Genomic DNA, 461,373 nt, shown 5'->3' on the forward strand with positions numbered 1-461,373 from the left:
TCGAACCGTCTCCGTCCGTGGAACCGACGCCATCCGCCGAACCGGATACCGGAGGCGAGTTGACCGCGGATCAACAATATTTTGCTCAAACATCCGGCGTGTTCGAGACGTATCCGCTTTCTACCTATCAGGTTGCCGATTTGAATAGTGACGGAACCGTCGAGTTGGGACTCGGATATCCGCTAGACAACGGAAGTGCGCAGGTGACCGCGTTCAAATGGAACGGAAACGGATTTACGGCATGGGGAATATACGACGTGCCAGAGTCAGTGATTGGTCTCGCTCGATCACCGGGCAACGGCACGGATACGCTCGTGGCGATTGCAGTCAATAAAATATACGAGATGGGAATGGATCAAGGAACAACGCCTGTAAATAACTTTATCGAGACGGATGAACAACTTCTCGAAGTAACTTACGGACGGTTGGATAGCGATTCCGTCGGCGATGTTGCGGCCCTTACCACTAGAGACGGAACCTATTACATCACGTATAACGTATCATCGAATCCGAGTTCGGAAGCGCTGACTCTGGAGAAATACCCAAATAACATGCAACTGGCCGATTTGAATGGCGACGGGATCAGCGAATTGCTCTACTGGGGAGAAGACGGCACGATTCACGCGAACGAGTGGAACGGCAGCAACTTTGAAGAAACGGCCTTGTTCTCGTTCGGAGAAGGTATTCTGTCATCCAATTTCCATACCGCCGATATCGACGGTAACGGGACGTACGAGGTCGTCACCGTCAGCGAAGTGAACGGCGTCCTTCAAGGAAGAGTTTGGAAGTGGGATGATGCGCAGAAGAATTTGGTCTGTCGGCAAATTTTCGATTTGTCCGGATTCAGCGCTGCGGTAGCACCGTTATTCGGTGATTTCGACTACGACGGACATAACGATATCCTCGTGCTGGATGTCGATTCGAACGACGCGGGCAACACCTATTTCACGCTGTTCAAAGACGGAGCGCTATAAGCGAAGCCGTACATTTTCATAGGGAGGCAATCGCATGCAAAATGTTCGTTGCGCCAATGGTCATTTTTTCGATCCGGTAAAGCATAATTTCTGCCCGCATTGCGGCGTTAAGGTCGATGGCGGTGGTAACGGGGGCATGCAGCAGACTATGCCGCAGCCTCAGGCGGGGATTCCGCTCGTATCGCCTCGTCCGGTTGCATCGCCCATCGCTAGCGATGAAGGCAAAACCGTCGGCATGTATCGCAAAAAGCTCGGCATCGATCCGGTCGTAGGCTGGCTCGTCTGCATCTCAGGCGCCGATAAAGGCAAAGATTATCGCTTGCGTACCGAGCGCAATTTTATCGGCCGCGGCGAGTCGATGGACGTACGAATTTCCGGCGATGAGTCGATATCCCGCGAAAATCATGCGATCGTCAGCTACAACCCGAAGAAAAGCCTATTCCGAGTGTTCCCCGGCGAAGGGCGCGGCATCGTCTATTTGAACAACGAGGAGATTATTGCCGCGGAAGAGTTAAAAGCAGGGGACGTTATCGAAATCGGGCAAACGAAGCTTATGTTTGTGCCATTTTGCGGCGCGCAGTTCCAATGGGATTCGGAATCCTAATTAGCGGTTGTTAAATAATGTCTAATAATGGTATATTGTTTGCATATGGTTTGAATGAATAACATACCGCAGCCGGAAGCACCGCGCATTCAAGGAGACCCCTTGTTTCGTGGTGCTTTTCTAATGCGTGCTAAGCCTAATTCAACTCTAAGGAGAGCATCCAAATGAAAAAAATCGCAGCTATATTAGTAGTTCTAGTCATTCTCGCAGTTCTACCCACTTATGCAGAGGATAAGGCGAGCACGCCTGCTTTTAAGGATGTTCCTGCAACCCACTGGGCGTACGATTATATTAACGAAGCTGTCGCGAAGGGGATCGTGAATGGCTATTCGAATGGAACGTTTAAGCCAAACGATCCGGTAACGGTTGCAGAGTTTTTGAAGATGATCTTCCTCTCGATGTCGGAAAAGGATCCGGACGGGAGAATACATTGGAATCGATCGTTAGAAGCGTTGGTGCCCGATTGGGCACGGAGAGCATTATATGATCCACGTGTAAGCTTCACGCAAGGCACTCCATGGTATATCAACTACGCAGAAAGCTCGAAGGCCATGGGTGTAATACACGAATATGAATATGAAAAGCATTACGATGATAAACTCACTCGCCTAGATGCCGCATACATGATCGATAATTTGGATAGTTACTTTCATGGAAATATAGATTTTGGATATGCTGATGTTGCCGGTCCACAGTTATTTAAAGACTTGAATCGTGCAAATGGTCTAGCGGCGCAAAGGAAAATTGCAAGTGTTGCTCTTCGTGGCATTATGGTCGGCAGTAACGGTTACTTTAATCCAACTACGACGATTACCCGTGCAGAAGCCGTGAAGATCGTGGCTTTGCTTCCAGATGTATCTAAGAGAAGTAAGGTTAATGTAAGTCTAAAAGGTGTTCCGTACTCCATGGTCACGAATCCAGGTTATCAAAGCAGAGTGTTTGTATTTGCAAATGAAGAAATGAAGGTAGTGTATGACAAACTTCGCGCCGCACAATCTTCTTACCAAGGGTCGACGGATGAAGAAAATGCCGGACTTAGTTATTATGAAAATGCAGATCAAAAAGCAAAAGCTTTTCATCAGTTATATTACGTAGATATGTCAGACACGGGGACTTACACCGATATGTATATCTCGTTTACGGGCAACAATTATACGCTTAATCTCATAACGGTTGATGGATATGCAGAGAGAGCTCTTAAACCTCTTTATCAAATGATAGACATACTCTATAAAGACTCTGCACCGGTTAAAAAAATGATCGAAAGTGCTATCGCGGCAAACCGTAAAGGGCAAGCAGTAGATGTTAAAAAAACGCTTGAACGGCGGGATATTTTACTTTATGCCCCTTCAAATGCAGATGCGATCAGTATTTCGATAGGCGCATACGGAGATAAATAGGAGGACTAGCAAATGATAGGACGCAGAGGGCGTAGAGATAGATACATTACTTTCACCTTGCTACTCGGTTTTTTAGCCTCCATTTTATCTGTTGTTGCGCAACCCATTTCAGCAGCAACAACGGATAATGTCGTGGACTGTAACGCCGGTCATACAGAACTTAAGCCGCCGCCAGGTTTTGATCGCTGCATACTTGTGTCAGGAAAAACGAAATTGTTTAACCAAAAGCTATACGATGAGACGAAACTTGTCGCTTACGGCAAACTTGCGGAAGTAAACTTGAAATCAACAGATTTCAAGTCGCGTTGGTTGGATCTTGAGGGAGAGGAACACCCCAATACATACGAGAAGCTAGAGGGGGACAATCCACCGGTTAAGCATCCGTACTACAAAAGTTCAGACACCGGAGAAAAAGGCGAGTATCGCTATCACGGATACGATCGAAACGGAAATCTTTACGCGAATAATAATTTCCCTCGTGATGGCGGTGCAGCGAGCAATGTGGATCCGGAAGATAAAATGTGGATTTATCGGCCATGGGATAGCACGGTTATTCCAAGTTCAAATAAAAATAAACCAAGCGGATTTTCGCCATTAAAATTGTTTGGTAATAACCTTACTGATGCGAAAGATATATATTCTAAAGGACAAAACACCATTGACGCTGTTAATAAAATCATACATGTCAATAACTTCAACGGTGGGATTATTGAAACGAAAAATGATTATCCGAAGGATCCAGAAGGTAATAAAACAAAACGAAATTTGTTCGATTACATGTACGTAGAACAAACACCGTCCACGTGGGCTGGCGGCCAAGGGCGCATGCTTAACCAACGTTCTGACGGCAGTATTTGGTACCAAGAGTTTGCTATAGATCGGTTAAAGAGCAGTAGCAAAAAGAAGCCTGGGATGAAGAGTACAACTGTTAAGCCTACGAAAACACTCAACGAAAAATGGGTTATCTCAAGTACAGCAAGTCAGACCCAAGTCGATTTAAGAACGGCACCGGAAAATTGGAAATGGTCCTTCGATTTTTCTTCTATCATCAACGACGATCGCAAAGTTGACCCGAGTGACGACGACGTGATGTTCAAGGATCGATTCCGGAAGCTTGAATACTATACCCGAAGTGATGTGAACTACTGGCAATTCACGATTACCTACAACATTGCGGGTAAGACGCCGATCGTAAACACCTATAAGACGGATCAGAACGGCAAAGTTATCTTCGATAACGATCGTCAGATCGGAAGGTTTACCGATAGTGCAATCACTTTCAATAAGAATGACTTCTCTATCGATGATCAAGTCTTTATACAGTTACATGCAGAGACACATTATGAATCTGAGAATGTTGCCATGACGTTTGATAAAGGCGATGCGAGCTATACGATTTATTTTAAAGACACGGTTCCGATATTTGTTCCGGATTTGCCTCATAGAGTGATAACAGATCCAGATCCGGCATTACCGCCTCTGCTTTCCTGTGCTGCTACAATCCCTAAAGATGCATTCGACATTGTATCTTATGGCGCATCAGATCAGACGGACGCTAGCAAAGTCCAATCTCGCAAAGTATTTCTGGATGGAAGACTTATAAGCGATGCTGATTTCTTTAGCGGAAACTATGTATTCGGTGATGACCTCGACGGAATTCATCAAATCATGGTTCAGTGGGTTCCATTTCCGACTAACGACCCTCGCATAGAGGATCCGGCAGGCTATGATCCTGGCTGTCAAAGCGTACGCTATGTTTACGTGCACGATACGGTACCAACGGCACAGTTTCTCTTAAAGGGTGGATCCTTTAAGGAGAACCGCAAGATGACGGTAGATGACACATCGGCGCAAGCGGTTGATGCTTATGTGCAAGCTACTTATCCATTAGTCGATTGGCAATGGTCTTGGTCGGCGCTAGGAGAAAGTAGCGATGCCGATCGGAGATTAAAAGTTAACCAAGCGCAGCATAAAGAATTTCTATATAAACAACCTGGCCGGTATCAGCTTACGCTCACCGTTAAGAATGCGCTAGGTCGAACGTCAGAAGCCTATGTCCTGCCATTTAGCGTGCTTCGCGACGAGAATCCTGCCGTAATCTTTTATCCTTACTCTAGTGAAATCAGCCGTGAGGATGCGCTTACTCCTTCTTATGATGCGGTAAGTACCGATGGCGACGTGATATCTAACCAAAGTTTTAAGGTTTACTATGACTCGGCGGGGGATGAGACGTACACGCAGCTCATCGACTCGTTTACGAGCCCAGTTCCACAGTATAAACCGCCGATCTCAAAGCTAGGAAAATATCGTATCGTCGTGATGGTCAATGAAAATTATGGCCAAGATACGTTCCCTGAATATTTAACTGCAGCTGATAAACGGCAGACAACAAAGCAATTTGAATTTGAAATCAATAACTACATTCCATACAGCGATATCTACACGGACATTCCTACCAAGCAGGAGCAAGTCGACACTTACTTCCTTGCCGACAAAAACTTGGCGCAAGCAAAGATCGATTACTTAAAAAGTAATGGCGTAACGATTAATAACGAACTGCGGAAGGAAGGAATAGATCCTTACGTAAGTCTGTGGGACATGCACACCTACACTTACACGCAACCTGCTTCGACAACCAATGTCACAGGTCAGAGCTACCCGCCGACATCAACTAATTATTGCAATAACGGTTATTGTGGAGTGCTTACCCGAAGCTCCATAACCGATAATGGTTCGAACCAAGATTTCGGATCAGACAAGCTCAAAGATATGTCAGATACGCAAACGAAAGAAGCAGTTTGCACGAATACCCAAAATGTCTCCTATGACAAAGATGGTCATGGGACGGAGAGTTTTACTGGGTCGTGTGGCGACAGCTACGCCTATGATAGTGGTGGTTATAAGGGTAGTTTAAGCAGAACCTATACCAGTCCTTCAAGCGGATGTCCAAGCACCGACACCAGTAGGAAAAATGGGTCATGTTCCACACTCTATACAGCACACTACTCTGGATCGGCAACTAGAACATGGCAAGAATCATACCATGAGTATGATTGGAGATGGGTAAGCAATTATTACGGTTATTACTCAGGTACCATCAGTAAAGACGTGCGCCAGCTGTTAACGAATCCATTTTCGAGAACGACTTCGACCAAATACGTGATTTACATCTCCGACGGAATCGTTAATGAGCTTGCGGACTTTAACCAAGTTAAAGGCTTGTCGGATGCCAGAGTTATTCTCGTCGGCACATCAGGGATTCAATCGCAATCTTCACCAGCTGACTATATTGCCAATACTGGCCAGCCGATAGAGGCGATTGTGCAAAGTGTCGTTGATCTTATTGCATCTCGTAATCCACCAACGGCGACGCAGACGGTGCAAGTGAACGAGGCATTTACTCTGCTTACGGACGAGAAGGATCCGGAACTTGATCCGATCATTCAAAAGCAGACGATGTACGTCCATAACGAGAATTTCTATGACAATCCGACCGGACATGCAGCATTTGCGAAGGCGGCATACGATCCTACCGGTTGGTCTGCGGAGACGTTAAAAACAAGCTTCGCTTACCCTGGGGAGTACACGATTTACAGGCGAGTCAAAGATCAGCCTTCTACGGATCCGAAGCTCGCGCAATACAGTTACTACTCCAATGAAGCTGAAACGGTTATCCGCGTGCATCGCAAACCATTTGCGCTGGCGACTCTCGACTGGACGTACAATATGGGTTGCAGCTGTTACAAAACGACGTGGGTAGATAAGTCGTATGATCTAGATCACAACGTTAGCGATCCGGTTGCTCGAGGTATCGTAGAACGTAAAATCCGGTACCAGTTCAATGGCGAATGGTATTACAAAATTCCGGACGAGCTGCAGCCAGGTAGCTATCACCTGGAATACACGGTAAAAGACGTTGAAGGCGCTTGGTCAGATCCGTTCGGGCTAGATTTTGTGCTGGCTGCAACACCGCCACCGCAGCTCAAGGCAAAATTGAAAGCAACAGATTCTACTTTCACTATCGCAGGTGGTGTACCGGCGAGCGAAAGCGTAACAGGTTACGAGCTTTGGACGCGATTCCCGTTAAGCGTCAACTTGCAGTTCTTAATGGGTAGCTACATTAACAAAACCGTTTCATATTTCACGGGAACGATGAGTGGTAGCGACATTAGCTGGGATGATTACACGACGGCCATTCCTGCGACAACGCCAGATGGGACTTATAATTATCGAATTCAAGCTAACGGTGTAAATGGGACTTCAGCGTACCAAGACTTTAGTATGAAGGTTTTAACGCCGATTAATCTTGTGCCGCGCGTCGATAGCGCAACGGCGACAGATGTAACGGATATCGTCACCAAGGATCCAATTACCATTCGGGCCATAACAACGGAGTATCCCAACCAAACAATCGTTAAGTTGTTCAAGGGAACTTCTTATCAGCAATCGATTAGCTTGACGGGCACGGTAACCGCGACGACTGGTGTTGGAAGCAAGACGTGGGTATCTGCGGCCTACACCGTTCCGACGATACCCGATGGCAATTATACATTCGAATGGACATCTAGAACGCCGAACGGGAATGTCCAAGTTGTTTCTAAAGTAATCCATGTCATTAACAACCGACCGCCGACTGGAGATTTCAGCTGGTCGCCTTCGCCGGTGTACGAAGGAGATATGGTTCAGTTCAGTACGGCGGTTGACGATCCGGATCAAGACGCGTTACAAGTGGCCTACGAGATAACCTCGCCAACAGGAACAAGGCAGTCTTATAACTATCAAAGGAATGCTCCCTATCTCCAACATAGCGGACCTTCTTTGCGCATGCTAACTCCTGGACTTTGGACGGTATCTATGACGGTAAGCGACGGGACGGCTCCACCTGTGTCCATCATGAAGACGATTCGCGTCGAAGCGCTTTCGGTGATAGGCACGGTTAAGCATACGCCGGAATGGGAGAGTAATCGTCAAGTTTACAATTCGAAGCATAACCCGGATCGATCCGCGGACACGTTCTGGGCTGGCGAAGCATTCGTTTTGGAAGCGGGGACGACGGATACCGGAGCTTCAAGCACGAAAGCAGTCAGCGTTACCGTTAGCATGTTCGACGGGAACGCGAAGACATTATCCGCGAACGATGCCGTTCGAAGAACAAGCTGGAGCGGTATTTTACGCAGTGCCGACACGAATATTGATTTCTTGCAATTAGAAGACGGAGCTTATACGTTCGTTTTTACGGCGACTTATTCGAATGGGACCGTGAAGACGGATGCAGTTACGATCACGATCTCCGATCAAGTGTATGCTTTCGTAAGGGTACACCGTCTACAATAGGTTCGGCATTGATGGAAATAGGAGGGGATTTCTATTTTGTAGAGAAATGTAACATTAACGATGAAGAAGGGGTGTTCCAATGACGCTTATCGATCGTGCAATCGAATTTGCCGCCCATGCCCATCGCAAGCAGACGCGTAAAGGAACGAAGATCCCCTACGTGAGTCATCCTTATGCCGTAGGAATGATTTTGCAGCGGGCAGGTTGCAAGGAACAGGTTGTCGCCGCGGGCATCCTGCATGATACGCTTGAAGACACGGATACGAGCAGCGAGCAATTGCTGAAAAAATTCGGTCCCGTCGTGCTAGAAATCGTGGAAGGCTGCTCCGAGCCGGACAAATCGGCGACTTGGGAGGAGCGCAAGCAACATACGCTAGATTACTTGAGAGATGCATCGCTTCCAATTCGGATGGTCGCTTGCGCCGATAAACTGCATAACATACGTTCGATTAAACGTGATTTGGACAAACATGGTCCGGAAACTTGGTCGAGATTCAAACGGGGGCGCGATCAACAGCTTTGGTATTACACGGGACTCATCGAAAGTCTCGGATACGCCTCTAGATTCCCGTTGCTAGACGATCTGCAGGACGAGGTCGCCGAGGCGTTCGAGATTGAACTGGACTCGCAAGATTGGAAGTCGCTCCGCAAAAACAAGAAGTTTTTGGCGGCTGCGTTCGAGACGGTAGACGGTAATCCGGATGTCCTTCAGGCGAAAATGCAGTATTTCAAGAGAGTGAAGGGTGCATGCGAACTGATGACGATGGTTCATGAGTGCGCGTATCCGGTCTCGCCGGAATACGAGGAACCCTACAATCGGTTGACTGAATATTTTCGGAAGCGGGAACTGCTGCTTTCAGACGGCAACGAGGAATTGGACAAGACGATCGGGTTTTGCGCGGTGTTGATGCAATCGCTGAACATGTATCCGTCGGAGGTTTATCATTATTTGGCAGCGAGGAAATCCCCGTCCTAATGGATGAGGCCGCTTTCTTTCGCCTTGCGCACCAAGGCGGCCGATGCTCTATTAATCCGTTCCTTCAGCACGACTCCCAGCACGAAAGCTATTCCCGCGAAGATAGCTATAGCTTCCATATCGCGCACCGCTATATCCCACAGCATTCCGCCGACGGCTTCTCGCATGAGGCTGATACCGTACGTGAACGGAAGGAAAGGATGGATCGCTTGGAAGAAGGGAGCATGCACCTCGATCGGGAACGTTCCGCCGGATCCGGCGAGCTGGAGGACAAGCAACACGATCGCGATAGCCTTGCCGACGTTGCCGAAGACGGAGACGAGCGTGTATACCATGAACATGAATACGACGCTAAGCAATATGCCGAACAGAACGAAAGGTAGCTTATCCGCCACATAGGCGTGCAATAGAAACAAATCTCCGAAGGTTACGATGATGGATTGTGCTATGGCCAACGTCGCGAAAGTAAGGTAGCGGCCTAAATAGACCTGATAGCTTTCGTACGCGACTGCAGATCCGTGAATTTCAACAGGGATCAACGACACGAGCAGCAGGGCTCCAACCCATAACGATAGCGTAGTAAAAAACGGCGACATCGCCGAGCCGTAGTTCGGAACGGGATATAATCGCGTCTCCTTCAGAACGACCGGTTCGGCGAAAAAATCGCTCTCCTGCTCGGCACTGCGCGTAAGCAAAGCGATCAGCTCGTCCAAATTCCCTTCTTTCTCTAGCTGGCGGATCCGATCCGCAAGCGCCTCGATTTTCGATTCCGCCGCGGGCATCGCCTGGCGGATCCTCGCTAACTCTTCAGCACCGCGAACCAATCCTTTGCTAGCATCGCTCACTATCCCTTCCACGTCAGGAAGTCCCGCAACGGCGTCGGTCAGCACGCGTTGCGCCTCGTGCGCAGCGACCTTAGCGCGGTCTGCGGCTTGTCTGATTCCTGGCGCGATCTCAGCGTCGTAACGTTTTAATATTTCCGTAAGCTCGGAAGAAGCGCGCCCGGAGAGGTCGCTAATCTTGTGCGCTAACGTCTGCGAAGGCTCTTTGTTATTGGCAAGCGCCTCGCGAATACTGGTAGCCGCCTGCAACTGCTTCTCAAGAAGGTCATATACGGATTGAACCCGGGTTGAAGCGGAAGACAACAAAGGTTGTTCAGCTCCGAGCTTATTCAACCCTTCGAGTGCTTGGAGGAGTCCTTTCGACGTGCCGACGGCTGTCGTAAGTCTCGGGATCGCAAGGTCTGGAAGGTCTGCAACTTGCTCGGGATGATCGGCAAGAGCTGCTTGTAGAGCTGCGCCAGTTTCCGTTATGTAGCGCGCGGTTTCCTCGAGCCGCTGTAATGTCTGCTTAAAATCCGGAACTGCCGTATCCAGCGCAATTGAGCTGCTCTCAAGAAAATTCGCCGTACGGGAAGCGGCGTCGGCGCCTTGCTTGGCAAGCTGCTCTACGACCGGAAGATCGTCCTGCACCTTGCGAGCGATCTTTTCCGCTTTGGCTACATCGTTCTGCGCAACCTCGATGGAATGATTGATTTCGGGAATCATCGATTCTAGCCGGAATACGGTATCTCGCACTTGTTCGATCGCGGGCTTATTCGTCTGAAGCTCGCCGCCGATTTCATTGAGCACACTGAAAATCGCTTCGTTCGCTGTCTTCACGAATTTGCCGCGGACCTCTTCGACGATACCGCTCGCCCCTTTGGCCGTAATCTTCGGAGCAATGGCATTGATTTTCTCGTTAACGGTATAGCCGATTTCCGCCTTCTGCGGTTTGCCCACCAGCACCGTAGCGATCTTGGCCGAGAAGTCGCTCGGAATCGTAACCGCGGCATAGATATCCCCATGGCGTACCTCGTCCAACGCTTGCTCCCCGTCCATGAACACCCAACCGATCGCTTTATTCGAGTTCAAAGCCGTCACGATCTCGTCACCGAGCCGAATGTTTCTTCCCCGAACAGTCGTCCCCTCGTCTTCGTTCACCACTGCGACCTTGAGTCCTTCGGTATGGCCGTAGGGGTCCCACGACGCTTCAATGTTGAACCAAGCATACAAAGACGGAAGAAAAACGAGACCAAGGATGACGACCGCGGCAGCGGTGTTGGTCCAAAGCTTGCGCATGTCGTTCCAGTAAATGTTGCCGATCGGTCCCACGGCTTGTCCTCCTGGCATGGATGATTGCCTATTTTATCCTCTTTAGTATTGCTGAAAGTCGAGGAATCCACACAAGTAGAGTTAGTGCTCCTAATGTTCAATCGTTACGCGGTGATTCCTTGCCGGCTTTATTGCACACTATCTTTACATCGAACCTATTATCATCAAGTCGAGATCATTTTCAACGGATATCCGACAGGAGGATGTAGGGAAATGGATTATTATGTAAGCCTAAATGGCGAGGATCGCAATTCCGGCAAATCGCCACAGGAAGCTTGGAGCACGATTGATAGGGTGAACGAAGAAAAATATAATAGCGGCGATCGGATCCTTTTTGAAGGAGGCAAATCTTTCGCGGGCACCGTTCGCATCAAGGATGTCACCGCGGAAGAACCGGTTGTCATTTGTTCTTTCGGTGACGACCGCGCGCTGATTGACGGGGGGGCCGGATCGGGAATCGTAGTGGATCGTTGCAACGGCGTACGGATAACGTCTATCGACGTGCGGGGAGCAGGGCGGAACGCGGGGAACAGACAAGGCGTCGGAATAGGGCTGATCGATTCCAGCCAGATTGACATTGATCAGGTCAGAGCAACGGGATTTCAAAAAGCCGGCGTTGCCATAGACGGCTGTTCGCACATTCGCTTGACGCACGTACTAGCCCAAGAGAACGGGTACGCCGGAATCACAACCTTCGGACGACGATCGCACGAAATCTATATCGGCTATTGCAAAGCGATCAACAATCCGGGAGATCCGACGATCACGGACAACCACAGCGGCAGCGGAATTGTTCTCTTCAACGTTCAAGACGCAATGGTGGAGTATTGCGAAGCCGCGGAGAACGGGTGGGATATGCAGCAAATCAACTCCAACGGGCCGGTGGGCATATGGACGGCCTGCGGAGCGGACAGAGTTACGATACAATATTGTATCTCCCATCATAACCGGTCCCCTCAAAGAGACGGTGGCGGCTTCGACTTTGACGGCGGAACGACGAACAGCCTTATGCAGTTTAATTATGCCTACGAGAACAATGGTTGCGGCTATTTGCTTTGCCAGTACGGCGGCGGAGATCCGGTCGTGAACAACACCATTCGTTATTGCATAAGCGAGAACGACGGCCAAGGAGACCATAACTCGGGGATCTATACGTATCTGGCGGACGGCAGAATCTATGATTGCGATATTCACAACAACGTGATTTATAACGAACACGGACGAGGGTGCGTCGTCGGGGCAATGCCCGACTCCAGGTTCAGCAACAATATTTTCATCCTCAAAGGCTCGGGGGTCCATGTCAAAGAAGCGGAGTTCGGATCGTTCCAAGGAAACGTGTATAGGACGATCGACGGGCCGACCATGATGGACGAGACAGGCACCTTAAGCGCCGAACCCGAGATGCTGAAGGAGTTGGAGAAGGTGTGGGCCATGAGGGTCGAATCGCCGTTAAGACAAACGGGACTTCATCTTAACAAGACTTTCGGAGTGCAAGCGGAATAAAAACATGCGTTTTCGATTTAAGCGCTTACAAACCTACACGCGATATTCACATCCGTTTTCTTATAATGCAAGGGTAAGTAGATAATTATTCCATGGAGGTCATGTCCAATGAAAAGTCTGAAAAAGTGCGTTACGGGTTTTGTATCCTCTGCATTGATTTTCGGTGTGGCAAGCGTTGCTAGTGCCGCTGCACCTGCCGACGCCAGCATCGGTTACGCTCAAAAGGCTCCGGTTATCGACGGCAAAGTAGACAAGGCTTGGAGTACCGCCAAGTTACACAAAATAGAAAACTTCCCGGCTCCGACGCCTGGAAACAAATTCACGGCTCCTAAAGACGCAGCGGATTTGTCCGGTTCGTGGAAAGCGATGTGGGACGACAAAAACCTTTACATCCTGGTCCAAGTAACCGACAACAAGAAGGTTAAAGACATCGCTCCACCTAAAGGCGACGGCATTGAGCTGTATATCGATCCGGACAACAGCAAGGACAACGGTATGGGCGTTAACGACAGCGTATGGCAATTGGGCTATGGCTCGGACAAGATGGCTGGATGGACCGGCAACAATTGGGCAACCCCTGACGTAAAAGGCGCTAAGTTTAAACAAACCGATACGGACAAGGGCTATATCGTCGAATACGCTATTCCTTGGAAGAACGTCTTGGGCAATAAAATCGGCACCTACAAAAAAATCGGTTTCGACGTCATGCTCAACGATAACGACGACGGCAAAGACAAGCATGCCAAGCTGTCCTGGCATTCGAAGTCCGATGACGCTTGGGAAAAAGCATCGTTGATCGGCACCGTGCAATTGACCGGCAAGAAGAAATAATACGATACAAACGAGAAGGAGGGGCTTGCTACCCTCCTTTTTATTTCAAATTATTGTTCACATCAATTTCACAAGAAGGCGTTTATACTTGAAAAGGAATACAGAAGATAGGCACCGACTTTCTAATTGGGGGGTTAACCATGAACAAAGCATTGTATAAAATCGTAGGCGGCGCCGTTATGACCGGTCTGATCGCCGGATTGGTTACCGGTTGTTCCGGCAGCAACAATAACGCATCCAACACTCCCTCGGCAAGCCCGGCAGGCTCCGCGGCGCCATCGGCGTCGGCATCCGCTCCGGCTTCGCAAGAGGTTGCGCAATTCCCGACCGATAACGTAGAACTATCTTTCTATTATCCGTTCGGCGAAGATACTTTCAACACGACGATCAAAGCTCCGCTGGAAGCCAAGTATCCGAACATTAAATTGAATTTCGTAGATAAGATGAACGATGAGGATATTAGCCAAGGCATCGTTCCGGACATCATGTATTTGCAAGGCATCACCAAAATCGATGAAGACCTCATGCCCAAAAAGCTTGAATTCGATCTTCAACCGTTCATCGACAAATACGGCATCGATCTAAGCCAAATCCAACCGAACCTGATCAAAGACATTAACCGCCGAGACGGAAAGCTATACGGCATGCCGTATATGATGATTCCGGACGCTTTGTTCTACAACAAAGACATCTTCGATAAACTCGGCGTCGAATATCCTAGAGACAGCATGACATGGGACGAGATCGTCGATCTCGCGAAACAAGTGACGCGCAACGAAGGCGGCGTTCAATATCGCGGATTAGACTTCGACTATCCGTTTACTTTGCTGGACCAATACAAGCGCGACGTACCGGATACCGTGGAACCGACGTTCTCGACGCTTAACAAAGAGGTTTATCAACAATGGATGGACCGCGTTAAAACGATTCTTTCGATTCCGGGCAACTATCCGAGCGATCCGCAAGAACGTTCCGGTAAAATGCTCATGTGGGGAAGCGCCTTCCTGAACGATAAAAACGTCGCGATGTATCCGTATTGGGACTTCACGCGTAACTTGGCTGATGCTGTAGACCAGGGCGCCGGCTTTAACTGGGATCTCGTATCGTATCCGCAACTGCCGGAAAACCCGGGCGTTGCGCCGACACCGTTCACTCACGTATTGACCGTAAGCCCGGTAAGTAAATATCCGGACGCTTCCGTTCAAGTACTCAGCTACTTGATTAGCGAAGACTATCAAACGCTGCTATCCAAAAAAGCATGGGGCGGTCCGATTCTCACGAATCCGGCAATCCAAGATGCGTACGCTACCGAGGATCCGCGGTTTGCCGGCAAGAACATGAAAGCGATGTTCGCATATCCGCCAGCCGATCCGTCCACGAAGCCGCCGGTTCGCAACTTCGAATTCGATATTTTGTGGAACGGCGTGTACGACTTGGCCAAAATGGAAAAAGACACGAACACGCTACTGACCGAGTGGCAAGACCAAGCCGCCAAAAAAATTCAAGAAAACAGCGGCAAATAAGCACGAAGAAAGAGGCGCGGGATGCGCCTTTTTTTATTCCCGAAATGCGCGAAAGGGGTCGCGATTGCGGATGGAGAAAGCCGAGAATGCTTTACATCTTGTTCACACCGCATCCTGTATACTGTCGGGTAGATGGCAGGACAAAGAAGGAGGAACTTACGTGAAAGTACATAAATCATACGGTGGCGAGCACTTTCTGTATGGGGTTTGCTACTTCCCGGAGCACTGGGAGCAATCGATGTGGGATGACGATTTCCGGCGCATCAAAGAAATGGGGATGAACGTCGTCCGCATGGGCGAAGGGGCTTGGAACGTATGGGAGCCCGAGGAAGGCCGATACAGCTTCGAGCTGTTCGACCAGGCCATCGCGCTCTGCGTCAAGCATGACCTGAAGGTTATTCTGGGAACGCCGACGTATACGCCTCCCGCATGGCTTACCGAAAAGTATCCCGAGGTACTGCGAGTCAACTTCGAAGGGGACGCGATGACGCACGGTTCCCGTCGCCATTATAACTATACTTCGCCGGTGTACGTGGACTTGTGCCGCAAAATCGTCACCCAGATGGCGGAGCATTACAAGGATCATCCGTCCGTCATCGGTTGGCAAATCGATAACGAATTCAATTGCCATATGGACGTTAGCTTTGCCGAAAGCGATCATGTCGCGTTTCGTGAATGGTGCCAACTGAAATACGGAAGTCTAGACGAGCTCAACCGGGCTTGGGGCACCGCGTTTTGGGCGCAAACTTACACCGACTGGGGCCAAGTTTACTTGCCTCGTCCAACGGCTACCTACCACAATCCGAGCCTGCTGCTTGATTTCTACCGATTTACATCTGATACGGTCGTCGACTTCGCGCGCGTGCAATACGATATTCTCAAGGCTGCGGCGCCGCACCAGTTCATTACCCATAACGGGTTGTTCAGCAACCTGGACAATGAGAAATTAACCCGCGAGGCGCTCGACTTCATGTCTTACGACTCTTATCCGGCGTTCGCGTTAAAGCGCAAAGATCGTCCTAAGCACTTCCGCGATCGCGGTATGGGCCTTTCATTGGGACGCGTAAGAGGCCATTCCGAGAAATTTCTGATTCTGGAGCAGCAAGCAGGACCGGGCGGTCAAGTCGGCGGCGTGCTCAGCGGTCCGGAAGATTATTTGCTCATGACGCCGAAGCCGGGACAAATGCGCCTATGGGCGTGGCAGTCCATCGCGAACGGCGCGGACGGCGTGCTCTTCTTCCGCTGGAGAACGGTACCGTACGGATCGGAGACGCTGTGGCACGGGCTGAATCATTACGGCAACCAGCCGAACTGGCGATTGGATGAGGCCAAGCGTCTCGGCGAAGAGATTGCAACGGTTAAAGAGCTGCTCCTGAACAGCCGCGTGAAGGCAACGGCCGCGCAATTATACGACTACGATAACGAGAGCCATTGGAAAATCGAACGGTTCACCGCCTGGGAAGGCTGGAGCAGCGTCGAATCGATCTACCAGGCGCTGAACGAGCGGCATGTTACGGTGGACCAGCTATCCTATCAACATTTGAGCGAGACCGACGAGCTCGTCCGGAAATATGCCGTAATGTTCTACTCTAACGCCCAACTGCTGAACGAAGAAGACGTGCGGTTGCTTCGGGCTTATGTAGAACAAGGCGGAACGCTTGTGTTTGGTCCGCGAAGCGGCTATAAAGACCGCGACAATCAAGCTTACATGCAGGCGTTCCCTGGCGTGATCAAAGAGCTGGCCGGCGTGGAAATAACGGACTTTACTATGGTGGATAGCGACGAGCCGTCCATGATGTCGTTCACGGGCGAAGAAACCGAATGGCCGGCGCCTGCCTTTAACGAAATCGTGGAGCCGCGCCAAGGCAATGCGGAAGTGCTCGCGCGTTATACGAAGGATTATTACGCGGGCAAGCCGGCGATCGTTCGCGTGCCAGTAGGCCAAGGCGCGGTCGTCTACTGCGGCGCGTATTTTACGCCGGACAATACGTCGGCGTTGCTCGACCGTCTAGGTATCGTGGACCCGATAGCCGCGTGGGCTGAAGTGCCGCTGGAAGTCGAAGTCGTCGCCCGGGAAGCGGATGGCAAGGAGCTCTATTTCTTCTTTAATTATTCGGCAAGCGCTATGTCCGTCACGTTCAAAGAAACGGTCTCCGATTGCCTTTCCGGACGCGAGCTAATGGGCGCAGCGGAAATCGAGCCATACGGCGTTAAGCTAATTGCGCGCAAACCTTAATTCGTCGCGAGAGGAGCATTCGAACATGAATCCAGTAATGAAGATTTACGCGGAAGGCATGGAAGCGACGGGAGCGGACATAGCGTTGCCGGTCGATCCGATGCCGGGAAAGGAACTGCCTAGCCCGGTCATCTATGAGGTTGAAGCGCAGGGCATCCGCTTCCGCTTCGCCTATAGGTACAAATACGCCGAGACGGCCTCCGTCATCGAGAAAACCGTTCGCGTCTCGCATTTGGGCGGGCAACCGTTTTGGATCGTCAAAATGGGGCTTAGCGTCTACGAGACTTCCGCGACGGAACGCTGGAGCGGAGGTGGAACGGGGCAACCGGCGTTTGCCGGGGAAAGCCGGTTCGCGGCTGTCCGACACCCGCAGGCAAAGGTTGATATAAGCGAGGATGGCCGGAGCGTCAGCTTATGCCAACATCCGGGCATGAAGCTAACCGAAGGTGAGTCGTGGGATAGCTTCACGGTCGTTATCGGACAATCGGAATCCGGGAATGCGCGCGACTTGCTGGATAAGTATGTTCGTTCGACGGCCAAGTTCCGTCCGAACACCGTCAAAGTATACGGAGACTGGGCGCTTCACGACGAACTCGCGGAACAAGGGCGCAACGTCGAGCTTACGGAGAAGATGACCCGAGATAATCTTAAGCTTATGCGGAAGCTGCGCGAGGAACACGGCATCGCGTTCGACTATTATTTGATCGATCACGGCTGGTACAGCAAGCATAGCTTGGAGCAAGTGAAGAAGCCCAATTTCGAATCCGAAGGGCTCGCATGGGTATCGGAGCAACTTCGCGACATGGGGATGAAGTTCGGCCTTTGGTTCCCAGTCAACACGTATTTCATCAACGACGGGATTTATTGCGGCGTTGCCCGCGAAGGCGTTGAAGACGACTACCAGATGCATTGCTTGCACGCCTCCCACGGCGAGCGCTGGAAGAAGGCGCTGCTGAACGCGGTGGAAAATTGGGGCGTGCGGTTGATCAAGCTTGATTTCACCAATTTGCATTGTACGGACGCGACCGGACACGGATTGACCGACGCGATCGACAAAGAACTGCTGCATCAAGCGATTCTCGAGCAAGAGACGTCGGCGCTCCTAGGCGTCCTGTCGGACGTCTATGCCAGCCATCCAGACGTGATGTTCGCCGCCTTCAACGGGTTCGTGGCTTCTCCTTGGTGGCTCGAATTCATAGACACCTTGTACATCGGAGACGTTAAGCCGTGCGCCGTGCCGACGATCGGCATTCGGCCGAGCATGAACGTGTTTACGGCGCAGAAGCTAGAGCAATACGGACGCTCGAATGTTCCTCGGGATTATTTGGACGACTGCGGCACGTTCGTCGGCGAGACGACGACCAATTTCTATATGGGGCGAACCGATTGGCGCAGCCAAGCGTTGCTAAGTCTCGGACGCGGCATGAAAGCGATCTGGTATTACGGCGATTTGGGCTTATTGAACGCCGAGGATTTAGTCTTCCTTAAAGCGATATTCGACGAACACCCCAAGCGCGATGGCGCATTTCCTTCGTTCACGGTAGGAAGCGCGACAGGCAATGAGCCGTTTATGTTCGTGCACGACGATTATGCTGCCGTATACAATCCGACATTGGCTCGGGTTACGGATAAGTGGAACGTCCAGCACCCGGCGAAGGGCGAATTGACGGTTCGATTCGATTTAGCTCCATACGAGGCCCAATGGATTAGCCTGGAGGAGCACAACAAAGTCATCTTCTCCAGCGAAAAACAGCTTCCTTCCGGCGTAAGCGGCGTACCGATCGATACGGTTAAGGACGACGGAACGGGCCGTTATGCGCTGGCATCCGAAAATGGACAAGGCCAATGGGTGTTTTTCCCTACTTTCAAGAGGGATGGCCAGAGCGTCTATTGCAATCGTCCGTTCGAGCAATGCGAGGTAGAGTCCAATTATCCGGTCAAAATATTGCCGGACCACCACGTCTGGAGCACGATCCCGTGGCTTGCGCTCATCGTGGACGTGCCAAGCGCTGGCGGAGAAACGCCGTGGCTGAAGCTTACGCCGAAAGGCGATTGGAACGGATGCGAAATATCGCATGTTTCCTGGTGGTTGTCCCAGTCGGGTAACGCATAGCAATCTAAGCGAAAATTAGAATAGACCGGGAGCGATCTTATGTCGGCAAACTTTACGAGAACGATTTTCGTGTCGCCGAGAGGCAACGATTTCAATGATGGCTTATCGATGGACAAGCCGATAAGGACGTTGGCTAAGGCTGCGCAGTTGGCGCCGTCCGATGGAGAAGCAGTTCTGCTCGAAGGCAACTGCGTGCATGAAGGCATGCTGCAATTCACGAATATTACAGGCGTTACGATAGGCGGTTACGGACCGGGACAACCGGTCATCCGCTCGGGCAACCAAAGCGGCGTCGTGTTCGAAAACTGTCGGGATATGACCTTGACTGGCGTTAAGCTGATCGGCGCAGGGTGGAAGGTGTTGAACAATAGCCACGGCGTGCTTGTGCGCGGGAGCGGTCGCGTGCTCGTTCAGAACGTGGAAGTGACGGGGTATCATGCGGCGGGCATCGAAGTTCATTCGTCCAAGGACGTGCGAATTATCGGATGCTTCGCCCACGATAACGCTTCGGTCGGCATATACTCCGGGGGAACGCCGGAAAGCGAGAACGTTACGATCGCCTTCTGCAAAGCCTACGATAACGCGGGGGATTATGCTGTACGCGGCAATCATAGCGGCAACGGAATCGTCATCGGCAACACGAACCATTCGGTAGTCGAGTTTTGCGAAGCCGCGGGCAACGGGTGGGCGCAAAGACAGACTAACGTTAACGGACCGGTCGGCATCTGGTGCTGCGTCGGCGCGCGGGACGTCGTCTTCCGTTGGAACATAGCGCGGCACAATCGTACGCAACCGGGCGCGATCGACGGCGATGGCTTGGACATCGACGGAGAGGTGCGCGACGGCTTGATGGAGTACAACTACACGTACGGCAACGAAGGCGCCGGCTATTTGCTCTGCGAATATTGGGGAACCGCATCCGACGTGCTATGGGAAAATAACCGCATGCGCTACAACGTCTCCTTCGAGGATGCGATCCGAATTCCCGGTTACGGTCCGCTGAACTATTCGGCGCCTCGCGACGTTCCGTTCGAGAAAATGTACGTCGAACGCAACTTGTTGTCCGCAGGACCGAAGCTCCACGCGGTATACAACTATAATTTAGCCGACACCGTCAAAGATCTGAACGTTACCGACAATATCTTCGTCACGGACGGCACCCGGGCGATCAACGACGAGAACGACAAAAATACGCGGTTCGAGAACAACGTGGCATTGCTCGACAACGCGGTCCGCGAAGATATCGCGAAGCACGCGCCGCGTCTTACGGACGCTCGCGATTTACCGAAGCAACCTGTATACGCGCAGTTGCAGAACGGCAATGCCGCCGAAATATTAAAGCGCGAAGGCGCATCGGCCATGTTCGTGCAGCGACCGGCCGCAGCGGCTCCGCAAGGTACCACGATGATGATGTTGCGCATGGACGGTCTGGATTTGGAAGGCTGCGACCAGACCGGCGACCTCCGGCTCTCGTACGATAGCATCAAACCTGGCGTATCCACCCGAATGAGCCGGGAAGGCGACGAGTTTTACACTCCGCTCACTTGGTGGACGAAGGGGCGGCGGAACGTGATTCGCGCCAAAGCGCGCTTGCAATCCCCCGACGTGAAGGCATGCTTGTTCCTTCGCGACGCCGACGGGACGGAGCAGAAGGCGTATTTTGCGGGAACCGTCGCAGCCTACGGCATTGCAGAATTGGAATTCGTCGGCGGAGACGCATGGGGGAATCCCGGCAAATTCGTCGGCATTCGGCATGAAAGCGGTCATGGGAGCGTGTTCGTGGACTCGATTGAGGTGATCGAGCTTCCAGCCGATAGCGACTACCGTGAACAATCGGACTTAAACGCGCTGAGCCAATGGAACAGCTGTGGGGACGGGGAGTCGGGAGCCGATGCGATTTTGTTGCACGGGGCTGGCAGCGGAATCCTGCGCGCGTATCCATGCGGAGGCAAGAAGCTACGCATTACGGCAAGCTGCAGAACTGAAGACGGCGAAGGATTGCTGCAAGCGCGAAGCGGCGGGACGCAACAAACCGCGGCGATTACGGCCGATTCATGGACGACGGTAAGCGTCGAAGTTCAACCGGATGGCGGCTCCGTAGACATAGGCTTCTGGAACGTAGGCCGACCGGCGGGGAAAGTTCTGATCAAAGAGATCGCGATCGTCGAAGCGTAATCATAGTCCGTCTTAATCGAGGGGTTTCCTTAAGTCATACACATATGACTTGGGGAAATCCCTTTCGCGTTTACACACACCTACTTCACACGGCGGATTTTATAATTAGATCAGTCATTTTTTGAGTTGGGAGCGAAACCTTATGGCGCGAATCTTATTTAATCACCTCTTCAAACGATATGGTAAAAATACAGATCCGGTCGTCAAAGACTTCGACGTGGAAGTCGCCGACAAGGAATTTTTAGTGTTCGTAGGACCGTCGGGCTGCGGAAAGTCCACCGTTCTTCGTATGATCGCCGGTCTGGAGGATATCTCCGAGGGCGAAATTTATATCGGGGACGAGCTCGTTAACGATCTTCCTCCTAAAGACCGCGACATCGCGATGGTTTTTCAAAACTATGCGCTTTATCCGAACATGTCCGTCTATGAAAATATCGCGTTCGGACTTCGACTCCGCAAGATGTCGAAGCACGAAATCGATTTGAAAGTAAAAAAAGCGGCGCGGATTCTCGAAATCGAGCCGTTTCTAGAACGCAAGCCGAAGCAATTATCCGGAGGCCAACGACAGCGCGTCGCGCTTGGACGGGCGATCGTACGCGATCCGCAAGTGTTCTTGATGGATGAGCCGCTCTCCAACCTGGATGCCAAGCTTCGCGTGCAAATGCGGACGGAAATCATTAGCCTGCATAAGCAACTTGGGGTTACGACGATCTATGTTACCCATGACCAGACGGAAGCGATGACCATGGGAGATCGAATCGTCGTCATGAAAGACGGCGTCATTCAACAGGTAGACACGCCCGAGAAAATTTACAATACCCCCGCCAATATGTTCGTAGCGGGCTTCGTCGGTTCGCCGCCGATGAACTTCGTCGAAGGTTATCTACGCAGAAACGACAAGTCCTACCGCTTCGAGACGAACCGCTTCGATTTGGAAGTTCCTCAAGGAATCGCGCTAGCCCATTCCTTCGAGCGGTACGTCGATAAGACGATCGTGCTGGGGGTTCGACCGGAGAACATTAGCGTCGATAGCATCGTACTTGAAGCATTTCCCGGCTGCGTCCTGCAGGGTGTACACAAAATCAGCGAGCTGATGGGAGCCGACCGGTACCTCTACCTGGAGATCGGAGCCAAAAAACCTTTGATCGTAAGGACGAGCCCGCGCAATGCTTACGACGAAGACGCCAAAGTGACCGTCGCCGTCGAGATGAGCAAGGCGTTGTTCTTCGATCCTTACTCTGGAGTCCGCATCTCGGATTGATACTGCATAGATGAAGGTGATGACTTTGAGAAAATTCGGCATCAGTAAAAAATCCATGTTCATGGTTTTGGCAGTCATCGCCGTGCTCGCGTTAGGAATCTGGGGATATGCGAGAGTGACGGCGGGCGATTCGAACGGTATTTCCCAGCCGGCGTCTTTGGACGCTCTTTATACTTTGAATCTGCTTCCGGAAGTGAAGGACAATTCGCTATTGGAAGTTTATTACGCGGAAGCCTTGCAAGCTTGGGAGAAGGCCGGAATCAATGACGTTGCGGATACGGAAACCGTCGACGTGGACGCAGTCGGAACGACTGCTCACTCCGAGCAAAGCGCGCTGAGTACGGAGACGTTTGATCAACGGGCGAACGTGCTGTCGTGGCGCAACGTCGGCGAAGGCTGGATCGAATACGTAATCGACGTCCCGTTCGCCGGTTTGTACCAAATGGATCTGACGTATCATCCCGTCATGGGCGAAGGCGGCAGACCCGCCGTCATCGGCATGCAGATCGACGGCGCATATCCTTTCCGCGAGGCGCGTTCGATGGAGCTGAAGCGGGAATGGCGCGATGAGCTTCCTCTGAAGCTCGACGATAACGGCGATCATATACGGCCCAAGCAGCAGGATGTAAGCGGATGGATGACGCAGCCGCTTAAAGATTCGACCGGCTCCTACGCGGCTCCGCTGAAGTGGTATTTGACCGCAGGTAAGCATACGATCCGGATCAATAGCTCGGACGCCATGTATATCGCGACCCTTCAGGTGAAGGCGCCCGACGCGCCTAAGCCCTATTCCGAAATTGACGGACAAGGGCCTAGCGGAACGTCGGCTGAGACGATCGTGCTCGAAGCCGAACAAATGTCAGCGAAGACGGTGTCTTCGATCCAGATGGACTCGGATCCCGACCCGTTGTCCAGTCCGAAGGCCGGACGTCATCTCCTGTTCAACTTCGTCATGACGTACCATAATTCGGACGCGGTTTCCTGGAAAGTCCAAGTGCCGGAAAGCGGACGGTACAAGCTGGTATTAAGAAGCAAGCAAGACCGGATCATCAACAAAGCGTCCTTCAGGACGTTATATATCGACGGTCGAATTCCGTTCAGCGAGATGTACGCGTATAAGTTTCCTTACGCGAAGGGATGGAACGCTACCCCGATTCAGAACGATCAGGGCGTTCCTTTCGAGTTCGCTTTGGAGAAAGGCGAGCACACGATCACGCTCGAGACGACCCATGCGCCGCTACAACCCTATATTATCGTCCTCAACAAATTGTCCGCTACTTTGAAGACGATCGATGCGGACTTGAAGAGGCTGACGGCCGACCAAGTCGATACGAACCGGACTTGGTTCATCGAGCGGGATATGCCGGACTTGCCGGAACGTCTTCGCATGGTTACCGAGCAACTTAAGCAGCTTCGCGTCGAGATGGAGCAGATCAACGGCGGAGACGAGTCCGTTCGCGGGCTGGACGGTTCGATCAGGGATTTGGAGGCGTTGCTGAAATATCCGGATGAAATTCCGAACAAAGCATCCTCGGTTACGGTAGTGATGGAGCATCTCGCTACTTTGCCTAAATCGTTTATTTTCCAGCCGCTCGAATTGGATCGGATTTACGTTGCTCCGGTCACGGCGGAATTACCGCGAATGCAAGCCGATTTCATCGAGAGAACGAGCGCGGCGTTAGGTAATTTCTTCGGCTCCTTCAGCAAGAAAACGACGCTTTCTTCGGATAAAGACGTGTTGAACGTGTGGATGTATCGCGGACGGGATTACGTCAATCTGCTTCAGCAAATGTCCGATCAGCTGTTCACGCCGCAGTCGGGTATCAAGGTCAAAATCAATCTGATCTCCGATCCGACCGTGCTAATGATGTCTAACGCCGCGGGCAACCCGCCGGATGCGGCCATCGGCGTGCCTCAGAACACCCCGTACGAAATGGCTTTGCGTCACAGCGCGGCGGATCTATCCAAGTTCAAGGGCTTCGATAAGACGATGGCAGATTTCAATCCGGGTACGCTGCTGCCTATGTACTATAGCGGGGGGTATTACGGCATTCCGGAGACGCAGTCTTTCAACGTCCTGTTCTACAGAAAAGATATATTGGATCGGTTAGGCTTGAAGGTCCCGCAGACGTGGAACGACGTCATCGCCATGCTTCCGACGTTGCAGCAGAACAAAATGAATTTCTTCGTCAGCTCCAACGACATGATTCAATACTTTTACCAGAACGGGGCCGAATTTTTCTCTCCCGACGGTCATAAGACGGCGCTCGATACGCCGGAAGCGTTCAAGGGCTTCAAGCAATGGACCGATTTATTCAATACGTACGGGATGGATATGTCGGTATCCAGCTTCTATCAGCACTTCCGCGACGGGGATATGCCGATCGGGGTCGCGGATTTCAATACGTACATCCAGATCAAATCCGCGGCTCCCGAGCTGGACGGCTGGTGGGGAACCGCTCCGATTCCGGGAACGAAGCAAGCGGACGGCACGATTGCCAGATGGTCCGCCGGCTCGGCAGCCGTGCCTTCCACGGCTTCTCTCATCAGCGAGAATTCGCAGAAGAAGGATCAGGCTTGGGAGTTTCTCCAATGGTATATGTCCGGCGAAGTGCAAGACCAATTCGGACAGCAGATGGAATCGTTCTACGGTCCCGCCTACCGCTGGAATTCGGCTAACGTGGACGCCTTTGCTCGACTCCCTTGGGAGAAAGACGATTTGAAAGCGATTTTGGAAACGTGGGCTTGGATCAAAGAAGTTCCGAACGTTCCCGGCGGCTATTTGTTAAACCGCGAGCTGAACAACGCTTGGAATCGCACCGTCGTGGACGGCATGAATTACCGCGTATCGCTTGAGCAGTCGATTAAGGAAATCAACCGAGAACTGACCCGCAAAGATCGTGAATTTACCCGAGTGGATCCGGATAGGTACCGTAGCGGGGCGAATTTGCCGCTAATCGATCATCCTTGGGAAGGCGTGAATAAATATGCTTCAAAGTAGATTGGGCCGTCTAGGCGCACGAATATGGAAAAACCGCTTGGCTTATTTGTTCATTGCTCCTTTCATGCTCTGTTTCATTACGTTTATTCTGATTCCGGTATTGGCGGCGTTCTTGCTAAGCTTCACGTACTTCAATGGCGTCGAATCGCCGAAATTTATCGGCTGGGATAACTTCTCTAATCTGTTGTCCCAGGATCTGACGTTCCTGCAGTACGCGTTGCCGAATACGATCAAGTTCGCCGCCATTGTTGGACCGGGAGGCTATATTGCCGCTTTTATTCTCGCATGGCTAATCGCTCAGCTCCCAAGCAAGGGGCGCGTCTGGTACACGCTCGCCATGTATACGCCCTCGATGACGGCCGGCGTTATTATGACGGTCGTATGGATGCCTCTACTTTCCGGCGATAGAATGGGGTATTTGAACAGCGAGCTGCTTAGCTTCGGCTTGATCAGCGAGCCTCATCTTTGGGTGACGGACAAGCAGTATTTGATGGACTCGATGATCGTCGTCTCGATCTGGTCCAGCATGGGCGTCGGCTTCCTGGCGATGCTGGCCGGCATATTGAACGTCAATCCGGAGATGTACGAGGCTGGCAAGCTCGACGGAATCAAAAACCGGCTCGAGGAAATTTGGTACATTACGATCCCGTCGATGAAGCCGCAAATGCTGTTCGGAGCGGTTATGGCGATTACCGGCACGTTCCAGACGGGGTTTCTCGGAGAGACGTTGTCCGGCCAGAACCCGACCCCGCAGTATGCCGGTCATTTGTTGATGAGTCACCAGCACGATTTCGCGTTCGTCCGTTTCGAGATGGGTTATGCATCCGCCATTTCTATCTTCTTGCTGCTGCTGATGTATTTGGCTAACAAGCTTGGATGGACGTTATTCGGGTCGAAGGAGGAGTAGTCATGAATAAAACAAGCAACCTATTCCGCCGGCCCGCGTTGTTTCGCCGCCAACAGAGGCTGTTCCGCATGGACCGCTTCCAAAAATTCCTTGTCGTGTTCATGACGTTATTCAGCCTATTGATGCTGATCCCGCTCGTGTATATATTCAATAACGCCTTAAAGCCGTTCCAGGAGCTGTTCGCGTTCCCGCCAACGTTGTTCGTCCGGCATCCGACGTTGCACAACTTCCTGGACCTGATCGCGGTTACGCAATCTTCGGTCACTCCGATCAGCCGCTATTTGTTCAACAGTATCGTCGTTACTGGGCTTGCGGTCGTCGGCGTAACCGTCGTAAGCGGGATGTGCGCCTATCCGTTGTCGAAGATGAAGTTCCCGGGCCATAATCTCGTGTTCGGCACGATTCTTCTGACGCTGATGTTCGCTCCGGAAGCCGTATCGACGACGCGTTATATCGTCGTTACCCATATCGGCATCATGAATACGTATTGGGCGCATCTGCTGCCGCTTATGGCTGCGCCGGTTGCCGTGTTTTTGTTCAAGCAGTTCATGGACCAAATTCCGAACGAGCTGCTCGAAGCGGGCAAAATGGACGGCGCCAAAGAACTGACGGTGTTTTTCAAAATCGTCATTCCGATGTGCATGCCGGCCGTAGCCACGGTAGCGATCTTGACGTTCCAAGCCGCTTGGAGCAATACGGAAACGTCATCGCTGTTCATGCAGGACGAGTCGATGAAGACGTTCTCGTTCTACATCTCGACGTTAGTCTCCGGTGCTTCGGCGAATATTGCCAGGACGGGAACGGTCGCGGCCGCGGGTCTAATCTTGTTCATTCCGAACTTAATCATTTTCTTGATTTTCCAGAGAAAAGTAATCGCGACTATGGCCCACTCCGGGATCAAATAAAGGCAGGGAGTCTTGCACATGATGAAAGCGCGACTGGGCAAATCCCTATTTACGGCCCTCCTAATCATGATTTTCACGCTGTCGGTTAGTTCGTCGGCGTTCGCCGAAGTTCCCTATCGGACCTATGCCAAGGACAGCTACGGCAAAGTCGTGTCGACGCAGCCCGCCTTTTACCCGGCGGGAGTAATCGGGAAATCCATCTATATACCGGATCCTAATAAACCCGGAGCGAAGATGTTCTCTCCGATGCGGGACCCGCAGGATATTTTCATCGACGGCAAGGACGAGATTTATATCGCGGATACGGGCAATAACCGGATCGTGCATTTCGATGCCCAAGGTCAATTGCTCCGCGTAATTACGGTTCAAGAGCATCCGCTTTCCAGTCCGACGGGCGTATTCGTTACGGATGACGGACAAATCTACATCGCGGATAAGGGCAACCACCGGCTCGTTCATCTGGACCCAGAGGGCGGTTGGCTCGGCGAGTTCAAGAAACCGGACTCGAAGTTCGTAGGGAGCATGGAAAGCTTCGATCCGGTCAAAGTAATCGTGGATAAGCAGGGGTTTGTGTACGTTGTCGTACTAGGCGATTACAGAGGACTCATGAAGCTGAATGCCCAAGGCGGATTCGAAAGTTTCTTCGGGGCTAACCAAACCCAATTGTCCTTCTCCGACGCTCTGAAAAAGAAGTTCTATACGCGCAAAATGTACGCCCGCGAATTGAGCAAGCACCCGAGCGCCATCGTCAACGCGACGGCCGATACCAACGGGTTTTTGTATACCGTCAGCGGAGGGAGCATCAGCTCGAACCAAGTCAAGAAATTCAACGTGCGCGGCAAAAACATGCTCGCGAACAAAGATACTTACGCTTTGAACTATTCGAGCTCTTACGGCGAGTCGCTCGGCAAATCGGATAACCCCCAGCTTACGGACATCGCCGTCGATCGGCTCGGCAATATGATCGTTGCCGATTCGGTATCCAAATTCGTGAGCGAGTACGACCAGAACGGCAATCTGATGTTTTTCTGGGCCGGCAATCCGAGCGACGAGTCGACGCAGCTCGGTCTGATCAAAAATCCGGTTTCCGTGGCCGTGAATTCAAGCGGCGAGTTGTTTATTTTGGATAACCAGGAAGGAATCGCGCAGAAGTTCCGCTCGACGGAATTCGGATCGCTGATCAACCAGGCGAACCTATTAACGAACGACGGCAAATACGCCGAAGCCGAATCGTTGTGGAAGGAAGTTCTCCGGCTGAACTCCAAGTACGATATCGCCTTGCTGGGACTGGCGAAAGCCGCTTACCAGAAGGAAGATTACCGGGAAGCGATGAGGTTGTTCAAGGAAGCCGGCAATCAGCAAGGCTATTCCGATTCCTATTGGCAAATCCGGCTTCAGTGGTTCCAGAACCATTTTGCGACCGCGATTAACGTTATCGTCGGACTGTTCGTTCTATGGGCCGTACTCGGCAGATGGGCACGCAAAATCCCTTGGATTCGTCAGCGGATCAAGAAGGGCAGCAGACAGCAAAGCTTGGAAATCTCAAGATCGTCGCGTCCGCTTTGGCAGCAGCTTAAACATGTGTTCTATATGGTCCGGCATCCGATCGAAGGATTCACGGGCATTAAGTTCGAAGGTAAAGGTGGCTATAGAAGCGCGGCGATTATTTTGATGCTAGTCTACGCATCGCTCTGTCTGTCGCAATTTTATACGAGCTTCGTATTTAACCGCACGCTTAAGATGGATATTAGCCTAGCTAACGTGTTCGTTAAGTTTTTCGCCGTATGGATCCTATGGGTCGTCGCGAACTACTTGACCAGCTCCATCTCGAAAGGCGAGGGAACGTTCAAAAACATTTTCGTCAGCAGCGCCTACTGTTTGATTCCTTATTTGTTCATCAATGTCCCGCTGACATTCATGTCCAATGGAATGACGTTTACCGAAAGCTCGATTTATGGGTTCCTGCAGCAGGCGATCGTCGTATGGACTGCACTGCTGTTCTTCTGGCAAGTGCAGACGATACACAACTACACCGTGTACGAGGCAATCGTCAATATCGTATGGACGGTATTCGCCATGATCGTCTTCGGCGTCTTGCTGTTCATCACGTACGGCTTGACCGGCGATCTTAAGGACTTCATTATTTCGATTTACAAGGAGGCGGCTATCCGATGAACAAGCGAATCGTCAAACCGGCGGCTCTTCTCTTGCTAATTGTTTTGATCGGCGGATATGCCTATTTCACCTACAAGCACCAGAAGGGGAGCGATCCGGATTCGACGCCGGCGGTAGTAGCGGAAGCTAACGGCAAGACCGGCGGGGAGGCGGCTAACGTTGCTTTCGATAGCGCAGCTTGGGAACAAAATTTCCCGTCGGATGCCGACTTTCAAGAAGTGGCGCGCACGGACGCGTTAACGCTTAAGGCTGATCCGAAGACAGGTCATTTTATAGTCGCGGATAACCGGAACGGCATCGTATGGCGCTCGTATCCGGATCCGAAGGATTGGGACAAGGAGACGATTCAGGGCGTATGGAGAAATCATCTCCGCTCCCCCCTCATGTATGAGACCGTCGATCTGAACAAGAAAAACTTGCCTCCGACGGAGTTATCGAACTTGATTCAAGATAAGGGCGCGATTACCGGCTGGCAAAAGATCGAAGCCGGTTTTCGTTTGACTTTCGTTGTTCCGTCCAAAGGTCTCTCGATTCCGGTAGAAGTGCGTATCCGGAACGATTACGTGGAAACGAAAATCGTCGATTCGGCGCTGAAGGAAAGCAAAGTCAGTCTCGTTAACCTGCGTATTTATCCGTTTTTCGGCGCCGAGCAATCTACGGGTCAGGACGGTTACCTGTTCGTTCCGGATGGCTCGGGCGCTCTGATCCGTTTTAATCCCGATCGGATCAAGGACAACAGCGTTTATTACAGCAGAGTGTACGGAACGGACTACACATTCTCCCACAATAATAAGGCGACGTTTCATCAGCAAGTTACGCTTCCTGTGTTCGGTTTGAAGTCGGCGGATTCGGGGTTTGTGGCAGTCGTCCAGGAGGGCGCGGAATACGCGAGCCTTTTCGCCTCCCCGTCGGGCAGTTATAGCCAATACAATTGGATTACCGCAGAAATGAACTACCGGTTGAAGTACAGGCAAATCACGTTAAAGGGACAAACGCCGGAAGAAGATAAAGGCTTCGATACGTATAACGCCGATCGATTCGGCTCGGACCGGACTGTCCGCTATTACTTGCTCGACAAAGGGAAGTCGGATTACTCCGGCATGGCCGAACGCTTCCGCCGATATTTAATGGAGGATCAAGGTCTCGTACCGCTCAAGAAGAAGAGCGATAGCGTGCCGATGTATATCGGCATTATGGGCGGAGATACCGAACATGGATTTTTGGGCGACCGGTACGTTCCCGGCACGAAAGTGTCCGATGCTATGCAAATGGTGCAGAAGCTGTACGGTCTAGGCATCGATAACATGTCCGTCACTTATCTCGGTTGGAAACAAGGGGGAATCAGCTCGCTGGGCGGGCAATTCCCCGTAGACGATAGATTGGGCGGCAACAAAGCGATGCGCCAATTCATCCAATACGCCGGAACGCTCGGCGTGCCCGTATATCTCGAAGGTCAATATTTATATAACAATTCCGGCGACGACGGCTTCAAGTCGAGTAAGGACGGTCTTAGGGATCTCGGCCAATCGGTCGTGGACGACTTGGTCAGTCCGTTGTTCATGAAGTCGACGATTAACGACGATCTTCCGTTGTACAAGGAATTAGGCGCTGCCGGAGTCTACTATTCCGATGGAATGGGCTACTTCTTGAACAGCGATTACAACGTCAACCATCCCGTGAGCCGTATGGAGTCCCGCCAGATCCAAGAAGAGCTGCTGAAGCAGACGAAATCGACCGTCGGAGGCGTGCAATTGTACGGCGCGAGCTTGTACGCGCTAGGTTCGGTCGACCATATCATGGGCTTGGCCGACGACTACTCCTACGATTTGTTCGTAGACGAGCAGGTTCCCTTCGCCGAAATGTCCCTGCACGGCCTAGTAACGTATAGCTTCGGCTTCTCGAATCAGTGGGAGCAATTCAAGCAATCGTTCTTGCGCAGCATCGAATACGGAGCCGTTCCTAGTTATTTGTTCTCCGCGGCTTCCGGCGAGGAGCTGAAGTACACCAAAACGTTATCCGACTATTACAGTCCGTCCGTCTCCGACTGGGAACAATCGGCCGTCGCCGATTATCAGCGGTACAACGACGCGCTAGGCGACGTGCAGGACCAATTCATCTCCAGCCACCGGAAGCTTAGCGAGAACGTCTACGAGACGACGTTCGCGGGCGGCAAGAAAGTAATCGTTAACTACAACGCGGAACCTTACTCCGACGGCGCAGTGCAAGTTGCCGGCGAGGACTTCGTCGTCATTAACGGAGGTGCCCGGCCATGAAATTCATACGCAAACGCAGACTTAAAGCCGAGACGATCCGCAATATCGAAGGCTCGTTCTTCATCGCCCCTTGGGTGACCGGATTCCTACTATTCGCGGCTTATCCGCTTATTTACACGCTCTATATGAGTTTTCACAAAGTAAACATGTACGTGACGGGGATCGAAACCCGCTACGTCGGAATGTATTACTACAAGCAAATTTTGTTCGAGAACGGATCGGAGCTGTACGAGGACCTCTTCCCGTTTTTGCGTCAAGTGCTTATTATGTTGCCGATCATCATCGTCTTTTCGTTGCTGGTAGCGATGCTGCTTAATCAGAAATTTTACGGCCGCATGATTTTCCGTTCCGTGTTTTTCCTGCCCGTCATCTTCTCGGCCGGGCCGATCGTATTCGAATTGATCACGCAAGGCCAAGGGACTTTGGGATTTTTGGAAAAATACGACGTATCGGCGCTGATCGACGGCAATTTGTCCGGCGGATGGGCCGGGCCGATCAAGACAGTGTTGGAATCGTTCGTTCTCATTTTGTGGTATTCCGGGGTCGAAATTTTGATTTTCCTCGCCGGTCGTCAGACGTTGCCGCAATCGGCTTACGAAGCGGCGCGTATCGACGGGGCAAGCCCTTGGGAATGTTTTTGGAAAATCACGCTGCCTGCGATGGTCCCGTTTATTTTCTTGAACGTCATCTTCTGCGTCGTCGACCTGTTCACGTTCCCGCAAAATCCGATTTTGCAAAAAATCGAAACGGGCGTTTACGATTCATACGGCTATTCCAGCGCGTTTTCCTGGATTTATTTCATCATCATTCTTTTCTTCCTCGGACTAGCGTCCTTGGTGTTCTACAGAATCAACAAGAGCTACGCGTCAAGCCGTTAAACCCGCATTTTTCGAAGAAGGGAGATCGACTATGAAATTCAACTTGGAGAACATCCGCCATACCGCCGCCCGTTCGAACAATAAATTCGCATTCAAGGGCCTATTACGCAAATTGAAGTACGCGATTATCGGCAAAGAAACGGACAAAGGCCTTATCTTTAAGTTGTTCATCTATCTGGTATTGATAGATGCGGCTTATATTTACTTAAAGCCGGTCTTCTACATGCTCACTACGATGGTTAAGGATTTGCCCGATTTGATGGATCCGTCCGTCACTTGGGTGCCCAAGAGAATTTTCATGGAAAATTTGGGGAACGCGTGGGAAGGGCTGCATTATATGAAATCGTTCGCCGTCAGCCTCGGTATCTCGACGACGGCATCGGTATGCCAGGTCGTAAGCTGCGCGATCGCAGGATATGCATTCGCCCGGCTCAGCTTCCCGTTCAAAAAGTTTTGGTTCCTATGCTTGATTTTCATATTCATTATGCCGCCACAAATCACGATTTTGCCGACTTACCTCGTATTCCTCAAGAGCGGCATCCTGAACACGGCTTGGACTGTTCTTCTGCCTACGTTTTTCGGGCATGGGCTCAAGGGAGCTTTGTTCGTTATCATCTTCCGGCAGTTTTTCTCCACCCAGCCGAAGGAGCTCGAAGAAGCCGCGAAGATCGACGGGGCATCCGTATACCGGGTCTTTTTCCGGGTTATGCTGCCTCTTTCTAAACCGGCCATACTGGTCGTGTTCCTGTTTTCCTTTGTCTGGCACTGGAACGACTCGTTCTTACAAGGTATATTCATGAGTAGGGCGCATGTAGTTCCCCTATCGCTAGGTTTGACGGAGCTTAAAGACTATTTGAATGCTCTGGCAAGCAGCGGGAGCGGCGGAGTAATGGGACAGATCAATTTGCTGAAGGACGAGCCTATCAAAATGGCCGCGGCTTTCCTCATGATCATGCCGTTGCTCGTGTTGTACGCATTCGCGCAGCGATGGTTCATCGAGAGCGTGGAACGGGCGGGGTTGGTCGAATGATGCCCTATTCATGGACAACCAGAGGAGAAGCTTAGATGCACATATTAATCGTTGAAGACGAAGTCAAAATCCGGGAAGTTCTAGTCGCTTATTTCGAAAACGAAGGCTGGAAAGTGGATTTTACCGAGGACGGACACGAGGCGGTACGAAAGTTCGATTACGAACAGCACGATCTCGTGATCTTAGATCTGATGATCAACGGGTTGCCGGGCGAAGAAGTATGCCGCAAAGTGAGAGAAAAATCGAAAGTTCCGATCATTATGCTGACGTCCAAATCAAAGGAAAACGACGTAATGACGGGCTTTCACCTGGGCGCCGACGACTATGTCGTCAAGCCGTTTCGCGTGAAGGAGCTGGTCGCCCGCATCCACGCCTTGTTCCGTAGGGTGCATACGGAGCCGGAGCAAGCGACGCTCGTATCTTACGATAAAGGCAAGCTGGTCGTGAATTTCGATACGAAGGAAGCGTATTTGAACAGCGCTCCCGTAAATTTGACGAGCACGGAATTTAAATTGCTGTCCGTGCTGTGCAGCAAACCGGGTAAAGTCCATCACCGTAACGAGCTGTATTATCACGTGCAGGGATACCGTTATAAGACCGATGGGAGAACCATCGATACCCATATTAAAAATTTGCGCAGAAAAATCGAAGAAGACAGCAAAGAGCCCAAATACATTTTGACGATGGTCGGATCCGGCTACAAATTCGCGTTTCGGCCGGACGCGTGATCGGCCATGACATTCTTTCGTCAATTACGCAAGACGAGTTCCATTCTGTTTCTATCGTTTGTTTGTTTTTCGATGCTCTTCATCACGATCGTGTCCGTCTTCCTTAACGTGAATTGGCAAAGGCTGTTCCAGGACTACTTGGACGAGCAATTGCAGACGAGCGCCTATCAGATCATGGACGACTTGCGCAACGAACGGATGACCGAAGGGCCGTACACGGACGAACAAGCCGAATGGCTGCGCCGTAGAGCCGCGTTGCATCGTATTCTATTGAAATACGAACCGGTTCAAGGCAACGAGCCGTGGTTCGATTCGATAGAAGGCATCGCGGGACGAGATGCGTCGGAATTAAAATTCGTCACGGTTCCTTTCGTCGCCGAGGGCGTTACGAAGGGATTCGTGACGGTCGCGCAATTCAAGTCCGATCAATTGAATTCTATCAATATCAAATACGGGGAGATGCTCCAAAGCCGGTCGATTCAGCTGTACGCGGCCATGTTCGCGTTGTCGGCCGTCATGAGCTGGTTTGCCGCGCGCTTCTTATCCCGCCACTTGAAGAAGCTAGCCGAATCCGCGAACCTGATTAGCCAGAGTGGCGGGGAGTCCGAGATCGCGGTTACAGGACCGGAGGAAGTCCGCCAGCTTGCCGCAACGTTAAACGGGTTGTCCAAGGAGCTGAAGAAGCAGGAGGATTGGCGGCATCATCTGTTGGAAGATTTGATGCACGAGCTCCGTACGCCGCTGACTTCGATGTCCTCCAACGTGGAAGCGATGATCGACGGCATTTACGAAGCGAACGAAGAGCGTTTGACGATCGTCTACGAAGAATTGATTCGTCTTTCCCAGCTGGTCAACGATTTGGAAAGCTTGTCGGAATCGGAAGCGGCCACATTCACGATGAATAAGAAACGAACGGATCTCGTGCAGCTAGCGCGTAAAGTACATGACAGCTTCCTGCCTATGGCTAAGGACAAAGGGGTTAAATTTCTATTCGAGTCCACGAACGTGCCTTGTTATGGCGAAGTGGACCGCGACAAAATGGTTCAGGTGCTGGCGAATATCGTATCGAACGCGATAAAGTATACGTCAGACAAAGGCAGCGTGACGCTCGGCGTTTATTGGAATTCCGACTTTACCTTCCTCTATTGTTCGGATACCGGAATCGGCATCGCCGAGGCCGATTTGCCTTATATTTTCAATCGGTTGTTCAGAGCCGATAAGTCCAGGTCTCGATTCAGCGGGGGCGTGGGGCTGGGGCTTGCGATTGCCAAGGCGCTAGTAGAAGCCCACGGCGGTACGATCGAGGTGGAAAGCCGAGTGGGGCAAGGATCTTCGTTCGTGGTGAAAATCGCCAATTCCATACAGTAACGGATAAGGAGAGACGAGGATGAACATAACCGAACGATACGTACAAAGGTTTTTGCTTGAAGGCAACGAATTGATTCAATTCGAAGCGTTCGTCCATTCCTCGACAAACGCGCCGGTTACGGTGACGATCGCTTTTTACGATGCTATCGGCGGAGCTATTAAAACGGTTACTGGTTCGACGAATTCGGAGGACTACGGCAAGGCCGAAATTTATGTTCAATCTCCGGCGTTGACCCGTTATGCCGAAGCTCGTATCGAAGCACCCGGCGATGCGTATGCCGATATTTCGATAGACAAAGTCGTGTTAACGAAAGTGAATTCGTCCGCTTATGTGGCACCGGAAATCGACTTGGACGCTTACGGGCTGCCTTTATGGGAAGGGAATACGGTGCATGACGAACCGGTAATGTTCTTTGCGGAAGCCGGCGAAGCGCCGACCGGCAAGCTCCTTCATGCGCCCAACCGAATCCTGTCCGTTAAGAGCCGTGATCTAAGAACGTTGTTTGCGGAGGGGGCAGATTATATAATCGACGGGAACAAGCTCACGTTGACGCCTAATTCCGCGATCGCTTATACGAAGGATGCCGATCTGCCTGACGATTTGTTCCACTATTACGATTTGACGGATATACGGGTTGCCGTAACTTATACCCATGACGGCTTGTGGGAGGGACCCGAGGTTGCATCCAAGGGAGACCGCTTGTCCCGTACGCTCGCGAAACTCCGCACAAAGCAACAGGTTCGGATCGTCGCTTACGGCGACAGCATAACGAGAGGGCTTAACGTCTCTTCGTACGACCGCGTACCCCCATACATGCCGACTTGGGTTGAACTCTTCGCGGATCAGCTGAGTAAAAAACATGGCTACGACAACATTGCTATATATAATGCCGGACTTCCCGGAGCGACCTCGGAATGGGGGGCTGACGAAGCGGATTTATACGTGACTCCGTTACATCCCGATCTTGTCGTCATCGCCTTCGGTATGAACGATTTTTGGGGCGTCGACGGCGTCCGGTTTAAAGACAACATACGGAAGATCATAGACAAAGCGAAGGCTGCGCACGACGACACGGAATTCGTGTTGATCAGTTCGATGCTATTCGATCCTGCCTATCCGAACGACGGAAAGCTCGACGATTATTCCCGCAATATGCAGGATTATCGGTCGGCGCTTCTTTCGCTAGAGGGTCAAGGAATCGCCGTTCACGATATGACGGCGATCAGCGAATATTTATACAGCCGCAAAAAACCGAAAGACATGCTTCCGAATCCGCTGCACCCGGGAGATTACCTCGCCCGGTGGTATGCCCAGGGACTGGTTCGAGCGTTGGAATAGAAAGGTGGGAAATCTTCTAACAACAAATCGATCAAGACTGAGGCCGCAGCTATGCGGTCTTTTTTTGGTGGATTTCATAGAGTAAAAATCAAATAGAAACCGTGAATGGTCAGTTAGACTATTCATCGGTTTCTCGATTTAAATGCAACCAGCGGCAAGAGTTCCCCTCACCGCTTAGCCTTATAAAACTCATGATAAAGCTTCATCAGCGCTCTCTTCTCGATCCGCGACACGTAGCTCCGGCTAATGCCGAGCTCGCGCGCGATTTCGCGCTGCGTCCGTTCGTCACCGCCTCCGTCCAAACCGAACCTCCCCCGGATAACCTCCTGCTCCCGTTCGTCCAAAATATCGAGATTGCGGTAAATTTTGCTTTTCTCAATCTTCAACTGCACCTTCTCCACGACCTCGTCCGGCTCCGTTCCGAGTATATCCTGCAACGTAATTTCGTTGCCTTCCTTATCCGTTCCGATCGGATCGTGCAGCGACACGTCCTTTTTCGTCTTTTTCAAGGATCGTAAGTGCATGAGAATCTCGTTCTCGATACATCGCGCGGCGAACGTGGCCAACTTAGTTCCCTTGCCCATCTGGAAGCTCTCGATCGCTTTGATGAGTCCGATCGTGCCGATCGAAATCAAATCCTCGAGGTCTTCGCCGGTATTATCGAATTTCTTGACGATGTGGGCGACCAATCGCAAGTTATGCTCGATGAGCAAATTGCGGGACACCGGATTTCCTTCGGCTAACCGCGTTAAATGCAGCGCTTCTTCGTCGTCGGTGAGGGGCTGCGGGAACGCGTTGTTTTTGACGTAAGAGACAAGTAATGACAGCTGCTTCAGGAACAAGGCAATCGATGTAATAAAACCAGGCACGATGAAGCCACCTCCGTCTGTAAAGTCGACGTGCGGGAAATAAGCATTACCATTGTATGTAGGTAACTGCCCATCCGTGCCTGTACCGCGCGAACTAGATCGCGAAACCTCCCGAACGCCATTCCGAATGACCATCCACCCCTTTGGGAAATAATGAACGCGACAACCGGAAGCAAGAAAGCAGGGGAGGTACCCATTATGGCAGTGAAAAGCGCGGGCAGAAGCGCTAAAGGTTATAAGCCCGTATCGATGTCCGCCAAGGAATACAAGGCGTTCGCTCAAATTCGCGAGCCTTCCCGATCGGTCTGGACGAACTGTTTAAAAGCGTTCTTGGTCGGAGGACTTATATGCGCGATCGGCCAAGGCGTGCAACAATTTTTCATGGCGGCGTTCAATATGACGTCCAAACAAGCGGGCAATCCGACGGTCGCCGTACTGATTTTGCTGTCAGTCATTCTAACGAGCATGGGAGTCTACGACAAAATCGCCCAATGGGCAGGCGCGGGTTCCGCCGTTCCCGTTACGGGCTTCGCGAACTCGATGAGCTCGGCGGCCATAGAACATCGCAGCGAAGGGCTCGTGCTCGGCGTAGGGGCGAATATGTTCAAGCTGGCGGGTTCCGTCATCGTCTTCGGCGTCGTGGCTGCTTTCGTCGTAGGCATCGTCTACTGGGTGTTCGGGATCGGAGCGTGGCATGATACTACAGGGTGATCGGACATGGGTATTTCAGGAGCCCCCCGTCATACTGGCGACCGGTACGGTCGTCGGTCCGGACGAGGGACAAGGGCCGCTAGCGGCGGAATTCGATCTCGTGCATCCTGATTGGGAGGTCGGACAGCCAAGCTGGGAAAAGGCCGAGCGGGCATTGCTAGAGCAGGCTACCGATATCGCGCTCCAGCATGCGAAGCTTAAATCGGACGATCTAAGCTTCTTCGTCGGCGGCGATCTCATGAATCAGATTATTAGCAACACGTTCGCCGCCCGAACGCTCGGGGCGCCGTATCTCGGCGTCTTCGGCGCCTGCTCGACGTCGATGGAATCGCTGGCGCTCGCGTCGCTCATCGTGGCGTCCGGCGCGGGCAAATACGTCATGGCGGGAACGTGCAGCCATAACTGCACGGCGGAGAAGCAATTCCGCTATCCGACGGAATACGGCTCGCAGAAGCCTCCGACCGCTCAATATACGGTTACCGGAGCAGGTGCTTCTATAGTCGGCAAGCAGGGCGAAGGGCCGATCATTACGGCTGCGACGATCGGTAAAATTATGGATCTCGGCATAACCGATCCCTTCAACATGGGAGCGGCGATGGCTCCGGCCGCCGTGGATACGATCCAAGGCCACCTAGAAGATACGGGAAGATCGCCGGGTTATTACGACGCGATAATAACCGGCGACTTAGCCGGAGTAGGCCATCCGATCGCTACCGACCTGCTTAAGCGCAACGGGGTACCGATGCAGCAGACGCAGTTTCTCGATTGCGGGCTCATGATCTTCGACGTGCAAAACCAGAAAGTTCAAGCCGGCGGCAGCGGGTGCGCTTGCTCTGCGGTCGTTACGTACGGGCATCTGCTGAAGCGAATCGCGAAGGGCGAGTTCAAACGCATCCTCGTCGTTGCGACCGGCGCGCTGCTCTCGCCGTTATCCTTCCAGCAGGGCGAGACGATTCCGTGCATTGCACACGCGGTGGCTATAGAGGCGCCTAATTAAGCGTATAAGCAAATACCGATAAGGAGGAGGGCTAGCCTATGATGCCCTATGTATGGGCGTTCATCGTCGGCGGCGGCATTTGCGTATTCGGTCAGCTATGCTTCGATGTCGTGAAGCTGACGCCGGCGCATACGATGTCTTTGTTAGTCGTGATGGGAGCGGTACTCGATGCCGTCGGCTGGTACGACCCGTTGGTCGATTTCGCCGGCGCCGGGGCGACTGTTCCGATAACGAGCTTCGGCAACGCTTTGGTGCACGGAGCGTTGACGGAGCTTCAGCAGGACGGTTGGATCGGCGTCATTACCGGCATTTTCTCGATCACGAGCGCGGGCATATCGGCTGCGATCGTCTTCTCGTTCCTCGCCGCGCTCGTCGTTCGTCCTAAGGGATAAACCCATTATTTTCAATAACTATAAGATCGCTTCCTGACAACAGCCTAACCTTATCCAGGTTTGGCTGTTTTTCTATTGTTTTTTGTAAGAATCTAAAATTACAATGGCATCCAAATTTCGGTATAATGGTAAGTACATAAATAATCAACTATCAAAGTAGATTCCATAGGAGGCAAACGGCAATGGATCATCAAGGCGCGATGCAGTTGTTGGATCAAATCAGACGCAATATGGAATCTTGCATTTACGGCAAGAAGGAAGAGATTGCGTGGATGTTGACGGCCTTGCTGGCCGGAGGACACGTACTGATCGAAGACGTGCCGGGCACCGGCAAAACCCAAATGGTCAAAGCCCTCGCCTTATCGGTCGGAGGCGTATTCCACCGAATTCAATGTAATCCGGATTTATTACCTACAGATATTACGGGTGTATCGATCTATCATCCGAAGCAAGAGCAATTCGTCTTCCGTCCGGGTCCTGTCATGGCGAACCTGCTATTAGCCGACGAGATTAACCGCGCGACGACGAAGACGCAATCGGCGCTGCTCGAAGCGATGGAAGAAAGACGCGTGTCCGTTGACGGAGAGACATACGTGCTGCCGCAGCCGTTCATGTTGTTCGCAACGCAAAACCCGATCGACTTTGAAGGAACTTACAGCTTGCCGGAAGCGCAATTGGACCGTTTTTTGATGAAAATAAAGCTTGGCTATCCGGACGAAATTTCCGAGAAACGCCTGGTGCTCGAGCCAAGCGCAAGCCGCGCGGCCGAATCGCTGACCGCGGTCGCGAGCGTCGAGGATATCGCGCACATGCAGAAGCTTGCCGAGAGCATTCATCTAGACAACAGCGTCGCCGATTACTTAATCTCTCTCATCCGCGGAACGCGGAAGCATCCGAGCGTGTTGCTCGGCGCAAGCCCGCGCGCGGCCGTCGCGCTCGCTTCCGCGGCGAAAGCTTACGCATTCCTGCAGCATCGCGCGTTCGTCATTCCCGACGATGTGAAGGCCATGACCCATTTGGTGCTAAACCACCGGCTTCACCTCCGCTCCGAAGCGAGAATGCAAGGCATCACGACAGTGAACATCCTGCAAGACGTGCTTAGAAACTTGCCGGTTCCCGTCGGAATGGAGCGTTAATCATGATTCGTATTTTGTCGCGGACATGGCTGTTGGGTACGGTCTTATACATCACGGCTGCTTGCTATGTCCTCTTCCAAGGCGGCAAAACCTCGCTTATGCTGTTCGCGATTCTGAACGTGCTGGGCATCTATTTGATGCTTGGGCGTTGGAGCGGAATCGGCGGCGTGAACGGCGCAAGAACGATCGATACGTATGGAGGCAATACGGCCTTACTGATGGCGGGCATGCGAATCGGCGTAAGGCTGAGAATGCAAATCCCCGGATTTTGGCCGCTCCCATACGTGATCGTGCGTGAGAAGCTCGTGCGTAGATCCGGCGGCGAGAGCCAGCTCTACGAGATGAGCTTCGTGCCCGACTACCGCAGACGCGGCGAGGTGCGTTTCGAGACCGCGCCGCTACGCAGAGGACAATACGAATTTCAACCGACCGACTGCTCGACCCGCGATATATTCGGCTTGTTCGAGCATCGGGGATCGTTCTCTCAGCCTCAATATTTGCAGGTTTTGCCGCGAACGGTAGAGCTACGGGATTGGAAGCTTTTCCGCCGCGCGCAGAGAGGCGTGTTCCATCATACGTTCTCGTCGCATTGGGCGCGCGAGACGACTCAGATCGATGGCGTCCGCGATTATATTCACGGAGACCGGTTATCCCGGATTCACTGGAACGCTACGGCTAAGACGGGCCAATGGAAGTCGAAGGAGTTCGAGCGCGAAGCGCTCCCTCGTATTGTCTTTTTGCTGGATCGCAATCGAGCTAACTATAAGACCGCCGAGCAATTCGAGCTTGCGGTATCGGTCGCGGCTTCGCTCGTCGAGCTTACGGCGCGCAAGAGGATGCCGCTCGGCTTCGCTTCGGCGGGTCAATTCCCCTATTGGTACGGCGAAGGAAAGACGACCGTATCCCGGGACGAAGTGTTCCATCATTTGATCGACGTGGAAGCGGACGGCTCGCTCGCGCTCAGTGACGTTCTAGCCCAAGTGGCGGAGCGTTACGAACCGGGCGTACATATCGTCATGGTGACCGCTTCCGTGCAAGAAGACACGGCTGCGGCGATCTCCGCGCTAGAGAGTCGGCGTATGCTGCCGAGCGTCATCCATATCGCCGATAAGCATCCGCTTCCGGAAGAGACGGCCAAGCTTCGCCATTGGCAATGGATGTGCCAATCGAAGCAGTGGGAATTTTGTTCCGTTGCCCAACTGGAGCAGCTTCCCGTCGCATTGGGGGTGGGCAGCGCATGAGAATTAACCGGACTTCGCTCTTTTTGCAAAGGCTCGTCCTTGAAAGACTTCATCGGGTACTCGCGATCATTATCGTTCTTCAGCTTATTCAGTGCTTCACGGATCTATGGTGGGAAGAGACCTTTTCGATCATTTATGGCACGCTAGCCGTAACGGCCGTAACGGAACTATTGTTCACGCGCGGTTTTCTGTGGCGGTTCATCGTGCAATTGGTCGCCGCGCTCGTATTCATCTCCTACAAAGCTCCCGTCGAATGGGGAGGCTGGCCTTACAGCTGGCGCGATGGAGGAGCCATCAAAGATTTCATAACCTATCACGCGGACCAGCTTCATCCTTTTTACGAGATTACGTTAGGTACGCTATTGGTCGTCCATCTTATGGCTTGGATCGGCAGAAACCGGGCGGGTACTATTTCCATTCTGATGGCTTCGATTATTACGATGGCCGCGGTGGATTCCTACTATTGGTTGCAATTATGGCACAATATCGCATGGATCATTGCAGCCGGACTAGTGTGGCTTGTCGTCGTTCATCTCAGGCAGCTTCAAGCGAGGCATCCGGATAGCTGGGAAAATTTAGCGGAGAGGCCTTTCGATCTGATCGTGCCCGCCGTGCTCATTATCGGCGTCGTGCTGGTCATGGGGATCATCATGCCTCGCGTACCGGTGTTGCTGGAGGATCCGTATACGATCTTCATGGAAGCTAACGGTCACAAGGTGGCGAACGCGGGCGGCGAAGGCGGAGTATTGATCACTTCCCCGAGCGTCAGCTCGTCCAAAGGCTCGTCTTTATCCGGTTACAGTCGCGACGACAAAGAGATAGGCGGAGGGTTCCAGTTCGATTATTCTCCGATCATGACGGTAACGACTTCGCAGCGCAGCTACTGGCGCGGCGAGACGAAAGCGGTCTACACCGGCAAAGGGTGGGGAGATCGCAAAAACCCGACTTTGCTGCCTTACGATTACGGCAAAGATACCGCGTTGACGCTGTCGCCCGAGCTTCCTAAGAACGTGGCGACCAAAGAAGTCGTGCAGACGGTCAACGTGCTGCGGAAGGACAAAATTCCCGTCCTGTTCGCTGCCGGTCCGGCGTTCAAAGTATCCGAGCTGACTAGCGGCGGCAAGACGGATTTGCTGTGGAATCCCGAGGAATGGGAGCTTAAGCTGAGCAAACCGACTCGGATCGAGAGCTACACCGTCGTCTCGGAAGTTCCCGTACTCGATGAAGACGCGCTGCGTCAATTGCCGCCGGCACAAGACAGCTTACAAGATCTCGCGCCGTATTTGCAGCTTCCGGTCAGCTTGCCGGAGCGGGTGCGCGACTTGGCGAAAGCGCAAACCGCGGGTCTCACGAACGACTACGACCGCGCGAAACAATTGGAAACGTATTTGAGGGCAACGTATCCGTATACGAATACGCCTGACGTCAGCAAGCAGACGAGCAAGGACGTCGTCGATGCGTTCCTATTCGAAATTCAAGAAGGTTATTGCGATTACTTCTCTACCTCGTTCGTCGTAATGGCGCGATCGATCGGATTACCGGCGCGATGGGTCAAAGGCTATTCGACCGGGTTCGATCCGGCCGAGCTGGAGCGCCAGCGGTTCGGTTTCGACGAATCGCAAGACCCGTCCGGCGCGGGCACTTATACGGTGCGGAACGCGGACGCGCACTCGTGGGCGGAAGTGTATTTCGAAGGTTACGGCTGGATTCCGTTCGAACCGACGTCAGGCTTTAGCTTGCCGCTTCCGCGTCCGGCAGGCGCGGTCGATGATACAGACTTGTCGACTCCGGCGAATGCCGATCCGGTAACGGAGACCAACACGGACAAGGAACAGAATTGGATCGTTCCGGCCGTTGCTTCGACGGGCGGAGCGCTTATCCTCGGCGGATTGCTGTATTTGTTCCTGCGTCGTCGCAATGGAAGCGTTGGCCTCTTGTGGCGCAGGCTCAGGTTCTACGGCTCCACGCCGGACCAACGCGTCGTCAGAGAGATGGAGAAGCTCGTCGTCTTCCTTCATCGTAGAGGTTTGCGTAGAGACGCGCATGAGACGATGCGGGAATCGTTCTTGCGCTGGGGAGGCAAGTTCGGCTCCTTGCGAAACGACTTCGATAGCGCGGTCAATCATTTCGAGCAGGCAAGATACGGTCAAACCCGCGGCAACGAACAGCGGCTCCAAGCGTTCAACGACGCGGCATCCAACATCCGTAAGGCATTATAATCAAGGAAGTCGTGGCTGGCGCTATCCTCGGGGTGGCGTCAGCCGTTTTACTTATAACGATTCGGTGTGGTATATTTTGAGGAAGATTAGCCGTATAGAGACAGGAGTAAATACCTAGATGTTCAAGCGTTTGATTCCCGATCAGATCGTGAATACCGTGTACGATATCGATCTGAAAGCATTAAAAGCCCAAGGCGTGAAGGGCATCATTACCGATTTGGATAATACGCTGGTCAGCGCCAGGACACCGCTCGCGACGCCGAAGCTGGTAACCTGGCTTGATTCGGTTAGAGATATGGGCTTCAAAGTCATCATCTTATCCAACAACAACAGCCGCCGCGTGAAGCGGTTCGCCGAACCATTGCGCATTCCGTATATTCCCGCGGCCCGCAAACCGACGAGCCGAGCTTTCGGCGAAGCGGTCAGACAGCTCGGGCTCAAGCCGGAGCAAGCGGTCGTAGTGGGCGACCAAATGATGACAGACGTGCTCGGCGGTAAGCGGGCGGGTTTGCGGACGATTCTCGTGACGCCGATTGCTAGGAACGAAGAAGGCTGGGGTACGCGGATTAACCGGGTTATCGAGAAGTTCGCGTTGCGCAGCCTGCGCCGTAAAGGCTTATGGCCGTCCGACAAAGGAGGGCGCTAAGTGGAAAACACGAACATAAGACAAACGCCGCACTGCGCCGGTTGCGGTATCGCTTTGCAAAGCGACAACCAACAATCCCCAGGCTATGTTCCGATGGCTTCGATCGATAAGGATGACACGATCTGCCAACGTTGTTTCCGGATTAAGCATTATAATGAAGCTTCGTCGATCACGGTAGATCAGGACGAGTTCCTTAAGCTGCTCGGCAGCATCGCATCGACGGAAAGTCTCGTCGTGCACATCGTCGATCTATTAGACTTCGAGGGCAGCCTTATTTCCGGTTTGCAGCGCTTCGTAGGCAATAACCCGGTATTGCTCGTCGTCAATAAGATCGACTTGCTTCCGCGCGTCACGAACTGGAACCGGATGCGCAACTGGGTGCAAAAGCAAGCTCGCGAGAACGGCCTGAAAGTCGCGGACGTCGTCCTATGCAGCGCAAAGCGCAACATAGGGTTCGATCGGGTAGTCGAAGCGGTAACGACGATGCGCGGCAAACGCGACGTCTACGTCGTAGGCGCGACCAACGTCGGCAAGAGCACGCTCATTAACCGGCTCATATCGGATTACAGCGATCTCAAACGAGAGTTGACCGTCTCCCGTTATCCGGGCACGACGCTCGATGCCGTCCATATTCCGCTGGATGACGGGCACAGCATCATCGATACGCCGGGCATCGTCTATTCATCGCGTCTTACCGAGCTAGTCTCGCGCAAAGATCTCGGGGCGATCATGCCGGATAAGCCGCTCAAGCCGATGACGTATCAATTGAATGCCGCGCAATCGCTGTTCTTCGGCGCGCTCGCCAGATTCGACTTCGTCGAAGGGGATCGCCAATCTTTCACCGCGTTCGTATCTAGCGGACTTACGATCCATCGCACGAAGCTGGAGCGGGCGGACGAGCTATATGCCGAGCACAAAGGGACGTTACTCACTCCGCCGGAAGTTGCGGATTTGGATAAGCTGCCGGCTTGGACAAGACATCGCCTGCGTATTCCATCCGGCAAGTCGCAAGATATTTTTATTTCCGGGCTCGGTTGGATACAAGCGAACGGAACGTCAGGCGCGACGGTCGACGTGCATGCGCCTCGCGGAGTCAAAGTGATGCTGAGGGATTGCATTCTCGGCAGCGGCAATTAAGCACGACATCTTATTCGCTAATCGCTCTGGAGAGGAGCAATCGATAGATGGATAGCTACACCGTACTATACGGCGTCATCGGAGATCCGATCCGACATTCGAAGTCTCCGGTGATGTTGAATCGCGCGTTTCAAGAGAGAGGCATTAACGGCGCTTACGCCGCTTTCCACGTCGTCCCGGATAAGCTGGGCGAGGCGATCGCGGGCGTTAGGGCGCTGGGCTTCCGCGGATTGAACGTAACGATACCGCATAAAATCGAAGTAATGTCCTTTCTAGACGAAATTCACCCCGGAGCCAAAGCCGTGGGCGCGGTCAATACGATCGTGAACGAAGGCGGGCGGCTAGTCGGTTACAATACGGACGGCATCGGTTACGTGCGTTCGCTCAAGGAAGAAGCGGAGCCGAACTTGGCCGGCCGCACGATCGTCGTACTCGGCGCGGGCGGCGCTTCGCGGGGGATTCTATGGGCGCTTGCCCAGGAGAAGCCCGCGAAGCTCATGCTGGCTAACCGCACGGAGGAGAAAGCGAGAGAGTTAGCCGACGCTTTCGCGTCGGAATTCGAAGTCACGCCCGTTGCGTGGGGAGATTTACGGCAAGCCTGCCAAGAAGCGGACGTCGTCATTAACACGACTTCCGTCGGAATGTCGCCGAACGTGGACGCGGTACCGATCGACCCGACTTGGCTTAAGCCCGGGGCAGTGGCGAGCGATCTCATTTATAATCCGCTGAAGACGAAGTTCCTCCAGCAGGCCGAAGCGCACGGTTGCCGCGCGCATGGCGGTCTGGGCATGTTTATTTACCAGGGCGCATATGCCTTCGAATATTGGACCGGGCAACCGGCTCCGGTCGACGTCATGCGGAAAGCCGTCATGGCGTCCTTCACCTAATTGAACTTAAGAAAGCAGGAATCACCATGTTGACAGGCAAGCAAAAACGTCACCTACGTTCGCTCGCGCACCATTTGAAGCCGATTTTCCAAGTCGGCAAAGGCAGCACGAACGACCATCTCATTCGTCACATCGAGGAAGCGCTCGAAGTGCGCGAACTCATTAAAGTATCCGTCTTGAACAACTGTCTCGACGATCCGAAGGACATCGGAGAAGAGCTGGCCGAACGCTCCGGCGCGGAGCTGGCGCAAGTGATCGGCAAAACGATCGTCCTCTACAAGGAATCTCGCGAAAACAAACAAATCGTACTGCCTCGTAAATGACGAAAGGCGGGAATAGATGAGAAAAATCGGCCTGATGGGCGGCACGTTCGACCCGGTTCACATCGGTCACTTGCTCGCCGCGGTATCCGCCAAGGAAGCCGCGAAGCTGGACGAGGTTTGGTTTATTCCGACCTCGATTCCGCCGCATAAGCCTCAGCCGGGCACGGACGCCGTTACCCGCTGCGAGATGCTGAAGGCGGCTCTATCCGGTAATCCGGCGTTCCGTCTCGAGACGATCGAGCTGGAGCGCGAAGGGGCTTCCTATACGATAGACACCGTCATCGCGCTGCAAGCGCGAGAGCCGGATGCGCAGTTTTATTGGATTATCGGCTCCGATATGATCAATAATCTGCCGCATTGGCGCCGTGTCGAAGAACTTGCGGAACGCATTTCCTTCATCGGACTGGAGCGGCCGGATCAACCTAGCAACGACGGCGAATTGCCGCCGCCGCTGCGCAGGCGATTGCTAAGGGCGGCGATGCCTCCGCTTGGCATCTCATCTACGGACATTCGGCATAGGCTCAAGGAAGGCCGATCGATACGCTACCTTGTGCCGGAAGCGGTACATGATTATATCCAAAGGAATGACTTGTATGGATCTTGAGCTGCTCAGGGAAGCTACGCGCAATCAGATGCCGGACAAACGCTGGCAGCATACGCTCGGCGTCGTTCGGACGGCTATCGAGCTTGCGGAGCGATTCGATGGAGACGTTCGTAAGGCAGAGCTTGCGGCCTTGCTCCACGATTATTCGAAGTCGTGGCAGACTAGCCGAATGGAGCAGATCATTCGGGAGCAACGGCTGCCGCAGGAGCTGCTGGATTACGACAAGGAGCTTTGGCACGCGCACGTCGGCGCTTGGGCGGTCCAAACCGAGCATGGCATCGCGGACGAGGAAGTGCTAGACGCGATCCGGTACCATACGTCCGGACGAGAGCAGATGACGCATTTGGACAAAATCGTCTGCTTGGCGGATTACATGGAGCCGGGGCGCGATTTTCCCAGCGTAGATCGAATCCGACAGCTCGCGGAGTCCAGTCTGGAGCAAGCGCTCATTGCCGGCTTCGATTCGACGATCTTGTTATTGCTAGATAGAGGCAGACGTATTTTCCCTCTTACGGTTAGCGCGCGCAACGGTCTCATACAACAACTTGAAGCAATACAACTACAGGAATCAAAGGCTAATGGAGGCTGAGACATGGCAGGAAACTCGGAAAAATTGTTGAAAACGGTCATTGATGGCGCGGAAGACAAAAAGGCGAACGATATCGTCGCCTTGAATTTGCAAGGCATTTCGCTCGTCGCGGATTACTTCGTTATTTGTCACGGTAATTCGGACACGCAAGTCCAGGCAATCGCCACGGAAATGAAAAAACGCGCGGAGATGAGCGGCGCCCGCGTCCGGCTCGAAGGCATGGATACGGCAAGATGGGTGCTCATCGATATGGGTGACGTCGTCGCTCACGTCTTCCATCGCGACGAACGGGAGTATTACCACTTAGAGCGTCTGTGGTCGGATGCGAAGGCAGTTGAGATCGTATGAGTTTGATCGCCGGAACGCTTAGAACGTTGCGGGTTCTCAGGGAAGTGTCTCCGTACGGATGGTTTCTCGGAGAAGATGAGGACGGGGGCGCAGAAGTGCTGCTCCCTTACGGCGAATCCGTCGGCGTGAAGCAGGAAGTCGAGTCGCTCGTCGAAGTGTTCCTCTTCCACGACGACAAGGAACGGATGACCGCGACGTTTCGCAAACCGTATCTTGTCGCAGGGGAGATGGCCCGCGTGGAAGTCGCGGACTTCCATCCTCGCTTCGGCTTTTTCCTCGAGATCGGCATCGGCCGTCAATTGCTGTTGCCGCTGAAGGAGCTTCCGGAAGGCCGTCGGGACGTATGGCCGCAAAAGGGCGACGAAGTACATGTCGTTATGAAGCACGACAAGGAAGGGCGCATGCTCGCACGTCTTGCAAAGCTGGAAGATTTCGAGCCGTACATTTTCCGTGCGCCTTCCACGTGGAACAATGAGTGGCGCGAAGGTTGGGTAACGGACGTATTCAAAGACGGCGTGTTTACGCTCGTTGACGGAGGCGTACTCGGATACGGAGCGCTAGGCTATATTCATAACTCATCGATGATTCACCCGCTGCGCGTCGGCCAGAAGTTCAAAGCGCGCGTCACGCAAGTTCGCGACGACGGCCGAGTAAGCCTCAGCGTTCGTGCGGCGAAGGAATCGGGCAGGGTAGAAGACGCGGACAAGCTGCTTGCGTTCCTGAAAGAGCGTCCGGGAGCCGCGATGCCTTATTCCGACGAGACGAGCGCGGACGATATTCAACGCCGGTTCGGCCTTAGCAAATCCGCGTTCAAGCGGGCGCTCGGCAAGCTCATGAAGGATGGCATCGTTATTCAAAAAGGCAGCTGGACCCACCTTGTTCAGAAGAACGAGGAGTCCGGGACTGACAACGGATAATTATTTTCGAACATTGGAGAGACAGCTATGCGTTCCTATCGGCAGTTCGCGTCCGTTTACGATCGGCTCATGGAAGAGATGCCATACTCGGAATGGATGCTCTTCGCCCGTCAATGCTGGGATAAATACGGCGTACCGAAGACGATCGTCGACCTCGGCTGCGGCACGGGTAACATGGCGATCCCGCTGGCGAAAGCCGGCTTCACCGTATTCGGCATCGATCTATCCGCGGAAATGTTGTCGATCGCGCGCAGCAAGTGGGATGAGCCTCGCAGCCGCGGAGGCCGCGACGAATCGGGCACGATTCGCTGGCTGCAGCAGGATATGCGGGATTGGGAGCTTCCCGAGCCGGTTGACGCGGTCATCAGCTTCTGCGACTGTTTGAACTATTTGACCGAGGCGGACGATGTCGTTGCCGCCTTGCGTCATACGTATGCGGGACTGGCATCGGGCGGGTTGTTCCTGTTCGACGTTCACTCGCCGCTCACGTTCGAGCGTTACGCGGATGAACAGCCGTTCGTCTATGACGAAAAAGACGTCGCGTATTTGTGGACTTGCGATTATGATCCGGAGTCGCGCACGATCGACCACGACTTGACCTTTTTCGTGAGAGACGAAGGCGCCGGCGGAGCCGAAGCGGTCTATCGCCGGTTCGAAGAGTCGCATTCCCAGCGCGCGTACGATCCCGAGTGGATCGCGGAGCAACTGCGGGAGGCGGGCTTCGAATTGCTGCATCGCGCCGCGGACTTTAAGTGGGACGCGCCGAACGCGCAATCGGAGAGACTGTTCTTCGTCGCTCGCAAGCCGAAATAATCCTCAAAACACAAAAACCGTCAAGAACATCGTCCTTGACGGTTTTTTACTATGTTTATAACGACCGCTCGCCTGCGACTTGATCCGCATCTTCTGCTTTGCCCGGCCAGAATGACCATTTGCCTAGCTTCATCGTAATTGCCGGCACGAGAAACGGCCGCACGACGAACGTGTCGAGCAACACGCCGATCGCGGTAATCAGACCGAACTGCACGAGTACTTGAATCGGTAGCGTAGCGAGCACGGCGAACGTTCCCGCGAGGATGAGTCCCGCCGACGTAATGACCGAACCGGTCTCGCCGACCCCTTCGCGGACCGCCTGGTCTAGCGGCATTCGTTTGCGTTTCTGCCAGATGCTTGAGATCATGAAGATGTTATAGTCTTCGCCAAGCGCAACCAAGAACACGAACGAATAGAGCGGAATCGACCCTTGAATCGCGTCTGCGCCGAACCCGTAATGAAGAATGATCCAACCGAGCCCGAGCGCCGAAAAATAGGACAAAATAACGGTCAGCACCAGATAGATAGTCGCAATGACAGAGCGAAGATAGAAGAGCAGCAATAACGTTATAAGACCGATAACGATCGGAAGGATAAGCTTCGTATCCCGGTCGCCGGTGTTTTTCGTATCGTATTGCTCCGCGGTTTGGCCGCCGATCCAAACGCGGTTTTTTGCATCGGACGCGCCAGCTTCGGAGAGAGCCTGCTCGGTAGCTGCGCGTAATTCCGGAATGCGGTTCATCGCCTCCAGCGAGTACGGATTCATGCCGAGCTCTACGTCGTACGCTAGGATGTTCTCGTTCGACTTGCCGACCCGAGGCTCGGAGACGCTGTCAACGTAAGGTAATGCTGACAGATCTTCCGCGAGCGAAATGTCTTTGCCCTGCGTATCGATCATCACTTTGACCGGGGCCAATTCGCCGGGCGAGAATTTATCGCCGATGAGCGCGAAGCCTTCCCGGGAAGCCATATCTTTCGGAAAAGAAGATAGGATGTCGTAGGTGACTTTGATCTGCGTCGTGAAAACCGCGAAGCCGCCGAGGATAACGACGCATAGCGCGATAATCCATCCGGGCTTGCTGACGACGGACCTTCCGGCCCAATTGCGTGGCGCGCGATCGGCAGCGATATCCTTCTTCGGGGGGACCCCCTTGAGAGCGGCTCGTTCGGCGCGCATTTCAGGCGTACGGGGAACGAAAGGGTAGAAAGAGCCGCGTCCGATGATGGCTAGAATCGCGGGAACAAGCGTAAGGCTGGCGATTCCCATGACGAAAATCGCGATGCTGAACGGAGCGGCGAAGCGATGATAAGCGCCGTACTTGGCGACGAGAAGCGCGAGCAGCGACAGCACGACGGTTAAGCCGCTCATGGCGATCGCGCCGGAAGCTCCGGTAATCGCGGATAGCAATGCCTTGCCAGCATGCTCCTCCGTCTTGAGCATTTGACGGAACCGCGAGATTAGAAACAAGCAATAATCCGTTCCCGCGCCGAACAACAGTACGGTCATGATCGATAACGCTTGGGAATCGACGACGATCCAGCCCTCCCGCGCCATCCACCCCAACAGCGGATTGATTACGCCGTAAGCAAAGCCGACTGCGATGAGCGGGATGAAGGCGAGTATCGGTGATCGATAGATGAGGAGCAGCAAGACGAGGACCAGTGCTACGGTACCGAGCATGAGCGACACGTCGGCATTCTTGAACAAGCCTGTCGCGTCGATCTGAATGCCTACGGGACCGGTGACGCGAACGCTTAAGCTCTCGTTGCCGTTTATCGGCTGTGCATAAGGATCATCGCCGAATAGCTTCACGGTCGTCTCTTGAATCCGCTCGATACCTTCCTTCAATTGATCGACATCCGCTTGTTTGTCGAAAAATACCGGCGTTACGAGCGTGCTGCCGTCTTCGGAAAGCTCGGCTTTAAACGCCGGCAAGGGCATCCGATCGAGCGGTGGCGTCTCGGTCTGATACGGCGCGGGCGACGTTGCGAGCTGGGCGGACCATTGTTGAATGCCGATAAGATCGGTATCCGTTAAGCCGCCCTCCCGATGCCAGACGAACAATGCGGGTATGTCCGCGCCGCTCCCGAATTCCCGCTCGGCGATGGTGTCCGCTTGGACGGAAGGCTTACTGGCGCTTAAGTTGGGCGCGTTGTTATTTTCTTGGCTTGATGCGCTCGGTAGAAGGGCGCTGAGCAAACCAGCGGCAACGATCCATGCCAGTAACGTAATCCATTTAGCGCGTTTTCCAGATATCCATTCGGCGAATCTGAACTTTCCCGTCATCTGCTATCGTCCCTTTCATTGCTGATTTTTGATGCTAATGATCCGCCATTGAGGCTATAATGGTTATAGAACTACTTAATTATATATACCGGTAGGTTAATTAATCAATATATAATATAACGTTCAACGAATGGAGAAGCCGAGCGTATGAAATCCTCGCACGAACCGACTAGACGAACTCCGGGCAGACCGAAGGTTGCCGCAGGAGGCGTCCCGATGAGAGATAAGGTGCTGAGCGCGGCTTCGCAGCTGTTCATGGAGCTCGGGTACGAGCCCGTGTCGATTAATATGATCGCGGACCGCGCAAGCGTTACGAAAGCTTCCGTCTATTATTATTTCACCAACAAAGCGGATTTGTTCGCGATGTCCGTCATCGAGATGATGAGTCGAATCCGTCGGCGCACGTTTGACCTGTTGGAGGGGGAAGGTAGTTTAAAAGAACGGGTCGGACGAATCGCCCGGACGAAGCTATCGCGCATGCACACGGATTTCGAGAGCATGATGCGCGAAGCGGTTCCTTTTTTGTCCGAAGACCAGCTACGGGACATTCGCATAGCCGAGCACGGCATACACGAAGTGCTCGCTGAGGCTTTCCATGCCGGGATGCAAAACGGCGAGCTCGCCATGGGAGATCCGATGCTGCTGTCCCATGCGTTCTCGGCTTTATTGATGCTTGGCAACAGAGAGCAGCTTGGCGATCGGAAGCCGAGCGTCGAGGAGCTGGCCGATATGATCGTCGAGCTGTTCTGGAACGGGGCGGTCCGACGATAATCGAGACACAACAATGCAACAAAATTTTCACAAAGCCTTGTAAGAAGGACGAGCATTTCCGACAAAAATAAGGTATTATAAGTACAACAGCATACAAATCCGATCGCCCGCCCTTACGATGGCAGCCTTCGGGAGAGGTTCTAGCATACACCCTCTATAAAAAACTAAGGAAACGGTCGCTCCTTAGCGCCCGTTTTTTATTTTAACTATCAGAAGAATAAGTGTTTAACTCCTTATACTCATCTGATAGCTCGATACAAACGTATTATGCCGTCCTTAGGACGTCGAAGCCGTTTTACTTGGGAAGGAGATTGCGTCAACATGAGAAAAGGCAAAGCCGTCGTCGTCTTCAGCGGCGGTCAAGATAGCACGACCTGCTTGCTGTGGGCATTGCGGGAGTTCGAAGAAGTTGAAACCGTTACGTTCCAATACGGACAGCGCCACTCGCTGGAACTGGAGTGCGCGGCTAGCATCGCGAAGGAGCTCGGCGTGCGGCATCACTTGCTCGACATGTCGTTGCTCGGGCAGTTAACGCCGAACGCGCTGACGAGGCACGACATGGCGATCGAACACGAGGAGGGGCAGCTTCCTTCGACTTTCGTAGACGGGAGAAACTTGCTGTTCCTGTCGTTCGCGGCCGTATTGGCTAAGCAGGTCGGAGCGAAAAATATCGTAACCGGCGTCTGCCAAACCGATTTCAGCGGGTACCCGGATTGCCGCGACATATTCGTGAAGTCGCTTAACGTCACGCTGAATCTTAGCATGGACTACGAGTTCGTCATCGACACGCCGCTTATGTGGCTCACGAAGGCGCAGACGTGGCAGCTCGCGGACGATCTCGGCGCGCTTGATTTCGTTCGCAATCGTACGCTTACGTGTTACGAAGGCGTTATCGCCGACGGATGCGGCACGTGTCCGGCTTGCTTGCTTCGCAGCAGAGGGCTGCGGGAGTACGAAGCGGCCCAAAGCGAGGGAGTACGTCTATGATTCAGCAAATTTACCCATTCGTACAGCACCCTTATCGCTATGAACTGAACAAAGATATGCAATTCGCCGCCGCTCATTACGTGCCTTCCGAGCACGCTGGAGATTGCGCAAGAATGCATGGACATACGTATTTCGCCAACTTGACGATTGCCGGAGACCGGTTGGACGAGAGCGGTTTTCTTGTTAATTTCTCGACGATCAAGAAGCTCGTGCACGACAAGTTCGACCATTCCGTGCTGAATGGTCATTCCGAATACTTCGGAGACGATTCTCCCGAGCGGTATCCGACGACGGAAAATGTAGCCAGAGTGCTGTGCGACATCGTGCAAAGTTACTTGGACGGTATGGACAATAAGCCGCGTTGCGTGCAAGTTTTCCTGCGGGAGACGCCGACGAGTTACGTGATTTATCGACCGGGAGCGGGAGGCGCGCATGAGTAAAGAAGCTCTTGGGCGCCGGATTCCGGTACTAGAGGTGTTCGGACCGACGGTGCAGGGCGAAGGCATGGTCATCGGGCAAAAGACGATGTTCGTCCGCACGGCGGGTTGCGACTATAGTTGCTCCTGGTGCGATTCGGCGTTTACGTGGGACGGCTCGGGCAAACAAGATATCCGTATGATCACAGCTTCGGAAGTTTGGGAGGAGCTGCGACAGGTCGGCGGTTCGACTTTCTCGCACGTTACGCTGTCCGGAGGCAACCCCGCGTTGTTGCCTCAGCTTGGCGAGCTGATCGACCTGCTTCATGCCGAGGGCGTGAAGGTGGCATTGGAAACGCAAGGCAGCCGGTGGCAAGATTGGTTTCATCGCATCGATGACTTGACGCTGTCGCCCAAGCCTCCGAGCTCCGGCATGACGACTGATTGGGACGTGCTGGACGAGATCGTCGGCAAGTTGCGGTCGGAAGGAAGATCGTACAGTCTCAAAGTCGTCATTTTCGACGAAGCCGATTTACGATACGCAACCTCTGTTCATCACCGTTATCCGGGCGTTACTTTTTATTTGCAAGCCGGGAACGACGACGTGAAGGAGCAAGATTCATCCGTTTTGCTTCGTCGTCTGATGGATCGTTACTTATGGCTCGTCGATACGGCTATGTCATCGGAGGAGCTGAAGGACGTACGCGTTCTTCCTCAATTGCACGCTTGGTTGTGGGGGAACAAGCGGGGCGTGTAAAGAGGTGTCTGTGCCGGCGCGGACGCAGGTGCGCGGAACTTGACATCATTTGCCTCGAATCGCTATAATCAAGGGCATACATTATGGCTGTGAAGAGGAATAGTAATCGATGGAAGTCGCCCAGAGAGCCGGCGGGTGGTGCAAGCCGGACGACGACTACGATGAACTCGCCTTGGAGCCTTCGCGCTTAGCGCGGCGACGCCCCCTCGTTACGGGGCTCAAGTGGGCGAATCCTCAGGCAGGGGCTTCGTCAACTAGGGTGGTACCACGGGAAATTAACCTCTCGTCCCTAGCGATTTCGCTAGGGCGGGGGGTTTTTATTTTTTGTATTTTGGCGCATGTAAGTAAGGGGAATATCCCGCGAATAGGAGCTTAAACAGACGATGAGCGAACAAAACAAGCAATACGATCCGTTGACGATCGAGCCGAAATGGCAAAAGTATTGGGACGCCAATAAGACGTTCCGCACGACCGAGGATGCGGATAAACCGAAATTTTACGCGCTCGATATGTTCCCTTATCCATCCGGGGCGGGGTTGCACGTAGGTCACCCTGAAGGTTATACGGCGACCGATATCGTCAGCCGTTATAAGCGGATGAAAGGGTTTAACGTCCTTCATCCGATGGGATGGGACGCGTTCGGCCTTCCAGCTGAGCAATACGCGTTGCAAACCGGCCGCCACCCGCGCGATATTACGGTGGAGAACATCAACAACTTCCGCCGCCAGATCAAGTCGCTAGGCTTCTCGTACGACTGGGATCGCGAATTCAGCACGACGGATCCGGATTATTACAAGTGGACGCAATGGATTTTCATACAGCTGTACAAAAAAGGTCTCGCATATGTCGCGGAAGTGCCCGTGAACTGGTGTCCGGCACTGGGCACGGTGCTTGCGAACGAGGAAGTCATCGACGGTCTTAGCGAACGCGGCAACCATCCGGTTATCCGCAAGCCGATGCGTCAATGGATGCTCCGCATTACGGAATACGCGGAACGGCTGTTAGAGGATCTGGAGGAGCTGGATTGGTCCGAGAGCATCAAGGACATGCAGCGAAACTGGATCGGCAAGTCGACAGGCGCGGAAGTGAACTTCGCGATCGAGGGTCACGATGCGGCGTTGACGGTGTTCACGACGCGTCCCGATACGCTGTTCGGAGCGACGTACTGCGTATTGGCGCCTGAGCATGAATTGGTGGGCGTTATCGCTTCCGACGAGCAAAAAGCTGCAGTCGGCGCGTATGTCGACGCGGCCGCGCGCAAGAGCGACCTTGAGCGTACCGACTTGGCGAAAGATAAGAGCGGCGTGTTCACGGGAGCATACGCGATCAATCCGGTTAACGGCGCGAAAGTGCCGATCTGGATCGCGGACTACGTGCTCGGCGGCTACGGCACGGGCGCGATCATGGCCGTACCTGGCCACGACGAGCGCGACTGGGAATTCGCTACGAAGTTCGGTTTGCCGATCTTGGAAGTCGTCGAGGGCGGCAACGTTGCGGAAGCGGCTTACACGGGCGACGGCAAGCTGGTGAACTCGGCCTTTTTGAACGGCATGAACACGGCGGAAGCGATCGCCGCGATGATCGCTCGTCTGGAGAAAGACGGCAAAGGCAAAGGAAAAGTCACATACCGTCTGCGCGATTGGCTGTTCAGCCGCCAACGGTATTGGGGCGAGCCGATCCCGGTCATTCACTGGGAAGACGGCACGATGGACACGGTTCCGGAATCGGAGCTTCCGCTCCTGCTGCCGGATATCGACGCGATCGAGCCTTCGGGCACGGGGGAGTCGCCATTGGCTAACGTCGAGGACTGGCTGAACGTCGTCGATCCGGCGACAGGCCGTCGCGGTCGCCGCGAGACGAATACGATGCCGCAATGGGCAGGCAGCTGCTGGTACTACCTGCGGTTCATCGATCCGCACAACGAAGAGGCGATTTGTTCGCCGGAGAAGCAGAAGGAATGGCTGCCGGTCGACCTGTATATCGGCGGCGCGGAGCACGCGGTCCTTCACTTGCTGTACGCTCGTTTCTGGCATAAGGTGCTGTACGATATCGGTGTCGTGAATACGAAAGAGCCGTTCCATAAGCTCGTTAACCAAGGCATGATTTTGGGCACGAACAACGAGAAAATGTCCAAATCCCGCGGCAACGTCATCAATCCGGATGAAATCGTCGGAGAGTTCGGCGCCGATACGCTCCGGATGTACGAGATGTTCATGGGTCCTTTGGAGGCGACGAAGCCATGGAACACGAACGGCGTAGAAGGCGTATATCGCTTCTTAGCTCGCGTATGGCGCTTGTTCGTAGACGACAGCGGCAGCCTGAACGAGAAGATCAAGGACGTTTCGGGCGAGGAATCGTTCCGCCGCACGTGGCATAAGAGCTTGAAGAAAGTCGGCGAGGACTACGAAGGCCTGCGCTTTAATACGGCGATCAGCCAAATGATGATTTTCATCAACGACGCTTACAAGTCGGAAGTGCTGCCGAAAGAGGCGATGAAGCATTTCGTTCAAATGCTGGCGCCGATCGCTCCTCATATCTCCGAGGAGCTGTGGGAGAAGCTGGGCGGAGAAGGCTCCGTCACTTATGCGCCATGGCCTGCGTACGATGTCTCGCTGACGGTAGACGCCGAAGTCGAGATCGTCGTGCAAGTGAACGGCAAGATCGCCGATCGCGTCAGCATCGCCGCGGATCTTGACGAATCCGGCATGCAAGCGATCGCGATGGACCTCGAGAAGGTTCAAGCGCTGATCGAAGGCAAAACGATCCGCAAAGTCGTTGCGGTTAAAGGCAAGCTCGTAAATATCGTGGCTAATTAAGCTGCGGCACAAAATCTGTTTCACTCTGCGTGAAGAACACGCCGTTTGCCCCGTCCGGGGCAGGCGGCGTTTTTTATTTCAAGGAGGTGCGCATAGATGATTTTTGAAGAGGCGTTTGAACGATTGTTAGCCATGCAACGAACGGCCGCTAGCGGGCAGAGGAAGGAGTTGCTGGAGGGAGATTTGACGGGGACGAAACAACTCCTTATGGAGGTCGTGTGGCCAGTACTCAGTACGTTAGAGGGAGTAACGCTTGAGTTCGAGATGAGAGGGGCGAATGGCGAACGGAATTTTATCGATGCGTTCTTCGAGCCGCTCTCCATCGGGTTTGAGTGCGAGGGGTTCGTGCCTCACGCCGAGATGATTACCCGACGCCGATTCGCTTATGAGAAAAGACGCGTACGCAAGATGGCAGCTTATACGTACGTGTATTACCCTTTCAGCAAGGACGAGCTCGACAAGGAGCCGGAGATGTGCCGTCAAGACTTGCGGGAATTTCTCGGCATCCATTCAATCGTAGCCGGAAGCCGGGCAATGGAGGAACTGTCCGTCTACGAGCGTGAGGTGTTGCGTTATGGCATTCGGTTGATGCGTCCGATAAAGCTTGAGGATGTGAAGTATTGCTTAGGATGTGCTCACGAATTTGCTAGAAAAGTCGTGAGAGGCTTGGCCACGAGAAAACTACTCGCTCCCGTGAAGGCTGGGAAATTACGAAATCATGGCTATCAATTACTCCCACTTGCACGGGAATATTTATTCAACTAGGGGCATGCGAGCATATATGCAAATAGCGCGATGGTATCGAGTTACTGAAGGCGAAGTGGCAAGTTAGCACACAATAGCACGATGGTACCGAGTTACTGAAGGCAAAGTGGCAAGTTTGCACGCAATAGCGCGATGATATCGAGTTACTGAAGGTGAAGTGGCAAGTTAGCACGCAATAGCGCGATGATATCGAGTTACTGAAGGCGAAGTGGCAAGTTTGCACGCAATAGCGCGATGATATCGAGTTACTGAAGGTGAAGTGGCAAGTTTGCACGCAATAGCGCGATGATATCGAGTTACTGAAGGCGAAGTGGCAAGTTTGCACGCAATAGCACGATGGTACCGAGTTACTGAAGGCAAAGTGGCAAGTTAGCACGCAATAGCGCGATGATATCGAGTTACTGAAGGCGAAGTGGCAAGCTTGCACGCAATAGCACGATGGCATCGAGTTACTGTTAGCGAAGTGGCAAGTTTGCACGCAATAGCGCGATGACATCGAGTTACTGAAGGCGAAGTGGCAAGTTAGCACGCAATAGAGCGATAGTATCGAGTTATACTGAAGTGGAAGTGGCGAGTGAAACCGTAATAGCACGATGGCATCGAGCTACTAATGGTGAAGCGGCTAATTTACACGAATAAGCCGCAATAAAAAAGCTCTATCGCAAGCGATAGAGCGAAGGATACTATTATTGCCAATCTAACCCCCTAAGTCCGCTCCCGAGGAAACAAGGCGCCTTCGACGCGGTCAAGGTCTTCTGCGAATTTCTCGTGGGTCGTGTTGAGTACTTGCATGAAGGCGCCGCGGGTCGTTTTGCGGAGCACTTCGAGCGCCACTTCCGTGATGCCGCCGGGAACGCTCACTTTGGCCTGGAGCTCTGAGGGCGTGCAGGGATATTCGAGCAGCATGCGCGCCGTACCGAGCATCATTTCGCTGGCCAGCGAAGTAGCGGTCTGGCGATCCATGCCCATCGATACGGCGGCGACGATAAATTCCTCCAGCAAATAAGCTAGGAACGCAGGCCCGCAGCTCGATAAATCCGATGCCGCGCGGACTTCCTCTTCTTCGATTTCGATCGGTTGGCTGATCGTAGAGAACAATTGATACAATTCGGCGCGATCTTCGACGTTCAGTCTAGTTCCCCACATGAACAAAGTAGCGCCGCTGCCGACACCATTCACGACGCTTGGAATGATTTTGACGACTTTGCAAGGAAGCAGCTCTTCCAGTTGTGAAAGCATGACGGGACTCGTAATAGAGATGACGATTTGATTAGGCGTTAACACGGGTGCGATTTCGTCGATAACGCAGCGGTAATCCATTGGTTTAACGCACAGCAAAATATAGTCGGAGCCTATAGCGACTTGGCGATTTGAGCTTGCGATCTGCAAGCCGGGATAGCGTTCCGCTAGAGCTGAGAGTTTGGAGAGGGTACGGGAACTCGATACGATCTGGTCAGGCTTCAACGCGCCGACGCGTATGAAGGCGCTCATTAGCAGACTTCCCATGCTTCCCGCGCCGATAAATCCGATTCTCATTTCTGCAGACCTCCTCCGGCACCTTTTCTTCATCCCATTGTATGAAGAAGGGTTTGGCCGACATGACGTTTTTCGATAATACATTCCTTTTAGAAGAGAGGGTTTGAACGGTGAACGCGAGAAGAACAAGCATTGCGATAGGATTAGGGGCAGTCGGGATCATTATAATGATATGGGCATGGTACTTCGAACGTACGCCGAGCGGATTGCCTGACTGGACACCGGTTAACGCGCCTTTGCAAGAAACGTTAATATCGCTTCAACCGCCGGCTATTAACGCCAAGAACGGTGAGTCGCAATCGACCGACGATTATGCGCGTGACGGCGGAGCCCAATCGAAACCATCGCCGAAAGCTGCGCCAAACGAGCCATCTGCCCCAAAAGCCGAGCCGCCATCGCCAGCCGCTTTACCCGTCCAACAGTCTGAGGCATCCCCAGTCAAGCCATCCGCCCAACAGACAGAGCCTTCATCGCCAGCCGCTCCCGGACCGGATGCGAAGCCCGATCTCAAAGCTAATGAGTCGCGTCTCGACTTGAATGAAGCTACGCTTTTGCAGCTAGAAAACTTACCGGGCATAGGCCCGTCCAAGGCGAAGGCGATCATAGCTTATCGCGAGCAACATGGCGAATACCGCTCGGTGGAACAGCTGCTTGAAGTGAAAGGGATCGGTCCGAAAATGCTCGAGAAACTATCGCCCGAAGTGTTTGTGCGCTAATACGCGAGAGTGGGGAAGCCGATGCTTCGCCTTACTTTCTTCTATGTCCAAAATATGAGAGAATACGAGAGATGGTAACTATCTCACGAATTATGGGAGGCTTGTTAAATGGCGAAAGAAGGCTCGTATTCACTTGAAACATTAGCCGTTCACGGAGGGCAACAGTTGGATCCCACGACGATGTCGAGGGCGGTTCCGATCTATCAGACGACGTCTTACGGGTTTCGCGATACCGATCATGCTGCCAATTTATTCGCGCTAAAAGAATTCGGCAACATCTATACGAGGATTATGAATCCGACTTCCGATGTTTTCGAGCAACGTGTCGCCGCGCTTGAAGGAGGCGCAGCCGCGCTAGCGGTCGCATCCGGACAAGCCGCCATCACATACTCCATCTTCAATATCGCCGGAGCGGGGGACGAAATCGTCTCTTCCGCGAGTCTGTACGGCGGCACATACAATTTGTTCGCGATCACGCTTCCGAAGCTCGGCATTACGGTCAAGTTCGTCGATCCGTCCAACCCGGAAAACTTCCGCGAAGCGATTACGCCAAAGACGAAGGCGGTTTTCGCCGAGACGATCGGCAACCCGCGAGGAGACATTCTCGATATTTCGGCGGTAGCCTCCATCGCTCACGATAACGGCATTCCTCTTATTATCGATAACACTTTCGCATCACCATATTTATGCCGACCGCTCGAACATGGTGCGGACATCGTGCTTCATTCCGCGACCAAATTCATTGGCGGACATGGCACTTCCATCGGCGGCATCGTCGTCGACGGAGGCAAGTTCGACTGGGCGGCGAGCGGCAAGTTCCCAGGTTTAACGCAGCCGGATCCGAGTTATCATGGCGTCGTCTACACCGAAGCGGTCGGACCGGTGGCGTATATTATCAAGATGCGCGTGCAGCTTCTCCGCGATATGGGCGCGGCGCTTGCGCCGTTCAACTCGTTCATGTTCTTGCAAGGGCTTGAGACGCTTCATCTCCGGATGGAACGCCATAGCAGCAATGCGCTTGCGGTCGCTGAATTCCTGGAAAGCCATCCTGCCGTCGAATGGGTCAACTACCCTGGGCTACCGAGTCACCCTTCCTACGAGCTAGCTCAGCGTTACTTGTCTAACGGACAAGGCGCGATTATGACGTTCGGCATTAAAGGCGGTATCGAGGCAGGCAAAAAAGTAATCAACGCGGTAGAGTTGTTTTCCCATCTCGCGAACGTCGGCGACTCGAAGTCGCTGATCATTCACCCGGCGAGCACGACGCACCAACAGTTGTCCGAGCAGGAGCAGGGAGCGGCGGGCGTGCAGCCAGGCATGATTCGTCTGTCGGTAGGCACCGAGGGCATTAAAGACATCATTAGCGATTTGGAACAAGCGTTGGCCGCAAGCCAACGGTAGACATAAGTATCGGGGGATTAAGCAGATGACTTCCCTGCGCAAAGATTGGGATACGTATTTTATGGACATCGCCTTCATGGTATCGACGAGGTCGCGCTGTCCAAGGCGGCATGTCGGCACCGTGCTCGTGCAGGGCAAAAAGCTGCTGGGAACGGCCTACAACGGCGCGCCGATGGGCGTACATGACTGTTCCGAAGCGGGTTGCATGATCGTCGAGGAATTCGTCGCATCGGATACAGGCATGATCAAGAAGGAGCGCTGTATTCGCACGATCCACGCGGAACAAAATCTTCTCCTGTTCACGGACCGCGTCGACCGCGAAGGCTCGGTCGTGTACGTGACGGATCAGCCGTGCTGGACGTGCGCGAACATGCTGGCGAACAGCGGCATCGTGGAAATCGTCTATCACCGTCCGTATCAGAAAGACTTCGACAAAGTGAACGAGCTTATGCAGCAACGCGGCATTCTGTTCCGTCGCATTGGGAACTACGTTCCGCCTTCGGATACCGAAGTGCAAGACGGATCTTAAGCTGATACAAGTTAGCAAGAAACAGAGGAAGAACCTCTTTTGCCTTTAGGCGAAAGAGGTTCTTTTTGTTCATCCATCCGAAGGAGGCGACAGCCATATGAATAAAAGACCGCTTGTAGTGATTGCGATCTGCTTCATCGTCGGAGTCGCCATCCCCTCGTTATGGTCGGGAAATAGCGGACTTTACGTTGTCATTGGTTTGTCGCTAGTTCTAATCGCGATAGGTTTATCGGGACGTGCCAGAGGGATCATCGCGCTACTCTGCGTAACCGCAATGTTGATCGGAGCAGGCGAACGGTGGTGGGCTGAACGAAGCAACGTAACGAAAATAATTGTGCCCGGCGACCTATCGGAAGCGGAGGCGACGCTGTCCGGCGTCATTACCTCACCTGTCGAAGTGGACGGCGATCTCGCACAGTTCAAGCTGCGAACGGCAACAGTCTCTCTTGCATCGAGTGCGAAACCGAGCAGCATAGCAGAGACAATCGTCGTCCGAGTGAAACTCGCCAAGCAAGAGGAGCAACTGGAGGCGTCTGATTGGCAACGCGGTGATCACATTCAAGTAAAAGGCGTGTTAACGCATCCCGGGGACGCGGGAAATTTCGGCGCGTTCGATTACCGCGCGTATTTAAAGAAGCGAGGCGTATTCTGGGTACTGAACGCAAAAGGCATCGAAGCGGCCGAAAAAATAAAAGGCGTAACGCCGCTTAAGCTCAAGCCATTAAGAACGCTGGATCAATTCCGAGCGAAAGTTGGCCGTCTGATGGATCGGCTGTATCCTCATGGGGATGCCGGATACATGAAAGGACTCGTGGCAGGTATAGCTTCGGATTTCGATCCGCAGCAATACGATGCTTTTGCCCGGTTAGGGCTTACTCACATCCTGGCGATTTCCGGCCTGCATGTCGGAGTCGTCGTTTTCTTGCTGCTCCAGCTAGGCGCATGGGCAAGGTTGACGCGAGAGAGGGCGATCGATTTCACGATTGCCATGATGCCCGTCTATATGCTGGCGACCGGTGCTTCTCCGTCAGCAATCCGCGCATGCTTGATGGCCATGCTCGCCCTATGGCTCGCGCGCCGGCATCAATTGAAGGACGGGCTGCATTTGCTTGCCGCAGCCGCGCTCCTAATGCTGCTATGGAATCCACGTCTGATCGAAGAGGTAAGCTTTCAATTGTCTTTCATCGTGACGGCGGGGTTATTAATGTTCGTTCCGATCGTGACGGGGTCGTTGCCCTTCCGATGGGCATGGCTTCGCGGTTCGCTTGCCGTCGCGTTAACGGCGCAGGCGGTTTCTTTTCCGGTGACCGTCTATTACTTCCATGCCGTTCATTTGTTGTCTTTGCTCGCGAACTTCGTGCTCGTTCCGTTCGTCAGCTTCATCGTCATGCCGCTTGGCATGGCATCGGTCGCATTAGCCGCATGCTGGATGCCGCTCGGGAAGTTACCCGCGATGCTTGCGACGATCGGTAATCAGATGACTTTCCGAATCGTAGACTACTTAGCCTCATTCGATCAGCTTCGTACGGTGTGGCCTCAGCCTAGTCTAACGTGGGTCGTTACCGGATTCATGGGAATGGCCGGCATAAGCGCTGCGCTTCATTGGCGTCTAGCTAGGCGTAAGGAGAGAGCGTGGTGGGACGAGCAATATTTTCATGCGATAGATCAGGCAGAGCAAGCCAACGTAACCCAGCCGATAGAACAACACAAACCGTACGTACGCGATCAACGTAAAATAAAAGTTGTGTTATCGCTTGGACTAGCCATACTTAGCCTGTTATGGGTCGTTTGGGGATTACGTCCGGGTTGGACGGATCAAACCGCCAAAGTGATGTTCCTTGACGTCGGACAAGGGGACAGTATCCTCATACGTTCGGGCGGGGGCAAGCATGTGTTGATTGACACGGGAGGTACGGTAACGTTTCGTAAAAAAAGCGACGAATGGAGAGAGAGGCAAGATCCATACGAAATCGGGCGCAAAATGCTTGTACCCTTATTGCTGCAGCGTGGTATCAGGCAACTGGATGCGCTCGTATTGACGCACCTTGACGCCGATCATATCGGCGGAGCAAAGGCGGTCATCGCGAACATTCCCGTTCGCGCGATTCTGTTCAATGGTACTTTAAAGGATTCGGAAGACGTGAGGGCGCTTTTCGAACTTGCGCTCAGCAAGCACATTCCTTGTTATGAGGTATCTGCCCCCATGACTTGGGAAGTAGACGAATCCTTAACGTTCGCCGCTCTCTCGCCGCAATCTGAGCAACGCTTGAAGAGTACCGTTCCGATCGAGAACGATCAGAACGAGAGAAGCGTTGTCTTGCTTGCCACCTTATACGGGCGCACATTCCTGCTACCCGGAGACCTGGAAGCGGAAGGGGAACGGGAGATTGTCGCGACAACGACGCTGACGGCTTCAGCCTCCCCCTCCGCACCTCCAGCCATAGACGTTCTCAAGGCTGGCCATCACGGAAGCAAAACTTCGACGACGCAGGAATGGCTCGACCTCTGGCATCCGATCGATACCGTCATTTCCGTCGGACGAAACAACCTGTACGGACACCCTCATGCAACCGTCGTCGAGCGACTCGAAGCAGCCGGAACGCACGTTTTCCGCACCGACGAAGACGGCGAAGTACAATATCGCATCTATCCGGACGGCTCCATGGAGCGGCGGACTAAACGCCAAGGATAATAAGATAGACGTATCGATATTTTCCAACGAATATTCTCCATCATAAAACATTAGGCGTTTGCGCGCATTTTTGCTAGACTGAATGTTGGAATGATAGAGGGATTGTCTAAATTTTCAAATCGAACACTGCAACCTTTCTTAAGACGACAGCGTCTGAGAGGGTGCATGGGAGGTGGATCTTCTGTGATCGAGCCGGCTCTCATCAAATCCGCGCAAGCGGGCGATAGGGAAGCTCTCGTGGCGTTGCTTCGCGAAATCGAGAATCAAGTGTACCGAACGGCATACTACTTGCTTAATCATGAGCAAGATGCAATGGATGCGTCGCAGGAAGCACTTATTCGCATTTATACGAAAATCAATACGTACGAAGAAAAAGCGCAATTTCGGACATGGGTCCAACGAATCGTTACGAATATATGCATCGATAAATTTCGGCGCAAAAAACCGTCCGTCTCGATCGACGAGCACGAATTGGTATTCGAATCGGGGGACAACGTAGAAACCGAAGTTCTTTCGTCCTATGCGGCTGAAGAAATACGCGAAGCGATCGGCAAGCTGCCGGAGCATCATCGTACCGTCGTCGTGCTTCGTTACTTGCAGGATTTTTCCTATAACGAAATCGCGGATTCGCTCAATTTGCCGCTTAATACCGTCAAATCCTATTTATTCAGAGCAAGGCAGCAGCTGCAAACCCTTCTCCATGATTATCAGAAAGGTGGTGTCCGGGGATGAATTGCCAAGAGGTGATGGAACTCATGCAGCGTCAGATGGACGGGGATTTGGATCAACACGAAACTTCGCTCATGATGGATCATGTTGGCCGATGCCCGGAATGTGCCGCTATGCTGGACCGTCTTCAAAGGCTTTCAAACGATTTGACCGCTTTGCCGCGCGTCGCGCCTAAGTTCAGTCTCGTCGACGCGATTATGCCGGAGCTTGATAGGCTGGATGAGGACCGTCTGAACGAGTCGCCTGAGGAAGAGCATCAAGTAACCGAACCTTACGCGCCCAAGCGTTCAGTCCGGCCTGACCGACAGATCGTACGCAAAGTGTCCAGTCTCGTCGCGTTTTTAGGGATCGGTTTGGTGTTGCTCATCACGTTGCAAAATTCTTTCTCGAGCAGCTCAACGGATGACGACTTTGATGCCGCCGCGCCAATCCAACAAAGGCAGACCGCGGCGCTCAACGCGACCAGCGACCAGTTCGGCGAGGGCCAAGAGGCTCCGCAAGCGAAAGTAGAGAACAAAACCGACGATGCAATCGCCAACAAGGAGTTGGAGCCGACGGTTATGGCTGAAAGCGCCGAGCCGCAGGCGGCTCCTGCGCCTTCATCGGCTCCTGCGCCTTCATCGGCTTTCGCCGACGGCGATCGTAAGGATGCCGTGAAAAGCATTGACGCCGTCGATCAGAACGACAAGGGCATCGCGATCAGCTCTTCGCCTAGCGTATCTGGAACCAACGCGGACGCCAAAAGTCCGGAAGAAAGCGGCACGACAAGTTATTCGCTTGCTTCGCCGGCAGCGGCGATCGTCTCTCCCGACGGGAAGTGGCGCGCGGTCGCCATCGAAGGAAGCGGAACGCTCCAAGTGTATGCGACTAAGGACGACAGCTTGGCATTCGAATCCGACAAGCGTTCGGGTGCGCTCAGCCACCTATCGTGGGATCCGGACAGCAAGCTACTGACGTACGTTTGGACGGATGAGCAAGGCAAACAATGGCCGCTGGCGTTCGATGCGGATGCAAGCCAAGAAATTAAACGTTAACTGTCGTCACCGATAGCACGCAACGCGCGTATATTGTATGGAGAGAGTTGACGTTCGTTCAATCGGACGGCGTCACGGTCGTTCGCGCACGGCACCATGGGCCGGCCGGCGAACGTTGATATAGATGTCCGAGGACAAAGGGATCGCGCCTACCCGTAGGCGTGATCTCTTTGTTGCGTTAGCGAGGCAGGCGAACAGGAGGAGGATGCAGGATGGACGTCAAACAAGCTTTTCGCGATATGAAGCAAGGGAAAGTGTCGCCCGTATACGTGTGCTACGGGACGGAATCCTATCTCATGAACGAATTCACCGAACGGCTCATCGAGAAGCTCGTGGAAGCGGAGCATAGAGAGATGGCGCTGATTCGGTTCGACACGGGCGAATCGACGATCGATTCGATTATCGAAGAGGCGGAGACGCTTCCTTTTCTCGTCCCGAGCAAAATCGTTCTCGTGCGCGATAGCGTCTTATTCGCGTCGGGCAAAGAATCGAACAAAGTGGAGCATCGCACGGAGCGGCTGCTAACTTATTTAGCTCAGCCTTCTGAAACGACTGTGCTTGTTTTTCTCGTGCCGCACGAGAAGCTGGACGAACGCAAGAAGCTGGTCAAATCGGCCAAAGCCGGCGAGATCGTCATCGCGTTCACGCCTCTGTCTGCCGAAGAGCTGACGCAATGGATACATAAGCGCGCGACGAGCCGGGGAAGAACGCTCGATCGGAACGCGGGGGAAGAGCTGCTTCGCCGCGTGGGCACGGACATGCATGCGCTAGCCGCCGAAATGGACAAGCTAATTTTGCATGCGGGAACGGAAGGGACCATTACCGTCGATGCCGTGAACGAGCTAGTGATGGTCGCGACGGAGCAGAACGTCTTCCGGTTGACGGAGGAGCTTGCCGCGCTTCGTACCGGTCCGGCGATCGCGCTGTACTACGATTTGTTGAAGCAACGAGAAGAGCCGATCAAGCTGATGGCGCTCATGGTGCGTCAGTTCCGCAATATGCTGCACGTGAAGGAGCTGGGGAGCCAGGGGTACTCGCCTCAGCAGATGGCGGGGCAGTTGGGTTTGCATCCCTATGCGGTCAAAATTACGGCGGAGCAAGCGCGCAAGTTCAGCACGGAACGGCTTGCGACGCTGCTCTCGGAGCTTGCGGAGCTTGACTACGCTATGAAGACCGGGCGAGTCGATAAGACGCTCGGATTGGAGTTGTTTTTACTGAAGACGGGCTCTGCCGGAGCAGGGTGACTATACGCAAAGAAAAGCCATCCTTTCGCTTCGCGAAGGATGGCTTTTCTTTGGCTGCGCGCCGGTTGGACGCGAAACCTGAATATGCATCAGGCACTAGCTTACGCTTGTGCGGACAATGCGTTGACTTTTTTGGCCAGACGGGATTTTTTGCGGGAAGCTGCATTTTTGTGAATGAGCCCTTTAGTAGCCGCTTTGTCCAACTTCTTCTGAGCCGCGATAAGCGCTGCTTTAGCTGCAGCAACGTCCGTTCCAACTACTGCTTGATCGGCTTGTTTAACAGCCGTACGCAGAGAGGATTTTTGCGAAGCATTGCGCAGACGGCGAGCTTCGCTCGTTTTCGTACGTTTAATTGCGGATTTGATGTTTGGCATTCTTTTCACCTCCTGAAAAACAGAAGTATTTCTCTACACAACTTGTAACATTCTATCATGGAGGGGGTCAAATAGCAAGGCTGTTATCCCGTAGCATGCCCGGCTATCCGTTATGCCTATCGTAAGCAGACTACCCGCGTAGGAAAGGGGTTCGACACAGACAGATGGACAAAGATTTGTCGATGTACAATATCCGAACGGACTTGGCGCTCGAGGCGAAGGAAATGGCGGCGCCCGGAGGCGAGGACATACCCGGCGTCTGGTCGGAGCAAGACACGCAGGGCGAAGTGACCGTAAGCAGAATGCACATACAAACCGATGAGGGCGCCAGAAAAATCGGAAAAATGATCGGTCATTACGTGACGCTCGACGTACCCGGCATGCGCCAAGGGGATACCGAGCTCCAAGATCAGATCGCGACGATATTCGCCAAAGAATTCGAAGCGTTTCTGGCGCGCATCGGTACGAAGCCTACGGGCAGCGTACTTATCGTCGGGCTCGGCAACTGGAACGTAACGCCGGACGCGCTCGGGCCGCTCGTCGTGGAGAACGTCATGGTGACGCGGCAGTTTTTCGAACTTATGCCCGATCAGGTTAGCCCGGGTTACCGCCCGGTCAGCGCGATCGCCCCGGGGGTGTTAGGTACTACGGGTATCGAGTCCAGCGATATCGTCCAGGGGATCGTGGAGAAGTCCAAGCCCGATCTGGTCATCGCGATCGACGCGCTGGCCTCCAAGGCGCTGGAGAGGGTGAACACGACGATCCAGATCGCCGACACGGGTATCCATCCGGGCTCGGGCATCGGCAACAAACGCAAAGGGCTGACGAAAGACATCCTCGGGGTGCCTTGTATAGGCATTGGGGTTCCGACCGTCGTGTATGCTTCGACCATCGTCAACAGCGCGATGGATCTCGTATTCGGGCACATGAAGAAGCATACCCCGGAAACCGGTCAGCTGTTCGGTGTGTTCGGATCGATGGCGGAGCAGGAACGGTTGCAGCTCGTCAAAGAAGTGCTTCAGCCGATCGGACATGATTTGCTCGTTACGCCCAAGGAGATCGACAAGTTCATGGAAGACATCGCCAACATTATCGCAAGCGGTTTGAATGCAGCTTTACATGAAGCCGTCGATACCGACAACGTCGCGGCTTATACGCACTGAAGGTTGAACGTAACGGCCGCAGCCACTTTCAGTGGGGCGGTCGTTTTTCTCCTTTACAACGATATCCCCGTCGCTCAGGTTAACTCCTCGACGCCTCTTCAAGCGATTTAACGCGAAGGCATGTGCTTATTTCGCTGCAGACCGCCTCTACAAGTAATTTAACGCCACCGCATGTGCTTATTTCGCTGCAGACCGCTTCTACAAGCAATTTAACGCCACCGCATGTGCTTATTTCACCGCAGACTACCCCTACACACGATTTAACGCGACGGCATGTGCTTATTTCGCTGCAGACCGCCTCTTCGAATGATTTAGCGCGACCGCATGTGCTTATTTCACCGGAGTTTGCGAACATGCTTCCTAACTGAGCGAAGGGGATATCGTTGTAAAGGAGCATTCGCTCCTCTACCCCTCCTAGCGCAGTCGCCCGCCCCTCGCCGCCCCGACTCTATCAACCTACCGAAAATCAGGTTCTATCATTTTTGCTCCTCTCATAAGCTCAAATACATGAACCAATTCAAGAGAGTAGAGAGGGCATCCGCAGCTAGACGCCCCGGGAGGTAAACCGATGAAACGAATCGTCGTGGCGATGGATTGGGCGGGCTTGCGCGCGAAGTGGCGGCGGGTGCTGATCACGGGCAAAGCTTTTGTCGTGCTCAGCTTATGTTCGATGGTATTGTTCATCCTATTAGGGCTAGGCGGCATGCTGCAGCTGAAGCTCGCGGCGTCTCCCGTGCAGTCGATGAGAGGGTTGGCCGCATCGTTGTCGGGACAAGTGTTCCAATCGCTGCTGAGCATGGAGCTGCCGAATATGAAGACGGAAGAAGACGGTTCGACGTTGCAAGCGGACCAAATCGCATCTTTCCTGCTACGTTTCATGACGGGCGTGAACCCCGGGGATCCGAAAAGCTTGATCGCGCAAGAATTGCCGGGCATGGACCGCGATCATTCCGTCTTGCTCCGTCCGCCGGGCGGAGGCGAGCCGGACGCGCCGGAGGACAATAGTCCGATCCATGAAGATCAGCAACAAGAGGAGCCGAACACCACTTCGCCGCAACAAACCGAAATTCCCGAAGAGGAGCCCGATGCGTCGACGCCTCCCGCCACGCCGGACGAGCAACCGGACGATACCGGTACGGACGTGCAGACTACGAACGGCCGCAAAGTCGTGTTCATCTACCATTCGCACAATCGCGAATCTTATTATCCGGAGCTGAAATCCAGTACGAAGGATCCGAATTCCGGGACGGTCAACGTAACGCTCGTAGGTAAACGGTTGGCTCAGCAACTGGAGAAACAAGGAATCGGAAGCACGCATTCGAGCAAAGATTATGCCGCCTCGATAAAAGGATATAATTGGAATTATTCCTACAAATATTCGTTGCAGACTGTTAAGCAGGCATTAGCTCGCAACGACGACCTCACGTTCTTTTTCGATATCCATAGAGACTCCCAACGCAGATCGAAGACGACGGCGACGATCGACGGCAAAGACTACGCCCAAGTGTACTTCATAATCGGACACCGCAATCCGAATTGGCGCGAGAACGAAGCGTTCGCCAACGCGATCCACGAGAAGCTGGAGAAAGATTATCCCGGCTTGTCCCGGGGCGTATGGGGCAAAACGGCGGCGAACGGCAACGGCGAGTACAACCAGTCGGTCGCCCCGGACAGCGTGCTGATCGAGATCGGCGGCGTAGACAATACGCTCGAGGAGTGTTACCGCACGGCCGACGCGCTGGCGAAAGTGATCGCGGAGCAATATTGGGACGAGCAGGATGCGGTTAAAGTGAACGCGAGCGCGAAAAAATAACGATGAGGAGTGGTGGATATGCGCCGGGAAACGTTCAAGCTGCTGGTGCTCGCGGCAATCGTCGCGTTCGCCGTTTTATACGGGATGGAGTTATCTTCGAAAGGAATCGAGAGCGTTAACGGGAAATACCAGTCCGTTGGCGACAGCTCTACGGGAGACCCGGAGGCGACGGATGAATGGACGCTTCCCTCGAACGAGCGATCCGTGAAGCAGCCGACGGCGTCGAAGCGGCAGTCTTCCAACACGGACGGTCTGTCCGATTTGAACGATTTCGACGAGGAATTGTACGGCATACCGCGCAATGACCATAAACCGCTAGTGGACCGCGTGTCGGGTGCGACCGCAGGCGTGTTGCATGATTTGTCGAAAGGCGGCATCAAGTTCGTCGTCTCGATTTTCAACAAAGCTACGGGCTCGTAATCTTGAAAATTCGTTTGTTGACAACGGAAATCAGCTGTGATAATCTCACATCCAACAAAACATACAAGAATTATCGGAATTAATAAGCAGTCCACCATTCGCATGGAGACTTTCCTTACCCGACGGGGTAATCGGAAAGTCTCTTTTGCGTTACGGGGCTAGTCTACCGTTCTTACGGAGGCATTCTCAATCGGGAATGCCTCTTTTGTTTTAGGAGGACGGATTAAGCGGATGAAGGAGAGGGGAATGGCGATGAGCGTATCTGTGCTTGAAATCGAGCGATTGAACAAATCGTTTCAGACGCCCAAGTCGACCGTAAACGCACTAAGCGGTATCGATCTGAAGGTGCAGGAGGGAGAATTCATTACCGTCATCGGCCCGAGCGGTTGCGGCAAAAGCACGCTGCTCAAAATCGTCGCGGGGCTCGATCTAGCCTACGAAGGCAGCGTCAAGCTAAGCGACAAAGAGGTGACCGGTCCGGGCATCGACAAAGGGTTTATTTTTCAGGAGCCGCGGTTGTTCCCGTGGTTGACGGTCGAGAAGAACATCGCCGCGGACCTCTCGCTAAGAAATCCGGACATACGAAAGAGGGTCGATTCGCTGATCGAGCTCGTGCGGTTGCAAGGCTTTGAGAACGCCTATCCGCGCGAACTGTCCGGCGGAATGGCGCAGCGGGTCGCTATCGCCCGCGCGCTTCTCCGTAGCCCAAAGGTGCTGTTGCTCGACGAGCCGTTCGGCGCGCTCGACGCATTCACCAGGGCGCACATGCAGGAGGTGTTGCTCGATATTTGGCAGCACAACAAGACGACGATGATTTTCGTCACCCACGACATCGACGAAGCGGTGTTCCTCGCGAACCGGATCGTTATCCTGAAGCCTCGTCCGGGCAGCATTCGCAGCATCGTGCCGGTTACGTTGCCCTATCCGCGGAAGAAGGCGACGACGTCGTTCCAGTCGCTAAGGCTCAAAGTGCTGAGCGAATTCGAGCGAATCGAGGACACCGAATGGGTGGACCGCGCAGGCTTATGACGAAAGGGGGAAGCATTCATGAGCAGACAGGGAGTTGCGGCTAGCGCGGGAGCAAGCCGCCGCTGGGTAATCGCGGCGCTAGGAGCGGCGTTGCCCGTCACCTTATTAGCGGTCTGGCAGGCGCTCGGCGATCTCGGTTATATTTCCACGATGCTGTACCCGACGCCGTACACGATCGCCCAAGCATTCGTCGATCTAAGCGCGTCCGGCGAGCTGTGGATGCATCTTCATATCAGCTTGACGAGGGCGGCGCTCGGATTCGCTCTTGGCGGAGGGCTCGGGCTCGTGCTCGGTATCGCCGTCGGCCTGTTTCGGAGCACGGAGAAGACGCTCGATCCGACGGTCCAAATGCTGAGAATGGTGCCTTCCCTCGCGCTCGCTCCGCTGTTCGTCCTCTGGTTCGGGATCGGGGAGGAATCGAAAATATTGCTGATCGCCAAAGGGGCCTTTTTCCCGCTCTACATCAATACCTACCTTGGCATTCGCTCGGTGGACCGCAAGCTGTTCGACGTATCGCGCGTGCTGGCATTCGGCCGGTTCAAACAAATTATCCGGCTCGTGCTTCCGGCCTCGCTGCCGCACATTCTGCTCGGCGTTCGGTTATCGCTCGGCGTTGCCTGGCTCGGACTCGTCGTGGCGGAGCTAATGGCGTCCACCTCGGGCATCGGTTATATGATGTCGGACGCCAGACAGTTTACTAAGACGCCGGTCGTGTTCGTCGGCATCTTCGTATTCGCGGTCGTCGGCAAGCTGACGGATTCGCTGGTTAAGCTCTTGGAACGCAGGTGGCTTCGCTGGCAAGACACGTACAGAGGCTAAAGCAAGGGAGGAAAAACGACTATGAGCATCGAGCAAGCGGAAATAAGGCTGCCGCAAGCCCCGGCAACGACGTTGCCGCCGCCAGCGAACGCCGCCGCGCCGGTTAAGAAAGATCGCAGCCAAGCCTATGCCCGGTGGAAAACGCTCGGATTCGATTTCGCCATCGGAGCCGTTATACCCGTTCTGTTGCTCGTCTTGTGGCAATGGTCGGCAGCGCAGGGGTGGACGAATCCGCTATTCCTGCCTTCGCCGGAAGCGACCGCGGATACGTTCGGAGCGTTGATCTCGTCGGGCGAATTATTTCACCACCTGGGTATTAGCGTTTGGCGCGCTTTAATCGGATTTCTGATCGGCGGCAGCCTAGGTCTCTTGGTTGGGCTGCTCGCCGGATTGTCCCGCAAGGCGGAATACGTGCTCGACCCGAGCATGCAAATGCTGCGGATGATTCCCCATCTGGCCGTCGCGCCGCTCATCATCTTATGGTTCGGCTTCGGGGAGCAGTCGAAAATCGTCATCATCGCGATCGGCGCCTTTTTCCCGCTTTACGTGAATACGTTCATGGCGATCCGCAACGTGGATAACAAGCTGTTCGACGTAGCTAAAGTGCTGGCTTTCAGCCGCGCGCGCCTACTGCTGCGGCTTGTCATCCCCGCCGCGTTGCCCGGCATTCTGCTGGGCGTCAGGTTGTCGTTGGCGCTGTCCTGGATCGGCCTTGTCGTGGCGGAGCTGATCGGATCGCAGTCCGGCATCGGGTTTCTGATCAACCTCGGCAAACAGACGTCCGTCACGGAAGATATTTACGTCGGCGTCCTCGTGTTCGCCATCGTCGGCAAGCTCGTCGATTCGCTCGTTCGATTGTTGGAACGCAAGCTGCTGCATTGGCGCGAAAGCTACGAAGGGTAACCATTTATTAACGATAGATCAATAGGAGGCGGAGAAAACAATGAGCGTACAACAGTTGAACGATTTGGTGCTGGATGCCGACGTGCTCGTTATCGGTGGCGGGCCGGCGGGTACATGGGCGGCGCTGACGGCGGCGGGGCAAGGCTCGAAGGTCGTGCTCGTCGACAAAGGCTATTGCGGTTCGAGCGGCGCGACCGCGCCCTCCGGGACCGGCGTCTGGTACGTGAAGCCCGACGAGAAGCTTCGGGAAGAAGCGAAGGGGAGCCGGTATACGCTGGGCGGACATCTCGCGGAATCTCGCTGGATGGATCAAGTGCTCGACCGCACGTTCGACAATATGAACAAACTGGCAACGTGGGGCTACCCGTTTCCGCTGGACGAATCCGGAACGCCCTACAAACGCGGGCTGCAAGGGCCCGAATACATGAAGCTCATGCGCAAGCTAGTTCATAAGGCCGGAGTCAAAATTCTCGACCACAGTCCGGCGCTGGAATTGCTCGCCGACGAACACGGCGTCGGAGGCGCGACCGGCGTTCGGACGCAAGCGGGCGGCACGTGGACCGTCCGATCGGGCGCGGTCATCATAGCCACGGGAGGCTGCGCGTTCCTGAGCAAGGCGCTCGGTACAAACGTGCTGACGGGCGACGGATATCTGTTCGCCGCCGAAGCGGGAGCGGAGCTGTCAGGCATGGAATTTTCGAACGCGTACGCCATCTCTCCGACGTTCTCGTCCGTAACGAAGACGGCGTATTACCGATACGCTTCGTTCTACTACGAGGACGGTACGGTCGTAGAGGGCGCCGGTTCGACCCGCGGTCGTTCGGTCATCGCGCGCAACTTGCTGCAAGGCCGTCAAGTATACGCAACGCTCGACCAAGCGCCGGAAGACATTCATCACCTGCTGCGCGTTGGGCAGACGAATTTCTTCCTTCCGTTCGACCGACTCGGCATCAATCCGTTCAAAGACAAATTCCCGGTAACGCTTCGGCTAGAAGGCACCGTCCGCGGCACGGGCGGCATTCACGTCATCGACGAGAATTGCGCCACGATAGTACCGGGGCTGTACGCGGCGGGCGACGCGGCGACGCGGGAGTTCATCTGCGGCGGCTTTACCGGCGGCGGCAGCCATAACGCGGCATGGGCGATGTCCTCGGGCTCGTTCGCCGGCGGCGGCGCGGCAGCGTACGTCAAGAAGCTCGGCGAAGGCGGCGAGACGCGCAGGCTTAGAGGATTGTCCTCTACGGTGCTGACTCACCGGACGACGGGAGCGGCCGAAGCTTTGACCGCCTCCCGCACGGAAGAACGCATCCAGGCGGTAAGAGACGAAGTGACGCCATACGATCGCAATTTGTTCCGTACGGACGCAGGGTTAACACAATCGCTCGGTCGGCTCGACGATCTGTGGAAGGATATTCGAGGTTCCGTATCGACTCGCGACGCGGGCGGCGTGAAGGCAAGAGAAGCAGCCGCGATGACGGCAACCGCGCGCTGGATGTACCGTACCGCCCAAGTCCGGACGGAAACGCGGGGCATGCACAAGCGCGAAGACTTCCCTAAGCTGGACGGCGGTCAGCGCTACCGGCTAGTCACGAGCGGTTTAGACGATATTCAGGTTCGCGCCGTAGATGTCGCCGAGAGCATCGCGGAGCTTAAGGAGGGTGCGCATTAATGATCGAGCTTCTGAGCGAGTCCAAATGCATTTCCTGTAACCAATGCGTCAACGTATGCCCGACGAACGTGTTCGATAGGGTCGTGGACGGCATCCCGGTCATCGCCCGTCAAAGCGATTGCCAAACCTGCTTCATGTGCGAGCTCTATTGCCCGGTCGACGCGCTTTACGTCGCGCCCGACTCAGAAAGCATCCTCGCGGTGAACGAGGAAGAGCTCGACGGCAAGGGCCTGCTGGGCGGTTACCGAGAGAAAGTCGGCTGGGGGCCCGGCCGGACGCCGGTGTCGAAGCACGAATATATGTACCAGCTCGCGGTCAAAACGTCATTTTAAAGCAGCCAATTCATAATCGTTCAAATTCGAGAGGAGCTTATCATCCATGTCATCAAAATCTATCGTATCCGCCTTACGCAAAACCGGATTGGTCGCTTTGACGGCCATCTCCCTAATCGCCGTGCAAGCCTGCGGCAAGTCCAGCAACAACGAGGCATCGCCCGCTGCGGCAGGCGCGGCTTCTCCATCGGCATCGGAGTCCGAATCGCCTTTCGCGAACATCCCCAAGACGCTTACTTACGGATACATCGGCACGAATAAGCTCAACCTGCCCGGCGGCGCCGAAGGCTGGGGGCTCTATAAAGGCATCATTCAAGCGGAGTTGAAAAAATACGGCATCGAGGAGGTGACGACCGTCGGGTTCCCGAACGGACCGGATCAGACGGAGGCGCTTATTAGCGGCCGTCTCGACTTCGGCAGCCTAGGCGATACGCCGGCGATTCTGGCACGATCCTCCGGCGCGAAGACGCGTCTCATCTCGCAGCCGCTGACGAACCAGATCGGTTATTTGATTGGGAAGAAGGACGGTCCGAAGACGCTGCAGGATCTAGCAGGCAAGACGATCGCGATTCAGAAAGGCTCTTACATGCACCGTTATATCGTCGGATTGCTGAAGAACGAAGGCATCAAGGACGTCAAGTACATCCATATGCTGCGACCTGACGGAGAGGCGGCCCTCGCGCGAGGAGAAGTCGACGCGATCACGAATTCGGGCGTGCCGTCCTTGAAGCTTATCGCTCAAGGGTTCCCGCTTTTGGACGACTCTTCGAAGCATCCTGAGCTACTCGGAACGAGCGCGACGGTCGTCTCGGATGCGTACCTCGAGAAGTTTCCGGATTTCCCGAAAATATGGAACGAAGCGCGGCAGAAGGCTTTGGCGGACTTGAAGCAGCACGTAGACGAGTATTACGAGTTTATCGCGCAGGTCAATAACGCGACCGTGGAGCAGGTCAAAAAAGTGTCGCCGATTTCGGATATCAAAGATGTTCCTTTCACGGACGATGGCCTCAAACTGCTAGAAGGGACGAAAAACTTCCTCGTAGAGGAGAAGCTGGCGTCCGCCGATTTCAACATACAGGATTGGGTGCTGAAACAACCTTAAGCGCAGGGGAAAAAGTGCGCAAATAGAGGAGGGATTAGAGATGACATCGGAAACGCTTGCCATCGCAAGTTTTGAAATTCCGCAGGCTAACGGTTTGCGCATTCGGGGCGAAGTACGCGTGCTGCAGGACGGGCGTCGCAAGCCCGTCCTCGTGCTCGGGCACGGCTTCCGCGCCCATAGGCTATGGTCGTTCTGGCCGGACGTCGCCAGACGGTTCGCCGAACAGGGGTATTATACGGTGAGCTTCGACTTCGCCCGTATCGCGGCCGAAGAAGATCGGCTAACCGACGAAGCGATCGCGCAAGCCGCGACGTTCGGGCAAGAGCTCGCGGATTGGGAAGCGGTCGTGTCGCGTCTGCGAACGACGGGACTAGGTTTGGAAGGCGATGCGGACATTGAGAACGTTGCCGTCTTAGGACATAGCCGGGCGGCAGGCAGCGGCGTCTTGTTCGCCTCCCGGGAGCCGGCCGTACGCGCCGTCATCGCATGGAACGGGGGAGTATCCGCGCCGAACGCGCCGATCGCTCAGGAAGGCGCGAAATTGACGATCCGCGAGGAGGCGATCCTGGCGGACCTAACCGCGAACGCCGATCGGTACGACGTGGTCGGCACGTACGGAGATCTCGACATTCCCGTGCTCGTCGTCTACGGAACCGCTGATCACGAACGGTTGCTTACGGCCGTTAACGAGCTGCAGGACGCGTACCCCGAGCAATCGTTTGTCGCGATCGGCGGGGCGGACCACTCGTTTAATGCGAAGCACCCGTACGAAGGCTTCACGAAGCATTTGGAAGACGCGCTGGACAATTCGCTCCGTTTTCTGCGGAGAGTATTCTCGAGCGAACTAAACGGAGGAAATACGTTATGAGTACGATACAGACGAAAGACTGGGAGCTTCCCTCCCGGTATTCTGCGGAAGTTTCCGAAGCACGGAAGGCAAATGCTCCCGTTCACCCGCTCGTGCTGAACCGGTGGTCGCCGAGAGCTTACGAGCCGCGCCAGGTGCCGGATGAGCTGCTGGCGACCGTTCTGGAAACCGCCCGATGGGCGCCATCGTCGAGCAATCAGCAGCCTTGGCGGTTTTACGTGGCTCGCACGCCTAAGGAGCACGCGACGTTCTGCAGGTTCATTAAGCCCAACAACCGACTTTGGACGGATGGAGCACCTGTGCTGCTATTGATCGCTTCCGAGAAGCTGAAAGAAAACGGAGATCCGAACGGCTCGCACGCCTTCGATGCAGGCGCGGCATGGGGCATCTTGGCGCTGCAAGCGCAGCTCGTCGGACTATCGACTCGGGCCTTAGGCGGCTTCGATCGCGAGCTGGCTCGCGAGTCGCTCGGCACGCCTGCCAACCTCGAGCTGCACGCGGTTATCGCGCTCGGTTATCGCGCGGATGCGGCTTCGCTTCCCGAAGCTTTGCGCGAGCGGGAGAAGCCTAACGGCCGACGCCCGGCTGAGTCAAGCTTGCTGGCCGTTCCGACCGAAGCGATCGGATGACCGCGTATGCGGGCAGGACGACGCGATTCGTCCACGCGTATTTTCACGCGCTGACTCACCGGAACTATAGGACGTTCTGGCTGGGACAGTGCGTTTCCTTGATCGGGACCTGGGTGCAGAACGTGAGCCAAGCCTGGCTCGTGCTCTCGCTGACAAAGTCGCCGCTTTTACTGGGGATGCTGGGGCTTGCGCAGTTTTTGCCGCTGACGGTACTCTCGTTGTTCGCCGGCGTCATCGTCGACAAGTTCCCGAAGAAGACGATATTGATGGTGACGCAGACTATTGCCATGACGCTCGCGTTCACGACCGCCGTCCTCGTGTTCACGGGGACGATCCGGTTCGAACACATTCTCGTTATGGCGTTCCTGCTAGGGGTATCGAATACGTTCGATATGCCGACGCGGCAATCGATGAATATCGAGCTCGTGGGCCGGGACGATCTTATGAACGCGGTCGCGCTCAACTCGATGACGTTCAACCTGGCGAGAATCGTCGGTCCGTCAGTAGGCACGCTGCTCATAGCGACTGTCGGCGTCGGTTGGTGTTACGTCTTGAACGGCACGTCGTTCATCGTCGTGCTGCTGACGTTGAGGCAACTGAAGCTTACGCCGTTTATCCGGGAAGTACGCGTCGGCAGCACCGTATGGAGCGAAATCCGCGACGGCTTGTCTTACATCCGCTCGAACGCGCAACTGGCGCAAACCGTGCTGCTCGTCGCGATCGTCGGCACGCTCGGCTTTAACTTCAACGTACTCGTCCCGGTGCTCACGCAAGACGTGCTTGGAGCGGGAGCGACGACGTACGGGGCGCTTATGTCGTGCCTAGGCGTCGGATCGCTTATCGGCGCTCTGACGATCGGCATGCGAAGCCGGCGGGGACCGAAGCTGAAGCTGACTGTCGCGCTCAGCATGGTTATCCCGCTAGGGTTGTTGCTGCTCGCGATCGCCCAAACATCGGCGGTGGCGGGTGTCATGCTGCTAATAAGCGGATTTTTGAACATCGCGGTCGCGACGAACAGCAATTCGTTGTTGCAAATTTCCGCGGCCGACGAATATAGGGCTAGAGTTATGAGTGTCTATACGCTCGTGTTCGCGGGCAGTACGCCTTTCGGCAACCTGTTCACGGGCTGGGCGGCCGACAAGTACGGGGTACACCTAGCGTTCCTGTTCTGCGGCTTATTGTCGTTGGCGCTCGGCCTCGCCGTCGTCTACGCATTCCGCGCCCGTAGTAGGCGGGAGCCGCTTGACGGGCGAGCGGCTAGTCGTCTATGATGAAAACACTTCAACCGTTAAGGGGAAAATTAATATGTTGGTCCTGGTTCTTAACTGATAATCCAATAAGCTGTGCCATATGCGAGTACGAATAGCCTTCTGATAAAGGTCTGTTTCGTCGTACGCATAGGCGCGGATGGATGCCAGTGAAGAACCGGTGAAACTTCCTAGCCAACGGGCGTAATAGGAATGTTAAGCCGTGCTCATTCGGGGCACGGCTTTTTTGCGTCCATCGCAATTCGAACCCACACATTAATTAGCCATTAGGAGGCTCCCCCTTTTGAGAACACATGCGCTGAACAAGCTGGAATATTACCGCGTCATCGAGACGCTATTAAGTTACGCTGCGACTTACTTGGGCAGACAACAGATCGAACAACTGCAACCGATCGAAGACATGCCTGTCATCGCGCAAAGGTTGGCTGAAGCCAAAGAGGCGTGCGCCTTGTTAGCCAAAGGAGCGAGCGCGCCGTTGCCTTCGCTCGAAGGCATGGAGACGATAACGGCGCTGCTCGGTACCGGCTACGTGCTTAACGAGCACGATTTCGGACATCTCGCCCAATTCGCCCGAAGCTGCGAGCAACTGAAGCAATACATGGCATCGAAGAAGGCGGAGGCGCCGTCCGTCGCTTCTTACGTGTATGCGATGCACGACTTGAAGCCGCTCCGCGAGCAAATCGAACAGAGCGTCGATCGCGGTAGGATCGTCGATACGGCGAGCGGCAATTTGCACAAAATTCGCAAAAAAATTCGCACCGCCGAAGAACGGCTGCAAAAGCGGCTTGAAGGCATGCTTTCGCATTTGTCCGATATTTTGCAAGAGCGGCTCGTCAGCCAGAGGAACGGAAGATACGTGCTGCCGGTTAAGAAGGAGTACCGCAAACGGGTGCCGGGCACGGTGCTGGACGAATCGGCGAGCGGGCAAACCGTATTCGTGGAGCCTTCCGAAGTCGCGGGGCTTCAATACGAGCTTAGCGCGCTGAGATCCGAAGAGTCGAGAGAGGAATCCCAAATTCTCGCGCAGCTGACCGGAGTCGCCGAGAGCTATGCGCACGAGTTGAACATTAACTTGGAAACGGTAGGACACTACGACTTTTTGTTCGCGAAGGCGAAGTGGGGACACGCGATCGGGGAGACGGCGCCGTCGCTTAACCAAGACCGTAGAATCGACTTGCGCGAAGGGCGCCATCCGCTGCTGTCCGGGACTCCCGTGCCGCTTAACGTACAGCTTGGCGGCGACTATCGTGCGTTGCTCATTACGGGGCCGAATACGGGTGGCAAGACGGTCGCGCTCAAAACCGTAGGTTTGTTGACGCTCATGGCGCAGTCCGGGCTGCTTATTCCGGCTGCGGAAGGAAGCAGCATAGCCGTCTTCCGGTCGATCGAAGTCGATATCGGAGACGATCAGAGCTTGGATGCCTCGCTTAGTACGTTCTCTTCTCACCTGCGCAACGTGATTGATATTTTGCAGCATGCGGGGAATCGGACGCTCGTGCTGCTCGACGAGCTTGCGACCGGTACCGACCCCGGCGAAGGCGTCGGCTTGTCGATCGCGGTGCTCGAGGAGCTGTACCGCCGCGGCGCGAGCTTAATGGCCACGACCCATTTTAACGAGATCAAGGAATACGCCCGCGTAACGCCCGGCTTCAAAAACGCGAGAATGGCGTTCGATGAAGAGACGCTTAGGCCGTTATACCGGCTGGACATGGGCGAAGCCGGCAACAGCTATGCGTTCGTCATCGCCGCGAAGCTCGGCATCCCGCCTCACATTATCGAACGGGCTCGGGTCATAACGGGTAGCTTGAAACCGGGTGATACCGCCGGGAGCTCGGGCGAGCCGATCGTTATTCCCGTCGCTCAGCACCTCGAACCTTCCGGAGGGACGAAACCGCAATCCGCTCGCGCCAAGCAACAAGCGCAACAGCCGCTCCCCGTGCAACCGGATTGGGAGGTCGGCGATGTCGTGTTCATCCCTCATCTGAAGCGAACCGGCGTCCTGTTCAGATTACCGGACGAGAGAGGCAACGTAACGATTCAAGTCCAAAAGGACAAGATCGTCCTGAACCACAAGCGCGTGCGCCGTTATATCGAGCGCAAGGTGCTGTATCCGGACCAGGACTACGACATGGACATCGTCTTCGACACGGTCGCCAATCGCAAGAAGCGCAAGCTCATGAGCAAACGTCACGTCGATGGCATTACGATCGAGTCGTCGTCCGAGAAGTAACCGGTACAACCATTCATTGATGCATCCGTCCGGCACTGCTATAATGAAGTGATAGTCAATGGACGCAAGGAACCGGCTGGAGGGTAATTATTTTAATGGCAGAACCGACAATCAAACAAAGCCATATCCGTAATTTCTGTATTATCGCGCACATCGACCACGGCAAATCGACGTTGGCCGACCGCATATTGGAATTCACCGGAGCGCTCACGTCCCGCGAAATGCAGGCTCAAGTGCTCGATTCAATGGACCTAGAGCGCGAACGCGGCATTACGATTAAGCTTCAGGCGGTACGCTTGAGATACAAAGCCGATAACGGCGAAACTTATTTGTTGCACCTGATCGATACGCCCGGGCACGTCGACTTCACGTACGAAGTATCGCGCAGCTTGGCGGCATGCGAAGGCGCAATTCTCGTCGTCGATGCCGCGCAGGGCATCGAGGCGCAAACGCTCGCGAACGTTTATCTCGCGCTGGATAACAACCTGGAAATCGTACCGGTCATCAACAAGATCGACTTGCCGAGCGCGGAACCCGAGCGCGTTAAGCAGGAAGTCGAGGACGTCATCGGTCTCGACGTCAGCGACGCTGTGCTCGCTTCGGCGAAGAACGGTATCGGCATCAAGGAAATTCTGGAGCAAATCGTAGCAAAAGTGCCGGCGCCGCAAGGCGATCGGAACAAGCCGCTTAAAGCGCTTATTTTCGACTCCCATTACGATGCATACCGGGGCGTCGTCTGCTACATTCGCGTCATCGACGGCGTGATCCGTCCGGGCACGAAGATGAAGTTCATGGCGACGGGCGCGCAATTCGAGGTCGTCGAGATCGGTACGTTCATGCCGAGACAGACGGCCGTCGACGAGCTAGGACCTGGCGACGTAGGTTATGTGGCCGCTTCTATCAAGAACGTGAAGGACACGCGCGTAGGGGATACGATTACGGACGCGAAAAACCCGACTCCGGAAGCGCTGCCGGGCTACCGCCGCATTAACCCGATGGTGTTCTGCGGACTGTTCCCGATCGAGTCTACGGACTATAACGATTTGCGCGACGCGCTCGAGAAGCTAGAGCTGAACGATGCTTCCCTTCGTTTCGAGCCCGAATCGTCGCAAGCGCTCGGCTTCGGCTTCCGTTGCGGCTTCCTCGGCATGCTCCACATGGAGATCATCCAGGAGCGCATCGAGCGCGAGTTCAACATTCCGCTCATTACGACCGCGCCATCCGTTATTTATCACGTCACGCAGACGGACGGACAAATGCTCGAAATCTCGAATCCGGCCGAATATCCGGATACGGCTAAGATCGATTTCGTCGAGGAGCCGTTCGTAAAGGCGTCGATTATCGTGCCGAACGAATATGTCGGCGCGATCATGGAGCTATGCCAAGGCAAACGCGGTGAGTTTATCGACATGCAATACTTGGACACGAACCGCGTCACGCTGAAGTACGACGTTCCGCTCGCGGAAATCGTCTACGATTTCTTCGACCAGCTGAAGTCGAGCACGAAAGGCTACGCGTCGTTCGATTACGAGCTGTCCGGCTACCGTCAATCCAATTTGGTGAAGATGGACATTTTGCTCAACTCCGAGAAGGTCGACGCCCTTTCATTCATCGTTCACCGCGATCGCGCGTACAATCGCGGACGCATTATTTGCGAGAAGCTTAAAGACCTCATCCCGCGTCAAATGTTCGAGGTGCCGATTCAAGCGGCGGTCGGACAGAAGATCGTCTCCCGCGAGACGATCAAGGCGATGCGGAAGAACGTTCTCGCCAAGTGTTACGGTGGGGACATTTCGCGGAAGCGGAAGCTGCTCGACAAGCAGAAGGAAGGCAAGAAGCGGATGAAGCAAGTCGGCAACGTGGAAGTGCCGCAAGAAGCGTTCATGGCCGTACTGAGTTTGGACGACGATTAAAGGCTCATAGCCATGCCGTCCCTATCGATAGCGTTATCGAATACCGTTATTGCATCAGATACGCAACGATCATCTAACAATAGCGTTATGCGGTAACGTTATCAGCCTTCTAGCTGGCCACGACGGCTTTCTGGGAGGAAATAACGTTGTCCGGTAACGCTATTCACATTTAACGAATACTAAAATACGGAATTAGCGCGATTCCATACCGCTATTCCCGAAGAGTGGTGAAGCATGAACACGACAAGCGTAATGCCAATGCACACGTGGACTCCGCGGGCGCTGTACATTCATATCCCGTTTTGCACGAACAAGTGCTTTTATTGCGACTTTAATTCCTATGTAGCCGCGGGACAACCGATAGATGCCTACTTGGACGCGTTGGAAAATGAAATGAAGCTCACGGTCGCAACCTTGCCGCCGGAGTCGATCGATACCGTATTCGTGGGCGGCGGAACGCCGACCGTGCTCGATCCCGCGCAGATGACCCGATTCCTCGATTCGGTCCGCAGGCATTTCCCGATCTCGCCGGATGCCGAGTTTACGATGGAAGCGAACCCGGGAACGACCGATCCGGATAAGCTTGCGGCCATGAGAGCGGGCGGCGTTAACCGGATCAGCTTCGGCGCGCAGACGTTCGATAACGGCTTGCTTCAGACGATCGGCCGCATTCATGCCGCGCAAGACGTCGTGCAGAGCATCGCGAACGCCAAAGCCGCGGGCTTCACTAACCTGTCCATCGACCTCATGTTCGGCTTGCCGAACCAGACGCTCGAGCAGCTCAAAGACAGCGTAAACAAAGCGATCGAGCTCGATTTGCCGCATTACTCGCTGTACGGCTTGAAGGTAGAGGAGAACACGCTGTTCCACAGGCTCTATCAACGCGACGAGCTGCCGCTTCCGGAAGAGGAAGAGGAGCTGGCGATGTACGAATATTTAATGGAACGGTTAGGCGGGGAAGGCTACCGTCAATACGAGATCAGCAACTTCGCGAGACCCGGCTACGAGAGCCGCCACAACACGACGTATTGGCGCAACGAGCCGTATTATGGTCTTGGCGCAGGCGCGCACGGCTATGCGCTAGGGCAGCGGCATATGAACATCAAAGGCGTTCAGCCTTATATCGACGCCGCGAACCGGACGCTTCCGCGGTTGGAGACGAATCCGGTCAGCGCGGAAGACGCGATGGGCGACTTCATGATGGTTGGCTTGCGGATGCTGCAAGGCGTCAGCCAGCTAGATTTCGGACGGCAGTTCGGGGGCGCGACGTTGGAAGATGCGTTCGGACCGGCGCTTGCGAAGCTGCAATCGCAAGGTTTGCTAGCGAAGACCGAGCAGGCGGGATACCGTTTGACGCCGCAAGGCGTGCTGCTCGGCAACGAAGTGTTCGGCGCCTTCGTCTAGCTGCGGTTCATGCGCGCGTTAAACGCCGCAGACGCGTTTTTGGCGATACTAAGCGTTCGCCACTCGGCGGATTTATGCGCTTTGGCTGCATAAACGATTAGCGATGTCGTCTACGAATTCGTCGTCGCGGTTACGATCGGGCTTCTCTCCGTCCGTGTTCAGGAAGTCCGTCCAGCGGGATACCATGTTACCGGACAGATGCTTGACGATTACGGCGATGCTGTTGCTCTCGAGGTCCGGCGTCCAGAAAAAGCCGGATTCATCCAGCTGGCTCATTGCTTTATCTCCGAGCTTCTTTTGGCTTTGTAAAACGGCGATGCTAGTTTCGAGCAAATGGTCGGCAAGGTTATCGTTGTTCGGCATGACGCTCTCTCCTTCGGGATGCATGATTTATACACTCATTTTAATCGATTGGCCACGCGTTTACAGATCGTTATTTTTATAGGCCCGATTAATAATCGCATTGACCGGAACTGGAATTGCGTCTTGTTACATCATTCGGATTGTTGTATATTTATTCATATCAATCAGCCAGATCGGGTAGAAAGAAGGGGTGGGTCATGCCCGTTATTTGTCGGAAAGCGAAGTCCGAGGACGTGAATGCGCTCCACGATCTTATACAAGGGTATGCGGCGCAAGGCATTATGCTGCCGCGTTCGCGCGAGGCGCTCGCTCGCAATATCGGCAACTTCGTCGTCGCGGATGACGCTGGCAAGCTAGTCGGCTGCGGGTCGCTCTTGAAGCTTGGCTCGGATCTCGTAGAGATTCGTTCGCTCGGCATCGCCGACGGCTATAAGGGGCAAGGTATCGGAAGCAAGCTCGTCGACGCGCTGATGGCAGAGGCGAAGGAGCAACGGATTCCGAAGGTCATGGCGCTCACCTACGAAGTGTCCTTCTTTCAGAAGAACGGTTTCCATATCGTCGACAAGGAAATTTTTCCGGAGAAAGTATGGACGGATTGCGTCAACTGTCCCAAGCAAAACAATTGCGACGAAATCGCCGTGCTGAAGCGCATCGAATTGATGCCTGAAGCCGCGGAAATGAGCTATGCGAGAACTTGATTTTCCATGCCAAACCGAGCGGGTACGTTCTTGACACGACCGTCTTCGGTTTGGTATTTTTGTATTAGTCGTTAGCACTCGACGAATTTGAGTGCTAACGAAATGAGCGGACCACGCAGAGGAGGACAACGGATGTTAAGCGAACGTCAACGGATGATCTTGGGTGCCATTATCGACGATTACGTACGTTCCGCGGAACCGGTCGGATCGCGCAGCATTTCCAAACGCGCTGACGTGTCCTTCAGTCCGGCAACGATCCGCAACGAAATGGCCGACCTGGAGGAACTGGGCTTGCTGGAGCAGCCTCATACGTCCGCGGGACGTATTCCTTCTATTAAAGGCTATCGTTACTACGTCGATCATCTCGTGACCTTAGACGGTGCGTCGGATCAGGACGTACGCAAGATCCGCAGCTTTTTCGCGGAGAAAATGAATCATTGGGAAGACGTCATCGGTCATGCGGCGACGATTTTGTCCCAGCTTACGAATTATACGTCGATCGTGCTCGGTCCGGAAATTTTCAATACGACGCTGAAGCATTTTCAGCTCGTCCCGATTACCGATGCATCCGCGGTTGCGATTATCGTGGCGAACACCGGACATGTCGAACATCGGACGATCAACATTCCCGAAGGCATAACGATGGAAGACATGAGCAAGATCGTGGCCGTGCTTAACGAGAAGCTAAGCGGCGTACCGTTCTTCCGCGTCAAAGCCGTGCTCCACAGCGAGATTGCCAAGGAACTCAACCGATACGTCGATCATTGCGAAGAAGTGTTGACGCTGCTCGAGCAGGCGATCACCGAGAAGCACGCGCCCAAAGTATTCTTGAGCGGCGCTTCGAATATGCTAACGCAACCCGAATTCAAGGACGTCGACAAGGCGAAGAGCATTCTCGGCATGCTGGAAGAGACGCAAAAATTGACCCAGCTGTTCCAATCGCATCCGGGCGGCATTCAGATCAAAATCGGCACGGAAAACGCGGTCGAAGCGATCAATCAATGCAGTCTCATAACCGCGACGTATTCGCTCGAAGGGCAATCGCTCGGCACGATCGGCATTCTTGGCCCCGTACGCATGGAATACGGGAAAGTCATGAGTTTACTCGATTATTTATCCAAGGATATTGCCTTATTAATGTCCCGAGGGTTCAAATAATAAGTTGTATAGCCCCCTATATAGGGTGGCACGGTAAGGAGGTGAAGACGGCATGAGCACGAACGAGACGAAGGAGTCCGTAGAGATGAACGATCAACACGAAGAAGAAATCATCGCGGAGAACGAGCCATTATCGGGCAATCATAATGCCCCTGCAGACCAAGAGGAAGCAGTCGAAACATCCGGTGAACAAGATTCTAGGCTCGCAGCGCTGGAGCGCTTGGCGGAAGACAATCAGAACCGCTACTTGCGCGCGCAGGCCGATTTCGATAATTTCCGTCGTCGCACGATGAAGGAAAAGGAAGAGTTGGCGCAATACGCGACATCGAAGCTTGTCGGGCAATTGCTGCCCGTGCTGGATAACTTCGAGCGCGCGCTCGCGGCGAACGGGGAAGGCGCGCAAAGCGATTCCTTCGCCAAAGGCGTAGACATGATCTATCGCCAGTTGTCCCAGGTATTGGAAGCCGAAGGCTTGAAACCGATGGACGCGGTCGGTCAACCATTCGATCCGGAGCACCATCAAGCGATTATGCAAGTGGAAAGCGACGAGTACGAGGAAGGCACCGTCGTGGAAGTGATCCAATCCGGTTATTGGCTCAAAGACAAAGTCATTCGCCCTGCGATGGTTAAAGTCAGCGGTTAATACGGGTCCCGTCCGTTAGACGGACGATAGCAATCGATTAAACCGAGCGTTAGAAGCGCACGTATTTGGAGGAGGAGCATTCGACATGAGTAAAGTAATCGGCATTGACTTAGGTACGACGAACTCTTGCGTAGCCGTAATGGAAGGCGGCGAGGCAGTTGTAATCCCTAACGCGGAAGGCAACCGCACGACCCCATCGGTCGTCGGCTTTAAGAAAGACGGCGAACGCGTCGTCGGCGAGACGGCTAAGCGTCAAGCGATCACGAACCCGGACCGCACGGTCATCTCGATCAAGCGTCACATGGGTACGTCCCACAAGGAAACGATCGACGGCAAATCGTATTCCCCGCAAGAAATTTCCGCCATCATCCTGCAAAAGCTGAAAGCGGACGCCGAAGCTTACTTAGGCCAACCGGTAACCCAAGCGGTTATTACGGTTCCGGCATATTTTAACGATAGCCAACGCCAAGCGACCAAAGACGCGGGCAGCATCGCCGGTCTCGAAGTGCTTCGTATCGTCAATGAACCGACGGCTGCGGCGCTCGCATACGGCCTCGAAAAAACCGAAGACCAAACGATTCTCGTGTTCGACCTTGGCGGCGGTACGTTCGACGTTAGTATTCTCGAGCTTGGAGACGGCTTCTTCGAAGTTAAAGCGACGAGCGGCGACAACCACCTCGGCGGCGACGACTTCGACCAAGTGATCATGGAATGGCTGTCCAACGAATTCAAAAAAGAACACGGCATCGAGCTGTTGAAAGATAAAGCTGCGGTTCAACGTCTGAAGGATGCCGCGGAAAAAGCGAAAAAAGAACTGTCCGGCGTATTGACGACGACGATCTCGTTGCCGTTCATTACGGTCGTTGACGGCGTTCCTCAGCATTTGGAGCTTACGCTCAGCCGCGCGAAATTCGACGAGTTGACCGCTTCTTTGGTTGAACGTACGATGGGTCCTACGCGCCAAGCAATGTCCGACGCGGGCATGACGCCTGCCGACATCCACAAAATCGTGCTCGTAGGCGGTTCCACGCGTATTCCTGCCGTCGTCGAAGCGATCAAGAAGCTGACGGGCAAAGAACCTCACAAAGGCGTTAACCCGGACGAAGTCGTTGCGCTCGGCGCAGCCGTTCAAGCCGGCGTTCTGACGGGCGACGTTAAAGACGTCGTATTGCTCGACGTAACTCCGTTGTCCCTCGGTATCGAAACCGCAGGCGGCGTCTTGACGAAAATGATCGATCGCAACACGACGATCCCGACGAGCAAATCGCAAGTGTACTCGACGTACGCGGATATGCAGACGCAAGTCGAAATCCACGTCCTGCAAGGCGAGCGCGCGATGGCGAAAGACAACAAAACGCTCGGTCGCTTCATTTTGAGCGACATTCCGGCGGCTCCTCGCGGCGTTCCGCAAATCGAAGTAACTTTCGATATCGACGCGAACGGTATCGTTAACGTATCCGCACTCGACAAAGGCACGGGCAAGAGCCAAAAAATTACGATTACGTCTTCGAGCGGCCTGAGCAAGGACGAAATCGAGCGGATGCAGAAGGAAGCCGAACTGCATGCGGAAGAAGACAAAACCCGCCGCGAACTGATCGAGACTAAGAACAGCGCCGACCAACTCGTATACACCGTCGACAAAACGCTGAAAGAACTGGGCGACAAAGTCGACGCTAGCGAAATCGAGAAAGCCAACGCGGCGAAAGAGAAAGTTACGGCTGCGCTTCAAGGCGAGAACGCCGAAGAGATTAAAGCGGCTGCCGACGCGCTTAGCGAAATCGTGCAACAGCTGTCGATGAAGCTGTACGAGCAAGCGGCAGCGCAACAAGGCCAAGGCGCGCCTGAAGGCGGTCCTGAAGCTTCGTCCGGACCTAAGAAAGACAACGTCGTCGATGCGGACTACGAAGTCGTCGACGAAGACAAGAAAAACTAAGATTCAATCGCGGCAGCATGCCGCATTAGCTTGGGATAGACCGAAAGTCAAAGCTGCTTCCGCACTGGGCGGAGCCGCTTTGACTTTCCTCATGAGGAGGTGGAGAAGTGGCCGACAAGAGAGATTATTACGAAGTGCTTGGCGTGGATAAAAACGCAGGTGCGGAGGACGTGAAGAAAGCTTACCGCACGTTGGCTCGAAAATATCACCCGGACGTCAACAAGGAACCGGACGCGGAATCGAAATTCAAGGAAGTTAAGGAAGCGTATGACGTGCTGAGCGATGATCAGCAACGCGCGCGTTACGATCAATTCGGCCATCAGGATCCGTCCGCGGGCTTCGGGGGAGGCGGCGCGGACTTCGGAGGCGGCTTCGGCGACATCTTCGATATGTTCTTCGGAGGCGGCGGCGGAAGACGCGATCCGAACGCGCCGCAACGCGGCAACGATCTTCAATATACGATGACGATCGAGTTCAAGGAAGCGGTATTCGGCAAGGAGACTGAAATTACGATTCCGCGCACGGAAACGTGCGACACGTGTCATGGCAACGGTGCGAAGCCGGGAACGAAGCCTGAGACGTGTACGATCTGCCGCGGCTCCGGCCAGCAGGAAGTGGCGCAAAATACGCCTTTCGGGCGTATCGTGAATAGACGCGCGTGCTCCGGCTGCGGAGGCAAAGGCAAGATCATCAAGGAGCGTTGCGGCGGTTGTGGCGGCAGCGGTCAAGTGAAGCGCCAACGTAAAATCTCCGTAAAAATTCCGGCAGGCGTCGATGAGGGTTCGCAGCTTCGCGTAACGGGCGAGGGCGAAGCGGGCGTTCGCGGCGGTCCGGCAGGCGATTTGTATATCGTGCTTCGGGTAAAATCCCACGAGTTCTTCGAACGCGAAGGGGACGATATTTACTGCGAAATTCCGCTTACGTTCGCGCAGGCGGCGCTCGGCGACGAGATCGAAATTCCGACGCTGACGGAAAAAGTCAAGCTCAAGGTGCCGGCGGGCACGCAGACCGGAACGTACTTCCGTCTGAAGGGCAAAGGCGTGCCGAAGCTTCGCGGCTACGGCCAAGGCGACCAACAAGTCAAAGTAACGGTCGTTACGCCTACGCAGCTAAGCGAAGATCAACGCGAGCTGCTTCGCGAATTCGCGAGCAAAAACGGCGAGTCGACGCACGAGCAGCACCAATCGATTTTCGAGCGGATGAAACGCGCGTTTCGCGGGGACTAATTAACTCCAATTAGAAAGCTGTTCGCAATCGGTTCGCCGAGCTGCGGGCAGCTTTTTTGGCATGGAATAACCTCCACCCCGATGGTGCAATCTAATGGAGATTTGCCGGGCCGCTCATGGCCCGTATCGAATAGGAGGAATCTTACCCATGTCCAAACGAGAATTGTCCCAAGGCATGACGAGCAGCCAATTGCCGATCGCATCCGATCAAGACGTCGAGTTCGCGGACGAGCTCGCCGACGAGGAAGATCAAGAAGCGCAAGAGCGGGCGGCCGCCGCGAATCGTCGCGTCTTGAACGAGGGAGTGTGACCGCGATTGGAGATGCAGTCTTTACAGGCGGCATTTAACTCGCAGGGCGAGGCGGAATCGGCCATCCGCAAGCTGTCATCGCTTCGCGCCGATCAGTTCAGGCTGGAACGGCTCGCAGGCTCGGGCTTAGCCCCGCGGTCGACGCCCGTGATGGAAGCGATGACTTCGTCCCATGCATTCACAGATACGGACGATATTTTTACCGATGCCGCGCCCGCGTTCGCGGTTGAATCTTCCAGCACGTTAGGCGAATTCGCAAGCCCGGAGGCGCTCTTCTCGCTTTCCGTTAAAGTTCCGGGTTCGGCGATGGAGCAAGCGCGTTCGGTCATCCAACAGGCCGGAGGGCTTTTATCTTAAGGCAAGTAACGCGTCTCTCCTATCGGAGGGCGCGTTTTTGTATGGGCTTTGCGCCGAGCAATTTGGAACGTGTATAATGAAGGGTACGAAAGCCGATACACCGTCTGGGTTGCATACATAGGAGGAGAATGCATTTGCGCTGGCATGAATTGACCGTCTTGGCGACGGAATCGTCTCAAGAGATGGTTACCCATTTTTTAACGGAATTAGGCGCGGGGGGCGTCTCGGTCGAAGAGGGCTGGGACGAGAACAAACCTCGCGATACGAAATATGGCGAACTGTACGATCGTCCGCTCAACGAAATTCGTAAAGGCTACGCGGAGTTCAAAGCTTATTTTGCCGAAGGGACGGACATGGCGGCGATCGCGGCGGAGCTGCGCGTTCTGCTGGCCGGGCTTCCCGAATATGGCTATGATGCGGGCGAGTTCACGATCTCGACGGGCGACGTTCACGAGGACGATTGGGCGCACGCGTGGAAAAAATATTTCAAGCCTATCGCGGTTACGGAGCGGCTGACGATCAAGCCGACTTGGGAAGAGTATACGCCGCGTCACGAAGGCGAGCTCATTATCGAGCTTGACCCCGGCATGGCATTCGGGACGGGCACTCACCCGACGACGGCGTTATGCTTACGGGCGCTGGACAATGCGATTGCCGGCGGCGAACAAGTGATCGACGTAGGGACGGGCTCGGGCATTCTCGCGATCGGCGCGATCAAGCTGGGCGCGGACAAAGTGCTAGCCGTCGATCTCGATCCGGTAGCGGTTACGAACGCCAAAGAGAATATCGCCCAGAACGGACTTCAGGAAGTTATCGAAGCGAGGGAAAGCGATCTGCTCGGCGTCCTGAACGGTAGGGATACAAGAGACAATGCCAATGCCGTAAAACCGCCCGTCGATATCGTCGTGGCGAACATTCTCGCCGAAATTATTTTGCTATTCTTGGACGACGTGAGGGACGTATTGAAGCCGGGCGGCATCTATATTTGCTCCGGCATCTATAAGAACAAGGAAATGGCCGTAGAGGCGGGATTGCTCGCGGCAGGGTTCGAGATCGTAGACAAGCTCCGGCAAGAGGAATGGATCGCGTTCGTTGCCGGTAAGCCGAAGGGGGATGGCGAGTGAGCTTATTTTGGTTCCCGATCGAGTATTTACCGGTCATCGTCTTAATTATGCTGGTCGCGTTCACGGTGCACGAGTGGGCGCACGCATGGACCGCTTGGAAGTTCGGCGACGATACGGCTTACCGCGAAGGCCGGGTGACGCTGAATCCGAGAGCGCACCTCGACTTGATCGGCATGCTGTTCCTGCTGCTTGCGGGCTTCGGTTGGGCGAAGCCTGTGCCGGTGCGCCGCAGCCGCTTTAAAAATCCTCGCGTCATGAGCATTCTCGTGACGGCAGCAGGTCCGATCAGCAACTTTTTGCTGGCTTTCGTCTTCTTGCTAGCTATCGACGTCCTGCACGCTTTCGGATTGTTCGCGGATCCTTCGGCCTCATACATGGACAGATTGATCGATTTTATTAGCTTATGGTGGCAAATTAATCTCGCGTTATTCCTGTTTAACCTGATCCCGATTCCGCCGTTGGACGGCTATCGGATCGTAGAAGAGTTTCTGCCGATCCGCACGCGCATTCAGATCCAGGAGAAGGCGCAGTGGGCGACGTTTATTTTCCTGTTGCTCATCTTCTTGCCGCCGCTTCGCGATCATACGATCGGTCCGCTAATGGATTTGCGTATTCCGATCGTCAAAGGCATGATCCACGTGCTGAACGCATGGTTCCCCGGGGGCTTCTTCGCCTATTGGGTCTAGTCTTCGGTACTAAATAAAGGATTATGGCGAATGTCGAATTTTCGCGGTATGATGTGGGATGGAGTTTAAGCAGGAGGCTAGGTCATGCAACGTTATTTCGTGCCTCCGGCGCAACTGGGGGCTGAAGCCGTGGCGCTCGAAGGCGATGACGCCCGGCATTTGGCGCAGGTCATGAGAGCGAAACCGGGCGATAAATTCATCGCGTGCGACGGCTCGGGCCGCGAAGTGTTGGCTAAGATCGTTACGGTAGACAAAGATAAAGTGAATGCGGACATCGTCGAGGAACGGATTTCCGGAGCCGAGATGGCTTGGCGGGTGACCGTCGCGCAAAGCTTGCCCAAAGGCGACAAGCTGGAGACGGTCATTCAAAAAGGGACGGAGGCGGGCGCCGCGGCGTTCTTGCCGTTCTTGTCCAAGCGAACCGTCGTCCAATACGACGAACGCAAGGAAGCCAAACGCATAGACCGCTGGCGCAAAATCGCGAAGGAAGCGGCGGAGCAGAGCCACAGGAGCATCGTCCCCGAAGTGATGGCGGTTAGTACGTGGAAAGCGTTAGTCGGCAAGATCGGCGGATACGACCTCGTGCTCATGTGCTACGAAGAAGAAGGCCGCGCAGGCAACGGGCTGAAGCGCGCGTTGACGGAGTTTGAGGCTTCGATTCGAACGAAATCCATCAATGCGCCTTGCATCCTTATCGTCGTCGGTCCGGAAGGCGGATTCGACGAGCAGGAGGCGGCTGCCGCTTCCGCGGCGGGCGCTAAGTTGATCGGCTTAGGCAAAAGAATATTACGGACGGAGACGGCGGCTCTGTACGCGCTTGCTTGCATTGCTTATGCGTCCGGAGAGCTAGGAGGAGATTAAAGATGCCTAACGTGGCATTTTATACGCTCGGCTGCAAGGTGAATTTCTACGATACGGAAGCGATCTGGCAGTTGTTTAAGAACGAAGGCTATGAACAGGTCGATTTCGAGCAGACGGCGGCCGACGTTTATGTAATCAATACGTGCACCGTGACGAATACCGGCGACAAGAAGAGTCGCCAAATTATTCGTCGCGCCGTGCGCCGCAACCCCGACGCAATCGTCGCGGTCACCGGTTGCTACGCGCAAACTTCGCCGGCGGAAATTATGGCGATCCCGGGCGTCGATCTCGTCGTCGGCACGCAAGACCGCGAGAAGCTGATGTCGTTCATCTCGGACATCCAGAACGAGCGCAAGCCGATTAACGCGGTTCGCAACATTATGAAGACGCGTGAATTCGAGGAGCTCGACGTACCGGATTTCTCCGATCGTACGAGGGCGTTCCTGAAAATCCAAGAGGGCTGCAACAACTTCTGCACGTTCTGCATCATTCCGTGGTCGCGCGGGCTATCGCGTAGCCGCAAACCGGACAGCGTGCTGAATCAAGCTCGCCAGCTCGTCGAAGCAGGTTACAAGGAAATCGTCCTGACCGGCATCCATACGGGCGGCTACGGGGACGATCTGGAAAACTACCGTCTTGCGAACTTGCTTTCCGATCTCGACAAGATCGAAGGGTTGGAGCGGATCCGAATCAGCTCGATCGAGGCTTCCCAGATCGACGAGCAGATGATCAAAGTTTTGAACGGCTCGCCTAAGATGTGCCGCCATTTGCACATTCCGTTGCAAGCCGGAGACGACGCGATCTTGAAGCGGATGCGCCGCAAATATACGACCGCTGAATTCGCGGAGAAGATTCGTCTCCTTCACGAGGCTATGCCCGGCGTAGCGATAACGACGGACGTCATCGTCGGCTTCCCCGGCGAAACCGAGGAGCAGTTCGAGAACGGCTTCCGCTTCATGGAGCAGATGAAGTTTGCGGAGATGCACGTTTTCCCTTATTCGAAGCGCACGGGTACGCCTGCGGCCAGAATGGAAGACCAGGTGGACGAAGAACTCAAGCATGAGCGCGTGCATAAGCTGATCGATTTGTCCGAGCGCATGCAAGCCGCTTACGGACGCGAATGGGTCGGCCAAGTGTTGGACGTCATACCGGAGCGCGAAGCCAAAGGGCTCGAAGGCCAAGGACTCGTATCCGGCTATACGGACAATTACATTCAAGTCGTACTGAACGGCGATCCGTCGCTCATCGGCAAGCTGTGCCGCGTGCGGATTACGGATTCCGGCGTTAACGAGTGCAAAGGGCAACTGCTCGAAGTCATCGATGCGGAACGGCCGGTCGCGCTGCAAGCATAAACGAAGCAAGGAAAGATTTCATTCCGGGCAAGTCGCGGTTGCGAGAGCTATCCAAGACGGCGCGGAATGAAGTCTTTTTCTCATAGTCAGGGGAGAGATGGCGAATGGTTAAAGAAACTTCGGGCGGCGGCGTCGTGTATAGACGTCGCGAGGGCAAGCTGGAAATCCAGCTCATCGAGGACAGGTTCGGACGAATGACGATCGCCAAAGGCAAAATGGAGCCGGGAGAGACGATCGAGCAGACGGCGTTGCGCGAAATCCAAGAGGAGACCGGCATCGTCGGAGATTTGAAGGATAAGCTGATGGTCGTCGGCTACACCTATGAGCACCAATCGTTAGGCACGGTGGAGAAAACCGTGTTTTACTTCTTGGTAGAAGCGCGCGAAGGCGCGCTAGTCGCGCAAGTCGAAGAAATAACCGGCGTAGGCTGGTACGCGGCGGATCGAGCATGGGAGCTGCAGCAGACGCAAGGCTACGATAACAATAACGAAGTTTTGCGCGTAGCGCTCGGCAGGCTGGGCCACAAGGTCTAGAACGGTAAGTACACGGAGGCATCATCAGTGGCAGAAGAACGTAATTTTCCGATATGGTTGCCTGGGCAACCTTTAGCGGCATTTATCGATTATACGCATTTAGTCGCGGAATCCGGCGCCAAAGAACTGATCAGCCTGTGCGACGCGGCCGAATCCGGAGGCTTCCATAGCGTCTGCGTCAACGGCGGCTGGGTTCGGTTATGCCGCGAGCGGCTCGGCGCCACGAGCGTGAAGGTGAGCGCGGTCGTCGGTTACCCGCTGGGTGCGCAAGCGACGCGGGCGAAGGCGTTCGAAGCGGCGGCGGCATTGGAGGACGGCGCGTCCGAGATCGACATGGTGATCGCGGTCGGCAAGCTGAGGGACGGGGATATCGACGCGGTCGAACGCGATATTTCCGCCGTCGTTCAAGCCATGCAAGGCGGCGCGCTCATTAAGGTCATCGTGGAAACGGGCTATTTGACGGAAGAGCAAATCCGAATCGCCGGCAAGCTGGCGGCGGAAGCGGGCGCGGACTTCGTGCAGACTTGTACCGGTTACGGCGGAAGAGGGGCATCGGTGTCTGACGTGCGCCTGTTGCGCGAAGCGGTCGGCGAGACGATCGGCGTTAAAGCGTCCGGAGGGATCCGCGATACCGCTACGGCGATCGCGTTTTTGAACGCGGGCGCCAACCGGATCGGGACGAGCGCCGGGGTCGCGGTCGCCATGGGCGGACGATAATCGCAAGCCGGCAGCGGTCAGCACCGCGGCTTAGGCGGACGGAGAGATCGATGCGGGCTTGCGCCAGCGAGGCAAGTAAGCGAGCGGCAGCGCGATCAGCGAGCAGAGCACGTTGAACAGCGTTTGCGCGTGCGCGATTTGCGCGGAAGGATCGCCCGGAGATATCGCCGCGGCCGCGGCGTGAAGCGCGCCGATGAGCGGATAGAACAACAACGCGCCGGCGCTGTTAAGCGCGAGTTGGGACAGCGCGACGAATCGTCCGCCTCGTCCGCCGCCGATCGATGCGACCAGACCGGTGAAGCAGGTACCGACATTGGCCCCGAGTACGATGGCGATGCCTGCTTCGGGCGATAAGGCGCCAGTCGCGGCTAATCCCATGCTTAAGGCGATAACCGCCGCGCTGGAGTGTACGAGCGCCGTGAGCGCCGCGCCTCCTAGAACGCCCCACACCGGATTGTCCGCCGCATGGCGCATGAGGGCGTCGAACGTACCGCTCGCTTGCAGCGACGGGCCCATGCTTTGCAATATTTTAAATCCTAATAGCAATAGACCGAACCCTCCGAAAGCTAAGCATACATAACGGAGCGTTAAAGCGTGCTTGGACGGCGCGGAGGCGATGCGCACTTCGTAGAGAAGCGCGGTAATCATCCATCCGACTAGCGCTGCGGCGAAGATCGAGAAGCCGAAGCGATGAAGCTTTAAGCTCATCAGTTCCGTCGTCAAGCAAGTCCCGACGTTCGTGCCGAGGATGATGCCGAAGCTGCGCGAGAGCGTGAGCCATCCGGCGTTCACGAAGCCGATCGTCAAGACGGTGACGGCCGTGCTGCTCTGCAGCAACGCCGAAGCGGCCGTTCCGACGGCAAATCCGCGAAGCGGCGTTGCGGTCGAACGGGCTACCCACAACGACAGACGTTGTCCGGCCCAACGCTGGAGGGCGATTTCCATAACCTTCATGCCCGAGAGCAACAGCGCGAATCCGAGCAAGGACGGAACGACGATGTCGGTTAGCATAACGATTATCCTTCCTGCCGTAAGGCATTGCTATCGAACTTTCTAGAAGAGTATGCGAGCGCAGGACAAGTTTATGAACGAAACGAGGAGCGTGAGGACGAATGGGAACAAGAGCGGCAGTATGGCTGAACAAAGGCAGAAGGCCTCGGTTAGAGGAAGGCCATCCTTGGGTTTACGCGAACGAGATCGCCAAGACGGAAGGCGAGGCCGAGCCGGGTCAGCTCGTCGAAGTGAAGGATCACCGGGGGATGCTACTTGGAAGCGGGTACTGGAATCCCGCATCCCAGCTGACGGTGCGAATCGTATCGTACGGTTCGCTGGAAGCGATGGACGAGGCGTTCTTCCGCAAGCGGTTCACCTTTGCGCTGGCGCATCGGGACAGATTTCTCGGAGCAGGCGCATCTTGCCGGGTGGTCTATGGCGAGGCTGATTTCTTGCCGGGCTTGATCGTTGACCGTTTCGGGAGCGTGCTTGTCGTGCAGGTGTTGACCCTCGGAATGGAAAAGGCAAAGGAAGCTTGGCTTCCCGCGTTGATAGAGGTGTTCAAGCCAACCGGCATTTACGAGCGCAGCGATGTAGGCGTGAGAACGCTAGAAGGGCTCGAGGAGCGCACGGGCGTGCTCTACGGCGAATGTCCGAGACATATCGAGATTGAAGAAAACGGCTTGAAGGTACAAGTCGATATCGAAGGCGGCCAAAAAACCGGTTACTTCTTCGACCAGCGCGAGAATCGCGCGGCGATCGAGCCGCTGATCGGCGGCTGGGGCTCGCGCAGCGGGATCCAACTGGAACAACGCGACGGCGCGCTCGTGCCGGTCAACGCCAAAGGCAGCGTCGTCACGTTCCCGTACTGGGACGGCGCGACAGTACTCGAATGCTTCGCCCATACGGGGAGCTTCACGCTTCACGCCTGCAAGTACGGTGCGAAGAAAGTAACTTGCCTCGATATTTCGGAGCATGCGCTGGAGACGGCGCGGCATAACGTGGAGATCAACGGCTTCACCGACCGGGTGGAGTTCGTGGCCGCCGACGCGTTCGAATATTTGCGCCTGCAGGTTAAGGGACGCGAAGAACGGGCGGCTCGCGCGAACGCCAGCGCGGCCGGCGCCAAAGTCGACACTTCCAAGCCGCTGACGACGGAAGCCCGCACGTGGGACGTCATTATTCTCGACCCTCCGGCGTTCGCCAAGACGAAGCGTGCGGTAGAAGCCGCTTGCCGCGGGTATAAGGATATTAACCTGCAGGCGATGAAGCTGCTGAACGAGGGCGGCTACCTCGTTACCGCAAGCTGCTCGTTCCATGTCCGTCCCGAGCTGTTCCTCGAGACGATCCAAGAAGCGGCCAAAGACGCGGGCAAAATCATTCGCCGCGTCGAATGGAACGGCGCGGGCAAAGACCATCCGCAGTTGGCTGGCGTCGAGGAGGGCCACTATTTGAAGTTCGGCATTTTCGAAGTGCGCAGCCGCAAAGAACTGTAGGCGGATTTGTCGAATTTCGTTAAGAAAGTGTTAGTAAAAATGAGTTTCCCGCTCTTCGAATTCCACGAACATTCCTAACGCGTTCCTTTTATGCTTAGCCTATAGGTTAAGGAACGGAGGGAACGAACATGGTGCATGACGTGATCCTTTTCGGCAAACGGGCGGTGCCTCTCGATAACCGGGCGAAGGCGCCGAGCAGCAGAAGCCGATTCACGAGCCGCATTCGGGACTTGTCGGACGATCTCGATTTTCGTCGCCGCTGGAAGCACGTAAGCTACATCGAGCTTTGGTCGGACGCGGCGATTTTCAAGTACGAGGACGGCAGCAAGTGGTATATGAATATTTCATAAAAGAAGAGCCGCCCGGGACGGATAATCGTCCTGGCGGCTCTTTTATTATCGATCAATGTCTCGTGTTCAAGTAATAGGCCATAATGCGGCTAATAAAGACGGATGCTTCCGCTCGCGTCATTTTTTTGTCAGGTAGCAAGTAGCCTTCCGGAGTGCCAGTCATCAAGTCAATAATGGTAATTGTTTCCAACCATTCTTTGCCTATGGTGACTTTATTCCCGTCCTTAAAAAAGCCTAGAGTGGCTTCTTTCATCGGCGGCAAGTCCAATGCGATGGCTGCCCAGATTCCCGCTTCCATTCTGCTCACCGCTTTCTCGGGATTGAAGTTCTCGCCGTAGTCAAAAGGTTTGAACCACCCGCTGGATAAGGCGTACTGGATATAAGGGGACGACCACCGCGAATTCGGTACATCTTTGAAGTGTGACGTCGTCACTCCGGAAATATTGGTTTTCACCGCTTGATTCAGCATTTTAACGAATTGTTCGCGGCTAATGGCAACTTCCGGCCGGAATGTCCCGTCGTTGAATCCGTTTACGACGCCTTGCTCGGCTAACCATGAAACCTCGTTTTTGGCCCAATGGTTGACCATGTCCGGATAGACGATAGGGAACTTAATGTCGAACGCATATTTGGTAAGCGTCTTGGTTTGCGGCGAGAAGGCAATGAAGCTGTTATTCCCGAGCGTTGCCGCATAGTCCATATCCGTCCCGAACTCGCCCGATTCCCATACTAACGTACCGTCATAACGGAATTTCGCGGCGGCGCTCACGGTTTTAAACTCCGGCTTTCCGATATGTTTCCAGACGAAAATTCCGTCCTCTTGCGCGCGGATACTGACCGTATTTTCGGTTTCAATCGTATTTATCGTTTCTCCTTTAAGAGTCATCATGACTATGTTCCGAAACGTCGGAACGAAAATCTGACCTTCATGAATAAGCGATGGCGACATGATCGTCTGTTTCAACGTTTTCGTCCAAATTGTCTTACCGTCAGGTTGAATGGCCATTATTTTTCCATCGCCGGTAGTGGTGATGATCGTTCCATCATCGGCGATAACGGGTTGGAGGAAATCCCTATCCGTAGTACCAAGATCGGCTTGCCACTTTAGATCTCCTGTTGCGGCATCGATAGCATATAATTTTCCGGAATAGAGTACCGGATTACGGACGAACGCCGTAACTATGCCGCTTGCTTTCTTTACCGCGACATAGTACAACACCGATTCGTCTTTCGAGAACACCGGTTGAAACTCGACGTGCCCGTCTACGGGGAGCGACCAACCCGGGGAATAGTCCGCTTTATACTGGAAAATCTGCCCGCGGGAGTTATCATCTTTGTTAGCGTAAATGTACCTTTCTTGATTGAAAGCAGTGAAGATGTTGCCTTTGCTGTCCAGCAACGTTGCTCCATGGTGATTTGTCCCGAAAGAAAGCTTTTTTATTATCTCGCCCGTGGAAACGTTGATTTTAAAGAGATTACCTTTGTCGGTACCAACATAAACGGCATTGTCCAAGCCAAGAACCAGGCTTTCGTAGACGTTTTGGAAGCCGGAACTTTCGACGTTCGTCGACCAACGTTCCTTTCCTTCCGGGGTGACGGATTTAACGAGCCCATTTGAAGTGACGAACAAGAGGTTCCCTTCATTATCGAGCAGTGCGCGTTGGTTATCCGGATATCCATCGCCGGAGGGTGCGGGAAGTTCCCAAACCGCATTGGCGCTCGCTTTACCGATCGGTACCGGCGTGCGGCTTTTGACTATGAAATTTACTTTCGTCTCGAAGGTTTGATACCTGATGGTTACGGTAGCTTTGCCCGGCGATAATGCTCGGGTCGAACCGCTTGCGTCAACGGATACGACTTTCGGATTCGAACTGACGAAGGTAGCGCCTTTGGCTAGCGGAGATTTTACCCCGTCGGCGTAATGTACGAACATTTCCAGGTAAAGATATTCGGATACGAGACGCGTAACTTCCGATGCGCCGTTATAAAAAATTCCGACTATTTGATCGTTCTTAGGGAGTTCGACGAATTGATCGCCTAACTTCATTAGATCGCCCTGAGATGTTCCGATATAGATCGAACCGTCATCGCCAACAGCGATAAGCTGTGCGAGCAATCCGGATTGGTTGAACGATCGGGTGACGACTAGTTGATCGTTCAAGCTCACGAGACCGTCCGAAGTTATGAATAACATATCTTCACCCATGGCATCGACGATCCCAGTAAGGGTAGACATTTCGGGGGGATTGAGCACCGTTGCTCCTTTGGCATCAAACAAGGTGAGCTCTTGTTTATTAGCAGAGAAGTTATAGGATAACGAGAGAAGCTTTCCATCCGAACGGGGGAACAGCGTTACGGTTGGACGCACCGACGTTTGCCAGAGCGGGATTCCGTTGGAATCGAAAACCTGTAAAGTATCTTTGCGATTGTTAATGAAAACTGTTCCCTCGGCTGAAACGGTTAATTGCAGCCTATCTTCCTGGAATTCTCGCAATAGACTCATGTACCCGTTTTCGATCCGATATAGAGCGTTCTTTCCGCTCGTTTGTCCTGCGGATGTACTAGTAATACCCCACGTATATTTCGAAGTCATGAAGTAAAGTTTTCCGCTGGAATCCATGGCAAGCTGTCCGGCTCCTCCTGAATCGTCCAACTTATGCTGTATGCCCGCATTTCCGTTTTGTTGTATTTCGTCGATAATCGCATCATTAATGACTTTCGCGCGCTCTGCAACGGACAAATTTATGTTGGAAAAATCAATTGCAGGTCTGAATTGAGTAAGCGTCGCGAATATGCGGTCCGTACCATTAACGCGAAACGCGTACAATCCACTGACGCCAGCTCTACGGCTTACTTCTGCTCCATCTGGACTTAAAGTAATAAGAGTATCCGATAAGTTAGCCAGCAAATGAACGTATCCCGTGTCTCGCGCGACAAATTTGCTTATATCAGCGGCTGAAGTTTCGTATACCCATTTGGTCGTCCCCGATGGCGCGATTGTGTACAGATTACCGGCTGAAGAAATATAGAGCGTACCGTCAGCGATCTGTTGAAATCGTACGGGCTGCGCGCCTGAATTGGATTGAGGATTAATCTTGATCGGGGATTTCCAAAGCGTCTTTCCTTCGGCAGACACAGCGACGATATACCCATCGGATACAGGCGCATATACGGTACCGTTCTGACCGATAAAGGGTTTGGAGATCACTTTTGAACCGACGGTAGCATGCCATTGCTCGTAATATTTGGCAGGCGCGGTCGTCTCCGCGGCGACAATAGATCCTGGTAATAGCGTAGTGAATAGATACATGCACATAAAATATAAAAGTATTGCTGGTTTAAGCTTGGTTCGTTTAAGCATGCCGGGCCTCCAAATGTCGCATTTTGTTCAAAAAGCTAACTGTAATGAATTCAACATTTGGACAAAATATCCTTCTTTTCCCTTTATTCGACTCCCGAACGCCTGTGCGCCTATCACCGCTTATGGTACAATAGTCGGAGTTGGCTCGGGGTGCGGACAAGCTCCCGACAAGCAAGAATGGGAGGTGCGGACGTGTCCCTTCGGCTCATAACAGGTCGATCCGGAAGCGGCAAAACGCGGTTCGCGTTGGACGAAATCAGAAGCAGGCTGCAGTCAGATCCGCTAGGCGCGCCGCTCATTCTGATCGTGCCGGAGCAAGCGACTTTCCAAGCGGAATACGCGATGGCGACGACGCCGGGGCTCGGCGGCTTCATGCGGGTTCAGGTACTCAGCTTCCGCAGGCTCGCGTTCAGGGTCATGCAGGAAACGGGCGGCTCCGCGGTCATTCCGATTCACGATAACGGAAAAGCGATGCTATTGCATAAAATATTGGAAGCGAAGCGGGACAACCTGAAGCTGTTCCGCGGAGGCGCGACGGAGTCGGGTTTAGTCGCACGCATGAACGAATTGTTGACGGAGATGAAACGGTACGGCATAGACAGCGCCAAGTTGCTCGGCAGGGCCGAAGCGGAGGCTAAACGATCGTTCGTCGCGCCGGAGGCTTCTTTGCTGCCGCTCAAGCTGCACGATCTATCGCTCGTCTACTCCGAAATGGAGCGCGAGCTCGCCGGACGTTGGCTGGACGGCGAAGATATGTTGGATTGGTTAACGAAGGGCGCCTCCGACGCGCCATCGCTTTCAGGCGCGGAAATCTGGCTAGACGGCTTCCACGGGTTTACGCCGAACGAATACGCGGCGATCGAATCGCTCATGAAGCGGGTCGAACGGGTATCGGTGACCTTATGCGTGGATCGTCCTTATTTGTCCGGCGAGCGGCCGGACGAGCTGGCGTCGTTCCATCCGACCGCGGTAACGTCTGCGCAGCTATGCGAGCTGGCTGACGCCGCGGGCGTTCGGTTGGAGCCGGCCGTGTCGCTGACGCCGGCCGTGTCGCCGCGATTCGAGCGGAACCCGATGCTCGCGTTCGTAGACAGCAATTGGGATAACCGCAAAAGATGGTCGGGAGACGCAGCTTTATTGCGCCCCGATCATCCCGAATGCGGTCTGTCGCTGCATGCCGCCGTTAACCGCCGGGCGGAAGTCGAGGCGGTAGCTCGCGATATGCAGAGGCGCGTTCGCGAGCAAGGCGGCCGTTGGCGCGAGCTGGCCGTGTTCGTGCGCCGTATCGGCGATTACGCCGACTTGCTGACGGCGATTTTCGGCGAATACGGCATTCCGTTTTACCTGGACGGCAAATCGGCGGTTTCGCATCATCCGTTCGTCGAATTCGTTCGCTCCGCCTTGGAGTGCGTATCCGGCGGCTGGAAATCGGAAGCCGTATTCCGCTGCGCGAAAACCGATTTGCTAGGCGCATCGGACGCGATCATTACGCGAGACGAAATCGATAGATTGGAAAATTACGCCTTGGCGACGGGCATAGACGGTTGGCGTTGGCATGACGACCGGGTATGGTATCCGTTGCAACGCGGAGATATAGAGGAAGAACGTTCGGAGGAAGACGCGGAAGAAGCGATGCGTCGATTGCTTGCCGTGCGCGATTCGCTGTTGCGTCCGTTACTCGCGCTGGAGAAGCGAATGAAAGAAGCGACGACCGTACGCGAGTTGTGCGAAAGTTTATATGCCTTTCTAGAAGATACGGGAGCGGCGGATACGTTGGAACGCTGGAGCCAAGCGGACGCGGACAACGGTCAGCCGGGACGGATGATGGTTCACCGGCCGTTATGGGACGGCGTATTGCAGCTATTGGATCAGCTAGTAGAGCTGATGGGCGATCAACCTAAGGACGTGCAGCTATTCACGGGCATGATCGATTCCGGATTGGAGGAGCTTAAGCTCGGCGCGGTTCCTCCGTCGTTAGACGGCGTGCTGATCGGCAGCCCGGAGCGGACGCGATCGGATCGCGTTGAAATTGTTTACTTGCTCGGCGCGGGAGACGGCGTTATGCCGATGCCGATCGCCGAGAACGGGTTGCTGGACGAGAAGGAACGCGACCTATTGGCGGCCGACGGAATCGCAATGGCGCCGGGCGCGAGAAGAAGGCTGCTCGACGAACGGTTTCTAGCGTATCTTACTTTGACGACGGCGTCCAAGCATCTATGGATCAGTTATCCGCAGTCGGATGAAGAAGGGGCGGCTTTGCTGCCGTCTTCGTGGATCAAGACGCTTAAAAAATGGTTCCCCGGCATCCCCGAGCAGGTCATTGCCGCCGAGCCGCATCCGTCCGACGACGAACGGGCGCAGCTTGCCTTCGCGGTGCATCCGGGACGCGCGCTGACGCATCTGATCGCTAGACTGAGAGGCTGGCGGCAAGGCGAGGAGATCGCATCCGGTTGGTGGAACGTGTACGAATGGTTGAGAACGCAAGAGGGCTGGAGCGAGCGTCTGGCATCGCTTATTTCTTCTTTGAGATATACAAACGAAGAGAAACCGCTGCAGCCGGAGACGAGCCGGCTCTTGTACGGCGATCGGTTGCTGGCGAGCGTGTCGCGGATGGAACGGTTCGTCGCTTGTCCGTTCCAGCATTTTGCCGCTCACGGGTTGAAGTTGAAAGAACGGCAGCTCTATCGCGTCGAATCGCCGGATATCGGCCAGCTGTTCCATGCCGCGTTGCGGCAAACGACGGAGAAGCTGTTCGCGGAAGGCGTAGCGGGCTTGGATGCGGCGCGATGGCAGGCGGAGGCCGCTGCCGCGGTTGAGCGGCTGCTGCCGCGCGTGCAGTCGCAAATTTTACTGTCGTCGGGACGGCATCAAGTAATGGCCCGGAAGCTGCGGGACATCGTAAGCCGAGCTTCCGCTATTATCGGCGAGCACGCCGGGCTGTCGGCATTCAGGCCCGTCGGCTTGGAGCTCAGCTTCGGACCGAACGGCTTGTTGCCGCCGTTATCGCTCGAATTGGGCGGCGGACGCTACATGGACATCGCCGGTCGAATCGACCGCGTCGACGCGGCGGAATCCGCGGACGGACTGCTCCTGCGCATTATGGATTACAAGTCTAGCAGCGTGAAGCTGAAGCTCGACGAAGTGGCGCACGGCTTGTCGCTGCAGATGCTCACTTATCTCGACGTCGTCGTTTCCCATGCGCCTCACTGGCTCGGGAAGCCGGCGAAGCCTGCCGGCGTGCTTTATTTTCACGTGCAAAATCCACTTATTCTCACGCCGAACGGCATGTCGGCATCGGAAGCGAAGGATGCGTTATTCCGTCAATATCGCATGCAGGGTTTACTGCTCGCGAACGGGGATTCCGTCAAGCTGATGGACGAGTCGCTTAACGATTCGAGCAAATCGGCGGTCATTCCCGTCGAATTCAAAAAGGACGGCACGTTCTCCTCGCGCTCCCAAGTCGCGGACGATGGCCAGTGGAGCGTGCTCCGCAGCTCGGTAAGATCGCAAATTCGCCGAATCGGCAAAAGGATCGTCAGCGGTGACGTCGCGATCAATCCTTATAAGCTTGATCGCCGCAGCCCGTGTCAATTTTGCGAGTATCGTCCGGTGTGCCATATCGACGCCGAGGTCGAAGGCAATCCGCATCAGACGTTAACCCGCGCGGCTAACAAGGACGAGCTGTGGCAACGCATTGCCAAGACAGCGCAGGAAGGGGGAAGCTCGCAATGAGTCAGCTAGCCGATTGGCCGGTTAAACCGGAGGGCAGCCAATGGACGGACGAGCAATGGGCGGCGATCGTAGCTAGCGACACGAACTTGCTCGTCGCAGCCGCGGCGGGCTCGGGCAAGACGGCCGTTCTTGTCGAGCGCATCATTTCGCGGATCGCCGACGAGACGAAGCCGCTCGACGTGGACGCGATGCTCGTAGCTACCTTTACGAAGGCGGCCGCGGCCGAGATGAAGGAGCGCATTCGCCACGCGCTGGATAACGCGCTGGAGAAAACGCCCGATTCTAAGCATCTCCAACGTCAGCTTGCGTTGCTTCCGAGAGCATCCGTTACGACGCTGCACTCGTTCTGCCAAAGAATCGTCGAACGCTATGCGCCGCTAATCGAGCTTGATCCCGGGTTCCGGTTGGCTAACGAGACGGACACCGAGCTGCTTCGCATGGATACGTTAGACGAGTTGTTCGAGGAGCGTTACGCGACGGAGGGCGAGAGCGGGTCGCTGGCGCAGCTTGCGGAAGTGTTCGGCGGCGAGCGCAACGACGAGCCGCTCCATCGCCTCGTGCTGGAGCTTCATAAATTCGCAGGCAGTCATCCATGGCCGACGCATTGGCTACGGCAGATGGCGGGACAATTCCGCGGCGCGGACGTTGATAGCTTAGTGCAGTCGCTATGGGTACGCAGCTTAATGAGCGATACGATGCTGCAGCTGCAAGGTACGATCTACATGCTTCGGTCCGCGCTTCGTCTTGCGCACGATCCGGGAGGACCGGCGCCGTATATCGATACGTTATTCGCGGATATCGACTGTCTCGAGAACGTTGCCGAAGCTTTTCGGACCGGCGGCTTTGCGGAGTGGCAAGCGTCGGTCGCGGGTATCGCGTTCGGACGTCTTAAAGCCTGCAAAGGCGACGAGTACGATCCTGTCCTGATCGATCGGGTCAAGGGACTGCGCGACTCCGCCAAGAAAGCCGCGGCTAAGCTATCGGAGGAATGGCTCGTCCGTTCACCCGCGCAATACGCGGAGGAGCTTTGCGCGATCGCTCCCCATATCGAGCAGCTCGCGGAGCTGGCGATCGTCTTCGACGAGCGGTTCGAGCAAGCGAAGCGGGCGAAAGGAATTCTTGATTTCGGCGATTTGGAGCACTATGCGCTGCGCATTCTTCGCGATCCGAGCTCGACGCCGGAGCTTAGCGTTCCATCGCAGGCGGCAATCAATTTCCGCGAACGGTTCGCGGAAATTTATTTGGACGAATACCAGGATACGAACGAGGTGCAAGAAGCGATCGTATCGCTGATCGCGCGCCGCAAGCCGGGTAACGTATTCATGGTCGGAGACGTAAAGCAGAGCATTTATCGGTTCCGCCTCGCGGAGCCGGGACTGTTCTTGAACAAATATAAGACGTATGACGTACTTACGTCCGGCGGCGACGGATATGGACTGGCCGCGCCGGAGACGAGCGCGGAAGGCAAAGCGGCTGACGGCATGCGCATCGATCTGGCTCGTAACTTCCGTAGCCGCAGGGAAATCATTCACGCGGTCAACCATGTGTTCGGTTTGATCATGCGCGAGCCGGTCGGCGAGATGAACTATGACGACCGGGCCGAGCTCATTTACGGCGAGGGATATCCGATTCCAAGCGATGCCGCGGACGCTGCAACGTCACCTTATGCGGTCGAGATGATCGTCATCGACGCGGCTAAGCCGAGCGAAGACGACGCGCAAGCCGGAAGCGAGGGCCAAACGGCGGACGCTGCGGACAGCGGCGGCGAGGCGTCGGGCTCGGCGGACGGCGAGGGCGAAACGGAAGACGCGGAAACCGCACAATTGGAGGCGCGATGCATCGCTACCGAAATCCGCAAGCTGATGGGCATGGAGAGCGAGGATGCATTGCCGTTCGCCGTCTACGACGGCAAGAACAAGCTGCATCGTCCGTTGCAATTCCGGGACATCGTTATTTTGCTGCGCGCGGTTTCGTCGCAGGCGCCGGCGCTTTTGGACGAGCTGCGGGCGGCGGGCATACCCGCTTACGCGGATCTCGCCACCGGTTATTTTGCCGCCACGGAAGTCGACGTTATGCTGTCGCTCTTGTCGATCATCGATAATCCGCATCAAGATATTCCCCTCGCGGGCGTGCTGCGTTCGCCGATCGGCGGCTTCACGGCGGAGGAGCTTGCGCTTATCCGTCTGAGCAAACGGGGTGCTAGTTATTGGGACGCGGTGAACGCCGCGGCGTCGGCTGAACTCGCGCTAAGCGGCAAGCTTGCTGATTTCGTGCGCAAGCTTGGTGGCTGGCGGGATTACGCGCGCCGGGAGCCGCTCGGCGATTTGCTGTGGCTCCTCTATCGGGAGACGGGCTATTACGACTACGTAGGAGGGTTGCCCGGCGGGGGACAGCGCCAGGCGAATTTGCGCGCGCTAGTGAACCGGGCGACGCAGTACGAGCAATCGTCCCGTTTCCGCGGTCTGTTCCGGTTCCTGCGGTTTCTTGGCCGGATGCGCGATACTGGAGCCGATCTGGGAGCGGCGCGCGCGCTCGGAGAGAGCGAGAACGTCGTACGCATCGTCTCGATCCATCGCTCCAAAGGGCTTGAATATCCGGTCGTCTTCGCCGCGGGACTTGGCCGCTCGTTCAACCGGCGAGATTTGAACGGATCGTTCCTCAAGCATAAGAAGCTGGGCTTCGGTCCGCGAATGGTGGAGACCGATACCCGGATCACATACCCGACGCTGCCGCAGCTCGCGATTAAACGCAAAATGGCGGCGGAAATGCTCGCCGAGGAAATGCGCGTTCTGTACGTGGCGTTAACCCGTCCGAAGGAAAAGCTTTATTTGATCGGCACGAGCAAGGACGCCGCTAAGTCATGGGAGCAATGGAGCGAGATGGCGGCCATGGCAACCGGGGATCGGTTGCCCGACCACGCGGTCGCGTCGGCGAGCAAATATTTCGATTGGTTAGGACCTGCCGCCGTGTTGGCTACCGAGCTTAAGGCCACCGAGCGGCGCTGGACTTGCGCGATCGTGCCGTCCGCGACGTTCACGCGGCCGAAGGAAACCGCGGACACGCAGGCGAACGACGATGCTCGGACCCGTTGGGAGGCCGTGCTGCAAGCGGGGCGCGTCGATGCGCCTGACACGCCTGAAGCCGACGCTGTCGGGCGAGCGTTATCGTGGCAGTATCCCGAGCAGGCTTCGACGCAAGCGGCCGCTAAAACATCGATTACGGCGCTCAAAAACCGGTTAGATGCCGAGCAAGCGACTAAAGCTTCTCCGATAGTTGACGAGGACGATACGACGGACGACGACACTTTACGGCTGGCAGCCGGAGATTCGCCGGAATGGCAACTGCAAGCCGCGCCCGCTACAACGTTCCGGCTGCGCCGGCCGAGGTTCATGTCCGCGAAGCAGCTTACGCCGGCGGAGCGAGGCTCGGCCTTCCACTTGGCGATGCAGCATCTGCCCTTGCAGCCTGGAACGGACACCGTTCACATTAGTGCGCTTCTGGACCGCCTGGTCGGTCTGCGCATCTTATCGAACGAGCAACGGCAAGCGATCGACGCGGAAGCCATAGCGAGTTTTTGCCGAACCCCGCTATATGGTCGGCTTTGCGCGGCAGACAAGGTTTGGCGCGAAATTCCGTTCACTTACGGATTAGCGGCGAATGACGTATATCCCGCGCTGAGGGATTCCGAATCGGAAGACACGGTGCTCATTCAGGGCGTTATCGACTGTCTGTTCGCGGAACCCGAAGGGCTCGTGCTTATCGACTATAAGACGGATACGCTCAAGGGCGGATCGGCGGCCAAAGCGGCCGAGAAACACCGGTTTCAAGTAGAGCGCTACGGCGAAGCGATCGGACGCATCGTCGGTCGGGACGTCGTAGAGGCGTACGTCTATTTCTTCGACGGCGGTCAAGCCGTGAGATTGATTTAAGCTATGGAGGACGATATGCAGGATAACAATAAGAGATCGTTTACGGTACCCGTGCTGCTGCTCATCATCGTTACGCTGGCTATTCTATGCATTCTCTTTTATTCGAAAAATTTACTGTCCGGACAGAACGAGCAGTCGGAAGCGGGCAAGCGGCTGGCGGAAAAATACGTCAACGCGCAAGCGTACGCCGCGTTATTGCAAGGCGGCGCCGAGCAATTGTTGAACGCGACCTCGGAGATCGATCGTCTGCATGCCAAAGAGAAACTCGGCGAAGCCCGGTTCGCGCTCGGCGAAACGCAAAGCCTTATCGCCGATGCGATTCGTCTTCAATCCGGCCAGAGCGACGAGCAGATCGAAGCCTCGCTCTCCGGCATGAACAAAGCGCTTGGAGCCGAGGATAGCCTGCTCAATACGGCGGGCGAGCATGACGGACCGCTAACCGAGTCCGAAAAGACGGCGCTGACAGCGGTCGTGGCGGTAGCGAAAGACGCGGAAGCCGCTTTGAAGCGTTACCTCGTGCCTTCAGGCGTCGGAGGGTACCGGATCATGGCGGACGGAGGCGAATGGATCGATGCCGTTATGGAAGCGAAGTCGAGCCTAGACGCGTTGGCCGTAACGTTGTCCGAGCCCAATTTGAAGCCTTGAGGTAGCCGTTCGCCCACCTAGGCATATGCTGTAGGTGATAGAGCCTCGAGGAGGAACGAACGATGGAAAAGAAACCGATTGCATCCAAAGTGATGCATTTGGCCAAGCAAGTACCCGCTGCCGTTCAACAAGTCGTTACGCATCCGATCGCCAAGCAACCTACGGCCGTAATGCCCGCAGCCCAAGCGCCCAGCAAAGCGTTATGCCTATCCCATATGCATCGTTACGTCGAAGTGCAAGCGGCGGACGGCTATTGTTACGACGGTATCGTGGAGCATGTAGACGATCAGTGGCTGTGTCTCGCGGTACCGGGTGCGGTAGATCCGATGCGGGGCTTTTTCCCGCCGCCGCCGTTTTATCCGCCGTACGCGCCGTTTCGACCGCGCAGATTCGAACGGCTCGCGCTGCCGCTGGCAGGCTTGGTAGCGCTGTCGCTGCTGCCGTATTACTGGTAAGCATCGCGCGTCCCGACGATACCCCTTGCGCAGCGAGGAGCTTGTCGCATCGATGCGACAAGCTCCTTGTTGCGTCGTTGGACTTTGACAGTCCAAATCAGTTATGATAGGCGTATATCGTTTGATCGAGGTGTCCTGTCCATGAGTTGTCTGTTTTGCAAAATCGTCGAAGGATCGATCCCTTCCCGGAAAGTGTACGAAGACGAACAAGTCGTAGCTTTTCACGATATTCAGCCGCAAGCGCCCGTTCATCTGCTCGTTATCCCGAAAAAACATATCGCCTCGTTGAACGATGCCGAAGCGGAAGACGCTGAAGTGCTCGGCCGTCTGCAGTTGGTCGCTCAGCAGGTAGCGAGAGAAGCCGGACTGTCGGAAAGCGGATATCGTGTCGTGACCAATAGCGGTAAGGACGCTGGACAAATCGTGTTCCACATTCACTATCATGTACTTGGCGGAGAAAAATTAGCTCTGCTCGGCAATAAGGAATAATTACCGAGGCTTTGAAGTTGACACTCGCTTTCCTCATCGCCTATAATGTAGTTTGATAACCGTGTGTTGTGGTCTGTTGCGGAGGGAGGGAAAACAGGTGTCCGAAACGAAAGTACGCAAAAATGAAACAATCGACGCTGCACTCCGCCGCTTTAAGCGCTCCATCGCCAAAGACGGCGTTCTCGCGGAAGTGAAGAAACGCAAACACTATGAGAAACCGAGCGTCAAACGGAAGAAGAAGTCCGAAGCCGCACGTAAACGTAAGTTCTAGGAGGAATCCGCACGCATGAACCTCGCGGAGCGTTTGAACGAAGACATGAAGCAAGCGATGAAAAGTGGAGAAAAATTCCGCCTTTCGACAATTCGGTTGGTTCGTGCAGCGATCAAAAACCAAGAAATCGAGCTGCGCCGCCCGCTTGACGATAGCGAATTGCTTACCATAATGAGCCGTGAACTCAAGCAGCGACGTGAATCCCTCCTCGAATTTAGAAACGGGGGTCGGGAAGATTTGGTGAGCAACGTCAGCGCAGAAATTGAGATCATATCCGAATATCTTCCGAAACAGCTGGACGAAGAAGAAGTCAAAGCCATTGTTGTACAGACCATGCAAGAAACCGGTGCTTCTTCTAAAGCCGATATGGGAAAATTAATGGGTGCATTGATGCCGAAGGTGAAAGGACTTGCCGACGGGAAAGTAGTCAATGGTATCGTCCAACAACTTCTGCAATGATTTCATGCGAACGACAGGCACTCCCTTAACGGGGAGTGCTTTTTGCTATTTTAGGCAATGGATGGAACGATACCGTCGCATTATCGTAATAATACTTATGCAGTAACATTTACATAAGGAGGAATGGAAGTGGCACGGACTTTGCGTACGAAGCTGGTCTTGATGCTGATGGCGTTGCCGCTGCTTGCGCTTGCGTGCGGTTGGTCGGCGTCGCGCGTCGAAGCGGCGGAATCGTCCTCCGCGGGCGCCGTATACGTCATTCCCGTAAAAATGAAAGTAGAGAGCGGCTTGGAGTCGTTCCTTGACCGGGCGCTTGCGGAAGCCGAAGAAGCGAAAGCCTCACTGGTCGTCCTTGATATCGACACGCCGGGCGGACGGCTAGATACCGCCGAACGAATCGGCAAACGAATTCGCGAGGCGGGAACGATCGTCCCTATTGTCGCCTTCGTGGACGGCATGGCGGCTTCCGCGGGCGCCTATCTGGCGCTGAACGCGGGCGATATCGCAATGGCTCCGGCGACGACGATCGGCGCCGCCATGATCGTGGATCAGAACGGCAACGCGGTGGAAAATCCGAAATACGTGTCGTTCTGGAGCGAGGAGATGGCCGGCGCGGCGGAGCTTAACGGCCGCAATCCGAATATTGCGGTGAAAATGGTCGATCCGAGCCGAGAGCTAACGCTTCCGGAGCTCGGGGAGACGTATAAGGCGGGAACGATATTATCGTTGTCTGCGGAGAAGGCTCTTAAGGTTGGTTACGCGGATACGCTCGCGGGGTCGGTCGAAGAGGTGATCACCTGGAAAGGGCTGAAAGACCGCGCCGTCGTCGAAATGAAATTATCGCTTGCCGAGCGGGTATCCGAGTTTTTGACGAGTCCAGGCATTTCTACGCTTCTGCTCATCGTAGGCATTGCCGGCGTAGCTATCGAGCTGCTCGTACCTGGATTTGGCGTACCTGGCATCGCGGGCGTCGCGGCGTTCGCCCTCTACTTCTTCGGGCAATTCGTAGCCGGATTCGCGGGAATGGAAGCAATCGTGCTCTTCATCATCGGCATATGCTTGCTTGTCTCAGAAATTTTCATCCCTAGCTTCGGAATTCTAGGCATTCTAGGCATCGCAGGAATCGTTACCGGAATCGCGATGGGGGCGCATGATACGGGAGACTCTCTTCGCGCGCTTGGCATTGCGGCTTTGGCAGCGCTCGTCATTATCGCCGTTTTCGTATACATTTTCCGCAAGCGGGGCGTATGGAACCGGTTCATCCTTCGCGAAGCGCTTACGACAGAACAGGGCTTCGTTCCGAACCAACCGCGCGCGAGCTGGCTCGGACAAGAAGGCGTGACGCTGAGTGAGCTTCGTCCCTCGGGCATCGCAGAAATTAACGACGTACGCGTGGACGTCGTTACAGGCGGCGAATTCGTGGAGCGCGGAACAACGGTTAGAGTCGTATCGGCCGACGGTACTCGCATTGTCGTGCAGGAAGTGAAACACGGTTCGACGAAAATATTGCAATAGCTTGCTCATACCCTAAATCGTTGGAGGTTATTTAACCGATGGAAAATGCAGACGTTCAGCTTCTTGTCATCGTGGCGCTAGCTGTCATCGCGGTCACGATCTTTTTAAGCTTCTTCCCGTTCATGCTTTGGATTTCGGCGCTCGCTTCGGGCGTGCGCATTAGTATCATCACATTGGTTGCCATGAGACTTCGCCGTGTAGTTCCAAGCCGGATCGTCAATCCGATGATCAAGGCAACGAAGGCGGGACTGGGACTTAACATTAACCAGCTGGAAAGCCATTTTCTCGCGGGAGGCAACGTCGACCGCGTCGTTAATGCTTTGATCGCTGCCCAGCGCGCCGATATTCCTCTCCCGTTCGAACGCGCCGCGGCCATCGATCTGGCCGGACGCGACGTGCTACAGGCGGTACAAATGAGCGTTAATCCGCGCGTCATCGAAACGCCGATGGTGTCGGCGGTAGCCAAAAACGGCATCGAGGTAAGAGTGAAGGCGCGCGTTACCGTACGCGCTAATATAGACCGCCTGGTCGGCGGAGCGGGAGAAGAAACGGTTATCGCCCGCGTCGGCGAAGGCATCGTCAGTACGAACGGCGCCGCCGAATCCCATAAAGACGTGCTCGAACATCCGGACTTGATTTCCCGTACGGTGCTGTCCAAAGGCTTGGACGCCGGTACGGCCTTCGAAATTTTGTCCATCGATATTTCGGAAGTCGACGTCGGCAAAAACATCGGCGCGCAGCTGCAAACCGAGCAAGCGGAAGCCGACAAGCGAATCGCGCAAGCGAAAGCCGAAGAGCGTCGCGCTATGGCCGTAGCGCAAGAGCAAGAGATGAAGGCTCGCGTCGTCGAGATGCGCGCGAAAGTCGTCGAAGCCGAATCCGAAGTGCCGCTTGCGATGGCGGAAGCGCTCAAAGCCGGTAAAATGGGCGTCATGGATTACATGAACATGAAGAACATCGAAGCGGATACGCAAATGCGAGGCTCGATCGGCCGTCAAGGCGACGCGCGCGGCGAAGGCGATGATAAGCGTTAAGCCTAGGACGTTTAGACGTACTATCGCACGGAATGGAGGCTTAACGTGGAACAATTGATCTCTTTCGCTATGAACAACTTTTTCATCGTGATCATCGTAGTCGGGATCCTATACCAGTTGTTCTTCCGCAAGTCGCCGCTAGAGAAGCCGCGCAACCGGATGCCGGACTTCGGAGGCGGCCAGCAGCGTCCGCGCCCGCCAGGCTCCCCGCCTACGCGCGGCGTGCCTATGCGCACGCCTGAAGCGAAGCAGGAGCCCCGTAGTCCGGTTACCGTGCGGAGCGCGCCTCCGCCGGAGCACTCGCGGCCTCAGCCTCAGCCTCAGCCGCAGCCGTTAGCGGCGGATGACGTATTCGCGGACAAACGCATCGCGAACGTGGCTTCACACGTCTCAGCAGCTCCCAAAGCCGCGCATACGACAGCTGCACAGCCGGGCGAGGGCGTAACCCGCGACGAGCTCGCGCGAGCCGTCATGTGGGCCGAAATACTCGGCCCTCCGCGCGCGCGTCGCCCGCACGGTCGTTCATAGTCATCTCGGTATCACCGGCAATTACGCGAACATAGGGGGATTCGAGGTGAAGACCATTTTGCGGATGATGGATCATCTGTATTGGGCGAACGAGCGGCTGTTCGAACAGTTGCGCGCGCAAGAAGTCGATAACCCGGAAGCGCTGCGTCTGCTGCGTCACATTGCCGTAGCCGAGCAGGTATGGTTAGCTAGGCTTGAAGGGCGCGTCAGCAAAGGGTTTGCGTTATGGGCCGATGGAAGCCTTGCCGAAGCCGAGGCGTTAATGCGCGACAATGAGCGGGATTTCAGGCGGGTTGTCGGGACGTTAACGGAAGAGCGATTGGACGATGTCGTCGCCTACGAGACGCAGAGCGGCGTACCGTTCGCGTCGTCGGTCAGGGATATTTTGACGCACGTGGTGTTGCATGGCCAGTACCATCGCGGTCAGATCAACAAGGCGCTTCGCGAAGGCGGAGCGAGTCCGGTAACGTTGGATTACATCGTTTTTGCCAGGTAAGAGTAAGCGAATTAGACAATACGGGAAAGCGTCGCTGAAGAGCGGCGCTTTTTTTGTTGTCCCTCCTGACAGGCTTGGCCCGGCTACGCCTCATAAAGCACGAAAGCGTCGCATATCTTTTACCGTATTACCGTAACCGGGGGAGGACCGCCGCATGATGCGTGTCAGTCGAAAGCTGCGTAAATGGACCGCAACCATACTCGACCTGCCGCAAGATGTGGCGCTGGACTTGCCGCGAATCACGATGATCGGGGGACTCCAGCTAACGGTGGAAAATCACCGGGGCGTGTTGCATTTTTCTCCGCAATTGCTTCGGCTCGCGATGGACCGCGGGGAGATGGAAGTAACGGGCGAAGATTTGATCATCCGCAATATCGGGGCGGAGGAAGTGTTCGTCGAAGGTAAAATATTAGGCGTTAAGCTGCATCCGAAGAGCAAGTAGCGCGTATAACGCCGCGCCGCCGTTCGCAAGAAGGGCGGATGCCGGTTTGGCGCGGGACAAGCTCTCCGCAGGGAGGAGATAGGATATGAAGGGAACTTGGTTAGCGACGGTGCGAGGCTTCGTGTGGGTCAAGTTGGTCGGAGGGGATGCCGAAAGGCTGCTCAACGCTGCGACGTCCGAGAAGCTGTCGCTATGGCAAATTTCGTTCGCGAAGGACGGAAGCTTGACGTTCGGAGTATCGATTCCGGACTTTTTTAGATTGCGACCGCTACTTAAACAATGCGGCTGCCGAACGCGCATTTTATCTCGCCACGGCGTTCCGTTCAAGCTGGCGAGGCTGGCGAAGCGCAAAGTGTTCGCGGGTGGGATGCTCGCGTTCGTCTTTATGCTATTCATACTGTCCATGCTCGTCTGGAATGTGAAGATCGAAGGCGATTCGAGAATTCCCGAGTCGCAAATCATGGCTGCCGCGCGAGCCGAAGGCATTTTCAAATTTCAATGGTCGTGGCGCATGGATAATACGTCAACGCTATCGCAGAAGATGGCTCGGCGGTTGCCGGACGCGGCGTGGGTCGGCGTGGAGAAAAAAGGAACGTCGCTCGTCATTACGGTCGTCGACTCTACCAAACCAGAAGTGAAGCCGCTGGAAAGTCCTTCGCACCTCGTCGCGAAGACCGATGCCGTCGTAACGAAGATTATCGCGGAGAGCGGGCGTCCGAAAGTAGAGCGCAACGACAGGGTGCGCAAAGGCGACATACTAATCTCGGGCTTGCTCGGCAACGAGAATAATTATAAAGCGGTTGTGTCCAGAGGGACCGTCATGGGTCTTGTTTGGCACGAGTACAAAATCGTCTCTCCGATGTCGAAGAAAATTCAAAGTTATACGGGCGAGACGCAAACCCGCAACTATTGGGTTATCGGCAACCGCGCGCTCCAAATCTCGGGCTACAAAGGCGAGGATTACGGGATGTCGCAAGTTCGTTCCAGCATGAAAAGATCGCAACTTCGCAACTGGGTGCTTCCTTTCGGCACGATGAAAGAAGTAGAGCTCGAAGTCGTAGAGACGGAGCAAAGGCTGACTCAAGAAGAGGCTAAGCAGGCCGGCTTGGCGGCGGCGCGTTCGGAATTGCTCGCGAAGAGCGGAGACGGCGCGGTCATCAAGGCGGAAAACATTTTGCATGAGCATACCGAGAATGGTAAAGTGATGTTAACCGTACTTTTTGAAGTGGAGCAATCGATCGCGGAAAATCGTCCTTTCGTTCAGACGTACGCGACGACACCGATAACGCAGGGGGAATGAGGCTTTTTGACGGAGTTGAAATCATCGACTAATATCCCGCTACAAAACACAGCGGAAGGCCTCGCCCTATTCGGGCCGCAGGACAAGTTCCTTCGCCTTATCGAGCAAGAAACGGAATCGAAGATTCATACCCGCGAAGCGGAAATCGTAATCGAAGGCCCGCAAGACGAAGTCGCCTCGCTGGATCAATTGTTCAACACGCTGCTGCAGCTTATCCGCGGCGGTTTGCAATTAAACGAAAGAGACGTACGCTATGCGCTCGAGCTGGCAAGGGAACTGAAAGCGGACCAATTGCTCTCTCTTTTCAAAGGCGAGATCACGACGACGTTCCGCGGCAAAGCGATCGTGCCCAAGACGCTCGGTCAGCGCCACTACGTTACGACAATTCGCAAGAAAGACATCGTATTCGGCATCGGTCCCGCGGGTACGGGCAAAACGTACCTAGCCGTAGTAACCGCCGTCGCCGCGCTCAAAGAAGGCAAAGTGAAACGTATTCTGCTGACTCGTCCCGCCGTCGAAGCCGGCGAGAGCTTGGGCTTCCTGCCTGGCGACCTGCAGGAGAAGGTGGATCCGTATTTGCGTCCGCTTTACGACGCGCTTAACGACGTGCTCGGTCCGGATGGCGTAGCCAAAGCGCTCGAGCGCGGATTGATCGAGATCGCGCCGCTAGCTTATATGCGCGGCCGCACGTTGGACGATTCGTTCGTCATTCTCGACGAAGCGCAGAATACGACGCCGGAACAGATGAAGATGTTCCTTACGCGACTAGGCTACGGCTCGCATATGGTCATTACGGGCGACGTGACCCAGATCGATTTGCCGAAAGGCAAAAAATCCGGGCTCATCGACGCGCAAAGAATATTGAAGGATATCGAGGAAATCGGCATCGTCTACTTCTCCGAGCAGGATGTCGTTCGGCACGCCCTCGTTCAAAAAATTATCGTAGCTTATAACCAGCACAACGAATAACAAAAGAAAGTTCGGAGGGACGTCGGATGAGTCGTAAAAAGCATCGTCCGCTGGGCAATCCGCTGAGTTTGTCGCAAGCAGCGGCAGGATGGAAGAACAGCGTAGCGATGCGTTGGTTCCTGCTCCTGCTTTTTGTGTTTTTATTTTACTTTACGATCTCGCCGAGACTCGTTCCGGAAACGTACGATATTACGCTTAACGGCAAAAGCGACAGGAACATCAAGGCGCCGAAGCAATTCGAGGATAAAGAAGCGACGCTTCAGGCGCAGGAAGAGGCGGCTGAGCAGGTAAGCCCGATTTATCCGATCGTATCGTTGCGGAACGAATTGCTGATCGAAGATATTTTTTCCAGGATCGAGCAGCTCAATCTGGACGATTCGATTACGGAAGCGCAGAAAATCGAAATTTATCGGAGGATTATTCCGGAGCGGGTCGACCAGTACTTCGCTAATTTCGCCGAGATGAACCAAAATTCGCAGACGTACTCGGAAAGCTTGCTCGCCGAGATGGAGAAGGTCGTGCTTTCCCAGAAGTATCTAGTTCCCGAAGAAACGTTCTATAAGCTTCCCAAATTTACTTCCGATCAGCTGCTCGAGATGCGAACCGTCGGCCGAGAAGTCGTGCGCAAGCTGATGCAGGAATCGCTGACGGAGGCGGAGACGGCCCGGACGAAAGTCGCCGAGTTAGTCAACGGCAGCTCGCTCGCTTTGAAAACCGAACGCGAAGTCGTGCAGGAGCTTGCCCGTCTCGCCATTTCCCCGAACAAGTTCTATGATAAGCAAGCGACGGAAGAGGCGAAGGCCGAAGCAAGACAGAACGCCGAACCCGTCTTGATCAAGCAAGGCGATATCATCGTCAAGGCAGGGCAAGTCATTAAACAAGACTTGTACGAAAGGCTTGACGATTTGGGTCTGCTCAAGGAACGCAAAAATTATTTTCCGCAAATGGGCGTGCTGTTGTTCTCGATCTTATTCACGTTAGCGCTTTACGGTTACGGGGAGCTGACGTCGGCGACGGCGGCGCTGAAACGCAACAACGCCCATTGGATGATGTCGCTGCTTATTTTCGGGCTGAACATCATGTTCATGCACCTTGTATCGCTAACGCATAGCGAGAGTTGGCCTTTCGTCGGGTATTTGGCTCCCGTGGCGCTCGGCAGCATGCTCGTTACGCTGCTGATCGACTTTCATCTAGGCTTAGTCAGCGCGTTTTTGTTTTCGCTTATCGCAAGCATAATCTTGAACGTCGAACAAGAGCATATCTTCGATTTCCACTACGGGTTCGTAGCCGCGGTTGTGTCGTTTACGGCCGTTCTGGCGATCCATCGCGCGAGTCACCGTTCTTCCATTTTGAAGGCCGGAATCATGGTAAGTTTGTTCGGGTCGGTCGCTGTGTTGGCGCTCATGCTCGTCGATCCGAACCCTAGCCGGCCGGATCTCGTGCAATCGGTTATCTTCGTGTTCTCGAGCGGGTTGCTTACGGCAGTGCTCGTCATCGGTCTGATGCCGTTCTTCGAGGTGACGTTCGGCATATTGTCCGCGCTTAAGCTCGTGGAGCTATCGAATCCGAACCACCCGTTGCTGCGCAAGCTGCTGACGGAGACGCCGGGTACGTATCACCACAGTCTGATGGTCGGCAATTTATCGGAAGCCGCCGCGGAATCGGTAGGCGCGAACGGATTGCTTTGCCGCGTAGGGTCGTTCTATCACGACGTGGGCAAGACGAAACGGCCGCTTTATTTTATCGAGAACCAGAACTCCTCCGGCAATCCCCATGATAAGCTTGATCCGCGGGTGAGTGCTTCGATTATTATCGCGCACGCGAAAGACGGGGCGGACATGCTTAAGGCGCACAAGCTGCCTAAGCCGATTCGCGACATCGCGGAGCAGCATCACGGCGTGACGTTTTTGAAATATTTTTATTTCAAGGCGGTTAAGCAGGCGCAAGAACAAGGGATCGAAAGCGAATGGACGGAGGACGATTTCCGTTATCCCGGCCCGAAAGCCCAATCCAAGGAAGCGGCGATCGTAGGCATCGCGGATTGCGTGGAGGCGGCGGTTCGGTCGCTTAGCCATCCGACGGTCGAGCAGATCGAGGGCATTATCGGCAAAATCATCAAGGATCGGCTGGACGACGGGCAGTTCAACGAGTGCGACTTGACGATGCGGGAGCTCGACACGATCGCCGAGACGCTGAAGGAAACCGTCATCGGGATGTTCCATTCCCGAATCGAGTATCCTGATGATAAAGAACTGAAGAAAATGAAGGAAGCTCAGGAATCGAGAGAAGTGAATAACGCGAAAGATAAGTAAGGCCGGATAGACACCTTGGATATGAAGGAGACTCATCAATGACGCAGAACATGCTTAGTCTGGAATGGATCGACGAACGGGAAGACGGGGCGGGCGCCCGCGAGGAAGCTTGGATGGAGTTGCTCGAGAAGCTGCTACGCATCGCCGGGGATAAGGAAGACGTGCCAAGAGGAATCGTCACGTTGACGTTGACCGACGACGAGGGCATTCGGGAGTTGAACCGTCAATTCCGTGGCTTGGATAAACCGACGGACGTCCTGTCGTTCTCGATGCTCGAGGGCGAAGAAGCCGACATTAATTTCGACGACGAATACGAAGTTATCGAGAGCGAAGACAGCGAAGAGGTGGGCTCGACCGCGGATCCTTTCGCGGACATGCTAGGCGATATCGTCATTTCCGTACCGCGCGCGGAGGCGCAGGCGGAAGAGTACGGCCACAGCTTCGAGCGGGAGCTCGGGTTCTTGTTCGTGCACGGTTTCCTTCATTTGCTCGGTTACGACCATGACGACGAAGAGCAAGAGCGCGAAATGTTCGCGAAGCAGGAGGAAGTGCTGAAAGAAGCAGGGTTGACGCGGTGAGCGGCTGGCGTTCGCGGGAAGTCCGTTCTTTCGGCTACGCGTTGAGAGGCGTTGCCGAAGCGGTCCGCGGCGAGCGCCATATGCGGTTTCACTTGGTTGCGGCGATAGTCGTCGCGGCGGTCGCGTGTTGGTTGCGCTTGGACGCGGAAGATTGGCTATGGCTGATCGCAGCTATCGGCAGTGTATGGGTGGCGGAGCTGTTCAACACCGCGATCGAGCGGGTCGTGGACTTGGCGTCGCCGGACTTCCACCCGCTGGCCAAGGCTGCGAAGGATACCGCCTCGGGCGCCGTGCTCGTGGCGGCGGCTTTTTCCGCCGTCATTGGTTTCGTCGTGCTCGGTCCGCCGCTATGGGAACGGTGCTTCGGGTGAAGTAAGGGGTTTGAAGTCCCTTTACAACGATATCCCCTTCGCTCAGGAAGCGATCGTAACGAACAGAAACAAAGTATCCTGCTACTAGAAGCGCCCCGCATGTGCTTAAACCGCCCAAACTTGGAGCATCGTGACCAATAAGCTCACCGCATGTGCTTAAATTGCCAAAACTCGGAGCATCGTGGCCAATAAGCGCACCGCATGTGCTTAAACCGCCCAAACTTGGAGCATCGTGACCAATAAGCGCACCGCATGTGCTTAAACCGCCAAAACTCGATTCTCCAACGTATTTAAGAATACCGCATGGTCTTATTTTCTTTTCTCAAGTAGAAATCGAACCAGTCCCTGAGCGAACGGGATATCGTTATAAAGCAAGCTGAGAGGTGGTAGCCGAGTGAACGGAAGCGATAAGTTAAACGAACTGCCTTATACGATCGAACAATTATTATCGGCCGCGCAAACCGCGCGCGAGCGGGCATACGTGCCGTATTCCAACTTTAAGGTAGGAGCGGTCGCGCTCGATTTGGACGACCAGCTGCATTACGGCTGCAACGTCGAAAACGCGGCTTACGGGCCGACGAACTGCGCCGAGAGGACGGCGCTTTTCCGCGCGGTCGCGGACGGCAGGAGGCCGGGCGATTTCAAGGCGATGGCGGTCATCGGCGATACGGACGCTCCGATCTCGCCTTGCGGCGTGTGCCGCCAAGTGATCGCGGAGCTGTGCGCGCCGGACATGCCTGTTATTTTAGGTAATCTGCAGGGCCACTATCGCGTGACGACGATCTCGGAATTGTTGCCTGGCGCCTTCACTTCCCGAGACTTGAACGACTGATTGACGAAATAGAGAAAGTGGCGTTACATAGGACGCGTTAGCATTATTCACCCCAAGGAGAATACGAATGAGCAAAAAAGGCTTCAAATCAGGCTTCGTGGCCATCGTCGGCCGTCCGAACGTAGGAAAATCGACGCTAATGAACCAAGTAATCGGGCAAAAAATCGCGATCATGTCGGACAAGCCGCAGACGACGCGCAACAAAATCCACGGCGTATATACGACCGACGACATCCAGATCGTGTTTCTCGATACTCCGGGTATCCATAAGCCGAATTCCAAGCTAGGCAATTACATGATGAAAGCTGCGGAAAGCGCCCTTAGCGAAGTCGATGCGGTGCTATTCCTGACGGACGTCACCGAAGATCTGGGCGGCGGCGACCGTTATATCATCGAACGGCTTAAATCGGTCAATACGCCGGTATTTCTCGTGCTCAACAAGATCGATAAGATCCAACCGGACGCGATGCTGCCGGTAATCGATAAGTGGCGCAAGCTGCACAATTTTACGGAAATCGTACCTGTGTCGGCACTTCAAGGCAACAACGTCAACGCGCTGCTCGAGCAAGTGTCCAAGTATCTAGGCGAAGGCCCGATGTATTATCCGGCCGACCAAATTACGGACCATCCGGAGCAGTTCGTGTGCGCGGAGCTCATTCGGGAAAAAATATTGCAAATGACCCGCGAAGAAATTCCGCACTCCATCGCCGTCGAGATCGAAAGCATGAGCAAACAGGACAATGGGCTCGTGAACATCGGGGCTGTTATTTACGTGGAACGCGATTCGCAAAAAGGGATCATTATCGGCAAAAGCGGCGCCCTGCTCAAAGAAATCGGCAAGCAAGCGCGTACGGATATGGAGCGTCTGCTCGGGTCGAAGATTTTCCTGGAGCTATGGGTCAAGGTCAATAAAGACTGGAGAAACCGCGAATCGGTGTTGAAGACATTGGGCTTCCGTAACGACTAAGGCTCGACCCTAAACTTGTCAGGGATACGCGACGGCGTCAAGAGACATCCTAACTGTGGAGAAGCAATTCATTTCCGCCGTGGGAGGATGAGGCGCTGTGCGTGATTTTACATGGCACGTGTTTAAGCAAACCGGCGATATTGAGGCTTACTTGCTGTATAAAGAAATGAACGATTTAAGTATGGCCGATCCAATCGCGGACGGTTTGGCGGAAGACGATAGCGATAGTGGGGACGAGGATTGAGGACCGATGCTCTATCGGGTCGAAGGCATAGTCATTCGAAGCGTGGATTACGGAGAAGGCAATAAAATCATTACCCTGCTTACCCCGAGTTTCGGGAAGCAGGGCATTGTCGTGCGCGGAGCCAAAAAGCTCAAGAGCCGGTTCGGCGCGACGGCGCAGCTTTTTACATATGGAGATTATTCGTATTACAAGAACAGCTCGCTCGGTACGCTGAACAGCGCGGAAATTCTCGAATCTTTTCGCGAGCTCCGCGAGGGGCTCGAAGGACCGGCCTACGCGGCTTATGCGGCCGAGCTGACGGATCGTGCCATTAACGACGACGAAGCGGCCGCCTATTTGTTTCATCAATTGAAGGCGTGTCAGACCGCGCTAGTCGAAGGGAAAGACCCGCAAATCGTGCTTCGGGCGTACGAAATGAAAGTCGTGAATGCGGCAGGCTATACGCCGATGCTCGACGAATGCGTAAGCTGCGGGCGAGAGGAAGGACCATTTCGATTCAGCCCGCTTGCCGGCGGGGCTTTATGCGGATCGTGCCGTTATCGGGATTCCGCGGCGTTAGAGCTCGAAGATGGCGTATGGAAGCTGCTACGGTTATTCGTGCCGCTCGATTTGCGCCGGCTAGGCAACATCACGGTACGGGAAAGCTCCAAGCGTCAGCTTCAGCTTGTTATGCGCAGATGGATGGATGCGCATCTCGCGCTGAATTTGAAATCGCGGCAGTTTCTCGATCAACTAGAGAAGTACGGAGAGTTGCTGGGCGGTCCGACCGACCGACCGCGTCCGACTATTCATGCGCAAGAGCCCGCCGAACCGGATGCGGGCGACGGGACGGTTTGACATCCATCGTTCCGGTAGTTTAGAATGGCTTCATAATTGAATTGTTCTCAATGAAGGAGAAAGTAGCCGATGACCGTCGGCAAGCGCAGCGAGCCGGGGATAGTGCAAGCCCGGAGGGACGGCATAGGTGAAAGGCGCTCCGGAGAGAAAGCGCGAAAGAGCGGGTTTATGCTTGCATAAACCAAGTAGGGTGGAACCGCGGGAGCGACAAGCTTCCGTCCCTATGTCTGCAATGGCGGACGTGGGACGGGGCTTTTTTTTGATTTTCTCGTACCGTTCGGCCGTTCGCCTATCTTAATCAAAGAGCAATCAAAGGAGCGAATGAACCGATGAACTTTCAGCAAATGACGCTGACGCTGCAACAGTTTTGGGCGGAACAGAACTGTATCGTCGTTCAGCCTTACGACACGGAGAAAGGCGCGGGAACGATGAACCCGATGACTTTTCTTCGCACGATCGGCCCGGAGCCGTGGAATGTCGCTTACGTGGAGCCTTCCCGTCGTCCGGCGGACGGACGCTACGGTGAAAATCCGAACCGTCTGTATCAGCATCATCAATTCCAAGTCATCATGAAGCCTTCTCCGGACAACATACAAGAGTTGTATCTGGAAAGTTTGAGACGCCTCGGCATCGATCCGCTGCATCATGACATCCGGTTCGTCGAAGACAACTGGGAATCCCCGACGCTCGGCGCATGGGGCCTTGGCTGGGAAGTGTGGCTGGACGGCATGGAAGTTACCCAGTTCACATACTTCCAGCAAGTCGGCGGCATCGACTGCGTTCCCGTGGCGGTCGAGATCACGTACGGCATGGAGCGGCTAGCTTCTTATATTCAGGAAAAAGAGAATGTATTCGATCTCGAGTGGGTTGAGGGCGTCAGCTACGGCGACGTATTCAAGCAACCGGAATACGAGCATTCCAAATATACGTTCGAAGTGTCCGACCCTGCGATGCTGTTCCAATTGTTCTCGACTTACGAGGCGGAAGCGAAGCGCGCGATGGAACAAAATCTCGTATTCCCGGCTTACGACTACGTACTGAAATGTTCGCATTCGTTCAACCTGCTCGACGCGCGCGGCGCGATCAGCGTCACGGAGCGTACGGGTTACATTACGAGAGTGCGCAACTTGGCCCGCCAGGTCGCGGCGACTTACTTGCAAGAGCGCGAGCGGCTGGAATTCCCGCTGCTGAAGAAAGGAGCGGTGAACCGTGGCTAAAGACCTGTTGTTGGAAATCGGTTTGGAAGAAGTGCCGGCCCGTTTCGTACGCGCCGCCATGGAGCAATTGAAGGACAAGACGGAAAAGTGGCTGACCGACAGCCGCATTGGCTTCGGAGAAGTAAAAGCCTACGCGACGCCGCGTCGCTTGGCCGTCCACGTTATCGGACTGGCCGACAAGCAGGAAGACGTGAACGAAGAAGTTAAAGGTCCGGCTCGCAAAATCGCGATGGACGAAACCGGCGCATGGAGCAAAGCGGCGCTCGGTTTCGCGCGCAGCCAATGCGCGGAGCCCGAAGCGTTGTTCTTCCGCGAATTGTCTGGCGTCGAGTACGTATACGCGAAAAAAAGCAGCATCGGCGTAGAGACGGCATCGCTGTTGCCCGAGGCGCTTCCTGCGCTAGTTACGTCGCTTACGTTCCCTAAAAACATGAGATGGGGCGCGTACGATTTGCGTTATGTGCGCCCGATCCGCTGGTTGGTTGCGTTGCATGGCAGCGAAGTCGTACCGTTCGAGATTACCGGCGTCGCCACGGGCAACGTATCCCGCGGCCACCGTTTCCTCGGCAAAGATACGGTCATCGAAGAGCCTAGCCGTTATGTCGAGCGCCTTCGCGCCGAGCACGTCATCGTCGACGTGGCGGAACGCCAAGAAGCGATTACGGCAGGCATTCGCGAGTTAGCGGAAGCTCGCGGCTGGGATATCGCCGTGAAAGACGATCTGCTCGAGGAAGTATTGTTCCTCGTCGAGACGCCTACGGTGCTGACGGGATCGTTCGACCCGGCGTTCTTGAACATTCCGCAAGAAGTGCTAATCACTTCGATGCGTGAGCATCAGCGGTACTTCCCGGTCTTGAACGGAGAAGGCAAGCTGCAACCGCACTTCGTAACGGTACGCAACGGCGACAACCTGTCGCTAGACGTCGTAGCTAAAGGAAACGAGAAGGTGCTTCGCGCGCGGTTATCCGATGCGAAGTTCTTCTACGAAGAAGATAAGAAGCTCGTTATCGCGGACGCGTTGGCGAAGCTCGAAAATATCGTATACCACGAAGAGCTCGGCACGGTAGCGGATAAAGTTCGCCGCACACGCAAGATCGCGGACCGGATCGCGCAGCATCTGCGCGTGGACGATGCGACGCAAGCCGACGTAAGCCGTACGGCGGACATTTGCAAATTCGATCTCGTCTCGCAAATGGTCTATGAATTCCCTGAGCTGCAAGGCATCATGGGCGAGGATTACGCGCGCAAAGCCGGCGAACGCGAGAGCGTCGCGCGCGGCATCAACGAGCACTATTCGCCTCGCAACGCGGGCGATAAGCCTGCGGCATCCCTCGTCGGCGCGATCGTCGGCATCGCCGACAAGATCGATACGATCGTCGGTTGCTTCTCGATCGGCATCATTCCGACCGGCTCGCAAGATCCGTACGCGCTGCGCAGACAAGCGCAAGGCATCGTTAGCACGTTGCTGGCGCACGAGCTTGAACTGTCGCTTACCGATCTGTTCCGCATCGCTCTTGAGCAACATGGCGAGCGCGGCTTGAAACGCGACTCTTACGAGATCAGTAAAGATTTGCAAGACTTCTTCACGCTTCGCATTCGCAACGTGCTGTCCGAGCAAGCGATCCGCTATGACGTCGCCGATGCGATTATCGGCGCGGGCGCAGGTGACGTTCGCCGCACGCTGTTGCGCGCCAAAGCGCTTCAAGCGGTAGCGGCGGGCGGCAACAAGGCGGACTTCCGTCCGGCCGTCGAAGCTTTCAACCGCGTATGCAATTTGGCTTCCAAAGCGGATTCGAAGCAGGTTGACGCGCGTCTGTTCGCGGACGCCGCGGAGACGAAGCTGTACGAAGCGTGGCAAGGCGCGCACGGGAACTTCGTCAAAGCGTTCGCCGAGGCTAACCTTGCCGAGGCGTTGTCCGCGCTGTCTTCCTTGAGCGGACCGATCGCCGCCTTCTTCGAGGCGGTCATGGTCATGGCCGAAGACGAAGCGATCCGCCGCAACCGGCTTGCGTTGCTGTCGCTCATCGCCGAAGACGTGAAGGCGTTCGCGGATTTCGCGAAGCTCGCGGGCTAAGCATAGATCATCAATTAACCGTTGCGAAACGGATTATTAAGGGAGGCGCTGCCTGATGAACGAGCAAAGCGTTACCGTATACGTCGTGTCCGACTCCGCGGGAGATACGGGAGAGCTCGCGGTGCGGGCGGCGGCCGCCCAGTTTCACCCGATGTCCGTCCATATTCGCCGGGCGGCGTTCATTCAAACCCGGGAAAGCATCGATGCCGTCGTTCGCGCGGCCAAAGCCGACAGCAGCATCGTGCTGTACACGCTAGTCCTCCCGTTCCTGCGGGATTACATGGTCGAACAAGCCAAGCTGATCGAGCTGACGGTCATCGACTTGCTCGGGCCGCTTATCGGCAGCTTGGAGGAGAAGCTCGGCAGGGAATCCAGGCATGAGCCGGGCCTAAACCATGCGCTGAACGCGGATTACTTCCGCAAAGTCGAAGCGGTCGAATTCGCCGTAAGATACGACGACGCCAGAGACGTGACGGGCATACTCAAAGCGGATATCGTGCTCGTCGGGGTGTCGCGTACGTCGAAGACGCCGTTATCGATGGTACTTGCGCACAAGACGTTCAAAGTAGCCAACGTGCCGTTAATTCCTGAGCTTATTCCGCCCAAGGAACTATACGACGCCCCGGCGCATAAGGTCGTCGGCTTGACCATCAATCCCGATGCGCTGAACGCGATCCGCAAAGAAAGACTGAAGGCGCTAGGGTTGCCTGATACGGCTCCTTACGCGACATCCGATCGCATCCGCCGGGAGCTTGACCATGCAAGGCAAGTGATGGACCGGATCGGCTGTCTCGTCATCGACGTGTCGAATAAAGCGGTCGAAGAAACCGCGAGTTTGATTTTGGAACGATTCCAGAAGTAACTTATCGGCATTCGAAACCCGATATGCGCATAAATCGTACTTGTAAGGGCGCTTACGTTGCCTTTACAAGTATTTTTTGTCGAAGGGGTAGTCCTGACGAACATAAATTTTAATAGGTCAAATGCAGGATTTCGGTGCCGGTTATCGTATATAATAATACGGCAAACTTTGGGGTGAACGTGGTGAATGCGATGGCGAACGTGCGGAATCGTGTCGTCGTGGACGGTGACGCTTGTCCGGTGAAGTCGGAAATTGCCAGAACGGTCAGAAGCGTGGGCGCTACGGCGCTTATGGTCTCGAGCCATGCGCACGTATTGACGCCGGAGCCGTCCGTTCAAGTCGTAACCGTAGACGCAAGCGATCAATCGGCCGATTTGTACATCGCCAACGTCCTTACGAAATCGGATATTCTCGTCACCGGTGATTACGGACTTGCGGCTTTGGGGCTCGCGAGAGGGGCCGCGGTGCTGACGCCTCGCGGCAAAGAAATTCGCGAGAACGACATCGAAGGTTTACTGGAGCAGCGGCATTTTTCCGCCAGGCAAAGACGAGGCGGCATGCGGACGAAAGGTCCTAAGCCGTTCACCGAAGAAGACAGAGACAGGTTTCAACAAAAACTGACAACTCTATTGCGGGAGATGCAGGAAAATCTCGACCGTTAGCGAATTGTAATACGACAAGCCTGAAGGTGAGCATGTAATGAATAACGGCATGATCCCCCAATCCATTATCGATGAAGTGCTGCGTCGCCATGAGATTTCCGAAACCGTAGGGAAAGTCGTTCATCTCGTCAAGAACGGCAAATACTTAAAGGGCCTATGTCCATTTCATTCCGAGAGAACGCCTTCTTTCACGGTGACGCCCGAGAAGCAAATTTTTCATTGCTACGGTTGCGGCAAAGGCGGCAACGTTATCAAATTCGTAATGGACATGGAGAGTCTAACATTCCCGGAAGCCGTCAAGCAGCTTGCGGAGGAGATCGGACTTCCGGTCACTTGGTCCGCGGCAAGCAACGCGGAACCGACGCCGCAGCAACAAGAGAAGCAAAGACTCGTGGAAGCGCACGAGTACACAGCCAAGCTCTATCATTACATCTTGCGCAATACGGAACCCGCCAAGCCGGCAATGGACTACTTGAGATCGCGCGGGTTTACCGACGCCTTGATCGAGGAATTCGGCATCGGTTATGCGCCGGCGAGATGGGACACGCTTACCAATGCGCTTGAGCGCAAAGGGTACGCGGCAAGCGAGATGGAAACGGCCGGATTATTATCCCGCAAGCAGGAGGGAGAAGGGTACGTCGATCGTTTCCGCGACCGGGTCATTTTCCCGATTCACGACGGCAACGGTGTTCCGATCGCGTTCGCGGGTCGCTTGATGACAAGCGGACAGCCGAAATACTTGAATTCTCCGGAGAGCCCGCTCTTCAGCAAGAGCCGAACGCTATACCGGCTGAACGAAGCGAAACCGGTCATACGGCGAACGCGCCAAGCGGTATTGTTCGAAGGCTACGTTGACGTGATCAAAGCCTGGTCGGCCGGCGTGCATAACGGCGTCGCCACGATGGGGACGGCGCTCACGAACGAGCATGCGGCCGTGCTGAAACGGTTCGCTGACGAGATCGTATTGTGCTATGACGGAGATGATGCTGGACAAGCCGCTGCGCATAAGAGCATCCCGCTTTTGCAAGGAGCAGGATTCGCCGTCAGGGTGAGCGTAATTCCTAATCGAATGGATCCGGACGAATATATTTCGGCTAACGGTCCTGCGGCGTTCGTAAGGGAATGCATCGAAGGCGCGGTATCCACCATCAAATTTCAGCTTATATATTTGAGGAAAGCCCATATACTCCTAGAAGAAGATGGAAGAATCCGGTATTTGCGCGAAGCGGTTAAGCTAGTGGCAAGACAAGATTCTCCAACGGAGCGGGAGTTGCTGCTGAAAGAGCTATCCCAGGAATTCGGGGTATCGATCGATACGCTGAAGCAGGAAAGCTCGGAAGTCAGGCAGCGGGAGAAATTGGGAAACGCAAGGGATATTCCAAGCGGAACGTGGAATAATGAATGGAATGAAAAGCGAACGTCGTCCAGGCATCCTACGCTCGCGCCGGCGAACGTACAAGCGGAGCGACAGCTGCTGGCATGGATGATGCTGGATGCCGATATGGCTAGTATCGTTCAGGAACGGCTTGGAGATGATTTTCACGTAGAGGATCACGCGGCGCTTGCTGCTTATTTATATGCATATTATGCTCAAGGCAACGATCCGGATGTCGGTCGGTTTATTACTACTTTACAGGATGACCGCTTGGAAAGCACCGCTAGCGCGATCGCGCTGGACCATACGCCGTTCGACGAACGGGTTATGGATGATTGTCTCCGCACCATCGGCCGGGCTTCTCTCGCAAGAGAGATGGAACGGAAGAAAGAGGAAATGCATCATGCGGAGAGATCGGGCGACCCCATTAAAGCCGCACAAATTTTGACAGAGATTATCGCCTTGGATAAGCGGCGCAAGCAGCAATAACGCGTTGGCTGGCTAAGGAGGAGGGAGTCGGGAATGGCGAACGATCAACACACAGGGCTTGAGACGGAATCGACGCTTGAACAGGTCAAAGCGCAATTGATGGAACAAGGCAAGAAGAAATCTTCCTTGACCTATAAAGACATCATGGAGAAATTGTCTCCTTTCGATCAAGATCCGGAGCAAATTGACGAGTTTTTCGAGCAGTTGGCTGACTTAGGTATCGAGGTCGTGAACGATCACGACGAAATGGGACGGCACGGAGAAGAAGAGGAACGCGACGAGTTCAACTTCGACGACGATCTATCTCTCCCGCCAGGCATTAAAATCAACGATCCCGTACGCATGTATTTGAAAGAGATCGGCCGCGTGCCGCTTTTGGGCGCAGACGACGAAATCGATCTCGCCAAGAAGATCGAAGCCGGCGGATTCGAAGCCGAGGAAGCGAAAAAAAGGCTGGCGGAAGCCAACCTTCGTCTAGTCGTCAGTATCGCTAAGCGGTATGTAGGACGGGGCATGCTGTTCCTCGATCTCATTCAAGAAGGCAACATGGGACTTCTTAAAGCGGTCGAGAAGTTCGACCATTTGAAAGGCTTCAAATTCAGTACTTACGCGACGTGGTGGATTCGCCAAGCGATTACGCGCGCCATCGCTGACCAAGCCCGGACGATCCGGATTCCGGTTCATATGGTGGAGACGATCAACAAGCTCATTCGCGTATCGCGCCAATTGCTGCAAGAGCTGGGCAGAGAACCTGCACCGGAAGAAATCGCGGAGCAAATGGAACTGAGCGTGGATAAAGTCCGTGAAATTATGAAAATCGCGCAAGAACCGGTATCGCTCGAGACGCCGATCGGCGAAGAAGACGATTCCCACTTGGGCGACTTTATCGAAGACCAAGAGGCTTTGGCACCTGCCGATGCCGCCGCGTACGAGCTGCTCAAGGAACAGCTTGAAGACGTGCTCGATACGCTTACCGAGCGGGAAGAGAACGTTCTTCGTTTGCGTTTCGGACTCGATGACGGCCGCACTCGCACGCTCGAAGAGGTCGGCAAAGTGTTCGGAGTCACTCGCGAGCGTATTCGTCAGATCGAAGCGAAAGCTTTGCGTAAACTTCGCCATCCAAGCCGTAGCAAGCGGTTGAAAGATTTCTTGGAATAACATCATGCCGAACGTTCGGATGAGACCTTTGGCCGTAACGGTTGAAGGTCTTTTTTTTCCGAAGGCGTTAGGAGGAATCGCCGCATGGCTTCAAGTGCTGATGATAAGCGCAAAGCGATCGTGTTAGAAATCGAAGCTTGGCGTCGCAGTAAGTTATTGCCCGAGCATTATTGCGACTTTCTGATCAACTTGTATTTGGAAAACGTGAATGAACGTCCGCAAGGGTTGATCGGCAACGCGGTCAAGAAAATCGGCCAAGCGTCAGGCAAGCATTGGCTCCTTACATTTGGAATTTTTACCTTGATTTGTTTTGTTGTACTTCATTTTAGCGCGTTTCCCTTGGCATTGCAAATAGGGTTGACCGGCGTCGTAACGGCGGCGTTCATCGGGTTTGCGGGCAAACTACAAGACCGAAGCTCTTTGCGAAGCACGATGCTGGCCGGCACGGGATGCTTCTTTCTCTTGGGAACGGGGTTCAGCATCTGCCAAATCCAAGGCTGGACAAGCGGAGCCGGATATATCGCGGTCCTCGTCATTTGCTCGGTCGTATGGATCGTAAGCGGCATCGCGTTAAACGCTGTCCTATTGCACGGACTCGGTTGGATTTGCGCGATAGCGGTATACACGATGCTGCTCGCGGATCAGGTGCAACATCCGAGTTGGCTCGAGGTTCAAGTTTTTTGGCTTCCCGCGGCGCTCTTGTTCGGTTGGTTGAGTTGGTTCGTGCACGTGAAATACAAGTCGAGCGGTGCGGTGCTGTTCGCGGTGGCGCTGCTTTTATGGTTTATGCCCGAAGTGTATTCGGCGCTCTATGAAATAGACAAAAACTGGATTCAGATCGAACTCCTTAGCAAAATTTTGCTCGCGGGATTCGGTATGTTCCGCTTACGAAAACAATGGATGGAATGGGTTGCATAAACAGATGAAACAATCGGATCAACAATTCGGAGCAGGCTTGAAGCTGTCACGCAGATTGTCGGCGCTTGCCGAGTGGGTCCCGCAAGGGGCGCGGCTCGCCGACATCGGGACGGATCACGCGCTGCTCCCCGTCTTTTTGGCGGGCAGCGGGAAAGTAAGCATGGCTATCGCGGGCGACGTGAACGCAGGCCCGGTAGAAGCAGCCAAGCGGCAAGTAGCGGAAGCCGGACTGGCACATGCAGTGTCGGTTCGACTAGGAGATGGTCTCGCCGTCGTATCGCCTGGGGAAGTCGATGCGGTATCGATCGCCGGTATGGGCGGAAGCCTCATGGTGCGTATTCTTGATCAAGGGAAAGCGAGTCTAGAAGGCGTTCGTACGCTGATCCTGTCGCCGCACGTCGCGGAAGACGCGGTCAGAAAATGGCTGACGGTGCATCGTTACGTGATCGATCGTGAGACTTTAATCGAGGAAGACGGCGTTATTTACTCCGTCATACGCGCGATTAAAGTGGACGACGAAGCGGAAGCCGGGGAGAAGGCGGCGCAGCTCTACGATTTAACGTTGCTTGCTCCGCGGCTTCCGAAGGTATCCCCGTCGCTCATGTACGAAATGGGACCGCTCTTGATGCGCGAGCCGACAGAGGTTTTCCACCGCAAGTGGGAGCAGGAAATCGCGAAGCGCGAGCGCGTCATCTTACAACTAAGTCATACGGATGCGCCGGAGGCGGCGGAGAAAGCTAAAGAATGGCAGGAAGACGTGCGAGAAATCCGGGAGGTGTTGGCATGTTTGCCCGCGGAGAAACGATCATCCAACTGATGGAGCGCCTCGCGCCGAAGTATTACGCGGTGGAAGGCGATAAGATCGGCTTGCAAGTCGGTTCCGTCGCGCGCGAAGTGCGGCGCGTTCTCGTGGCGTTAGACGTTACGCCTGCCGTCGTTGAAGAGGCGGGCGAGCTTGGAGCGGAGCTTATTATCGCGCACCATGCGGTCATCTATCGGCCGCTAGCGCATTTGCGGACCGACACGCCAGCCGGCGCGTTAGCCGCGAATTTGTTGCGCAAAGATATTGCGGTGTATATCTCTCATACGAATCTAGATACCGCCGAAGGCGGTATGAACGATTGGATGGCGGAAGCGCTAGGCTTGAACGGACGCGACGTACTCGAAGAGGTGCATACCGACAAGCTGTTCAAGCTCGTCGTCTTCGTTCCGGAATCGCATCAGGACAAAGTGAGAGCCGCGCTGTTCGCCGCCGGGGCGGGTTGGATCGGCAACTATAGCCATTGCAGCTTTAATACGGAGGGCACGGGGACGTTCCTTCCACGAGAAGGCAGCCAGCCTTTTATCGGACAACAAGGCAAGCTGGAGAGCGCGGCGGAAATTCGCATCGAGACGGTCGTGCCGCAAAGCGTTCGCAAAGCGGTCATCTCCGCCATGCTCAAAGCTCACCCTTACGAAGAAGTGGCGTACGATTTGTACTCGATGGATCTAAAGGGACGATCATTCGGCTTAGGTCGCGTCGGGCTGCTTCCGACACCGGAGACGCTGGACGAGTTCGCGGAACGGGTTAAACGGGCGTTCGACGTGCCGTTCGTTCGCGTCGTCGGTGACGGCTCGCGCCAAATCCGCAAAGTCGCCGTGCTTGGCGGTTCCGGCGCGCGTTACATCAGGCATGCTTCGTTCGCGGGGGCTGACGTCCTCGTAACGGGAGATATCGACTATCACACCGCACACGACGCGGAAGTCGCGGGACTCGCGCTTGTCGATCCGGGCCACAATGCGGAGAAGATCATGAAGCCTAAGACGGCCGAGTGGCTGCAGGAGCAATTGAAGGGCAAAGGCTACGCAACGGAAGTGTTCGCTTCGAAAGTGAATACGGAGCCGTTTAAGCTGCGTTGACGGGTAAGCGAACCGGCAGTTCGTAGCATTTTACCGAAGTCGCTCAGTTTACCCATCCATTGCCGTTGTGCTTGCGCGCGATTCGCGATATACTTATCGATGCAAACCGGAAAGTTTGACAGACAATCGCTGGTGGCTTCGCGCCACGAGAGGAAAGTCCGGGCTCCATAGAGCAGGATGCTGGATAACGTCCAGTCAGCGCGAGCTGAAGGATTAGGGCCACAGAAATGGACCGCCGATGGCTCTTTCCCGCAAGGGAGAGATGCACAGGTAAGGATGGAACCGTGGTGTAAGAGACCACGAGGAGCACTGGTGACTTTGTTCCTGGTAAACCCCATTTGGAGCAAGACCTAAGAGAACGTCGTAGCCGCTTGCGGCTGCAGCCCTTGCTCGGGGTGCGTTCGGGTTGGTCGCTTGAGCCGTATAGCAATGTGCGGCCTAGAAAGATGATTGTCGCTTCCATACGTGGGAGGACTAGCGCAAGCAGTCCGCTACTACCACCGGAAGTACAGAACCCGGCTTACGGCAATCTTTCCGGCATAGCCTTACAATGAACACAGGGTTGTCTCGACGGATGTAACATCCGATCAAGACAACCCTGTTTTTGTTATCGTTATAAAGACTACTCCGCGTTCAACCGTTCCAGCTCGCGCCGCACTTGCTTCGGAAACAGCTGAAGCGAAGTGCCAGATCCGCTAGCCGATTGAAGCGCCGAATTCACGTCGATCTGGCCGTAGCCGAAATCGTTGTCCTTGCCCTGCTGGCCAAGGTCCTTCGCGGTGCGTCTAAGCAAATCCATTATTTCTTCGTTCGTAAGCTTCGGATTGACCGATTTAACGAGCGAAGCTAACGCAGCTACGTGCGGACTCGCCATCGAAGTACCGGACAACGCCGCGTAGCGACTGCCCGGATACGTGCTCGGAATGGAAGTTCCGGGAGCGGCGATGTCGATATAATCGCCGAAGTTGGAATACTCTGCGCGCGACTCGTCGGGATCCGTCGCCGCCACGGCGAGCACTTCGGGGTAAGCAGCCGGGAAGCCCGGCCTGTCCGTATTATCGTTCCCGCTGGCCGCGACGAGCACTACGCCGTGATCGTAGGCGTATTTCAACGCGTCGTGAAGAAATTCCGCTTGCGCGTAATTGCCGAGACTCATGTTGATGACATCCGCGCCGTGATCGACCGCCCATAATATGCCTTCCGCTACGGAATAAGTCGATCCGGCTCCGGAGCTGTCCAACGCTTTGACCGGCATGATTTTCGTATACCAAGTCATTCCCGCCACGCCTTCTCCGTTGTTCACCTCCGCCGAAATGATGCCCGCCACGTGCGTGCCGTGACCGACGTCGTCGTCGGGAGGGCTGGAAGGGTCGACGATGTTCACGCCTTTGACCAAGCGTCCTTGAAGATCGGGATGATCCGCTTGCACGCCCGTATCCACAACCGCCACGATGATGTCGTCGCTCCCTTTCGTAACAGACCAGCCCGATTCGGTAGCAATCCGTGGCAAGTTCCATTGGTATTCCGAATAGAGTGTATCATTAGGGACAATCGTTCCCCCCGAAGCCGGGGCTTCTTGGAGCTCGTTCGTCATGTACAAATAGTGGGGCTCGACGTAAATCGGATTCCATTTGGACTTGAAGTAGGCAATTAACGCTTCCGTATTATGTTTCTTCGATCGGAAGACGTAAGTTTGCCGCGTATGGCGAACGACCGTCAGATCGAGTGAATTGCGCAATTCCAGCAATTGGGCATCCGTCAGCGGTTGTCGGAACTTGACGACGACTTCGTCGACGGAATAATGACTGGCGTTGCCGTTGTCTTCCCCCGAACGTACGGTAATGTCTTTCGTCGAATTTGGAAGGACGGATTCCACTCTGTAGCGTCCTTCCGCCGGGTAAGGTACGAGCCTTAAGTTACGCCGCTGGTGACGTTCGACCGATTGAACGACTTCCGTGGAAATGAGCGACACGAGTCCGCTGCGAGCCGGACGTTCTCCCGCTTGCGCCATAACGAAGTAACTTTTACCTTGATCCACGAACAGAGGGGAGGTGTAGGATTTCCCTTGTCTAATCGCTACGCGTCCCGCGTTAAAGTATCTTTCCGCAACTGACTTTAATGGCGTGGCAACGTCTCTCGATTTGGTCGTATGGACTTTGTTTCCGTCGGACCATTCTAATAACCGCATCTCCGGATGCAGAGCCATCAACTTCTTCATCTCGGGCATCGTGCATTCGCCTTTTTTCAAGTAACGCCGAATATCGGCCGCCGTTTGCGCGCGGGATAGCCGTTCGGTAGCCACCATATCATCGTGCAAGATCTGTTGTTTGTATACGGCTTCTAGATGAGACGATCTTTGATCTGAGGCAATGTGGGGCTTAGAGCTCGAACCCCAATCGCGGAACAATACCGGGACGGCGATTATGACGATCGCGGTAGTAAGCAACAACCCAAGCAGCGCGTTGCGACGCATACGGGCATCTCTCCTTATCGGTCCCCGCGCAAGAGGGAGCATTATACGTTAGGATGAGGCGCAAGCGCAAAAATATACCCTGCATTTTGGCTGATGCCAGTACCTTTCGTTAGCGTTTTGTGGTACTATGAGGGAAGTTTCGCTGACGATATTGCAGATGCGGAACTATTTCGCTTGACGCTAGTTAACACCGGATTCACTACGGTTTCGCACATTGGAAAGGGGAACAATCCATGCCAGCCATGAAAATTAAAGACCTTGCCGAGGCAACCCGAGAGAAATTAAAAGCGGCGATCGTTCAGATCGAACAATTTCTGAACACCAACGCAATGCCGCAGCTCGTGCAAGAGAACAGCGAGCAGGCAGAAAGCTTCTACAGCGGCTTGTTGTCGGACATGCGACATTTGCTCGTATTTTCAGAAGTGGCCTACGAAAAACTTGGCGCCGTGCTTAGACGTCCTAACTTCGATGTCGAATTGGCCGAACGCGCGCTTTACGAAGTGTATCATAACGGCGTTAACGCCTTTTTCTATCCGAAGAACGAATGCTATTCCGAAGACGGCCGCTACGCTTACACCGGACAAGACGCCATTCGCTTCCGGATGAAGCCGATTCGCGTCGCTCGCGACGTCGTGCTTAACGTGTCTCGGATTTACGAAGAACTGCGCGATGATCTTTCCTTCTACGAAAGCGATTATTTGACGCAACGCCGCATGCAAAGCTCCAAATAACAAATCTGCCAACAGGCTCCGCACCCTCTGTCCGCATACCCGATCACCCGGGGTGCACAATAGGACAGGGGGTGATTGTGATGCCGAACGGCGTCTCGTGTAGTGTCAGCAATTGCTCGTTCTGGGGTCAGGGCAACCGTTGCGCAGCGCAGGAAATTGCAATCGAAATCGATTCTCATTCGAAAAACCATTGGGATGCGGAGTTCGCCGAAGAATTCGCCATGCATCAAGATCATGCAACGACATCATCCGTCACTTGTTGTTTAACGTTCAAACCTAAAGACGACTAGGTCAAAAGCACGACTAATCGCGAAAGTTGTCGGGACTAGCCGGGGGGCGCGCGATGTTGTACAATGTTAGCGTACAACACTTGAACTGACGGGAGATTGCCGACGTGAATGTAACGACGGATCCGCGTTTACTAAAACAGATGCTGCTAACGCAATGGATGCAGAACATTAATCCGTTGGGAGTCGCTTCGCCATCCGGCAAGTCCGAGACCGAAGGCACTGGATTGTTCGATATGCTGTTAGGTCAATTAATGGATAATACAGATTCAGAACAACCCTCTTCGTTAGACGGGTTGTCCTTATCGGCGCTTATGCAGCCGAACGCTTCATGGGGAGGCGCGTTATCACCCGACACGAGCGGTTCATCAGCGGCATTCGATGATCTTATTGCCGCTGCAGGGGAGAAATACGGCGTATCGCCTACGCTGATCAAAGGCGTTATTCAATCGGAGTCCTCGTTCGACCCGAACGCGGTATCTTCGGTCGGCGCCAAAGGATTAATGCAGCTTATGGACGGCACTGCCCAAGGGCTTGGCGTCACGAATGCATTCGATCCCGCGCAGAACATCGACGGCGGCACGAGATTTTTATCGTACTTGCTGCGTAAATACGATGGGAACGTATCCGTTGCATTAGCCGCGTACAATGCAGGGCCTGGTCGCGTAGATCGCCTTGGTATCGCGAACGATCAAGATATTGCCGCTAAATACGCGGAATTGCCGCAAGAGACGCAGACGTATGTACGCAAAGTACTTGCAGCGGCAACCCAGTGGAGCGCGTAACGATTTAATGAACAAAGGTCTAACAGGGATCATGACGGCGCCTATGCGCCGTTATCGATCCCTTTATTGCGGATCGGGGGACATGCGTGAAACCTTATTATTTCGACCATAGCGCTTCTGCGCCGATGTATCCGAAGGTGATCGATACGGTCTCCGACATCATGAGACTGCATTACGCCAATCCGGCGGCGCTGCATCGATCCGGTGCGGAAGCCGCCAAGCTGGTCGAACGTGCTCGAGCCGGCGTAGCGGAAAGATTCGGAGCTGCGCCCGGCGAGGTCATATTCACCTCCGGCGGGACGGAAAGCAATAATCTAGCGATTCGCGGGGCGATTGCGGGCGTATCTCGTGCGATGAAACATGTCATAACGACGGCCACCGAGCACGCCTCCGTGTTCGAGTGCGTTAAGCAACTGCAACTGCAGGGCATTGACGTCACTATATTGCCCGTCGATGCAGAGGGCAGGGTATCCCCCGACGACATAGCTAAAGCTATACGCAAAGACACCGTCCTCGTCAGCGTTATGCACGTGAACAACGAGACAGGCGTAATACAGCCGATCAAGGAGATCGGCGCGATCGTATCCCGCCATTCGCAGGTTCGGTTCCATGTCGACGGAGTGCAGGCGATCGGTAAAGTACCGTTTGACTGGCGCGATGCCAAGGTGGATCTCTATTCGGGCTCGGCACATAAGATCGGCGGCCCTAAAGGCGTCGGGTTGTTGCTCGTCAAGGAAGGGATGAGGTTAAGTCCTTTGTTTAGCGGAGGAGGCCAAGAGGACGGGCTTCGCTCGGGTACGCTGAACGTGCCGGGAATCGTCGGAACGGCGCAGGCGTTGCGCCTGACGATGGAGGGGATGCCTTTGCGCAGGGAGAAAATGTACGCCTTCCGCTTGAGATTGTTAGATGCGATCGCGGATATCCCCGAGCTTGTCGTTAATGGGATCGGCGAACGGCAAAGGGAAGCGGACATTGGCGAGTCATACCGGACAGCTCCTCATATCGTTAATCTCTCTTATCCAGGGATGCGGCCGGAAGTGCTCGTTCATATGCTCGAAAAGCACGGCATCCTGATCTCCACGCAATCGGCTTGCTCATCCAAAAGCCTGAAGCCAAGCCGCGTCCTGCTTGCGATGGGCTACGAGGAAGCGCGCGCCTCAGGCAGCATCCGAATCAGCTTCGGGGACGAACACGAACAACAACATATCGACATACTCGCCGCCGCGTTGCGGCAAGCGGTCGCGGAGCTTAAGCCGCTCGAAAGGAGTTAGCCATGAATTACGATCTGATCTTAGTCCGGTTCGGGGAAATTACGATCAAAGGCCGCAATCGGAACCGGTTCGAGAAAATGCAGCTCGACCAAATTCAGACCGTGCTTAGCGCGTTTCCAGCGCTGACTTACGAACGCGCATTCGGCAGGGTATACATCCGTTTGAACGGTGAAAATTACGCGTCGATCGCGCCAATCTTGAAAAATGTCTTCGGCATCGTCTCCTTCAGTCCTGTCGTCAAAGTCGAGCATGACCTGGAACGAATCCGCGAAGCTTCGCTAACGCTGCTCAAAGGGATGACGCCGGCGCCGAGCACGTTCAAAGTTAGTGTCAAGCGCGGCTGGAAGCAATTCCCTCACAACTCGCTCGAGATGAACCATCTCGTGGGCGCGCATTTGCTGCGGAATACGCCGTCGCTTACGGTCGATGTCCGCCAACCGGAAGCCGAGCTTAAAATCGATATTCAATTCGAAGGCACGTTCATTTACTGCGTGCAGGAGAAAGGCGCCGGCGGGTTCCCGCTAGGCATGAACGGGAAAGCCATGCTATTGCTGTCGGGCGGCATAGACAGTCCCGTCGCAGGGTGGATGGCGATGCGCAAAGGGCTCGCCGTGGAAGCAGTTCACTTCCACAGTTATCCGTTCACGAGCGAGCAAGCGAAGGATAAGGTCGTGACGTTGGCGAAGCGATTGTCCTATTATAGCGGCAAAATCAAGCTTCATCTCGTGCCGTTCACGGAAATCCAAACGATGCTCGCGCAATCGGGACATGACAGCTTAATCATCACGTTAATGCGCAGGATAATGCTGCGTATCACGGAGCGGCTTGCGGAGAAAAACGGGGCGCTGGCGATCGTTACCGGAGATAGTCTCGGCCAAGTGGCTAGCCAGACGCTCGTCAGCATGAACGTTATCGGCCGGGCGACGACGCTGCCGATGCTTCGTCCGCTTGTCGTAATGGACAAGCTGGATATTATCGAGTATGCGCAGCGGATCGGTACATACGACACGTCCATCTTGCCCTTCGAAGATTGTTGCACGTTGTTCGTACCTAAGTCGCCGGCTATTCATCCGAACTTGTCCGTCGTGGAGCAAGTGGAGGAGAAGCTGGGCGAAGCCTTGAGCCGATTGATCGACGAGGCGGTTAAAGGGATGGAAGTCGTCGTTCTGTCGAACAAAGCGGAGCAACAGGCGGCGAGCGCGAAGTCGGAAGAAGCCGAAGCCGAGGACGAGTGGTTTTAAGCCTATAAAAGAAGAAGCCGTGAAGCGCAAATTCATGCGTTTCACGGCTACTTTTTTTGTGGTAAGCGGCGCCTTAGGCTTGTTTAGGCTTGTTTAGGCTTGCTTTCGGCTGCTCGTGAGCTATTCGCCCTTGCGCGGCGCGACGCGCTCTTACTGCGTTCGTCCATACGCCCGAAAGGATTACGATTACGGTGATGGCGGAGATGAACGTCCATGTCCATACCGGACGATCCTCGAATGCGACTTTGAATTGCGGTTCGTGCGTAATCATCTTCGCGGCGGTGAACGCCAATATTCCGGAACCGATATAGATGATCCAAGCGAATTTTTCCACGATCTTGATGAACAATGTGCTACCCCAGACGACGATCGGAATACTGATCAAAAGTCCCAATACGACAAGCACGTAGCTTCCGTGCTTTCCTTGCGCCATTCCCGCGATAGCCATTACGTTGTCCAGACCCATGGCCGCATCCGCGATAATGATCGTTCTAACGGCGCCCCATAGCGTTGTTCCGGCTTTGATCTCGCCATGATCGTTTTCTTGCACGAGCATCTTATAAGAAATCCAGATCAGCAATATTCCGCCTACGGCGATCAAAAACGGAATTTCGAGCATCCCCCATAATACCAAAAACGTAGCGACTACCCGAATGCCGATCGCGCCGGCCGTTCCCCATAGGATCGCCTTCTTCTGGTGATCCTTATGCAAATTGCGGGCGGCCATCCCGATGACGATCGCGTTGTCCCCGGCGAGCAACAGATCGAAGAACACGATAGCTACTAGCGCCGACCAAAATTCCAAGCTCATTAAATCCATTTCTCTCCACCCCACTGTATGGTTCCTGTATGGTTCTCCTAGTAATACGGAGGCTTGGAGATTTGGATTCATAAAAATGCGTCACATATTCGAGCCGGCTTGTACATAGGTCTGGTAAGAGGGGGTGGCCGCATGGGAATCATGGATAGTTTCTGGGTATTTCTCGAAATCGTAATCATTAATTTGCTGCTGAGCGGCGATAATGCGATCGTCATCGCGATGGCAGGAAGACGGCTGCCTGCGTACCAACGCCGGACCGCCGTATGGTGGGGGACCGCGGCCGCGATTTTACTGCGTTGCGTATTGACGCTCGGGGCCGTAGCCTTGCTGCACATACCGCTGCTGCAGACGGTGGGAGCGCTGCTGCTGATCGTCATAGCGCTACAGTTGCTAATCGACCGCAAGGATCACTCGGCAAGCACGCAAGCGGCTTCCACGTTAGCCGGAGCGGTATGGACGATCGTAGTGGCGGATTTCGTTATGAGCTTGGATAACGTACTTGCCGTTGCCGCCGTAGCGAACGGGGATACGATACTGCTCGTTATCGGGATCGTCATGAGCATACCGATCATTATTTGGGGCAGCGCGTTCATTATGCGGCTCCTGGACCGGTTGCCGGGGTTAGTCTATGTGGGGGGCGGCCTGCTTGGATATACCGCCGTAGAGATGATGCTGAAGGATCCGGGTTTGCAGCGTTATCGCCATATGATCGATCCGGACGTGGAGCGCATCTTGCCGATTGCGACCGTTGCGATGCTGATCGTTATCGCGTTATGGTTGCGAAGACGTCCGCAAGAAAGACTATAGGAAGTTTTTAGGCACTATTTTATAATACCGAACTAGTTTTTTCCCCCGAATTCCATTAAACTTAAAGAATAGACGTCAGGATCCGACATATAAGGAATCAGGACAAAATCCATTGTATATGGGATGAAGTGGGGGAGCTATCGTGAACAGACAATCCGCCGCAGTCGGAATACTCGTGTTGACTGTTGGATTGATAATTCTTTTAGGCAAGCTGGGTGTATTCGCCTTTATCGGCGCCGTATTTTGGCCGCTATTCATCCTGATCCCCGGCGTGCTCTTGCATGTGCTTTATTTCGGCCGAATGGTTCCGTCGATTACGCTCGTGCCGGCAGGGATATTGACCGTTATATCGGTCGTGCTGCTGATCGGCAACTGGTTCGGATGGGGGATGATGAAATATTTGTGGCCGATGTTCCCGTTTTCCGTCGCCATCGGCTTGTACGAGTACCATGTTTTCGGCTACAATCGTTCGCGCGAAGTATGGACTGCCGCTGTCGGTCTGGCCTCCATCTCGATATTATTGTTCTGCCTCACGCTTATCTGGACATGGGGAATTTACTTGATCGCCGTGGGCTTGATCGCCGTAGGCGCATGGCTCGTGCTTAGACGCCCGCGCACTTGGTAAGCGGAACAAATGGCATCGCAACAATAAACGTTGGCTTTTCGCTTCGACTAGCGTATAATAGAAGGGATGATGACCTAGCTACCGTATAGTCGGCAGATTAGGTCGGTCGTACCGGTGAAGTCCATAACGTCGACCTCGCGTCGGCGTTTTGTTTTGCGGTTATAGAGAATCCTAACTTAACGAACACGTTGAGCCTGGACATAAATGAGGAGTGGGACAATGCAAGCTAGAGACAAGATCCGTAACATCGCGATTATCGCGCACGTAGACCACGGTAAGACAACTTTGGTTGACCAATTGCTTCGTCAATCCGGTACATTCCGCGACAACGAACAATTGCAAGACCGTGCAATGGATTCCAATGATCTTGAACGTGAACGCGGCATTACGATTTTGGCTAAAAACACGGCGATTCAGTACAAAAGCAACCTGATCAACATCGTGGATACGCCTGGACATGCCGACTTCGGCGGAGAAGTTGAACGGATCATGAAGATGGTCGACGGCGTATTGCTCGTAGTCGACGCTTTCGAAGGTTGCATGCCGCAGACGAAGTTCGTCTTGCGCAAAGCGCTTCAACAAGGTTTGACGCCTGTAGTCGTTCTGAACAAAATCGATCGCCCGGCGGCACGTCCCGTCGAAGTTATCGACGAAGTATTGGAATTGTTCATCGAGCTCGAAGCGAACGACGAACAACTCGACTTCCCTGTCGTTTATGCTTCCGGCTTGAACGGTATCGCAGGCAGAACCGCCGACACTTTGGAAGAGACGATGGAACCGCTGTACGAGATGATTCTCGAGCATATCCCTTCGCCTAAAGAAGACACGGAAGCGCCATTGCAATTCCTCGTTACGTTGCTCGACTATAACGAGTACATGGGTCGTATCGCGATCGGCCGCGTTAACCGCGGACGCGTTGCGCAAGGCCAAGTCGTGGCCGTATTGGATCGCGATGGCAAAGCCCGCCAAGCCCGTATCGAGAAGCTGTTCGGCTTCCAAGGGCTGAAGCGCATCGAGATCGAAGAAGCCGCCGCCGGCGACATCGTCGCAATCGCGGGGCTTAAAGATATCAATATCGGCGAGACGATCGCGGATCCGGCAAACCCGGAAGCTTTGCCGGTGCTCACGATCGACGAACCGACGCTTCAAATGACGTTCCTCGTTAATAACAGCCCGTTCGTCGGACGCGAAGGCAAATGGGTAACTTCCCGTAATTTGCGCGAGCGTCTGTTCAAAGAGCTCGAAACCGACGTCAGCTTGCGCGTAGAAGAGACGGACAGCCCTGACTCCTTCGTCGTTAGCGGACGCGGCGAGCTTCACCTCGGCATTCTGATCGAGAACATGCGTCGCGAAGGCTTCGAGCTGCAAGTGTCCAAGCCGGAAGTTATTATCAAAGACATCGACGGCGTGAAAAGCGAGCCGATCGAGCGCCTCCTGATCGACGTACCGGAAGAAAGCATGGGCTCCGTTATGGAGAGCCTAGGTACCCGCAAAGCCGAAATGATCAATATGATCAACAACGGCACGGGTCAAGTTCGCCTCGAATTCCTAATTCCGGCGCGCGGGTTGATCGGTTACCGTACGAACTTCTTGACGCTTACGCGCGGTTATGGCGTCATGAACCATGCGTTCGATAGCTACGGACCGGTCATCGGCGGTCAAGTCGGCGGACGTCGTCAAGGCGTACTGATTGCCAGCGAAACGGGTAAATCTACCGCTTACGGCATGCTTTCCGTCGAAGATCGCGGCATTCTGTTCATGGAACCTGGAGCGGAAGTATACGAAGGGATGATCGTCGGCGAGCACACGCGCGACACCGATATCATCGTTAACATTTGTAAAGAAAAAGCGTTGAACAATATTCGTACGGCGAACAAGGAAGAGACGGTTCGCATGAAGGCGCCTCGCTTGATGTCCTTGGAGGAAGCGCTCGAGTACTTGAACGACGACGAGCTTTGCGAAATTACGCCTAAAGGCATTCGCTTGCGCAAAAAAGTGCTGAACAAGAGCGAACGCGACAGATACGAGAAGCAACGCCGCGTGGCGGAAGCTGGCGTATAAGCGCATAAGCATGCAACTTCGTAGCGATACCGATCGTTATTTAATGATGGAGGAGTACAGATGCAGCATTGGTTCCAAGACCACCCGCTCGTTTCATACTTGCTGATCCTCGCTTTCGTGATCTATATATTCAATGCTGTGTTCAGGCCTGGTCGGCTTCCGATTCTGAAGGAAGTACTCGTTTATTTGATGATGGCGGTCGGTTGCTACGTGTTGCTCGTTCTGCAATTGCTCATATTGCCGATCATCCAATGCATGTCCGTAGCCGTCTTCATGATGCTGCTCCTGCGGCTTCGTCAGCTGTACGATAAGAGAATTAACGCTAGCAAAGACAGCAAGCCTTCTTAAGGGAGAGGGGTATGGCCATGTCGTTGATGGACGCGCTGTTTTACTGGTTGCAGATGAAGTGGGTCTCCTCCGCCCGCCCCGATGACGCGGCGGCGAAGGAGACGCTTCTCTTTTTTGCCCAGATTTTGTCGGAAGACCACGAATTGACGTCGTTTGATGTCAGTTCCATCGAAGCCGCGAAAGTGTTCGTCACTTACGCGGCTAAAGATGGAACGACGCGCACGGTATGGTTCGATCGCGAAACGGTCGAACAATTGAACAGAGACATGTTCGGCGTTCAAGACGACGCGGAAGTTGCGGACGAGGACGACGAGGAGGAATTGCATTGAATCCACACACGCCTATGCCGCCTCGGTCGGGTAACCGGACGACAGCCAGGCCGCAGAAGAAAAAGAACGTCCGATGGGGCAGAATTACGTTTTTGATAGTTGCCGTTATCATTATCGGATTGGGCTCTTACGCAGGGTACTTATACTATACTTACAAAGACAATCTACATAAGATCGCAAGCCACGATCCGGACGCGAAGTCCGTACCGAAAGAGCAACGCGCCAACGTTAAGCCGGTGTCGCTTATGCTGCTCGGTCTGGACTACCGTAAGGAACTCGGCAGCATGAATACGGACGTCATGATGGTAGCCGCATTCAATCCGAAGACGAAGACCGCGACGGTCGTAACGATTCCGCGCGATAGCGATTTGAACATGGAAGGCTATAAGAAGCATAAGGTCAACGCTTATTACGCAGCTTTCTATTCCAAAGCGCTTAAGGACGGACTTGGCAAGGATGCGGCCAAAAACGAAGCGCAGGACGATACGCGCGAAATGCTGAGCACGTTTTTCGGCGTCGCTATCGATTATACGGCGGTTATAGACTTCCAAGGATTCGTCGACGTCGTAAACGCGTTGAACGGCGTAAAAGTCACGGTTAATAAAGATATGCGCTACGTCGATAACGCGGACGGAACGAATATCGATCTGAAGGCCGGCGAACAAACGCTGAACGGCGAAGACGCGCTTGGTTTCGTTCGTTACCGGAAGTCTAACCGAGGCACGGCGGCTTCGAGCGATTTTGAGCGCAACGAGAGACAGAGTCAAGTCCTCGGCGCGATTGCGGATAAGCTAAAATCGCTGGGCAGCATTACGAAGATCGACGACGTCATGAACGCGGTCGGCGACAATATGCGGACGGATATTCCGGAATCGCAGCTTGAGGATATGATCTCGACCTACTTCGGCATTAACCGTTCCGATATCCGGTTCATTCCGCTCGAGGGCGAGTGGATCAGCCCGTACGTTATCCTAAACCAGGATAAGCTTGCCGAGGCCAAAAAGGCATTGGCGGAGGAACTGCTGCCCGAAGGACGTCCGGCCGCTACCCCGGTTGCGACGGACGGCGCATCGGAATCCAATACGGCGAACTGATCGCCGTACAGGCGGGCGTAATGTCCGTTGGAAACGATCGGGCCATATGATATAATGGAGCCAGAAACGTGGCGGAGGGTTGCGGATGGCCGAAACAACAACCGTTCTAACCGATGCGCTCTATGCGCAGCTACAGAAGGAAAACTTCGTTCTGCTCCATACCGTCGACACCGATAGCGGCAGCCCGACGACCAGCGCGATCTCGTGGATTTACGCGGTAGACGCCGCGCGTCTGCGATTTGCACTCGATGGCCGTTCGCGTCTGATCGCCAACATGGTTAGCCGCCCCGAGACAAGCGTTACCGTATTCGGCGGGGGTACCGTTCATGCGGTCTACGGTAAAGCCGTCATGGTTGCCGAGCATCTGGATGGCGTTCCGTTCCCGCTTGCTTGTATGGACATCGAGATCACGGCCGTTAGAGACGCCATGTTCTACGGCGCGCGTCTGGCAGTGCTTCCAGAAGTACAAAAAACATACGATAAAAGAGCCGCCGACCGCTTGGATGGACAAGTGTTCGACGCCATGAAGAAAGCCCAGTGAGTTTATTTCACTGGGCTTTCTGTCGTTTTTACGGGCTTGTCCGTATCAATGGCTTTAATGCTCGAGCTTCTTCAAGTTATCGGTACCCATGTTCTCTGGAGCTTTCGGAGGGATAATGTTCCGCGGAATTTGCGGAACGAGCCGCCCGATGATATCGGACATTTCTTCCGCGAATCCGGCGATGGGCCTGCCGTTGCGAATGTCCGTTCTAATCTCGCGAAGACGTTGCCGCATATCCATATCCGCGGTAACGACCGCATCGATGCCGTAAGGATCTTTGCGGAACGCTTCGGCAACGGCATACTTCGTCGTTCCGACATGCGCGCGCTCCATTTTCTCGTCGACGTCTATTCCGACTACCGCGTATTTGCCGAACACGACGCAATTCGCGCCTTTCACGCCAGGTACGCCTTTCGCAAGCTGCTCTAGATGGGCAGCGACGACTTTTGCATCGGCAGTGCCGATTTTCGTCATTTTGGTCGATTGCGTTTTAACGGTGTTATTGTTCGAAGCCGACGGTTTGTTCCCGCAGCCTGCACCGCTCACCGCTAAGCTAAGCACCAAGAGCAGCGAGCCGCAGGCGCTTCCTATATTTCGTTTCATCCTTTGTTCACCATCCTAGTCTGGAGGGATGCCCGTTAAGCCGATCGAATGGTTTATTCCATCGGTATCGCAGGAATCGGTTGATCTATGGCTTTAGTGTTCCCCGACATGCGCGCACTATGTAACCAGTCGTCATTCATGCGTAGACAGAAGCGAGTAGCAAGATAATCCGCTGATCCGGGAGGGAATGCACTTGAGAAAAATTTACGTGCTAGATACGAATGTGCTGCTTCACGATCCTCTCTCCTTGTACGCCTTCGAGGATAACGAGGTCGTCATACCTTCCGTCGTGCTCGAAGAGATCGATTCGAAAAAAAGGTTGGCGGACGAGATCGGAAGAAACGCCCGCAACATATCTCGGGAGCTGGATCGCATGCGGGAGTTGGGACAGCTGCATAACGGGGTGCCGCTTCCCTATGGCGGATTGCTTAAAGTGGAGATGAATCATCGACGTTTCGTCAGGGTACAGGAATCGTTCGGGGAAATGACCAACGATAACCGGATACTCGCGGTGGCGTTGAATTATCATATGGAGGAACAGGAGAGCAGCGAACCCCGTCCGGTCATTATCGTCAGCAAGGACGTGCTCGTTAGGGTAAAAGCCGACGTGCTCGGCATTCCCGCCCAAGATTATTTATCGGACCATGTGCCGTCCGTATCCGACCAATACACGGGCCATCTTGCGCTCCACGTTCATCCTTCCGTAATTGACGAGTTTTACACGTACAGGGTACTTCATATTAGTCAACTCGGACTTAAAGTAACGCTGCATCCGAATGAGTTCGTTATTTTGCGGGATGAGCTCGGCACGTCCAAATCGGCGCTCCTCAAAGTGACTAGCGACGGCAAAAGGCTGGAGCCGCTTCATATGAGCAACGATCCGGTATGGGGGATTACGGCGCGTAACGCGCAGCAACGGATGGCTTTGGAGCTGTTGCTCAATGACGAAATACCGCTCGTAACGTTAACCGGACGGGCGGGTACGGGGAAGACGCTGCTGACGCTGGCCGCAGGTTTGATGAAAGTAGAGGATGAGCATAAGTTCAAGAAGCTGCTCATCGCTCGTCCGGTCGTGCCGATGGGCAAAGACATCGGATACTTGCCGGGCGAGAAGGAAGAGAAGCTGCGCCCGTGGATGCAGCCGATCTACGACAATCTGGAGTTTTTGTTCGATACTAAGAAGTCCGGCGATCTCGATAAAATTTTAATGGGGCTCGGCAGCATTCAGGTAGAAGCGCTCACCTACATTCGCGGACGCTCGATTCCGGGTCAGTTCATCATTATCGACGAGGCGCAAAACCTAAGCAAGCACGAGGTGAAGACGATCGTCTCGCGCGTCGGGGAAAACAGCAAAATCGTGCTGCTTGGCGATCCCGAGCAAATCGACCATCCGTACCTCGATTCGCAAAGCAACGGGCTTACGTACTTGGTCGAGCGTTTCAAGGAAGAGGGCGTAAGCGGTCACGTAACGCTTGAGAAGGGCGAACGTTCCCGTCTGGCGCAGCTTGCGACGGAGCGGCTCTAAGCTTCCCATACGGTCAAGCAGCCGTAGGCGCGCGCAACGCGATCGGCGAGCGAAGTCAGTTGCCGGTCGATCAAATGAAGCTGTCCGTTCGGTCCGGATAAGGTTCCGATTAGATGCTCTTCCAATTGCAACAAAGCCGGGGCGGTTTCCGCTTCCGGCTTTGTTGCTTTAAGCGCGAAAGCAGCCGTTAGCGATAAGTCGAAATAAACGTTGCCGGAACGCGCTTCGATGGCATAATCGGCAAATATCGGCGATTTAGCGATATCGCGCAGCGTCTCGGGAGTCAGCATCAGAAGCTCGGATCGTTCCGTCGCTATTCCGCGGCGCTCAAGAAGAACGCCGATTGCGGGCACAGGATGTGGGGACGCGAAGAAGACGAGCTCGTCGTGTTGATCGAGGGGAGGTGCTATTGCAGCAACCTCGGCTAGCATTTCTTCAAGTGAAACGGTGGAATTCGCCGCAGGAATTAAAAGTTCTATGCCGTATACGCGTTCTAACATCGAGCTAATCCTCCTCTAATAAAGCGCTTACCAAAAAAGCGAGACAGGCTGTGTTCATCCTGTTATCATGGATAATGCAAGCAGTACAGTATGCGATGAAAAAGGTGACGAACGTGGCGCGTCGTAAGATCGCCTTAGTTTTAATATTGCTGGGCATGATGGTTTTAATCTTATCCCCTTGGTCGGATGCGCCTCGGCACCAAGCTTCGCCGCCTGCGGTAGCGATCCCTCAAGGAGAGCCGATCACGGCTGCTATCCAGCAAGTCGACTTGCAGGAGCCCGCGAGCTTGTCCGTAGTCGTGGCGATGGACGAGGCGTCCTTCAAGCTGTTGGCCGAGCAGAACATCGCGTTTAGGCATAAACACTCGGATATTACCGTGACGCTTACGCGCATAGATCCGGAGGACGCGCATCGATACTTCGAACGTGCTTCGTCGCTAGAGGAAGCGGCGGACGTCATGCTGCTGAAGAGCGAATGGGTGAACGAGTTCGCCGCCTCCGGTTATTTGCTGCCGGCGGACGCAGCCTTCGTAGGCAAGGCGTTGACCGAGCAATTCGATGCACTGTCCTCGCTGGTCAAATGGAACGGCAGCCTTATGTGGGGCGTGCCGCTTAATATCGATCCTTACGTGCTCGTATGGAACGAGACGCTGCTGCGCGAATGGCTCGGTGATGGCGTTACGTTGCCGCTTACGCCCGAACAATGGGGTACGGTAGCAGCCCGCAGCACGGGGTCGTCGTCAGCTACAGGAGCTGCCGTCGATGCTCCGATAACGGATTCGGACGCTAGCCAGAAGACGGCAGGTCCGATCTCTTGGCTGACGATAGACCCTTACGATCCGTACGCGTTGCTCTCATGGTTGGAGAACGTCTCCGGACAAAGGACGGACGCGATATGGAACGATGCAGGAGAAAACTGGACGACGACGCCATTAGGAACGGCGCTCTCGTTGTTTGATACGAATAAAGCAGGCGTTCAGTTCGCGACAACGCCGGATTCGGCCGAAAACCAGTTATTGCAAGGTCAAACGCTCGTTGCCGAGCTGCCGTATTCAGAAGCGGCACGTCTTCTGGTGGAAGCTGAGAGCAATAGCCCTGCGATGAAGCTTAAGCTCGATCATTCGTCTTGGAAGCTGTCCTACGTATGGCCTCGCGGAACAAGCTACGTCATCTCCGCCGATACGTCGGTCGAGGAAGCCGCGATTACGTGGATTACGGAAATGACGGACGCGCCGATCCAAATCGCGAACGAACAAAAGCTAGGGCTACTTCCCGTCTATCGTTCGATCTACGATAACGATGCCCGGCTTAAAAATTTATTACCTGCGCGAAGCGGACAAACATTCCCTAATCAGGCATCGCTCGCGGTCGATCCGAAGCTTCCCGTTCGCATGAAGCAGCTGGAGAACTTGTGGAAAAGCTATGCATCCGGACAGTTTTCTCTCGACGAGTGGAAGCTGGCGTGGACGGAATCGTTAGCCGATCTTCAACGCCACGACTAGCTTGCCGTCTTCCAAGGTGACGCTTTGCGCTTTAACGTATTTGATCAGCTTCTGAGGGTAGAAGCCTAGATCGAACTCCCGTTCAAGGTCTTCGCGCGTCGTGTCGGGCAACTCCAATCCGTTGAATACGAGCTTATCGACGTGAAAAATAATGGCGTTCTCCGGATCGTTCACGACTTCGTAGCGGCCTTGGATCATCACTTTAATGTTGCCGTTATCGCCATTCATCGTCAGCATCCCGTTATCGAACGTAAAGGCGAAATCTTTGAAACGGTCGTCCTTAGAGCGAAGAAAATCGTTCAATTGCTGATCCGTGATCGTAAGCTTCGCTTTTAAGCCGCTTGTCGATAACATGCCGGGCGTTTCTTTGACCCACGTCGGCAAATCGTGCATCGCATCGGCTAGCGCTTTGAAATGCTGCTTCACTTCGTATAGACCGACGTTTTTCCAATACGCCTGCAACTCATCCATTAATTTGCGCAGCATATCGGCATCGCCGCTTGCGGCCAGCGCGCCATCGACTTCTTTTTGCAAAGCCGTAATCCGAGCCCGCTGTTCGATCAATTGCTTAGACACGGAGTCCAGATCGGCTTTGTTCCGCTTGAGCTGATCGTAGCCGTCGCGTAGATTTTTGTACTCCTCGGCATATGAATCCATAGCGCGTTGGTCGGATTGCATAACCATATCCATCAGATCCCACGCTCGAATCAGATCGGGCAGCGACTTGGCGACGAGGATCGAATTAAGCCAAAAATCTTTATGACCCATATAATAAGCTCGCAGCACGCGCCCGGCTTGCTCCCTTTGAGCGGCGATCGCGACTTCCTGCTTGTCGAGCTTATGTTGCGTTTGATCGATCGAAGCCTGCGACTCTACGCGAAGCTTGGATATGCGGTCTATTTCTCTGTCGAGCTCTACGACCGACAAGCTTTTCTCTAGCAGCTGTCTAGTTTGTTCGTCCATCGGCTCCGCGTTGATCGGAAGCAGCGCTTCGGCTCTCGAGAGCAACAGTAGCCATACGATGACGATAAGGACAGCCCGACTTGCAAGGCGCAATAAGACCCCCTCCTTCCACAACCGGTCGTCTAATCCTATGCTATTATAATATGACAGCTCCTATGGGGAAAGGTATCAGTCCAATGCATGCACAACAACGAACGACGCCGCTATCGGCGATCATAAAGTCGGAGATTGCCGGAAGCAGGCTCAGAGGCGAAGCTCGAGCGCCGGGCACAGCGGAGTTGTCCGCAATCTCCTTCCACCATTATATGTCGCTCTGTCTCTATCATCCCGATTATGGATATTATCGCTCGGGAACCGCCCGCGTCGGGCGCGACGGGGATTTTTATACGAGTGCCTATATCGGAGAAGTTATGGGCGAGCAATTGGCGCATACGATCGCCGGTTTGGCGGACGAGCATTTTCCGGGCGCGCATAAGGTAGAAGTCGTCGATTGGGGCGGGGGTACCGGTCGGCTTGGCCGGCAGATGATGGATGCGTGGGCAAGCGGGGACGAAGCGGGGAGCAAGTTTAAACTGACCGTTATCGATGGCAATCCCGAGCATCGCCGCGAGGCTTTGGTACGGCTTGAGCCTTACGTCGCAAGCGGTAACGCGCGCGTAATCGGCGGGGAACCGGATGATCTTCCTAACTGGGACGATCGTCCGGTCATCGTGGTCGCGAACGAGCTGCTCGACGCGTTCCCCGTGCATAGACTCGCGAAGCGGGACGGACGCATTCGGGAATGGGGAGTCGCATGGGATGAAGCTTCGGAAAGGTTTATCTCTTGTCTATTGACGCGGAACGAAATGGATTGGACGGATTGGCTAGAGGAACAAGGAATAAAGTTGCTGGAAGGGCAGACGTTCGAGGTCAACCTGCAGGCGGCGGATTGGATCCGATCGCTAGCCCATCGAATGCCGCGAGCATTGCTTGTTCTGATCGATTATGGAGACGATAGCATTGAGCTGTCCGCTCCGCACCGAATGGACGGGACATTGCTTTGCTATCACAATCATCGGGCGCATAACGATCCTTACCACGTTCCCGGCGAGCAGGACTTGACCGCCCACGTGAATTTTAGCCATACGCGACGAGCGGCCGAGCAATCGGGTTGGAAACAGCTCTGGTACGGCACGCAGAAGCGGTTTCTCATCGAATCCGGCGTGATGGACAAGCTGACCGAGCACCGGATCGCGGATCCTTTTCACCCGATCGCACGGCGTAATAGAGCTATTCGCCAGCTTTTGCTGTCGGACGGGATGAGCGAGCTGTTCAAAGTTCAAATTTTCGAAAAATAATCCAAATAAAAACCGGGTACATGCAGATTGCGCATCTGCTTATACCCGGTTTTGCTTGTTATCGTTGAATTACACTGGCATTCCCATCTCGAAGACGGACCAGTAGGTGAACCCGAGGAATGCAAGAACCATATAACCCCAGAACATCATGAGGTATGTCCGTTCGGAGAAGTTCAAGTATCCCAGCAGGAAGAAAGCAGCTGTCTGGAAGAAGAACAGCAACGACATCTCATACATGTCGCCCGCGAATGCCATCAGACCGATGACAAGGGTCCAGAAGCCAAGCACCCGAAACATACGTGCCACGAAGTATCCCCCTCTCTAACTAAAGCATATTATACCTTTTGGGCAAAATGGTGTAAACCGCAACTCGTGACGAATTGGCAAACTTTTCGCTTTATCCCGTAGCATTGCCCCGCACCGGTTCGATTATGCGATGGCGTTCGACCGGCCCCGGGACGTGCTTAGGTATAGTGATTCAAAAAATGGATATACATAGAAGTATCCGATAGATTCTATGAATTCTACGACGGGCATAGAAATGAACAAAGACCGAAACATACGGAACTAAAATAAGGAGGGAATAGCTCCCATGACGGCTATCAGACAAGACGCGTGGAGTCCGGACGACGATATGATATTGGCGGAGGTCACCTTGCGTCATATTCGCGAAGGTAGCACGCAACTGGCGGCATTCGAAGAGGTGGGGCAACGTATCGCCCGCACTTCGGCCGCATGCGGCTTTCGATGGAATAGCTGCGTCCGCAAAAGATACGACGACGCGATTGGCATGGCCAAGCAGCAGCGCCAAAAACGCAACTACTTGAAAAAACAGGGCATAACGACGATCTCCGGATCCGATCGCATCGCTATCGAAGAGGTCGATTCCGGCAAAGCGGATTTGTTGTCCGCGGAATCGATGTCTTTGGAAGCGATTATACGCTACTTGCGCCAATGGAAGGGCACCGTTCAAGAGATGAGCAGGCAAATCCGGCAACTAGAGAAGGAAGTCAAAGAGAAGGAAGATCGCCTGAGCGAATTCAGAGAGCAAAACGACCGGCTTTCCAAAGAAGTGAATGAGGTTCAGACCGATTATCGCGTCGTGAACGATGACTATAAAGCGCTCATTCGTATAATGGATCGTGCTCGCAGGCTCGCTTTTCTGACGGAGGAAGTAGACGAGGACCGGACGAGATTCAAAATGGACGCGAACGGGAATCTAGAACGAATCGAATAGAATAGGTTTGATTGCGGCCCGCGGGGACTATCCTCGCGGGCTTTGCTTTGGTATCGTAAGCGATAAGGAATGGAGCGGAAAGGATGACCACAGATGACTTCGCTTAGCATTATAGGCGGCGGATCGCTAGGCTTGCTTCTCGGAGGCAAGCTGTCCAGGGCGGGTTGCGCCGTGACGATCGTGACCAAAACCGCGGAGCAGGCGGAAAGGTTAGCGGAAGCGGGCATTACGATAGAAGACGCCGTGGCCGGCGAGCCTTCGGTTACCGTGCCGATAGAAGCGGTCGCCGTCGAAGACGCGTCCGCGACGGACGGGCTGGCGCTGCTGACCGTGAAGCAGACCGCGCTAACGGACAATTTCATGAAGTGGCTGGCTGATATCGTGCCGATCGGCGCTACTGTCGTGCTGTTCCAGAACGGCGTCGGACATGTGGACAAGCTTCGGCTGGGGCTTCCGGGGCGGGAGTTGTTAGTTGCCGTCACCACCGAGGGCGCTCTCCGTACCGGCCCAACGACGGTGCTCCATACGGGAAAAGGCGAAATTCGCATCGGCGAGTGGGGCTTAAGTCACGACGAAGAGTGGGATGCGAATAATCAAAATAGTCGGGAAGACGCTTTGAAAACGCCATTCGTTCTGGAATCGTTATTCAAACAGGCAGGATTTACCGTTATTTTGTCGAACAAGTTGGAAGAGGCCGTGTGGCGCAAGCTGTTGATCAATGCCGTCATTAATCCGTTAACCGCGCTTTTGCGCGTGAGGAACGGACAATTGCCCGCGACGCGGGAACGGATGGAGTTAATGCGAGCGTTGTTCGATGAGACATACACGATTTTAAGTAATCGCGGGTTGGCGGAAGAGCGGGATGCGTTATGGCAGTCGGTGCTCGCGGTTTGCGACAGTACGAAGCGTAACGAATCGTCCATGCTGCAAGACGTTCTCTCCGGACGCGAGACCGAGGTCGATGCGATTAACGGCGCGGTCAGCCGGCTTGCCGCGGAACAAGGGATGAAGGCGCCTTGGAACGATGCGATATGCGCGCTCGTGAAAGCAACCTGATTATTCGAGGGAGATTACAAAATGAGTACGATCTTCGACGTGTTGACGCGCGTATACGCAACGATCGCTTTGATACCGATCATCCCTTTCTTCGTCGTCTATTTCGTCGTTTCGACGAGAGGTGGAGACCGCAAGCGGGCGATTCGCGCCGCCATGGACGTAACGACGGCGTTTCTGATCGCGACCGTCGCCGTGCTGATCAATCTCAGATTAGGGACTACGTTCGGCTTGTACCTGATCATTCTTATTATGCTGATCGTCGGCGGTCTGATCGGCAACGCGCAAAACCGGGTGCGAGGTCAAGTGGACGCGGCTAAGCTGATCCGGGCGGTATGGCGTCTTACCTTTTTCGGGATGTCGGTCTTATACGTTATATTCATGTTTGTTGAAATCGTCGTTATTTTCGGAAAAGCCGCTTAATCGTTTGCAGACTCAGCCGTCCCCCCGGAACGGCTCTTTTGTTTTGACGTGCTTTCTGGTCTTGTGTAAAATCAACTGTGATAGTATTCCGACAGATCGGGGGAACGTTCCCTTTGAATATTGCATCTCTTACCGAAAGCAACGATACGTCTATCGCGGAAAAGTTCCGCCAAGGAAGTCCGGAAGCGACCGAATTGTTCGGCCTTCATCCCGCGCAGCCCGAACATTGGCGTGCGCGTGCAGCCAAGCTAGATGCTTCTGCCGATCGCAGGGCAAGCGTATCCGGGATCGCATCGGCGATCCGAGCCTATCAAGCCCAGCTACCGGCACATGCCGAAGCGTCCGAATCTCTCGCGAGACTCGAAAGCGGCAACGCGCTCGTCGTCGTCGGCGGGCAGCAAGCCGGGTTATTCGGCGGCGCATTGCTCATTTTCTATAAGGCGCTTTCGGTCGTGCAGACGGCGCGCTACGCGGAGAAATTGCTCGGAAGACCCGTCGTTCCGGTGTTCTGGATCGCGGGCGAAGACCATGATTTTGACGAAGCGAATCATGTGAACATCCAGGCGGCCGACGGCGGCGTAAGGCGCCTGCGCATCGATCGTCCCGAGGGACCGCGGCTAGCCGTCAGCCGGACGCCTCTATCGGCGAAAGACTGGCAAGCGTCGCTGCAGGAGCTTGCCGTGCAGTTGCCGGATACCGAGTTCAAGCCCGAGCTGCTAGCCCGCCTGCAAAGTTACGTCGAAGACGCGCCTACGCTGAGCCTGGCGTTCGCGAGGTTGCTTGCCGATTGGTTCGGCAAAGAAGGGCTGCTGTTGCTCGATGCCGACGATCCGTCGCTGCGGGCGCTCGAAAGACCGATGTTCCGCGAGTTGATCGAACGCAACGACTTGTTGGAGCAAGCGCTGAAAGCGGGAGAGAATCGCGTCAGCGAGCTAGGTTTTCCGTTGCAGGCCGAAATCGCGGAGCACAGCGCGAACTTGTTCTTGCATCACGAGCAAGGACGATTGCTGTTGCATAAAGATGAAGAGAATTTCGTTGATCGCAGAGGCAATGTCGCTTACACTAGAGAGCAGTTGCTCTCGTTGACGGATAGCGCGTCGGACGTGCTTAGCACGAACGCGCTGACAAGACCGCTCATGCAGGATTACGTGTTGCCTGTGCTTGCCGCCGTTCTTGGTCCGTCGGAGCTAGCTTATTGGGGCATTTTGGGACCTGCTTTCGAAGCGTTCGAAATGTCCATGCCCTTATTGATTCCACGCCAATCGTTCACTTATTTACCGCACAATATCGGCAAGTTGATGGACAAGTACGAGTTGACCATCGATGCCGCGTTGCATGAATGGGCGGACAGGAAATCGCAATGGCTGAGCCGGCAGGATCGCTGGAATCTCGAAGAGAAATTCGAGCGGGCGCGGGAACAGTTCGCGAGCCTTTACGCACCTATCATGGATACGGTAAGTTCGTTGCAGCCCGGGCTGGCGAAGCTTGCGGAAAGCAACCGCGACAAAATCATGGAACAGATTTCTTATCTCGAATCCCGTTCGATCGACGCGATCGCTAAGCAGCACGAAGCCGCGCTGCGCCAATGGGATCGCATCCAGCTAGCGCTTACTCCGCTTGGCAAGCCGCAAGAGAGAGTATACGGAACGATCCATTATTGGAATCGCTACGGCTCAGCATGGCTCTCCCAATGGTTGAACGTACCTTACGAGGTAACGGGCGGTCAGCGGATTGTCGAAAGCTTGATTCCGGCAAACGATTAATTTTTATCAATCATACTAATTTCGATTTTATTGGAGGCAATCAGCAGATGGCTACTACGACTAAAAGCATTGTGCGCGACCTTACTTTGGCACCCGAAGGCAAGCTTAAAATTGATTGGGTTCAGGCGCATATGCCCGTTTTGAACCGTATTCGCGAGCAATTCGAACGCGATCAGCCGTTCAAAGGACTTCGCGTCGCGATCTCGCTTCACTTGGAAGCTAAGACGGCTTACTTGGCGAAAGTCGTTCAAGCCGGAGGCGCCGAAGTCGTAATCACCGGCAGCAATCCGTTGTCCACGCAAGACGACGTGTGCGCGGCGCTGGTAGAAGACGGAATTACCGTATTCGCAAAGTATAATCCGGATCCGGTAGAGTACAAAGATTTGATGGTGAAGACGCTGGAGACGAAGCCAGACCTTATTATCGACGACGGCGGCGACCTCGTTTCGATTCTGCACGCAGAGCGTCAAGATTTGCTCGCGAACGTTCGTGGCGGCGCGGAGGAGACGACGACGGGCATTTTGCGCCTTAAGGCGATGGAAAAAGACGGCTCGCTTAAATTCCCGATGGTCGCGGTTAACGATGCGTTCTGCAAATACTTGTTCGATAACCGGTACGGTACGGGTCAATCGGTATGGGACGGCATCAATCGGACGACGAACTTGGTCGTCGCGGGCAAAACCGTCGTCGTTAACGGGTACGGTTGGTGCGGCAAAGGCGTCGCGATGCGCGCCAAAGGTCTTGGCGCTAACGTCGTCGTGACCGAAGTTGACGCGATTCGCGCGGTGGAAGCGTACATGGACGGCTTCACGGTACTGTCGATGGCCGAAGCGGCAAAAGTAGGCGAATTCTTCGTAACGGTTACGGGCAACAAAGACGTTATCCGCGGCGAGCATATCGCGAACATGAAGGACGGAGCGATCCTGTCTAACGCGGGTCACTTCGACGTCGAAGTGAATCTGGTAGAGCTTGCAGCGATGTCGGTCAGCAAACGGATCGTTCGCCGCAATATCGAGGAGTACCAGCTCAAAGACGGTCGCCGCATTTACGTGCTGGCTGAAGGACGCCTAGTTAACTTGGCGGCAGGGGACGGGCATCCGGCCGAGATCATGGACATGACGTTCGCGCTTCAAGCCCTCTCTCTTCGTTACGTGAACGAGAACTACGAGCAAATCGGCAAGCAAGTCGTTAACGTGCCGTACGATCTCGACGAGCAAGTAGCCCGCACGAAGCTGGAGTCGCTCGGCATCGCGATCGACGCGTTGTCCGAAGAGCAGAAGTCCTACTTGGAAAGCTGGACGGCTCACTAAACTTTTAAGCGAATCCCGCAGGCGCATCGTTGCGCTGCGGGATTTTTTTGCGCCTTTACAACGATATCCCGCTCGCTCAGTCTCCTTCGTCCATAGCACCTTTACAACGATATCCCGCTCGCTCAGTCTCCTTCGTCGATAGTGCCTTTACAACGATATCCCGTTCGCTCAGAAAGGTTAGTGGCACCCTTTCCTGAGCGGAGGGGATATCGTTGTAAGTAACTTTTTTCGGTATAGCCATTTCTGGAAACCTTTTCTTGATCCCCTTCGTCTATGCCACTAGAAACGATAAAAAGGGGAGATCGCAATGGAATGGTTCGGATCGCGCAAGCTTCGTTTCGTGTTGACTATCGTAGTTGCAATCGGTTTGATGATGGGGCTGGCAGCATGCTCGAGCTCGAATAACAGCGATAACGACTCGGCTGCCGCCGCAGGCGAAGCAATGCCGCAACAGAACGCTGCGGTTGCCTTTTCCGAGGCCAAGGATGTCTCGAACGCTCCCGTCGATCAAATGGCCGTACCATCGTCGGCACCCGAAGAACCCGCGGCGCAAGAGAACGGAGACGGATCGCCTCCTACCGTCGGAGGCGGAATCGGACCGATCGCGGACAGCGATTCCGGATACGGCCGCAAAGTGATTTACCAAGCCACTTTGGTCATGAAAGTAGAGAAGTTCGAGACGGCCGAGGAACAACTAATGAATCTTATCCATATGACGACAGGCGCGTACACGCTGCAATTTTCCGATAGCCGCAATCCCGACGAGACCGGCGCGAACTACGTCATTAAAGTGCCGTCGCAAGGATTCACTTCTTTTCTCGACGGTCTGAAGCAGATCAAAACCGTTCACAAGGAACGGAATGTCGCGGGCAACGACGTGACGGAAGAATACGTGGACCTAGGTGCAAGACTCAAAGCGAAGCAAACGGTGGAAGCCAGACTGCTCAGCTTCATGGACAAGGCGACGAGAACCGACGATCTCGTTCAGTTTTCTAATGAGCTTGCTCGCGTCCAGGAAGAGATCGAGCAAATCAAAGGCCGTATCCGTTACTTAGACCAGAACGTAGCGTTCTCGACGGTCAGCATACGCCTTTATCAAAGCTCGGGAACGGCCGCGTACGCGGAGCCCGAGGAAGAAGCTAAACCTAAAGACTTCGGGGATCGCGTCTATGACGCCCTGTCTGGTAGCGCGAAGGTGCTACGCCAATTCGGAGAAGGAATATTAGTCGTATTGGCTGCGTTGCTCCCGATCTTAATCGTAGCGTCGGTAATCGGAATCCCAGCATTTTTCATCCTCAGAAGAAGGAACGCGGAGCGTAAGGCTAGAGCCGAAGACAGAAGGAAGCAACTGAACGCGCACAATCTGACTCTAGCTAATAACAACGACGCCACTGATGGCGAATCGGAGCGCATTCGGCCTTCCGTGGATACGTCAACCGACACGAATCTAGACGATCGTACAGATCGTTGAACGAGCATGCCGACAGAAAGAGGAATCGGTCGTTAATCGCCTAAAATATTTTTTAACAAATCCTGCGATCCTGGCAGGATTTTTATTTTATGACGCGAATTATCATCATAAGTGGTTTAAAGTGGTGGAAAGTGGTGGAGGATGGGGGGTGCAGAGAGCGGATGTTTTTAGGCGAATTTCAGCATAGCATCGACGACAAGGGACGTATTATTATCCCGGCGAAATTCCGCGAAGCTCTCGGCACGGATTTTATCATCACCCGCGGCTTGGACAACTGCTTGTTCGTATACCCCCGCAAAGAATGGAACGCGCTCGAAGAGCGAATGAAGGCGCTGCCGTCCATGGCCGCCAACGCGCGCGCGTTTTCCAGGCTCCTTTTCTCCGGCGCATCGGAATGCGAATGGGACAAACAGGGAAGGGTAAACGTGCCGAACCACTTAAGGGATTACGCCAAGCTGGACAAAGATTGCACCGTCATCGGCGTATCCAGCCGGGTGGAGATTTGGGATAAAGCGACATGGGAACAATATTCCCGCGAATCCGAAAGCTCGTTCAACGAAATCGCGGAGAAGCTCGTCGACTTCGATTTCAACTTCTAATACGCTAACAAACCTATTAAATAAACACTTAGACAAGAGAGACGGACCCGACTTCAGGGTACCGGGGGGCAGAAAATATGTTTCACCACGTAACGGTATTGAAAGAGGAATCGGTAAAAGGCTTGAATATACGTCCGGACGGCATCTACGTCGATTGCACGTTAGGCGGAGCGGGACATAGCGAATTAATCGCCAGCCAGCTCGGACCCAGCGGTCGGTTGATCGCTTTCGATCAGGACGACGCCGCGCTTGCCAACGCGCGGATCAGGCTCGCTTCCTACGAACAGGTCGTCACGCTAGTGAAAAGCAACTTCCGCTACCTCAAGCAAGCGCTTCGCGAAGTCGGCGTTCCGGAGCAAGACGGTTGTCCGCAAGTAGACGGCATCTTGTTCGACTTAGGCGTCTCGAGTCCGCAATTGGACGAAGCCGACCGCGGCTTCAGCTACAATCACGATGCGGACCTCGACATGCGGATGGATCGTGACGAACCGCTGACCGCAAGAGAGATTGTCAACGAATGGGACGAGCGGGAGATCTCAAAGATCCTCCGCGATTACGGCGAAGAGAAATTCGCCCGCAAAATCGCGGCCAACATCGTCAAAGCGCGCGCGAAAGCGCCGATCGAGAAGACGGGCGAGCTCGCAGAGCTCATCAAGATGTCGATACCGGCGGCAACTCGCCGTACGGGCGGCCATCCGGCCAAGCGTTCGTTCCAAGCGCTGCGAATCGCGGTGAACGACGAGCTAGGCGCATTTGAGGAAGCGCTCAAGCAATCGATAGACTGCGTTAAACCCGGAGGGCGGATCGCGGTCATCACGTTCCATTCGCTAGAGGATCGGATTTGCAAGACGACGTTCTCACGCGAAGTAGCCAGCTGCACCTGCCCGACGGATTTCCCGGTTTGCGTATGCAACGGAGGCGACGGTAGGCTGAAGCTAACGCCGCGCAAGCCGATCGTGCCTACGGAAGCTGAGCTGGAAATTAATCCGCGCGCAAGGTCCTCCAAACTCAGAATAGCCGAAAAACTCGCAGAAGCGGGTTCATGATAGACAATGCCTAAATTCAGAAAGGGGAGCATGCAACATGCAATACTATGGTAACCTAGCGCTCAGACCGGAGCGCGTACAGGAACAGCCGCAAGCGCCGGTACGCAAGCAAGCGCAGCAACCGAGCAAAGTCGTTCGCCGCAGAACGCTTCCGCTAGCGGAAAAACTGTTATACTTGTTTACGATCGCCGTCGTCGTTCTCGTCGCTGGCTTCATTATTTTTCGTTACGCGCAAATCTATCAGCTTAACGGACAAATTCAAGATACGACGAAACAATATAATCAGACGACCGATCAAATGAATGAGCTTCAGAGGGAAGTCGAAAGACTTAGCGATATGAAGCGGATCAAAGATATGGCCGAAGGGTATGGCATGGTTCAAGTAGAGAACCGCGGCATAACCATTACTTCGCAAGGCGGCCGCGATGCCGTCGCCTTGAAGCCGTAGCGCCGGTCGGGAAATGAAGAGGAATAATGTATGACGAGAAGAATAAAGCTCAGGACGTTGCTGATGGGAGGGTTTATTACCCTCCTTTTTGTCGGTTTAGTGTTTCGTTTATATTGGATTCAAGTCGTGAAAGCGGATTTCTGGTCCACGCAGGCGATGAAAACGTGGATTACGAGCAAGACAATCCCCCAAGAACGCGGCATGTTGCTCGACCGCGACGGCGTAGTGCTGGCGGCCGATGCGCTTGCCTATACGATCGCCGTAGGTCCGGAGCGTATCGCGGAGCTAGAAGCGAAGCATCCGGAGTGGAAGCTGGCGGATCGGATCGTCGCCAAGCTGCACGAGGTGCTCGGCACGTCCGAAAGCGATCTTCGCGGGATGGTTAGGTCGAAAAAGGAAAACGGCGAGTATCGCGACCAACGCGAGGTAAGGCCCGACGGTTGGAAAGTGGACAAGTCCGTCAAGGACACCTTAGACGCGTTCCGCAAGGAGCTGCGTACGGAGACGAAGACCGACAATATCGGACTCTATTTCGTAGAAGACAAGAAGCGCTACTATCCGAACGGCACGCTAGCTTCCCATATTCTCGGTTACGAGAATAAGGAAGGCGAAGCGATACTCGGGTTGGAAAAAGAAATGAACGACCAGCTCAAAGGCCAGCCGGGGTTCATTAAATACCAGAAGGACGGCACGAGCACGCAGCTGCCGAACGGGCAGCTTGAATTTAAGCAAGCGGTGAACGGCAACGACATCAGGCTCACGATCGACCGCGATATTCAGTTCTATATCGACGAGGCGCTGCGCAAAGCCTATGAGGCATACAAGCCGATCAGCGTCACGGCGATCGCAGCCGACCCGAATACGATGGAAATTCTCGGCATGTCCAGCATGCCTGATTTCAACCCGAACAACTATTGGGAATTCAAGGATCAAGCCGCTTTCCGGGACAACGCTATTCAGTCGCTCTATGAGCCCGGCTCCACGTTCAAGATCGTAACGCTTGCCGGAGCCGTCGAAGAAGGCTTGTTCAATCCGAACGAGATGTACATGTCCGGCCGGATTAAGTATACGGACAGGGATAAGCCGATTCGAGACTATAACTACACCGGTTGGGGCGAAATTTCGATGCTGGACGGCCTCAAGCACTCCAGTAACGTCGCGTTCGTAAAGCTAGGGTACGAGATGCTCGGGAAAGATCGGCTGATCGATTACATTAACAACTTCGGCTTCGGCCAAAAGACAGGCATCGAACTGCCTAACGAAGTGTCGCGTTCGTTCAGCTTGGACTACCCGTCCGAGGTCGCTACGGCCGCGTTCGGGCAAGGCAAAGTACTAGTAACCCCGATTCAGCAAGTGGCTGCGGTCGCGGCCGTGGCGAACGGCGGCAAGCTCCTTCAGCCGCATATCGTCAAGTCGATTACCGATACGGCGACCGGGGAGAAGATCGTAACCGAGCCGACGCTCGTGCGCCAGGTTATCTCCGAGGAGACGTCGCGCAAAGTAGGCGAGTACTTGGAGCAGGTCGTCAGCGACCAAGCGATCGGCACCGGGAAGAAAGCCTACATTCCGGGGTATCGGATCGCGGGCAAAACCGGTACCGCGCAAAAAGTAAGCAAGGGCGAAGAGACGGACCCTAACGGCAGCGGCTACGCCAAAGACCGTTACGTCGTCTCGTTCATCGGCTACGCCCCCGTTGAAGCGCCGAAGATCGTGCTGTACGTAATCATGGACGAACCGCAAGCGGATAACGTCGGCGGCGGTTCTCTAGCGGCGCCGATCTTCAAAGAAATTATGGGTAAATCGCTTGAGCACCTTGGCATTAAGCCGAATTTGCCGGCCACGGATGCTAAAGACGGCGTAGACGCTCCTGTTAAAGCGAGTGCCGAGATTACGTCCAAAGTACCGGAAGTCGTCGGCATGACGGTTACCCAAGCGCAAGCGGCACTCAAGCAGAAGGAGTTCCCTGTCGGCGTGCTCGGCAAAGGCACGAAAGTGTTGCAGCAGCTGCCGAAGGCGGGCAGCGTCATGCCGGCCTCCCAGCGCATTTACTTGCTGACCGATACGCACCAGGGCAACGTGCCGGATTTGACGGGACTGTCGCTCCGTGACGCGGTCGAGATGTGCACGCTGTTGAAAGTAGCGTTCACCGTCGAAGGAGAAGGTTACGTATCTAGCCAAGAAGCGGTTAAAATCGGAGATACATGGACGCTTCAGCTAAAGATGAGTCCGCCCGGCAAGCCGCAACCGGATCAAGATTCCGCATCCGATCAGAGCAACGCAACAGATTCAACGGGAGCCGATTAGGTCGCTTCCCGGATCGCGAGGGCTTGTTCTAACCCCCTTTGTCCAAGAATAGTCTGGAACTAAGCGCAAGCTTGTTCAGACGTCTTGGCCGAGGGGGTTTTTTGGTGTGAAAACTTCGCAAGTTACGGTGCGTAAACGGCTCTATACGGCATTGATGCTAGTCATCCTGGCTTTTGCCGCGTTGCTTTTCAGGCTTGGCTACGTGCAGCTATGGATCGGCGGGGACATCACGAAGAAGGCGGAGGATTCCTGGCGACGCATTATCGATTACGCGCCTAAGCGCGGAGAAATTCTCGATCGCAACGGCGTTCGGTTAGCGTACAACATAAGCTCTCCGACCGTGATGGCGATCCCTGTCCAAGTCAAGGATCCGCAAGGAACGGCGCATGCGCTTGCGCAGCCGCTTAGCATGTCCGAGGAGCAGCTCTACCGGCTTCTTACGAAGCGCGAGAAGATCGTTGAATTGAAGCCCGGCGGTCGCAAAATGACGACGGAGAAAGCACAACAGATTCGGGAGATGGCGCTCCCGGGCATCGTCGTGGCCGAAGACAATAGACGCTACTACCCGTTCGGCTCGTTAGCGTCTCACGTGCTGGGCTTCGCGGGGAGCTACAATCAGGGGCTAACCGGATTGGAGTTGCAATACGACCAGCGTCTGACGGGTACTAAAGGCGGCGTGAACTATTTGGCATCCGCAAACGGGGAATCGATGCCGAATTCCTCAGATACGTTTACCCCTCCAAGGGACGGGCTGTCGTTGCAGCTGACGATCGACCAAAAGATACAATCGATCGTCGAACGCGAATTAGACCAAGCGGTATTGCAATACAATCCGAAGAGTGCGATCGCGATCGCGATGGATCCGAATACCGGTGAAATTTACGCGATGGGTAGCAGACCGACTTTCGAGCCCGACAAATATCAGGAAGTGTCGCCCGAAGTATACAATCGCAATTTGCCGATCTGGATGACGTACGAACCCGGTTCGACGTTCAAGATCATAACGCTCGCCGCCGCGCTTCAAGAAGGCAAAGTAGACCTGGAACACGAGAGCTTTTACGATCCCGGTTACATGGACGTAGCGGGGGCGAAGCTCCGCTGCTGGAAGAAGGGCGGACATGGCAGCCAAACCTTCCTCGAGGTCGTCGAAAATTCGTGCAACCCGGGCTTCGTCGTCCTTGGACAGCGGCTCGGCAAAGATAAATTGTTCCAGTACATTAAAGATTTCGGCTTCGGCAAGAAGACGGGCATCGATTTGAAAGGCGAAGAGAACGGCATCCTGTTCAAGCCTAGCCAAGTCGGTCCCGTGGAGCTGGCGACGACGGCTTTCGGTCAAGGCGTATCCGTTACGCCGATCCAGCAGATTACGGCGGTGTCGGCCGTCATTAACGGCGGGAAGCTGTATAAGCCTTACGTATCGAAGGCATGGATTCAGCCGGATACCGGTATGATTTTAGAAGAAGGCAAACCGCAGCTCGTAAGGCAGGTCATCTCCGAAGAGACGTCCAAGAAGGTCAGGGCCGCTTTGGAAAAAGTCGTCGCGCAAGGCACGGGGCGCAACGCGTTTCTTGACGGCTACCGGGTCGGGGGGAAAACGGGGACCGCGCAAAAAGTCGTGAACGGACGTTACTCGCCTAACGAGCATATCGTCTCTTTCATCGGTTTCGCGCCCGCAGACGATCCGAAGCTGATCGTTTACGTGGCTATAGATAATCCGCAAGGCATCCAGTTTGGCGGCGTCGTGGCGGCTCCGATCGTCCACAATATTATGGCCGACGCCTTGCCGTACTTAGGCGTACAACCAAGTAAAACGCAGATCGAGAAGGAATTCAAATACGGGGATACGCCGATCGTCGCCGTCCCTAATCTCGTGGGCAAGACGGTTTCGGACATTTACGAAGATATGAATATGAGCTTTCAGCTTGCGACATCCGGCAGCGGAAACACCGTTATTCGCCAAGCGCCGGTAGCGGGAACGAAGCTGGAGCGAGGCTCGGTCATCCGGATTTATTTGGGCGCGGGGGATTAAACCGTTCGATCGTCGGAATGACCTGAGGATGTTCGTCGATAATGGTTTTGCTAGGGATCATCAGTCGAGGGGAGCTGTGATCTTCGTGCGTTTGAACGAATTGGCTAGTCAATTGTTAATTCGGAGTATTATCGGAGATCCTGCGGCGAACATTACTAGTCTCGCCTCGGACTCCCGCCTTGCGCAGGCAGGCAGCTTGTTCTTCTGCTTGCCCGGGTTCAAGGACGACGGCCACCGCTTCGCGATTCAAGCGATCGAACGCGGTGCGGCTGCACTAGTCACGGCCCGCGAGCTCGATCTAGCGATTACGCAGCTGATCGTTCCGGACACGAGGCAGGCGTTGGCGATGCTTGCCGATCATTACTACGGCCGGCCTTCCCATCGGTTGAGACCGATAGGCGTTACGGGCACGAACGGGAAGACGACCACGACGTATTTGATCGAGAAAATACTAGCGGACGCGGGCGGGAAGCCCGGCGTCATCGGGACGATCGAGACTCGCTACGGCGGCAATCACTATCCGATGTCGGGAACGACTCCGGACGCGCTAGAGCTGCAAGGAATTTTCAAATCGATGGTCGACGCGGGGACCGATCGTTGCATCATGGAAGTGTCCTCACATGCGCTCGAACAAGGCAGGGTCAAAGGTTGCCGGTTCCGCACGGCGGTATTCACGAATCTCACGCAAGATCATTTGGACTATCACGGCTCGATGGACGCCTACGAGCGTGCCAAAGGCTTATTCTTCTCACGGCTGGGTAACGTGTATTTTGACGATCCGAAGCAGCGCACGTTCGCCGTATTGAACGTCGACGATCCCGTCGCTTCGAATTTCGCTAAGATGACCGCAGCGGAGACGATAACCTACGGGATCGACAACGATGCTCAGCTTCGGGCGTCGCAGGTGACCATTTCCGCCAGGGGGACTTCGTTCAAGCTCGACTCGTTCTGGGGTAGTCGTCAAGTCAACTTGAAGCTCGTCGGCAAGTTTAACGTATATAACGCGCTGGCGGCTCTGGGGGCGGCAATTTGCGAGGGGATCGAGCTGAAAGATTCCGTTCGTAGCCTGGAACAGATAGCCGGCGTCCCTGGCCGCGTAGAGCCCGTTAACGCTGGGCAAGCCTATGCGGTCATCGTCGACTACGCGCATACGCCGGACGGGCTGGAGAACGTGCTGCGGACGGTAAAGGAACTGGCCAACGGACGCGTCATTTGCGTGTTCGGCTGCGGCGGAGACCGCGATCGGGCGAAGCGTCCGATCATGGGGCGAATCGCCGCGGAGTATGCGGACGCCGTCATCGTGACGAGCGATAATCCTCGCACGGAAGATCCGTATCTTATTATGCAACACATAGAATCGGGACTTTTGTCTGCGTCCGTCCCCCGGGAAAAATACGTCTTAGTGCCCGATAGGCGCGCCGCGATCGAAAAAGCGGTTGAAATGGCAAGCCCCGGCGATGTAGTATTGATTGCGGGGAAGGGACATGAAACCTACCAATTGATCGACGGCGTCGCCTACGAATTCGACGACCGTCTTGTAGCGAAAGAAGCGATAAGGAGTCGAAGCAACTGATGCAAGCAACGATACGGGAAGTAGCCGATTGGTGCGGAAGCAGCGCGATTGCACGGCTGTCCGGGCATGCGGACGGCATTCAACTTACAGGAGTATCTACCGATTCCCGGCGGGTTGCGCCGGGACATCTGTTCGTTCCGATCATAGGCGAAAGAGTCGACGGGCACGATTACTTAGCAGCGGCTTATCGTTCCGGCGCGGCGGCGGCGCTCTGGGAGAGCGACAGACCGCAGCCCGACGACGCGTCGCAATTGCCTCTAATACTCGTCGAGGACGTCATAGGCGCCTTGCAGGCGTTGGCGGCGGGTTATTTGTCGCATACGCAAGCTAAAGTCGTCGGCGTCACGGGAAGCAACGGCAAAACGACGACGAAGGACCTGCTCGCCGCGGTGCTCGGCACGGGCTTCCGCGTTCATAAGACGGAAGGCAATTATAATAATCATATCGGGATGCCGTTAACGATTTTGAGCGCGCCGGAACGCACGGAGCTATTCGTCCTCGAGATGGGGATGAGCGAGTTCGGGGAAATCGAACTGCTGTCCAAGCTGGCCAAACCGGATGCGGCGGTCATTACGAATATCGGGGAATCCCACTTGTTGCAGCTTGGATCGAGGCGGAATATCGCCCGCGCCAAGCTGGAAATTTTGTCCGGGATGAAGCCGGGCGGCATGCTGACCTATTATGGCCAAGAACCGCTCATCGCAGAGGAATTGGCTGCGATTGCTGACAGTGCGGCGCTCGCCGCTAGAGGCATTAACTTCTTAACCTACGGCGAGACGGATAATTGCGCGCTCGTCGCCGGCAACATCGACGTATCGGCGGAAGGAACTTCTTTTACGGTGCAAGACGCTCCCGGCATCCGTTTCGAGCTGCCTATTCCGGGCCGTCATAATGCCATTAACGCGCTAGCCGCGATCGCCATTGGTCGCCGGTTCGGTTTGACCGACGCGCAAATCGCGCAAGGCTTGCAATCCGTAAAGCCGACGAGCATGAGAATCGAGCGTAGCCTAGCAAGCAACGGAGCGGTCGTGCTGAACGACGCATACAACGCAAGCCCGACTTCCGTCAAGGCGGCTATAGACTTGGTCGCCGGGCTGACAGGCTATCGCAATAAGTGGATCGTGCTCGGAGACATGCTCGAGCTGGGGCCGGACGAGGCTGCGTTCCACGCGCAAATCGGCGTCTACTTAACGATGGACAAAACCGACCGCGTGCTGCTGTACGGCCCGTTGTCGTCGCATACTAACGATGCGGCCAAGCGGCATTTCGCCGCGGACCGCGTGCTTTATTTTAACGATAAGAACGCATTGATCGACCGCTTGCTGGCGGAACTTGCGCCTGAGGATCTCGTCCTCGTCAAAGCCTCTCGGGGGATGAGAATGGAAGAGGTCGTCGCCGCGCTTAACGGAGGGGAAAGGAGTTAACCGCATGGACTATACATCGATTTTCTGGACGTTAGGCGTTTCCTTCGTGCTCGCGGTGCTCATCGGCCCGCTGTTCATTCCGTTACTGCGAAGACTTAAGTTCGGACAACAAGTAAGGGACGACGGACCGCAATCCCATTTGAAGAAGACCGGAACGCCGACGATGGGCGGCATTATCATCCTCGTCGCCCTGACTCTCGCCTTCTTGAAGTTCGCCGATCGGGGCTTGGAGTATTGGTCGCTCATCGTGGCTTGCCTAGGCTTCGGATTGGTCGGATTTTTGGACGATTATATCAAAATCGCGTTCAAACGCTCCCTCGGTTTAACGGCGAAACAAAAGCTGTTCGGCCAACTGCTTTTCTCGATTATTTTCTGCGTGCTGCTTCACAAAATGGACCATAGCACGGCGATCTCTTTCCCGGGAGCGGATTGGTCGCTCGAGCTAGGTTGGGGATACTACGCACTCGTCGTCATCATGTTCTTCGCAGCCAGCAACGCCGTTAACTTCACGGACGGGCTGGACGGGTTGTTATCCGGGACAAGCGCGCTCGCGTTCGGCGCGTTCGCGATTATCGCGGTCGAAGCGACGCAGCCTCAAGCGGCGGTGTTCTGCGCGGCCACGGTAGGCGCGGTGCTCGGATTTCTCGTGTTCAACGCGCATCCGGCGAAAATTTTCATGGGCGACACCGGTTCGCTCGGTCTTGGCGGAGGAATCGCCGCGGTCGCCATTTTGACGAAGACGGAGCTGCTGCTCCTCATCATCGGCGGCGTGTTCGTTATCGAGATGCTTTCGGTTATTATTCAAGTAGCGTCGTTCAAAACGCGCGGCAAACGTGTATTCAAAATGAGTCCGATCCACCATCATTTCGAGCTGTCGGGATGGTCGGAGTGGAAGATCGTGTCGACGTTCTGGTTCGTCGGCTTAGTACTCGCGGGCGTCGGGTTGATTCTGTATAAGGGGCTATCGTGATATGAAGGAACTATCGAGCTATCGGGGACGCAAAGTCGTCGTCCTGGGCTTAGCGAGAAGCGGCGTCGCCGCAGCCAAGCTATTTCACGGCATCGGCGCGGATGTCGTAGTGAACGATCGCAAAGAGCGCGAGCAATGTCCCGAAGCCGACGAATTAACGGCTTTGGGCATTTCTGTCCTGTGCGGCGGACATCCGCAGGGGCTCGTTAACGCGGAAACCGCGCTCTTGGTCAAAAACCCGGGCATTCCGTACACGGCTGATCCCGTAGTCGTCGCGCAGCAGCTCGGCGTTGAAGTCGTCAGCGAGGTCGAAGTGGCGGGACAGCTTTCCCCTGCGCCGATCATCGGGATTACCGGCTCCAACGGAAAGACGACGACGACTACGCTGACCGGCGTCCTGCTGGAAGCTGCGGGACTTAAACCGCTCGTCGCCGGCAATATCGGCCGCCCGCTTAGCGACGCGGTGAAGGAAGTAGACCCTGACGGCTGGCTCGTCGCCGAGTTGAGCAGCTTTCAGCTGAAAGGGACGTCGGATTTCCGTCCGCGGATCGGTTGTCTGCTTAACATAGCGGAAACCCACCTCGATTATCACGGGGACATGGAGGATTATGTCGGTTCGAAGTCGAAATTGTTCGATAACCAACAGGAGACCGATGTGGCGATCTACAACGCGGACGACGAGACGTGCGCGCGGATAGCCGAATCTATTCATGCGCAGCGCGTCCCGTTTTCTTTGACGCAACGATTACCTGCAGGTGTATCCGTCGAACCGCCGTATGCTGACATTAAGCCTGGCGCGGAGGGCGAGACGGAAGCCGAACGATGGATCGTCAGCCGAACGGCCGAAGGCGGGGAACAACGCGTCATTCGCGTCGACGAGCTCGGCATTCCCGGCCGGCACAATACGGCGAACGCGCTTGCCGCGATCGCCATCGCGTTGTCCGCGGGCGCTAAGCCCGAGCAGCTCGTTCAGGCGCTGCGCGATTTCCGCGGGGTCGAACATCGGTTGGAGTACGTCGGCTTGATTCAAGGCGTCAAGTATTACAACGATTCCAAAGCGACCAATCCGATGGCGTCGACGATGTCGATTATATCGTTGCCCGCCCCGCTAATCCTTATCGCTGGCGGTCTGGATCGGGGATCGGATTATATGGAGCTCGTTCCGGTATTCCGCGATCGGCTCAAAGGGCTCGTCGCGATCGGGGAGACGAGAGAGAAGCTAGGGCGAATAGCGTCTTTAGCCGGTTTAGAGGCGGTCAAACTCGTCGAACCTATTGGGGACGCCGAAAGCACCGTTCGCAGAGCCGTAGAGGAAGCCGCGGCGATGGCTTCGCCGGGAGATATCGTTCTCCTGTCGCCGGCCTGCGCGAGTTGGGATATGTTCCCTTCCTACGAAACGAGAGGTCGCATGTTTAAGCAATCGGCGCATACGTTGTAGAAGGGGGCTTGTCCCTACTTCTGCTATCTTCGAGGTGTCCGGTTCATGGCCAAAACCCGTTCCGTTCCCGATTTGTGGATGATCTCCGCTATAATAGGCATATTGGCCATTGGCGTGGTCATGGTGTACAGCGCAAGCGCGGTCGCCGCATTTCATGACTACGGGGACGCTTTCTATTACGTCAAGCGGCAGCTGATATTCGCGGTGCTAGGCGTAACCGCGATGTTCGTCACGATGAACGTCGAGTATACGCAATGGCGCAAATGGGCGATTCCTGCTGTGTTGCTTTGCTTCGGCCTGCTTATCATTGTATTGATTCCGGGGCTGGGCGTCTGGCGCGGCGGCGCCCGCAGTTGGCTGGGCATTGGTTCCTTCGGTATCCAGCCTTCTGAATTCATGAAGCTCGCGATGGTGTTGTTCTTAGCCAAGCTGCTTTCCGAGCGGCAAAATCAGATTACGAGGTTCACGACCGGTTTATTGCCTCCGCTAGGCATTATGGGCATCGCTTTCGCGTTAATCATGCTGCAACCGGACCTCGGTACCGGCGCCGTCATGATCGGCGCGTCGTTGCTCGTCATATACGTAGCCGGAGCTAGGCTCGCCCATTTAGGCGCTCTCGGGCTCGTCGGGGTTTTCGGGCTCGTCGGACTGATCGCCGCGGCGCCCTACCGGCTGCAGCGGATTACGGCGTTCCTCGATCCGTGGCAAGACCCGCTCGGCGCGGGCTACCAATCGATACAATCGCTTTACGCGATCGGACCGGGCGGATTAGTCGGGCTCGGGCTTGGGCTCAGCCGGCAGAAATATAACTATTTGCCCGAGCCGCAAACCGATTTCATCTTTTCCATCCTTGCCGAAGAGCTCGGGTTTATCGGCGGCGCGTTGCTGCTTCTTCTGTTTCTGTTGCTAATCTGGCGGGGCATGAGAACCGCGATTACGATAACGGATCCATACGGGAGCTTGCTCGCTTCCGGAATCGTGGGCATTATCGCCGTGCAAGTGCTTATTAATATCGGCGTCGTTATCGGGGTTTTGCCGGTTACGGGGATTACGTTGCCGCTCGTGAGTTATGGAGGTTCGTCCCTTACGCTGTTGTTGACAGCGCTTGGCATTTTGCTTAACCTATCCCGTTACGCGAGGTGATGCGCATGCGCGTCGTGCTGACCGGAGGAGGAACCGGCGGACATCTGTATCCGGCGCTTGCGATTGGCCGCGCGGTCATGGACGACCATCCGAATTCGTCCTTGCTCTATATCGGGACGCGTCGCGGGCTGGAGAACCGGATCGTGCCGCAGCATGGCATTGCTTTCGAAGCGATCGACGTTTCCGGTTTCAGGAGAAAGCTAACGTGGGACAACGTGCGCACGGTTATTCGTTTCGTGAATGGCGTCAAACGCTCCAAAGTGCTGCTTCGGCGGTTCAAGCCGGATGTCGTCATCGGTACCGGCGGCTACGTGTGCGGACCGGTCGTATATGCGGCTTCGAAGCTCGGCATCCCTACGCTTATCCATGAACAGAACGTCGCTCCCGGTCTCACGAATAAATTTCTTTCTCGGTATGCTAGCGCGGTTGCCGTTAGTTTCGCGGAATCGGTGGAACAGTTCGCCCGGTGCCCATACGTGGTGCATGCGGGCAATCCGTGCGCCTCGACCGCGATGAAAGCGAACCCCGGCAAAGGATTCGCTTCGCTCGGTTTAACGAACGGCGAACCTTTCGTGCTTGTCGCCGGCGGCAGCGGAGGAGCGCGGGCGCTCAATGACGCGATCGCGGAAATGATACCGTTTCTTCCCGAACTTTCCAAAGTTCACTTCGTATTCGTCACCGGCGAACGATTCTACGAAGAGACGGAGGCGAAAGCGAAGAAGCTATTGCCCGTCGTCTCGAACCGGGTGCATTTGTACCCGTATATTCACAATATGCCTGAAGTGCTATCCGCGGCGTCTCTGTTCGTAGGCCGCGCGGGCGCTTCTTTTATTGCGGAGATCACATCGCTCGGCATTCCCGCGATCTTGATTCCGTCGCCCAACGTAACGAACAACCATCAGGAAGCGAACGCTAAAAGTCTAGCGGATAGAGGCGCGGCGGAATTGCTGCTCGAATCGGACTTGTCCGGAGAACGATTATTCGCCCGCATCGCTTCGATCATGGGCGATCCGGCGAGAAGAAACGCGATGGCGCAAGCATCCCGCAAGCTAGGCATGCCGAACGCCGCGCAAACGATACTTACGCAAATGAACCGGATTACCCGGAGAACATAGTGCGCGCCTAACAGGGCGCCGACTAGGCGATTGTCACCACCCTTGCCTACCTGTCATAAGATACAGCGTGATCGTGACAGCCGAATGCAAGGCGCCGGAAGCTATCGACAGTGGCACAGCCCTGTAGGACGCGCAAGGAGGAAGTTATGATGCAGCAGTTGATCTCGGAGCTGGAAGAAGCTCAAATCGGCCGCGTGCGGGTCAATGAACCGCTCGCCAAATATACGACTTGGGAAATCGGCGGACCCGCCGATTTGCTTCTCATCCCCGAGAACGAAGAGCAGTTGTCGCGCGCGCTGGCGCTTCTGCACCGCCATGGGGTTCCTTGGTGCGTTCTCGGTCGGGGCTCCAACACGCTCGTATCCGATAAAGGGGTTCGCGGAGCCGTCATTAAGCTAGGCGATCGCTTCGACGACGTGCACTTCGAAGGGAATACGGTGACTGCAGGCGCTTCGTATTCCTTCATCAAGCTGTCGGTAATGGTCGGCAAAGAAGGGTTGACCGGTCTGGAATTCGCGGGAGGAATTCCCGGAACGGTCGGCGGTGCCGTATACATGAACGCCGGCGCGCATCATTCGGATATTTCACGTATCTTACAGTCAGCCGACATCATCTGGGAAGACGGAAGTCGGTCTGTACTAGGGAATGAAGAGATGAGCTTCTCTTACCGCCACTCCATCCTGCACGAACGACGCGGCATCGTCGTTCGCGCCGTATTCGCGCTGGAGAGCGGCGACCGCAAGGAAATCGCCGCGGCGATGGCAACGTTCAAAGACCGCCGCCGCCGGACGCAACCGCTTCAGATGGCTTGCGCAGGCAGCGTATTCCGAAACCCGCCGAACGATTTCGCCGCGAGGCTGATCGAAGCGGCCGGGCTCAAGGGGCTGCGCGAAGGTGCGGCGGAAGTATCCCAAGTGCACGCCAACTTCATCGTTAACCACGGTGGTGCGACGGCTGAGGACGTGCTCACCCTCATGCGACGAGTCCAAACAATAATCGAACAACAAAACGGAGTAAAGTTAGTACCGGAGGTTCTCATGATGGGCGAGCGGTAACCCGGAGGTGAAACCCTTGGACAATTTGGTGATTGAAGGCGGTCAACCGCTTTCGGGCACCATTCGTATCCACGGAGCCAAAAACGCCGCATTGCCGATTTTGGCTGCCAGCTTGCTCGCGGAAGGTAAAGTGACGATCCGCAACGTTCCCCGACTGCTAGACATCGAAGTGATGCTGGACATTTTGCGGGATATCGGGTGCGGAGCCCGACATCAGGATACGGTGGTAACCGTCGAGCCGGCGGCTGCAACATCCTCTCACATTCCGGAGACGCTGATGCGGAAAATGCGATCTTCGGTATTTTTGATGGGACCGCTTCTCGCCCGTTTCGGGGAAGTGCAGCTCTATCAACCCGGAGGTTGCGCCATCGGCGAGAGAAAGATCGATTTGCATTTGAGGGGTTTAATGGCGTTAGGCGCCAACATAAGAGAGAAGGGCAGTCGCATCGTGTGCACGGCTCGCAAGCTGACCGGGGCGGAAATCATATTGGATTTCCCTAGCGTCGGGGCGACTGAGAACATCATGATGGCTGCGGTGCTGGCGCAGGGCCGTACGACGATAGTCGGCGCTGCGAGAGAACCGGAAATTCAAGACTTGCAGCAATTTTTGAACGAGATGGGCGCGCAAGTGAAAGGCGCGGGTACCGACATCATTACGATCGACGGCGTCAAATCGCTTGACGGCTGCGATTACGAGGTCATACCCGATCGTATCGTATCGGGAACCGTCATGGTCGCCGCTGCCGCTACGCGGGGCGAAGTGACGCTCGAAAACACCCGCCCGGATCATCTTACGTCGCTCATCCACGCGCTGCGGCGCGCTGGTGTTCAAATCGATATCGGCAATGATATAATGAAAGTCGGCGCGACGACTCGGCCTAAGGCCGTAGAGCGTATCGTAACGTCGCCGTATCCGGCTTTTCCTACGGATCTGCAGGCGCAGGTCATGACTCTATTGGCTTTATCGGACGGCGTGAGCGTCATGAAAGAGACGATTTTCGAAGGTCGGTTCAAGCATGTGGAGGAATTGTGCCGCATGGGCGCGGACATTCGGGTCGACTTGAACAATGCGTTCATTCGCGGCGTGCCGCAGCTGTACGGAACGAACGTGGAAGCTACCGACCTTCGGGCGGGCGCCGCCCTCGTCATTGCCGGCTTAGCCGCGCAGGGCCGTACGGTCGTCGAGCAGGTGCATCACATCGATCGGGGCTATGACCGGATCGAAGAGATGTTCCGGCGAATCGGCGGCAACATTGTCAGAGAACTTAATTCAAGCAAAGTATTCAGTTGAAATAGAGCGTTCCCCGCCGAAGCGGTTAACGAAGCGGCGGGGGAGCTTTTTTGTTACGAACAGGAAAGTGGGAGGACGAGCAGTGAACGAACGAATCGAACGTATTCCCGCTTTGAAGGCGGAAGGGGAAAAGCGGACAAGCCGAGGCAAGAGAGTGCTGTTGTGGCTCGTATTCGCGATCGTCGTCAGCATTATCGTCGTATTGTTCTTCCGTTCGTCCTTGTCGAAATATTCGGAAATCCAAGTGATAGGAACGTCCTATCTAAGCCAAGACGAAGTGAAGCAGGTGCTCGACGTGAAGACGGGAGACTCGTTCTTCTTCCCGAAAGCGAGCGAGCTTAAAGCTCGGGTCGCCAAACTCGAACCGCTTCAGTCGGTTTCGATCAGCAAAAAATTTCCCGGCGTGCTCCGCATCACCGTTAGCGAGTATCCGGAAGTAGCCGTGCAGCTGTCCGCGGACGGGAAAGTATTTTCCGTGCTGGCTAACGGACTAATCCTGCCGCTGCGCGAAGGCAAGCTGCCGGACAAGCCTATCTTGTCCGGGTGGGAGCCGAAAGACCCGAACTTGATCGCGCTGTGCCGCATTTTAAGCAGCCTGCCGCCGTATATGCTGTCGGATCTTTCCGAAATTCATCCGGATCCGTCGACGGCCTATGCCGATAGAATCACGTTGTTCACGCGTTCGAGGTTCGAGATCGTCACGACCATAGGTAAACTTCCTGACAAAATATCCTATCTTAGCGACATTGTACAAAATCGCGAGCCCGGCAAGGTCGTTATGCTGGAGGCGGACACTTATTTGCCCTATTCGGCAGAAAATGCAAACAATGAGACGCAAGAAGCCGATAATATTAAGGAAAAGGACTCTACTCAATAATCAAAAAGAATGCTAGAATTTCATTTATGGGTGAAGAGGGTAGATTCGTATTTTCATGATTTTCGCACCCTTGACGAATAATCAAAAAAATTGTTGAAAAAAGAGGGAAAACCTCACGGATGTGGAATATGTAGTAGGAAGCATCCCTAGTATGCAGCTATTTTTTCATTGATCTACGGGAGGTGCCACCGGTTGAGCAACAATGACCTCATCGTCAGCCTGGATATTGGAACTTCGAAAATCCGGGTGATTATCGGGGAGATCAGCAACGGGGCCATTAACATCATTGGCGTAGGATCCGCGGATTCCGATGGAATTCGTAAGGGAGCCATTGTAGATATTGACCAAACCGTGCAATCCATCCGTAATGCCGTCGACCATGCAGAGCGTATGGTCGGTATCGGAATAAGCGAGGTTTATGTCGGGATCGCTGGCAATCACATCGCATTGCAAAGCAATCACGGCGTAGTAGCCGTTTCCAACGAAGATCGGGAAATCGGCGAAGAAGACATCGAACGGGTTCTGCAAGCGGCTAAAGTCGTCGCTTTGCCTCCTGAACGGGAAATTATCGGTCTTGTGCCGAAGCAGTATTTGGTTGACGGCCTGTCGGGCATTCAAGACCCGAGGGGCATGATCGGCGTTCGTCTGGAAGTCGAATGCACGATCATTACGGGTACAAAAGCAGCGATACATAACTTGATGAGATGCGTGGAGAAAGCAGGTCTGCGTATTTCCGGTGTCATCCTGATGTCTTTGGCATCGGGCATGATGGCGCTAACGAAAGACGAGAAGATGATGGGCACGGTTCTTGCCGATGTCGGAGCTGGCGCTACTACGCTTGCGATCTTCGAAGGCGGAAGTTTGGCGGCGGTATCTACTTTGCCGATCGGCGGGGATTACGTGACGAGCGATATTTGCTACGGACTTAAGACCCAGACGGAGCATGCCGAGAAAATCAAGCTCAAGTATGGTTGCGCGCGGATCGAAGATGCCGCGGACGATCAGAAGTTTAAAGTCATGAGAGTCGGAAGCAATATGGAAAAGGAATTCTCGCAGCTTGATCTCGCCAACATTATCGAGCCTCGCATGCAAGAGATTTTCCAAATGATCCGACAAGAAGTGAAGCGTCTAGGGTACCTTGATAAGATCAACGGTTACGTGCTTACGGGCGGTTCCGTTTCCTTGCCAAGCGTTCTTCCTTTGGCCCAACTCGAGCTGGAGTCCAATGTGAGAGTAGCCGTTCCCGATTATATCGGAGTTCGGGACCCGTCATTCAGCAGCGGCGTCGGCATGATTCAGTATGTAAGCAAACATGTCCGCGCGCGTGGCGCAACGGGAGCTAAGCGCCCGAGCAAAGCGAAAACGACCGGAAGCACGGCGTCCAAACCTGGCATTGTTGAATGGTTCAAAAACATGTTCAAGGAATTTATTTAAGCCGCCGCTTACGAGGAACCATGCGCACGAAGCGAGGAGGAGTTAGGAATTATGTTGGAATTTGATTTTGAAATGGAACCGCTCGCTAAAATTAAGGTCATCGGTGTAGGTGGCGGTGGTAGTAATGCTGTGAATCGGATGATCGAGACCGGCGTCAAAGGCGTCGAGTTCATTACCGTAAATACAGATGCGCAAGCGTTGCACTTAACGAAGTCCGAACAAAAGCTTCAGATCGGGGACAAGCTAACCCGCGGTCTCGGCGCCGGAGCTAATCCGGAAGTGGGCAAGAAAGCCGCTGAGGAATCCCGCGAATTCATTACGAACACGCTGAAAACCGCTGATATGGTATTCGTTACGGCAGGTATGGGTGGCGGTACGGGTACCGGCGCGGCTCCTGTCATCGCGGAACTGGCTAAAGAATGCGGCGCGCTGACCGTAGGCGTCGTTACGCGTCCGTTCACTTTCGAAGGCCGTAAGCGTTCTATGCAAGCGGATCTCGGGATTGAAGCTCTCAAAGAAAAAGTAGACACGCTGATCGTTATTCCTAACGACCGCTTGCTGGAGATCGTCGACAAGAAGACTCCGATGGTGGAGGCGTTCCGCGAAGCCGATAACGTCCTTCGTCAAGCGGTGCAAGGCATTTCCGATTTGATTGCCGTACCAGGCCTAATCAACTTGGACTTCGCCGACGTCAAGACGATCATGACCGAACGCGGATCCGCTCTGATGGGCATCGGAACCGCTACGGGCGAGAACCGCGCCATGGATGCAGCGCGTAAAGCGATCATGAGCCCGCTGCTCGAAACTTCTATCGAAGGCGCGCGCGGCATCATCATGAACATTACGGGCGGCTCTAACCTGTCGCTGTTCGAAGTCAACGAAGCTGCCGAAATCGTCATCTCCGCTTCCGATCCGGAAGTTAACATGATCTTCGGCGCAAGCATCGACGACAACATGAAGGACGAGATCAAAGTCACCGTCATCGCGACAGGCTTTGAGCACCGCAACGCGTCTCGTCGTCCATCGCCGGGTTTGCCGCAGCAGCATCAACATCAAGCGCCTCAGCCTCAACACCAGGCGCAACAAGCTGCAGAACCGACGACAAGCGCGAACGATTCCCGTACGAACGGGAATAACATTCGTCCGTTCGGAACGCAAAATTTGTCTAGCGACCAACTGGACATTCCAGCGTTCCTGCGTAACCGTCGCGACCGCTAATTTGTAATCCTCAAGCTCCGATTCCATTTATGGGATCGGGGCTTTTTAATTTTCCACACGACATCGATATCCCTGTCGCTCAGGTAGCGCACCGGTTCGCTTAGATTTACGCACCCAATCCGCCTATCTGTTACCCGGCTAGGTCCTCTTAACTTCCCTTTACAACGATATCCCCTCCGCTCAGGAACGGGGCAACAACACAGGAACTCCCCTTACAACGAAATCCCCACTGCTCAGGAAACGAAACAATGGCAACAAGGAATCCACTTGCAACGATTTCCACCTACCACCTATTTCAGGTACGTAGGGCTATTCAAGGGGAAAGAAATAGGCGTGGGTCAGCAAAAAAGCGACTACCCGACAAGAGCAATTGCAGCATGCTTCTGCCTGACCGGTCTGGATGAGCGACGGTTAAGTGTACCCGTTAACTTAGGGTAGTTAATACCGACCCGACGCACGCAGTCACGCAACAAATCGATAAAGATCGAGGAATCTTCTTGTCTACTATCTATGTAGCAATAATGATCAAGATAGACTTGCAGATGTTTTAATCCGACGCCGCGGAACTTGGACGCCATCCATCTTTCCGCGTCTCTGCAGACCCATCTTAGTTCGCGGTTAACTTCCTTGCCGTGGCGCTTCGTGACGATGGTACCGGGTATGGAGGTTGGAACTACAACTTGCTGAATGAACGATGAAGCGTCGGGAGAACTATGACGATCTTTCCGCAACGATCGAGGCGAGACTCGTATTTTAAAACGTGTTATTTCACCGTGCTCATCTTCCATTGAACCGACAAATACGGGTTGCTCGAATTCAAGAAAATTACGCGGCGGAATAATCCGTCTATACAGGATCGCATCCGACACGCGAACGATTCCGCTTAGCAGATTTTCGGCATCCGACTGGCTCATGGCAAAGCGAATTTTGTGGCAGATCAACCACGCAGTTTTGTACGAGACATTTATTTTTTCCGACAGCTGGAGCGCGTTGATGCCTCTCCATTGCGTATGTAGGAAAATAGCACGAAACCATGATCGAAGAGGCGTGCGTGAACCTCGGAAAATGGTATCGGAGATGAGGGAAGTTTGCGTTCTGCATCTAGCGCATTCGTACAGCGGAAGACGGCGAGTCGAAGTTACGTAGCAATTCGTATTCGAACAGATCGGGCAGCGAAAGCCATCCGGCCATTTGACTTTGAATAACGCTTGCATGCAATCTTCCTCTGTCTCGAAAGAGCTGCAAAAAGCTTCGTAAGTCATGTCCAAGGCGTTCAACTCCTTAAATTCGAACATGTGTTCTTGTTTAGATTATAGCAAACATACGTTCTTATATCAACGATTTTATGGAATATTATACTAACCCAAATCCAGCCTGAGCGAAGGGGATATCGTTGTAAAGGAGGTTAAAAGAGAACGTGACGCGCCTGAATCCGGACTGAGCGAAAGGGATACCTATGTCGACAAAAAAATGAAGGAAAGGCCGGCATGGTTTGACAGACACCTTATTTGAAAGCGATTATACTGATTTCATCCATCCCGGCCTACATGGAAAGCGGAAGTTCCGGGCGAACAAGGATGGGGGTTCCAGATGGTCGTATACGTGGATCTCGTGTTTTTCACTAATCTAGCGGTTGACGGAATCGTACTTTTACTAACGGCCAAAGTAAGGCGGATCTACCCCGCGAAATCCCGGGTAATCGGCGCAGCCGTACTCGGGGCGATTTATGCGGCTTCAATGTTTTTGACGAGTGTTCCGTTTCTGTACTCTTTCGCAGGCAAAGTGCTCGTATCGCTAGCTATGGTGTTCCTGACGTTCGGTTACGGTGGCCCTATGCAACTATTACGCAACATCGGCGCTTTCTATACGGTCAATTTCGCGACGCTCGGCGGCGTTATCGGCTTAAGCTACTTGATTAGGTCATCGGATACGCCGTGGGGAGGGATGTCGGTTACGCAAGACGGCGGCATCGCCTTGCAATGGCAAATGCAGCTTGGTCTATTCGTGACGACGTTCTTGTTGTCCGTATGGTTGTTCCACGGAACGTCGGAGACGCGCCGCAAGCGGCAAAACGTAGAGGCGCTTATCTGGGACGTCGAAGTGCGGGTGGAAGGTCGAACTTGGACGGTCAGAGGGCTTTTGGATACGGGCAACCGGTTGTACGAGCCGTTAACGAGAACGCCTGTCATGATCATGGAAGCAAGCGTGTGGAAAGAACAGTTGCCGGCCGGATGGTGCGACCGGCTAAAGGGCGAATCGGCGGACAGCTTGGTCGCCGAGCTCGGCACGGACGATCCCGAGCCGTTCGCATGGAGCCATCGGCTTCGGCTGATTCCTTATCGGGCCGTTAACGGAAGCCCGAAGCTAATGTTAGGTTTTAAGCCAGATTCGGTTACCCTTACCCATCAAGGGCAAACCCCATTGACGTCGGTACGCGTATTGATCGGATTGGACGGCGGAACGTTGTCATCGGATGCCAGTTACCGTGCCATCGTCCATCCCGACCTGGCGCAAGCGGACGCTAAAGCGTCGGCGCCATCTCAGCCAGCCTGACAGGAGGATTGCAGAAATGCTCGTGAACTTGAAACTAAAGTCCCAACTGACGCTCTACCGCCTGCTGTTCTTGCTTGGCTGGAAGAGCGAAGAAGTGTATTACATCGGCGGGAGCGAGGCATTGCCCCCACCGCTGAGCCGTGAAGAGGAAGAGTATTTGCTGGAGAGGCTGAATACGGGCGATGCCGCGATCCGAGCGATGCTTATCGAGCGCAACCTGCGGCTTGTCGTCTATATCGCCCGCAAATTCGAGAACACCGGCATTCATATCGAGGACCTTGTTTCGATCGGCGCAATCGGACTCATTAAAGCGGTCAATACGTTCGATCCGGACAAAAAGATCAAATTAGCGACTTACGCATCGCGCTGCATCGAGAACGAAATCTTGATGTACTTGCGCCGCAATAGCAAGACGCGCACGGAAGTATCCTTCGACGAGCCGCTGAACATCGATTGGGATGGTAACGAGTTGTTGCTCTCCGACGTGCTCGGAACTGAGAACGACACGATCTATCGCAATATCGAGGAACAGGTCGATCGCAAGCTCCTCCATAAAGCGTTGGATAAACTAAGCGACCGGGAGCGGACGATTATGGAGCTAAGGTTCGGTCTCGCCGACGGGGAAGAGAAAACGCAGAAGGATGTCGCGGATTTGCTGGGCATTTCCCAATCGTACATTTCCCGTCTGGAAAAGCGAATAATTAAGCGGCTGCGTAAGGAATTTAACAAAATGGTGTGAATTTTAGCGAAAATTCGATCTTTTCACTCATTTACCACTAGCGGGCGAAGTCTCATTTTGCGGAATAAAAACCCCCTTGCCGGAGATACTTTACATTAATGCTGCTCCCCGGGAGGAATTGCCTTGACCCGCAACAAAGTGGAGATTTGTGGAGTGGACACCTCAAAGCTGCCCGTTCTGACTAATGCCGAAATGAGGGAACTATTTCTAGCTCTGCAAACACGTGGAGAGATAACGGCCCGGGAAAAATTAGTGAATGGCAACCTTCGGCTCGTGCTGAGCGTCATTCAGAGGTTTAATAATCGGGGGGAATTCGTGGACGACTTGTTCCAAGTCGGCTGTATCGGTCTCATGAAAGCGATCGATAATTTCGACCTTGGACAGAACGTACGCTTCTCCACGTACGCGGTTCCGATGATCATCGGCGAAATCCGGAGATATTTACGTGACAACAATCCGATTCGAGTATCGCGGAGCCTTCGAGACATTGCCTACAAGGCGTTGCAGGTGAGGGACCAATTGACCAATCAACATGCCAGAGAGCCGACGATTTTGGAAATTTCCGAAGTGCTGAATGTGCCTAAAGAGGACATTGTTTTCGCGCTAGACGCGATTCAAGATCCCGTGTCGTTGTTCGAACCGATCTATCATGACGGCGGCGATCCGATCTTCGTTATGGATCAGATTAGCGACGAACGGAACAAGGATATTCAGTGGATCGAAGAAATCGCGCTCAGAGAAGCGATGCGAAAGCTGAACGAACGCGAGAAAATGATTTTATCGATGCGGTTTTTCGAAGGGAAAACCCAGATGGAAGTAGCCGACGAGATCGGCATTTCGCAAGCGCAGGTTTCTCGGCTTGAGAAATCGGCGATTCAGCAAATGCAGAAACACGTAAAAACTTAATAACGGTTTGTTGCGAAAGGTGGAGCCAAGTGGCTTCACCTTTTTTTGGTAGGGCGAGACAATTCGGGGAGCGCGGCTCATATATTGATTTATAGGGTGCGAAGCCCGGCCTACGGGGAGCGTGAGCGCATGAAAATATCCGATTTCCAGACGAAGGACGTCATCAACATCGTAGACGGCAAAAAGCTTGGGCAAGTGAGCGATCTCGAGCTTGATCTGCGTCAAGGAAGAATCGATGCGATCGTCGTGCCGACGTCGACCCGCTTGTTCGGCATGTTCGGAGGGGGAAACGATGTCATCATTCCATGGCGGAATATCGTGAAAATAGGCACCGACGTCGTATTGGTACGTCTGGATGACGCCAAGGTAACATACCGGTTGGAAGACGGGGATCAGCATCTCGCTAGATAGCTTCGTGTCCTGAGCGCAGCTATGGTACACTGTGCTTTGGGAGGTGTTCCCTCATGGAACCTTTTGTTTTGCGGCAGGAAGACGCGAACGATGCTTTGTTGATGTTGCAGTCTTGGTGCGCCGATGAAGGCATCACCGCGGGATTCACGACGAGGCATGCAAGCAATACGGCGCTCCACGTCGGAGATGACCCGGATTCCGTAATCGCGAACCGTAAACAAATCGCGCAGATGCTCGGCTGGTCATTCGAAGTCTGGACATGCGCCGAGCAAGTGCACGGCAACGATGTGAAAGTAATCGCGCGGGAAGACGTAGGCAGCGGAAGATACGATCGCGACAGCGCGATTCAAAATACGGACGCGTTAGTGACGAATTTGCCGGACGTCCTTTTGGCGATGTTTTACGCGGATTGTGTTCCGTTATATTTCTATGATCCCCATACTCAAAGTCTCGGTTTAGCCCATGCCGGCTGGAAAGGGACTGTCGCCGATATCGCCTCGCGAACGGTTGGGAAAATGACGGAAGCGTTCGGCGCGGAGCCCGCAAACGTTCGCGCGGCGATCGGTCCGTCGATCGGCGGATGCTGCTATGAGGTGGACGAAGCCGTGCTCCGGCACGTCCGGCCGGTCGTGAATACGCTGTTCGAAGACGGCGAAAAAGCGTCGGCGGAGCGAATTGTCATGCCCGCTCGCGATGGACGAGCTAGACTGGACTTGAAACTATTGAACCGACATCTTATGATAAAAGCAGGAATTTTGCCGAGCAACATCGAAATGACATTATGGTGCACGGGTTGCCGCAAAGATCTGTTATTCTCTCATCGGATGGAGAACGGCAACACCGGGCGAATGATGAGCTGGCTCGGAAGGAAAACGAGGTGAACGTGCCGTGACGCTGCAAACCCGTCTGCGGGACGTGGAAAGCCGGCTGCAGGAAGCATGCCGCAGAAGCGGCAGAAACCGCGAAGAAGTGCAAATCATCGCGGTCACGAAGTACGTATCGACGGCGACGGCCGAAGCCGCGGTACGCGAAGGGCTGAATCATATCGGCGAGAACCGTTGGCCCGACGCCAAAGAAAAGTGGGAAACGCTGAAAGATCAAGCCGTGTTCCACTATATCGGGTCACTTCAGACTAACAAAGTCAAGGATGTCGTCGGCAAGTTCGACTTCATTCATTCGCTTGATCGCTTGTCGCTCGCCGAAGCGATTCATCAACGAGCGAGCCTGCTCGGTCTCGAGGTGCCTTGCTTCTTGCAGGTGAACGTCTCGGGGGAGCAATCGAAGCATGGTCTTCCACCGGACGAGCTGGGGGCGTTTATTCGCCAGCTTGAACCTTTCGACCGCATCAAGCCGATCGGCTTGATGACGATGGCCCCGTATGAAAGCGAGCCAGAGGATACCCGTCCAATCTTCCGCAAGCTTAGACAACTCAGAGACGACCTCAATCGGACTGCGGTATGGAGAGAGCCGCTTACGGCGCTCTCGATGGGGATGTCGGGAGATTTCGAGGTTGCCGTGGAAGAAGGCGCAACCCACGTGCGTTTGGGTACGGTCTTAGTCGGGAAAGAAGATTAGAGGAGGGAATATTATGGGCGTCATGAACAAATTTCTGAATTATCTGGGCTTGCAGGAAGAGGAAGAGCTGGTCGAAGCCGGCGATCGTAATACCCGTCACGACGAAGAGCAAGAAATTGAAACGCCGGTCTTTGATTCGCGTAAACAATCAAGTAAGAACAATGTCGTGAGCATCCATTCGCAGAAAAACGCCCGCGTCGTATTGACCGAGCCTCGTACATATGACGAAGCCCAAGACATTGCCGATCACTTGAAATCCCGCCGCTCCGTCGTCGTGAACTTGCAGCGCGTAAGAAGAGACCAAGCGATCCGCATCGTAGATTTCTTAAGCGGTACCGTGTACGCGCTGGGAGGCCACATCTCTAAAGTAGGCTCCGACATTTTCCTGTGCACGCCCGACTCCGTAGAAGTATCGGGTACGATCACGGAGATTTTAACGGAGGAAGCCGACAACCCTAGAATGAGGTGACCCATTGAACGATATTTCCCATTATATCGATATGCTGGCGGATATTTATTTTTACATGATTCTCATTTACGTACTGATGTCTTGGCTGCCTAACGTTCGCGAAAGCTTCGTCGGCGAGATGCTGGGCCGATTAGTGGAACCGTACTTGAGACCGTTTCGCCGCATTATTCCGCCGATCGGCGGCATTATGGACATTTCGCCGATCGTCGCTTCTTTGTCTGTTTATTTAGTAGCCAGAGGCTTGAAGGTCGTTATCGACGCGTTCGTACAGTAGGAAGGAACGATCATGGCTCACAAAAATATTTACGAACATTTTCACCCGGACGAGAAATCGTTCGTGGACCGCGCCTGGGAATGGGTCGAACGTGCCGCGCTTTATCACGAGATGAAGCGCACGGACTTTCTCGATCCTCGCCAGGCGTCTATTTTGTTGTCGCTCGCGAATCGCCATCCGGATGCGCAAGTCCGGCTCGACGGAGGTTATTCCCAGGCGGAGCGCCGTAGGGCGCTCGTCGCGCCGGATTACCGGATGCTCGAAGACGAGGATATGGGTATTACCGTACTAGATATTGCTTCGGACGATCGCCGCATATCGGATTTGGACCATGGCGACTACTTAGGGGCGCTGCTCGGTCTCGGAATTAAACGAGAGAAGATCGGCGACCTGCACGTCAGCGAGTCAGGCTGTCATGCGCTCATCACCGAGGAGATCGGCGACTTCCTGATCGGTCATATGAAGCAGGCGCATCGGGTCGATGTGTCCGTTTCGGTGCGGCCGCTTGCCGAGTTGAAGGTCGTTGTGTCGAAGATGGACGAGCAGGTACTTTCCGTCGCCTCCATGCGACTGGATGGCATTGCAAGCGATGTGTTTCGGTTAAGCCGGACGAAAATCGTGGATCCGATTCGTGCGGGCCGATGCCGAGTGAACTGGAAAGCAGAAGAGAATCCGGCCGAATCGTTGAAGGAAGGCGACGTCGTTTCCGTCAAAGGCCTCGGGCGATTTAAAGTGCTCGAAGTCGAGGGAATGTCGAAAAGCGGTAGAATTCGGGTAAGAATCGGTAAATTTGTATGATCGGTTAGCAGGAATCGAGCGCGTTTCGTCGAATTGAGTCTATGACTGGAACAGGAGATATAGACAATACGAACTCGGAGGTGCGCCAGTGCCATTATCACCATTAGACATCCACAATAAAGAATTCGGCCGCCGACTGCGCGGATACGACGAAGACGAAGTAAACGAATTTCTCGATCAGATCATCAAAGATTTCGAAGCGCTGATCCGCGAGAACAAAGAACTTAACAATCAAGTGAGCGCAGCGCAAGACAAGCTGGGGCACTTCTCCAACATCGAAGAGACGCTCAGCAAGACGATCATCGTCGCGCAAGAAGCGGCTGACGATTTGAAGTCCAACGCGAAGAAGGAAGCGCAGCTCATCGTTAAGGAAGCGGAGAAGAACGCAGACCGCATTATCAACGACGCGCTCTCCAAGTCCCGCAAAGTCGCGCTGGAAGTCGAAGAGCTGAAGAAGCAAGCCGCGATCTATCGCGCCCGGTTCCGCGCGCTCGTCGAGACGCAGCTTGAGCTGCTGACGCAGGACGGCTGGGAATCGCTCGATCATCGGGAGCCTAGAGGCATCGAGGCATAAAGCGAACGAGCTAATAAGAGACCTTTCGGGGTCTTTTTTTTTGCGCCCGATTTAAGTCCGCCGTTTGACAAACTTCACAACAATCAGTATAAATGGAGTATACTAATGATCATTCGATGACGGGAACAGTACGCATGCATCAGGTCTCAAGAGAGTTGGCGGAAGGTGCGAGCCGACGACCGAAGCTTGCCGAAGATCATCCCCGAGAAGCTTGCTCGAACATCGCGCGGCAGCGCGCAAGTAGAGGTAGCCGGACGCTCACCGTTATAAGAGCTGGCCGATACGATTCGGCCGCCAAGAGCCGCCCCGTCGGGTATCCCGATCGGAAGCGGAACAAGGGTGGTACCGCGAGTTCAACCTCGTCCCTTACCGGGATGAGGTTTTTTGTTATTTTCAGACATGATAAGGGGTTGAGTCTTATGCGTCGCGTAGACGTCAAGGAGCGGGCTAGAGCCCGCGAGCAGCGCATTTTGGAACAATGGAGCAAAGAGAATACGTTCCGTCAGTCGATCGAGAACCGGGCGGACCGTCCGAACTTCGTCTTCTACGAGGGACCGCCGACGGCGAACGGCAAGCCGCACATCGGACACGTGCTCGGCCGCGTCATTAAAGATTTTGTTAGCCGTTATAAGACGATGGCGGGCTATCGCGTAATCCGCAAAGCCGGCTGGGATACGCATGGTCTTCCGGTTGAGCTCGGCGTGGAGAAACAACTCGGCATTTCGGGCAAGCAGGAGATCGAGAAGTACGGCGTGGAACCGTTCATCAAGAAATGCCGCGAGAGCGTGTTCGAATACGAGCGCCAATGGCGCGAGCTGACCGAAGCGATCGCTTATTGGACGGATCTCGACGATCCTTACATCACGCTCAAGGACGAGTACATCGAGAGCGTATGGCATATTCTCGCCACGATTCACGAGAAAGGGCTACTGTACCGCGGCCATCGCGTAAGTCCTTATTGCCCGGATTGCCAGACTACGCTTAGCTCGCACGAAGTGGCGCAAGGCTACGAGGACGTCAAAGACTTGACGGCGACCGCGAAGTTCAAGCTGTCCGGCAGCGGCGAATACGCGCTCGCCTGGACGACGACGCCATGGACGTTGCCTGCGAACGTTGCGCTAGCCGTAAATCCGGAGTTAGATTACGCCCGCGTACGCCAAGCGGACGGCGTATACATTCTCGCGAGCGCGCTCGTCGAGAAAGTGATGAAGGGCGACTACGAAGTGCTCGGTACGGTCAAAGGACGCGAGTTGGTTGGCCTGACGTACGAGCCGCTGTTCCCATACGTGACGGTAGATAACGCCTACCGGATCATCGATGCCGACTACGTTAGCGATACGAGCGGTACCGGTATCGTTCATATCGCGCCCGCTCACGGCGAAGACGACCACCGCGTCGCCAAACAGCACGGCATCCCGATGCTCATGGTCGTGAACAGCGCCGGACGTTATATCGATGAAGTAACGGATTTGGCCGGACGGTTCGTCAAAGATTGCGACGTCGATATCGTGCGCAAGCTTTCCGAGCTTGGTCTGTTGTACCACAAGGAAAAATACGAACACAGCTACCCGTTCTGCTGGCGCTGCAAAACGCCGTTGCTCTACTACGCGACGGAGAGCTGGTTCATCAAGACTACGGCGGTCAAAGACCAATTGATCGAGAACAACAAGACGATCCAGTGGTATCCGGAGCATCTTCGCGACGGACGCTTCGGCAAGTTCCTCGAAGATCTCGTCGACTGGAACATTAGCCGTAACCGTTATTGGGGTACGCCGCTTAACGTATGGACTTGCGAATCGTGCGGGCACGAGAAGGCGGTGCATAACCGGAGCGAGCTACGCGAGCTAGCGGTGGGCGACGTCGCTGCGGATCTGGAGCTGCATAAGCCGTACGTCGACGCCGTGCAACTGAAATGCTCTTGCGGAGGTGTCATGACCCGCGCGTCCGAAGTGATCGACGTCTGGTTCGACAGCGGTTCTATGCCGTTCGCGCAATATTTCCACCCGCTAGGCGACGAAGCGAAGTTCGCCGAGCAATATCCCGCGGATTTCATTTGTGAGGGCATTGACCAGACGCGCGGCTGGTTCTTCAGCCTGCTGGCCGTCTCGACGCTGTATAACGGCAAAGCGCCGTACAAATCCGTAATCTCCACCGGCCACGTGCTGGACGAGAACGGGCAAAAGATGAGCAAATCCAAAGGCAACGTTATCGACCCTTGGGAAATCATCAACGAATTCGGCACCGACGCGTTCCGTTGGGCGCTTCTCGCGGACAGCGCGCCGTGGAACAGCAAACGGTTCTCGAAAGGCATCGTGGCGGAAGCGAAATCGAAAGTCGTGGACACGCTAGTGAACACGCATGCTTTCTATGCGCTCTACGCGACGATCGACGGGTACGTGCCGGGTCAGCATCCGACTGTCAAGTCCGACAATAAGCTTGACCGGTGGATCATTTCCCGTCTGAATTCGCTTGAGGCGTCCGTTACCACCGGGCTGGAAGCGAACGACTTTCTCAATCCGGCGAAAAATATCGAGTCGTTCATCGACGAGCTGTCCAACTGGTACGTGCGCCGTTCGCGCGACCGTTTCTGGGGAAGCGGGCTTACGGACGATAAGCTGGCCGCTTATCAAACGCTCGGAAGAGTGCTGCTCGTGTTGTCTCGCCTGATCGCGCCATATGCACCGTTCGTTGCAGAGGACATCTACGGCAATTTGGGCGGCGAAGGAAGCGTCCATTTGGCGGACTATCCGGTAGCGGACCTATCTGCGATCGACGAAGAGCTGGAACGGGACATGGCAACTGCCCGCAATCTCGTCGAACTGGCACGTAACATCCGTAACGAGTCCAACATCAAGACGCGCCAGCCGTTGTCCGATCTTCTCGTATCGCTGAGCGGGGCGTTCAATTTGGCGGACTACGAGGACATCATCAAAGACGAGATCAACGTGAAGACGATCACGCTCGCCTCGGACGACAGCAGCTTCGTTAACTTCAACTTAAAGCTGAACCTCAAAGTCGCGGGCAAAAAATACGGCAAAAACGTCGGTCCGATTCAAGCGGCGCTTAAGGCCTTGAGCGGAGACGAGTCTCATAATGTCGTACAGACGGGCGTGTTCAACTTCGTATCGCCGGAAGGCGAAGCGCTTGCGATCGGAGTCGACGAGTTGCTCGTCGAGAAAGAAGCGAAATCCGGTTTTGCGTCGGCATCCGGTGGCGGCGTCACCGTCGCGTTGAATACCGAGATTACGCCGGAGCTCGAGCAAGAGGGCTGGGTACGCGAAGTGATTCGCGCCGTGCAGGACACGCGGAAGAAGCTCGATTTGCCGATCGAGAAGCGCGTAGATCTGGTGCTGGATGTCGATTCCGAGCTGGAAGCGGCGCTTGTTAAATTCGACGGCGTCCTCCGCGATAACGTACTCGTTAACGCGGTTACGTTCGGCCGTACGGAAGGCATGGAGACGCTGCAAGCGGGAGATAAGACGATTTCGCTAGCGATCGTCTAAGAAGCATAATCGGACGCCGATTTAGCCAAACCTAATAAGGACTGCGATATTGACGAGCTCTTTTCCCCGTCGCACAGGCGCTTAGCGCCTGTGCGACGGGGAGGGCTCGTTTTGCGTTCGGCGGATATGGGCACAATGCCTTTATAACGATATCCCCGTCGCTCAGGTGCACGATCGGAACGGATGTAGACAAGCGCGGTATTTTTCATCAGACGTCAAGAGGGGCATGCGAATGAGTAGCGGGCGTCGCAAGAATGGCAAAATCAACGAAGTTAAGGTGAAGGTTACCAATGATGCTGGCGCTAAGCCCGTCGAAGGTACCGCGCAACTCGCGGAGGAAGCGAACGCCCTTAGGGGAACGCTCAACTTCTTGTCTGCAAGAATCGATCAACTGGCGGCCAATATGGAAAAAGCGAAGTTGAGAGATTACGTTAATCTGATGCAAAAGCCATGGAAAATTATTTTGAACAATTTAATTTCCGGGTTGGCGCGGGGGATCGGCTATGCGATCGGTTTTTCTTTTTTCGCGGCGACGATCGTGTACGTGCTGCAATGGATCGGCGCGCTCAATCTTCCGATCGTTGGGGACTATATAGCCGATATCGTGCGGGTCGTTCAGCGGCAACTTGAAATTAAGCCGCATTCATAGGGGGCGGCGTTCCTGAGCGAGGGGGATATCGTTGTAAAGGGGCTTAGAAGACGACGGTCAAAGCGACATGAGGCGCCCTAAACCCTCATCGTCTAAACCCCGTACGAATTTCATAGGTTAAAATTCATCGGCGAACTCTTCCGGTTCCAGTAAATGATCGCCTTCGTTAGCTGCCATGTATTGCCTATAGGCGCGGTTGCGCACGATGCTAACATGGTTGCCGGTAATGTCCGTGGCGAGAAAGCTTTCGAGCGGCTCGACGAATCCGTCGTTCTCGTCGGACTCGATGCTCATCGACTCGTAATCGTCGATATTGTTACCTTCCGCCATGGCCGGACTGTTCGAGCTGCCCCACGACTCGACGATTTGCCAAGCATCTTCGCCGTCGAAGCCGTTCTGGCTTTCCTTCTCGTCCAAGCTTGTTCGACCGAACGGCGGAGTAAGGAACAGCTCTTCCGCTGGACGGCGTTCGATGTTTTCTTGGCGAGGCTCATGGTCGATGCAATAGATCGCCGTCGGCAACGCCTCCAGACGCTCCCAAGGAATAAACTTGCCGCACGCGACGCAATGGCCGTATTCGCCGGAATCCATCCGCGCTAACGCCGCATCGACGCGCTCCAGCCGGAACGCTTCTTTTTCCAACAGGGCGATGTCCTTGCTTCTCTCGAACATCTCGGTACCGGCATCCGCCGGATGATTGTCGATCCCGGACAGCTCTCCGGTCGATTCGCGATAGGAAGAAGTCAATCCGAAATGGTCGTTGCCGCGCACGCGCGCTTCAAGCTCGCTTTTCTCCTGCAGCAACCTGCGTTTAAGACGGTCCATCCGTCCTTGGTCCAACTGCATCGTCAAGCTGTCCACTCCCCTTTATCCTTTGACGGAATGTAGTTTTCCCCCGGGGGAGCGTTTTACGAGTGGAAAGCAATGTGATAAAATGGGCACGCAGGAGAAACGAAGAGGAGCGAACAGCAATGCAACGACGTCGTTGGCCGATTTGGGCATATTACGCAATCGCAGTTATCGTATTCGTACTCGACTTTGTGACGAAAAAAATCATCGATCGAAACGTGCAGGAAAATACCGAACAAATTAAGGTGCTCGGCAATTTCTTCGTTATTTCGCACATCCGCAATCGCGGCGCGGCATTCGGCATTCTTCAGGACCAACGTTGGTTTTTTATCTTGATCACGCTTATCGTCGTTAGCGCGATCATTTGGTATCTTCATCGTTCTTACCGCAACGGCCGGGGCGTACTGCTATTCGGTCTGGGTATGGTGCTTGGCGGCGCGGTTGGCAATTTCCTCGATCGCTCGCTGTTCGGCGAGGTCGTCGATTTTCTGCAATTCAACTTTGGCTCGTATACGTTTCCGTTGTTCAACGTGGCGGATTGCGGTATCGTCTGCGGCGTTGGCCTCGTAATATTGGATGCGCTGCTTAATCAGAAACAGGAGAATGAACCTAATGACAACGGAGAACAAACCCGAGAGCGCGGAGAGCAACCTACCGCTTGACGCTTGGGCGCAAGACACGGAAACGGAAGAGTCGGACAACCACGTCCAATGGCGCGTGGACGAGTCTTCCGCGGGAGAGCGTCTCGACAAGCATTTGACCGAGAAAATGTCGGACAAGCAGGTGTCGCGTTCGCAGCTCCAAGATTGGATTCGTACGGGGGCCGTTACGGTGAACGGTCAGCAATCGAAGCCGAACGCTAGAGTAGCCGCGGAGGACGACATCGTCGTAACGATACCGGGACCGGAACCGCTCGAAGCTTATCCGGAAAATATTCCGCTGGACGTCGTATACGAAGACAGCGATGTAATCGTCATCAATAAGCCGCGCGGCATGGTCGTCCATCCGGCGGCCGGACATCCGAACGGAACGCTCGTCAATGCACTGCTCTACCATTGTAAAGATTTGTCCGGCATTAACGGAGTTATGCGTCCCGGCATCGTGCATCGCATCGACAAAGACACGTCGGGTCTTCTGATGGTCGCCAAAAACGATCTCGCGCATGCCTCCTTGGCCGCGCAGCTTAAAGAGCACTCGGTGAACCGGCGTTACTACGCGATCGTGTACGGGCAAGTGGAGCATGATAAGGGCACGATCGACGCGCCGATCGGACGGGCGAATCAAGATCGCAAGCTGTACGTCGTAACGGAAAAGAACAGCAAGCATGCGATTACGCATTTCGCCGTATCGGAGCGATTCGGAGATTATACGCTGCTCGACTTGAAGCTCGAGACGGGGAGAACGCATCAAATTCGCGTGCACTTGAAGTATATCGGCCATCCGCTAGTCGGCGATCCGGTGTACGGCGGCAAGAGCGGTCGCACGCTCGGCATGTCCGGTCAAGCGTTGCATGCGGGCGTGCTCGGCTTCGAGCATCCGCGGTCCGGAAAGTGGCTGGAGTTCTCGGCACCGATTCCGGCAGATATGGAGCATGCGCTCGGCATTCTCAGAACGCGCTGATCCGGCCCGGGACCGACGAGACGGTTTGATTCGTAATAATGCAAACTTTTGACCGATTGGTGTATGATGCCCGGTTCGCGATGTACGATAGACTGTACGTAGTGCGAATAGACGGGACGACCAATCGGTTTTCCCTTTATAACGAACAAACCGGAAGGCGGTCATAGATATGGCTAAAATCAATCAAAACTTTTTGAATTTACAGGGCAGTTACTTATTCTCGGAAATCGCGAAGCGCCGGACGAAGTTTATTCAAGACAACCCGAACGCTCAAATTATAAGCCTCGGCATCGGAGACGTTACCCGAGCTTTGCCTGAAGCGGTCACGAAGGCGATGCACGCCGCCGTAGACGAGCTGGCGACCGTTAGCGCATTCCGCGGCTACGGCCCGGAGCAAGGCTACGACTTCCTCGTCAACGCGATCATCGAGCATGACTACAAGGCGCGCGGCATCGAGCTGGCGAGCAACGAAGTGTTCGTCAGCGACGGCTCGAAGTGCGACGTCGGAAACATCCAGGAAATTTTCAGCCAGGATGCCGTCATCGCCGTTCAAGACCCCGTTTATCCGGTGTACGTCGACACGAACGTTATGGCCGGACGCTCCGGCGCGTTCAGCAAAGAGACGAACCGTTACGAGAACATCGTCTACTTGCCTTGCAACGCGGAAAACAACTTCAAGCCGAGCTTGCCGGACCGCAAGGTCGACTTGATTTACTTGTGCTACCCGAACAACCCGACCGGCATGACGCTGACGAAAGACGAGCTGAAAGTGTGGGTCGATTACGCGAAGGCGAACGACGCGATCATTCTGTTCGACTCGGCTTACGAGGCGTACATTCAAGAAGAAGACGTTCCGCGTAGCATTTACGAAATCGAAGGCGCCAAAGACGTAGCCATCGAGTTCCGCAGTCTTTCCAAGACGGCCGGCTTCACGGGTGTTCGCTGCGCGTATACGATCGTTCCGCGCGGCGTCAAGGCAAAAGACGAGAACGGCAACGAAGTGACCGTCGCGGATTTGTGGAACCGCCGGCACACGACGAAGTTCAACGGCGTATCCTACGTGACCCAGCGCGGCGCGGAAGCGATCTACTCGGCAGAAGGCAAAGCGCAAATCGCGACGCTCGTGGACTATTACATGTCTAACGCGGCGATCATCCGCGACGGCCTGAAATCGCTCAGCTTGACGGTTTACGGCGGAGTGAACGCGCCTTACATTTGGCTGCAGACGCCGAACGGACTTGATTCGTGGGCGTTCTTCGACAAGCTGCTTTCCGAAGCGAACATCGTCGGCACGCCGGGCGTCGGCTTCGGCCAAAGCGGCCAAGGCTACTTCCGCCTGACGGCGTTCGGCAGCCGCGAGAATACGGAAAAAGCCGTGGAACGCATTACGAAGCTGAGCCTGTAGGTTTCGCGCCCGGTCAACCGATTCCGGCTGAACGAAACCCCTGCAATCGCCTTGACAGTTCATGTCGAACATGGGATAATGCTTGTTAATGAACTGGTACCTTTAATTCAGTCCCGTGAGGCTGTCAAGGTGACGCAGAATAGCAAGCTATAGCATCGGCGCGTCCGCTCTCGGACGTTAGTTGGCTCATGCTCCTTCTCTGAGCGAGAAGTCGCAAGCCCCAGCCGGTTCTATCAACTTCTGTCCTGAATCCTCCTTGCGTCTGACGCAAGGAGGATTTTTGTATGCCATCCACGCAAGAAGGAGCGTTCGACATGCAAGACTCCCGCGTCATAATGGACGAATCCGCCATCAGGCGGGCGCTTACCCGGATCGCTCACGAGATCGTCGAGAAGAACAAAGGAATCGAAGATTGCGTGTTTATCGGCATCCGCACGAGAGGCGTATATCTAGCCGCTCGAGTCGCGGAACGGGTACGAGAGATCGAAGATCAATCGGTGGCCCTAGGCGAGCTGGACATTACGGGATACCGCGACGATCGTCCGGGATTCGGCGAACGGCGAGACAGAATGCCCGCTAGGGAACTTGCCGTTTTGGTGAAAGATAAGCGTATTATATTGTTCGATGACGTACTCTACACCGGTCGGACGATCCGGGCGGCGATGGATGCGCTCATGGATCAAGGCAGGCCGCAGTCGATTCAGCTGGCCGTTCTCGTGGACAGAGGGCATCGAGAGCTGCCGATACGCCCCGATTTCGTCGGCAAAAACGTTCCGACATCGCGGCACGAGCAGATCGAAGTGTCGTTGCTGGAAATCGACGAGAGCGATTGCGTCACCATCCTTCATCCGCGCGAAGCGGAAATGCAACGCTAACTAATCTCTAATTACGAACAAAGATATGCAGTAGAGGAGGCACACTAGCTATGGCATCGATTTGGATCATTAACGGATTGACAATGGACGCCGATTCCGGTGAGCTCGCGAAAAAGCATGTGCGCATCGAGAACGGCGTAATCGCAGAGTGGCTAGACGGTTCGAGCTTGCCTAACGCGGCAGGCGCGGACACGATCGACGCTTCCGGCAAGCTAATCTCCGCGGGCTTCATCGATATGCACGTGCACCTTCGGGAGCCGGGCTTCGAGTACAAGGAGACGATCGCTAGCGGCACCGAATCCGCGGCGAAGGGCGGTTTCACTACGATCGCCCCGATGCCGAATACGCGTCCGGTCATGGATACGCCGGAGACGATTCAATTCGTCCTCGATAAAGCGAAGACCGAAGGCGTCGTACGGGTACTGCCTTACGCGGCGATTACGAAAAACGAGCTCGGCCGCGAGCTGACGGATTTCCCGGCATTGAAGGAAGCTGGCGCGATCGGCTTCACGGACGACGGCGTCGGCGTGCAAAACGCGCAAATGATGAAAAACGCGATGGCGCTCGCGAAGTCGCTCGACATGCCGATCATCGCGCACTGCGAAGACGACTCGCTTGTCGAAGGCGCTGCGGTATCCGAAGGGGCTTTTGCTCGCAAGCATGGGCTTAAAGGCATCCCTAACGAGTCGGAAGCGATCCATGTCGGCCGCGACATTCTGCTCTCTGAAGCAACCGGCGTGCACTATCACGTCTGCCACGTTAGCACCGAGCAATCGGTCAGACTGCTTCGGTTAGGCAAGTCGGTCGGCGTGAACGTCACCTCCGAGGTATGTCCGCACCATTTGTTGCTCAGCGACGAAGATATCCCGGACAGCATGGACGCGAATTGGAAAATGAACCCGCCGCTCCGCACGCCGAAAGACGTCGAAGCGTGCATTCAAGGGCTCGAGGACGGAACGATCGACATCATCGTTACCGACCATGCGCCGCATAGCGAGGAAGAGAAAGCACGGGGCATGGCTAGAGCGCCGTTCGGCATCGTCGGCTTCGAGACCGCGTTCCCGCTGCTTTACACGAAGTTCGTCAAGACGGGAAGATGGACGCTGGAATTTTTACTTGCCAAGATGACGCGCATTCCGGCTGAAGTATTCAAGCTCCCTTACGGGACGATGAAAACCGGAGCGCCGGCGGATCTCATTCTTATCGATCTGGAGAACGAGCGGGCCGTAGATCCCGCGAACTTCCTCACCAAGGGCCGCAACACCCCGTTCACGGGATGGAAGCTGTATGGCTGGCCTGTACTTACGATGGTTAACGGCAAAGTCGTTTGGACCGAAGAGCAAGGCATTGAACGATAAACCGGCTAAGGAGTGATTGGGATGCAAGCAAGATTGTTGTTGGAAGACGGTACGTTGTTTACGGGCCGAGGGTTCGGCGCGGAAGGCGGTTCCGTCGGAGAAGTGGTGTTCAACACGGGAATTACGGGCTATCAGGAAGTGCTCTCCGATCCTTCCTACTGCGGGCAGATCGTCACGATGACGTTCCCGCTCATCGGTAACTACGGCATTAACCGCGACGATTTCGAAAGCATTCGTCCCTATATCCACGGCTTCGTGGTCAGACGCCACGAAGAAGTGCCGAGCAACTGGCGCGCGCAATATACGCTGGATCACCTGCTGAAGGAATACGGCATCGTAGGCATTAGCGACATCGATACGCGCATGCTGACTCGGATTCTTCGCCAACACGGCACGATGAAGGGCATCCTGACGACGGGCAACGAGCGCATCGAGGAGCTGCAAGAGCGTCTCGGCGCTACGCCGTTGCTGCGCGATCAAGTGGCGCGTACGTCCACGAAGAGCGTGTTCTCTGCGCCGGGCGAAAAAGAACGCATCGTGCTGATCGATTACGGCGCAAAGAGCGGCATTCTGCGCGAGCTGACGAAGCGCGGCTGCGACGTCGTCGTCGTTCCGCAAGACGCGACCGCCGAAGACATTCGCAAATTGCATCCGGACGGCATCCAGCTGTCCAACGGCCCTGGGGATCCGAAGGACGTGCCTCACGCGGTGGAGACGGTTCGCGAGCTTATCGGCGAATTCCCGCTGTTCGGCATCTGCCTCGGACACCAGCTGTTCGCGCTCGCTAGCGGCGCGGATACTGGGAAGCTGAAATTCGGTCATCGCGGCGGCAACCATCCGGTCAAGGAACTGGAATCCGGCCGTTGCTTCATCACGTCCCAAAACCATGGCTACACCGTCGTCGAAGAGTCGATCATCGGCACGGACTTGGAAGTGACTCACATCAACAACAACGATAAGACGATCGAAGGCTTGAAGCATAAGAAGTACCCAGCGTTCTCCGTGCAATACCATCCGGAAGCGGCGCCGGGACCTTATGACAACGGCTACCTTTTCGACCGGTTCATCGAGATGATCAGAACGCACAAGCGCGACAATCCAGTACGTTCCCGTCAAGCGGAACTGTCGGAGACGTTGAGAGGAGAGCTTCAGTATGCCCAAAAATAATTCGCTCAAAAAACTGCTCGTAATCGGCTCCGGTCCTATCGTCATCGGACAAGCGGCGGAATTCGACTATGCCGGCACGCAAGCTTGCCAAGCGCTGAAAGAGGAAGGCTTCGAAGTCGTCCTGATCAACAGCAACCCGGCGACGATCATGACCGATACGAATATCGCGGATAAAGTATATATCGAACCGATCAACCTGGAATTCGTCTCCCAAATCATTCGTCAAGAGCGTCCGGACGGCCTCCTGCCTACGCTCGGCGGACAAACGGGTCTTAACATGGCGGTAGAGCTGGCGAAAGCCGGCGTACTGGAAAAAGAAGGCGTGAAGCTGCTCGGAACGCAGCTGTCCGCGATCGAACGCGCGGAAGACCGCGACCTGTTCCGCGACCTCATGCGCGAATTGGATCAACCGGTTCCCGAGAGCGACATCGTCACGACGGTACAAGCGGCGGTAGACTTTGCGAACACGATAGGCTATCCGGTCATCGTACGTCCGGCATACACGCTGGGCGGCACGGGCGGCGGCATCGCGGGCAGCGAAGAAGAGCTGCGCGAGATCGTCGACAGCGGTATCCGCTACAGTCCGATCGGACAATGCTTGATCGAGAAATCGATCGCCGGCATGAAGGAAGTCGAATACGAAGTCATGCGCGACGCGAACGACAACTGTATCGTCGTCTGTAACATGGAGAACTTCGACCCCGTGGGCGTTCATACGGGCGATAGCATCGTCGTGGCGCCAAGCCAGACGCTGTCCGACCGCGAGTACCAAATGCTTCGTTCCGCGTCGCTCAAAATCATTCGCGCGCTGAGTATCGAAGGCGGCTGTAACGTACAATTCGCGCTCGATCCGCAAAGCTATCAATATTATGTTATCGAAGTTAACCCGCGCGTCAGCCGCTCTTCGGCGCTCGCTTCCAAAGCGACCGGCTACCCGATCGCGAAGATGGCCGCGAAGATTGCTGTCGGTTACACGCTCGACGAAATCGTCAACCCGGTAACGGGACAAACCTACGCCTGCTTCGAGCCTACTCTGGATTACATCGTTACGAAAATCCCGCGCTGGCCGTTCGATAAGTTCACGTCCGCGAACCGTAAACTCGGCACGCAAATGAAAGCGACCGGTGAAGTTATGGCCATCGGCCGCACGTTCGAGGAGTCGATCCAGAAAGCCGTTCGCTCGCTAGAAATCGGTGTACACCGTATCTACCTTAAAGGCGCGAACGAGATCGACGACGAGACGCTTAAAAACCGTCTGATCAAAGCGGACGACGAGCGCATCTTCCTCGTCGCTGAAGCGTTCCGCCGCGGCTGGACGTTGCAGCATATCCAAGACCTGTCGAACATCGACTGGTGGTTCCTCGACAAAATCGAGCGCATCGTGAACATGGAAGACGTCATCCGCCGCGAGCCGGGCCTCACGAAAGAAACGCTGTACCAAGCTAAGCGCAACGGCTTCACGGACCGCGCGATCGCCGAGCTTCGCCGCGAAGGTCACCCGAACGGCGCGCTGACGCAAGAAGCGGACGTGCGCGCTCATCGTCAGGCGCAAGGTTTGACGCCGGTATACAAAATGGTTGACACGTGCGCGGCGGAGTTCGAAGCGACGACGCCTTACTACTACTCGACTTACGAGACGGAGAACGAAGTGCTCCCAAGCAATAAGGAGAAAATCATCGTTCTGGGCTCAGGTCCGATCCGGATCGGACAAGGTATCGAATTCGACTACTCGACCGTACACGCCGTATGGGCGATCCGTAACGCAGGTTACGAGGCGGTCATTATCAATAACAACCCGGAGACGGTATCGACCGACTTCTCTACGTCCGACCGCTTGTACTTCGAACCGCTGTTCTTCGAGGACGTCATGAACGTCGTCGAACAAGAGAAGCCGATCGGCGTCATCGTGCAATTCGGCGGACAGACAGCGATCAACTTGGCAGCTCCGCTTGCCAAAGCAGGCGTGCGCATCCTAGGAACTTCGCTCGACAGCATCGACGAAGCGGAAGACCGCAAGAAGTTCGAAGCGTTGCTTAGCAAGCTGAGCATCCCGCAACCGAAGGGCACGACGGTTACGTCCGTCGACGAAGCGGTTGGCGCGGCTCAGGCGCTCGGTTATCCGGTACTCGTTCGTCCTTCTTACGTACTCGGCGGACGCGCGATGGAAATCGTATATTCCGACGAGGAACTGCTCTCCTACATGAAAATCGCAGTGAAGATCAATCCGGAGCATCCGGTATTGATCGACCGCTACATGCTCGGCAAAGAGATCGAAGTAGACGCGATCTGCGACGGCGAGACGGTCGTTATCCCGGGCATCATGGAGCACGTCGAACGCGCGGGCGTCCACTCCGGCGACTCGATCGCGGTATACCCGCCGCAATCGCTGTCCGAGGATATTAAGCAGCAAGCGATCGATATTACGATCAAAATCGCCAAAGAATTGAAGACGGTCGGACTCGTTAACATCCAGTTCGTCGTCTGGCAGGAAAAAGTATACGTCATCGAGGTTAACCCGCGCTCGTCGCGTACGGTGCCGTTCCTTAGCAAAGTAACGCGCATCCCGATGGCGAACCTGGCGACGCAAGCGATTCTCGGCAAAAAGCTGGCCGATCTTGGCTACCAAGAAGGCTTGTGGCCGGAAGACGAATTCGTCTCCGTCAAAGTGCCGGTATTCTCGTTCGCGAAGCTGCGCCGCGTAGACCCTACGCTAACGCCGGAGATGAAGTCGACCGGCGAAGTCATGGGCCGCGACCGTCAATATGCGAAGGCGCTGTACAAAGGACTTATCGGTTCCGGCATGAAAATCCCGCAATCCGGCGCGATTATCGCGACGGTCGCCGACAAGGACAAAGCGGAAGCGATCGAGATTTTGAAAGGCTTCTACAACCTAGGCTACAAGCTGATCGCTACGGGCGGAACCGCTGACGCGATCGAAGCCGCCGGACTCAAAGTCCGCCGCGTGAACAAGCTGTCCGAGGGCGAGCCGAACATCGTGGATCTCATCCGCACGGGCCAAGCGCAATTCGTCGTCAATACGCTCACCAAAGGCAAAACGCCTGAGCGCGACGGCTTCCGTATTCGCCGCGAAGCGGTAGAGAACGGCGTCGTCTGCCTCACTTCGCTTGATACGGTCAGCGCGCTGCTGCACATGCTGCAAGCGCTCCGCTTCTCGAGCGTGCCGATGCCTGCATTCCAAGCATAATCAAGATATGTTGCCCGGTCTTCCCGCTGAAACGCGCGGGAAGATCGGGCTGAATTTTGCCCCCAAAAGTGAAGCGGTGCTTCGAAGCTTATTCCGATTACTTTCGGGGGAGCCCCCAAACTTCGAGGAAAGAGGAGGTTTTTGAAGCATGACACTTACGATGCAACAAGCGGCCGCGAAAGTCATGGTCGCGCTGGACAAGCCCGATGCGGAAGCCGCGCTGAAGCTTGCCGCGCAGCTGGAAGGCGTGGGCTGCTGGATGAAAGTCGGAATGGAGCTGTTCTACGCCGCGGGACCTGCGGTCGTGCGCGAGCTGAAAGCAAGAGGCTTCCGAGTGTTCCTCGACCTGAAGATGCACGACATTCCTAACACCGTGAGAGGCGGCGCGCGCAGCATTACGCGGCTTGGCGTCGACTTGTTCAACGTGCATGGCGCCGGAGGTGTAGCCATGATGAGCGCGGCCGCGGAAGGCGTGCGGGAAGCCGTCGAAGCGGGGGATGCGGCTGCGGCGCCGATCGTCATCGCGGTGACGCAGCTGACGAGCACGAGCCAAGCGGTACTGAACGACGAGATCGGCATCGGCGGACCGCTGGAAGCGGCAGTCGTTAGCTACGCGAAACTTGCTAAGCAAGCCGGCCTGCAAGGCGTCGTCGCATCTCCGCTCGAAGTCGCGGCGATCAAAGGCGCGTGCGGCGCTTTGTTCATCACCGTTACGCCGGGCATTCGTCCGCGCGGAGCGGACGCAGGCGACCAGACGCGCATCACGACCCCGTACGACGCCGTCGCCATGGGGACCGACTACCTCGTCATCGGCAGGCCGATCACGGCCGCCGCGGATCCGGCGGGAGCATTGAACGACATTTTGAAGGAGATGACTGAGTAATGAGCGAATTGACACTAGCGCAATTGCCGTCCGTTATTGCGGGCAACCTGCTTGAAATCGGCGCGGTAGCGCTACGTCCGAACGAGCCTTTCACTTGGACTTCCGGCATTATTTCGCCGATTTACTGCGACAATCGCTTAACGATGGGTTACCCGGCGATTCGCGATACGATAGCCGAAGGATTCGCTACGCTCGTCCGCGCGCATTACCCGGACGCCGAAGTCATCGCGGGTACCGCGACGGCCGGCATTCCGCATGCGGCTTGGGTGGCGCAGAAATTGAACTTGCCAATGGCTTATATCCGCGATAAAGCTAAAGGACACGGCAAGCAAAATCTGATCGAGGGACGGATCGCGCCAGGCCAGAAAGTCGTCGTTATCGAGGATCTGATCTCTACGGGCGGCAGCTCGCTCAAAGCCGCGTTGGCGGTTAAAGAAGCCGGGGCCGAAGTGTGCGGTGTGCTGGCGATCTTCACCTACCAATTCGTGCAGGCGGAGCAAGCGTTCGCGGATGCCGGCATTCCGCTTCGCACGCTTTCCAACTACAGCGCGCTCGTCGAGGAAGCCCGCAAGCAAGGCACGATCTCGGACGATCAGGTCTCGCTTCTCCAGTCGTGGAGAGAAAGCCCGCAAACATTCGGCAAATAAAAGGTTTGCGTATCTCTTGGAAAAGCTCACCTTTAACCGGGTAGGGCTCTTTTCCTATATTTGTCTATGAAAACACAATATATTGACGACTTTCGTCAGGTTTTATCAATATGCAACATTGTGCTATCATTGGATAATAGAGGGATTGGCGGAGAGGGCGGATGGTCATGATCGATATTCATACGCATATTTTGCCTGGATTAGACGATGGTGCCGACAGCATGACGACCGCACTTGCCATGGCGCGCGCCGCAGCCGCCGAAGGAATTACCGATATTATCGCTACGCCGCATCACGCGAACGGCCGTTATACGAATCCGGCTTCGGACGTGCAGAACGCATTGTGGGATTTTCAAAGCCGATTGCACACGGAAGGCATCCCCGTTACGCTTCATGCGGGTCAAGAAGTTCGCGTGCATGATGGATTGCTGGAAGCGTGGACGAAGGGCGAGCTGCTTACGCTGGCCGGATCCTCGTATCTGCTGATCGAGTTGCCAGGACCGGACATACCGCAGGAGATCCGCGATTGGGTACGCGGGCTTGTCGCTTCGGGCATACGACCGATTATCGCGCATCCCGAACGTAACCGCGTCATTAGAGAGAACCCGCGTCTGTTGGCGGATTTGATCGCTCTAGGAGCAAGAGCTCAAGTCACGACGCATTCGCTATTGGGAGATTTCGGCGAGCACGTCAAGAAGGCGGCTTGGGCATTATGCCGGGCGGGATTAATCCACATCGTATCGTCCGATGCCCACCATGTCGAACGCCGAGCTTTTAGTTTATCGCAAGCTTATCGCGCTATTGCTAGCAGGCTTGGTCCCGAATGGAGCGATTATTATCGGCACAATGCCGCTTGTCTGCTCGCGAACGCGGATTTAGCGGTAAGTCCGGCGATGTACAAAGAGTACAAACTATTGAACAAGATCACGAAGCTATTTCGTTACTAGAATTGAGATCTTATGCTGATCCGCAGGATCGGCTTTTTTAATTGGATAACTATCGGCAAAGCGATCATATACATGTTGTTACGGACCGATGGCAGGAGAACCCTACTTAGTTGCAGAAGAAATTAGGGTCGAGTCAACGCGGACGTACACCATTCCAGATGATGTAGATAAGGATGTGAGTCATGAACATCGCCGTAGCAGGAGTCGGGTATGTCGGGCTAGTAACCGCGGTATGTCTCGCCGAGCAAGGACATCGGGTCACGTGCTTGGACATCGACGAAGAGAAAATCCGCCTTCTTCGCCAAGGAAAGTGCTCGATCTATGAATCCGAATTGGAAGAGATGATGGATCGGAACCGAGATCGTCTCGTTTATACGACGGACGGAGACGAGGCTTATCGCTGGGCGGAAGTTATCATTATTAGCGTCGGAACGCCCGAGAAGAAAGACGGATCGGCGAATCTGAAATACATCCACGACGTCGTCAGACAAATCGCCAGGTCGGTAGAACGCGATTGCGTAATTGCCGTAAAATCTACGGTTCCGGTAGGGACGAACGATAAGCTGGCGCAAATGCTGGAGGATCAACTCAGAGACTTGCGCAAAGACGTTCGAATACGCGTCGTATCGAATCCCGAGTTTCTTTCGCAAGGGACAGCTGTCAAAGACACGTTGCACGCTTCTCGGATCGTGCTCGGCGCGGAAGACGAACAAAGCGTTGACGTCATGAAGCGTCTTTACGAGTCGTTCAACTGCCCGATAGTGGTCACGGATCGCAGAAGCGCGGAGATGATCAAGTACGCGGCGAACGATTTTTTGGCTTTGAAAATATCGTATATGAACGAGATCGCGAATTTGTGCGAGATCGTCGGCGCGAACGTAGAAGACGTCGCCGCCGGCATGGGGCTCGACAAGAGGATCGGAGACCGGTTCCTGAATGCCGGGATCGGTTACGGGGGGTCATGCTTTCCGAAGGACACGAAAGCTTTGCATTGGCTCGCGAATTACAACGATTACGAGCTAAAGACGATCAAAGCGGCGATCGAAGTGAACGAAGCGCAAAAAATCCGGCTTATGAAAAAAGCGAGGAAATATTTCCATTCGTTCAGCGGGTTGAACATTGCCATCTTGGGCGTAACGTTCAAGCCGGGAACGGACGACTTGCGCGAAGCTCCTTCGCTCGCGAATATACCGTTTTTCCTCGAAGACGGAGCCCGACTTCAAGTGTGGGATCCCGTCGGGATGGATAATCTGAAAAAAATATACGATGGAGATCTTACTTATTGCGCCTCGATCGAGGAATCTCTGCTGAATGCGGACGCTTGCTTTATTTTTACGGAATGGCAGGAAATTAAAGCGTTGGATCTTCGTACGTATGCCAGGCTAATGAAAAGACCGCTAGTATTCGACGGCAGAAATTGTTATGCGCCGGAAGAAGCGAAGGCGGCGGGCATCCGTTACGAATCGATCGGCAGAAGCGGAAAGCAGGAAAGGAACGTGCTCGTTTGAAAACAGTCCTCATTACGGGCGGTGCCGGCTTTATCGGCTCCCATCTTGGCGAAGCATTGCTATCGAATGGCGTTAAAGTCGTTACTGTAGATAGCTTTAACGATTATTACGATCCGGCGATTAAGCGTCGGAATGTCGCCGAGACCCGCAAGTTCATGGCGATCAACGCTATCTCCGATACGAACTATACGGTTTGTGAAGGCGATATTAGGGATATCGCTTTTTTGAACGAAGTATTCTCGGACTATCCGATTGATGCGATCGTTCATCTTGCCGCATACGCCGGCGTCAGACCGTCTATCAGTAATCCTGTCCTTTATACCGACGTTAACATTAACGGCACGGTTAACTTGCTGGAAATGAGCCGCCAATATAACGTCGGCAGCTTCGTGTTTGCTTCTTCCTCTTCGGTATACGGCAATAACGAGAAGGTCCCGTTCGCCGAGGACGATGTCGTCGATTATCCGATCTCGCCTTATGCGGCTACGAAGAAGGCCGGGGAGCTGCTGTGCCATACGTATCATAGCTTGTACGACATTAACGTCGCTTGCTTAAGGTTTTTCACCGTCTTCGGTCCGAGACAGCGACCGGACTTAGCGATTCATAAGTTCACGAAGCTCATCGCGGAAGGGAAGCCTATTCCGTATTACGGAGACGGATCTACCGAGCGGGATTACACGTATATCGAAGATATTATAGACGGCGTAACGAAGGCGATCGAATGGGCTGGCGCCGGAAAAGGAAAGTATGAAGTATTCAACTTGGGAGAGTCGAATACGATCCGTCTTGATCGCATGATCGCGGCCATCGAGGCTGAGTTAGGGAAGAAAGCGTTAATCGAACGCTTACCGATGCAGCCCGGCGACGTGAATCGCACGAACGCCGACGTGAGTAAGGCCCGGAGGATGCTTGGTTATGATCCGAAGTGGCATTTCGAGGAAGGCATTCGCGAGTTTGTACAGTGGTATTCGGGTCATTAGATAAGTAATAATACCCATAATCTATCAGCTTATGATACTATTAGATCAGAAGAATGATGAGAGTGGGGTCTGATTATGTCGAAAGAACTACGAGTAGCCCATTGCCCCAAGTGCGGCAAAATTTATCAGATCAATATGCGCAATATGTGCTCGACTTGCTCGAACGAGGAAGACACGACGCTACGAACGCTCGAAGTGCAGCTTCTTCGTAATCGTCGCATGACGAACGAACAACTGGCTGAAGCCTCTTCCGTCCCGGCGGATAAAATCCAGGTACTCATTCGCGCGGGTAAGCTAAAGCTGTTCGATTATCCGAATTTAGCGGATGCATGCGATCGTTGTCGAGGACCGATCCGCAAAGGGACGTTGTGTCTCGCCTGCGCGACCCAAATTCAAGACGACATTACGCACGCACTTGAGCAGGAGCGGCTTTTGAAAGAGCGGATGCGTCAGAACACTTATTTTGCGAGAGATTAAACTCAAAAGGTATACACCGATCAAAAGACCGTCAGGCACACATAGGATTGTGCCTAACGGTTTTTTGTGTGTTTGTCATCTCAGTCTGAGGACCGAGATGGCGTACATCCCCTAGACCGTCGAACCTCCTTGACACATTAAGATACAATAGACCTGATGAATCGATAATTGGAAAATGAAGGAGAGAACGTAATGCCCGTATTGAATGTTCAAGGCTTGCGGAAAACGTTCGGTCCGGTTACGGCGGTCGAGGAGATCAGCTTCGCCGTGGAAGCCGGCGAGGTGTTCACGATCATCGGTCCGAACGGGGCGGGCAAGACGACGACGCTGGAAATGATCGAGGGGCTGCTCCCCCCGGATGCAGGCACGATTACGGTAGACGGATTAACGTGGGCGAAAAACGAGGAAGAGATCAAAATCAAGATTGGCGTGCAGCCGCAATCCGGCGCCATGTTCGACTTGTTGACCGTCGAGGAAAATCTCGATCTGTTCGCTTCGTTCTATCCGAAGCCCAAAGCTATCGCGGAAGTGCTGGAAATGATCAATTTAACCGATCATCGGGCGAAACACGTGAAGTCGCTCTCCGGCGGTCAACGTCAACGGTTGGCGATCGGCTTGGCCATGATCAGCGATCCTCAGATTATATTCTTGGACGAGCCGACGACGGGACTCGATCCGCAAGCGCGCCGCAACATATGGGACATCGTCTTGAAGCTCAAAGCGCTCGGTAAAACGACGATTTTGACGACGCACTACATGGAAGAAGCGGAGAAGCTGAGCGATCGCGTATGCATTGTGGATCAAGGACGAATCGTAACGCTAGATACGCCCGCAGCACTGATAGACCGACTGACTAAGGAACGGGAATTAAGAGTGTCGTTCCTCGACGGGGAAGCCGCCGCGATCGAAGGAGAGAAAGTAGCCGCGCAATTGCCGGGCGTCACGAAGACGGCGCGCGAGGGCGCGTTCCTGCAAGTGTGGTCGGTGAAACCGGAAGAGTCGCTCTACGGCTTGTTCGGCTTCACGAAGGAACGGGGATTCCGCGTAGAGCAAGTATCGATTCGCGAGCTGAGCCTCGAAGACGTGTTCATTGCCTTCACCGGCAAGGAATGGAGGGATTAAGATGAGCAGCGGCAAACAATTCGTCAAGCTCTTCGGCGCGAATATGAAGCTCATGTTCCGCGAGAAGCAAGTCTGGTTCTGGAATATCTTTTTCCCGGTCATTCTGATGGTCATCTTCATGGTCATCTTCGGCGGGGGCAGCAGCGAGTTCAAGGCGAAGATCGCGGTCGTCGAAACGAAAGCGAACGCCACGTCCGACCGGCTCGTTCAGCAACTGCGGCAAGTGCCGGTGTTCGAATGGAAATCCGAACAGCCGGTCGATCAGGCCCAAGCGGACAAGTGGATCAAGGACAAAGACGTGGACGCGGTTATCGTGCTTCCGGAGGCGGAGGACGCGAAGACGCTTAAGCTTATTTTCAACACGGAAAACGAGCAGGGCGCGACATCGCAAGCCGTGTCCGGCATCGTCGGACAATTCCTCGAGCAAGCAAACTGGAAGGAAGCGGGCGTGCAGCCGACGTTCCATCTGGACGTTAGTTCCGTATCCGGAGGCAGCGAGGATTTGAATTACGTCGACTTCCTCATGACGGGGATGATCGCACTCTCGATCGCGCAGGCCGGCTTGTTCGGCATGGTGGGCATGGTAGAGATGCGGCGCAAAGGCTTGCTTAAGCGGCTGAGAATGACACCTGTCAAAATGGGGCTGTTCGGTCTATCGGGCATGCTCGTGCGGTTCATCCTAGGCGTCGTTCAGATCGTCCTGCTAACCTTAATCGGCGTATTCGTCTTCGGGGCAAACCTGCATATCGACGCATTAACGTTACTCGTCGTCTTCTTCGTCGGCGCGGTCGCGTTCAACTCGCTAGGCTATCTGTTCTCGTCGTTTAGCAAGACGATGGAAGCATACATGGGCTATGCCAATATCGCAAGCTTCCTCATGATGTTCCTCAGCGGCATCTTCTTCCCGACGAGCGGATTCCCGGATTGGCTTAAGCCGGTCAGCGAAGCGCTTCCGCTCACGTACTTCGTGGAAGGCATGCGCGATGGCATGGTTTACGGCAGCGGGCTGTTGACATCCGATTATTGGCTAGGCATCGGCGTGTTAGCCGCATGGGGGGTTGCGACATTCGCGGTCGGAGCGGTTATTTATCGGATGTCTAAAATAGAAGTGCGTTAATCTCTGATTAGTTATTCGGTGACGTCTCTTGCTTGCTTACTGCAATCCTATTTATACGCTTTATAACGATATCCCCTTCACTCAGGATCTCTTGACGATCCGTCACCTGAGCGAAGGGGATATCGTTGTAAAGGAGCTCAAACACTTATTATCGCTTGCCGTTACTTCTTAGCTATCGCCTTCTGCAGCGCTGACTTCCATTCGCGGATTTGCGCGTTCGGGATGTCGGCTGCCGTAGGAATCGGGGTAGGCGCGTCGGACAACCCGTACTTCAGCTTTAGCGTCAGTATGCGTCGTACGCTCTCGTCAATGCGGGATTCCTTGACCTTGCCTGACTTGACCGACTTTAACAGCTCGTCGTAGACGGATTGCATTTTGACGTAGTCGTGCGCGACCATCAAAATATCGCTTCCCGCATCGACCGACTTCAATGCGGCATTCACGGTGCCGAAATGATTGACGATCGCCCCCATCGTCATTTCGTCGGTAATGACGACGCCGTTAAATCCTAGCTCCCCGCGCAGCTGGTCGCTTATGATGACCTTCGAGAAAGAAGCTGGCGCTTTGTTGTCGATCAGAGGAAATAAAATATGCGCGACCATTACGATTTCGGCTCCGTTATTAATCGCGGATTGGAACGGAATCCATTCCTGCTGTTGGAGCTGCTCAAGCGTCTTGCGGACGACGGGGAGCGATAGGTGGGAGTCGACCGACGTATCCCCGTGGCCGGGAAAATGCTTCACCGCGGCGATTACGCCGGACTCCTGCAGTCCGTTCATCTCCGCTACGCCCATCTTCGCGACAAGCTCGGCGTTATTGCCGAACGAACGGACGCCGATAATCGGATTATGAGGATTACTATTGATATCGAGCACGGGGGCAAAGTCCAAGTTTAGACCCATGACGCGAAGTTCTTCGGCTAACAATCCGCCGAGAGACTTGGCGATTTCCGCGTCGCCGGATTTGCCGACCGTAGCGCTATCCGGAATGCCTTCGAAATCTTTCGGCAGACGGCTCACTTTCTGGCCCTCTTGATCGACTCCAAGAAGGAGAGGCGCAGCGTTGTCCTTGTTAGCGGCTTTTATGGCATTGATCAGCTTAACGGATTCATCCAATCGTTGCAGATTGTCCGCATACACGATGACGCCGCCGGCATGGCTGTTTTTGATGAGCTTCTCGGCCGTCCGATCCAGCGTCGTTCCGTCCACGCCGATCATGAGCATCTGGCCGACTTTCTCCTCCAGCGTCATCTTGGCCATGATCGCGGACACTTCGTCTACTTCCGCGGATTCCGATGGGGTAGGAGTGGGCGTGGGGGTCGGCGTTTCGACCGGCGCTGTCGACGGGATAACCGTCGCAGTCGGGGTTGGCGCGCTCGTCTCCGTCGCCGTACCTTGATCGATCGGCAGCGGGGCGGCGGGTTCGTTGCCGTTATTGCCGCCGCTGCATCCGCTTGCGAACAAGAGCAACATCAACATAGCTCCCGTAATCTTCGTCCGATGCCAATCGTATTTCTGATGCATCCGTCTTTCCATATGAGCACATCCCCGTATTGTTGTAGCAAAAACGCTCCGATACCCGTCGATAGGTTACTGGAGCGTTCAAGCCTATATTGAGTTTGTTTAAACTTCGAAGGAACTTTTCAGCGAAACGATACGGTTGAAGACAGGCGCGTCAGAGGTCGAATCTTTAGGATCGACGTTGAAGTAGCCATGGCGGAAAAATTGGAACTTATCGCCGCCGTTCGCTTCTTTCATGGCCGGCTCTACGAAGCCGTCCAGCACTTGCAGCGAATTCGGATTAATGTGGTCAAGGAACGATTGGCCTTCTTCTTCCGCTTCTTCGGTAATAAGAGGCTCATACAGACGGAACTTGGCAGGCACCGCATTGCTCGCGTCCACCCAGTGGATCGTTCCTTTGACTTTGCGGCCGGTAAAGCCGGAGCCGCTCTTCGTCTCGGGATCGTACGTGCAACGCAGCTCGATGACGTTGCCGTCCGCGTCCTTAACGACTTCCTCGCACTTAATGAAATAAGCATGCTTCAGTCGTACTTCGTTGCCTGGGAACAGGCGGAAATATTTCGGCGGCGGATTGTCCATGAAGTCGTCTTGTTCGATATAGATTTCGCGCGAAAACGGAATTTGGCGATGTCCCATGTCCGGGTTTTCGGAATTGTTCTCGGCATCGAGCCATTCCGTTTGCCCTTCCGGATAGTTCGTGATGACGACTTTGAGCGGTTGCACCACGGCCATCGTACGAAGTGCTTTCAGCTTCAAATCTTCGCGGATGAAGTGCTCCAGCATCCGTTCGTCCACGATGCCAAAGCTGCGGGTAACGCCGATTTCGCGGCAGAAGGCGCGGATCGAATCGGGCGTGTAGCCTTTGCGGCGCAAGCCGGAAATCGTCGGCATGCGGGGATCGTCCCAACCGTCCACTACGTTCTCGTCCACGAGCAGCTTCAGTTTTCTTTTGCTCATGACCGTATTCGTCAAGTTTAGGCGCGCGAATTCGTATTGGCGAGGCGTAGCGGGCATTTCGCATTCCCGAACGACCCAGTCGTAGAAAGGACGTTGATCCTCGAATTCCAGCGTGCAAATCGAATGGGTGACGCCCTCGATCGCGTCTTCGAGCGGGTGCGCGTACGTGTACATCGGATAGATGCACCAAGCGTCGCCCGTGTTATGGTGATGGGCATGAAGGACGCGGTAGATGATCGGATCACGCAAATTTACGTTCGGAGAAGCCATGTCGATTTTGGCGCGCAGCACCTTTTCGCCATCGGAGAACTCGCCGGCTTTCATTCGGGCAAACAGGTCGAGATTCTCGTCTACGGACCGGTTGCGATGCGGGCTATCTTGGCCGGGGGACGTCAGCGTGCCGCGCGTCTCCCGAATTTGGTCAGGGGTTTGGTCGTCCACGTAGGCGAGGCCTTTGCGAATGAGCAGAACGGCGCGATCGTACATCTCTCCGAAATAATCGGAGGCGAAGAAAAGTCCGTCCCATTCGAAACCGAGCCATGCTACGTCTTGCTTGATCGACTCGACGTATTCGACGTCTTCCTTAACTGGGTTCGTATCGTCGAACCGGAGATTCGTTCTTCCTTTGAACTCGTCGGCCAGCTCGAAGTTCAGACAGATGGATTTCGCGTGACCGATATGCAAATAGCCGTTCGGCTCGGGAGGAAAGCGGGTTACGATTTCTTTCACTTTGCCCGAGGCAAGGTCCTCGACCACGATATTTTTAATAAAGTTTGATGACAGCGACTTCGTTTCCACTCGGATCCGACCCTCTTCCCTGATGAATGTATATCTTCTAATAATACACAAAACTCGGCTCTCTTATAAAGGGTTGGGGCAAAAAATGATGAATTGTCACTCCTTGTCCCGCCTTAAGATGAGACCGATATCCTATTTCTCTTAAAAAAATGATAAAGGTTTAATTTTTCCGTAACTTTTCCACGACAATGCTCGTTATAGTTGATGAAGAGAATGGTAAGGGAGGAAATCGCATGCTGTCATGGCTGCGCCGCGAAACTACGGCGGATTTGCCGCGGGATCCGAAGGAAGACGAACCAGTGGCTGGGCAGTCGGACGCGATTAGAGGAGTCTCGCAGAACAAACCGTTGCTTACCGTACGCGGAGTGGAGCGCGCCTTCGACGTCGGGGGAAGCAAATTGCGGGTGTTGAAAGGAATCGATCTCGAGCTGTATCCGAACCAGCTTATTATGCTGAGAGGACGTTCGGGCTCGGGGAAAACGACGCTGATGAATCTTATGGGCGGTCTTGACACGCCTACGGCCGGTGAGATCGTGTTCCAAGATCGGCCGTTCCACAAGTGGGGCGACGATAAACGAACCGAGGTTCGCCGGAAGGATATCGGATTTATTTTCCAAGCGTATGCCCTTATGCCGCTATTGTCGGCTTACGAGAACGTAGAGTTGTCTCTTCGCATGGCAAAGGTGCCGCGCGGGGAGTGGAAATCGAGAGTAACGTCGTGTCTCGAGCTTGTCGGACTGGGGAAGCGAATGCACCACAGACCGTTCGAGCTGTCGGGGGGCGAGCAACAGCGGGTGGCGATCGCCAAGGCGATTGCGCATCGGCCTAGCTTGCTCTTGGCGGACGAACCGACCGCCGAACTGGACAGCCAGATGGCGGCCCAAGTCATGCAAGTATTCAAAGAGATCGTCGCCACGCAGAACGTCACGATCTGCATGACGACGCACGACCCGACTATATTGGAGGTAGCAGACCATGTCTATGAAATGGTGGACGGCGTATTCGTCTCCTAACGAAGCATCGCGCAACGCGCGCAAGAGAGGGCGCCTAATCTCGGCGATGATCGCCACGATGACTTTGTCGGCCGTTATTTCCGGGTGCAGCTTGTTGCCGAGCGAGCCGGTCGAAGAAGATCTGTCCGCGATCGAGTTGCCCAAAATTTCCGAGAAGCCTTCCTATGAAGTGACGACGAAGACGCTCGAATCGAAAGTACAGGGCTCGGGCAAGGTTTTGTCGCTTCAGGAGAAGACGCTCTATTTTACGTTGGACGGCAGAAGGCTCAAGAAATTATACATACAGCCCGGCCAAGTCGTCGAAGAAGGCCAGACGATCGCCGAGCTGGATGTAGACGATATGAAGAAGACGCTTCGCAACCAGACGCTCGCCTTTAAACAGCAAGAACTGCAAATGAAGACGACGCTGCGCAATAAGGACGAAATGGATCCGGTAGAATTCGAGCAAGCGGTCATTAACTTCGAGTCGGCGAAGCAAGCGCTCGTCGACATGCAAGAGGATATCGACAAGGCGGTGCTCGTCGCGCCTTACAGCGGAACGATCGTCGGACTGTCCGTGCAAGAAGGCGCGCAGATCAAAGCTTACGACGCGATCTGCATCATCGCGGATCCGAGCCGGTTGATCGTAGCGGCGACGTTGTCGAGAGACGATCTTGAGAAAGTCGCGGTAGGCATGGAAGTGCGCGTGGACATTAACAACGCCGGTACGGTTCAAGGCACGGTCAAGCAAATGCCTCAAGCGCAGACGGACGCGAATAACGGCGGTCAAGGCGGCCAGGGCCAAGGCAATCAGGGTCCGGTAAGGCTCGATCAATATTTGCTCGTAGACGTGAAGGAGCTTCCGAAAGAGGTTACGAGAGGAACGCCGTTGTCGGTAGCGGTCATTACGAATCGCAAGGAGAACGCGGTCGTCATTCCGACGGCAACGCTCCGTACGATCGGCGCTCGCTCCTACGTGCAAGTCGTCGAAGCAGACGGCACCAAGCGGGAGGTCGACGTAGAAGTCGGCCAACAGACAGCGACGGACGTTGAAATTTTGCAAGGCTTAACGCCGGGGCAGAAAGTCGTAGGCAGGTAACCTATGGCGCTGATTCGATTTCTATTCCGCAAAATGTGGAACACGCGCTGGCTGACGCTCAGTACGCTTGCCGGATTGTTCATAGCCGTCGCCTTCACGACGAGCATTCCGATGTACGCGGACGGAGCGCTTAAGCGCGTCGTGTCCCAGTCGTTGCAGGACAACAGCCAAGGTTTGCCGGCCGGGGCGATGCTCATCAGCTATCAATCGACGGATGGCAAGACGGATATGGAAGGCTTCGATAACGTTAATCGTTACATCGAGCAAGACGTCAAAGCGGACATCGGCTTCCCGGTCGATTCTACGCAGCGAAGCTTGACGCTGCGGAGCTCGGAAGTGTATCCGGAAGACGCCACGAAGGTGGATGCGAGCCGGACGCGCAAGCTAACGATTTCGGCGTTCAGCGATTTGCAGGCGCAATCGGAGCAAGCCCAAGGCAAATGGTTCGCCGACAAGACGGATAGCGACGGCACCGTGCAAGCGATGATGCTGGAAGAAGCGCTGTTCCGCAACGATCTTCACGTCGGCGACGTCTTGATGTATCCGGTGTCCGGAGGAAGAGAACTGCGCGTTCAAATCGTCGGCTCTTTCAAGGCGAAGGACGCCGCGAGCGGCTATTGGTACCAAGGCTTCGAGGGGCTTATGAACAGTCTGTTCATCTCGGAAGACGTATTCACTAACGATCTGAACAAAGGGATGAACTTGCCGATTCAGATCGCCAACTGGTACTCCGCTTTCGATCTTCGCGAGATCAAGACGAGTCAACTCTCTCCGTTATCTAGTACGCTTAATCGCGTCGATATCGAAGTTTTCAAAAGGCTAAACGACACGCACCTTAGCATTTCGTTCTCCGACATGCTCAAAGATTTCCGCCGCGACAGCCTGCAGCTTCAGACGCTGCTCTTCACGCTGGCGGCGCCGATGATCGCGATGGTGTTCTATTTCATAACGATGAACTCCCAGCAAGCGCTCGAAAAGCAACGCTCGGATATCGCGGTGCTTCGCAGCCGGGGGGCCAGCACAAGGCAAGTGTTCTTATTGTTTTTATTGGAAGGATCGTTACTCGGCATCGTCGCGTTAGTCGCCGGACCGTTCTTCGGATGGTTCATGGCGAAGAGTATCGGTTCGGCGAGCGGGTTCCTCTTATTCGTAGACCGCAAGTCGATTCCGGTCGGCTTCTCGACCGACAGCGTCATTGCAGGAATCGGTGCGGTTATCGTCGCCATCGGAGCAGCGGTCATTCCCGCGCTCGTGTTCACCCGCACGTCCATCGTCGATTACAAACGGCAGATGGCGCGGACGGAGCGCAAGCCGTTCTGGCAGAAGTGGTTTCTCGACGTCGTCCTGCTCGGCGTGGCCGGATACGGCTGGTACTTATTCAACGAGCGTCAGATGGTATCGTTCGCTACCGGAGTTACGACGGACCAACTGAACGTGCAGCCGTTCCTGTTCTTCGTTCCGGCGATAAGCATATTCGCGGCAGGTCTCGTTTTCCTGCGATTGTTCCCGCTCATCTTGAAGCTGCTTAACGTAATCTGGAAAAAGCTGCTGCCTGTACCGTTGTATTTGACGCTCACGCAGCTGTCGCGTTCGTCCAGATCGTACTATCCGCTAATGATCCTGCTTATTTTGACGCTCGGGCTAGGCGTGTACAATTCGTCCGCCGCCCGAACGATCGGACTGAATTCCGAAGAGCGCATCATGTACAAATACGGTACGGACGTCGTCGTCAAGACGGTGTGGGAAGGCACGGCCGAGTTCGCTCCGGTCGATACTTCCGGAGGCGGCAACGGTGGTGGTTCCGGCGGTGGAGGTAATGGCGGCGGAGGCGGAGGATCCGGTGGCGGCAATGGCGGCGGTAATGGCGGAGGCAACGGCGGTGGTGGCGGAGGCGGGCAAGGCGTAGTTCCGACCCGCATTAACTACAATGAACCGCCGTTCGAAGTTTTCCGTACGTTGCCCGGCGTAGAGCATGCGGCGCGCGTGCTTCAGACGAAAGGCAATCTGACGATTTCCGGCAAGTCCGCGGGGCAAGCGACGATCATGGGCATCGACAACGTCGACTTCGCGCGCGTAGCTTGGTTCCGCAACGACTTGTATCCGGTCAGCCCTTATAAGTATTTGGAGTGGATGGGCAAATACCCGGAAGGGGCGCTGATCTCTTCTAACGTAGCCAAGAAGTTCGAACTGAAGCGCGGGGACATCGTCCGCACGGTGCTTCAGGAGCAGGCGATCGAGTTCGTCATTTTGGACATTTTGCCGTATTGGCCGAGTCAATATCCGGATCAATCGCCGTTCCTGATCGCGAATCTCGATTATATTTACGATCAAGTGCCGCTAATCCCATACGACGTATGGCTGAAGATGGATCCGGACGCCAAGACGGCGCCGATCATCCCTGTACTGCAAGGCAAAAGCGTCGAGCTCGCCTCGATCGACGACATGCGCAGCGAGCTCATCACGCAGAGCAAGCACCCTGCTAGAGGCGGCGTGTTCGGTATTTTGAGCCTCGGGTTCATGGTAACGATCATCGTCTCGCTCTCGGGATACATTCTGTTCTGGTTTTTCAACTTATCTCGGCGCGTCGTACAGATCGGGATTTTGCGGGCGATGGGCTTATCTCGCAAGCAGCTTACCGGGATGTTGCTCCTCGAGCAAATTTTCACCGCAGGGCTATCGATCGGATTAGGGATCGGAATCGGCAAGCTGACGAGCATACTGTTCCTGCCGTTCTTGCAGACGACCGACAACTCGGCGAACCAAATTCCGCCGTTCCGCGTCGTATTCGATGCGGCGGACACGAATCGCTTGTACATCGTAGTCGGGGTCATGATGACGATCGGCGTCGCCTTGCTGATCACACATATTCGCAGACTGAAAGTGCACCAAGCCGTCAAGCTCGGAGAGGAGCGATAACCGATGATTACGTGCGAAGGGTTAGTCAAAATTTACAAAGCGGACGATCTCGAAGTTGTCGCGCTTCAAGGTCTTAACCTTAGCGTTAAGCCCGGCGAGATGATGGCGATTATCGGCAACAGCGGAAGCGGGAAGTCCACGCTGCTTAACATTCTCGGCGGATTGGACCGTCCGTCCGCCGGGCAAGTGCAGGTCGGTCCTTGGAACTTGCTTAAAGCAAGCGACGATGACTTGGTGAAATACAAGCGCGACACGGTCGGCTTCATTTGGCAAAATAACGGGCGCAACTTGCTGCCCTTTCTGACGGCGCTCGAAAACGTCGAGATGCCGATGATGTTCGCCGGCAAGCTGGATCGCGCTTATGCTAAGCAACTTCTAGAGTGGGTTGGACTGAAAGACCGCATGCACAACAAGCTTCAACAGCTGTCCGGAGGCGAACAGCAGCGCGTGGCGATCGCGATATCGCTCTCGAACCGCCCGCAGCTGCTGCTCGCGGACGAACCAACGGGTTCCGTCGATACGCGCACCTCGGACGTCATCATGGATATTTTTCGCCGGTTCAACAAGGAACTGGGGCTTACGATCGTCATCGTTACGCATGACTTGTCTCTTGCGGGCAAAGTGGATCGGGTAGTCGCGATTCGGGACGGTCTTACGAGCACGGAGTTTATTAAACGCAATCCGAACCTGGATCAATCGATCCCGCTATCCGGTGGACATTCGCTGGATGACGTTCACGAAGAATTCGTAGTCGTCGACCGCGTCGGGCGGATGCAAATTCCGAAGGAATACTTGAAGGCGCTGGCGATCGGAGACAAGGCTACGATGGAATTCGATGGCGACAAAATCGTCATCACCGCACCGAAAACATTAGAGGGGGAAGAAACCGCATGACGAATAACAAATCGGTTCCCAAATGGATCAAAATCAGCTTGTCGCTATCGCTGCTAGTTCCGATACTCGCGGCGTGCAGCTCGAAGGACAATACGGCTGATCCTAACAATCGTCACACGTTACGCATCGGCACGCTGTACGGCAGCACGCAGGACGACCAATACTTCCGCCAGCAATACACGGATCTGTTCGAGTTCGATCACGACAACATCGACATCGAAATCGTACCTGCGATCGACTACAACCAAATGCAATTCGAGGATCAAGGGAAACCGCAACAACAGCCCGACCCTCTCGAGAAAGTAAAAGCCATCATGACCGGAGATAATCCGGTAGACGTTATGATCTTCGATCTGAACTTGCTTGGACAGCTCGTGAACGAGAACCTGCTGAAGCAGCTGGATCCGATGCTTAAGGAAGACAAAATCGACACGGAAGCGTTCGTGCCGACGGTTATGGAAGGCATCAAGGAGCAAGGGGACGGCTTTATTTACGCGCTGACGCCGACGTTTACGCCTTCCGCGCTGTATTACAACAAAAAGCTGTTCACTAAAGCCGGCGTAGATTTCCCTACGGACGGCATGAGCTGGGACGACGTCTTCAATTTGGCCAGACGCATGAAAAAAGGCGAAGGAAAAGACGCCACGTTCGGATTTTCCTTGAATCAATGGGGAGCCGGAGACAGCTTCTATGACCTTCAGAACTTCATTGCTCCATTGCAGCTGAGAATGTTCGACGACAAAGCGGAGACGATGACCGTCAACACGCCGCAATGGGAAGCGGTTTGGAAACAGATTACCGATCTGAACAAAGACCATATTACGCCGAAGCAAGAAGATATGCAGTTCATGTACGATCAGCAGAACGCTGGCGCTACAGACGGCGCAGTTCGCTATAACCCGTACCAAGGACAAATGTTCCTGAACGGCAAAGTAGCGATGGCCGTAGGCGATTACAGCATGATCAGCCAAATTCAACAGATGAACGCGAACGCCGACAAGCTCAAGATCGACAAGTTGGAGTGGGATGTCGTAACGATGCCATTCTTCGCGGAAAAAGTGGGCTTTGGCGGCAGCATCTACTTGAACCAATTGGCGGGCATTAACGCCAAGGCGCCAAATCCGGACGACGCATGGGAATTCGTTAAATTCATGAACAGCGAGAAATCGGCGAAATTCAAATCGCGCAGCACTTATGAAATGTCCTCTCTTAAAGCTTTCGTTAAGGTGAAAGAAGGCATGGATCCGTTCAATATCGAAGCGTTCACGAAGATGAAACCGGCTCCGATGGCTCAGTCTTCGCTTAAGGATCAAGAACTCTACCGCGAGAAGCCGAACTTGAACATGGTGACGGAGCTGGGGAACCAGGCATATATGAAAGTCATCCAAGGTACGATGACGGTTAAGGAAGCGCTCGCGGAGTGGCAGACGAGAGGTAACGATCTGCTTCAGAAAATCAAGACGAATCCGAGCGGCCCGATTGACGGCATCTACGACAACGTCTACGGCGATGGCGGAGGTGTTATGCCGCTCGACAAGCTGAAAGTGATGGAAGCGGCGGGCGAAAGCGTGTCTGTGTCTTCCGACGATGCCGTGGCCGTGCCTGAGGGCGAAGCGACGACGGAGGATGCGCCTGCTTCGGCGTCCGCGTCGACCGACTCGGGCTCCGCATCCGAATCAGCGGCATCCGCGCAACCTAAAGGGTAACGAGTAACTGAACGGTGATGCACCCCATAGCAGCGTTGGGAATAGACCGATGGTTTATCCGATACAATGCTATGGGGTGTTTTTTTTACAATTTCGATTGAGAAGGAGATTAGACGATTCCGAATAACGGGTTTCAAAATACGCTCCGCCGTGCATCCTAGAGGGTACTAACCCAGATTACGGAGGGATGAGCGTTGAAATGGGTTTATTGGTCAAGGTTGTACGATAGCAAGTTTCAAGCAGGCTGCCTCGTACAGCGAATGGAACACGACGGTTGGGTGTTCGGGATCGAATTGCCGCGTGAAATCGAAGTGTACCGTTCGCGTAAAGGCCGCTATGGCGTCCGATATCTTCCCTGAGTGCTGGTGTGTCGATCTTGGCAACAGCGCATCGCTGTGCTAAGCTGAGACCGACGACAGTTGCTTAGGAGGATGTACGATGAGACCGTTGCCGATATCGGCGGACACGGCGCAGAAGCTTGCCGCGTTCATGAAGGTGCCCTTGGAGCACTTGATGCATATGCCGCAGCACGCCTTATTGCAGAAGCTTGGCGAGATGGCCATGGCGAATGCGGGGAAGGACGAGGCGGATAATGCCAATTCAGGTGAGGGAAAACATAACGCTTGACATGACATGCTGAAATAGAGTATATTATTATTTGTCGCCAATAACTGGCGGATGCAAGTACATCGACGCGGGGTGGAGCAGCCCGGTAGCTCGTCGGGCTCATAACCCGAAGGCCGCAGGTTCAAATCCTGCCCCCGCAACCAACCTTTCTCTGGACCGAGACGGGGGCCTTTAGCTCAGTTGGTTAGAGCGGTCGGCTCATAACCGATTGGTCGGGGGTTCGAGTCCCTCAAGGCCCACCAACTGAAATGATGAAGAACGAACTACATACGTATCGATCGCAAAAGATCCCATCGCTCGCCGAGCATGGGATCTTTTTCTTTCTATGGCTGGAAGCAAGCGAGATTATTGGGCGAATTGGATAAGTAAACCTTGCTTTAAGGTGCCGTTCCGTGGTAATATGTTATCTGTTGTCACGTTTGGCGGTACTTCCTCCAAGTGGGCGACTAACGTGCCGGGGTGGCGGAATTGGCAGACGCACAGGACTTAAAATCCTGCGGTGGGTGACCACCGTACGGGTTCGACCCCCGTCCTCGGCACCACTTATATCAAGGCTTCTCGGGGTTTTAGCTCATAAAGCTAAGGCCTTTTTTCATGCTCAAAAAGCGGTTTTGCTAACATTTTGCTAACGGCGATCATTTTTTGTGATCTTTTCGGGCTTTCTTACACGCTCGGCATCATAGTTGAATTGACGTTGTGAACGGGGATTGTTGGTTCATATGATGCGTTCAAGAATTCCGTCACGCTCCAATCTAAGACGCTGGATTTCGGCTTTAATGGCTTCTCTGCGGCAAGATAAAGTGTTGGTGTTGCAATACTCCAACGCAAGCTTTACGTGGGTTCTGGCAATGTCCAGAAGCGCGGCAGTTATTCCAGCATCGTTCAATGCCCTCCACACTACATACTTCATTGTGCCACTCCCTTCGACTTGTTAGAGAATAGATCGTTAATTTTTTGTGCGGTATCTTTCTTTGTTTCCATGTCGATGTGGGTGTAGGTATTCGCTGTAATATTGATGGTGGAATGCCCTAACCATACTTGGACTTCTTTAAGGCTTACGCCATGTTTGATAAGATAGCTTGCCGTCGAGTGCCTGAGATCGTGAAATCGGATGTGTGGCAAACCGTTCTTAGCGAGTATGTCTTTGAACTTATGGTTCAGGAATTCTGACTTCATTGGGCTACCGTCAGGCCAGCAGCATACAAGACCGCTGTTGATGTAATCTTTACCGAATAGCAGCTTATTTTCCTTCTGCCGCTTCTTTAGCGCCCTCAAGTAATTTTCGATGTTCTCCATCAATGGCAGAATGCGTTGGCTGCTTTCGCTTTTAGGCTTCTTCACGACCACTGTTTTGCCTATCTTCACGCGAACCTCTCTGATCGAAATTGTCTTTTCATCGAAGTCCACGCAATCGAATTTCAATCCGAGCACCTCGGAACGCCATAAGCCGTAGTGAGCCGCGATATATACGGCTGACTCTATAGGTGTACCCATACAAACCTCAAATAGCTTTTCGAGCTGTTCGACTGTGTAGTAATTGGCGTTATACTTCTCTTCCTTTGGGAGCAGAATTCGATCGGCGGGGTTAAACGGAATCAAGTTCATTCGAACTGCGAAATCCAATGCGGACTTAATGTTAGCGTGATGTCTTCTCAATGTTTTAGCGGACAATCCTTTTTTACCTGTTGCAAGATCGTTCTGATGCTTGGTCTCGTAATATTTTTGCAGATTAATCGGCTGTAATTCTTGCAGTAGCAGATCGTTTTGACTCTTGAAATAGGGGATGATATGCTTTGTTACAACCATTTGGTAGCCTTCCCATGTGGTTTCCTCAACCTTGCTTTTAATGACGTTATTCAGCCAGTCCAGCATAAAATCGGTGAATTTTAGTTTCCGTTGCGGCAGAACGAAGCTATTGTTGTCCATCTTCGTCAAGGCTTCTCGCAGAGCCTTCTCGGCATCCGATTTTTTCTCACATTTAGTGTTAATCCACTTTTGCTTCCTTTTTCCGGTTTCGTCCTTCGTTTCGACTATGATGTACCAGTAGTTGCCGCGTTTGAGCAAACTGCCTTTCATGTGCATCGACCTCCAAGTGAGTTTTTGAAAATGAAAAAGACAGGAGCATATTTGCCCCTGTCTACAAGTCCAGCTATTGAGATTACTTCACTCTCGCAAGTATATATTCTTCAATGCAGCTTTTCGGAATTCGATATGCTTTGCCGATTTTAAACGATTTAATCTGTCCTGAACGTAGCAGATCGTAAGCTTTGTTCCGACCGATTGCTAGAATCTCCATCATGTCGGAAAGCGTGATAACATCATCGTATTCTGTAAACATTGACACAACATCCTTTCCATGTATTCCAATGGATAATATATACTTGAAGGTGTATTCAATACGGATTTGAGCAGTGCTATTCCCACATTCCCGCGTTCCCACGTTCCCAAAAGCTTTAAGTCAAGTTTCGTGTATGGTACGTTTAGATGTTACTGATTTTGATCATTTTTTTGCTCCTTCTCTTCACATTGAATTTGATTATTACACATTTGTTTGGCTTGAAATAATTTATTATTCGTTAAGTTGTGTCTAGCTAATAATACCGTATAACCGTTGAGTCGAATAAATTGGCAGGTGTGATATGGAGAAATATCAGTCAGAGGAATTCATTGAAAAATTTTCGGAGAAAGTAAAGGACTCCGTATTCGACTACGGATTGGATGACATTCGAACAAAGATTAATAGGATTCTTCAGAAGGAGAATCTCTATTTTGATGGCGAAGGTTACCTCCTATTGCAATCAGAAAGTAAAGAAAATGAGACAAGAATATGTAACTTCTTCGTTCTTCCGACACATAGTCTTTACTACGATGATGGGGAAAAGATTCATGAAGCGGGAATTTCAGTTGAGCTCTATTCGCGATTTAATGAAGATAAATACAAACGTATTTTGGTAAATTTGAGTGACGAGGCAATCGAGAAGGGGAATTGGATGTCCATTGAATTCATTGACCGCGACTTCTTGATTTATAAGTCTGATCTGTATAGGTATCTTAGGATTGCAATAAAATTGTCCTCACGCATTATAAAGGAAAAGGCTAAAAAGATTTTTTATAATGACGAGTGGCTTGAAGATGGAGAAGCAGTAGAACATATAGCTGAATCTAGGCGCGAACGAAAAGTGATTTCAATCATGAAAATTGTCAATGGAAATGAGCAGGAAAACAATCAAAAGGAAGCTACAGATGCGGTTATGTTTTTAAGGGCACAAAGCCAGTATATTTCTGAAATCAAGATGCTGGTTTTTCCTCTGGAACCTTCCGATGAAGAAGGTGAATGGGGCTGGGAGGATAACGATTACTACTATCTTGTCTACTCGAAGACGTGGAGCTGGATTCGTGCTTATTTTACTCGCAAAGGATTTAAGCTTAGAATAACTGAGAAAGATCTGGATCATTTCCTGGTTGAATCGGGTATTTTTGAAAGCAATGAAATAAGATCAAAGACCAACTTAAAACGTGCTGATTTCAGAACATCTCAATTGAGCAATCGGGTGTTTAAGATAAACAAATTAAGATTTAATGAATTTCTATTGGACATGGAAAAATGATTATAAAAAACAAAGTACATGAGCGCATATTGGCTGCTCATGTACTTTTTTATTGTATTCCAAACATCACTTTGACGCTTAAATAATATACCCCTCTCCGGCAGTTGCTTTTCCACGGCATGGTTTAGGAAGGGGGGGAGTCAGGGTGATGTGTATGTCTATTGATAGGTTATATGTTGTATATGAAATGACGGATTCTGAATATAGTGACACATTTTTAAAACTAAAGGCCTTTTTAAAAACTTTACGGCAAGGGATATGGCGAGACAAATGTGATACATCCGCATATTTAACGACTGGATTATCCGAAGTTGGTTTTCAAGAAATACGAATGCGTAAAACATGGAATTATCGTTCTATTGAAATTCGGCTCTATCCGGAATTACTGAAAAATATCGACGGTTCAAATTACTATGGTTTGCCTCGCATAAGTGATTTTGGCGAAGTCGGCACTAAGTTCGACCACATATTGCAGGAAGTTATCGGACTTTGTGTGCCATCTTTCTTTGAATGGAGAGCCAAAAGAGTCGAATATACCGTCGATTTGTATGTAGGTGAAGAACTCATTCCTAAATTATTGTTCTTGTATTCAAAAGGTAATATCCCCATTTACATGCTGAAAGAAAAAGTCACACAAATGTACATCGGCTCCGATACTAATCTGTATTTGTATGCTCCAACGGTTACGGTGAATTGGTACGATAGGTATAGAACGCTGCAAGAGAAGGAGCAGAATTCAAAGGAGCAATTCAGGGATTACAGTGTAACCAAAGGGATATTAAGGTTTGAAATTCAATGCAAGGCCTGTAATGTGAAAGTCCACGATGTTTTATCAGTAGATCGCTGCAGAGATCGATTGAATTACTTTTACGATTTGATTATTGGGGCAGGTGACTACTATACGTTCGACAAAGCAAAAGAGATCATCATTGAGAAAGTCAAGAGTGACAGGAAAAGAAAGACGCTAACTCGACTCCTTGAACTAATCGATCAATGCGGAAGCGTATGGGCAGCTAAATTACAGTTTGCAGGAGAAGTGGAATTTTCGATAGGAACACAAAATCAAAAGCAAATAATGGACAGGTTCAGTAGCAGACTTGGAAAACTGCGGGATTTAGGTATCAACCCGGTCTGCTTGCCTTCTGAATGGGGCATTAGCAGACTAGAAAATTTGGATAGCAGGATTCAAGCTTATTTGGAAGATCAGCGTCATCATTAGAATAAGAAGGAGGCGGATAGCCTCCTTCCCAATATTTTAGGTGATATGACTCAATAGTATAACTTGCGGTCAAACAGGTTTTTCTCAGCCATTTCTACACCAATTCACGAAGTGTTCGCAATTGTTAAATAATAAACTGTATTCAGTTTCGCCCAACCTACTGTAAGCTCTTCTTACTACCTCATCTCGGCTGTGTCTCAAATTAGAATGCCGTTTTTCAATTGATCTGCCATTTTTGAATGCAGCTATTGAATCAATTTGTATTCTCCCTCTCCCATGGGGCTTGGGATAATGAATGACCATGCCATTGCCGAGGTAAAGTCCGTGATGCATATACCCACAGTAGACCATAATATGGTCTCCTTTTTCCAAAATAGGGTCTGTTCCCAAATATGCATGACCTGCTTTTATTGGCGCAGTCTGTACACTTTCAATAGCATTAAACGCTGTAACGACTGTTTTTTTAATTGCTTCACTTAAAAATGATAATGGGTGTTGATTCATTGAAATAATCCTCCTCTATTTGTGATATTAATCAAGAGTATATAGTTACGATATCGTGAGAATTTTCCATATAATTTTGGCTAAAAATATGATTCCCCCTTTATGAGCAAATAAAAAAGACGTTTAATTCTCAGAAGGATCAGAATTGAGCCTAAAGGAAGTAAGTGCATTCCTATAGCTTTATCTCGATCTTCATCGGTTAACGTCAATCCATGAATATTTATACAGTCAAATCCAAGTGAACGATCACTTGGGGCTGTTGCAGATGTGGATGATAACTAACTATGTAGATAAGAAGCTTGCATCTGCGGGTTATGGCATCTAACAACCTCACAATACCATAATTTACCAATATTTGCAAGAAACATTGGAAGTATTTGAAAGAATTTGATGGTAACTAAATGCATTGAAAGCTATGTTTTTAAGCTTTAATGGAAATGTCCATGTTCTTTCAAACTGTAGAATTGATTGCCGCCAATAATTATATGATCGAGCACTTCTATGCCTATGATTTCCCCTGCTGATACAAGGCGCTTAGTCAGATTAATGTCTTCAGGAGATGGAGTCGAGTCACCGCTCGGGTGATTATGAGCGCATATGAGGGATGCGCTACAACGCTTGATGGCGGCGCGGAATACTTCCCTTGGATGCACTATCGCAGCGTTCAGAGAGCCAACCGATATTATTTCCTTAAAGATCACTCGGTTCTTTGTATTCAGGAATAGACAAGTAAAATGTTCCTTGGAAGAGTGCCTTAATTCAGGTGCAAGTAGATCGTATACGTCCTTCGGACAATGAATTGAAACTTGATCATGCGAGGGAAAGGTTAGGGTTTTAGCCAGTTGAAGCAATGCGGTAATCTGGCGAGCTTTACCTATTCCAATTCCTTTAATCGTGGTTAATTGCTGCTCACTAGCTTCCAGCAGTTCTGTAGTTGTTGGGAATTGTTGGAACATTTCTTGAATCAGATAGCTGTCGTGTTTCTCTCTTAGGGATTCGGAGATAAGGCGTTTAATTTCGGTGGGGGGATAAGGTGTCATTGGTTTTCCTCCGTTGATTTGATGGACACAAAAAGGCCGTATACAGTTGAAGGTGTACGACCCTTCGATGCATGGATAGCCTCTCGCGAGGACTACCTATCGTGCATAGGTGTCAGGGGTATAATATATATTTCATTCGATTCAAAATACTAAAGTATGGGATTATGATTTGTCGAAATTAGCGGTATTTTCTGGAATTCGAAGCTAGGATAGGCTATGATTGAAGTATCAGCTTGATTGTTCAATTTGCATATTCATTAAGCTTTGGGTTCTATTAAAAGCTGAATAGGAGAAATATTATGTCAAGAGATTTAGGCAATGCTAGAAAAAATAAAAATGATGAATTCTATACTGTGTATGAGTACATACAAAAAGAGGTAAACGCATACCTTGAATATTTCCCGGATACATTTAAAGACAAAATTGTTTTTTTGCCATGTGATGACCCAGAATGGTCAAATTTCACAAGATTCTTTGCTCAAAATTTCGAAAATCTGGGACTGAAAAAGCTTATTAGTACAAGCTTTTCAACTGAAAGTAAAAAGCATAATGGTTATCAATTTTCTTTAGAAGATTTTTTGACTGATTATGAAAAGACAAGCCCTCAGTTTGACGAAAATATAACTGCGACTAGAGGAAAGATATTTGTTCTTGAGAGAGATACAAATGGCTCGGGAAATATCGATATTAAAGATTTAAAATGGTCTTATTTAGAGGGTGATGGGGATTTTCGTTCTGATGAAGTTAAAGCACTCAGGGATGAGGCTGATATAATTGTTACAAACCCACCGTTTTCTTTGTTTAGAGAATTTGTTGCTTGGATAATGGAAGCTGACAAAAAATGTTTAATTATTGGAAGCCAAAATGCTATTACATATAAAGAGATATTTCCTCTGATAAAGGACAATAAGTTTTGGGTAGGCGCAACATGTAATAGTGAAGATATGGTGTTTCGAGTACCAGATGGTGCGACAATAAATCCTAAAGACAAGGAGAAAGCAGAAAAACTAGGATTTGTTGGTAACTATACAAGGTTGGGTAATGCTAATTGGTTCACAAATATTGAACATGGGCGAAGACATCAACCACTATCGCTTATGACAGAGAGCGATAATTTGAAGTTTAGTAAGCATAAAGATTTGATAGAAGTTGGTTATCAAACGTATGATAACTTTGATGCAATAGAGGTATCACATTTGGATTCAATTCCTAGTGATTATGAAGGAATTATGGGAGTGCCTATTACATTTTTAAGTAAATATTGCCCTGAACAATTTGAGATTTTAGGTTTTGGGGCTGGCGAACTGGGAACACAAGCCGGTGTAAGACCTTATGATAAAAGATTGAAACCATTAAGTTCTGCATTAAGAGATGGAATACCTTATATATATGATCGGGAAAGCAACACTGTAAAAGTTCCATATGCAAGAATATTTATTAGAAAGAGGGTGTGATTTTTGATTACAGAACTTAAAACAGAAACTACAATATCTGATATTTGTCGGGGATTTGTATATAACGAATATGAAGGTAAAGGACTCTTTGGTTTGTCTGGTAAGCTTGTAATTCAACCAGAGTATCAAAGGAACTACATCTATGCGGATGGAAAGAAGGATGTTGCGGTTATTGATTCCCTCTTGAAGGGTTATCCGTTAGGACTTATCTACTTTGTAAAGGTATCTGATGATAGATATGAAGTGCTTGATGGACAACAACGTATAACAAGTTTCGGAAGATTTGTGACTGGAAAGTTTCCGATTATTGGTGCAGATGGTGTTCCGCATTATTTTAGCGGTCTTGCTGAAGATTTGAAAATTAAAATAATGGATTCAAAGCTTACTATCTATGAATGCCAAGGAACAGAATCTGAAATCAAAGAATGGTTTAGAACAATCAATATTGCAGGTGTTCCACTTAATGAGCAGGAAGTATCCAATGCAATTCATTCGGGACCGTTCGTTACAAAGGCAAAGGGAGAATTTAGCAATTCACAGAACGCAAATATTCAAAAGTGGAGTGCTTATATAAGTGGTGATGTTAAACGTCAGGATTATCTTAAGACAGCCCTTGACTGGGTTTCTAAGGGCAATATTGACGATTACATGAGCAGACATAGAATTGATGATAATATCAAAGAATTAAAGACTTACTTTACTTCTGTTATTGATTGGATATCTAGCGTTTTTTCAGATGTTGAAAGCGAAATGCGAGGACTTCCGTGGGGCGAATTATATGAGAGATTTCATTCAAACTCATATAATCCACAGGATGTACATAATAAGCTTCAGGAATTGTATTCAGACTTTTACGTTAAGAATAGAAAAGGTGTATATGAATATATTTTAGGCGGTTGTACGGATACGAAGTTGCTTGATGTAAGATTCTTTGATGATGTTACAAAGAAAACCGTTTACACAAAGCAAACCACGGATGCACAGAATAAAGGCAAATCTAATTGTCCATTATGTGCTATAGGAAATGACAACAACAAGGCTAGAATATATAAAATAACCGAAATGGACGCCGATCATGTGTCGGCATGGAGCAATGGCGGCGTAACAGATATTAAAAATTGTACGATGTTATGTAAGACGCATAATCGTGCTAAAGGAAATAAGTAAATTGTGGAGACTACTTTAACCCGTAGTCTCTTTCGTTTTGTGCTTTATAAGTCTGAAAGATAATTGGTAAAAAATGCTTTTTAATTTTTCTGCTTAACGGTGACGAACGACATTTAAGCATAAGAGCATTTCCCCCGAAAATGGCACGAGCGGCAAAGAGGCATTTGTACCAAGTGGAAAAAGCACTTTAAAATAGAAGATATGCAAGTAGACCACATTACCCCATGGAGCAAGGGCGGCAAAACAATAGCTGAAAACTGCCAAATGCTATGCGCTGACTGCAATAGAAGAAAAAGCAATGTGTAATGCGATTGCAACAAGAGCGCTACGTTAGCAGTTAGGGAATTTGTGGTAACTAGGAGCAGAAGCATATGGCTTCTGCTCCATCTTTTTGCAAACACTTTTGCTAACATGGTTCCGTATGCAACATCCTGAACGTAGGGCTCCCAGAATATAAAAAAGTACCTTTAACCCGTATGGTTAAAGGATTTGTGTTTGGGATTTACTGGGTGTAGAGATGAGGGGTAAAAGGTTGGTTCTAGACTTAAAATCCTTCGGTGGGTGACCACCGTACGGGTTCGACCCCCGTCCTCGGCACCATTAAGTCTGTAAAGGTTTCTTTCACAAGGGATCTTTGATTATTTTCCCGTAAAATCAACCGAATTCAAGTGGTCCTGTGTGGCCTAAAAAGCCTTTCCAAACGCACAGGACCATAGAGATTCCGCATGAATCCTCCTTCGCAACGCTCGGGGTAAAATCTCGGGAAGTTGAAGGAGGATTTTTCGTGTGAGTGGACGGTTAACCAAGGTAAAGAAGGCAATACCAACATCATTCGAGTCGGCTTTAGAACAATTTTTGATGTGGAAGCGTGCGCAGGGCGTATCGATCAAACCATGCGTGACTATGTGATGTCGACTTGTTTATTTATTCTAATGATACGTTTTCTAAACAGAACATCCGTTTGGAAGGATCTGGGTCTAAAAGCCCGAATTATGTATATTAACATACATTTTTGACGACAAACATTCAGAGTCTTGGAGGGTCTATATTGGATAAGCCAGAAATAAATGATCCTTATCTCATAGAAAGAGTTGCTATTACAGAAAATACGGATAATGCACATTTGCTAGAGGTAGACGGAATGTGCCCGTTATGTGGGAATTACTTACTCATACCAAAAGGTAAACGTATGAATAAAAAGTACCAAATTGCACATATATATCCCAATAGTCCAACACCAAATGAAGTAATAGAACTTCAGGGACTTGAAAGGCTCGGTACTAATTGTGAAGATTTTGAAAATAAAGTCGCACTGTGTAAGGATTGTCACGGATATTATGACGATCATAAGACTAAAGAAGAGTATTTGAGGCTAGTTATGATTAAGAAACGCCTTTTGGCTGCTTCAAAAGCGAAGATATCTACTTCACATCAGGATATCGATGAAGAAATTGTTTTAGTTATTAATTCATTAACGAATATAGACGCTATAACGCTTAAAAAAATGGAGTTGGAATATAAGGCACTGAAAATTTCTAGTAAGATTGAGCAGACATACTCGATATTAAAGTATAAAATAGAAACGTATGTTTGCATATATTTCAACCTCATAAAAGAAACATTTCAGAACTTGGATCAAGAGAAGAAATTAAATTTTGATTTAGTTGCTTCAGAAGTTAGATCTAGCTTTTTAAAATGTGACGAAGAAATGGTAAGTAAAAGTGAAATATTTGAATCACTTGTGAAGTGGTTAAAATCTAAATCAAGTGGTTCGTCAAGTGAAGCCTGTGAAGCAGTCATATCTTATTTTGTTCAGAGCTGCGAGGTGTTCCATGAAATTTCCTAATAAATTATATAGCTATAATGAAAGCATTATTAGCAAATTTCCCATTATATTAAATGCAATTGAAAATCATAGTGATTCTACAATCTTAGATTTATACTCCAGTGTCAGCAGTAAATTTCAGAATACTTCCGAATTTTTAGATGCACTCGACTGTTTGTATGCATTAGGAAAAATAGAATATAGCTTTGATCCGGGGAGAGTTCATAATGTTATTTGAGATTATTTGCGATGAGTTTAAACAAAAAAGGATTGAATTTTTTCCCAATTTAAATACTGTTTTAGGGGATGACGTTGGGAGTAACTCCATTGGCAAATCTACGTTTTTAATGATCATTGATTTTGCATTTGGTGGGAAGGATTATATTCTAAAGTCAGCAGAAATACAAAGACACGTAGGCCAACATTCGATTAAGTTTTGCTTTATTTTTGAAGGAAAGAAAAACTACTTCTTGAGAAATACTGATGATTTGGAAACTGTGTGTGAATGTGACGAAGAGTATAATATTGTATCAACAATAACTCTATCTCAATTTTGCGACTTTTTAAAAAGTGGCTACAATATTAATCTCCCAGATATAAGTTTTAGAGATATTGTCGGGAGATATTCTCGAATTTACGGGAAGGAAAACCTGAATGAAAAACGTCCTTTAGATATCGTCTTTAATGAATCTGCCGGGGCTCCAATAAATGCTTTATTAAAAATGTTTGGACTATATAGGGTAATTTCGGAGTTAGAGGACTTATTAAAGCAAAGAGAAACAGAACTTAGTGCTTTTAAAAATGCCCAGAGATATGAATTTGTATCCTCTATCGGTAAACGAAAATATATTGAAAACTTAAAAGAGCTAGCCCAACTTGAAGAAGAAAAAGAGAGTATTGCTAAAGATCTGGATAATAATGTACTTGATATTGATTCAGTAAAAGCTGAAGAAGTTATTAAATTAAAGCAGAGGCTTTCTATTGCAAAGAGGCAGAAAAGCAAATATTATTCTCAGTTTATAACTTTGGAAAATAACATTAAAGAAAATTCTACAATAAAGTCAGAACAGTTTGATGATTTGTTACGTTTCTTCCCAAATACCAATTTACGGAGTATTGAAGAAATAGAGAAGTTTCATCATGAGATTAGAGATGTATTAAAGACAGAATTAAAGGCAAAGAAAGATGAGCTTAACAAAATAATTTCCATATCACAAGATGAAATTGATACTATCGAATCGAATATTAAAAAAATTATTCAAATACCGAACTTATCTAAAGTTATACTAAGTAAATACTCGGAGATTCAAAAAAAGAGTGAACGGGTAGCAAGTGAGAACGAAGCATACTTAACCCAAATCAGTTTAACAACTTCGAGGGATGATACTAAAGCCCGAAGGGAGCAAATGAGGAAAGAACAATTATATCTACTTCAAGTTGAAGTTAATACTAGGATGCAGGAGATTAATGATTATATTTACTCTGAACAAAAGAAATCACCAATTATTACTTTTGAAAAGAATCAGTATAAGTTTGAAACTATAGATGATACAGGTACAGGTACATCTTATAAAAATATGGTGGTATATGACTTATGTATATTAGAATTAACAGCGTTGCCAATACTCATCCATGATTCTGTAGTTTTAAAACAAATAGCTGATGAAGCAATAGAAAAAATATTGAAAAAGTACATTCAAGCTGATAAACAAATTTTTATTTCATTTGATAAGAAAAATGCGTATACTGCGGAAAGTCAAAAGATTTTACTAGAAACAAAGGTTTTAGAACTTTCTCCAAACGGGAATGAACTTTTTGGAAGATCGTGGAATAATAAATAACCCTACGACTGAAAAACAGAAAGATGGATAGAATACATTAAGGCTCTACGTTTAAACGATACTTATTGGAGATTATGTTTGACGCGGTTATTGCTTGATTGCCGCTTAAAATTAGGGCTATGAAACCGCCCCACCGCGGGAGAGCACGCCGCTAGCAGCGAAGAGTTCCGCTATGATAAAAAAAGCAGAAACTGATGGCTTCTGCCCATTCATTTTGCTAACATTTTTGCTAACATGGCTACATATATGCAACTTCCCGAACGCAGAGTGCCTGGAACATAAAAAGTGCCTTTAACCCGCATGGTTAAAGGATTTGTGTTCGAGATTTTCGTAGTGTAGAATAGAGGTTACAAGGGCTGGTTCAGGACTTAAAATCCTGCGGTGGGCGACCACCGTACGGGTTCGACCCCCGTCCTCGGCACCACTTATTAAAGCTCAAATCCCTTATCTTATAAGGGATTTTTTTATACGGAGGAACTCGATTCGACATACCCCGTTCATTTATGTCTCGTTTTTAGCGTTTGAAAAAGGGCTTCGGAACTTTTAATTCGTGCAATGAAAAAGGCGGCGCAGGGATAATCTCCCTTGTGCCGCCTTTCTTATCACTGCCCTGGCTATGGATGATGAATTAGTGTTACTTGTTGAAATAATCGGTAACTATATAATTACCGTCGGCGTTTTGATTGACCGTATAAACGCCGTTGTCTTTCGTCGTCAATTTGAACCCGGCATCCGAAGCTTCGAAAGCAACATCGGTTTTCGATGCGGTCGCTAGAATCGAAGCGGAGAAAAATTTATCGGCTTTGACGACGATCGCGTTATCGGCTTTCTCGTCCGTCAAATAGAAAGCGAGAATTTTCTCGGTGAGCGCCGAGTCCATGTAGTAGTTAAGGAACTTGGCAGCTGCATCTTTATCCGGCGTAAAGGCCGCAAGTACCGGCTTGCCGTCCGCGGAAGTTTCCGAATGGAACAAACGGTCGACTTTTTCTTCCGCTAAGCGGGCTGCGATATAAGCTAGATTATGCTCAAGATCGGGGTTAGCCGATGGAGAAGCCGCCTCGGATGCAGACGCGGAAGGGTTTGGGCTCGCGTTTTTCGTATTTGAGGAAGAGCAAGCGGCGGCTGAAAGGGCCACAGCAATAAAGAGGGTAATTACGGTGATTTTTTTCAACATGGTAAATCCACTCCAATGTTTTTTATCTGTCTTTGGCGCCTTTCGGATTGGGCAGCTCCAAAAAGGACACAAAGAGCATTATCTCACAAGCGGGATAATAAAACACTGGAGAAGCGCACCAGCTTTCCTAATTTCCCGCTCATCCTTCACCCGAAGAATCTTCCGTGGATTTGTGTGATGTTTTGCTCTTACCCGACGTACAAATGTACCAATGTACCAAGGTAGGAGAGCGGGAGGAACAACCGATGAAGGATGAGGCGGCTTTTCTCGTCGTATGGCTAGTTGGATTATTCGGAATACTCGGGATCGTACTGGCTGCTCTTACGAGGATGGTGCGAAGGGATTCTACGGATTACGATAAGAAGTTCACTTGGAGGGCATTTCCGAAGTGGGAGGAAGAAAAGGAAGGTAGCGGCGATTCGGAACAGAAGTGAGTGGCGGTAGTCCAAGATCGAGCTAGTTGCAACCTCACCTTCACCCGGTGGGGTTTTTCCGGTTACGGGCAAAAAAGATGAGCTAGATCATCGAAATGACCTAACTCAGCAACTTGTAATTGGCGGCTCTATGTCAGTATGGGTTCCAGACGACTGAACCGATCAATCACATTGCGGGTTACTTCCTCTTTTCGATATAAGTTAGCAATGAAATGAGGAATAAACCGAAAGCGAAGATGACTGAGAGAGTTTGAAAGACATCCATTACAGACTCCTCCTTTCAGGGAGTGCTGTCCGCCTTCCTACAAGCTGCAACTTAAATATATATTTGTATGGGTATTATTGTAAGTTGTATCGGCACTATTTTTACTCCTTTATTCGACAGGGTCGAACAGTAGGTCTGTCCTGCTTGCGACATCGCTCGTCCTCTTGTTATCGTGCTAAAATAGAAGGACAAGTGTTTCCGATGAAAGGTGGAGGAATCCCGATTAACAGCTCCCTAACGCCAATTCTGCCGATCACGAACGATTGGTCGACGATTGTCGGTCATGAATCGCAACAACCCTACTTCCATGAACTCATGCGTAAGCTAGAAGCGATATATGTCGAAAGAAAAGTTAACCCAACGGCGGACCGTATCTTCCGCGCATTGGAATTGACGCCTTATGCCGATGTGAAGGTCGTTATTCTCGGACAAGACCCCTATCACGGGCCAGGTCAAGCTCATGGGCTCAGCTTCTCCGTGCTGCCGGGCGTGAAGCTTCCCCCTTCGCTGCGGAACATCTATAAAGAGCTCCAAGAGGATATAGGCTGCGAAGTGCCCGCGCACGGCTGTCTCGCCCACTGGGCTAAGCAAGGCGTGCTCTTGCTTAATAGCGTGCTTACGGTCGAAGAAGGTCAAGCGAACGCGCATCGTAAGCTAGGATGGGAGACGTTCACGGATAAGCTGGTGTCGGCGTTAAATAACCGAGAGCAACCGATCGCGTTCATCCTGTGGGGACGTCAAGCGCAGGAAAAGGGCCGGATCATCGACCGCGCGCGCCATCTCGTCATCGAAGAGGTGCACCCTAGCCCTTTATCTGCATATGCGGGCTTCTTCGGCAGCAAGCCATTTTCCAAGTGCAATGCGTTCCTAAGGGATAACGGCATCTCGGAAATCGATTGGACGATTCCCGAGCATGAGGGAGACGAACGATGAGCAACGTGCGCTGGCTGACGCCGACGTCCGGCTTTCTGTCCGGTTATTCGCACACGCTTAATCCGTACGTAGGTTGCTCCTTCGGATGCTCTTATTGCTACGTTAGACGGTTGCCGGTCGGATTGTTCCGCGGGGAGCCGTGGGGAAGCTGGGCGGAGCCCAAAAAAGCCGATCCCAGCAAGCTCGCCAAAGAGATCGCCTTGGCGAAACGCAAAGGGCCAGTCACCGTTTTCCTCTCGTCGGCTACGGACCCTTATCAGCCGCTCGAGGCCAAGTCGGGATTGACCCGCGCTTTGCTGGAGGCGATGGCGGATGAAACGCCGGATTTCGTGCTTGTGCAAACCCGGAGTCCGCTCGTCACGCGCGACATTGACCAGCTTAAGCTGCTTGGCCATAAAGTACGCGTCAGTATGACCGTCGAGACGGATCGCGAGGATATGAGGCGGATTTTTACGCCGTCGGCGCCGCCGCTCGCAGCTAGATTTAGAGCGCTGAAGGCATTGCAAGAAGCCGGCATCGCTACGCAGGTTGCCGTGTCTCCGATTTTGCCTTATTCTGCGGATTTCCCTAGGATACTTGTCGAGGCTGCGCCTCGTATCGTCGTGGACGACTATTTTCAGGGGGATGGAAGCGGAGGGAAGAGAAGCGAAGCGTTAGGAATGAGAAGGCTGTATGACGAGCATGGGTTGACCGAATGGTATGATCCCGCGGTCGTTGATGGACTCGTCGACGAACTGCGCAAGCTTAGTCCAGGGCATACAATAGGCGTGAGCGCTCAAGGATTCGCGCCCACGCCTTAAGGTTATTATGGATTAGAGGTGCTGGTCTCTCTCGGTTCGGAGAGCGCTTGTTCGCCGAGTATGGCCTTGGATCCGGCAGGAACGTAGGCGTAAGCTTTCACTTCCGTTACGACTTGTGCATAGAACGCCGCAGGATCGGGCTGCACGACGCGGTAAGAGACGACGGCAACGCCTTTAATGAATTGGACGCCTGCGATGTCTAGCCCATATCCGCGGTGCGGCACAAGCGCGCTCACGGTGACGCGGTCAACGCCGTCGGCCCAGTGCTCGGAGCTGATCTTCACGTCGGACAATATGCCGATTTCCGGATTTTCGGGTTGCGGCGCCGGTTTGTTATTGTCCACGAACGCTTGAGCTCTCTTGACCATTCGCTCGGCTTGCCCTTTCGTGACCTCCATCGTCGGCCAGAAGCGATTGAGGCTGTCCATCGACGCGATTCCCGCGATCAGCAGCTTCTGGATGCTGTCCATGTACCCCTTAGTCACTTTATTCGCGTCTTTTACCTCGATATACAACTCGATCCAAGCGTATTCTCCCGTCGTGCTAAGACCGCCGTATAACCATTTCGCGAATTGCTCGCGGGTCACGTAGGCATCCGGGTTAATATCTCTTGGCAGCCCCAGCCCGTTGAATTGCGCGATGATGAAATCGCCGGCATAAGGAGCGGTATCCTTCACCTTAGTATAGTAGTCGCTTGCTTCCGGTTTTTTGATAAACCGAATGTTATCGATGTTAAGCTTTAATCCGTGCACGATCATCGTGACGGCGTCGGACACCTTAATCGAGTTCGGGTGTTTATCCGATGGTTTGGCATTCGCGTAGGCGGCACCGCTCGCGACCATGGTGAACATAGCAATCAGCATCAACAGCAACACGGGTTTTTTCAACGTTTGTAACATCTTCGTTTCCTCCTAAATCGATTCGTATTGTTTTTGTTTCGTACCCTCTAGACGAGAAGGTTTTGGCAAATGTTGCACCAAAGGCCAAAAAAAGCGGCAACCGAACTTATTTCGGCGGCCGCTTATTTATGCGCGCTAGCGATAGCGAGAGTGGGTAGTATCGTTCCGAATGAACAAATAGACGATGAAGCCTATCACGGGGAAGAAGAATAGCGCCAGCAACACGAGCAACGCGAACTCCTGGCTTCTTCCTTTGCGGATTGCGTCCCGGTAAGCCCACACGCAAATCGCAATGTGGATGATGAAGAAGATGAACGATAGGAACAGGAAGAACATAATCATTTCTCCGAAGCCATCGGCACCGCCAAGCGACATTCGAATCCCCCTAAGGTTTTGATGATCTACATACGCGCGTAAATGGGGAAGGTTGCGAATAGAGCACATCTTCATAAATTCGAAAGAAATAGGCTTGCCTTTTCGTAAGAGGTTGGGCTTATCATAAGACTTAACCGGTTGATTCGAAACCATTCAGGGGGACCCCGAATTGTCTAAATACCATGTGCTTGTCGTTGACGACGATATCGATATTCTCGGCGCCATCGAAATCTACTTAAAAAGCGAGGGCATAGCCGTGTCTACGGCGCGAAATGGACAAGAAGCTTTGGAGCTATTGAAGGAAAAAGAAGTTCATCTCGTCATCCTCGATGTCATGATGCCGCTGATGGACGGCATTCAGGCTACCTTCAAAATCCGGGAGCAGCTTAACGTGCCCATTCTCATGCTGTCGGCCAAAACCGAAGATAACGACAAAATCATCGGTTTGAACGTCGGAGCCGACGATTATATGACGAAGCCCTTCAACCCGCTGGAGCTAATTGCCCGTGTAAAATCCCAGCTTCGGCGTTATACGAACCTAGGACGTTTTTCCGCTGAGGATAATGAAGGAGAGAAGCTGTGCGTTCGCGGCCTGACGCTCGATAGAACGACGAAGGAAGTGACGGTCGAAGGGGAAGATGTCCGGCTGACGCCGACCGAGTACAAAATTCTCGAGCTCTTGATGTTGCACAAGGGCCGCGTATTTTCAATCGATGAGATTTACGAGAAGGTGTGGAAGGATGCCGCCTTCAACGCTGATAACGCCGTAGCCGTACATATCCGCAGAATCCGCGAGAAAATCGAGATCAATGCTAAAGATCCGAAATACATAAAGGTGGTGTGGGGAATTGGCTACAAAATGGAAAAGTAAACGCGTAAGCTCTATTTTATTCGCTTGTTCGATCCTATTATGGACGTTCTTCTTGGCACTATTGGCGGATCTCAACAAGCATAAGGACTTCATAGGGAACTACTTCGATAGCCCATATTTCAACCGCGAGATTAGCAGTATCATGTCTATGATCGCGATTCACCATATTTATGCCGATGATTTCGACAAGCAGTCGCTTGACCAACGACTCCGCAACGAGCTATACGATCAACTTCAAATCCTCTATGGGGATAATGGGGCTAATTCCGTATCCAGGCCGCACCCGGCTATAGAAGCCAATCGCATATACGATAGTGCCAAGAGCTTCTTGGATTTGAGTTCTGCTTACATCCAATACGTAGTCAAGAACGAACAAACCGGAGAAACCTATACCAACATGAACCCAATCCCGGCGGATTGGCCTAAAAATAGCGAACAGGTGCTACGCCAAGTCGAGGTTCCGATTTCGGTAGAAAAATATCCGTTTCGTGAAAGGGCGGCATTCGTCTATAACGTTTCGCTTAAGGGGACGATCGTGATCCTCAAGAGCTCCGACGACTTGAATCCGATTCAGAACGAATACGCGGCTTATCAATCCGTGCAGGACCACATGAAGCGCAACGCGCTGTTGCTTGGCGCCTGTTTGATTGCTGCGCTCGCTCTGTCGCTGTACGTGCGACAAAGACGCGCCGCCATCGAATCGAACGCCAGTCGCAATATTCCGATGAGCGGCTTCCCGCTCGACTTGCGAATCATATTCACGGGCATTGTCACTATCGTCCTACTGGTCCTATTGTTGAATTGGGATACGTATGGTTGGGACACTCGCTTCCCGATTCGCAGGGACCAAATTCCTGAATTGTTCGTGACGGCACTGCTAACTTGTTTCCTCTTCTTCAGCCTGCGCAGCATACTCGTGCTGATTCGGAATCCGGAACAGCGCGCAGCTCAGTGGCAGAATAGCGTTATTATGCAAATCCGCTCGGGTATGGAACAGCTCAGCCTAACGTTCAAATTCATCGTGTTCACCGGGTTGGCTGCATTGCTTGGATTCATTCCGGTTGTTGCGCTTGCTTCTAACGGGAGTGATGGCATTATTGTACTCGCGCTCTTGTACTTCTTCGTGTTGGTCGTGATCGTAGTACCTTACTTATACCGGAAACTCCGATATTTGAAGGAGATCATGACGGGCGTGGAGGCGCAGGTGTCGGGCGATTTCACTGCCGAAATTCCGTTAAAAGGCGAAGGTCACCTGCCTCGGCTTGCAGCGAATATCAATAATATGAAGGTTGGCTTACAGCGCTCCATCGAGAAGCAGGTGGTGAGCGATAGGCTGAAGACCGAGCTCATTACGAACGTCTCACACGATTTGAAGACGCCGCTTACTTCGATTATTAATTACGTCGATTTGCTCAAGAGGGAAGAAGTGACCGAGGAAGAGCGGGCGCAATACGTCGAGGTGCTGGATCGTAAAGCGCAAAGATTGAAGGTGTTGATCGACGATTTGTTCGAGGCTTCCAAGATGGCGAGCGGCGCAGCGGAGCTTCAATTGGATCAAGTGGACGTGGCTGCCCTCCTGAACCAAGCGCTCGGAGAATTCGGCGATAAGATTGCGGCTTCCGGACTAAGCTTCCGCGTCCATATAGATGCTCCGCACGTCTACGCGCGTCTGGACGGAAGAAAGATGTGGAGAGTGTTCGAGAACCTGATCTCCAACGCTTTGAAATATTCCCTCGGGGGAACGCGCGTGTACATCCGCCTGACCGAGACGGTGGACACTGTAGTCGTATCGATGCAAAATATATCCGCTTACGAGCTGTCGTTCAACTCGGATGAACTGTTCGAGCGCTTCAAGCGCGGCGACGTTTCCCGGCATACCGAAGGCTCCGGCCTCGGTCTCGCTATCGCGAAGAGCATCGTGGAGCTCCACGGCGGAAAGCTATCGATCGTCATCGACGGGGATCAGTTTAATGTCATTGTCGAGTTGAGACGGTATTAATCGCTAGGTTCTATGCTTGTTAAAAAAGCAGCCATAGAGAATATCTCTTCCGGAGCGACTTCCAGGAATCCTTCGATATGAAAGCAAATGTCTTCTCAGGAAATTCGGGATCAGTAGTTGCCGGCACGAGTACTCTCGAATTTAGTAACGGGATATTGACCTCAGTCACATAGGAAAGTGAAGGCGCCTATCATTTGGGCGCCTTTTTCATTTAGGTAGCGTCTTTCGACGCAACCTATCATTATCATGGACACTTACCTCTGCGATCAGTTGGGAAACCATATGGATTATTTCGTGTGGGAGGTTATTGACGGATTAAGCGTGAATGGCAATTAGAGTACTTGTATTTCTACCAAGCGATGATAATATCCATCTTCAAATATGAGGGGGCCTGACTTGCCAACTCCAGGGTGAAACAAAGGGGATAAAAATTCGCGGAGTTCCAATAGCTGATTATCAGAATAATTATTAACATTATCGGACAGTTGAAGAATTAAACCGTGAGGATCGATAGGGATGACTTTACAAGGAGCGTTGTTGCAAATCCATTCATGCCCTCCGAGCTGGGAGATTTGATTAGAATTTAAAAAGTTCATCCAGTGATATCCGCTAACATACTTAGTGTACCCAGGAGCTAGATTAGTATTTATTCTATGGTAGTTTTCGAATAAGGTTCCACCTACAATGTACGCTGCAGCTGTTTCAAAAGTAATATAGCCCATAGCTCCGTTTATCGATTTTAATATTGTAATAAACAAGTTGATAAAGTTTTCTTGAACACTACTGGGGATTAGATTGTCTGTAAATAAGCTTTCATTTAGCGATATACTGAGTCCGTTAGCAAAATTGAATTTCTTATCATCCGGAAGAGAATAAGTCGCTGCATGGTTACACATTAATACCAAGGAGAATTCTGGAGGATAAGATCTTTCATTATTAATGTCGGATCCCTCACGATCCTCAATTATTAATTCAAGAACTTCCCCTTGGAGAATTAGCTCATAAATTTTTGTTAGTTTTTTCTCTTCGAAAATGGAACTTTGAACTCTGTGATTCATTCTTTCACATTGAATTGATAGTTTTTCTGAAGTATGTTTTAAGAATAGGTTGAAAACAGTTTTTAATAGAAAGACAATTTGTTCGCCATGACCGTTTAAATTGTCGTATGTAGAAATATTCATACATAAAGCTTTTGAAAAGTGTATTCTATTCATCATGTAACTCCTATTCAGTAAGATAAAAAGATGGGTTGCGACTTAGGTAATTATAGCTTTTTCCAATTAAGGAATGAAGTAAAGTGTGGGGGATTCATGATATAAATACTTAACAACGAATTAGTTGTGATGAGGGCGAAGTTGAGGGAGGAGCAATAAAGCGGGGAAAACCGATCATTTTTGAATTCATTTACATTAAGAGGTCTGTATCAGTTGTTTCTAATTGTCTGTACTAACAAAAAAGAGCCCTACTAAGAGTAGGGCTCTGGTCGCTTATGTATGGTGATCTGAACAGGGATCGAACCTGTGACCCCCACCCTGTCAAAGTCAGTTCGACAGTATAATTCATTATCGTAAAGTCTCGCAAACCGCTATTTATAAGGGTTCTTAAATAACCTCTTGTTAGCGTTTATCGCCGCTTGTTAAATATTTGCGGCAGTTTTTGCGGCGCTTTTGCGGCAGTTATTTGACCCTTACCAATCGCGGCGGATCGACTTGGGCAACCTCTGGCTGTTCGGCGGGCGCAATTGGGTTACGGGCAAACTTATCGAATTTACCTGTTGTTCGCGATTTTACCTTCTTCGTAACGTGAACGTAGATGTCCGTTGTGGTAGACAGTCTGGAATGTCCTAGTCGCTTCTGGATCGCCATGAGAAGCGGGTCAATTTGCCCCTCGGTTTCATCCTCAATTAGCAGCGTCCCCATGCTGTGCCTAAGCCCGTGGAACTTGATATACCGGATCCCGCGGCGCTCACAGAACCGCTCCCACCATCGGGAGGGATGCTTGTAGTAATACGGCTTTCCTGTACCGTTATGGAACACAAACCTCCGATCTTCACCTTCCCACATGTCCTTCAGATCGCCTTTCTCTTGCTCCCATTCTTCGTTAAACAGCTGCAGCTCATCCATATACCATGCAGGCATGTCCACGGTACGGATGGAGCTGAGAGACTTCGGGTCCTTCTCAATGGCTTGGCCATCCTGAGTTAGTGGGATATTATTTTCGATCGTCACGCTGCTGTCCTCAAAAGATACGTGTGACCATTCTAGGCCGACCAGTTCGCCTCTGCGAAAGCCGCCGATCATGGAGCCTAGGATGAATAACCGCCATTTTCTAGTTTCATTGTACAGTGCGTCTACGACGGTCTGAGCTTCTTCCTCGTTATAATACTGCGGATTCTTCTTCTGAGCGGCCTGCTTGAGCTTCTTAGAAGTTGCGTCCGGCGCCGGCTTCTTGATGCCGCTCATGGGATTGGAGGCTATCATGCGCCATTCCTCGGCTCGAGTGAGGATGTTCTTGAGCACGCGATAGATGTATCCGATCGTACCGAAGTCCAGCACTCCGTCGTCCTTACCTTTTCGAGCTCCTGGCTGCTCTAGCTCTTTAAGGAACTCGAGAATGAGCCCAGGTTTGATTTGCTCGAGCCGCATATGACCGAACTTGGGGATGAGCCTAGACTCTATGTGTCCGTTGTAGACACTGAGAGTAGTGGGGGAGAGATTCGATACAGCATAACTGTCTCGCCATGTCACAATGAATTCTGCAAATGTCTTTCTACCAGGTGTGATATACTCCCCGGTCTCCAACTCCTGCTTAAACTTTGCATACTCGAAATCAAGATACTCCTGCAACTTCTTTGGACTCATTTTCTCAGTAACTTCGACTGTTTTATATCGCCGCTCATACTTGTTGTCTGGACCCTTCCCCATGCTGACGGTAAATTCCCAGGTGTTTGTTCCGCGCTGACGAATGTTGGCCATCGAACATTACTCCTTTGTTGCGTAATCAGGGAATAGAGCCTTAAGCATGTCTAAAACGCGTTGCCGGTCTTGATCGGTGAGCAAAAAACCGTTGTATAGAACAATCTTTCGACTTAGATAACTTTTCAATTCGCCGTTTTTTATGTCATTTTTAAAATCTTCATATTCTTGATTCGTAGAAAATCCAAACATCTCGTGCATAAACATTTCGTCGTATTCATCGCTGTTAACCTTATTCGTAAACCAGTCACCGTAGGACACATGTCCAGCTTTAACCATGAATACTGCTGGAGAAACCCCAAGAGGGCCTGCAAGTTTATTCAGAATATCAGGGGACGGTATGCCTCGTTCTCCTCTTTCAATTTGGGAGATATATGAATGTGATACCCCAGACAAATTGTCTAGTTTTCGCATAGTTAGTTTTTTTCCCTCACGTAAAGATCTTAAAAACTGTCCAAATTCCAACGGTTCCATTAGCAACCACTCCTTTAACAATATTATTATCACAAAAGCAAACAAAAATACAGCTAAATAATCAAAGTGGTTGCAAATGTAAACAATCGATGTTATGATTTGGTTGCAAAAGTGATCATTCATTAGCAAGCAAGAAAGGAGGAGGAAAGATGGAGAACGACGTGATTCAGAGACTAACCCGCTTCCTAGTACAGTCAGCAAGGGAGATGTGTCAGAACAGCGATATCCAGGAGAAGCAAATCCGAGTGTTACAAAAAGAGCTCGAAATATTACAAGCAGCGCATGACGAATCTTTCTCAAAGATCGATGAAGGTTTCCGCGAAGAAATCTTTCAACTGAACGGAATCCTAGAGTTAGATGAGAAAGGGAACCGACTCCACGATCGAGCAAACGACATTCTTAGTAAATTCATCTACGATGGTGAGCCGGATCTGGATTCTTGTTTGCAGGCGTTTTACAGCGAGCTAGGCCTTATTCATAAGGATATCGAGTAAAGAACGAACTGCTTAATATGCCAACAACTATGAAGGGGGAACCATCGTGCAAAACAAACTATTCATTAAACCAAATGAAATCACGATCCGCGCAGCCCGGATCAACGCCGGGTTGTCTCCTATTGACGTGAAGCGGGAAACAGGGATCCGCCCTGATCGGCTCGAGTTAATTGAGCTCAATTGTGGGAAGGTCACATGGAAAACGGCCATTAAACTGGCACGCCTGTATGGAAGACGCCTTGATGATATCTATTGGGGCAAGGAAATTGATTATCATACGATGTTGAATGCGCAAAGATCGACATCAAGTAGTGCAACTCCGATCGGAGCTGCTGCTGGATGAAAGGACACTCCAGTAAAGCAATCTGGCGCGCCGTGGAAAGTAAGCACGGCGCCCGCCTTGTCGATATCGCCCGCGAGCATATTCGGCTTGTGAAGGAGCTACCAGATCAGAGGGCCGTAGTTCAGACGGTCGCAGAATTGGATCCACATAAAGACGTAAGGGAGATCATCCGCGCGCGCATCGCGCAGCTACGCGATGAACGCGACGCCATTATCCAACAATTCGAGGAGGACAACGCAGATGGATAAGATCACATTGGACATTAAGGAAGCAGCTGCGCTGATCGGAGTTAGCCATACCACAATGTATACGGCTGTTCGGGAGGGTCAGATCCCGCATAAGAAAGTTCGCGGAAGGATTCTGTTCCACCGTGACACCATAGAAGCCTGGTTACGTGGTGAACCGTCTGGACAAAAAGCACAGTGATTCATCGGAGTTAATTGGATCCAAGGTGACTTCCTTTTTCGAACATCAATGTCAGGCATAAGGAGTTGGTTTCTTGAAATCTATAAAAATGTCACTGGTTAGTCGAGCTGGGCAAATTGTCAACGAATGGGCTGTTCCGTTCGTACGTCGACACGATGCGCTCGAACATGCAATGGACCGGGCGGAACAGGAAGGGCATTTGGGAGTACTTTGGGTAGCGGTTAACAATGGGGGATTTCGAGAAATAGCGTTTGATTCCCACGACCCTGAAGCTATCTTATCTTTCGCCAGACTTGCACAGCCGTACTTGACTATGAATGGTTTGGATATCGATCGTTTTCTGAGCCAGCCGCGCGCGGAAGGGGTGAAGGCCGATGCAAGCAAAGCTGCCCGTTCGCCTAGCCGTTCATGATCAGGAACTTGCCGTTGCTTTCGGTAAGAGCCGAACGGATGTCAATTGGAAAAACGATTATCTAACCTGGGGGGAGTTTATTTCTCGTCTTGGGCATACGCGGCGGACTGAGGAGTACTTGACTCAGTACGACTTAATGACTGACTCGCAGAAAGGACAGGTAAAAGACGGTCCTGCGTTTGTAGGCGGAGCGGTCCGCGGCGGTCGACGTAAGCGGGAGAGCGTAGAAACCAGATGTCTGTTCACGCTGGACGTGGACCACGCGATCGAAGGATTCATCTTCCTGGCGCAGATGATCGTATTAGGTGGTATAGCTCATGTCATTTACTCGACACACAGCCACCGACCGAACAAGCCCAAATATCGCATAATCGTCTTGGCATCTAGAGAAATGAGTCCCGATGAGTATGCTGCCGCTTCCAGACGGCTGGCTTTCTTAATTGGAATGGAGTACTTCGACAAAACTACATTTGATGTAAACAGACTAATGTATATGCCAAGTTGCTCAAAAGACGCTGAGCCGGTATTTGTTGATGAATCACATGGCGAACCGATCGACGTGGACTGGCTGCTGAGCGGCTACAAAGACTGGCGCGATATGAGTCAGTGGCACCGGCACCCGGGCGAGGAAAATGATGTTACGAGCGCCCGTGGAAAACTGAAAGATGCCCGTGAGAAAGATGATATTGTCGGCCAGTTTTGTCGTACTTACTCCATTGAGGAAGCAATCGAGAATTTCATCCCTGTAGTCTATACCCCAGTACCCGGGCATAACGATCGATGGACGTTTACGGGAGGAACATCGGCCGGCGGTATGCTGACATATCCGGATGGTCATATGTATTCCATGCATCAATCTGACCCTGCCAACACAGGGCATTGCCTTAACGCTTACGACATGGTCCGGATTCATAAGTTCGGCCATCTGGACGAGGGCGTCCATGATAGAACTAACTTCTCAAAATATCCGAGTCAGACGGCAATGAGGGAGTTAGCTGCCGCCGATCCGCGTGTAAAAGAACTGGCGATCGCGGAGACATTTGGAGGCGCCATGGCCGAACATACCACCTCGAAAACGGAAGAGCCTGAAAACTCCAAATGGCTGCTACAGCTGGAGACTGACAAGAAGAATCCTTCAAAAGTGCTGCCGACTTCGGCAAACGTGGAACTTATCCTAAAGAATGGACCTTTTCGGAATGTTTTGGCCTATGACGATTTCCTGTATACGGAAGTTATCCGCCAGCGGCTACCCTGGCGCGATCGGAAACGCCCCAATCTGGAATACGAACCATGGCTCGGGGATGATGACGCCCTGCTCCAGCATTATCTCGGGTCGGTCTATCGTATCCAATCAAAGGCACTAGTTCTAAACGCGCTCAAGTCCGTCGCACATCAGAACGAGTTCCACCCGATTAAGGAATACTTAACGGCACAAGTGTGGGACAGAGCTGAGAGATTGGATCGACTATTCGTCGTTTACCTGGGGGCCGATGATTCGCCATACGTGAGGACCGTAACTCGGAAAATGTTTGTCGCTGCGGTTGCTCGTATCTTTGAACCGGGGTGCAAGTTTGACCACATGCTCGTTCTTGTAGGGCCACAAGGAGCTCATAAAAGCACTATCCTGCAGATGCTGGGGCGTCGGTGGTTTAGCGACAGCTTGAAATCGTTTGACACAAAAGAAGCCGGTGAACATATGCAGAGCGCTTGGATCTTCGAATTCGGCGAGCTGGCTGCGATGAAGAAGGCTGCCGTCGAGGAGATCAAGGCGTTCATTACAAAGCGATCAGATAAATACCGGGTTGCGTTTGACAGGATCGTGTCAGACTTCCCGCGTAAATGCGTCTTCTTCGGTACAACGAACAACTATAACTTTTTGAAGGACGACACCGGGAATCGTCGCTTCTGGCCGGTGGATGTTGACCCAAATAAGCGTATCAAAAACGTCTTCATTGATCTGACGGAATACGAAATCGGCCAGATCTGGGCGGAAGCCGTCTATCACTTCCGGCGAGGTGAGTCACTAAAGCTGCCCGATGAACTGGAAGCGGCAGCACGTGTTATTCAGTCGGATCACGAGGAAGACGATCCGCGACTCGGTCTTATCGAGGAATATCTAGAGACGCGGTTGCCTACGTCGTGGAATGACCTGGAGGAATGGGAAAGACGAAACTATCTGCGGCAGCCCACAGGGACCTATCAAAGAAAGCGCGTTAGTGCAGCGGAGATATGGGTGGAGTGCTTAGGGAATAAACGCGGCGATATGGAAGTATGGGACGCGCGGGGGATATACAACCTGATCAGGAAAATACCTGGATGGGTTGAACGAAAAGGACGCGTAAAGGTTAGCGGATACGGGCTTCAGACAGTGTATGAGCGGGAACAGTAAGCGATAATTTACTGTTACCTATACTGTTACCAAAAGTATCAGTAGTAACAGTAAAAGTAACAGTAAATTTCAGATACTGTTACTTGCCAAATCCAAGCGCATCAAGGGATTTCGGCAGATAGTAACAGTAGTAACAGTAAAATTATTATTTATAGTTGAAATTGTAATTAGCATATAGAGCATATGCAGATACACCATGCTCTATATGCTAATTGATTATTAATTATGCAAGTAGAAATATACTGTCTTTACTGTCATTACTGATACCATATCAATTAGCGTTCTGCTTCATTCAAATATTGGAGAGCCTCCTAAGAGAGTTGGTGTAACCACTGTCGATATTAATAGGTATAAACTATAGTAATTAAATCTAATATAGTTACTGTCTATAATTCGTGATATACTTTGTATAGAACAAGTCAGTCAGGAGGGATACCTTGGCAACACTTATTGTTCGAGTGCCGGATGATGATTATGACGCATTCAAGACTCGCTGCGGCTCTCAAAAGAAGACGATATCAGGTGAGATTCGGTCGTTGATGCGAAGCCCTGCGAATGAGGACTTCCTGATGAATCTAGGCCGGAGATTAGACGTCATCGCGGCTATGTTGGCGGGAGACCTGGTAGGTAAAGAAGCAGGGGATAGGATGCGCGAGCTGCATCTGGATTTCGATTCTATGAAACAAGAGATCTCGCAACAGAACACACATCATGAGCGCAGAAGCGCACCGGAGGAATGAACATGTCAGACTACAAAGATTATGAAGACGATGGACTTCTTGACGAAGAGCAGGAAGGTATCTCGCAGGCTGAGGATCGCGAGATTGCGGACGATGATGACGATGATGACGATGAACACGAAGTGTCGGGCGGCTATAACGAGGATGATTACGAGCGGGATCAGCGCCAGATTCCTTCTACGACGGCCGATGATGATGACTATGACTGGCACGCATCCGAGACGGTTAAAGTGGATCCTAAACGTCTTAAGGAATTTAAGGATCTTTATAGATCGCATCAAGGCCGCGACTGGTTCGGTGGCACCCAGGGAATGGCCCCGGCCACAGCTACCCGCTTTCTAAAAGCGATAAATGGAAAAGGATCTCTTCAGAAGAACCTTGCTGCATTCGCTAAAGAAGAACAGGATCGTGAGTCTATTAGACAAATTACAGGACGGAGGCCGTGGACAACATGATGAACAAAGCCAAGAAGGCGCTGAATCATGCTAGAGAAGCAATTAGCAACAAAATGAAGATTCGTGAGATCGACAAACAGATCCATGCAGCAAAGGTGGCATATGTTCATGCAAAGTCGGCAGCTGAGCGGGATCGCGAAGGTGACCGCATTGATGAGCTAAAGCGCAAGCGTTATGCCATCGAGACAGGCACCAGGTTTATCGGCACAGATGGGCTGGGCGCCCGCGACTAATAGCAGTTACGGGCTCATGGGGACTCTCAGGGGCTCGTATCGCATAGGGAGGACTCAAGGATATGAACAAGTGTCATGGTTGCAAGAGCAAAGACATGGATCGCGAAAGGAACTCCCTCGATCACTTCAAACCATCGAAGGGTAAACCGATCCGGGTATATAGATATCGCTGTAACGAATGTGGCTATGTCGCCGCATATGCCAAGACACCAGAACAGGAGGCAAAAAGCGATGGCAAAAAGACGCGGCCGACCGCCTAAACATACTGAAAAGGATATAGCGGACTTGATCGCCCAGTGCGAGCAATATATCGCTGAGACTAATATTCCGTCCGTGGCTGAATTTGCTTATAAGGCTGGCGTATGGAAGAGCTACTTATACGATCGCGCTGAATTTTCGGACGTATTAAAAAGGTTGAGCGCCAAACGGGAGGCAGCAATCGAACGGGGGCTCTTCGCCGGTGCTATCCCGCCAGCTGCCGGCATCTTCGCGTTGAAGCAGGGCGAGATCGGCTGGAGCGATCGTACCGAAGTTACGTCTACTATCAATGCTACCGTTCAGCAGATCGCGAAGCTCACTCCTGAAGAGAAGCAGGAGGGACTGGATGTGTTGGTGCGGCAACTGTATCCTAACGGGGTCCCAAGCATTCCGGCGGTCGTAGGCGTGCCGTATGACTGAGGGCGATCTGGGAAGGTTCGTTGATTCGGTTAATGCTACTGTGCCTGTCATGTTCATGTCTGATCCGGAGGAAGCTGCAAAACTGCGAAAGATTGGGTATAAAGGGGTGATCATGCTTGAACCATCCGAAAACGACCCACACTGGAACGATTGCGGATTCTAAAGCGCGCGATGAGCTGCTGCTGAAACTGGTCAGTGAGCCTGGGATGTACGCGCTCTTTCGACCGGCAGCTGGGGAAGTAGAGAAACTGAAGAAAGTCGTTCACCCAGACAGTCTGATTGTGATATTCAATATTCCACGGCCGCAGAGGCCTTTTGCATGAGAGTGAGGCAAGCAGCATGAGTGATGAACAGCAGCAGATCGATCCGGATCGCGAGCAAGAGTTCCAGCGTGTGATTGATCAGATCGGCTAATATTTACTTATGGATAAAAGATGTATTTTGTACACATGTCTGTGACGTACTTAGAGCCACAAGGGATTTCGGACTCGGCAGTTTCGATGGATGTAAAGATTGACTTCAAAACGGTCAATATACATGAATTATGCAGTGGTTATGCATAGAAGAGGGGGTACAGATGCCGACACCGAGTTTACCGAACATCGGCGATGATCCATCGCCAAGACAGATATACGACCACCTGATTCGGCTTCAACGTGAATTAGAATGGCTGCTTGCCAACCTCGACACTTTGAACGTTCGCCGGCTGAATGCAGAGGTGGTAGAAGCGGGTACGATCACTGGTGACAAGATCGCCGCGGATACGATAACGGCAGATAAGATTGACGTCTCCGAACTGTCCGCTATCACGGCTAACCTAGGAACGATTACCGCGGGGCTCATAGTCGGTATCAACATTATCGGTTCGTATATTGCAACGGCAGCGGGAACGTATCCGCGCGCGGAAATGAGTAATACCGAAAATGCCTTTGCAGTACATCTTAATGCCAATCAGAGACTTACGATAGAGCCAGGTGTAGGAGGGACTGGGAATCCTTCTATTGTTTTCACCGAATACAATGGTGGGCTAAAGGGGCGCATTCAAATGTATACTTCATTTGAAAACTCTCTTTTAATAGCCAGTGATGGCGACGTCAGGTTTAGTGTGGGGAGCGGGTACGGAGTACGATTCCCATCGTGGTCTGCAGTTAAGAGTATATCTCCTGGCCAGACGCTTCAAGCAGCGCTCGATGCAAAAGCAAATGCCTTCTCAGGATATTCGGGATCAGTGGTCGCCGGTACGAGGACTCTCAACTTTAGCAACGGGATATTGACTTCAGTCACGTAGAAGTTAGGCGCCTATTACTTGGGCGCCTTTTCTATTGGTAGAACGCACTCATGCTATCTATCAGTATTCATCGAGGGTGATATTGTGTGTCGAGCGAAGATGCTTAATAATGGTGGATGGTCGATGCATGCTTTTAAGTCGACGACATCGTAGAACAATCAAAAGAAGGAGCGATGGGTCCAATGTTAGATCCGACTCTCGATGTAAAGGATATAGCTGCATACCTGAAGATCAGCGTATACACGGTCAAGAATAGGCTGCGATCGGGACAGCTGAGGGGGTATAAGCAAGGTGGTAACTGGCGGATTAAGCGCGAGTGGCTATTAGCGTATGAGCGCTTGTTAACAGGTGAAGCCGAACAATAGAAAAAAGAACGAGCCGTAGTGGGCTCGCTCAAGTTTGATCAGGGATCGGCCGTTATTCAATTGGATTCATCAGGGATAGCGGTTCGCCTCCTGGATCTCTCCAACGAGGTTCATCGAGGGTATTTAACCACAATGCCGAGCTGAAGATCGCTGTTAACTCTGCTTCGGTATCGAACCCTTTAAAGATTAGAGGAGCTGGCTTACTATCTGTTCGCACTAGCACAGGAATGAAGCGGGTAACGTCGGTCAAATTAGGATATCGCCCCCTTGCGCTGCTCAACCATTGGCTCCATGCGTAGAGTCTAGCCAACCCAAGAGTCTCAAATTGTTCAACTCTTTCATAAGCGAGCATTCGATCCGGAGTGGAACTCGACAATGAAAATACAGGTCGGTCCCAGTCTAGCCCTTGTCCGGAGTTAATGATTCCAAAATTGACTTCCGCTGAACGGTAACGCGCCATTTTAGAGTAGAACGCATTAAACTGCTTATCTCGCTCTCCCTGGCGAACAACGACGCGTTCGAGTTCAGTGACACCGTTTATGCCGATCAAATTGAAGCGGGTCCGCCACTCACCTAGTTCGGACCAGAAGATGCTGGAGATTAGATTCCATCGCTTCAGCATGCCGTTATACGAATCCTTATTGCAGACAAAAATGACACCCTCGGGCAGGCTCTCCCCCGACTCCTGGAGATGCTCTAGGTAGCGTCTGTAGGTCTGAAACTTTTCCCTCAGCTTCTCCCCAAACTCAGTCCCCCGGTCCATTTCGAGGAGGTAGCGGCCGCTTCTGATAAGAAGTTCCCCGTCGGGCTTAAACCGATTAACGGTCCCATCTGTATCATATTTAAGAGATGCATAGCGGTTGTCCCTGTAATCAATCTCGTAATCCGGATAGGAGTGCTTGAGACGCTCAAGCCTAAGCAGGACGCTTGCAGCCATTAAGTGATGTAGGATGACAGGAGATGAGGCTTTAGGAGGCCGCTGCAGCTCATGAGGGAAGTCTCCATAGTCACGATCCCATCCTGTCCCCACATGACCCGGGTAAATCCCGAACAATTCAGCTGCATACTCATGACCCGCTTCTGACAGGTAGATCAGGTCTTTCGTCCGACCGATCTTGATAGGGTCACGAATGATCAGTCGCTGCTCTTCGAGTTTCTGAAGATCCTTGTAAGTATTCTTGGTAAACGATTGAGAAGCGGGGCGGCCGGTGAATCTTTGGGATAATTCTTCAATGAGTTGCTCGTACAGAAGGCCGCGATATTCGAACAAGATTTTTACGATTATCTTTTGCTTTGCCGGCATCCAGTTAGAGTGGAAGAGGGTCATTGGTTATTTACCGCCGTTCCTTCCAATTGAGCAATCCAATCGTTGATGGACTCCAGCCGGAAGAAGATACGGTTGCGGATCCGGAAGAACGGAATAGTGCGCTCTCGTACCAAGGCATAGATCGTGGTGGTCGAGACGCCGAGAAGATCTGCTACTTCAATTACGGTGAGAGTGTTTTTAGACAACGTGAAGCACCTCTTTCGGTTTATAGTCAAATCGTTAGCCCTGGATAAAATAAGTCAGCCGGCGGGCTATCCGGCGTTTGTAGTACTCCTTCTCAGTGTTCGGAATGGCGGTAGATCGCGGGTTTTGGGGTCTATAGTCACGAGAATGTACATGATGCTGCGCGATACTACTTAAGCTACGAGTGGATTCCAGTTGGTATTGTGGTCTGTAGTACTCGTCATTTTCTATTTGATCCGTCCTGCCGGTTTCTCTAAGGGATAACGGCAACGTACTTTTGGACACAAAAATAACGACCTGATATTTTCAGCTCGTATTCTCATTTGGGCAGACTGCCCCGGTATTTTGTTTTGAACCTTCGAGAGGAAATGGGCCCTAGCGGGCACTTGAGCACGGCAGCTGCCGTGAATTCGGTCCCGGATTGGCGACACGTTAGGCGGCATAGCCGCAAAGGAGCTACAAATGTGAGGACGAACCTCACAACTACATAGTAACTAGTAAAAAATGCTAATGTCAAATAAAAGATTTTCCGATACTTATCGCCCAGGAAACAACTCTTGCTCCCACAATTTCCTCGCGTCAATTTCCCCAGGTTGTACTTCCCAACCTTGCAGGACCTTCAACTCGTGATGCCGCTCCGGATCCCACTTAATATAACCGGCAACGGCAAGTGTCCTTAGTGCCATCTTGATCTGCCCCGGAGTGCGGACGGCCATCCGCGCGAGCTCCTTGATCGGTGGAACGCCCCTAGTGTTATACAAGATCCGTAGCACTTTCCTTGGCGTATCGGGCAACATCAATCTTCAACCCCCAGCACGTCGCTCAACTGAATCCATTTGCCTTCGAGCTTAACGGATAGATCGTCAAAAGACTCGACGATCCCTGTGACCGTATATGGCTTCTCGCCGCCCACCAATATGCCTATAGGCTCCTGGAAGTTAAGCGACAACATGAAGAGCTCTGGAAGGGCATCTACATGATTAATGTCGAGCATGATTTTCGCCTCCAAATAAGAATATTTGTTCTTATATTATACAAAAGAACATATGTTCTTATCAATAAAACGTGGAGGAAAATTGTGGAATGTGTCGAATGAATGAGGTATGGAGGAATGTCATGTGGACGTGCATCTGATAAACTATGCCATGTTAAATGGTCTGACCGTCGAGGTTTGGCGGACTTATGAGCCACAATTCGGTCGGGGCTCGAGGCTCGCTGAAGAGATGATGGGGAAAGGTATAACTATCCGTCATACCAAGGACAGCATCTATCTAGATGACGGCATGTACTACACAAAAGTGGGATCGGAGATTAGGTTAGAACACAAGTAACCTGTTGACCAAGCGCAATACATTACTGATTTATTAGGAGATGGTAGCTTGAAAAAAGATGATTTTATGGCTGCTGTTGATAAGTTAAAGGAAGACGCACGCGTAAAAGGATTATCTAGTGTTACAATAACAGCTGGTAACGTTCATCGATTGGTTGGAGGTTACCCCGGCAAGTCTCACCGAATGCCGCATTGTTGTGAAACGATGCGCGGAATGATGCAATTTGGAGACTCGGTTGTCTCTGCACCTCCGAGTGGATTAGGTGCCAGTTTAACAATTCGATATCAAGTATGAAAGTTATACAATCGTGGAGATCATATTTATTCAAGCAATTTATAGGAGTATCCCTTTCAATAAAAGATAATTTCACATAAAATATGGATAGAGGGGGTGAATGTCAATGGTAAAGGTCGATGTAAGCCCAGGAGTATTACAATGGGCCGCACATCGCGCAGGCAAAGAAGATCAGATCAAACTGGAGTTTCCAAACTGGGATAAGTGGGTAAGCAATGAAGCACAACCAACTTTAAAGCAGTTGGAGAATGTCGCAAAAGCAACATCAACTCCTCTTGGTTACTTCTTTTTACCTGCGCCACTTATCGAACGATTACCTGTTCCTCACTATCGTACAACAGATGATCGTCCCACTAATAATCCTAGTCCTAATTTGCTCGACACTGTTCATACAATGCAGCGTCGACAAGATTGGATGCGAGACTATCTTATAGAAATTGGATATGACCCGCTAGATTTCGTTGGTATTAGCAATGTGAATCAAGGTGCAAAAGAAATTGCTGTAGCAATCAGAAAAAGGCTAGGCTTAGAACATGGCTGGGCTGCAACATGCAAAACTTGGCAGGATGCACTAAGGATGCTCTTGCAGAAGATTGAGGAAATTGGAATTTTAGCGGTTGTGAATGGGATTGTAGGAAACAACACGCGAAGAAAACTCGATGTTGAAGAATTTCGCGGCTTTGTGCTTGTAGATAAATATGCCCCGTTGATATTCGTAAATGGTGCCGACGGAAAGGCAGCTCAAATGTTTACACTCGCACACGAGTTAGCTCATATATGGCTTGGTGCTAGTGCTGCATTTGATCTACAGCAACTTCAGCCGGCCGATGATGAAACAGAGAGAAAGTGTAATATTGTTGCAGCTGAGTTTCTTGTACCCGAAACTGAGTTGCGGCAATACTGGACTGGAATTAGAAATGATGAAGAGCGTTTTCAACTCATTGCTCGAAAATTTAAAGTGAGTGAAGTTGTTGCTGCTCGAAGAGCCCTAGACCTCGGCCTAATTACCCAAAGTGACTTTTTTGATTTCTATAAAAATCGTTACTTAAGGGGGCTACAAGAAGCTCCTGACACCAGTGGTGGAGACTTTTATGCTGTACAACCGTACCGCATCAGTCGCCGCTTTGCGAGGGCTGTTATAAGCGCAACTGCAGAAGGTAAGCTCCTATATCAGGAGGCTTACAGATTAACAGGTGTAAAAGGTAAGACTTTTGCGGAACTTGCATCGCGTCTGGGGGCTGGGAGAGACTAATGAGCACCAATAACGTTTACTTAGTAGACACCAATATACTGGTTGAAGCTTATAATCGATACTATTCATTTGATATCGCACCTACGTTTTGGAGCTCCTTGGTGGATAAGGCGAGAGCCGGTCAAGTAGTTAGTATCGATCGCGTTAAAGCTGAAATTGATGGTTATGGAGAAGATGATGCCCTGAAGCAATGGGTAAATCGTGAATTTGGTGAATGGTTCGTGCCTACGGATAATCCTCAGGTAATCGGTGCGTACCGAGAAGTGATTGGATGGGCAACAGGCCATGATCAATTTACACCTGCTGCAAAGGCGGAGTTTGCTTCAGTCGCAGATAGCTGGCTTGTCGCATGTGCTAAAGCCAATAATTATGTCTTAGTGACTCATGAGAGCTTTAGTGCTGGGGCAAAAAAGCGCGTTCTCATACCTAATGCTTGCCAGGCTCATAACATTCCTCATATGAATACGTTTGACATGATGAGAAGGCTAAATGTTCGACTTGGATAATTAACGAAGGAAGTCAGGGATCCGTTTCCGGTCATGAAGCCGGGGACGGTTTTTTTTTAATTACTGCGAGTGGGGAAGAAGTTAACGATGAATAACAAAACCCCGAGAGATGGCCGTCTCCCCGGGCATGTCCCACGCTTGTTACCTCAACATCTCTTGCAGTGTTCGGTTGGGTGGGGTTCATAACAAGTGGTTAAGAATTGTCCCAGTCCAAGTCGCCCACACAATGGCGGCCACCACTGTTTCTTCAGAGAGACCACGATTTGGCAGCTGTGACCCTGCCTGATTTTGCTACCCCTTTTAGCTCATGGTTACTCAGTGTCGCCCGCTGGGTTCACTAACCAGTGAAGTATCCAGCATTCTTCACTTTTCTTTTGGCGCCAGGGGAAGTTATCAAGTCGCCGATCATTAGACCAGCTCCTTTCTTCCCCTCTAACGAGGGTCAAATAGGTATACGGTGAAATATGGAATAGGTTTCATCTCTATCGGGGACTCGATTAAAATTTGCGGCAGATTTGCGGCAGGCGCTGTTTGAAGAGGGTGAGAGGGAAGCAAAGGGGCAGAGAAATAAAAAAGAGAAGCCTTATGGTTCTAGGCTTCTCGGTCGCTTATGTATGGTGATCTGAACAGGGATCGAACCTGTGACCCCCACCCTGTCAAGATGGTGCTCTCCCAGCTGAGCTATCAGATCAAGTAGTGTGATTCGTTAACAGCGACATATAATATATTATCAAGTTAGGCGAAGGAAGTCAACACTTTTGTTGAACTTTTTTCAATTCGTTCCTTCGTCATCGTCTTCCCACTTGCGGGAGTAGGCTTTCTTCGTGACGGCGAGCACGATCCAGATCAAGAGGACCGCGATTACCCCGGCGAATATGTAAGTAGCGACCATGCTGAACATCCTCTCGTGCGCGATACATAAGACATTATAACGGATTAACCGTGAAATTTAAAGGATCGATATGGTAAACGACGTGCTGGTCGATAAATCTCATCAACCCGGTACGGCCGACGAACTCCGGTTTGTCATCGCCATAATGCATTAGATAAGTCAGCTCTTGAATCGAAGCGGGCAACGTCAATAGCTGCGACAAACAAGCATGGACTATACCTGGGGGGTGGAGCTGGCAATCGTGGAAAATCAAACGCACTTGCTGCTCTTGGACGAGCGAGTGTAGAAGATCTTGATTAAAAACCGTATCGCCGGAGTAGAAGAAGTGGTCGTTAATGATGAGCGAGTAATTTGGCTTGTTCGGAATGTGAGCGGTCGCGAGCAGCTTTATCCGAAGTTCCGGCAGCACTTCGACCGACGTTCCTTCAGCGATAGGGTACACGTCGAAATACGAGGCCAAAGTAGGATTCTCGTCTTGATACAATCCGCCTTTTAGCGAACACTCCCACAGCTGCTCGACCAACGTGTCGGCGATATATAATCTAGGCTTCCGCCCATAGATGAATTTCATTTGGAAGGCGAATTCTTCAAGGCCTCCGATATGATCCGCGTGAATATGCGTCAGCAGAACGGCGTCGATCTCGTTAAACGTGCGACCGAGTTCGTGCAACGCCAGAGGAGCCGTAATGCCGCAATCGATCAGCAAAGTTTGTCCGCCTGCTGTGATCATTGCATTGTTATTGTAGTTCGCTTTGGCGAAAGCGCTACCCGTGCCCAGCATTTGTACGTTCAAATCAATGCCTCCCCAATGCGCGCCCATGTTGCAAGCCTCTTTGATAGTCTTCATTAATGTACCATAATTTACCTCGTTAAAAAAGCTTATTATCGAAAATCGAAGCACACTCCAAGTAGCGCCCACGAAGGTTGCCGCATAGGCTGATGGGAGGTCCATCGCCGCTGTGCGTAACTGGAGGAGATTGTTATGGTAACGAAAGGATCAGGAACGAAGGGGAAGCCGAAGAAAAAGTCCGCTTCTTCGGACAGAATACCCCAAATGAGAATCGTCACGTCTGACGTGTGCGCCGTCTGCAAAACGCCGTGCGCGAGAGGGTTGGCGTACTTGGATAGAATGAGTAAGCCGGGGGCGCAAGGTACAGGCGTTCCGTGCGTTCTAACGATTCCCGGACGCAAATAAATTGAAGATAAGGGCTCCGATTTAAAGTAAGAAACGCATCGTCGATTTGCTTGATTTCCCGGGCAAGCGCAAGCTTCGCCACGTTCCGACACATGCGCGCGAACGTCCCTCATGACCAACGACAGCCATTAAGAAAATTATACCTCGCGCGCGCAACTTTCTGTCCGATTGTCGGTATAACCAAATACAGACAAGAAAGCGATTCGGAAGGGCGGCGATGGGTGTCAATGAAACTTCGTAAAATTATGATTTCTACATTAATAATCGCTCTGCTGAGCGGGACTGCCGTCTATGCGGCGGACGCGGTCGTGCAGAAGCTGCGCGTCTGGGTGAACAAGAAAGAAGTGGACGACGGCGGTATTCTCGTGGACGGCAAATCGTATTTGTCGTTAAAGCAATTAAACGAGAAGCTCGACGGCATCTTCCTTGTCGACGACAGTACGAAGCGGGTATCTATTTATAAGCCGAATGTGCACATGGTAACGAGAAGAGACGACAAAATGTTCAGCGACGTTCCGAAAGGGGTCAAAGTGAAGTTTAATGTCTTCTCCATGATCGATAGCTTGAAGGTTGACATTAGCGCTTTCAAGGTAACGATCGACGATCCATACGGAGAGAGTACTTGGATCGACGGAAGAGACAACGGAGACAAAGACTTCCCCGACGTCGGCAAAGAGAACTTCAACTTCTTGACCGACGATCTTGCGTATTCGTTCGATAGCACGGGCCGATACATCATTCGATTCTGGATGAAGCCGGCGGGAGAGAGCAGCTATCAAGTCGTCTCCGAGAAAGTCATCAATTCCAAGTAACCTTTGACCGGCAAGCGCCTCCGTCCCATAGGACCGGAGGCGCTTGATGTTTGACCGGTGATTAGGGAAATGATACGATACGTGAGTAGGTAAAATCAACCGATTGAACGGAGGTTCTCCATGAGCGACCATATACATGACGAGAATTGCGACCACGATCACGATGAGATGGTATTCGTCGTAACGGACGAGGACGGTAACGAACACGAAATGGTGCTCGTCTATTCCTTCGAGACGGATGATCGTGCATATGCCGTACTGCTCGATCGTAACGATCCCGAAGACGACGGCGTTATCTTCCGCGTCGAAGAAGAAGGCGACGAGGAAGTTCTCGTCAATATCGAAGACGACGCAGAGTGGGAAAAAGTAATGAGAGTGTATGAGGAGCTTGCTGCCCTCGAGAACGAGAGCGAGAACGGGTAAGCAGTCGTCCTACCTATTCATACATGCAATGAGGGGCTAGTCCTTCAGGTCTGCGAAGACCTCCAGGACTAGCCCCTTCGTGTTTTATTTGCGCGGGTTGAAGAAGATCGTTCTTCCGTTGAACATCCGAACCTCGGCTTGAAGCTTCCGGCCGATCCACTTGCATAGCTCGTTCGCCTTTGCTTTATCGCCATGGGTAGCGCCGTCAGGCAGCACGACTTGAATGAAAGGTACGGCCGTGCCGTCTTCCTCGCGTTTGCCGGTGCCGAATACGATGTACTTGTACATCGGATTGTTGCCTTTTAGGTAGAACCATTGGTCTTTCGCTTCCGGTTTCGTCTCGATGCCGTAAGGGAATGCCGCTTCCGCGTAATCCCAGCCTAGCTGCTTTCCGGTAAGAGATACTTGCTCCTTGTAATGGAGTAGCTGCTCTTTCACGCCGTTCAGATCGATATCGGTTAGCGCAGAGCCTTGAACAAGAGAAATGTAAGCGCTTTGACTCATCGGATCCACCCCCACGCCCATAATAGCATTAGGCGCTTTTCTTGGCAACGATTGCCTTATTGCCGAGGACGAGTTGTCCGTGATAAAATAGTCATAATATTCAGATAATTTATTCAAACGGGGAGGGAACGATATGTTGGATCAGCTCTATGATGTCATCGAGTCGTCCAACGTCAACTTTGTGGGCTGTATCTCTGAAGCGAGCAGGTTTGATTTCGCGATCGTTTATACGAGTCATTTTTTCGGCAAGCCACTTGTCGTATGCATGCAAACCGGGCGCTCCTCGCCGCTCAGCGCGGACGATCTGCACGACACGGACTTTTTACGTTCCCAATTCCAACTCCCGAACGCGCAAGCCGCGGAAGAACTGAGAAGTCTGCTGCGTCAAAGACTTCCCGCTCTATCAATACATGACCAATATTAAGGCTTGGCGAGCTCATAACGGTACTGTACTCCGCGTTCCTTCTCCGACAAGTAAGGTGCATCATTGCGGAAAATAAGCGTATTGCCTTCGCGTTTGTCGAAGACGAGGTAGTCGCCGGCTCCGATCATCGGTTGCGTGTAGTTCTCCACGATCTCGAATAAGCTTGGGTCAAGCAGTTGCTTGTAAAGGAGAACGATCTCCTTCGTCCGCCGATCATATAGCTTTAGCATGCCGGACTTATTCGCCCGCAGTAGCAAGAATTCATCGTCTATAGCTTCCACGAAATAATTGTCGTCCTCGCCGCCAAGCTTCACGAGATCGATCTTTTCCAGCACATTGCCGGTCCCGTCCTCGATTAACCGTAATTGTCTGCCATCCGTTAGTACGATCGTCTTATCGTAAAAAGAAGCGTTATTCGCATAGCGATTGTAGTATTGAGCCCGGGATTGACGAATGAGTCCTCGATTTTTAATGACGACTTGGAACTCTTGATAGTTGACGTGCGGTTCGCCGTAATTGTCCGTAATCTTCAGGAGCAGCAAGCCTCCTTCGGTCCGGTGAAAGTTGTAGGTTACGATGCCATGCAACGGCGAGCCGAGATCAGCCAGCTTACGTTCGATTTCTTCCAGGTTATCCATTATCGTGAGTATGCCAGTCTCGTAATCGACCTTGAACGTTAAGCGGCTATAGTACATCCGCGCGCCGGCGTCTTTGCGTAAACCGGTCGCCGCGACGATGTGCTGTTTAGGATCACAGCTCAGCTTCGTTCCGCGCAGCGCCTTGAATACGAATTTCGCGGGGACGAAGATTTGGTTGTCCTTCTTGAACGGGATGCCGCCGACGGAGACGGGTACGTCGTTGATCGCACCGATGTCTTTGCCGATCGTGATCGTAAAACTCGTGCGGAAGCCATCGAACTTCACTCGATGTTCGTTAGACCAGATGACGCGGCTGAATACCATCGCCTCAGCGATCGCATCTACGCCGACGTAAGAAATGCCGTTCTTGATAATAGCTTCGCCGGATAATGAGCTGCCGTCGGTCCATTCGAAATGGTAGGTGGCCGCTGGCGGTGAGGAAGAGGCGGGAGCAGCGAAGGCGATTCCCGGCGGAAGGGCGATACAGACGACGAGCGATATAAGAGAGAACCAACGAATAGGTTTCATTGAGACGTAATCATCCTTTCGGTTGTGATGAGTTGTTATTGCGGTTCGATAGGTTAGACGAAACTGCGTCACTAAAGTTTCTTGAATAGGAAATAAATAGACCTGTTTCCAATGAAAAGGAAACAGGGCCAGTGGTCTGTATGGTCACTACTACGAAATCGCGGTTTCTTCCACGATCACCTTAACGAATTCGATCGAGCGGTCTTCCGGTCCTTTGACCGGCAGTCCGACTTCGATATGGTCGACGATATAGTCGATATTTTCTTTGGAGATGATTTCGCCCGGGAGCAGAATCGGAATGCCCGGCGGGTAGACGTAGATGAACTCGGCGATGATGCGGCCTGCCGACTCGCGGAAAGGGACAAGCTCCGTCTCTCCGTAGAAAGCGTCGCGCGGCGTTAACGAGAGGTGCGGAATGTCCGGAATTTCCACGACGACCTCGAGAATTTCTTTCGCGTGGGCGACATGCGCGTCCGATAACGCCTGCAGCGCTTGAACGAGAATAGCGATCGAGCTTTCGTCGTCGCCCGGCGTAATGAGGCAGAGCACGTTGTACATGTCGCTCATTTCGACTTCGAGATTGAAGTGCTCGCGCAGCCAATTTTCCGCGTCGTAGCCGGTAATGCCGAGCTTCCGTACGTGTACGGACAGCTTAGTCGGATCGAACGCGTATGTCGCTTCTTCGCCGAGAAGCTCCTCGCCGAACGAATACAAGCCTTCGATCTTATTGACCGCGTCGCGAGCGGAGTTAGCCAGCGCTACGGTACGATCCGCCAATTCTTGACCGCGGAGCGCGAGTTGTCTGCGCGCCGCATCCAGCGAAGCCAGCAGCGGATAGGAGGTAGACGTCGTCGTGAGCAAGCTGAGGATCGTCTGTACCCGCTGCGGGTTGACGAGTCCGCCTTGCAAGTTCAGGATGGAGCTCTGCGTCATGGAACCGCCCAGCTTGTGCACGCTCGTCGCCGCCATGTCGGCCCCCGCTTGCATCGCCGACATCGGTAATTGCTCGGAGAAGTGGATCAATGCGCCATGCGCTTCATCTACGAGTACCGGAACGTCGTATTCGTGAACGAGGTCGACGATTTCTTTCAAGTGCGTACATATGCCGAAGTAAGTCGGGTTAATGATCAAGACGGCTGCCGCGTCCGGATGACGCTCGAGCGCGCGACGTACCGACTTGGTCGTGACGCCGTGGTCGATGCCGAGGTTGCGATCTCGCACGGGGGACAAGAAGACCGGGCGAGCGCCAGCGAATATTATCGCCGATAATACCGATTTATGAACGTTGCGTGGCACGATGATCTTGTCGCCGTTGCCGCACACGGACAAGATCATGGCCATGATTGCCGTGCTCGTCCCTTGAACGGAGAAGTATGTAACATCTGCGCCGAACGCGTCCGCAGCCAAGCGCTGCGCTTCTTGAATGACGCCGACCGGTTGATGCAAATCGTCCAACGGGGCGATATTGATCAAGTCGATGTTCAGTACGTTGGGGCCGATATATTCGCGAAATTCCGGGTCCATGCCGGATCCTTTTTTATGACCGGGAATGTGGAATTGTACGGGATTTTGCTCCGCATGCTTGCGCAGCGCGTCGAATAACGGGGTGCGTCGATGATCCAATGAAAGCCCCTGCCTTTCTATATCCTTCAATAAAGAGGAAGTTACATGATGCAAACAAGCATGAGTATAACAAAAATAGGGGGGAAATCAATGTTTGTCTAATCATTGCGGGACTTGTCACCAAAACGTCATCGAATCGGATTTGGAACATCGATGCGCGTATGCTACCATCTAGTATATATTGTGGCGCCGCATGCGTGCCTGCTATCGCTGAATCAGAGGAGAGAACAGCTTTGAAAAGCAAATTGGCAATCGTTGGACTTATGCTCTTTACGATCTTCATCGGCTTCGGCATCATCATTCCCGTATTGCCCCAATTGGTGAAGGACGTCAGTTCCGAATCGGCAAATTGGCACACGGGCGCGATGCTGGCGATATATTCGCTCATGTCGTTCTTGCTCAGCCCGGTCTGGGGCAGGCTTTCCGAATCGGTCGGACGTCGTCCGGTCATCATGACCGGAGTGCTCGGGTTCAGCTTAAGTTTCCTGTTATTCGGATTGTCGGGCGATAGTCTCGTCCTCATGTATGCTTCACGTGTGCTCGGCGGGTTATTCTCCGGAGCCGTCGTTTCTTGCATCGTCGCGTACGTGGCGGACATTACGACGGAGCAGGATCGGACCAAAGGGATGGCCGTCGTCGGCATGAGCATCGGTCTCGGCTTCACGTTCGGCCCAGGTTTCGGCGGCTTGTTAAGCGATATTTCCCATCATGCGCCGTTCTACGCGGCTGCTGCCTTGTCGTTCATCGTCTTCATCGCGGCGTTCCTCAAGCTGGAGGAGTCGCTCCCTCCGGAGAAGCGCGCTTTGCGTGAGAAGGGAGCCAAGCCTTCGCGCTGGATCGCGTTCCAAGGACCGCTTAAGGCGTTGTATGTGCTTGCTTTCTTTGTTACGTTCTCGCTCGCGATTTTGGAATCGACGTTGCAATTGTACGGGATGGACAAATACGACGTAACGCCGAAGCAGATCGGACTCATGTTCTTCTTCTGCGGACTCGCCGGCGCGCTCGTGCAAGGCGGGGTCGTACGCAGAAGGGTGAAGCAAGGGCAAGAAGGGTTCTATATCGCGCTTGGACTTCTTATCTCAGCTGCGGGGTTCTTCTTGCTCCTTACCGCGAACAGTTGGGGGATGGCTACGGTCTACCTGTGCGTCTTCGGAATCGGCAACTCGCTGATCAAGCCGTGCGTAACGTCGCTCATTACTCAGAAAACGACGGTCGGCCAAGGGCTTGCGTCCGGCCTTAGCTCGTCGATGGACAGCCTCGGACGCATCGTCGGACCGTTGCTCGGCGCAGGGTTGCTCGCGATCGTCGGATGGCTGCCGTTCGTCGTATCCGGCGCGATGTCGCTCGCGGCGCTCGGCCTGCTGGCGCAGTTCCGCAACATGGACAGACGCGCGGCTCGCGCTTCTTCGTAACAAATCCTTACGCAAATAAATAAAACCTCCGATTCCCGCCTTCGCTTCGGCTTTCCTGAGCGAAGGGGATATCGGAGGTTTTTTAGTGCGGCTATCGTTGTCGATAGCCCAACCCGCGCAGCAAGTACTGAATCGTTGCTTCCCGTTCTTGCGCGTCGTCCCATTCGGCGGGCGCGATGAGGAATCGCGTGACCAGATAGCTGAACAGCGTGGAGCCGGCGAGCCGAATCGAAGTGAGCGTCGGCAACGTCTCGATTTGACCGAGCTCGCGGTAATGGTCGAGAACGCGGGTAAGGCGGGGGAGCATCTTCTGCGCCATGATCCCGAGGAAGCGATCCCTAAGCTCGGCGTGAAAGGGCACTTCCTGAAGCATAATGCGAATGACTTTAATATGGTTCTCGACGAACGTTATTCGATTGTCGAGAATGCCTCGGACAAAACCTTCGAACGTCGGATGCGGGGAGTCGAACAACGGATACAGCTCGCGAAGCACGAACGGTTCGATCAGCCGCGCGACGAAAGGCGACACGATCGCGTAGAGCAAATCCTTCTTCGTCTTATAATGACGGAAGATCGTTCCCTCGGCTACTTCGGCGCGTTGCGCGATCTCGCTCGTCGCGGTACCGGAATAGCCTTTTTCCGCGAACACTTCGATCGCCGCGATCAAGATGCGGGATTGCTTCTCCGTCATCTGCTGCCCGTCGTCTTTCCGCAGCAACTCCTCTATCCATTGTTCTATCGGATCTTTCACGGACGAGCCTCCATTCCTTGCTTTATATTCTACGATGCTTGCGCAGCGCGAGTACGTTCAATGCCGCGAACGCGATTGAAAACCCGACCAGTGCGAGCGCATCCGTCCAAATCTCGTTCCAGCCCGAGCCGCGAAGCATAATGCCGCGCAACGCGTCGGCGCCGTAGTAGAGCGGCAGAACATGGCCGATCGCCTGCAGCCATTCAGGCATCGTGTCCAGCTCGATCAATCCGGCGAAAAAAATTTGCGGTACGATAATGAGCGGGATGAATTGGAAGATTTGAAACTCGTTTTGCGCATACGCAGACAATAGCGTTCCGAGCGTCAGCGCGGTAACCGCCAGCAGCAGGTTCATAATTAGCACGAGATAGAGCGCGCCTTCCAACGCGATGCCGAGCACGCTAGTCGAGTACCAGGCTATGAGCGTTGCCTGCAGCAACGTGAAAATCCCGAATCCGAGCAAATAGCCGACGACGATTTCCCAGCGCCGGAGCGGCGTCGCGAGCAAGCGCGCCAGCGTTCCGGTCGTCCTCTCGCGCAAGAAGGATACGCCCGCGATTAGGAACACGAAGAAGAAAGAGAAAAATCCGACGAGCACGGAGCCGTAATAATCGAAAATGTTCAAGTCTCCCGACCCGTGCAAGTAAGTGACGGAAGGTCCGACCACGGCGTTCCCCGCTTGTTGCATCGCTTCTTGGAAGGCGGCCATCACGTTGCGATTCTTCGTCGGGCTGCTGCCTTCAAGACTAATCTTCGGCTGTCCGCCTTGCAAAGAGACGACCGCATCGAGCTTCGCATCGGCGAGCGCTTGCTGGGCTATAGCCGAGTCGTTATAAACGGTAACGTCCGCACCGGTCGCGCTCAACGCTTCTACGATTTGAGGAGGCAATTGCACCGCGCCGATCTTAGGATCGACCGATTGGCCGTCGAACACGAACTTCATTAATGTAAGGACGAGAAGCGGCGCGATCAACATAAGCGCCAACGTACGTTTGTCTTTGATGATCTGCCGGATAATGCGAATCGCTAGCGCGCGGATTCTCATCGTACGCCACCTCCGTAAGTCACGAATGCGTCTTCCATCGTCGCCGAGCCGGATGCGGTTTTCAGTTCGTCCGGACTACCCGTCGCGATGACATGGCCGTCGCGGATCATCGCCAGCCGGTCGCACTTTTCCGCTTCGTCCATCACGTGCGTCGTCACGAGAATCGTCACGCCGCGTTGCCGCAAGCCTTCAAGTTCCTCCCAGATCGACATGCGCAGCACCGGATCGATGCCGACCGTCGGTTCGTCCAAGACGAGCACTTCAGGCTCGTGCATCAGGGCGACCGCGAGAGAAAGGCGACGCTTCATGCCGCCGGAAAACTGCTGCACCGGCTTTTTCAGTTCGCCGGATAGCTTCACGAGCTCGGCTACGGCTTTCATGCGTCTATCGAGCTCCGGTCCTTTCAATCCATATAAGGATGCGAAGAAAGACAGGTTCTCTTGAGCGGTCAGCTCGCCGTAAAGCGCATCCGATTGCGCCATATAACCGATGCGGCTAAGAATGCTTAGTTTCGGCATCGGTTCGCCAAGCAAAGTTACGGAACCGCCATCCGGTATGTCGAGACCGGTGATGAGTCTGACGAGGGTCGTCTTGCCGGACCCGGAAGGGCCGAGCAAGCCGTAAATTTCGCCCTTCTTGACGGAGAGGGACACTTGATCGAGTACGGTGCGCTTGCCGAACGATTTGGACGCCTTGTCTACGACGATGCATTCCTCGCTAAAGCCATGCGCGGCGGATTCCGGAACGGGCATGCGGCAGTTCCCCTTTATCCTCATTTTGGAATGTAAGTGATTACTCACTTTTTAATTATATGGTAAAAAATGTATTTGCGAAACATTAAATAATGTTAAAAACGATTGAACGCCGAGCAAAATATGTTAAGATGGTTTTCGCTTCGCTCTTAAGTGCGATTATTCGCCCGTTCATATCCCGTTCATATTGGCGTGTTATCGTAGGAAATAGCGCGGCGAAGGGACTTCAGCCGTAAGGCGACTCAGACTTCAGTCTAGGTACAAATCCGGTCTGGAGCCGTTTTTACAATGAAGGTCGACCCGTTATGCTAGTAAATGTGGGAAACACAGAAGAAAATTATGGTTCGGAAGGGGAAAACTTTACTGTGAAGTCATTCATTCAAGGCTCATTTCGCAACAAATCAGCCATCATCTTACTGATTGTATTGGTGCTTGGTTTAGGGATTTTCAGTTACTTTAAACTACCTATGGAGTTTTTGCCGGAGGCGGACAATCCGCAAGTCACCGTATCGGTCATCGGGCCGGGCTTTGACGCCGCAACGATGGAACAATCGGTTACGAACCCGTTGGAGCAGGCCGTAGCGGGCGTTAAAGGCAAAACAGCTACGTTCTCGACTTCCGGGGACGGATTCTCCCAACTCAACTTGGACTTCGATCCGAATACGAACATGAAGGAAGCGTCGCAAGAAGTCGAGAAGGCGGTTAACGCCGTTCAATTGCCGGATCGCGTCTCTCCTCCGTACGTCATTCAATTCAATACGTCGATGATTCCGATCTCGTTCGTCACGCTGACGTTCAACGACAGCGTAACCGACGCCCAGAAGGAAAAGCTGGAGCAGCAAGTCGGCGATACGTTCCGCGGTATCGACGGTGTCGGCCAAGTTCAATTGTCCGGCAAATCGCAGCCTAAAATTACGATAACGCCAGACACTGCGAAGCTATCCGCTAAAGGCGTTCCTCTTCAAGCGTTGTACGGCGTGCTGCAGGGCCGCGATGCGTCTGCATCCGTCGGCGAAAGCACGATCGACGGTCAAATCGTCAACTTGAACGTACAAGGAAACTTGAGCGACCTCGACGCCGTGAAGAAGCTTCCGGTTGCAGCAGGTGTCTCGCTCGGCGACGTAGCCGACGTTCAATTGCTAGACATTAAAGACAGCGTAAGACGGATCGACGGTAAAGAAGCGCTTATGCTCGTCGTTTCCAAAGGCGCTAACGCCAACGCGGTAGAAGTCGGCGACGGCGTGCAGAAAGCTATCGATACGCTGAACGCGGATCACAAAGAGCTTAACCTGCGCATTATGCTCAGCACGTCCGAGCAAGTGGTTCACTCCGTTAACAGCATGATGCAAGAAGTGCTGATGGGCGCGTTGTTCGCTACGATCGTCATTTTGCTCTTCATGCGCAATATTCGCGCGACGCTCGTAACGATCGTTTCGATCCCGCTGTCGCTCGCCATGACGCTTTACTTGCTCGATATGTCCGGCATTACGCTGAACATTTTGACGCTGGGCGGCGTTGCCGTTGCCGTAGGTCGCTTGGTCGACGATAGTATCGTCGTTATCGAGAACATCTTCCGCAGGCTGCAAAAAGAGAAGTTCTCCGTCGACGTCGTTATCGATGCGACGCGCGAAGTATCCAGAGCGATTACGGCTTCCACGCTTACTACCGTTGCCGTCTTCCTGCCGATGGGCCTCTTGCGTGGCGGTCTTCAAGACTTCTTGTTGCCGTTCGCTCTTACGGTTACGTACTCGCTTATCTCTTCCTTGCTCGTAGCGCTTACGGTCATTCCGTTGCTCAGCGCGAGCGTGCTGAAAAATTCGAAAATCAAAGAACATTCGCCGAGCAAGCGTTTCATGAGCTTCTTGACTTGGAACCTCCGTTTCAAATGGGTAACGATTCTTATCGCGCTCTTCCTATTGATCGGCTCCGTAATGACGTATTTCTCGATGCCGAAGGGCGCGATCGACTCTTCCAGCGCGACGAACTTGACGATTACGCTGGCATACAAACCGGATACGCCGCTTGATCAAGTACTCGATAACGGTAAAAAGCTCGAAGCCTTCCTCATGAAGCAAGAAGAGCAAGAATGGGTTAACATGTCCATGGGCAATAGCGCGGACGACGCCAAATACGGCGGTGTAACATCTCCGACGCTCGTTAGCTACATGGTTCAAATCAAAAAAGGCGCCGACGCGGAAAATATCATTAACGCGGTCAAAGCCGAACGTCCTAATTATCCTGGCGCAGACTTGAATGCAGGCGCCGGCGACTTCTTCGGCAGCGGCAACGGCACGCAAGTGTTCGTGGACGTAACCGGCAACGATATGGCGCAAATTACGAAAACGGCTGATGAAGTCGTCGCTAAAATCAAACCGATTAAAGACGTACTCAAGGTCGAAACGAACCAAGACGAGAAGAAAACCGTCTATACGCTCAAAGTAGATCCGACCCAAGCGAAAGCGGGAGATATTTCCCAACAACTGCAAGGGATGTTGAACGAAGTTCCGATCGGTTCACTTAACCTGAACGGCCAATCGCTCGCGGTTATGTTGGAGCCTGCGATCAAGCCGCAGTCCGAGAGCGATCTCGCGAACTTGTCGGTGTTGACGGACGAAGGTCCGAAACCGGTATCCGCCGTCGCGGAATGGGTGAAGGAAGAGAAAGCTACGCAGTTCTTCCACAAAGACGGCAAAAGCTACGTTCGCGTATCCGCAACGGTCGATCCTGCCCAATTGTCCATCGTAGGCACGAACATCGACAAAGCGATGAAAGACATTACGCCTCCTGAAGGCGTCAAGCTGAACGTCGGCGGCGCACAAGCCGACCAAGCCGGAGATTTCACAGATCTGTTCATGATGATGCTCGTATCTATCGGTATCGTATACTTGATCATGGTCGTGACATTCAAGACGTTGCGCGCGCCGATCGCCATCTTGTCCTCGCTGTTGTTCGTACCGATCGGAGCCGTACTCGGTCTCCTGGTCGCCGGCATTACGCCGGACTTCACCGCGATCTTCGGCGTCGTCATGCTCGTTGGCGTAGTCGTCACGAACGCGATCGTATTGATCGACCGCGTAAGACAGAACGAAGCGATCGGCATGACGATCCGCGAATCGTTGATCGAAGCTGCGGCAACCCGTATGCGTCCGATCCTCATGACCGCGATCGCAACGATTTGCGCAATGCTTCCGCTCGTATTCGGTTCGTCGGAAAGCGGCAGCATCGTTTCCCAAAGCCTTGCGATCGTCGTAATCGGCGGTCTGGCTATCGCAACGTTGCTCACGCTTGTCATCGTTCCTTGTATTTACGAGTTGCTGTTCTTCCGCAAATCCGCTAAACAACGCAGATCTGCGGCTTCCCAAGCAAACGTAGCGGCGTAAGCCTTGCAAGTGAATACAAAAATCCCCGATGAGAATATCATCGGGGATTCAGCCTGTTGAAGGTTTTTCAACAGGCTGAGCCAACACCAAGGATTTGGTGTTGGCTTTTTGCTTTTACTTCGCAGAGTCGGAAAGCTATAGCCTTGACTAAGCCATCGCCATCTTATACAACGGAAGCAACGTGCGGAAAGTCGTCTCCGCAAGCCGGATGAACGCTTCGCCATCCAGACGGAGCATTTCATCGCGCTGAATATGGATTCCGCACGTTAACTCGGCGGCTTTGACCGACTTGAGCCTAACGAATAGCTCCGCAAGCTCTTCGTCGTTCAAGTTATCGTGTACCATTCCCGTCGGGATCATATGATCCTTGGACCATACGTAGCTGCCGGGAACCGATCGGCGAATCGAATCCAGCTCGGCTAGCGCGCGTTCCGCGAAAGCGCCTTTGCCCGGGCACTCGTATATGATCGCGAATTGGACGAATACGTGCGACGACCAAAGTCCGATCTGGAAGTGAGGGTAAGCTTTGTAGCCGCGTTTGTTGTTGGCGAAGGCGACCCAAGTATCGTGGGGAGGGTTAATCGTGCGCCTTGCGTGCTTGGCGACGTGAGGGAACATCGGCTCCCCGCACCACTCGGTTAAAACGTCCGATAGACGATCTCCGAGCTGATGCAGCTTCGGTCTGACGAGCTCGATCAGCGCGTCCATGCGAGGCGCCAAACCTTCGATTTCGAATACGTCGAAGTCTTGTTCGGTAAATCCCCTGAAAGGGGTTGTGACAGTAGCGGATTGACTCATCTGGAAGTTGTCTCCTAGCGTTGGCTCGTATTTTTCGATGAGGGCATTGGCATCATTATACCACTTCGCTCCTAGCGACCGACACCTTAGGCAACAAATTCGGAGTGGCTAAAATTGGTCGCGCCGTTCCTCGAAAATAGTCAAGAAACCAAGTTGCCAGAACATAAGATGGAGTATAAGATATAAACAAGAAAGAATATTCAGATAATTGAAATTCGGTCAACAACTCAAGCCGCGCGATGAACGCAGGAGGGGGGATGGCCGTGAACCGCAGTCATGAAGTGGAATATTGCAACCTCGAGCTTCGATTCGACCGCCGGCAAATCCAGAATCTCATCCGCGAACTCATCCAGGAAGGGTATTCGCTGTATTGGAACGAAAGCGAGCACTTGTTCATCGTATCGGTACGAACCGGTCGCAAGCTGCTGAAGCTGAAGTTCCAGCGAGTGCTTAACCGCTATAAGATGATCGGGGACTATCTGGTCAAAGATGAGAAGCTGGCGCAGTGGCTCGAGAAGCTCATCGGCGATTCCCGCGGTCACGCCATTGTTAAGAGGTTCCGCGACCGTCAAGTGCTCGTTATTGAGAACATTATGTTCGGCGAAATTATCCGTCTCGTGGAGGTGTCCGGCATGGAACATCGGATTATTTTTCAAAAGCGGCCACAAATTACGGTTGAAGACATGGTTCAAGCTTTCAAATCCAAACGAGCCGAGCATCGTGCGGGCGTGCTGCGCTTAGAGGTCGATTACGAGTTAGCCGTTCTTCACGAGGCGATCTTGGAAGGTCGAACGGCGGATGCCGATGCATCCAAGGAAAAGCTAAAGAGCATGCGAGTAGAGATGCTGTTATTGGAGCTGTAAACCTGCGAACCGACACATATGGAAAAGCATCCTTGCCCGAACGGGCAGGATGCTTTTTTTGGCGTTAAAGAAGATTAAGCTTTAGCGAAGCTAAGCTCGATGTGCAGTTTAACGGTGTCGCTGACGAGGAATCCGCCAGTCTCGAGCGCCGCGTTCCATGTCACTCCGAACTCGGAGCGGTTTATGCTGCCGTTCGCGATGACGCCGATTTTTTCGTTGCCCCAAGGGTCTTTGGCAGGACCGGAAATTTCGGTGTTAAGCACGACCGATTTCGTTACGCCGGCAATCGTCAGGTCGCCGGTCAGCTCGTAATCTTCGCCGCCTTTGCTCTTAATGCCGGTGCTCTTGAACACGAAGTTCGGATGTTGTTCGACGTTGAAGAAGTCGGGGGACTTCAAGTGGCCGTCGCGACCCTCGTCTTTCGTATCGATGCTTGCGGCGTCGATCGTTACCGTTACGTTCGCAGAAGTGAAGTCGGTAGGGTCAGCGGATACCTCCGCGCTGAATTCGTTAAAGCTGCCGCGTACGTTCGTGATCATCATGTGGCGCACGCTGAAGTTAATTCCGCTATGCGACTTATCCAAGTTCCAATTGCTTACTGCCATCATATCCATCTCCCTTAATCATTTATAGTTACTATTAAACAGTAAGTAAATAAAAATTGCAAGCATTAATTACGTCATAAATAAGATAATGATGGTTTTCTTCTTGGCGGAAAAAGAGTACAATAGGTTTATTGTGTAAAAATTCGTATTAAAGGATGAAGAAAACCATGACTACTGCAAACATCGGCGTCGTCGGTCTAGCCGTAATGGGACGCAACCTCGCTCTTAACATCGAAAGCCGCGGTTTCACCGTAGCAGTGTACAACCGTTCCGCGGAGAAGACGCACGACTTGCTTAATACGGACGGCCAAGGCAAACGCCTGGTCGGCACGTTCTCCGTCGAGGAGTTCGTTAATTCCCTTGAAAAACCGCGCAAAATCCTGATCATGGTACAAGCCGGCGCAGGCACGGACGCGACGATCGATTCGTTGCTTCCTTACTTGGACAAAGGCGACATTATCATCGATGGCGGCAACGCTTATTTCCCTGATACCCAACGCCGCAGCCGCGATTTGACGGCTAAAGGTTTCAACTTCATCGGCACCGGCGTATCCGGCGGCGAAGAAGGCGCATTGAAAGGCCCGTCCATTATGCCGGGCGGACCTGAAGAAGCGTATCGTCTCGTCGAGCCGATCCTGACGGGCATTTCCGCTAAAGTCGGCGGCGATCCTTGCTGCACGTACATCGGACCGGACGGCGCTGGCCACTACGTTAAGATGGTTCATAACGGCATCGAGTACGGCGACATGCAGTTGATCTGCGAGGCGTACCAATTGCTGAAAGACGTGCTTGGCGTCTCCACGGACGAGCTGCACGAGATTTTCAAAGAATGGAACAACGGAGAGCTCGACAGCTACCTGATCGAGATCACGACAGACATCTTCGCGCAAAAAGACGCCGAGACCGGCAAGCCGATGGTCGACGTTATTCTTGACGCTGCAGGACAAAAAGGCACGGGCAAATGGACGAGCCAAAGCGCGCTCGACCTAGGCGTACCTTTGTCCATCATTACGGAATCCGTCTTCTCGCGCTTCCTCTCCGCTATGAAGGAAGAGCGCGTAGCCGCAAGCAAAGTGCTGAGCGGACCTAAGACGAAGCCTTTCCAAGGCGACAAACAAGCGTTCATCGAGAGCGTGCGCAAAGCGTTGTTCGCGAGCAAAATTTGCTCGTACGCGCAAGGGTTCGCCCAAATGCGCGCGGCTTCCGAAGAGTACAACTGGAGCCTTCGTTACGGCGATATCGCCATGATCTTCCGCGGCGGCTGCATCATCCGCGCGCGCTTCCTGCAAAACATCAAAGACGCCTACGACCGCGATCCAGAGCTTCGCAACCTGCTGCTGGACGAGTACTTCAAAGGCGTCGTGGAATCTTATCAAGACGCTTGGCGCGAAGTCGTGTCGACCGCGATCGCTTACGGCATCCCGGTACCGTCGTTCGCTAGCGCGATCGCGTACTATGACAGCTACCGTTCGGAACGTCTGCCTGCGAACTTGCTTCAAGCGCAACGCGACTACTTCGGCGCCCATACGTTCAAACGTCTGGACAAAGAAGGCACGTTCCATCATAACTGGCTAAACGGTTAATTGCGCACCGCCGTGCTTCCTAAAGGAAGCGTGGCTAAACAACTAATTTCCGGTCAGATAGGCGGTTTCTTCGGCAAGAGCTCTCTGAGCATCGCGCGGAAGCACGCCGTATCCTTATCGCTCGGGTTGTGCCGATTAATGAGCAACAGGGCCATGTCCGCGAAACATACGAAATGCGCAAGCAGCTGTGGCCGATCGAGCCCCGACCATTCGGGTGCGCCGTCGGCCACTTTTTTCTTAATGAAGCCAAGCGCGGATTTCACGTCGTCTCTGCAGAGCGGATAGGCGGGATCGAGCAGTCGTCTGAGCGGTTCTTCGGCCGTTAGCGAGGCAATTTCGGGTTTCAATGGCATCATCACCTTCGAGCGATATGGCATACACTATCAAACTTACGTTAAATCGCGTCGATTTATACCTTCGGGGCATTTGTGATATAGTAGAACAAGCGTATTGCCAAGGAGTGGGAATCGGGAGTGGACGGACTGGGCACAAGCCGCAATATCGTCATCGTGGGGTTCATGGGTACGGGCAAGTCTACGGTAAGCAGGCTGTTGTCCGAGCGTCTAGGGTGGGAACGGATCGATACCGACGAAGAGATTGAGAGACGTTCCGGTTTGACGATTCCTCAGCTATTCGCGGAGGAAGGCGAAGAGGGTTTTCGCGATTGGGAGAGTCGGGTGCTCGAGGATGTATTGGCCGGGAGCCGCAAAGTCGTTGCTACCGGGGGCGGAGCCGTGTTGCGGGAACGCAATCGTCGCGCGATGCTGGCCGGAGGCTGGGTCGTCTCGCTGACGGCGGACCGCGACAGCTTGATTCACCGCGTGACGAGCTCGGCAGCCGCCGGCACGAGACCGCTGCTCGAGGGCGATGCGGAAGCAAAGGTTACGGCGTTGCTACAGTCGAGACGCCATGCGTACGACTTCGCGCAGGCAACGATCGACACGAGTCGGTTGTCGCCTACGGATGTCGCGCAGATGATGCTTAACTGGGTGCGTTGATACGCGTACGGTTAGGGCAGATTGACCCACGCAAGCATGCCGCCTACGAGATTGGTCGCGCCTTTGAAGCCGAGGTTGCTTAAGTACTGGCAAGCTTGGTCGCTGCGATAACCGCTGCGGCAGATGAAGATGACTTCCTCGTCGCGGGGAATTTCGTCGAGTCGCTGTGGGACTTGACCTAGCGGCATATGAATGGCGCCATCGATCATGCCATGCGCGACTTCTTCGTGCTCGCGGACGTCGATCAGGTGCAACGTTTCTCCGGCATCTAGCCGTTCTTTTAATTGTTCTACGGTAATGGTCGCGGTTGGGTTCACGATCGTAACATCCTTCCATGATGATGATAGGTTCATCATAAGGAACTGTATATACCGCTGTCAAATGAACGTTCAACGGCCGCAAGGGGGAGCATATGATCATCGCGTTATCGGTAGCGGTCGCAGGATTCGCCGGCGCCGTCTCTCGTTACGGCATCGGGCTCGCTTTTCCGGACGGAGGGGAAGCGGCGTTTCCTTGGGCGACTTTGTTCATCAATCTTGCGGGCAGCTTGCTGCTTGGTTTGTTGATCGGCGCGGCCTCGCGCGGCAAAGTACCTCCGTGGTTCAAGGAAGCGGCAGGGACGGGGTTCCTGGGCGCATTTACGACGTTCAGCGCCTTTAATGGGCAGCTATGGCTGCTGTGGGATCATCAACATTATGCGGAAGCTCTCGCTTATGCCATTATTAGCGGAATCGGCGGCTGGCTTCTTGCAGGGCTTGGTGTAGCGCGGGGTAGCAAGGAGAGAAGAGCATGAGCTTGCATACGATCGGATTAGTAGGCGCCGGAGGCGTCATCGGTACGCTTCTCCGTTACGGCGCGGGCCTGTTCGCGGCAAAGTACGGTAAGCCGGCGTTTCTCGCGACGCTAGCCGTTAATTTGATCGGGTGCTTCTTCATCGGATTGCTCATCGGGCTCGGATGGCATGAGAAGCACGAAGCGGGCTATTCTTTCGCGGCTACGGGCATTCTCGGCGGATTGACGACGTATTCGACGTTAAACGTGCAGAAGGCGACGATGCGGGAGACCGCATCCCGCCTAACTGTTTGGACGTATTTGATCGCGACGTACGCGGGCGGAGTACTATTGACAGCAGCCGGCGTCTCGGTCGGTTATCTTATCACTACATAGATACTAGGAGCGTGCTTAATCCATGGATATGATCGTAACGCCTACGGGACGGCTAGAAGGAGAAATCCAAGCGTTATCTTCGAAAAACTATACGACGCGTTACTTGCTCGTCGCTGCGCTTGCGGAGGGCACGAGCACGATCCTCCATCCGGCGCACAGCGAAGACGGCGAAGCGATGCGCCGTTGCATTCGCGACCTCGGCGCGATCGTCGAGGAAGACGACGAGAAGATCGTCATTACAGGTTTCGGACGTAACCCTCATCCCGCGAAGGAGCTGAACGTAGGCAACGCAGGCGCGGTGCTGCGGTTCATTATGTCGATCGCGGCATTGCTGCCGGAAGTTCATTTCGTTAACGCGTATCCTCAATCGCTCGGGAAGCGCCCGCACGACGACTTGATTACGGCGCTGGAGAGCATGGGCGTGCAGATCGAGCACCAGCAAGGCCGTCTGCCGATGACGATTCGCGGCGGAAATCCGCGCGGCGGCAAAATCCAAGTGTCCGGCAACGTCAGCTCCCAGTTTCTTAGCTCGCTGTTGTTCTTGACGCCGCTGCTCGACGAAGACAGCGAAATCGAAGTGCTGCACGACTTGAAATCGAAAGTCGTCGTCGGCCAAACGTTGGAAGTGCTCGCGCAAGCCGGCATCGTCATCGAAGCTTCCGATGACCTTATGCATTACCGTATTCCGGGCAAGCAGCGCTACAAAGCGCAGACTTATTCCGTGCAAGGAGATTATCCGGGTTCGGCCGCTATTCTCGCTGCGGCTTCGGTCACGCAATCGGACGTTATCGTCCATAGACTGCTGGAGACGAGCAAGCAAGGCGAACGCGCGGTCGTCGACGTGCTGAAGGCGATGGAAGTCCCGCTTACGCACGAGAACGGCATCGTTCACGTGAAAGGCAACGGCAAGCTGGTCGCGGGCGAATTCGACGGCGACGAGTTCACGGACGGCGTGCTCGCGATGGTCGCGGCAAGCGTGTTCGCGGAAGGTACGTCCCGCTTCTATAATGTCGAGAACTTGCGTTACAAGGAATGCGACCGCATTACCGATTACTTGGCCGAGCTTCGCAAAGCCGGCGCGCGGGTCGAAGAGAAGCAAGACGAAATCATCGTGCACGGTCGTCCGGAAGGCGTAGAAGGCGGCGTGGAAATCGACGCGCATTTCGACCACCGGGTCATTATGGCGCTTACGATCGTCGGACTTCGTTCGAAGCAACCGATCCGGATCAAAGATGCCCATCACGTAGCGAAATCGTATCCGCATTACTTCGATCATCTGAAGGCGCTTGGCGCGCAAGTCGAATGGGTAAGCTAAACGATCTGAGCATAGGGGAGTGACGCACATGGCATTCGAGAATCCATCGCGCGAGCAGATCAAAACGATTTTGCAAGGCGCGAACAACATTGCCGTCGTCGGCTTATCCGACGATCCGTCCAAAACTTCTTACATGGTATCCGAAGCGATGCAGCGCAAAGGCTATCGGATTATTCCGGTCAATCCGAACGCGAAGAGCATTTTGGGAGAAACCTGTTATCCGTCGCTTGCGGACGTACCCGATCCGATCGATATCGTGAACGTGTTCCGACGTCCGGAGCATACGCCGCCTATCGCTGAGGAAGCGGTAGCTGTCGGCGCCAAAGTGTTATGGTTGCAACTGGGAATCGCGAACGACGAAACGGCGGCCATCGCGGAAGCCGGGGGCCTTACGGTCATCATGGACCGTTGCATTAAGGTCGAGGATTCGATTTTGCTCCCTAACGGCAAAGCATAAATACGGGTTTCCAATCGATCCGATATACAAGTCGTGCCGTCTTCTCCGAGGACGGCATCACTTTTATATTCGTTTTTTGACAAAATAGCGTAAACGGGCTTACCATCGAGAGAGAGGAGGGGTAACGGACGTATGTTCGGTGTCGGCTATCTCCAACGGCTAGGACGGGCGATGATGCTACCGATGACGGTGCTGCCCGCTGCCGCGGTATTCATACTATTATCGAGATTGCCATTGGACGCGCTCGGCTGGCTAAAAGGGCAGGAGCTGCTGTACGCGGCTGGAATCGAAATTTTCCAATACGTGCCCTTCGTATTCGCCGTCGGAATAGCGCTTGCCATGTCCGGCCAGACGGCTGCCGCCGGTATGGCGGCGTTAACGGGCATGTTCATCTTCCAAGCGGTTACGCATGCGTATGATCCGGACGGCGTGCAGTCCTCGATGTTCGCGGGAGCGGTCATCGGGATCGCCTCGAGCTGGTCGCACGATCGATTCAAATCGGTTCAGCTGCCGGAGTTTTTGCAGTTTTTCGGCGGATCTCGCTTCGTCCCTCTGTTCATGAGCGGATTTTCCCTACTGTTCGCGTGTCTCATGATTTTCACGGGGGAAAGCATAAGGAACTTCGCTGAATCGTCCGGGACGATCGTCATTTCCGCGGGCGGCTTCGGCATTTTTCTATACGGATTTTTGCATCGCATACTCGTAGCTTTCGGTCTTCATCACCTATTGAATCATCTGTTCTGGTTCCAAATCGGGCAGTACCAAAGCCCCGACGGTTCCGTCTACTTCGGGGATTTGCCTCGGTTTTTCGCGGGCGACCCGACGGCGGGAGGCTTCATGGCGGGACTGTTCCCGACGATGATGTTCGCACTCCCAGCGATCGCCTTCGCTATCATTCACGAGGCGCGCGAGGACTTGAAGCCTAAGACGCGCAAGCAATTCCGTATCGCGGCTTTGAGTTCCTTCCTGACCGGCATTACGGAACCGATCGAGTTCGCGTTCTTGTTCGTGGCTCCTTACCTGTTCTTGGTGCACGCGCTCATCTCGGGCGGAATTATGTGGGTCGTATACGAGCTCGGCATCCGTCACGGATTCACTTTTTCCGCGGGAGCGATCGAATTCATCGTAAATATGCCTCTCGCGACGAAAGGTTGGCTGCTGCTGCCGATCGGCATCGTCGTAGGCATCGTCTACTACGTTCTGTTCCGCTGGAGCATCCGGCGCTTCCAATTAACGACGCCGGGACGCGAGGACGCCACGAAGCTGGACGATTGGGCTGGCGATATTCCTTACCGCGCGCCGCTCATTCTTCAAGCGCTAGGCGGCAAGGAAAATATGGTGAGGCTCGAAGCCTGCATCACTCGCCTGCGGCTAACGCTCGAAGACGACGACCGCAAAGTGGACGTTCAGGCGCTTCGCCATCTTGGCGCGGCGGGCGTAATAAGGCTCGGCAACGGTCACGTGCAAGTCGTCTTCGGCACTTATTCGGAGCTCATTCGCGAAGAAATTCATAAGCTGCTTCAGCAAGACGTCCAGCAGGTGCAATTCCATGCTCCGGTACAGGGCCGCATGATTCCGCTCGAGGAAGTCGACGACCCTATATTCGCGCAGCGTCTCGTCGGCCGCGGAGTCGCGTTCATCCCGGACAAAGGCGAGCTCGTAGCGCCGGTCAAAGGGAAGGTTATACATATCCATCCGTCGCTCCACGCGATCGGCTTGCAGACGGAGAACGGGCTCGAGGTGCTGCTTCACGTCGGCATCGACACTTCTTCGATGCAAGGCAATGGCTTCGCGGCTCTAGTGAAGCTCGGAGACGACGTATCGCCGGGTCAACCGCTGCTTAGATTCCACTTGCCGACGCTCAAGCAACATGCGAAATCTTTGGCGACGCCTATGGTAATCACGAATTCGGATATCGTAAAAACATGGCGCTTCGCGCCGTACAAGTCGGTTAAAAAAGGTCAAGCGGCCGTCATGTCGGTGGTCGTCCACGAGAGAGAGAACAAGGGGGCGGGGAAATGATTCAAGCTTTGGGAGCATCGGACGGCATCGCGATCGGCAAAGCGTTCGTTCTGCCGCATTGGGAGTGGGAATTGCCCGATCAGAAGCTGGACGTCGGCGATTTGGCGAAAGAATTCGACCGGCTATACGAAGGCATTCGCCGCTCCAAGACGGAAATCAACCGAATGAAAACCGAGCTGGACGAAGTAGTCGGGTCGGAAGAATCCAGCATTTTCGACGCGCATCTGGCTATTCTCGAAGATCCGGTCTTCATGAACGAAATCCAAGGCATCATCCAACGTCAATACAAAGTCGCCGAAGTCGCGGTCAAAGAGGCGATCGACCACTTCGTGACGATGTTCGATTTGCTCGACGACGAGTACATGAAAGAGCGGGCGCTCGACATCAAAGACGTAGGCAATCGGCTGCTCAAGCATTTGCTCGGCGTGCCCGAGATTTCTTTGCCGGAAGACTCCCAGCCGTTCATTCTGGTCGTCAGGGAGCTTTCCCCGTCGCAGCTCGTCCACTTGAAGCCGGAGCTCGTGCTCGGCGTCGTGACGATGATCGGAAGCCCGACGTCTCACGCGGCGATTATGGCGCGCGCCTTCGGCATTCCGATGGTCATGGGCGTCGAAGGCAAGCTGGAAACGCCGATCGCGACGGGCGATCTCGTCATCGTTGACGGAGGCGGGGGATTGCTTCACATCGATCCGACGCCGGACACCGTGTCGCGGTATACGGATTTGCGCAGACACCAGATCGAAGTCAAGGAACGGCTGCAGACGCTGGCCGAAGTGCCCGCGGTTACGCCAGACGGCGTATCGTTGACATTAGCCGCGAATATTAGCTCTTACAAGGAGCTTCAAGCCGCGATGCGCAATGGAGCGGAAGGCGTCGGTCTGTTCCGGACTGAATTTCTGTATATGGACCGCGATCATTTTCCGTCCGAGGAGGAGCAATTTTCGGTTTATAAAGCGGTCGCAGAGAAGCTCGGCGGCAAGTCGCTCATTATCCGCACGCTCGATATCGGCGGGGATAAGCAGCTCGACTATTACGAAATGCCGACGGAGGAAAATCCGTTCCTCGGCTTCCGGGCTATCCGATTCAGCTTGGATCGCAAAGACTTGTTCAAAATCCAGCTGCGGGCCATTCTTCGCGCATCCGTCTACGGCGACGTTCACATTATGTATCCGCTGATCGCTTCCGTCGAGGAATTCCGGAAAGCGAACGAAGTGCTGGAAGAAGCCCGCCGAGAGCTCGGCGCGGAAGGCCAGCCTTATAACGCGAACATCAAAGTAGGCATCATGATCGAGGTGCCGGCGGCGGTCGCGATCGCGGACTTGCTTGCGGAGGAAGTTGCCTTTTTCAGCATCGGCACGAACGATCTTATTCAGTTCACGCTTGCCGTCGATCGGATGAACGAGAAAATCAGCCATCTATACGAACCGTTCCATCCGGCGGTATTGCGCATGCTGCGATCGGTCGTTAACGCGGCGCATAAGCGGGGCATTCCGGTTAACGTATGCGGGGAATTGGCAGGGGACGTGTGCGCTTTGCCGATCTGGCTAGGACTCGGCATCGACGAGCTTAGCTTGTCCGCGCAGGCGATATTGCCAGTTAAGGAAAGCATGCTGCGCACTAAAGCGTCCGAAAGCCGCATGCTGCTCGACGAACTGTTCAAGTTCCGCACGGCCGGAGAAGTACGCGCGCGAGCGGAGCGGTTCCATGCGGAGAGATTGCTGACGTCCGCCACGGATCTCGTGCAACCTTAGCCGCGAAAGGTCATCCTGCTGCGTCCTGGCGCACGGCGCCTTCGGTGCCCATAGACGCGCACCGGGAGAAGCGCGCGACAAAGAACGATACCCCTGCTCAGCAGGGGTATCGTTACGTTCGATTCAATCAAGCTAGCGCGAGCAGAACCATTTAGCGGCCGAACAGCAAGTCGCAGAACGCTTTCGCGTAGGGCGGAAGATCCGGCGGACGGCGAGCGGAGACGATGTTGCGATCTATGACGATCGCTTCGTCTAGCCATTGCGCTCCCGCGTTCTCCATATCATCTCGGATGCCTGGCGTAGAAGTAACGATTCTGTCCTGTAAAATTTTCGCCGAGATCAGTACCCAGCCGGCATGGCAAATTTGCCCGATCGGCTTGCCTTGGTCGTTCATCTTTCGGATGAAATCAAGCACGCGGGCGTCGCGTCTGATTTTATCGGGTGCCCAGCCACCCGGGACAAGCACGCCGTCGCAACGGTCGGCGTCCAAATCCTCGTAGCCGATATCGGCGATCGCCGGCACGCCGTACTTCCCGATATGCTTGCGGCCTTTTTCCGGACCGGCGTATAATACTTCCGCTCCTTCTTCGCGCGCGCGGTATACGGGATACCAAAGTTCTAAATCTTCGAATTCGTCGTCGAGCAAGCAGATGACTCGTTTCGTTGTCATGCGGATCCGACCTCCGATTGTAGTAATGCGATCCAAGCAATGGACGCGAACGATACATTGTCATTGTATCAAATGTTGGACCAACCTTCACGTTAGCCGATCAGGAAAGGGACGTGTGCCGAATGAGAATGAAACGAGCGCGCGAAAGTCGCGAACGCAATAATAATCCAGTTTACCGATATTGGCGTTACCTTCCTGCTGTCGCGGTTATGATCACGATCTTCTTTCTCTCTTCGAGAACCGGCGATCAAATGGACAGTTGGCTGCCTTGGGCGCAAAAGTGGCTTCCGTTCATGACCGATTTCAACCCGATGCATTATGTCGCCTATTTCGGCTTAGCGCTCACCCTCGCGTTCGGTTTCGGCAAGCACGCCGCGAGGTGGACTGGCTGCGTTCTCAACGTCGCGATCTGCGTCGTGTACGGCATAACGGACGAATGGCATCAGTCCTTTGTACCTATGCGCTCGCCCGACGTTAACGACCTCCTGCACGATGCCATCGGAGCGGCCGCGGCCGCCTTGCTAGTCTACTTGATTGCCAATTGGATAGGTTATCGGAGTACCAAAAATTACACTGCGCGATAAAGCAGGAATTGTCGCCTTATAGGACGAATTGAGTAGGGCAAGCTCTTTTTTTTTTCTTAAGGAGAGAGATACCCGTTGCTTAAATTGTGCTCATGCGGCGAACAGATGGCCTTATCTCTTCGCACCGTTATTTTCGCGAAAAAAGTAAATATTACGAACGTTCCCGTATATAGCTGCGACATCTGCGGACGTAATGACGTCTTTCACGGAGTGAAAGACGATGTCGGCCGATTGATTAGTCAACTCGGCGCCGTATCGGACTCGCGGAGCATTCCGTTCGATCAGGTGCACGAGTGGGCGAGCTTATTGTCCGACTTGCGTACGCAGATGAAGAAGCTTCAGCCATCCGACGTCGCGCGGGCGACGGAGGAACGAACGAACCAGCTGCTGGATTTGCTCAACCTCGCCTCGTCGCTAGGAGACGAATCATGGAAGCAAGAGATTCAATCCCGTCTGGCTCAGCTAAGCGCGCAGTACATACTGTAGGACGATCGGTGCAAGAGGGCGGGCAACCGTCCTCTTGCATTTTGCTTCGCGTATGCTTTTCTGCTACGATTGGGGTATTGAATAGGTGTTCGAGGAGGCAACAACGTAATGGCGGAGCTGCAGCAATTAACGAGTATGGAACAATGGGAGCAGGCTTTGCAGGGGACGTCTAGCAAGCCGATGCTGGTATTCAAGCACAGCACGAGCTGCCCGATCAGCGCGGGAGCCCATGATGAGCTCATGAACTATATTAAAGACGCAGCGGATTCGCCGGTCGACTATTCGCTCGTGCGGGTAATCGAAGAACGTCCGATCAGCAACGAGATCGCGGAACGGCTCGGGGTGAAGCACGCGTCGCCGCAGGCGATATTGGTGAAGGACGGCCAAGCTGTCTGGGACACATCGCATTGGCATATTACGTACGCTTTCCTGTCGGAGAAGATCGGTAATCCTTCGCAAAGCTAATCTATTTAACTTTCATTCTACCGAACCTCATGTCAGATTGCTAAACATGAGGTTTTGTCGTATGATTACCTTATTAATCCAAGATCGGACAAGCTTGTGTTTTCCGGTCTCGAACATTGGAGCGAATTATTGTGACGGTAACCATTTATGACGTAGCGCGCGAAGCAGGCGTATCGATGGCGACGGTGTCCCGTGTCGTCAACAACAATCCGAATGTCAAACCGCAGACGCGCAAGAAAGTATATGAAGCGATCGAACGCCTTGGCTATCGTCCGAACGCGGTAGCGCGCGGTTTAGCGAGCAAGAAAACGACGACCGTAGGCGTCGTCATTCCCGATATCGCCAACGCGATCTTCGCGGAAGTCGCCCGCGGTATCGAAGATATCGCCAATATGTATCACTACAATATCATTTTGTGTAACGCAGACAAGCGCAAGGACAAGGAGATCCGCGTCATCAACACGCTGCTCGAGAAGCAGGTTGACGGGCTTCTGTTCATGGGCGGCGCCGTTACCGACGATCACGTTCTGGCGTTCAAGACGTCGAACGTGCCGATCGTGTTATGCGCGACGACGGATGAGAAGGGGGTTATCCCTTCCGTCGATATCGACCATGAAGCGGCTGCGTTCGACGCGGTTAACCTTCTTATCGCCGAAGGTCATCGTTCAATCGCGATGATCAGCGGCACGCTGCAGGATCCCGCGAACGGCTACGCGCGATTCCAAGGCTACAAACGCGCGCTAGAGCAAGCGGGCATCGCCTATCGCGAAGACTATGTGCGCGTCGGCAATTACCGGTATGAATCCGGTATCGACGCGACGTCGTATTTCCTTGGCTTATCCGATCGTCCGACTGCAATCTTCGCCGCGACCGACGAGATGGCCATCGGCGCCGTCCATTGCATTCAAGATTCGGGCTTGAGCGTACCTGACGATGTATCCGTTATCAGCGTCGACAATAGTCGTATCTCGTCTATGGTGCGTCCGCTCTTGACGACCGTCGCGCAACCGATGTACGATATCGGCGCCGTATCGATGCGTCTTCTGACGAAGCTGATGAAGAAGGAAACGGTCGAGAACGCGAAGGTAACGCTGCCGCACGAATTGATCGTGCGTCGCTCCGTCGCCGGACCGAAGGCATAACGAGCAAGTAAGCGTAAACCAACAACGAACGATACGAGTGCCCTGCGCTGACGGAATAACCGCCAGGGCAGGGTCTCTTTGTGAGAGGATGAACGGTTCATGACGTATGCAACGATCGGCATCATAGGTGCCATGCAAGAGGAAATTAAGCTGCTGCTTGAGCAAATGGAAGGGACGCAGTCCGAACAACATGCGGGATTAACTTATTATCGCGGCACGTTCCACGGCCGCAAAGTCGTGTTGACCCAATCCGGCGTCGGCAAAGTTAATGCGGCCGTGTGCACGCAAGTGTTAATCGATCGGTTCGGAGCGGACGTCGTACTGTTCACGGGAGTAGCGGGAGCGGTTGATCCGGAGCTCAATATCGGGGACATCGTTATTTCGGCGAGCAGCCTGCAGCACGACGTCGACGTAACGGCGCTTGGCTTTCCACGGGGAACGATTCCGTATCAAGCGGTGTCGGAGTATCCGTCGGACGAAGGACTTGTCCGGCTAGCGCAAGCGGCCGGAGAGAAAGTGTTCCCGGGACGTTGCCGGACCGGCAAAGTGTTGTCCGGAGATCAATTCATCGCGGACCGCGCGGTCGTTAGAGGGCTGTACGAGGAGCTTGGCGGCGCGTGTACGGAGATGGAAGGCGCATCCGTCGCGCAAGTGTGCCACATGAACGGCATTCCGCACGTCATCATCCGCTCCATGTCCGACAAAGCGGACGGCTCCGCGCACGTGAACTTCGCCGATTTCACGGTCGAAGCGGCTGACCGTTCGTTCGCAATCGTCAGCGAGATCGTGCAAAGCTTGTAATTTGCGATGGAATAGAACAACAGGCTGCCCAAGGCAGCCTGTTTTCTTTATACGAAGCTAATAGGACCTATAAATGCTGAAGCGCGATGTCCAGCATCGCCTTGTTTTTGTCGGTTATTTCTTGGCGTCTTGGCATTGGCGTCCATGTCGACGTATCGTCTAACCAAGTGCGGGGCAATTGATCGGGCTTGAGCGGGCTGTCGAGCGAAGGCCATCCTTCGGGTAACGGACCGCCTAACGGAAGGCTGTCGATACGCTCCAGCAGCGGATGCCCGGACATCTCGAGCCATAGCAGACTCCAAGCCCTTGGAACGACGCGCCAATGGTCGTATCCGCCGCCGCCGAGCGCAACCCATCGGCCGTTCGTATGCCGATCGGCTAATTCGCGAATCAATCGCGGCATCTCCCGATAGATGCGCATGCTGCAATGGATGTGAGCGAGCGGATCGAAAGCGTGCGCGTCGCAGCCGTGCTGGCTGACGATTACGTCCGGCTTGAAGGCGCTAACGGCTCTCTCGACGCCGTGTCGGAATATATCGAGCCAAGAGTCGTCTTCGGTATAAGGCTCCATAGGCAAGTTCAAGCAAGCGCCGTAGCCGGCCGAATGCCCCCATTCGTGGTGGAAGCCGGTTCCGGGAAACAGAAATTTCCCCGTCTCGTGGATCGAGAGCGTGAATACGTCGGGATCGTCGTAAAAGAACCACTGCACGCCGTCGCCGTGGTGAACGTCGGTGTCGATGTACAAGACGCGCGCGCCGTATTTGCTTCGAATGGAAGAGATGGCCGCCGCCGCGTCGTTATAAACGCAAAAGCCCGAGGCTCTATCCGGAAAAGCGTGATGCAGCCCTCCGGCCAGATGCAGCGCGCGATCGGCGCGCCCAGACATGACAGCTTCGGCGGCTGCGATCGATCCGGCTACGACCGCTAGCGATGCAGCCTCCATGTCCGGGAAATACGGCGTATCGCCGTCGGCGTCCAGTCCGTATTGGGCTGCGAGCCGGATGTCCTCCGGACGGGGAGAAGGCGCGCTTAGCGCGCTTACCGCGGCGATATAGTCGGGCCGATGAATGCGCCGAACGGTGTCCCGCGCCTCTTCGAGAGACAGCGGAGGCATTACGAGCGAATCGTCCAGCGCGTCGCATTGGCGCAACAATTGTTCCGTAAGCTCAAGTCTGATCGGATGAAAGGGATGTTGCTCGGAGAAGCAATATTGTCTCGAGGCGGTATTATCGATCCATAGGGCTCGGAAACTCAAAGGGCTCGCCTTCCTTTCGGTTAGTACATGAAGCGTTGGCGGAATCGGACGCGGTCGAACTTCTCCGCCGAGGCGAGAGGCACGTCCTTGCCGATTCGTACCATGAGGCAATTCGCGGGGTGCGCGCATATTTCCGGGTCGTCCGTCGCGAACCAAACCATGCCGACGGATTTCATGAGCTTTTCCATCATCTCGCGGTATTGCCACACGTTTAGTCCGCTACCTTCAAGGTCCCAATGCCAGTAATATTCCGTCGTGAACACAATCATATTGTCCAGTTGATCGTGCTCGAACGCGGCGACGATCATCGATTTGCCTAGTCCAAACCCTCGGTAAGCATCCGCGACCTCGATGGCGCCAAGCTCGACCAGGTCGTCCATGCCGCCTTCGGACCAGCGTTCCATCTCGTCGGGATAATGAAACGTAACGTAACCGACGATCAGATCGTCTTCCCGCGCGACGATGATTCTGCCTTCGGGCAAGCCCGCGATCTCTATTAGCGCTTGATGCTGTTCCGCCGGACGGCGAAAGGCGTCCAAGTCGGGATGCATCCTCCAGTCGCTGAGCGTCCCGGGAGGGACGGGTCCTTCCACGACGAGAGTGCGCTCGCCGCGCGTGATCGGATGTCGGACGTATCGTTTGATATGTTCCATGCCGATCTCCTTTCCGTGAAGCCCTATAAGTGCATTTTTATTGTAGCATAATCTCCCTCGCTTCGTAGATATTGCCCTTTCCCGCTATGCAGTTCCAAGGCCGTCTATGATATAATGGCAGTGGCAAAGGAGAACTCGGTTTCTCCTATTAATGAAAGCGCATTCGCTAGCGAATGTCTGCATCCCAATGGGAAGGTGATGGATTCGTGACACTGCAACATGACGAAAAGCTGCCCGTAACGGCGACCCAATCCAACATGCAATCGTATGAGGAAGCGGTAAACACATTTACTTGGGCAGACATCGAAGCGCAATTTTCATGGGCGACGACAGGCCAGGTAAATATGGCTTACGAAGCGATCGACCGACATGTGGCCAATGGCAAAGGGGACAAAATCGCGCTGCATTATAGCGATAATCAGAGAGACGAGAGCTATACGTACGCGGAAATGATGAAGCAGTCGAACAAGTTCGCGAACGTCTTGCGCGGGCTTGGCGTCGGCAAAGGCGAACGCGTATTCATCTTCATGCCTCGTACGCCGGAGCTATATTTCAGCTTGCTGGGAGCGCTTAAGATCGGTGCCGTCGTAGGCCCGTTGTTCGAAGCGTTCATGGAGACGGCGGTTCGCGATCGGCTGCAAGATAGCGGGGCGGTGGCGATCGTCACGACTCCGTCATTGATCTCGCGCATTCCTCGCGCCGAGCTGCCCGAGCTTAAGCACGTCATCGTCTTCGGAGACGATGTGCCCGCGGAAGAAGGAGTCGTAGACTTCCGCCAAGCGATGGCTAATTCATCCGATCAAGCGGAGCTGACGTTCCTCGATCGCGAAGACGGACTCATTTTACATTATACATCGGGTTCTACGGGCAAGCCGAAAGGCGTATTCCACGTCCAAAATGCGATGATTCAACACTATCATACCGGACGGATCGTGCTAGACTTGCGCGAGGATGACGTCTACTGGTGTACCGCCGATCCAGGCTGGGTTACGGGGACTTCCTACGGCGTATTCGCCCCTTGGCTGAACGGCGTGACGAACGTCGTGCGCGGCGGGCGCTTCAGTCCGCAAGACTGGTACGCAACGCTGCAGAAGTACAAAGTGACGGTCTGGTACAGCGCGCCGACCGCCTTCCGCATGCTCATGGGCGCGGGCGACGAAGTCGTGAAGTCGTTCGACCTGTCCAGTCTGCGCCACGTGCTTAGCGTCGGCGAGCCGCTTAACCCGGAAGTCGTACGTTGGGGTCACAAAGTATACAATCAGCGCATTCACGATACGTGGTGGATGACGGAGACCGGCGGACAGCTCATCTGCAACTACCCGAGCATGGAAATCAAACCGGGCTCCATGGGCAAGCCGATTCCCGGTACGCAAGCGGCGATCATCGACGATCAAGGCAACGTATTGCCGCCGCTTCGGATGGGCAACCTGGCGATTCGTACGCCTTGGCCATCGATGATGCGCAAAATATGGAACAATCCGGCCAAGTACGAGGAGTACTTCCGTATTGAAGGCTGGTACGTATCAGGCGACTCGGCGTATATGGACGAAGAAGGGTACTTCTGGTTCCAAGGCCGCATCGACGACGTCATTAACACGTCCGGCGAACGCGTCGGACCGTTCGAAGTCGAGAGCAAGCTCGTCGAGCACCCGGCCGTCGCCGAAGCCGGCGTCATCGGCAAACCGGATCCGCTCCGCGGAGAGATCATCAAGGCGTTCATATCGCTGCGCGAAGGTTACTTGCCGTCAGACGAACTGAAAGCGGAAATCTCGAAGTTCGTGAAGGAAGGCTTGTCGGCTCACGCATCGCCGCGCGAGATCGAGTTCAAAGATAAGCTGCCGAAGACGCGAAGCGGCAAGATCATGCGCCGCGTGTTGAAGGCATGGGAATTGAATTTGCCGACTGGCGATCTGTCCACGATCGAGGATTAAGGCGCGAACAAGTAAAGGCGGAGCTAGGGGACAACCCTTGCTCCGCCTTTTGCTATGTTGAAAAAGGGCTGTCTCTAGGTCGCTAACCGACCGGGAGACAGCCCTTGCTCTATTACTCGGAAGTCGCCTGTACCACGCTAGACGGCGCGGAGGACACTCCGGTTTCGTTAATAGCCGTTACGTAATACCAGCTGTTCGGAAGTGGCGAGACGAACTCCCAACTCGTGCCGTCCGTCGTCCCCGCAAGCTTGAATTTGCCGTCGGAGGTAGCGCTGCTCCACACTTGATACTGAACGACGTGATCGTCCGCCGGATTCGCGTTCCACGTTAGCGTGACGGTGAGCGCCGTTCCTTGTACCGCTAAGCCGGCAGGCGCTTTCGGAACCGCGACTGTAGGGTCCGTTCCGTCGCCGATGTCGATATCGCCCGGTTGCGTAACATCTCCCGGGTCGGTCTCGTCCGGCGGCAGCGTCGGATCGATATCCGATACGGTTCCGTCGGAAGTCAATTGCTCGCTTGGCGCCGATTCGTTGCCCGCGACGTCGACTGCGGTAACGTAATAGCTGTACGTAGATCCTTGAGAGATATAGTTGATGAATTTCGGCTCTTCTCCGGTCGGTACGGAAGCTTCGACCTTCAAGTAAGGACCGCCGTCCATCGAACGGTACAACCGGTATCCCGCCACGTCTTCCTGCATGCTCGGAGTAAACGTCACTTGAACGGTTCCCGCAGCGACCGTCTCGACCGCGATTTGGGCTACCGCATTCGGCGCAATGCCGTCATCGACCCGCGGATCCGTTTTGGACGGCGCGCTCTCCGCCGCGTCCTGCGGCAAGTAGTAAGGGAGAGGCTTGCGGGTCGCTTTATCGGTTTTCTCGAGCTTGACTTTCAATTCTTCCATCAAAGCATCGAGCGGCACTTCGCGCTTGACCATGACGGATTCCCGGAGCAAATCGTCGGGAGTCGTAGGGAGCGGCAAGTAGTTGATGCCGTTGTAAGAAATATACTTCACTTTAACGAGAGCGTCGTCTTCCTCGGTCGGAATGAATTTGCGATTAAAGATGTCGGTTACGAGCTTGCCCGCCTCTTTCGTCAGATCGGTCGGCAATTTCCCGCTGACGCTTGACACGGTCATCGACACGAGACCGTCAGGCTTATCGAACGACTTCGTCGCAAGCAGTTCCGGTTTAGAGGCCATTACTGCATTCATAATGTCGGCCCAAATTAGTCTAGCGCGGGTACGGCTTTCTTTGGAAAGCGCGTTAGTCGCTTTTTCGTAACCGATCCATACGCCTAGCGTAACGTCGGGCGAGTAGCCCTCGAACCAGACGTCGCCGGCGATTTGCGTCGTACCGGTTTTACCGACGATCGGAATTTTGCCGTAACCTTTGAATTGGGTTTTCAGCGATTTACCCGAGCCGTCGGATACGACGGTGCGCAGCATGTCGGTCATTTGGTAAGCGGCTTGCTCGGAAGTTACCCGCGTAGGGTCGAGCTTATGCTTGAACACGATTTCGTCGTTCGCGTCGCGAATTTCCTCGATCAAATATGAGTCGTTGTATACGCCCTTATTAGCGATAGCGGCGTAGGCATTCGTTAACTCTTCGACCGTGACCCCGTATTTCAGACCGCCGATAACTCCTGTTTGAGCGGTATTGTCTGTCTCGGTGAGTGTCGTGATGCCAACCGAACGGACGAAATCCCAAGACTCCTTGATTGTCAGCTTATTAAGGAAAATCTTGATCGCCGGAATGTTGAACGAGTTGTTCAGCGCGTCCCGCGCGGTAACAAGACCGGAATATTTGTCGTTAAAGTTTTTTGGAACATGGTAGGAGCCCGTACCGGTATCCAAAATGATCGGCGAGTCGTCGATGATGCTGGCCGGCTGGATCAAGCCTCTGTCGAGCGCGGGCCAATACGCGGCGATCGGCTTCATGGCGGAGCCGGGTTGACGCGTCATTTGCGTCGCGTAGTTCATCTGCTCGATATGGAAGTCGCGGCCTTCGATCATGCCGAGAATCGCGCCCGTCTTCTGATCGATCATGACGCTGGCTACTTGCTCGACGCCTTTAGTCTTATGGTCGGGAGCGAAGTTGTCCGGATTTTCCGCGATCTGGTGCATGAGGTCGTACACCTTTTTATCGATCGTCGTTTTGACCTTATAGCCTCCGCGAAGCAACTGGCCGCGCGCGTCTTCGATGAGCACGGCGTTTTCTTTTTTCTTCAGATCTTCCGTCGTCAGCTCCGGATTTTGCATCAACACGAGCTGTTCGGCGGCTTGACGCTCGGCTTCGAGCATCAAGTACGGATAAGTGTTGTACGCTTTTTCCGTAGGCTTGGCGAGAGAGCTGTACAGATCGAAGTTGAGCGCTTCCTCGTATTCGGCCTGCGTAAGCTTCGATTCTTCGAGCATGCGCTTAAGCACGAGCTTCTGGCGTTCGACCGCCCGCTTGAAGTTTTTCTCGTTGAACTCGCCTTTGCCCGTAAACGCCGAATAGACGGAAGGGAGCTGCGGAACGCCTGCCAAATAAGCGGCTTGCGCAACGTTCAGGTTGTCCAATTTGTCGACGCCGAAGATGCCTTTGGCCGCCGCTTTGATGCCGTACAATTGATAACCGGAAGAACCGTTGCCGTAAGGAATTTTATTTAAGTAGGCCGTAAGAATTTCTTCTTTGCTCAAAAACCGTTCCAGGCGCATCGACAAGAAAATTTCTTTCGCTTTCCGGCTAGACGTTTGATCCAAGCTCAGGAATACGCGCCGCGCGACTTGTTGGGTGATCGTGCTTCCGCCGGTTTGCACGCTTTCGTTCAACAGCTGTTGCTTAACCGCGCGGAATAGACCGTTCGAATCGATACCGTTATGGGTGAAAAAGTTTTTGTCTTCGATCGAGATAACCGCATCGATTATGTTTTGGGGGATTTGGTCGTAAGTGATCGGCGTGCGATCCTCTTCGGTGCGCAATTGGCCGACCGGCGTGCCGTCGTTGAAATAGACGTAACCGGTAATGGCGTTCTCCGAAATTTTCTCTTCGATCAAGCTGCGCGCGCGTACCGGATCGTCCTTGACGAGCGAGGCGATATAACCGGTTACCGCGCCCGCGGCGACTAATCCTCCGAGCAAGCAGAAGAAGAGAAGCCATGCAAAGGTCATTCCTGCGATTTTACCTGCGGTAGCGAAGCCTCTTGCCTTGCGACCGGAGGGTGGCGCGTGTTGTTTTGTATCTGACATTCGAGTAGCCTCCTTCAACAAACAGAACTATTATAGCACATTTACCCATGGTGTGAATTGTTCCGTAGGCGGGGCGGCGCCGAACCGGTCACCCGTTTCGGCTGTCTCCGAACGCGAGTTTCCGGTATTCGTTCGGAGAATGGTCGGTCCATTTTTTGAACACCTTGCTGAAATATTTCTCGTCTTGAAAACCGACTCTCTCGGCGATATTCGATATTTTCAACTGCGTATCGGCCAGCAATCGCTTGGCTTGTTCGATCCGTACGCGAGTGATGTAGTCGGTCAAATTCTCGTTCATTTCCTGCTTGAACTTCCGCGAAATGTATTCACGGCTCAAGAAGAATCGGTTGGAAATATCTTGCAACGACAATTCCTCGTGCAAAAATTGCTCGATGTATTTGGCGATCGCCTGCATGGCGCTCGGGGTACTTCCGTCTCCGTTCGCGAGCCTTTCCATAATTTCTTCGGTTTCCGAGAGGAAGCCGCGCTTCCATTGCGCCAAGTTGAACCCAAGATTTTCTTGTAACACGGCAGGCATATGTACCTCATCCGATTCGAGATGACCGCCGCCAGAGCCCGTCTTGTCGCTTGTCCACATCGTGCGCGCCAAACGAAACTCCTGCCACCAAAGATGCAACTGCTCGAGGGTTACGGAGTCGGATTGTTCGAGCACTTTGAACCAAGCTTCGTAGGCGCTCGAGAGCTGTTCTTTGTCCCCGTTTTGCAAGGCATACCGTATGCGCTGCTCGTAATCCGTGAAGAAAATCGTGCTTTTAGCCGCGACCGCTTCGGATACGTGGGGACCGTGCGCTTGAACGAGCGTCTTCATCTGCAGTAAATTGCGATGCCGGATGCTTCTGCGCGCGCTGCGATACGAAGCGTCCAATTGTGCCGGGAAAACGACCGTTTCGCCGATTCCGATACCGAATCGCGCATTCAGTGCCTTGTAAATGCCTTCGTTGATATCGCTTAGGAGCGATTCCGCCCGGTCCAGGCAATCCCATAACACGATCGCGATTTCGTTCTCTTGCCCGCGATAGCGGAACGCATAACCCGCGGACTTCGCCCGAAGAAACTCGTTGCATACGTTAGCCAGCGAATAGTAGATCAGATCCCAGCAAGCCGCGAACTTCGCGCGAATCGAAGGCGGCCCGAGCTCGAGACTGAGCAGCGCGACCTTCGCTTCCTTGATCGGCCGGGCCACTGCAAACTGCTGCTCAAGCATCGCGTGGATCGAAGGATGCTCGGCCGGCTCGCTAATTAAGTTGGAGAAGTATTGGTCCAAATAGACGGGTTTGAGCCGGTTGATTTCCATATTCCGATTGCGTTCGGAGCTGCGCGCTTCCTCGTCGGCTTTCCAGCCTTCTATAGCTCTGCCAAGGGCGCCGTGCAGCTGCGATTCCTCGATCGGCTTGAGCAAATAATCGAGACCGCCGTATTTAAGCGTCTGCCTTACGAATGCGAAGTCGTCGTGACCGCTGATGACGATCACTTTGCTTGAAGGAGAATGACGGGCAACCCATTCGAGCAGCTCCATGCCGTTCATGTTAGGCATCATCATGTCCGTGAATATGATCGCCGGCCGTTCCGCCTCGATCAGCTCGATCGCGGACAAGCCGTCGGTTGCTTCCAATAGCGTATGAATGCCGAACCGTTCCCAAGGAACGAGCAGCTTGATCGCTTCGCGAACGTGCCATTCGTCATCGATTATCAATGCTTTCATCGTTATATCAGCTCCTCTTCCAGCGGGATGTGCAGACTGACCGATAGCCCGTTAGGTTTAACGTTGGACAAGACAATGGCAACGGATTCTCGGTAATGGAGCTTGAGACGTGCAAGCACGTTGGACAAGCCGATGCCGCTGTCTTGGCCGAGCAAGCCGGCTTCCTCGTCCTTAAGACGATCATTGACCGATTGAAGTTGCTCCTCGCTTAGTCCGTTTCCGTTATCTACGACGCAAATGATGAGTCTGTCGTCTTCGATTTGGCTTGAAATGATCAGTTTAGCGGGAGCGTTCTCGGTATGCTTGAAACCGTGCTTAAAGAAGTTCTCTACGATAGGCTGCAAAATCATTTTCGGAACGACGATGCGCCTAGAATCCGGATCGATTCGGAACTCGATTTCGAGCGTAGCGTCGAACCTCTGTTTTTGCAGCTCGAGATACCCTTGGACGTAGCTCAGTTCCTTGTCGAGCTCGACGATCGTTTCGCCGGTGTTCATGTTATAGCGCATCATCTGGCCAAGTGAAGCGACGAGAGAGTAGATTTGCTGATCCTTATGCTGCAGGGCGACGGTGCCGATAGATTGCAAGGCGTTATATAGAAAATGAGGATTGACTTGCGCCTGCAACGCTTTCAACTGATTCGTCTTGTTGGCCAGCTCCAGCCGGTATTCCTTCAAAATCAAGTTGTTGATCGTCTGCATCATCGATCGGAACCGGCGGGAGAGCAACCCGATCTCATCGTTGCTCCGAATATCGATGTCGACGTCCATTTGACCGCGGCCGATCTGATTGACGTAACCGATCAGACTCAATAGCGGCTTCGTGAAGCGGAAGGAAATGATCAACGTCGCCAGCACGGCGACGGCCAAAAATCCGATGCCGACCCAAGTGTTAATGCGGGCAATGCGGTCGGCTGCGGTGAACAGATGCTTGTACGGCGTCATTTTGACCAAATACCAGTCCATGAACGGCGTCTTCACGTGGTCGTAAAATACCATCCCGGAAAAAGTAGAATCGTCCCAATCCATATGTCCGCTTTCGGAGCCGCCGGCTTTGATCGCGCTCAGCCATTTCGCCGTCGAAACTTTGCCCGCCTCGCCCTGTTCCGATGAAATAATCGTGTTCCCGCCGGCGTCGACGATGTAAAATTTCTCTTCTCCCGGATCGAACAGCTGCCGGTTAAGCTCCGTAAGGACGTTCAGCCGGACGTCGATCGACAGCTCGGCTAGAAGCTCTTCGCTCGGCGCGCGGAAGATGGGGCGATGAAGCGTGAACACGAGCTCCTTCTTTTCTTTCGACTTCAAGTCCAATCCGTAGTTATGGCTTAAATGGCTTGGCTCGATATAAGGCTTTTTGACGGTATCCGCGAATTCCAACGTAGGCGTTCCCGCTTTGATGTCGTCGTTGTTGCGCAGCAAATAGGTCGTATTTTGGCTGACGACGTACAACCGGACTTGATAAATTTCGCTTACGCTTTGATAGATGTTGGTGAGATGGTCCTTCAGCAGGTTTCGGTTGCGGATGACGTCGGAGATGTCGTTCGGGAATACTTCGTCCTCCATGTTATGCTCGAGGATATAATAGAGCGATCGGGGCACGTTGATAGAGTTATAGACGGCCAGAGACTTCTGGTTAATATTTTGCACGTAGTTCAGCAGATTCGTCTGGGCGAGCGAGAGGAGCCTCGTATTCTGGTCGTAGGCTTCCTGGGAGACGGAATGCTTCGTCGAGGTGTAAGAGACGATCATGGACGTCGCGATCGGCAAAATCGTAGCGACCAGCAGCAGAAGCATGAGCTTATTGCGAATCGTGTTGCGGATGAAAGGCAACTTGTTGGGCATGGGCGCATCTCCTAGCGTTTGTCGTATCTCCCCAACACAGTAAACGATGTTCGCCAGATGGTCAATATATTCCACCTTTGATATCATCATCCTCGGTAGTGGCGCCTATCGGGGCGGATTTATACTGTGTGCATGGGAAAAGGCATACAAGAGCATTTACTGGAAGGGGCTGTAAAATGGGGACGAGAGGAAAAAGATGGAGCGAGTGGATGCAGCAAACCGTGTTCGTAGGACCCGGCTTGTTGTTCTTCTTATTGATCGTGGTCGCTCCGTTCGTCATGGGATTTTACTATACGTTCACCGAGTGGAACGGACTTGATCTCGGCAATGCGAAATGGACAGGCATGCATAACATTAAGCGAATCTTCATGGAGGATGACCGGTTCTGGACCGCGTTTCGCTTCACCGCGAAATTTACCGTCGTGTCCGTGCTCATCACGAACTTGCTGGCATTCTCCTTAGCTATGCTGCTCAATCGCACATTGAAAACAAGGAAGGCGCTTAGAACGATATTTTTCTTGCCTAACATTATCGGCGGGCTACTGCTCGGATATATTTGGTACTTCATCTTCGTTCGCGGTTTCAGCACGATCGGGGATCAAACGGGGATCGGATTTTTCGATCTAACGTGGCTGGGCACGCCGAACACGGCGTTCTGGGGCATCGTCATCGTTTTCGTCTGGCAGACGGCCGGGTATATGATGATTATCTACATAGCCGCGCTTGTCGGTGTTCCGAAAGAATTATCCGAGGCGGCGACGATTGACGGGGCTAACCGGCTCCAAATGCTTCGCAGCATTACGATTCCGATGATCATGCCCGCTATAACGATCTGTCTGTTCCTGACGACGTCCAATGCGTTCCGAATGTTCGATCTGAATTTGTCGTTAACCGGCGGAGGTCCGGGCAACGCGACCGAATCGATCGCGCTCAACATCTATCGCGAAAGCTTAACGAACAACAGGTACGGGCTTGGGACTGCCAAAGCGATGATCTTCTTCATCGGAGTGGCGGCCATTACGGTTACGCAAGTACTCCTGACCAAGCGGAAGGAGGTAGAGGAATAATGCGCGGAGGCAAACGATATTCGTTCGGTTTATTCACCTCGGAAGTATTAGCTATCGTATTGGCTGCAATCTTCTTAGTTCCGTTCTACTTCTTAATCGTTAACTCGTTCAAGTCGCTGAAGGAAATTTTGCTGGATGCCGCCAAGCTGCCCGAGCACTTCGGGTGGGGCAACTTTCATAAAGCTTGGAAAGCGATCGATTTCCCGGTCGTGCTCATGCATTCCTTTGCCGTCACGGCGTTAAGCGTAACCGGTCTTGTCATCATTAGCGCGATGGCGGCCTATCGCTTCGTGCGCAAGCCGACGCTATTCAACCGATTGCTGTTCTCGGCCTTCATCGCCGCGATGATTATCCCGTTCCAATCGGTCATGCTGCCGCTCATGCGGATTACTTCGATGTTCGAATTGCGCGGCCATCTATACGGCATTGTCGTCTGCTATTTCGGCTTCGGCATCTCGCTATCGATGTTCCTCTTCCACGGCTTCATAAAGTCGGTGCCGAGAGAAGTAGAAGAGGCGGCCGTCGTGGACGGATGCTCCCCGTACGGCGTTTTCTGGAGAATCGTATTCCCGCTGCTCAAGCCGATTACGGCTACCGTTATCATTTTGAACGTCCTATGGATCTGGAACGATTATTTGCTTCCCGTACTTGTCGTCAATAACACGTTTACGACGATTCCGATCGCCATTCAGAAGTTTTTCGGCCAGTATACGCGCAAATGGGATTTGGCGATGGCAGCGCTGACGCTAAGCGCGACGCCGATCGTATTGTTCTTCTTCACGCTACAGAAGTATATTGTCGAAGGCATAACGGCCGGATCGGTCAAAGGATAATTAAATTGACTATCCGGATCGAAATAATCAAGATTTTCCACCCAGTTGTTCAATATTCTAGGTGTTTTGCGCAAACGTTTTCACCTTATACTGACCCTGTAAGCAATACGATACGACATTGGGAGGTCATTGGAATTATGAAAAAGATGCTGCAATTTTCTTTACTGGCGGTTCTAGTATTGTCGATCTTAAGCGCTTGCGGTAGCAACAACAATAACAACGCTAGTCCGGCTGCTAGCCCGGACGCGCCGGCTTCGTCCAAAGCGGCGGAATCGGAAGCGCCATCGAGCGCGCCGGCTGAGAAGAAAGACGTAACGATCAAAGTGTTCCAATTCAAAGTGGAAATCGCCGAAGCGCTTCAGAAGATGGCGGACGCTTACGAGCAAGAAACCGGCGTTCACGTCGAGATCGAGACGCACGGCGGCGGCGAAGATTACAGCGCGCTCCTGAAGGCGACTCTCGCGGCGGGCGAAGAGCCTGAAATCTTCAACTCCAGCGGTTGGTCCGGCTTCGATCCTTATGTGGATCGCGCGGTTGACCTAAGCAACGAATCTTGGGCGAAAGACCTCGTCGAGGCGTCCAAAGCGCAAATCACCCGCGACGGCAAGCTGCTCGGCATGCCGATGAATCTAGAAGCATACGGCTTCACGTATAACAAAGATTTGTTCGCTAAAGCAGGTATCACGGAGCTTCCGCAGACGCTCGACCAGCTCGAAGAAGCGTGCAAAAAGCTGCAAGCGGCAGGCATAACTCCGTTCGCCCTGACGAGCGAGTGGTGGTCGATGGGAATTCATACGCTGAACATGGCTTTGGCTAACCAACCGGATCCGGCTGCGTTCATCGATGAAATCAAAGCAGGAACGAAGACGTTCAAAGACGATCCGATCATGAAGCAATGGATCCGCCTCGTCGACATCATGTTCGCTAACGGCCAAGAGAAAGCGCTCACGACCGACTACAACACGCAAGTAGCCGAATTCGCGGCAGGCAAATACGCGATGATCCAACACGGCAACTGGATTCAAGGCATGGTAGACGAAATTACGCCTAACATGAACCTCGGCATGATGCCTGTTCCATTGCTCGACGTTCCGCAAGTGTTCACCGGCGTTCCGAACAACTGGATCGTCAACAACAAATCCGCGCATCCTGACGAAGCCAAAGCGTTCTTGAACTGGATGGTTACGTCCGAGACGGGCAAAAAATTCATTACGACCGATTTCAAATTCGTACCGGCTCTGAACTCGATCGCGCCGAACCCTGACGCGGTAGGCAAAATCGCAGGCGATTTCGCAACGTTCTCGCAAGCGCATCCTGAGCAAGTCAAAGGCTGGCATTGGGACAGATTCCCGGACGGTATCACGCAACAATGGGGCACGGCGATGCAAGAGTATCTCGGCAAGCACTCGACGTCCGACGAGTTGCTTGGCAAGCTCGACAAAGCGGTAGCGGATATCGTTAAACGTTAATCTCCAATCAAAGTTCATAGTAAAGTAAAAGGCTCTCCCGCGGTCATCCTTGGATGACGGGGAGAGCCTTTATTCATAGAAGCATTATTCCGCGGCAGGCGGCGTGAACGTGCGCTGCGCGAATTCGTTGTCGAGCATGAAGAAGGCGTTGCTGTCTTTGTCGATGCGCTTGAGCTTATTAATGATACTGTCGAACATCGCTTCCTCTTCGACTTGCTCGTCGATGAACCATTTCAGGAACTGCATCGTCGCATGCTCGCGGTCGTTAAGCGCAAGGTCGGAGAGATGGTAAATGCGCTTCGTAACTTCCTTCTCGTGCTCGAACGCGTGCTCGAACGCATCGAGGATCGATTTGTATTCGTTGTTAGGAGTAGGCATTCCGTCCAGCGTCGCGCGTCTGCCGCGATCGTTCAGGAACTTGTAAATTTTCATGCCGTGGAATTTCTCTTCTTCGGCTTGCACCATGAAGAAGTTGGCGAATCCGTCCAGGCTCTCGCCGGAGCAGTAGGCTGCAATCGCAAGATAGACGTGCGCGGAGTATAACTCGAAATTCATTTGCTCGTTCAAAGCTTGGCTCAAAGAATCTTTCATGGTACATCCACCTCTTTGCGGGTAATGTCGGAACATCTACCCGCATTGTACCATAAATCGCCATGTCATCCTATTCGCTGCTTCAGCTTTTCGTATAACACTTCCGGGGAAGGGGCGACGATCACTTCGGTTTTGCCGATCATAACCATGCATTGCTTCGTGCACAGCTTGCATTCGCCGAGGCAATCTTTCTTCTTCTGTTTCATATCGGGAAACTCGGCCTTCATCGTCTTGTAGACCATTTTCGAACCGTGTTTGAAGTTTCTGCAGCAATATTTGATTTTCCGCACAGGCGCACCTGCCTCCGGATGATTTTGGATACATCGTCAATGATAGTAATTCTCATTCTCATTGTCAATGAACACCCGTTCGGAAAATAAAAAAACCACCCCAAAAGTTGGGGTGGTTTGTGGACGATGCGATAAATTAACGGCTGTAGAACTCGACGATTTGTTTCTCGTCGATATCTTGGGACAGCTCGCCGCGGTCTGGCAGGCGAAGGAACGAGCCTTCGGATGCGTTCGCGTCGAAGCTCAGGTAGCCCGGCAGGTGATGACGGCCTTCTTGCGCTTCTTTGATCGATTTCATTGCACGGCTGCGCTCGCGCAGGCCGATTTTGTCGCCGACTTGAACCGTGTAGGATGCGATGTCGACTTTTTTGCCGTTAACCGTAACGTGACCATGGGAAACGAGCTGACGTGCGCCTGCACGGGAGTTCGCCCAACCAAGACGGAACACGAGGTTGTCCAGACGGCTTTCAAGCAGGAACATGAAGTTTTCGCCCGCGATGCCTTCGAGCTTGGAAGCGCGATCGAAGAGGTTGCGGAATTGCTTCTCGTTCAAGCCGTACATGTGACGCAGTTTTTGTTTCTCAGCAAGTTGCAAGCCATAGCCGCTGATCTTGCGACGCGTGTTAGCGCCGTGTTGTCCCGGAGGGAAAGGACGTTTCAGTTCTTTACCGGAACCGCTCAGGGAAATTCCAAGGCGACGGCTAAGTTTAAATTTCGGACCTGTATATCTTGACATGTTAGAAAGCTCCTTTTTCAAAACGAAATTTGTTTTTTGAAAATGGGGTTCCATTGCGCGAATGTCTCCATAACCGACCATTCGTCGGTTCCTGGCAGGATGTTCAGCCGCAGCCCGCAGGTGGGACATTTCGAGAGGGTGCCACAAAGTCAAGACCCGCAATAATCAACAACTAATATTATAAGAAATTGTGGGCCGAAGTCAAGCGAAATCAATAACGCGACAATAATAACGAATTCGAGAAAAAATAAGCCTTTTGACCATGGACTTATGATCTATTTAGTGCAAAATTCACTATTTCATTGTATAGTTGAATAAATAGGACATCGGTTGGAGGTGTCGGGAATGGCCCATAATCGCAAATCAGCTAACCTTACAGGAATGGCGCAAAACGAGGACCATTCCCGCACCCAGCAGCAGCTTCCGGGCTGGCTGCAAAAGCAAGATTTAACGGAAGCGGACTTGCCGTACATTCACGGGCTGCTGGCCGGCAGCTTCGGGGATTGGCTTGAAGAAGCGGACGGGTTCCCTTGGCTGGGAGGCCAGATCGCGCTGATCCATCCGGACGGCACGACGATCGCGATAAGCGGCTCGGACGACGGAGACGCGCATCCGTTCTCTCGGCGAGCGGATACGTGGGGGGTCACCGCGGCGACCGTCGCGCTCGATACTTGCCGTCCGACGCTGATGCGCAGCGAGGAGCATACGACGCACGCTCTGAGAAGTTACGATTCGATAGCGGTACCGATCTTCACCCGATCCACGGGAATTCCTTGCGCATTGCTAGCAAGCTTGCTTCCAGCCGGCGAAGCGCATGCGGGAGAACTGAAGCTGCTGCAAGCCGCGGCGTTGCATTACCGTAATTGTCTATATAGGCAATTCGAGCACATCTTCGTCGGCGGCATGCTACGGGAACAGAAGCTGTCGCAGCGCGAAGAGAAAAGGCGCGATATTCTTTTCGACGTCATGAGACGTTTGAACGATCATATCGACGTTGAGAACGTGCTGTCGGAAGTGCTGGACAGCCTGGAACAGCTCTATCCGATCTGCAGAGCGGACTTGTTTTTATCCCAGGACTACAACAGCCACAACGAGAAGGTCAAACCGCTCGCGTTCCACCTCTCGAACATGGATCTCTGCAAGCAAGCTTTCTTGGAAGGACAAATTCGCGAATCGCGCACCGAAGATCGCCATCAATTGGCCATCCCGTTGTCCGGCAAGCAAGGCACGTACGGCGTCCTTCGGTTGGACTTGCCCGTCAACGAGTTCGACGACGCGGACATCCGATTCCTGTCGTTGCTTGCGGCAGCCGCGGGAACGGCTTTCGAGAAGGCGAAGCTGCACGAGCAAGCTAACGTGCTGATCGGCGAGCTGAGGCTTATTAACGAATTGACGCAGCGCCTTAACCGGAGCTTGAAGCTGACGGATACGATGCAATTCGCTTCGGCGGAGCTGCTAAATATTTTTCAATCGGATTTCTGCTGTATATTCCAGTATGATATCCAGTCCGGCCAATTTATCGTCATGTCGTCCAACGTGCCCGAGATGATCGGAGAAGCGTACGCGACGGAATATGGTTTTTGCAGCGTGCTCTGGTCCACGAAAGAGCCGATTATTTTATCCGATTACCGATCCGCAACGCCGGTCAGTTCTCAACTGATGGACATTACCCATTCGCGCTCGCTGCTCGCCTCGCCATTGCTGCTTAACGGCAACGTGATCGGCGCGGTCATGATTACGAAACGAGAAGCGAATCATTTCTCTTACGATAATTATAAGCTGCTTCAAGTACTCTCCGCGCATCTCGGCTTGGCGATGTCCAACGCGACGCTGCATGCGGAAGTACGCCGGATGGTCATTACCGATAATTTGACCGGATTGTTCGCCCGCCATTACTTGAACGAACGAATCGGACGCAAGCAACTGCGCGATCATTCCGGATCGCTGATCGTAGTCGATATCGATCACTTCAAGCGCGTGAACGATACATACGGACATCAGGTTGGCGATGATATTCTTACGCAAGTAAGCGGCATAATTCGTACATCCATTCGGGATACCGATATCGCGGCGCGCTGGGGCGGAGAAGAGTTGGCGATTTACTTGCCGATTCTTAGCTTGGAGCAGACTGAGAGGGTAGCGGAACGCATTCGGCACCGGGTCGAAAGCGAGACGAACCCGCAAGTCACCGTATCGTGCGGCATCGCGGAATGGCGGTCCACGGATGAGCGGGTAAGCGTAGAATCGTTGTTCTACAAAGCGGATATGGCTTTATACGATGCCAAGCATCTCGGACGGAATCGGATCGTCATCAGCGAATAATTAAGGTTCGGACAGAGTCGTATCGTCCGGACTTTTTTTGTTTCGACCGGCTAAATACAATCTATAGCCCGTGCGCATAACCGCGAGCCGCAGGGACACGCTACGAGACAGGAGGTGAGCGGCTAATGCGTCGTTCTATATTACCCCGTCTCGCGTGCGGATGCCTTGTCCTTGTAAGCTTACAGGGCTGCCTAGGCGCCCAGGGCAATGATTTGCCCGCGGACGAAGCGTTCGCACTGTCGGCATCCGCGCTGTCTGGCAGCGAGAGCTACGGGTTATCGGGAGAAGTATCGGTCGTCGATAGCAAAGGGTTCGTCGCCAATCGTATGTCTTACGAGGGGCAAGTGACGGGACATAATAACGTTAAAGTACAATGGACGAACGGAAACGCGAAGTCGACTTCCACGCGTCAGGTCGAGACCAGCAGCTATGAACCGCTGGATCTGCTCCAGTCGATCAAGGGCAAGACGTCGGCAATCGCTTATAAACCGCTCAGCAACCGTCCGGACGAGGTGCAGTTCACGATTAAGCTGGATGATGACGTCGCCAAGCGAAGAATCGCCGACCATCTTCGCAAGGAACTGACCGATCTAGGTCAAGAAAAGGTGCTGTTGCAACGTAAACCGGATCAATCGGCGAAGGTGCTGACCCAAGCGAAGGCGACGCTGGAAGACGTTCTCGGCAGCCTGAAAGTAACGACCAACTGCCAGTGGACCGCTAATCGGCGTACCTGGTTTCCGACGCAACTGCAGGAGAATACGTTGCTTCAATATAAGTGGAAAGGCAAGACTTATGAGGAGAAGCGGGTATCCGTAACGAATTTTCGCGCGGCTTCCGGAAATGGTACAATAAAGTAGTATCTAGGCAATGATCATCCATCGTTGAAGAAGGAGAATGATTTTATGCGCGACCCGCGTATTCAGAAACTCGCGGCTAACTTAGCCGGCTATTCCGTGAACGTACAACCCGGAGACAATGTGCTGATCGAGATGATTGGCTCGGAGAGAGAGCTGCTTAAGGCATTAATCGAAGAAATCGCCAAGCTGGGCGGCCGTCCTTACGTCGAAATCGAAGACCGTTCCGTCCTGCGCACGCTATTGAATAACGCGACGCCGGAGCAGATCGAGACATGGGCTGCTTACGACCTGGATCGAATGAAGCGCATGCAAGGCTATATTGGCATCCGCGCCGGCGAGAACGTCAACGAGCTTGCCGACGTCCCGTCCGACAAGATGAAGCTGTACGATAGAGGCCATCGCCACCCGGTACATATGGAACAACGCGTCAAGGGGACGAAATGGGTCGTGTTGCGTTATCCGAACACTTCGATGGCTCAACTCGCGAACATGAGCACGGAAGCGTTCGAGGACTTTTACTTTGACGTATGTAACTTGGATTATGCCAAAATGGACCGCGCGATGGATCCGCTGCAGGAGCTTATGCAACGTACAGATAAAGTACGCATCGTCGCTCCGGGCACCGACCTTACGTTCTCGATCAAAGGCATCGGCGCGCAAAAATGTTCCGGAGAGCGCAACATTCCGGATGGTGAAGTATACTCCTGTCCGGTGCGCGACTCCGTTAACGGAACGATCGCGTACAACACGCCGAGCGTCTACAACGGCTTTACTTACGAGAATATCAAGTTTACGTTCGAGAACGGCCGAATCGTGGAAGCGACCGCCAACGACACGGAGCGCATCAACGCGCTGCTTGATAGCGACGATGGCGCCCGCCATATCGGGGAATTCAGCCTCGGCTTCAACCCGTTTATTTTACATCCGATGAAGGATACGCTATTCGACGAGAAGATCGCGGGCAGCTTGCACTTCACGCCCGGGCAGGCGTACGAAGTGACCGACAACGGCAACCGTTCGTCCATCCATTGGGACTTAGTACTAATCCAACGTCCCGAATACGGCGGCGGAGAAGTATACTTCGACGACGTCCTCATTCGCAAAGACGGTCTGTTCGTCATCCCGGAACTGGAAGGTCTTAACCCGGAAGCGTTGAAATAATGCATGTTCCCTCTTGCATCCTTTCGCTAGATCAAGGTATGATGAGGTAGAGATCGAACAGCCTATATATTGGAGGGATTCCCATGTCTAACAACGCGGCAATTGTGGAACTGTCCCAGACCGCTAACAAGTTCCGTTCTTCCATCGTACTGCAAGCCGAGAACAAGTACATCGATGTGAAGAGCATCCTCGGGTTGTTTACGACGCTCGTGGGCAATACGGCTTATGAGCTTCACGTTCATGGACCGGATGCTGATGAAGCGAAAGCAGCGCTCGGCGCGGTATTCGCTAAGCACAGCCTGAACGTTAAAGTCGTGGAATAATGAATTTTTATTGAATCGAACCGGAAACCCCTCGTCCATTGCTTGGACGGGGCGGTTTTTTTCGTTATATACGGATGTCTGAAGTCGTTACGCATGAAAATAACGGTTATACGCTCCCTGTCCTTGTGCTTCCGCGCGATTTCGTCTAATATGAAAGGGATGGTAGTTAGGGCACAGGGGGAGTGGGAATGGCTTCATCGGACACAATGATTCACCTGAACCAGAAGGCGCAGCGTCTGCTTCAGGAAGATGCCGACAAAATCGAAAAGTTGATCGCCATCCAGATGGAAAATCTGGCGACCCGCAAATGCCCGCTATATGAAGAAGTGCTGGACACCCAAATGTACGGCTTCTCGAGAGCGGTCGATTTTGCGGTGCGCACCGGATTGTTAGAGGAAAGCGCAGGCAAGCTATTAATTAGCCAGCTCGAACGAAACCTGGCTCTGTTATACGAAGCGATGGAACGCAAAGAAGAGTAGCTCTCGCTACTCTTCTTTTTTTTGTGCTGCGATATTATGCGCTATTCAGAGCTTGAGCAAAGCCGCGTTGCTTAGACGAAGTAAAACGCAACGCCGAGAATCGCGTAGACGATCAAAAGAAGCTTGCCTTCGTACCATGTCGTGGAGCCGTCCCGCGATATGGAAGTCGCGATGAATACGGACACTCCGATCGCGGCGAGCTCGATCGTCGAGAAGATCAAATTCATGTGATCCGTGAAGAGCAAGCTGATGAATACGAGCGCGGGCGCTACGAACAGGGCGATTTGCAAGCTGCTGCCGATGGCGATCTCGACCGCCGCGCCCATCTTATTTTTGAGCGCAAGCATAACGGCCGCGCTGTGCTCGGCGGCGTTGCCGACGATGGCGACGACGAACGCGCCGACGAACAGATCGGATAAGCCGAAGCGCGACGAGAACGTATCGAGCGTATGAACGAGCCATTCGCTTATGAAACCCACCAATACGGTGGCGAAGATAAGCAGGAGGATGGACGTTCTCTTGGACCATTCCGGCTCTTCGCCATGGTCCGCTTGCGTATCGACGTGGTCTTCGAGCAAATCTTTATGGGTAACCATCGAATAGACGAGCCAGCCGAAGTAAGCCAAGATCAAGAAACCGGCGACGATAATGCTCATCGTCATCGTGTTTTCGTCGGAGATATGCTCTGTTTTAACGAAAATCGCCGGGATGAAGAGGGCGATAATGCCAAGCAGCATAAGGGAAGCGTTCTGTCCGGCCAGATGGACGTTGAACTTCTGCTCCTTATACTTAAGTCCGCCCGCGAAGGCGCTGACGCCGAGCACGAGCAGCAGGTTGCCGATGATCGCGCCGGTAAGGCTGGCTTTGACGATCTCGAATAATCCTTCTTTGATCAAGAAAATCGAAATGATGAGCTCTGCCGCGTTGCCGAACGTCGCGTTGAGCAATCCGCCTAGTCGTTGGCCTGCGTAATGGGCGACGGATTCCGTCGCTTTGCCGAGCAATCCGGCAGCAAACAGAATGGCAAGACCCGCGAAGCCGAACTCGATCGCCGAGCCCCAATGGCCATAATGAGAGGCCGCGCTAAGCAAGAACGTTGCGATAAGAAGCGGGAAAAACAGTTTTTTCAAGTGTGAAGCACCTCGACCGTTAGAATAGGTGATGTCTTATTACCATTCCTTACTATAACCAATTGGAAGCATTTCGTAAACCGAACGCAGGTCGTTTGGAGATTGTTGCCAAGGGTTAAGGTTGATTTATTCATGGGACTTCCAGTACAATGTAAGCATAACAGGTTCGGGAGAGTGAGCCGCCATGACGGAAGAGCAGCAAGGATTAATTCGTATTTCGGACGATGTAGTCGCTACGATAGCCGGTTTAGCGGCATTGGAGACGCCGGGAGTGGCCGCGATGTCTGGAGGTATTTCCGAGGGATTGGCCAAGCGTCTGAGCGGGCGCAACGCGCAAAAGGGCGTATCCGTCGAAGTCGGCCAACTGGAGGCCGCCATCGATTTAAGAATCGTCGTACAATACGGCATTCCGATTCAAGAAGTCGGACGCCGCTTGCAAGAAAACGTTCGCGAAGCGGTAGAGAACATGACCGGCCTTCGCGTCGTTGAAGTGAACGTGAAGGTAGAAGGCGTAGCTTTCCGCGACGACGATACGGATGACGTTACACGGGTTAAATAAGAACTAACAAAAAACGTGATCGAATGCGCATACCGCGCAATCGATCACGTTTTTTGTTGTTCGCTGCCGAGTTAACCTCTGTTGACGCGATTGTACTCGCGCGAGATGCTAAGCAGGATGCCCATCGCCATCAGCATCATGAGCATGGACGAGCCGCCGTAACTAATGAAAGGGAGCGTAACCCCGGTAACCGGGATAGCGCCGCTTACGCCGCCCATGTTAATGAGCGCTTGAATCGCGATAAGCGATACGATGCCGATGCCTACGAGCGTGCCGTAGATGTCCGGACAACGGAGCGCTACGATCAATGCGCGCCATAGGAACAAGAGATAGAAGAGTACGAATATCGTCGTGCCGATAAAGCCGAGCTCTTCGCCGATGACGGCGAATATAAAGTCGTTATAAGCGTAAGGCAAGTAGAAGAGCTTCTGCACGCTGTTGCCGAGTCCTGCGCCCGTAAGTCCGCCGTGCCCGAACGCTTCGAGCGACCGGGTCAAATGGTAACCTATCCCTTGCTGGTCCGCGAGCGGATCCATGAACGAGAGAAAACGATCGAAGCGATAGCCGCCGTCGAAGTCCGGATTAAACAGCAACACGAGGCTCATGCCGAGCGCCGCCAGTCCGATGAGTACCGCCGCGGACATCATAATGTGCTTCAAATTCGATCCGCCGGCGATGACGATCGCCGACGCGCAAAGCACGAGAATTGCGCAAGATCCGAAGTCCGGCTGAAGCATGATCAAGAAAGCGAAAAACCCGACCACGACCATAACCGGAAACAACCCTCGCTTGAACTCTCGGAACTTCTCGTCTTTTTTCGCGATAATCGCGGCCAAATAGAGAATGATCGCAAGCTTCGCGAACTCCGTAGGCTGAATGCCGAAGCCGCCGATGCCGATCCAGCTTCGCGCGCCGTTAATGTTGCTCGCGATGAACGGAACGATCATGAGCAGCACGAGCGTTCCGAAGAACAAGAGAACGAACAGTTTCTTGTACTTTTCGTAATGAATGTTCATCAGGAAAAGCATTAGGAACGTGCCGAGTCCAGCCCACATAAGCTGTTTCTTCGTGAAAAATAAAGCGTCGTTGCCAAAGTTCTTGTCAACGACGGTCATGCTGGAGCTCGCGCTAAAGACCATAACGAGGCCGAAGCCGACGAGCAGCAGCGTAAGTATAAGCAACAGAAAATCAGGCGTGCCGCGGGAACCGCCGCTGGACGGGGTACTCATCCCTGCCTCCCCCGATTCATTTGGACAATAGTTTCTTCAGGTCTTGAACGCGTTGGGTCGCGACGTTCAAAATCGGAGCAGGAATCGCCGATTCATAGTCCAGCCCATGCGGGAACGTAGCTCGTCCGATATAAACGTGTTCGATCTCGAGAATCGCGTCCGGATTTTCGAGCTTGCCTTCCACCGCGCGCGTCGTGATGCGAAGGAAGTAGTCTTCGCCTTTGGAGCGGTCTTGAAGCTTCAGATCATATGTAGCGCGGCGATATTCCCATTGCCAACGAACGAAGCCGAGCTTCTCGCTGGACTCGTCAAGGTGTCCTAGGTCGCTGCGTACGCCGATTAATCCCGTATTGTCAAGTAACATCAAAAATCCTCCTTCGGAAGGTCGCAAACATGCTTTGTACCCTTCCATGATAGTCGGTTTGCAAATGTTCTGCAAGCCCGCCGGCGGTCACAAGTTAGAACGTTCATTGACAATGTTATCCTCTTGGCGCATTCGTGCGGTTACGGAGGCGGCCGCTTTCTGATACAATAGTACAAATAGCTATTCGGAGAGGAGGCGCCGCCACTATGATGAACGAACGAACGCTGCAGCTGCTATACGATGATATGGTCGGATGGCGCCGTCATTTGCATGCCAATCCCGAGCTTTCCTTCCGCGAAATAAAGACATCCCGCATGATCGCCGATCTGCTGTCTTCATGGGGATTGGAAGTAAGAACGGGAGTAGCGGGAACGGGAGTCGTCGCGAAGCTCGTAGGCGGCAAACCCGGCCGTACGATCGCTTTGCGCTCGGATATCGACGCTCTGCCCATTCAAGACGAGAAGAACGCTTCCTATCAATCGACCGTTCCGGGAGTCATGCACGCCTGCGGCCACGACGGGCATACGGCGGAGTTGCTAGGGGTCGCAAGATATTATAGCCTTCATCGCGAGGATACGGTCGGAACGCGCGTGTTCTTATTCCAGCCAGGCGAAGAGTTCCTGCCAGGCGGGGCGATTTCGATGATCGCGGACGGAGCGCTAGACGGCGTGGACGCGATATTCGGCGTTCACCTGTGGTCGCCGATGCCTTTCGGTTTGGCGGGGACGCGGCCGGGATCGTTCATGGCGTCGCCGGACGAGTTCGAGATCGAAATTATCGGCCGCGGCGGGCACGCGGGCTTGCCGCACGAAAGCAAGGATGCGCTGGTAACGGGCTCCGCTCTCGTCATGGCTTTGCAGACGATCGTCTCTCGCAACGTAAACCCGCTAGAGTCCGGCGTGTTGTCGATCGGCAAGTTCAACTCCGGAACGGCGTTCAACGTCATCGCGGAGCGCTGCTTGATCGGCGGGACGATCCGCACGTTCACTCCGGAGCTCAGGTTTTTCATGCGCAAGCGGTTAGAAGATATCGTTAAACATATTTGCGAGATGCACGGATGCGATTATAAGCTCAATTTTGTCCTTGGATATCCACCCGTCGTTAACGACGAAGACGAGACCGCCAGATGGTTCCGCGTCGCCGAGAGCGTTATGCCTGGCGCGGTAATTCTAAGCGAACGGATTATGGCCGGCGAAGATTTCTCTTATTATTTGAAGCACAAGCCGGGCTGCTTCTTCTTCGTGGGCGCCGGGGAGCCGGACGGAGCGTCCGCGCCGCACCATCACCCGCGCTTCGACATCGACGAACGAGCGATGCTTAACGCGGCGAAATTGCTCATCGCGGTGTCCGACGATGCTGCGAACGATTTTACGAAATAGCAACATTCATGGCTCGCTGCCCGGAACGCCCGGGGCGGGCTTTTATTTTGTCCTGTAACGGAGGAAGGTGTTGTAATTGATGCTGGCATGGAAAGTCGCTAAAAGGCGAACGGGCTTGGCTGCGGCGATCTTAATCGCTACCGTGTTCGCGCTCGGAGGTTGCGCGGATAAGACGCAGGTTATCGAAGAAGTCGTTCCCGACATCGACGCGATCTACGACCGTTACCCGGAGCTCGAAGGCAAGCAAGCCGAGGAAGCCGTCGTCAAGCGCGTCGTAGACGGCGATACGTTCGAGACGGACGGGGGCGACAAAGTTCGGCTCATCGGCGTGAACACGCCCGAGAAGTACGGTAAGGTCGAATATTTCGGCGTCGAGGCTAGCGCTTTTTCAGAACGAATGCTTAAAGGGAAATCCATCTACCTGTTCAAAGATGTCAGCGAGACCGACCGATACGGCAGATTGCTGCGTTTCGTGTTCATCCAAGGAGAAACGACGATGTACAACGAGACTTTATTGAACGAAGGCTATGCCAACGTGATGACGTACGCTCCGGACGTGACGTTCGCGAAAAAATTTCTGAAGCTCGAGCAACAGGCGCGAAGCGGCAACGTCGGATTATGGAACGATGGCGAAGCGGGAGCGGAACCCGACAAGGCGGAACATACCGAAGCGTCTCCCGCCGATGCGCCAAGCTGCGAACAACCTTTGATCAAAGGAAATATTAAATCCGGCGGCAAAGAAAAAATCTATCACGTGCCCGGCGGCAGCAGCTACAATGCGACGAAGGCTGAAGTTATGTTTTGCACCGAGGAAGAAGCCGTGGCCGCCGGTTTCAGGAAAGCGGCGCGGTAAGCAGTCATGAAATACGCGAAATAGGGGAACGCTGTACAGTCAAGGAGGGCTGTACATGACGATTTCCAGGCCGTTGCTCATTCAATCCGACGGGACGCTGCTGCTCGACGAGCGTCATCCGGATTATGCGGCGACTCGCAATATTGTTCGGGAAATCGCCGAGCTGCACAAGCGGCCCGGTGTCTTTCACACGTACCGGATTTCGCCGGTTACGTTATGGCACGCGGCAGCTTCGGGTTGGACCGCGGAACGGGTCATCGAACGCTTAACCTCGCTATCGCGATTCGGTTTACCGCGAACGCTCGAGGAGGAAATCCGCTCGCGGATGAATCGATACGGCGTTCTTCGGCTAGTGGCTTCGTCCGAAGCTCGTACGCTGATGCTGATGAGCCGCTCGCCGGAGCTGCTCGATCGTTTGCGTCTGCGGGACGATATGGCGATGGCTTTCGATGGCGAACCGACGGACAACGCGATTGCCGTTCGTCCGGAAGCAAGAGGTTGGATTAAACGGAAGCTAGCCGAGCTCGGTTACCCGGTCATAGACGCAGCGGGCTATCGTGCGGGGCGGGCATTGGACGTTCAACTTCGGGGACGTACGCTTGCCGGGCAGCCGATTAGGCTCAGGGATTATCAAGCGGAAGCGGTTGAGGCTTTTCTGGGCGACGACGTTCACGATGGCGGCAGCGGCGTCGTCGTACTGCCGTGCGGCTCGGGGAAAACATGGGTCGGAATGGCCGCGCTCGCGAGACTGAAATGCGAGACGCTCATATTAACGCCGAATCGCGTAAGCGTCTCCCAGTGGATCGAGGAGATTTTGCGCAATACGACGCTTAAGGAAGCGGATATCGGAGAGTACACCGGAGACGCGAAAAACGTGCGTCCGGTAACGGTCGCCACTTACCAAATCCTTACCCATCGCCGATCCAAAGAAGAAGATTATCCGCATTGGCAGCTCTTCGTGAACCGGGAATGGGGGCTGATCGTTTACGACGAGGTTCATTTGCTTCCGGCGCCGGTATTCCGGATGACCGCGGATCTCCAGGCGACCCGCAGGCTCGGACTAACGGCAACGCTCGTAAGGGAAGACGGGCGCGAGGAAGACGCGTTCGCATTGATCGGTCCGAAACGCTACGAGGTGCAGTGGCGCGCAATGGAGGAGAAAAAGTGGATCGCGGAAGCCGTCTGCACGGAAGTAAGAGTGCCAATGGAAGAGCGAGCCATGCTCGATTATACGGCCGCGCCGAAGAAGCTGAAGCATCGCATCGCCGGGCAAAATCCGCTTAAAACGGCGGTCGTGCGCACGCTGCTGAACCGGCATTACGGCACGCCGACGCTGATTATCGGCCAATACTTGGATCAGTTGCATGATTTGGCGAACGAGCTCTCCCTTCCACTCATTACGGGCGAAATGCCCCACAGCAATCGGAAGCAACTGTTCAAGCGGTTCAAGGACGGGGAAATCGGCGTGCTCGTCGTCTCGAAAATCGCGAATTTCGCCGTGGACTTGCCGGATGCGGCCGTAGCGATTCAAGTATCGGGCAGTTACGGCTCCCGGCAAGAGGAGGCGCAGCGTCTAGGCAGAATATTGAGGCCGAAGGCGTCAGGGATTTCCGCGTCTTTCTATTCCGTCGTCAGCGATGGTACGGACGAAATCGAATTTTCGCGCAATCGCGGGCGGTTTTTATTGGAGCAAGGTTATCCTTATACGGTTGACCGATGGATAAAGGCCGATGCGCCCGCAACGCCGCAGGAGAAGGTGGGACCGTGAACGTTCAAGAATCGCTCGCGAGACTGCCGGAAGCGATTGCTCGGTTGATCGCGACGTCGCCGTCTGTCGGACCGCTGCTCGAACGCGGACAGGCGCTCGAGTCGATTCTCCGTTCATCCGAATGGGCGGAGCGTTGGACGGGTACGTCCGAATCGGAGCTCGTTCGTCTGTTAATCGCGATCCTATCGCGTTACGCGGCTATGCCGTTCGAATCGGAACAGCTAGCGAAGGCGGTCGTCGAAGACGGCTTCACCGGCGCGGAAATCCGAGTCGGGCTCGCCCGGTTACGCAGAGACGGCGTACTCTTCGCCGTGCGCAAAGCGTGGGGGGATCGGCTGTATTATTTGCCGACGGACACCATTTCGGTTTGGCAACGGCTATTGTTGCCTGTCGAAGTCCTTCCTATAGCGACGGATATGGACAGGACAACGATTTTGACGGATAAGCCTTTTCGCTTGCCGTTGTCGCTCGAATTGCTGCTCGGCTGGCACGCCCTTTGCGAGCGTCCGATCGTTTTTACGTCGAAGGGGACGCTCAATCGCGCGATGATCGCGAAATTTATCGCGCGGATGCGGCTGACGGCCGAGGAGCTAGCACCCCTTGCCTTCGCTTATCCGAACGCGGACGAGCTCCCGCCGCAGGCGGCGCTAGCGCTGGATTTAGGCTTATGCGCGGGAGTGCTCGTTCGAACGACAATAGACATCCGAATTGATGAATGCGGTTTGCGGGACTGGCTAAAGTTATCGGTAAGGGAAGCGGACGCCCGTCTGCATGAGCTTCTCGTTCAGCGGTATGCGGCAGCGGATCCGCAGCTGCATCTTGCCGCATCGGCGATCGCCGCGCTTCCCGCGCAAGATTGGCTCTTAACGCTGCAATTCGCGCGTATCGTGCCCGTCGATAAAGCGGTAGCATGGCTTTCCATCCTAGAGAGCTTCGGATGGCTGGAACGCGGCGTTGCCGAGCAACATTCCGTGTATCGCAAAAAGCCCGATTATCCGGACGACGGTTCTTTATCGGAGGCGTACGAATCGGAAGCCGGAACGTTCATCCTCCAGCCTGACGGAGAAATTATCGTCACGCCGGACGTCGGCTTGGCCGCCCGCTGGACGTTGGAGCATGCGGCGGACAGAATCGCCGCGGATACGCTGTTCGTCTACCGGCTAACCCGCGCGGCTTGCGCTAGAGCGTATGACGCGGGCTATACGCGGCAGGCGTTAGCCGATTTTTTGGAGAGCGGATCGGGAGAGGCGCTGCCTACTCAAGTGCAGGACGCGCTAACGGATTGGTATGCGCGAATCGGCAAGACGACATTCGCCGAGGCGATGCTGCTGCGCGCGGAAAGTCCGGAAGTGGCGAAGCAACTGCTGGATGATCCCGAGCTTGCGGCATTGCGTATGATGCCAATCGGCGACAGGGACTTTATCGTCGATGCTGCCTCGCGCAAGACGATCGAAGCCCGTTTAATCAAGCTGGGCTATCCGCCGGCGAAGCCGATTTCGCTGGACAACCTTACGTCGGAGGCACCGATCGCAGCGAAGGACGGCAGCATCGATCCGAACGTGACGCCGGAGCCGGGATGGATCTATAAGCCGATAACGGTACGAAATTTCGATGCCGATCAATCGATACCGGAACTGGAGGACCTGTTTCCCGGAGTGCTCGATATTCCGTCCGCTTGGCTGAGGGAGCCGCGGTCTTACCACGCGACAACGCGCGAAGCGCTCGTCAGGCGCGCGATCGAATGGCAAGCTTCGTTGCTCGTCAAGCCGAATGAAGGGCAGCCTCGGCAATTCGTGCCGTGCTCGCTTGAACGCTCGGGCGCGAATTGGAGCGCGCTAGGGCGTTGGAGAGAAGGCGCGGGACAGTCGCGGGACTTGGTTAAAGTAAGCGAACAAGCGCTCTCGGAAGTCATGATTATACTGCCATCTATGGAAGAGATTCAGACGCATTGACCGCATATTGCCATTGTGTGTTATGATAAGGGTGGATCGAAAAGCCGAAAGGTGAGGTGAGGCCTACGTGGCCGGCATGATTGAAACCCTCCCTGCGGCAGTACAAGGCGTTACCGCGGATAATGCGTCTGCCGATCTGGCAACGCTCATATCCCGCGCCTTCGAGCTGGGGGATTGCATTAAGCATTCTGCCTATGCGGCGGAATACGTGTATTGGAAAGATCAAGTTCATCGCGACGCGGAGGCGCAACGCTTAACGAAGCAATTCGCCAAAGCGAAGGAGAAATTTTCCGAATGCGAACGGTTCGGAAGGTTCCATCCGGAGTATAACGCGGCGTTGGAACAAGTGTACGAAGCGCAAGCGCAGTTGGACCGGATCGAGTCGGTTAACAGGTACAAAGCGGCGGAAGCTTCCTTGGATGAACTGTTGTACGATATATCGCGAACGCTGGCGCATGCCGTGTCGCAAAGCATCAAAGTGCCCGACAACGATCCGAACCCCAAAGGGTCGGGTTGTGGGGGCGGCGGCAGTTGCTCTTGCGGCAGCGGCGGCTGCGGTTAAGTTCACTACGCTTAAATCGTGGAGGTCAGTCATGTTTGCCGAACGGACAGGTTATATCGTATGGTTTAGCGACGCGAAAGCCGCTAGAGGGTTGGACAAATACGGGACGCTCCACTATTTGTCGCGGAAGATGCAATACGCGGTCATGTACATGAATGCGGACGTGGCCGAAGAAGCCGTGCGCAACTTGCAAAGGCTCCCTTTCGTCAAGAAGATCGAACGATCATATCGCAACGAGATCAAGACCGAGTACGAGAAAAACACCCCGGACAAAACCCGTTTTTACAGCTTGTAAGCGCAAGCGCGGAGCAGCCTTCATCCATTCGGATGGGGGTTGCTTTTTTCATACAATAAATGGAAATAAAGGTGTCATTTTATTTTTTTGTTGAATCATCGGGAATAGGTGCGGTAAAATGGACTTAACTACCTAACGAAGAATAATCTTCTAGACCTACAATCGGGAAGGGGATAGCCCGGTGAAGGATAAACAGACCGACCGATGGAATACTTACGAACCGTTCCATGTCGTACTCGGCGACAAGAAAGTCGCGGACATCATCATCACGAACCATGCGAGGACGCGTTGGACGGACCGTGTCGAAAACGAAAAGACCGGTTATTCCGATATCGCTCAATATATGTGGGAGTGTTTGAAGGAAGGCCGCATCGTCTCGTACTATCGGAACGAAGAAGACGTCTACACGATCGATGACGATCTTGTCTTCGTGGCGGAATTCGCCGTCAGCGAGACGGAAACGGATCTATTAGGCAACCCGCTGCATAAGATGATCGTCGTCACCTTCCTCGGAAGGATGTCGGAGACGATGGAGCTTCGCGACCTGAAGACGTATTATTCATGGCTCAGACATTCCAGACGCATGACTTTAATCAAAAATAACCGCAAGCGTCGTTGATTTCTGAAAACGTCGCTTGTAAGAGAGCATGCCCCAGGGCGTGCTCTTGTTCTTTTTCGGCATATGGTATAATTCGGTCATTAGGCGGTCTGAAGGAGAGTTTTCATGGCGTTCAACGTACATCAGCTTCATATTTTTTACACCGTGGCGGAACGGGGAACTTTCTCGGCTGCCGCTCAGACGCTGCATATGACTCAGCCTGCCGTCACGATGCAGGTGCAAGCGCTGGAAGAGCATTTCGGCACGAAGCTGCTTAATCGGTCGACGAAGAAGCTGGAGCTGACGGAAGCCGGCCATTGGTTGCTGCCGCAGGCGCGCAAAGCGATCGATCTAATGAGAGAAACGGACGCGTTAATGGCGCGATTCATTGAGGATTTGAAAGGGCGGCTCGTGTTCGCGGCGAGCTTGACGTTCGGGGAATACGTGCTTCCGCGCCTTCTCGGATCATTTCTGCGCAAATATCCGGACGTGGCGGTCAATATGAAGGTCATGAACACGACTGAAATTATCGATGCCATAGGATCGCAAGGGCTCGATTTCGGTATTATCGAGGCGCCTTGCGAGGTGCCCGGGTTCGACGCCGAGGCGGTCATGAACGACGAGCTGCTGCTGGTCGTGCCGTCGAGTCACCCGTTCGCTTCGCGAGACGAGGTCGAGTTAGCCGAAGTCATCTTGGAGCCGATGGTATTGCGCGAGAAAGGCTCGGGTACCCGTCAGATCATGGAGGAGGAGCTTTCGCGCCACGGCGTGAAGGAGAGCCAGCTTAAAATCGTGAGCGAGTTCGGGAGCACGGGAGCCGTTAAGTCCGCGGTCGAAGCGGGACTAGGATTATCTATTATTTCAAAATGGACGGTCAAGCACGAGGTTGCCCTAGGGCTGTTGAAGACGCTCAGAATTAAGGACGTGTCGTTCATACGGCAATTTTACGCGGTAAGGCTTCAGTCTTCCTTATTGCCGACGCCCGCGGCTGCGCTTCTGCACGATCTGAGGGAGCTGACGCATGAATAACCGCGCGGATTTGCACACGCACACGACGGCGTCGGACGGGATGAATCGCCCCGCGGACAACGTACGAATGGCTAAGGAGCGCGGCTTGGGGGCGATCGCGATTACCGATCACGATACGGTAGCCGGCATCCCCGAAGCGCTGGAAGCGGGTCGCGAGCATGGCATCCTTGTCGTTCCGGGCGTAGAAATCAGTACCGCGGCGCGCGGCAAAGACATCCATATTCTCGGGTACGGCTTCGATTATCGGGACGAACGATTGATTAGCAGGCTGCTAACGCTTAGGGATACGCGCAACAGTCGCAACGCGCTAATCATCGCGAGGTTGAACGAGCTGGGCATGCCGATCACGATCGAGGAGGTCGAGGCGGTCGCGGCCAAGTCCAGCCGCGGAGACGGTTCGATCGGCCGTCCGCATATCGCGCAAGTACTCGTGAATCGCGGCTACGTATCGAATAGGCAAGAAGTATTCGATCGGTTGCTGGGAGACGGGAAAGCGGCATACGTCAATCCGCCGCGGATCGATCCGATGACCGCGGTCGAATGGATTCATGAAGCGGGAGGGAAAGCGATCGTGGCGCATCCCGGCTTATATGACGACGATGAACTAGTAGCGGCCATATTGGATGGCGGAGCGGACGGTCTGGAAGCGTACCATTCCGACCACGACGAGGCGGAAGAAAGCAAATACGCGAGCATGGCCGCCGAGAGAGGCAAAAGGATTACCGGTGGCTCCGATTATCATGGCTCCCGCGAAGGCATCGCGTTTCATGGAGAGCTCGGAAACCGAACGGTCGAGCTTTCCGTTGCGGAAATGTTGTTAGGACAAGCGTAAGTGGGGTAGGGGGAGCGTGCAATACCGATGAACTGTCCAATATGCGGCAACGATAGCGGATGCGGCATGGAAGCGGGCAAGGCGGCTGAAGACTGTTGGTGCAGCAAAGCAAAATTCCCGCCTCGTACGCTGGCGCTCGTACCGGGCGCCTTGCGCGACAAGGCATGTATATGCCAATCGTGCTTAGCGCGGGCCGAAGAGGCTGGCGATAACGGGCGGGAATGAACGCGTCTGCTTATTTAATCGATGACGGCAAGCTTTGAATTAACGCTTCATCTGGCGTAACGAACAATGTCTTCTGGTTATCGTAGATGACGAAGCCCGGCTTCGCGCCGCTCGGCTTGCGCACGTTGCGAATGCGCGTGTAATCGACCGGAACGCTGCTCGATTGCTTCGCCTTGCTGTAATACGCGGCGATAATGGCCGCTTCGCGGAGCGTCTGATCGCCGTACTCTTGGCTCCGGATCAACACGTGGGAGCCGGGAATGTCTTTCGTATGCAGCCACGTATCGGAAGGCGTACCTAGCCTGTTCGTAACGTAATCGTTTTGCGTGTTGTTTTTGCCCACATAGATCGGAACGCCTTCGCTGGACGTATAGCACAGCACGGCGGGCCGGTCTTTTTTCTTTTTCTTGAAGCCTTTCTTAGTTCCTCGGGCGCGAATATAGCCTTGCTCGATCAGCTCCTCGCGGATTTCCTCGATATCGCTCGGCGTCGCGGTTTCCAAGCCTTGCAGCACGGATGCCAGGTAGATGAGCTCGGCTTCGGCCGCTTCCATCTGCTCGGCGACGACCGACCGGCTGTTCTTGAGCTTGTTGTATTTGCGGAAATACCGTTGCGCGTTCTCGTTCGGCGTGAGGAGGGGATCGAGCGTTACGGTCAACGTCGCTTGATTCTCGTCGTAGTAATCGACGATCTCGACTTTCTTATCCCCTTTGTTCAGGAGATGGAGCTGGGCGGTCAACAGCTCGCCGACGCGGCGCAGGTGGTCGGCTTCCTCGGCTTCTTTCAGCGTGTCTTGCAGCTTGACGAGCTTTTTCTCGTTTTTAGCGGATTCGTTCGTCAGAAAGCGGCTTAAATCCGACGTTCGCTGGCGCACGAGATCGCGCACGGCTTTGTCCTGATAATAAGTGTCCAAGCATAGATGCATCGAAGCGAATCCGGTTGCGTTCCCTTCGAGATGGGTTAAGGCGACGGCGGAAAATTGCGTTTTGCCGTCCGGCGTCTCGACGAGCGTAGCGTCGTACCGATGATCCGAGATTTGGGACATAAGGTCGCGGAATGCCGTCCATAAAGATACGTCCGCGGTCCGTGCCCGATGCCCGATTTCGCGGGCGACAAGCGCGCTCATGCCGGTGTACGCTCCGACTAACCAAGAGGTGTCGCCCGCGGTTCCCGATGCTGCGGCGCGCTCGAAGGCGGCCGCGAACCCTTCGGCCGTCTCGGTCAACGGTTCGGTCTTGTCTTGGGAAGGCGGAGCTACGTACGCGGTACCGGGCAGAATGACGCGGAAGCTGCTGATCGCGGGAGTGACGTGGCGAATGCCGTCATGAATGATGCCGCTCGCGGGATCCATTAATATCAGGTTGCTGTGACGGCCCATGATTTCCAGCACGACCTGCTTAAGCGAATAGTCGCCCAGCTCGTCGCGATGACGGATGTCGAACTGCACGATGCGTTCCATGCCGACTTGGCGGACGGCTTCGATGACGCCGCCCTCGCAATATTTGCGCAGCAGCATGCAGAACATCGGCGGCTCCTGCGGATTTTCCCAAGCTTGCTCGGTCCAATGCAGGCGCGGCATGGATGGGTGCGCGGACAGCAATAGACGGCCGTTAACGCCTTGGCCGCGAATGTGCCACACCATCTCGTTGTCGGTAGGCTGATAAATTTTATGAATACGCGCGTTAACGCAGCTTTGCAGCTCGCGTACGAGCGCGCGGGTGACGATTCCGTCGAGTGACATTTTGAGTTGCTCCTAATTCGATGTAGTTGCGGTTACCCTCTAATGATGCCATAGTTCGGCTTAAAGGAAAAGCGCGCCATAACCGCCGAGCTTGCCCAATCGTACAACCCCGTGATATTTCCCTGCTTGTCTGAATACATATAGGACGTAAATGCGGATAAGCGGGAGGGAGATGGCCGTCGTGGAAGGGAAGGCATGGCATCAGCTAAGCGAGGGGCAGCTGCAGGGGGCATTGAACACGGATTTCAAAAGCGGGTTGTCGGCGGAGGAGGCGGCGAAGCGGCTTGCGGATAACGGTCCGAACGAGCTTCAGGAGAAGCGCGGGGAGTCGCCGCTGAAGCTGCTATTCAATCAATTCAAAGATTTCATGGTGCTGGTGCTCGTCGGAGCGGTCGTCATCTCCGGATTGCTGGGCGAGATGCTGGACGCGCTCACGATTATAGCCATCATTCTCATTAACGGCATTCTCGGCTTCTATCAAGAGTTCCGCGCGGAACGGTCCTTGCGCGCATTGAAGGAGCTGTCCGCGCCGAACGCCAAAGTGCTGCGGGGGGGCTCGTATCAGCTTATTCCTGCTAAGCAGCTCGTTCCAGGGGATATCGTCATGCTGGAGAGCGGAGATCGCGTGCCGGCCGACGTGAGGTTCCTCGAATGCAATCAATGCTCGGTCGATGAAGCGGCGCTTACGGGCGAGTCCGTGCCGGTCGTCAAAGAGTCGGGCGTTATTAACGCGGAAGCGCCGCCGCTCGGCGACCGCAAAAATTGCGGCTACCTAGGCACGATGGTTACGCGCGGCACGGCCAAAGGCGTCGTCACCGTTACCGGGATGTCGACCGAGATGGGCAAAATCGCCGACCTCATCCAGATGACGGAGGAAGCGGACACCCCGCTGCAGCATCGTCTTGAACAGCTAGGCAAAATCCTCATCATCGTAGCGATCGCGCTTACCGTCGTCGTCGTGCTCGCGGGCGTGCTGCACGGACAGCCGATGTACGATATGTTCCTCGCGGGCGTCAGTCTCGCCGTGGCTGCCATCCCGGAAGGGTTGCCGGCGATCGTAACGATTGCGCTGGCGCTCGGCGTGCAGCGGATGATCAAACGGAGAGCGATCGTGCGCAAGCTGCCTTCCGTCGAGACGCTCGGCTGCGCGTCGGTTATTTGTTCGGACAAGACGGGTACGCTAACGCAAAATAAAATGACCGTTACGCAGCTCTGGTTAGGCGATCGCAAGATCGAGGTGACCGGGGAAGGCTACGAGCCTACGGGGCAATTGAAGGAAGCCGGCAAGTGGATCGACTCCAAAGGAGACGCCGCGCTGCGCCGGCTAACGCAGATCGCCGCGTTGTGCAACAACTCCGAAATAACCCGAGACGAGCAGTCCGACGAGTCTAAGAAGCACAAACCGGGAAAAGGAGCGATCGAGGACAAAGCCGAATGGCGGGTGAAGGGCGACCCGACGGAAGGCGCGCTTCTCGTGCTAGCCGCCAAAACCGGCTTGAACAAAGGCGCGCTGGAAAATCTGTACAAGCGCGAAAAAGAGTTTCCGTTCGATCCGGAGCGCAAGCGGATGTCGGTGCTCGTCGCGCACCAAGGCGGCAAGCTGATCTGCACGAAAGGCGCGCCGGACTTGCTCGTCCAGCGCTGCGCCTACGTGCTGTGGGGCGACCACGTCGTTCCGTTCACCGGCACGCTCAAGATTAAGGTAATGCAGGCGAACGAAGCAATGGCGCGGGATTCGCTACGCGTGCTCGGCCTCGCGTTCCGCGAAATCAAAAGCTATGACTCGTGCGACAACGACGAGCAAGCGGAAAACGGTCTTATTTTCGTCGGACTGACCGGCATGATGGATCCGCCACGCAAGGAAGTGAAGGAAGCGATCACGAAATGCCGTCATGCGGGCATTAAGACGGTCATGATTACGGGCGACCACGGTGTTACGGCGGAAGCGATCGCGAAGACGTTAGGCATTATCGGCAGAAACGGCCGAGTCGTTACCGGCACGGAACTGTCGACTATGGACGACGCAGAGCTCGAGCGGATCGCCGACGACGTGAACGTGTACGCGCGCGTATCGCCGGAACACAAGCTCCGCATCGTGCAGGCGTTGCAACGCCGCGGTCACGTCGTGGCGATGACCGGCGACGGTGTGAACGACGCTCCAGCCGTGAAGGCGGCCGACATCGGCATCGCGATGGGCATCACGGGGACGGACGTGACGAAGGAAGCTTCGGCTCTCGTGCTCGCGGACGACAACTTCTCGAGCATCGTCGCGGCGGTCGAAGAAGGGCGCGGCATCTACGAGAACATTCGCAAGTTCATCCGTTATTTGCTGGCGTCCAACGTCGGCGAAATCATGACGATGTTCTTGGCGATGATGGCGGGCTTTCCGTTGCCGCTCGTTCCGATTCAAATTTTGTGGGTCAACCTGGTAACCGACGGATTGCCGGCTATGGCGCTCGGAGTCGACCAGGCGGAAAGCGATCTGATGCAGCATAAGCCGCGTTCGGCCAAGGAAAATATTTTCGCGCGCCGGCTCGGTTGGAAAATCATTAGCCGCGGACTGTTGATCGGCTTCTGCACGCTCGGCGCGTTCGTCCTGGCGCTGCACGAAGGCGCGAGCAGACCCGACCAGCTCGTTCACGCCCAGACGGTCGCCTTCGCGACGCTCGTAATGGCTCAACTCATTCACGTGTTCGATTGCCGGAGCTCCCGCTCGATTTTCCACCGGAAGCTGTTGGAGAACAAGTTCCTCGTGCTGGCCGTGCTGTCTTCGCTCCTTCTCATGCTGGCGGTGCTCTATCTGGAGCCGCTGCAGCCCGTCTTCAAGACGGTGCCGCTAAACTTCCGCGATTGGGCGCTCATCATCGTGGCCGCAGGTATCCCGACGTTCGCGATGGGCATCGGCTCCGTGCTCGGCACGTCCAAGCCGAAAAACCGCAAAATCGCGTACAACGGAAGCAACACCGCTCCGCGTCAGGTCGCTCGATAATTGCACGCTTTCCATAGGAACACGAACGCCTTCCGACGGCTAATGCGCCGCAGGAAGGCGTTCTGCCGTTGCGACTAGTCCGAACCGATTGTTGGTGTATAATGGACGATGAACATCTTTACTTTCGGGAGGAATACGCTTCATGCACTTGACCAAAAAACTGCTTATGCTCGGCTCGGGAGAGCTCGGAAAAGAAGTTATCATCGAAGCCCAAAGGCTTGGCGTCGAGACGATCGCGGTCGATCGGTACGCGGATGCCCCCGCGATGCAAGTCGCGCACCGCAGCTACGTTATCGATATGTTGGATCGCGCCGCCGTCCGCGAGATCGTGGAGCGGGAGAAGCCGGACTTGATCGTGCCGGAGATCGAAGCGATCGCGACGGCGGAGCTCGTGAAGCTGGAGGAAGAAGGTTTTCGGGTTATTCCTACGGCTCGCGCCGCGCAGCTCACGATGGATCGCGAAGGTATCCGCCGTCTCGCGTCGGAGAAGCTCGGCTTGCCTACCGCGGACTATCGGTTCGCGGACGACTTCGAGTCGTTCGGACAAGCGGCGAGAGAGATGGGTTTCCCTTGTGTCGTAAAACCGCTGATGAGCTCGTCCGGCAAAGGGCAGAGCGTCTGCAAATCCGAAGACGATCTCGACCGCTGCTGGCAAATCGCCATGGAGGGCGGCCGCGTGCAACAGACGCGCGTCATCGTCGAGCAGTTCATCCGGTTCGAGTCGGAAATTACGCTGCTGACCGTCCGGTCTGTTAGCGGCACGGCGTTCTGCGCGCCGATCGGGCACATTCAGCAGGATGGCGATTATATCGAGTCCTGGCAACCGCACGAGATGAGCGAAGCGCAACTGGAAGAGGCGAAACGAATCGCGAAGGCGATCACCGACGAGTTAGGCGGAGCGGGAATTTTCGGCGTCGAGCTGTTCCTGGCGAAGGATCGCGTCTATTTCAGCGAAGTGTCGCCGCGTCCGCACGATACGGGCCTCGTTACTCTCGTAAGCCAAGATCTGTCCGAATTCGCATTGCACGCGCGGGCGATTCTCGGGTATCCGATTCCGGAGATCAACGTCGTATCCCCGGGCGCAAGCCGGCCGTTGAAGGCGACGTCCGAGCTGAAGGATTACCGGATCGACGGCGTGGAAGACGCGCTTGCCGTGCCTAAGACGCAAGTGCGCGTATTCGGAAAGCCGGTTACGAAGGTCGGTCGCCGCATGGCGGTTACGTTGACGGCTGCCGCAACCGTCGAGCAAGCACGCGTATTGGCGAAGGAAGCGCTGGACAAGCTGAGCATCCGCGGCGAGTAGCCTGCTTTAATAGCGTAAAAGTGCAAACAAACGGAGATTTGCTATATGCTCATGCCGTTCTTTTCCCGTTATGATGAGGGGAGAATACAAGCGGACTGGCGCTTACAGGAGGCAAATCGTTATGGAATTCACGAAAATGCACGGACTAGGCAACGACTTCATCGTCGTGGCGGGAGAGCAAGCGTTGCCTGCGGGCGTAGACGAACTCGCGATCAAGCTTTGCAACCGGTTTTTCGGCATCGGGGCCGACGGGTTAGTATATATTTTGCCATCGGAAGTCGCGGACTTTAAAATGCGCATCATCAACTCCGACGGCTCGGAGGCGGAACAGTGCGGCAACGCGATTCGCTGCGTCTCGAAGTACGTCTACGACAACGGCTTGACGACGAAAACGTCTTTGACGATCGAGACGCTCGGCGCCGGGGTACAGCCCGTTGAGCTTGAGCTCGCTGACGGCAAAGTCAGCCGCGTCACGGTCGATATGGGCCAGCCGATCTTGAACGGTCTCGACGTGCCGACGACGATCGACGCGAATCCGGTGCTGGGGCATACGGTAACGGTAGACGGACGCGACTTCAAGTTTACCGCGGTATCGATGGGCAATCCGCACTGCGTTATTTATGTCGACGACGCGGTAGGCTTCGATCTCGCCGCATGGGGACCGAAGCTTGAGAAGCACCCGCTGTTCCCGCGTAAAATCAACGTGGAATTCGCCACGGTGAACACGCGCGACCATGTAGACATGCGCGTATGGGAGCGCGGCGCGGGCCCGACGCTCGCGTGCGGAACGGGCGCTTGCGCGACGCTCGTCTCATCCGTGCTTAACGGACTTACGGGACGTAAGGCGACGATCTCTCTTGCCGGCGGCGACCTGCTTATTGACTGGAACGAGGAGAACAACCGCGTGTATATGACCGGTCCGGCGGCCTTCGTCTTTACCGGAACGATCTGAGCGGCTCCATGTAAACGATAAATCGCCCTCTAGTTGGCATAATGCCAGCTAGAGGGCGATTGTCATACGTTGAGGCAACGTGCGTTATGCGTAAAGAACGCTATGAATGCCTATGCGGACGGGTTTTTAACCTAAAGACATTCCGTAATGCGGTGTTCTAGAGCGTCAATCTGTGCTACATTTAATATACTTTACGTTAGGGATTGGATGGGGAAGCTTCATGAAACCGGATTTGCGCACTGCGCTAGCTATGCGGCCAATGGTCGGGGACGGCGCGATGGCAACTTACTTATATCAACTCGGCTTGCCCGTCGGGGTTTCGTTCGAAGAGTTCAACCTGCTCAAACCGGACGTCATCGCCGACGTGCATCGTCGTTACGCGGCTGCCGGCGCGGAAGTCATCGAGACGAATACTTATTCCGCCCAGCACAATAAATTAGCTAGATACGGTCTCGAGAAGAAGACGGAAGAAATCAACGCAGCGGGCGTTGCCATCGCGCGACGGGCGGTCTCCGAGGACGCGTACGTCGTCGGTTCGATCGGAGCCGTACGCGGGGGAGCCGGCAAAAACGTGCGCACCGCGATCGTGCGCAGGGATTTCGAAGAGCAGATCGGGGCGCTGCTCGCTTCAGGCGTCGACGGCTTGTTGCTAGAGACGTTCTTCGATCTAGAAGAATTGTCGATCGCGCTCGGAATCATCCGCAAACAAAGCGATATTAGCGTCATCTGCCAATTCGCGGTGGAAGACCCGTATAGAACGCACGACGGCATCCCGCTCGCCGACGCATTTCGCAGGCTAAAGGGAGAAGGCGCGGACGTAATCGGCTTCAACTGCCGCAGCGGCCCGAACGGCATCTTGCGCGCGGTCGAGACGTTGCCTTCCGATCTCGGCTTGCCGCTTAGCGTGTTCCCTAACGCGGGCATTCCTGACTACGTCGACGGCAAAGTTATTTATTCCGCTTCTCCCGAATATTTCGCGACTTCGGCCGTTCGCTTCGCCGATAGCGGCGTCAGATTAATCGGCGGCTGCTGCGGCACGACGCCCGAGCATATCGCGGCGATCGCCGGCGCGCTCAAAAATTACGTACCGGCCACGGAGAGATCCGCCCAACCCGTCAAGGTGGAAGCGGCCGAGCCGATTGCCGTGCAAGTCGCGGAAGTGACGAAGCCTCCGGTAACGCCTTCCGAGCCAAGCATCGTCGATCTCGTGCGCGAGCGGCATACGGTTATCGTAGAGCTGGATCCGCCGCGTGATCTCGACATCACGAAATTCATGGCGGGCGCGCAGGCGCTCAAAGATGCGCAAGCCGACGCGCTGACGATGGCGGACAATTCGCTAGCCGTTACGCGCATGAGCAATATGGCGCTTGCCGCGCTGATCAAAGAGCGCGTAGGCATTCGTCCTCTCGCGCACATCGCCTGCCGCGATCGCAACTTGATCGGCACGCAGTCGCACATGATGGGCTTCGACGCGCTCGGTATCGACCACGTGCTCGCCGTCACGGGCGACCCCGCCAAGTTCGGCGATTTGCCGGGCTCAAGCTCCGTATATGATCTTACTTCGTTCGAGATCATTAAGATGATCAAGCAGCTGAACGAAGGCATCGCCTTCTCCGGCAAACCGCTGAAGCAAAAGGCGAATTTCATCGTCGGCGCGGCGTTCAATCCGAACGTCAAATATTTGGACAAAGCGGTTCAACGCCTAGAACGCAAAATAGCGTCAGGCGCGGATTACATTATGACACAGCCCGTGTACGACGCGGAGCTGATCGAGCGGATCGCCGAAGCGACGAAGCATTTGAACGTGCCGATATTCATCGGCATTTTCCCGCTCGCCAGCGGCCGCAACGCGGAATATTTGCATAACGAAGTGCCGGGCATCCAGCTATCGGACGCCGTCCGCCAGCGCATGAGCGGGTTAGAGGGCGCGGAAGGGCGCGCCGAAGGGGTCAAAATCGCGCAAGAGTTGCTGGACGTGGCGATGGCTCATTTTAACGGAATCTATCTCATGACGCCGTTCCTCGCCTATGAAATGACGGTTGCGCTGACGAAGTACGTGAAGGATAATAGCAAAAATTACGCTCCGAGAGCTTAACGCGAGCGAGCTCCCCTTGTCCCGCCTATGGATTTGAAGTACAATAGAGTATTATATCGTTAGTTGACGAATGTGGTAATGACCGGAGGAATGTGTAGCCATGGCGATTAAGCTGATTAACATCGGATTTGGCAATATCGTATCTGCGAATCGGATTATTTCCATTGTCAGTCCGGAGTCGGCGCCGATCAAGCGGATTATTCAAGAAGCGCGCGACCGGCATATGCTCATCGACGCAACGTATGGCAGACGTACCCGCGCGGTTATCATTACCGATAGCGACCACGTAATCTTGTCGGCCGTCCAACCTGAGACGGTCGCTCACAGGTTGTCTACCAAAGACGACGAACATGACGAATGAATCGGGGAACACAATGAACAGAGGCTTGTTATTCGTTTTGTCGGGTCCGTCCGGCGTCGGCAAAGGAACGGTGTGCGCCTCGTTGCGCACGAAGATGCCCGAGCTGATCTATTCGGTATCCGCGACGACGCGTACCCCTCGCGAAGGCGAGAAGGACGGAGTCAACTATTTCTTCAAATCGCGCGAGCAGTTCCAAGACATGATCCAGGGCGACGCGTTGCTCGAATACGCCGAATACGTCGGCAATTACTACGGCACACCGCGCGATTTCGTAGAGAAGACGTTGTCCGAGGGGAAGGACATCATTCTCGAGATCGAAGTGCAAGGCGCGCTCAAAGTGAAAGAGAAGTTTCCGGATGGCGTTTTTATTTTCCTCATGCCTCCTTCGCTTAACGAGCTAGCTTCGAGGCTCGGCGGTCGCGGTACGGAGACGCAAGCGACGATCGATCACCGCCTCTCGGTCGCGAGAGACGAGATCAACTTGCTCTATCATTACGATTACGCCGTCGTCAACGATCAGATCGATTTGGCTTGCAAGCGGATCGACGCGATCATGACAGCGGAACATTGCAAGCGACAACGGTTCCTGCACGAGCTGTGCAACGAACTTGACGCGATATCGACTGCGGAGAACGTCTGAGAGAGGTGATGAAAGATGTTATATCCATCGATCGATGAATTGGTGAAGAAGGTAGACAGCAAGTACACGCTCGTCGTTGCGGCTTCCAAGCGCGCGCGCGGTCTGCGCGAAGGCGATCTGTGCGGCATTGGCGCTCCGAAATCGCACAAGCAAGTAGGAGTAGCGCTCGAAGAGATTTATCACGAAGCGATTAAAGTCGAGCATCTGAAATAAGCTAACTGATGAATGTGACATAACAACGAAAAGAACAACCCCAGCGGTTGTTTTTTTTCTAAGGAGAAGAGGGGAATCCATGGTCAAGTCGCTTGCGGGCAAAACGATCTTACTGGGCATCTCCGGCGGGATCGCCGCCTATAAAGCCGCGACCCTCTGCAGCCGTCTTGTCGGTCTCGGCGCATCCGTGCGGGTCATGATGACGGAAGGCGCGACGAAATTCATTACGCCGCTTACCTTGCAGACGCTTTCGCGGCATCCGGTCGCAACCGACGTGTTCGACGAACGCGACGCCGCGATCGTGCAGCATATCGATTGGGCGGATGCGGCGGATTTGGTCGTCGTCGCTCCCGCGACCGCCAACGTCCTATCGAAAATGGCGAACGGTTTGGCGGACGACATGCTCAGTACTACGCTGCTCGCCGTAACGGCGCCGGTTCTTGTCGCGCCCGCGATGAACGTACATATGTGGGAGCATCCCGCTGTCATAGATAACGTAAATAAGCTCGCTTCTCGCGGCGTCACCTTCGTGGAGCCCGGAACGGGCCAGTTGGCATGCGGATACGTCGGCAAAGGGCGGCTCGCGGAGCCGGACGAGATCGTGGACGCCATAGTGGAAATATTGGCGGGGCCTCGTCCGCTGGCGGGACGCCGGGTATTGATTACGGCCGGCGGAACGCTCGAGCGTATCGACCCTGTTAGATATATTACGAACGATTCCTCCGGCAAAATGGGATTCGCTTTCGCGGAGGTCGCCCGGGATTGGGGGGCGGACGTGACGCTCGTGTGCGGTAAGACGGATGGAACGCCACCTTCGGGGGTTCAGACGATACGCGTGGAATCGGCGGAACAGATGAAGGAAGTCGTCATGTCCCGCGTCCCGCAGATGGACATCGTCGTCAAAGCCGCGGCGGTAGCCGATTATCGGCCGCTTCACCGGGAAGAGCATAAGATCAAGAAAAAGGCAGAGACGTTGACGTTGTCGCTCGTCCGCAATCCGGATATTTTGCAGGCGATCGGCGAGTGGAAGCAGGCGTTGCCCGGCAAGCGCGCGCCGGTCGTTGTCGGCTTCGCGGCGGAGACGATGGAGCTGGAGCGCAACGCGCTGGACAAGCTTAATCGCAAGAAATGCGATCTGATCGTCGCGAATAACGTAGCCCAAGAGGGTGCGGGCTTCGGCACGGATACGAATATCGTTAGCGTGTACGGCGCGGACGGATTCGCGGAACATCTGCCGCAAATGTCCAAGAAGGCAGTGGCGCAGCGGGTGCTAGAGCTGGCGAAGTCTCGTCTGGCTCCGGAGGGCCTATGAAAGTAGCAAGAGTGATCGTTGACGTGCCTAGCCGGGATACGGACCGCACGTTCGATTATTCGATTCCGCCGCAGTTGGACGGCTGGGTCGAGATCGGCAGTCGCGTCGCAGTGCCGTTCGGCGGGCGCGCGCTGCAAGGAATCGTGACGGCGTTCGCAGCCGATGCCGAGGTCGAAGCGGCGAAGGTTAAGCCGATCGCCGAGCTGATGGACGCCATGCCGCCGCTATCCGCCGAGCTCGTGCAGCTGGGCGAATGGATCAGCAAGCGTTGGCTCTGTCCGTTAACGATCGCGTTGCAGGCGATGTTGCCGGCCGCGCTCAAAGGTAAAGCGGAGAAGTACGTGTTTCCGGCGATCGGCGCGCATTGGACCGAAGAAGAGACCGCCCGCAGCGGCGGTCTCTTGCTCGCTCTTGGGCGAGGAGAACCGCTTAAGCTGGCCTCGCTGTTGCAGCAATACCCGGACCAAGGGGAGCAGTTGAAGCTGTGGATGCGCCAAGGTCGGCTGGAGGAACGCCAGAGAGTAGAGAACCGGATGTCGGTCAAGACGATGCAGACGGTGTTCGCGCCGGACGCCGATAAGCTGCGCCAAGCGATGGCGGAGCTTCCGGCCCGCGCGCGCAAACAGCATGAAGTACTAGCGTATTTGGCAGACAATCCGGAGCCTATCGCGGTCGAGAGACTGGCGGAGGCGCTCGGGACGACTTCGTCCACGATACGCGCTTTGGCCGATCGCGGACTGATCGAGGTGCGCGCCGTAACGGAAGATCGCGATCCGTACGCGAACCGGCATTTTCCGCCTTCGGTGCCGATGACGCTGACACCGGCGCAGGCTGAAGCGATCGCGCCGATTATAGACGCGCTCGATAGCCGCGATCACAGGGCGTTCTTGCTGCACGGCGTGACGGGGAGCGGTAAAACCGAGCTGTATTTGCAATCGATCGATCGCTGCTTGTCCAGCGGACGCGAAGCGATCGTCCTCGTGCCCGAAATATCGCTGACGCCGCAAATGGTAGAGCGGTTTAAAAGCCGTTTCGGCGCGAAAGTCGCCGTCTTGCATAGCCGGTTATCGAACGGAGAGCGATATGACGAGTGGCGCAAAATCCGCGAGGGACGCGCCCAAGTAGCGGTCGGCGCGCGATCGGCGATTTTCGCCCCGTTCGAACGCATCGGCCTCATCGTCATCGACGAAGAACACGAAACTTCGTATAAGCAAGAGGAAAGTCCGAAGTACCACGCCCGCGACGTGGCAATCGAGCGTGCAAGACTTAATGGCGCCGTCGTTGTGCTAGGTTCGGCGACGCCGTCGCTCGAGACTTACGCCGCTTCCAAACGCGGCATAGAGATGGGCTACATCTCCTTGCCGCAACGCGTCGCGGATCGGCCGCTGCCGGGCGTACGGCTCGTCGACATGCGCGAAGAACTGAAGCTCGGGAACCGCGCGATGTTCAGCCGGGCGCTGCATGAGGCAATCGTCTCGCGGCTCGAGAAGAAAGAGCAAATGGTGCTGTTGCTCAACAGGCGCGGTTACGCGACGTTCGTCATGTGCCGCTCTTGCGGTTATACGGCGACTTGTCCGCACTGCGAAATTGCTCTCACCTACCACCGCGGCGCGCAAACGATGCGTTGCCACTATTGCGGTTACGCGGAAGTAGAGCCGAAGACGTGCCCGAGCTGCGAAAGTCCGCATATCCGTTACTTCGGCACGGGAACGCAAAAGGTCGAGGAATCGCTCGCGGAGACGTTCCCCGGCATCCGGGTCATCCGGATGGACGTCGATACGACGACGGAGAAGGGCTCCCATGAGCGATGGCTGACGGAATTCAAGGAACGCAAGGCCGACGTGCTCCTCGGCACCCAAATGGTAGCGAAAGGGCTAGACTTTCCTTACGTGACGTTAGTAGGCGTGCTGGCCGCGGACGCCGCGCTGCGGTTGCCGGATTTTCGGGCTTCCGAGCGAACGTTCCAGCTGCTTACGCAAGTAGCGGGACGCGCCGGACGGCACGAGCTGCCGGGCGAAGTCATCATTCAGACGTACGATCCGGAGCATCCGTCGATTACGTCCGTGCAAGGCCACCATTACGAAGGCTTCGTCCGACAGGAGCTGAAGCTTCGCCATGTATTCGGCTATCCGCCGTATGGACGGCTAATCGGCGTAACATTGTCGCACGAATCGGTGCCGATGCTGCTGTCCGCGGGACAAAGGCTGGCGACGCGCGTGCGCGAGCTTGCGACCGCCGAGCGGATCGGATCGGACTTCGCGGGCGGTAACGGGGACGCGCTGGAAATTCTCGGTCCGGTCGCATCGCCGATCGCGCGCCTGAAAGATCGCTACCGTTTTCAATGTATGGTAAAATATCGGGGAGACGTCGATGCAAGCCGGCTAGTCGCGCAAGCGTTGCGCGAGCTGGAGGAAGCCGTGAAGAAGAACGGTTTGATAGTAAGCGTAGACGTGGATCCCCAAATGATGCTTTAACAAGTCGTTGTTGAGAAAAGGAAGGATGCCTTATGTCGATCCGATTAATCGTGAAACACCCTGACGACGTGCTCCGTGAGCAAGCCAAGGAAGTAACGAAGTTCAACGCCAACCTGCATAAGCTGCTGGACGATATGGCCGACACGATGTACGATGCCGACGGCGTAGGATTAGCCGCGCCGCAGGTCGGAATATCCAAGCGCGTCATCGTCGTGGACGTAGGCGACGACAACGGGTTGATCGAGCTGGTGAATCCGGAATTCGTATCGATGGAAGGCGAACAGCTCGGACCCGAGGGCTGCCTAAGCATTCCGGGTCTTCAAGGAGACGTGCGACGGGCGAACCGCGTCGTTATCCGGGGATTCGACCGCAACGGCAAGCCGTTACAATACGAAGGCACGGAGCTGCTGTCCCGGGCGTTCCAGCACGAGGTCGACCACTTGAACGGCGTATTGTTCGTCGATCTGGCGGAATCGGTGTACGAAGCGCGCAGGGAACCGGAGCAGGATGGAGAATAGAATGAGAATATTGTTCATGGGGACGCCGCAATTCGCGGTCCCTTCTTTGGCTTTGCTGCTTGAACAAGGTTACGAGATCGCGGCCGTCGTCACACAGCCGGACAGACCGGTCGGACGCAAGCGCGAGCTGACGCCGCCGCCGGTAAAGGCGTATGCGCTCGAGCGCGGGCTCGAAGTGCTGCAACCGGAAAAACTGCGCTCGCCGGAAGGCGTCGCGGCGGTTGCTGCAATCGCGCCGGATTTGATCGTCACGGCCGCTTACGGTCAAATTTTGCCGAAGTCGGTACTCGATTTGCCGAAGTTCGGCTGTTTGAACGTTCACGGTTCGTTGCTGCCGAAATACCGGGGCGGCGCGCCGATCCAACGGTCAATCATCAATGGGGAGACCGTCACCGGCGTCACGCTCATGTATATGGCCGAAGGTCTCGATACCGGCGACATGATCGCGAGAGTCGAAGTGCCGATCGGCGACGACGATACGTCGGGTACGATGTTCGAGAAGCTTAGCGATGCAGGCTCGCGCTTGCTTGGCGAGTGGTTGCCGCGGATCGTCGCTGGCGAAGCTCCTCGCGTGCCGCAAAACCACGACGAATCGACATACGCGCCGAACTTGTCCCGCGAGGACGAGCGGCTCGATTGGAACGCGACATCGCGCGAGCTGTTCAACCGCGTGAGAGGGCTCAATCCGATGGCCGGGGGTTTCACGACGCTGGACGGCGAAGTGTTCAAGGTGTGGCGGTGCGAAGTGCCCGGCGCCGACGATCAGTCTCTTAAGCCGGCGTGGGCCGCAATGGCGCCTGGCTCGATATTGGAGACGGACGCGCGGGGCATTCGCGTGCGGACGGGCGACGGCAGCCTCGTGCTAGCCGAAGTTCAGCCCGCGGGCAAGAAGGCGCTCTCCGCGGCGGAATACGCGCGGGGCGCGCGGTTAGCTCCCGGAAAGCTGCTCGGGTAATCGAACCCGGGCTTTTTTGCGTAATAGGGCGGTATTATTGCATAACTCGGCCCGCATGGGGCAACTAGTAACTGTTAACGGAAGAAGACGATTCAAGATAGATAAGGATGCTAAACGATGAACAATGGATTTGGAAAAGGCGGCAAGCCGAAAGGTCCGCGGGATGTGGCCGTGCAGGTGCTGCTGAAGGTCGAATTGAACGAAGCGTTCAGCGGACTCGCGCTCAACCAAGCGCTTAACGCGGCGGAATTGTCCAGGCCGGACGCGGGATTGGCGACCGAGCTCGTCTACGGTACGATCCAACGGCTGAACACGATCGATTACGCGCTCAGCGGGCGGGTAAAAGGATGGCCGGCCAAAGTCGAGCCGTGGGTGCGCGTCTTGTTGCGGCTAAGCTACTATCAGCTTCGCTGGCTTTCGCGCGTTCCCGCGCACGCCGTCGTGGCGGAAGCGGTCAACATCGCCAAGCGCCGAGGTCATTCGGGCATAGCGGGGCTCGTCAACGGCGTCCTCCGCGGACTCATTCGCGACGGCATCGACGCGCCGCTACCGCAACAACTATCGGCGGTCAAACGTATTTCCCTTGAGCATAGCCATCCGGAGTGGCTCGTGGCGCGCTGGGTAAGCGCCTACGGCGAGCAGACGACCGAAGCGATGTGCGCGGCGAACAACGAGCCGCCGCACGCTTCCGCGCGCGTCAATCCGCTGCGGTCTAACCGCGAGGAGTTGCTTGCGGCAATGAACGAAGCCGGCATTTCGGCGAGACCTTCGCCGCTGTCGTCGCAAGGTATTATCGCGGATAAAGCGGGCAATCTCGTGCACGCCGACGGGTACAAAGAAGGCCGCTTCTCGATACAAGACGAGAGCTCGATGCTCGTAGCCAAAGTCGCGAACCCGAAGGCCGGAATGAGCGTGCTCGATTGCTGCGCTGCGCCTGGAGGCAAATCGACCCATCTCGCCGAGCTTCTTGGGGATAAGGGCAAAGTGCTCGCGAACGACGTTCATTTTCACAAAGAAGCGCTCATTCAACAGCAAGCGGCTCGGCTCGGTATCGCTTCCGTAGAGACGATGGTCGCGGACGCAATGGACTTGCCGGACCGGTTGCCGGAGAAGTCTTTCGATGTCGTGCTTCTCGATGCGCCGTGTTCGGGTCTAGGCGTCATTAGACGCAAACCGGAAATCAAGTGGAACAAGTCGCCCGATGATCTCGCAAGCTTGTCAGAGCTTCAGCATCGACTGCTTGACCGGATTCAATCGCTCGTAAAACCGGGCGGCACGCTAGTGTACAGTACGTGTACGATCGCGCCGGAGGAAAACGAGCAGACGATTAGCCGTTTTCTGCAGGACAATCCTTCGTTCGCTCTCGACCCGGACTGGCCGGAGGAAGTGCTCGCCCCGATCAAGACCGCGGGTTATCTCCCGGAGCCGTTTACCGGCGCCTTGCAACTGCTGCCGCACATGTTCGGCAGCGACGGCTTTTTCATCGCGAGAATGCGAAGATCCGATTAACGCGGCTGCGCAACGAATGGGCGGCAACCGCGTCCAATGTGATGACGATCGATAATTCCGCCGGCGCCTCGATCCAAGCTCGTATTACGCGCAAGGTTTATGAGGGTAGGGCGTTTATGGTAAAATAGAAAGAACGGTGGTGACTGAATTGGATAATAATGAACAAAACAAACCTTTTATTTATGATTTTTCCTTGGAGCAAATCCAAGATTGGATTAAGGAGTCGGGCGAACCCGCCTTCCGCGCAGGGCAAATCTATGACTGGCTTTACGTGAAGCGGGTAACTTCCTTCGAAGAAATGAGCAACTTGCCGAAGTCGCTTCGCGATAAGCTGGCGGACAACTTCCGGTTCGTGATGATGAAAGAGATCGCCAAATTCGAGTCCAAGGACGGCACGGTCAAATTTTTGTTCGAGCTGCACGACAAACACGCGATCGAGACCGTAATCATGAAACACAACTACGGGAACAGCGTTTGCGTAACGACGCAGGTCGGCTGCCGGATCGGCTGCACGTTTTGCGCGTCCACGCTCGGCGGTTTGAAACGAAGCTTGACGGCGGGCGAAATCATCGCGCAAGTGGTGGAGTCGCAACGGATGCTTGATCCGATTAACGAACGTGTATCGAGCATCGTCATCATGGGCATCGGCGAGCCGTTCGAGAACTATGACGCGACGATGACGTTCCTTAGAACGATGATTCACCCTAAGGGGCTGAACATAGGCGCGCGACACATTACGGTATCGACGAGCGGCATTGTGCCGAGCATGCTGAAGTTCGCGGACGAGAATACGCAAATCAACTTGGCGATTTCGATCCACGCGCCGAACGACGCGCTCCGCTCGAAGCTCATGCCGGTCAACCGGCGGTTCCCGTTCGTCGACGTGATGAACGCCTGCAAATACTACATCGAGAAAACAGGGCGCCGCATTACGTTCGAATACGCGCTCATCGGCGGCGTGAACGACCGTCCCGAGCACGCGGAGGAGCTTGGCAACGTGCTTCAAGGCATGCTTTGTCACGTCAATCTAATTCCGGTTAACTACGTGCCGGAAAGGGATTACGTCCGGACGCCTAGGGACGATATATTCGAATTCCAACGGGTTCTCCAGAAGAAGAACGTGAACGTAACGATTCGAAGAGAGCAGGGTCACGACATCGCTGCCGCTTGCGGCCAGCTACGGGCGAAGCACATGGAGAAGACGACGGGGTGATCGATGTGAGGACGGCTTTACGGAGTCATGTGGGGAAAGTGCGGCAAGTCAACGAAGATCAAGCATGGAGCGGATTGTTGGGCGACGGACTGACGGCCGCGATCGTAGCGGACGGTATGGGCGGCCATCGCGCCGGGGACGTGGCGAGCGGACTGGCGGTCGACAGTCTGGTCGCGTCGCTTCAAGCCTGGAAACCGGACGAGCCGAACGCGGATAAAACCGAATTGCTTCGCGAATGGATTCGCAAAGCGAACGAAGTCGTGTTTGAAACGGCATCCTTGAACGAACAATACCACAACATGGGCACGACGGTCGTCCTTGCGTTAATCGAAGGCAACAACGGATGGATCGGTCATATCGGCGATAGCCGAGCCTACCGCTTCAGGGACGGCAGTCTGTCGCAGTTGACGGACGACCATACGCTCGTCAACGAGTTGACGAAGTCCGGTCAGCTGAGCCCGGAGGAAGCGGCTCATCATCCGCGCCGCAACGTATTGACGCGGGCGCTCGGAACGGACCGCGACGTCGAGGTCGACGTGCAAGCGATCGACTGGCGTTCCGGAGACCGATTGATCCTGTGCAGCGATGGCTTAAGCGGATTAGTCGAACAGCAAAAGTTGCTTGAAGCGCTCGAAGAACGGAACGCGAATCTCGAGACGCAAGCCGAGAAATTGATCTCGCTTGCGCTCGACGCGGGCGGAGACGACAACGTGACGGTCGTCTTGGTCGCAGATGATGGCGCCGATGGCGCCACGGGAGGGGTAACAGCATGATCGGACATACGCTAAGCGGACGTTACGAACTGCTGGCTCGTGTCGGTGGCGGCGGCATGGCCCTCGTATACAAAGCCCGGGACTTATTATTAAATCGTTTCGTCGCGGTCAAAGTACTGCGTCAGCAATTCACGCACGACGACGAATTCGTCAAACGCTTCCGCCGTGAAGCGCAGGCGGCCGCGTCATTGTCGCATCCGAACATCGTCAGCATTTACGACGTCGGTCAAGTCGAAGATACGTACTACATCGTCATGGAATATATCGACGGGGCTAACCTGAACGAAATCATTCGCGAACGGGCACCGTTGCAGGCGGACGAAGCCGTAAGAATCGCCGCCCAAATCTGCGATGCGCTAGAGCACGCCCATCATAACCAGATTATCCATCGTGATATTAAGCCGCACAATATTTTGATCGGCAATAACGGCCGCGTGAAGGTGACGGACTTCGGCATTGCTCGCGCTGTTACGTCTTCGACCATTACGCAAACCGGCTCTGTCGTCGGCTCGGTCCACTATTTCTCGCCCGAACACGCCAAAGGCGTGACGACGGGAGAGAAATCGGACTTGTACTCGCTCGGCATCGTCATGTACCAGATGCTGACGGGAAGATTGCCTTTCCTCGGGGAAAGTCCGATCAGCGTCGCGCTTAAGCACTTGCAGGAACCGTTCGAGGAGCCGCGCAAGGTGAATCCTTACATCCCGCAAAGCGTGGAAAACATTATTCTCAAGGCAATGCGCAAAAATCCGCAGGAGCGCTACCAATCGGCCGCTGCGATGCATAAGGATCTCGAGACTTGCCTGCAGCCTACGCGCATGCACGAGCCGATCGTTCGTTTCACAAGCGACGACGAAGCCGAGTCGGAGAAGACGAGAGTCATTCCGGCCATTCGCCCGGACATGCGCCAGACGCTAGAGGTGCCGGTTCCGGCAGCAACGGCCGGAGAATCCGACGTGCGTTGGAATTCGGAAGGTTTAACCGAGCGCAAGCGCGCTTGGATACTGCCGACCGTACTCGGTGTGCTGGCTGCCATATTGATCGCCGTGCTGATCTGGGCGATCAACGCGCTCGGCGATATCGTCAGTTCACCGGACGTTAAAGTACCAGACGTTGTCGGCCAGACGGAGCAAGTCGCCCGCGACCTGATCGAAGGCGCCGGCTTAGTCGTCGATCCGGTCGTGCTCGAGGAATCGAGCAAAGAGGTCAACGAGGGCATCGTTGTCAAGCAGACGAAGCAAGGCGGTACGGTCGCCAAGGGCGCCGTCATTCAAATAACCGTCAGTATAGGCGAACAGCTTCCGTCCATGCCGGATTTGACGGGCAAGCCGTTCGAGGCCGCCAAGCAGACGCTGATCGGCATGGGCGTAGACGCCGACAACGTACTCCCGTCGGAAGTGTTCGACGAGAGCGAGCCTGGCACCGTCCTTCGTTCCAATCCGAAGCCGAACGAAGAGTTCGATCCGGCGGAGACGACGGTTACGCTTACGATCAGCAAAGGCCGCGAAGCGTTCGACATGCCGAACTTGATCGGCAAGACGGAAGGCGAAGCCAAAGCGTTGATCGAGAAAAACAACCTGAAGCTGCCGGAAGAAAAAATTACGAGATCGCCTAGCTACACACCGAAAGGCACCGTGTTCAAGCAGTTCCCTGCCGAACAGAACGAGAAAGTGACGGAGGGTACGGAGGTTGCGATCTGGATCAGTACCGGCTATCCGTCCGACGCTCGTGAGGAGCCGATGTCCGTAACTGTGACCCCTGCAGAAGAAGGCGTGGAGAGCTCGATCAAGATCGTCTATTCCGACGCCAGAGGCGATAAGATCGAATTGCCGGAACGCAAAATCACACAAACGACGCAAATTCCGGTGACTCTCATTCTCGCGCCGGGCAAAGACGGTCAAATTTCGATTTATCGCGACGGGCAATTTTTGCAGCAGCAAGTATTCCCTTACGCGGATATCCCGGCATCAGGCAACGGAGACGCGGAGCAACCGCCTGCCGATCAGCAACCGGCGGATCCGGGAGCCGGCGACGGCGCCGATCCGGTCGACGCGCAGCAGGAGACCACAGAATGAGACACCACATCGAATCGCGAGTTGAAGGAGACGTAACCGAATGCCCGAAGGCTTAATAACGAAAGCGCTGAGCGGTTACTATTACGTGCGCGACGGGGATCAACTCGTACAATGCAGGGGACGCGGCATTTTAAAAAATAGAGGACAGTCGCCGCTAGTCGGCGATCGCGTCGTCTATAGCATGACGGATAACGGAGAAGGCTCGGTGGAACAGATCCTGCCCCGGGACTCGGAATTGATCCGTCCGCAAATCGCTAATGCGGATCTCGCCGTGCTCGTCTTCTCCGTCATCCGTCCGGAGCTAAGCTTGACGCTGCTCGACAAGTTCCTCGTTCATACGGAGCACGCGCGGATGGATGCTTTGCTCGTGTTCACGAAGATGGATAGAATTCCGGAAGGCGAGGAGGGAGCGCGCATCCGCGGGGACGTGGAATCCGCGCGCGACCTGTACGCTTCGCTCGGATACGAGGTGCTGTTGACGAGCGCGCACGAGGGCGAAGGGATCGACGCGCTGCGCGAAGCGCTAGCCGGACATATTAACGTCTTCGCCGGTCAATCGGGCGTCGGCAAGTCTTCGCTGCTTAACGCGCTCATTCCGGGTTTGACCCTCGAGACGAACGAAATCAGCGTCAAGCTAGGCCGGGGCAAGCATACGACGAGGCACGTCGAGCTCGTCGCCTTGCCGAGCGGCGGTTATTTGGCGGATACGCCCGGGTTTAGCCAGTTGGACTTCGCGGAGCTCGGCATCGATCAGATCGGATCTTGCTTCCGAGAGTTCAGGGCGCTATCGTCCGGTTGCAAATTCCGCGGCTGCACGCATATCCACGAGCCTTCCTGCGCCGTTCTTGAAGCTAAGGAACGGGGCGAGATCGCCGGTAGCAGATACAACAACTACATGAATTTCATGACGGAGTGGAAAGAGACAAGACGGAGGTACTAAAATGACGATTATAGCCCCATCGATTTTGGCTTCGGATTTCTCGAAGCTAGGGGAGGAACTGCGTTCGATCGACGAGGCGGGAGCGGATTGGGTACACATCGACATTATGGACAACCATTTCGTGCCAAACTTGACGTTCGGACCGCCGATCGTATCGATGATTCGCGCAAGCACGAAGCTGATGTTCGACGTTCATCTCATGGTGGAAAAACCGGAGACGTTATTCCTGGCGCTCAAAGCCGCGGGAGCGGACCGGGTGACCGTTCATCCTGAGGCATGCGTCCACTTGGATCGCACGCTTACGCAAATCGGCGAACTAGGCATAAAAGCCGGCGTCGCGCTTAATCCGCATACGCCCTTGTCCGTACTGGAGTACGTGCTCGACAAAGTCGATTTGGTGCTCATTATGACGATCAACCCGGGTTTCGGCGGCCAGTCCTTCATGCCGTCCATGCTGCCGAAGCTGCGCCAGCTTCGCGAAATGCTCAAGCGTCACGGTAGAGACGATGTATACGTTCAAGTCGACGGCGGAATTAACCGCGAGACGGCCGCGCTGGTCAAGGAAGCGGGAGCCGACTCTCTCGTCGCGGGCACTTATATTTTCAATCATCCGAACCGCCGAGAAGCGATCGCGTCCCTGCGGTAATTCGGCAAGTATAGTCCAACCTTCCGCGTTTGCCTGGAATAGGACAAATCGCTCTCCGCATAGATTGAACCAATAGCTGCGTTGGAACCGTGACGCCGGTAAGGGTTCAGCCTGCTGAGGAGGGATGGGAAGATGAAATTTTACACCATCAAGCTGCCGAAATTTCTAGGTGGCTTCGTCAAAGCAATTCTGAACACGTTTCACAAAAACTGACGGAGCACGGAACGGTCCGGCCACAACAAAGAAACCGTCAGATGCGTCTGACGGTTTTTGTTCATGCTCGGCACGTATAGGTTGATTAAAAACGAAATACCGCCCTCCCACAGGATGGCGGTACTCGTCTATACATGTGGGTAGCGAGCTACCCTTATTCCCTTATACGCGGGTAACCAGTCCGGACTTCAAAGCGCGAGCGCTAACGAATACACGCTTCGGCTTGCCGTTCACCAGAATGCGCACTTTTTGTACGTTAACCCCATAAGTACGGCGAGTAGTGTTATTCGCGTGAGACTTGTTGTTGCCTGTACCTGGCTTTTTCCCTGTAATATAACATTTACGAGCCATTAAAATACACCTCCCTGCCACGTCCATACAAACACTACACTATAATAGCATAGGGACAATGGCGTTGCAATGCTTAATAGGAGAGCCGATCGGGCTTTTATGCGGAGAAGCTCGATTTACGGAGAAAACGGCTTCATTCCGCCGATTTTTTATAGTACAATGAAGTATGGTCCATAATACAGGCATAAAGGAGTGAATTTCCATGCCTATGCAGCTGGCCTCGGAAAACGGAAAAATAGACGTAGCGGATCAAGTGATAGCCGTCATTGCGGGTTCGGCGGCACTGGATTGTTACGGGCTTGTCGGAATGTCTTCGCGTAAAAGCTTGAAGGATGGCATCGCGGAGTTGCTCGGCAGGGAAAACTTGTCCCGTGGCGTTGAAGTTCGCCACGAAGGCGAACACGTGCATCTTGATCTGTATGTCATCGTAAGCTATGGTACGAAGATTTCCGAAGTTGCCCACAACATTCAATCGAAGGTGAAGTACGTGCTGGAGGAAGTCGTGGGACTGAAAGTCGATTTCGTGAACATTAACGTTCAAGGCGTCCGTGTGATGCGCTAAGAAGACCGAAGGCAGCGCCTCATCTAGGCGGCTGCTTTCGATCGCAGAGACAGGAAGGGGAACTCATCATTGAGCAAGCGCTATTTGAACGGAACTGAATGGGCGGCAATGGTCGTTGCGGGGGCTGAGAAGCTATCGCAAGGCGCCGAACGCGTGAATGCCCTGAATGTATTTCCCGTGCCGGACGGCGATACGGGAACGAATATGAATTTAACGATGTCGGCCGGAGTGGCCGAATTAACGAATAAACCTTCCGAGGAAGTCGGCAAGGCTGCCGAAGTATTGTCCAAAGGACTGCTCATGGGCGCGCGCGGCAATTCAGGCGTTATTCTGTCCCAGTTGTTCCGCGGATTTTCCCGAGCAGTCGCCGGCGGGCGCGACCTGAATGTCCCATTGTTCGCCAACGCTTTGCAGCAAGGAGTTGACACCGCTTACAAGGCGGTCGTCAAACCGGTCGAAGGAACGATACTGACCGTCGCAAGAGAAGCGGCCCGCCACGGCTTGCTCGCTTCCCGTCGCACGTCGGACATCGTGGAATGGATGGGCGAGGTCCATGCGAAGTCGCTCGAGACGCTTGCGCGTACACAAGAAATGCTACCGATTCTTAAGCAAGTAGGGGTCGTCGATTCCGGCGGACAAGGATTGGTCTATATATATGAAGGTTTCCTAGAATACCTGCGCTCCGGCGCAACGTCGTCTTCGGCGTACGAGCCGATTTCCGCGCCAGCCGCGAATCCGGTCTCTACAGTAACTCCTCTTCAAGTTGCGAGGGCAGCAACGTCGGTAGCGGCGAACGCTTCCGCGCAAGCAAAGATCACGACGGAAAGCATCGCTTTCCCTTACGATATGGAATTTTTCATTCAACGGTTCTCGATTTCGACGCCATTCCCCGAGCGCGCGTTCCGTCAAACGCTTGAAAGAGACGGAGATTCCATCATCCTTATCGAAGACGATCATATCGTGAAAGTGCACGTTCACTCCCGTCGTCCGGGCGATGTCCTTAACGCCGCGTTGACTTACGGAGAAATCACTCACATTCACATTTTGAATATGCAGGAGCAGCATCGCGATCTGTTGCAACCGAAAGCCGAGGAGCCGACCTATAATCCGCCGGTTTCCACAAGCTCGAAGTCGTCCGGTCCGGTTGCTGCGGTCGTTAAATCGAGTGCAACCGCGCCAGTAGTCGATTATTCGTTGCCGGGCGTAGTGAATTTACCTTCCGTGACCGCGTCGCCTGAAAGCGATCCGAATCCGGACGCGCACGAGATGGCTGCTTATGGCGTCGTTGTCGTCAGCGTCGGGGAAGGCAACGCGGAGCTGTTCAGAAGCTTAGGCGTAGATATCGTCCTCTCCGGCGGACAGAGCATGAATCCGAGCACGGAAGATTTACTCGGCGCGATTACGTCGCTTACCGCGCACCACGTCTACGTGCTGACGAACAATCCGAATATCATTATGGCAGCCAAGCAAGCGGCGGAGCTCGCGGACAGACCGGTTACGGTACTGCCTACCCGCACGATTCCGCAAGGTCTTGCGGCGATGCTCGCTTTCCAAGAGAACGACGCGGAGACCGCGAATACGACGCGAATGACGAAAGCTTCCGAACGCGTCGTAACCGGCCAAGTGACGCAAGCGGTTCGCGACACGGTCATGGACGGCATCGAGATCAAAGACGGCCATTATATCGGTATTAAGGACAAGACAATCGTCGTATCCGCGGCCTCGATGGAGGATGCATGCCGGAAGTTGGCTTCCGATATGCTGACCTCGGATAGCGATATGATAACGGTACTTACGGGAGACGGCGCGGATCAAGAAGCAACGGATCGTCTGTCCGATTGGCTGACGCAGCAATATCCCGACGTAGAAGTCGAAGTTCACGAAGGCGGACAGCCGCTCTATCCGTACTTGTTCGCCGTCGAAAGATAGTCTATATCCTTGCGAATGGAGGACGAGCACATGGCAACGGTTGCCTTAGTAACGGACAGCACCTCTGACATTCCTCTTGAGGTGCGCGAACAGTTAGACATTGCTATGGTGCCTCTGAAAGTCATCATTGGAGGAGAAACGTTCCTCGATAACATCGAGCTTACGCCAAGGCAATTTTACGAGAAGCTGACTTCCTCGTCCGAGCTCGCCAAAACTTCACAGCCGTCTCCGTCGGACTTCTTCGATACGTTCAAGAAGCTGACGGATCAAGGGCGGCCTGTTATCTACGTTGCGCTGGCTTCGGTACTGAGCGGCACTTATCAATCCGCGTTAATCGCCAAGTCGATGCTCGACGACGATGCCGACGTTACGATCATCGATTCGAGAACCGCTTCCTACGGTTACGGCATGCTCGTCGTCGCTGCTGCCAAGATGGCGCAGTCCGGAGTTGGTAAAGAACAGATCGTATGCGAGATCCTTCGCATGAGGGAGGAAATGCGGCTTTATTTCCTCGTGGATACGCTCGAATATTTGCAAAAGGGCGGCCGGGTCGGCAAAGCTTCGGCAGTCATCGGCACGTTATTGAACATTAAGCCGATCTTATCTATCGATAACGAAGGATACGTCTACCCGTTCGAGAAAGTAAGAGGGCAGAAGCGGGCGTTCGGACGCATCGCCGAGCTGCTGGAAGAGGATTTCGGAAGCGATCCGATCAACTTGACGATCGCCAAGACGCCCGGCTTCGAAGCCGGCGTCGCCGAATTGACCGAGCTGCTCAAAGGCCGACTCAACGTCGCGCAATTTTTGGAAACCGAGATCGGGCCGGTCGTGGGTACGCACGCGGGTCCCGGCACGCTCGGACTATTCATAATCCGGGCATGAAGTAACGTAAAGAGGTTGGTCTTATGTCATCTTCCTTGTTCACGACTCCCATCGTTAAACTTCAAGGCGTGAGCTCCAAGAAAGCGGAGGAGCTTCACGCCTTAGGTATTTCATCGGTCGGAGGGCTTATCGAGCATTACCCTTTCAGATATGAGGATTATAGAATCCGCGAGCTTTCCGAAGTAAAAGACGGGGAGAAAATCACCGTTCAGGGGACGATCGCGGCTATGCCTTCGTTGCAACGGTACGGAGGCAAATCGCGTCTCATCTGCAGAATTACGGTCGATGGGATGCTTCTTACGGCCGTTTGGTTCAATCGCGCGTTTTTGCAGGAACAACTGACTCCGGGACGCGATATTATCGTGTCAGGGAAGTGGGAGCAACGGCGCCGGCATATTACTGTGGCGGACTCCGAATTCCCGGATCGCGGAGCTTCTAAGTCGGGCACCCTTCAGCCGGTCTATTCGATCGGCGGCACGATAACGCAAGCTTACATACGTAAGGCGATCGACAAGGCGCTTACGCAATTCGGAGCGCTCATTCCCGAAATTCTCCCTGCGGAAATCGTGTCCAAGCACGGCCTCATTCCGCGCAGAGAAGCGATTATGCGCATCCATCGGCCGGAAAATTCGCACGAAGGACAAGAAGCGCGCCGTCGCATGGTGTACGAGGAGCTCTTTTTGTTCCAGCTTAAGCTGCAAGCGTATCGGGCGACCCACCATAAACAACAAGTAGGCATCGTCCATCCGGTCAATAACGACGACATCCGAGGTTTCGTCGGTACGCTTCCGTTCTCGCTTACGGACTCGCAAAAGCAAGTGATCAACGAAATCTTGCACGATATGAAGCAACCGTTCATGATGAACCGTCTGTTGCAGGGTGACGTCGGCGCGGGCAAGACGGTCGTTGCCGCGGTCGCGCTCTTTGCGACGGTAAAGGCAGGTCATCAAGGGGCGCTTATGGTCCCGACGGAAATATTGGCAGAGCAGCATGCGCGTTCGCTAGGTAAGATGTTCGAGCCGTTAGGTATCACGGTCGGCCTGCTGACCGGAAGCATGACCGACCGCAAGCGCAGGGATATTCTCGCGTCGCTGCAGATGGGATTGCTCGATATTCTCGTCGGTACGCATGCGCTCATCCAGGAGGACGTCTATTTCCGGAGTCTCGGTCTCGTCGTTACGGACGAGCAGCACCGATTCGGCGTTAATCAGCGCAGCATTCTAAGGCGCAAGGGAATGAGTCCCGACGTGCTGACGATGACGGCAACACCGATTCCGCGTACGCTCGCGATAACGGTGTTCGGGGATATGGACGTCTCGACGCTGCGGGAACGACCGCGGGGCCGCTTGCCGATTCGGACGTTCTGGGTCAAGCACGAGATGATGGATCGCGTGCTCGGTTTCATTCGCAAAGAGGCGGAAGCCGGACGACAGACGTTTTTCATCTGTCCGCTCATCGAAGAATCGGAGAAACTCGACGTACAAAACGCGATCGATCTGCACATGCAATTGCACCAATCGCTTCCGGAGTTGTCCGTCGGTTTACTGCACGGACGTATGTCGGCTGCGGAGAAGGAGCAGACGATGGGGGCTTTCGCCGCAGGGGCTACGAACGTTCTCGTGTCCACGACCGTCATCGAGGTCGGCGTCGACGTGCCGAACGCGACGCTTATGATCATCATGGACGCCGACCGGTTCGGATTGTCCCAGCTTCACCAGCTCCGCGGTCGCGTAGGCAGGGGCGCGCATCAATCGTATTGCATCCTGATCGCCGATCCGAAATCGGAAAACGGGCAAGAACGGATGAAAGCGATGACCGATACGGACGACGGCTTCGAAATTTCCCGGCGCGACCTGGAGTTGCGCGGTCCCGGCGAATTTTTCGGTACGAAACAGAGCGGGATGCCGGAGTTCCGGCTCGCCAACTTGCTGAACGATTTCGCGGTACTCGAGCAAGCGCGCGAAGATGCGGCAGAGCTCACCGCCACCGAATCGTTCTGGAGCGCTCAATCGTACCAGCCGCTTAGAGACTATTTGCAGCGCGAGGCCGGAGAACAGTCCGAGCCTTTAGATTAACGATTTCCGTCCGCTCTTCGCGGACGGTTTTTTTGTCATGATCCGCCAACGGTCGGCATAAGATGAACGGAATAGCTGCCGAAAGGGGGCATTACCGAGCAATGAGCTGGCAGAAATACGGCATCCGGCCGGAATTCGTGGAACGCGTGAAAACGAAAATGAAAAATCCGGCTATCAAAGAGCGGATTAAAGCGCAACTGGAAGGCGTTACGAAATACGATTTGCAAGATCGCGTCAAAGTTCGCAGATGGGTTAAATCGTTCGCCCGCATTCTTAACGAGCCGCTTACGGACGCGCTGGAGGAACAATTGATCAGTTTCGTCATTTCGCAGAAAATCGACCCCAACAATCCGCTCCATCTGATCAAGCTATGGGCGATGTTCCGATAAAGCATAGACAGATCGCGTTCCTTTGCTATAATAAGGGAGATAGTCGCAGGCAATAATAATCAAATAAGCCCCGGGGGAGCTGGAGCAAGGCCGGCTGAGAGTGCATCCCAATGTCGATGCAGACCCTTATACCTGATCTGGTTAGTACCAGCGTAGGAAGGTGGGAGCATGACGGATTCGTCCGTCGTGCCATACGTCTTTGCATACAAGACGCCCTCCGGAATCGGGGGGCGTTATTTATATTATTAGGCCTCCGTCTACGAAAGAAAGTCGAGAGAGGGAGAGAAACATGTTAGGAACAAGCAAAAGATGGACAAGGTTCGGCGTTGTCGCGATCGCGGGAACGGTGTTGCTGGCGGGATGCGGCAACAATAACAGCAACGAGGCATCGGGCGACAATAGCGGGGCGCCAAGCGGCGAGCTGCAGAAGGTGACGCTGGTGCTAGACTGGACGCCAAACACGAACCATACCGGGCTGTACGTCGCGCAAGAACAAGGGTTATGGAAAAAGCACGGACTGGACGTCGAGATCATCCAGCCGCCGGAAGCGGGAGCAAGCGCGCTCGTCGCGGGCGGGACCGCGGAATTCGGCATCGGTGCGCAAGAGAGCATGATCCTCGCCCGGGAGCAAGGATTGCCGCTCGTCTCGATCGCGCCGATCATTCAGCACAATACGTCCGGCTTCGCTTCGCCGGTCGATCGTAATATCAAGGAGCCTAAAGACTTCGAAGGCAAAACGTACGGCGGATGGGGTTCTCCGGCGGAGGAAGCGGTTATCGGTTCGATGATGAACGTGCAAGGCGCCGACGTTAAGAAGGTAAACTTCGTTGCCGCGGGATCGGCGGACTTCTTCACGGCGGTGAAGAAGGGGATCGACTTCGAGTGGATTTTCTACGGCTGGGACGGCATTCAGGCGGAGCTGCGCAAAGAACCGGTCAATATGGTGTACTTGACCGATTACAGCAAGCAACTGGACTATTACACGCCGCTGATCCTTACCAACGAGAAGTTGATCAAGGAAAAACCCGAAGTCGTGCGCGAGTTTCTGGCTGGTGCATCGGAAGGCTATCAATTCGCGATCGACCATCCGGATGAATCGGCGGATATTCTTATCAAAGCGGTGCCGGAAATCAATGCCGAGCTAGTCAAAGCCAGCCAAAAGTGGCTCAGTCCGAAATACAAAGACGACGCGCCTCGGTGGGGCGAGCAGAAGCGGGAAGTATGGTCGGGATACGGCGATTGGCTGAAGCAAAACAAATTGCTAGATAAAGACTTGGATTACGACGCGATGTTCACGACCGAGTTTCTGCCTAAATAATCGAACCTAAGGAGCTGTTACGATATGGCGCAAGCGCTGCTAAGCATTCAAATTTCCCCGAAGGTCAACGGGGGCGAGGACGTAATCCCGTACGTGGACCGGGCGATTTCGATCATTAAGGAATCGGGCGTTACGTATCGCGTCGGGCCGATGGAAACGACGATGGAAGGCGATCTAGACACGCTCATCGACATCGTGAAGCGGATGAACGACGCGATGTTCGAGATGGGCAGCCCTCAAGTGTTATCCCATATTAAGCTGGCAATCAACAAAGCGGGGGAAGCTTCGATCGCCCGTCAGTTGAAGAAGTATCCGGATGGGCAATAAAACGTTACGAGCGATCGGTCTGCCGGTCGCGACGCTCGTCGTCTTCATCGGAATCTGGCAATTGTACTGTTATTTATCCGGAATCGAAGAGTTCACGCTCCCCGCGCCATCGGATATCGCCGCTCGAATGGCCGACGATCGCGCGCTGCTGTGGATGCATTTTACGGCCACGTTAAAGCTGTCGCTTATGGGGCTAAGCTTGGGGCTAGCGATCGGCGTGCTGCTGGCTGGCATCATTCACACGGTGCCATTAATGCGCGAAGCGGTCGCGCCGTTGCTCGTCATCTCGCAGAACGTGCCGTTGATCGCGCTCGGACCGTTGTTGATGATATGGTACGGCTTCGGTCTTACGCCTAAGCTGATCCTGCTCGTTATCGTCTGCTTCTTCCCGGTGACGCTGTCGATGCTGACGGGGCTGGGGCAAGCGGAGCCGCATTTGCGCGAATATTTAGGCATGATCGGCGCATCCCGCTGGGAACGATTGAAGCGATTGGAATTCCCGGCATCGCTACCGTACTTGTTTTCGGGATTGAAAATCGCGGCCACGTACGTCGTAACTTCGGCGATTGTCGCGGAATGGCTTGGGGCGAACAAAGGGATCGGCTACTACTTACAGCTAAAGTTTCATGGATTCGATACTCCTGCTGTATTCGGATCGATCGTCTGCATCGTTACGCTGAGCTTGGCGTTTTTCGGCTCGGTAGCTCTGCTGGAACGTCTTGTCATCCGGTGGCGTCCGCGCGATCGCCAGGGTTGGAAGGCGGTGTCTAAATGAGCGGATTGCATGCGGGCAACAACGCTTCTTACAAGCTCGAGGTGGATGGTCTCGCGAAAGCTTATTCGCGCGGCAAAGAACGGTTCCCCGTGTTGGACGGTTTGTCGCTGAACGTACGAGCCGGAGAATTCGTCACGCTGATCGGTCCGTCGGGCAGCGGTAAATCGACGTTATTCCGATTGATCGGCGGCGTCGAACAACCCGACGGAGGACAGGTGTTAATCGATGGAGCGGAAGTGACCGGCAAAAGCGGTCTCATCAGCTATATGCCTCAGCAGGCGGCGCTTTTTCCGTGGTTGACCGTATCCGGTAATATCTCTTCCGCGCTCGTCACTTCAGGCGCATCCAAGCGCGATGCGAAGCGTCTTGCGGCGGTGTGGCTGGAGAAGATCGGAATGGGCAAAGTCGCGGGCGAATTCCCGCACGTGCTGTCTGGCGGCATGCAGCAGCGCGTCTCGTTCCTTCGCGCGCTCCTGATGAAACGCGATTTGATGTGTCTCGACGAGCCGTTCGCCGCGCTCGACGCATTGACGCGGGCGGACATGCAGAAGTGGTTGCTCGAACTGTGGGAGTCGGATCGTCGCTCCGTCTTGTTCATCACGCATAGCATCGAAGAGGCGCTTTTGCTCTCCGACCGGATCTATGTGCTATCATCCGCGCCTGCGCGCGTCGTTCGGGAAATCGTCGTCCCGTTCGAACGGCCAAGACGGGCGGACGTGTGGACGGAGCCCGCGTTCGTGGCGTTGAAGCAGGAAGTGCTCGCCTTGCTGGAAGGACGCGAGTAATTTAGTAGCCCCGCTTGGCCAGTTGGCTGAGCGGGGTTATTTATTTTAACAACTCTTTAACGATTTACGGTTTGGAAAATGCAGGAATTCAACATCGTTTGCAGAACGTATTAGGATGGCAAAAGTCGAATTCGTAGTTTGTAGACAGCGTAGAGGAGTTAAGGGATGAAGAAGAGTTGGCTAATCGTCATAATGGGAGTAATCGTTTTGTTGGCGGGCTGCGGTGGAAATGATTTCAAACCGAATGCTTTCTCGAAAGCGGACGCCTGCATCGTGAAAAGCGATAGCCATTCGAAAAAAGTTTGTTATGGGGACACGAGGACGAAAGCGGAGAAAGTGCTCGGCGATGGCGAGGAATTCGTAGGCGAATACTATGAATACGAGAACGGAGTAGTCATCGGTTACCGTAAAAACAAAGTCGTTGCGATCTCGTTAAGAGAGGAATCCGAAGGCGAGTACAGCACGGCGCGAGGTGCGGAAGCCGGAATGGAAGAGAAAGCCATAAAGCGACTCTATGGCGCGAAATCGGTTAATGGAAATACCGAATACGGGTTAACTTACTACATCGATATGGACAAGTGGGAACCGATCGTTACCGAGAGGCCGAGTAAAGCCGACCAAGACATTCTAATAATAAGCACGCAAACGAACGATGACGAAGAGACGGACAATATTTGGATCGGGGATTTGGCTTTCGCTATTATGCAAATGTAGATTAATAGAAGCCTCGTAGTCGGAGAGATCCGACGCGAGGCTTATTATTTTCTATCCGAGAGGGAGTTTGCAAATAAAAAAAGCAATGTCAGTGGACATCTGCTTCGTTATCTTCCTTATTCGGTTCATTCGGTTGTTCGTAGGGCTCGCGGTCTTCATCGTAATACACCAGGACTTCACCTCCATGTTCTAGTCTATGTGAAAAGTATGAAGCGGGAGTTTAACAATTGTAAACGGAGAGTCAAATGATGACGAAAGGCGCGAGAGGCAGCTGTCTTTGTGCTCGAGCCGTCGCCAGTTCGCGTTATTTTGAATAGAAGATATCAATCGGACTAGCTGTCGCAGGCGCGTACAGTAACGCCAATAATTAAATAGATTATGGTAAAAAAGAAGAGCCCATGATGGGCTCGGCTTATCTTACTTTTCTGCTTCCAATTTATCAAAATACTCATCGATTCTTTTTTCATCGACTTCATAGTTTACTCTATCGACGACGTACTGATCTTCATAATAAGAAACCGTTGTCTCGAAGAATAAGAAAACAGGAGCTAGTGTATCATCATTAGCGTTATGTTGTTCGTAGGCGTCAACGCGACCTTTGACCTTAACTGTGCCAGATGTATCACCGTGTTCTTCGACTATAGTTACAACATCCGTAAGTTTGAACTTACTTAAAAAGGGATGAAGCGTTAATTGAGTGTGATTTATTTCTTTTTCTACGGCTTCGACGGCTTTTTTGATAGAGCTACCGTCTGAATCTCTCAATACTAAAAACGCGGCCACGGATCCGATAATGAGTGCCAAAACGATCGGCAAGATAATAAACATCTTACTTTTTTATTTACTGGCTTTTTCGGTGGTGAGATGGTGGCTGATTTCTGAGCCGTAACGTTCTCCGCTAATTGAGATCCGCAGGTCGGACAAAAGTTTGTTATCACATCAATTTTAGTGCCGCAGTTGGTGCAAAAGTTGAGCGCCATTAAGTATTTTCCCCTCGGTGTTAGGATTGTGTAAATTTAAACTCTCATTTTACTACAGGAGCACTAATTTGGCGATAAGTGGAACTTGAAGTATGAGCTTGCTACATAAAAAGAAGAGAATGAGGATTAACCTCGATGCTCTTGTCCATAAGGCTTTATAAACAAAAAGTCGAGCCCCGTCTCGCGAAGTGGGTAGTGATTCTTTCTCGCTGCCCGGATGGGAATTTGAACTTAGTGGATATGGGGAAAGAGAATGTGCAATTTACAATCTTGAAGAAGATGTAATTAACTTTATTAAGTCCGGAGCAGAGTTAGAGATCTGTGATGATTCAAGTTTTGAAATTGAATAGTTAGGAGTGAAACAAGAATTAGAGTTTTCTGTATTAAATATACATTGATCATTTCACTAACAGGAAATGAAAGAGGAGTTGCGTAGAGCAACTCCTCTTTCATTTGTAAAAGTAACGGTCAGGGTTGGAGTAGTTAATCATTATAAATGAATAGCAATTACTAATTACATCAGCCGAATCGGCAAATGACTTGGTAGATGCGATCAAACTGGTATCCATCACATCGGATATCGACGAAGTATTTTTCATGGTATCGCCGACGGATATCAAACTATTCGGTAAGGGTGAAACTGGACGGACGGAAGATCTTGTTTCAATAGATCAGTTCGGCGGTGAGCCGGTTCGCTTCGTATGCCGCGGCAAATTCCTCATTGATGCGATCAAATCCGTAAACGCGAACGCGGTAAGTATCTGGTACGAAAGTGAAGGAAAACCGCTGCTGATCTCTAGCGATAGCGACGATGGGAAGTTCCTAGTCGGTATGTTGAGGGTAAGGGAGGATCAATGGGCATGATCGACCAAGTACAAATCGAAATGGAAATCGTTGAAGACTGCTTGATCCTCCCAGTTGAGCGGGAAACGAGCAAGGCGATCAGTGAATAATGTCAGCATATTCAGTGGAGTTTTTGACTCAGACCCAGTGGCGCATTAGGCAGGGATGGATGCGGTCTTATTCTGCGAACGCCTCGAGGTCGGGTAACTAACTTTCGAGATGGAGGGGATAACAATGCCTGAAGTATTAATTCGGTTCTGGCACAAACAGGACAAGTCGTTCATCAATCTCCATGCAATGGGGTGGCGTTTCGATCCATCGAACGGACAAGTCTACATCGACGGAATGAATGTCACGGATCGGGTTGAGATCGTCCCCTATACCGGGGTCCACGACGACGAAACGAACACTCGCTTGTTCGTAGGATCTATCATCGAGTTCGTAGAGAACGATATCCACGTTGTCGGAAGTGTCGAGATCGAAGGAGGCCGTCTGCTGCTCGCGTCTAACGACTACGACGACGGTTATGCATGGTTGCAAGATGCGATCGAGAACGATGGAGATCATTTTTGGATACAGGGTTCACGGTATTTGGGCAATCGGTTCGAGAACCCCAAACTCCTTACTGGAGGTAAAGCAGAATGAAGCTTACAACAAAACAAATTGATCACCTCATGAGCTGGTATGAATGTCTGGCTAATGCAAATCCAGACAGCATCGACCCGGAGGATAAAGAACTTTACGAACTTCTGAAGAAGCAGGGGCAAAGCATTTCAGTCGAAACGTATCCAACATCCGAAGACATCAAGAATATGCTGATCTATGAGGCGCCAACTCCTGTGTGTACGGTTGTCGATCACTATACCGCGGTGCTGTTGGATCTGGAGAAGGTTAAGGCGGAGCGGGACAGGATGATTACTGTGAAATTGATCAGATAAGCGAGCGAGCAGCTGATTGTATCGACTCTGGTGATTATCACGACTCATTCGGAGCTGGTCGGGCGTTAGAGGACATCAAAATAACTGCGCTAGCGCTAATTGCTGAACCTCTGCGAAAGGGGAAACGCCCTAATACATGATCGGAGAACTCGTACCAACTAACCGCTACATCCTCTATGTCAACAGAGCCGACATGGGAACAATCTACGTCAAAGACTTGGGCAAATACATGAATCAATACTGGCCGGGAATTAAGTACGAATTATCTCCCGATAACATTAGCGTTGTGATCCAAGCAACTATATGCGAGCTAGTAGAGATAAAGGAACATCGAGTCAAAGCATTCATTGTACCCGATTAGGAGGGACAAGCCATCGAACGGAAACATGACGTAAAGCCAAAGTTGCCGTTCAGAGCAACAGGTTATTTTCCCATGAAAGGCTTAAAGACCGTATACGCATCAACGCCGAATAGTACAGCGACTAAGATGCAGAATTAACTACAGAAGCTAGAGACTTCGGCTCCATTACACGGCAGCGTATCCATATACCGTCGCATGATAAGAAGAACCGATCGAGAGCAAGGTTGGAAGCTCGTCAGAACGATTGACTATAGAGACGGCACGCCTTTGACAATATACCATGACTATCTTCTAGTAGACCAAGAATGGGCGGGATGGGATTACTGGCCGAATGGGAAGAACGAAGAGGAATTCAAATACCAACAAGACAAACTCAATGAGGTACCGGTATACAAGTAAACCTGTGGAGCGGGACAGCCTGAATGAGATAAGGGGAAGCGGGAGGTGGTTGCCATAACATGGGTCAAGGCATTAATCAAAGACTATCATAAGAGCCGCAGTATAATGATCAAGTACCGCGACTCGCTTGACCCAGATGCCGAGTGGCAAGAGGTCAGGTTGGTGAATGAGACAATCGCAGGCATGAATTACGCAATCGAATGGATGCGGTCAGGAAGGCAGCCCAATACTAGTCGCGGCATTGACATCAGGGATGCATATAAGCGGTCGATCTTGATGGACATGGACTTACTCCCGTCGACGCCGCCGGAGCAGGAGCAGGAGCAGCGGATCACGACCGAGCAGAAGCAAGCGGCAGTTAAAGTTCTAATGAAGTTGTCTCCGCGCGAGCTAGAATGCTACCTGCTTCATAAGTCAAACGGTCTGAGCTTAGCGGATATCGGAAAGGAATTGAAACTATCAAAACGGGTTGTTCAACAATACGTTGATCGAGCGAAAGCCAAAGTGGCACAAGCGATTTGAGCATTTATGACGTACGATTGACGTACGAAGTGGCATTAGTAAATAGGGGGATAATTTCAACGCCGGGCGCGAAAACATCCGCAACCAATGAATTCCGGAATGATCGATTCTATCCTAGTTGTATAACTCCGAGATGTAGGTTGTCAGTATATTGTGTGCAAACATATCCTGACGGTCGGACCTGGGAAGCTTGAAAAATCAAGCTTCCTTTTTATGATTCAATATTTATTAGGTAAAGACTTGCATAAGAACTAGCAACAAGCTTAATGGTAAGGAAAGATGCTATTTCATGAAAGATAAAGGTGTGATACATCAATAATTTTTTAGTCAGAATGAAGGAACATAATGAAGTCCAAAGCGTGTATATAAGAGATGCATACTAAACGGACACCGAAAACAACCGGCATTCGTGTATATTATCAATCATCATTGTTGCTCATATAGCAGTTTTCGACACTTTCATCTATATAAAATGACTTATCAGAAAAAAACAAACACTTTAAAGTATAAAAACACATGTAATTTTTGCATACAAATAATAAATTGGTTCATAGTCAGTAATATTTTCCTCTGACTGTAAAAAAAAGATTTCCTTAGGAGATTGGGTGATGCAAACAATGTAGAAATTGTTCACGAAAGTAGCACAGGTTTATTAGAAACAAGAACGATTAATATGACTGAAGGAGAGTTGTTATAATGAAAAAATTGACTATGTTATTTTTAATCTTATGTATTGTGTTAACTGTCGTTCCTGGGATTTCTTCGGCGAGCGTAGAGAAGGGGGGGAAATCTCTAAAAGGCCAGATTAAAGTTAGCCCAATTGGACATGGAGAATATGTTATCAAGAAAGGCTCCGGGGAAAAAGCAACTTTAATCGACGGTCAAACAGTGTACCAACTAGATAACGGTACATACCTGTCATATATCAATTAAACAACACTAGTTGAAGTTGAAAAAATTACGCTGCAGTTGACTGACAAAAGTACAATTGAAAATATTTTTTCAACATATGATTTATCCGACGCTGTAAAAGAAGACATCCGAAAGCGCTCTGTTCAAGCAATTGCTCTCGGAAATTCATCGGCAGCCGTCACAATATATACTACTTCCACTGCTCAACCACAGGGCGGAATTAGTACATTTGCAATGCAGACAAGATATTACAGCTATAATAACAGAAACATAAAGGAAGATTTGATTTATTTCACGACTCTAGAAACTGGTTTTCAAACGGTAGCAAGTGGAACTACTGCTGACGATTATGCTAAAGCAATATTCGATTTAGGCACAATTGCAGCAACACGTTCGGGAAATGTACTCCTAGGAGCCGCGGTCTCATTGTTTACTGATGCAGTATCTGCTTTTCAAGCATTCAGTACTTTATGTAGTTGTTCAGCTCAGACGATTACAGGATCAGTCTCTGACCTTGTACAAATTAATGTTAGATACGATATTAATACGAAATACACTTATGTAGAATCTGGAGGTCAATACGTACTTGGAGCAATAACAGAAAGAGGGTATATTCATTTAGTCAATACTTATGAGTATCATGTAGTTAACGGCTCGGGCAAATCTGTTTCTACAACACAGTACGTCTTCAAGTCATATGAAACTCCAAATGATGCAACTGCAGCGGCTAAAGCAATAATATGGGTGGGAGATCCTTGGGTTGAATCTTTAAAAACAAAAGTCAATGGCACTAGCGTATATCTTGACTACTAGAATTGATTTTTAAGATTATAAGTGGGGTGGTAATGGCTTTGCCATTACTTTCCTCATTTGTGTCGATATCACGACTCGGGATTAAGTGAGGAGGGTAAATTATTAATATTAAATTTCTTAATTTTATTGTGTGGAGTCAATACGTTCTAGTGCCAATATTGTTCATAATTATTATTTACTTTCTAGTAAAAAAGAAACCAGTAAGGCATATTGCTATCGGATCGGTCTTACTAATCGGCATACTTGCATCACTAGTTGTATTTTATTTTCCGAAACATTTGAATCTTCCAGATTATAATCAGTTAAATTTCACAATAATTAGAAATGGCCAAACATTGAAAGTTTCTAATAAGGAACAAATAATGGAGATGCGTGATTTATTAGATAAATATCAATTTAGAAGAACCACTATGAAAACATTAATGGGTGTTACTCCTTCACCAGCCATCAATAATATTAATATTTTTATTGAAGGGAATGATTTTTCCAATCTATTATATATTAGTTTGGATAATGCTAATAATTCATATTTACAGAAGTATGAACAATACTACTCAATACTCAACGTGAGAAAATTTGTCGTAGAGGTAGAGCAATTCACAACTCGAGTTTTGAATGGAACGAAATAATATTTTATATGTAGATTACGGCTTTTTCACGATCGGACGGCGGAACTTTGAACCCAATCAAAGTTCCGCTTATGAATGAGATATAAGTAACCGAAGCCGCCAGACTTAGCGGTTTTTTTTATTCAGAATTACAATAATACGATCTACCAGCATAATTGCCTTAAATAATCGTAACCGTAGTTGTGCTGACGTATGACACAAACATAGGGCAGCGGAGGTACCTCTGGAACCTCAGAATGCCTGCGGTTGAGGGTAAAGTAAATGAAGTACTGTAATAGGTGCTTTTTATTCTGGAGTTAATACTATGACGAACAAGCCATTACGACCATGTGCTAGAGTCGGATGCGTCGAGCTGGCGAGAGATCGATACTGCACCAATCATACGGATCAGCGCCAGGTAGAGATACGATATTATGATCAGTATATCCGTGATAAGCAATCAACTGCGTTTTACCATTCGACTGAGTGGAGGCTTGCACGAGAGCAGGCACTATCGCGTGATCATGGACTTTGCCAGGGCTGCCTGAAGAGCGAACAGATAATGGTCGCTGATGTCGTTGACCATATCAAGCCGATTCGATTGTTCTGGGCTTTGCGCTAGTGCTGAGCAATCTGCGATCGCTTTGTCATGCGTGCCATAACCGCAAGACGGCAGAGGACAAGAGACGGTACGAATAAATCAGGCCGGTCGAGTGGCTTAGAGAGGGCAGGGGGCGGTCAAAAAATTTCAGAATGCCATTTGGAAAGACCGCCGCCCCGTTTTACTCGAAGAAAATTCCCCGCTGGATTTTCCTGTTTTTTGATCTTCGGTCTGTTAAGTATTGTTGTTGATTCTAATTAAGCTAACGGACAAGATAATTTAAGATGATTTGCACAGAACCGTATCACAAATAGTAGTGAAGAGGAGTATCAAGCTATATGATTCGAAGGGATGGTTATAAGGGAGTACTTACAAAATTATTGACGTGCCATTCTAAGATATATATTCTTACTAATAGTGAAAAATATTCCCTAGAGGAGGAAGAAATAAATGATTTCTAAGCCTGTAAACATAAAAATTCTAGTATTATTTTTACTAATATTCACGCTTGTAATACCCACAGCAGTAGGAAGTGCTGCAGTTAATGCAAAGAAAGAATCCGCAACGTATGTGGCGGCAGTTTCTAAGCTTGTCAAGTATGAGCAGACGGCTTTGGAGTTATACGAAAAGTATCAAACACCGTCAGCATCAACGCGCAAAGCAGCTGATCTAGCTTTTACGAAATCAATTGTTCCTAACTACCAAAAATTCGTATCAGGCTTAAAGGCAATTAAATCCCCTACTACTCCTGAATTATTAAAATTACATAAAATGGGTGTTAATGCAGCTGCTAAACAATTGAATGCGCTAATTAATATGAATAATGCTATACATAAAAATCCAATGGATAAAACATCACTTGCTAACGCGAAAAAAACGCTCAGTACAACTATACCTGACATGAAGAAATGGGCAAACAATCTAGGTATCTATAACAAGAAATTAGCTTCTTCGTCCTCTGACAACAGCCAGTTAGTTACCACTTTACCCCTAACGGTGGACGCAGATGAGGTAGTCGACCTTCTCCGTACCAATGCCTATATGGTTATTCAGTCTTTTGCTGAAGCAATTAAAAGCGGAGATACAAAAAAAATGGATGATCTGCTCAAGAAAATGATAAATCCTGAAGCAAATGATGGTAATGGTATGGACCTAAATCAAAGTCTCAAGATGATGGACACAAAAGTCTCCAAATATATAGCTAATTATGACACGGATGAATTGAATAAATGGTTAAACGCTATATTGAATTCGAAGGCTTTGGAGTTGGTACCTCATAAACCTTTTATCAGTGACGATTCTTTATCTATCACATTCCATTTCGAACTTCCTGATTATAATATAGGTCCTTTTGTTTATATAAATATGCTCAAAAAAGATGGTGTCTTTGTTATTAACGCTATATGGGCAAATTAGTTTCTGTTAAGGTGTGGAGTACAAACAATGAGATTTCGGCGTTACATATTGAGCATTGAGCTAACGGGGAACGATAATCCTACTAAGAGGCAGTTTTCTTTTACTGGAGAATCAATAATCAGAATAACCAAGGTTTGATTTTTTGGGAGAGGGGGGCTGACGATGGCCAGCAAACGGCAACCTACGAATCTGCTCTTATTGAAGGGCAATAAACATCTCACGAAAGTGGAGATCGAGGATCGGCTGGACAGCGAAGTCAAGGCAAAGGCTGACAACGTCAAGCCTCCGAGCTATCTCTCGAAGAAGCTTAAAACTGAATTTGTGGAAATCGCAAACGAGCTACTGCGCATTGAGTTGATGTCCAATTTGGACACTGACGCGCTAGCTCGTTTTTTGTTATCGCGGGAGCAATATGTCCGCATTACGAACGCTCTACGGACGACGTCGATTATGGTGGTTGCTGAAACGAATTCTGGTAAGAAGGGTAAGGTATCCAACGAGTCATATGGTGGGCTCCTTCTCAACCAAGACAAGCTGTTCAAACAATGCCGCCAGGCTGCTTCCGATCTCGGATTGACAATAAGTTCTCGTTGCCGACTTGTCGTCCCGAAGAAGCCGGAAGATAAGCCGAAGTCAAAAGATGAGCAAATGTTCGGGGATGCATTGTAATGCGTGAAGCCGATCAACTGATTGAGTCGATGGTCCAGTATGCCGAGGATGTCGCGGACGGACGGGTACGGGCGTGCCGGAAACACCGGCGAGCCTGTGAGCGGTTCCTAAGCGATATCCAGCGGAGCGAGGAAGAAGGTTACCCATTCTTCTTCGACGTCGATGAGCTTTACCGGTTCTATCGTTGGTCGCGGCTGTTCAAGCACACGAAAGGCGTGCTCACCGGCCAGCCGATCGAGCTTACGCCGTTCCAGCTCTTTGTCGTGGGCAACATTTTCTGCTGGAAGCGGAAATCGAGTGGGCTTCGCCGATTCCGCAAAGCTTACATCCAACTGGCGCGGAAGAACGCGAAATCGCAATTGCTTGCACTGATCGCAAGCTACGAGGCATTCATCTCGCCGGAACAGTCCGAGGTATACATCGCGGGTTGGGGACGGGAGCAGTCTAGCATCGTTTACGAGGAGATCCTCTCGCAGATTCGCGCGGTCGAGATGCTCAAGGGCAAGTACACCGACTCTTACGGCCGCATCCGGCACCTGAAGAGCGGCAGCGTCATTCAACCGCTGTCGAAAGAGGCGCTGAAGACGGGAGACGGCAAGAACCCGAGTCTCGCGGTCGTTGACGAGTTCCACGTTCACGAGACAAGCGAGATTTACGATGTGCTGATCTCCGGCATGGTCGCACGGGCGAATCCGCTGATCGTCATCATTACGACGGCCGGATTTGATATGAGCAAGCCGTGTTTTACGGAATATCAGTACGTCAGCAATATATTGGACGAGGATTCGATGATCGAAAACGACGAATATTTCGTGATAATTTGTGAGCTCGACCCGGAAGATGACATAAAGGACGAACAGAATTGGGCGAAAGCCAACCCGATCGTCGCGACTTACGATGAGGGACTCGCATTCTTGCGGAGCGAGCTGAAAGCAGCGCTCGATGTACCGGAGAAAATGCGGAACTTTTTGACCAAAAACATGAATCTGTGGGTCGACCAGAAGGAAAACGGCTACATGCCGATGAACGATTGGCGTGAATGCGGACTCGCGGAACGCGGGAAGCGCGGCGAGAACGGTAAAATCGACCTTGAGCTTCGCGATTGTTACGTCGGCATCGACTTGTCAAAGAAAATTGACTTGACCAGCGTCGCGGGGATCATCCCGCTTGGCGATGGTCGTTTTTATGTTTGGCAACATTCGTTCATTCCGGCGGATACACTCGCGGCTAAGCGAAAAACGGACAAATTTGACTACGATCTGTGCGTAAAAGAGGGCCGGCTAACCGTTACGCCCGGCGCAGTCGTCGATTATCGGTTTATCCAGGCGCATCTCAAAAAGATCGCCGAGGATAATCTCTGGAACATCAAAGAGATCTGTTATGACCCGTATAACGCGACGCAATTCGCGCAGGAAATGGAGTCGGATGGATTCGTGATGGTCGAGATCCGGCAAGGCGTTAAAACACTGTCCGAACCGACGAAATTCGTCCGCGAACTGGCGCTTTCGCGCAGGGTAATTCACGATGATGACCGTTTGCTTACGTGGGCAGTCGGAAATGCGGTCACGCGGCAGGACCACAACGAAAATATCCAGCTGGACAAGGACAAATCGACTAACCGGATCGATCCGATCGCTGCGCTCATTAACGCGGCCGTTCGCGCGATGACGCTCGCCGGGGAAACGGACGTATCCGAATTCTCGGATAGCGAGTTCCTAGGTCGTCTGTGGGGTTGAACTTCGAGAAGGAGGGGGTGCAGATGTGAAGATCATGGATATGGCTCGCCGAATGGTCGGCCTGCCGGAGAAGCGCGAGTCGCTCGAGCTCAACGTAGACGACAAGCGTCTGATGGAACTGCTTGGCGTCGATGTCGGAGATGTGAACGTTCGCGGGAAGAATGCGCTTAAGATTGACGTCGTTCACGCGTGCGTGCGGATTCGTTCGGAGTCCGTTGCAAAGCTGCCGCTCAAGGTGTACCAGGAGGATGAGTCCGGCGTCCAGAAGGCGACGCGCCATCCCGTCTATCAGCTCCTGAAATTGCGTCCGAACCAGTACATGTCTGCCTTCGATTTTTGGAAATGCGTCGAGGCGCAGAACTGCATGTACGGTAATGCGTACGTCTCGATCGAATTCGATAAGCGAAATGGTGCGGTGATCGGTCTTTGGCCGCTCGATGCGAGTAAGGTCAAGGTTGTCGTAGACGACGATTCAGGGCTAAGTAACATCGCCCAACCGCGGACAAGGCTCTGGTACGTTGTCGACCTCGGGCATGAAAAGCGGAAGCTTGCGCCGGACGAGGTCTTGCACTTCAAAGGTGGCATCACACTCGATGGGCTGGTAGGCATCCCGCCGCTCGATTACCTTCGGGCGACGATTGAGAACGCCGCGGCTGCGACAAAGTTTATCAACAATTTCTTCAAGCAGGGCTTGCAGGTCAAGGGGCTTATCCAGTACGTCGGGGATCTCAATGAGCCGGCGAAGAAGAACTTCCGAGAGAAGTTCGAGGAGATGTCATCCGGATTGAAAAACAGCCATCGAATTGCACTAATGCCGGTCGGGTATCAGTTCACGCCAATGAGCCTCTCGATGGCCGACGCACAGTTCCTAGAGAACACCCAGATGACGATCCGCGCGATCGCAACCGCGTTCGGGATCAAGATGCATCAGATCAATGATCTGGCCCGGGCGACGCATTCCAACGTCGCAGAGCAACAGAAAGAGTTTTATACCGAGACGCTCCAGTCGTCACTCACCATGTATGAGCAGGAATCGACGTTTAAACTGCTGCTCGACTGGGAGATCACCGAAGGTTTCTACCTCCGATTCAACGTTGATGCGATCCTTCGTGGTGATTTAAAGAGTCGATATGAGGCTTATCGCATTGGCGTACAAGGCGGGTTCTTGTCGCCAAACGAGGCGCGAGCGAAAGAAGAGCTGTCGCCGAAAGATGGCGGGGATCAGTTGCTAGTAAACGGCAGCTATGTGCCGATCACGGAGGCCGGCAAGGCTTACGCTTTGAAGGGAGGTGATGGAACTGGAAAAGGAGAAAAGGACGACCCAGACGAAGGAGATCCGGGCGCTTCCGGTAAAGCTTGAGATTCGCGCTAGTGAAGGCGACGAAGGCAAGCGGACCATCACCGGATCGATTAAGTACGATACGAACAGCGCTGATATGGAGGATTGGTACGGCGACACCTGGGTGGAACAGATTGCCTCTGGCGCGTTCTCCGAAAGTTTGAAGACGCGCGGCGTCGTCGGGCTATGGAGTCATGATACGAGCCAAGTGCTCGGGAATACCAAATCCGGCACACTTCGGATTGATGATGGTAAAACCGAACTCCGCTTTGAGCTCGATATCCCGGATACTACGGTAGGTAACGACGCTTGGTCACTTATCCAACGTGGCGATGTGGACGGCGTGAGCTTTGGGATGCGGGTCACGAAAGACAAGTGGTCGAGCGAGAAGCGCGGCGAGCAGAAGATTTACAAGCGTTCAATATTGAACGCCGAGCTTTTTGAGATTAGCCCGGTTGCGTTCCCGGCTTACCCGAGTAACGAGGTCTTGGTCCGATCGCTCGACGACTTTAAAGCTGATGAGCAGCGCGCTTCGGATCATTATGAAAAAGAAAAGATGCTCCTAGAGCTTGATCTATAAGATCGGCTCTTTTTGTTTGACCAAATAAACCCATGAGGTGATCGAATTGACCAAAGAATTGCGCGCACTGCTTTCCAGACTGGACGGCATGAAGCAAGAAGTTCGAACAATGTTGGCTGAGGACAAGACGCAAGAAGCGAAAGACAAGATGGCCGAGGTTCGTGCGCTACAGGAGAGAGTCGATCTGCAACGCGAATTCGAGGAGAGCGAAGCTCGCGGGCTCGGTGGCAAAGAACTGAACGATGACGGTAACGTCGAAGAGCGCGATGTCAAGCAGCTAGAGCAGGAGTACACTGGGCTCGTTTTGCGTGCTATCCGCCGTCAAGGGATCTCCCAAGAGCAACGGAGTGTCATCTCCGAGTATGAGCGTCGCGCGATCATGAATGGCGGAAATACGAACCCCGTGGTCGCAGACGGCGACGTCGGCATCATCTTGCCTCAAGACATTCAAACCGGAATCAATGGATTGATGCGAGATTGGAACGACCTCAGCGCCTATGTAACGTTCGAGAACGTTTCGGCACTCTCCGGCACTCGTGTGCTCGAAACCGACGCTAACATGACGCCTTTCGCGGACATGGACGAATACGGCACGATCCCAGAAACAGACAATCCGAAGTTCACGCCGATTTCGTACAAGGTGAAAAAACGCGCCGGCTATTTGCCGATCACGAACGAGTTGCTGGCTGACAGCGACGCCAACCTGATCGGATACATCTCGAACTGGATCGCACGCAAGGCGGCACATACACGGAATACGCATATCGTGTCTGCGCTCAAGTCTCTGACGCCTTCCGCTCTGGCAAACATCGCTGCCATCAATAAAACGTTGAATGTGACGCTTGATCCTGCAATCAGTCGCTCAGCGGTCATTCTGACTAACCAAGACGGCTACGATTGGCTTGACAATCAAGTCGACGGCAACGGTCGCCCGATTTTGAGCGACGACTTCACGCAAGCAGGTCGCAAGCTGTTCAAGGGCCGCCCGATCGCCGTTGTCGCAAATCGCAATCTGCCGAGTGTAACTGGTTCTCCGAACAAAGCGCCTCTGTTCATCGGCAACCTGAAGCAATTCCTGGTGCTGTTCAATCGCCGCTTCTTCGAACTGGCTAGCACGCGCGAAGGTGGCGACGCTTGGAGACGCGACACGACGGAGTTGCGCACGATCATGCGTGATGACTACGTCAAATGGGACCCAGCATCGACGGTATACGGCCAGTTGACGCTCTCTTAATCAGGCGGCGGGCTCGTCCCGCCTCCTTCCCTAGGGGGGGTTCATTCATGATTATTGAAATCGAAAAAACCAAGAGATGGCTCCGCGTCGACGGTGAACAAGATGATGACACCATCGAGATCCTCATTGGCGCAGCTGAGTCTTACTTGGCGAACGCAACTGAGGTATCGTTCGATGCAACAAATCATTTGGCAAAATTGTTTTGCTATACGCTCGTTGCCGACTGGTTCGAGAACCGTCAGCTAGGGGGCGAACCCAGCGACAAAATCAGGTTTACTATTTCGAGTATGTTGGCGCAGCTCCAGCACGGTTATAAGCCGCCTGGACAGCTTACAGAAGCGGGAGGTGAGCAATAATGGCAGAAAAGAAACCCGAGACAAAGGTTGAGCATGAAAGCATCATCTTTCGTTCTCCATCCGGGCATCGTTACGAATTGTCATTTTCCGACTCCGGAAATCCGGTGACAAAGTATCTGGAACCCGAGCCGGCGGCAAGTGATGAAAAATGAACAAATTGTACGCAAATGAAACCCATTCAATTTAAAGTATGGGTGTAATGGTTGATCAAAAAAACTAATTCAAATGAAAAGTTTTGCCCCCAATTCGCTCCCAATTGGGGATTTTTCATTTCGTACATATAAAAATTAAACCTGAAAAGCCTTGCAAATAAAGGAGTCTAAATAAAAAGTCGAGCCCCGTCTCGCGACGAGGCCCTTCATGGGAGAGGAGAAACCGGACGAAGAGCTTATGGGGAAACGTAAGTCTTCTCCGCGGTTATCCCCGACACCTCTCGGCGCCGGTACTATCATTGTGACCTAGGCGCAGGAAAATATACGTACGTGCGGAAAAATAATACGAAAAAACGGTTGTTGCGATTCTCTTGTTTTATGCGCGATCTTTTGCAAAACGGCGGATTATGGTAACATTACTGCAGCAAACGAAGGCTGAACGGCTTAACGCAACGCAGAACGATCAGGGGTTGAAAATGTGCGAGTCATTTCCGGACAAGCCAAAGGGCATCCACTCAAGGCGGTGCCAGGCAATTCTACCCGTCCGACGACGGATAAAGTGAAAGAATCGATGTTCAGCATCATCGGACCGTATTTCGACGGGGATCGCGTGTTGGACCTGTTCGCGGGTACCGGCGGGCTCGGGATCGAAGCGCTCAGCCGCGGAGCAGAACATGCGGTATTCATCGACGCGAACGCGAAGAGCATCGAAGTCATTAAGTCCAATCTGGCGTCGACGCGACTGGCTTCAAAGGCGGACGTCTATCGTAACGACGCGGGGCGGGCGCTCAAGCTGCTTGAACGCCAAGGCAAGCCGTTCGACCTGCTGTTCCTCGATCCGCCGTACGCGATGACGACTTGCGGCGAACTGCTGCTCGAAGCTGCTTCGAGAGGATTGATCGCCGATCGCGCGGTCGCTGTTGTCGAGCATCATCCGGACGTGAAATACGAAGACCGGTACGGAGGCTTCGAACGAACGAGACATGTCGTATACGGCGAGATCGCATTGTCGATCTATCGTTATGACATAGATGCCGGAGAGCAGCGGTCAGACGCCGACTTGGCAACGAAGGAGGAAGCTGCGGATGAGTCCTAAACACGCTAACCATGAACCGGAGCATCGAATCGCGGTATACCCGGGGAGTTTCGATCCGGTCACTTTCGGACATCTAGACATTATTCGCAGAGCCGCTAAGCAATTCGATCGTCTCATCGTCGCGGTGCTTAACAACACTTCGAAAAGCCCGCTGTTTAGCGTGGACGAACGAAAGGAACTGCTAGCGGACGTGACTCGCGATTTGCCTAACGTGGAAATAGACAGCTTCCGCGACTTGCTCGTGCGATATATGAGATCGCGCAGAGCGCAAGTGATCGTACGCGGAATCCGCTCCGTGACCGACTTCGAGTACGAGCTGCAAATGGCTTCGACGAACCGGCAATTGGACGAAGGCATAGAAACCGTATTTATGATGACGAACCCGAAATATTCCTATTTAAGCTCCAGCATCGTCAAGGAAATCGCCAGGTTCAGCGGGCCAGTGCAAGATCTCGTGCCGCCGGCTATCGAAGCCGCGTTACATAAGAAATTCGGCGGGGGAACGGCGAAACCGTAACTTCGTGAAAAGATCAAAAGCCGTCTCGTCAGGTCATTAACGGCCTGGGGGGCGGCTTTTCGTATTTCCGGGGAGCGCTTAGCGAGTGTTGGGAAAGTATGCGATAGGTGTGCGGACAAATTGGACGCTATTCTCGGTATTTGGCGCGGTTAGGTTGCTCGAGCGGTCATTGGAGCCTTTAATGAATGAGATAAGCGCGCAATCACCGGTGTTAAATGCAAATAGCATCCATGGTGTCCCAATCTCGTCAAAAAACGCCTAACTATTGTGATATAGGGGCGTTCATGTCCGTATGCAAGTCATGTGGGTTCAATAGACGTTGCACAATGATTACAACTTGTGCGCTAATCTGCATAGCAGATTGTTGGGGCATACCATCTAGAGTTGGGGAACAGATACTACGAAAACTATGACAAACGCACCTATTCGTCCCGCTCGCGAGGCCTCTTAGGCCGTATAAGCGCGGCGGTGAGGGCAAGGAGGATGAATATCCCGAAGCTGACGAACGCAACGGCGAGCGTGTCTGGAATGCGTTGCCAACCGTTCGGCCAAGGCGCCGAGGAAGCCCAAGCGTCAAGCGCCGGCCACCGATTCGGCCAAAGCGTATACATGAAGTCGGCGACGGGTTTGGACGTAGCGGCTAACGCGATCGGATACGTGATGAGGAGAGCCGTAGCGCCGTGAAGCAGCCGTCCGGCGATTACTCTCGCCCACGGAAACTTCGACGCGGCGCCGAACGCTGCCCGCGCCTGCAGCAAGCCGCTCCAGCCGCTCCAGGCGAGCGCGGCGGACAACAGCGCGGCGGCGTATACCGGCGCCGCCTCGAACAGCTCGGACCGGCTGCTCTCGTAAGCGCCGAGGTGCATCTCGTACAGGCCCGGCAACGCGATCCACAGGTCGCTGCCCGGAATCCAGTACGTGATGAGCCGGATCACGACCGCGCTCATCATCATAAGCCCGCCGATCGCCATCAGAGTGGCGATTGTATGCGAGACCGAGTCGGCCAGCTGCTTGCCGAACGGCCGACCGTCATCGTGGCGCGCGTCGGCCGCCGCACGAAAAGCCCGCCGGAGCAGCGCGCGAGGCTCGCGCACCGGCGACGAAGGCAGCTTCGGCGAGCGGGGCTTGGCGATTCTCGCCCACAGCATGCCGGAGAGGATCGCGGACAGCCATAGGCCGAGCGCGATCGACCATCCTAACGCCGCGGAATGCAAAAATCCGCATCCGATAACGAGAATAACGAGGAACGGGTTAGGCAGATGGGAGACGAGCAGGACGGTGTCGACGTCTCCGTCCTGCAGCATTCCGCGCTCCTTCAGCCGCGCCGCTTCCTTGGCGCCCGCGGGAATGCCCGCGGACCAGCCGAACGCGATCGCCCAGCCGGACGTGCCGGGCAGGCGGAACAAGCCGCGCGTGAGCGGCTCCGCAAGCGTCGCCAGCCCGTGAAGTAACCCGGAAGCGGCTAGCAGATCGGCTAGCATAAGGGGCGGCAGCAGACCGGGGAATACGTTCTGCCACCAAATTTGCAAACCGCTTAAAGAAGCCCGGAATGCATCCCCGGGCGAATATACGATGCCGGCGACGACGAGAAACGCCGCCGCGCCCATCAGTACGGATATGGCGGCGAAGCGCCTTCGGTGCGTAGGCTTGTCCATGGACGCAAAACTCCCCTCGGGCGGAAGTACATTACAATGTACGTCCCGAGGGGAGAGGATAGACCATCTTGTCCGATAATCGCTGGAACCCTTATCAGATGCGAATCGGCGGCTGCGTGAAGTCCCGAAGCGCATCCGAAGGGGTCGCGTCTCTGTATGCCAACGAATAGACCGCCGTCGCCCGCGCGTCGAGCGCCAAGTACGGCCAGTCTCCGCGCGCGGCGGAGTCGACGACCGGGAGCGCGGCGGCTTTGCGCATGCGCCCGAGCAGCCGCTGTCCGCGTTCGGTGAAACCGAGCACGCGGATATAGCTCACGCCTTGGGCCAACCGTTCCGGAGCCAGTAGTTCCTTGCTATGGCCAAGCAACACCCTTAGCAACGTCCGCTGTAGCTTCGTGCGCGTGTAACGTTTGGTCTTGAGCGCATCCAGCAGCGCTTCGACCGTAAACGCGTCAACCTCGGAGAGGGCGTCGCGCATGCGATGCTCCAACCCTTCCGAGACTTCCGCGTACGAGCCCAATACGGCGGAATCCAGGCTGAACAATTGGTGAACTAGCGGACGCGCGAAGTTTTCCCATTGGATCGGCGCTCTGCCGGCCTCGAACTCCCGACGCAGCAAATCGATCGTCGACTCCGGCACGTATGGGGCGATCTCCTCGAGCGATCCTGCTTCGCCTAGCAGCAATTTCCGTAGGGCGGTCGCGCTTGCAATGCGAACGTCGGTAATGTCGGCTTGATTGTACTCGGACTTCTCGCGTCGGAGACTATGGGGGACGATTCGGCTCTTTAGCTTCCGCAAAGCGATTAAATAATGCAAACCAAGCGTATGATTAGGTTGTTCCAGCGAGAACGCGAGATGCTCTAATCCCGCGCCTCTCAAATAAGCTTGAGCGGACTGCGTGAATGCCGAAGGATAAGGCATGCCCTTCTTCAAATAGACCGCTAGCTCATCCGCGAACGGCAGCGGTTCCTCGGCTAACAGCGCGGCCATCGCGTCCAATGCCGCTACGTCTCCGCTCTCGCTGCCGAAACAGAGCGAATCGACGACGCCGGTCGCCTCCAGCGTGGCGATCGCGCCGTAAGCGAACCACTGCGCAGGCTGGGCGCTATAAGCGACCGGCAGCTCCAGCACGAGGTCGCACCCGGCGCGCAGCGCCATCTCGGCGCGGGCCCATTTATTCGCGAGCGCGGGCTCTCCGCGCTGCAGGAAGTTTCCGCTCATGACGGCGACTACTTCGTCCGCTCCCGTTATTTTCCGCGATTGCTGTAAATGATAGAGATGACCGTTGTGAAGCGGATTATATTCTACGACTACGCCTACGGTTGACATCGCGGGCTCCTTTGAGGCCATAATGGTAATGCTTGTCTGCCACAATATAACACGGTCGGGCAGATAAGAGAAACAACACCCGCCGGAAGGCTTGTCAAGCCTGTCGTACAAAGTTTAGCTACGCTGAAATTGTTGACAAATGCCCTTGAAACTCGATATAATAATTTTTGTTTGTTTGGAGTGATATCATTGTTGCTTAACGTACAAGAAGTCGTAGCTCGGCAACTGCCGGTTCATTTGAAAGGAACGCTCGACGCGGCAGAAGTTTTTCGCGGCAATGCGGAATACGTTCCGCTTAGTCCGATCGAATTCACGCTCACCGCTCAGCCGGTCGATAATCTCATTATCGTGTCCGGACAGCTTTCCTGCAACGTACGCACGCAATGCTCGCGCTGTCTGGAGTCGACCGAAGAGCACATTAGCCTTCCGTTTGAAGTGCAACTGCGCATGAAGGAAGATTCCGAAGCAGAGTTCGATGAAGATGACGAAGCCATTCCGGTACCCGGCGAACGCATCGATCTAACGCCATTTCTGGTGGAGGAATTGGTCGTTCAACTGCCTTACGCGCCCCTATGCAAAGAAGATTGCAAAGGACTGTGCCCGGAATGCGGTGCGAATCGAAATGAACAATCGTGCGGCTGCAATACGGTGGCGATCGACCCTCGTCTTGCGGCGCTACAAGATTGGTTTAAACCCCAGCAAGAGTAGTCTGTAGGCTTAGGACTCTGATAAGGAGGTGGGAACAATGGCAGTACCTTTTGGAAAGACATCGAAATCCCGCAAAAACAAGCGTCGCACGCATTTCAAATTGGTAGTTCCAGGCATGGTGAAATGTGAAAACTGCGGCGAACTGAAATTGGCGCACCGCGTTTGCAAAGTTTGCGGTACGTACAAGGCTCGCGAAGTTATCAAGCAATAATGCTTAAGCGCGTCAGGTGCGGCGGCGGAGAGACGTTATCGGCCAACATTGGACGAGACGGACGTTCTCCTCGTTGCATCCGGGCGCGTTTTTCTTTATACTCTTTTTGGCACCAGGTATTAAAGGCTATCTACAAAGAAAGCGGTGTTGAACGTGGAACGGCTTCCCAAAAGACAGCGTCATCAGGAGCTTAGCCGGCTGCTGGACGAAAACCCTTTCCTCACCGACCGGGAGCTGACGCGGTTACTGAAAGTCAGCATTCAAACGATTCGATTAGACCGTTTGGAGCTTGCCATACCCGAGCTTCGGGAAAGACTAAAGCTAATGGCGGAGCGTTCGCACGATTCGGTACGTTCGTTGCCGTTGCACGAAGTCATTGGAGATATCGTCGATCTGCAGCTCGACAAGAGCGGCATTTCGCTGTTCGAAATGAACGAAGAGCACGTTTTTTCCCGCAGCGGCATCGCCCGTGGACATCACGTGTTCGCGCAAGCGAATTCGCTTGCCGTCGCGGTCATCAACGACGAGATCGCGCTGACGGCGTCCGCGGATATCCGGTTCGTCCGTTCGGTTCGGCTTGGCGAGAAGTGTATCGCGAAGGCGTACGTTAGATCGAGCGGCGGGCAAAAGGCGAAGGTAGAAGTATTTACATACGTTGGCGAAGAGATGGTTTTCCAAGGCAATTTCGTCATTTACCGGTCCGCGGGGGAATCGAAAACATAAGAGGAGTGACCTTCAATGCGGATTGCGATAGATGCAATGGGCGGAGATCACGCGCCCCATGCGCAAGTCGAAAGCGCGCTGGCGGCGGCAGCCGAATGGCCGGACACGCAGCTTATTTTAGTAGGCAAGCCTGAGATTCTGACGCCTCTGCTCGGCTCGAAAGTGCCGTCGAACGTGACGATCGAGCCTGCCGAAGAAGTCATCGAAAACGACGACGAGCCGGTGAGGGCGGTAAGACGCAAGTCGAATTCCTCGATGGTCGTCGCCGGTCGAATGGTGAAGGAAGGTAGAGCGGACGCCATGATCTCCGCGGGCAATACCGGCGCGTTAATGGCCGTCGGCTTATTGCTACTCGGACGGCTCAATGGCATCGATCGCCCCGGCTTAGCGCCGATGTTTCCTTCCTTGGACAACGTAGGCGTGCTTGCGCTCGACATGGGCGCGAATATGGACGCCAAACCCGAGCACCTGTTACAATACGCCCTGATGGGAACCATTTATAGAGAAAAAGTGCACGGCATCCGCAAGCCGAGCGTCGGTCTGCTGAACGTAGGCACCGAGCAGGCCAAAGGGAACGAATTGACGAAGGCGGCTTACGACTTACTGGAGCAAGCGCCCATCCATTTCGTAGGGAATATCGAAGCGCGGGACGTGCTTAGACATAAGTGCGACGTTATCGTGTGCGACGGCTTTTCCGGCAACATCATGCTTAAGGCGTTCGAAGGCGCGGCGTCGTCGATTTTCTCGCTGTTGCGCGAGGAGCTCATGTCGTCGTTCAAGTCGAAAATAGCCGCCGCGATCTTGAAGCCGAGCTTCCGCCGCGTAAGAGACCGGATGGACTACAACGAATACAACGGGGCGCCTTTGCTCGGCGTTAACGGTCTTGTCGTGAAAGGGCACGGTTCTTCCGACGCCAAAGCGATGAAGACGGCGATCCGGCATACGCGCACGGCAATCGGCAACGGTCTGATCGCGGCATTGACCGAAGAATTCAGCGGAAAGTGAGCGAATCCCATGAAAGACAAGTCCGTGGGCATTCTCGGAACGGGCAAGTACACGCCCGATAACCGGTTAACGAATGCGCAACTGGAACAAATAGTAGAAACGAACGACGAATGGATCGTCACGATGACCGGCATCAAGGAGAGAAGGATCGTCGCGGAAGGACAAGCTACGTCCGACTTGGCTTACGAGGCGTCGGTACGCGCGATGAAGGCTGCGGGCGTTACGGCCGACCAGATCGATCTCATTATCGTGGCGACGATAACGCCTGATATGTTCTTCCCTTCGACGGCTTGCTTGCTTCAAGAGAAGCTCGGCGCGAAGAGGGCGGCAGCGTACGATTTGTCCGCTGCATGCTCCGGATTCATTTATGCTATCGCGAGCGCGACCGGATTCATCAAGATGGGCATGTACAAGCACGTGCTCGTCGTCGGGGCGGAATCGTTGTCGCGGATTACGGATTATACCGACCGCAATACGTGCATTCTGTTCGGTGACGGCGCCGGCGCGGTCGTGCTCGGCGAAGTGCCGGAAGGTCGCGGGTTCAAATCGTTCGAGCTTGGGGCCGACGGCTCCGGCGGAGAATTGCTTCGCATCTGCGGCGGCGGTTCTCGCCAGCCTTCCTCGGAGCAATCGGTGGCGGAGCGCCGCCATTTCATCGAGATGAACGGCCGCGAGGTGTTCAAGTTCGCCGTCCGCATTATGGGCAACGCGGCGGAAGAGGCGCTTGCCAAAGCCGGTCTCACGAAGGAAAACATCGATCTGCTCATCCCGCACCAAGCGAATATCCGCATCATTCAATCCGCGCTCGATCGCTTGGATTTGACGAGAGACAAATGCATGGTCAATATCGATAAATACGGCAATATGTCCGCGGCGTCGATCCCGGTCGCGTTGGCCGAAGCGGTCGAAGAAGGACGCGTCAAAGAAGGCGACTGCCTCGTGTTCGTCGGTTTCGGCGGCGGTTTGACTTGGGGCGCGTCCGTGTTGATCTGGTAGGAGGGAATAAAGTTGGGTAAAATCGCATTCGTATTTCCCGGCCAAGGCGCGCAAGCGGTAGGCATGGGGCGCGATGCTTACGAGAGCAGCGAGGCCGCGCGCGATATTTACGATCGTGCCGACGAGGCACTCGGGTTCTCGATCAGCAAGCTGAGCTTCGAAGGTCCGGAAGAGCAGCTTCGTCAGACGGCGAACACGCAGCCCGCGTTGCTCGCGACAAGCGTGGCGCTTCTGGAAGCGTTCAAATCGCAAGGCGTGCGTCCGGATTACGTCGCGGGTCACTCCCTCGGCGAATACAGCGCGCTAGTCGCGGCTGGCGTACTTGCTTTCGAAGACGCGATCCGTCTCGTGCGCGCTCGCGGTCAATTTATGGAGCAAGCCGTTCCGAGCGGTAAAGGCGCTATGGCGGCCGTTCTCGGCGCGGATCGCGAACCGCTCGCTGCGCTATGTGCGGACATTACGTCCACGGCGGGGCTCGTCGAGCTCGCTAACGTCAACTGTCCGGGGCAGATCGTCGTCTCCGGTTCGGCCGAAGGCGTAGCCGAAGTGGTCGCGCGCGGCAAAGAAGCCGGAGCGAAGAGAGTCATTCCGCTTGAAGTGAGCGGACCTTTCCACTCCAGCCTTATGCAACCGGCAGCCGACGCGCTATCGTCGGAGCTTGCCAAAGTAAACTTCGGCGAAGCATCCGTACCGGTCGTCGCGAACGTCCACGCTAAGCCTGTTACTTCCGGCGAAGAGCTGCGCAAGCTGCTTGTGGATCAAGTGGTGTCGCCCGTGCAATGGGAAGATACGGTTAAATGGTTGATCTCTGAAGGCGTCGACACGTTCTACGAGATCGGTTCCGGCACCGTATTGGCAGGCTTGATCAAGAAGGTCGACAAATCCGTTCAGGTCGTCGCGGTGAACACTTCGGCTGCCGCGGCGGGTGCAGTTGCGCAATAAGACGCAATAGGCAACAATGGATGAGAGGGGGAGTGGAACGATGGCTATGTGGGACTTGAATGGCAAAAGCGCGCTCGTCACCGGCGCTTCCCGCGGAATCGGCCGCGCGATCGCGATCGGACTGGCGGAAGCCGGCGCCGACGTGGCGGTCAACTACTCGGGCAGCGAAGCTGCGGCGGCGGAAACCGTCCAGGCGATCGAGGCGCTCGGCCGCAAGGCGATCATGATCAAGGCGAACGTCGGGAAATCCGCGGAATTCGACGAGATGCTGGCCAAGACGCTCGAAGCGTTCGGCAAAGTGGACATTCTCGTGAATAATGCCGGCATTACCCGTGACAACCTAATCATGCGTATGAAAGAAGAAGATTTCGACGAAGTTATCGAGACGAACCTCAAAGGCGTGTTTAACGGAATCAAAGCCGTAACGCGTCCGATGATGAAGCAGCGTTCCGGCCGCATCATTAATATTTCGTCCGTCGTAGGCGTGCTCGGCAATGCCGGACAAGCGAACTACGTCGCCGCGAAAGCGGGCGTCATCGGCCTCACGAAATCCGCGGCCAAGGAATTGGCTACGCGCGGCATTACCGTTAACGCGGTCGCGCCGGGATTCATCGTGTCGGATATGACGGATAAACTTCCGGAAGAAGCCCGTACTAAGATTTTGACCGAAATTCCGCTCGGCCGGATGGGCCGCCCGGAAGATATCGCGGCCGCCGTCGTCTATCTGGCGTCGGAAGCCGCATCGTATATGACCGGTCAAACGATCCACGTAGACGGCGGAATGTACATGTAAGATCCGAACTTTGCACGGTACCCGTAGGGCGCGTATGGAACGTGATGCGCGATAGCGTGCCTAGGACATTGATTTGCGCGATAGCATGCTGGATTTTTGTCCATGATTCACGTATAATACGTTAAGGGAGGTGAACCGGATGTCCGATGTACAAGAGCGCGTAAAACGCATCGTTATCGAACGCCTGGGAGTTGAAGAGGCGGAAGTAACCGCCGAAGCATCCTTCAAAGACGACTTAGGCGCTGACTCTCTCGATGTGGTAGAACTCGTAATGGAACTCGAAGACGAATTCGACTTGGAGATTTCAGACGAGGATGCAGAGAAGATCACAACGGTGGGAGAAGTCGTAAAATACATACAATCTCATACGTAATGATCGAAACCGGGTCCCGTTATCCTAACGGGACTTCTCCACATTCATGAGTCTATTCCGATGTGGAGCAGACGACTGAAATACCCTGAAGAGGTGAATCTGTTTGAAACACCGCGTGGTGGTTACCGGTATGGGAGTCGTTACGTCTCTCGGATCCGATTTACCTACGTTATGGAATAACTTGCTGGCCGGCAAATCCGGCATTAGCCAGATCGAAGCGTTCGATACATCCGAATATACGACGAAGATCGCTGCCGAAATCAAGGATTTCGATCCTTCCGTCTATATCGACAAAAAAGATTTGCGAAAGATGGACCGATTCGTCCAATTCGGCGTGGCGGCGAGCAAAATGGCCGTCCAAGACGCGGGTCTCGTCATTGGCGAGAACGCGGATCCCGAGAAGGTCGGCGTTGTCGTCGGCTCGGGTATCGGTGGTCTCGGCACTTGGGAAGACCAGCATACGATCCTGTTGAACAAAGGTCCTCGTCGCGTTAGCCCGTTCTTCATCCCTATGATGATCGCAAACATGGCCAGCGGCCAAGTTTCGATGATTACCGGAGCGAAAGGTCCGAATACGGCTGCCGTATCGGCTTGCGCGACCGGAACGCATTCGATCGGCGATTCGTTCAAGATGATTCAACGCGGCGACGCCGACGTTATGATCTGCGGCGGCGCGGAAGCGACGATCCGTCCGATCGGCATGGCGGGCTTCTGCTCGATGAGAGCGATGAGCACGCGCAACGACGAGCCCGAAAAGGCGAGCAGACCGTTCGACGTCGACCGCGACGGATTCGTTATGGGCGAAGGCTCCGGCGTTATGATTCTTGAATCGCTAGAGCATGCCAAAGCGCGCGGAGCACGCATTTATGCGGAAATTATCGGTTACGGCATGAGCGGCGATGCTTACGACATGGTCGAGCCGGATCCGGAAGGCGCGGCTCGCAGCATGAACAAAGCGATCAAGGACGCGGGCATCGAGCCCTCGGAAGTCGATTATATTAACGCGCACGGAACGTCGACGCCGGTCGGGGACAAATCCGAGACGACGGCGATCAAGAAAGTGTTCGGCGAGCATGCTTACAAGCTTGCCGTCAGCTCCACGAAGTCGATGACCGGGCATTTGCTCGGCGCAGCCGGCGGCGTGGAAGCCGTCATCGTAGGTCTTACGCTGAAGCATGGCGTAATTCCTCCGACCGCAAACCTCGACAATCAGGATCCGGAATTGGATCTGGATTTTGTTCCGAACAAACCACGCACGGCGGACGTGAAAGTAGCGTTATCCAACTCGTTCGGATTCGGCGGGCATAATGCTACGATCATTTTGCGCAAATACGAAGCTTAAAAGAAACCTAAATGAGCGCGTTCGATGGAATAATGAAACACCCTTATGCAAAAAAGGAACTTAAATTAGCGCGTGAACGTCGACGCAGGCGGCTTATGCCGCCTGCGTCGGTCTTTTTATACGAGTAACCGATGGATGACTGAAGCCTATTCGGGCCAAACTCTCGCTATTGGATCGGGGTGACAACATGAGTGATAGTTTTGATCAACTTCAGGAACGAACTAAGATCTCGTTTCGCAACGTCTCGCTACTGAAGCAGGCATTCACGCACACTTCCTACGTGAACGAACAGAAAGGCGCCCGTCTTCCGGATAACGAAAGGCTGGAGTTTCTCGGCGATGCGGTGCTGCAACTGACCGTATCGGAATATTTGTATCGACTGTATCCGGATCGTCCGGAAGGGGAGCTTACGAAGCTGAGAGCCAGCATCGTCTGCGAACCGTCGCTTGTCCGTTTTGCCGAGGCGCTCGATTTCGGGCAAGTCGTGATGCTCGGCAAAGGGGAGGAGCAAACGGGCGGCCGTACTCGGCCGTCTTTGCTGGCGGACGCTTTCGAAGCGTTCGTAGGCGCGCTCTACTTAGACCAGGGATTAGTCGTCGTACGCAAATTTTTGGAACGCCATCTATTCTCGCAGCTTCCCGAAGACGGCGAGTCTCAGCGCAAGGACTTCAAGACGGAGCTTCAAGAGAAAGTACAGCAGCTGGCGATGGGGCCGCTCGATTACCGGATCATGGAAGAGCGGGGACCCGCGCACGACCGCGAATTCGTAGCCGTCGTCGTCATCGGCAAGCAGCGTCTCGGCAAAGGGGCAGGGCGTTCGAAGAAGGAAGCGGAGCAACAGGCCGCGTCTCAAGCGCTGCGCCTCTTGCTGAAGCAAGAGGATTAAATATCGAAGTTTGTTTCAAGACCGACCGACTCGAGAGGAGTAATTATCCTTATGTTTTTGAAAAGAATCGAGCTGACCGGGTTTAAGTCGTTCGCGGACCGAACCGAGCTGGAATTCGTTCGCGGAATTACCGCCGTCGTCGGACCGAACGGAAGCGGCAAGAGCAATATTTCCGACGGCATTCGTTGGGTACTCGGCGAACAGAGCGCCAAGTCGCTCCGCGGAGGCAATATGCAAGATATTATTTTCGCTGGTAGCGACTCCCGTAAGGCGGTTAACTTCGGCGAAGTTTCTTTGACGTTGGACAATGCGGATAAAGCGCTTCCACTCGATTTCAGCGAAGTGACGGTCACTCGCCGGGTACATCGCAACGGGGATAGCGAATATTTAATTAACAAACAGCCGTGCCGGCTGAAAGATATTACCGAATTGTTCATGGATACGGGGATCGGTCGGGAAGCTTATTCGATCATCGGACAAGGGCGGATCGAGGAGATTTTGAGTACGCGTTCGGAAGACCGCCGCGGTATCTTCGAGGAAGCTTCGGGCATCGTCAAGTACAAAAGCCGCAAGAAGGAAGCGCAGAAGAAGCTCGAGGATACCGAGAACAATTTGCTACGGATTCACGATCTGGTCAGCGAGCTCGACGCTCAAATCGAACCGCTGAAAGAACAATCGGCGAAAGCCGAAACGTACAAACAGCTGAAGGACGACCTGAAAAGTAAAGAAATCGCGGTGTACGTCCATCAGATCGAAGGTGTACATACGTCTTGGACGCAGACGAACGAACGTCTGGCGTCGCTTAAGGACGAGCAGACGTCGTTGTCTACGTTCGTCAGCAAGCACGACGCGTTGCTAGAGGAAGAGCGCCAGGCGCTGCAACGTTTGGAGGAAATCCTCGAGAAGCTGCAGGACGAACTTCTCCATTGCAGCGAAGAAACCGAGAAGTCCGAAGGCTACGGCGAGCTTCTTAACGAGCGGCGCGCGAATTTGGAGCGCAACCGCGAAGGCTTGGCGCAGTCTATCGCTACCGCTACGGAGCGTCAATCGGAAGCGGCGGCCGAAGCGGACGGCTTCAAGGGCAAGCGCGAAAGCTTGGACGTTGAGCTCGCGCAGTTGAAGTCGAAGCTTGCTTCCGAGGAAGAGAAGCTAGCGCTGGCGGACGGCAGCACGGAAGCCGAGGAACGGCTGAAGGCGGAGCTGTTCGATACGCTTAACGCGATGGCGCAAGCCCGCAACGATATTCGTTACGGGGAAGGCCAACGAGAAGTGCTCGAGCGTAGAGTATCCCGGATCGCCGAAGAGGAAGCGCGGCTAGCGCAGCAGCATCAAGGGCTAAGCGAGAAGCGCGCGTCGCTCGACGAGCGGTTCGCTGCGGTATCCGCGGCGCTTGAGGATGTACGCAACAAGTACGTCTCCGAAGGCGCGCGTTCCGCCGAGCTTCAGCGGAAAATCGAGGAGGCGCAATTGGCCGTACGCCGCTTCGACCAGAAGCGCGACGCGCTCGTTTCCCGCCGCGATACGATCAAAGAACTGCAAGACGACTACGACGGTTTCCAGCATGGCGTTCGCGAAGTTTTGAAAGCATCCAAGCGCAGCAATTTGCACGGCGTGCATGGCGCCGTCGCGGAACTCGTGAGCGTGCCGGCTCACCTGGAGACGGCAGTCGAGACCGCATTAGGCGGGGCGCTTCAACATATCGTCATGGAAGACGAGAAATGCTCCCGGGCGGCGATCGCTTACTTGAAGCAACGGCAATCCGGGCGCGCGACTTTCTTGCCGCTCGACGTCATCCGTCCGCGCACGTTGCCGGATAGCGACAGACGTCAGCTCGAGCAGGCTGAAGGGTTTATCGGAGTCGCATCCGAGTTGGTCGGCTCCGAGCCGAAGTATGCGGCTATCGTCAGCAGCATGTTAGGCAACGTACTTATTTCCGAGACGCTAGAACAAGCTAACCGAATCGCGTCTCGCTTGCAATATCGTTATCGCGTCGTGACGCGGGATGGCGACATCGTCAACGCGGGCGGTTCGATGACGGGCGGCGCGATGCAGAAGAAGTCTTCGAGCTTGCTCGGCCGCCAGCGGCAGCTAGACGACTTGGCGCGCGAAATCGCGGAAGCCGAATCGGCTCAAACGTTGGCGCGAACGGAAGTCGACGATCTAAAGAAGGCGGTCGCTCAAGTGTCGCGCAATATCGAACTGTTGCGTGACCAAGGAGAGAAAGAGCGGCTTAACGAACAACAAGTCGCGGCGGAGCGTCAGCAGCTGCGACAGGAAGAGAAGCAGCTCGAAGAGCAGCAAGCCGCACTTGCGATGGAGAAGGCGGCGTTCGACGCGGAAGCGGGCAATTTGTCCGCGACGCGCGAAGAGGCGGATGCCAGACTCGCCGCGCTCGTGCTCGAGGAAGAGCAAATTCAAGCCCGCATTCGCGAGGCCGAGGAGCTTCGCCGTCGCAGCGCAAGCGCGAAGGAAGAGCTGCAGTCGTCACTTACGGATCTTAAGATCGCGATCGCGCGTCTTGAGCAAGATCGCGGAGCGACCGAGGAGCAAGCGGTGCGGGTGCGCGCGGAGCTGGCGAGGTTAACGGCCGAGCTGAAGCAACTGCATGAGACGCTAACCCAGAATGCGGAAGAAGCTACGCGAAACGATGAACAGCTTGTCCAGCAGAAGGAACGACTGAACGAATTGCGCATCCAGAAAAAGCAGTTGACCGAGACGATCGAGTTCAAGCGCGCGGATCGCGCCGAGAAGCATCGCGATCTCGAGCGCAAGGAAGGCGAGACGAGAGATCAACGGTCGAAGCTGCGTACGGTAGAGGAAGGCTTGCGTCAAGCCGAAATCGCCGTTAACCGGATGGACGTCGAGCTCGACAACTTGCTCCGCAAGCTGACCGAGGAATACGAGCTCGGTTTCGAGCTGGCGAAGGCGAGATATCCGGTTCCGGAAGATATCGTCGCTACCCAGAACGAAGTTCGCGACATGAAACGTAAAATTACCGCGCTAGGCGACGTTAACTTGGGCGCGATCGAGGAGTTTAAACGCGTATTCGAGCGCTACCAATTCCTGTCCGAGCAAGAGAACGACTTGATCGAAGCGAAGACGAAGCTGCACGGCATTATCCGCGAAATGGACGAGGAAATGTCCAAGCGGTTCCGCACGACGTTCGAGGAAATCCGCAAGCATTTCGTCGTCGTCTTTTCCCGGATGTTCGGCGGCGGACGCGCGGATCTTATCTTGAGCGAGCCGGATAAGCCGCTCGATACCGGTATCGATATCGTCGCGCAGCCGCCGGGCAAGAAGCTGCAAAACTTGCAATTGCTCTCCGGCGGCGAACGAGCCCTGACGGCGATCGCGCTGCTGTTCGCGATTTTGAACGTGAAGCCGGTGCCGTTCTGCGTGCTCGACGAAGTCGAAGCCGCGCTCGACGAAGCGAACGTTACGCGTTACGCGCAGTACATGCGCGAGTTTTCGGATTCGACGCAGTTCATCGTCGTTACCCACCGCAAAGGCACGATGGAAGAAGCCGATGTCCTGTACGGCGTGACGATGGAAGAAGGCGGCGTATCGAAGCTGGTATCCGTAAGGCTCGAAGATTCGGAAGAGATGACCGCGACGGCTTAACAATGAACGAGCGATAGGTTGGAGGAAAGTACCGATGAGTTTTTTCAAGAAACTGAAGGAAGCGATCTCTTCCAAGACGGAAGCGGTCACTAGCAAGTTCATCGGCGGGCTTGCGAAAACCCGCGACGCGTTCGGCAAAGTAGGAGAGCTGTTCCTGCGCCGCAAAAAAATCGACGAGGCGTTCTTCGAGGAATTGGAAGAAATTTTGATCGGCGCGGACGTCGGCGTCAATACGGTCATGGCCCTCATCGACGAGCTGCGTGCCGAAGTGAAGAAACGCAAAATCGAAGAAGCATCCGAGCTTCAGCCGATACTGTCGGAGAAGCTGGTCGAGATGCTGCGAGGCTCCGGCGAAGACGCGGGATTGCGCAGCAATCCTAACGGCATTACGGTCATTTTGTTCGTCGGCGTGAACGGCGTCGGCAAGACGACGACGATCGGCAAGCTCGCGTGGCGTTACAAGCAGCAAGGCAAAAACGTACTGCTAGCGGCAGGCGATACGTTCCGCGCAGGGGCGATCGAACAGCTGGAGGTATGGGGGCAACGCGTAGGCGTCGATGTCATCAAGCAGCACTCGGGCTCCGATCCGGCAGCGGTCATGTTCGACGCGGTGCAGGCGGCTAAGCAACGCAATGTGGACGTCCTCATCTGCGATACGGCCGGACGGCTGCAGAACAAGGTGAACCTGATGGAGGAGCTGTCCAAAATCCATCGGGTCATCCAGCGCGAAATTCCCGGCGCTCCGCACGAGACGTTGCTTGTGCTGGACGCGACGACGGGACAGAACGCGCTATCTCAAGCTAAGCTTTTCGGCGAGAAGAGCGGCGTGACGGGCCTTGTGCTCACGAAGCTGGACGGCACGGCGAAAGGCGGCATCGTTATCGCGATTCGCAATGAGCTGGAGCTGCCGGTTAAGTTCGTCGGGCTCGGCGAGAAGATGGACGATTTGCAGGAGTTCGATGCCGACCAGTTCGTGCACGCGCTGTTCGCCGGACTCGTCCAGAACGAGTCGGCGGAAGAGAATACGTAAGCATAAGAAGTAGCGATTGACGAAGCCAGCCTGAATAGGGCTGGTTTTTGTCGTTTTCACCGATAAACTACGCTAACTTTCGCACCTATTTTTCGTGAAGGATTCATATTTTTAGGATAGTAGGAGTTAGGATTTTCGTTGCGGCGATGGGGAATCGATTGAATTTTTGTTAGAATACCTAACGTAATATATTGCATTAAAACAAATTTACATCTAAAATGTTATATATAATTACATAGAAGTCACATATCTTGATCTAAAAGAACGTGGAGCTTGCGTAGAGGGGGTGGGGCCGATGTATCTTACCGTTGAACAAGCGTTGTCCGTCTATCCGCTATCGGAAGGAAAGCTAATCGCCGGCAACAACGGCGTGAACCGCATCGTCAAATCCGTCAACGTCATGGATGCGCCCGATATTAGCGACTGGATCAAAGAAGGCGAAATGCTGTTCACGACCGCCTACTTGATCAAAGACCAACCGCGGGAAGCGGCCGCTTTGCTCGATAAGCTGCACGCAAGCGGCTCTGCTGGCCTTGGCATTAAGCTTGGAAGATTTTGGAGCGCTATCCCGGAGGAGCTCGTCGACCGGGCTAACGAGCTAGGGTTTCCGCTCATCGAGCTTCCTTACCAGTTCACGTTCTCCGATCAAATGAACGGCTTGTTCCATGCGGAAATGAAGAAAAACACCGGCATGCTGCAGGAGGTGCTGGATAAGCAAATCCGGCTCATGCGGCTGGCGCTTCAATCGGATGCGATCGGGCAATTGTTCGAAGCCATCTCGTCCATTATCGGGGATCCGATCGCGATTATCGGGTCCCGCGGACAAATCGTCTATAACGCCTCCCAGGTGCCGGACGACGAATTGTTGCTGCGCGAGCCTTGGTCGCCGTACGCCAAATGGGTAAAAAAGAGGTCTTGGCAAGCATACAGCGTGCCTCTAATGAAGCAGGAGCAGTGCACGGGCTACACGTTGTTTTTTACGCCTCAGCTGTATTTGACTTCGGTCGAAGAAAGTTTGTACGTCCAAGCGGCGGAACTTATTGCTTATCATCTGAACTTTAATTACGAAGATTATTTCGAGCTGTCGCTGCAAAAAGATTTCGGCAGATTGCTTTTGCGGAATTTGAAGCAAGGGCTTCCGATCGATGCGGTCAACGATTACGCGTCGCGCTGGGAGATCGATCTTTTGAAACAGCCTTATCGGCTCGCGTTGACCGATTTTCCGTCGGAGACGCAAGGCGCGGCTAGGCAAGAGAAGCTGGACTGCCTGAAACGTCAATTTCTCGGCCACCGCTTGATTCAAGAGCTTAAAGGCGTACATCTGGTGCTGGACGAGGGCGTATTGTCGCTCTACCCGGCAGAAGTTGAAGACGGCGGAGAACGATTGCTGACGGCGCTCGACGCGTGTCTGTCAGTCAAAGGACAGAACACCGCGATGCCGCGCGTCGCGATCAGCGGCAGCAAGTCGAAGCCGGAGCAGCTGGCCGAAGCGTTCGAAGAGTGCAAGGAGACGCATCGCCTCGCGCTCGATTGGGGGATGAACGAGTCGTATTTAAAATTCGAGACGCTCGATTTGGCTTTTGTTTTCGAATCGGTGCCGAAGGAACGGATGCGGAAATATTGCGACCGATGGTTGGGCGGCTTGCTTGGCAAAGATCCCGAGTACGTACAGGAAATGATGCGCACGCTCGAGACGTATTTGGACAACGACGGCCAGCTTAACGAGACGGCCAAGCGGATGTTCATTCACCGCAATACGGCGACTTACCGGATCGAGAAGCTGGGCGAGCTGCTCGACGTCGATTTCAAGCGAATCGACGATTTGCTAAGGCTCAAGATGGCGTTCTTATTCCGCCGGCTGCTCAGCCGAAGTTAAGTAAGTCTGAAAGGTCGCTGTAAGCGAAAAAAGAGGCTGTGGCCGAAGGGACGATGCGGATGGCGACCAAGTTAATTCGGAACGCAGTCATTATGACGATGAATGCAAGCAATGACGTCGTCTCCGGAGACGTGCTCATACAAGATGACGTGATCGCGCGAGTCGGCGGTCAGATCGATGTTCCCGCGGACTTTGTGATCGATGCGGGCGGAAAAGTATTGCTGCCGGGGTTCGTGCAGACGCACATACACCTTTGCCAAACGTTGTTTCGGGGCCGAGCCGACGATCTGGCGCTTATCGATTGGCTACGCGAGCGAATCTGGCCGCTGGAAGCGGCGCACGACGAAGAGTCGGTCTATTATTCGGCGTTGCTGGGATTGGGAGAGCTCATTCGTAGCGGCACGACGACCATCCTCGATATGGAGACGGTCCATCATACGGATGCGGCGTTCAGGGCGATCGAAGAAAGCGGCATGCGCGCGTTGTCCGGCAAAGTAATGATGGATCACGGCACGGAGGTTCCGCTTGCTTTGCAAGAGAAGACGTCCGATTCGCTGCAGCAGAGCGTCGATTTGCTGGAACGATGGCACGGGGCGGCTAACGGCCGCATCCAATACGCGTTCTGTCCGCGGTTCGTCGTCTCCTGTACCGAGGATTTATTGGTCGGCGTTCGCGATCTAGCCGAACATTACGGCGTGATGGTGCATACCCATGCTTCGGAAAATCAAGGCGAGATCGCGATGGTCGAAGCCGAACGCGGGATGCGCAACGTCGTCTATTTGGATCATATCGGTCTTGCCCGTCCGAATCTCATTCTTGCTCATAGCATATGGCTAAGCGACGAAGAGAAGCGGATCATTCGAGACCGAGGCGTCAAAGTGACGCACTGTCCGGGGTCGAACCTGAAGCTAGCTTCCGGGGTTGCCCAAGTGCCGGAGTTGCTGCAAGCGGGTATCAAGGTCGGCATCGGCGCAGACGGAGCACCTTGCAACAATAACTTGGATATGTTCCAGGAGATGCGGCTGACGGCTTTCATTCAGAAGGTGAAGCATGGACCGACGGTAATGGATGCCAGAACGGTGCTTCGAATGGCGACGATGGGCGGAGCGGAAGTACTCGGGATGTCGCATTTGATCGGAAGCGTCGAGGTCGGCAAAAAGGCGGATTTGCAGCTACTTGATTTGGAAGATTTTCACGTGTACCCGTCTTACGATGCCGACATGTTCTCGCGAGTCGTCTATGCGGCGACGCGAGGAGACGTCGATACGGTGTTGATCGACGGAGAGATGGTCATGTCCGAGAAAGTCGTTAGGACGATCGACCGAAAGCGCGTGCTTCGGCAATCCGATCAGAGCTTGCGGGCGTTGCTAAGCCGGATCGGTTCCTAAGGAGGCGAGGGCATGGACCATTATGACATCCTTATGCACGCGCGCGATCGCGCTGACGTTGCCGTGCTCGCAACTTTACTGCACGTGGAAGGCCATGCTTACCGTAAACAGGGAGCGGCGATGCTGCTTCTAAGCGGAGGCGGCAGGCTAGGAAGCTTGAGTCCCGGCTGCCTCGAGACGGATTTGGCTGAGCGGGCAGAGGTGCTTACGCGAAGCGGGCGAAGCGAAATAATCGTTTATAATTTGCGTCCCGAGGAGGATGCGATATGGGGCGAGGCGATCGGCTGCGGCGGCAAGCTGACGATATTGCTCGAGCCGCTCGCGGGTCCGCTGCGGCGGCTGCTATCGAATGCGTGCAACGAAGTGGAAGCCGGACGGGAAGCGACGCTTGTCCGCTATGCGTCGGCTAATCCGAGGTTAATCGATGGAGAAGCGATCAAGTACGCGCTAATGACGTCAGGCAGGGATGCAGCCTATGCGAACATGCTTCAAGCGACGGGTTGGAAAAGGCTTTTCTCCGCCGCGTACGCTCCGCGTCCCCGAGTAATCGTCTTCGGCGCCGACGATGGAACGGTGCCGCTATGCGAGCTTGCGGCGAAGAGCGGGTTCCGCGTCGCCGTCGGCGACTGGCGACCGGAATTGAGCGATCCCGCGCGTTATCCGAACGCGATATGCGAGACGGGAACGCCGGCGCAGCTTGCCGAACGGCTTGCGATCGATCGGAACGACTACATCGTCATCTGCAGCCACCATATACGCAGAGACCGGGAAATGCTCGAGCTTGCGCTTGCTATTCATCCGGTTTACTTGGGCGTTATGGGCTCTACCACTAGAATCAAGCATCTATTCGAAGGACTTAGCATTCCAAGCTGGGTATGCGCGCCGGTCGGTCTGCGAATCGGTGCCGACGGCCCGAATCAGATCGCCGTCAGCATCGTCGCCGAGCTGATCTCGGCGCGAAGCGCCGCAAGCAAGGCGCAAGGGGGAATCGACGATGGCTTACGGCGGCATTTATTTAGCGGCGGGGAGCAGCAGGAGGATGGGTACGCACAAGCCGTCCCTAACGCTTGCCCCTGGTAGCCCTCCGCTCGGTGCGATCGCCCTGCGACAAATGACCGAATGCGCGCGACTTGGCCGGATTTCGGTCGTCGTGAACGCAGCCGATTCGCTGGAATGGTTAGCCGACTCATCCTTAGATGCGGTTCGTTCGCGCTTTCGCGTCGTCCGTTGTTTCGATGCGGAGCTAGGCATGTCGCGTTCGCTGAAAGCCGGACTAAGAGACGCGCGGGAAGGACATTCGGACGGCGTCATGATCGTGCTCGCGGATCAACCGTTCGTTACGACGGAATTGCTCGACCGTGTCGCTGACGCTTATGCGTCAAATGAACAATTGGATTATGTTGCGTGCGAGATCGGCGGAGAAGCGATGCCTCCCGTCATGCTCGGACCGGCCATGTACGATGCGATCGATCGGCTGGAAGGCGACGCCGGAGCCCGGAGGCTGTTGCTGTCGGGCGAATATCGGGGACGACGCCTCGTCATCGAATCGCCGGAAGCGCTAATGGATATCGACGATCCCGGTCAACTCGAGCAAGCCAGCAAGCTTTGGTCAGCTGAATCGTCCGGCGCGAATGCATCGCGTACACAATGACAATAGGAGGGGATGAGGATGGCGTCCGAACAAGAAGAAATCGCTCGCTTTCCTTCCGTGTTGCATCCCCGTGATTTGGCGGAAGCATGGACGTTCAAACGTCTATTCGATACGGAAGCGATATACGTCGCGGGCGGTACGCTGCTCCGGACGCAATGGGAGTCGGGCGTAGCGACCATGCCCAGGCAGGTGATAGATTTAAGTTCGATTCCCGGATTGACGGGAATTGCCGCGGACGAGGACGCTATAGCGATCGGCGCTTTGACGACGCTCGGCGAATGCCGGAACGATCCGCTCTTGATCGAACACTACCCCATGCTCGTCGAGGCGTTTAAATCGATCGCCGCGCACTCGATTCGCAACTCGGCGACGATCGGCGGCAATATCGCGTCCAGAGTCGGGGATTGTTTGCCGGCGCTTATCGCGTGCAGGGCGGAATTCGAATGGTGCACCGGATTGAGCCAATTAAGGGAAAGCGCGTCGGAATGGGTGGAACGGTTGCACGTGCAATCGCCGAAGCCTTCGAATTTGCTGACGCGCATCTTTTTGCCTTTCATGAATCAGAATCGAACAGCCCCGGTCAAATTCGGAGCTTACCATAAAGTCGGCCGCAGGGAAGCGTTCACGCCTTCGGTCGTTACCGTAGCGATGAGCGGCAGCTTGAAGCCCGACGGCGCGATCAAGGAAGTCGTGATCGCCGCGGGCGGAGGGCAGACGATCCCGCAGCGCATGCACGCCGCGGAAAAAGCGCTGAAAGGCCGTTTGCCGGACCGCGAGCTGTTGATCGAGGTGCATGGACACGTCGAGAAGCAGTTCGTGCCGAAGACGGACCCGCTCGTCTCCGACGCCTATCGGCGAAAGACGGCGGCGAATCTCGTCGCCGCGGCATTATGGAGGGAATTCGTCCGAGAGGAGGGGGAAGGGTATGGCGCTAAACAAATCGACTAGCGGAGCTAGATGGCGCGTTCGTCCCGACGGACCGGATAAGGTAACGGGTAAGCTTGCTTATTTGACGGATATGCGGAGCGAGGGGATGCTCTACGGCCTCGTCCTCAGAAGCCCGCATCCGCACGCGGGCATAGCGTCGATTCACACGGACAAAGCAAGGCGGATGCCGGGCGTGCACGCGGTGTTGACGCATGCCGACATTCCGGGCTTGAACCGGTTCGGCATCGTCAATCCCGATCAACCGGTATTGTGCGACGATCGGGTCCGTTACGTGGGAGACGCGGTTGCAACGGTGGCAGCCGAGACGCTAGAGGTTGCCGAAGCGGCGTTAAAGGCGATCGAGGTGCAGTACGTCGTCCTTCCGGTCGTCGACGATCCGGCGTTCGCGTTATCGAAGCACGCGCCGAAGCTGCATCCGGGCGGCAACGTGCTGCATCGGGCGCAATACGGTAACGGTGATTTGGATGCCGCGTTCGCGAAGTGCGTCCATATCGTAGAGGAGACGTACGATACGCCGCGCCAAATGCATACGTACATGGAAACGGAAGGGGGATTGTTCATCCCCGAGGAGGGCGGCAGATTAATCGTCTATTCGCCGACTCAGCACGGATACAAAGACCGCATGCAGCTGGCTAGAATATTGGCGTTGCCGGAGTTCAACATCCGCGTCGTTTCCAGTCCCATAGGCGGATCGTTCGGAGGCAAGGACGAGCTGAACGTGCAGCCGTACGGGGCGTTGCTCGCGCTTGCGACCGGACGGCCGGTCAAAATCCACAACTCCCGCCGCGAGTCGGTGAGAGCGGGGCTCAAGCGGCATCCGATGAGAATCACAATGAAGACCGGCGTCGACGGCCAAGGCCGCCTGCTCGCGCATCAAGCGAGCATCGTCGCCGACACGGGCGCTTACGCGACGCTCGGCGCCGAAGTGCTCAACTTCTGCGTGGAGCACGTAACAGGGCCTTACAGATACGAGGCAGTAGACGTAGACGGCGTATCCGTCTATACGAACAACGGCGTATCCGGCGAGTTTCGCGGCTTCGGCGGCAATCAAGCGATCTTCGCCTTGGAAGGGCAAATGGACCGTCTCGCAGCTTTGCTCGGTATCGACCCTTGGGCATTCAGACGGCTCAATTTGCGAGAGGCGGGAGATCTCGGACCTCTCGGGCAGCCGATCGTTGCGACGGACGGGGTTGCGCAAGTGTGGGAGGCGCTGAACCGCCAGCCGATTTGGGCGAGCCGCGAACAGGTTCGCGACGGCGTATACGCTGAACCGTGGATTAGCCGAGGAGTCGGGGCGGCGTTCGTGATGCACGGCTCCGGCCTTGGATTCGGCATTCCGGATCCGGCAGGGGGCATGCTCGGGCTAGCGGACGACGGTCGAATCGAAGTGAGGTTCGGCTTCGAGGAGTTCGGGCAAGGCTTGCTCGCTACGCTGGAGCTCATGATGATCGAGCAGTTCGGCTTCGCGGCCGAAGACGTGCGCATCATTATCGGCGACACCGATCTCGTCCCTCACAGCGGCTCGAGTACCGCTTCGCGGGCGACGAGCATGATGTGGAAGGCGCTGCGGCGTCTAAAGGAGCCTTTCGAAACGAAGCTGCTATCGGAAGCTTCCGAGGTACTAGGGTTGCCGATCGATCGACTGAGGATCGGTGAGGGCGGCATTAGAAGCGCGGACGAGTCGGCGGAGATGCTGCTCCCCTATGCGAAGCTTGCGAAACAAGTTAAACAACCGATTTTGTTCCAGACGCATTTTCCGTTTCCTACTTCGCCTGCGGCGAGGGTAGGCGCGCACTATTTATATAGTTATTCCGCCGTTGCCGTAGAAGTCGAGGTCAACAAACTGACCGGCAGAATCAAGCTGCTCAAGCAATATCATGCGGTTGCCGCGGGTCCGGTCATGAATCCGCAAGGGTTTCTCGGACAAATCGAAGGCGGAAGCGGGATGGCGGTCGGGTTCGCGTTATCGGAAGATGCGCGAATGGAGCGCGGCGAATATTTGACTCGCAACCTGGATACGTACCTTATTCCGACTTTCGCCGATATCGCGGGACACTCGGAAGTCGAAGCGATCGAGGCGTTGCCGGAAGGCGACGAGCACGGACCGCGCGGCGTCGGCGAGATCGGCTCGGTCGGCGTGGCGCCCGCGATCGCGTCGGCAATCTACATGGCGACGGGCCATCGCGTCAGCAAGCTGCCGGTCGATCCGATAGAGCTGCAGGACGATATTGCGACGTTCCTGAAGGCGGTGGATGCCTCATGATCGACAAGGCGCTGAACGATCGTTGGAAAGAGAATGGTTTCGCGTGCACCGTCAACGGACGTCCGGTTGCGCTCCAAGTGCCCGTTACCCGTAGTTTGCTCCACATTTTACGGGAAGAGCTGCAGTTGACGGGAACGAAGCGTTCGTGCGAAATCGGGCGGTGCGGCGCTTGTATGGTGCTCATGGACGGCCGGCCGGTCAACGCCTGTCTGACGATGGGTTACCAATGTACGGGCAAAGAGATCGTGACGATCGAAGGGTTAGCCGCGGAAGAGATCGATCCGATCCAGCAATGTTTCCTTGAAGAAGGCGGCTATCAGTGCGGCTACTGCACGCCGGGGATGATCATCTCCGTCAAAGCGTTGCTGGAACGGAATCCCGATCCGAGCGAGGAACAGATCGAGGAAGCGCTTGGCGGCAATTTGTGCCGTTGCACCGGTTACGGAGGCATTCGCCGATCCGTCGCCAAAGCGATCGAGATAAGGAGAGGTACGCATGATGAATAGGCGCAAAATTCCGATGTTGGTCGTAAGTAAATTGAGCCGGGAGCAATTCGTAGCCGTTCTCGGCGGCATCTTCGAGCATGCGCCGTGGATCGCCGACAAGGCTTGGGAATCCAGGCCTTTCCGGACGCGCGTCTTGTTGCACGACAAAATGCTCGATATCGTGCGCCGGGCGACGGCCGAGGCGCAACTCGGTCTGCTTCGCGGTCACCCCGATTTGGCGACTCGGCTTAAAGTGACGGAGTATTCGTCGCGGGAGCAGCAGAGCGCGGGACTTGACCAACTTACCGAGGCGGAATACGAGTCGTTCATGTCATTCAATAAGGCCTATACGGACAAATTCGGGTTTCCGTTCATCATGGCGGTCAAAGGTCGGGGCAAAGAAGAGATTATGGCGGCCATGCAAGCGAGGATCGAGAACGAAGTTTCGACGGAGATGGAGACGGCGTTCGCGGAAATCCGCAAAATAACCGGCTTCCGGCTGGAGGAATTGTTGGAAGCTTGACGGACAAGGGGAGGTTCGGATGATGAAGCTTACGACCGGACGAACGCTGTATTACGGCAAGGGCGACGTGTTGACTTATCGGACCTATGCGGCTCCGCTGCGAGTAGAACCGATTCCGGAATCCGCGTACGAGGGCGACCGCAACGTCATATTCGCGCACAATATCACGTTTTCCGTTAGCGGGGAATCTCTCTTGACTTCGTTCTCGGAAGGGGACAACTCGGCGATCGTCGCGACCGATTCCATGAAAAATTTCATCCTTCGCGAGACGGCGACCTTCGAAGGAAGTACGACGGAAGGGCTGCTCGCCTACGTCGGAGAACGGTTTCTGGAACGATATGTTCATCTTACCGGCGTCGTGATCGCCGGCGATCGGCTGCCGTTCGATCCGCTGCCCGTCGCTGCGGAGGGCGGGGGATACCGGAACAGCGAGCTCGTCTATCGCAAATCCCATAACGATCATGCGAGCAGCCGATTGGAATTCGTGCGGGATCCGGTGACCGGCCGCGCAAGATGCGTATCGTTGCAAAGCGGAATTTCGGATTTGCAGCTCATCAAAGTTAGCGGAAGTTCTTTCTACGGTTTTATTAGAGATGAATATACGACGCTGCCGGATAGTTACGATCGACCGCTCTTTATTTTCTTGAACATTCAATGGCGCTACGGCGATATCGTTGACGCTTGCGATTCGTCGAGAGGAAGCTACGTGGCCGCCGAGCAGGTGAGGGATATTGCCCATCACGTATTCCATGAACGCAGATCCCCTTCGATCCAATATTTGATCTATCAAATCGGATTGCGAGTGCTCGAGCGGTTCCCGCAGCTAGAAGCGGTTTCGTTCGAATCGAACAATCGTACGTGGGAGACGGTAGTCGAGCCTGCGGAGGTCGGCAGCGCGGGCGTATATACGGAGCCGCGTCCGCCGTACGGGTTCCAAGGCTTCTCGATGACGCGCGCGGATCTCGCGGCGGAATCGGCCGGGGCGACAACGAGCGAGCCGGTTCGTCAGGCAGGGCACGGCTAATGGGCGGCGGCCGCATTACGACGCACGTGCTTGACGTCGCTCACGGCAAGCCTGCCGCCGGCATGCGCGTTAGGCTGTGGAAGCTGGACGAGGCGTTACCGGCGCAGCTCGTGAAGGCGGACCGGCTGAACGCGGACGGTCGTCTCGACGAGCCTTTAGCTTCAGCCGGCGTTTTAACGGAAGGGATTTACGAGCTGGTGTTCGAGGCCGGCGCGTATTACAAGGAAACGTGGGCGGAAGATCTCGTTTTTCTTGACCATATTCCGGTTAGATTCAAGGTGGCGGACGAGTCGGCCCATTATCACGTGCCGCTGCTCGTCGCGCCGGGAGGATACAGCACTTATCGCGGAACATAAGGAGGCGGATGCTTCATGGGGGAGCCGATCAAGTACGACCGGATATCGGAGCTGTGCGAGCTGATTGAACGGCTCGCGGCGTTCACCGACGAAGAGGAGGAAGCGGCTATTGGCAAAGGCGTCACGAGGCTCGTCTATTCTCGCGCATGGAAAGAAGCGCAATCGTATTTGGCCGAAACGATGGTCGCCGCGGGGCTCTCGGTCAGGTGGGATAAGGTCGGCAACTTGATCGGCCGCCTTGAAGGGAGCAACCCGCATGCGCCGGTCGTCCTGACGGGCTCGCACATCGACACGGTCCGGAACGGCGGCAAGCTGGACGGCGTATACGGAATCGCGGGAGGCATCGCTGCGTTGCGCTTGCTTATGGAAACGTACGGTACGCCGAACGTTCCGATCGAAGTCGTCTCGTTCTGCGAGGAAGAAGGGAGCCGGTTCCCGATCGCGTATTGGGGCTCCGGCAACGTGACGGGGTTATTCGATTGGCAAGGCGGGCACGACATTAAGGACGCCGGGCAAACGACGCTCGCTGCCGCGATGGAAGCTTCGGGCTTCGGCCGGCCGGATCAGCCGGAATGTTTGCGCAGCGACTTGGGCGCGTTCGTCGAGCTGCATATCGAGCAAGGCGTCTTGCTCGAACGCATGGCGAAGCAGATCGGCATCGTCGAAGCGATCGTCGGCCAGCGGCGCTATGCGGTATCGCTCAAAGGCTCGGCGAATCACGCCGGTACGACGCCGATGGCTATGCGCGTCGACGCGATGGCCGGCGCAGCCGAAATGATCGTCCGGCTGGAGGCGCTAGCCGCTCGCAACGCGTCGCTCGTCGCCACGGTAGGGCGGCTGCAGGCGGTGCCGAATACGCCTAACGTCATTCCGGGCGCGGTCGATTTTACGCTCGATATAAGACACGATAACGAAGGCACGCTATCGTGGTTTTGCGATTACTTGTTCCAAGAGTATTCGGAGATCGCGAACCGCAGAGGGTTAAAGCTCGCGATTACGCCATGGCTGGAGACGAAGCCCGTGCCGATGAGCCGTACGCTCGCGTCGCACATCGAGAACGTGTGCGCGTCGCTCTCGCTCTCTTATCGGAGAATGTCCAGCGGAGCGGGGCACGACGCCCAGCTGTTCTCGCAGCTGTGCCCGACGGCGATGATTTTCGTGCCGAGCAAAGGGGGCATCAGCCACTCTCCGGAAGAGCACACGTCGCCGGAGCAATTGGCGAACGGCGTCTCCGTGCTGGTTTCCTTGCTCTACGAGCTCGCCTACGAGGGGAAATCGCTATGAAGACTTACGCGGAGCTGGCGCCTTCGCCGCGAACGATATTAACGCCGGGGCCGGTTGAAGTCGATCCTCGCGTCCTACGCGCGATGTCGATGCCGATTCTCGGGCAATTCGATCCGGAATTCACGGCGCTTATGAACGATACGATGGGCATGCTCCGTCAACTGTTCCGCACGAACAATGAATGGGCGTATCCGATCGACGGGACGTCGCGGTCCGGATTGGAAGCAGCGCTCGTAAGCCTCATCGAACCGGGAGATAAAGTGCTTGTCCCGATCTACGGGAGGTTCGGCTATTTGCTGCAGGAAATAGCGGAGCGTTGCGGAGCGGTTCTCGTGACGTTAGAGCAGCAGTGGGGGAGCGTGTTCGACCCCGAAGAAGTGATAGCTGCCATTCGTAAAGAGAGGCCGGACATCGTCGCGATCGTCCATGGCGAGACGTCGACGGGCCGCATTCAACCGCTCGCGGATATAGGTCGTGCCTGCCGCGAGTTGGATGTGCTGCTTGTCGTGGACGCGGTAGCGACGATCGGCGGCGTACCGGTGGAGACGGACGCGTGGCAGCTCGACGTCGTCGTCGGCGGAGCGCAAAAATGCTTGTCCGTGCCGTCGGGCATGGCGCCGATTACGTACAACGCCCGCGCTGAGCAAAAGCTGCTGAAGCGCAAGCGGGTGGAGCGAGGCCTTCGCACAACGTCTACCCCGTCTTCCACTTCGGATCCGCTCTTTGCGCCCATAAGAAGTAACTATTTCGACTTAAGCCAATTGCAAGACTATTGGAGTCCGCTCAGGCTCAATCACCATACCGAGATGACTTCGATGCTGTATGCGCTGCGCGAAGGCGTACGTATCATTCTCGCCGAAGGGCTCGAAGCGCGATTCGCCAGACATCGGCTTCAAGAGCAAGCCTTGATGGCGGGACTAGAGGCGATGGGGCTTAGCTTGTATGGGGACCCTGCCAGCAAGCTGACCGTAGTCACGTGCGTGAATATCCCGCCGGGCGTAGACGGGGAGTCGGTGCGCGACATGTTGCTCGGCAAGTTCGGCATCGAGATCGCCAGCTCCTTCGGACCGCTCAAGGGCCGTATTTGGCGGATCGGCACGATGGGCTATAGCTGCAGCACGAAAAACGTGCTGCATTTCCTCGGCGCGTTCGAGGCCGTACTCGTTCGCCACGGCGTTCCGGTACAAGCCGGCGCTGGAGTGCAAGCGGCGCTGGATGTTTATTGAACGATTGCCCGATGCGATCGACTACGCGTTTGCGAAAGCCGTTTCCAGCCTTCGGGCCGGGAAGCGGCTTTTGTCGTTCGTTGACACCCCTTGTCCGATTCGTTATCATTATTCGATGAGGGTCCGCGAGACAACCTTTTCCCCGTGGAAAAGGTTTGTTTCTTATTTAAAGCTATTTGAAGCACATTTTTCTTCATGCAAGGCTGAACCGTTCTTATTCGAAAGGAGCTACCGCTCATGAAACTTGATGAAATCTGCTCGATCCTAACGGATCATATTATGAAACAATTCCAAATCGAATCGGACGACGACGAGTTTACCCCCGACGTTCATCTGTTCGATTACGGCTATATCGACTCTTTCGGCGCAACGGAATTGACGTCTTTCGTCGAAAGTCGTTTCGAGATCGAAGTTACGAAGAAGGATCTTATGCTACATAAAATGAACACGATCAACGAAATCGCGGCGTTCGTAGCGATGAAGCGGGGGAACTGACGATGGCAACTACGTTCGTTGAACTGAAGGTAGACAATTCCGAAGTGCTCAAGCAACTCGTTTATGCCGCTTTTTTCGTTGACGAGAACATTCAAGATATTCAGGCCGGCGATAATGGCCTAACGATCGTCCATGCAGACGGGGCGGACGCGGAGAAGATTACGGAGCAGGTACATAAGCTGCATCGTCGTTTTTCCAATCACGAGTATGCCTTCAAGCAAGAAATTTATTTCGAGAATCGCGTGGACGTGCCTTATCGCGGTCCGATCATTCAAGAAATGGCTGATCAGAAAATCATCAAGCAGCTCGATCCAGGCGTCTATATTTTCCGCGAACCGTTCACGACGCTCGTTCGTTTCCTTGACGATAGCATCGTTCGCAAAATCGCGAACAAATTCGGCGCGAAGCATGAGTACTATCCGGTCGTTATTAACGGCTCGACGCTGAATAAGACGAATCACTTCACCTCTTTCCCCGAGCATATCCAATTCGTGACGCACTTGCGGGAAGATCTGTCAGTCATCGAGGCGTTCTCCCAAGCGATCAAAGAAGCGGGCGGTTGGAACCAGGATACGCGCGTCGACATGAACGCATCCGCGGCTACTCCGCAATATATGATCAATCCGGCCACGTGCTATCACTGCTACGAGGGCATGCAGGACGAGACGCTCGAAACCGAAGGTACGATCGTTACCGCGGTATCCAAATGCCATCGGTACGAAGGGGGCAACCACCGCGACTTCGGCAGGCTGCTCGACTTCACGATGCGCGAAGTCATCTTCGTCGGCAAACCGGATTTCGTTAAAGAAAACCGGCTCAAGTCGATCGAAATGCTGAAAGGTCTCGTGTCGGAATGGGAGCTGGACTGCCATCTGGAAAACGCGAACGATCCGTTCTTCACGAGCGATTACGAAGTGAAAGCATCGTTCCAGCGCCAGCAGGAGATGAAATTCGAGATGCGCATGTCGATTCCGTATTTGAACACGACGATCTCGGTGTCCTCTTCCAACTTCCACAGCAATACGTTCGGCAACGCCTTTAACATCAAGGCGGGCAAACGTCCGGCGGTTACCGGCTGCCTCGCGTTCGGACTCGAGCGGTTCATTCTCGCGTTCCTTGCGCAATACGGGTTGGACGAAAGCAAATGGCCGGCGAAATTCACTTCCGATTATAACGAATGGAAGCAAACGAATGAGCGCTAATATCGACATTCGCGACATGGTCGAAAGCGACCTTGAAGCCGTTCGGTCGCTGTACGTGCGGATGTACGAGGAGCAGCGGACGTTCGGAATGGTTATGGAGCTGAACGTCGAAGAGGTCGGGGATCTGCTAAGCGCGCAGTTGAAGTCCAAGCTGTACCTATCCAAGGTAGCGGCGGCCGGCGAAGAGATCGTCGGCTTCGGCTTCGGAAGTCTCGTGCGTTCGCCGAAGAAATACCGTCTCCTTAATCCAGAAATGCCTTTCATCGGGTTTATCCACGACGTATATTTCGTTCCGGAACGCCGCGGTTCGGGTCTCGCCGTCCGAATGGTCGCCGAGCTGGAGCGGGAATTCGCCGAACAAGACATCGACTACGTGGAGCTTCACGTTCTGGGCGGCAACGCCCGCGGCTTGCGATTCTGGGAAGCTTCGGGTTATCAAGACCTGTTGCACGTCATGTACAAAAGAATATAAGTTAGTTGAACGGTGGTATGAACATGCTGCGCACCATTCGCAGAAGCGCTTTTCTCATCGTGTTGCTGATCGGCTTCGTGTTGGCGGATAAGCTGATCGCGGCATGGGACCCGGTCAGCCGGTACGATGCTTTCTCTAAAAACGACTTTCAACGTACGGTCGACGTTCATCCGGATAAGGTGTGGCCGAAAGTCATTTTCGGCAACTCATCCGTCATTGCGGCGTACGACGAGACGAAGAGCACGGCCGGATACGTCAACCTCGGCATGAACTACGGCAAAATCACCGATTTGGACGCGATGCTTCGGGGCGGCTTCATCCATGTCGGGGAAGAGCTGGTCATCGGCTTGAACCTGTTCGCCTTTTTGGACGAGCTGCCGACCGATCCTTCCTATCCGTGGCATAGACGCGCGTTCGAGCCTTATTTGTATTTTAATCGGGATCAGTTGACGAACGCCGCGCACAAGTACGTTATTCCGATGCTCAAAGGCGAATCGATCGTCATCAACCGCAAGAAGCTATACGCCAAAGAGCTTTATTACGGTACGCTTAAGCCCGCGGATCTTCAAAAGAAGATGGACGAATACAAGGCGACGTATTACAAGGAGCCGATCGATAGCTTCGCGCGCAATTTGGATGCGTTCGACGACGTCATCGCCTTCGCCAAGGATAACGGCATTCGCGTGCGGGTGCTCTGGATGCCGTGGAATAGGACGTTGCCGAGCCCGCCTACCGTCGACGAGCTCAAAGCGCACGTGAAAGACGAGCTCGCCAGCACGGACTTTACGTATACCGACTGGATGGACAAGTTCGAACCGAAGCAATTTCACGATTTGGGACATCTCAACGTCGAACGGGGACGTCCGGCATTCACGAAGGAGCTGGATCTATGGGCGGCAAAGTGATACGCAAAGCCGTGGAATTCCTTATTTATTTGTTCATGCTGTTATGCGTCACTGCTTTCTTTACCGGACACGGGACTTTTATATATGAGGGATTCTAATGTGGTACCTTAACGCTTCTACGATATTGTCATTGCTAGGCATCGCGATCGTGCTGTCGTTGCTTAGCCTATGGAAGGGCAGGACGGGACGCTTCGCGCGTCAATCCGTCCTGTTGTTGTTCAGCGTGGCGTTCATAGCGGTATACAGCGCCAAGCTAGCCGTATTCTCCGTGCTGTACGTTAGCGCGAATTATGCCTTCTATCGTCTTATTCTCGGAAGTTCGCAAGCGTTGCGCAAGCCGATATTCGTACTGTCGATCATCGCGAATATCGCCGCTTTGTTCGCGCTTCGCTTGTTCGCGGACGGCACGTTCCAGAACGCTTGGTTCGCGCCGGTTATTTTACTTGGCTTAGTCTATACGTTACTCAAAGTAATCAACACGTTCTTTCACGCTTATTACGTCGCCGAGAAGCCTGCTCCCCGGTTGGACGAATATGCGAGCTATTTGCTGTTCATTCCGACCTTCACGTCGGGTCCGATCATGCGGTTTCACGAGTTTTTGCGCGATCTTCGCGCTAATAAACCGGTAACCGCCGAGACGATCGAGAGCAGCATCAAGCGGATCATCCGCGGTTTGTTCAAAAAGCTAGTTATCGTAAGCCTAATGATGGACGCTTATCAGAAGCTGGTCGAAGGCGATATGAACGCGCTAGACAGCGGCTGCGCTTTGCTTGTCTTCTACGTGCTGCTCTATTTCGATTTCTCGGGCTATTCGGATATCGCTATCGGCTTCGGTCGACTGATGGGAATCGACGTGCCTGAAAACTTCAAAAAACCGTTCTCCTCGCCGACATTGACGCAGTTTTGGCGTAACTGGCACGCGACGCTCGGCGATTGGTTCCGCGAGCATGTCTTCCAGATGTTCGCCTCGAAGTCGCAATCGCGTTTATTTTCGGCGTTCATGGCTTTGTTCGTCATGGTGCTCGTCGGTCTATGGCACGGCATCGGCATATTGTTCATTTTGTGGGGACTGTATCACGGCGTGCTGCTAGCACTTGAAAACGTGCTGCGCCAGACGACGGTGAACAAGCGGAAGACGCCAAAGCTGGAATATTGGACGCGGTGCGTCATCGTGAATTTGTTCGTTGCTTTCGGCACGATTTTCTTCAGTTCCACGCCGGAGATGGCCGAGAAAATCGTAAAAGGCTTCTTACATTGGTGATGGAAGCTGGCGAGCTTACCGATTGACGCGACTTATGGGGGATGGAAGCGATGATAAGGAAGTTGACGATTGCCGCGGTAGCTCTGATCGTACTGTTATCCGGAGCGCTCTATGTCGTTCACGCGAAGACGAAAGCCGAACCTTTGCGCGTGTTGGTGCTATACAAGGAAGGCTCTGACTCCTACCTCGACGCGTTGCAGCAGTTGAATCAGACGCTCGTCGTGAACGCGCGGATCGAGCAAGCGAAGTGGCCCGAAGCGGAAGGCAAGCTCGATAGCTATGACGCGGTCTATCTCGATCGCGCGCTCTCCAAAGATACGCCGGAGGCAGAACGGTTCTCTTCGGCTATGGAAAGCTACGTCAAAGGCGGGGGCGCATTGTTCGCCGAAAACGAGTTTTACGACGTGCTCCCGCTTGAGTTGCTCGGCGCCAAGTCGTTCGTGAAGCTGGACAAACTGCCTGCTAAGCTATTGCTGCCGAAGACGGAAGCGAATGCGAACGTCATTCAGACCGTCGTTAGCCAATTCCATCGCGATCTGTCCGCGTCCTATGACAAAGACCGGTTGGCGGACGTTGCGCTAGGGATGGGAATGGTGCCGGGGACGGCTAAAGCGCTGGCTAAGAACGAAGGCGGCATCGCGCTTTACGCGATGAACCGTTACGGCAACGGCACGGTTTTCTTCAGCAGCGCTTTGCTGCCTAACCATCAGTACGTGACGGGCTTCGATATGCAGCCGCGCAGCGGTGAAGACCAGTCTTACTTCAACTTTATGTTTGCTACGGGCAGCTACGAGCTGCGCAGCGCGTTCCTTGACTTCTTGTCCAAGGAAAAGCTGGGTTACGCCGTCACGAAAGTGCTCGGCACGAACGGCCGACCGGCGATGGCATGGCAAAACCATTTCGAAGTGTCTTCCTCCTTACAAGAAGGCGGCATGGAGAAATGGATCGATTACGTGAAGCAATATAACGAGATTCCTTCTTTCTCGCTAGCCCGCGAAACTTACGAGTGGGGCCTCTGGAAAGAAGGCTTGGTGGTATATCCGAACAAAGGTGCGGCCGCTTCGCCCGCGTTCGAAGGCGAGAACGTTAATTCGCAATACTCTTCCGGAGATATCGTTCACCTAGCGAGCGGAGAAGCTTTCAGCCAGGCGTCGTATCCGGAATACAAAAGCTTGGGTGATCCGATCGAGCTTCCGTATCGTACGTATGAAGACGTGCGCGACGTGAACGGCGACGGCGTACCCGATGTCGTAGCCGGTTCGGCCGACGGTTCCATCAGGCTGTACGTTGGACGACATGACGGCGGCGAATGGTCGCTTGAGCCGGCTCAGCCGGTCATGCTGGCAAACGGTTCCGAGCTTCGCGTCGGCTCGTACTCGGCTCCGGCGCTAGCCGACTTGAACGGCGACGGGAAGTTGGACCTCGTCGTCGGTTCGGGAGATGGACGCGTCCGGACGTATACGAACGTAGGCAACTTCTCGTTCCGCGATGATGGCGACACGATTGGCGTTCCTTTGACCAGCAAAGAAGCCTACGCCTACGCCGCACCCGCCGTTGGCGACGTAAACGGCGACGGCATCGCCGATCTTGCGGTCGGCATGGCGGACGGCAGCGTTATGCTCCATGTCGGAGAGCTTGTCGGGAATTCGATTCGCTTCGATAACTTGGGTCAATTTTTGATTACCGGTCATGCGGAAGACGGTGTAACGTACTTCTCGGCTCCGCGAATCGTCGATTATGACGGCGATGGACAACCTGAATTGCTCGTCGGTTACAATGACGGGTATATCCGGCAGTATGCGATGAAAAATGGTCCAGCAGGCAGCATCTCGCTCGGCGAAATGAAATACGTGCAAGGCGAGACGCTTAATCCGGCGGGAGACAACCGTCTCTGGGGCGGACATAACGCCGTACCCGCCGCAGCCGACGTGAACGGCGACGGTCTAGTCGATCTGATCGTAGGCGAACTCATTTTCGGATTCCCGACACCGATCGATGATCCTCGGTTTCCGGCCAAGGAACAGCTGAAGCAAGCGCTCGATTACGCGGGACACAACTTCATCCCTATTCAGCCGCACTTGTTCTTCCATAGCTACGAGAGTCCCGTACGGGAGCTCGAGGAGATCGATCTTCATAAAAAAGCGTTCGAGGCTTACGGCATTCCGTGGACGAACGTCGGGACGAACCAGCATACTTGGCGGATCAACAATCTCGTTCCGGGCCAGACGATCAGGGAAGAGATGAAGTCCGGCATTTGGTGGAACTCCGGATTCCGTCCGAGCGGCAACCCGTACGAGCCTACGCTTGCGGGCGAGTACTTATGGACGATGCCGTTCCTGCTTGCTAACAAGGAGCAACAGGATCCGTTCATCGTCTCTAATCCCGCGCCGAACATCGCATATTTCAAAGGCGCGTTCGAGTCGTACGCCGCGCTGGATATGCCTTTCTCCTACTTTTACCATATGGAGTACCCGATTCTGAAATCGGAAGCGGACGGCGGCTTCGCCAACAAGGTGCAGTTTTTGGACCAGTTTCGCAATCAATACGATTATAACTTCATGACCGAAGATCAATCGTTCCGTAGCTACATGGCCGCCTATCAGGCCGATTCTAGCCTCGGCACGCCGCTTATCCGCAATGCGATGAACGTAGCCGAGAACGTCATTCGCACGAAGAAGCAGCTTAGCTTTGAGGTGAAGACAGGCGGTTTACGGGAATTGAACGGCTCTGCTCAGCTTGATCAGAAGCTACAAGACGAGATCGAGGGGCAATTATCGGCTGTCGGTTACAAAGTAGAACTAGGCGCCAAGTACAAAGGATACGTTCCCGTTACGGACGCGCCGATCTCGATGTACCGCGGTTCAACGCTTTACTTCGGCGGCACGAAGGATGCGACGGTGACGATCCAGTCGGGATTGCCGACTTCCCCCGGCATCGAACGCGCGAATCTTCTCGTGAACATCGACCGAGACGGCTCCGAATGGCATATCGATTGGCAGGGTAGCGGCATGCAGCAAGTAAAACTGTACGCGCCGCGCGGCCTGGATGTATTGTCGGATGGCGATGGATGGTCCGTGGAGAAGAGCGAGGACGGCAAGCATTACGTGCTCACCCGATTCGGCGACGTCGTTACGTTGAACGTTCGCTTCAAGTAACCTAAAGATGCAGAAGATGTTAAGGGAAATCCCTTGACATCTTTTTTGTTATTGCGTATTATAAGGAACGTAGCTGGGCTGTAAAGGGTTTTTCCTTGACTTGGTTAGACGAAGGGAGCAGCCAACGTGCACGGACAGAACGCGCTGGAGAAGACGAACCGCATTAACGTGCTGTTCGATTTTTACGGACCGTTGTTGACGAAGAAGCAGCAGACGTTCTTGAAATGTTACTTCCAAGACGATTACTCGCTAGGAGAAATCGCCGCGGACTTCGACATTAGCCGCCAAGCGGTATACGAGCATCTGAAGCGGGCGGAGCAAGTGCTTGAGGATTATGAGATGAAGCTGCGTCTAGCGGCTCGCCATGATCAGATTCAAGCGGGCCTTAGTCAGCTGGAGAAGCAAATTTCCGAGCTGCAGCCGCAAGCCCGCGCTAACATTCAAATGACGATCGATCTGCTCAGAGGAGCAGAAGTGAATACTTAAATATCCGTTCCGAAGGAGGGATGGGATTATGGCGTTCGAAGGATTATCAACGAGGCTCCAGAACGTATTCGGCAAGCTGAAGGGCCGAGGCAAAGTATCGGAGGACGACGTTAACGAAGCGATGCGCGAAGTCCGCTTGGCGCTGTTGGAAGCGGACGTTAACTTCAAAGTCGTCAAAGATTTCATCGCTAAGGTCAAAGAACGCGCGATCGGCCAAGAAGTGGTGAAGAGCTTCACCCCGGGCATGGTCATTATCGATATCGTTAACAAAGAATTAACCGAGCTGATGGGCGGCGAACAAGCGAAGCTCGCGAAGTCGAACAAACCTCCGACCGTCATTTTGATGGCCGGCTTGCAAGGGGCCGGTAAGACGACGTTGACCGGTAAGCTCGCGAAGATGCTGCAAACGCAGAAGCATAAGCCTTTGCTTGTTGCGGGCGACATCTATCGCCCGGCTGCAATTAAGCAGCTCGAGGTGCTCGGCGGACAGATCGGCGTGCCGGTATTCACGCTCGGCGATCAAGTAAGCCCCGTCGAGATCGCGAAGCAAGGCGTCAAGCGCGCCAAGGACGAAGGGTACGACTACGTGCTCATCGATACGGCCGGCCGCTTGCAAATCGACGAAGAGCTCATGCAAGAGATCAAAGATATTCATTCGGCGGTCGAACCTGACGAAGTGTTGCTCGTCGTCGACGCGATGACCGGTCAAGAAGCGGTCAACGTCGCGAAGAGCTTCCACGAGCAGCTCGCCCTCACCGGCGTCGTGCTGACGAAGCTCGACGGAGACACGCGCGGCGGTGCCGCGTTGTCGGTCAAAGCCGTCACCGGCTGTCCGATCAAGTTCGCCTCCACGGGCGAGAAGATCGACCAGCTCGAAGCGTTCCATCCGGACCGAATGGCTTCGCGGATTCTCGGGATGGGCGACATGCTGTCGCTGATCGAGAAGGCGCAGTCGAACATCGACGCGGACAAAGCTAAAGAACTCGAGCGCAAGATGCGCACCGCGGAATTCTCGTTCTACGACTTCCTCGAGCAGATGGAGCAAGTTCGCAACATGGGTCCGCTCGAGCAGTTGCTTGATATGATGCCCGGAATGGGCAAGCTTAAAAGCAATCCGAACTTCAAGATCGACGAAAAGCAAATTAAGCGCACGGAAGCGGTCGCGAAGTCGATGACGCACGCCGAGAAGCTGAAGCCGGATATCATCAACTTCAGCAGACGCAAACGGATCGCCGCGGGTAGCGGAACGACCGTCGCCGACGTCAACCGGTTGCTCAAGCAGTTCGAAGACATGAAGAAGATGATGAAGCAATTTTCCGGCATGATGGGTCCGAACGGCAAGCCGAAAGGCGGCATGGGCGCGCTCAAGAACATGTTCGGCGGTAAAAATAAAGGGAAGTTCCCGTTTTAACAAACACTAAATCCGTTTATTTCATCAAGGAGGTGAAAGTTAATGTCAGTTCGCATTCGTCTGAAACGTATGGGCGCTCACAAAGCTCCAGTATACCGTGTCGTCGTATCCGATTCCCGTTCGCCGCGTGATGGTCGCTTCATCGAAGAGATCGGTTTGTACAACCCGGTCGCTGCACCAGCACAAGTTCAAATCGACGAGGAAAAAGCACTCAAATGGTTGCAAAACGGCGCGCAAGCGTCCGATACCGTTCGCAACCTGCTGAGCAAAGCCGGCGTCATGAAGAAATACCACGAATCCAAGCTCCAGAAGTAATCGTCCTAATACCGGAGGGTTGAACCATGGAACAATTGATTCGGGTCATCGCCCGAGCACTCGTGGATCATCCGGAAGACGTGCAAATTCAGGTCAAGGAAGACGCGAGAGGCCTGGTGTACGAGCTTTCCGTTCATCCCGACGATGTCGGCAAAGTAATCGGCAAGCAGGGGCGGATCGCGAAAGCGGTACGCACGGTAGTCTCTTCCGCGGCGGTTAAAGAGCGGAAGCGCGTCATCGTGGATATTGTTTCTGAATAACGACGAGAAGGACCGAGGCGGCAGCGATGCAGCTTCGGTTCTTTTTTTGTACGATCAGGTCGGTCAAGCCTAAGGTTAAAAGCAGGGATGAAAGGGGGAAATGCTAAAAACCAAGACGTCTTGCCAAAATTGATAGGCGGCCATGCCTGTATTGTGATGGACAACGAGCTTTTTTTGTTAAGCGCGAAAAAAGTGATCAATACTCTGCTTGGGGATGCAAGCTCGGAACATCGTGCTGCCCGTCATCAAGGGGGACAAGAATGGCAGCAATGGAGGGCGTTATGCCGCCGAATTTAAAGTGCAGGTGAAAGTTACTTTGCGAGGAACGGGTGCTTTTAGATAAGGATCGAGTGGCGGCGCTTAGTTACGATTTGCGGGAAAAGATGCGATGCTATATGATTATAGCTGAAGTTTTTTCCTGAAAGGAGCTGCTTCCATGTCGGAAGAGCGCTTGCTTAACGTTGGCAAAATCGTCAACACGCACGGTATTCGCGGAGAAGTGAAAGTGTATCCGCAGACCGATTTTCCCGAGGTTCGTTTTAAACCGGGCACGACGTTAAAGCTATATCCGCCGGAGTCCGGCGCGCCGGTGAGCGTCGAGATCGTAACGTCGCGGGAACAGAAGAAGATGTACGTCCTGAAGCTCAAAGGCTTTGAAGATATCAATCAAGTCGAGAAGTATAAAGGGTGGGAACTAAAGGTTCCCGAAACGGATCGGGTACCGCTCGATGAAGGGGAATATTACGTCCGCGATATTATCGGCTGCGAGGTCGTGACGGAAGACGGAGAGACGCTCGGTACGATTACGGACACGATGTCTCCGGGAGCAAATGATATCTGGGTCGTAAAGCTGCCAAAAGGCAAAGAGTTGCTGTTGCCGGTTATCGATGACGTCGTTCTGAATGTCGATATCGCCGCCCGCAAAGTCAAGGTGCATCTAATGGAAGGACTGCTGTAACGATGCGCATCGACGTATTGACGCTATTCCCGGAAATGTTCGTCGGCGTGTTCGGCGCGAGCATTCTCGGCAAAGCGAGAGACAAAGGAATCGTATCGCTCAACACGGTGAATTTCCGCGATTTTGCGAACAATAAGCATAATACCGTAGACGATATGCCCTATGGCGGAGGCGGGGGCATGGTGCTGAAAGCCGAGCCGATCTTCGGCGCCGCCGAGCACGTCGTGGCGGAGCATTCGGCATCCGGCACATCGGACAAGCCCCCGCGCATCATTCTGATGTGTCCGCAAGGCGAACCGCTTACGCAGCGCAAAGCGCAAGAGCTGTCCGCCGAGTCGCATCTTATCTTCGTCTGCGGTCATTACGAAGGCTACGACGAGCGTATCCGCGAGTTTCTCGTCACGGACGAGCTGTCGATCGGCGATTATGTGCTGACTGGCGGAGAGCTGCCGGCGATGGTCGTCATCGACACCGTCGTGAGGCTGCTACCGGGCGTGCTCGGCAACGAGCAGTCGGCCGTCACCGATTCGTTCAGCGACGGACTGCTCGAATATCCGCACTATACACGTCCCGCGGAATTCCGCGGCTGGAAAGTACCGGACGCGCTATTATCCGGTCACCACGCGGAAATCGAGAAGTGGCGCAGAAGGCAATCGCTTCAGCGTACGTTGGAGCGTAGGCCGGAGTTGTTGGAAGTTGCGGAGCTGACGGCGGAAGAACGGCGATGGTTGGAAGAGAACAAAATTAAATAACCGTACACTTGTAAGAATAAAGCGAATTAATATTCGCTTTATTTTTTTCTCTTTTCTAGGCAGGGATTCAATTGATCAATTGTTAATAAATGGTTACAATTACTCATTTATATAACGGCAAATGCAATATATGATAGGTGAATAGTAAATTTGGAAAAAAATTGGGAGGTTTCCGTGAAAATGAGGTTATCATGGGGCAAGAAAATGGGATGGATGCTATCCCTATTTGTTATCCTGCACCTTATATGGCCAGTAAACGCTTTTGCAGCATTGTACCAAGATAAAGAAGTGCTTCTAAAACTAAATAACGGTTACATTCTCTACTCCGTTGGAACCATGCCTTATATAGACAAGAATGGTCGAACATTAATTCCGCTGAGGATGATCGGGGACCTTATGGGATCCGAGGTGTCATGGGACGAAAAGAAAAAATTGGCGACCGTGACGCATGATAAAACAACGATCGTATTTCCGATTGGTCAAAAGTATTATCAAAAGAACGGCATTAAACTCGAAATGGACACGTCTGCGGTTATTTCGGGGGATTCGATGATGATTCCGGTCCGATATGTTGCCGAAGCAGAGTTGAACTGGGACGCGGACAATTGGATCGTAGAGTTAAAGCATACGGATTTGCTTAAAACAAATGCCTTTACTCATTTCGACGAAATGGAAAATCTGGATAAAGATTTTGAAGGAAAGTTAGTTCCCGTTAATGTAGAGTATGTAAAGGGTAAAACAGTGGATGACAATAAGCTGTTGGTTTCCATACTCAATGATTCAACAACGACGATACAAGCGCAGCACCTTCATCGGAACGCTATCTTTTATAGTGATCCCGATACGGAAATGGGTCAAGGTTCATTCGGTCATACGGCCTCGAGTGGAATGACAGGGTACAATGTTAAAGATATTGCAGGAGGATCGGTGTTCGTTGACATGCTTACTATGAAGTCTTTAGAAACTGCCTTCAATAAGCCAATCAAATACTTGATCTTCAACTACTTTAACACCATTCAATCAAAATGAAATTATACGAGTGGAAGATCGGGTTAAGTCCTGATCTTCCACTTGTGTTATGGACCCCGTTGTGATAAGATTTGAAATGTTGTTCTGTTTCTTATGTAGGACGGTCCGCTGCACGCCATGATCCGAGTGAGAGCATTCGGGGAGCGGGGTACGAACGTCTGTTATGGAAGGAGTGAAGACCCCATGAGTAACCTTATTCAAGCGATCACGCAAGAGCAACTTCGCAAAGACGTGCCTAACTTCCGTCCTGGCGATACGCTGAAAGTGCATGTTAAAGTCGTCGAGGGTTCCCGTGAGCGCGTCCAGCTGTTCGAAGGCGTTGTAATTAAACGTCGCGGCGGCGGAATTAGCGAAACTTTCACGGTCCGCAAGATCTCTTACGGCGTTGGCGTTGAACGTGCTTTCCCAGTACATTCCCCGCGTCTCGAGAAGATCGAAGTGGCTCGTCGCGGTAAAGTTCGCCGCGCTAAACTGTACTACCTGCGCAACCTGCGCGGTAAAGCAGCACGTATCAAAGAAATTCGATAATGGCGTCAAAGGGGGGCTTGGCTGTGATCAAGTCTCCCTTTTTGCATTTTCTTTAAGACGAATCGAGGCGATAACTAATGGACCAGCACAATACCAAACCAGACGAGTTGACCGAACGACCGGACCAGACGACGGACAGCGATCTCTCGGTATCGCCGCAACGCCCCATGATCTCGATCGATGAGCAGGAAAGCCTAGAAGAGGGAGACAAGGACTCGGGAACAGCTAACGGCCCGAAGAAACCCGGTAATTCCAAAATGGGCAATGAGATCGTAGAATGGATCAAAGCGCTGGCGATAGCCGGCTTACTCGTATTCGTAATCCGCTGGTTCCTGGTCAGCCCGTTCATCGTGGACGGACCTTCCATGCAACCGAACTTCTGGGATCGGGAACGCATTATCGTAAACAAAATCATTTACGATATCCGCGATCCGAAACGCGGCGAAGTCATCGTCTTCCATGTGCCGGAAGAGAAACGCGATTTCATCAAGCGCGTAATCGGGGTGCCGGGAGATACGATTAAAGTCGAAGGGGATACCGTCTACATAAACGGAGAGCCAATTGCGGAACCCTATCTTCAAAACGCTTACGATCAAGCGCATGCCAATAACGAGCAGTATAACAAAGACAAGTCGAACAGCATGTTTCCGAACAATTCGTTCCCGGATGGAACCGTGCCTGACGACATGCTGTTCGTCATGGGCGACAATCGTTCGAATAGCGAGGACAGCCGCATGATCGGCTACATTCCGATGGATCGCGTCGTCGGACGAGCGGATCTGGTGTTCTGGCCGCTCAAACAATTTCACTTTATTAAGCATTAACTATGCATTGAACGGGGAAGTGCAATGACGATACAATGGTTTCCCGGTCATATGACCCGGGCCAAACGTCAAATCGAAGAAAAGCTCAAGCTGATCGATGTCGTAATCGAGCTGCTTGACGCGCGTATACCGCAGTCCAGCCGGAACCCGATGATCGATGAAATTACGAGCTCGAAGCCGCGCCTCATTTTGCTGAACAAGGCGGATCTTGCGGATGGCGACATGACGGCGGAATGGAGCAAGTATTTTCGTGATAAAGGTCATGCGACCCTCGCGATCGACGCAAACTCCGGAACAGGCGTGAAGGACATTGCCGGCAAAGCCAAGGAGCTTCTCCAAGAGAAGATCCAACGCCAGATCGACAAAGGCATGAAGCCAAGACCGGTGCGGGCGCTCATCGTCGGTATCCCTAATGTAGGCAAGTCCACGCTCATTAACCGCATCGCCGGCCGCAACATCGCGATTACGGGCGACCGCCCGGGCGTCACGAAAGGCCAGCAATGGATCAAATCCGGCGGCGAGCTGGAGCTATTGGATACGCCGGGTATTTTATGGCCGAGATTCGAAGATCCGATCGCCGGATTCCGTCTAGCCGCCACTGGCGCGATCAAGGAAGACTTGCTTCATATCGACGAAGTCGCATGCTTCGTCTTGCGCGATCTCGTCAAGCATTATGGCCCCGTGCTCGCTGAGCGCTATGGCCTTACCGATTTGCCGGCAGAGCTTGCGGATATGCAGGCGGCTATCGACGTGCTGGAGCAGATCGGAAGGCGTAGAGGTTGTCTCTCCGGAGGCGGTCATGTCGATTTCGATAAAGCCGCGGGTATTTTGCTTCGGGAACTGCGCGCCGGCAAGCTCGGACGAATGACGTTGGAAGCGCCTGACGAAGTCGGAGATACGCCGGGAACGAAGAGTACGGAAGCTTAAGCATTTGCAACGGATAGGCTGCTATTAGACGCGTACGGTGCGCGTTTGAATGGCAGCTTTTTTCATGCGCAACGTTTCGCGAAATCCGTCCGAAGATGCCGTTTTGCATGGTACAATGGTCGTAAGGAAGGTGAACGGATATGGTGCACGGCAACGTTGGGAAGACCGAAAAAACGCTAATCGCACTAATCGACGGAGAGTGCGTCATGTGCAGCGCGATTTCGCAATGGATCATAGCCCGTGATGCCGCGGGCGCGTTTCGCTTCGCTTCATTGCAATCTCCGGTCGGCAGGCGCCTGATGCGCGAAGGCGGCATGTCCGAAAACGCTTTGAATACGTTCGTCCTTATAGATAACGGTCGTTACTATACGAAATCTACCGCGGCGTTAAAAGTGCTGCGTAAGCTCGGCGGTAAATGGCGTTTATTGTATAGCTTAATTATTATTCCAAAGCCGCTTAGAAACTTAGGATACGATTTTATCGCCAAGAGGCGTTACCGATGGTTCGGCAAGACGGATAGCTGTCCGCTTCCGACCGCGCAGCTGCGCAGCCGGTTCATCGATCAGGATACGGGCGCGGATGGATCGAAGAGTTAGGAGAAGAGGAGAACTATTCATGTCGGAAGAGATCAATAGACTTGCGTTCGAAGCCGAGCTATGGGAGCAAGGATTAACGGCTGTCGCGGGCGTGGACGAGGTCGGGCGAGGTTGCTTGTTCGGCGACGTCGTCGCAGCGGCGGTTATTTTGCCGGTAGGGCTAGTGCTGGAAGAAGTGAACGATTCGAAGCAGCTAAGCGAGAAAAAAAGGGACAGGCTGTACGACCAGATCGTCGCGGAAGCGGTCGCGTGGTGCGTGGCCAGAATCGATGCGAAAGTGATCGACGAGATCAACATTCGGCAAGCGTCGCGGCTTGCGATGAAACAGGCGATCTTGGGACTTGGCGTACAGCCGGAGCATTTGCTGGTCGATGCGGAAAGCGTAGAGTTGTCGATTCCTCAAACCGCGATTATTAAGGGAGACGCGCTAAGTCAATCGATCGCGGCCGCATCGATTCTAGCGAAAGTAACGAGAGACCGTCTATGCACGGACGTGTGGGATCAACTATATCCCGGGTACGGGATCGCCGGACATAAAGGTTACGCGACGAAGACGCATCGGGAAGCGATCGCCTCTCTCGGTCCGACGCCGTTGCATCGCCGTAGCTTCCTGGGGAATATATTGGCGGAGCAGCAATTGTTGTTCTAGATAAATGAAAACTTATTCATTCATTGCGAATGGAATACATGCCGATACATATAGGTAACGGACAGTCGCGGCAGGAGGAAACGGCATGAACATGAACATAAGCCAAATCGCTCGCGCGTTGCTTGGGGACGCGCAGCCGGCGGACAACGGACGCGCGCTGGAGCTACGCATCGGTCAAATCGTGCGCGGCGTACTGCTGGATATGTTGGACGATCAAGAGGCGCTTATCAACATTAACGGCGTGCAAGTGCGCGCGAAGCTGGAAGCCGACATGCCGGCGGGACGCGGCATGCTGCTGCAAGTGCAACCGAGCGCGAACGGCGTAGTCGTGCTGAAGCCGCTTGCCGACGCGACGGATACGATACCGGAAGAAGGGCTTAAAGACGCGCTGAAATCGTTCGGCTTGCCGGAGCAGAAAGCTGGAATGGAATTGCTTCGCGGCTTGAAGCGGGACGGTTATCCGATCTCGAAAGAAACGGCGGCGTATTTCAACACGGCGATGTCGATGAAGCCGTCGGGAGTCGACGCGCAGTCGTGGATGGGGGCGACGGACGTCGCGTTCCGGCGCGGGTTGACGCCGACGGAGACGACGCTGTCTTCGTTAAGGCAGGCATTGTTCGGACAGCCGTTGCAGGAAGGGCTTGCCGAGCTTCAGACGGCGGTGGCGAAGTGGTTGGGCGAAGCGGGACAGGCAGGGAAAGACGGACAGACGGGTAAAGCAGGACAGGCGGGGCAAGCAGGACAGGCGGGGCAAGCAGGACAGGCAGGGCAAACTGGGCAGGCGGGACAAGCTGGACAAGCTGGAATAGCGGGGCAGACTGGAATAGCGAAGAGCGCAGCCGAGCTTGGGCAGCGGCTGCAGCAGGTGCTCGCCCAGGGCGCGGCTATCGTCGCCGAGGGTGAGGCGCAGCTGTCCGGCGAAGCGCGGACAGCTAGCGCGGGTTCGCCTCCGCCGGGCCCATCGGCGCCGGCTACGGCAGAAGCTTCGCGGCCGCCAGGCTCGGCCGCGCAAGAAGCCGCGGCCCGGCGCACCGCCGGGGCCGCGGAAACGGCGCAGGCCGCCGGCGCAGGCGCGGCGGCCGAAGACGATGGCGCGCGGGCGTCTGCCCCGCGCGCCGAGGGCTCGCGCGCGGCGAACGCGACTAGCGTCGCTGCGCCGCGGCAGGGCGGGGCGGGCAACGCGGCGGATGCCGCCGCTCGCCCGCAAGCCCAGGCGCTGCCGCAGACGGCGGCAGCGCCAGCGCCGGCCGCCGGCGCGCCGAAGGCGGAAGCGGCGTGGGTCGGCCGCTTCCTCGATTGGCTCGGCGTCGGGCACGAGCATAAACTGCTGCACGGCGCCGATTCCCAGGCGCTGCACCGGATGGCCGGCGACGGTCTCGGCGCCGCGACGTTGCCGGGCACGGACAATCCGGCTTCCGGAACCGAGAATCGCAGCGCAGCGGATACGCTCAAGAGCGCGTTGCTTGCGCTCGCCTCCCATGAAGACACGCCTCCCGCGCTGCGCGAAGCGGCACAGACGCTTGCGAACCAAGTGACCGGGCAACAGCTGTTGCTGACGTCCGAGCGCAATCCGAGCATGCCGCTCAGTCATATGACGATGTTCATCCCGATGAGGAACGGCAACGGCGATACAACGGCAACCGTTCACGTTCAGTCCAGACGCAACCGCCGAGGCGAATGGGATTCAGGCAATTGCAGACTGTTGTTCGACTTGAAGATGCGGCATATTGGCGATACGATCGTCGACGTGCAAGTTGTGGACAAGATCGTGTCGTTAAAGCTGCTATCCGATTTTCCGGGCATGTCGGAGATGATAGAACAAGCAAGGGACGAGCTTAACGCGGGCATGGCGTCAGCGGGTTTCCAGCTGTTCTCGTTAACCGTGTCGGCGCTTCCGCAATGGAAGACGGGCGTTGATCCTGCGTCTGTTGGAAGCGGTAGCTTGGAGCGTGCGATGCCGACCGGCGCATATGCCGCCAAGCCGTACAAAGGGGTTGACTTCCGGGCATGACTCGAGATGACGATAAGCCGACATCGCTACCCAAAAAAGCGGTCGCGCTCAAATACATGCCCGATAAACGGGCCGCTCCCGTCATCGTAGCCAAAGGACAAGGCGTAATCGCGGACGAAATTTTACGGCGTGCGCAGGAGAACGGGGTTCCGATCCAGGAAGATTCTTCTCTCGTCGAAGTGTTGTCCAAGCTTGATCTTGAGCAAGAAATTCCGCCGGAGCTCTATAGGCTCGTCGCGGAAATATTAAGCTTCGTCTATCGCTCCGATCAGCGGGCATCGAATAGCGAGTAACATCGCGAGATAGTAGGATGTGTTCGCATCTGTTTCGTCAATGTACAAGGGGAGGCTACGAACGATGGATACTCGGCAACAACCGCCGCGCGCGGCATCTCGTCGTTCTCCCGGCAATCGTGCGGCGACGGGGCGGATTGGCGAGGAGGCGGCAGCCGATTACTTGGCGGAAAAAGGTTACCGCGTACTCGAACGGAATTGGCGTTGCCGAATCGGCGAAATCGATTTAGTGGCGGACGATAACGGCACGCTCGTGTTCGTAGAAGTGCGTTCGCGAACGAATCCGACGCGCTTCGGCACGGCCATAGAAGCGATAACGGAACGAAAGCGTCGCCAAGTCCGGGAAGTCGCGGCTTATTATTTGGCGCAGCGCAAGCATTTCGCGACGCCTTCCGTACGGTGCGACGTCGTGGCCGTCACGCTTCGGCATGACGGAACCGTCGCCGAGCTCAAGCACATTCCGGGCGCTTTTTAAGAGGTACTCTGCCTCAACGGTCTCGCAAACCGCTCAACCCTCAAACGGGCCGATTGTTCCCGCTTAACGGTCTCGCAAACCGCTCAACCCCAAAAAAGCTCCATCCACTCCCGCTCAACGATCTCTCACACCACTCAACCGAGCAAACGTGCCATCAGCTCCCGCTCAACGGCCTCTCACACCGCTCAACCCCGCAAACGCGCCGACTGTTCCCGCTGAACGGTCTCTCACACCGCTGAACCCCCGCAACCGAGCAAACACACCACCGTTTTACCCCCTACACACCGCCACCTTAGCATTTTTCCACAATCTATGAAACCCAGCCCACCGCTATTTCGTATCATTCTTCGTAAGCATTGGAAAACTCTGCAAACCTACGAAGGAGGCACTTATCCGCATGGACGTCATCGATATCGGCAGAAAGACCCGCAGACCGGATCAAATCGAAATTCCCCCGGGCCTAATCAAGAAAATATTGCTAGGCTTCGGCGCATTGATCGTGTTGCTTCTGATTTACTCTTCTTTCTATACCGTACAGGAACAAGAGCGAGCAGCCATTCTTACTTTCGGCAAATATACGGAGGAGACGACGGCAGGCTTGCATTTCAAATGGCCGTATCCGGTTCAACGGGTCGTGAAAGTACCGGCCGAGCTAACCCAAGTCATCACGATCGGGTATACGCAAAACGGAGACGTCATTACGCCGAACGACGAAGAGGCGCTCATGATCACCGGAGACGAAAACATCGTATCCGCCGACGCCGTCGTACAATGGAAGATCAGCAACATCCGCGATTATTTGTACAATATCGATAACCCCGAGCAGTTTTTGCGCAACGCGGCGAGCTCTTCGATTCGCTCGGTCATCGGCTCCACGAAGCTCGATTACGCGATTACGGACGGCAAGACGGAAATCCAAGAGAAGGTCCGCGAGTTGCTGATCGATCTTCAAGCGAAGTACAATACGGGCATGCAGATCGTTGGCGTCAAATTCCAAGACATCGAACCGCCTGTCGGTCAAGTGTCCGACGCGTTCCGCGAAGTCACGAACGCCCGCGAGGAGAAGAACACGAAGATCAACAACGCATCGAAGTACGAGAACGACCGCATTCCGAAAGCGCGTGGAGAAGCACAGGCGCTGCTCGAGAACGCGGAGGCGGAGAAGAAGTCGCGTATCCTTAACGCGCAAGGCGACGTCGCCCAGTTCAACGCGATCTATACCGAATACGTGAAAAGCCCCGGCGTTACCGAAAGCCGATTAATCATCGAGACGCTGGAGAAAATATTGCCGAAAGCCAAAATTTTCATTTCCGATTCGAGCAGCGATACGGTCAAATATTTGCCGATCAACGAGCTGCTGCGTTCTAACGGATCGACGGCATCCGGCAACGCGGCCGCTAACAATGCGGCGCCTTCCGACGCAGCGCAAGGAGGGACGGCGAAATGACCAAACGCAGCATAATTTGGACCGCGGGCGTAATCGTCTTCTTGATTCTCGGATTTTCATCGATGTATATCGTCAAAGAAGGCGAATATAAAGTCGTCCTCAAATTCGGCGAAGCGGTGAGAGTCGTCGAAGAGCCGGGCCTACATTTTAAAATCCCGTTCGTCGAAACCGTCTCGATGCTCCCGAAATATCAAATGATGTACAAAAGCCAAGAGACTCAAATCCTAACGAAAGATAAAAAACCGATCATCGTGGATAACTATACGGTGTGGCGGATCGAAGATCCCGAGAAGTTTCTGAAGACCGCCAAGTCGGTGAGCGCCGGTATCCAGCGGATCGACGAGACGGTGTACAATGCCGTACGGGCCAAGTTGCCAGCCATCGATTACGAAGATATTATTAGCGAGAACACCGAGCGAGGTAACATTAACGACGAGATTACGCGAGAAGTAGCGAGCACGCTCCGCGGGGACAACTACGGCATCGAAGTGATCGACGTCCGCATCAAGCGGACCGACTTGCCGGAAGGGAACAAGGAGAGCGTGTACAACCGGATGATCTCCGAACGCCAGTCGATCGCCGCCCGCTACTTGTCCGAGGGTGACGAGGAGTCGCGCAAAGTGACGTCCAAAGCCGATCGTCAAGCAACCGAGCTGCTCGCGCAAGCAGAAGCAGACGCGAAGAAAATCATCGCGGAAGGCGAGCAGGAAGCCGCGAAAATCTACAATGAATCGTACGGCAAAGATCCCGAGTTTTACAGCTTCTACCGTACGCTCCAAAGCTACGTGACGACGCTGAACAACGAACCGGTCATTTTGCTGCCGATCGACTCGCCTTACACGCGTATATTGTTAGGCAAATAAGCTTGCATAGAAGGGTGATTGATTCTGAGTAACAACATAATGCCGCTAGACCAGCTGAAGCGCTTCAAAGACGAAATCACCCGGTTCATGATGATGTACAAATTCGCGCTTGATTCGTTCGAGACGAAAATCGAAATTTTGAAGGAAGAATTTCAGTTTTTGCACGATTACAACCCGATCGAGCATACGAAGACGCGACTGAAATCTCCCGAGAGCATCTTGAACAAAATCAGCCGCAAAGGCTGCGAAATCAGCTTGAAGAGCATCCGTGACAGCATCAAGGATATCGCGGGGCTGCGCATTACGTGTTCGTTCGTATCGGACATCTATCGGATTAGCGACATGCTGCACCGGCAGAGCGATCTGAAGATCGTGGAGACCAAAGACTACATCCTGCATCCGAAGCCGAATGGTTATCAGAGCTTGCATCTGCTCGTCGAGATTCCCGTCTACATGTCCGACCGTCAGGAGAGCGTGTGCGTCGAGGTTCAAATTCGAACGATCGCGATGGATTTCTGGGCTAGCTTGGAGCACAAAATTTTTTACAAGTACAATGAATCCGTTCCGCCTAGATTGCTGCAGGAATTGAAGGAGGCCGCCGACTCGGCGGCTGCGCTAGACAAGCGGATGGAGCGGCTGCACAAGGAAATCGAGGAAATCAAGGAGAGCCGGAGCGAAGCGGAAGCCGCCCAGGTGATCAGCATTCGCGACGAACGATTCACGATTCCCGCGGCTTTGATGGAGTTAATAGACATTGGAGGAAATGGAAAAGAGTAGAAGGAATCGACGCGGATACCGGCGAATGTATTACAGTAGGAAACTACTTCGGCTAGGGACGACGAAAGCACCTTTCGTCGTCTCTCTTTATTTTGATGGGGGGAAATCTGAATGACGCTCATCATGAAAATGACGCAAGGGTTTATCGCCGTAATGCTCGTCGGTCTGGTCGCCGGCACGCGTTATGAGGCACTGTATCTGAGTGCCGTCTATTTTTACTGCGTGCTCGCCTATTTCTTGTTTCTGTTCGTCGTGCTGCCTGTCGATTTGATTCTGAACGCCAAGCTAGGCGGAACTAAGCCTTCCGTCAAGTTGGTCGTACAATTCGTCACGTTGTTAGCTCTGTGCGAGGCAATCGCGGCGGCGCTGATCGTTACTAGAACGGATTTCTACGTCGGCGCCGACCTATATGCGTTCGCCGCGGAACACGCTGCCATCTACATGATGCTGGAGCTGGTTCGATCGTTATTCGTCAGGGGCGATCTGAAGCTATCCGATGTGCGCCATGAATTGCCGGGCGGCCTTGGACAACGGCATGTTGCGCAAAGTCATGAAACCGACTTGCGAGGGAGGGACTTTGACGTCTAACCGGATTTCGAACAGGGAGCCGTCTTCCAGACTCCGGGCCGCGAACTCTCTCGTGACGAAGGAGATGCCAAGTCCCTTGCGGGCGAACTCGAGCAGTAAGTCTACGCTCCCTACCTCGATCTGAGGCGTCAGTTCGTGTCCGTGTTCGCGGAACAAGTCCGTGATCGCCGTTCTGGCACGGGAGTTGCGGGTGAACAGGATGGTCGGATACGTGAGCAACTGCTCCATCGAAATCGCGCGGTCCTTAAGCTCGGCGAACCGCGATCCGGCGACGAAGCAGTCTTGAAGCTCGATCCCCGGCTTTACGTCGAGCTGCGGATCCGCGATCGGGAGCCGGACGACGCCTAGATCGATGGCGCCTTCCTTAAGCAAGGCGATCAGCTCCGGCGTCGTTCCGTGAACGAGACGAATGGCGATGCCGGGATGTTGGAGCCGATAAGCTTCAAGGTAGGGGAGCAAGTAATGCTTGAAGAGCGAGTCGCTGCCGCCGATTCGCAATTCTCCGCTATCGAGATTGCTTAGCTCGGCCATTTTATCCTCAGCAAGGGCGATGAACGTATGTGCTTGCTCAATATAAGCGTACAGCACCGCGCCTTCTTGAGTGAGCTCTACGCCTTTGGCGTTGCGGGCGAACAACGTTGCACCCAAGCTCGTCTCAAGCTGCTTGATCGCATGGCTGACGCTCGGCTGGGTAAGGTAAAGCAGCTTGGCGGCTTGCGTTAGACTACCGGTCTTCGCGGCTAAGTAAAACACCTTATACAGCTCATAGTTAATCATAGATATGGTTTATGACTCCTAGTTGATATATTAATTTCTTGTATGCCTTTCGTCTCCATTATACTGATGACAAGAGCAACACACCAGTAGGGAGGCTATTACGATGGGACAGACAACAGCTATCGGGCAGACGATTGAACAGCTAAGCATTAACACGATTCGCACGTTAACGATCGACGCCGTCGAAAAGGCGAACATGGGACATCCGGGTATGCCGATGGGCGCCGCACCGATGGGTTATGCGCTCTGGACGCGCCAAATGAAGCATAATCCGCGCAACCCGGAATGGTTCAACCGCGATCGCTTCGTGTTATCGGCGGGTCACGGATCTATGCTGCTCTACAGCTTGCTTCATTTAAGCGGCTATGATTTGTCGCTCGACGATCTGAAGCAGTTCAGGCAATGGGGAAGCCGCACGCCGGGGCATCCGGAGTTCGGGCATACGCCTGGCGTCGAAGCGACGACGGGTCCGCTCGGCCAAGGACTCGCGATGGCTGTCGGTATGGCGATGGCGGAAGCGCATCTTGGAGCGGTCTATAACCGGGACGGCTTTGCGGTCGTTGATCATAACACGTTCGTCATTTGCGGCGATGGAGATTTGATGGAGGGCATTTCCGGGGAATCGGTATCGCTCGCCGGACATTTGAAGCTCGGCAAGCTGGTCGTGCTGTACGATTCGAACGATATTTCGCTCGACGGGGAGCTGAATATGTCGTTCTCCGAAAATATTAAAGGTCGATTCGAGTCTTGCGGGTGGCAGTATTTGCACGTCGAAGACCAGAACGACGTGGATGCGATCGCGGGAGCCGTAGCGCAAGCGAAAGAGGAAACCGGCAAACCGACCTTGATCGAAATCAAAACGACGATCGGCTACGGCAGCCCGAACAAAGCGGGCAAAGGCGGCCACGGAGGCACGCACGGTTCGCCGCTAGGGAAAGAAGAATTGCGGCTGACAAAGGAAGCGCTAGGCTGGCCTCTTGAACCGGATTTCTACGTCCCGGAGGAAGTACGGGCGCATTTCGGCAAATTGCAAGTGCGAGGCGAAGTCGCCGAAGCGGCATGGCTGCAATTGTTCGGGGACTACAAGCTCGCCTATCCCGAATTGGGTGCGCAGCTTGAGCAAGCGATTAGCGGCAAGCTTCCGCAAGGTTGGGAAGCGGGAATTCCGAGTTTCAACGACGCGGAGGCGCAAATTTCCACGCGTACCGCCTCCAGCAAAGTCATTAACGGTCTCGCGGATACGCTGCCTCAGCTCATCGGCGGATCGGCGGATCTCGCAAGCTCCAACATGACTGCGATGGCTAACTATCCGAACTACTCATCGAAGCAATACGAAGGACGCAATCTATGGTTCGGCGTCCGGGAATTCGCGATGGGCGCGGCGTTGAACGGGATGATGCTCCACGGCGGATTACGGGTATATGGCGGCACGTTCCTTGTGTTCAGCGATTACTTGCGCGGAGCGATTCGTTTGTCGGCGCTCATGAAGCTGCCCGTCGTATACGTATTTACGCACGACAGCATCGCCGTCGGGGAAGATGGGCCGACCCATCAACCGATCGAGCAAATTCCGTCGCTAAGATTGATTCCGGATTTGACGTTATTCCGTCCGGCCGACGCGAACGAGACGGCAGCGGCGTGGAAATATGCGCTTAGCTCCGAGAAGGGGCCGTTCGTTCTGGCGTTAACGAGGCAAAATTTGCCGGTGCTGCCGGGAACGAGCTCGCTTGCCGAAGAGGGCGTTGCCCGCGGGGGTTATATTCTATCCGGCCGTTCCGACCAGCGTCCGGACGTACAGATCGTAGCGACGGGCTCCGAAGTAAGTCTAGCGATTGCCGTACAGCGCAAGCTGGGCGGAGAAGGCGTAAACGTTCGCGTCATCAGCATGCCTAGCAAAGAGCTATTCGAGCAGCAAGACAAAGACTATCGCAATAGCGTAATCGATCCGAGCGTAACTTCGAACGTCGTTATCGAGATGACCCATCCGTCCGGTTGGGAATCGATCGCCGGCAACCAAGGCTTCATCTTCGGCATTCGCACGTTCGGCGCTTCGGCGAAGGCGGACCGCATTATGCAAGAGTACGGGTTCACGGCGGACAACGTCGCTGAGCGGATTTGCGAGAAGTTTTTGCGCAAGTAATTCGCGGATCCTATCCGATCGCTTCAACGTTTTTGTCAAGACACCGGTAGCTGATCGCCTCGGCGACGTCTTCGGAGCGAATCGTCTCTCTGCCCGCGAGGTCGGCGATCGTGCGGGACATCTTCAGAATGCGATCGTGGGCGCGGTAGCTCAATCCGAGCTGCTCGTACACGAGATGGAGCAGATCCTCCGCATCCGACGCCATCGTCGCCGCGGCATAACGATGCAACAATGAACCTTGCAATTCGCTATTCCAACGAATCCCGTGCCTCGCGTAACGGGATTGTTGGCGTTTAACGGTGTCCATAACGACCTCTCGCGCTTCCGCGGACGACAGCGAGCTGCGTTCGTTCATGCGGACGGCCTGGCGAGGCAGCTCAACTTGTAGGTCCAACCGATCGGCGAGAGGGCCCGACATTCTTGCCCGGTATCTGGCGATCGCGACGGGGGTGCACGTGCACGGGCGATCGTCGTCGGTTCCGCCGGCATAGCCGCACGGACAGGGGTTCATACTGGCCGCGAGCATAAATTTCGCGGGAAAACGACAAACGCCGCGTGCCCTGCCGATCGTCACCTCCCGATCTTCGAGCGGTTGCCTCAGCGCTTCTAAACTATTCCTCGAAAACTCGGCGAGCTCGTCGAGGAATAGGATGCCGTGATGGGCGAGCGTCACTTCGCCGGGTTTCGGCATCGAACCGCCTCCGATTAGGCCGGCCATCGAGATCGAGTGGTGGGGCGAACGGAACGGTCGGCGGCGAATCAAGCCTTCGCGTCCGCCGCCGAACTTGCCGCTCACGCTGGCGATCTTCGTCACCATGAGCGATTCTAGTTCCGCGAGCGGAGGCATAATCGTAGGTAACCGCCTGCACAGCATCGTCTTGCCCGTACCTGGAGGCCCGACGAACAGCAAGTTGTGCATCGCGCTTGCCGCGATAATTAACGCGCGTTTGCCTTGGGCTTGCCCGATCACATCGGCTAGATCAAGCTCCGAATCCGCAACGTCCGAAGTCGAGCCGAAGCGCGAAGGAGCTTGCGTTAATTTCATGGCGCTAGATCGCTCCGTACCGGATTTTTCTCCCCGATTATCAAGGAAGCCGCTCATCCACTCCGCGAGTTCTCTAATGCCGAACACTTCGATGCCGGCAATCAAGCTCGCCTCCGCAACAGCGTCTTCGGGCACGATGACGCGCCTGACGCCCGCATTGCGAGCCAGCTCCGTCATCGGCAGCACGCCCGGCACGTTCCTAACCGAGCCGTTCAGCGATAGCTCGCCGATGAACAGCGTATGCTCGAGCAACGCCGGATCGACTTGACCGCTCGCGCATAAGATTCCTGCCGCGATCGCAAGATCGAACGCGCTGCCTTCCTTGCGCAGATCGGCAGGGGCTAGATTGATCGTGATCCGATCCATCGGAAACTTCATGCCGCCGTTTTTGATCGCTGCGCGCACGCGTTCGACTGATTCCCGCACCGCCGAGTCCGGGAGTCCTACGACGCTCACCTGCGGCAATCCCGAACAAATATCGACCTCGACTTCTATGAATCTTCCTTCTACGCCTAGGACGCTGGCACTCAATAATTTAACGTACATAACGAAAAAGCACCTTCCTCCGACGTTAGATAACGTACGGGAAGGTGCTTCCTTCCGATCGATTTTCATATGCGACCAGTCTACCTCGCTTAGGCGGATGTGTCAATCCCGGCGAATCTATCAGGGGGCAAAAAGTCATGACTTTTCATGACTGTTTTTGTCAAAGTCATAAGACGATATTATCCCTAAATAATGGAATTAGCGTCTTACCACAATTTACAAACAATTCTATACTTAGTTTTGAAAGCGATAACATACCTATTGGGAGGCTAGCAATCAATGAAGAAAAGTCTACCGTTAATTGCACTCAGCGCGGTTCTTGTGGCGACAACGGCCGTAGGGTCAGCAGGCGCAGCAAAAACCATCACCATGAAAGTACGTCATACGCAATTGGGAGAGGCGAAACAACAACGTCTCAACATACTTAACGATGTTTTGAAAAAAGTTCAAAAGGAAGTGCCGGGCGTTCAATTCAAATTGGACGGCGTGGATTCGGACGTAAACCGCAAGGAAAAATTGCGTTCGGAAATGGTAATCAACAACCCTCCTCCGATTTTCGATCTGTTCGGCGGAGCCGACACGCAGCTGTACGTTCAAGCAGGAAGACTGCTGGATCTTACGCCGATTCTGAAAGAGCTCGGCCTGTCGAATAAATTCATTTCCTTGAACGAGTTCACGGTTAATGGAAAAGTTTACGGTTTGCCGATCGGCGGCTACCAAGAAGGCTATTTCTACAATAAAGAGTACTTCAAAGCCAAAAACCTAAAAATTCCAACCACGATAGACGAGCTTGAAAAATTGGCTGACACGATTAAAAAAGACGGCAAAACGCCATTTGCACAAGCTTCCAAAGCCGCATGGGTGCCGTTAATGACAGCCAACACGTTGTGGTCCCGCTATGCCGGTCCGGATATTACGGCTGGATTCAAAACGGGTAAAACAAAGTGGAACAGCCCTGAAATGATCGCTGCTTTCAACAAGTACCAAGATTGGGTGAAAAAAGGCTACTTCAAATCGGGCGAACTCGGTTTGGAATACGGCGAGCAACGCAACCAACTCATTCGCGGCGAAGCGATCATGATGTACGACGGTTCGTGGGCGTCCAGCGTATTCTCGGATAAAGCTCAAGCCGGGGATATGACGGACAAAGTCGGCTACTTCGCATTGCCGAAGCTTGCGAACGGCAAAGGCAGCCAAACGGCGGTAAACGGCGGATTCTCCAACGGCTACGGCTTCTCGGCTAAAGTGAAGAACGACAAAGTACAAATGGCCGTTATCAAATCGTTCATCAAAAACATGTACAACGACGATATGCAAATTCGCGGTCTTGAAGCAGACGGCGTTCTGCCTTCCATGAAGGTAGATCCTAAGAAGCTTGCGGCAGCTAAAGTTTCCCCTCTGGTAAAAGAAATCATTGCCGTAGGAAACAAATCGAGCGGCGCATTCCCAGCGTTCGATTCCCTGGTTCAACCTGACGTCAATACGGCGATCAGCGATGGCATTCAAAAGCTGATCGGCGGCAAAATCACGGCTAAGGCGATGCTGGACGGCGTTCAAAAAGTTCAAGCCGCATCCAACAAAGCAGACGAATAATTGAATAATGCAAGGAATAAAAAGGTACCACCCGCCACTGAGTGGGTGGTACCTTTTTATTAAAACCCGATTCATAGAGCAGATGTCTGATCATCCCGGAGGGAACCATGAATAAAGCGCTAAGAACCCCATGGACATATGTGCTGTTTTTGTTGCCGGTCGTCGTGCTTTATGTCCTGTTTTTCATTTACCCTATGTTCGCCGCCTTCGCCAAAGCCTTTACGAAATGGAACGGCATCGAACCGGCGCAATTCAACGGCTTGAAAAACTTTAAGAACGCGCTGACGGACGAGAAATTATGGGCTTCCGTCAAGAACAACGGTTATTTCATTTTGTTTTCGGTATTCGTGCAAGTTCCGATAATCGTATTTTTCTCGCTTTTGATCAGCAACGTGAAAAAGCTCAAGGGACTATATAAGACGGCCGTATTCGTCCCAGCCGTCATGTCCACCGCGGTAATCGGCATTTTGTGGAGCTTCATCTACGAACCGGATATCGGCTTGTTCAATTTAATTTTAACGAAACTCGGATTTAATCCGGTCATGTGGCTCTCCGACTCGAGTTGGGCCATGTTCTCGATCTTGATTACGAATGCCTGGCAGTGGACGGGATTCTACATCGTTATGGTGCTTGCCGCGATCTTGGCGATCCCAAAGGAAATTAACGAAGCCGCAACCGTTGATGGCGCAAGCAGTTTCAGGCGCGCTACTTCCATTACGGTGCCGCTCATCATGCCTATCATTTCCGTAGTCATCATGCTCTCCATTGCAGGCGCGATGAAGGCGGCCGATATCGTCATCGTCATGACGAGAGGCGGCCCGGGCGGGGCGACGGACGTAATGGCGACCTACATGATCAAATACGGGATTACGAATATCAAATACGGATATGGAAACGCCATCGCGGTGTTGATCTTCGTATTCACGTTAATTCTTACCGTACTATATCAATTGCTGCTTGCCAGACGAATTGAAAGGGTCGAATACTCATGACGATGACGATAAGTAGGGTGAAAAAGAGTCTCAGCCATATTATTTTACTAGCCTATGTGATCGTGATCCTTTACCCATTCGTGTTCGTCGTCTTTTCGTCGTTAAAGTCGGATAATCAGGCGATTGCGAGCAATCCATTCGGTTTCCCTACATCGTTTCATTTTGAAAATTTTCACGAGGCATGGGTTAATGCGAAAATCAACGTTTACTTTTTGAATAGTTTGTATATCGCCACCCTTTGCTCGATCGTGACAATCATTTTCGCGGCTATGGCATCGTTCGCGATCACGAGAATGAGATATTCGAAAATGAGTAAAGGAATGTACCAATTTATTCTGATCGGTATGCTCATTCCCGGTAACGCCTTGTTACTGCCCGTCTTCATTATGCTAATGGATGCAGGCATATTAGATACCCATTTGGCGCTCATCATCCCTTATATCGCAGGGGCAATCCCATTGAACGTCATCATATTGTCGGCGTTTATGCGCTCGATCCCTAACGAACTTGAAGAAGCGGCCGTAATGGATGGTTTAAGCGCGAAAGGGGTTTTCGCACGAATCATTTTACCCCTTACGATCCCGGCAGTAGTCACCGTGTTTATTTTAAACTTCATCGGCAACTGGAACGAGTTTTTGCTCGCGAACTTCTTCATCTCTACGGATGAACTGCGCACGCTGCCAGTCGGGATGGTCGGTTTCCGCGATACCTATAATACGAATTACGCGCAAATGTCTGCGGGAATCGTATATAGCGTCGTTCCGGTCATGATTATTTACGCCGTGCTGCAAAAGCAAATTATCGAAGGATTAACCGCGGGCGGCGTAAAGGGTTGATCTGTTGTTAGTCGTTCGCTGTTTCATCGAGCTTTCAGCTGACGTACCCTCGCGGTACGTCTTTTTGTCCGAATTCATAGGCATGATTTTACCGATCAAAGCACATCCTAGATATGTTACCCCGGTTTCCATCTCGGAATGAGATTAAACCATTGCCAAATTGAACTAAAAATAGATGAAAAAAGTGAGGAACGATAAAACAAATAGTGTTACAATGATGGAGGTTTTGTTATCCATTCAGCATGAGTATTTTGACGCGAATTCATTACTGAACGGTTGTCGACATAAACGTTGTCGCGCCTTCCGAAGGCGTCAACGGTTTATGCTTACATAATGCAAAACGCGTCACGATATAGGGAATGCACAAACGGGAGGATGCTTGGATCATGAATATTCATGAGTATCAAGGCAAGGAAGTACTTCGCCAGTACGGCGTCGTCGTACCGCGCGGCAAAGTGGCTTTTACCGTTGAAGAAGCCGTCGCTGCGGCCAAAGAGCTCGGCAGCCCGGTAACGGTAGTCAAAGCGCAAATTCACGCAGGCGGACGCGGCAAAGCGGGCGGCGTCAAAATCGCGAAAAACATCGACGATGTCGCGAACTACGCGAAAGAATTGCTCGGCAAAGTGCTCGTCACGCATCAAACCGGTCCGGAAGGCAAAGAAATTAAACGCCTCCTGATCGAAGAAGGCTGCGACATTAAGAAAGAATATTACATCGGCGTCGTCGTCGACCGGGGAACCGGCCGCGTCGTTCTGATGGGTTCCGAAGAAGGCGGCATGGACATCGAGGAAGTAGCCGCTCACTCTCCGGAGAAAATCATCAAGGTTATCGTCGATCCGGCGGTCGGCTTATTGCCGTTCCAAGCGCGCGCGCTCGCGAACGAGATTAAGATCCCGGGTCCGCTCGTGAACAAAGCGGTTCAATTCATGCTTTCGCTCTACAAAGCGTTCGAAGACAAAGACTGCTCGATCGCAGAGATCAATCCGCTCGTCGTTACGGGCGACGGCAACGTCATGGCGCTCGACGCGAAGCTGAACTTCGATTCCAACGCGCTGTTCCGTCACAAAGACATCGTGGAGCTTCGCGACCTTGACGAAGAAGACGCGAAAGAAATCCAAGCGTCCAAATTCGACCTCAGCTACATCGCGCTCGAAGGCAACATCGGTTGCATGGTTAACGGCGCCGGTCTTGCAATGGCGACGATGGACATCATTAAATATTTCGGCGGCGCTCCAGCGAACTTCCTGGACGTTGGCGGCGGAGCTACGAAAGAGAAAGTAACCGAAGCGTTCAAGATCATCCTGTCCGACGCAAACGTCAAAGGGATTTTCGTTAACATTTTCGGCGGCATCATGAAGTGCGACATTATCGCCGAAGGCGTCGTCGCCGCTGCGCGCGAGCTCGGTCTCGACCGTCCGCTCGTCGTTCGCCTCGAAGGCACGAACGTTGCCAAAGGCAAAGAAATCCTGAACGCATCCGGCCTGAACATCGTGGCGGCCGATTCGATGTCCGACGGAGCTCAAAAAATCGTAGCGCTAGTGAAATAACTAAGGGAAGCTACCGGGGAGTGTATAAATCATGAGTATTTTGATCGATAAAAACACCAAGGTGATCACCCAAGGTATCACGGGCGCGACGGGAGCGTTCCATGCCAAAGGTGCTTTGGAATACGGCACGCAGATGGTCGGCGGAGTAACGCCGGGCAAAGGCGGCCAAACGATCGATTTCGACTTGGAGAATGGAACGAAAGTTACGTTGCCGATCTTCAACTCGGTTAAAGAAGCAGTAGCCGAAACCGGAGCAACGGCGTCCGTCATTTACGTCGCGCCTCCGTTCGCGGCCGACTCCATCATGGAAGCGGTAGACGCAGGTCTTGACCTCGTCATCTGCATCACGGAAGGCATTCCGGTGCTGGACATGGTTAAGGTTACGCGCTTTATGGAAGGCAAGAAGACGCGTTTGATCGGACCGAACTGCCCTGGCGTTATTACGCCTGGCGAAATCAAGATCGGCATTATGCCGGGCTACATCCACAAAAAAGGCCACGTAGGCGTCGTATCCCGTTCCGGAACGTTGACGTACGAAGCGGTTCACCAATTGACGACGCGCGGAATCGGACAATCTTCCGCGGTCGGCATCGGCGGCGACCCGGTTAAAGGCTCCGAGTTCATCGACATCCTGAAGCTGTTCAATGAAGATCCGGATACGTACGCGGTCATCATGATCGGCGAAATCGGCGGTACGGCCGAAGAAGAAGCGGCCGAGTGGATCAAGGCGAACATGACGAAGCCGGTAGTCGGCTTCATCGGCGGCGCTACGGCTCCAGCCGGCAAACGCATGGGCCATGCCGGCGCGATCATCTCCGGCGGCAAAGGCACGGCAGCGGAGAAAATTTCGACGCTCGAAGCTTGCGGCGTTCGCGTTGCTCCGACGCCTTCCGACATGGGCGCGACGCTTGTAGCCGTTCTCGAGGAAAAAGGCTTGCTGGAAAAATGCAAAGGTTAATGATATATTACGTCTAAACGCGTAACGGCAAGGCAAGCAGCCTTCCGCCCCCTCTACCGAGGGAGTGGAGGGCTTTTTGTCGTGCTGACGCCGCGATTCCTATTGGGAAAGGGTTGAGCGATTGCATGGGCAGCTACAAACATAGTCCGCGGATCCGTAATCGGCCGAAGCTGACGCTTGAAGACGTGCGCAAATCGCACATTACGCGGGAAGCGCTCATTGCGCTGCACGAAACGCCGGGCGTAGGAGATTTGGCGATCTGCGCGGTCGTACAGTACGGGATGAGTCATCCGCAGCGCCTATTACAGGACGCGGTATCGTTAAAAGCAGGCGATTGGCGGGAAATGGGCCTTTCCGATCGACAATGCGAATCGATCGTCGACAGTTTTAGTCCGGAGGCGCGGCAGCGTCGGGCCAGAAGATGCCGCGAAGGAGGAATCGGAATCATGACGTTTTTGGATGAACGTTATTCTCCGTTGCTGCGGGAAATCGCCGATCCTCCGTGGGTGCTCTATTATAGAGGGAATTGGGAACTGGCGCATCGCCCGGCGGTGGCGATCGTCGGAACAAGGCAGGCTACCGCTTATGGCCGCAAAGTAGCCGAAGAGCTGGCAGCAGGCTGCTCGCGGCGCATGACGGTCGTCAGCGGGCTGGCGCGCGGAATCGATACGGCGGCTCACCAAGGTGCCGTACGCGGCGCATACGGCACGATCGGGGTACTCGCGACGCCGGTCGATCAATGCTATCCGCCAGAGAATCGGCGGATCTACGAGGATATTGCCGCGAACGGCTTGCTTCTGTCGGAAACGATGCCGGACGCGTCTTTTCATCCGGGGCTGTTCCCGATGCGCAACCGCGTCATCGCCGGCCTATCTATGGGTGTAGTCGTAGTAGAAGCGGCAGGCAAAAGCGGCGCTCTCATCACGGCCGATCTCGCGATCGATTACGATCGGGACGTATTCATCGTTCCCGGACCGATCAGTTCCCCGCGCAGCAAGGGCGCGCTCGAATATTTCCGAAAGGGGGCGATACCGGTGCTTGACGAGAGCGATATATTTGGCATGTACGAGCATCGGTTGCCTCGGGATAATCGGATTTTGAACGCCTCCAAAAGTGCTCCCGCGAACGCGAACGCGTCGCCGGAGCTATCGCAGGAAGAGCAAATCTTATACGAATTGTTGCTTGACCATCCTTGTTCGGTCGACGAGCTTGCGGAGAAATCTGGCATGACGTTTGGACTTTTACAATCGGTTCTGCTATCTTTGTTAATAAAACGAAGAGTACACCAGCAACCCGGTTCCGTATATAAGGTTCTCTGACGATGCCGAGAGGCTTCGGGAGGAGAACTTGTCGACCGTAGGAGAGGAGGAATGGACGTGGCCGATTCACTCGTAATCGTAGAATCCCCGGCGAAAGCCAAGACGATCGGTAAATATCTCGGAAGTAAATTTATCGTTAAAGCGTCCATGGGCCATATTCGCGATTTACCCAAGAGCCAGATCGGGGTAGAGGTCGATAACGACTTCCAGCCGAAGTACATCACGATCCGCGGCAAAGGCAGCGTGCTTAAGGAATTAAGAGACGCCAGCAAAAAAGTGAAAAAAGTGTACCTCGCGGCTGACCCGGACCGCGAAGGAGAAGCGATCGCGTGGCATCTCGCCCATTACTTGGAGATAGACGAGAAAGACGCTTGTCGCGTCGTATTTAATGAAATTACGAAGCAAGCGGTCAAGGACGCTTTCAAGACGCCAAGACCGATCGATATGGATTTAGTCAATGCCCAGCAAGCGAGAAGGGTGCTTGACCGGCTTGTAGGTTACAAGATCAGTCCGCTGCTGTGGAAGAAGGTCAAGAAAGGGCTAAGCGCCGGACGCGTGCAATCCGTCGCCGTTAAGCTCGTTTACGATCGGGAGAACGAGATCAAGGCATTCGTGCCCGAAGAATATTGGAGCATTACGGCGCATTTGCTAAAAGGGAAGAGCGCTTTCGAAGCGAAATTCCATGCGCTGAACGGTGAGAAGAAGGAATTGAAGAGCGAAGCGGACGTGAAAGAAATCGTCGCGTTGTTAGGCGACAAGCCGTTCACGGTAGGCGAAGTAAAAGAGAAAGAACGTCTGCGCAATCCGTCGCCGCCGTTCATTACGAGCTCGATGCAGCAGGAGGCGGCGCGTAAGCTTAACTTCCGCGCATCCAAGACGATGCAAATCGCGCAGCAATTGTACGAGGGCGTCGATCTAGGCAAAGAAGGCACGGTTGGTCTCATCACTTATATGCGTACCGATTCGACGCGAATCTCGCCCGTAGCGCAAGAGGAAGCGAAGCATTACATTATCGAGCGGTACGGCGATAAGTTCATGCCGGAGACGCCGCGAGTGTACTTGAAGAAGAACGCCAACGCGCAGGACGCGCATGAAGCGATTCGCCCGACCTCCATTTTGCGCGATCCGGATTCGGTCAAAACTTTCTTGTCTCGCGACCAATTGCGACTATACAAGCTCGTCTGGGAACGTTTCGTGGCGAGCCAAATGTCTTCCGCCATTCTCGACACGATGACGGTCGACATGGCGAACGGACCGGTCACGTTCCGCGCTACCGGATCGAAGATGAAGTTCGCCGGGTTCACGAAAGTGTACGTTGAAGGCAACGACGACGGCACGACCGACGAGGATCGTCTATTGCCGGCTTTGACGACCGGAGAGAGCATAGCGACGGAACAAGTCGATCCGAAGCAGCATTTTACGCAGCCGCCGCCGCGATTCACGGAAGCACGTCTCGTTAGAACGCTTGAGGAACTGGGCATCGGACGTCCGAGCACGTACGCGCCGACGCTGGAGACGATCCAAAAGCGCTACTACGTCGCGATCGAAGAGAAGAAGTTCGTGCCGACGGAACTTGGAGAGCTCGTGATCCAATTGATGGAGGAGTTTTTCCCGGAAATTCTCGACGCCGAATTTACCGCGAACATGGAAGGCGATCTCGACCATGTCGAGGAAGGAACCCAAGATTGGGCGAGCGTCATAGGCGAGTTTTACAAGTCGTTCGAGAAAAGGCTTGCCGTCGCCGAGGAAGAGATGAAGGAAGTCGAAATCCGCGACGAGCCTTCGGACGAAATTTGCGATAAGTGCGGCAGTCCGATGGTATTCAAAATGGGACGCTTCGGCAAGTTTCTCGCCTGTTCCGGATTCCCAGAATGCCGGAATACGAAACCGATCGTCAAAGCTACCGGCGTGCATTGTCCGAAATGCGCCGAAGGCCACATCGTGGAACGCCGCAGCAAGAAGGGACGCATGTTCTACGGCTGCGATCAATATCCGGCCTGCGATTACGTGTCCTGGGATAAGCCGATCGCCAAGCCTTGCCCGGAATGCGGCGCGATGATGGTCGAGAAGCGAGTCAAAGGCGAAGCGCACAATCATTGCACCGTCTGTACCCACTCGGAGGAAGCAGTGGACGAATCTGAGAATTCATCGGAAGATATGGATTATTAAGGTTTTACGTAGGAGGTTTACGCTTTGAGTACGATTAAATCTGTGACGGTTATCGGCGCCGGACTGGCCGGCAGCGAAGCCGCTTGGCAGATCGCCAAGATGGGCGTTCCCGTCACTTTATATGAAATGCGTCCCGTGCGCCGCACCCCCGCCCATCATACGGACGGGTTCGCGGAGCTCGTGTGCAGCAATAGCCTCAGGGCGAACGGACTCACGAATGCCGTCGGCGTACTAAAGGAAGAGATGCGTAGGCTCGATTCCCTCATCCTGGCGAGCGCAGACAAACACGCCGTGCCCGCCGGCGGCGCGCTGGCGGTCGATCGAGACTTATTTTCCGGCGAAGTTACCCGTACATTAAGAGGGCATCCGCTCATTACGGTCATCAACGACGAGGTTAAGGAGCTGCCGAAAGACGGCATCGTCGTCGTCGCGACGGGACCGCTTACGTCGCCGGAGTTATCCGAAAGCATTAAGCAGTTGATGGGCGAAGAATATTTCTACTTCTTCGACGCGGCCGCGCCGATCGTCGAGAAAGAATCGATCGACATGGATAAGGTGTATCTCGCTTCGCGTTACGACAAGGGTGAGGCCGCTTACTTGAACTGCCCGATGACGGAAGCGGAGTTTGACGTGTTCTACGAGGCTCTCACGACGGCGGAAGTCGCCGAAGTGAAGGAGTTCGAGAAGGAAATGTACTTCGAAGGCTGCATGCCGATCGAAGTCATGGCCAAGCGCGGCAAGCAGACGGTGTTGTTCGGTCCGATGAAGCCGGTAGGACTAATCGATCCGCGGACCGGGAAATTGCCGCACGCGGTCATCCAGCTTCGTCAAGATAACGCGGCAGGCACGTTGTACAATCTCGTCGGTTTCCAGACGCATCTGAAATGGGGCGAGCAAAAGCGCGTGTTCTCGCTCATTCCGGGTCTCGAGAACGCCGAGTTCGTCCGATTCGGCGTCATGCACCGCAATACGTTCATCAATTCGCCTAAGCTGTTATTGCCTACTTATCAGTTCCGCGGACGCGAGTCGTTGTTCTTCGCCGGACAGATGACGGGCGTAGAAGGCTACGTAGAATCCGCGGCTTCCGGACTTATCGCGGGGATGAACGCGGCAAGGCTTGCTTTAGGAATGGAACTGCTGACGCTGCCGTCGCACACGACGCTCGGAAGCATGGCGCAATATATTACGACGGCGGATTTCAAGCATTTTCAGCCGATGAACGCGAACTTCGGACTATTCCCGCCGCTCGGTCATCGCGTAAGAAGCAAGAAAGAGAAGAACGACGCCATCGCGGCGCGGGCTTTGGAAAGCGTAGACGCGCTGAGCGCGGAAATCAAGGGCAACGAGAACGGCAACGTATCCGTCCATTGAAGCAGCGGCAGCTTCCTTCCAGAGGCCGCTGCTTTGCCGCTTTATTCGCAAGGTAAGCGCGAACGAACTGATCAATTCAAGGAGGCATCATTCATGGATATGAGCTTTCATGCAACGACGATTTGCGCGGTCCGCCATAACGGCAAAGGCGCGATCGCCGGCGACGGCCAAGTGACGTTCGGCAACAGCATGGTCATGAAGAACAGTGCGAAGAAAGTACGCAGGCTTTATCGCGGTCAAGTGCTCGCGGGCTTCGCGGGTTCCGTTGCCGACGCGATTACGTTGTTCGAGAAGTTCGAGGGCAAGCTGGAGGAGCATCACGGCAATTTGCAACGCGCCGCGGTCGAACTGGCGAAAGATTGGCGCTCCGATCGCGTGCTGCGTCGCCTGGAGGCGATGATGATCGTGGTAGACGCTACGGGAATGTTGCTGCTGTCCGGCAACGGAGAAGTCATAGAGCCGGACGACGGCATTTTGGCGATCGGTTCCGGGGGCAGCTTCGCGCTCGCGGCAGCGCGCGCGTTAGTCCGGCACGCGCCGGCGATGGGCGCGAAGGAAATCGCCCGCGCCGCGCTCGAGACCGCTTCGGAAATATGCGTGTTCACGAATGCCAACCTTGTCGTCGAAGAACTATAAGGAGGTTATGAGGATGAACGAGAAGCTTACTCCCCGTCAAATCGTGACGGAGCTTGATAAATATATCGTCGGCCAAAAACCCGCCAAGCGCTCGGTAGCCGTTGCCCTGCGTAATCGCTATCGACGCAGCCTGCTCCCCGAGGCCATGCGCGACGAAGTCGTGCCGAAAAACATTCTCATGATCGGACCTACCGGCGTCGGGAAGACGGAAATCGCGCGCAGGCTGGCTAAGCTCGTTCACGCGCCTTTCATCAAAGTCGAAGCGACGAAGTTCACGGAAGTCGGCTACGTCGGCCGCGACGTCGAATCGATGGTACGCGATTTGATCGAAACCGCTATCCGCATGGTCAAAGAAGAGCGCACCGAGAAGGTCAAGGATAAGGCGGAACAAGCGGCTAACGATCGCCTAGCTTCGCTGCTCGTGCCTGCACCGGTCAAGCAGAAGTCTCAGCGCAATCCGCTCGAGATGCTGTTCGGAGGCAGCAGTACGCCTGCCGACGAACCGGATCCCGTCGATCCGAGCTTGCTCGATAAGCGCCGCGACGTTAAGGCGAAGCTGGATGCCGGCGCGCTCGAAAAAGACATAGTCGAGCTCGACGTCGAGGATGCGTCGCCTAGTATGCTGGATATGTTCTCCGGTCCGGGACAAGAACAAATGGGGCAGAACATGCAAGAGATGCTCGGACAATTTCTTCCGAAAAAGCGGAAGAAGAGAAGACTTTCCATCCGCGAAGCGCGCAAAGTGCTCATCGTCGAAGAAGCGAATAAGCTGATCGACATGGACGACGTAATTTCCGAGTCCGTTCGCAGGGCCGAGCAGACCGGCATCATTTTCATAGACGAGATCGATAAAATCGCCAGCCAAGGGCGCGGGCAAGGACCGGACGTATCCCGGGAAGGCGTGCAACGCGATATTCTTCCGATCGTCGAAGGGTCGACGGTCATGACCAAATACGGACCTGTCAAGACGGACTATGTCCTATTTATCGCCGCCGGCGCGTTCCATGTCGCGAAGCCTTCCGACCTCATTCCGGAGCTTCAAGGCCGGTTTCCGATTCGTGTCGAGCTAAGCAGCTTGACGGATGAAGACTTCGTTCGCATTTTGACCGAGCCGCAGAACGCGTTAACGAAACAATATACGGCGTTGCTGCAGACGGAGGGCATTCAGGTCACGTTCACGGACAACGCGATCGCCGAACTCGCGAGAATGGCGCAGGAGGTCAATCGCAACACCGAGAATATCGGCGCGCGCAGACTTCACACGCTGCTCGAGAAGCTGCTTGAGGACTTGTCGTTCGAAGCGCCGGAGTTGCAGCTCGAGGAAATGACCATTACGCCCGAATATGTTCGAGAGAAGCTTGCAAGCATTGCAAGCAATCGCGATTTGAGTCAATATATTTTATAGTCGAGTTGTTTGGCAACACCTAGGAGGAAACGTACTCATGACGTTGTTGATGAAAACCCGCACGCTGAACCAGTTGCTCCAGAGGGCGGCGGGGAAGCCGCTCAGTTTCCGCGAAATGGCGGAAGGGCTGCGCGAAACGATCCAAGGCGACGTGTTCGTCGTCAGCCGACGCGGCAAAATATTAGGTTCGGCGCACTCCGCGGCTTTCCCGGAAATGTGGCTAAGGCAGGAGCAGCCCGAGGAGCTCAGGTTCCCGACTGAGACGAACGAGCGGCTGCTTCGGATCGCGGAGACGGTCGCCAACGCCGCGCCGTCTGATACGCTATCGCCGGTTGAAGCTGCATTCGCTAACGGGGTCATTACGATCGTACCCATTATAGGGGGCGCAGATCGACTCGGGACTTTAGTCCTATCCAGAGAGGGCCACTCTTTTGGAGACGACGACCTGATTTTAGCGGAATACGGTTCTACGATCATAGGCATGGAGATTTTGCGCGAGCGGGCGGAGGAACGGGAGACGGAAGCCCGGAGCAAAGCAATCGTATCGGTAGCCGTAGGTTCGCTGTCGTTCAGCGAATTGGAAGCCGTTGAGCAAATTTTTGAACAATTGGAAGGCAAGGAAGGACTGCTCGTTGCTTCTAAAATCGCAGATCGAGCGGGAATCACGAGGTCGGTTATCGTAAACGCGCTGAGGAAGCTTGAAAGCGCCGGTGTGATCGAGACAAGGTCGCTCGGAATGAAAGGGACCTATATTCGCATCATAAACATACAGTTATTACAGGAGCTACAGCAACGTAAAAACTAGATATAGGTAATAACAATGTAAACCAATAAAGCCCGATCTTCTATTTGAAGATTAGGGCTTTCTTCTTATTGTCACAAGACTGTATGTCGTAGATGATGTTCTTAGAAAATTTTAATGTCACAACATGTAGATATTTTGTTGAAAGTGTAAAACTGTTGTCGATTTTAGCAGGAATATGACGATACAGTGTGGAATAGAGTAGAGAAGTATGCAGAGTTTTGTCATGTTATCGCTCGGGAAAGAGGCGACTGGAATGGATTTATTAGGCGGGGCATCGTTTCAACGCTTGGAAAGCGCCGTTAGCGCGGCTTCCTTGCGACAACGCGTATTGGCCAACAATATCGCGAACGTGGATACGCCGTATTACAAACGGTCTGACGTGGCGTTCGAAGAGATGCTGACGCAGGCGATCGGTGAGCAAGGCGGCTCGCACGCGCTTGCCGGTAAGATGACGAACGAACGTCATATACCTATTAACGGTTCATCGGCTGCTTTTGTTCCAAAGCCGCAAGTGATTACCGAAAATTCGACATCGATCAACAATAACCAGAATAACGTGGATATCGACAAAGAAATGTCATTAATGGCGGAAAACCAACTAAGATACAATTTGTTCATCCAACAAGTCAATCACGAAGTGAAAATGATGAGAACCGGAATCGAAGGGAGAGCGTAACGGATGAAGCTCGGCGGATTTGATATTAGCGCATCGGCCTTAACGACCCAGCGGCTTCGGATGGACGTCATCTCGTCCAACATCGCGAACGCCGAGACGACCAGAGCCGGATACGTCAACGGCCAATTCGTGCCTTACCGGCGCAAAATGGTCGTCGTAGAGCCTACTCAGACGCCATTCCGCGACATGCTGAACGCTCAGCTTGACGGATCGGGGGCGCAAGGCGTCAGAGTGACGAAAATTCAAGACGATCAAACCCCGTTCAAGCAAGTATACAATCCGTCCCACCCGGACGCGGACGCGAACGGTATGGTATACATGCCTAACGTTGATATCGCGAAGGAAATGGTCGACATGATCTCGGCTTCGCGTTCCTACGAAGCGAACGTTACGGCGCTTAACGCAAGCAAGGCGATGTTCATGAAATCTCTTGAACTCGGTCGCTAAACGTAGAGAGGCGACTAGACGGACACATTGAAAGCGGGGGAAGCATTAATGATTACGAACAATCTAATTACTCCGGTAAACCTTGGGTCCATTAGCGGTATGAATCCGTTGGAACGCAAAGCGACGCCGGCGGAGGCAACCGAAAGCTTCGCTACCTTTCTGAAGCAAGCGCTTGACGGCGTAGCCGCTCAAGAGGCGAACGTACATACAGTGAACGACCAATTCATAATCGGGAAAGCGGACGTGAACGACGTGCTGATCGCATCGTCCAAAGCCGAGTTAAGCCTTGCCTTAACTTCCCAAGTGCGCAATAAGGTCGTAGAGGCCTATCAAGAAATCATGCGGATGCAATTATAATCGCAGCCATTCGACTTAGCTTTCACACAACGGGCGATTCGCTTGCTATCCGGCGCGTCGCCCCGCGTGCTAACCGCAGGTGAGGTGAAATTGTGAACGAGAAGTGGGCAAGGGTTCGAGAGAAGATGCTGGGTTTCTGGAATCAGTATAACAAGACGCAAAAGTGGGTTCTTGCCTCTACGGCGGTTCTACTGCTTTTTGTAATTATATTTTTCGTAAGTTATTTCACAAAAACAGAATATGCCGTCGCTTATTCCAATTTGGACGAGTCCGACGCAGCGGCGTTGATCCAATACTTGGACTCTAATGGCATCAGTTACAAGCTTAGCGGGGACGGGTCGAGTATTTCGGTTCCTAGCGCATCGCTCGCCAAGGTCAAAGTCGAAGCAGGCTCGCAAGGGATCATTCAGAACGGTTCCATAGGCGGTTTCGAGGATTTGAGCAAGCAGTCGTCCGGCATCGGATCGACGAAGCAGGAGTTCGACGTCAAGCTTCGCAACGCCTTGAACGGAGAAATTCAACAGCTTTTGCTTAGCAAACAAGGGGTCGCCAAAGTCAAGGCGATCGTGACGCTTCCGGAAGAGTCGATTTTCCTCAACGAATCAGACCGCGAGAAAGCGATCGCGTCCGTCGTAATGACGTTTAAGCTCGGTTATCGTCCTAAACAATCCGAGATCGACAGCTACTACAATCTCGTTAAATCGGCCGTTCCGAACTTGGATGTCGAGAACATCACGATCAGCAGCAGCACGGACGGAGATTTGACGCCATCTGCAGCGATCGGCGGTCAACCCGGCATCGGCGGAGTAGAGTTTGAGACGAACGCGGCGATTAAGACGGCGTTCGAGAACGATCTCAAACGGAACATCCAGACGTTCTTGTCTCCGATCGTCGGTATGGACAACATCGTCGTCAGCGTTGTTTCGTCGCTTAACTTTGACAAGGTCAGCACGCAGGAGAACCTGGTACAGCCGTTGCCGGATAACGATAACAAAGGCATCGAGATCAGCCATCAAGATACGTCCGAGACGTCCACGAGTTCCGACGGTCAAGCTGGCGGGGTGGCGGGTACTGGAGAAACGGATATCGCCAATTATCCGGGAGGCGCGAGCTCGGGAACGTCATCATCCGAGAAAACGTCTCAGACAATTAATTATGAAGTCAGTCGTATTATTAATAATATCGACCGCGGACCGTATAAAGTTAATGACCTTTCGATTAATGTCGGCATCGATTCCGCGGCAATGACCGACGAGAAGCGCACTCAGATTCAAGGCGCCCTCTACAACAGCGTGCGCGTATTGCTTGCCGAGTCCGGACTCGATTTGTCGGATCAAGCGCTCGCGAACCGCGTATCGATCATCTCCCAAGCTTTCGAAGGAGATCAATCCGGCGCAAGCGGCGGTGCAACCTCTTCGAGTTACTTGCTTGCCGGCCTTGGATTGCTGGCGCTCGCGTTACTTGGAGGCGGCGGATACTACGTTTACAGCCGTCGCAAGAAAGCGGCGGAAGAAGCGGCGGCGCTCGCAGCCGTACCGCGTTCGGAATTGCCGACGATCGATATCGACAACGTCGCCAACGAGAGTCAAGTACGCAAACAATTGGAAAGCCTTGCCAAGCGCAAACCGGATGAATTCGTTAACCTTCTCCGAACTTGGCTCGTGGACGAATAGAGGTGGCAGTGGTGGCGAAACCCTTTCAATTATCCGGGCGGCAAAAAGCAGCCATTCTGCTCATAACGCTTGGTCCGGACGTATCTGCGCAAGTGTTCAAGCATTTGCGTGACGACGAGATCGAGCAGCTAACGCTTGAAATCGCGAACGTCCGCAAAGTGGACAGCTCGGAGAAAGAATCGATATTAAGCGAGTTTCATCAAATCTGCGTAGCGCAAGAGTACATTTCTCAAGGCGGTATCACTTACGCCAAGGAAATTCTCGAGAAGGCGCTCGGCAACCAGAAGGCGCTGGATATTTTGAACCGCCTGACGGCGACGCTGCAGGTTCGGCCGTTCGACTTCGCCCGCAAAGCGGAGCCGTCGCAAATTCTCAACTTTATTCAGAACGAGAATTCGCAGACGATCGCGCTCGTGCTTTCGTACTTGCAACCGGATCAGTCTTCCGCGGTGCTCTCGTCGTTGCCGCAGGACAAGCAAGCGGATGTCGCGAGAAGAATCGCTCTCATGGACAGTACTTCGCCGGAAGTCATCGCCCAAGTCGAACGCGTGCTCGAGCAGAAGCTTTCCGCTACCGTCACGCAGGATTACACGAATGCGGGCGGCATAGAAGCGATCGTTCAAATTTTGAACGGCGTAGACCGCGGAACGGAACGTACGATTCTCGACTCGCTCGAGATCCAAGATCCGGAGCTGGCGGAAGAGATCAAGAAGCGGATGTTCGTATTCGAGGATATCGTCAACCTGGACAATCGCTCCATTCAACGGATCATTCGCGATATCGAGAACGCCGACTTGCAGCTCGCGCTCAAGGTGGCCAGCGAGGAAGTTCGCGAAGCGATCTTCAGAAATATGTCCAAGCGGATGTCGGAAACGTTCAAAGAAGAGATGGAATACATGGGGCCTGTGCGTTTGCGGGACGTCGAAGAAGCTCAGACGCGCATCGTGTCGACGATCCGCAAGCTAGAAGAATCAGGGGAGATCATCATCGCTCGCGGCGGAGGAGACGATATTATTGTCTAATCTGATCAAATCCTCTTATGTCGTCTCGTTAGAAGATTTAAAACGAGTGGAAATTCTCCAGAGAATCGCCGTCAATCAACAAAATACTTCGCGTTCCGACAGCGTATCCGAAGGAAATCAGAAGCTCGACGTCGAAACACAATCGTTGAAAGACCGTATTCTCGCGGATGCCGAAGAAACCGCGCAAGCGATAATCGCGAGCGCGATGGAGGAGGCGGAACGGATTCGTTCCGAAGCCATGCAACAGATCGAAGCATGGTGGCAATCCCGTAGAGAAGCGGATGATCAGCTTAGAGAAGAAAAAGCTCGCGAAGGCTTCGAGGAAGGTTATCGCGCAGGAGCGGAAGAAGCGGTGCAGGCGCTAACCGGCGAATGGGATAGCCGAATGCAGGAAGCCCAGGCTGTCGTAGGCCAGGCTTACGTCGCGAAGGAATCCGTCATCGCGGAAGCGGAGCGGTTCGCGGTCGAACTAAGCTGCTCGATCGCGGAGAAGATTCTCGGTCAAGAGCTGACCGATGCGCCGGAATTAGCCCTTAAGCTATTCGGACAAGCTCTCTCTCGAAGAAAAGAACAAGGCGTAATCGTTTTATGCGTGTCGCCGAAGCAGTTTGCGTTCGTGCAAGCCGCTAAGGATGAATTAATAGCCAGCCTGGATTCGCAGGCGGAGTTACAAATCGTTCCCGATGCATCGATCGAAGAAGGCGGATGTATCGTACGATCTGCGTTCGGCAGCATCGATGCGAGAGTGGATACGCAGCTAGAGGCGATCAAGCAGCAGTTGCTGCGCATCGCCGACCATTCCGCCGAGGAGGGTATCCGAGATGCAGCTCCTTGATGCGCATCGTTATACGGAAGCGTTAAGGCATCTCGACCCGGTGAGAGTTAACGGCAAGGTCATGCAAGTTATCGGACTTACCGTCGAGTCGGAAGGGCCGGACGCTAGTATCGGAGACGTGTGCGCCATTCATCCGATGAAGGGCGGAGCGCCGGTGCTGGCGGAAGTCGTAGGTTTCCGCAACAATCGCGTATTGCTCATGCCGCTTGGCGATCTATACTCCGTCGGCCCGGGTTGCGATGTCGTAGCGACGGGCGGTCCTTTAACCGTACAGGTGGGCTCCGAGCTTCTAGGCAAAGTGCTAGACGGTCTAGGGAAACCGCTTGACGGCTCGCGTCTACCGACGCGAATGTCGCACTACTCGACGCATAGCATTCCTAGCAATCCGCTTAAGCGCCCTAGAGTTACGGAACCGCTAGGCATTGGCGTTCGCGCGATCGACGGTCTGTTAACGGTCGGGCAAGGCCAACGCGTAGGTATTTTCGCAGGATCTGGCGTCGGTAAAAGTACTTTGCTTGGCATGGTGGCGCGCAACACTTCGGCGGACGTCAACGTAATCGCGCTAGTCGGCGAGCGTGGGCGCGAGGTGCTCGAGTTCATCGAACGGGATCTCGGTCCCGAAGGTCTGGCGCGTTCCGTAGTCATCGTAGCGACGTCCGACCAACCGGCGCTCGTGCGGATCAAGGGAGCGGTAATCGCGACGACGATCGCTGAATATTTCAGGGATCGCGGTCTCAACGTAATGCTCATGATGGACTCCGTAACGCGTTACGCGATGGCCATGCGCGAAGTCGGGTTGGCTATCGGAGAGCCTCCTGCCACGAGGGGATACACCCCGTCGGTGTTCGCGGCGCTACCGAAGCTGCTAGAGCGGGCGGGAACGGGACCGACAGGTTCCATTACGGCGTTCTATACGGTTCTCGTAGACGGAGACGATATGAACGAGCCGATTGCGGATGCGGTCAGAGGAATTCTAGACGGACATATCGTACTAAATCGGAATTTGGCGAACAAAGGTCATTTTCCGGCAATCGACGTTCTGTCCAGCGTAAGCCGCGTCATGAAGGATATCGTCGGCAAAGACCAGCAAGGCGCCGCGGAACAGCTTAAAAAATTGTTGTCGGTATACCGCGAAGCCGAGGATTTAATTAATATCGGCGCCTATCAGAAGGGTACCAACCCGGATATCGATAAAGCGATCCAGTACATCGATATGATCCATACATACACCCAGCAACGAACGGACGAGAAGATCACGTTAGAAGAAGCGCAGCAGAGACTTATTATCGATTTCTTCAAACGATAATCAGCTCTACCGGCTTCGAATCCGATGAACGCGGGAGATGACCCTAACCGATCATGCGATTCAATTACCCGTTGCAAAAAATCGTCGATTTAAAAGGCAGCGAGAAGTCGATGGCCGAATGGGAATACGCCGTCGCGCTTGGGAAGCTGAAGCAAGAAGAGGAAAAGATGGCGGATTTGATCGCCGAACGTTCCGAAGTGGAGCGAACGCTCGAGCAGACGACGGCAAAGCCGACGCCGCTTGCCCGGATTACCGAGCTTCAGAGTTACATAGACGTGCTAGACGAGCGAATAAGGCATCAAAGCGAAGACGTTCGGTACGCAACCCATGAAGTGCAGGCCCGGCAAAGCATGCTTACCGACAAGATGGTCGATGAGAAAGTATGGTTGAACGCTAGAGACCGGGCGCACGAACGCTTTAAGTTCGAATGGCTTAGCCGTGAACAGAACGAGCTTGACGAGATCGCGATCGTTCGCGCCGCGGCAGCGATGCGCGCGTAGACGATCGAAAACTTAAATTCGAATGACAAGGAGGGAGAAACGTGGCGAGCGCAAACGTAGAGAAGGAAGGTTACAGCGGCTTCGAGCGCTTTCTCTTCTTCATTACCCCGATTTTGTTCACCGCAGTGCTGCTAGGCGTGTTGCTTCTTATGTTCAATAAGGATTGGCGCAATGCGGCGCTTGAAGTCGGCAATAAAATTCCGATCGTGAAATCCATCGTTCCGGACCCTTCGGCAGACGCGCCAACAACGCCCGCCAACACGGACGAGGAATTGACGGTTAGCAACGCCAAGGATAAGATTGCCGAGCTTAACGCATTGCTCACGGATCGCGATAACGCGCTTAAACAAGCGACCGACCAAGCGGGTCAAGACGCGAAGAAGATCGAAGGCATGCAAGCAGAACTTGATCTATTGAAGAAGGAAAGCACAGACCGCACGATTACGGCCGAAGCTTACGACGCGAAGATTAAATCGCTGGCGGATATGTACGCGAAGATGTCGCCAAGCAAGGCGGGGCCGATTCTCGAGAACATGACCATCGACGAGGCCGCTCTCGTGCTCGGCTCGATGACGACAGAAGAACGCGGCAAAGTGCTCGAACGCATGACGCCCAAAAAAGCAGCGGATGTAACGATGAAGCTGAAAGACACCGACACCGTGAACGATCGCGAGATCGCCGCGCTGCAAGCGCGCATCAGCGAGCTCGAAGTTGGAACTGGTTCAGACGCGACGATGCTGGACACGGCGGAGCTGAACCGTACGTTTTCGGCGATGGCTCCGGATAAAGCCGCAGCAATGTTGCTTCAAATGGCGGGAACGAGCCAAAGCAAGGCGCTTCGTATTCTAGGGGCACTGGACAATGCGTCGCGATCTTCGATTTTGGCGGCGATGACGGACGCGGATAAGAAAACGACCGTTGCGCTAGTCAGCAAGTTGATGCCTGCCAATCCATAAGCCATTCACTCCGCAACGCAAGAGCATTGCTCAATGCTATTGAAAGGAGGTGAACACAAATGATGAACATGTCGATATCATCGGCACCTAAAGCAGTAGCGGCTACGGCAACATCATCCTCGGCCGGGGCTTCGAATGGAGCTGCGGGCGGTAATGGTTTTGCGAATGCGCTAGTTGGCGCTATGAACGGGACAGGCGACGTGAACTCGCTCGGTAACGCTTTGACGCCTCTAAGTCTACTCGGGTTGTTCGGTCAACTCGGAACGCAAACGGAAGGGCAACCGGACGATTTGATGCAAATGTTAGCGAGCCTTGTAGAGCAGCTTCAACAACTCGAACAGGGGGATAACCTCTCCGATGATGCGAGTAACTCGCTTGCGGCCTTGTTGGCAGCATTCCAGGGACTCATGCAGCAGATGGGAATCGTTCAACCGACGAACGTTGAACCGGTTGAAACGAACTCGGGGGACGTAGCGGATACGACGCTTAGCTTAGGCGCTCAGCCAAGTCAAGCCGTAGTAACCTCGTTAAAACAGACGTTACAGCAATTAACGGCGGCGCTCGAACAACTCGATAACCTCGCTGAGCAATCGCCGACGGTTTCCGGAGAGCTCAAAACATTGCTTAACGCATTGAACGATCAGCTTCAAACGGCGACGAATGGTCCTTCCGTAGGTCAGACCGATAGCGGTAAAGAAGATGTGCAAGCGTCTGCAACCGCAACCGGTGGAACGAAGTCGGAAATCATTGGAGATGCCGAGTCGAAAGACGCGGTGACCCAGTCCATGACGGCGACGGTCGATACGAAGCGCGCCGCACAAGCCCTTCGCGATCCCGTATGGAAGTTCCATGTGGTTTCAGGCAACGGAGAGAACGTATCCGCGGATAGTCTTGACGCTAACGTCGCACCGGTATTAGCCGGAGAAGAGGCATCGGAGACGGGAAGCCAGCCTGCATGGACGCTGCAACAGCAAGACCTTAAAGCTGCGGCAGATACGGCCCAAGCGAAGGCGGCATTGCCTGCTCAAGTACCTGTGCAGCAATTCGCGCAGCAGATGGATAAGTACTTCGTGAAGCAGTTTTTGCTAACGCAAGGGAACGGCACATCGGAAGCGAGGCTGACGTTGACGCCAGAACATCTCGGTCAAGTCGATATTCGGATCATCATGCACAACGGCCAAGTTACCGCGCAATTTATGACCGATAACGTGATGGCTCGCGATTTAATCGAGAATCAAATGGCACAGCTAAGATCATCGCTTAGTGCGCAAGGCTTGCAAGTCGATCGCCTGGAAGTCGTACAGCAGCCTTCCAACTCCGGCGGAGCGTCGTTCCTTAACCAGGATCAGCGCCAGAATAGCTTCGGCGGCAATGGAAACGGTACGAACAATCGTAATAAAGGCGGTACGTACGATGAACCGATCGATTTCGAAGACGAGCTTGAACGGACTTCGACCTTGCGGGAAATCGCTTACGGCAGCTCCCTGAATGTCACGGCATAACGCTGGTAGAAGGAGGTGAAGCCTGTGGCAGACAGTGTATTGGGAACGAACAACGTTTGGCCGAACTACGCGACGAATAACGTTCAGACCGCGGCCAGAACGCCGACGAAAGAGCTCGGCAAAGATCAGTTTTTACAAATTCTCGTTACGCAACTGCGCAACCAGGATCCGATGCAGCCTCTGCAAGACAAGGAATTCATCGCTCAGATGGCTCAGTTTTCTTCCCTAGAGCAGATGATGAACATGTCCAAGGAAGTTAGCTCGCTTAGACAATCTGCCGGCATGGTCTCGGGATTGATCGGCAAAGCCGTCACTTGGGTAGATACATTATCGGACGGAACCATTCAAAACCGCGGCGGAGTCGTCGATTCGATCGTATGGCGCGACGGGTTGCAGTACGCGACGGTTCAAGATTCGGAAGTTCCGATCGATCAAATTTTGTCCATATCCGAACCAAGCGCAAGCAAATCGGAGGTGGATGCAAGTGAGTGACCGGATAGTCGCCCATCAATTTACGACAGGACGAACCGGACCGCTTCAAGGCACCCGCACCCTAAACCTGAATCAAACTGAAGCAAGCGGCGGCGTTTCGTTCCAGCAATTGCTCGATCGTCAGCAACTTAAGTTCAGCTATCACGCGCAGCAACGGCTACAACAAAGAGGGATCGAGTTAAAACCGGATCAATTAAGCCGAATCGCAAGCGCAGTAGATCAAGCGGCCGCCAAAGGCGCGAAAGATTCGCTAGTCCTCTTCAGGGACATCGCGATGATCGTGAACGTACCTAATCGAACGGTCGTGACCGCGATGGACGGCAACTCGATGCAAGAGCATGTGTTCACGCAGATCGATAGCGCGGTTGTCGTTAGCTAATTTGCAAGCAGGGCTGGTCCTAATTTAAGGAAGCCCTAGGCCGTGGACCGATTGAAGCGGCCTTATACCAAACCATTCGGGAGGTAGGCAATTCATGTTACGTTCTATGTATTCTGGTGTATCCGGTATGCGCGGTTTCCAAGCGAAGCTCGACGTAATCGGCAATAACATCGCAAACGTCAATACGGTCGGCTTCAAAACCGGTCGCGTTATGTTTAAAGATATTTTGAGTCAATCGATGTCCGGCGTTACTGCACCGGTCGAGGGTACGACGGGCGGCGTTAACGCCAAGCAAGTCGGTCTAGGCGTTTCGGTCGCATCCATCGACACCGTTCACACGGCGGGCAGCGCGATGACGACTAACGTACAGACGGATTTGCGGATCGACGGCGACGGATTCTTCGTCGTAAGTCCATCCGAAGACGGCCCTAAGTACCTGACGCGCGCGGGTAACTTCACGATTGACGCGAACCGCCAATTGGTTAACTCCGACGGCATGTTCGTAATGTCCGCCGACGATGGCGGCCCAATTACGCTGGACGAAAGCGTAACGGCATTTTCCATCGGGCAAGACGGCACGATTATCGCCGTAGACCAAGACGGCATCGCGACGCCAACCGATTTCAAAATCGGCGTAGCTAAAGTCGTTAACCCGGGCGGTCTTGAGAAAGTCGGAGGCAACCTTTACCGGGTAACTCCGAACGCTAACCCAGGTGGCGAGCTTGTCGTAGGTTCCGCAGCCGATCTGGAGACGGGTACCGGCGCGATCATCTCCGGACAGCTCGAAATGTCTAACGTCGACTTGACGAACGAGTTCACCGAAATGATCGTCGCGCAACGTGGTTTCCAAGCGAACTCCCGCATCATCACTACGTCTGACGAGATTTTGCAAGAAGTTGTTAACCTCAAACGGTAATTGATCTTCTGTCCAGGGAGAGCTAAGCTCTCCCCCGACAGTTTGGAGGGCCTAGGTTATGATTCTCGTAACGCGGCTAAATGGCACAAAGCTTCACCTGAACGCTCTATTGATCGAGACGGTAGAAGAAATGCCCGACACGCTAATCACGCTTACTACAGGCAAGAAGTACATTGTCACCGAAAATTCTTCGGACGTAATCCGGGCCATCCGGCATTACTTGCGCAGCATTGGCGTGTTAGCGGCGATAACAAGCAAAGCGGACACGCAATCGGAGGGAGCTTCGTCATGAAAAAATTGTTGCCTTGGCTCGTATCGCTACTACTGGCGATTACACTTATCGCTATCGCCGGAATCTACTTCTGGTCTACGTTGGACAGCAAGGATAAGTCCACGGATCCTAACCAACAGGCGAAGGATAGTGTAGAGCACGTACAAGCCGAACCGCCGATTTCTGCGGATGAAATGGTTAAAGTTACTTCCGAATTAACCGATATCAAGACGAATTTGTCAGATCCCGATTACGTCGTTATTATCAGCTTCGCGTTTACGTTCGATAGCGAGGACGCGAAGGAAGAGTTCGACAAGATCAAGGATATCAAGATCAAACCGCTCGTTAATCGCGCACTCTGGGTTATGAGCCCGGACGACATGAACGGTACGAAAGGCAAAGACTCGCTAACAGCCGGCTTAATTAACTCGGTCAACAACGTGCTTGCAGAAGGCAAGTTGACCAAAGTTGAAATTACGGATTTCGTAATCACGCCGATCTAATAGGTAACAGGATGCCATCGACAGAAAGGGGTGAGAGGTTTGGTTGATGTTCTGTCGCAAAATGAGATAGACGCGTTGCTAGCCGCGCTCTCTTCGGGAGAGATGGATGCGGAAGAGCTCAAAAAAGAGGATACGCAGAAAAAAGTACGCGCCTACGACTTTAAACGCGCGATGCGCTTTTCCAAAGATCATCTTCGCAGCTTAACGCGTATTCATGAAAATTTTGCGCGATTTTTGACAACGTATTTCTCGGCTCAACTACGAACATTCGTGCAAATTAACGTTGTTCAGGTAGAGCAGCTTCCTTACGATGAATTCATCCGCTCCATCCCGAAGATGACCGTGCTTAATATTTTCGAAGCGGAGCCGCTAGAAGGGCGCATGGTGCTGGAAGTTCATCCGAACGTCGCGTTCGCGATGCTCGACAGGCTATTGGGCGGTGCAGGTTCTGCTCCTTCGAAGATCGGTAGTCTAACGGAGATCGAGACGATCATCATGGAGAAGATTTTCAGCCGGGCTTTCGAGAGCTTGCAAGAAGCGTGGCGTACGATCATCGATTTGCAGCCTCGTTTGGAAGCGCTCGAGACGAACCCGCAATTCATGCAGATCGTATCGCCGAACGAGACGATTGCACTCATCTCATTAAGCACGAAGATCGGCGATACGACGGGGATGATCAACTTATGTATCCCCCACATCGTTATCGAGCCGATAATGCCAAGATTGTCCGTGCATCATTGGTTCGTCAGTCAGAAAAAGTCGCGCGCCCCCGAAGAACAGCAATTGCTGGAGCAACGGGTTAGCAAAGCGAAGCTGCCGATTATCGCCGAACTCGGGAACTCCCGCATTTCGGTCCGAGAGTTTTTGAGTCTCGGCGTCGGGGATGTCATAGCGCTTCATAAGTCGACAGAAGAAGGCCTTGAAGTGAAGGTTGGAGATAAAGTGAAGTTTATCGCCAGCCCGGGCACGGTACGAGATAAGATGGCGATTCAGATTGACGAGATCGTCAGCGAAGGAGTGGAAGAGATCAATGACGAGTAAAGATTATTTGTCCCAAGAAGAAATCGACGCGCTGCTGCGCCAATCGTCCGGCGGGAGCGACGATAGTCCCGCTTTCGATAGCAACGGTGCTTCGGGCCCTATAATGATCGACGATTACTTGACGCCGCTCGAGCAAGATGCCTTGGGAGAGATCGGCAACATTACTTTCGGAAGTGCGGCTACTGCGCTTTCCACGCTGCTTGGCCGCAAAGTCGACATAACGACGCCGACCGTATCCGCAATCGCAAGAGAGCAATTCGAGTCGGAGTTTCCGAGACCTCACGTCGCGGTTCATGTAAGATACGTGGACGGCTTCGAAGGTATCAACTCGTTAGTCATCAAATCCCATGACGCGCAAGTGATCGCGGATTTGATGCTCGGCGGCGACGGAAACGTAACTTCCGAGGAGCTAAACGAAATACACATTAGCGCCGTGCAGGAAGCGATGAACCAGATGATGGGTTCTTCCGCAACCTCGATGTCGACGATCTTTAACCGGCTTGTGAACATTTCGCCGCCGGGTATCGATATAATGGACGTGCCCAACAATTCGGGCGTAAGCAATCTTCCGCTCGAAGAAGTGTACGTCAAAATCTCGTTCCGATTGAAAATCGGCGACCTGATCGATTCCTCCATTATGCAATTGCTAGCGGTTCCATTCGCTAAGGAGCTCGTTCGCTCGCTAATGGGCGGAAGCGAGCCGGCAGCGCCGCCGCAACCGGCAGTTGTGCAAGCAGCGCCCGCACAGCCCGCATACGTGGCGCCACCAGCGCCGCCGCAACAAGCTCCAGTATACGCCCAAGCGCCGCCTCCGGTGCATCAGGCGCCGCCTATGGCCGCTCAACCGCCAAACTATATGCCGCCGATGCCTGCATATCCGCAGACGTTAGGCACGCAAACTAACCGGAATGTGAACGTAAATCCAGTCCAGTTCGCGAACTTCCAAGGCGGAGGATACGCGCAAGCGGACGAGACGAATCTCAACTTGTTGCTCGATATTCCTCTGAAGGTGACGGTCGAGCTCGGTCGCACGCAGAAACAGATCAAGGAAATTTTGGAACTGTCCCAGGGTTCGATCATCGAGCTGGACAAGCTTGCCGGCGAACCTGTAGACATCCTAGTAAACAACAAATTGATTGCCAAAGGCGAAGTTGTCGTTATCGACGAAAACTTCGGCGTACGTGTAACCGATATCGTCAGCCAATGGGA

At 53.7% G+C, this 461,373-nt stretch carries 437 protein-coding genes, 6 tRNA genes, 1 other RNA gene, 1 pseudogene, 2 riboswitches and 2 other annotated features (2 of these 449 running past the window's edge); of the genes and pseudogenes, 380 read left to right on the top strand and 65 right to left on the bottom strand.

The genetic code is table 11. The annotated features are described in order from the left end of the window. The 5 genes from ACFPQ4_RS21640 to ACFPQ4_RS21660 form a co-directional block, all read left to right on the top strand. A protein-coding gene (locus tag ACFPQ4_RS21640) for a protein kinase domain-containing protein (protein WP_378113999.1) crosses the window boundary here: on the top strand, positions 1-974 show its final stretch. It extends 1,675 nt beyond the left edge of the window; only the last 974 of its 2,649 coding nucleotides appear in the window; its start codon lies off the left edge, out of view; its stop codon occupies positions 972-974. A 34-nt stretch (positions 975-1,008) separates the two neighbouring features. Next, positions 1,009-1,578: an FHA domain-containing protein gene (locus ACFPQ4_RS21645; RefSeq protein ID WP_378114000.1), complete on the top strand. Its 570-nt coding sequence runs from the start codon at positions 1,009-1,011 to the stop codon at positions 1,576-1,578. A gap of 164 nt (positions 1,579-1,742) precedes the next feature. Continuing rightward, positions 1,743-2,978 carry an S-layer homology domain-containing protein gene (locus tag ACFPQ4_RS21650; RefSeq protein ID WP_378114001.1) on the top strand — a complete coding sequence of 412 codons (1,236 nt, stop codon included), beginning with the start codon at positions 1,743-1,745 and terminating at the stop codon, positions 2,976-2,978. 12 nt (positions 2,979-2,990) lie between these two features. After that, entirely contained in the window at positions 2,991-8,312 is a 5,322-nt protein-coding gene (locus ACFPQ4_RS21655; protein WP_378114002.1) for an Athe_2463 domain-containing protein, read from the top strand. 79 nt (positions 8,313-8,391) lie between these two features. Continuing rightward, complete coding sequence (locus tag ACFPQ4_RS21660) at positions 8,392-9,288, top strand: HD domain-containing protein (protein WP_378114003.1); 897 nt, start codon at positions 8,392-8,394, stop codon at positions 9,286-9,288. On the opposite strand, the gene ACFPQ4_RS21665 is transcribed toward ACFPQ4_RS21660, so the two are convergent. Continuing rightward, positions 9,285-11,441: a YhgE/Pip family protein gene (locus ACFPQ4_RS21665; RefSeq protein ID WP_378114004.1), complete on the bottom strand. Its 2,157-nt coding sequence runs from the start codon at positions 11,439-11,441 to the stop codon at positions 9,285-9,287. The two genes, ACFPQ4_RS21660 and ACFPQ4_RS21665, sit on opposite strands and share 4 nt — an antisense overlap. Before the next feature lie 213 nt (positions 11,442-11,654). On the opposite strand from ACFPQ4_RS21665, the gene ACFPQ4_RS21670 reads away from it, so the two are divergent. The 17 genes from ACFPQ4_RS21670 to ACFPQ4_RS21750 all read left to right on the top strand — a co-directional run bounded on the left by ACFPQ4_RS21670 (position 11,655) and on the right by ACFPQ4_RS21750 (position 37,687). After that, entirely contained in the window at positions 11,655-12,944 is a 1,290-nt protein-coding gene (locus ACFPQ4_RS21670) for a right-handed parallel beta-helix repeat-containing protein (RefSeq protein ID WP_378114005.1), read from the top strand. Between the two features lie 108 nt (positions 12,945-13,052). Continuing rightward, positions 13,053-13,775, top strand: a complete 723-nt coding sequence (locus ACFPQ4_RS21675; protein ID WP_378114006.1) for a sugar-binding protein — start codon at positions 13,053-13,055, stop codon at positions 13,773-13,775. A 140-nt stretch (positions 13,776-13,915) separates the two neighbouring features. Next, positions 13,916-15,298 carry an ABC transporter substrate-binding protein gene (locus tag ACFPQ4_RS21680; protein ID WP_378114007.1) on the top strand — a complete coding sequence of 461 codons (1,383 nt, stop codon included), beginning with the start codon at positions 13,916-13,918 and terminating at the stop codon, positions 15,296-15,298. A 160-nt stretch (positions 15,299-15,458) separates the two neighbouring features. After that, positions 15,459-17,534 (top strand): beta-galactosidase, encoded by a 2,076-nt coding sequence (locus tag ACFPQ4_RS21685; RefSeq protein WP_378114009.1) that lies wholly within the window; start codon positions 15,459-15,461, stop codon positions 17,532-17,534. Positions 17,535-17,559: 25 nt separating this feature from the next. Next, positions 17,560-19,647, top strand: coding sequence for an alpha-amylase family protein (locus ACFPQ4_RS21690; protein ID WP_378114010.1), 2,088 nt, complete (start codon positions 17,560-17,562; stop codon positions 19,645-19,647). A 39-nt stretch (positions 19,648-19,686) separates the two neighbouring features. Then, positions 19,687-21,822: a right-handed parallel beta-helix repeat-containing protein gene (locus ACFPQ4_RS21695; protein WP_378114011.1), complete on the top strand. Its 2,136-nt coding sequence runs from the start codon at positions 19,687-19,689 to the stop codon at positions 21,820-21,822. A 142-nt stretch (positions 21,823-21,964) separates the two neighbouring features. Beyond that, on the top strand, positions 21,965-23,083 hold the full coding sequence (locus tag ACFPQ4_RS21700) for an ABC transporter ATP-binding protein (RefSeq protein ID WP_378114012.1): 1,119 nt from the start codon (positions 21,965-21,967) through the stop codon (positions 23,081-23,083). Between the two features lie 25 nt (positions 23,084-23,108). Then, positions 23,109-26,084, top strand: coding sequence for an extracellular solute-binding protein (locus ACFPQ4_RS21705; protein WP_378114013.1), 2,976 nt, complete (start codon positions 23,109-23,111; stop codon positions 26,082-26,084). Next, positions 26,071-26,991 (top strand): carbohydrate ABC transporter permease, encoded by a 921-nt coding sequence (locus tag ACFPQ4_RS21710; protein ID WP_378114014.1) that lies wholly within the window; start codon positions 26,071-26,073, stop codon positions 26,989-26,991. The genes ACFPQ4_RS21705 and ACFPQ4_RS21710 overlap by 14 nt, the downstream gene beginning before the upstream one ends. Before the next feature lie 2 nt (positions 26,992-26,993). After that, the gene (locus tag ACFPQ4_RS21715) at positions 26,994-27,896 is read left to right on the top strand and encodes a carbohydrate ABC transporter permease (RefSeq protein ID WP_378114015.1); all 903 of its coding nucleotides are present in this window, start codon (positions 26,994-26,996) and stop codon (positions 27,894-27,896) included. Between the two features lie 18 nt (positions 27,897-27,914). Next, positions 27,915-30,071, top strand: coding sequence for a YIP1 family protein (locus ACFPQ4_RS21720; RefSeq protein WP_378114016.1), 2,157 nt, complete (start codon positions 27,915-27,917; stop codon positions 30,069-30,071). Further along, positions 30,068-32,344 (top strand): DUF5696 domain-containing protein, encoded by a 2,277-nt coding sequence (locus tag ACFPQ4_RS21725; RefSeq protein ID WP_378114018.1) that lies wholly within the window; start codon positions 30,068-30,070, stop codon positions 32,342-32,344. Before ACFPQ4_RS21720 ends, ACFPQ4_RS21725 begins: the two co-directional genes overlap by 4 nt. After that, positions 32,341-33,222 (top strand): carbohydrate ABC transporter permease, encoded by an 882-nt coding sequence (locus ACFPQ4_RS21730; protein WP_378114019.1) that lies wholly within the window; start codon positions 32,341-32,343, stop codon positions 33,220-33,222. The genes ACFPQ4_RS21725 and ACFPQ4_RS21730 overlap by 4 nt, the downstream gene beginning before the upstream one ends. A gap of 31 nt (positions 33,223-33,253) precedes the next feature. Further along, the gene (locus ACFPQ4_RS21735) at positions 33,254-34,252 is read left to right on the top strand and encodes a carbohydrate ABC transporter permease (RefSeq protein WP_378114020.1); all 999 of its coding nucleotides are present in this window, start codon (positions 33,254-33,256) and stop codon (positions 34,250-34,252) included. A gap of 35 nt (positions 34,253-34,287) precedes the next feature. Continuing rightward, the gene (locus ACFPQ4_RS21740) at positions 34,288-34,980 is read left to right on the top strand and encodes a response regulator transcription factor (protein WP_378114021.1); all 693 of its coding nucleotides are present in this window, start codon (positions 34,288-34,290) and stop codon (positions 34,978-34,980) included. A 6-nt stretch (positions 34,981-34,986) separates the two neighbouring features. Further along, positions 34,987-36,348, top strand: a complete 1,362-nt coding sequence (locus tag ACFPQ4_RS21745) for a sensor histidine kinase (RefSeq protein ID WP_378114022.1) — start codon at positions 34,987-34,989, stop codon at positions 36,346-36,348. A 19-nt stretch (positions 36,349-36,367) separates the two neighbouring features. Further along, positions 36,368-37,687 carry an SGNH/GDSL hydrolase family protein gene (locus tag ACFPQ4_RS21750; RefSeq protein WP_378114023.1) on the top strand — a complete coding sequence of 440 codons (1,320 nt, stop codon included), beginning with the start codon at positions 36,368-36,370 and terminating at the stop codon, positions 37,685-37,687. A gap of 167 nt (positions 37,688-37,854) precedes the next feature. Here the strand turns inward: ACFPQ4_RS21750 and sigK are convergent, their stop codons facing one another. Further along, the gene (gene sigK / locus ACFPQ4_RS21755; protein WP_378114024.1) at positions 37,855-38,556 is read right to left on the bottom strand and encodes an RNA polymerase sporulation sigma factor SigK; all 702 of its coding nucleotides are present in this window, start codon (positions 38,554-38,556) and stop codon (positions 37,855-37,857) included. A 198-nt stretch (positions 38,557-38,754) separates the two neighbouring features. Between sigK and spoVAC the strand changes: the two genes are divergently transcribed. From spoVAC to ACFPQ4_RS21830, 15 genes are all read left to right on the top strand, one after another. Beyond that, positions 38,755-39,267 (top strand): stage V sporulation protein AC, encoded by a 513-nt coding sequence (gene spoVAC, locus ACFPQ4_RS21760; protein WP_378114025.1) that lies wholly within the window; start codon positions 38,755-38,757, stop codon positions 39,265-39,267. Further along, complete coding sequence (gene spoVAD, locus ACFPQ4_RS21765) at positions 39,254-40,264, top strand: stage V sporulation protein AD (protein WP_378114510.1); 1,011 nt, start codon at positions 39,254-39,256, stop codon at positions 40,262-40,264. The genes spoVAC and spoVAD overlap by 14 nt, the downstream gene beginning before the upstream one ends. A gap of 41 nt (positions 40,265-40,305) precedes the next feature. Continuing rightward, on the top strand, positions 40,306-40,656 hold the full coding sequence (spoVAE, locus tag ACFPQ4_RS21770) for a stage V sporulation protein AE (protein WP_378114511.1): 351 nt from the start codon (positions 40,306-40,308) through the stop codon (positions 40,654-40,656). Positions 40,657-40,838: 182 nt separating this feature from the next. After that, on the top strand, positions 40,839-41,792 hold the full coding sequence (locus tag ACFPQ4_RS21775) for an AAA family ATPase (protein ID WP_378114026.1): 954 nt from the start codon (positions 40,839-40,841) through the stop codon (positions 41,790-41,792). Positions 41,793-41,794: 2 nt separating this feature from the next. Further along, positions 41,795-43,033 carry a DUF58 domain-containing protein gene (locus ACFPQ4_RS21780; RefSeq protein WP_378114027.1) on the top strand — a complete coding sequence of 413 codons (1,239 nt, stop codon included), beginning with the start codon at positions 41,795-41,797 and terminating at the stop codon, positions 43,031-43,033. Next, on the top strand, positions 43,030-45,252 hold the full coding sequence (locus tag ACFPQ4_RS21785; protein ID WP_378114028.1) for a transglutaminaseTgpA domain-containing protein: 2,223 nt from the start codon (positions 43,030-43,032) through the stop codon (positions 45,250-45,252). The genes ACFPQ4_RS21780 and ACFPQ4_RS21785 overlap by 4 nt, the downstream gene beginning before the upstream one ends. 118 nt (positions 45,253-45,370) lie before the next feature. Further along, positions 45,371-45,898: a YqeG family HAD IIIA-type phosphatase gene (locus ACFPQ4_RS21790; RefSeq protein WP_378114029.1), complete on the top strand. Its 528-nt coding sequence runs from the start codon at positions 45,371-45,373 to the stop codon at positions 45,896-45,898. After that, positions 45,899-47,035, top strand: a complete 1,137-nt coding sequence (gene yqeH, locus ACFPQ4_RS21795; protein ID WP_378114030.1) for a ribosome biogenesis GTPase YqeH — start codon at positions 45,899-45,901, stop codon at positions 47,033-47,035. A 47-nt stretch (positions 47,036-47,082) separates the two neighbouring features. Continuing rightward, entirely contained in the window at positions 47,083-47,922 is an 840-nt protein-coding gene (gene aroE, locus ACFPQ4_RS21800) for a shikimate dehydrogenase (RefSeq protein ID WP_378114031.1), read from the top strand. A 26-nt stretch (positions 47,923-47,948) separates the two neighbouring features. Continuing rightward, the gene (yhbY, locus tag ACFPQ4_RS21805; protein WP_378114032.1) at positions 47,949-48,245 is read left to right on the top strand and encodes a ribosome assembly RNA-binding protein YhbY; all 297 of its coding nucleotides are present in this window, start codon (positions 47,949-47,951) and stop codon (positions 48,243-48,245) included. A gap of 16 nt (positions 48,246-48,261) precedes the next feature. Continuing rightward, entirely contained in the window at positions 48,262-48,849 is a 588-nt protein-coding gene (locus tag ACFPQ4_RS21810) for a nicotinate-nucleotide adenylyltransferase (RefSeq protein WP_378114033.1), read from the top strand. Next, positions 48,839-49,438: a bis(5'-nucleosyl)-tetraphosphatase (symmetrical) YqeK gene (gene yqeK, locus ACFPQ4_RS21815; RefSeq protein ID WP_378114034.1), complete on the top strand. Its 600-nt coding sequence runs from the start codon at positions 48,839-48,841 to the stop codon at positions 49,436-49,438. The genes ACFPQ4_RS21810 and yqeK overlap by 11 nt, the downstream gene beginning before the upstream one ends. Positions 49,439-49,441: 3 nt before the next feature. Continuing rightward, entirely contained in the window at positions 49,442-49,786 is a 345-nt protein-coding gene (gene rsfS / locus ACFPQ4_RS21820; protein ID WP_378114035.1) for a ribosome silencing factor, read from the top strand. Further along, positions 49,783-50,703 (top strand): S1-like domain-containing RNA-binding protein, encoded by a 921-nt coding sequence (locus ACFPQ4_RS21825; protein ID WP_378114036.1) that lies wholly within the window; start codon positions 49,783-49,785, stop codon positions 50,701-50,703. The genes rsfS and ACFPQ4_RS21825 overlap by 4 nt, the downstream gene beginning before the upstream one ends. 27 nt (positions 50,704-50,730) lie before the next feature. Continuing rightward, positions 50,731-51,516: a class I SAM-dependent DNA methyltransferase gene (locus tag ACFPQ4_RS21830; RefSeq protein WP_378114037.1), complete on the top strand. Its 786-nt coding sequence runs from the start codon at positions 50,731-50,733 to the stop codon at positions 51,514-51,516. A gap of 55 nt (positions 51,517-51,571) precedes the next feature. On the opposite strand, the gene ACFPQ4_RS21835 is transcribed toward ACFPQ4_RS21830, so the two are convergent. After that, positions 51,572-53,803: an MMPL family transporter gene (locus ACFPQ4_RS21835; protein WP_378114038.1), complete on the bottom strand. Its 2,232-nt coding sequence runs from the start codon at positions 53,801-53,803 to the stop codon at positions 51,572-51,574. 216 nt (positions 53,804-54,019) lie between these two features. Between ACFPQ4_RS21835 and ACFPQ4_RS21840 the strand changes: the two genes are divergently transcribed. The 6 genes from ACFPQ4_RS21840 (at position 54,020) to ACFPQ4_RS21865 (ending at position 60,315) form a co-directional block, all read left to right on the top strand. Further along, complete coding sequence (locus ACFPQ4_RS21840; protein WP_378114039.1) at positions 54,020-54,574, top strand: TetR/AcrR family transcriptional regulator; 555 nt, start codon at positions 54,020-54,022, stop codon at positions 54,572-54,574. 128 nt (positions 54,575-54,702) lie between these two features. Next, a riboswitch (PreQ1 riboswitch) is annotated at positions 54,703-54,748 on the top strand. Positions 54,749-54,895: 147 nt separating this feature from the next. Beyond that, positions 54,896-55,561: a 7-cyano-7-deazaguanine synthase QueC gene (gene queC, locus ACFPQ4_RS21845; protein WP_378114040.1), complete on the top strand. Its 666-nt coding sequence runs from the start codon at positions 54,896-54,898 to the stop codon at positions 55,559-55,561. Next, positions 55,558-56,001 (top strand): 6-carboxytetrahydropterin synthase, encoded by a 444-nt coding sequence (locus tag ACFPQ4_RS21850; RefSeq protein ID WP_378114041.1) that lies wholly within the window; start codon positions 55,558-55,560, stop codon positions 55,999-56,001. The genes queC and ACFPQ4_RS21850 overlap by 4 nt, the downstream gene beginning before the upstream one ends. Next, a complete protein-coding gene (queE, locus tag ACFPQ4_RS21855; RefSeq protein ID WP_378114042.1) occupies positions 55,994-56,734 on the top strand; it encodes a 7-carboxy-7-deazaguanine synthase QueE in 741 nt (246 codons plus the stop codon). Before ACFPQ4_RS21850 ends, queE begins: the two co-directional genes overlap by 8 nt. 80 nt (positions 56,735-56,814) lie before the next feature. Next, positions 56,815-57,028, top strand: a binding site (T-box leader). 89 nt (positions 57,029-57,117) lie between these two features. Beyond that, positions 57,118-59,550 carry a leucine--tRNA ligase gene (gene leuS / locus ACFPQ4_RS21860; protein WP_378114043.1) on the top strand — a complete coding sequence of 811 codons (2,433 nt, stop codon included), beginning with the start codon at positions 57,118-57,120 and terminating at the stop codon, positions 59,548-59,550. 96 nt (positions 59,551-59,646) lie between these two features. Further along, positions 59,647-60,315: a hypothetical protein gene (locus ACFPQ4_RS21865; protein ID WP_378114044.1), complete on the top strand. Its 669-nt coding sequence runs from the start codon at positions 59,647-59,649 to the stop codon at positions 60,313-60,315. A gap of 705 nt (positions 60,316-61,020) precedes the next feature. On the opposite strand, the gene comER is transcribed toward ACFPQ4_RS21865, so the two are convergent. Then, on the bottom strand, positions 61,021-61,851 hold the full coding sequence (gene comER, locus ACFPQ4_RS21870; RefSeq protein WP_378114045.1) for a late competence protein ComER: 831 nt from the start codon (positions 61,849-61,851) through the stop codon (positions 61,021-61,023). Positions 61,852-61,961: 110 nt separating this feature from the next. Between comER and ACFPQ4_RS21875 the strand changes: the two genes are divergently transcribed. The 7 genes from ACFPQ4_RS21875 (at position 61,962) to holA (ending at position 70,196) form a co-directional block, all read left to right on the top strand. Then, positions 61,962-62,567 carry a ComEA family DNA-binding protein gene (locus tag ACFPQ4_RS21875; RefSeq protein ID WP_378114046.1) on the top strand — a complete coding sequence of 202 codons (606 nt, stop codon included), beginning with the start codon at positions 61,962-61,964 and terminating at the stop codon, positions 62,565-62,567. A 108-nt stretch (positions 62,568-62,675) separates the two neighbouring features. Then, positions 62,676-63,968, top strand: coding sequence for a homocysteine synthase (locus ACFPQ4_RS21880; RefSeq protein WP_378114047.1), 1,293 nt, complete (start codon positions 62,676-62,678; stop codon positions 63,966-63,968). 25 nt (positions 63,969-63,993) lie between these two features. Next, entirely contained in the window at positions 63,994-64,497 is a 504-nt protein-coding gene (locus ACFPQ4_RS21885; RefSeq protein ID WP_378114048.1) for a deoxycytidylate deaminase, read from the top strand. Positions 64,498-64,594: 97 nt separating this feature from the next. Next, positions 64,595-67,189, top strand: a complete 2,595-nt coding sequence (locus ACFPQ4_RS21890) for a DNA internalization-related competence protein ComEC/Rec2 (RefSeq protein WP_378114049.1) — start codon at positions 64,595-64,597, stop codon at positions 67,187-67,189. A gap of 183 nt (positions 67,190-67,372) precedes the next feature. Then, positions 67,373-67,921 carry an RNA polymerase sigma factor gene (locus tag ACFPQ4_RS21895; RefSeq protein ID WP_378114050.1) on the top strand — a complete coding sequence of 183 codons (549 nt, stop codon included), beginning with the start codon at positions 67,373-67,375 and terminating at the stop codon, positions 67,919-67,921. Continuing rightward, positions 67,918-68,952 carry an anti-sigma factor family protein gene (locus tag ACFPQ4_RS21900; RefSeq protein WP_378114051.1) on the top strand — a complete coding sequence of 345 codons (1,035 nt, stop codon included), beginning with the start codon at positions 67,918-67,920 and terminating at the stop codon, positions 68,950-68,952. Before ACFPQ4_RS21895 ends, ACFPQ4_RS21900 begins: the two co-directional genes overlap by 4 nt. Before the next feature lie 212 nt (positions 68,953-69,164). Then, on the top strand, positions 69,165-70,196 hold the full coding sequence (gene holA / locus ACFPQ4_RS21905) for a DNA polymerase III subunit delta (RefSeq protein WP_378114052.1): 1,032 nt from the start codon (positions 69,165-69,167) through the stop codon (positions 70,194-70,196). Positions 70,197-70,297: 101 nt separating this feature from the next. On the opposite strand, the gene rpsT is transcribed toward holA, so the two are convergent. Beyond that, entirely contained in the window at positions 70,298-70,570 is a 273-nt protein-coding gene (rpsT, locus tag ACFPQ4_RS21910) for a 30S ribosomal protein S20 (protein ID WP_378114053.1), read from the bottom strand. Between the two features lie 164 nt (positions 70,571-70,734). On the opposite strand from rpsT, the gene gpr reads away from it, so the two are divergent. The 15 genes from gpr to hemW all read left to right on the top strand — a co-directional run bounded on the left by gpr (position 70,735) and on the right by hemW (position 88,132). Continuing rightward, positions 70,735-71,733, top strand: coding sequence for a GPR endopeptidase (gpr, locus tag ACFPQ4_RS21915; RefSeq protein WP_378114054.1), 999 nt, complete (start codon positions 70,735-70,737; stop codon positions 71,731-71,733). 568 nt (positions 71,734-72,301) lie between these two features. After that, positions 72,302-73,546 (top strand): stage II sporulation protein P, encoded by a 1,245-nt coding sequence (locus ACFPQ4_RS21920; RefSeq protein WP_378114055.1) that lies wholly within the window; start codon positions 72,302-72,304, stop codon positions 73,544-73,546. Positions 73,547-73,564: 18 nt separating this feature from the next. Then, the gene (locus ACFPQ4_RS21925; protein ID WP_378114056.1) at positions 73,565-73,966 is read left to right on the top strand and encodes a DUF3679 domain-containing protein; all 402 of its coding nucleotides are present in this window, start codon (positions 73,565-73,567) and stop codon (positions 73,964-73,966) included. Positions 73,967-74,218: 252 nt separating this feature from the next. Next, on the top strand, positions 74,219-74,995 hold the full coding sequence (locus tag ACFPQ4_RS21930) for an ABC transporter ATP-binding protein (protein WP_378114512.1): 777 nt from the start codon (positions 74,219-74,221) through the stop codon (positions 74,993-74,995). Positions 74,996-75,013: 18 nt separating this feature from the next. After that, positions 75,014-75,814 (top strand): ABC transporter permease, encoded by an 801-nt coding sequence (locus ACFPQ4_RS21935; protein WP_378114057.1) that lies wholly within the window; start codon positions 75,014-75,016, stop codon positions 75,812-75,814. 21 nt (positions 75,815-75,835) lie between these two features. After that, complete coding sequence (locus ACFPQ4_RS21940; protein ID WP_378114058.1) at positions 75,836-76,717, top strand: ABC transporter permease; 882 nt, start codon at positions 75,836-75,838, stop codon at positions 76,715-76,717. 40 nt (positions 76,718-76,757) lie between these two features. Then, on the top strand, positions 76,758-78,386 hold the full coding sequence (locus tag ACFPQ4_RS21945) for an FAD-dependent oxidoreductase (protein ID WP_378114059.1): 1,629 nt from the start codon (positions 76,758-76,760) through the stop codon (positions 78,384-78,386). After that, complete coding sequence (locus tag ACFPQ4_RS21950) at positions 78,386-78,718, top strand: 4Fe-4S binding protein (protein ID WP_378114060.1); 333 nt, start codon at positions 78,386-78,388, stop codon at positions 78,716-78,718. The genes ACFPQ4_RS21945 and ACFPQ4_RS21950 overlap by 1 nt, the downstream gene beginning before the upstream one ends. 46 nt (positions 78,719-78,764) lie before the next feature. Continuing rightward, positions 78,765-79,820: an ABC transporter substrate-binding protein gene (locus ACFPQ4_RS21955; RefSeq protein ID WP_378114061.1), complete on the top strand. Its 1,056-nt coding sequence runs from the start codon at positions 78,765-78,767 to the stop codon at positions 79,818-79,820. A gap of 40 nt (positions 79,821-79,860) precedes the next feature. Continuing rightward, positions 79,861-80,688 carry an alpha/beta hydrolase family protein gene (locus tag ACFPQ4_RS21960; RefSeq protein ID WP_378114062.1) on the top strand — a complete coding sequence of 276 codons (828 nt, stop codon included), beginning with the start codon at positions 79,861-79,863 and terminating at the stop codon, positions 80,686-80,688. Next, positions 80,685-81,317 (top strand): nitroreductase family protein, encoded by a 633-nt coding sequence (locus tag ACFPQ4_RS21965; RefSeq protein ID WP_378114063.1) that lies wholly within the window; start codon positions 80,685-80,687, stop codon positions 81,315-81,317. Before ACFPQ4_RS21960 ends, ACFPQ4_RS21965 begins: the two co-directional genes overlap by 4 nt. Further along, positions 81,314-82,588, top strand: a complete 1,275-nt coding sequence (locus ACFPQ4_RS21970) for an MFS transporter (RefSeq protein WP_378114064.1) — start codon at positions 81,314-81,316, stop codon at positions 82,586-82,588. Before ACFPQ4_RS21965 ends, ACFPQ4_RS21970 begins: the two co-directional genes overlap by 4 nt. A gap of 280 nt (positions 82,589-82,868) precedes the next feature. After that, a complete protein-coding gene (locus ACFPQ4_RS21975) occupies positions 82,869-84,815 on the top strand; it encodes an endonuclease MutS2 (protein ID WP_378114065.1) in 1,947 nt (648 codons plus the stop codon). Between the two features lie 95 nt (positions 84,816-84,910). After that, a complete protein-coding gene (gene lepA, locus ACFPQ4_RS21980; protein ID WP_378114066.1) occupies positions 84,911-86,728 on the top strand; it encodes a translation elongation factor 4 in 1,818 nt (605 codons plus the stop codon). Between the two features lie 252 nt (positions 86,729-86,980). After that, complete coding sequence (hemW, locus tag ACFPQ4_RS21985; protein ID WP_465251456.1) at positions 86,981-88,132, top strand: radical SAM family heme chaperone HemW; 1,152 nt, start codon at positions 86,981-86,983, stop codon at positions 88,130-88,132. 72 nt (positions 88,133-88,204) lie between these two features. On the opposite strand, the gene ACFPQ4_RS21990 is transcribed toward hemW, so the two are convergent. Further along, positions 88,205-88,495, bottom strand: coding sequence for a DUF1572 family protein (locus tag ACFPQ4_RS21990; RefSeq protein ID WP_378114068.1), 291 nt, complete (start codon positions 88,493-88,495; stop codon positions 88,205-88,207). A 197-nt stretch (positions 88,496-88,692) separates the two neighbouring features. Here ACFPQ4_RS21990 and ACFPQ4_RS21995 point away from each other — a divergent pair, with 197 nt between their 5' ends. From ACFPQ4_RS21995 to deoC, 13 genes are all read left to right on the top strand, one after another. Next, on the top strand, positions 88,693-89,193 hold the full coding sequence (locus tag ACFPQ4_RS21995; protein WP_378114069.1) for an N-acetyltransferase: 501 nt from the start codon (positions 88,693-88,695) through the stop codon (positions 89,191-89,193). Between the two features lie 132 nt (positions 89,194-89,325). After that, positions 89,326-90,351 carry a heat-inducible transcriptional repressor HrcA gene (gene hrcA / locus ACFPQ4_RS22000; RefSeq protein WP_378114070.1) on the top strand — a complete coding sequence of 342 codons (1,026 nt, stop codon included), beginning with the start codon at positions 89,326-89,328 and terminating at the stop codon, positions 90,349-90,351. A 52-nt stretch (positions 90,352-90,403) separates the two neighbouring features. Then, complete coding sequence (gene grpE, locus ACFPQ4_RS22005) at positions 90,404-90,994, top strand: nucleotide exchange factor GrpE (protein ID WP_378114071.1); 591 nt, start codon at positions 90,404-90,406, stop codon at positions 90,992-90,994. Between the two features lie 85 nt (positions 90,995-91,079). Beyond that, complete coding sequence (gene dnaK, locus ACFPQ4_RS22010; RefSeq protein ID WP_378114072.1) at positions 91,080-92,927, top strand: molecular chaperone DnaK; 1,848 nt, start codon at positions 91,080-91,082, stop codon at positions 92,925-92,927. Between the two features lie 107 nt (positions 92,928-93,034). Beyond that, the gene (gene dnaJ, locus ACFPQ4_RS22015; protein ID WP_378114073.1) at positions 93,035-94,153 is read left to right on the top strand and encodes a molecular chaperone DnaJ; all 1,119 of its coding nucleotides are present in this window, start codon (positions 93,035-93,037) and stop codon (positions 94,151-94,153) included. A 148-nt stretch (positions 94,154-94,301) separates the two neighbouring features. After that, a complete protein-coding gene (locus ACFPQ4_RS22020; protein ID WP_378114074.1) occupies positions 94,302-94,463 on the top strand; it encodes a YfhD family protein in 162 nt (53 codons plus the stop codon). Positions 94,464-94,469: 6 nt separating this feature from the next. Continuing rightward, complete coding sequence (locus ACFPQ4_RS22025; RefSeq protein WP_378114075.1) at positions 94,470-94,820, top strand: CBS domain-containing protein; 351 nt, start codon at positions 94,470-94,472, stop codon at positions 94,818-94,820. Between the two features lie 134 nt (positions 94,821-94,954). After that, positions 94,955-95,944: a 50S ribosomal protein L11 methyltransferase gene (gene prmA / locus ACFPQ4_RS22030; RefSeq protein WP_378114076.1), complete on the top strand. Its 990-nt coding sequence runs from the start codon at positions 94,955-94,957 to the stop codon at positions 95,942-95,944. Next, entirely contained in the window at positions 95,941-96,630 is a 690-nt protein-coding gene (locus tag ACFPQ4_RS22035; RefSeq protein ID WP_378114077.1) for a site-2 protease family protein, read from the top strand. Before prmA ends, ACFPQ4_RS22035 begins: the two co-directional genes overlap by 4 nt. An 84-nt stretch (positions 96,631-96,714) precedes the next feature. Beyond that, entirely contained in the window at positions 96,715-97,491 is a 777-nt protein-coding gene (locus ACFPQ4_RS22040; protein WP_378114078.1) for a 16S rRNA (uracil(1498)-N(3))-methyltransferase, read from the top strand. A 2-nt stretch (positions 97,492-97,493) separates the two neighbouring features. Beyond that, entirely contained in the window at positions 97,494-98,843 is a 1,350-nt protein-coding gene (gene mtaB, locus ACFPQ4_RS22045) for a tRNA (N(6)-L-threonylcarbamoyladenosine(37)-C(2))-methylthiotransferase MtaB (protein WP_378114079.1), read from the top strand. Between the two features lie 104 nt (positions 98,844-98,947). Further along, positions 98,948-99,376, top strand: a complete 429-nt coding sequence (locus ACFPQ4_RS22050; RefSeq protein WP_378114080.1) for an NUDIX hydrolase — start codon at positions 98,948-98,950, stop codon at positions 99,374-99,376. 27 nt (positions 99,377-99,403) lie between these two features. Next, entirely contained in the window at positions 99,404-100,093 is a 690-nt protein-coding gene (gene deoC / locus ACFPQ4_RS22055) for a deoxyribose-phosphate aldolase (RefSeq protein WP_378114081.1), read from the top strand. 30 nt (positions 100,094-100,123) lie between these two features. Here deoC and ACFPQ4_RS22060 read toward each other — a convergent pair whose 3' ends face one another. After that, positions 100,124-101,104, bottom strand: coding sequence for a Na/Pi cotransporter family protein (locus tag ACFPQ4_RS22060; RefSeq protein WP_378114082.1), 981 nt, complete (start codon positions 101,102-101,104; stop codon positions 100,124-100,126). A gap of 101 nt (positions 101,105-101,205) precedes the next feature. On the opposite strand from ACFPQ4_RS22060, the gene ACFPQ4_RS22065 reads away from it, so the two are divergent. Together ACFPQ4_RS22065 and ACFPQ4_RS22070 are read left to right on the top strand one after the other, a co-directional pair. Continuing rightward, positions 101,206-102,582, top strand: a complete 1,377-nt coding sequence (locus tag ACFPQ4_RS22065; RefSeq protein WP_378114084.1) for a class I SAM-dependent rRNA methyltransferase — start codon at positions 101,206-101,208, stop codon at positions 102,580-102,582. A gap of 128 nt (positions 102,583-102,710) precedes the next feature. Continuing rightward, the gene (locus ACFPQ4_RS22070; protein WP_378114085.1) at positions 102,711-102,932 is read left to right on the top strand and encodes a hypothetical protein; all 222 of its coding nucleotides are present in this window, start codon (positions 102,711-102,713) and stop codon (positions 102,930-102,932) included. Between the two features lie 52 nt (positions 102,933-102,984). Here ACFPQ4_RS22070 and ACFPQ4_RS22075 read toward each other — a convergent pair whose 3' ends face one another. After that, entirely contained in the window at positions 102,985-106,293 is a 3,309-nt protein-coding gene (locus ACFPQ4_RS22075; RefSeq protein WP_378114086.1) for an S-layer homology domain-containing protein, read from the bottom strand. Positions 106,294-106,485: 192 nt separating this feature from the next. Here ACFPQ4_RS22075 and addB point away from each other — a divergent pair, with 192 nt between their 5' ends. The 31 genes from addB (at position 106,486) to rnpB (ending at position 139,890) form a co-directional block, all read left to right on the top strand. Continuing rightward, a complete protein-coding gene (gene addB, locus ACFPQ4_RS22080) occupies positions 106,486-110,025 on the top strand; it encodes a helicase-exonuclease AddAB subunit AddB (protein WP_378114087.1) in 3,540 nt (1,179 codons plus the stop codon). Continuing rightward, positions 110,022-113,954 (top strand): UvrD-helicase domain-containing protein, encoded by a 3,933-nt coding sequence (locus ACFPQ4_RS22085; protein ID WP_378114088.1) that lies wholly within the window; start codon positions 110,022-110,024, stop codon positions 113,952-113,954. Before addB ends, ACFPQ4_RS22085 begins: the two co-directional genes overlap by 4 nt. 15 nt (positions 113,955-113,969) lie before the next feature. After that, on the top strand, positions 113,970-114,599 hold the full coding sequence (locus ACFPQ4_RS22090; RefSeq protein ID WP_378114089.1) for a hypothetical protein: 630 nt from the start codon (positions 113,970-113,972) through the stop codon (positions 114,597-114,599). A 62-nt stretch (positions 114,600-114,661) separates the two neighbouring features. Then, positions 114,662-115,054, top strand: coding sequence for a hypothetical protein (locus tag ACFPQ4_RS22095; RefSeq protein ID WP_378114090.1), 393 nt, complete (start codon positions 114,662-114,664; stop codon positions 115,052-115,054). A gap of 141 nt (positions 115,055-115,195) precedes the next feature. After that, positions 115,196-115,543, top strand: coding sequence for a histidine triad nucleotide-binding protein (locus ACFPQ4_RS22100; protein ID WP_378114091.1), 348 nt, complete (start codon positions 115,196-115,198; stop codon positions 115,541-115,543). Positions 115,544-115,640: 97 nt separating this feature from the next. Next, entirely contained in the window at positions 115,641-115,814 is a 174-nt protein-coding gene (gene rpsU, locus ACFPQ4_RS22105) for a 30S ribosomal protein S21 (RefSeq protein ID WP_005547957.1), read from the top strand. Positions 115,815-115,829: 15 nt separating this feature from the next. Continuing rightward, positions 115,830-116,273 carry a GatB/YqeY domain-containing protein gene (locus tag ACFPQ4_RS22110; protein ID WP_378114092.1) on the top strand — a complete coding sequence of 148 codons (444 nt, stop codon included), beginning with the start codon at positions 115,830-115,832 and terminating at the stop codon, positions 116,271-116,273. A 123-nt stretch (positions 116,274-116,396) separates the two neighbouring features. Then, positions 116,397-117,788 (top strand): NfeD family protein, encoded by a 1,392-nt coding sequence (locus ACFPQ4_RS22115; RefSeq protein WP_378114093.1) that lies wholly within the window; start codon positions 116,397-116,399, stop codon positions 117,786-117,788. A 38-nt stretch (positions 117,789-117,826) separates the two neighbouring features. Continuing rightward, the gene (floA, locus tag ACFPQ4_RS22120; protein ID WP_378114094.1) at positions 117,827-118,822 is read left to right on the top strand and encodes a flotillin-like protein FloA; all 996 of its coding nucleotides are present in this window, start codon (positions 117,827-117,829) and stop codon (positions 118,820-118,822) included. Between the two features lie 45 nt (positions 118,823-118,867). Next, positions 118,868-119,350, top strand: coding sequence for a hypothetical protein (locus tag ACFPQ4_RS22125; protein WP_378114095.1), 483 nt, complete (start codon positions 118,868-118,870; stop codon positions 119,348-119,350). A gap of 46 nt (positions 119,351-119,396) precedes the next feature. Next, entirely contained in the window at positions 119,397-119,846 is a 450-nt protein-coding gene (locus ACFPQ4_RS22130; protein WP_378114096.1) for a DinB family protein, read from the top strand. Between the two features lie 154 nt (positions 119,847-120,000). Next, on the top strand, positions 120,001-120,288 hold the full coding sequence (gene yqfC / locus ACFPQ4_RS22135) for a sporulation protein YqfC (RefSeq protein WP_378114097.1): 288 nt from the start codon (positions 120,001-120,003) through the stop codon (positions 120,286-120,288). Positions 120,289-120,373: 85 nt separating this feature from the next. Then, on the top strand, positions 120,374-121,588 hold the full coding sequence (gene yqfD, locus ACFPQ4_RS22140) for a sporulation protein YqfD (protein ID WP_378114098.1): 1,215 nt from the start codon (positions 120,374-120,376) through the stop codon (positions 121,586-121,588). Between the two features lie 6 nt (positions 121,589-121,594). Next, entirely contained in the window at positions 121,595-122,557 is a 963-nt protein-coding gene (locus tag ACFPQ4_RS22145) for a PhoH family protein (protein ID WP_378114099.1), read from the top strand. A gap of 26 nt (positions 122,558-122,583) precedes the next feature. Continuing rightward, positions 122,584-124,869, top strand: a complete 2,286-nt coding sequence (locus ACFPQ4_RS22150) for an HD family phosphohydrolase (RefSeq protein WP_378114100.1) — start codon at positions 122,584-122,586, stop codon at positions 124,867-124,869. A 38-nt stretch (positions 124,870-124,907) separates the two neighbouring features. Next, positions 124,908-125,447, top strand: coding sequence for an rRNA maturation RNase YbeY (gene ybeY, locus ACFPQ4_RS22155; protein WP_378114101.1), 540 nt, complete (start codon positions 124,908-124,910; stop codon positions 125,445-125,447). After that, positions 125,444-125,818 (top strand): diacylglycerol kinase family protein, encoded by a 375-nt coding sequence (locus ACFPQ4_RS22160; RefSeq protein WP_378114102.1) that lies wholly within the window; start codon positions 125,444-125,446, stop codon positions 125,816-125,818. Before ybeY ends, ACFPQ4_RS22160 begins: the two co-directional genes overlap by 4 nt. Positions 125,819-126,212: 394 nt before the next feature. Then, complete coding sequence (gene cdd / locus ACFPQ4_RS22165; protein ID WP_378114103.1) at positions 126,213-126,650, top strand: cytidine deaminase; 438 nt, start codon at positions 126,213-126,215, stop codon at positions 126,648-126,650. Positions 126,651-126,717: 67 nt separating this feature from the next. Further along, positions 126,718-127,617 carry a GTPase Era gene (gene era / locus ACFPQ4_RS22170; protein ID WP_378114104.1) on the top strand — a complete coding sequence of 300 codons (900 nt, stop codon included), beginning with the start codon at positions 126,718-126,720 and terminating at the stop codon, positions 127,615-127,617. 97 nt (positions 127,618-127,714) lie between these two features. After that, positions 127,715-127,861 carry a YqzL family protein gene (locus tag ACFPQ4_RS22175; protein WP_378114105.1) on the top strand — a complete coding sequence of 49 codons (147 nt, stop codon included), beginning with the start codon at positions 127,715-127,717 and terminating at the stop codon, positions 127,859-127,861. 6 nt (positions 127,862-127,867) lie between these two features. After that, on the top strand, positions 127,868-128,698 hold the full coding sequence (gene recO, locus ACFPQ4_RS22180) for a DNA repair protein RecO (RefSeq protein WP_378114106.1): 831 nt from the start codon (positions 127,868-127,870) through the stop codon (positions 128,696-128,698). A 329-nt stretch (positions 128,699-129,027) separates the two neighbouring features. Next, the gene (gene glyQ / locus ACFPQ4_RS22185; RefSeq protein WP_378114107.1) at positions 129,028-129,915 is read left to right on the top strand and encodes a glycine--tRNA ligase subunit alpha; all 888 of its coding nucleotides are present in this window, start codon (positions 129,028-129,030) and stop codon (positions 129,913-129,915) included. Then, positions 129,908-131,989, top strand: coding sequence for a glycine--tRNA ligase subunit beta (gene glyS / locus ACFPQ4_RS22190; protein ID WP_378114109.1), 2,082 nt, complete (start codon positions 129,908-129,910; stop codon positions 131,987-131,989). Before glyQ ends, glyS begins: the two co-directional genes overlap by 8 nt. 55 nt (positions 131,990-132,044) lie before the next feature. After that, the gene (locus ACFPQ4_RS22195; RefSeq protein ID WP_378114110.1) at positions 132,045-132,851 is read left to right on the top strand and encodes a pyruvate, water dikinase regulatory protein; all 807 of its coding nucleotides are present in this window, start codon (positions 132,045-132,047) and stop codon (positions 132,849-132,851) included. Between the two features lie 191 nt (positions 132,852-133,042). Beyond that, a complete protein-coding gene (locus ACFPQ4_RS22200; protein WP_378114111.1) occupies positions 133,043-133,513 on the top strand; it encodes a YaiI/YqxD family protein in 471 nt (156 codons plus the stop codon). A 37-nt stretch (positions 133,514-133,550) separates the two neighbouring features. Beyond that, on the top strand, positions 133,551-135,377 hold the full coding sequence (dnaG, locus tag ACFPQ4_RS22205; RefSeq protein ID WP_378114112.1) for a DNA primase: 1,827 nt from the start codon (positions 133,551-133,553) through the stop codon (positions 135,375-135,377). 33 nt (positions 135,378-135,410) lie between these two features. Next, complete coding sequence (gene rpoD / locus ACFPQ4_RS22210; protein ID WP_378114113.1) at positions 135,411-136,535, top strand: RNA polymerase sigma factor RpoD; 1,125 nt, start codon at positions 135,411-135,413, stop codon at positions 136,533-136,535. A gap of 84 nt (positions 136,536-136,619) precedes the next feature. Next, on the top strand, positions 136,620-137,453 hold the full coding sequence (locus tag ACFPQ4_RS22215; RefSeq protein WP_378114114.1) for a hypothetical protein: 834 nt from the start codon (positions 136,620-136,622) through the stop codon (positions 137,451-137,453). Between the two features lie 4 nt (positions 137,454-137,457). Continuing rightward, a complete protein-coding gene (locus tag ACFPQ4_RS22220; protein ID WP_378114115.1) occupies positions 137,458-138,270 on the top strand; it encodes a tRNA (adenine(22)-N(1))-methyltransferase in 813 nt (270 codons plus the stop codon). Continuing rightward, entirely contained in the window at positions 138,237-139,352 is a 1,116-nt protein-coding gene (locus ACFPQ4_RS22225) for a Nif3-like dinuclear metal center hexameric protein (protein ID WP_378114116.1), read from the top strand. The genes ACFPQ4_RS22220 and ACFPQ4_RS22225 overlap by 34 nt, the downstream gene beginning before the upstream one ends. A 110-nt stretch (positions 139,353-139,462) precedes the next feature. Further along, an RNA gene (gene rnpB, locus ACFPQ4_RS22230) (RNase P RNA component class A) lies at positions 139,463-139,890 on the top strand. 84 nt (positions 139,891-139,974) lie between these two features. Here the strand turns inward: rnpB and ACFPQ4_RS22235 are convergent. Then, the gene (locus ACFPQ4_RS22235) at positions 139,975-141,825 is read right to left on the bottom strand and encodes a S8 family peptidase (RefSeq protein ID WP_378114117.1); all 1,851 of its coding nucleotides are present in this window, start codon (positions 141,823-141,825) and stop codon (positions 139,975-139,977) included. Positions 141,826-142,058: 233 nt separating this feature from the next. Here ACFPQ4_RS22235 and ACFPQ4_RS22240 point away from each other — a divergent pair, with 233 nt between their 5' ends. From ACFPQ4_RS22240 to thiI, 5 genes are all read left to right on the top strand, one after another. Then, on the top strand, positions 142,059-142,556 hold the full coding sequence (locus ACFPQ4_RS22240; protein ID WP_378114118.1) for a DUF3907 family protein: 498 nt from the start codon (positions 142,059-142,061) through the stop codon (positions 142,554-142,556). 80 nt (positions 142,557-142,636) lie between these two features. Next, entirely contained in the window at positions 142,637-142,846 is a 210-nt protein-coding gene (locus ACFPQ4_RS22245; RefSeq protein WP_378114119.1) for a DUF1540 domain-containing protein, read from the top strand. 104 nt (positions 142,847-142,950) lie between these two features. Further along, positions 142,951-143,628: a lytic transglycosylase domain-containing protein gene (locus ACFPQ4_RS22250; RefSeq protein WP_378114120.1), complete on the top strand. Its 678-nt coding sequence runs from the start codon at positions 142,951-142,953 to the stop codon at positions 143,626-143,628. Between the two features lie 86 nt (positions 143,629-143,714). After that, entirely contained in the window at positions 143,715-144,899 is a 1,185-nt protein-coding gene (locus ACFPQ4_RS22255; protein WP_378114121.1) for a cysteine desulfurase family protein, read from the top strand. A 2-nt stretch (positions 144,900-144,901) separates the two neighbouring features. Beyond that, positions 144,902-146,140, top strand: a complete 1,239-nt coding sequence (gene thiI / locus ACFPQ4_RS22260; RefSeq protein WP_378114122.1) for a tRNA uracil 4-sulfurtransferase ThiI — start codon at positions 144,902-144,904, stop codon at positions 146,138-146,140. A gap of 73 nt (positions 146,141-146,213) precedes the next feature. Here the strand turns inward: thiI and ACFPQ4_RS22265 are convergent, their stop codons facing one another. Next, a complete protein-coding gene (locus ACFPQ4_RS22265; protein WP_378114123.1) occupies positions 146,214-146,960 on the bottom strand; it encodes a TerC family protein in 747 nt (248 codons plus the stop codon). Between the two features lie 132 nt (positions 146,961-147,092). Between ACFPQ4_RS22265 and ACFPQ4_RS22270 the strand changes: the two genes are divergently transcribed. From ACFPQ4_RS22270 to ACFPQ4_RS22300, 7 genes are all read left to right on the top strand, one after another. Next, positions 147,093-147,767, top strand: a complete 675-nt coding sequence (locus ACFPQ4_RS22270) for a TerC family protein (RefSeq protein WP_378114124.1) — start codon at positions 147,093-147,095, stop codon at positions 147,765-147,767. A 142-nt stretch (positions 147,768-147,909) separates the two neighbouring features. Beyond that, entirely contained in the window at positions 147,910-148,392 is a 483-nt protein-coding gene (locus ACFPQ4_RS22275; RefSeq protein ID WP_378114125.1) for a hypothetical protein, read from the top strand. A gap of 219 nt (positions 148,393-148,611) precedes the next feature. Further along, positions 148,612-150,453 (top strand): translational GTPase TypA, encoded by a 1,842-nt coding sequence (typA, locus tag ACFPQ4_RS22280; RefSeq protein ID WP_378114126.1) that lies wholly within the window; start codon positions 148,612-148,614, stop codon positions 150,451-150,453. A gap of 60 nt (positions 150,454-150,513) precedes the next feature. After that, positions 150,514-150,801: a YlaH-like family protein gene (locus tag ACFPQ4_RS22285; protein WP_378114127.1), complete on the top strand. Its 288-nt coding sequence runs from the start codon at positions 150,514-150,516 to the stop codon at positions 150,799-150,801. Between the two features lie 17 nt (positions 150,802-150,818). After that, positions 150,819-151,130: a hypothetical protein gene (locus tag ACFPQ4_RS22290; RefSeq protein WP_378114128.1), complete on the top strand. Its 312-nt coding sequence runs from the start codon at positions 150,819-150,821 to the stop codon at positions 151,128-151,130. Continuing rightward, complete coding sequence (locus tag ACFPQ4_RS22295; RefSeq protein WP_378114129.1) at positions 151,127-152,224, top strand: LCP family protein; 1,098 nt, start codon at positions 151,127-151,129, stop codon at positions 152,222-152,224. The genes ACFPQ4_RS22290 and ACFPQ4_RS22295 overlap by 4 nt, the downstream gene beginning before the upstream one ends. Positions 152,225-152,309: 85 nt before the next feature. Next, positions 152,310-152,765 (top strand): pyridoxamine 5'-phosphate oxidase family protein, encoded by a 456-nt coding sequence (locus ACFPQ4_RS22300; RefSeq protein ID WP_378114130.1) that lies wholly within the window; start codon positions 152,310-152,312, stop codon positions 152,763-152,765. 54 nt (positions 152,766-152,819) lie between these two features. On the opposite strand, the gene ACFPQ4_RS22305 is transcribed toward ACFPQ4_RS22300, so the two are convergent. After that, complete coding sequence (locus ACFPQ4_RS22305) at positions 152,820-153,368, bottom strand: YhcN/YlaJ family sporulation lipoprotein (protein ID WP_378114131.1); 549 nt, start codon at positions 153,366-153,368, stop codon at positions 152,820-152,822. 193 nt (positions 153,369-153,561) lie between these two features. Here ACFPQ4_RS22305 and ACFPQ4_RS22310 point away from each other — a divergent pair, with 193 nt between their 5' ends. Beyond that, positions 153,562-154,893, top strand: a complete 1,332-nt coding sequence (locus ACFPQ4_RS22310; protein ID WP_378114132.1) for a PhoH family protein — start codon at positions 153,562-153,564, stop codon at positions 154,891-154,893. Here the strand turns inward: ACFPQ4_RS22310 and ACFPQ4_RS22315 are convergent. Next, a complete protein-coding gene (locus ACFPQ4_RS22315) occupies positions 154,890-155,393 on the bottom strand; it encodes a hypothetical protein (RefSeq protein ID WP_378114134.1) in 504 nt (167 codons plus the stop codon). The two genes, ACFPQ4_RS22310 and ACFPQ4_RS22315, sit on opposite strands and share 4 nt — an antisense overlap. 95 nt (positions 155,394-155,488) lie before the next feature. On the opposite strand from ACFPQ4_RS22315, the gene ACFPQ4_RS22320 reads away from it, so the two are divergent. Further along, a complete protein-coding gene (locus tag ACFPQ4_RS22320; RefSeq protein ID WP_378114135.1) occupies positions 155,489-156,895 on the top strand; it encodes an extracellular solute-binding protein in 1,407 nt (468 codons plus the stop codon). On the opposite strand, the gene ACFPQ4_RS22325 is transcribed toward ACFPQ4_RS22320, so the two are convergent. Then, positions 156,869-157,951: a coiled-coil domain-containing protein gene (locus tag ACFPQ4_RS22325; RefSeq protein ID WP_378114136.1), complete on the bottom strand. Its 1,083-nt coding sequence runs from the start codon at positions 157,949-157,951 to the stop codon at positions 156,869-156,871. The genes ACFPQ4_RS22320 and ACFPQ4_RS22325 overlap by 27 nt on opposite strands. A gap of 83 nt (positions 157,952-158,034) precedes the next feature. Here ACFPQ4_RS22325 and ACFPQ4_RS22330 point away from each other — a divergent pair, with 83 nt between their 5' ends. After that, positions 158,035-159,195, top strand: coding sequence for a class I SAM-dependent methyltransferase (locus ACFPQ4_RS22330; RefSeq protein ID WP_378114137.1), 1,161 nt, complete (start codon positions 158,035-158,037; stop codon positions 159,193-159,195). Between the two features lie 69 nt (positions 159,196-159,264). Here ACFPQ4_RS22330 and ACFPQ4_RS22335 read toward each other — a convergent pair whose 3' ends face one another. Beyond that, complete coding sequence (locus ACFPQ4_RS22335) at positions 159,265-159,501, bottom strand: DUF2626 domain-containing protein (protein WP_378114138.1); 237 nt, start codon at positions 159,499-159,501, stop codon at positions 159,265-159,267. 286 nt (positions 159,502-159,787) lie between these two features. Here ACFPQ4_RS22335 and ACFPQ4_RS22340 point away from each other — a divergent pair, with 286 nt between their 5' ends. The 22 genes from ACFPQ4_RS22340 to ftsZ all read left to right on the top strand — a co-directional run bounded on the left by ACFPQ4_RS22340 (position 159,788) and on the right by ftsZ (position 186,416). After that, positions 159,788-160,432 (top strand): RsfA family transcriptional regulator, encoded by a 645-nt coding sequence (locus ACFPQ4_RS22340; protein WP_378114139.1) that lies wholly within the window; start codon positions 159,788-159,790, stop codon positions 160,430-160,432. A 93-nt stretch (positions 160,433-160,525) separates the two neighbouring features. Continuing rightward, entirely contained in the window at positions 160,526-161,488 is a 963-nt protein-coding gene (locus tag ACFPQ4_RS22345; RefSeq protein WP_378114140.1) for a ketopantoate reductase family protein, read from the top strand. A 21-nt stretch (positions 161,489-161,509) separates the two neighbouring features. Further along, positions 161,510-161,908, top strand: a complete 399-nt coding sequence (locus tag ACFPQ4_RS22350) for a DUF3397 domain-containing protein (protein WP_378114141.1) — start codon at positions 161,510-161,512, stop codon at positions 161,906-161,908. Positions 161,909-162,021: 113 nt separating this feature from the next. Next, on the top strand, positions 162,022-163,671 hold the full coding sequence (gene bshC / locus ACFPQ4_RS22355; protein WP_378114142.1) for a bacillithiol biosynthesis cysteine-adding enzyme BshC: 1,650 nt from the start codon (positions 162,022-162,024) through the stop codon (positions 163,669-163,671). A 47-nt stretch (positions 163,672-163,718) separates the two neighbouring features. After that, entirely contained in the window at positions 163,719-164,981 is a 1,263-nt protein-coding gene (locus ACFPQ4_RS22360; RefSeq protein WP_378114143.1) for an adenosylhomocysteinase, read from the top strand. Between the two features lie 307 nt (positions 164,982-165,288). After that, positions 165,289-166,452 (top strand): DUF4349 domain-containing protein, encoded by a 1,164-nt coding sequence (locus ACFPQ4_RS22365; RefSeq protein ID WP_378114144.1) that lies wholly within the window; start codon positions 165,289-165,291, stop codon positions 166,450-166,452. A 161-nt stretch (positions 166,453-166,613) separates the two neighbouring features. Next, positions 166,614-167,051, top strand: a complete 438-nt coding sequence (gene mraZ, locus ACFPQ4_RS22370; RefSeq protein ID WP_378114145.1) for a division/cell wall cluster transcriptional repressor MraZ — start codon at positions 166,614-166,616, stop codon at positions 167,049-167,051. A 77-nt stretch (positions 167,052-167,128) separates the two neighbouring features. After that, positions 167,129-168,097 carry a 16S rRNA (cytosine(1402)-N(4))-methyltransferase RsmH gene (gene rsmH, locus ACFPQ4_RS22375; protein ID WP_378114146.1) on the top strand — a complete coding sequence of 323 codons (969 nt, stop codon included), beginning with the start codon at positions 167,129-167,131 and terminating at the stop codon, positions 168,095-168,097. Positions 168,098-168,134: 37 nt separating this feature from the next. Further along, positions 168,135-168,545: a cell division protein FtsL gene (gene ftsL / locus ACFPQ4_RS22380; RefSeq protein WP_378114147.1), complete on the top strand. Its 411-nt coding sequence runs from the start codon at positions 168,135-168,137 to the stop codon at positions 168,543-168,545. Between the two features lie 30 nt (positions 168,546-168,575). Further along, entirely contained in the window at positions 168,576-170,849 is a 2,274-nt protein-coding gene (locus ACFPQ4_RS22385) for a penicillin-binding transpeptidase domain-containing protein (protein WP_378114148.1), read from the top strand. 106 nt (positions 170,850-170,955) lie between these two features. Next, entirely contained in the window at positions 170,956-172,878 is a 1,923-nt protein-coding gene (locus ACFPQ4_RS22390; RefSeq protein ID WP_378114149.1) for a stage V sporulation protein D, read from the top strand. Between the two features lie 85 nt (positions 172,879-172,963). After that, positions 172,964-174,451, top strand: a complete 1,488-nt coding sequence (locus ACFPQ4_RS22395) for a UDP-N-acetylmuramoyl-L-alanyl-D-glutamate--2,6-diaminopimelate ligase (protein WP_378114150.1) — start codon at positions 172,964-172,966, stop codon at positions 174,449-174,451. Beyond that, positions 174,451-175,875 carry a UDP-N-acetylmuramoyl-tripeptide--D-alanyl-D-alanine ligase gene (locus tag ACFPQ4_RS22400; RefSeq protein WP_378114151.1) on the top strand — a complete coding sequence of 475 codons (1,425 nt, stop codon included), beginning with the start codon at positions 174,451-174,453 and terminating at the stop codon, positions 175,873-175,875. Before ACFPQ4_RS22395 ends, ACFPQ4_RS22400 begins: the two co-directional genes overlap by 1 nt. A 4-nt stretch (positions 175,876-175,879) precedes the next feature. Next, positions 175,880-176,845, top strand: coding sequence for a phospho-N-acetylmuramoyl-pentapeptide-transferase (gene mraY, locus ACFPQ4_RS22405; RefSeq protein ID WP_378114152.1), 966 nt, complete (start codon positions 175,880-175,882; stop codon positions 176,843-176,845). Position 176,846: 1 nt separating this feature from the next. After that, complete coding sequence (gene murD / locus ACFPQ4_RS22410; RefSeq protein WP_378114153.1) at positions 176,847-178,283, top strand: UDP-N-acetylmuramoyl-L-alanine--D-glutamate ligase; 1,437 nt, start codon at positions 176,847-176,849, stop codon at positions 178,281-178,283. Positions 178,284-178,328: 45 nt separating this feature from the next. Beyond that, positions 178,329-179,426, top strand: a complete 1,098-nt coding sequence (gene spoVE, locus ACFPQ4_RS22415; protein ID WP_378114154.1) for a stage V sporulation protein E — start codon at positions 178,329-178,331, stop codon at positions 179,424-179,426. A 5-nt stretch (positions 179,427-179,431) separates the two neighbouring features. Beyond that, positions 179,432-180,541 carry an undecaprenyldiphospho-muramoylpentapeptide beta-N-acetylglucosaminyltransferase gene (gene murG, locus ACFPQ4_RS22420; protein ID WP_378114155.1) on the top strand — a complete coding sequence of 370 codons (1,110 nt, stop codon included), beginning with the start codon at positions 179,432-179,434 and terminating at the stop codon, positions 180,539-180,541. 149 nt (positions 180,542-180,690) lie between these two features. Next, on the top strand, positions 180,691-181,596 hold the full coding sequence (gene murB / locus ACFPQ4_RS22425; protein WP_378114513.1) for a UDP-N-acetylmuramate dehydrogenase: 906 nt from the start codon (positions 180,691-180,693) through the stop codon (positions 181,594-181,596). A gap of 16 nt (positions 181,597-181,612) precedes the next feature. Next, positions 181,613-182,887 carry a UDP-N-acetylglucosamine 1-carboxyvinyltransferase gene (murA, locus tag ACFPQ4_RS22430; protein WP_378114156.1) on the top strand — a complete coding sequence of 425 codons (1,275 nt, stop codon included), beginning with the start codon at positions 181,613-181,615 and terminating at the stop codon, positions 182,885-182,887. Positions 182,888-182,969: 82 nt separating this feature from the next. Then, a complete protein-coding gene (locus ACFPQ4_RS22435) occupies positions 182,970-183,764 on the top strand; it encodes a cell division protein FtsQ/DivIB (RefSeq protein WP_378114158.1) in 795 nt (264 codons plus the stop codon). A gap of 192 nt (positions 183,765-183,956) precedes the next feature. Next, entirely contained in the window at positions 183,957-185,198 is a 1,242-nt protein-coding gene (gene ftsA, locus ACFPQ4_RS22440) for a cell division protein FtsA (RefSeq protein WP_378114159.1), read from the top strand. Between the two features lie 51 nt (positions 185,199-185,249). Beyond that, entirely contained in the window at positions 185,250-186,416 is a 1,167-nt protein-coding gene (gene ftsZ, locus ACFPQ4_RS22445; RefSeq protein WP_378114160.1) for a cell division protein FtsZ, read from the top strand. 353 nt (positions 186,417-186,769) lie between these two features. Here ftsZ and ACFPQ4_RS22450 read toward each other — a convergent pair whose 3' ends face one another. Continuing rightward, the gene (locus ACFPQ4_RS22450) at positions 186,770-187,678 is read right to left on the bottom strand and encodes a transposase (RefSeq protein WP_378114514.1); all 909 of its coding nucleotides are present in this window, start codon (positions 187,676-187,678) and stop codon (positions 186,770-186,772) included. Between the two features lie 328 nt (positions 187,679-188,006). On the opposite strand from ACFPQ4_RS22450, the gene spoIIGA reads away from it, so the two are divergent. From spoIIGA to ACFPQ4_RS22510, 12 genes are all read left to right on the top strand, one after another. After that, positions 188,007-188,969, top strand: a complete 963-nt coding sequence (gene spoIIGA / locus ACFPQ4_RS22455; protein WP_378114161.1) for a sigma-E processing peptidase SpoIIGA — start codon at positions 188,007-188,009, stop codon at positions 188,967-188,969. Positions 188,970-188,985: 16 nt separating this feature from the next. Continuing rightward, positions 188,986-189,708, top strand: a complete 723-nt coding sequence (gene sigE, locus ACFPQ4_RS22460) for an RNA polymerase sporulation sigma factor SigE (protein ID WP_378114162.1) — start codon at positions 188,986-188,988, stop codon at positions 189,706-189,708. Between the two features lie 123 nt (positions 189,709-189,831). Then, positions 189,832-190,614, top strand: coding sequence for an RNA polymerase sporulation sigma factor SigG (gene sigG, locus ACFPQ4_RS22465; RefSeq protein ID WP_378114163.1), 783 nt, complete (start codon positions 189,832-189,834; stop codon positions 190,612-190,614). A 129-nt stretch (positions 190,615-190,743) separates the two neighbouring features. Further along, entirely contained in the window at positions 190,744-191,025 is a 282-nt protein-coding gene (locus tag ACFPQ4_RS22470) for a YlmC/YmxH family sporulation protein (protein ID WP_378114164.1), read from the top strand. Between the two features lie 53 nt (positions 191,026-191,078). Further along, positions 191,079-191,906 carry a peptidoglycan editing factor PgeF gene (gene pgeF / locus ACFPQ4_RS22475; RefSeq protein WP_378114165.1) on the top strand — a complete coding sequence of 276 codons (828 nt, stop codon included), beginning with the start codon at positions 191,079-191,081 and terminating at the stop codon, positions 191,904-191,906. 7 nt (positions 191,907-191,913) lie between these two features. Next, positions 191,914-192,600, top strand: a complete 687-nt coding sequence (locus tag ACFPQ4_RS22480; RefSeq protein ID WP_378114166.1) for a YggS family pyridoxal phosphate-dependent enzyme — start codon at positions 191,914-191,916, stop codon at positions 192,598-192,600. 13 nt (positions 192,601-192,613) lie between these two features. Then, positions 192,614-193,069 carry a cell division protein SepF gene (locus ACFPQ4_RS22485; RefSeq protein ID WP_378114167.1) on the top strand — a complete coding sequence of 152 codons (456 nt, stop codon included), beginning with the start codon at positions 192,614-192,616 and terminating at the stop codon, positions 193,067-193,069. Positions 193,070-193,073: 4 nt separating this feature from the next. Further along, entirely contained in the window at positions 193,074-193,343 is a 270-nt protein-coding gene (locus ACFPQ4_RS22490; RefSeq protein WP_378114168.1) for a YggT family protein, read from the top strand. A gap of 12 nt (positions 193,344-193,355) precedes the next feature. Further along, on the top strand, positions 193,356-194,141 hold the full coding sequence (locus ACFPQ4_RS22495; RefSeq protein ID WP_378114169.1) for a YlmH family RNA-binding protein: 786 nt from the start codon (positions 193,356-193,358) through the stop codon (positions 194,139-194,141). Positions 194,142-194,229: 88 nt separating this feature from the next. Beyond that, positions 194,230-194,715 carry a DivIVA domain-containing protein gene (locus tag ACFPQ4_RS22500; protein WP_378114170.1) on the top strand — a complete coding sequence of 162 codons (486 nt, stop codon included), beginning with the start codon at positions 194,230-194,232 and terminating at the stop codon, positions 194,713-194,715. Positions 194,716-194,822: 107 nt separating this feature from the next. Continuing rightward, positions 194,823-195,085, top strand: a binding site (T-box leader). Between the two features lie 49 nt (positions 195,086-195,134). Then, positions 195,135-198,218, top strand: a complete 3,084-nt coding sequence (gene ileS, locus ACFPQ4_RS22505) for an isoleucine--tRNA ligase (RefSeq protein WP_378114171.1) — start codon at positions 195,135-195,137, stop codon at positions 198,216-198,218. 232 nt (positions 198,219-198,450) lie between these two features. Then, the gene (locus ACFPQ4_RS22510; protein WP_378114172.1) at positions 198,451-198,867 is read left to right on the top strand and encodes a DUF5665 domain-containing protein; all 417 of its coding nucleotides are present in this window, start codon (positions 198,451-198,453) and stop codon (positions 198,865-198,867) included. A gap of 117 nt (positions 198,868-198,984) precedes the next feature. Here ACFPQ4_RS22510 and ACFPQ4_RS22515 read toward each other — a convergent pair whose 3' ends face one another. Continuing rightward, positions 198,985-199,713 (bottom strand): TraR/DksA C4-type zinc finger protein, encoded by a 729-nt coding sequence (locus ACFPQ4_RS22515; protein ID WP_378114515.1) that lies wholly within the window; start codon positions 199,711-199,713, stop codon positions 198,985-198,987. Positions 199,714-199,838: 125 nt separating this feature from the next. Here ACFPQ4_RS22515 and lspA point away from each other — a divergent pair, with 125 nt between their 5' ends. The 15 genes from lspA to ACFPQ4_RS22590 all read left to right on the top strand — a co-directional run bounded on the left by lspA (position 199,839) and on the right by ACFPQ4_RS22590 (position 217,027). After that, entirely contained in the window at positions 199,839-200,378 is a 540-nt protein-coding gene (gene lspA, locus ACFPQ4_RS22520) for a signal peptidase II (RefSeq protein ID WP_378114173.1), read from the top strand. Continuing rightward, entirely contained in the window at positions 200,329-201,336 is a 1,008-nt protein-coding gene (locus tag ACFPQ4_RS22525) for an RluA family pseudouridine synthase (protein WP_378114174.1), read from the top strand. The genes lspA and ACFPQ4_RS22525 overlap by 50 nt, the downstream gene beginning before the upstream one ends. A gap of 169 nt (positions 201,337-201,505) precedes the next feature. Beyond that, a complete protein-coding gene (locus tag ACFPQ4_RS22530; protein WP_378114175.1) occupies positions 201,506-202,741 on the top strand; it encodes an LL-diaminopimelate aminotransferase in 1,236 nt (411 codons plus the stop codon). Positions 202,742-203,025: 284 nt separating this feature from the next. Further along, positions 203,026-203,616 carry a bifunctional pyr operon transcriptional regulator/uracil phosphoribosyltransferase PyrR gene (gene pyrR, locus ACFPQ4_RS22535; protein WP_378114176.1) on the top strand — a complete coding sequence of 197 codons (591 nt, stop codon included), beginning with the start codon at positions 203,026-203,028 and terminating at the stop codon, positions 203,614-203,616. Between the two features lie 50 nt (positions 203,617-203,666). Next, a complete protein-coding gene (locus ACFPQ4_RS22540; protein WP_378114177.1) occupies positions 203,667-204,974 on the top strand; it encodes a dihydroorotase in 1,308 nt (435 codons plus the stop codon). 21 nt (positions 204,975-204,995) lie between these two features. Beyond that, positions 204,996-206,141 carry a glutamine-hydrolyzing carbamoyl-phosphate synthase small subunit gene (gene carA / locus ACFPQ4_RS22545; protein WP_378114179.1) on the top strand — a complete coding sequence of 382 codons (1,146 nt, stop codon included), beginning with the start codon at positions 204,996-204,998 and terminating at the stop codon, positions 206,139-206,141. Further along, a complete protein-coding gene (gene carB, locus ACFPQ4_RS22550) occupies positions 206,128-209,346 on the top strand; it encodes a carbamoyl-phosphate synthase large subunit (RefSeq protein WP_378114180.1) in 3,219 nt (1,072 codons plus the stop codon). The genes carA and carB overlap by 14 nt, the downstream gene beginning before the upstream one ends. Positions 209,347-209,494: 148 nt before the next feature. After that, complete coding sequence (pyrF, locus tag ACFPQ4_RS22555) at positions 209,495-210,229, top strand: orotidine-5'-phosphate decarboxylase (RefSeq protein WP_378114181.1); 735 nt, start codon at positions 209,495-209,497, stop codon at positions 210,227-210,229. Continuing rightward, positions 210,229-210,876, top strand: coding sequence for an orotate phosphoribosyltransferase (gene pyrE / locus ACFPQ4_RS22560; protein WP_378114182.1), 648 nt, complete (start codon positions 210,229-210,231; stop codon positions 210,874-210,876). The genes pyrF and pyrE overlap by 1 nt, the downstream gene beginning before the upstream one ends. 167 nt (positions 210,877-211,043) lie before the next feature. Next, the gene (locus ACFPQ4_RS22565) at positions 211,044-211,823 is read left to right on the top strand and encodes a tyrosine-protein phosphatase (protein WP_378114183.1); all 780 of its coding nucleotides are present in this window, start codon (positions 211,044-211,046) and stop codon (positions 211,821-211,823) included. A 182-nt stretch (positions 211,824-212,005) separates the two neighbouring features. Then, positions 212,006-213,331 (top strand): UDP-glucose dehydrogenase family protein, encoded by a 1,326-nt coding sequence (locus tag ACFPQ4_RS22570; RefSeq protein WP_378114184.1) that lies wholly within the window; start codon positions 212,006-212,008, stop codon positions 213,329-213,331. After that, on the top strand, positions 213,328-214,311 hold the full coding sequence (locus ACFPQ4_RS22575) for a GDP-mannose 4,6-dehydratase (RefSeq protein WP_378114185.1): 984 nt from the start codon (positions 213,328-213,330) through the stop codon (positions 214,309-214,311). The genes ACFPQ4_RS22570 and ACFPQ4_RS22575 overlap by 4 nt, the downstream gene beginning before the upstream one ends. A gap of 75 nt (positions 214,312-214,386) precedes the next feature. Further along, positions 214,387-214,788 (top strand): hypothetical protein, encoded by a 402-nt coding sequence (locus ACFPQ4_RS22580; RefSeq protein ID WP_378114186.1) that lies wholly within the window; start codon positions 214,387-214,389, stop codon positions 214,786-214,788. Between the two features lie 192 nt (positions 214,789-214,980). After that, positions 214,981-215,910, top strand: coding sequence for an ABC transporter ATP-binding protein (locus ACFPQ4_RS22585; protein ID WP_378114187.1), 930 nt, complete (start codon positions 214,981-214,983; stop codon positions 215,908-215,910). A gap of 1 nt (position 215,911) precedes the next feature. Next, a complete protein-coding gene (locus ACFPQ4_RS22590) occupies positions 215,912-217,027 on the top strand; it encodes an ABC transporter permease (protein WP_378114188.1) in 1,116 nt (371 codons plus the stop codon). A gap of 161 nt (positions 217,028-217,188) precedes the next feature. Here ACFPQ4_RS22590 and nagZ read toward each other — a convergent pair whose 3' ends face one another. Together nagZ and ACFPQ4_RS22600 are read right to left on the bottom strand one after the other, a co-directional pair. After that, on the bottom strand, positions 217,189-218,562 hold the full coding sequence (gene nagZ / locus ACFPQ4_RS22595; RefSeq protein WP_378114189.1) for a beta-N-acetylhexosaminidase: 1,374 nt from the start codon (positions 218,560-218,562) through the stop codon (positions 217,189-217,191). Between the two features lie 87 nt (positions 218,563-218,649). Beyond that, positions 218,650-220,302, bottom strand: coding sequence for a glutamine--tRNA ligase/YqeY domain fusion protein (locus tag ACFPQ4_RS22600; RefSeq protein WP_378114190.1), 1,653 nt, complete (start codon positions 220,300-220,302; stop codon positions 218,650-218,652). A 233-nt stretch (positions 220,303-220,535) separates the two neighbouring features. Here ACFPQ4_RS22600 and ACFPQ4_RS22605 point away from each other — a divergent pair, with 233 nt between their 5' ends. The 10 genes from ACFPQ4_RS22605 to ACFPQ4_RS22650 all read left to right on the top strand — a co-directional run bounded on the left by ACFPQ4_RS22605 (position 220,536) and on the right by ACFPQ4_RS22650 (position 229,078). Next, positions 220,536-221,315: an ABC transporter ATP-binding protein gene (locus ACFPQ4_RS22605; protein ID WP_378114191.1), complete on the top strand. Its 780-nt coding sequence runs from the start codon at positions 220,536-220,538 to the stop codon at positions 221,313-221,315. Then, positions 221,278-222,393 carry an efflux RND transporter periplasmic adaptor subunit gene (locus ACFPQ4_RS22610; protein ID WP_378114192.1) on the top strand — a complete coding sequence of 372 codons (1,116 nt, stop codon included), beginning with the start codon at positions 221,278-221,280 and terminating at the stop codon, positions 222,391-222,393. The genes ACFPQ4_RS22605 and ACFPQ4_RS22610 overlap by 38 nt, the downstream gene beginning before the upstream one ends. A gap of 3 nt (positions 222,394-222,396) precedes the next feature. Next, positions 222,397-225,309: an ABC transporter permease gene (locus ACFPQ4_RS22615; protein WP_378114193.1), complete on the top strand. Its 2,913-nt coding sequence runs from the start codon at positions 222,397-222,399 to the stop codon at positions 225,307-225,309. 3 nt (positions 225,310-225,312) lie between these two features. Further along, positions 225,313-226,203 carry an ATP-binding cassette domain-containing protein gene (locus tag ACFPQ4_RS22620; protein ID WP_378114194.1) on the top strand — a complete coding sequence of 297 codons (891 nt, stop codon included), beginning with the start codon at positions 225,313-225,315 and terminating at the stop codon, positions 226,201-226,203. Then, positions 226,200-227,909 (top strand): extracellular solute-binding protein, encoded by a 1,710-nt coding sequence (locus tag ACFPQ4_RS22625; RefSeq protein ID WP_378114195.1) that lies wholly within the window; start codon positions 226,200-226,202, stop codon positions 227,907-227,909. The genes ACFPQ4_RS22620 and ACFPQ4_RS22625 overlap by 4 nt, the downstream gene beginning before the upstream one ends. A 194-nt stretch (positions 227,910-228,103) precedes the next feature. Further along, positions 228,104-228,268, top strand: a complete 165-nt coding sequence (locus ACFPQ4_RS22630; protein ID WP_378114196.1) for a hypothetical protein — start codon at positions 228,104-228,106, stop codon at positions 228,266-228,268. A gap of 79 nt (positions 228,269-228,347) precedes the next feature. Further along, on the top strand, positions 228,348-228,536 hold the full coding sequence (locus tag ACFPQ4_RS22635) for a YycC family protein (RefSeq protein ID WP_378114197.1): 189 nt from the start codon (positions 228,348-228,350) through the stop codon (positions 228,534-228,536). A gap of 66 nt (positions 228,537-228,602) precedes the next feature. After that, positions 228,603-228,679, top strand: a tRNA-Met gene (locus tag ACFPQ4_RS22640). Positions 228,680-228,701: 22 nt separating this feature from the next. After that, positions 228,702-228,778: transfer RNA gene (locus ACFPQ4_RS22645), tRNA-Ile, on the top strand. A 211-nt stretch (positions 228,779-228,989) separates the two neighbouring features. Next, a tRNA-Leu gene (locus tag ACFPQ4_RS22650) sits at positions 228,990-229,078 on the top strand. Positions 229,079-229,442: 364 nt separating this feature from the next. Here the strand turns inward: ACFPQ4_RS22650 and ACFPQ4_RS22655 are convergent. Continuing rightward, a complete protein-coding gene (locus tag ACFPQ4_RS22655; RefSeq protein ID WP_378114198.1) occupies positions 229,443-230,612 on the bottom strand; it encodes a tyrosine-type recombinase/integrase in 1,170 nt (389 codons plus the stop codon). 82 nt (positions 230,613-230,694) lie between these two features. Next, complete coding sequence (locus ACFPQ4_RS22660; protein WP_378114199.1) at positions 230,695-230,874, bottom strand: helix-turn-helix domain-containing protein; 180 nt, start codon at positions 230,872-230,874, stop codon at positions 230,695-230,697. Between the two features lie 301 nt (positions 230,875-231,175). Here ACFPQ4_RS22660 and ACFPQ4_RS22665 point away from each other — a divergent pair, with 301 nt between their 5' ends. Together ACFPQ4_RS22665 and ACFPQ4_RS22670 are read left to right on the top strand one after the other, a co-directional pair. Then, entirely contained in the window at positions 231,176-232,144 is a 969-nt protein-coding gene (locus ACFPQ4_RS22665; RefSeq protein WP_378114200.1) for a hypothetical protein, read from the top strand. A gap of 154 nt (positions 232,145-232,298) precedes the next feature. After that, on the top strand, positions 232,299-233,363 hold the full coding sequence (locus tag ACFPQ4_RS22670; protein ID WP_378114201.1) for a hypothetical protein: 1,065 nt from the start codon (positions 232,299-232,301) through the stop codon (positions 233,361-233,363). 84 nt (positions 233,364-233,447) lie between these two features. Here the strand turns inward: ACFPQ4_RS22670 and ACFPQ4_RS22675 are convergent, their stop codons facing one another. Both ACFPQ4_RS22675 and radC read right to left on the bottom strand, forming a co-directional pair. Then, the gene (locus ACFPQ4_RS22675; RefSeq protein ID WP_378114202.1) at positions 233,448-233,867 is read right to left on the bottom strand and encodes a lecithin retinol acyltransferase family protein; all 420 of its coding nucleotides are present in this window, start codon (positions 233,865-233,867) and stop codon (positions 233,448-233,450) included. Positions 233,868-234,295: 428 nt separating this feature from the next. Further along, entirely contained in the window at positions 234,296-234,907 is a 612-nt protein-coding gene (gene radC / locus ACFPQ4_RS22680) for a RadC family protein (protein WP_378114203.1), read from the bottom strand. A gap of 299 nt (positions 234,908-235,206) precedes the next feature. On the opposite strand from radC, the gene ACFPQ4_RS22685 reads away from it, so the two are divergent. The 8 genes from ACFPQ4_RS22685 to ACFPQ4_RS22720 all read left to right on the top strand — a co-directional run bounded on the left by ACFPQ4_RS22685 (position 235,207) and on the right by ACFPQ4_RS22720 (position 241,618). Next, positions 235,207-236,361 carry an adenine-specific methyltransferase EcoRI family protein gene (locus ACFPQ4_RS22685; RefSeq protein WP_378114204.1) on the top strand — a complete coding sequence of 385 codons (1,155 nt, stop codon included), beginning with the start codon at positions 235,207-235,209 and terminating at the stop codon, positions 236,359-236,361. Between the two features lie 3 nt (positions 236,362-236,364). Then, on the top strand, positions 236,365-237,528 hold the full coding sequence (locus tag ACFPQ4_RS22690; protein ID WP_378114205.1) for an HNH endonuclease family protein: 1,164 nt from the start codon (positions 236,365-236,367) through the stop codon (positions 237,526-237,528). Positions 237,529-237,690: 162 nt separating this feature from the next. Further along, the gene (locus tag ACFPQ4_RS22695; protein WP_378114516.1) at positions 237,691-237,834 is read left to right on the top strand and encodes an HNH endonuclease; all 144 of its coding nucleotides are present in this window, start codon (positions 237,691-237,693) and stop codon (positions 237,832-237,834) included. 205 nt (positions 237,835-238,039) lie between these two features. Beyond that, positions 238,040-238,128: transfer RNA gene (locus tag ACFPQ4_RS22700), tRNA-OTHER, on the top strand. 448 nt (positions 238,129-238,576) lie between these two features. Beyond that, positions 238,577-239,374, top strand: a complete 798-nt coding sequence (locus ACFPQ4_RS22705) for an ABC-three component system protein (RefSeq protein WP_378114206.1) — start codon at positions 238,577-238,579, stop codon at positions 239,372-239,374. Beyond that, complete coding sequence (locus ACFPQ4_RS22710; RefSeq protein ID WP_378114207.1) at positions 239,361-239,591, top strand: ABC-three component system middle component 7; 231 nt, start codon at positions 239,361-239,363, stop codon at positions 239,589-239,591. Before ACFPQ4_RS22705 ends, ACFPQ4_RS22710 begins: the two co-directional genes overlap by 14 nt. Further along, entirely contained in the window at positions 239,581-241,194 is a 1,614-nt protein-coding gene (locus ACFPQ4_RS22715; RefSeq protein WP_378114208.1) for a DUF2326 domain-containing protein, read from the top strand. The genes ACFPQ4_RS22710 and ACFPQ4_RS22715 overlap by 11 nt, the downstream gene beginning before the upstream one ends. 330 nt (positions 241,195-241,524) lie before the next feature. Continuing rightward, positions 241,525-241,618: transfer RNA gene (locus tag ACFPQ4_RS22720), tRNA-OTHER, on the top strand. Positions 241,619-241,828: 210 nt separating this feature from the next. Here ACFPQ4_RS22720 and ACFPQ4_RS22725 read toward each other — a convergent pair. Continuing rightward, a complete protein-coding gene (locus ACFPQ4_RS22725; RefSeq protein WP_378114209.1) occupies positions 241,829-242,368 on the bottom strand; it encodes a hypothetical protein in 540 nt (179 codons plus the stop codon). A gap of 245 nt (positions 242,369-242,613) precedes the next feature. Between ACFPQ4_RS22725 and ACFPQ4_RS22730 the strand changes: the two genes are divergently transcribed. Then, positions 242,614-242,802 carry a hypothetical protein gene (locus tag ACFPQ4_RS22730; RefSeq protein ID WP_378114210.1) on the top strand — a complete coding sequence of 63 codons (189 nt, stop codon included), beginning with the start codon at positions 242,614-242,616 and terminating at the stop codon, positions 242,800-242,802. Positions 242,803-242,980: 178 nt separating this feature from the next. On the opposite strand, the gene ACFPQ4_RS22735 is transcribed toward ACFPQ4_RS22730, so the two are convergent. Beyond that, positions 242,981-243,067 (bottom strand): putative holin-like toxin, encoded by an 87-nt coding sequence (locus ACFPQ4_RS22735; protein WP_378114517.1) that lies wholly within the window; start codon positions 243,065-243,067, stop codon positions 242,981-242,983. Positions 243,068-243,268: 201 nt separating this feature from the next. On the opposite strand from ACFPQ4_RS22735, the gene ACFPQ4_RS22740 reads away from it, so the two are divergent. Both ACFPQ4_RS22740 and ACFPQ4_RS22745 read left to right on the top strand, forming a co-directional pair. Further along, positions 243,269-244,000, top strand: a complete 732-nt coding sequence (locus tag ACFPQ4_RS22740) for a uracil-DNA glycosylase (RefSeq protein WP_378114211.1) — start codon at positions 243,269-243,271, stop codon at positions 243,998-244,000. After that, positions 243,997-244,800, top strand: coding sequence for an SPL family radical SAM protein (locus ACFPQ4_RS22745; RefSeq protein ID WP_378114212.1), 804 nt, complete (start codon positions 243,997-243,999; stop codon positions 244,798-244,800). The genes ACFPQ4_RS22740 and ACFPQ4_RS22745 overlap by 4 nt, the downstream gene beginning before the upstream one ends. A gap of 5 nt (positions 244,801-244,805) precedes the next feature. On the opposite strand, the gene ACFPQ4_RS22750 is transcribed toward ACFPQ4_RS22745, so the two are convergent. Together ACFPQ4_RS22750 and ACFPQ4_RS22755 are read right to left on the bottom strand one after the other, a co-directional pair. Continuing rightward, complete coding sequence (locus tag ACFPQ4_RS22750) at positions 244,806-245,699, bottom strand: hypothetical protein (RefSeq protein ID WP_378114213.1); 894 nt, start codon at positions 245,697-245,699, stop codon at positions 244,806-244,808. Between the two features lie 135 nt (positions 245,700-245,834). Further along, positions 245,835-246,074 carry a PLDc N-terminal domain-containing protein gene (locus ACFPQ4_RS22755; RefSeq protein WP_378114214.1) on the bottom strand — a complete coding sequence of 80 codons (240 nt, stop codon included), beginning with the start codon at positions 246,072-246,074 and terminating at the stop codon, positions 245,835-245,837. A gap of 169 nt (positions 246,075-246,243) precedes the next feature. Here ACFPQ4_RS22755 and ACFPQ4_RS22760 point away from each other — a divergent pair, with 169 nt between their 5' ends. Together ACFPQ4_RS22760 and ACFPQ4_RS22765 are read left to right on the top strand one after the other, a co-directional pair. After that, complete coding sequence (locus ACFPQ4_RS22760) at positions 246,244-246,945, top strand: response regulator transcription factor (RefSeq protein WP_378114215.1); 702 nt, start codon at positions 246,244-246,246, stop codon at positions 246,943-246,945. Then, positions 246,923-248,944, top strand: coding sequence for a sensor histidine kinase (locus tag ACFPQ4_RS22765; RefSeq protein ID WP_378114216.1), 2,022 nt, complete (start codon positions 246,923-246,925; stop codon positions 248,942-248,944). Before ACFPQ4_RS22760 ends, ACFPQ4_RS22765 begins: the two co-directional genes overlap by 23 nt. A gap of 332 nt (positions 248,945-249,276) precedes the next feature. Here ACFPQ4_RS22765 and ACFPQ4_RS22770 read toward each other — a convergent pair whose 3' ends face one another. From ACFPQ4_RS22770 to ACFPQ4_RS22780, 3 genes are all read right to left on the bottom strand, one after another. Continuing rightward, positions 249,277-250,161, bottom strand: a complete 885-nt coding sequence (locus ACFPQ4_RS22770; protein WP_378114217.1) for a hypothetical protein — start codon at positions 250,159-250,161, stop codon at positions 249,277-249,279. A 459-nt stretch (positions 250,162-250,620) separates the two neighbouring features. Then, positions 250,621-251,919, bottom strand: coding sequence for a tyrosine-type recombinase/integrase (locus ACFPQ4_RS22775; RefSeq protein WP_378114218.1), 1,299 nt, complete (start codon positions 251,917-251,919; stop codon positions 250,621-250,623). 6 nt (positions 251,920-251,925) lie between these two features. After that, on the bottom strand, positions 251,926-252,393 hold the full coding sequence (locus ACFPQ4_RS22780; RefSeq protein ID WP_378114219.1) for a helix-turn-helix domain-containing protein: 468 nt from the start codon (positions 252,391-252,393) through the stop codon (positions 251,926-251,928). Positions 252,394-252,542: 149 nt separating this feature from the next. Between ACFPQ4_RS22780 and ACFPQ4_RS22785 the strand changes: the two genes are divergently transcribed. The 13 genes from ACFPQ4_RS22785 (at position 252,543) to ACFPQ4_RS22845 (ending at position 260,216) form a co-directional block, all read left to right on the top strand. Next, complete coding sequence (locus ACFPQ4_RS22785) at positions 252,543-252,887, top strand: hypothetical protein (protein WP_378114220.1); 345 nt, start codon at positions 252,543-252,545, stop codon at positions 252,885-252,887. Positions 252,888-252,933: 46 nt separating this feature from the next. Then, a complete protein-coding gene (locus ACFPQ4_RS22790; RefSeq protein WP_378114221.1) occupies positions 252,934-253,230 on the top strand; it encodes a hypothetical protein in 297 nt (98 codons plus the stop codon). After that, the gene (locus ACFPQ4_RS22795) at positions 253,227-253,478 is read left to right on the top strand and encodes a hypothetical protein (protein WP_378114222.1); all 252 of its coding nucleotides are present in this window, start codon (positions 253,227-253,229) and stop codon (positions 253,476-253,478) included. The genes ACFPQ4_RS22790 and ACFPQ4_RS22795 overlap by 4 nt, the downstream gene beginning before the upstream one ends. Then, positions 253,471-253,656, top strand: a complete 186-nt coding sequence (locus ACFPQ4_RS22800) for a helix-turn-helix domain-containing protein (RefSeq protein ID WP_378114223.1) — start codon at positions 253,471-253,473, stop codon at positions 253,654-253,656. Before ACFPQ4_RS22795 ends, ACFPQ4_RS22800 begins: the two co-directional genes overlap by 8 nt. 73 nt (positions 253,657-253,729) lie before the next feature. Next, the gene (locus ACFPQ4_RS22805) at positions 253,730-254,068 is read left to right on the top strand and encodes a hypothetical protein (RefSeq protein WP_378114224.1); all 339 of its coding nucleotides are present in this window, start codon (positions 253,730-253,732) and stop codon (positions 254,066-254,068) included. Further along, positions 254,031-256,457: a virulence-associated E family protein gene (locus ACFPQ4_RS22810; RefSeq protein ID WP_378114225.1), complete on the top strand. Its 2,427-nt coding sequence runs from the start codon at positions 254,031-254,033 to the stop codon at positions 256,455-256,457. The genes ACFPQ4_RS22805 and ACFPQ4_RS22810 overlap by 38 nt, the downstream gene beginning before the upstream one ends. Before the next feature lie 437 nt (positions 256,458-256,894). Next, positions 256,895-257,197, top strand: a complete 303-nt coding sequence (locus tag ACFPQ4_RS22815; protein WP_378114226.1) for a hypothetical protein — start codon at positions 256,895-256,897, stop codon at positions 257,195-257,197. 2 nt (positions 257,198-257,199) lie between these two features. Further along, the gene (locus ACFPQ4_RS22820; RefSeq protein ID WP_378114227.1) at positions 257,200-257,652 is read left to right on the top strand and encodes a hypothetical protein; all 453 of its coding nucleotides are present in this window, start codon (positions 257,200-257,202) and stop codon (positions 257,650-257,652) included. Then, positions 257,649-257,885 (top strand): hypothetical protein, encoded by a 237-nt coding sequence (locus ACFPQ4_RS22825; protein ID WP_378114228.1) that lies wholly within the window; start codon positions 257,649-257,651, stop codon positions 257,883-257,885. Before ACFPQ4_RS22820 ends, ACFPQ4_RS22825 begins: the two co-directional genes overlap by 4 nt. Before the next feature lie 231 nt (positions 257,886-258,116). Continuing rightward, the gene (locus ACFPQ4_RS22830; protein ID WP_378114229.1) at positions 258,117-258,563 is read left to right on the top strand and encodes a hypothetical protein; all 447 of its coding nucleotides are present in this window, start codon (positions 258,117-258,119) and stop codon (positions 258,561-258,563) included. A gap of 116 nt (positions 258,564-258,679) precedes the next feature. Further along, positions 258,680-258,886, top strand: a complete 207-nt coding sequence (locus tag ACFPQ4_RS22835) for a hypothetical protein (protein ID WP_378114230.1) — start codon at positions 258,680-258,682, stop codon at positions 258,884-258,886. A gap of 254 nt (positions 258,887-259,140) precedes the next feature. Next, complete coding sequence (locus ACFPQ4_RS22840) at positions 259,141-259,851, top strand: hypothetical protein (protein ID WP_378114231.1); 711 nt, start codon at positions 259,141-259,143, stop codon at positions 259,849-259,851. A 182-nt stretch (positions 259,852-260,033) separates the two neighbouring features. Further along, the gene (locus ACFPQ4_RS22845) at positions 260,034-260,216 is read left to right on the top strand and encodes a helix-turn-helix domain-containing protein (RefSeq protein WP_378114232.1); all 183 of its coding nucleotides are present in this window, start codon (positions 260,034-260,036) and stop codon (positions 260,214-260,216) included. Between the two features lie 52 nt (positions 260,217-260,268). Here ACFPQ4_RS22845 and ACFPQ4_RS22850 read toward each other — a convergent pair whose 3' ends face one another. The 4 genes from ACFPQ4_RS22850 to ACFPQ4_RS22865 form a co-directional block, all read right to left on the bottom strand. After that, a complete protein-coding gene (locus ACFPQ4_RS22850) occupies positions 260,269-261,543 on the bottom strand; it encodes a replication-relaxation family protein (protein WP_378114233.1) in 1,275 nt (424 codons plus the stop codon). Continuing rightward, positions 261,540-261,728 (bottom strand): helix-turn-helix domain-containing protein, encoded by a 189-nt coding sequence (locus ACFPQ4_RS22855; RefSeq protein WP_378114234.1) that lies wholly within the window; start codon positions 261,726-261,728, stop codon positions 261,540-261,542. Before ACFPQ4_RS22855 ends, ACFPQ4_RS22850 begins: the two co-directional genes overlap by 4 nt. Positions 261,729-262,262: 534 nt before the next feature. After that, on the bottom strand, positions 262,263-262,442 hold the full coding sequence (locus ACFPQ4_RS22860) for a hypothetical protein (protein WP_378114235.1): 180 nt from the start codon (positions 262,440-262,442) through the stop codon (positions 262,263-262,265). An 80-nt stretch (positions 262,443-262,522) separates the two neighbouring features. Next, the gene (locus ACFPQ4_RS22865) at positions 262,523-262,720 is read right to left on the bottom strand and encodes a hypothetical protein (protein ID WP_378114236.1); all 198 of its coding nucleotides are present in this window, start codon (positions 262,718-262,720) and stop codon (positions 262,523-262,525) included. Between the two features lie 385 nt (positions 262,721-263,105). On the opposite strand from ACFPQ4_RS22865, the gene ACFPQ4_RS22870 reads away from it, so the two are divergent. The 3 genes from ACFPQ4_RS22870 (at position 263,106) to ACFPQ4_RS22880 (ending at position 265,109) form a co-directional block, all read left to right on the top strand. After that, entirely contained in the window at positions 263,106-263,351 is a 246-nt protein-coding gene (locus ACFPQ4_RS22870) for a hypothetical protein (RefSeq protein ID WP_378114237.1), read from the top strand. A 106-nt stretch (positions 263,352-263,457) separates the two neighbouring features. Beyond that, positions 263,458-264,603, top strand: coding sequence for an ImmA/IrrE family metallo-endopeptidase (locus ACFPQ4_RS22875; protein ID WP_378114238.1), 1,146 nt, complete (start codon positions 263,458-263,460; stop codon positions 264,601-264,603). Next, entirely contained in the window at positions 264,603-265,109 is a 507-nt protein-coding gene (locus ACFPQ4_RS22880) for a DUF4411 family protein (protein WP_378114239.1), read from the top strand. The genes ACFPQ4_RS22875 and ACFPQ4_RS22880 overlap by 1 nt, the downstream gene beginning before the upstream one ends. Before the next feature lie 615 nt (positions 265,110-265,724). Here ACFPQ4_RS22880 and ACFPQ4_RS22885 read toward each other — a convergent pair. Together ACFPQ4_RS22885 and ACFPQ4_RS22890 are read right to left on the bottom strand one after the other, a co-directional pair. Beyond that, a tRNA-Val gene (locus tag ACFPQ4_RS22885) sits at positions 265,725-265,800 on the bottom strand. Between the two features lie 235 nt (positions 265,801-266,035). Beyond that, complete coding sequence (locus ACFPQ4_RS22890) at positions 266,036-266,800, bottom strand: MBL fold metallo-hydrolase (protein ID WP_378114518.1); 765 nt, start codon at positions 266,798-266,800, stop codon at positions 266,036-266,038. 183 nt (positions 266,801-266,983) lie between these two features. Between ACFPQ4_RS22890 and ACFPQ4_RS22895 the strand changes: the two genes are divergently transcribed. The 3 genes from ACFPQ4_RS22895 (at position 266,984) to ACFPQ4_RS22905 (ending at position 268,431) form a co-directional block, all read left to right on the top strand. Then, positions 266,984-267,196, top strand: coding sequence for a hypothetical protein (locus tag ACFPQ4_RS22895; RefSeq protein ID WP_378114240.1), 213 nt, complete (start codon positions 266,984-266,986; stop codon positions 267,194-267,196). A 227-nt stretch (positions 267,197-267,423) separates the two neighbouring features. Further along, positions 267,424-268,008, top strand: a complete 585-nt coding sequence (locus tag ACFPQ4_RS22900; protein WP_378114241.1) for a copper amine oxidase — start codon at positions 267,424-267,426, stop codon at positions 268,006-268,008. 120 nt (positions 268,009-268,128) lie between these two features. Beyond that, positions 268,129-268,431 (top strand): DUF1292 domain-containing protein, encoded by a 303-nt coding sequence (locus tag ACFPQ4_RS22905; protein ID WP_378114242.1) that lies wholly within the window; start codon positions 268,129-268,131, stop codon positions 268,429-268,431. Between the two features lie 84 nt (positions 268,432-268,515). On the opposite strand, the gene ACFPQ4_RS22910 is transcribed toward ACFPQ4_RS22905, so the two are convergent. After that, positions 268,516-268,935: a DUF1885 family protein gene (locus ACFPQ4_RS22910; RefSeq protein WP_378114243.1), complete on the bottom strand. Its 420-nt coding sequence runs from the start codon at positions 268,933-268,935 to the stop codon at positions 268,516-268,518. Between the two features lie 133 nt (positions 268,936-269,068). Here ACFPQ4_RS22910 and ACFPQ4_RS22915 point away from each other — a divergent pair, with 133 nt between their 5' ends. Next, positions 269,069-269,359, top strand: a complete 291-nt coding sequence (locus ACFPQ4_RS22915; protein ID WP_378114244.1) for a DUF3055 domain-containing protein — start codon at positions 269,069-269,071, stop codon at positions 269,357-269,359. On the opposite strand, the gene ACFPQ4_RS22920 is transcribed toward ACFPQ4_RS22915, so the two are convergent. Both ACFPQ4_RS22920 and ACFPQ4_RS22925 read right to left on the bottom strand, forming a co-directional pair. Further along, on the bottom strand, positions 269,356-270,525 hold the full coding sequence (locus ACFPQ4_RS22920; protein ID WP_378114245.1) for a stalk domain-containing protein: 1,170 nt from the start codon (positions 270,523-270,525) through the stop codon (positions 269,356-269,358). The two genes, ACFPQ4_RS22915 and ACFPQ4_RS22920, sit on opposite strands and share 4 nt — an antisense overlap. Before the next feature lie 150 nt (positions 270,526-270,675). Then, entirely contained in the window at positions 270,676-272,148 is a 1,473-nt protein-coding gene (locus ACFPQ4_RS22925) for an aminotransferase class I/II-fold pyridoxal phosphate-dependent enzyme (RefSeq protein ID WP_378114246.1), read from the bottom strand. A 233-nt stretch (positions 272,149-272,381) separates the two neighbouring features. Here ACFPQ4_RS22925 and ACFPQ4_RS22930 point away from each other — a divergent pair, with 233 nt between their 5' ends. Next, positions 272,382-273,560, top strand: coding sequence for an MFS transporter (locus tag ACFPQ4_RS22930; protein WP_378114247.1), 1,179 nt, complete (start codon positions 272,382-272,384; stop codon positions 273,558-273,560). A 91-nt stretch (positions 273,561-273,651) separates the two neighbouring features. On the opposite strand, the gene ACFPQ4_RS22935 is transcribed toward ACFPQ4_RS22930, so the two are convergent. The 3 genes from ACFPQ4_RS22935 to ACFPQ4_RS22945 are packed head-to-tail and all read right to left on the bottom strand — an operon-like array spanning position 273,652 to position 276,108. Further along, positions 273,652-274,311, bottom strand: a complete 660-nt coding sequence (locus ACFPQ4_RS22935; protein WP_378114248.1) for a TetR/AcrR family transcriptional regulator — start codon at positions 274,309-274,311, stop codon at positions 273,652-273,654. A 22-nt stretch (positions 274,312-274,333) separates the two neighbouring features. After that, complete coding sequence (locus tag ACFPQ4_RS22940) at positions 274,334-275,356, bottom strand: ABC transporter permease (RefSeq protein ID WP_378114249.1); 1,023 nt, start codon at positions 275,354-275,356, stop codon at positions 274,334-274,336. After that, a complete protein-coding gene (locus ACFPQ4_RS22945) occupies positions 275,353-276,108 on the bottom strand; it encodes an ABC transporter ATP-binding protein (protein ID WP_378114250.1) in 756 nt (251 codons plus the stop codon). The genes ACFPQ4_RS22940 and ACFPQ4_RS22945 overlap by 4 nt, the downstream gene beginning before the upstream one ends. A gap of 365 nt (positions 276,109-276,473) precedes the next feature. Between ACFPQ4_RS22945 and ACFPQ4_RS22950 the strand changes: the two genes are divergently transcribed. Beyond that, positions 276,474-279,488: an efflux RND transporter permease subunit gene (locus ACFPQ4_RS22950; protein WP_378114251.1), complete on the top strand. Its 3,015-nt coding sequence runs from the start codon at positions 276,474-276,476 to the stop codon at positions 279,486-279,488. 147 nt (positions 279,489-279,635) lie between these two features. Here ACFPQ4_RS22950 and ACFPQ4_RS22955 read toward each other — a convergent pair whose 3' ends face one another. Continuing rightward, the gene (locus tag ACFPQ4_RS22955) at positions 279,636-280,286 is read right to left on the bottom strand and encodes a YktB family protein (protein WP_378114252.1); all 651 of its coding nucleotides are present in this window, start codon (positions 280,284-280,286) and stop codon (positions 279,636-279,638) included. Between the two features lie 263 nt (positions 280,287-280,549). Between ACFPQ4_RS22955 and ACFPQ4_RS22960 the strand changes: the two genes are divergently transcribed. Continuing rightward, complete coding sequence (locus ACFPQ4_RS22960) at positions 280,550-281,149, top strand: hypothetical protein (protein WP_378114253.1); 600 nt, start codon at positions 280,550-280,552, stop codon at positions 281,147-281,149. 74 nt (positions 281,150-281,223) lie between these two features. On the opposite strand, the gene ACFPQ4_RS22965 is transcribed toward ACFPQ4_RS22960, so the two are convergent. Beyond that, positions 281,224-281,757: a YceI family protein gene (locus ACFPQ4_RS22965; protein ID WP_378114254.1), complete on the bottom strand. Its 534-nt coding sequence runs from the start codon at positions 281,755-281,757 to the stop codon at positions 281,224-281,226. Between the two features lie 164 nt (positions 281,758-281,921). Between ACFPQ4_RS22965 and gndA the strand changes: the two genes are divergently transcribed. Next, positions 281,922-283,337, top strand: a complete 1,416-nt coding sequence (gene gndA / locus ACFPQ4_RS22970) for an NADP-dependent phosphogluconate dehydrogenase (RefSeq protein WP_378114255.1) — start codon at positions 281,922-281,924, stop codon at positions 283,335-283,337. A 53-nt stretch (positions 283,338-283,390) separates the two neighbouring features. Here the strand turns inward: gndA and ACFPQ4_RS22975 are convergent, their stop codons facing one another. Next, positions 283,391-283,684 (bottom strand): hypothetical protein, encoded by a 294-nt coding sequence (locus ACFPQ4_RS22975; protein ID WP_378114256.1) that lies wholly within the window; start codon positions 283,682-283,684, stop codon positions 283,391-283,393. A gap of 126 nt (positions 283,685-283,810) precedes the next feature. On the opposite strand from ACFPQ4_RS22975, the gene ACFPQ4_RS22980 reads away from it, so the two are divergent. Continuing rightward, positions 283,811-284,335 (top strand): shikimate kinase, encoded by a 525-nt coding sequence (locus ACFPQ4_RS22980; protein WP_378114257.1) that lies wholly within the window; start codon positions 283,811-283,813, stop codon positions 284,333-284,335. An 11-nt stretch (positions 284,336-284,346) separates the two neighbouring features. On the opposite strand, the gene ACFPQ4_RS22985 is transcribed toward ACFPQ4_RS22980, so the two are convergent. After that, complete coding sequence (locus ACFPQ4_RS22985) at positions 284,347-284,652, bottom strand: rhodanese-like domain-containing protein (RefSeq protein ID WP_378114258.1); 306 nt, start codon at positions 284,650-284,652, stop codon at positions 284,347-284,349. Between the two features lie 95 nt (positions 284,653-284,747). Between ACFPQ4_RS22985 and ACFPQ4_RS22990 the strand changes: the two genes are divergently transcribed. From ACFPQ4_RS22990 to ptsP, 6 genes are all read left to right on the top strand, one after another. Continuing rightward, positions 284,748-285,128 carry a fluoride efflux transporter FluC gene (locus ACFPQ4_RS22990; RefSeq protein ID WP_378114259.1) on the top strand — a complete coding sequence of 127 codons (381 nt, stop codon included), beginning with the start codon at positions 284,748-284,750 and terminating at the stop codon, positions 285,126-285,128. Then, complete coding sequence (locus tag ACFPQ4_RS22995) at positions 285,125-285,502, top strand: fluoride efflux transporter FluC (protein ID WP_378114260.1); 378 nt, start codon at positions 285,125-285,127, stop codon at positions 285,500-285,502. The genes ACFPQ4_RS22990 and ACFPQ4_RS22995 overlap by 4 nt, the downstream gene beginning before the upstream one ends. A 22-nt stretch (positions 285,503-285,524) precedes the next feature. Further along, positions 285,525-286,817 (top strand): 3-phosphoshikimate 1-carboxyvinyltransferase, encoded by a 1,293-nt coding sequence (aroA, locus tag ACFPQ4_RS23000; protein WP_378114261.1) that lies wholly within the window; start codon positions 285,525-285,527, stop codon positions 286,815-286,817. Between the two features lie 28 nt (positions 286,818-286,845). Then, positions 286,846-287,274 carry a CoA-binding protein gene (locus ACFPQ4_RS23005; protein ID WP_378114262.1) on the top strand — a complete coding sequence of 143 codons (429 nt, stop codon included), beginning with the start codon at positions 286,846-286,848 and terminating at the stop codon, positions 287,272-287,274. Between the two features lie 132 nt (positions 287,275-287,406). Then, a complete protein-coding gene (locus ACFPQ4_RS23010; RefSeq protein WP_378114263.1) occupies positions 287,407-289,296 on the top strand; it encodes a glucose PTS transporter subunit IIA in 1,890 nt (629 codons plus the stop codon). Beyond that, positions 289,293-291,047 (top strand): phosphoenolpyruvate--protein phosphotransferase, encoded by a 1,755-nt coding sequence (gene ptsP / locus ACFPQ4_RS23015; protein ID WP_378114264.1) that lies wholly within the window; start codon positions 289,293-289,295, stop codon positions 291,045-291,047. The genes ACFPQ4_RS23010 and ptsP overlap by 4 nt, the downstream gene beginning before the upstream one ends. 151 nt (positions 291,048-291,198) lie before the next feature. On the opposite strand, the gene ACFPQ4_RS23020 is transcribed toward ptsP, so the two are convergent. Beyond that, entirely contained in the window at positions 291,199-291,723 is a 525-nt protein-coding gene (locus ACFPQ4_RS23020; protein WP_378114519.1) for a type 1 glutamine amidotransferase domain-containing protein, read from the bottom strand. A 116-nt stretch (positions 291,724-291,839) separates the two neighbouring features. Here ACFPQ4_RS23020 and ACFPQ4_RS23025 point away from each other — a divergent pair, with 116 nt between their 5' ends. From ACFPQ4_RS23025 to ACFPQ4_RS23045, 5 genes are all read left to right on the top strand, one after another. Next, on the top strand, positions 291,840-292,301 hold the full coding sequence (locus ACFPQ4_RS23025; RefSeq protein WP_378114265.1) for a VanZ family protein: 462 nt from the start codon (positions 291,840-291,842) through the stop codon (positions 292,299-292,301). Positions 292,302-292,376: 75 nt separating this feature from the next. Beyond that, positions 292,377-292,787 (top strand): hypothetical protein, encoded by a 411-nt coding sequence (locus ACFPQ4_RS23030; RefSeq protein ID WP_378114266.1) that lies wholly within the window; start codon positions 292,377-292,379, stop codon positions 292,785-292,787. Positions 292,788-292,895: 108 nt separating this feature from the next. Next, on the top strand, positions 292,896-293,252 hold the full coding sequence (gene ytxJ / locus ACFPQ4_RS23035) for a bacillithiol system redox-active protein YtxJ (protein WP_378114267.1): 357 nt from the start codon (positions 292,896-292,898) through the stop codon (positions 293,250-293,252). Between the two features lie 131 nt (positions 293,253-293,383). Further along, a complete protein-coding gene (gene ccpA, locus ACFPQ4_RS23040; protein WP_378114268.1) occupies positions 293,384-294,394 on the top strand; it encodes a catabolite control protein A in 1,011 nt (336 codons plus the stop codon). Positions 294,395-294,493: 99 nt separating this feature from the next. Next, entirely contained in the window at positions 294,494-295,195 is a 702-nt protein-coding gene (locus tag ACFPQ4_RS23045; RefSeq protein WP_378114269.1) for a 5'-methylthioadenosine/adenosylhomocysteine nucleosidase, read from the top strand. Positions 295,196-295,262: 67 nt separating this feature from the next. On the opposite strand, the gene ACFPQ4_RS23050 is transcribed toward ACFPQ4_RS23045, so the two are convergent. Both ACFPQ4_RS23050 and ACFPQ4_RS23055 read right to left on the bottom strand, forming a co-directional pair. Then, positions 295,263-296,450 carry an acetoin utilization protein AcuC gene (locus ACFPQ4_RS23050; RefSeq protein WP_378114270.1) on the bottom strand — a complete coding sequence of 396 codons (1,188 nt, stop codon included), beginning with the start codon at positions 296,448-296,450 and terminating at the stop codon, positions 295,263-295,265. A gap of 20 nt (positions 296,451-296,470) precedes the next feature. Then, positions 296,471-297,103: a GNAT family N-acetyltransferase gene (locus ACFPQ4_RS23055; protein WP_378114271.1), complete on the bottom strand. Its 633-nt coding sequence runs from the start codon at positions 297,101-297,103 to the stop codon at positions 296,471-296,473. Positions 297,104-297,276: 173 nt separating this feature from the next. Between ACFPQ4_RS23055 and acsA the strand changes: the two genes are divergently transcribed. Then, the gene (gene acsA / locus ACFPQ4_RS23060) at positions 297,277-299,034 is read left to right on the top strand and encodes an acetate--CoA ligase (RefSeq protein WP_378114272.1); all 1,758 of its coding nucleotides are present in this window, start codon (positions 297,277-297,279) and stop codon (positions 299,032-299,034) included. 112 nt (positions 299,035-299,146) lie between these two features. Here the strand turns inward: acsA and ACFPQ4_RS23065 are convergent, their stop codons facing one another. The 3 genes from ACFPQ4_RS23065 to ACFPQ4_RS23075 form a co-directional block, all read right to left on the bottom strand. Further along, the gene (locus tag ACFPQ4_RS23065; protein ID WP_378114273.1) at positions 299,147-302,263 is read right to left on the bottom strand and encodes a transglycosylase domain-containing protein; all 3,117 of its coding nucleotides are present in this window, start codon (positions 302,261-302,263) and stop codon (positions 299,147-299,149) included. Between the two features lie 88 nt (positions 302,264-302,351). Beyond that, on the bottom strand, positions 302,352-303,986 hold the full coding sequence (locus tag ACFPQ4_RS23070) for a response regulator transcription factor (protein WP_378114274.1): 1,635 nt from the start codon (positions 303,984-303,986) through the stop codon (positions 302,352-302,354). A gap of 2 nt (positions 303,987-303,988) precedes the next feature. Further along, a complete protein-coding gene (locus ACFPQ4_RS23075) occupies positions 303,989-305,827 on the bottom strand; it encodes a cache domain-containing sensor histidine kinase (RefSeq protein ID WP_378114275.1) in 1,839 nt (612 codons plus the stop codon). 176 nt (positions 305,828-306,003) lie between these two features. Between ACFPQ4_RS23075 and ACFPQ4_RS23080 the strand changes: the two genes are divergently transcribed. The 3 genes from ACFPQ4_RS23080 (at position 306,004) to ACFPQ4_RS23090 (ending at position 309,196) form a co-directional block, all read left to right on the top strand. Beyond that, entirely contained in the window at positions 306,004-306,894 is an 891-nt protein-coding gene (locus ACFPQ4_RS23080; RefSeq protein ID WP_378114276.1) for a carbohydrate ABC transporter permease, read from the top strand. After that, entirely contained in the window at positions 306,894-307,727 is an 834-nt protein-coding gene (locus ACFPQ4_RS23085; protein ID WP_378114277.1) for a carbohydrate ABC transporter permease, read from the top strand. Before ACFPQ4_RS23080 ends, ACFPQ4_RS23085 begins: the two co-directional genes overlap by 1 nt. Positions 307,728-307,864: 137 nt before the next feature. Beyond that, positions 307,865-309,196 (top strand): ABC transporter substrate-binding protein, encoded by a 1,332-nt coding sequence (locus tag ACFPQ4_RS23090; protein WP_378114278.1) that lies wholly within the window; start codon positions 307,865-307,867, stop codon positions 309,194-309,196. Between the two features lie 84 nt (positions 309,197-309,280). Here the strand turns inward: ACFPQ4_RS23090 and ACFPQ4_RS23095 are convergent, their stop codons facing one another. The 3 genes from ACFPQ4_RS23095 to rpsD form a co-directional block, all read right to left on the bottom strand. Beyond that, the gene (locus ACFPQ4_RS23095; RefSeq protein ID WP_378114279.1) at positions 309,281-309,787 is read right to left on the bottom strand and encodes a ferritin; all 507 of its coding nucleotides are present in this window, start codon (positions 309,785-309,787) and stop codon (positions 309,281-309,283) included. A gap of 65 nt (positions 309,788-309,852) precedes the next feature. Beyond that, positions 309,853-310,077, bottom strand: coding sequence for a DUF1450 domain-containing protein (locus ACFPQ4_RS23100; protein WP_378114280.1), 225 nt, complete (start codon positions 310,075-310,077; stop codon positions 309,853-309,855). Between the two features lie 136 nt (positions 310,078-310,213). Further along, positions 310,214-310,813, bottom strand: coding sequence for a 30S ribosomal protein S4 (gene rpsD, locus ACFPQ4_RS23105; RefSeq protein WP_378114281.1), 600 nt, complete (start codon positions 310,811-310,813; stop codon positions 310,214-310,216). A gap of 345 nt (positions 310,814-311,158) precedes the next feature. On the opposite strand from rpsD, the gene ACFPQ4_RS23110 reads away from it, so the two are divergent. The 5 genes from ACFPQ4_RS23110 to ACFPQ4_RS23130 all read left to right on the top strand — a co-directional run bounded on the left by ACFPQ4_RS23110 (position 311,159) and on the right by ACFPQ4_RS23130 (position 315,955). Then, the gene (locus ACFPQ4_RS23110; RefSeq protein WP_378114282.1) at positions 311,159-313,135 is read left to right on the top strand and encodes a sensor domain-containing diguanylate cyclase; all 1,977 of its coding nucleotides are present in this window, start codon (positions 311,159-311,161) and stop codon (positions 313,133-313,135) included. Between the two features lie 125 nt (positions 313,136-313,260). After that, on the top strand, positions 313,261-313,992 hold the full coding sequence (locus tag ACFPQ4_RS23115) for a hypothetical protein (RefSeq protein ID WP_378114283.1): 732 nt from the start codon (positions 313,261-313,263) through the stop codon (positions 313,990-313,992). 45 nt (positions 313,993-314,037) lie between these two features. Then, positions 314,038-315,153 carry an aminopeptidase gene (locus tag ACFPQ4_RS23120; protein ID WP_378114284.1) on the top strand — a complete coding sequence of 372 codons (1,116 nt, stop codon included), beginning with the start codon at positions 314,038-314,040 and terminating at the stop codon, positions 315,151-315,153. Between the two features lie 83 nt (positions 315,154-315,236). Next, positions 315,237-315,476, top strand: coding sequence for an HPr family phosphocarrier protein (locus tag ACFPQ4_RS23125; protein ID WP_378114285.1), 240 nt, complete (start codon positions 315,237-315,239; stop codon positions 315,474-315,476). Positions 315,477-315,664: 188 nt separating this feature from the next. Beyond that, complete coding sequence (locus tag ACFPQ4_RS23130; RefSeq protein ID WP_378114286.1) at positions 315,665-315,955, top strand: Fpa/YlaN family protein; 291 nt, start codon at positions 315,665-315,667, stop codon at positions 315,953-315,955. A 71-nt stretch (positions 315,956-316,026) separates the two neighbouring features. On the opposite strand, the gene cax is transcribed toward ACFPQ4_RS23130, so the two are convergent. Continuing rightward, positions 316,027-317,085 carry a calcium/proton exchanger gene (gene cax, locus ACFPQ4_RS23135; protein ID WP_378114287.1) on the bottom strand — a complete coding sequence of 353 codons (1,059 nt, stop codon included), beginning with the start codon at positions 317,083-317,085 and terminating at the stop codon, positions 316,027-316,029. Between the two features lie 184 nt (positions 317,086-317,269). Between cax and ACFPQ4_RS23140 the strand changes: the two genes are divergently transcribed. Then, positions 317,270-317,644, top strand: coding sequence for an Asp23/Gls24 family envelope stress response protein (locus ACFPQ4_RS23140; RefSeq protein WP_378114288.1), 375 nt, complete (start codon positions 317,270-317,272; stop codon positions 317,642-317,644). A gap of 71 nt (positions 317,645-317,715) precedes the next feature. On the opposite strand, the gene ftsW is transcribed toward ACFPQ4_RS23140, so the two are convergent. Beyond that, on the bottom strand, positions 317,716-318,873 hold the full coding sequence (gene ftsW / locus ACFPQ4_RS23145) for a putative lipid II flippase FtsW (protein ID WP_378114289.1): 1,158 nt from the start codon (positions 318,871-318,873) through the stop codon (positions 317,716-317,718). Between the two features lie 16 nt (positions 318,874-318,889). Further along, the gene (locus ACFPQ4_RS23150; RefSeq protein ID WP_378114290.1) at positions 318,890-319,237 is read right to left on the bottom strand and encodes a YugN family protein; all 348 of its coding nucleotides are present in this window, start codon (positions 319,235-319,237) and stop codon (positions 318,890-318,892) included. 206 nt (positions 319,238-319,443) lie between these two features. Here ACFPQ4_RS23150 and ACFPQ4_RS23155 point away from each other — a divergent pair, with 206 nt between their 5' ends. From ACFPQ4_RS23155 to ACFPQ4_RS23200, 10 genes are all read left to right on the top strand, one after another. Next, entirely contained in the window at positions 319,444-320,616 is a 1,173-nt protein-coding gene (locus ACFPQ4_RS23155; protein ID WP_378114291.1) for an amidohydrolase, read from the top strand. A 79-nt stretch (positions 320,617-320,695) separates the two neighbouring features. After that, positions 320,696-321,469, top strand: coding sequence for a thermonuclease family protein (locus ACFPQ4_RS23160; protein ID WP_378114520.1), 774 nt, complete (start codon positions 320,696-320,698; stop codon positions 321,467-321,469). A 55-nt stretch (positions 321,470-321,524) separates the two neighbouring features. Continuing rightward, the gene (locus ACFPQ4_RS23165) at positions 321,525-323,237 is read left to right on the top strand and encodes a DNA repair helicase XPB (RefSeq protein ID WP_378114292.1); all 1,713 of its coding nucleotides are present in this window, start codon (positions 321,525-321,527) and stop codon (positions 323,235-323,237) included. Then, positions 323,234-325,189 carry a helicase-associated domain-containing protein gene (locus ACFPQ4_RS23170; protein WP_378114293.1) on the top strand — a complete coding sequence of 652 codons (1,956 nt, stop codon included), beginning with the start codon at positions 323,234-323,236 and terminating at the stop codon, positions 325,187-325,189. Before ACFPQ4_RS23165 ends, ACFPQ4_RS23170 begins: the two co-directional genes overlap by 4 nt. A gap of 76 nt (positions 325,190-325,265) precedes the next feature. Further along, positions 325,266-325,751: a YlbF/YmcA family competence regulator gene (locus ACFPQ4_RS23175; RefSeq protein ID WP_378114521.1), complete on the top strand. Its 486-nt coding sequence runs from the start codon at positions 325,266-325,268 to the stop codon at positions 325,749-325,751. 31 nt (positions 325,752-325,782) lie between these two features. After that, positions 325,783-326,046, top strand: a complete 264-nt coding sequence (locus ACFPQ4_RS23180; RefSeq protein ID WP_378114294.1) for a YlbG family protein — start codon at positions 325,783-325,785, stop codon at positions 326,044-326,046. 181 nt (positions 326,047-326,227) lie between these two features. Continuing rightward, entirely contained in the window at positions 326,228-326,665 is a 438-nt protein-coding gene (locus tag ACFPQ4_RS23185; RefSeq protein WP_378114295.1) for a hypothetical protein, read from the top strand. A gap of 105 nt (positions 326,666-326,770) precedes the next feature. Next, positions 326,771-327,673: a LysR family transcriptional regulator gene (locus ACFPQ4_RS23190; RefSeq protein WP_378114296.1), complete on the top strand. Its 903-nt coding sequence runs from the start codon at positions 326,771-326,773 to the stop codon at positions 327,671-327,673. Continuing rightward, a complete protein-coding gene (locus ACFPQ4_RS23195; RefSeq protein ID WP_378114297.1) occupies positions 327,666-328,505 on the top strand; it encodes a PHP domain-containing protein in 840 nt (279 codons plus the stop codon). The genes ACFPQ4_RS23190 and ACFPQ4_RS23195 overlap by 8 nt, the downstream gene beginning before the upstream one ends. A 27-nt stretch (positions 328,506-328,532) precedes the next feature. After that, positions 328,533-328,730 carry a cysteine-rich CWC family protein gene (locus tag ACFPQ4_RS23200; protein ID WP_378114298.1) on the top strand — a complete coding sequence of 66 codons (198 nt, stop codon included), beginning with the start codon at positions 328,533-328,535 and terminating at the stop codon, positions 328,728-328,730. Between the two features lie 10 nt (positions 328,731-328,740). On the opposite strand, the gene ACFPQ4_RS23205 is transcribed toward ACFPQ4_RS23200, so the two are convergent. After that, positions 328,741-330,471: an Rqc2 family fibronectin-binding protein gene (locus ACFPQ4_RS23205; RefSeq protein ID WP_378114299.1), complete on the bottom strand. Its 1,731-nt coding sequence runs from the start codon at positions 330,469-330,471 to the stop codon at positions 328,741-328,743. A gap of 181 nt (positions 330,472-330,652) precedes the next feature. Here ACFPQ4_RS23205 and ACFPQ4_RS23210 point away from each other — a divergent pair, with 181 nt between their 5' ends. The 18 genes from ACFPQ4_RS23210 (at position 330,653) to spoVM (ending at position 351,652) form a co-directional block, all read left to right on the top strand. Next, a complete protein-coding gene (locus tag ACFPQ4_RS23210; RefSeq protein WP_378114522.1) occupies positions 330,653-333,460 on the top strand; it encodes a calcium-translocating P-type ATPase, SERCA-type in 2,808 nt (935 codons plus the stop codon). Between the two features lie 142 nt (positions 333,461-333,602). Next, complete coding sequence (gene purT, locus ACFPQ4_RS23215; protein WP_378114300.1) at positions 333,603-334,763, top strand: phosphoribosylglycinamide formyltransferase 2; 1,161 nt, start codon at positions 333,603-333,605, stop codon at positions 334,761-334,763. Between the two features lie 121 nt (positions 334,764-334,884). Beyond that, positions 334,885-335,715 (top strand): diaminopimelate epimerase, encoded by an 831-nt coding sequence (gene dapF, locus ACFPQ4_RS23220; protein ID WP_378114301.1) that lies wholly within the window; start codon positions 334,885-334,887, stop codon positions 335,713-335,715. A gap of 220 nt (positions 335,716-335,935) precedes the next feature. Then, positions 335,936-337,810 carry a bifunctional homocysteine S-methyltransferase/methylenetetrahydrofolate reductase gene (locus tag ACFPQ4_RS23225; protein ID WP_378114302.1) on the top strand — a complete coding sequence of 625 codons (1,875 nt, stop codon included), beginning with the start codon at positions 335,936-335,938 and terminating at the stop codon, positions 337,808-337,810. A 100-nt stretch (positions 337,811-337,910) separates the two neighbouring features. Next, entirely contained in the window at positions 337,911-338,171 is a 261-nt protein-coding gene (gene remA / locus ACFPQ4_RS23230) for an extracellular matrix/biofilm regulator RemA (RefSeq protein WP_027084220.1), read from the top strand. A gap of 13 nt (positions 338,172-338,184) precedes the next feature. Continuing rightward, positions 338,185-338,811, top strand: a complete 627-nt coding sequence (gene gmk / locus ACFPQ4_RS23235) for a guanylate kinase (protein WP_378114303.1) — start codon at positions 338,185-338,187, stop codon at positions 338,809-338,811. A gap of 15 nt (positions 338,812-338,826) precedes the next feature. Next, positions 338,827-339,024 (top strand): DNA-directed RNA polymerase subunit omega, encoded by a 198-nt coding sequence (gene rpoZ, locus ACFPQ4_RS23240; RefSeq protein WP_027084222.1) that lies wholly within the window; start codon positions 338,827-338,829, stop codon positions 339,022-339,024. A gap of 79 nt (positions 339,025-339,103) precedes the next feature. Then, the gene (gene coaBC, locus ACFPQ4_RS23245; RefSeq protein ID WP_378114304.1) at positions 339,104-340,336 is read left to right on the top strand and encodes a bifunctional phosphopantothenoylcysteine decarboxylase/phosphopantothenate--cysteine ligase CoaBC; all 1,233 of its coding nucleotides are present in this window, start codon (positions 339,104-339,106) and stop codon (positions 340,334-340,336) included. Next, on the top strand, positions 340,333-342,810 hold the full coding sequence (priA, locus tag ACFPQ4_RS23250) for a primosomal protein N' (RefSeq protein WP_378114305.1): 2,478 nt from the start codon (positions 340,333-340,335) through the stop codon (positions 342,808-342,810). The genes coaBC and priA overlap by 4 nt, the downstream gene beginning before the upstream one ends. 32 nt (positions 342,811-342,842) lie before the next feature. Next, positions 342,843-343,328, top strand: coding sequence for a peptide deformylase (gene def, locus ACFPQ4_RS23255; RefSeq protein ID WP_378114306.1), 486 nt, complete (start codon positions 342,843-342,845; stop codon positions 343,326-343,328). Position 343,329: 1 nt separating this feature from the next. After that, positions 343,330-344,283, top strand: coding sequence for a methionyl-tRNA formyltransferase (gene fmt / locus ACFPQ4_RS23260; RefSeq protein ID WP_378114307.1), 954 nt, complete (start codon positions 343,330-343,332; stop codon positions 344,281-344,283). A 117-nt stretch (positions 344,284-344,400) separates the two neighbouring features. Next, positions 344,401-345,792 carry a 16S rRNA (cytosine(967)-C(5))-methyltransferase RsmB gene (gene rsmB, locus ACFPQ4_RS23265; RefSeq protein ID WP_378114308.1) on the top strand — a complete coding sequence of 464 codons (1,392 nt, stop codon included), beginning with the start codon at positions 344,401-344,403 and terminating at the stop codon, positions 345,790-345,792. Between the two features lie 148 nt (positions 345,793-345,940). After that, positions 345,941-347,005 (top strand): dual-specificity RNA methyltransferase RlmN, encoded by a 1,065-nt coding sequence (gene rlmN, locus ACFPQ4_RS23270; protein WP_378114309.1) that lies wholly within the window; start codon positions 345,941-345,943, stop codon positions 347,003-347,005. Between the two features lie 5 nt (positions 347,006-347,010). Further along, positions 347,011-347,778: a Stp1/IreP family PP2C-type Ser/Thr phosphatase gene (locus ACFPQ4_RS23275; protein WP_378114310.1), complete on the top strand. Its 768-nt coding sequence runs from the start codon at positions 347,011-347,013 to the stop codon at positions 347,776-347,778. Next, the gene (gene pknB / locus ACFPQ4_RS23280; protein WP_378114311.1) at positions 347,775-349,853 is read left to right on the top strand and encodes a Stk1 family PASTA domain-containing Ser/Thr kinase; all 2,079 of its coding nucleotides are present in this window, start codon (positions 347,775-347,777) and stop codon (positions 349,851-349,853) included. Before ACFPQ4_RS23275 ends, pknB begins: the two co-directional genes overlap by 4 nt. A 40-nt stretch (positions 349,854-349,893) precedes the next feature. After that, positions 349,894-350,793 carry a ribosome small subunit-dependent GTPase A gene (gene rsgA / locus ACFPQ4_RS23285; RefSeq protein WP_378114312.1) on the top strand — a complete coding sequence of 300 codons (900 nt, stop codon included), beginning with the start codon at positions 349,894-349,896 and terminating at the stop codon, positions 350,791-350,793. A gap of 1 nt (position 350,794) precedes the next feature. Next, complete coding sequence (gene rpe, locus ACFPQ4_RS23290) at positions 350,795-351,439, top strand: ribulose-phosphate 3-epimerase (RefSeq protein WP_378114313.1); 645 nt, start codon at positions 350,795-350,797, stop codon at positions 351,437-351,439. 132 nt (positions 351,440-351,571) lie between these two features. Next, positions 351,572-351,652, top strand: coding sequence for a stage V sporulation protein SpoVM (gene spoVM / locus ACFPQ4_RS23295; RefSeq protein WP_041064529.1), 81 nt, complete (start codon positions 351,572-351,574; stop codon positions 351,650-351,652). 162 nt (positions 351,653-351,814) lie between these two features. On the opposite strand, the gene rpmB is transcribed toward spoVM, so the two are convergent. Continuing rightward, a complete protein-coding gene (rpmB, locus tag ACFPQ4_RS23300) occupies positions 351,815-352,003 on the bottom strand; it encodes a 50S ribosomal protein L28 (protein WP_378114314.1) in 189 nt (62 codons plus the stop codon). Positions 352,004-352,205: 202 nt separating this feature from the next. Here rpmB and ACFPQ4_RS23305 point away from each other — a divergent pair, with 202 nt between their 5' ends. From ACFPQ4_RS23305 to ACFPQ4_RS23350, 10 genes are all read left to right on the top strand, one after another. After that, positions 352,206-352,565, top strand: a complete 360-nt coding sequence (locus tag ACFPQ4_RS23305) for an Asp23/Gls24 family envelope stress response protein (RefSeq protein WP_378114315.1) — start codon at positions 352,206-352,208, stop codon at positions 352,563-352,565. A gap of 69 nt (positions 352,566-352,634) precedes the next feature. Further along, on the top strand, positions 352,635-354,494 hold the full coding sequence (locus ACFPQ4_RS23310) for a DAK2 domain-containing protein (RefSeq protein ID WP_378114316.1): 1,860 nt from the start codon (positions 352,635-352,637) through the stop codon (positions 354,492-354,494). A 30-nt stretch (positions 354,495-354,524) separates the two neighbouring features. Beyond that, positions 354,525-355,376: a DegV family protein gene (locus ACFPQ4_RS23315; RefSeq protein ID WP_378114317.1), complete on the top strand. Its 852-nt coding sequence runs from the start codon at positions 354,525-354,527 to the stop codon at positions 355,374-355,376. 23 nt (positions 355,377-355,399) lie between these two features. Next, positions 355,400-357,451 carry an ATP-dependent DNA helicase RecG gene (gene recG / locus ACFPQ4_RS23320; RefSeq protein WP_378114318.1) on the top strand — a complete coding sequence of 684 codons (2,052 nt, stop codon included), beginning with the start codon at positions 355,400-355,402 and terminating at the stop codon, positions 357,449-357,451. 101 nt (positions 357,452-357,552) lie between these two features. Continuing rightward, the gene (locus tag ACFPQ4_RS23325; RefSeq protein ID WP_378114319.1) at positions 357,553-357,840 is read left to right on the top strand and encodes a stage VI sporulation protein F; all 288 of its coding nucleotides are present in this window, start codon (positions 357,553-357,555) and stop codon (positions 357,838-357,840) included. A 62-nt stretch (positions 357,841-357,902) separates the two neighbouring features. Then, positions 357,903-358,016: riboswitch (TPP riboswitch) on the top strand. Between the two features lie 113 nt (positions 358,017-358,129). Then, positions 358,130-359,158: an ABC transporter substrate-binding protein gene (locus ACFPQ4_RS23330; protein WP_378114320.1), complete on the top strand. Its 1,029-nt coding sequence runs from the start codon at positions 358,130-358,132 to the stop codon at positions 359,156-359,158. 24 nt (positions 359,159-359,182) lie between these two features. Then, the gene (locus tag ACFPQ4_RS23335; protein ID WP_378114321.1) at positions 359,183-359,485 is read left to right on the top strand and encodes a thiamine-binding protein; all 303 of its coding nucleotides are present in this window, start codon (positions 359,183-359,185) and stop codon (positions 359,483-359,485) included. Next, on the top strand, positions 359,475-360,260 hold the full coding sequence (locus tag ACFPQ4_RS23340; RefSeq protein WP_378114322.1) for an ABC transporter permease: 786 nt from the start codon (positions 359,475-359,477) through the stop codon (positions 360,258-360,260). Before ACFPQ4_RS23335 ends, ACFPQ4_RS23340 begins: the two co-directional genes overlap by 11 nt. After that, positions 360,257-361,045: an ABC transporter ATP-binding protein gene (locus tag ACFPQ4_RS23345; protein WP_378114323.1), complete on the top strand. Its 789-nt coding sequence runs from the start codon at positions 360,257-360,259 to the stop codon at positions 361,043-361,045. Before ACFPQ4_RS23340 ends, ACFPQ4_RS23345 begins: the two co-directional genes overlap by 4 nt. 165 nt (positions 361,046-361,210) lie before the next feature. Further along, positions 361,211-361,759, top strand: coding sequence for a hypothetical protein (locus ACFPQ4_RS23350; protein ID WP_378114324.1), 549 nt, complete (start codon positions 361,211-361,213; stop codon positions 361,757-361,759). Positions 361,760-362,176: 417 nt separating this feature from the next. On the opposite strand, the gene ACFPQ4_RS23355 is transcribed toward ACFPQ4_RS23350, so the two are convergent. Both ACFPQ4_RS23355 and ACFPQ4_RS23360 read right to left on the bottom strand, forming a co-directional pair. After that, on the bottom strand, positions 362,177-362,575 hold the full coding sequence (locus tag ACFPQ4_RS23355; protein ID WP_378114325.1) for a hypothetical protein: 399 nt from the start codon (positions 362,573-362,575) through the stop codon (positions 362,177-362,179). Continuing rightward, positions 362,527-362,739, bottom strand: coding sequence for a zinc-ribbon domain-containing protein (locus ACFPQ4_RS23360; RefSeq protein ID WP_378114326.1), 213 nt, complete (start codon positions 362,737-362,739; stop codon positions 362,527-362,529). Before ACFPQ4_RS23360 ends, ACFPQ4_RS23355 begins: the two co-directional genes overlap by 49 nt. Before the next feature lie 540 nt (positions 362,740-363,279). Between ACFPQ4_RS23360 and ACFPQ4_RS23365 the strand changes: the two genes are divergently transcribed. The 18 genes and pseudogenes from ACFPQ4_RS23365 to coaD all read left to right on the top strand — a co-directional run bounded on the left by ACFPQ4_RS23365 (position 363,280) and on the right by coaD (position 377,831). After that, entirely contained in the window at positions 363,280-363,603 is a 324-nt protein-coding gene (locus tag ACFPQ4_RS23365) for a hypothetical protein (RefSeq protein WP_378114327.1), read from the top strand. Between the two features lie 213 nt (positions 363,604-363,816). Further along, positions 363,817-364,227: a hypothetical protein gene (locus ACFPQ4_RS23370; protein ID WP_378114328.1), complete on the top strand. Its 411-nt coding sequence runs from the start codon at positions 363,817-363,819 to the stop codon at positions 364,225-364,227. Beyond that, positions 364,224-364,520: a hypothetical protein gene (locus ACFPQ4_RS23375; protein WP_378114330.1), complete on the top strand. Its 297-nt coding sequence runs from the start codon at positions 364,224-364,226 to the stop codon at positions 364,518-364,520. Before ACFPQ4_RS23370 ends, ACFPQ4_RS23375 begins: the two co-directional genes overlap by 4 nt. Positions 364,521-365,325: 805 nt before the next feature. Continuing rightward, positions 365,326-365,802 carry a sigma factor-like helix-turn-helix DNA-binding protein gene (locus tag ACFPQ4_RS23380; protein WP_378114331.1) on the top strand — a complete coding sequence of 159 codons (477 nt, stop codon included), beginning with the start codon at positions 365,326-365,328 and terminating at the stop codon, positions 365,800-365,802. Between the two features lie 696 nt (positions 365,803-366,498). Then, the gene (locus tag ACFPQ4_RS23385) at positions 366,499-366,735 is read left to right on the top strand and encodes a hypothetical protein (RefSeq protein WP_378114332.1); all 237 of its coding nucleotides are present in this window, start codon (positions 366,499-366,501) and stop codon (positions 366,733-366,735) included. Positions 366,736-366,771: 36 nt separating this feature from the next. Next, positions 366,772-367,527 carry a DUF5022 domain-containing protein gene (locus ACFPQ4_RS23390; RefSeq protein ID WP_378114333.1) on the top strand — a complete coding sequence of 252 codons (756 nt, stop codon included), beginning with the start codon at positions 366,772-366,774 and terminating at the stop codon, positions 367,525-367,527. A 149-nt stretch (positions 367,528-367,676) separates the two neighbouring features. Then, positions 367,677-368,156 (top strand): hypothetical protein, encoded by a 480-nt coding sequence (locus ACFPQ4_RS23395; RefSeq protein ID WP_378114334.1) that lies wholly within the window; start codon positions 367,677-367,679, stop codon positions 368,154-368,156. Between the two features lie 600 nt (positions 368,157-368,756). After that, positions 368,757-368,834, top strand: coding sequence for a hypothetical protein (locus tag ACFPQ4_RS23400; RefSeq protein ID WP_378114523.1), 78 nt, complete (start codon positions 368,757-368,759; stop codon positions 368,832-368,834). A 352-nt stretch (positions 368,835-369,186) separates the two neighbouring features. Next, complete coding sequence (locus ACFPQ4_RS23405) at positions 369,187-370,152, top strand: hypothetical protein (protein ID WP_378114335.1); 966 nt, start codon at positions 369,187-369,189, stop codon at positions 370,150-370,152. Positions 370,153-370,314: 162 nt separating this feature from the next. Next, a complete protein-coding gene (locus ACFPQ4_RS23410) occupies positions 370,315-370,821 on the top strand; it encodes a phage terminase small subunit P27 family (protein WP_378114336.1) in 507 nt (168 codons plus the stop codon). After that, entirely contained in the window at positions 370,821-372,557 is a 1,737-nt protein-coding gene (locus ACFPQ4_RS23415; protein WP_378114337.1) for a terminase large subunit, read from the top strand. The genes ACFPQ4_RS23410 and ACFPQ4_RS23415 overlap by 1 nt, the downstream gene beginning before the upstream one ends. A gap of 34 nt (positions 372,558-372,591) precedes the next feature. Continuing rightward, the gene (locus ACFPQ4_RS23420) at positions 372,592-373,917 is read left to right on the top strand and encodes a phage portal protein (protein WP_378114524.1); all 1,326 of its coding nucleotides are present in this window, start codon (positions 372,592-372,594) and stop codon (positions 373,915-373,917) included. Beyond that, positions 373,850-374,476 (top strand): HK97 family phage prohead protease, encoded by a 627-nt coding sequence (locus tag ACFPQ4_RS23425; protein WP_378114338.1) that lies wholly within the window; start codon positions 373,850-373,852, stop codon positions 374,474-374,476. Before ACFPQ4_RS23420 ends, ACFPQ4_RS23425 begins: the two co-directional genes overlap by 68 nt. Positions 374,477-374,522: 46 nt before the next feature. Next, positions 374,523-375,710, top strand: coding sequence for a phage major capsid protein (locus ACFPQ4_RS23430; protein ID WP_378114339.1), 1,188 nt, complete (start codon positions 374,523-374,525; stop codon positions 375,708-375,710). Positions 375,711-375,757: 47 nt separating this feature from the next. Then, a complete protein-coding gene (locus tag ACFPQ4_RS23435; RefSeq protein ID WP_378114340.1) occupies positions 375,758-376,066 on the top strand; it encodes a head-tail connector protein in 309 nt (102 codons plus the stop codon). Further along, entirely contained in the window at positions 376,066-376,218 is a 153-nt protein-coding gene (locus ACFPQ4_RS23440; RefSeq protein WP_378114341.1) for a hypothetical protein, read from the top strand. The genes ACFPQ4_RS23435 and ACFPQ4_RS23440 overlap by 1 nt, the downstream gene beginning before the upstream one ends. Before the next feature lie 475 nt (positions 376,219-376,693). After that, a pseudogene (gene rsmD, locus ACFPQ4_RS23445) lies at positions 376,694-377,314 on the top strand (16S rRNA (guanine(966)-N(2))-methyltransferase RsmD); the annotation flags it as partial. Continuing rightward, entirely contained in the window at positions 377,304-377,831 is a 528-nt protein-coding gene (gene coaD, locus ACFPQ4_RS23450) for a pantetheine-phosphate adenylyltransferase (protein ID WP_378114343.1), read from the top strand. The pseudogene rsmD and the gene coaD, both read left to right, overlap by 11 nt. A gap of 422 nt (positions 377,832-378,253) precedes the next feature. Here the strand turns inward: coaD and ACFPQ4_RS23455 are convergent, their stop codons facing one another. Beyond that, the gene (locus ACFPQ4_RS23455) at positions 378,254-379,486 is read right to left on the bottom strand and encodes a nucleoside recognition domain-containing protein (protein ID WP_378114345.1); all 1,233 of its coding nucleotides are present in this window, start codon (positions 379,484-379,486) and stop codon (positions 378,254-378,256) included. Positions 379,487-379,580: 94 nt separating this feature from the next. Continuing rightward, a complete protein-coding gene (locus tag ACFPQ4_RS23460) occupies positions 379,581-380,816 on the bottom strand; it encodes a nucleotidyltransferase (RefSeq protein ID WP_378114346.1) in 1,236 nt (411 codons plus the stop codon). Between the two features lie 189 nt (positions 380,817-381,005). Between ACFPQ4_RS23460 and ACFPQ4_RS23465 the strand changes: the two genes are divergently transcribed. The 49 genes from ACFPQ4_RS23465 (at position 381,006) to ACFPQ4_RS23705 (ending at position 429,149) form a co-directional block, all read left to right on the top strand. Further along, on the top strand, positions 381,006-381,524 hold the full coding sequence (locus ACFPQ4_RS23465) for a YceD family protein (RefSeq protein ID WP_378114347.1): 519 nt from the start codon (positions 381,006-381,008) through the stop codon (positions 381,522-381,524). A gap of 37 nt (positions 381,525-381,561) precedes the next feature. Then, the gene (rpmF, locus tag ACFPQ4_RS23470; protein WP_378114348.1) at positions 381,562-381,735 is read left to right on the top strand and encodes a 50S ribosomal protein L32; all 174 of its coding nucleotides are present in this window, start codon (positions 381,562-381,564) and stop codon (positions 381,733-381,735) included. Between the two features lie 153 nt (positions 381,736-381,888). After that, a complete protein-coding gene (gene fapR / locus ACFPQ4_RS23475; protein WP_378114350.1) occupies positions 381,889-382,458 on the top strand; it encodes a transcription factor FapR in 570 nt (189 codons plus the stop codon). Between the two features lie 15 nt (positions 382,459-382,473). After that, complete coding sequence (gene plsX, locus ACFPQ4_RS23480) at positions 382,474-383,463, top strand: phosphate acyltransferase PlsX (protein ID WP_378114351.1); 990 nt, start codon at positions 382,474-382,476, stop codon at positions 383,461-383,463. 9 nt (positions 383,464-383,472) lie between these two features. After that, positions 383,473-384,459: a beta-ketoacyl-ACP synthase III gene (locus tag ACFPQ4_RS23485; RefSeq protein WP_378114352.1), complete on the top strand. Its 987-nt coding sequence runs from the start codon at positions 383,473-383,475 to the stop codon at positions 384,457-384,459. Between the two features lie 12 nt (positions 384,460-384,471). Beyond that, positions 384,472-385,401, top strand: coding sequence for an ACP S-malonyltransferase (gene fabD / locus ACFPQ4_RS23490; RefSeq protein ID WP_378114353.1), 930 nt, complete (start codon positions 384,472-384,474; stop codon positions 385,399-385,401). Between the two features lie 46 nt (positions 385,402-385,447). Next, on the top strand, positions 385,448-386,194 hold the full coding sequence (fabG, locus tag ACFPQ4_RS23495; RefSeq protein WP_378114525.1) for a 3-oxoacyl-[acyl-carrier-protein] reductase: 747 nt from the start codon (positions 385,448-385,450) through the stop codon (positions 386,192-386,194). Between the two features lie 139 nt (positions 386,195-386,333). Continuing rightward, entirely contained in the window at positions 386,334-386,567 is a 234-nt protein-coding gene (gene acpP, locus ACFPQ4_RS23500) for an acyl carrier protein (protein WP_378114354.1), read from the top strand. Positions 386,568-386,670: 103 nt separating this feature from the next. Continuing rightward, on the top strand, positions 386,671-387,909 hold the full coding sequence (fabF, locus tag ACFPQ4_RS23505) for a beta-ketoacyl-ACP synthase II (RefSeq protein WP_378114355.1): 1,239 nt from the start codon (positions 386,671-386,673) through the stop codon (positions 387,907-387,909). A 187-nt stretch (positions 387,910-388,096) separates the two neighbouring features. Beyond that, positions 388,097-388,795, top strand: a complete 699-nt coding sequence (gene rnc / locus ACFPQ4_RS23510; protein ID WP_378114356.1) for a ribonuclease III — start codon at positions 388,097-388,099, stop codon at positions 388,793-388,795. 51 nt (positions 388,796-388,846) lie between these two features. Beyond that, positions 388,847-392,416 carry a chromosome segregation protein SMC gene (gene smc, locus ACFPQ4_RS23515; protein ID WP_378114358.1) on the top strand — a complete coding sequence of 1,190 codons (3,570 nt, stop codon included), beginning with the start codon at positions 388,847-388,849 and terminating at the stop codon, positions 392,414-392,416. A gap of 34 nt (positions 392,417-392,450) precedes the next feature. After that, positions 392,451-393,446 (top strand): signal recognition particle-docking protein FtsY, encoded by a 996-nt coding sequence (gene ftsY, locus ACFPQ4_RS23520; protein WP_378114359.1) that lies wholly within the window; start codon positions 392,451-392,453, stop codon positions 393,444-393,446. A gap of 295 nt (positions 393,447-393,741) precedes the next feature. After that, complete coding sequence (locus ACFPQ4_RS23525) at positions 393,742-395,322, top strand: PucR family transcriptional regulator (protein ID WP_378114360.1); 1,581 nt, start codon at positions 393,742-393,744, stop codon at positions 395,320-395,322. A gap of 59 nt (positions 395,323-395,381) precedes the next feature. Next, on the top strand, positions 395,382-396,710 hold the full coding sequence (locus ACFPQ4_RS23530; RefSeq protein ID WP_378114361.1) for a 5'-deoxyadenosine deaminase: 1,329 nt from the start codon (positions 395,382-395,384) through the stop codon (positions 396,708-396,710). 12 nt (positions 396,711-396,722) lie between these two features. Further along, the gene (locus tag ACFPQ4_RS23535; RefSeq protein WP_378114362.1) at positions 396,723-397,790 is read left to right on the top strand and encodes an XdhC family protein; all 1,068 of its coding nucleotides are present in this window, start codon (positions 396,723-396,725) and stop codon (positions 397,788-397,790) included. Next, positions 397,750-398,361 carry a nucleotidyltransferase family protein gene (locus ACFPQ4_RS23540; protein WP_378114363.1) on the top strand — a complete coding sequence of 204 codons (612 nt, stop codon included), beginning with the start codon at positions 397,750-397,752 and terminating at the stop codon, positions 398,359-398,361. The genes ACFPQ4_RS23535 and ACFPQ4_RS23540 overlap by 41 nt, the downstream gene beginning before the upstream one ends. Before the next feature lie 18 nt (positions 398,362-398,379). Continuing rightward, entirely contained in the window at positions 398,380-399,309 is a 930-nt protein-coding gene (locus ACFPQ4_RS23545) for an FAD binding domain-containing protein (protein ID WP_378114364.1), read from the top strand. Next, a complete protein-coding gene (gene pucD, locus ACFPQ4_RS23550; protein WP_378114365.1) occupies positions 399,287-401,572 on the top strand; it encodes a xanthine dehydrogenase subunit D in 2,286 nt (761 codons plus the stop codon). The genes ACFPQ4_RS23545 and pucD overlap by 23 nt, the downstream gene beginning before the upstream one ends. Then, a complete protein-coding gene (locus tag ACFPQ4_RS23555) occupies positions 401,569-402,078 on the top strand; it encodes a (2Fe-2S)-binding protein (protein ID WP_378114366.1) in 510 nt (169 codons plus the stop codon). The genes pucD and ACFPQ4_RS23555 overlap by 4 nt, the downstream gene beginning before the upstream one ends. Beyond that, positions 402,068-402,580: a 2-oxo-4-hydroxy-4-carboxy-5-ureidoimidazoline decarboxylase gene (gene uraD, locus ACFPQ4_RS23560; RefSeq protein ID WP_378114368.1), complete on the top strand. Its 513-nt coding sequence runs from the start codon at positions 402,068-402,070 to the stop codon at positions 402,578-402,580. Before ACFPQ4_RS23555 ends, uraD begins: the two co-directional genes overlap by 11 nt. A gap of 19 nt (positions 402,581-402,599) precedes the next feature. Next, positions 402,600-403,604, top strand: coding sequence for a factor-independent urate hydroxylase (gene pucL / locus ACFPQ4_RS23565; protein ID WP_378114370.1), 1,005 nt, complete (start codon positions 402,600-402,602; stop codon positions 403,602-403,604). Next, entirely contained in the window at positions 403,604-403,960 is a 357-nt protein-coding gene (gene uraH / locus ACFPQ4_RS23570) for a hydroxyisourate hydrolase (protein ID WP_378114372.1), read from the top strand. Before pucL ends, uraH begins: the two co-directional genes overlap by 1 nt. A 15-nt stretch (positions 403,961-403,975) precedes the next feature. Next, the gene (locus ACFPQ4_RS23575) at positions 403,976-405,244 is read left to right on the top strand and encodes a Zn-dependent hydrolase (protein WP_378114373.1); all 1,269 of its coding nucleotides are present in this window, start codon (positions 403,976-403,978) and stop codon (positions 405,242-405,244) included. Then, a complete protein-coding gene (locus ACFPQ4_RS23580; RefSeq protein WP_378114374.1) occupies positions 405,241-406,470 on the top strand; it encodes a pyridoxal-phosphate-dependent aminotransferase family protein in 1,230 nt (409 codons plus the stop codon). Before ACFPQ4_RS23575 ends, ACFPQ4_RS23580 begins: the two co-directional genes overlap by 4 nt. A 237-nt stretch (positions 406,471-406,707) precedes the next feature. Continuing rightward, complete coding sequence (locus tag ACFPQ4_RS23585; RefSeq protein WP_378114375.1) at positions 406,708-406,965, top strand: acyl carrier protein; 258 nt, start codon at positions 406,708-406,710, stop codon at positions 406,963-406,965. A gap of 2 nt (positions 406,966-406,967) precedes the next feature. Continuing rightward, positions 406,968-408,167: an aminoacyl--tRNA ligase-related protein gene (locus ACFPQ4_RS23590; RefSeq protein ID WP_378114376.1), complete on the top strand. Its 1,200-nt coding sequence runs from the start codon at positions 406,968-406,970 to the stop codon at positions 408,165-408,167. After that, positions 408,157-408,639: a GNAT family N-acetyltransferase gene (locus ACFPQ4_RS23595; protein WP_378114377.1), complete on the top strand. Its 483-nt coding sequence runs from the start codon at positions 408,157-408,159 to the stop codon at positions 408,637-408,639. The genes ACFPQ4_RS23590 and ACFPQ4_RS23595 overlap by 11 nt, the downstream gene beginning before the upstream one ends. Positions 408,640-408,662: 23 nt before the next feature. Beyond that, positions 408,663-409,544, top strand: coding sequence for a hypothetical protein (locus tag ACFPQ4_RS23600; protein WP_378114378.1), 882 nt, complete (start codon positions 408,663-408,665; stop codon positions 409,542-409,544). 97 nt (positions 409,545-409,641) lie between these two features. After that, a complete protein-coding gene (locus ACFPQ4_RS23605; protein ID WP_378114379.1) occupies positions 409,642-410,805 on the top strand; it encodes an MBOAT family O-acyltransferase in 1,164 nt (387 codons plus the stop codon). Between the two features lie 50 nt (positions 410,806-410,855). Continuing rightward, a complete protein-coding gene (locus ACFPQ4_RS23610; RefSeq protein ID WP_378114380.1) occupies positions 410,856-413,960 on the top strand; it encodes an FG-GAP repeat domain-containing protein in 3,105 nt (1,034 codons plus the stop codon). A 126-nt stretch (positions 413,961-414,086) separates the two neighbouring features. After that, positions 414,087-414,446, top strand: a complete 360-nt coding sequence (gene ylxM / locus ACFPQ4_RS23615; RefSeq protein WP_378114381.1) for a YlxM family DNA-binding protein — start codon at positions 414,087-414,089, stop codon at positions 414,444-414,446. A gap of 28 nt (positions 414,447-414,474) precedes the next feature. Then, complete coding sequence (ffh, locus tag ACFPQ4_RS23620; RefSeq protein ID WP_378114382.1) at positions 414,475-415,857, top strand: signal recognition particle protein; 1,383 nt, start codon at positions 414,475-414,477, stop codon at positions 415,855-415,857. 42 nt (positions 415,858-415,899) lie between these two features. Beyond that, entirely contained in the window at positions 415,900-416,172 is a 273-nt protein-coding gene (rpsP, locus tag ACFPQ4_RS23625; RefSeq protein ID WP_378114384.1) for a 30S ribosomal protein S16, read from the top strand. Positions 416,173-416,198: 26 nt separating this feature from the next. Next, positions 416,199-416,432: a KH domain-containing protein gene (locus ACFPQ4_RS23630; RefSeq protein ID WP_256761457.1), complete on the top strand. Its 234-nt coding sequence runs from the start codon at positions 416,199-416,201 to the stop codon at positions 416,430-416,432. A gap of 436 nt (positions 416,433-416,868) precedes the next feature. Continuing rightward, entirely contained in the window at positions 416,869-417,390 is a 522-nt protein-coding gene (rimM, locus tag ACFPQ4_RS23635; protein ID WP_378114385.1) for a ribosome maturation factor RimM, read from the top strand. 2 nt (positions 417,391-417,392) lie between these two features. Next, positions 417,393-418,142: a tRNA (guanosine(37)-N1)-methyltransferase TrmD gene (gene trmD, locus ACFPQ4_RS23640; RefSeq protein WP_378114387.1), complete on the top strand. Its 750-nt coding sequence runs from the start codon at positions 417,393-417,395 to the stop codon at positions 418,140-418,142. Positions 418,143-418,322: 180 nt separating this feature from the next. Further along, complete coding sequence (locus tag ACFPQ4_RS23645) at positions 418,323-419,171, top strand: copper amine oxidase N-terminal domain-containing protein (protein ID WP_378114526.1); 849 nt, start codon at positions 418,323-418,325, stop codon at positions 419,169-419,171. 183 nt (positions 419,172-419,354) lie between these two features. Beyond that, on the top strand, positions 419,355-419,699 hold the full coding sequence (gene rplS, locus ACFPQ4_RS23650; RefSeq protein ID WP_115990952.1) for a 50S ribosomal protein L19: 345 nt from the start codon (positions 419,355-419,357) through the stop codon (positions 419,697-419,699). A 257-nt stretch (positions 419,700-419,956) separates the two neighbouring features. After that, positions 419,957-420,523, top strand: a complete 567-nt coding sequence (lepB, locus tag ACFPQ4_RS23655) for a signal peptidase I (protein ID WP_378114527.1) — start codon at positions 419,957-419,959, stop codon at positions 420,521-420,523. 24 nt (positions 420,524-420,547) lie between these two features. Continuing rightward, positions 420,548-421,450: a ribosome biogenesis GTPase YlqF gene (gene ylqF, locus ACFPQ4_RS23660; protein WP_378114388.1), complete on the top strand. Its 903-nt coding sequence runs from the start codon at positions 420,548-420,550 to the stop codon at positions 421,448-421,450. Between the two features lie 140 nt (positions 421,451-421,590). Continuing rightward, on the top strand, positions 421,591-422,046 hold the full coding sequence (locus ACFPQ4_RS23665) for a thiol-disulfide oxidoreductase DCC family protein (protein ID WP_378114389.1): 456 nt from the start codon (positions 421,591-421,593) through the stop codon (positions 422,044-422,046). Between the two features lie 19 nt (positions 422,047-422,065). After that, entirely contained in the window at positions 422,066-422,695 is a 630-nt protein-coding gene (locus tag ACFPQ4_RS23670; RefSeq protein WP_378114390.1) for a ribonuclease HII, read from the top strand. An 85-nt stretch (positions 422,696-422,780) separates the two neighbouring features. Beyond that, positions 422,781-424,706 carry a hypothetical protein gene (locus ACFPQ4_RS23675; RefSeq protein WP_378114391.1) on the top strand — a complete coding sequence of 642 codons (1,926 nt, stop codon included), beginning with the start codon at positions 422,781-422,783 and terminating at the stop codon, positions 424,704-424,706. Next, positions 424,703-424,999, top strand: coding sequence for an EscU/YscU/HrcU family type III secretion system export apparatus switch protein (locus ACFPQ4_RS23680; RefSeq protein ID WP_378114392.1), 297 nt, complete (start codon positions 424,703-424,705; stop codon positions 424,997-424,999). The genes ACFPQ4_RS23675 and ACFPQ4_RS23680 overlap by 4 nt, the downstream gene beginning before the upstream one ends. Before the next feature lie 64 nt (positions 425,000-425,063). Then, a complete protein-coding gene (locus ACFPQ4_RS23685; RefSeq protein ID WP_378114393.1) occupies positions 425,064-425,474 on the top strand; it encodes a YraN family protein in 411 nt (136 codons plus the stop codon). Positions 425,475-425,871: 397 nt separating this feature from the next. Next, positions 425,872-426,921, top strand: coding sequence for an FtsH protease activity modulator HflK (gene hflK / locus ACFPQ4_RS23690; protein ID WP_378114394.1), 1,050 nt, complete (start codon positions 425,872-425,874; stop codon positions 426,919-426,921). Next, positions 426,918-427,784: a protease modulator HflC gene (gene hflC, locus ACFPQ4_RS23695; RefSeq protein WP_378114395.1), complete on the top strand. Its 867-nt coding sequence runs from the start codon at positions 426,918-426,920 to the stop codon at positions 427,782-427,784. The genes hflK and hflC overlap by 4 nt, the downstream gene beginning before the upstream one ends. 39 nt (positions 427,785-427,823) lie before the next feature. Next, positions 427,824-428,561, top strand: coding sequence for a GTP pyrophosphokinase (locus tag ACFPQ4_RS23700; RefSeq protein WP_378114528.1), 738 nt, complete (start codon positions 427,824-427,826; stop codon positions 428,559-428,561). Between the two features lie 111 nt (positions 428,562-428,672). After that, complete coding sequence (locus ACFPQ4_RS23705) at positions 428,673-429,149, top strand: hypothetical protein (protein WP_378114396.1); 477 nt, start codon at positions 428,673-428,675, stop codon at positions 429,147-429,149. Here the strand turns inward: ACFPQ4_RS23705 and ACFPQ4_RS23710 are convergent. Next, on the bottom strand, positions 429,051-429,926 hold the full coding sequence (locus ACFPQ4_RS23710; RefSeq protein ID WP_378114397.1) for a LysR family transcriptional regulator: 876 nt from the start codon (positions 429,924-429,926) through the stop codon (positions 429,051-429,053). The genes ACFPQ4_RS23705 and ACFPQ4_RS23710 overlap by 99 nt on opposite strands. 103 nt (positions 429,927-430,029) lie before the next feature. On the opposite strand from ACFPQ4_RS23710, the gene tkt reads away from it, so the two are divergent. Continuing rightward, positions 430,030-432,066 carry a transketolase gene (gene tkt / locus ACFPQ4_RS23715; protein WP_378114398.1) on the top strand — a complete coding sequence of 679 codons (2,037 nt, stop codon included), beginning with the start codon at positions 430,030-430,032 and terminating at the stop codon, positions 432,064-432,066. Positions 432,067-432,076: 10 nt separating this feature from the next. Here the strand turns inward: tkt and ACFPQ4_RS23720 are convergent, their stop codons facing one another. Next, positions 432,077-433,657 (bottom strand): YifB family Mg chelatase-like AAA ATPase, encoded by a 1,581-nt coding sequence (locus tag ACFPQ4_RS23720; protein WP_378114399.1) that lies wholly within the window; start codon positions 433,655-433,657, stop codon positions 432,077-432,079. 279 nt (positions 433,658-433,936) lie between these two features. Here ACFPQ4_RS23720 and ACFPQ4_RS23725 point away from each other — a divergent pair, with 279 nt between their 5' ends. The 28 genes from ACFPQ4_RS23725 to fliY all read left to right on the top strand — a co-directional run. Continuing rightward, the gene (locus ACFPQ4_RS23725; protein WP_378114400.1) at positions 433,937-435,250 is read left to right on the top strand and encodes a type 2 periplasmic-binding domain-containing protein; all 1,314 of its coding nucleotides are present in this window, start codon (positions 433,937-433,939) and stop codon (positions 435,248-435,250) included. A 107-nt stretch (positions 435,251-435,357) separates the two neighbouring features. Then, the gene (locus ACFPQ4_RS23730; RefSeq protein ID WP_378114401.1) at positions 435,358-436,242 is read left to right on the top strand and encodes a carbohydrate ABC transporter permease; all 885 of its coding nucleotides are present in this window, start codon (positions 435,358-435,360) and stop codon (positions 436,240-436,242) included. 8 nt (positions 436,243-436,250) lie between these two features. Continuing rightward, entirely contained in the window at positions 436,251-437,078 is an 828-nt protein-coding gene (locus tag ACFPQ4_RS23735) for a carbohydrate ABC transporter permease (RefSeq protein WP_378114529.1), read from the top strand. Between the two features lie 386 nt (positions 437,079-437,464). Next, positions 437,465-438,625 (top strand): ADP-forming succinate--CoA ligase subunit beta, encoded by a 1,161-nt coding sequence (gene sucC, locus ACFPQ4_RS23740; RefSeq protein WP_378114402.1) that lies wholly within the window; start codon positions 437,465-437,467, stop codon positions 438,623-438,625. A 31-nt stretch (positions 438,626-438,656) separates the two neighbouring features. Then, on the top strand, positions 438,657-439,583 hold the full coding sequence (gene sucD, locus ACFPQ4_RS23745) for a succinate--CoA ligase subunit alpha (RefSeq protein ID WP_378114403.1): 927 nt from the start codon (positions 438,657-438,659) through the stop codon (positions 439,581-439,583). Positions 439,584-439,708: 125 nt separating this feature from the next. Further along, complete coding sequence (dprA, locus tag ACFPQ4_RS23750; RefSeq protein WP_378114404.1) at positions 439,709-440,902, top strand: DNA-processing protein DprA; 1,194 nt, start codon at positions 439,709-439,711, stop codon at positions 440,900-440,902. Between the two features lie 57 nt (positions 440,903-440,959). Then, complete coding sequence (gene topA, locus ACFPQ4_RS23755; protein ID WP_378114405.1) at positions 440,960-443,071, top strand: type I DNA topoisomerase; 2,112 nt, start codon at positions 440,960-440,962, stop codon at positions 443,069-443,071. Positions 443,072-443,095: 24 nt separating this feature from the next. Beyond that, the gene (trmFO, locus tag ACFPQ4_RS23760; protein WP_378114406.1) at positions 443,096-444,442 is read left to right on the top strand and encodes an FADH(2)-oxidizing methylenetetrahydrofolate--tRNA-(uracil(54)-C(5))-methyltransferase TrmFO; all 1,347 of its coding nucleotides are present in this window, start codon (positions 443,096-443,098) and stop codon (positions 444,440-444,442) included. Positions 444,443-444,535: 93 nt separating this feature from the next. Continuing rightward, on the top strand, positions 444,536-445,078 hold the full coding sequence (gene hslV / locus ACFPQ4_RS23765) for an ATP-dependent protease subunit HslV (protein ID WP_378114407.1): 543 nt from the start codon (positions 444,536-444,538) through the stop codon (positions 445,076-445,078). A 7-nt stretch (positions 445,079-445,085) separates the two neighbouring features. Then, entirely contained in the window at positions 445,086-446,483 is a 1,398-nt protein-coding gene (gene hslU / locus ACFPQ4_RS23770) for an ATP-dependent protease ATPase subunit HslU (protein WP_378114408.1), read from the top strand. A gap of 37 nt (positions 446,484-446,520) precedes the next feature. Next, the gene (gene codY / locus ACFPQ4_RS23775; RefSeq protein WP_378114409.1) at positions 446,521-447,288 is read left to right on the top strand and encodes a GTP-sensing pleiotropic transcriptional regulator CodY; all 768 of its coding nucleotides are present in this window, start codon (positions 446,521-446,523) and stop codon (positions 447,286-447,288) included. A 253-nt stretch (positions 447,289-447,541) separates the two neighbouring features. Next, positions 447,542-447,964, top strand: a complete 423-nt coding sequence (flgB, locus tag ACFPQ4_RS23780; protein WP_378114410.1) for a flagellar basal body rod protein FlgB — start codon at positions 447,542-447,544, stop codon at positions 447,962-447,964. Between the two features lie 3 nt (positions 447,965-447,967). Continuing rightward, positions 447,968-448,411, top strand: a complete 444-nt coding sequence (flgC, locus tag ACFPQ4_RS23785) for a flagellar basal body rod protein FlgC (RefSeq protein ID WP_378114411.1) — start codon at positions 447,968-447,970, stop codon at positions 448,409-448,411. A 48-nt stretch (positions 448,412-448,459) separates the two neighbouring features. Next, on the top strand, positions 448,460-448,768 hold the full coding sequence (gene fliE / locus ACFPQ4_RS23790) for a flagellar hook-basal body complex protein FliE (protein WP_378114412.1): 309 nt from the start codon (positions 448,460-448,462) through the stop codon (positions 448,766-448,768). A 92-nt stretch (positions 448,769-448,860) separates the two neighbouring features. Continuing rightward, on the top strand, positions 448,861-450,441 hold the full coding sequence (gene fliF / locus ACFPQ4_RS23795; protein WP_378114413.1) for a flagellar basal-body MS-ring/collar protein FliF: 1,581 nt from the start codon (positions 448,861-448,863) through the stop codon (positions 450,439-450,441). A gap of 11 nt (positions 450,442-450,452) precedes the next feature. After that, a complete protein-coding gene (gene fliG, locus ACFPQ4_RS23800) occupies positions 450,453-451,463 on the top strand; it encodes a flagellar motor switch protein FliG (RefSeq protein ID WP_378114414.1) in 1,011 nt (336 codons plus the stop codon). Further along, positions 451,456-452,298, top strand: coding sequence for a FliH/SctL family protein (locus tag ACFPQ4_RS23805; RefSeq protein ID WP_378114415.1), 843 nt, complete (start codon positions 451,456-451,458; stop codon positions 452,296-452,298). Before fliG ends, ACFPQ4_RS23805 begins: the two co-directional genes overlap by 8 nt. Continuing rightward, the gene (fliI, locus tag ACFPQ4_RS23810) at positions 452,285-453,604 is read left to right on the top strand and encodes a flagellar protein export ATPase FliI (protein ID WP_378114416.1); all 1,320 of its coding nucleotides are present in this window, start codon (positions 452,285-452,287) and stop codon (positions 453,602-453,604) included. The genes ACFPQ4_RS23805 and fliI overlap by 14 nt, the downstream gene beginning before the upstream one ends. Positions 453,605-453,657: 53 nt before the next feature. After that, positions 453,658-454,104, top strand: coding sequence for a flagellar export protein FliJ (gene fliJ, locus ACFPQ4_RS23815; RefSeq protein ID WP_378114417.1), 447 nt, complete (start codon positions 453,658-453,660; stop codon positions 454,102-454,104). A gap of 41 nt (positions 454,105-454,145) precedes the next feature. Continuing rightward, the gene (locus ACFPQ4_RS23820) at positions 454,146-455,060 is read left to right on the top strand and encodes a MotE family protein (protein WP_378114418.1); all 915 of its coding nucleotides are present in this window, start codon (positions 454,146-454,148) and stop codon (positions 455,058-455,060) included. Positions 455,061-455,119: 59 nt separating this feature from the next. Next, a complete protein-coding gene (locus ACFPQ4_RS23825) occupies positions 455,120-456,562 on the top strand; it encodes a flagellar hook-length control protein FliK (protein WP_378114419.1) in 1,443 nt (480 codons plus the stop codon). A 24-nt stretch (positions 456,563-456,586) separates the two neighbouring features. Beyond that, positions 456,587-457,054, top strand: a complete 468-nt coding sequence (locus ACFPQ4_RS23830; protein WP_378114420.1) for a flagellar hook capping FlgD N-terminal domain-containing protein — start codon at positions 456,587-456,589, stop codon at positions 457,052-457,054. After that, a complete protein-coding gene (locus tag ACFPQ4_RS23835) occupies positions 457,047-457,433 on the top strand; it encodes a TIGR02530 family flagellar biosynthesis protein (protein ID WP_378114421.1) in 387 nt (128 codons plus the stop codon). Before ACFPQ4_RS23830 ends, ACFPQ4_RS23835 begins: the two co-directional genes overlap by 8 nt. Before the next feature lie 94 nt (positions 457,434-457,527). After that, on the top strand, positions 457,528-458,349 hold the full coding sequence (gene flgG / locus ACFPQ4_RS23840) for a flagellar basal body rod protein FlgG (RefSeq protein WP_378114422.1): 822 nt from the start codon (positions 457,528-457,530) through the stop codon (positions 458,347-458,349). A 58-nt stretch (positions 458,350-458,407) separates the two neighbouring features. Beyond that, positions 458,408-458,641, top strand: coding sequence for a flagellar FlbD family protein (locus ACFPQ4_RS23845; RefSeq protein WP_378114423.1), 234 nt, complete (start codon positions 458,408-458,410; stop codon positions 458,639-458,641). Next, the gene (locus ACFPQ4_RS23850) at positions 458,638-459,123 is read left to right on the top strand and encodes a flagellar basal body-associated FliL family protein (protein ID WP_378114424.1); all 486 of its coding nucleotides are present in this window, start codon (positions 458,638-458,640) and stop codon (positions 459,121-459,123) included. The genes ACFPQ4_RS23845 and ACFPQ4_RS23850 overlap by 4 nt, the downstream gene beginning before the upstream one ends. 39 nt (positions 459,124-459,162) lie before the next feature. Next, positions 459,163-460,164: a flagellar motor switch protein FliM gene (gene fliM / locus ACFPQ4_RS23855; RefSeq protein WP_378114425.1), complete on the top strand. Its 1,002-nt coding sequence runs from the start codon at positions 459,163-459,165 to the stop codon at positions 460,162-460,164. After that, a protein-coding gene (gene fliY / locus ACFPQ4_RS23860) for a flagellar motor switch phosphatase FliY (protein WP_378114426.1) crosses the window boundary here: on the top strand, positions 460,154-461,373 show its 5' portion. The gene runs 22 nt beyond the window's last position; the window shows 1,220 of its 1,242 coding nt (coding positions 1-1,220); the start codon lies at positions 460,154-460,156; its stop codon lies off the right edge, out of view. Before fliM ends, fliY begins: the two co-directional genes overlap by 11 nt.

Origin of the sequence: Cohnella yongneupensis (assembly GCF_042655785.1) — a bacterium.
Taxonomy (GTDB): domain Bacteria; phylum Bacillota; class Bacilli; order Paenibacillales; family Paenibacillaceae; genus Cohnella; species Cohnella yongneupensis.

Coding starts and splice junctions, on each gene's coding strand:
- ACFPQ4_RS21645 (WP_378114000.1), top strand. CDS start 1,009: ATGCAAAATGTTCGTTGCGCCAATGGTCATTTTTTCGATCCGGTAAAG.
- ACFPQ4_RS21650 (WP_378114001.1), top strand. CDS start 1,743: ATGAAAAAAATCGCAGCTATATTAGTAGTTCTAGTCATTCTCGCAGTT.
- ACFPQ4_RS21655 (WP_378114002.1), top strand. CDS start 2,991: ATGATAGGACGCAGAGGGCGTAGAGATAGATACATTACTTTCACCTTG.
- ACFPQ4_RS21660 (WP_378114003.1), top strand. CDS start 8,392: ATGACGCTTATCGATCGTGCAATCGAATTTGCCGCCCATGCCCATCGC.
- ACFPQ4_RS21670 (WP_378114005.1), top strand. CDS start 11,655: ATGGATTATTATGTAAGCCTAAATGGCGAGGATCGCAATTCCGGCAAA.
- ACFPQ4_RS21675 (WP_378114006.1), top strand. CDS start 13,053: ATGAAAAGTCTGAAAAAGTGCGTTACGGGTTTTGTATCCTCTGCATTG.
- ACFPQ4_RS21680 (WP_378114007.1), top strand. CDS start 13,916: ATGAACAAAGCATTGTATAAAATCGTAGGCGGCGCCGTTATGACCGGT.
- ACFPQ4_RS21690 (WP_378114010.1), top strand. CDS start 17,560: ATGAATCCAGTAATGAAGATTTACGCGGAAGGCATGGAAGCGACGGGA.
- ACFPQ4_RS21695 (WP_378114011.1), top strand. CDS start 19,687: ATGTCGGCAAACTTTACGAGAACGATTTTCGTGTCGCCGAGAGGCAAC.
- ACFPQ4_RS21700 (WP_378114012.1), top strand. CDS start 21,965: ATGGCGCGAATCTTATTTAATCACCTCTTCAAACGATATGGTAAAAAT.
- ACFPQ4_RS21710 (WP_378114014.1), top strand. CDS start 26,071: ATGCTTCAAAGTAGATTGGGCCGTCTAGGCGCACGAATATGGAAAAAC.
- ACFPQ4_RS21715 (WP_378114015.1), top strand. CDS start 26,994: ATGAATAAAACAAGCAACCTATTCCGCCGGCCCGCGTTGTTTCGCCGC.
- ACFPQ4_RS21720 (WP_378114016.1), top strand. CDS start 27,915: ATGATGAAAGCGCGACTGGGCAAATCCCTATTTACGGCCCTCCTAATC.
- ACFPQ4_RS21725 (WP_378114018.1), top strand. CDS start 30,068: ATGAACAAGCGAATCGTCAAACCGGCGGCTCTTCTCTTGCTAATTGTT.
- ACFPQ4_RS21730 (WP_378114019.1), top strand. CDS start 32,341: ATGAAATTCATACGCAAACGCAGACTTAAAGCCGAGACGATCCGCAAT.
- ACFPQ4_RS21735 (WP_378114020.1), top strand. CDS start 33,254: ATGAAATTCAACTTGGAGAACATCCGCCATACCGCCGCCCGTTCGAAC.
- ACFPQ4_RS21740 (WP_378114021.1), top strand. CDS start 34,288: ATGCACATATTAATCGTTGAAGACGAAGTCAAAATCCGGGAAGTTCTA.
- ACFPQ4_RS21745 (WP_378114022.1), top strand. CDS start 34,987: ATGACATTCTTTCGTCAATTACGCAAGACGAGTTCCATTCTGTTTCTA.
- ACFPQ4_RS21750 (WP_378114023.1), top strand. CDS start 36,368: ATGAACATAACCGAACGATACGTACAAAGGTTTTTGCTTGAAGGCAAC.
- spoVAC (WP_378114025.1), top strand. CDS start 38,755: ATGGCAGTGAAAAGCGCGGGCAGAAGCGCTAAAGGTTATAAGCCCGTA.
- spoVAE (WP_378114511.1), top strand. CDS start 40,306: ATGCCCTATGTATGGGCGTTCATCGTCGGCGGCGGCATTTGCGTATTC.
- ACFPQ4_RS21775 (WP_378114026.1), top strand. CDS start 40,839: ATGGATCATCAAGGCGCGATGCAGTTGTTGGATCAAATCAGACGCAAT.
- ACFPQ4_RS21780 (WP_378114027.1), top strand. CDS start 41,795: ATGATTCGTATTTTGTCGCGGACATGGCTGTTGGGTACGGTCTTATAC.
- ACFPQ4_RS21785 (WP_378114028.1), top strand. CDS start 43,030: ATGAGAATTAACCGGACTTCGCTCTTTTTGCAAAGGCTCGTCCTTGAA.
- ACFPQ4_RS21790 (WP_378114029.1), top strand. CDS start 45,371: ATGTTCAAGCGTTTGATTCCCGATCAGATCGTGAATACCGTGTACGAT.
- aroE (WP_378114031.1), top strand. CDS start 47,083: ATGGATAGCTACACCGTACTATACGGCGTCATCGGAGATCCGATCCGA.
- yhbY (WP_378114032.1), top strand. CDS start 47,949: ATGTTGACAGGCAAGCAAAAACGTCACCTACGTTCGCTCGCGCACCAT.
- ACFPQ4_RS21810 (WP_378114033.1), top strand. CDS start 48,262: ATGAGAAAAATCGGCCTGATGGGCGGCACGTTCGACCCGGTTCACATC.
- yqeK (WP_378114034.1), top strand. CDS start 48,839: ATGGATCTTGAGCTGCTCAGGGAAGCTACGCGCAATCAGATGCCGGAC.
- rsfS (WP_378114035.1), top strand. CDS start 49,442: ATGGCAGGAAACTCGGAAAAATTGTTGAAAACGGTCATTGATGGCGCG.
- ACFPQ4_RS21825 (WP_378114036.1), top strand. CDS start 49,783: ATGAGTTTGATCGCCGGAACGCTTAGAACGTTGCGGGTTCTCAGGGAA.
- ACFPQ4_RS21830 (WP_378114037.1), top strand. CDS start 50,731: ATGCGTTCCTATCGGCAGTTCGCGTCCGTTTACGATCGGCTCATGGAA.
- ACFPQ4_RS21835 (WP_378114038.1), bottom strand. CDS start 53,803: ATGACGGGAAAGTTCAGATTCGCCGAATGGATATCTGGAAAACGCGCT.
- ACFPQ4_RS21840 (WP_378114039.1), top strand. CDS start 54,020: ATGAGAGATAAGGTGCTGAGCGCGGCTTCGCAGCTGTTCATGGAGCTC.
- queC (WP_378114040.1), top strand. CDS start 54,896: ATGAGAAAAGGCAAAGCCGTCGTCGTCTTCAGCGGCGGTCAAGATAGC.
- ACFPQ4_RS21850 (WP_378114041.1), top strand. CDS start 55,558: ATGATTCAGCAAATTTACCCATTCGTACAGCACCCTTATCGCTATGAA.
- queE (WP_378114042.1), top strand. CDS start 55,994: ATGAGTAAAGAAGCTCTTGGGCGCCGGATTCCGGTACTAGAGGTGTTC.
- leuS (WP_378114043.1), top strand. CDS start 57,118: ATGAGCGAACAAAACAAGCAATACGATCCGTTGACGATCGAGCCGAAA.
- ACFPQ4_RS21865 (WP_378114044.1), top strand. CDS start 59,647: ATGATTTTTGAAGAGGCGTTTGAACGATTGTTAGCCATGCAACGAACG.
- comER (WP_378114045.1), bottom strand. CDS start 61,851: ATGAGAATCGGATTTATCGGCGCGGGAAGCATGGGAAGTCTGCTAATG.
- ACFPQ4_RS21880 (WP_378114047.1), top strand. CDS start 62,676: ATGGCGAAAGAAGGCTCGTATTCACTTGAAACATTAGCCGTTCACGGA.
- ACFPQ4_RS21885 (WP_378114048.1), top strand. CDS start 63,994: ATGACTTCCCTGCGCAAAGATTGGGATACGTATTTTATGGACATCGCC.
- ACFPQ4_RS21890 (WP_378114049.1), top strand. CDS start 64,595: ATGAATAAAAGACCGCTTGTAGTGATTGCGATCTGCTTCATCGTCGGA.
- ACFPQ4_RS21900 (WP_378114051.1), top strand. CDS start 67,918: ATGAATTGCCAAGAGGTGATGGAACTCATGCAGCGTCAGATGGACGGG.
- holA (WP_378114052.1), top strand. CDS start 69,165: ATGGACGTCAAACAAGCTTTTCGCGATATGAAGCAAGGGAAAGTGTCG.
- rpsT (WP_378114053.1), bottom strand. CDS start 70,570: ATGCCAAACATCAAATCCGCAATTAAACGTACGAAAACGAGCGAAGCT.
- gpr (WP_378114054.1), top strand. CDS start 70,735: ATGGACAAAGATTTGTCGATGTACAATATCCGAACGGACTTGGCGCTC.
- ACFPQ4_RS21920 (WP_378114055.1), top strand. CDS start 72,302: ATGAAACGAATCGTCGTGGCGATGGATTGGGCGGGCTTGCGCGCGAAG.
- ACFPQ4_RS21925 (WP_378114056.1), top strand. CDS start 73,565: ATGCGCCGGGAAACGTTCAAGCTGCTGGTGCTCGCGGCAATCGTCGCG.
- ACFPQ4_RS21930 (WP_378114512.1), top strand. CDS start 74,219: ATGAGCGTATCTGTGCTTGAAATCGAGCGATTGAACAAATCGTTTCAG.
- ACFPQ4_RS21935 (WP_378114057.1), top strand. CDS start 75,014: ATGAGCAGACAGGGAGTTGCGGCTAGCGCGGGAGCAAGCCGCCGCTGG.
- ACFPQ4_RS21940 (WP_378114058.1), top strand. CDS start 75,836: ATGAGCATCGAGCAAGCGGAAATAAGGCTGCCGCAAGCCCCGGCAACG.
- ACFPQ4_RS21945 (WP_378114059.1), top strand. CDS start 76,758: ATGAGCGTACAACAGTTGAACGATTTGGTGCTGGATGCCGACGTGCTC.
- ACFPQ4_RS21950 (WP_378114060.1), top strand. CDS start 78,386: ATGATCGAGCTTCTGAGCGAGTCCAAATGCATTTCCTGTAACCAATGC.
- ACFPQ4_RS21955 (WP_378114061.1), top strand. CDS start 78,765: ATGTCATCAAAATCTATCGTATCCGCCTTACGCAAAACCGGATTGGTC.
- ACFPQ4_RS21960 (WP_378114062.1), top strand. CDS start 79,861: ATGACATCGGAAACGCTTGCCATCGCAAGTTTTGAAATTCCGCAGGCT.
- ACFPQ4_RS21965 (WP_378114063.1), top strand. CDS start 80,685: ATGAGTACGATACAGACGAAAGACTGGGAGCTTCCCTCCCGGTATTCT.
- ACFPQ4_RS21970 (WP_378114064.1), top strand. CDS start 81,314: ATGACCGCGTATGCGGGCAGGACGACGCGATTCGTCCACGCGTATTTT.
- lepA (WP_378114066.1), top strand. CDS start 84,911: ATGGCAGAACCGACAATCAAACAAAGCCATATCCGTAATTTCTGTATT.
- hemW (WP_465251456.1), top strand. CDS start 86,981: ATGCCAATGCACACGTGGACTCCGCGGGCGCTGTACATTCATATCCCG.
- ACFPQ4_RS21990 (WP_378114068.1), bottom strand. CDS start 88,495: ATGCCGAACAACGATAACCTTGCCGACCATTTGCTCGAAACTAGCATC.
- ACFPQ4_RS21995 (WP_378114069.1), top strand. CDS start 88,693: ATGCCCGTTATTTGTCGGAAAGCGAAGTCCGAGGACGTGAATGCGCTC.
- hrcA (WP_378114070.1), top strand. CDS start 89,326: ATGTTAAGCGAACGTCAACGGATGATCTTGGGTGCCATTATCGACGAT.
- grpE (WP_378114071.1), top strand. CDS start 90,404: ATGAGCACGAACGAGACGAAGGAGTCCGTAGAGATGAACGATCAACAC.
- dnaK (WP_378114072.1), top strand. CDS start 91,080: ATGAGTAAAGTAATCGGCATTGACTTAGGTACGACGAACTCTTGCGTA.
- ACFPQ4_RS22020 (WP_378114074.1), top strand. CDS start 94,302: ATGTCCAAACGAGAATTGTCCCAAGGCATGACGAGCAGCCAATTGCCG.
- ACFPQ4_RS22040 (WP_378114078.1), top strand. CDS start 96,715: ATGCAACGTTATTTCGTGCCTCCGGCGCAACTGGGGGCTGAAGCCGTG.
- mtaB (WP_378114079.1), top strand. CDS start 97,494: ATGCCTAACGTGGCATTTTATACGCTCGGCTGCAAGGTGAATTTCTAC.
- ACFPQ4_RS22050 (WP_378114080.1), top strand. CDS start 98,948: ATGGTTAAAGAAACTTCGGGCGGCGGCGTCGTGTATAGACGTCGCGAG.
- ACFPQ4_RS22060 (WP_378114082.1), bottom strand. CDS start 101,104: ATGCTAACCGACATCGTCGTTCCGTCCTTGCTCGGATTCGCGCTGTTG.
- ACFPQ4_RS22065 (WP_378114084.1), top strand. CDS start 101,206: ATGGGAACAAGAGCGGCAGTATGGCTGAACAAAGGCAGAAGGCCTCGG.
- ACFPQ4_RS22070 (WP_378114085.1), top strand. CDS start 102,711: ATGGTGCATGACGTGATCCTTTTCGGCAAACGGGCGGTGCCTCTCGAT.
- ACFPQ4_RS22075 (WP_378114086.1), bottom strand. CDS start 106,293: ATGCTTAAACGAACCAAGCTTAAACCAGCAATACTTTTATATTTTATG.
- ACFPQ4_RS22085 (WP_378114088.1), top strand. CDS start 110,022: ATGAGTCAGCTAGCCGATTGGCCGGTTAAACCGGAGGGCAGCCAATGG.
- ACFPQ4_RS22090 (WP_378114089.1), top strand. CDS start 113,970: ATGCAGGATAACAATAAGAGATCGTTTACGGTACCCGTGCTGCTGCTC.
- ACFPQ4_RS22095 (WP_378114090.1), top strand. CDS start 114,662: ATGGAAAAGAAACCGATTGCATCCAAAGTGATGCATTTGGCCAAGCAA.
- ACFPQ4_RS22100 (WP_378114091.1), top strand. CDS start 115,196: ATGAGTTGTCTGTTTTGCAAAATCGTCGAAGGATCGATCCCTTCCCGG.
- ACFPQ4_RS22110 (WP_378114092.1), top strand. CDS start 115,830: ATGAACCTCGCGGAGCGTTTGAACGAAGACATGAAGCAAGCGATGAAA.
- ACFPQ4_RS22115 (WP_378114093.1), top strand. CDS start 116,397: ATGGAAGTGGCACGGACTTTGCGTACGAAGCTGGTCTTGATGCTGATG.
- floA (WP_378114094.1), top strand. CDS start 117,827: ATGGAAAATGCAGACGTTCAGCTTCTTGTCATCGTGGCGCTAGCTGTC.
- yqfC (WP_378114097.1), top strand. CDS start 120,001: ATGATGCGTGTCAGTCGAAAGCTGCGTAAATGGACCGCAACCATACTC.
- yqfD (WP_378114098.1), top strand. CDS start 120,374: ATGAAGGGAACTTGGTTAGCGACGGTGCGAGGCTTCGTGTGGGTCAAG.
- ACFPQ4_RS22150 (WP_378114100.1), top strand. CDS start 122,584: ATGAGTCGTAAAAAGCATCGTCCGCTGGGCAATCCGCTGAGTTTGTCG.
- ybeY (WP_378114101.1), top strand. CDS start 124,908: ATGACGCAGAACATGCTTAGTCTGGAATGGATCGACGAACGGGAAGAC.
- era (WP_378114104.1), top strand. CDS start 126,718: ATGAGCAAAAAAGGCTTCAAATCAGGCTTCGTGGCCATCGTCGGCCGT.
- recO (WP_378114106.1), top strand. CDS start 127,868: ATGCTCTATCGGGTCGAAGGCATAGTCATTCGAAGCGTGGATTACGGA.
- glyQ (WP_378114107.1), top strand. CDS start 129,028: ATGAACTTTCAGCAAATGACGCTGACGCTGCAACAGTTTTGGGCGGAA.
- ACFPQ4_RS22195 (WP_378114110.1), top strand. CDS start 132,045: ATGAACGAGCAAAGCGTTACCGTATACGTCGTGTCCGACTCCGCGGGA.
- ACFPQ4_RS22200 (WP_378114111.1), top strand. CDS start 133,043: ATGGCGAACGTGCGGAATCGTGTCGTCGTGGACGGTGACGCTTGTCCG.
- dnaG (WP_378114112.1), top strand. CDS start 133,551: ATGAATAACGGCATGATCCCCCAATCCATTATCGATGAAGTGCTGCGT.
- rpoD (WP_378114113.1), top strand. CDS start 135,411: ATGGCGAACGATCAACACACAGGGCTTGAGACGGAATCGACGCTTGAA.
- ACFPQ4_RS22215 (WP_378114114.1), top strand. CDS start 136,620: ATGGCTTCAAGTGCTGATGATAAGCGCAAAGCGATCGTGTTAGAAATC.
- ACFPQ4_RS22220 (WP_378114115.1), top strand. CDS start 137,458: ATGAAACAATCGGATCAACAATTCGGAGCAGGCTTGAAGCTGTCACGC.
- ACFPQ4_RS22225 (WP_378114116.1), top strand. CDS start 138,237: ATGTTTGCCCGCGGAGAAACGATCATCCAACTGATGGAGCGCCTCGCG.
- ACFPQ4_RS22235 (WP_378114117.1), bottom strand. CDS start 141,825: ATGCGTCGCAACGCGCTGCTTGGGTTGTTGCTTACTACCGCGATCGTC.
- ACFPQ4_RS22240 (WP_378114118.1), top strand. CDS start 142,059: ATGCCAGCCATGAAAATTAAAGACCTTGCCGAGGCAACCCGAGAGAAA.
- ACFPQ4_RS22245 (WP_378114119.1), top strand. CDS start 142,637: ATGCCGAACGGCGTCTCGTGTAGTGTCAGCAATTGCTCGTTCTGGGGT.
- thiI (WP_378114122.1), top strand. CDS start 144,902: ATGAATTACGATCTGATCTTAGTCCGGTTCGGGGAAATTACGATCAAA.
- ACFPQ4_RS22265 (WP_378114123.1), bottom strand. CDS start 146,960: ATGGATTTAATGAGCTTGGAATTTTGGTCGGCGCTAGTAGCTATCGTG.
- ACFPQ4_RS22270 (WP_378114124.1), top strand. CDS start 147,093: ATGGGAATCATGGATAGTTTCTGGGTATTTCTCGAAATCGTAATCATT.
- typA (WP_378114126.1), top strand. CDS start 148,612: ATGCAAGCTAGAGACAAGATCCGTAACATCGCGATTATCGCGCACGTA.
- ACFPQ4_RS22285 (WP_378114127.1), top strand. CDS start 150,514: ATGCAGCATTGGTTCCAAGACCACCCGCTCGTTTCATACTTGCTGATC.
- ACFPQ4_RS22290 (WP_378114128.1), top strand. CDS start 150,819: ATGTCGTTGATGGACGCGCTGTTTTACTGGTTGCAGATGAAGTGGGTC.
- ACFPQ4_RS22300 (WP_378114130.1), top strand. CDS start 152,310: ATGGCCGAAACAACAACCGTTCTAACCGATGCGCTCTATGCGCAGCTA.
- ACFPQ4_RS22305 (WP_378114131.1), bottom strand. CDS start 153,368: ATGAAACGAAATATAGGAAGCGCCTGCGGCTCGCTGCTCTTGGTGCTT.
- ACFPQ4_RS22315 (WP_378114134.1), bottom strand. CDS start 155,393: ATGTTAGAACGCGTATACGGCATAGAACTTTTAATTCCTGCGGCGAAT.
- ACFPQ4_RS22320 (WP_378114135.1), top strand. CDS start 155,489: ATGAAAAAGGTGACGAACGTGGCGCGTCGTAAGATCGCCTTAGTTTTA.
- ACFPQ4_RS22330 (WP_378114137.1), top strand. CDS start 158,035: ATGCATGCACAACAACGAACGACGCCGCTATCGGCGATCATAAAGTCG.
- ACFPQ4_RS22340 (WP_378114139.1), top strand. CDS start 159,788: ATGACGGCTATCAGACAAGACGCGTGGAGTCCGGACGACGATATGATA.
- ACFPQ4_RS22345 (WP_378114140.1), top strand. CDS start 160,526: ATGACTTCGCTTAGCATTATAGGCGGCGGATCGCTAGGCTTGCTTCTC.
- ACFPQ4_RS22350 (WP_378114141.1), top strand. CDS start 161,510: ATGAGTACGATCTTCGACGTGTTGACGCGCGTATACGCAACGATCGCT.
- ACFPQ4_RS22360 (WP_378114143.1), top strand. CDS start 163,719: ATGGCTACTACGACTAAAAGCATTGTGCGCGACCTTACTTTGGCACCC.
- ACFPQ4_RS22365 (WP_378114144.1), top strand. CDS start 165,289: ATGGAATGGTTCGGATCGCGCAAGCTTCGTTTCGTGTTGACTATCGTA.
- mraZ (WP_378114145.1), top strand. CDS start 166,614: ATGTTTTTAGGCGAATTTCAGCATAGCATCGACGACAAGGGACGTATT.
- rsmH (WP_378114146.1), top strand. CDS start 167,129: ATGTTTCACCACGTAACGGTATTGAAAGAGGAATCGGTAAAAGGCTTG.
- ftsL (WP_378114147.1), top strand. CDS start 168,135: ATGCAATACTATGGTAACCTAGCGCTCAGACCGGAGCGCGTACAGGAA.
- ACFPQ4_RS22385 (WP_378114148.1), top strand. CDS start 168,576: ATGACGAGAAGAATAAAGCTCAGGACGTTGCTGATGGGAGGGTTTATT.
- ACFPQ4_RS22400 (WP_378114151.1), top strand. CDS start 174,451: ATGCAAGCAACGATACGGGAAGTAGCCGATTGGTGCGGAAGCAGCGCG.
- mraY (WP_378114152.1), top strand. CDS start 175,880: ATGGACTATACATCGATTTTCTGGACGTTAGGCGTTTCCTTCGTGCTC.
- murD (WP_378114153.1), top strand. CDS start 176,847: ATGAAGGAACTATCGAGCTATCGGGGACGCAAAGTCGTCGTCCTGGGC.
- spoVE (WP_378114154.1), top strand. CDS start 178,329: ATGGCCAAAACCCGTTCCGTTCCCGATTTGTGGATGATCTCCGCTATA.
- murG (WP_378114155.1), top strand. CDS start 179,432: ATGCGCGTCGTGCTGACCGGAGGAGGAACCGGCGGACATCTGTATCCG.
- murB (WP_378114513.1), top strand. CDS start 180,691: ATGCAGCAGTTGATCTCGGAGCTGGAAGAAGCTCAAATCGGCCGCGTG.
- ftsZ (WP_378114160.1), top strand. CDS start 185,250: ATGTTGGAATTTGATTTTGAAATGGAACCGCTCGCTAAAATTAAGGTC.
- ACFPQ4_RS22450 (WP_378114514.1), bottom strand. CDS start 187,678: ATGACTTACGAAGCTTTTTGCAGCTCTTTCGAGACAGAGGAAGATTGC.
- spoIIGA (WP_378114161.1), top strand. CDS start 188,007: ATGGTCGTATACGTGGATCTCGTGTTTTTCACTAATCTAGCGGTTGAC.
- sigE (WP_378114162.1), top strand. CDS start 188,986: ATGCTCGTGAACTTGAAACTAAAGTCCCAACTGACGCTCTACCGCCTG.
- ACFPQ4_RS22470 (WP_378114164.1), top strand. CDS start 190,744: ATGAAAATATCCGATTTCCAGACGAAGGACGTCATCAACATCGTAGAC.
- pgeF (WP_378114165.1), top strand. CDS start 191,079: ATGGAACCTTTTGTTTTGCGGCAGGAAGACGCGAACGATGCTTTGTTG.
- ACFPQ4_RS22485 (WP_378114167.1), top strand. CDS start 192,614: ATGGGCGTCATGAACAAATTTCTGAATTATCTGGGCTTGCAGGAAGAG.
- ACFPQ4_RS22495 (WP_378114169.1), top strand. CDS start 193,356: ATGGCTCACAAAAATATTTACGAACATTTTCACCCGGACGAGAAATCG.
- ileS (WP_378114171.1), top strand. CDS start 195,135: ATGCGTCGCGTAGACGTCAAGGAGCGGGCTAGAGCCCGCGAGCAGCGC.
- ACFPQ4_RS22510 (WP_378114172.1), top strand. CDS start 198,451: ATGAGTAGCGGGCGTCGCAAGAATGGCAAAATCAACGAAGTTAAGGTG.
- ACFPQ4_RS22515 (WP_378114515.1), bottom strand. CDS start 199,713: ATGCAGTTGGACCAAGGACGGATGGACCGTCTTAAACGCAGGTTGCTG.
- lspA (WP_378114173.1), top strand. CDS start 199,839: ATGCAACGACGTCGTTGGCCGATTTGGGCATATTACGCAATCGCAGTT.
- ACFPQ4_RS22525 (WP_378114174.1), top strand. CDS start 200,329: ATGACAACGGAGAACAAACCCGAGAGCGCGGAGAGCAACCTACCGCTT.
- ACFPQ4_RS22530 (WP_378114175.1), top strand. CDS start 201,506: ATGGCTAAAATCAATCAAAACTTTTTGAATTTACAGGGCAGTTACTTA.
- pyrR (WP_378114176.1), top strand. CDS start 203,026: ATGCCATCCACGCAAGAAGGAGCGTTCGACATGCAAGACTCCCGCGTC.
- ACFPQ4_RS22540 (WP_378114177.1), top strand. CDS start 203,667: ATGGCATCGATTTGGATCATTAACGGATTGACAATGGACGCCGATTCC.
- carA (WP_378114179.1), top strand. CDS start 204,996: ATGCAAGCAAGATTGTTGTTGGAAGACGGTACGTTGTTTACGGGCCGA.
- carB (WP_378114180.1), top strand. CDS start 206,128: ATGCCCAAAAATAATTCGCTCAAAAAACTGCTCGTAATCGGCTCCGGT.
- pyrF (WP_378114181.1), top strand. CDS start 209,495: ATGACACTTACGATGCAACAAGCGGCCGCGAAAGTCATGGTCGCGCTG.
- pyrE (WP_378114182.1), top strand. CDS start 210,229: ATGAGCGAATTGACACTAGCGCAATTGCCGTCCGTTATTGCGGGCAAC.
- ACFPQ4_RS22565 (WP_378114183.1), top strand. CDS start 211,044: ATGATCGATATTCATACGCATATTTTGCCTGGATTAGACGATGGTGCC.
- ACFPQ4_RS22570 (WP_378114184.1), top strand. CDS start 212,006: ATGAACATCGCCGTAGCAGGAGTCGGGTATGTCGGGCTAGTAACCGCG.
- ACFPQ4_RS22580 (WP_378114186.1), top strand. CDS start 214,387: ATGTCGAAAGAACTACGAGTAGCCCATTGCCCCAAGTGCGGCAAAATT.
- ACFPQ4_RS22585 (WP_378114187.1), top strand. CDS start 214,981: ATGCCCGTATTGAATGTTCAAGGCTTGCGGAAAACGTTCGGTCCGGTT.
- ACFPQ4_RS22590 (WP_378114188.1), top strand. CDS start 215,912: ATGAGCAGCGGCAAACAATTCGTCAAGCTCTTCGGCGCGAATATGAAG.
- nagZ (WP_378114189.1), bottom strand. CDS start 218,562: ATGGAAAGACGGATGCATCAGAAATACGATTGGCATCGGACGAAGATT.
- ACFPQ4_RS22605 (WP_378114191.1), top strand. CDS start 220,536: ATGCTGTCATGGCTGCGCCGCGAAACTACGGCGGATTTGCCGCGGGAT.
- ACFPQ4_RS22610 (WP_378114192.1), top strand. CDS start 221,278: ATGTCTATGAAATGGTGGACGGCGTATTCGTCTCCTAACGAAGCATCG.
- ACFPQ4_RS22615 (WP_378114193.1), top strand. CDS start 222,397: ATGGCGCTGATTCGATTTCTATTCCGCAAAATGTGGAACACGCGCTGG.
- ACFPQ4_RS22620 (WP_378114194.1), top strand. CDS start 225,313: ATGATTACGTGCGAAGGGTTAGTCAAAATTTACAAAGCGGACGATCTC.
- ACFPQ4_RS22625 (WP_378114195.1), top strand. CDS start 226,200: ATGACGAATAACAAATCGGTTCCCAAATGGATCAAAATCAGCTTGTCG.
- ACFPQ4_RS22635 (WP_378114197.1), top strand. CDS start 228,348: ATGAGACCGTTGCCGATATCGGCGGACACGGCGCAGAAGCTTGCCGCG.
- ACFPQ4_RS22655 (WP_378114198.1), bottom strand. CDS start 230,612: ATGAAAGGCAGTTTGCTCAAACGCGGCAACTACTGGTACATCATAGTC.
- ACFPQ4_RS22660 (WP_378114199.1), bottom strand. CDS start 230,874: ATGTTTACAGAATACGATGATGTTATCACGCTTTCCGACATGATGGAG.
- ACFPQ4_RS22665 (WP_378114200.1), top strand. CDS start 231,176: ATGGAGAAATATCAGTCAGAGGAATTCATTGAAAAATTTTCGGAGAAA.
- ACFPQ4_RS22670 (WP_378114201.1), top strand. CDS start 232,299: ATGTCTATTGATAGGTTATATGTTGTATATGAAATGACGGATTCTGAA.
- ACFPQ4_RS22675 (WP_378114202.1), bottom strand. CDS start 233,867: ATGAATCAACACCCATTATCATTTTTAAGTGAAGCAATTAAAAAAACA.
- radC (WP_378114203.1), bottom strand. CDS start 234,907: ATGACACCTTATCCCCCCACCGAAATTAAACGCCTTATCTCCGAATCC.
- ACFPQ4_RS22685 (WP_378114204.1), top strand. CDS start 235,207: ATGTCAAGAGATTTAGGCAATGCTAGAAAAAATAAAAATGATGAATTC.
- ACFPQ4_RS22710 (WP_378114207.1), top strand. CDS start 239,361: ATGAAATTTCCTAATAAATTATATAGCTATAATGAAAGCATTATTAGC.
- ACFPQ4_RS22715 (WP_378114208.1), top strand. CDS start 239,581: ATGTTATTTGAGATTATTTGCGATGAGTTTAAACAAAAAAGGATTGAA.
- ACFPQ4_RS22725 (WP_378114209.1), bottom strand. CDS start 242,368: ATGTTGAAAAAAATCACCGTAATTACCCTCTTTATTGCTGTGGCCCTT.
- ACFPQ4_RS22730 (WP_378114210.1), top strand. CDS start 242,614: ATGAAGGATGAGGCGGCTTTTCTCGTCGTATGGCTAGTTGGATTATTC.
- ACFPQ4_RS22735 (WP_378114517.1), bottom strand. CDS start 243,067: ATGGATGTCTTTCAAACTCTCTCAGTCATCTTCGCTTTCGGTTTATTC.
- ACFPQ4_RS22740 (WP_378114211.1), top strand. CDS start 243,269: ATGAAAGGTGGAGGAATCCCGATTAACAGCTCCCTAACGCCAATTCTG.
- ACFPQ4_RS22745 (WP_378114212.1), top strand. CDS start 243,997: ATGAGCAACGTGCGCTGGCTGACGCCGACGTCCGGCTTTCTGTCCGGT.
- ACFPQ4_RS22750 (WP_378114213.1), bottom strand. CDS start 245,699: ATGTTACAAACGTTGAAAAAACCCGTGTTGCTGTTGATGCTGATTGCT.
- ACFPQ4_RS22755 (WP_378114214.1), bottom strand. CDS start 246,074: ATGTCGCTTGGCGGTGCCGATGGCTTCGGAGAAATGATTATGTTCTTC.
- ACFPQ4_RS22770 (WP_378114217.1), bottom strand. CDS start 250,161: ATGATGAATAGAATACACTTTTCAAAAGCTTTATGTATGAATATTTCT.
- ACFPQ4_RS22775 (WP_378114218.1), bottom strand. CDS start 251,919: ATGGCCAACATTCGTCAGCGCGGAACAAACACCTGGGAATTTACCGTC.
- ACFPQ4_RS22780 (WP_378114219.1), bottom strand. CDS start 252,393: ATGGAACCGTTGGAATTTGGACAGTTTTTAAGATCTTTACGTGAGGGA.
- ACFPQ4_RS22785 (WP_378114220.1), top strand. CDS start 252,543: ATGGAGAACGACGTGATTCAGAGACTAACCCGCTTCCTAGTACAGTCA.
- ACFPQ4_RS22795 (WP_378114222.1), top strand. CDS start 253,227: ATGAAAGGACACTCCAGTAAAGCAATCTGGCGCGCCGTGGAAAGTAAG.
- ACFPQ4_RS22800 (WP_378114223.1), top strand. CDS start 253,471: ATGGATAAGATCACATTGGACATTAAGGAAGCAGCTGCGCTGATCGGA.
- ACFPQ4_RS22810 (WP_378114225.1), top strand. CDS start 254,031: ATGCAAGCAAAGCTGCCCGTTCGCCTAGCCGTTCATGATCAGGAACTT.
- ACFPQ4_RS22820 (WP_378114227.1), top strand. CDS start 257,200: ATGTCAGACTACAAAGATTATGAAGACGATGGACTTCTTGACGAAGAG.
- ACFPQ4_RS22825 (WP_378114228.1), top strand. CDS start 257,649: ATGATGAACAAAGCCAAGAAGGCGCTGAATCATGCTAGAGAAGCAATT.
- ACFPQ4_RS22830 (WP_378114229.1), top strand. CDS start 258,117: ATGGCAAAAAGACGCGGCCGACCGCCTAAACATACTGAAAAGGATATA.
- ACFPQ4_RS22840 (WP_378114231.1), top strand. CDS start 259,141: ATGCCGACACCGAGTTTACCGAACATCGGCGATGATCCATCGCCAAGA.
- ACFPQ4_RS22845 (WP_378114232.1), top strand. CDS start 260,034: ATGTTAGATCCGACTCTCGATGTAAAGGATATAGCTGCATACCTGAAG.
- ACFPQ4_RS22850 (WP_378114233.1), bottom strand. CDS start 261,543: ATGACCCTCTTCCACTCTAACTGGATGCCGGCAAAGCAAAAGATAATC.
- ACFPQ4_RS22860 (WP_378114235.1), bottom strand. CDS start 262,442: ATGGCCGTCCGCACTCCGGGGCAGATCAAGATGGCACTAAGGACACTT.
- ACFPQ4_RS22865 (WP_378114236.1), bottom strand. CDS start 262,720: ATGCTCGACATTAATCATGTAGATGCCCTTCCAGAGCTCTTCATGTTG.
- ACFPQ4_RS22875 (WP_378114238.1), top strand. CDS start 263,458: ATGGTAAAGGTCGATGTAAGCCCAGGAGTATTACAATGGGCCGCACAT.
- ACFPQ4_RS22880 (WP_378114239.1), top strand. CDS start 264,603: ATGAGCACCAATAACGTTTACTTAGTAGACACCAATATACTGGTTGAA.
- ACFPQ4_RS22895 (WP_378114240.1), top strand. CDS start 266,984: ATGGTAACGAAAGGATCAGGAACGAAGGGGAAGCCGAAGAAAAAGTCC.
- ACFPQ4_RS22900 (WP_378114241.1), top strand. CDS start 267,424: ATGAAACTTCGTAAAATTATGATTTCTACATTAATAATCGCTCTGCTG.
- ACFPQ4_RS22905 (WP_378114242.1), top strand. CDS start 268,129: ATGAGCGACCATATACATGACGAGAATTGCGACCACGATCACGATGAG.
- ACFPQ4_RS22910 (WP_378114243.1), bottom strand. CDS start 268,935: ATGAGTCAAAGCGCTTACATTTCTCTTGTTCAAGGCTCTGCGCTAACC.
- ACFPQ4_RS22915 (WP_378114244.1), top strand. CDS start 269,069: ATGTTGGATCAGCTCTATGATGTCATCGAGTCGTCCAACGTCAACTTT.
- ACFPQ4_RS22920 (WP_378114245.1), bottom strand. CDS start 270,525: ATGAAACCTATTCGTTGGTTCTCTCTTATATCGCTCGTCGTCTGTATC.
- ACFPQ4_RS22940 (WP_378114249.1), bottom strand. CDS start 275,356: ATGAGAATCCGCGCGCTAGCGATTCGCATTATCCGGCAGATCATCAAA.
- ACFPQ4_RS22945 (WP_378114250.1), bottom strand. CDS start 276,108: ATGCCCGTTCCGGAATCCGCCGCGCATGGCTTTAGCGAGGAATGCATC.
- ACFPQ4_RS22955 (WP_378114252.1), bottom strand. CDS start 280,286: ATGAGTCAATCCGCTACTGTCACAACCCCTTTCAGGGGATTTACCGAA.
- ACFPQ4_RS22965 (WP_378114254.1), bottom strand. CDS start 281,757: ATGATGGCAGTAAGCAATTGGAACTTGGATAAGTCGCATAGCGGAATT.
- gndA (WP_378114255.1), top strand. CDS start 281,922: ATGACTACTGCAAACATCGGCGTCGTCGGTCTAGCCGTAATGGGACGC.
- ACFPQ4_RS22990 (WP_378114259.1), top strand. CDS start 284,748: ATGATCATCGCGTTATCGGTAGCGGTCGCAGGATTCGCCGGCGCCGTC.
- ACFPQ4_RS22995 (WP_378114260.1), top strand. CDS start 285,125: ATGAGCTTGCATACGATCGGATTAGTAGGCGCCGGAGGCGTCATCGGT.
- aroA (WP_378114261.1), top strand. CDS start 285,525: ATGGATATGATCGTAACGCCTACGGGACGGCTAGAAGGAGAAATCCAA.
- ACFPQ4_RS23005 (WP_378114262.1), top strand. CDS start 286,846: ATGGCATTCGAGAATCCATCGCGCGAGCAGATCAAAACGATTTTGCAA.
- ACFPQ4_RS23010 (WP_378114263.1), top strand. CDS start 287,407: ATGTTCGGTGTCGGCTATCTCCAACGGCTAGGACGGGCGATGATGCTA.
- ptsP (WP_378114264.1), top strand. CDS start 289,293: ATGATTCAAGCTTTGGGAGCATCGGACGGCATCGCGATCGGCAAAGCG.
- ACFPQ4_RS23025 (WP_378114265.1), top strand. CDS start 291,840: ATGAGAATGAAACGAGCGCGCGAAAGTCGCGAACGCAATAATAATCCA.
- ytxJ (WP_378114267.1), top strand. CDS start 292,896: ATGGCGGAGCTGCAGCAATTAACGAGTATGGAACAATGGGAGCAGGCT.
- ACFPQ4_RS23045 (WP_378114269.1), top strand. CDS start 294,494: ATGACGTATGCAACGATCGGCATCATAGGTGCCATGCAAGAGGAAATT.
- ACFPQ4_RS23055 (WP_378114271.1), bottom strand. CDS start 297,103: ATGGAACATATCAAACGATACGTCCGACATCCGATCACGCGCGGCGAG.
- acsA (WP_378114272.1), top strand. CDS start 297,277: ATGTCTGCATCCCAATGGGAAGGTGATGGATTCGTGACACTGCAACAT.
- ACFPQ4_RS23065 (WP_378114273.1), bottom strand. CDS start 302,263: ATGTCAGATACAAAACAACACGCGCCACCCTCCGGTCGCAAGGCAAGA.
- ACFPQ4_RS23070 (WP_378114274.1), bottom strand. CDS start 303,986: ATGAAAGCATTGATAATCGATGACGAATGGCACGTTCGCGAAGCGATC.
- ACFPQ4_RS23075 (WP_378114275.1), bottom strand. CDS start 305,827: ATGCCCAACAAGTTGCCTTTCATCCGCAACACGATTCGCAATAAGCTC.
- ACFPQ4_RS23080 (WP_378114276.1), top strand. CDS start 306,004: ATGGGGACGAGAGGAAAAAGATGGAGCGAGTGGATGCAGCAAACCGTG.
- ACFPQ4_RS23085 (WP_378114277.1), top strand. CDS start 306,894: ATGCGCGGAGGCAAACGATATTCGTTCGGTTTATTCACCTCGGAAGTA.
- ACFPQ4_RS23090 (WP_378114278.1), top strand. CDS start 307,865: ATGAAAAAGATGCTGCAATTTTCTTTACTGGCGGTTCTAGTATTGTCG.
- ACFPQ4_RS23095 (WP_378114279.1), bottom strand. CDS start 309,787: ATGAAAGATTCTTTGAGCCAAGCTTTGAACGAGCAAATGAATTTCGAG.
- rpsD (WP_378114281.1), bottom strand. CDS start 310,813: ATGTCAAGATATACAGGTCCGAAATTTAAACTTAGCCGTCGCCTTGGA.
- ACFPQ4_RS23110 (WP_378114282.1), top strand. CDS start 311,159: ATGGCCCATAATCGCAAATCAGCTAACCTTACAGGAATGGCGCAAAAC.
- ACFPQ4_RS23115 (WP_378114283.1), top strand. CDS start 313,261: ATGCGTCGTTCTATATTACCCCGTCTCGCGTGCGGATGCCTTGTCCTT.
- ACFPQ4_RS23120 (WP_378114284.1), top strand. CDS start 314,038: ATGCGCGACCCGCGTATTCAGAAACTCGCGGCTAACTTAGCCGGCTAT.
- ACFPQ4_RS23125 (WP_378114285.1), top strand. CDS start 315,237: ATGTCTAACAACGCGGCAATTGTGGAACTGTCCCAGACCGCTAACAAG.
- ACFPQ4_RS23130 (WP_378114286.1), top strand. CDS start 315,665: ATGGCTTCATCGGACACAATGATTCACCTGAACCAGAAGGCGCAGCGT.
- ACFPQ4_RS23140 (WP_378114288.1), top strand. CDS start 317,270: ATGACGGAAGAGCAGCAAGGATTAATTCGTATTTCGGACGATGTAGTC.
- ftsW (WP_378114289.1), bottom strand. CDS start 318,873: ATGAGTACCCCGTCCAGCGGCGGTTCCCGCGGCACGCCTGATTTTCTG.
- ACFPQ4_RS23150 (WP_378114290.1), bottom strand. CDS start 319,237: ATGTTACTTGACAATACGGGATTAATCGGCGTACGCAGCGACCTAGGA.
- ACFPQ4_RS23155 (WP_378114291.1), top strand. CDS start 319,444: ATGATGAACGAACGAACGCTGCAGCTGCTATACGATGATATGGTCGGA.
- ACFPQ4_RS23160 (WP_378114520.1), top strand. CDS start 320,696: ATGCTGGCATGGAAAGTCGCTAAAAGGCGAACGGGCTTGGCTGCGGCG.
- ACFPQ4_RS23165 (WP_378114292.1), top strand. CDS start 321,525: ATGACGATTTCCAGGCCGTTGCTCATTCAATCCGACGGGACGCTGCTG.
- ACFPQ4_RS23175 (WP_378114521.1), top strand. CDS start 325,266: ATGATTGAAACCCTCCCTGCGGCAGTACAAGGCGTTACCGCGGATAAT.
- ACFPQ4_RS23180 (WP_378114294.1), top strand. CDS start 325,783: ATGTTTGCCGAACGGACAGGTTATATCGTATGGTTTAGCGACGCGAAA.
- ACFPQ4_RS23190 (WP_378114296.1), top strand. CDS start 326,771: ATGGCGTTCAACGTACATCAGCTTCATATTTTTTACACCGTGGCGGAA.
- ACFPQ4_RS23195 (WP_378114297.1), top strand. CDS start 327,666: ATGAATAACCGCGCGGATTTGCACACGCACACGACGGCGTCGGACGGG.
- ACFPQ4_RS23200 (WP_378114298.1), top strand. CDS start 328,533: ATGAACTGTCCAATATGCGGCAACGATAGCGGATGCGGCATGGAAGCG.
- ACFPQ4_RS23205 (WP_378114299.1), bottom strand. CDS start 330,471: ATGTCACTCGACGGAATCGTCACCCGCGCGCTCGTACGCGAGCTGCAA.
- purT (WP_378114300.1), top strand. CDS start 333,603: ATGCACTTGACCAAAAAACTGCTTATGCTCGGCTCGGGAGAGCTCGGA.
- dapF (WP_378114301.1), top strand. CDS start 334,885: ATGGAATTCACGAAAATGCACGGACTAGGCAACGACTTCATCGTCGTG.
- ACFPQ4_RS23225 (WP_378114302.1), top strand. CDS start 335,936: ATGAAACCGGATTTGCGCACTGCGCTAGCTATGCGGCCAATGGTCGGG.
- remA (WP_027084220.1), top strand. CDS start 337,911: ATGGCGATTAAGCTGATTAACATCGGATTTGGCAATATCGTATCTGCG.
- gmk (WP_378114303.1), top strand. CDS start 338,185: ATGAACAGAGGCTTGTTATTCGTTTTGTCGGGTCCGTCCGGCGTCGGC.
- rpoZ (WP_027084222.1), top strand. CDS start 338,827: ATGTTATATCCATCGATCGATGAATTGGTGAAGAAGGTAGACAGCAAG.
- coaBC (WP_378114304.1), top strand. CDS start 339,104: ATGGTCAAGTCGCTTGCGGGCAAAACGATCTTACTGGGCATCTCCGGC.
- priA (WP_378114305.1), top strand. CDS start 340,333: ATGAAAGTAGCAAGAGTGATCGTTGACGTGCCTAGCCGGGATACGGAC.
- def (WP_378114306.1), top strand. CDS start 342,843: ATGTCGATCCGATTAATCGTGAAACACCCTGACGACGTGCTCCGTGAG.
- fmt (WP_378114307.1), top strand. CDS start 343,330: ATGAGAATATTGTTCATGGGGACGCCGCAATTCGCGGTCCCTTCTTTG.
- rsmB (WP_378114308.1), top strand. CDS start 344,401: ATGAACAATGGATTTGGAAAAGGCGGCAAGCCGAAAGGTCCGCGGGAT.
- pknB (WP_378114311.1), top strand. CDS start 347,775: ATGATCGGACATACGCTAAGCGGACGTTACGAACTGCTGGCTCGTGTC.
- rsgA (WP_378114312.1), top strand. CDS start 349,894: ATGCCCGAAGGCTTAATAACGAAAGCGCTGAGCGGTTACTATTACGTG.
- rpe (WP_378114313.1), top strand. CDS start 350,795: ATGACGATTATAGCCCCATCGATTTTGGCTTCGGATTTCTCGAAGCTA.
- spoVM (WP_041064529.1), top strand. CDS start 351,572: ATGAAATTTTACACCATCAAGCTGCCGAAATTTCTAGGTGGCTTCGTC.
- rpmB (WP_378114314.1), bottom strand. CDS start 352,003: ATGGCTCGTAAATGTTATATTACAGGGAAAAAGCCAGGTACAGGCAAC.
- ACFPQ4_RS23305 (WP_378114315.1), top strand. CDS start 352,206: ATGCCTATGCAGCTGGCCTCGGAAAACGGAAAAATAGACGTAGCGGAT.
- ACFPQ4_RS23315 (WP_378114317.1), top strand. CDS start 354,525: ATGGCAACGGTTGCCTTAGTAACGGACAGCACCTCTGACATTCCTCTT.
- recG (WP_378114318.1), top strand. CDS start 355,400: ATGTCATCTTCCTTGTTCACGACTCCCATCGTTAAACTTCAAGGCGTG.
- ACFPQ4_RS23325 (WP_378114319.1), top strand. CDS start 357,553: ATGAGCTGGCAGAAATACGGCATCCGGCCGGAATTCGTGGAACGCGTG.
- ACFPQ4_RS23330 (WP_378114320.1), top strand. CDS start 358,130: ATGTTAGGAACAAGCAAAAGATGGACAAGGTTCGGCGTTGTCGCGATC.
- ACFPQ4_RS23335 (WP_378114321.1), top strand. CDS start 359,183: ATGGCGCAAGCGCTGCTAAGCATTCAAATTTCCCCGAAGGTCAACGGG.
- ACFPQ4_RS23340 (WP_378114322.1), top strand. CDS start 359,475: ATGGGCAATAAAACGTTACGAGCGATCGGTCTGCCGGTCGCGACGCTC.
- ACFPQ4_RS23345 (WP_378114323.1), top strand. CDS start 360,257: ATGAGCGGATTGCATGCGGGCAACAACGCTTCTTACAAGCTCGAGGTG.
- ACFPQ4_RS23350 (WP_378114324.1), top strand. CDS start 361,211: ATGAAGAAGAGTTGGCTAATCGTCATAATGGGAGTAATCGTTTTGTTG.
- ACFPQ4_RS23360 (WP_378114326.1), bottom strand. CDS start 362,739: ATGGCGCTCAACTTTTGCACCAACTGCGGCACTAAAATTGATGTGATA.
- ACFPQ4_RS23370 (WP_378114328.1), top strand. CDS start 363,817: ATGCCTGAAGTATTAATTCGGTTCTGGCACAAACAGGACAAGTCGTTC.
- ACFPQ4_RS23375 (WP_378114330.1), top strand. CDS start 364,224: ATGAAGCTTACAACAAAACAAATTGATCACCTCATGAGCTGGTATGAA.
- ACFPQ4_RS23385 (WP_378114332.1), top strand. CDS start 366,499: ATGAAAAAATTGACTATGTTATTTTTAATCTTATGTATTGTGTTAACT.
- ACFPQ4_RS23405 (WP_378114335.1), top strand. CDS start 369,187: ATGATTTCTAAGCCTGTAAACATAAAAATTCTAGTATTATTTTTACTA.
- ACFPQ4_RS23410 (WP_378114336.1), top strand. CDS start 370,315: ATGGCCAGCAAACGGCAACCTACGAATCTGCTCTTATTGAAGGGCAAT.
- ACFPQ4_RS23415 (WP_378114337.1), top strand. CDS start 370,821: ATGCGTGAAGCCGATCAACTGATTGAGTCGATGGTCCAGTATGCCGAG.
- ACFPQ4_RS23420 (WP_378114524.1), top strand. CDS start 372,592: ATGGATATGGCTCGCCGAATGGTCGGCCTGCCGGAGAAGCGCGAGTCG.
- ACFPQ4_RS23425 (WP_378114338.1), top strand. CDS start 373,850: ATGGAACTGGAAAAGGAGAAAAGGACGACCCAGACGAAGGAGATCCGG.
- ACFPQ4_RS23435 (WP_378114340.1), top strand. CDS start 375,758: ATGATTATTGAAATCGAAAAAACCAAGAGATGGCTCCGCGTCGACGGT.
- ACFPQ4_RS23440 (WP_378114341.1), top strand. CDS start 376,066: ATGGCAGAAAAGAAACCCGAGACAAAGGTTGAGCATGAAAGCATCATC.
- coaD (WP_378114343.1), top strand. CDS start 377,304: ATGAGTCCTAAACACGCTAACCATGAACCGGAGCATCGAATCGCGGTA.
- ACFPQ4_RS23455 (WP_378114345.1), bottom strand. CDS start 379,486: ATGGACAAGCCTACGCACCGAAGGCGCTTCGCCGCCATATCCGTACTG.
- ACFPQ4_RS23460 (WP_378114346.1), bottom strand. CDS start 380,816: ATGTCAACCGTAGGCGTAGTCGTAGAATATAATCCGCTTCACAACGGT.
- rpmF (WP_378114348.1), top strand. CDS start 381,562: ATGGCAGTACCTTTTGGAAAGACATCGAAATCCCGCAAAAACAAGCGT.
- plsX (WP_378114351.1), top strand. CDS start 382,474: ATGCGGATTGCGATAGATGCAATGGGCGGAGATCACGCGCCCCATGCG.
- ACFPQ4_RS23485 (WP_378114352.1), top strand. CDS start 383,473: ATGAAAGACAAGTCCGTGGGCATTCTCGGAACGGGCAAGTACACGCCC.
- fabG (WP_378114525.1), top strand. CDS start 385,448: ATGTGGGACTTGAATGGCAAAAGCGCGCTCGTCACCGGCGCTTCCCGC.
- acpP (WP_378114354.1), top strand. CDS start 386,334: ATGTCCGATGTACAAGAGCGCGTAAAACGCATCGTTATCGAACGCCTG.
- rnc (WP_378114356.1), top strand. CDS start 388,097: ATGAGTGATAGTTTTGATCAACTTCAGGAACGAACTAAGATCTCGTTT.
- smc (WP_378114358.1), top strand. CDS start 388,847: ATGTTTTTGAAAAGAATCGAGCTGACCGGGTTTAAGTCGTTCGCGGAC.
- ftsY (WP_378114359.1), top strand. CDS start 392,451: ATGAGTTTTTTCAAGAAACTGAAGGAAGCGATCTCTTCCAAGACGGAA.
- ACFPQ4_RS23525 (WP_378114360.1), top strand. CDS start 393,742: ATGTATCTTACCGTTGAACAAGCGTTGTCCGTCTATCCGCTATCGGAA.
- ACFPQ4_RS23530 (WP_378114361.1), top strand. CDS start 395,382: ATGGCGACCAAGTTAATTCGGAACGCAGTCATTATGACGATGAATGCA.
- ACFPQ4_RS23535 (WP_378114362.1), top strand. CDS start 396,723: ATGGACCATTATGACATCCTTATGCACGCGCGCGATCGCGCTGACGTT.
- ACFPQ4_RS23540 (WP_378114363.1), top strand. CDS start 397,750: ATGGGTACGCACAAGCCGTCCCTAACGCTTGCCCCTGGTAGCCCTCCG.
- ACFPQ4_RS23545 (WP_378114364.1), top strand. CDS start 398,380: ATGGCGTCCGAACAAGAAGAAATCGCTCGCTTTCCTTCCGTGTTGCAT.
- pucD (WP_378114365.1), top strand. CDS start 399,287: ATGGCGCTAAACAAATCGACTAGCGGAGCTAGATGGCGCGTTCGTCCC.
- ACFPQ4_RS23555 (WP_378114366.1), top strand. CDS start 401,569: ATGATCGACAAGGCGCTGAACGATCGTTGGAAAGAGAATGGTTTCGCG.
- uraD (WP_378114368.1), top strand. CDS start 402,068: ATGATGAATAGGCGCAAAATTCCGATGTTGGTCGTAAGTAAATTGAGC.
- pucL (WP_378114370.1), top strand. CDS start 402,600: ATGATGAAGCTTACGACCGGACGAACGCTGTATTACGGCAAGGGCGAC.
- uraH (WP_378114372.1), top strand. CDS start 403,604: ATGGGCGGCGGCCGCATTACGACGCACGTGCTTGACGTCGCTCACGGC.
- ACFPQ4_RS23575 (WP_378114373.1), top strand. CDS start 403,976: ATGGGGGAGCCGATCAAGTACGACCGGATATCGGAGCTGTGCGAGCTG.
- ACFPQ4_RS23580 (WP_378114374.1), top strand. CDS start 405,241: ATGAAGACTTACGCGGAGCTGGCGCCTTCGCCGCGAACGATATTAACG.
- ACFPQ4_RS23585 (WP_378114375.1), top strand. CDS start 406,708: ATGAAACTTGATGAAATCTGCTCGATCCTAACGGATCATATTATGAAA.
- ACFPQ4_RS23590 (WP_378114376.1), top strand. CDS start 406,968: ATGGCAACTACGTTCGTTGAACTGAAGGTAGACAATTCCGAAGTGCTC.
- ACFPQ4_RS23595 (WP_378114377.1), top strand. CDS start 408,157: ATGAGCGCTAATATCGACATTCGCGACATGGTCGAAAGCGACCTTGAA.
- ACFPQ4_RS23600 (WP_378114378.1), top strand. CDS start 408,663: ATGCTGCGCACCATTCGCAGAAGCGCTTTTCTCATCGTGTTGCTGATC.
- ACFPQ4_RS23605 (WP_378114379.1), top strand. CDS start 409,642: ATGTGGTACCTTAACGCTTCTACGATATTGTCATTGCTAGGCATCGCG.
- ACFPQ4_RS23610 (WP_378114380.1), top strand. CDS start 410,856: ATGATAAGGAAGTTGACGATTGCCGCGGTAGCTCTGATCGTACTGTTA.
- ffh (WP_378114382.1), top strand. CDS start 414,475: ATGGCGTTCGAAGGATTATCAACGAGGCTCCAGAACGTATTCGGCAAG.
- rpsP (WP_378114384.1), top strand. CDS start 415,900: ATGTCAGTTCGCATTCGTCTGAAACGTATGGGCGCTCACAAAGCTCCA.
- ACFPQ4_RS23630 (WP_256761457.1), top strand. CDS start 416,199: ATGGAACAATTGATTCGGGTCATCGCCCGAGCACTCGTGGATCATCCG.
- rimM (WP_378114385.1), top strand. CDS start 416,869: ATGTCGGAAGAGCGCTTGCTTAACGTTGGCAAAATCGTCAACACGCAC.
- trmD (WP_378114387.1), top strand. CDS start 417,393: ATGCGCATCGACGTATTGACGCTATTCCCGGAAATGTTCGTCGGCGTG.
- ACFPQ4_RS23645 (WP_378114526.1), top strand. CDS start 418,323: ATGAGGTTATCATGGGGCAAGAAAATGGGATGGATGCTATCCCTATTT.
- rplS (WP_115990952.1), top strand. CDS start 419,355: ATGAGTAACCTTATTCAAGCGATCACGCAAGAGCAACTTCGCAAAGAC.
- lepB (WP_378114527.1), top strand. CDS start 419,957: ATGGGCAATGAGATCGTAGAATGGATCAAAGCGCTGGCGATAGCCGGC.
- ylqF (WP_378114388.1), top strand. CDS start 420,548: ATGACGATACAATGGTTTCCCGGTCATATGACCCGGGCCAAACGTCAA.
- ACFPQ4_RS23665 (WP_378114389.1), top strand. CDS start 421,591: ATGGTGCACGGCAACGTTGGGAAGACCGAAAAAACGCTAATCGCACTA.
- ACFPQ4_RS23670 (WP_378114390.1), top strand. CDS start 422,066: ATGTCGGAAGAGATCAATAGACTTGCGTTCGAAGCCGAGCTATGGGAG.
- ACFPQ4_RS23675 (WP_378114391.1), top strand. CDS start 422,781: ATGAACATGAACATAAGCCAAATCGCTCGCGCGTTGCTTGGGGACGCG.
- ACFPQ4_RS23680 (WP_378114392.1), top strand. CDS start 424,703: ATGACTCGAGATGACGATAAGCCGACATCGCTACCCAAAAAAGCGGTC.
- ACFPQ4_RS23685 (WP_378114393.1), top strand. CDS start 425,064: ATGGATACTCGGCAACAACCGCCGCGCGCGGCATCTCGTCGTTCTCCC.
- hflK (WP_378114394.1), top strand. CDS start 425,872: ATGGACGTCATCGATATCGGCAGAAAGACCCGCAGACCGGATCAAATC.
- hflC (WP_378114395.1), top strand. CDS start 426,918: ATGACCAAACGCAGCATAATTTGGACCGCGGGCGTAATCGTCTTCTTG.
- ACFPQ4_RS23700 (WP_378114528.1), top strand. CDS start 427,824: ATGCCGCTAGACCAGCTGAAGCGCTTCAAAGACGAAATCACCCGGTTC.
- ACFPQ4_RS23705 (WP_378114396.1), top strand. CDS start 428,673: ATGACGCTCATCATGAAAATGACGCAAGGGTTTATCGCCGTAATGCTC.
- ACFPQ4_RS23710 (WP_378114397.1), bottom strand. CDS start 429,926: ATGATTAACTATGAGCTGTATAAGGTGTTTTACTTAGCCGCGAAGACC.
- tkt (WP_378114398.1), top strand. CDS start 430,030: ATGGGACAGACAACAGCTATCGGGCAGACGATTGAACAGCTAAGCATT.
- ACFPQ4_RS23720 (WP_378114399.1), bottom strand. CDS start 433,657: ATGTACGTTAAATTATTGAGTGCCAGCGTCCTAGGCGTAGAAGGAAGA.
- ACFPQ4_RS23725 (WP_378114400.1), top strand. CDS start 433,937: ATGAAGAAAAGTCTACCGTTAATTGCACTCAGCGCGGTTCTTGTGGCG.
- ACFPQ4_RS23730 (WP_378114401.1), top strand. CDS start 435,358: ATGAATAAAGCGCTAAGAACCCCATGGACATATGTGCTGTTTTTGTTG.
- sucC (WP_378114402.1), top strand. CDS start 437,465: ATGAATATTCATGAGTATCAAGGCAAGGAAGTACTTCGCCAGTACGGC.
- sucD (WP_378114403.1), top strand. CDS start 438,657: ATGAGTATTTTGATCGATAAAAACACCAAGGTGATCACCCAAGGTATC.
- dprA (WP_378114404.1), top strand. CDS start 439,709: ATGGGCAGCTACAAACATAGTCCGCGGATCCGTAATCGGCCGAAGCTG.
- hslV (WP_378114407.1), top strand. CDS start 444,536: ATGGATATGAGCTTTCATGCAACGACGATTTGCGCGGTCCGCCATAAC.
- hslU (WP_378114408.1), top strand. CDS start 445,086: ATGAGGATGAACGAGAAGCTTACTCCCCGTCAAATCGTGACGGAGCTT.
- codY (WP_378114409.1), top strand. CDS start 446,521: ATGACGTTGTTGATGAAAACCCGCACGCTGAACCAGTTGCTCCAGAGG.
- flgB (WP_378114410.1), top strand. CDS start 447,542: ATGGATTTATTAGGCGGGGCATCGTTTCAACGCTTGGAAAGCGCCGTT.
- flgC (WP_378114411.1), top strand. CDS start 447,968: ATGAAGCTCGGCGGATTTGATATTAGCGCATCGGCCTTAACGACCCAG.
- fliE (WP_378114412.1), top strand. CDS start 448,460: ATGATTACGAACAATCTAATTACTCCGGTAAACCTTGGGTCCATTAGC.
- fliI (WP_378114416.1), top strand. CDS start 452,285: ATGCAGCTCCTTGATGCGCATCGTTATACGGAAGCGTTAAGGCATCTC.
- fliJ (WP_378114417.1), top strand. CDS start 453,658: ATGCGATTCAATTACCCGTTGCAAAAAATCGTCGATTTAAAAGGCAGC.
- ACFPQ4_RS23825 (WP_378114419.1), top strand. CDS start 455,120: ATGATGAACATGTCGATATCATCGGCACCTAAAGCAGTAGCGGCTACG.
- flgG (WP_378114422.1), top strand. CDS start 457,528: ATGTTACGTTCTATGTATTCTGGTGTATCCGGTATGCGCGGTTTCCAA.
- ACFPQ4_RS23845 (WP_378114423.1), top strand. CDS start 458,408: ATGATTCTCGTAACGCGGCTAAATGGCACAAAGCTTCACCTGAACGCT.
- ACFPQ4_RS23850 (WP_378114424.1), top strand. CDS start 458,638: ATGAAAAAATTGTTGCCTTGGCTCGTATCGCTACTACTGGCGATTACA.